Source organism: Vibrio atlanticus (assembly GCF_024347315.1).
Classification (GTDB): domain Bacteria; phylum Pseudomonadota; class Gammaproteobacteria; order Enterobacterales; family Vibrionaceae; genus Vibrio; species Vibrio atlanticus.
This window is the reverse complement of record NZ_AP025460.1, coordinates 230,686-692,058: the sequence shown is the minus strand read 5'-3', so window position 1 is coordinate 692,058 and position 461,373 is coordinate 230,686. Positions and strand designations below refer to the sequence as shown.

Below are 461,373 nucleotides of genomic sequence, written 5' to 3'. Positions count from 1 at the left end.
TGATATATCACGAAAAGTTGAAGACTCGATCGAAGAAACATCAAACATCGTTAATCAATTGCAAGAGTACTCGGTAGAGATCGGTAGTGTGATTGAAGTGATCAATTCAATTTCTGAGCAAACTAACTTACTTGCGTTAAATGCAGCCATTGAAGCCGCTCGAGCGGGAGAGCAAGGCCGAGGCTTTGCGGTAGTTGCAGATGAAGTTCGTTCTCTTGCCGCTAAAACACAACAATCAACGGTCGATATTCAAGAAATAATATCTCGCCTTCAGGCTCAAGCGAAAGATGCGAACCAATTTATGCAATCCAACCTTTCGTTAGCAGAAGAATCTAGACAGTATAGCGAACAGCTTCGTGCTGCATTCGCTTCTATCACTGACTCTGTACAACTAATATCTGATATGAACACACAAGTAGCCACAGCGTCTGAAGAACAATCAGGCGTAACACAAGATATTTCACAAAATGTTTCTCTGACCTTTGATATTGTTCATCAAAATGTTTCAGGAATTGAGCAGAGCAAACAGGCAAGTGAAGAACTCTCTTCATTAGCTGTTAAGCAAAAAGACTTGCTGAGTTTTTTCAAAATCTAACGTTATAGTAAAATAGATAAATAAGCTTCTAACGCCACTATTTGTGGCGTTTTTCTTTTCAAATGAACAAACAAAAAGAGCAGCAAAATAGCTGCTCTTTTTCTTTTGAATTTTATTTTCTAGTTTTTTAAAGTAATTCTGAGACCACATCAGCTAACTGATGAAAGGTTTCAAGACGTGACGAACTTGGTCGCCATACAAGGCCTATGTCTCGGTATGCCTGTTGGCCTGGCGGGTCGATCACCACTAAATTCTGATTTTGCAACAAACCATGGTCGATAGCCATCTGAGGAATAAAGGTAGTACCTAAGCCATTTGCCACCATTTGTACCAACGTATGTAGGCTTGTGGCGGTGAACGGGTTTATCTTCTCTTTGTCGGTTAGCTTACAAGCTGATACCGCGTGCTCGGTTAAGCAGTGCTCGTTCTCCAACAAGAATACTGATTCGTCTGGCAGGTCATCATATTTAATCGGAACACGAATACCATCGGCTTGATTGCGGCTGATTACCATTCTGAAAGGGTCTTGCCCAACAACTTTGCTCTCCATGTTGTCGATATCGACAGGCAAAGCCAGAATCAGTACATCCAACTCACCATGACGCAACGCAGCCAATAGGTTAGTGGTCGTGTCTTCCCGTAACAACAAGTTCAACTGTGGAAAACGTTGGTTCGCTTCTTGTACCAAATCGCACAATAGGAATGGAGCAATAGTAGGAATACACCCTACTCGCAACTGCCCTTGCATCGCGTCTCCATTACATAGATTTCCGAGCTCAACCAAGTCTTGCCCTTTCGCCAATAACTCTCGACCGTGCTTAACCACCAGCTCACCCGCTTGAGTGAAAACCAATGGGCTCTTTTTATCTTTCTTCTCATAAAGCGGGCAACCAATGAGTTCTTCCAGATTTTGAATGCCTTTACTTAGTGTCGATTGACTCACGAAGCAGCGATCCGCAGCGTCGCTAAAGTGGCGAGTTTCGTGAAGAGTAACAAGATAGTGAAGTTGCTTAAGACTTGGCCATTTATTCATGAAATTACTTTGTAATATGAGTTGGATAACTTAAGTGAAGGTCATTTGACCTAAGGAACGGACAAAGAATAAGCTTATCGCTTTTTTCGATTAACTTAATCTATTTAATTCGCTTTTTTCTATAGTACCGATTGTACTATAGTTTGTCCCGTAGAAACGGAGCCCAAACAAAGATGTGTTGGGCCAACTAATTTTTTAGGAGATTCCAAATGGTACTAGTAGGTCGTCAAGCCCCTGACTTTACTGCAGCAGCTGTTCTAGGTAACGGTGAGATCGTTGATAACTTCAACTTCGCAGAATTCACTAAAGGTAAGAAAGCGGTAGTTTTCTTCTACCCACTAGACTTCACTTTCGTTTGTCCTTCAGAGCTAATCGCTTTCGACAACCGTCTAGAAGATTTCCAAGCTAAAGGCGTTGAAGTAATCGGTGTTTCTATCGATTCTCAATTCTCTCACAACGCATGGCGTAACACTGCTATCGCTGACGGCGGTATCGGTCAAGTTAAATACCCTCTAATTGCTGACGTTAAGCACGAAATCTGCAAAGCATACGATGTTGAGCACCCAGAAGCAGGCGTTGCTTTCCGTGGTTCTTTCCTAATCGACGCAGACGGCCTTGTACGTCACCAAGTAGTTAACGATCTTCCACTAGGTCGTAACATCGACGAAATGCTACGCATGGTAGACGCACTAAACTTCCACGAGAAGAACGGTGAAGTATGTCCTGCACAATGGGAAGAAGGTAAATCAGGTATGGACGCATCTCCACAAGGTGTTGCTGCATTCCTATCTGAGCACGCTGACGACCTAAGCAAGTAATTACCTCTTAAGCCCGAACTCAACGCGGGTTAATGGTTGGAAGACTCTCTATAAAGAGAAATAAAGCATAAGCTAATAGCGCAAAGCGCACCGCCAATCAGTTAAGAAGTAAAGTCCTATTAAAAGCCCGAAGTTAACGCTTCGGGCTTTTTTCATCTCTCTCCGACGACAATTCTCTACCTAAAACGCCTCTGAAACATTTAATAGAGGCAGTTACAAGAACAAACTTTACCCCTATTTTCCTCTGCTACCACCTATTCATATCCGTATCTAGGTTGTTATGATTTCGTCCGTATCTTTTTGAACGGATAAATGCGATGAACACCGAAATTGAAGTCTGTATCGATAACTTAGAATCTCTATATAACGCACTATCTGGTGGCGCGAATCGAATTGAGCTTTGCTCTTCATTAGCACTTGGCGGGTTAACTCCAAGCTTCGGAATGATGAAGCAAGCGGCAAAAATTTCGTCCGTACCAGTTTATGCCATGATACGACCGAGACAAGGTGACTTCATATTCGATTATGACGATATACTCTGTATGCTGGAAGATATTGAAGCTTGTGCGAGAGCAGGGTTGAATGGCGTCGTTCTGGGTGTACTCACACCTGACGGTGAAATTGATATGCCTGCAATGCAAACTCTCGCGAACAAAGCTCATCAACATAAGCTAGGCATCACCTTCCACCGTGCAATCGACCAACTTCAGGATTATAAAGTGGCCCTAGAGCAGATTATTGAGCTTGGATGCGAAAGAGTCCTGACGTCAGGGCTTGCTGTTAATGCTGAGCAAGGCATCAATGTGCTCGTAGATATGGTCAATCAAGCCGATGGCAGAATCGATATTATGGCAGGGGCAGGCGTCACAGCTAATAATGGTTATGAGATTCTAAAGCATGCTAAGGTTCAGGCTCTTCATCTATCAGCAAAATCGACAAGACCAAGTCTCATGACTCAAACATCTCAAGCTTTAATGGGGCACGATGATTTGAATGATTACTTAATTCCAGTAGCTAGTAGTCATAAGATTAAAGAACTGAGAACAGCCCTCGATAAATAGGTAGGCTCCTATAGCTGACTGGACACTGATGTCACACCTCTAATAAGGACCGAGATTTCAGGTATATTGGTGGTTCAAAGTCCACGGTGGGTTACCACCCACCGTTTCCTCTAAATAAGTTCAGCTAAAAGTGATGGATTGAATATTACTCTTCAGGGCGCCAGCTCAGTGCGCTAGCAATAGTACCGATGACTAATGTGTCTTTTTCAGCGTCATTAAGTTCAGGTAACGTCTGTAGCGTTATCATTCCATTTGTTTGAGCTGCAGCAACTTCTTTAGAAGCTTCTTTAAAGCTATACCCTAATGGCTTTTCCACCGACATTAAAAGGTCTTTACTTGAATGGACAGTTTCTACGTCATATTTATTCGCGCCAACTCGGATATAGCCAGCTTCTTTCTTTTCTAAGCTGACACTGATCATCCCAGATTGAGGCTCTAAAACGAACTCTCCTATGTTCTCATTACTTTGAGACACCGAACAGCGGTAAGGCTTATTGCCACCGAAATCAACACCCATGTAGTTAACTGAAGTCCCACCACCAGAACAGACTAAGTTCCACACTTGACCATTATCGACTCTAGTGATTTCAGCAGCCAGCTCACCCTCTTTAAATGAAACTGTTTCAAACCATGTTGAACCTGATGAGTTTCGGCTGTATTTACCTTGGTACATACCTGCAATATCAAACGTCCCTTCTTGCCCTAATCCCCAAAAATCACCATCTGTTTTAACAATGAGTTCTGGCTGCTGATTAACCGCATCTGATTTGTCCATGATGGCAACACTGCCGCACGCAGTTAACGTTAAAAGAGGAGTCACAACCAAAAGAAACTTCTTCATACTGATATCTACCTAGTAAATGAGTGTAAGTGATAAATTCAACGATAGGATAAGTCAAAGGTTTACTGGAATACAGTTCCAAAAATAAGACATACCAGAATTGCCACTATTGTGAGCTTTCCATCTTAATAAATACAATAAAGAACATAAGGTTAGGCAAGCATATTGCCTAAGAATTCATTTTGTAAGATTACGTAAGAGCATTGCGAAAGCTGCTTGAGGGAAGAGAGGGGAATGCAATGCTTTAGCTACGTGTTGATATGAATATCTTTGATCACAATAAGACCTTCGTGCCTTACGACACAACAATCAACCTTAACCTTGGTGCAATTATTCGATTCTAAAGTTAATACCTACTTCAGTGCGTCATCTAGGCTTTGATCACCAAGGTGGCGTACATCTTTACCCTTCACAAAGTAAATAATGTATTCACAGATATTTTGGCAACGATCTCCCACTCGCTCAATCGCACGAGCTGACCACATCACTTGCAGGATATTGGGGATGTTCTTAGGATCCTCCATCATGTACGTCATCAACTGACGAATCACAGCTTCATATTCCGCATCCAGCTTATCATCAAGTTTATGTACTTCTGCCGCCGCGTCTACATCCATACGAGCAAACGCATCTAATACTTGATGCAGCATAGTAATAGCCTGACGACACAATGGCTCTAACGAGACGTGAAACTTTTGCTCTTTCGTTGAAGGGATCTCAATCGCACCCTGTGCGATTTTAGAAGCCACATCGCCAATACGTTCTAGATCAGTAATGGTTTTGATGATCGCCATAATCAAACGCAGATCTTTGGCAGTCGGCTGACGCTTCGCGATAATACGAGTACATGCTTCATCGATTGAAACTTCCATCGCATTCACTTTATGGTCGTCACGAATTACTTTTTTGGCCAATTCAACATCGTCTTTATGGAGCGCCTGCATTGCAAACGAGAGTTGCTGCTCCACTAACCCGCCCATGGTCAATACATGAGTACGGATCGATTCTAACTCGACATTAAATTGCCCTGAAATGTGGCGACCGAAATGCATACTTGCTCCTTGAAAGAAATGAAGAAAGCCATTTTTGTAGAGTGACTTAGCTCTAGATGACACCTTTGTAGAGGTTAGCCATATCTACCAGTAATGTAGTCTTCCGTCTGGTTTTTCAATGGAGACGTAAAAATTGAGTCAGTATCTGAGTACTCGATCAATTTTCCCATATGAATAAAGGCAATATGGTCACTCACGCGCGCGGCTTGTTGCATGTTGTGGGTAACAATCACCACTGTGTATTGGGTTTTTAGATCGTTGATCAGCTCTTCAATCGTCAGAGTAGAAATCGGATCGAGTGCCGATGTTGGCTCATCCAATAACAGCACTTCAGGTTCGATGGCAACCGCACGAGCGATAACCAAACGCTGCTGTTGACCACCCGATAAACCAAAAGCGTTCTCATGCAATCGGTCTTTCACTTCATCCCATAGCGCGGCTGCACGCAAAGAGCGCTCAACTGCATCATCAAGATCTCGGCTGTTGCTCACGCCTTGCAGCCTCAATCCATAAACCACATTCTCATAGATAGATTTAGGAAAAGGGTTTGGACGCTGGAATACCATACCAACACGGCGTCGTAAGGTCGCGACATCTACCTTGGGATGATAGACATTCTTACCATGAAGCTTCACTTTCCCGGAAACCTTACAGCCTTCAACAAGATCGTTCATGCGATTAATGCAGCGCAGCAGAGTCGACTTACCACAGCCAGAAGGGCCGATAAACGCCGTCACCTGCCCCTTCGGGATCTGCATCGAGATATCATCAAGTGCTTGGCTCTCTTTATAATAAAGATTTAGCCCTTCAATCGAGATAGCAATTTGCTCATCCTTCAGGTTGTGAACATCAAGTGGTGCTTGGTAACCCAAGGTTTCATTAATCGAGAACATCTAATCTTGTCCTAAGGTTCGGTATTTTTCACGCAAGTTATTACGGATATTGATGGCTGTTAAATTCAACCCAACAATCACCGTAACCAATAAAAATGAAGTCGCATACACTAAAGGTCGTGCCGCTTCGATATTAGAGGTTTGAAAACCAACATCATAGATATGAAAGCCTAAATGCATGAACTTTCTGTCTAAGTGGAGATAAGGGAACTGACCATCGACTGGCAAGCTGGATGCTAATTTCACAACACCCACCAGCATGAGTGGTGCAACTTCCCCCGCAGCTCTCGCGATTGCCAAAATCAAACCAGTGATAATCGCTGGGCTTGCCATCGGTAAAACAATGCGCCAAAGCGTCTCAAATTGAGTCGCACCAAGCGCTAATGAACCGTGCCTCACTGCACTAGGAATGCGCGTTAAGCCCTCTTCAGTAGTTACGATAACGACTGGAAGCGTTAAGACCGCTAAGGTTAGTGCTGACCAAAGTAGACCCGGTGTGCCAAATGTCGGAGCGGGTAACCGTTCTGCGTAAAACAAAGAATCGATTGAGCCACCGATGGTATACACAAAGAATCCTAAGCCGAATACACCATACACAATCGACGGTACACCCGCTAAGTTAATTACGGCAATACGAATCAAACGTGTTAATGCGTTGTTTTTTGCGTATTCATGAAGATATATCGCAGCGACTACGCCAAGAGGCATCACGACGATCGACATAAGAATAACTAACAGTACCGTGCCGAAAATGGCAGGAAATACACCGCCTTCAGAGTTTGAGTCTCGCGGATTCTCTGATAAGAACTTCCAAACTTGTTTGCCCCAGTGCCCAACCTTTTCTAGGTAAGACATATTATTCGGGTACCAATAATCCAGAATGTGGCTGAGTGAGATCTCGACCAACTCGCCCGTCATATCCTCAACCAGCAAGCTTTCGACATTAAGCTGCGTTCTAAGGTGCTCAAGCTTAACTTCGGCTTCATCCAACTGGCGGTTTAATTCCAGTTTAGTTTGAGTATAGGTTGTAAGGTATTCATCGCTCACTGACTCATTGAGTTCAAGCTTGCGCTTTTCTAAGCGCAGGTTTTCCAATTGCCAGCTGATATTGCGAATTTCTTGGTTCACGACACGTGACGTTTCTTTACGTAACGTATCAGCGAACGCCAAGCCTTGTTCGAGCTTTTGGTCTATGTTCGAGTCAAAAGTGCCAGAAGCGGTTTTAAAACCCACAGGTTTACCAAAGAAATAACCACCTCGACTTCGTTCAATCACAACCCAATTAAGCGGCGTTGTTGGTTCACGTAAATTGACATCCAAAATGGAAACAAAGTCCGCTGGATAAATTTCCCTGTTGGCAACTTTGATACTTAAGCGCTGTATTAGCCCAGTCGACAGGTTTTGAGTCGACAAGAGGTCGTGTACTTGTGGGACTTGCTCTATCGGGATGTATTTTCGTTCATATAACTGACCAATCAATACATCTTGCTTTGATACCGTTTCATCGAGGCCGACAACTAACGATGCGTCTTTAGAATCCACTTGCCATTGATACAAAGGAGCAGGCCAAAAATAGGTTAAGCCCTTCCAGCCGATCAGCAGCATTAGGCCAAGAACCGACAGCATACTGATGCTCACCGCCCCGCCCGTAAGCCAGATCCACGGAGAGCCTGATTTAATCCAAGACAATAATGACTTCAGTTTATTCATCATGAACGACCTTGCTCTGACGTGCTGAACCCAAGAAAGAGCCAAGTTCGTGAGATACGCTAATCAAACAGCGAACAGCCATTGATAGAGATTGAGGTAGAGTTTTAAAACTACAGCGCACGATATTTATCTCTCAGTCTTTGTCTAACCCACTCTGCGACAGAGTTCACCGCGAACGTAAAAATAAACAGTAAGAGTGCTGCTAAGAACAACAATCGGAAGTGAGAACCACCCACCTCGGACTCTGGTAACTCGACAGCAATTGTTGCCGATAATGTCCTCATCCCTTCCAAAACATTCCAGTCAAGAATAGGGGTGTTACCTGTCGCCATCAAGACAATCATAGTCTCGCCAACCGCTCGTCCTAGCCCCATCATGATTGCAGAAAAGATACCTGGGCTAGCCGTCAATAACACCACATAAATAAGGGTCTGCCACGCTGTTGCGCCCAGCGCCAGTGAGCCATCGGATAAATGTTTTGGCACAGAGAAAATAGCGTCTTCTGCAATCGTGAAAATTGTAGGGATGACAGCAAAGCCCATAGCGAAGCCAACCACCAGCGCATTACGTTGGTCAAAGTCGATGCCATAGTTAGCCAAGAAGGTACGAATATCACCACCAAACAACAAGGCTTCCATACCATTTTCACCAGCAAAGACTGCCATCACTGTAATCACCAATACCGGGATCAATATCAGAGCATGCCAACCATTAGTAAAACGGCTCGTCACCATTTTTGGCAAACAGAACCAAACAAGCCCAGTCAGTAGCGTGCTCAGTGGTAATAGCACCATTAACGAAAAGACGGCCGTTAAATGCGTTTCAACAATGGGAGCAAACCAAAGCCCAGCCAAGAACCCGATGATAACGGTCGGAAGAGCTTCCATCAGTTCTATCGACGGTTTCACGACTCTTCGCATTCTTGGAGACATAAAGTATGCGGTGTAAATGGCTCCGAGCACAGCAACCGGCACGGCAAACATCATCGCAAACAGAGCAGCCTTGATGGTACCGAACGTAATAGGGACTAAACTGAATTTTTCTTCAAAGTCATCGTTCGCCGACGTTGATTGCCAAACGTATTGCGGCTCTGGGTAGCTTTCGTACCAGACTTTTTGCCAAAGCGATGAGAATGATATTTGCGGATATTCATTATCGACTTTAGCCACACTGATGGTGCCATCAATCAGCGTAGCCAAATGCAGTTCGTTAGCAGACATAGTCGCTAATTGTGGTGATTTATCAAATGCGCGCTCGAACAGCGACAACTTTTCACTGGTCGTATAGTGGCTTTGTAATGTGCCATTCTTATAGAAACTATAAAAACCCTTCCTATAAGTATCGGGCAGGATAAATTGCACTTGTTCAGCAAGTTGGAAGTCTCGAATATGGGTCAGGCTACGCTTTTCATCTTTGAGTACATCGAACCACTGAGAAACCTGTCCGTCCTCATGCGTAACCAACAGTGAATAAGCTCCAGACAGTAAATCGATACTTTTCACCGAGTGCTTCGCATCATTCAAACTAAGATCAATCACTTCACGAACATTGAAGCCGCTATCGGATAGCTTCAATACCACTAAATCAGATTGCGCTCGAAGATATAAGGTTTGGCCATCAGGTGTGACTAACAACTGTTGCTGTAAACCCAACTTATCCGACAGCCATTGACTCTTCTGAAAAACATACTGACCAGTAAGGTCACTCTGGTACCACTTAACCAAAACTCGTTGATCGCTTAGCTGAGCGGCAACCGTGATACCACGTCCATTCTTAGAGAACGCGAATTTTTCGATTGTTGCTCCGTTTGATGATTCATCATTTAAAAATGGTTCAGGGAGATCGATTTGCTCAATTTTAGGTTCGGCTTCACTGCCCTTTTGCAGCACGGGCGCACTATACTCAGGGTAGAAAAAGGTAAGGTTGCTTGCGCTATCGGCAAAGGCAAACCAGTTTTCAGATGGGGTATTTCGAGAAAAAGCGATGGGGTTAGCTAAAACATTACGCTCAAAGTAAGAATGTGTATTTTGAGACTCTAAATCCCAAAACTGAACCAAACCGGATTTTTCAATAGTAAACGCATGCTGACCGTATTCATCTACGGATAAGGCGATAGGCTTTTCTACGGCAACGGTCTTCACGGCTTGGTCAGTCTCTAAACCAGTATCAGAAAATACCGGTAAAATGACCATCGCCAAGTAAACAAAGATCAGCACCAGAGCGGCTAGAACACTGACTGCACCACATGTCACCGAAAAACGGACGAGACGATCTTTCAACCATCTTTTTTTGTCGCGCTCTTTCAATGAAAATTGGGCTGAAGCCATCTGTTTATCTACCTTTTTTTAGCTACTGACATAATATGTACGTTAGATGACAATTATATTACAAGTTACGTTAAACAACTGAAACTAATAACAAGTTTGTTGACCATATTTCTTAAAGTAAGATCATAGATTTTGTGAATCTTGTCATTCTAAATTAAAGTAACCAGCTCTATAGCCAGCACTCAAGGATTATCATCTCGATGGAAAAAGACTATGTCACAAAAGAACTTAGCTGGTTATCCTTCAACGAAAGAGTGCTCCAAGAAGCAGCCGACAAATCAGTACCCTTAATCGAAAGAGTTCGTTTTTTAGGTATTTACTCGAAAAACCTCGATGAGTTTTACAAAGTCCGATTTGCTGATGTGAAACGAAAGATCTTACTTCAAGATCCTCAATTACCTGCCAACTCGCAGAAAACCCTGCTAACTCAAATGCAGAGCAAAGCAAGTAAGCTCGATGCTCGATTCCATGAATTGTATAGTGAATTACTATTGGAACTGGCGCGCAATCGTATTTTTCTGGTCAACGAACAGCAAATCAGCGAAGAGCAAAGTGAGTGGATCAAAAAGTATTTTAAGAAAAAAGTGCTTCCACATTTAACTCCGTTTCTCTTGAACGAAGATAGCCAGTTGCTCAATATTATCAAAGACGAGCAAAGTTACTTAGCCATCGACATTGAGCGAGAGACATCTTCTCAATATGTCTTACTCGAAATACCATCAGAAGCCCTGCCTCGGTTTGTTAAGTTACCAGACACTTCTGTTTCACAGCGTACAACTTTGATCTTGTTAGATAATATAGTTCGATTTTGTTTAGATGACTTGCTTAAAGGATTCTTTGAGTATGACTCATTACGTTGTTTTGCGATAAAAATGACGCGTGATGCCGATTATGACCTTCAAGAGAGCAATGAAAATACTCTACTAGAATCTATGTCGTTGGGTTTAGAACAGCGCTTAACGGCACTACCGATCCGCCTTATCTATGAGTCAGAAATGCCTGCTGAAATGCTCAGTTTCTTACAAGTCAGGCTTAAGCTGTCTGACTATGACAGTGTCATTGCGGGTGGTCGCTACCATAACTTCAAACACTTCTCTGAGTTCCCAAGCCTTAATCGACGTGATTTAGTTAATCGTCCACTACCCGCGATTAAGTGCGCGCATTTCAGCCACTACCCAAACTATTTCGAAGCGATCAAAGCTCGTGACATCTTGTTGCATTACCCTTATCACACCTTTAATCACATTACTGAACTCGTGAGGCAGGCTTCCTTTGACCCGAAGGTAACTTCCATAAAAATAAACGTTTACCGTGTTGCAGAAGGTTCAAAACTCCTTAGCTCGATCATCGATGCGGCGCACAATGGTAAGAAAGTAACTGTCGTCGTTGAGCTTCAAGCTCGCTTTGATGAGCAAGCCAATATTCAATGGACCAAGAAACTTCAAGAAGCCGGTATAAAAGTCATCCATGGCATCCCAAGTTTGAAAATCCACTCCAAGCTGCTGCTCATTAAACGGAAAGAAGGCAAGCATACGGCGCATTACGCTCATATTGGCACCGGTAACTTTCATGAAGTAACAGCGCGCGTGTATACCGACTTTTCTCTGCTCACTGCGAATGAAGATTTGATCCAAGAGGTGAGACAAGTCTTTAAGTATATTGAAAACCCTTATCAAAAATCGCAGTTCAAACAACTGATTGTGTCACCAAAGAATACAAGAAAACGCCTGTCTCAGTTGATAGATAATGAAATACAAAACGCGATAGAGAACAAACCTGCAAGCATCACTCTAAAACTCAACAATTTGGTCGACCGAGAGATCATTGAGAAGCTCTATCAGGCCAGCCAAGCCAATGTAAAGGTGAGAATGGTCATTCGTGGTATGTGCTCTCTCGTACCGGGAGTCTCCAACATCAGTGAGCAGATTGAGATTGTTAGTGTGGTCGATCGTTTTCTCGAACACCCAAGAGTGATGATCTTTGGTAACGCTGGTAATCCAAAAGTCTATATCTCCTCTGCCGACTGGATGACACGAAACTTCGATCACCGCATCGAAGTCGCCACTCCAATTTTAGATCCAAAGATCAAGCAAACCATTATCGATATCACCGAGTTTCATTTCGATGACAGCAACAAAGCTCGAGTGCTAGAGCAATCGATGAGCAATCCTTACATACAAGCTCCAACAAACCCACTCGATTACCCGACGTCACAACTCTCCACTTACCACTATATTAAACGTATGGAGAAACTTGCTCGCAAGAAGTACAAACAAGAGAAGAAATCATGCCGCTAATTGATAACAAACATTCTCGATGTATTGCCGCTATCGACTTGGGTTCGAACAGTTTTCATATGGTGGTTGCCCGAGTATTCGAACAACACCTGCAATTAGTCAGCAGACACAAACAGAAAGTGAGATTAGGTGATGGGTTGGATGAGTTTAACTTCTTATCCGAAAGTGCTATCGAGCGAGGCTTGGAGTGCCTCAAAGTGTTCGCAGAACGACTGGCTGATTTTGAACTTGATGATGTAAGAGTTGTTGCGACTCATACCCTAAGAAAAGCCAAAAACGCTCAAGACTTCTTAGAGCAAGCCAAACCACTGTTTCCTTTTCCAATAGAGATCATTTCCGGTCAAGAAGAAGCTCGAATAATCTATAACGGTGTAGAACACACTCAAACCGCTTCTGAATCTAAATTGGTTATTGATATCGGTGGAGGGAGTACGGAACTCGTCTCTGGGCAAGGCTTTACGCCCCTAATTATGCGCAGTTTACCTATGGGATGCGTCAGCTTCACTCAACGTTTCTTTGCTGACGGAGAGCTAACCTCACAACACTTCTCAGATGCTTATACCGCAGCTACTCGTCTATTGATGCCATTGATTGAAGAATACACAAAGGCCCCTTGGGAAATCGCCTTTGGCTCATCAGGGACGGCTAAATCAATAAAAGAGGTACTCATTGGCTTAGGCTTTACCGATGGTCTCATTACGCCGCAACGTCTGTCCTATTTGAAAAATCACTTATGTGAGTTTTCATCATCCAAAACCTTAGACCTTTCAGGTTTAAGTGATGAGAGAAAGCCAGTGTTTGCTGCTGGCGTCACCATTCTTTTAGCAGCCATGGATACGCTAGACATAAAGGAGTTACATTTTTCTGATGGCGCTCTGAGAGAAGGCGTTCTTTATGACATGGAGGATAGATTTAAAGATATTGATGTTCGAACCAGAACCGCCGAAACGCTCGTATCTCGATACCATGTTGACGTAGCTCATGGCCAGAAAGTCAAAGAACTCGCCCTTGCATTACTGAAACAAGTGCAGCCTCAAGTAACTACTACGGTCACTAATGAGCTGTATGATCTGGTTGGTTGGGCTGCACTACTTCATGAGGTAGGACAAAGCATCGCATTCCAAGGCTATCACCGCCATTCGGCTTATCTGCTTAAGCACACGACAATGCCCGGTTTCAATACTGAGCAACAACGTCTTATCTCGACATTGGTTCGCCACCAAAGAAAAGCGATTAAGCGACAAGACTTGCCGGAACTGTCTCTATTTTATCCACAACAAATAACGCTACTAATTCGCATATTAAGACTCGCTATCTTACTCAACCGTCAGCGAAATCAAGCACTAGCCCCAGACGTGACTCTAACGATTGAACAACAGGATAACTGGGAATTGAAAGGATCTAACAGCGATTGGTTGGCCCAAAACCAACTGCTTGAATATGAACTCAAAGAAGAACAACAACGTTGGCAAAATGCTGGATGGTCGTTAAAGGTAGAATAACGAACAGTCAAAACAAAAACAGCCTGCGACTTAGCAAGCTGTTTCTACATATTTTTTATCTGGATCATAGCCCGACTTTTGCCAGTTCTTGCTCTGCGAACTCAGGCGGTATCGCTAAATAGCCATCTTTCTCTACCAGTTCTTGTCCTTGCTTCGAGAATACAAAAGTGAGGAACTCTCTCTCTACAGGAGAAAGCGGTTTATCTGGGTGTTTATTCACATACACATAGAGAAAACGCGATAGAGGGTAATCTCCGCTTAAGATATTCGCTCGGGTCGGTTCTACATAATCAGAGCCATGCTCAGCAATAGGAATTAACTTAACACCAGCTACTCGATAACCAATACCTGAGTACCCTATCCCGCTGATTGATGAAGCGACCGACTGTACAACCGACGCTGAGCCTGGCTGTTCATTGACTCGGTTCTTGAAGTCGCCACTACATAATGCGTTTTGTTTGAAGTAGCCGTAGGTTCCCGAAACGGAATTACGACCGAACAGTTGGAATCTATGTTTTGCCCACGGCTGGCTGATACCTAAATCTTGCCAATTGTTTAGCGGCTTAGTCGCGCCACAGCGCAATGTCTCTGAAAATATGCTGTCAATTTCGCGAAAATTAAGCCCCTCGATAGGATTATCACGATGCACAAAAAGACCAATCGCATCGATAGCAACTCGAAGCGCTGTCGGCTTATAGCCATGCTCCCTTTCGAACGCTTCCACTTCTCGTAGGCGCATTGGACGACTCATAGGCCCAAGGTGAGCAGTACCTTCGGTTAATGCAGGAGGTGCAGTGGATGATCCAGAAGCCTGAACTTGAGCATTCACGTTCGGGTAGTAAGACTTAAACTCTTCAACCCATAACGTAGTCATTCCCGCTAAAGTATCCGAACCGACAGACAACAAGCTGCCAGAAATACCCGGAACCTTAGAATAATCAGGAAGAGAATCGACACCTTGCTCGGCATGAACAGGGGTAACCAAAGCTAATGCTAACAATGAACTGATGGGGAAACGCATCCTGCGTATTAAAGAACTCATGACACTGTCAATCGGCTAGGCAGCGTGAAATGGAATCGGCTACCAACACCCACTTCACTTTGAATTTCTAAATGTGAATCATGGTGACTAAGCGCATGTTTCACAATCGCGAGTCCAAGACCACTACCGCCAGTATCGCGTGAGCGTGCTTTATCAACACGATAGAAACGCTCTGTAAGTCGATGCAAGTGTTGTGGTTCGATACCGTCTCCAGTGTCTGACACATCCAAACACGCACCTTGACTGGTTTGATACCAACGAACCTTTACGGTCGCACCCGGCGGCGTGTATTTCACTGCATTGTAAACCAGATTCGATATCGCACTTCTTAACTGATCTTCATCCGCTAATACGCGTAAGCTCTTATCAATATCAAATTCCAGCTTGTGTTCTCGCTCTCCACTGAGACTAGCGGCTTCTTTTTCAAGAACTTCCAACATCGCCGGAACGTTAACCACTTCATCCAATTCATGCATTGGCGCCGCTTCTATCTTAGAAAGAGTTAAAAGCTGATTGACCAGACTGTTCATGCGATTCAATTGCTCAGTCATCACACCATGAGCCTTAGGCCACATAGGCCCAACGACCATGTCTGGATCTTCCGTCATTTCAAGATAGCCCTGAAGTACGGTCATTGGAGTGCGTAGCTCGTGAGAAACGTTAGCGAAAAAGTTACGACGCATGCCTTCTAGCTGTTTTAGCTGAGTAACATCACGTACTACCATGAGGTGTTCGCCCTCGGTATACGGTACGATACGAAGCTCAAGCATGCGCTCCACATTAAGTGGCGAAGGCATCTCTAACGGCTCTGAGAAATCTTGTTTATTAAGATACTTGATGAAGTCCGGCGTTCGGATCAAGTTAGAGATCGGTTGACCTGAATCGTCTGGCCAGCGAAAACCCAGTAAATACTGAGCAAGCTTGTTACACCAAACAATATTGCCTTCACCGCGAAACACCACAACGGCATCGGGAAGGGATTCAGCACCATTTCTGAAACGGCGGATAAGGTTGGTCAATTCTTTGCGTTTACGACGCTGTCTCTGCTGCATACGATAGATACCATTAAACAGAGACTCCCAGTTTCCAGAACCTGAAGGGGGTGTTAACCGCTTTTCATCCCACAACCAAGCAGACAAACGCATTTGATAGTGTAGATGCCATGCTAACTGTAATACTGTTGCAGCCAGCAATAACCAAGGTAAATAACCGAATATCCATCCGACTATAATCCAAGGTGCGTAAAAAAAAGCCAGCTCCCAAGCCAGCTTTTTCCAGGTTAACTTCTCAACCATTCAGGACTCCATAAACTGGGCAGTGAAGCCACGTTAAGCCTTTGTAGAAAAACGGTAGCCTGCGCCGCGAACCGTTTGAATTAATTTGTCATGACCAGCAGATTCAAGTGCTTTGCGTAAACGTCGAATATGAACATCAACCGTACGATCTTCAACGTAAACGTTGGTACCCCAAACGTTATTGAGCAGTTGCTCTCGACTGTATACTCGCTCTTGGTGAGTCATAAAGAAATGCAGCATTTTGAATTCGGTTGGGCCCATATCAACTGGACCTTCACTTGCGGTAACGCGGTGAGATACAGGGTCTAATTTAAGCCCTTGAACATCTATCACATCTTCCAATGCCGTTGGTGTTACACGGCGAATAACCGCTTTCAGACGAGCGACCAACTCTTTTGGCGAAAATGGTTTGGTAATGTAGTCGTCAGCACCAACTTCTAAACCGCGAACCTTATCCTCTTCTTCACCACGAGCCGTCAGCATCACCACTGGGATGTTGCGAGTTAACTCTTCACGCTTCATGTGCTTGATAAAGTTTATCCCACTACCACCAGGTAGCATCCAATCTAGTAATACTAGATCTGGGAAAGGTTCACATAGCTTGTTTACCGCTGTATCGTAATCTTCAGCCTCTACTGCTTGGTAGCCTTTTTGTTCAAGTACAAAACACAGCATCTCACGAATAGGTGCTTCATCTTCAACGACCAGAATCCTTCTCGACATAATTGAATAGCCTTAGTATTTAATCAACGCATTGCATTATCTGGTTTAATTATGACACTTTTGTGACCTTTGAAAACAAATTTTCATATAACTGTCTCAAACATTTCACTTTTAATTTTTATTGCAGGTATAAGACAAATGGATCGAAATCTCCTATGATGAGCGTCTTCAGATAAAGGTATGAGAAATATTTATGTGGTTTAAGAATTGCCTCGTCTATCGCTTTAATCGTGATATAGACTTCAACGCAGATCAGCTAGAGAAACAACTTGAAGAGTTCCGTTTTACCCCTTGTGGTAGCCAAGACAAACAGAAGTTTGGTTGGGTAAATGCGATGGGTAGACACGGCGATATGATGACGCACGTATCAGAAAACCGCATTCTAATCTGTGCAAAGAAAGAAGAGAAAATGCTTCCAGCTTCTGTGATCAAAGATTCATTGAATGCAAAAGTAGAAACGCTTGAAGCGGAGTCTGGTACTCCTCTAAAAAAGAAAGAGAAAGACAGCCTAAAAGAAGACATCATCATCGATCTTCTTCCTCGTGCTTTCAGCCGCAGTAACTTCACTTACGCACTGATCATGCCGAAAGAAGGCTTTATTGTTGTTGATGCTAGCAGCTACAAAAAAGCAGAAGACGTACTAGCATTACTACGTAAAACAATGGGTAGCTTGCCAGTAGTGCCAGCTATTCCAGAGCAAGCGATTGAAACAACGTTAACGGAATGGGTTAAGTCAGGTGATACGCCTCAAGGCATCACTATGCTTGATGAAGCAGAGCTTAAATCAATCCAAGAAGACGGCGGTATTGTTCGAGTTAAGAAACAAGAACTAGAAGCTGATGAGATTAAGAACCACATTGAAGCCAACAAAGTTGTGACTAAGCTTCTGATCAACTGGCAAGATCGCATTGAGTTCATTCTTGCTGAAGATGGCAGCATCAAGCGTCTAAAATTCAGTGATGAACTAAAAGATGAGAACGACGATATTCCTCGTGAAGATCAAGCTGCACGTTTTGATGCAGACTTCTCTCTACTTTGTGGTGAGTTCAGTGTTTTCCTACCAAACCTATTTGAATCATTAGGCGGGTTAACTCAACCTAACGCTTAATTGTTCCGATTTGAAGCTCAGGTATCGACGATATCTGAGCTTGTTTTCTTCTCCACCCCGCCTATCAACACCTAACAACACTCTTCGCAATACCATTGTTATCTTTAGGGCTATCAACCAAACTCATTTTAGCGTAAAATTTGCGCCCCTTTGATATCACTTGGTGGTATCAACCTGACTTGAGATCAGATTAGAGAACGAAGCAATGACGACACAAAAACCATTTGTACCTGAACTATTATCACCGGCAGGAAGCCTTAAAAACATGCGTTACGCATTCGCCTACGGCGCAGATGCAGTTTACGCTGGCCAGCCACGTTACAGCCTTCGTGTTCGTAACAACGAGTTCAATCACGAAAACCTACAAATCGGTATCGATGAAGCTCATGCTCAAGGCAAAAAGTTATATGTTGTATGTAACATTCAGCCACACAACTCTAAATTAAAAACATTTATTCGCGACCTTAAGCCAGTTGTTGAGATGGGCCCAGACGCACTTATCATGTCAGACCCAGGTCTTATCATGATGGTACGTGAAGCATTCCCTGAAATGCCAATACACCTTTCAGTTCAAGCAAATGCAGTAAACTGGGCGACCGTTAAGTTCTGGTCAACTCAAGGCGTTGAGCGTGTGATCCTATCTCGTGAGCTATCTCTTGAAGAGATCGAAGAGATTCGCGAACACTGCCCAGAAACAGAGCTAGAAATCTTTGTTCACGGTGCTCTATGCATGGCTTACTCTGGTCGTTGCCTACTTTCTGGCTACATGAACAAACGCGATCCAAACCAAGGTACTTGTACTAACGCTTGTCGTTGGGAATACAAGACAGAAGCTGCGAAAGAAGACGAAAACGGTCAGATCGTTGAAGCTAACCCTACCGGCGTTGCTATTCAAGAAGTAGAAACTCAAGGTATTGAAGTTCAAGACGAGCGCCCTGACAACACATTAGGCCTTGGTAAACCAACTGATGAAGTCGTTTTACTTTCTGAATCACACAAACCTGAAGAGAAAATGGCAGCGTTTGAAGATGAGCATGGTACTTACATCATGAACTCAAAAGATCTTCGCGCAATCCAACACGTTGAGCGTTTAACTAAGATGGGCGTTCACTCTCTGAAAATCGAAGGTCGTACTAAGTCTTTCTACTACTGTGCACGTACAGCACAGGTTTACCGTAAAGCTATCGACGATGCTGTTGCAGGTAAGCCATTTGATGAGAGTCTAATGGGTACGCTAGAGAGCCTAGCTCACCGAGGCTACACTGAAGGCTTCCTACGTCGTCACACTCACGATTCATACCAAAACTACGAATACGGTTATTCTATCTCTGATACTCAACAGTTTGTTGGTGAATTCACAGGTAAACGCCGTGGCGACCTAGCTGAAGTAGAAGTGAAAAACAAATTCCTAGTTGGTGACAGCCTAGAAATGATGACACCGAAAGGTAACATTGTTTTCAAACTAGAAGTGATGGAAAACCGTAAATCTGAAGCAGTAGACGATGCGAAAGGTAACGGACACTTTGTGTTTATTCCTGTACCTGCTGATCTTGATCTAGAATTTGGTTTGTTAATGCGTAACTTGAGCGCAGGCCAAGATACACGTAACGCTTCAGGTAAATAACGGTTACTTTGGAAAGATAAATGGCTCTACTAATAACTGACAAGTGCATAAACTGCGATATGTGTGACCCAGAATGCCCAAATGGTGCAATCACTATGGGTGACAGTATCTTCGAAATCGATCCTAATTTATGTACTGAGTGTAAAGGTCACTATGAGAAGCCAACATGTCAGTCAGTATGTCCGATTACAAAATGTATCATTACTGACCCGAACCATATTGAAACTGACGACGAATTATTAGAAAAGTTTGTCATTATTCAAGGCTTGACCTAAAAGATAAAAGGTTCAACTTAATCATCAAGTTGAACCTTTTTTTAACCCGATTTCTCAATGGGATATATGTTGCAGAACATCTCTTTCTCAAATTGATATTCGAGTCGTTCACGCCAGTTTATTGATTGAGCTATCGGAACAAGATAGAAGTTTTCTCTACTGGTATCAGTCACAAATGCCATTCCATACTGCATTAATTCATAGTGAACATCATTTACGAAGCTAGGGTCTAAACGTTGTCTGCCTGTTAGCTGATTGATATCAGCTCTTGAAATAGAAATACCCGAGCTTTCAGCGTTGAACCTATGTCTTAACCATTCGGAAAATTCCTTTGCACAAATCATAGTCATAGTCTTATCCTTGAATTATCTATCGACGGGCATCAGACTCTGATTTCGCATACTGCGTATAAGCCGCATCTTTCACCCCAAAAAACACTCAATCCCTGACCAAACCTTGTCAAATTCGTCATCGTCGCCTTTGCTGATATCGTTATTGGTTTTATTTATATCAAACGATGTTCTTAATCTCGTGTTTATAAACTCTAGACAAAAGTGTGATATTTCTCCAGTTTTAGAGTCGAGAAAACCAGTGGAGTTACCACAGTAATTAACCTCGATAGATGCGATTACTTATTGGATATCAAGGCCAAACACTGACTCGGCATCACTTTAACTTTCTTTTTTTTCTTACTTTTAGCTACTTTTTTAGATGGAGGAACTGGAATGGTCTGCGGAGCCCAACTGGCAAGTTCATCTCCACAGCCATCACCTTTAGGAGGGCTTGCTTGAGCTATACAGTTTGAGCTGTCATCAGGACACTTTAAACGAACGTGGAAGTGGGAATGATGCCCCCACCAAGGCCTGATTTTTCCTAACCAAGCTCTCTCATTGGCATCAGAGATTTCTTGGTCACAAAGAGTTTGTTTAATAACAGGATGGACGAAGATACGTACCACTTTTTGATCTTTGGCTGCATAGCGAATCACTTGAAAATGGTCATCGGTCCAATTTGATTTACGCAGTTTGTAATTAGTAAGGTCGACAACGCTTATTGGCTTAGGAACAGCGAGTTCATTTTCGGAAAGTCTCTCATCAGTGAGCCTTAACCATATATCAATATCCAAGCCAGTCTGGTGGCTTGAATGACCAGATGAGAAACGTCCCCCTCTAGGTAGCGAAATATCGCCAACTAATAAGTTAGTGTTGAGTTGTTCGCTTGTAATGACACCTAACCTTTCAATAAACTGAATAGCCTCGGCATGGCCATAATAGCGCTCTCTCTGAGGTCGGATCACCTGATAACCTTGCCCATTAATTGGCAAAGCTTGCGCCCCGTCAAGACAACCATTAGCGTAACTACCTATGGATGAGGTTGAATTTCTTGTTGGGCTTTTCTCTTTTTCCCACGAGGTTGCTGATACAACAAACGAACAAAAGATAAGAGCCAATGTACAAAATAACCTCATAACAATTCCAAATAAACGATCACTGTTTTTATACTAGTCGTCATTAGGGAATTGGTGTATGTCGAGAGTGATATTTTTGGGATAGCTTGAGAGTTATCTACTGACTTTAGATATTTAAGTGAAAAAGCTTCACTATTCCTAGCGAATCTTCTCAATCTGTAGCGATATTATCGTAGTCGAAGACAAAAACTCACAGCCCTGAAACGACGAAAGCCTAGTCGTCAGACTAGGCTTTCTAATATGTGCCGGAATAGCGTGAAGTGTAGGGTCTCGATGCCTTTACAGCACTCATACAATCTACAAGCAAAACTCTTTTCTTCAAATATAAAAAAGCCCTGCTATTTCTAGCAGGGCTTCTCTAATAAGTGGCGGAGTGGACGGGACTCGAACCCGCGACCCCCGGCGTGACAGGCCGGTATTCTAACCAACTGAACTACCACTCCGCAGTGGAATACTTGTCGTCGCTGACAAGTGTTCAAATTTAAAGCCTGGCGATGTCCTACTCTCACATGGGGAAGCCCCACACTACCATCGGCGCTATTGTGTTTCACTTCTGAGTTCGGCATGGAATCAGGTGGGTCCACAATGCTATGGTCGCCAAGCAAATTTTGCTTTTACTTTCAGTTTTTAAAAACTGAAGGCAAAATAATCTGGAAAACTGCTTCTCTATTTAATAGAGCTATAAAAGTATCTCTTCAAACTCATTCAAGCGTTTGTACTTTGTTTCTGCTTTTAAAAAACGGAGACAAATAGTTTTGAGTCCACAAAACCCCTTGGGTGTTGTATGGTTAAGCCTCACGGGCAATTAGTACAGGTTAGCTCAATGCCTCGCAGCACTTACACACCCTGCCTATCAACGTCGTAGTCTACGACAACCCTTTAGGACGCTTATAGCGTCAGGGAAAACTCATCTCAAGGCTCGCTTCCCGCTTAGATGCTTTCAGCGGTTATCGATTCCGAACTTAGCTACCGGGCAATGCCATTGGCATGACAACCCGAACACCAGAGGTTCGTCCACTCCGGTCCTCTCGTACTAGGAGCAGCCCCTTTCAATTTTCCAACGCCCACGGCAGATAGGGACCGAACTGTCTCACGACGTTCTAAACCCAGCTCGCGTACCACTTTAAATGGCGAACAGCCATACCCTTGGGACCGACTTCAGCCCCAGGATGTGATGAGCCGACATCGAGGTGCCAAACACCGCCGTCGATATGAACTCTTGGGCGGTATCAGCCTGTTATCCCCGGAGTACCTTTTATCCGTTGAGCGATGGCCCTTCCATTCAGAACCACCGGATCACTATGACCTGCTTTCGCACCTGCTCGAATTGTCATTCTCGCAGTCAAGCGGGCTTATGCCATTGCACTAACCACACGATGTCCAACCGTGTTTAGCCCACCTTCGTGCTCCTCCGTTACTCTTTGGGAGGAGACCGCCCCAGTCAAACTACCCACCAGGCACTGTCCGTAATCCCGATTCAGGGACCAACGTTAGAACATCAAAACTACAAGGGTGGTATTTCAAGGACGACTCCACCACATCTAGCGACGCGGTTTCAAAGTCTCCCACCTATCCTACACATGTAGGTTCAATGTTCAGTGCCAAGCTGTAGTAAAGGTTCACGGGGTCTTTCCGTCTAGCCGCGGGTACACTGCATCTTCACAGCGATTTCAATTTCACTGAGTCTCGGGTGGAGACAGCGTGGCCATCATTACGCCATTCGTGCAGGTCGGAACTTACCCGACAAGGAATTTCGCTACCTTAGGACCGTTATAGTTACGGCCGCCGTTTACCGGGGCTTCGATCAAGAGCTTCGACCGAAGTCTAACCCCATCAATTAACCTTCCGGCACCGGGCAGGCGTCACACCGTATACGTCATCTTACGATTTTGCACAGTGCTGTGTTTTTAATAAACAGTTGCAGCCACCTGGTATCTGCGACTCTCGTCTGCTCCATCCGCAAGGGACTTCACTGATAAGAGCGTACCTTCTCCCGAAGTTACGGTACCATTTTGCCTAGTTCCTTCACCCGAGTTCTCTCAAGCGCCTTGGTATTCTCTACCCGACCACCTGTGTCGGTTTGGGGTACGATTCCTTACAATCTGAAGCTTAGAGGCTTTTCCTGGAAGCATGGCATCAATGACTTCACTACCGTAGTAGCTCGACATCGTATCTCAGCGTTAAGAAAGTCCGGATTTACCTAAACTTTCCGCCTACGTACTTGAACCTGGACAACCGTCGCCAGGCCCACCTAGCCTTCTCCGTCCCCCCATCGCAATTGTAAGAAGTACGGGAATATTAACCCGTTTCCCATCGACTACGCCTTTCGGCCTCGCCTTAGGAGTCGACTTACCCTGCCCCGATTAACGTTGGACAGGAACCCTTGGTCTTCCGGCGAGGGAGTTTTTCACTCCCTTTATCGTTACTCATGTCAGCATTCGCACTTCTGATACCTCCAGCAGCCCTTACAGACCACCTTCAACGGCTTACAGAACGCTCCCCTACCCCACATACCCTAAGGTACGTAGCCGCAGCTTCGGTGTATAGCTTAGCCCCGTTACATCTTCCGCGCAGGCCGACTCGACCAGTGAGCTATTACGCTTTCTTTAAATGATGGCTGCTTCTAAGCCAACATCCTGGCTGTCTGAGCCTTCCCACATCGTTTCCCACTTAGCTATACTTTGGGACCTTAGCTGGCGGTCTGGGTTGTTTCCCTCTCCACGACGGACGTTAGCACCCGCCGTGTGTCTCCCGGATAGTACTTACTGGTATTCGGAGTTTGCAAAGGGTTGGTAAGTCGGGATGACCCCCTAGCCTTAACAGTGCTCTACCCCCAGTAGTATTCGTCCGAGGCGCTACCTAAATAGCTTTCGGGGAGAACCAGCTATCTCCAGGTTTGATTGGCCTTTCACCCCTAGCCACAAGTCATCCGCTAATTTTTCAACATTAGTCGGTTCGGTCCTCCAGTTGATGTTACTCAACCTTCAACCTGCCCATGGCTAGATCACCTGGTTTCGGGTCTAATCCTAGCAACTGTACGCCCAGTTAAGACTCGGTTTCCCTACGGCTCCCCTAAACGGTTAACCTTGCTACTAAAATTAAGTCGCTGACCCATTATACAAAAGGTACGCAGTCACACCACGAAGGTGCTCCTACTGCTTGTACGTACACGGTTTCAGGTTCTATTTCACTCCCCTCACAGGGGTTCTTTTCGCCTTTCCCTCACGGTACTGGTTCACTATCGGTCAGTCAGTAGTATTTAGCCTTGGAGGATGGTCCCCCCATATTCAGACAGGATATCACGTGTCCCGCCCTACTCGTTTTCACTGATTATGATGTGTCGGTTACGGGGCTATCACCCTTTATTGCGAGACTTTCCAGACTCTTCACCTGCATCATTAAAAGCTTAAGGGCTAATCCAATTTCGCTCGCCGCTACTTTCGGAATCTCGGTTGATTTCTCTTCCTCGGGGTACTTAGATGTTTCAGTTCCCCCGGTTTGCCTCCTGTTGCTATGTATTCACAACAGGATACTTGCTTATGCAAGTGGGTTTCCCCATTCAGGAATCCCAGACTCAAAAGGTTATTACTACCTAATCTGGGCTTATCGCAAGTTATTACGCCTTTCATCGCCTCTGACTGCCAAGGCATCCACCGTGTACGCTTAGTCACTTAACCATACAACCCGAAAGGGTCTCTATTTGCTTTCACTTTTGAAAAGTGAAAACAAACTAGTATGGCAACTAACCAAGGTTTTTGGTTGTCATCAAGAAGGGTTAATTCTCAATGACTGTTTGCCGGACTCAATTGTGAATCAATGTAAACATTGATTCGAATACAAGACACTTGAATGTGTTTGTTGTGTTTATCTAATGAAAGATAAACATTGAGAACTTTTAAATTTGATTGAATTACTCGTAAGTAATCAATCAGTCAGCTTTCCAAATTGTTAAAGAGCTTGCTTTCGTTAGCAATAAAGCTTTCGAAACCATTTTTAAATATTTTCAGATAAAAACACTTAAAGATGGTGGAGCTATGCGGGATCGAACCGCAGACCTCCTGCGTGCAAGGCAGGCGCTCTCCCAGCTGAGCTATAGCCCCATCTTTGTTTCTAATCGATATTGGTGGGTCTGAGTGGACTCGAACCACCGACCTCCCGCTTATCAGGCGAGCGCTCTAACCAGCTGAGCTACAGACCCAATATCGTCTCTTTTACTTTCTAAACCTAATCAATCTGTGTGGACACTCATCGTAAATATCTTCGTATAAGGAGGTGATCCAGCCCCAGGTTCCCCTAGGGCTACCTTGTTACGACTTCACCCCAGTCATGAACCACAAAGTGGTGAGCGTCCTCCCCGAAAGGTTAAACTACCCACTTCTTTTGCAGCCCACTCCCATGGTGTGACGGGCGGTGTGTACAAGGCCCGGGAACGTATTCACCGTGACATTCTGATTCACGATTACTAGCGATTCCGACTTCATGGAGTCGAGTTGCAGACTCCAATCCGGACTACGACGCACTTTTTGGGATTCGCTCACTATCGCTAGCTTGCTGCCCTCTGTATGCGCCATTGTAGCACGTGTGTAGCCCTACTCGTAAGGGCCATGATGACTTGACGTCGTCCCCACCTTCCTCCGGTTTATCACCGGCAGTCTCCCTGGAGTTCCCGACATTACTCGCTGGCAAACAAGGATAAGGGTTGCGCTCGTTGCGGGACTTAACCCAACATTTCACAACACGAGCTGACGACAGCCATGCAGCACCTGTCTCAGAGCTCCCGAAGGCACACCTGCGTCTCCGCTGGCTTCTCTGGATGTCAAGAGTAGGTAAGGTTCTTCGCGTTGCATCGAATTAAACCACATGCTCCACCGCTTGTGCGGGCCCCCGTCAATTCATTTGAGTTTTAATCTTGCGACCGTACTCCCCAGGCGGTCTACTTAACGCGTTAGCTCCGAAAGCCACGGCTCAAGGCCACAACCTCCAAGTAGACATCGTTTACGGCGTGGACTACCAGGGTATCTAATCCTGTTTGCTCCCCACGCTTTCGCATCTGAGTGTCAGTGTCTGTCCAGGGGGCCGCCTTCGCCACTGGTATTCCTTCAGATCTCTACGCATTTCACCGCTACACCTGAAATTCTACCCCCCTCTACAGCACTCTAGTTCACCAGTTTCAAATGCAGTTCCGAGGTTGAGCCCCGGGCTTTCACATCTGACTTAATGAACCACCTGCATGCGCTTTACGCCCAGTAATTCCGATTAACGCTCGCACCCTCCGTATTACCGCGGCTGCTGGCACGGAGTTAGCCGGTGCTTCTTCTGTTGCTAACGTCAAGATGTGCAGCTATTAACTACACACCCTTCCTCACAACTGAAAGTACTTTACAACCCGAAGGCCTTCTTCATACACGCGGCATGGCTGCATCAGGCTTTCGCCCATTGTGCAATATTCCCCACTGCTGCCTCCCGTAGGAGTCTGGACCGTGTCTCAGTTCCAGTGTGGCTGATCATCCTCTCAGACCAGCTAGGGATCGTCGCCTTGGTGAGCCATTACCTCACCAACTAGCTAATCCCACCTAGGCATATCTTGACGCGAGAGGCCCGAAGGTCCCCCTCTTTGGCCCGTAGGCATTATGCGGTATTAGCCATCGTTTCCAATGGTTATCCCCCACATCAAGGCAATTTCCTAGGCATTACTCACCCGTCCGCCGCTCGACGCCCAACAAATCCTCCGAAGATTCAGTATTGTCGTTTCCGCTCGACTTGCATGTGTTAGGCCTGCCGCCAGCGTTCAATCTGAGCCATGATCAAACTCTTCAATTTAAGATTTTGTCGGCTCAATGAATACTGACTTCAAAACTACAAAAAGTAATTCTAAAGCTATTATCTTTCCAACAGAAAGATAATGAATTGACTGTGCCAAGCCCTAAGACTTGATTGGTCACTCAGTTCATTGAAACCAAAGTTGATTCCGAAGAATCTGTTTTACTTCTCTTAATAAAAAGGGAAGATAAAACGTTTTGATATTCATCAACGAGTGCCCACACAGATTGATAGGTTTAAATTGTTAAAGAGCTTTACTTATTGAGCGTTCCTTTTAGGAAGGAGTCTCTCTAAGTGGACGGCCATTCTAGCGAATTGGATTCCAGTGTCAAACACTTTTCCCAGCTAATTTTTCAAAGCATCTTAAATGCTTAATGTCGTCTCGTTACTTACTTCAAACCGCTTGGTTATCCCTAGCAACGGAGGCGCATTATAGAGAGAATCCCCCTTTACACAAGACCAAAAACAGAAAAAAATCGCCACAGGCGATCGTTCGGACACTATTCACTCAAAACGTTCAAAATAGGTACGATTGCGTCTTAATTTCGACTAATCGTACCTATCGTTCTTACCTTGATTATTGGTGAGCAATAATTCGGTCGTTATTCACTAATAGCTGCACTTTCTTATCCGGATTGATTTTCCCCGCAAGTATCGCTTTCGCTAATGGGTTCTCAACACTCTGCTGAATTGCTCTTTTAAGAGGCCTCGCACCATATACAGGATCAAAACCGACTTGAGAAATCAGCCTCAGTGCTTTATCCGATACTTCAAGCTCATAACCATTGTCTTCCATTCGCATTTTCAAATGATCAAGCTGAATAGCGGCAATTGACTCAATGTGCTCTTGGCCTAATGGATGGAACACCACGCTTTCATCAACTCGATTCAAAAACTCAGGTCGGAAATGTTTACCCACAACTTCCATAACCTCATTTTTAATGCCTTGGTAATCCAATGTATTAAAGTTCTCTTGAATACGAGTTGAACCTAGGTTCGATGTCATGATTACCACGGTATTTCTAAAATCGACCGTGCGACCTTGTCCGTCAGTTAATCGTCCATCATCTAAAACCTGCAATAGAATATTGAAAACATCTGGGTGAGCTTTCTCTACCTCATCAAGCAGAATGACAGAATAAGGTTTTCGACGAACAGCTTCGGTTAAGTACCCACCTTCTTCATAACCCACATAACCAGGGGGCGCACCAACTAAACGAGCGACAGAATGTTTTTCCATAAACTCAGACATATCGATACGCACCATCGCATCTTCACTATCAAACATAAAGTTCGCTAATGTTTTACACAGTTCGGTTTTACCGACACCTGTTGGCCCTAAGAACAAGAACGAACCAATCGGCTTATTCGGATCAGACAAACCAGCACGGCTACGACGAATCGCATTGGATACCACTTCGACCGCTTCCGCTTGACCGATAACCCGCTTATGAAGAACACCTTCCATTTTCAGAAGCTTCTCCTTTTCTGCTTCTAGCATTTTAGAAACAGGAATACCGGTTTGCTTTGAAAGAACATCGGCGATCTCAGCGTCGGTCACCTTATTACGTAATAAGGTCATTTCTTGCATTTCAGCTTGAGTCGCGAGATCTAACTGCTTCTCCAATTCTGGGATTCGACCATATTGCAATTCAGACATACGGTTAAGGTCACCAGCACGTCGTGCAAAATCCATATCCATTCGAGCTTGTTCTAGCTCTGATTTAATATGTTGCGTACCAGACAGCGCCGCTTTTTCAGCGTTCCAAACTTCTTCAAGCTCAGCGAAATCGCGTTCTTTCTCAGAAAGTTCGCTTTGTAACGTACGAAGCCTCTTTTCACTGGCCTCATCATTTTCATTGGTCAGAGCTTGCTGTTCGATCTTCAACTGAATGATTTTGCGTTCTAACTTATCCAATGACTCGGGCTTTGAATCTATCTGCATTCGAATACTCGAAGCCGCTTCATCAATGAGATCAATCGCCTTATCTGGTAACTGACGATCTGAAACGTATCGGTGAGATAACGTTGCCGCCGCTACGATAGCAGGATCGGTAATTTCTACATGGTGGTGAAGCTCATAACGTTCTTTCAAACCACGAAGAATCGCTACCGTGTCTTCAACAGTGGGTTCATCCACGATCACTTTTTGGAATCGACGCTCTAAAGCCGGGTCTTTCTCTATATATTGTCGGTATTCATCGAGCGTTGTTGCGCCGACACAATGCAGTTCACCACGAGCTAATGCTGGTTTCAGCATGTTACCCGCATCCATAGAGCCTTCGCCTTTACCTGCGCCGACCATAGTATGAATTTCATCGATAAAGAGAATGACATTGCCTTCTTCTTTCGATAATTCATTAAGCACTGATTTTAGACGCTCTTCGAATTCACCACGATATTTAGCACCTGCTACTAATGAGCCCATATCCAATGAAAGCACTCGTCGGCCTCTTAAGCCTTCAGGAACTTCATTATTGATAATACGCTGAGCCAAACCTTCGACAATCGCGGTTTTACCCACACCGGGTTGACCGATAATGACAGGGTTGTTCTTAGTACGACGTTGAAGGACTTGAATCGTGCGACGAATTTCATCATCACGACCAATCACAGGATCTAGCTTGCCTTGCTCAGCTCGCTCGGTCAGATCAATGGTGAACTTCTCTAAAGCTTGGCGTCTATCTTCCGCATTCGGGTCATCAACCTTTTGACCACCGCGAACTTGCTCGATAGCTTGAGATAGTTTTTGCTCAGTAAGGCCTAACTCTTTAAGTAAGTTACCTAGAGGTCCTTTGTCTTCTATTGCAGCGAGTAGGAATACTTCTGAAGATATGTAACTGTCTTGACGCTTTTGCGCGACCTTGTCACATAGGTTGAATAGCGTTCCCATTGCATTAGAGAGCTGAACATCACCACCGATACCGCTTACTTTTGGGACTCGGTCTAATATTTCGCTCAATTTAGAACGCAATTGAACAACGTCAATATTCAGCATAGTGAGCAATGGACGAATCGCACTGCCACCTTGATTAAGCAAAGACACCATTAGGTGTACAGGTTCTATATATTGGTGATCACGACCTAATGCGAGCGACTGAGCATCAGATATCGCAATTTGGAATTTACTAGTGAATCGATCGAGACGCATGCCAACCTTCCTACTCTTAGATATGTTTATCTTATGGTTAGAAGATGGATACGGTAACGCAGATTTTCAAGGGATAAGGATGAAGAATAGAGCTGATATGAAAATATAAATGAACTGGATGAGTAGTTGTGCTAGTTAGAGGTTACTCTAACCAAATAAATGTCGCCTGACGCCCAGTAATACCATCACGACGATAAGAATAGAAAGCATCCGAATCTGCATATGTACATAGATTCGAATCTGTCACCGAAGTCACGCCAACGTTCATTAGTCGTTGAGTCGCAAGTTGAGACATGTTTGCTAACCACTTGCCAGGTTCAGATTTAGCTTTAAATGCTAATTTCGCTTGAGGGTCAAAACGAACAAAAGCGTCCAACACATCGTTGCCCACCTCAAACGCATCTTTACCAATAGCAGGACCAAGCCAAGCAATTATCTGGTTATCTGAATCTAGGTTTGAAAACTTTGCGACGGCATTTTCAAGAATGCCACCAGCAAGACCACGCCAACCCGCATGAACGGCAGCAACTTGAGTGCCTTTGGTATCGGTAAGGATGACCGGTAAGCAATCGGCTGTCATCGCAGAACACACAACACCCTTTGCAGTGGTAAATGCACCATCCGCATCAAGCACATTCGCCACAGGTTCTAAAACCGTAACGACATCCGTTGAGTGAGTTTGATTTAGCCATACCGGAGCCGTGGGCATCTTAGATTGTTGCTTTAGCCATGTTCGATTACTTTCAACAAGTAAAGCATCATCCCCAACATGCATACCAAGGTTTAATCCTTGATAAGCACCTGTAGAACAACCATCAAAACGAGTCGAAGCAAATGCTTTCACGTTTTTTGGTGCATTCCAGTCAGGGATGATCATTGACACGATTAAATGTCGTCTTCTATGTTTTCGCGAGCATCAACACGCAACGCTTCAGCCATCACAACCATGTCATTTGGCACAGGTGCGTGGAACTCTACTTCTTCACCAGTAATCGGGTGAACAAACTTCAGCATAACCGCGTGTAACGCTTGGCGATCAAAAGAACGAATCATTGTCGTTAGCTCTTCAGATGCACCTTTTGGAATACGAGCACGACCACCGTACGCAATATCACCTAACAGCGGGTGCTGAAGGTATGACATGTGAACACGGATTTGGTGAGTACGACCCGTTTCTAGGCGCAGACGAATACGAGTATGTTCGCGGAAGTGCTCAGCAACACGGTAGTGAGTTACCGCAGGCTTACCCAATTCATTAACGTCCATTAACGTACGCTTAGTTGCATGACGGCTAATGCCTTTCTCAACCACACCACCAGCGGTCATTTTACCAATAGCAATTGCTTCATATTCACGAGTAATACGACGTTTAGCAAGAGCTCGTACAAGGCGAGTTTGAGCTGGAACCGTTTTAGCCACAACCATAAGACCAGTTGTGTCTTTATCCAGACGGTGCACAATACCCGCACGAGGTACTTCAGCAATCTGAGGGTAATGGAAAAGCAATGCGTTTAGTATGGTTCCATCCGGCGTACCTGCACCTGGGTGTACAACCAGATCGCGAGGTTTATTGATAACCAATAAATCATCATCTTCATAGACAATGTCTAACGGAATATCTTGTGCTTCCCAGCGCTCTTCATCCGCAAGCTCTGCTTGTAAGATGATCGCTTCACCGCCCAAAACTATGGTGCGCGGTTTAGTGATAACTTCGCCATCCACTTGGATTTTGCCGTCAAGAAGCCACTCTTTAATACGAGAGCGAGAAAAATCGGTAAATAGTTCAGCGACAGCTTGGTCTAAACGTTGACCTAACTGGCTGCTTTTTACTGTGTCTGTTAATGTTATCTGCTGAGCCATATCGAACTTTTTTAAAAACCGTGAGACTAATACCCATTAGTATGGATAAAATAGAATAATTGCATCATTGTATCTGTTACTGGTTAGAAAGTAACGGAAGCTTACGAAATATTTAATTCAAGGAATCGACGCCTGACATGAAACACCTTACTTTAACGGGTCTATTAGCCGTATCACTCTTAGTTGGTTGTTCAAGTAGTGAAGAAATAGTACCGGATGTACCGCCATCGGTTCTTTACTCTGACGCCCAAGAATCACTGCAGAGTGGTAGCTGGCTTTCTGTAATCGAAAAGCTAGAAGCCTTAGACTCACGTTACCCATTCGGCGCCTATTCTGAACAAGTACAACTGGATCTGATTTACGCTTACTACAAAAATGATGACTTGGCGCTTGGCCTTGCGACTATTTCGCGATTCCTACGTTTAAACCCAACTCATGAGAAACAAGATTGGGTTCTTTACATGCGCGGTTTAACGCATATGGCACAAGACCGAAACTTCATGCATGATATTTTTAATATCGATCGTAGCGACCGAGATCCAGAGCCAGTGAAACTTGCATTTGCTGATTTCAAACGACTGTTAGAACGTTTCCCTGCAAGCCCATACGCTGAAGATGCACAAAAACGCATGTTCGCACTGAAAAACCGCCTCGCGGAGTATGACTTAGCAACCGCTGATTTCTACCTGCGTCGTGAAGCTTGGATTGCAGCTATAAACAGAACACAAGAGTTGCAGAAGACTTACCCTGACACCATTGCTGCACGTAAGTCTTTAGACATTCAATTAGAAGCTTATGAACAACTAGGCTTAGAAGACGCAGTGTTACGAACAGAAAAGTTAATCGAGCTCAATCCACTGCCTTAGTCAGCGAATCACGCTCGTCGTTAACTAAAACAATCACTTCAAAATCGCGCTAATTTGTTAGCGCGATTTTTTTGAACTTCGTCTGGTAAACTTGATGAATGGGAACATAAGCAGTATCTTCAATAGATAACTTTTAACAAAACATCAACATGGAGTGTGGATGTGAGCAGGATGTTATTATTTATCTGGATCGGGTTATTTAGCCAACTTTCCAACGCATTAGAACTGTCCCCATTGAGCAATCAACCTTACATGGGAGACTTAGATGTACTCAAAACAAAAGGAACAGTGAGAGTATTGGTTTCGGCTGATCTGGGCTTTTACTACATAGAAGATGGCAAGCCAAAAGGTATTGTGGCAGAAATGCTCTACCACTTTGAGAAAAGTCTTCGTAAGAAGCACCCCTACCTCAACGTTCAAATCATCCCCGTGCAACGAGATGATCTACTCCCCTCGTTAGAATCTGGTTACGGTGATGTCGCTGTCGCCAACCTAACGATCACCGACAAGCGATTAAGTGTCATCGATTTTTCCGATCCAATGATCAAAGATGGGAAAGAACTGATTATCACCGGAAAAAATTCTCCCCCTATCACCGAAATCAAACAATTGAGTGGTCAAGAGGTCTGGATCCGAGCTAGCTCGAGTTACTTCGAGAGTGTTCAAAGAGTCAACAAAGAGCTTAACGCACTAGGTTTACCACCACTGCATGTCCACTTTATCGAAGAATCATTGCAAGACTACGAACTGATAGAACTGGTTAATCAGGGTTATATACAAGGTACAGTTCTAGATAGCCACAAAGCTAAGCTCTGGCTCGATGTTATGGAAAACATTCAGGTACACACTGAGTTGCCGCTGCGTGAAAATGGTCAAATTGCTTGGGCACTGAGAAAAGACAGCCCTCAGCTAAAGAAAGAGATCAACAAATACGTAAAGACCGCACGAACAGGAACTCTACTTGGGAACGTTATCTATAATAAATACATCGACAACACTCGTTGGTTAGGACGAGCACTCAACCCAAATAAAGTAGACCGAGTGGCAAAACTGGCAGATGTCTTTGAAAAATATTCGAATGAATACGAATTCGACCCTTTGATGATGTCAGCTCAAGGTTTCCAAGAGTCTGGACTTGATCAAAGCAGGGTTTCTCACCGCGGCGCCATCGGTGTAATGCAGGTGTTGCCAAGTACCGCCAAAGACAAAAACGTCAATATAAAAAACATACATAAGGTGGATAACAACATCCATGCTGGTGTGAAATATATGCGCTTTATCAAAGACCGATATTTTGACGATCCAGCGATATCGCCTGACAATCAAATCTACTTCACTTTAGCTTCTTACAATGCAGGCCCCGCTAAGATAAGAAAGATGCGGTACATTGCTAAAAAGAAGGGTTATAACCCAAATATCTGGTTTAAAAACGTGGAAATCATCACTCGTAAGTACGTGAGTAAAGAACCCGTAACCTATGTCGCCAACATCAATCGTTACTTCGTCATTTACAAACAATTGCAAGCAATCAATGCCATCCGAGAGGACGGTACAGCGAGATTACTGAACACTAACGATTAACTTCCCCCTCAACATCAGAGCTTGAGGAACAAAGGTGTTAGATAAGGTTAAAAACATAAAAGCCGCACAAGAAAACTTATGCGGCTTTTGTTTATCTAATTCTGAAGAAGCTTACGTAGAGAGCTACATAATGATACCTATATCACAAAACACTATTGAGTAAATTTCAATCAAGCACTTTCTATAGGCTGTAGTCCGCCCCTAAAAACTGGTTTAATTTTTAGCGAAGCCTTGTCTCCAACTTATCGTTTTTCATAGGGATAACAAGTATTTTTCGACAAAAAGATATCAAGACTTGCGTGAGATCACATTTGATTTTAATGCTTATCCCACCCAACCAAAACAAGATCTAGATCACATTCTTTATTCCTAAAAGTCGTAATCTGAAGTTAACCCATGAGGGATACAACAGAGGAAAACTTCTATGAAAATGAACATCACTGGTAAAAATATCGACATTACCTCTGCAATCCGTGATCACATAGAAAGCAAATTTAAGAAGCTGGATAAATGGCAAGTAGACATCATTGGCTGCCAAGCGAGCTTTAGCGAAGAACCAAATAAAAAGAAAAAATTTGAAGCCGTTCTAACGGTACCAAAAGGCCAACTTGTTGCTTCATCAATTCATGACGACCTCTACGTAGCTATCAACGAAGTAGAACAAAAACTAGAGCGTCAACTCAACAAGCTGCGCCATAAACCAGAAGCACGCCGCGCTGAAAAGCCTGAAATCGAAGAGCTAGAAGCTGAAGTAGAATAAGGAAATATGACAGATTAAAAAATAGCGCCTCAGGGCGCTATTTTTTTGCTTGACGCTCGTAGCTCGCTTGCTTATTGTGTTTAAACATTCATAAAACAATCACTTTTTATGCACTCTCACTCTTTGTTTATTTTTGACTTCTTTTTTCTTCCGTAAATCGGAGGCTAAGTCGTTTTAGAAAAACAAGTCAAAAACGAACAAGAAGCCTCCCACACTAGGGGGGCTTTTTTATAAGGACACATTTATGACTGACCGAACAATTTCACTAGATGATATCCGCCTTCGTCTCAATGATTTAGACGACGAACTCCTAAAATTACTTTCAGAGCGTCGTAAGCTGAGTATCGAAGTCGCTAAAAGCAAGGTAGAAACATCAAAACCCGTTCGTGATGCAGTACGAGAGCAACAACTACTAGTCAAATTGATCAACAACGGAAAAGACAAGTACGAATTGGATGCTCAGTACATTACTAAGCTGTTTCACACCATCATCGAAGATTCCGTTTTACTGCAGCAGTCATACTTACAAAACCTAGCGAATCCGCAAAGCCGTAAACCACTAGCTCGCGTTGCATTCTTAGGTTCTAAGGGATCGTATTCTCACCTTGCGAGCCGTGAATACTTCAGCCGCAAGAATATGGAATTGATTGAGCTGAACTGTAATCACTTCAAAGAAGTCGCATCGACTGTAGAATCGGGCCATGCCGACTACGGTGTACTACCGATTGAAAATACCAGCTCAGGGTCAATTAACGAAGTCTACGATCTGCTACAACACACAACGCTTTACATCGTTGGTGAACTTTCTCAACCGATTGAACACTGCCTTGTCGCGAAAAATGATATTCGTTTAGAAGACATTAAAACGCTCTATTCGCATCCACAACCTCATCAACAATGCAGTGAGTTTTTAAGCCGCCTTAAAGATGTCAGCCTTGAATCTTGTGCAAGCACAGCTGATGCTATGAAAAAGGTGAAAGATCTAGACGGTGATGATGTGGCAGCGATTGGTAATGCATCGAGCGGCAAGCTTTATGGACTTCAACCAATCCAAGGTAACATTGCAAATCAAACTGAGAACCACACTCGTTTCATCGTGGTCGCTCGTAAGCCTGTTGAAGTATCGACTCAGATCCCAGCGAAGACGACGCTCATCATGTCGACTTCTCAAGAAGCCGGTTCTTTGGTTGAAACACTGCTGATTCTGCAACGCTTAGGTATTAACATGACCAAGCTGGAATCTCGTCCTATCATGGGTAACCCTTGGGAAGAGATGTTCTATGTGGATTTAGAAGCACACTTAGATTCAGATAATATGCAGCAAGCGATAACGGAACTAACAGCCATAACTCGCCACCTAAAAGTGTTAGGTTGTTACCCAAGTGAGAACATTAAGGCTACTCAGGTTAAGTTGTCTTAACTTTTTATTATCTGTTCCCCCATTTTACTGCTATAAGCTTTTCACTAATACAAGCATTTGGCCTACTACAGGCCAAATGCTAAAAGAAAGTAACTAATGGAATAAAGCTCGAACTAAGGAATACGCAAAGTCTGTATACTTAAAAATGAATTGGTTGTGTTACTGGTTCTCACTCCTATCCACTTCAATCACCCCCACCGTACTTACTTAAATACTCATTAATGATAATTTAATCAGTAAATACAAAAACTTAAAACCCAAACAAAACTCTTCAAACGCAATATAATCGATGGCAAGAACTCTCGAAATAACATAAACTTGCGCGCTAAAATTTATAAACCATGTTGTGAATAACCATGAAGCTAAGTACTAAAATATTACTTGTGATTGCCCCCGTAATACTGATCAGTACAGCGGCTTCTAGCTATATCATCTATTCCACGCAAAAAAGCAGCTTTATCAAACGTGAAGACAATGCACTGCAATTAAGCATGGAAAAATTAGCAGGCTATTTTCAACAGTCTCGTTCTTTCCTCAACAATTACTCCTACACCCTCACCAATAGTGACCTGGTTAAGCGTTATTTTATGGTTGATGAAAATGTCGACCACCAACGTGAACTGACTGATAACCTAAACGAAACGATTAAGTTACTGCAAGATAGTAACGACAGTTTTACAAGGGTCGCGTTGCTTGATAGCGATCGATCTCTTAAATATTACGCTGACAATACCAATGATCCTTTCGCAAAAATGGATCCCAAGATATTAGAGTTCATTGAGCATCAATATCAAAAAACGTTAGCAACTTCGAGTACGGACTACATACAGAATTCCCAAGGTGAAGGGGTATTAGTTCATTATGATGTTATTGATAAAAAAACAGTTTCGACACCAATAAACGCTCCACCCAACAATGTGTTTTTTGTGGTTGTATCTGTCTCTCTTGATAAGTTTAATTCACTACGAAAACAGATAGAGTTCGACTATCAAACTAGTTTGTTTTTTACCCCTACGTTAGTGACACAGGGGCGTGAGTTAACACAATCTATAAAGCTAGCACCTAGCCTCTACGCCACCCTCGATCCTGCACCATTCTTATTAGACAACAAACTCAAATCTATCTGGAATGAACTGAGCCTATCCTTTGCCCTATCTGCATTTGTCAGTGTTACCTTACTGCTGATCCTGCTATCTCGCTGGGTGATAAACCCGATCACCCGTTTAGATAGGCAGCTTCAAGAGGTTGAGCAAAAACAGAGAAAAAATATTGAGCGCCTAGGAACAAATGATGAGTTGGGACGCTTATCCCAACGCTTTTATGATATGTACCAAGAGTTGGATGACACGTACCAACAGACTAAGTTGTTGGCAGAAAATGATCAGTTGACCCAAATAGCCAATAGGCACCAGTTTCAAACCTTCGTGCAGCAGTCGTTGTCAAAACCTAGCTCGAACACCGAAACCTGGGTTCTCTACTTTGATTTAGATAACTTCAAATTTGTGAACGACAAATACGGACACCAAATCGGCGACTCGATTCTCGTCAGTTTTGCTCAGCGTATCTCCAATATTTGTAACCACTACAAAACAGAATTAAATGCCCACTGTCTGCCAGCCCGACTTTCTGGGGACGAGTTCGTTGTATACATTAATGCTCCCAATCACCAAGAAAATGTCGCACATCGATTTTCGAATGATTTACTCACCCCACTACAAGAGGGGTTTGTCACCGAGTCAGGTAATTTCCCGATTACGGTCAGTATTGGTATTGCGACCCACCCTAATGATGGCGATACAATCGAGAAGCTTCTTTCGAATGCTGATACCGCGATGTATCAAGCCAAACGTGCAGGTAAAAACCAATTCGCAGATTACTCGTTAGACTTAGATAAAACCATTCAGCGTCAAGCCAGTATTGAGAGCGCCCTCAGAGAAAATAACTTTGATGAAGAGTTTAAGCTCGTTTACATGCCTTATATGGACTCAACGGGAAGCTATATTATTGGTGTAGAGGTGCTATTACGTTGGCACTCGAAACACCTTGGTTTAGTACCACCCAATGAATTCATTCCTATTGCCGAACAAACCGGATTATTTGAAATAATTGATCGCTGGGTGATCCAGAATGCATTTGCTTCATTCCATCAACTTCAAGCTCAATTCGATCACTCTATTCAGCTATCGATTAACTTATCTTCAGCCGGGATTAAAACCACTCACCTTGCTGATTTCATCAAAGAGCATGCGAAAATCAATCAGATCCCGCCCAATTTGATCGATTTTGAAATCACAGAAACCTTTTACTCAAACTCTCAAGGTTTTCCATTACTTAACCAGTTATCATACATGGGCTATAGATTAGCAATCGACGACTTTGGTTCTGGTTACACCTCGATCACTCAACTGGTTCAATATCCAACTCAGAAGATTAAATTGGATAAAACCTTTTTGGACACCTTGATTGAGACAGATAACCAGAACATAGTGAAACCCATTATCGGACTATGCCATGCTCAAGGGAAAAAGGTCACAGCCGAAGGAATTGAAACTCAATGCATGCATCAGTGGTTACAAGATGCGCAGTGCGATATGCTGCAAGGCTATTATTTTGGTAAGCCTATGCCATTAGAAGAGCTGACGGAATGGTACCGACAGCATCAACTCAATTTTATCGATAATAAAAAGAATCAACCACATGAAATCTGTAATCATCGCATCGCTGAATCCAGCTAAAATTAGCGCCGTTAAAAGTGCATTCTTATCGGCTTTTCCTGATACTGAATTTGATTTCAAAGGCATCAGTGTCCCTAGTGGCGTCGCCGATCAACCCATGAGTAATGAAGAAACCTATCAAGGAGCGGTAAACCGCGTGCACAATGCAACTCAAGCTCAACCTGATGCGGATTTTCATGTTGGATTAGAGTCTGGAATCGAAGGAAAGGTTACATTTGCTTGGATGGTCGTTGAAGCAAACGGTCAGCGCGGAGAATCTCGATCTGCAAGCTTGATGCTGCCACCTGTTGTGCTTGATAAGCTCCAGCATGCGAATGAGCTAGGGGATGTTATGGATGATGTGTTTGGCACCGATAATATCAAACAAAAAGGCGGGGCGATTGGCCTACTAACACATAACCAACTAACACGCAGCTCTGTCTATCATCAGGCTTTAATTTTAGCGCTGATCCCATTTGTGAATCCAGAGCACTTTCCTATCTAGATCTTCGCTAAACTTCGAAAGTCTCAGAGAACAATCACCAGAAATAAAAAACGCTAACATTCAGTTAGCGTTTTTATCGAATTCATAGCCACACTACTCAGTGGTTGCTTAACTCTGTTATTGTTTGAGCAAAAGGTCGGCGATCACGGCTTTCTCTTGTTCAGATTTGGCCTTTAGCTCATTCGAGCCTCTGGTTATCGTCGCGACACCTACTCCCAGCATTTGGCTAACCTGTCGTTGCGACATCTCACCTTTCATCAGCTCACAAAAGATATTAATTCGAGCAACCAAAGCATCTCGCTCGTCTGGTGTCATCATCATGGTCAACAATAGTTCATGTTGATCTTTTTCGACAGCCGTCTTTACCAAGTCCATCAGTTGTTGCCAATTCTCATATTCAGGTTGTGATGCCATATCTCTACACTTACTTTTAAATTCTGACTTTAAAGAGTCGCTTAACGATTGAAAGCGTCGAACACTTTATACCGAAACACTTGATGTGATCCAATGTAAAAAGGCCGTAAGTGGAAATGGTTCGCACTCACTGCCTTTAATATTACTCAGCTTGGAGAGAAATACAGAAAGCTTAGTATTTTGTTTTTGCCTCGTGAGGTGCTAAAAACGCCCCTTTCTCACCTAGGATATCTCGATAGTAAGTCTCAAACATCAAGATATTCTGAACGTAACCACGAGTCTCTTTGAATGGGATCATCTCGATAAAAGCAAATGCATCGAGCTTTTCATCGCTGCGTGAGCGCCACTGTTTCACACGACTAGGCCCAGCATTATACGCGGCAAATGCGAAGATGCGGTTATCATCATATTGAGCGAGTAGGCCATCTAAATAATGACTGCCTATCTCAATATTCTTACCTACATCATAAAGATCATCGCTGCCCTGGTACTTAATCTTATGTTTGTTAGCCGTGTATTGCGCCGTCTTTGGCATAATTTGCATGATGCCACGCGCGCCAACTGGAGAGCGAGCCTCTGAATCCATCGCACTCTCTTGTCTTGCTAAAGACATCAAAGTAATTGGATCGAGATCGTGCTTCTCGGCATAGAAATTAAACCACCACTTATGAGCGACAGGGAAACGCAACGCAATGTTATCCCACATCTTCGCAGAAATACTCGCCGTTACCGTAAAGTGATTCCATCGCTGCGTCGCAGCATGAGCAGCAAGCATCGCTTTTTGCTCTTTATCTGCATGACTTAATAACCAGCGCCACTCACTCTTTGCAGCCGCTATTTTATCTCGCTCAATCAGCTCACCGATACGAACCAAGGAAGTGTCGAATGGTTTCACCATTTCTGCACTGTATTTAAGGGTCGAAGTTGGATAGCTAACTGGCTTATTTAATTGCTTAGCGGCAGCCACACTGTAGAAATTACGCTGACCCAAAATGTCTGACAGTCGCTTATTACCTTCAGCAGTATCGCCTAGTGCAATCTCAGCTCTACCCTGCCAATACTGCCAGCGAAGCGAAGCTTGATGTTTACCATCTAAGCGCGCAATCCACTCTTTCAAACCCGTCCAATCGGCATGTTGAATAGCTAAGCGAGCTCGTCTTTCCAGCAAAACTTGCTTTGATGAAGTCGCGAGCATTTTGTCTCGCCACGCCATCAACTCTTCAGAGTCGGTATTGATCAAGCGGAACGCTAGGTAATCCGCGAGCTCTTGGGATTTTTCTTTCGAAAATTTTTGAGCTTTCACAACATCATCAAAAACCTCTTGAGCGCTGCTTGCGGATTTCCTTACTAGCTTCTCGAAACCAAATTCAGTTTGAGCTTGGTAGAATTCATTCGCTGGGTGCTTCTTAGCAAACGCGAGTACATTTTCAGGCTTGTTGTACAACGCCTTCATCTGCTTCGCTTGAGTAATTGACTCATCATGATCTAATTGCTTAACCAAGTAGCTCATTAACTTACCGTTTCGACTCTCGAACGCTAAAAGCATTCTGTCCAGAATCAGCTGATCCGTTCTTAAGCCCGCTTCATCCCAACTTTCGAAAAGTGAATCACAGTTATCATCAACACCACTGCCACTTAACCAAAGTTGTTTCGCACCTTTAAAGGCGAGATCTTGATTACCTTGTTCATAATTAGCGCGGTAATAGATACATTGATATTTTTCGCCAACAGGCTCTTGGGTTTGAAACTCAAGGATCGTCTTCCACTGTTTTTGAGCCGCCAATAAATCTAAATAAGGCGCTCGTATACGATTGGAAAACGGCAGTACTTTGTTCTCTTCAATAAAAGCATCCACCTCGCTTGGCGTTCGATCACCTAAGCCCAATAAAAAGGCGCGATAGTCAGTGTAAGGTGTTAACGGGTATGTTTGAATTTTATTACGAAGTGCTGAATAAGCTTTTAGATCACGGTTGTCTAAAACCTCTTGCGCTCTGTCATAAACATCACGCTGCATTTCAAGCTCGGAAGCATTGCTGGCCATAGCCATTGGAGCCTGTGAAAATGAAAACAAAATTGCCGATGCAGCGACAGCAATTTTCGTATTACCAATGCGGAAAAACATTCGCTCTTTCCTTAGTGCGTGTATGAATACGTGAAGTCTATTTACGCCCGACATCACATCAAATGTAAAGAGTTTGAGTGTAAATATTGTTAATATTTAACACATCGCCTCGAAAGCTTATTAAATATAGTTTTAATGACCAATGTGACAATAATAGGTGAGGATTAGTTCAAGAATGGCTTTTCTGTCCTAGGAGTAACATCTTTGAGGATATTGGTATAAAATAGCAAACAATTTTGAACAATAATTAGGATCGATCGGCAATGGCTGAATACGTATATACCATGTCTCGGGTGAGCAAAACTGTTCCACCTAAGCGTCAAATTCTTAAAGACATTTCTCTTAGCTTTTTTCCTGGCGCTAAAATCGGTGTTTTGGGTCTAAATGGTTCAGGTAAATCTACCCTACTACGTATCATGGCTGGTATTGATACTGATATTGATGGTGAAGCACGTGCACAACAAGGTCTAAAAGTAGGTTACCTACCTCAAGAACCTGTACTAGACGAATCAAAAACCGTTCGTGAAATCGTAGAAGAAGCGGTTTCAGATGTTGCTGACGCACTTAAGCGCATCGACGCAGTATATGCTGCTTACGCAGAACCTGATGCAGATTTCGATGCATTGGCGAAAGAGCAAGGTGAGCTTGAAGCACTGATCCAAGCAAAAGATGGTCATAACCTAGAAACAGCTCTAGAGCGAGCTGCAGATGCACTTCGTCTTCCTGAGTGGGATGCGAAAATCGAATTCCTATCAGGTGGTGAACGTCGTCGTGTTGCTATCTGTCGTCTACTTCTTGAGAAGCCAGACATGCTGCTTCTTGATGAACCAACCAACCACTTGGATGCAGAATCAGTTGCTTGGCTTGAGCATTTCCTTGTTGATTACAGCGGTACTGTTGTGGCGATTACCCACGACCGTTACTTCCTAGACAACGCTGCAGGTTGGATTCTAGAACTTGACCGTGGTGAAGGTATCCCATGGGAAGGTAACTACACATCTTGGCTAGAACAGAAAGATGAGCGTTTGAAGCAAGAAAAAGCTGGCGAAAGCGCACGTCAAAAAACGATTGAGAAAGAACTTGAATGGGTTCGTCAAAACCCTAAAGGTCGTCAAGCTAAGTCTAAAGCTCGTATGGCTCGTTTTGAAGAAATGACGACTGGCCAATACCAGAAGCGTAACGAAACCAACGAATTGTTCATCCCACCAGGTGAGCGTTTAGGTGACAAGGTACTTGAAGTTAAGAACCTAACGAAGTCATTTGGTGATCGCGTTCTTATCGATGACCTATCATTCAGCATGCCTAAAGGCGCTATCGTTGGTATCGTTGGTGCCAATGGTGCGGGTAAATCAACACTATTCAAGATGTTAAGTGGTGCAGAACAGCCAGATTCAGGCACAGTTGAACTTGGCGAAACGGTTAAGCTTGCTTCTGTTGATCAGTTCCGTGACAGCATGGACGACACAAAAACAGTATTCCAAGAGATCTCTGAAGGCGCTGATATCATTAAGATCAACAACTTCGAAATCCCTGCTCGTGCATACTGCTCTCGTTTCAACTTCAAAGGCAACGACCAACAGAAGATCATCGGTCAGCTTTCAGGTGGTGAACGCAACCGTGTTCACCTAGCGAAACTGCTAAAAGCGGGCGGTAACGTACTGCTACTCGATGAACCAACCAATGACCTTGATGTTGAGACACTCCGAGCTCTTGAAGAAGCACTACTTGAGTTCCCTGGCTGTGCAATGGTTATCTCGCATGACCGTTGGTTCCTTGACCGTATTGCGACCCATATCTTAGACTACCGTGATGAAGGTCAAGTTAACTTCTACGAAGGTAACTATACTGAATATACAGAGTGGCTGAAAAAGACTCTAGGTGCACAAGCGGCAGAACCTCACCGCATCAAATACAAACGTATTGCTAAGTAAATAAGCTTGTATTTTGAACAAAGGCCGCGATAATAGCGGCCTTTGATATATCTGGTTATATGTTACGTATTGATATAGAGAGATTAGTTATGATTGAAAGACGTCAATTTTCACGAGTTGTTTATCAAACCCCGACTGATATATCACAAGGGAACGTAAATGTATCAGGCTCAGTACAAGACTTATCTCTTCATGGCCTACTCATTCAATGCGATAAATTACAGCAACTCAGAACTGACATTCCTGTTCAAGTCAGCTTTAAGCTCGAAAGCAGTGATATCAATATTCAGTTAGAAGCAACGATAGTCTCGACCATCAATACCTCAATGCGTTTACGTATAGAGCATTTAGATATTGATAGTATCAGCCACCTTAAGCGCCTTGTGGAACTTAACGTTGGCGACGATGAACTGCTTTATAGAGAGATTGAACACCTTACCGATTTAGGTAGTGAGTGACGTCTCCATTCCCCTTTTTCTATTAGAAGCATTTAGTTAATACAGAACCATGTCTAAAAAAGTTTCCATTACAATCCCCTTAACCCAAGGGGATCAGACGTTTTATTTCGGTCGAAAAGCCGTACTACTATGTACTACCGCAATTTTTTCAGTGCCTCTATTGATTGGCGGAGCTGCATACATGCACTTTGAGGGTAAACAAGAACTCGCCCTCCAAGCCGATGATGCACAACAATTGATTGAAACACTGATTGTTGAAAAAGAACAAACCGACTTTCTTTACGCTGAGCAGGTAGAAACCAATCACTCACTGTCTCAAGCATTAACCGAGAAAGAAGGCACTATTCAGTTACTTGGTAAGCGTGTATTTGATGTGGAATCAGTGCTTGGCCTGACCGATGAAGAGCCGCTGACTGATGACGTCTCTTTAGAAGACCGAATTGATGCAGCTGCAGTAGATTCGGCAGTCAGAGCCACAATGTTTCGTTTAATTCCAAATGACAGCCCTATGGCTTATCAACGCATATCATCCTCTTATGGTCGTCGCTCTAACCCTATAACAGGTAAACGCCACGTTCATACTGGTATCGACCTAACGTGTAAGCGTGGTGAAGATATAGTAGCGCCAGCAGATGGCGTAATTGAAACCGTGCGCCCAAGTAAGAAGGGCTTCGGTAACTTTATAACGATGCGTCACTCATTCGGTTTCATGAGCTCTTATGCGCACCTACAGAAGTTCAAAGTACGTAGCGGTCAATTTGTGAGTAAAGGCGATGTGATTGCGAGCTGTGGTAACTCAGGCAACTCAACCGGCCCACACTTGCATTATGAGGTACGCTTCCTTGGTCGCTCACTGAACCCTCAATACTTGATGGATTGGACACCTGAGAACTTCAACTACGTGTTCGAGAAAGAGAAAAAGGTTAAGTGGGGTCCATTGGTTCAGCTGATTGATAATGTGGTTCGCTTGCAGATCAACCTAACGAACGTGCCTTACATTAGCTCGACCATAGACACCGTATCGAGTGAAGATAGCAAAAAACCTATCACGACTAACTAGTTATTAACCATTAGTTATTAGGACTAGTTGGTTTGGCCTATGATGATCTCATTGCTTTTAGCCTACTGTAGGCTAACTACTTTCATAGCGTTCAGCACAAACAAAAAGAGCGACCAGATGGTCGCTCTTTTTTATGATTTCAAATCGTATTAACCACGATGAATCGAATCATGTGCTTGTTTTAGAAGACTTTGGCTCTCTTGCAAGAACTGCTGCGAGTAGTCGCCAAACCAATCACTAACTTGATTAAAGCTATCAACGAATTTAGCTTTATCTTTCCCATCCAAGATTTCCAATGCTTCACCGAAACGACTATGGAAACGTCGAATCATCTCAATGTTCTCGTCTGAAGAAAGAATGATATCACCGTACAAGTTCGGGTCTTGAGCAAACAGACGACCAACCATCGCAATCTCAAGTCGGTAGATTGGCGAGCTTAACTTCAGAAGCTGATCAATGTTCGGGTTCTCTTTACTTAGGTGTAAGCCGTAAGCAAAAGAAGTGAAGTGACGAAGAGCTTGAATCAGAGTCATGCCGTGATCGTGTTCCGCAGCATCCATCTGGCAAAGGCTCGCGCCCCAAATACCAAATTGATTCAGCAACCATTGATAGCTTTCAGAACTACGCCCATCACTGTAAACAATCACTTGTTTCGCAAGGCTTGGAACATCAGGACCAAACATTGGGTGTAATCCAACCACAGGGCCTTGGTGCATGTCTAACATAGCTTGTAGAGGCTTTGATTTTATCGACGTCAAATCACAAAGAATACAATCGCTTGGTAGGTTACCCAACTTCGCAATCACACCTTCTGTCAGGTGAATTGGAACCGTTACAACCACAAGACCGGCATTATCTAAGATCTCATCGGCTTTGTCCCAATCTTGACTGCCAAGGATTTTCACTTCGTAGCCAGAAAGCTTGAACATACGGCCAAACAGACCACCTAGTTGACCATTACCACCAACGATAACCACTGAACGCAAATCTGGGTTAAGGCACTTAAAACCAGAATCTTTTTCACTGGCATAAGACTCACGCATCGTACGACGCAAAATATCTTCGATTAACTGTGGCGGAACCCCTATTTTCTCGGCTTCTTGACGACGAGATGCCAACATCGCGGCTTCACGTTCCGGTACATAAATAGGTAAACCATGTTCACTTTTCACTTCGCCGACTTTCTTTACTAGAGCCAGTCGTTGAGCCAGTAAATCCAACATTTGTTTATCGACAGCATCGATTTGGTCGCGTAATTCGTTCAGTTCAACGGCCATTTTATTCCTTACTCATCTATAAGCCCGTACTAATCTAAAAGCCCGCATTGACGCAGGTTCGTTAGCGACAGATCTTAAAATGCCCCATTAGATGAGGCACTTAAATTTAAACTCTGACTAACCTTTCAAGCGGTTCTCTAAGAACGGGACTAATTCCGTATGTGCATGTTTCAATAGTGCCTCAGTTGAATCCCAATTGATACACGCGTCGGTAATAGATACACCGTATTTCATCTCATTGAGAGGTATATCTGAAGATTGGTTTCCTTCGTTAATATGGCTCTCAATCATCAGGCCGATAATCGACTTATTACCTTCACGAATCTGATGGATGACATCTTCAGCCACCAGCGGTTGACGACGGAAATCTTTACGAGAGTTCGCATGACTACAGTCGACCATTAGTGCCGCCTCTAAGCCAGACTTGCCCAGCTCTTGCTCACATTCGTGTACCGATACTGAATCGTAGTTCGTCTGCTTACCGCCACGTAAAATTACGTGACCATTTGGGTTACCTTGCGTCGTGAGTAGTGCGACTTGACCTTCACGACTGATACCCATGAAACGGTGGCTAGAAGAAGCCGCCTGCATTGCATTGATTGCAGTACCTAGATTGCCATCCGTACCATTTTTAAAGCCGATTGGCATTGAAAGACCACTCGCCATTTCACGGTGAGTTTGTGATTCAGTCGTACGAGCGCCGATTGCTGCCCAGCTGAATGTATCTGCTAGGTATTGCGGACTGATTGGATCTAGCGCTTCCGTCGCTAGTGGGATTTCCATCTCAGCAAGTTCAACAAGTAACTCACGACCAACATGTAAACCATGCTCAATATCGAAAGTGCCGTCTAGATGTGGGTCATTGATCAAGCCTTTCCAACCAACAGTGGTACGAGGCTTCTCAAAGTAAACACGCATTACAATATACAGTTGATCGCTAAGCTGCTCAGATAAAGCTTTTAAGCGTTTCGCGTACTCTTTCGCCGCTTCAATATCATGGATAGAACATGGGCCACATACTACAAGCATGCGATGATCTTTCTTATGAATAATGTTTGCTATAGTTTGACGAGACTCTTGAATGAAACGACGAGCATTATCACTCAAAGGCAGTTTTGCTTTTAACTCCTCAGGAGTAATCAGTACCTGTTCGTCGATGATATTGACATTGCTTAATTCACTTTTCTGCATAACTCAACCTGTATATTTATTTTTACACCCAATATTTCCATTTGGGCTAACAATCTTTAAAAACACAATAACAGCTACAAAAACGATTGCAAGTGTAAACAATAAAAAACATTTGATGTAAATTAAAATTTACACTCTCATTTTAATTCGCTCTAATACACAAACCAGCTTAAACTGCACCTCACACATACAAAAAAGGCGATATTTCTCATATCGCCTTCTTCAAACTTATAGAGTGTTTATTTATCACCCAGCGTTTAACATTCGCTTAATTTGCTCTGAGGCCTCTTTCCATCGACTATCCGAGTGAAGCGTCGATAAATCAAAGCTGTGCTTTTTAAGCAATGAGTTGGCTAAAGGCACCTCTTGAATCGCTAAATGATCAAGAGCCTCAATTTGTGCATCTCGCTTATTACACATCAGCACCATGTCACAGCCAGCATTCAAAGCTGCTTTCGCTCTGTCTGCTGGTCCGCCCATAATGGCCGCGCCTTCCATCGTTAAGTCGTCAGAAAAAACTAAGCCTTTGAATCCAAGCTGCTGCTTCAATACTTTCTGCAGCCAATACAGTGAACCGCTCGCTGGCTGATCATCATAGTGCGAAAAAACCACGTGCGCAGGCATCATCGCATCTAATATTCCAGCTTCAATTTGCGCCTTGAAAATTGCCATGTCGGTTTCAAAGATATCATCTCTAGGATCGTAAGGCGTTTCTAAGTGAGAGTCAGCAATCACACCACCGTGTCCAGGAAAGTGCTTGCCTGTTGTCGCCATACCAACCGACTTCATGCCTTTGATGAAAGCGCTGCTGTGACGAACAATGGTATCAATATCTTCACCAAACGCTCGGCTACCAATCGCTTTACAGTCGTGGCCTTTGTCTAATACTGGCGCAAAGCTCAGATCGATATCATGGGCAATCAATTCCGCCGCCATCAACCAGCCGGCTTGTTCTGCTAACTGCTCACCATCGTTCTTAGTCGCAAATTCTTGAGCTGCAGGGATAATTGAAAAACCATCGCGAAAGCGCTGAACTCGGCCGCCTTCTTGGTCAACGCCAATCAAAATAGGACGTTTCGCTACCTTGCGGATCTCTTTATTTAACGCCGAAAGCTGTTTGCTATCGTGGTAGTTTCGAGCGAATAAGATGAGACCACCAACGGTTGGGTGCTCTAAAATTTCTCTGTCTTCATCTGTCAGTTCGTAGCCCGCGACATCTACCCACAACGGTCCCATATTTATCCCTTATTAAACCTAATTTCATAAACTTCCCGAGATTATTCTCTTTAAATTTGCTTTACAATGTTTTTAAACCAATCTGTGGAAGACTTTAAGAATGCAGTGCAAGAGCTTAGGAATGGATCGTAAAGAACTGTATATCGGTGTGATGTCGGGGACGAGTATGGACGGTGTTGATACGGCCTTGGTTTCGATTGAAGATTCGCGCATCACATTGCTCGCTCATGATGAGTTCCCAATGCCTGATGATCTCAAAGCGCGTCTGCTTGAAGTTTGTATTGGTCAGAAAACGGATTTGATTGCCATTGGCGAACTAGACCACCAGCTTGGTCATCTATTTGCTGATGCGGTTTTGCAACTTCTCGACAAGTCAGGTATGCCTGCATCTTCTGTGACTGCGATTGGTAACCATGGCCAAACAGTATTCCACCAGCCAACCGGTAATTCGCCATTTACCATGCAGTTAGGTGACGCCAATATCATTGCCGCTAAAACACAGATTCAAACGGTTGCTGACTTCAGACGCAAAGACATGGCGCTTGGCGGACAAGGTGCGCCATTAGTACCAGCGTTTCACCATACGATTTTTCACCCGCAAGACAGCTCAGTTGTGGTGTTGAATATTGGTGGTATCTCGAACATTTCAGTACTGCGCCCTAATCATCCTACGCTTGGCTATGATACAGGTCCGGGCAATATGTTGATGGACGCTTGGGTAGATAAACACACGGGTGAGAAGTTTGACCGTGATGCGCAGTTCGCACTTAAAGGCCAACTAAACCAAGCCTTACTCGAACAGCTATTGAACGAATCTTATCTATCTCAAATGCCACCAAAAAGTACTGGTAGAGAACTGTTCAACCTACCTTGGCTAGAGCAACAATTAACAGAATTTAAAGACCTTGCAGCAGAAGATGTTCAGCGCACACTTTGTGAATACACCGCATTGACGATAGCCAATGAAGTTGAGGCTTATCGCTTGGGTAACCAACCTGCGCTGTACGTATGTGGCGGCGGGACGAGAAATCCATTGTTGATGAAGAGACTGTCTGAACTACTTCCTAGCTGGGAGGTTGAGTCGACCACCAGTAAAGGCGTTGATGCCGATTATATGGAAGCCATGGCCTTTGCGTGGCTTGCTCAACGTCATGTTCATCAACTGCCAAGCAATTTACCAGAAGTGACTGGCGCAAGCAGAGCGGCCTCTCTAGGCGTTCTATATCGTGCAGATTAACTTGATAGCCGTGATAACTTAGTAACAATACTGACTTCACGGTGCTGACTAAACCATTTTAGAACCATCATTTTAGAATCACCATTTAAGGACCATTATGAGTAACGACGCTCTCATATCAGCGCTCTCGCACCTCGTTTCGGAGGGGAGAAACCCTGATACTATGGATATTGATCTGCTCACCTCTCTCGAAGTGGTTGAAAAGATTAACCAACAAGACAAACAAGTGCCTCTGGCGATTGAAGCGGAACTGCCGCAGATCGCGAAAGCGGTTGATAAAATTGCTCATGCCTTTCAAAACGGTGGTCGACTGATTTATATGGGCGCAGGCACCAGTGGTAGATTGGGTGTGTTAGACGCATCAGAATGCCCACCGACTTTCGGTGTTTCAGACAAAATGGTTATCGGCCTAATTGCAGGTGGACCAGAGGCGATTTTAAAAGCCAAAGAAGGCTCAGAAGACTCGCTGACTCTCGGTATTGAAGATCTGAAAGCGATTCAATTTTCAGAAAATGATGTCGTGGTGGGTATAGCTGCCAGTGGTCGCACACCTTACGTAATTGGTGCACTCAATTATGCCAACCAGCTTGGCGCGGTGACGGTTGCGCTGTCTTGTAACCCTGATTCTCCAATTGCTGAAATCGCTCAAATCGCAATTAGCCCGGTGGTTGGCCCAGAAGCATTGACTGGTTCAACACGACTCAAATCAGGTACAGCACAAAAGCTGGTGCTAAATATGCTAACGACTGCCAGCATGATTCGTATCGGTAAGAGCTACCAAAATCTGATGGTCGACGTAAAAGCGACCAATGAAAAGTTGGTTGCCCGCGCTGCTCGTATCGTTATCCAAGCAACTGAGTGCGACAAAGCACTGGCAGTATCGACACTTAAAACGACTAATTACGATGTGAAGTTATCGATTCTGATAATTCTAACAGGCCTAGATTTAGAATTGGCCAAGGCGCAGCTTGAGCAACAAAATGGCTTCTTGAGAAAGGCCGTCGAGAATAATCAGTAATCAGCTTCTGTTACTCTCGCTACAAACAAAAAGACCAGTACACATGCGGTACTGGTCTTTTTAGTTCTAATTTGTTATCGCTAGCTTGGGCTTAATAGTCGTTTGAGAACTCATCCCAGCCACGTTGCCATTCCATACGGAAACGTTGAGCGTCTTCCGTACCAGAACACACGCCTTCATACACCTGACCAGATAAACCAATCTGATAAGCATGGTTTGGATTACAATATTCCGTCACACCTAAATGGTAACCTTCTGTATAGCTAGCTTGATCGACTCCGCCAAGCTCGGCCATATCTGAATAAGAACGCTGAGTGTGGCCTTTGATACCATCACGATAGCCAATCTCTTGCCAATTGCCTTCGGCTGCTAAATCTTGAACATTGGCGCTGCATCCTGCAAGGCTAAATGCCACGGCGAATAGTGCGATTATTTTTTTCATTTCAATCCTTTATATTGTTACTTCATCACTTCCTGACGAAGCGCTACCTTTGTGGCGATTCTCCGCTGAACACTGACTGATGTCCACTTATGTCTGTTATCTGCCGTTGATATTTATTGATTACCGCTTAAAGCTGATAAGTCACCACTAACTAGAAGCATGACACTTCTCAACACCAGTAACCAACCGCTCCGCAAAGGTCACAAACCACTAAACCGGTTATAACACCACTTAATTAGCTATTCGACCACTCACTCCAGTAGGGGAAGTTTCTTCTCATACACTCCTTTAATATACACCCTGACTTAATTAATACATTCAGGGATAACAAATTATGATGTGGTTTCTTACCTGTGTTGCAGCACTCATTGGTGGCTACTTTATTTACGGTGCCTTTATCGAAAAGATTTTCGGTGTCAATGAAAAGCGTCAAACACCCGCTCACACCAAGCAAGACGGCGTGGACTACGTTCCAATGTCAACACCAAAGGTTTACCTAGTTCAGCTGCTTAACATTGCAGGTGTAGGTCCAATCTTCGGCCCTATCATGGGTGCCCTTTACGGCCCAGCAGCAATGCTTTGGATCGTGCTAGGTTGTATCTTCGCAGGTGCCGTACACGACTACTTCTCAGGTATGTTATCTATCCGCAATGGTGGCGCTTCGGTTCCAACCATCACTGGACGTTACCTAGGCAATGGCGCAAAACACTTTATGAACATCTTTGCCATTGTTCTACTGCTTCTTGTTGGTGTGGTATTCGTATCAGCTCCTGCTGGCATGATCACTAACCTAGTCAACGACCAAACTGATTTCGTAATGTCTACGAGCACCATGGTTGTCATCATCTTTGCTTACTACATCATCGCAACGATTGTCCCTGTCGATAAAATCATTGGTCGCTTCTACCCACTGTTCGGTGCACTACTTATCTTTATGTCTGTAGGCCTAATCACTGCGATTGGTCTTTCTGACGAGCACCAAATCATGGGTGGCTTCGAGATGAAAGACATGTTCACCAACATGAACCCGAATGACCTACCACTTTGGCCTGCTCTATTCATCACTATCGCATGTGGTGCTATTTCTGGCTTCCACGCAACTCAGTCTCCTTTGATGGCGCGTTGTATGGAAAACGAGAAGAACGGTCGCTTCGTATTCTACGGTGCAATGATTGGTGAAGGCATCATCGCTCTAATCTGGTGTGCACTTGCTCTATCATTTTTCGGTTCTGTTGAGTCTTTGTCTGACGCGATTGCAAACGGCGGCCCAGGTAACGTGGTATACAGCGCTTCATTTGGCCTACTGGGTGTATTTGGCGGTATCCTTGCTTTCCTTGGCGTGGTTATCCTACCTATCACTTCAGGTGACACTGCGTTCCGTTCAAGCCGTCTTATCCTTGCTGAATACTTCAACATGGAACAGAAAACACTGCGTAACCGCCTACTGATGGCTCTACCACTGTTCGTTATCGGTGGTATCCTGACTCAAGTAGATTTCGGTATCATCTGGCGTTACTTCGGTTTTGCTAACCAATCAACAGCAGTAATGATGCTATGGACAGCTTCGGCTTACCTACTTCGTCACAATAAACTGCACTGGGTAACAACGGTTCCAGCTGTGTTCATGACATCTGTGTGTATCACATTCATCCTGAACAACAGTCAGCTAGGCTTCGGTCTGCCAATGCAACTTTCAACCATCATCGGCGTGGTGAGTGCATTCGGAATTGCAGCTTACGTTATCAAAATTTCAAAAGGCAAAGGCGATATCGACCTTGCTGATGACGAATCAGAAAAGGAAGCAAAGCCCGTAACAAAAACAGCTTAGTTTTCCCCGAAACATTCTCACTCTTCATAGAAAGAGGAGAATAAGAAAGCCAAAAACACTTCGCTTGTTCCCGTAATCACCCAGTGATTCGTGGAAATTAAGACTAAAGCCCGTCCTCTGTGATGGGCTTTACTGTATCTCAGCATTGAAAAACAATCGTCGCTCGATATAACCAACGAAAACACAAGCAAAGCTACCTTTCAGCCTCAATGAGCTTTACACTTAGCAAGCATCTCAATTGGTGAAAATATGGAACTCATTCTCTCTCTGCTGCAACAAACCTGTGTCTACTTAGTGATTGCTTACATGCTCAGTAAGACCCCACTGATTCTCCCTTTGTTAAGTATATCTTCGCGCTTGAGTCATAAAGTCAGCTGTTACGTTCTGTTTTCCCTGTTCTGTATTATGGGCACCTATTTTGGGCTGCAGATTAATGACGCCATAGCCAACACTCGCGCGATGGGTGCGGTAATGGGAGGTCTGTTTGGCGGTCCTGTCGTTGGTTTTTCCGTCGGCTTTACTGGCGGTATTCACCGTTACTCATTAGGCGGCTTCACAGACTTAGCTTGTGCGATTTCAACCACCGCAGAGGGCTTGATTGGTGGCCTATTGCATGTTTACTTAGTCAGAAAGAACAAAGCCAGCCAACTGTTTAATCCGTTGGTGGTTTTCTCGGTAACCCTGTTTGCAGAGATCATTCAGATGCTAATTCTGTTAGCGGTCGCGAAACCATTCGAGCAGTCCTATGCTCTGGTTTCTGATATTGCCGCGCCAATGATCATTGCTAACTCGGTCGGTGCGGCGCTGTTCATGAGCATCATCCAAGATCGGAAAACCATCTTCGAGAAGTATTCGGCAACTTTCTCACGCCGCGCATTAACCATCGCCGAGCGTTCAGTGGGTATTTTGCATGGAGGATTCAATTCGGATAATGCGCAAAAAATCGTGCGGATCATTTACGAAGAGACCAACGTTGGTGCGGTGGCGATCACCGACCGAGAAAAAATCCTCGCATTCATCGGCATTGGTGATGAACATCATATTCCGAATACCCCTATTTCATCGCAGAGCACGCTCACTTCGATGGAACAGAACGACATCATCTACCTTGACGGCAAAGAGAATCCATACCAATGCTCCCTTTCGCAAGATTGTAAGTTAGGCTCAGCGCTAATTATCCCGTTAAGAGCAGGAAACGAAGTCATCGGAACCATCAAACTGTATGAGCCAAAGCTAAAGCTGTTCTCGACCATCAACATGTCGATGGGCGAAGGCATCGCTCAGCTATTGTCGAGCCAGATATTGTTTAGTAATTATCAGCAACAGCAAACGCTGCTCACCCAAGCGGAAATCAAACTGCTGCATGCACAGGTGAATCCTCACTTCCTGTTTAATGCACTCAACACCATCAGTGCAGTTACACGCCGTGACCCTGATAAAGCACGAGAACTAATTCAGCATCTCTCTCACTTCTTTAGAAGTAATCTGAAGCAGAACATCAATACAGTGAAACTCAAAGACGAACTGGCGCACGTCAATGCGTACCTAACTATTGAAAAAGCACGTTTTACTGACCGATTAGAAGTTGAATGGGATATCGACCCACAACTGTATGAGTCGCAACTGCCAAGCTTTACCCTACAACCGCTAGTAGAAAATGCCATCAAACATGGGATTTCTAACATGCTGGAAGGCGGAAAAGTGAAGATCTATAGCGAGGCTTTCGTGGGTGGATTCAAGTTAATCGTTGAAGACAATGCTGGTAATTATCAGAAGCCATCCCAAGATCACGTTGGATTAGGCATGGAGATTGTTGATAAACGACTCACTAATTTCTTTGGACAAGATTCAGCACTAAAAATAGAATCTCAACCACAGCAATTTACTCGAATGAGCTTTATCATACCTATACTGAAATAAAGGCATTTTCGGAGACGAATCACTCCGAGTTGAAACATTTAGAAGCAGACATTTAAAAGAAAAGCGTGAAACAAGCAGGGATAGAACCAAAATGAAGATTGTAGGATGTTAAAGGCATTAGTTGTCGATGATGAGCTTTTTGCTCGCGAAGAGCTGATTGAACTACTCACTGAAACCGGACAAGTAGAAATCATTGGCCAAGCGAGTAACGCGATCGAAGGACTGAAACAGATCAATCTGCTCAAGCCTGATGTGGTGTATTTGGATATCCAAATGCCGCAGGTTACCGGAATTGAACTGTTAAGCATGCTTGATCCAGACACCATGCCCTACGTGGTATTCGTCACCGCCTACGACCAATATGCGATTCAAGCATTTGAAGACAATGCCTTTGACTACCTACTCAAGCCAGTTGAACCTTGTCGATTAAATAAGAGTGTTTGTCGTCTGAATAAAGTCATCAAACAAAACCAAAAAGCGCCAGAACAAGATATATCTGCGATCGCTCCCTGCCACTTAGAGCAGATCCCGTGTATCGGCCACAACCGTATTGTGATCATGGCGAGCCAAACGGTCGAGTGCGCCTATTCAGATATCAGTGGTGTACATGTTCGTAGCTCCTCACAAACGGCGACCTCACAGTTGACGTTAAAGATCCTAGAAGAAAAGACCGATTTGATCCGCTGTCATCGACAGTATTTGATCAACATAAAATCGATCCAAGAGATCAAACTGTTAGAGAATGGATTAGCCGAGATCATCACACTGACCGGCTTTGAAGTTCCTGTAAGTCGTCGTTACTTAAAGGCTTTAAAAGAGCAACTCGGTCTCCAGTAACCCCATAAATTTCGACTTTTTTCCAAAGCACGATCAAAAAAGCCAACGTATCAACGTTGGCTTTCTGCTGTTTACAAATCAATACTGTTTGCAAATCGATACTGTTTGCGAATCGATAGAGTTACGAATCGATCTTGTCACCAATCCATAGAGACTAGTCGACTTGCTTAATCTGCAGCTCTTTTGGCACTTCGAAGAACATGTTCTCTTCACGACCTTGAATCTCTTCAACATCAGTCGCACCTAGCTCACGAATACGATCTAAGATTTGGTTTACTAGCTCTTCAGGCGCTGAAGCACCCGCTGTTACACCGATTTTCTTTTTACCTTCAACCCACTCGGTTTGAATGTCTTCAGGGCAGTCTGTTAGATAACCTGGCGTGCCTAGCTTCTCAGCCAGCTCTTTTAGACGAGTTGAGTTAGATGAGTTCTTAGAACCAACCACAATCACGACATCAACATCACCGGCCATCTCACGAATAGCGTCCTGACGGTTTTGAGTCGCGTAGCAGATGTCGTCTTTACGTGGGCCTTGGATCTCAGGGAACACTCGACGCAGCTCTTCAATCACATCTGCGGTTTCATCAACTGACAACGTGGTTTGGCTGACGTAATGTAAATTACTCGGGTCGTTCACGACTAAGTTCTGTACATCTTCTGGTCTTTCAACCAAGTACATACCGCCAGTTTGGCTAGCGTACTGACCCATAGTGCCTTCCACTTCAGGGTGACCCGCGTGACCAATCAGAACCACTTCCATATGTTTGCGGCTCGCTCGAGCAACCTCCATATGAACTTTAGTCACCAAAGGACACGTTGCATCAAATACAGTCAGTTCGCGCTCTTTTGCTTCTTTACGAACGGCTTGAGATACACCGTGAGCAGAGAAAATTACGATGTTGTCGTCTGGCACTTCACTTAGCTCTTCGACAAAAATAGCACCACGCTGCTTGAGCCCCTCAACAACAAAGCGGTTGTGTACCACTTCATGGCGAACATAGATCGGTGGCTGATACATTTCGAGTGCACGCTCTACGATGCTGATCGCACGATCGACACCGGCACAAAAGCCACGAGGGTTAGCTAACATTATTTTCATTTCATTGCTCATCATTTACCGCGGTACTAAGGTTGTTTCTATAGAGTTCGCTGTCAGCGAGGTTCGCATTCTACAGTGAAGCGCCGAGACAGTGAAGCTTCGGGTGACATCACAGCTGTAAGGCTATCTTGTTCTAGCGTGAAGACAGCTATTCTATCGTTATTCCACCGCTAAGATGTTGACGTCAAACGTAACGTCTTGGCCTGCTAATGGGTGATTAAAATCAACCGTCACTGAATCACCCGCGATCTCAGTGATAATACCTGGAATTTCCATACCGTCAGGACCAGAGAAAGCCATAATAGTGCCAACCTCGACTTCAGAATCGCCAACAAACTTAGCACGATCCATATGATGAATATGATCTGGGTTTGGCATACCAAACGCGTCTTCCGCCTTCAATTCGATAGACTTTTCAGTCCCCGTTTCAAGGCCAATCAGACACTGTTCAAAGTTCTCACTTAGGCTGCCATCACCCATCACGAACTTTGCAGGCTTACCCATATTTTCGGTGCTATCGGCAACTGAACCATCCTTCATTTTAATCGTAAAATGTAGAGTTACTGCTGAATCATTTTTAATTGCTGCCACGTTACTTTCCTTAGATTTCTTTATTATTTGAGAATGCATTTTGCTTTGCTCTCATATTAGTTGCAGCATAAAAAAAAGCGCCGTCGGAATCAACCGACAGCGCTTAGGGCTATTCTATTCTGTGAGTCATAGGCTGACTTTAGGACAATCTATTACAAAGCGATTTGCTTGATACTCATTAATGTCTGAGTAGTCTATTGGCTTTCATCTTTCTTACGGAAACCATCTAAGATGATCATCGCGGCGCCGATACAGATTCCCATATCCGCTAGGTTAAATGCAGGCCAGTGGTAAGTACCCCAATAGAAGTCTAAGTAATCGACGACAAAGCCATGTACAACACGGTCGAACACGTTACCAACAGCGCCACCAATGATGATCGCATAAGCAATGTTGTTCCACTTATCTGTTGCTGGTAGCTTGCTCATCCAGTACGTCAGCATCCCCGTTACCGCAAATGCGATACCAGTAAATAACCAGCGCTGCCAACCACTTTGATCACTCAAGAAGCTAAATGCTGCACCGTAGTTATGCACGTACAAAAAGTTAAAGAATGGCAACACCTCAATGCGGTTTGCCCAGCCATAACCCATGTTGTCCATAACAAAGAGTTTGATACCGATATCAGCAAGGAAGACCAGTAGGGCCAACCATAACCAACGCACACCAGATTGTTTTAACGAAACTTCACTCATTTCTATTCCTAGTATTTACGAAGTTGGTATTCACTGTTACTCAATTTAAGTGACCTTGATTACCAAACTTGGCTAAACACATTTCCTATAATTAAAAATAACCCCAGTTGGTACTGGGGCTATGATTTTTACAAAAAGTTCAGTATTTCTCTGAGTCGTTATGCGTACTTACGCACTTCGCCTTCACCGTCGATGTTCGACACACAACGACCACAAACTTTCTCGTGGCCTTCAATTGTGCCTACATCTGGAGTGTGGTGCCAGCAACGGTCACACTTCTCAGCTTCAGTTGCTGCAACTTCAACGTACAGACCTTCAACGTCTGTCGCTTGAGCTGTATCAGACTTATCGCTAAGTGGTTTAACAACCGCAGCAGAAGTAATAAGTACGAAACGTAGCTCATCTTCTAGCTTGTTGATTTTAGCCGCTAGTGCATCGTCAGCGTATAGAGTAACTTCAGCCTGCAGAGCGCCACCGATTGTTTTCTCTTTACGAGCATCTTCAAGAAGCTTGTTCACTGCGCCACGAACTGACTGGATTTCAGTCCAGAATTCGTTGCTTAGATCTTCGTCGTCAGCAAGACCAAATAGGCCTTCGAACCACTCGCCTGTGAATACAAACGTGTCGCGCTCGCCAGGCATCTCGTTCCAGATTTCATCTGCAGTGAACGACATGATAGGCGCCATCCAACGAACTAGAGCTTCTACGATGTAGTAAAGCGCCGTTTGACAGCTACGTTGAGCATGGCTGCCCTGTTTCGCTGTGTACTGACGGTCTTTAATTACGTCTAGGTAGAAAGAACCCATTTCGATAGAACAGAACTGCATTAGACGTTGAGTTACACCGTGAGTGTTGTACTCACCGTATGCTTTAACGATCTCTTCTTGTGCAGCTTGAGCACGGCCAACAGCCCAGCGATCAAGTGCTACCATTTCTTCAGCAGGCACTAGGTCAGTTTCAGGGTTGAAACCGTTCAAGTTCGCTAGGAAGAAACGAGCCGTGTTACGAATACGACGGTAAGCATCAGCAGAACGCTTAAGAATCTCGTCAGAAACCGCAACTTCGTTAGTGTAATCCGTAGAAGCAACCCATAGACGTAGAATATCTGCGCCTAGCTTGTTGGTTACATCTTTAGGAGCAACAACGTTACCGATAGATTTAGACATCTTACGGCCGTTACCATCAACCACGAAACCGTGCGTTAGCACTTGCTTGTATGGTGCTTCGTCTTTCATCGCGATAGATGAAATCAAAGAAGACTGGAACCAGCCACGGTGTTGGTCAGAACCTTCAAGGTAAAGATCAGCACTGTGCGTTCTTTCTTCATTCGGGAAGTTGTACTCTTCACGAGAGTCAACAACAGAGAAGTGCGTTACACCTGAGTCGAACCATACGTCTAGCGTATCAAGTACTTTCTCGTACTTGTCAGCGTCTTCAGCACCCATCAGTTCAGCAGCATCTACATCCCACCAAGCTTGAATGCCTTTTTCTTCCACAAGCTTCGCTACTTTTTCAATAAGCGCTGGGCTATCTGGGTGAAGTTCTGATGTTTCTTTATGAACAAACAGAGCAATTGGCACACCCCAAGTACGTTGACGAGAGATACACCACTCAGGGCGACCTTCGATCATACCTTCGATACGGCTTTGACCCCATTCTGGCATCCATTCAACACTCTTCGTTGACTCTAGTGCTTTTGCACGTAGGCCAGCTTGATCCATAGAGATGAACCATTGTGGTGTTGCACGGAAGATGATTGGAGTTTTGTGTCTCCAACAGTGTGGGTAGCTGTGCTCGTAAGCGTGGTGATGCAGTAGTGCACCCTTCTCTTTTAGAACTTCTAAAACAGAGTCGTTCGCTTTGAATACGTGCTGACCAGCAAATAGCTCAGTATCTGGCAGGTAAACGCCGTTAGAACCTACTGGGTTAGCAATTTCTAGGTTGTACTTCTTACCAACCACGAAATCCTCTTGACCGTGACCAGGAGCGGTATGAACCACACCAGTACCAGAGTCCGTTGTAACGTGGTCGCCAAGAACAGCAGGAACCGTAAAGTTGTAGAACGGGTGGTTGAATTGAGAAAGCTCAAGATCAGCACCAGTAGCAAAACCAAGGTTATGGAAGTGCTCGATACCCGCACGATCCATTACGTCTTTTGCTAGTTCAGAAGCAACAACGATACGTTGAGCAGGCTGTTCGCCATTCGCTTCAACTTGGATAAGTACGTATTCAAGATCATCACGTAGACATACTGCGCGGTTAGCCGGCAGAGTCCATGGTGTTGTCGTCCAAATAACGATAGAGATTTCGCCCTGACCCGCGTGACCTTCCGCTAGAGTAAATTTCTCTAGTAGAGCCGCTTCGTCAGCTGCTGTAAATTTCACATCGATAGATGGAGACACTTTATCTTTATATTCAACTTCAGCTTCAGCCAAAGCAGAGCCACAGTCAGTACACCAGTGAACTGGTTTGAAACCTTTAAGAAGGTGACCTTTGTCTGCGATTTTGCCTAGAGAACGAATGATGTTCGCTTCAGTTCCAAAATCCATAGTGCGGTAAGGTTTATCCCACTCGCCCATGATACCAAGACGTTTGAAGCTCTCTTTCTGACCTTCAACTTGGCCCGCAGCGTACTTACGACACTCTTCGCGGAATTCTGCCGCTGAAATCTTCTGACCAGGCTTACCTTTCTTCTTCTCAACCATCAACTCGATTGGAAGACCGTGACAGTCCCAACCAGGGATGTACGGTGCATCAAAACCAGAAAGGGTCTTAGATTTGATAATAATGTCTTTAAGAATCTTGTTCAGCGCGTGGCCAATGTGAATGTCGCCGTTCGCGTATGGAGGGCCATCATGCAGTACGAAAGATTTTTTACCTTTCTTTGCCTTACGGATCTCACCGTAAAGGTCTTCTTTGTACCAACGCTTAAGCATTTCTGGTTCACGATTTGCCAGATTGCCACGCATTGGGAACCCTGTTTCTGGTAAGTTCAGGGTATCTTTATAATCACTCATCGATTCTTAATTCCGTTATATTGGGCGAAGTTAGACATTATGTTAATCGGTGGAATTATCCGACTAATTCTTTAGCTGAAGCAGCCACACCCTTGCGGCTTCAGCATCCAATTCTATTTGATTCTTTAATGCGTCGAACGACTCAAACTTTATCTCGTCGCGCAGTTTGTGCAAAAGTCGCACTTCTAACTGTTTACCATATAAATTGGCTTTAAAGTCAAAAAAATGTACTTCTAATTGCTGCCTTACACCATTAACTGTTGGTCGTTGTCCAATATTAGCAACACCACCGACAGGAACACCGTCGATATCTAATGCTTCAACAACATACACTCCCGACACAGGAGAAACACAACGTTTTAATGGAATATTAGCGGTAGGGAAACCGATAGTTCTCCCTAGTTTACGACCATGAGAAACACGACCACTGATACTGTAGTCACGCCCAAGCATGGTAGCACTAGAAGCCAAGTCATTGGCCGCTAACGCATTTCGTATCTCAGTGCTGCTTACTCGTAATTGGTTTAAGCAATAGCTTTGGGTGCTCACCACCTCAAAACCATATTTTTCGCCCGCTTCTTTAAGCATAGCGAAATTACCTGTTCGGCCTTTGCCAAAGCAAAAGTCGTCACCAACCACCAAGAATTTCACACCAAGCTTATCAACCAAAAGATCCTTAATGAACGCTTCCGCAGACAAGCTTGCAAAATACTGATTGAAATTCACACACAATAAACGACTAATCTCTAGCTTGCTCAATTGCACGTACTTATCTCGTAAGCGAGTTAAACGCGCTGGCGCTCGACCTTTAGCAAACAACTCCATAGGTTGCGGTTCAAACGTCATGACAACAGAAGGGAGTCCCAGTGCTGTAGCTTGTTTAGAAACCTGACTCAGAACCTCTTGATGCCCTAAATGAACACCATCGAAGTTACCTATGGTTAATACACAGCCATGATGCTGTGCTTTAATATTGTGTATACCTCGGATCAGTTCCATTGTGATCAGCTAAAACCTGTTATTTGCATCATTTATTGTGTGAAACCGACGGATTATATACTAATCAGTATTAATCTGTCGCTGCTTTTAAATGTTTTACTCGGATACCTAAAACCAGTACCGACACAATATAAGCAAAGCCACCAAGTGCGATCAACCCTGTTAGCGTCAACGCTCTTTGGTTGAAGCTCCAATCAAGCCACAGCTGCATATTGTCTAGTTGCCATAAAATCACGCCAACCATCACAGTTCCAGATACTAATAATTTAAGGCTAAACAACAATGTAGTCTTGGTTAAACGATAAACACCCGCTATATGCAGACCACGATAAAGTAGAGTCATATTCACGAACGCAGATAACGCCGTTGCGATTGCCAAACCAACATAACCATAGAAATAAGCGAAGATCGCGTTGAACACCATGTTAGTGACCATCGCAATGATGCCGTACTTCACAGGGGTTTTAGTATCTTGACGTGAGTAATAGCCCGGAGCCAACACTTTAATCAACATGAAGTTAAGCAAGCCTGAAGCGTATGCCACCAAAGACATGGAAGCCTGCTGTACATCATGTGGTGAAAACTCGCCACGCATGAAGAGCACCATCAGCATAGGCTTGGCTAAAACAATAAGACCTAACATAGCAGGAATACCTAGCAATAAAACCATGCGCACGCCCCAGTCCACTGTATGAGCAAACCCTTCCCCTTGAGCGTCTACGTGTTTACGCGACAAAGCAGGAAGAATAACCGTCGCAATAGCAATACCAAACAAACCGAGTGGGAATTCCAATAATCGATCCGAATAATATAGCCAACTGATAGAGCCGGTTGCTAGAAAGCTGGCAATGAAGGTATCGAACAACAAGTTGATTTGGCTCACTGACACACCAAACAAGGCAGGGATCATTAGCGTGCGGATCTTAACTACACCGGGATCTCTCCACCCCCACTTCGGTTTAACCAACACACCCGCTTTAATCAAGAAAGGCATTTGGAAAAGGAACTGGACTAAACCACCAAGAAACACACCGATGGCCAAGCCAATTTCGGGTTGTTCTAAATTAGGAGAGATAAACCATGCTGAACCTATGATCATTACGTTCAGGAACACAGGGGTAAATGACGAAACCGCAAATTTGCCCATGGTATTGAGGATTGCACCAGATAAAGCAACAAAGGTGATAAACCATAAATAAGGAAAGGTAATCTTGAGCATAAAGCTCGCCAGCTCAAATTTTGGTGCTGCTGGGCCATCATTTAACCAATCGATAAACCAACCTGCGCCAAACATCGCAGTGATGACACCCGAGCCCAACACCCCGATAACGGTGACGATAGAAACTAGTACCCCGAGCGTGCCCGATACTTTGGCAATTAAATCTCGAGTCTTATCTTTATCACCTGCAGCGTGATATTCTGTTAATACAGGAACAAACGCTTGAGAAAAGGCACCTTCTGCGAAAAGTCGACGTAAGAAATTAGGGATTTTATTAGCGAAGAAAAATACGTCGGCACTCGCTCCTGCTCCCATCAAATTTGCTACTACTACATCACGTACTAGCCCCAATACGCGGGAAACAAAAGTCATTGCACTGACAATCAGGCCTGACTTTAATAGTCGTTTACTCACACAAACCTCTGACACTGGTTGATTACTTTCAAGCGAGGATAAATACTATCCTGTCCTAAGAAGCATATTTATTAGCATTGGTCTAAAAATGCTGTTAGAATCCCCGCCATCTTAACCGCGATGACCTTTCCATACCAAAGTTTGTTTGGCTACGATTGGTTTTTGCACAAATCATTTGACAATTAGGCGCCTATGAGGGATAGTCCTCGCCCTTAAATTGTCACCGAACTAAGTTTTTGGGAGTTAGACCTTGGCAAACAGTAAATCTGCTAAGAAGCGCGCTATCCAAGCTGAGAAACGTCGCCAGCACAATGCTAGCCGTCGTTCTATGATGCGCACTTACATGAAAAAAACTATTGCAGCTATTGAAGCTGGCAATAAAGAAGCTGCAACTGCTGCTCTTGTAGAAGTTACACCTCTTCTAGACCGCATGGCGACTAAAGGCCTTATTCATAAGAATAAAGCTGCACGTCATAAGTCTCGTTTCGCTGCTGCAATCAAAGCTCTTTAATAGAAATTTGATTACAACGCAAAACGAAAAAAACCGGCCTCGGCCGGTTTTTTTATATCTAAATTTTGAGTAACACAGAGATTTTTCTTGCTGAGCGTTACTTGGTTTACTTAAAGATATGCGGTTTGCTGATAGGCACTAACGTTCGACATGAAATACTGACACTTCCTTGTGTCGACCCTACCCCTGGTAAGAAATCACTTCCCCCACCAGCAATAAACTACTTGCAGTACATACCATGCAGTAGGTTAATCATCGCTTTTACTTCTTCACTGCTCAATGTGTAATACACTGTTTGAGCTTCTTTGCGAGTTTCGACCAAACCATCTCTTCTCAACCAAGCAAGATGTTGAGATAAAGCAGATTGACTCAATTCCAACTTGCCACACAACTCCCCAACCGACAGCTCAGTACCATGCAATAGGCACAGAATCTGTAAGCGACGCTCATTGGCCATGGCTTTGAGTAGAATCACAGCTTGTGCTGAATTCTTCTCCATCTCTTTTAAGTTCATAGTTTGGCTCCATACAACCTTTACGCCAAGTCCGGGTTATCTGTATTTCCGGCAGATTATGAAGTCATGATAATCGATATCAATTCATTAACAAACAAGCTCACTCGAACAATTTGCTAAAATCTGCGTCACATACATTTTTTACTGCTGGATGTTGGATCATCCTCTCAGCAAATATGACGTAGTACTCCTCTTTTAACTCCTCGATTCCCCCCAACAATTGCAATGACGTATCTTCCTCAACCTCTGACATATATAGCGTAGGCGCTAAGAAAATAGCGTCGTGGTGGTAACGAGCGAAAGCCTTCATCAATGCCGCGTCATCAAACTCACCCAAAATATCAGGCTTAAGTCCTTGTCTATCAAACCATTGCAGTACTTTACGCCCCATCGAAGTTCGACTTCCTGGGATTAACAGTTTCTTTTGTTCTAATACAGCAGGAAAGTTAACACCTTCCACATTACCTGAACTGAAAAAGCTCATACCACTCTCACCCAACTTTTTACTAAACAGGCCTGGGCTTTGGCTAGAATCCACCGGGCAGTCTGACAAAATCATATCGAGCTTATGCTGAGAAAGTTGTTCAAGTAGCATTTCATGAGTCGATTCAAAGCAGCGTAAATGAATGCTGTTATCGGGTGGGATTGTCGACATCAATATCTTGCTGACTAATCTTTTGGACAGTGCATCCGCGACGCCAACATCAAACAGAATATTGGAGTGCTGGCTATAATTCACGATATCCAGCATCTCGTAACTCAGGCCAAACATACGATCGGCATATTTAAAGACCAACTGCCCAAGCTCTGTCGGCTCAACACTGCGACCATTACGCTTAGTTAGCTTGCCGTCCATACGCTCTTCTAAGGCTTTTATCTGACCAGTTACCGTTTGTGGTGTTAGGAATAGGGCTTCTGCAGCTTTAGTAACAGAGCCTTGCTTGCAAACCATCCAGAAGTAATAAAGGTGGTTATAGTTGAGATGCGACATAAATGTGCCGTAAAAAAAGAGAAGATAACCTGTTATATCAAATATGCCCTCCCCACTCAACAAACTCGGAAAAACCACACCTAACTATCAATTACTACTTATTTTTACGAAGTGTCTAATTTCATAATGTAATATTTCAACGATTATTTTCAATTTTTCTCTAACTTTTAAGATCTATATCACCTATCAAAAACACGAACAAAAAACTTTAAAAACAACAAGTTAAACCACCACCATTTCAAGACCAAATATTTAAAGAGCAAATCATCACAAAAAAGTCTCACCTAAACCAAAATGTAATATTACTGAAATATTTGTTCTCTAACATCACGCTCAGATTAAACAAACAGACCAAACACAGACTAAAACGGTCCAATGGAGAAAACATTATGAACCAAGCTACTACTGCAGCAGCGCCTATCTCGAGCACAACTCGTTGGCTACGCTGGGCTAACTTGGCATTCATGCTTTACCTACTATTACTTTCAGTTTCAATGGTTGGTACAGGCTTCAAATGGGCAACAGGCGAGCAAGCAAAAGTTCTTTTCGAATTTGCTTCACATCCAGTTGCAGGCTTAATGATTGGTTTAGTGGCAACAGCCCTTATTCAATCATCAAGTACAGTTACTTCAATTATCGTTGGCCTTGTGGCAGGTGGTTTACCTGTTGAGCTAGCAATCCCTATGATCATGGGTGCAAACATTGGTACTACAGTAACCAATACGCTAGTTAGCCTTGGTCATGTTCGTTGTAAAGATGAGTTCAAACGTGCATTCGCAAGTGCGACGATTCACGATTTCTTTAACCTATTAGCCGTTGCTATCTTCCTACCACTAGAGATGGCGTTTGGTATTCTAGAGAAAATTTCTCACTGGTTAGTATCACCGATGCTAGCAACAGGTGATATGAGCATGGGTGGTCTTAACTTCATCAAGCCAATCACTAAGCCTGTTGTAAGTGCGATTAAAGAGCCACTATCAACGTTTGGCGACACTGTTGGTGGGGTTATGCTTATCGTTCTAGGTATCGCGACTATCTTCGTAGCTATCACGGTAATGGGTAAGCTAATGAAGAGCCTAATGGTTGGCCGTGCTCGTGAGATTCTAAAGAACGCAATCGGTCGTGGTCCTATCCACGGTATCGCTTCTGGCTCTATCGTGACTATCCTTGTTCAGTCTTCTTCAACGACAACAAGCTTGATGGTTCCACTAGTTGGTTCAGGTGTTCTTAAAGTACGTGACGTTTACCCATTCACTTTAGGTGCAAACATCGGTACGTGTATTACCGCGCTATTAGCAGCGACAGCAGTATCTGGTGAGTTCGCAGTATTCGCACTACAGATTGCTCTAGTACACTTGGTGTTCAACATCATGGCAACGGTATTCATCTTTGGTATTCCGTTCCTACGTGAACTGCCAGTGAAAGCAGCTGATATCATTTCAGACATGGCAGTGAAAAACAAAGCTGTAGTAGCTGGTTATCTTGTTGCGGTATTCCTTGTACTGCCTGGTAGCGTGTTAGCACTGACAGCTTAATAGCAAAACAAACATCGCTTATAGCAAAGCCCGCAACCTCCTAGGTTGCAGGCTTTTTCTTTTCTGAAAGGCAGATGTGGGAAACAAAAAGAAGATTGGAGTAGCGAGTGACAAGTTGAAAGCAAATACAGGATCCGAGTGAACGAGTAACGAAAAGCCCGTTTTACTCGCACCTATATATCCCCGTCATATTCCCTACAGCGAGGCACGAGCGTGATAGGGAATATCACAAACACACCACGAAAGAGATTCCCTACTCCCTCCTTCGTCAGTCTAGGGAGTGACGACATCTCATGCTCTTCGCATCTCGATTACTCGTCACTACAACTTGGATACAAAAAAGACTGCACAGTGGCAGCCTTTCGATCAAACAAAGCGGATTAGATTAAACCGAGAATGGGTACTTAATCGCTTCGTGGCATTCGTAGCCTTCAACCCAGAAGTCATCCATCGTCACCCATGTTTCCAAATCTTCTAGGGACTTAATTTCAGGATTGATATGGAATGTAGGGCCAGCTAGAGGCTCACGCTTCAACTGGATATCACGCATAGGTGCGAGTTGATCTTCGTAGATATGTGCGTTAACAAGCTTGTGATAAGCCACGCCCGCTTTCTTGCCTGTGATTTGCGCCATGATAGCGAGGAACACATACACTTGAACCATGTTGAAGTTCAGGCCTAGTGGTACATCGCAAGAGCGCTGAGTGCTGTTTAGGTACAGAGTATCACCAAGTAGAGAGAAGTGATGGCTGTACATACACGGACGCAAACAACCCATGTGGAACTCACCAGGGTTATAGAAGTTTAAGATTTCGCCGCGGTCATCAATACCGTTTGTTAGATCATCAACAATCTTCTTCAGTTGGTCGATATGACCGCCGTCAGGTTTTGCCCATGCACGTCCTTGAACACCGTAAACTCGGCCCATGTCGTCTTCACCCTTGCGGTAAGGGTTGTTCAGCCATGCTTCGTTCAGATTCGAGTTCGCATCCCAAGTTTTAGTCCCTAGCTTACGAAAATCTTCAGCATTATCGTAACCACGGATATAGCCAAGCAATTCAGCAACTGCCGCTTTCCAAAAGCTTTTACGCGTTGTTACCAGTGGGAATTGGTTATTACCGACATCATATTCAAGGTCAGCATTGATCACAGTTAGGCAGCGCTTACCCGTGCGTTCATTTTCAATCCAAGTACCGTCATCAACGATACGCTGACAGAGATCTAAATACTGTTTCACACCAATTCCTTACTTCGTTTGTTGTGGTAATTCATCTTTGTAGTGGCCACGCTTGTATGCCCACACCATCATCAACACACCGATGATAACCATTGGCAGTGACAAAATTTGTCCCATAGAGATAAATCCACCGAACAAACCTAGGTGAGCATCAGGTTCACGTACGTATTCTACTAAGAAGCGGAATGTACCATATCCTGCCAGGAATAACCCTGACACAGAACCAAGAGGTCGTGGCTTTTTGATAAACCAGTTCAAGATGAAGAACAACACAATGCCTTCAAGCGCCATCTCGTAAAGTTGAGATGGATGACGAGGAAGTGGACCACCATTCGGGAATACGATTGCCCATGGCACATCAGTCACACGGCCCCAAAGCTCGCTGTTCATGAAGTTACCTAAACGACCCATACCTAAACCAAATGGCACCAATGGCGCGATCATGTCTGCAACACCAAAGAAGGTTCGACCGTTCTTTTTCGCATACCAGAACATAGCCGTAATTACACCAAGTAAGCCACCGTGGAAAGACATACCGCCAGTCCATACCTTAAAGAGGTAAAGTGGATCTGCTAGGAAAAGGTCAAAGTTGTAGAAAAGCACGTAGCCAATACGACCACCCAGTACCACACCTAAAAAGCCAGCAAACAGTAAGTCTGATACTTGCTCTCGAGTCCAACCACTATCTGGTTGATCCGCTCGGCGATTTGCTAACCAAAGAGCAAACATAAAACCAACAAGGTACATTAGGCCGTACCAACGAACTGAGATTGGTCCTAGTTCAATAAGAACAGGATCGATATTTGGGAATTCGATAAAACCCTGAGACATACTTGGCTCTCTATCTAAATTGATTAACGGTTAGCTCAATAGCTAACAGAAAGACACTACAGCAGCATTGTGGCTGCTATAAACATTAAAAATACCGCAAAGAATTTCTTTAGCACAGAGGTTGGTAATTGAGTGGCCAGTTTCGCCCCCACTCGAGTGGTCAACACTGAGGTACAAGATATCGCAATCAAAGCCGGCAGATAAACATAACCTAAGCTATACGCAGGAAGATCATCGACAGAAGATCCATGCCAAATGAAGCCTAGCATTCCTGAAATCGCAATAACACAACCGCATACCGAAGATGAGCCGACGGCTTTACGCATTTCCACACCGTGATGGTTAAGGAAAGGTACCGACAAAGATCCACCGCCAATGCCCGCTAAACTTGATACCAAACCAATACCGCCACCACACAGCACGGTTTTAGCTGAACCCGGCATCGACTTTTGGCTCTTAGAGCGAATAGACAACAGCATTTGCAACGCCAATACCAAGACAATCACACCAAAGACTTTTGGTAAGTATTGAGCTGGAATCACATCGGCCACGAAAGAACCTAGGAAGCCACCTATCACGACACCTGGTATCAACCATTTAACGACAAACATCTCTACATTACCCAATTTTAAATGGTTAATCGCAGACGATCCCGACGTAACGATGATGGTTGATAACGAGGTAGCCAATGCCATTTGCATCGCAAACTCTTGAGGGATACCCGCTTTAGGAAGCAAAAAGAGTAAGGCAGGAACCACCAGCAAACCACCACCAATGCCCAGCAAGCCAGCTAAAACACCAACAATAGCACCAAGGCCTGCTAGCAAGCCTATCAGTTCATATGACACGTTAAATCCTATTTTTTACCCGCTCGAATGAAGCCTGTAAATTCACGCTCTTCGAAATAGTTGAGCATCATACTATAGATGTCACTTCCATACGGTTTTGATAGCGCCTCATTTGCCAAATCTTGCAGTTCACTAAGCTTAGATTGACGAATCAAATACTTAGTCCTTGCGACATTTGAGGTGTTCATACTTAACGTCTCATACCCTAACCCAATCAAGAGCAATGCACCCATTGGATCACCCGCGAGCTCTCCACATATACACACAGGCAATTGATATTGCTTACAAGTATCATGGATGTGTTTCAATGCCATGATCACAGCAGGGTGCATGGATTCATAGACATCAGAGACGCGGGAATTGTTCCGGTCAACCGCCAATAAATATTGAGTTAAGTCATTGGTGCCCACCGAAACGAAATCAACTTTATCCGCAATAAGCGGAAGAAGGTAAAGCATTGATGGCACTTCAATCATGATGCCGATACGCGGCATACGAACTCGACTGTCGAGTTCATGCACTTCATCGTAGGCTTGCTCGATAAGTTGAACAGTATCATCCAGTTCTTGAGTGCTAGAGATCATCGGCAACAAGATACTCAAGTTCTGGCTATCACAACTCGCACGTAACATCGCACGTAACTGAATAATAAAGATGTCGGGGTGATCAAGGGTAAAACGAATACCACGCCAACCAAGGAATGGATTATCTTCTTCTATTGGGAAGTAAGGTAACGCCTTATCTCCACCAATATCCAAGGTTCGCATCACCACTTGCTTCTCAGGGTAACTCGCAAGCACAGAACGATACTGTTTGAATTGTTCGTCCTCTGACGGAAACCTTTGCTGCAACAAGAAAGAAATTTCGGTTCGATACAGACCAACCCCATCAACCCCTTGGTTGATAGCGATGTTAGTGTCTGCACTCAAACCCGCATTAAGCAGAATCTCGACTTGCTTGTCGTCTTTCGTTTTTGCCGGTAAGTACAGTTCTCGATTGACCATAGAGGAGAGCTCACTCTCTTCTAGAATCAGCCCCCGATACTCTTTGAGCAGGTTTTTAGTCGGCTCAATAAAGATCTCGCCGCTATACCCGTCAACAATCGCTTGCTTACCATTAGCTTGCGAAAGATTAAGGTTAACTCCCATAACAGAAGGAATACCCAAAGCTCGAGATAAAATCGCTGCGTGCGAGTTCGCCGCCCCTTCCAAGGAAATAACCGCTAATAGTTTTTCTTTCAGAATAGACGCTAATACAGAGGCCGTTAACTCACGAACCACCAAAATAATCGGTTTATCTAACGTACGAAGTTCATGTTCAGAATTGTGGAGGAAATAGAGCAGTCTTTGACCAAGCTCTCGGACATCTTGCGCTCTCTCCCGAAGGTACACATCTGACATACGAGCAAAACGGTTAGAGTAACTCTCAACAACCTGTCTCAATGCCCAATCGGCTTTATCGCCTTTCTGAATTTGGCTCTTGAGATCCTTACGTAACATGGGATCGTTGAGTAAGTGAGTAAACAGATCAAAGATCGCCAACGCGTCTTTATTGATTTCACTGTCTAAACGCTTTCGCATTCGCTTGAAATCATTGAGAGCATTTTCGACAGCGACTGCCAACAGCTCATGCTCCCTTTCAACATTGAGCGTCGAAGCAGGGTAAACATCGGTGAGTTCAGGCTGAGTGTTGTCCCACCATAAGTCACCAATCGCCACACCCGATGAAGCTGCAATACCTTTGGTCGCAGGTAGCTTCTGTTGCTCTAACAGCCAATGGCCTTGAGTTTGGGCATGCGCCACAATAACCGCAAGCTGTGCTGAGAGTGTAACAAGGAAGGATTCTTCCATCTCACTGAATAAACGGGGGGACTTCTGTTGAATGACTAATACGCCAAGCACTTGCTTGCGATAGATAATCGGAGTGCCGAGAAAAGAGTGATAAACCTTTTCTCCAAGCTCTGGAAAAAACTTATAAGCAGGGTGAGCAGACGCTTGTGCAAGGTTGATCGGTTCAGCACTTCTTTTAACAAGGCCAACCAAACCTTCGTCAAAACCAATGTGAATGCTATTGCCTTTGAAGATCAGGCCTTGAGTTGCCATCAACTCAAGACGCTGCATATCATTATTTGCCAAATACACGGTGCAACATTCCGTCTGCATCGCGCTGCATGTCTCTTTAACCAAAATATCAAGAGCCGTCGACACATCTTCAACTCTTGATACGTGTTCAACTATTTCCCTTAGTTGGCTGAGCATGCTTAACCTCTACGCAATTTGCGCTTTCCTTTTGTTTTTCGCTCTTTAAACGGCATTGCTAAAGATGCGAATTCTTTCATCGCTCGACGGTAAACATCTCGCTTGAAAGATACAACTTGTCGAACTGGGTACCAGTAACTCACCCAACGCCAACCATCAAACTCAGGTGTGCTTCCACGCTGCATATTGATATGCGATTCATCGCAATCTAAGCGTAAAAGAAACCACTTCTGTTTTTGTCCAATACAGACAGGTTTAGAATCCCACCGAACCAGTCGTTTGGGTAGCTTATAGCGTAACCAATGACGACTTGTCGCGACGATCTTTACATCCTTTTTAGTAAGGCCAACCTCTTCATACAACTCGCGGTACATTGCCTGTTCCGGAGTTTCACCTTCATCTATTCCCCCTTGAGGGAATTGCCATGAATGTTGCCCGTATCGTTTAGCCCAGAAGACCTGACCATGGTTGTTACAGATTACAATACCAACATTTAATCGGTAACCATCGCCATCTATCACTGGCCAACCTCTATCTAAATTTTTAATTACACTGATTTTTCCACATATCCCCAATCGGAGCAAACTTAGTGACGTGACAAGCGCTATATTTATGAATAATAACTACGAATATGGATAAGTTTTGCTCAAATCTTAGTTACCCACACAAGAGTGAGACATAGACCACATTTATTCACCTTTTCTGTGAATAACTATGTGAAGAATTACCCGCAATCGTTTTTTTTAATCCATAGATTTATCAGGACCAAAAACAAAAAACCACCAAACGACAACAAAAACAATTAAAAATCAAACAATTAAAGTAAAGCCATCAATTTTAAAAACATGGAAAAAGAAAAAGATCTTTTAAAAACCATCCATGGTTAAAGATCAACCACTCCGATGTTTATCCACACTAGTAAGTGAAAGATTCATTTCAAACCCTATTTAGCAAGCATTTTATCCCCTGCAAACCCCTGTTTATTTATCCACTAAATTAATATTTCAATTAATTACCTTTATGTCCTGTGGATAACCATGGGTTTGATCCCTTTTCTAGCAAGGCGATCATTTCTTAACCATTCGTCATATGGTGATAACTTCTGGTAAAATCATTTTTTTGATCATGCCTTTTATTATGAAACCAGAACCACAAACACAACAAGAGCTGTTAGACAGAGCATATGCTATTGCAGGAATGACCTTCAAAAAGCTCGCCGATGAAGCCAATATGGTTGTACCAAACGACCTAAAGCGAGATAAAGGCTGGGTTGGACAACTATTGGAATGGCACTTGGGTGCGCCAGCTGGCAGTAAACCAGAACAAGATTTTGCCAAGCTCGGGATCGAGCTAAAAAGTATCCCGATTGGTTATTCAGGGAAGCCACTCGAAACCACCTTTGTTTGTGTCGCGCCATTGATGGGCGTGCAAGGCATAACGTGGGAAACCAGTCACGTTCGAAACAAGCTGTCTAAAGTGTTGTGGATCCCGGTAGAGGGAGAAAGAGAGATCCCACTGGCAGAAAGGCATGTAGGATCCCCTTTATTGTGGACACCAACCCAAGCGGAAGACGAGATCTTAAAAAGGGATTGGGAAGAGCTCATGGAGCTGATCGTGTTAGGTAATGTTGAACAGATAACAGCAAGACACGGCGAAGCACTGCATTTGCGACCAAAAGCCGCCAACAGTCGAGTGTTAACAGAAGCTTACGGTGCAAGTGGAAAACCAATAAAGACCAAACCTCGTGGTTTCTATCTACGAACTCAATTCACCCACAGATTGCTGACAACCCATTACGCATAGAAAGCCATTACGCATAGAGGTTTTATCTAGCATAGATAGGCTAAAAGATCAGTACGTTATAAACCGTCTCAATTTAGAAGTAATTTCTCACTACAACGCTCGTTAAAAATACTCTCTAATGAGGTTTGAGCGCCAGTTCAATATCGCAGTAGCTTTGGTTGGGTTCATTACCAAACTCATCATACGCGTTGTGCAAGCGAAGGTAGGCCTTTTCAAAGCCGAGCCGGAGTAATTCCTCTTTCACTTGATCCAAGGATCCAAAGTGAAGCGGCTCGCCGTCTTGCTTTACCGGTTCTAGCTTGTGTTTGTACTCCACCGCCAGTAAATATTCTGAGATATCAGAGCAACCAATAACGTACACTTTCGGTGTCTGATAAGAGTCTTTGTGCTCTCCATGTAACCACATGTCTAATTGATGCTTCTGCATAGTCAGCCTCCCTTGCTCTATAAAGCTTAGCCGAACTATTTACCTTTACTAGATAACGACTTAAAAAAGCAAAAAAAGAGAAGCAAGAGCTTCTCTTTTTTGGCCAGTTCTAGTTCAAAAATTTGCATTTTCGACGCCATAACTATCGCTGATGTTTATCTTGTGGGGTGAAAGGCGCTATCACCCCACAAGATTACGTCGGTATTCGCGCGCTTAAGACTCGACGAAGATGACGAACTCGGCGCTCAATCGTGACGACTTCAGGCTCAGAAAAACCAATTGGTCGACCATCGGCTTCAAGGCCAATATCTCTCAATAAATGGGTGTTGTTCCATGGTAGATCATATGAACTACGACGAACTTTTCGTTGCCATTCACGCTCTTCACGACGAAGGTCTGCACGGATAAGAACTGTTGCTAGTTTTAAATATACTGAGTGACGCATAATAACTCTCCAGTTGTGGAATAAACTGAGGAAAAATAGCGTTCTAGATAGTATGAGGGCTTCTCACTTAGCTGCTATTTTTCCGCAGCCAAATAAGGGTACGGATCTATTAGTTAGGTTTATCTTGGGTGTTTCGATCGGCCATGGCTGATGTGTGTGACATATCAGTCACCATGTCAGTACACGGATCAAACGACGCGCAAATATGCTGTATAAAATCGAAATGTTTCATTTGCGCCTCCAAGCTAACTAAAAAATCCAAAAAGAAATGGGGTAGTAAAAGCAGACAAGTCTTTGTTAAATCGTTGCTTTCACGGTTAAAGTCTAACCAAGTGAGTATATTATTCAACCGATAATTGGTTAACATTTTTAAAACAATGCATTCGCCTAAAATATCAGTTGCATATTCATTTACATATAACATATTCACTATGATTATATAAAATCACAGCATATCTATCTTAGGGCTCTCTCTATAGAACAGCGGACTATCCTTCAGAAACAAAAAAGCCACGTATGATACGTGGCCCTTGAATTTTCACTCACCGGATAGAGTCAATGAATAGAACGTTCTAAACAACGCCCTCAGATATAAGACCATGTTTATTGAGTAAGCGGTACATAGTTGCGCGTGAAACTCCAAGCTCCTTAGCGGCCAAAGACACTTGACCACCATAAGATTCCAACACAATGAGTAAAGCATCTCGCTCTGAACGTTCACGTATACTTTTCAGACTGCGGCGTTCATCATTCTGTTTTGGTAAATCCAGTTGATGATCCTCAATGATGACAGCATCAGACATCAACACAACACGCTTAATCTGATTCATCAATTCACGAACGTTGCCAGGCCAATGGTAGCGACTCATCGAGCGGATAGCATCGTCTGAGAAGCTCTTCGCTTGCGCATTAAACTCTTTTGAGTACTCACGCAGAAAATGATTCGCTAGCACTGAAATATCACTCACACGTTCTTTTAAGCTAGGAACATGAATACGCAGAACATTGATGTAATGATAAAGCTCTTCATTGAAGTCGCCCTCGATCAATGCCTTTTCAATATCAGAAGAGTTAGCAGCCAAAATGCGAACATCAACCGACTTAGCTCCCTTCGTGGTTTCAATTTTCCCTTCTTGTAAAAAGCGTAAAAGGTTCAATTGTTGATTACGAGGCATCGCTAGGACATCGTTGAGTAAGAGGGTTCCGCCATCGGCTTCTTCCAACATACAAGGCGCTGCCGTTGCTGGGGCTGAAATACCAAACATCTCAGTCTCTATCCTCATTTCAGATAGAGCACGGCAATTCACAGTTAAAAATGGTTTCTGAGCTCGCGATGAATTTTGATGAATGGAACGTGCAATTGTCTCTTTTCCTGTCCCACTCTCACCGTAAATCAAAATACTGACATCTGTGGGGCCAATTCGCTTGACTTGGTCTCTCAAGCGTTTCACCGCCACAGAATCACCGAGTAGGCCCATATTGTTGTTAATACCGTAGTTTGGCCATACTTTCTGCTCAAGTTTGAGCATACCCAGTTGATGACCAATGGTACTCAATAGCTGAGCATCAGGGATTGGTGCCGTGAAAAAGTCGATACAGAAGTTAACGATAAATTGGCAGATTGTATCTGAGCTCAATTGCGATTCACGGATAAAAGCAAGCCATCGAACTTGCTTGTTGTTGCTCACGAGGTTAGCGATACCATTAAGGCTAAACTCATCATGACTAAGATCCACAATGCCAATGCAGGGGCCAATATCAGTAATTAAGGCATCGGCTTTTCGTAAATCTGCACACTGGGTACATTGCCAACCCACTTGTTCTAACACTGATAACCAGGGTTCGTACGCACCACCAACGACGATAAGAGAACCTGGTAAGGAATCCATCTTAAATTGAGTTCCCATCCTTCTTCCTTATTCTGTTTTTATTTTTTTCAATCAGGCTAACACGAGTTAAACGAATCATACGGGTACAAAGTTGCCGCAAGATCGTATTCAGATCCGATACGTATAGTAATGAGACTATCTTAGATTTTTTGTCTCAATGGTAAGACTATGTCATAAATAATCATTTTTCGAATCAAGAGTGCGGTACGAGCTAGGTTTTGACGCTAAAAACCGAAAAAGCCACCCGAAGGTGGCTTTTAAATTACACGGGCAGTAACACCCCATAAGCGAAAATTACGCTTGTGGGCGCATTGCCGGGAACAAGATCACGTCACGGATTGTGTGGGTGTTAGTAAATAGCATCGCTAGACGATCGATACCAATACCTTGACCCGCTGTTGGCGGTAGGCCGTGCTCTAGTGCAGTAATGTAGTCAGCATCGTAGTACATAGCTTCGTCATCACCCGCGTCTTTTGCGTTAACTTGTGCTTTGAAACGCTCGTCTTGGTCTTGTGCATCGTTAAGCTCAGAGAAACCGTTCGCTACTTCACGGCCACCGATGAAGAACTCAAAGCGGTCTGTGAAGAATGGGTTGCTGTCGCTACGACGAGCCAGTGGAGAGATGTCCGCTGGGTAACCCGTGATGAACGTTGGTTGAATTAACTGAGGCTCAGCCGTTTCACCAAAGATCTCTTCAAGAAGCTGACCACATGTCCAGAACTTCTCAACGTACAGACCCACTTCTTCTGCAATTTTAACCATCAATTCTCTGTTCTGAAGATCATCTTCAGTCAGAGCTTGAATGTTTGCATTTTCAGGTGTGTAGTGTTTGATTGCATCGAACATGCTCATGCGAGCGTAAGTGCCACCGAACTCAACTGTTTCGTCACCGTAAGGCATAGAAGTAGAACCAAGAACGTCCATCGCCGCTGTGCTTAGCATCTCTTCCGTTAGATCCATTAGATCTTTGTAGTCAGAGTACGCTTGGTAGAATTCCATCATTGTGAATTCTGGGTTGTGACGTGGAGAAAGACCTTCGTTACGGAAGTTACGGTTGATCTCGAATACACGGTCAAAACCACCAACTACTAGACGCTTAAGGTAAAGCTCAGGTGCAACACGTAGGTACATGTCGATGTCTAGTGCGTTGTGATGAGTGATGAATGGACGTGCTGTTGCACCGCCTGGGATCACGTGCATCATTGGCGTTTCAACTTCTAGGTAGCCTTTTGAGCTCATGAAGTTACGGATTGAAGACACAAGCTTAGAACGCACGATGAATGTGTTACGAGAGTCTTCGTTCACGATTAGGTCAACGTAACGCTGACGGTAACGCATTTCTTGGTCAGTTAGACCGTGGAACTTCTCTGGCAGAGGACGAAGTGCTTTGGTTAGCAATTCAAACTCTTCCATGTTCACGTAAAGGTCGCCTTTACCAGACTTGTGAAGCGCACCTTTAACACCGATGATGTCGCCGATATCTAGGCCTTGGTACTTCTCTTTCAGTACTTTTTGAACGTCTTTCGCTGCGTACGCTTGGATACGACCAGAAGTTTCTTGAATCGCTAGAAATGGACCACGCTTCGCCATAATACGACCTGCGATCGCAACGATGTGGTTAAGCTCTTCTAGCTCTTCCTTAGTCTTCTCACCGAATTCCGCTTGAAGATCGCCAGCTAGGTGCTCACGACGGAAATCATTTGGGTGACCGTTAGCTTTGCAGTTTTGGCGGATATGATCCAGCTTGCTACGGCGCTCAGCGATTAGTTTGTTCTCTTCAGGTGAAGAAGCTTCTTGTGCATTTTCGTTTTGAACAGCATCAGTCATTTGAGATGTACCCTGCTTTTATAATTTGGACAGCTATATTTTTGAAAATATAGGCATTTTTACCAATATTATTGGTAAAGCTTAATAGTTGATAAAGCTTACAGACCTGATTTCAGGCTAGCTTCAATAAACTTGTCTAAGTCACCGTCAAGAACCGCTTGAGTATTACGGTTTTCGATGCCGGTGCGTAAATCTTTGATACGTGAATCATCCAGCACGTAAGAGCGGATCTGACTGCCCCAACCGATGTCTGATTTCGTTTCTTCGCTCGCTTGTTTTTCAGCATTTTGCTTTTGAATCTCAAGTTCAAAAAGCTTAGCACGTAGCTGCTTCATCGCTTGATCTTTGTTCTTATGCTGCGAACGGTCATTCTGACACTGAACCACGGTGTTAGTTGGAACGTGAGTAATACGTACCGCCGATTCCGTGGTGTTTACGTGCTGACCACCAGCGCCAGAGGCACGGTATACGTCAATACGTAGGTCAGAAGGATTAATGTCGATCGTAATGTTGTCATCAATCTCAGGATAGATAAACGCAGAAGCAAATGAAGTATGACGACGACCACTTGAATCAAATGGTGACTTACGAACTAGACGGTGAACACCAGTCTCTGTGCGTAACCAACCGTAAGCGTACTCACCAGAGATACGTACTGTTGCGCCTTTAAGGCCAGCAACATCGCCATCAGACACTTCGATAACTTCAGTCTTGAAGCCTTTCGAATCTGCCCAACGCAAGTACATACGCAACATCATTGAAGTCCAGTCTTGAGCTTCTGTACCGCCCGAACCTGACTGTAAATCGATGTAGCAATCTGATGCGTCGTGATCACCAGAGAACATACGACGGAATTCCAATTTCTCTAACTTAGCTTCAAGCTCAGCTAGTTCTGGCTCAATTTCATCGAACGTTTCTTGATCTTCTTCTTCAACCGCAAGCTCTAATAGGCCATCAACATCCTCAACACCTTGGTCAAGTTGGTCGATCGTTTCTACTACCGCTTCCAATGCTGAACGCTCTTTTCCTAGCGCTTGAGCACGCTCAGGTTCGTTCCATACATCCGGTTGTTCTAATTCTGCGTTTACTTCTTCTAGACGCTCTTTCTTTGCGTCATAGTCAAAGATACCCCCTCAGGATATTTGTGCGCTCAGACACATCCTGCAGACGGTTTTTTATAGGATTGATTTCAAACATTTTAGCTCATCATTTATGAGTAGAATTTAACCGGAGAATTGTACTCAAAAGTGTGACGGAGATACAGAATTTTTTAGAGTGGTACACCAAGATTCAATAACTTAATCGGATATAAAATTGACGGGCAGAAAAAACACGTAAAATTTGTAAGGCAATAAAGGAAAACAAGCCCTGTTTTTGAACAGAGCTTGTTGGATTAGGTACTAAATGATGAACCTCATTCAGTGAACGATAACGCTATTTGGCTTCAACTATTTCGCTTCGATATGATCAATCATCAACTGCAACGATTGATTGCCACGAAACTCGTTAATATCAAGCTTAAACGCAAGATGTACCGTTTTCACTGAGGCATCAGGCCAGCGACGTAGGTCAACATTAAAGGCAATACCATCAATCATCACATTGGTCGGGTGGCCTTTATACAATGGCTCAAGCATTAACTTTAGGTGCTTTTCACCCACTAATTTTTGATGCAGAACTTTAAACTCACCATCAAAGATGGGCTCAGGGAAAGCTTGTCCCCACGGACCACCTGAACGCAATGTTTCAGCGGTATGCATTGAGAACTCTTCAGGTAGCAGCTCACCATCAGACAAGATAATGCCCTTAAGTGCCGTCTCACCGAGTTCTTTACGCACAACGTCATCAAACATCTTGCTGAATCGCTCGAAGTCTTTTTCCATAATGGTTAACCCGGCTGCCATTGCGTGACCACCAAACTTCAAGATCAGGCCAGGGTTTTGAGTGTCGATTCTGTCTAGCGCATCGCGCATGTGCAAACCTGGAATCGAACGACATGAACCCTTAATGCTACCTTCACCACCATCAGCAAATGCGATCACTGGGCGGTGATATTTGTCTTTGATACGCGAAGCTAGAATACCAATTACGCCTTGATGCCAATCACGTTGAAACAGAGCCAAACCAGAAGGCAAATCGTCTTTACCAAATTCAAGGCGCTCACAAAAAGCCATCGCTTCTTGTTTCATGCCCTCTTCGATCTCTTTACGTGTTTGGTTCAAGCCATCTAACTCGCTGGCCATTCGACGCGCGGCATGGATGTTATTACTCATTAGCAGCTCAACACCAAAGGACATGTCATCCAATCGGCCAGCCGCATTGATACGTGGACCAAGCGCAAAACCAAAATCGGAGGCAACTAAACGCTTAGCATCTCGCTTAGCAATTTCAATCAAGGCTTGAATACCCGGACGAGCTTTACCCGCACGAATGCGTTGTAGCCCTTGGTGTACCAAGATTCGGTTGTTTTCATCAAGTGGTACCACATCCGCAACAGTACCCAGTGCCACTAGATCAATCAGTTCCATCAACTTGGGTTCTGTCATTCCGTGTTGAGCAAACCAGCCCAACTTACGCATATGAACACACAATGCCATCATCAGGTAAAAGGCGACACCCACACCGGCTAGCGCTTTTGAAGGAAATGCGCAGCTTTCTAGGTTGGGATTGACCATTGCATCTGCAATCGGTAATTCAGAACCAGGCAAGTGATGATCAGTAACCAGTACATCAAGGCCTTTCTCTTTAGCAAAGCGAACACCGTCAATTGAAGATACACCGTTGTCGACTGTCATGATCACTTCAGCACCAAGTTCGATCGCCTGTTCGACAACCTCAGGGCTCAAGCCATAACCATCTTCAAAACGATTGGGGACCAGATAATCAACATTAGAGCTGCCCAACATTCGCAGAGCAAGCACAGACAACGCGGAGCTTGTCGCGCCATCGGCATCAAAGTCACCAACAATGATGATGCGCTTTTGCTGCTGAATGGCTTTGAACAACAATTCAACCGCAGCATCAATACCGCCCAGTTTTTGATAAGAGTGCAAACCTTTCGCAGCTGTCTCTAGCTGGTCAGCACTGTCGATTCCGCGACTCACATAAATGCGCTTTAACAAGTCAGGTAAGTGAGCAGGTAAGACTGAAGTGTCGACCTCAGGACGGCGTTGGATCTCTATCATATAAAAATGGGCCTGATATCAATCAGGCCACTCCTTAAATCAAAAACAGGGGGGAATAATAGGTAATAAAAAAATGAAGATTACTGCTCTAAACGCTGAATAAGTTGCGCCGGAGGTAAGTAACCACTCACCAACTCACCACTTGCTAGCACGATAGCCGGAGTGCCATTGATGCCAAGCTCACGACCGAGTTGGTATTGTTTGGCAATGGTCTGCTTTTGCTCTGCTAGGTCTTTACCAGACGCTGGCATTTGACGATTGACTTTAGCATCATGCATAGCTGTTTTTGGATCGTCAGACGCCCAGATTGCCGCCATTTGATCGGCAACTTGTCCTGTCGCACCTTGGCGTGGGTAAGCCATGTAACGAACGGTGATACCCAGATCGTTGTAGCCTTGCATTTGGCTGTGCAGACGAACACAGTAGCCACACGTAATGTCAGTAAATACCGTCACAACGTACTTTTCGTTATCTGCTTTGTATTCGATAACCGTATCCGACATCGCTGCGACTTTTTCAGCATTCAGTGGAGCTTGACGCTCAGCCAAAACATCACTGAACTTACCGTTTTCATCCAAAGAGTAAAGTGTACCGGCTAGAAAGTGATCGCCCTCTGGAGAAGAAAAGATAATGCCGCTGTTGGTTTGAACTTCTAAAAGACCATCGATATCCGAAGGAACAATCTTATCGACCTTAATACCGATTTTTTCAAAACGCTTAGTTAACGCAGCTGTATCAATAGCTTGAGCTGGAGCAGCTTCTACGGCTGTTGATGTTGTTTCTACTTTCGCTTCTGATGCATTACATGCAGTAATCATGAGAGGAAGCGCTAGTAGAGGAAGACGGCGTAATACGCTCATTAGGTTCACCTTAAAAATAAATGGATTTAAGCACGTGGGTGATGCTGAGCGTGAATTTGCTTCAGCCTTTCAGTCGCCACGTGAGTATAAATTTGGGTGGTCGATAAGTCACTATGTCCAAGCAACATCTGTACGACCCTGAGATCGGCACCATAGTTCAGTAAATGAGTGGCAAAAGCATGTCTCAATACGTGTGGTGACAATAGATCCGTGTCGATACCAGCGATAACCGAATAATGCTTGATACGATACCAGAACGTTTGACGAGTCATTTGCTTCGCGCGTTTACTCGGAAAAACCACATCCGAGCTGTTATCACCGAGTAATTGTGGGCGACCTTGTTCAATAAAAGTCTCTATCCAATCGACGGCGTTTTCGCCCATTGGCACCAAGCGTTCTTTACCGCCCTTACCGATCACACGCACCACACCTTGCCTTAGGCTGATGTTTTCCATGGTCAGGCTAACGAGCTCAGTCACACGAAGTCCAGTTGCATAGAGTAACTCAAGCATCGCCTTATCGCGAAGCTCGATTGGATCGTTTGGATCTGGCGCTTCAAGCAGCGAATCCACTTGCTCTTCACTCAAATCTTTTGGCAAGCGCTTCGGCAGTTTTGGACTGATCAACAGCGCACTAGGATCGTCGGCTCTTACTTTCTCGCGGTGTAGATATTGAAACAAGCGACGAATGGCCGACAACATACGAGCACGGGAAGTCTGCTTAAAGTCAGCATCGGCTAACCAACCTTGATAATCCTGTAGTCCTGAAAGACTAATAAAATCGAGGCGGTAATTGTTCTTTTCCATCCACGTTAGAAGCTTAGACAGGTCGGTACGGTACGAGACAAGCGTATTCTCCGATAATCCTCGCTCCATCCACATAGCATCTAAAAACTGTTCTACTAGACCGTGGTCTGCGCTCTGCCCTTGAGGCGACTGCATAGTGTTACTCACAATATTGGAAACTGTTTTGAGAGTATGCCAGAGCAAATATGAATGCCATAAAAATTACGACTTGAGCGGATAATCGCTGCAATCGAAGTCGATTTATGGTTAGAATTCGCCATCTGAAATTAAAATTGAACGTTTGCTATGAAAATTGGATTATTTTACGGCTCAACCACCTGCTACACAGAAATGGCAGCAGAGAAAATTCGCGGCATTATTGGTGAAGACCTAGTTGATATCCATAACGTGAAAGAAACCCCTCTTTCATTGATGGCGGACTACGATCTTTTACTGCTCGGTATCTCAACTTGGGACTTCGGTGAAATCCAAGAAGATTGGAATGAACTGTGGGAAGACATTGCAACCACGCCAATGAAAGGCAAGGTTGTAGCGCTGTTTGGTTTAGGTGACCAAGAAGGCTACGGCGAGTGGTTCTTAGATGCGATGGGTCTATTGCATGATGAGCTGAAAATCGCTGGCGCAGAGTTTGTCGGTTTCTGGCCAAACGATGACAGCTACGAGTTCGAAGCGTCTAAAGCTCTCACTGAAGACCAATCTCAATTCGTTGGTTTGGCGCTTGATGAAGATTCACAATACGAACTTAGCGACGACCGTATCGCTAGCTGGGTTGAACAAGTACTGGTTGAGTACAGCGAAAAGCTATAACCAAACAGAAGTACACTCAGCTAAGTTACTAAGTAGCGAAGTAGCGAAGTAGCAGAATATTAAAAGATCACAGAATACAAAAAGGCCTCATTACTGCGAAATAATGAGGCCTTTTCTATTTCATGTCGAAGGACAATGTCATCTCAACGGAAGATTAAACAGTCTCTTCAGCCATCTCTTGCTCTGTTGATTTACCAACGAAGAACATACAGATGATTGCGGCAGTCGTTGGAAGCAACCAACCCATACCGATTTCGAACAATGGCAGCATGTTCATTGCAGAAACATCCATACCTGCAACTTTAGCACCATCGATAAGAGCAAACAGTAGAGACACTAATACCACTACGCGGTAAGCCGCTTTTGGATTAGGAAAACGGCTGCGCAAGAATGTCAGTGCGACCAATGCGATTGCTACTGGATAAAGTGCAAACAGAACTGGAACAGACAGAGAGATTAACTGAGAAAGGCCAACGTTCGCTACGGTTGCACAAGCTACACCGTTGATGATTACCCAGGTCTTGTAAGACAGAGGCGTTAGCGAGCTGAAGTAATCAGAACATGCTGATACAAGGCCAATCGCCGTCGTTAGACAAGCCAATAGTACGATCACAGAAAGCACGAGTTGACCTGAAGGGCCAAACAAAGATTGGACGTATAAGCTTAAGATAGCGCCGCCATTATCTGCACCCGCTGCAACTGTTGCGCTTGTTGCGCCCAGGAAGAACAGAGAGATGTAAACAAATGCTAGACCCGCTGCCGCAATACAACCCGCACTGATTAGGTACTTAGTTGTTGCTGCGCGGTCAGTCACGCCTTTACTGCGAATTGCGTCAACAATCAGCATGCCAAACATCAAAGCAGCAAAAGTATCCATGGTGTTGTAGCCTTCAAGGAAACCTTTGGTCAGTGGCTGAGTGATGTACTCACCGTGAGCCGCAAGGACATCACCTTGTGGGTTAATGAACACAGCAACTGCCAGTACAACCAAACCAACGAATAGTGCAGGCGTAAGTACCTTGCCAATAACGTCAATAAGCTTACCTTGTGACCATGAGAAGAACATCGCTACCACAAAAAACGCAATCGAAAAGAGAGTTAGATGAACTTGAGTCGCATCAATGAAGAACGGCTTCACCGCCATCTCATAAGCAACAAGACCGGTACGTGGTGCAGCAAATGCAGGACCGATGATGATGAAGATCAGTACAGCCATGATAGTTGCTGCTTGCTTAGGAAGATCTTTCGTTAGATGACCCCATGAACCACCCGCCACTGCGACCGCGACGATAGTGATTAACGGCAGACCAACGGCAGTCAGCAGAAAACCAGACATCGCTGGAAGAAAGTGATCACCAGCTAATTGGCCAGCTAGAGGTGGGAAGATGATGTTACCCGCACCTAAGAAAAACGCAAAAAGCATAAAGCCCAATGCCATTATATCTGTTAGTTTTAGACTCTGTTTCACAGATAATCCTTAATTATATTTATGAGTTTATGTTGTGCTTACATGAATGTTACAGCGAGAAGCTGCCAATCAATCTTTAAAATAGTCGCGCATAATGACGAAACACTCGGCTAGCTGCAAGTCACCATAAAAAAACGCCATATAAATTTGCATATATAAACAAAAAGCAGTGAATTAAACTAAATATACGCAGATTAACATAATTATCAACCAACCATTGTTAGCAACAATAGATAAGCAATTAGAATATTAATTTACACAAATAGTTAACATTAGAGCTAATCACTTAAAATATCTCGATAATCAGAATATTCATGAAAGACAAAACGATAAATACTAAAAGCTTCAATTTTAAGAGGTTCTCTATTTACGGAGGACAGAGCGGCATGCCTGTTAGCACAGATGGAGTACTACTCGGCTCATGGATTAACCTTGCCCCTGAATCATTAGTACTCGATATAGGCACTGGAACAGGGTTATTAGCCTTAATGGCAGCACAACGTTTTGAGGATGCTTCAATCTCTGCGATCGATATTGATCAGCACGCCATTGATGCTGCCACAGTCAATATTGAGCGGTCGCCTTGGCAAGATCGCATCTCCCTTCATCACGACAGCGTGTTAACCGCGGATTTCTCGCAACGATTTGATGCCATAATTTGTAACCCGCCCTACTTCAACTCTGGAGTGCAGGCACAGCAAAGCCAAAGAGCCACCGCGAGACACACCGACAGCTTGGATCACCTTCAACTTGCCCAACGTTGTTTCGAGATAACGACTGATGCCGCCACTGCCAGTTTTATACTGCCGACGTCCGAAGGAGAAGGCTTCATCAAGCTTGCCCAACAATGTGGTTGGTACCTAGCAAAGCGCCTTGATGTGAAAACAACCGACAAAAAACCGCCAAGCAGAATCCTGTTTGAACTATCTAAAGATCCTGTTAGCGAGCAAGATTTGCAGCGTGAATCGCTTACGATCCATCACGATGGCGGTTATAGCGAGGCATTTATTGCCCTTACTAAAGATTTTTATCTCAAGATGTAGCAAATACCATGTGATCCTAATCACTAATGCTTCTATAATGTCCGACTACTCTTTTTTATCGTCTGCTTTTTGAGGCAGAAACATTTATTGCTTGTGGAGAAACAACAGTGATCAGAACCTTTGCAGAACTCGATCTAAACCAAGAGCTGCTTAAAGCAATTGACGAAATGGGCTACGAACGCCCTACACAGATACAAGCTGAAGCAATCCCACAAGCGTTAGATGGAAGAGACGTTTTGGCTTCTGCGCCAACAGGTACTGGTAAAACAGCATCATTTGTATTGCCAGCACTGCAATACCTACTGGATTTCCCACGTAAGAAATCTGGCCCTGCACGTATGCTTATCCTGACGCCAACGCGTGAGCTAGCAATGCAGATCACCGAACAAGCACGTGAGCTTGCTAAATACACCAGCCTAAATATCTTCACGATCACGGGCGGTGTGATGTACCAGGAGCACGCTGACATCTTAAGTACAACTCAAGATATCGTAGTCGCAACACCTGGTCGTTTAATGGAATACATTGAAGGCGAGCGTTTTGACTGCCGTGCGATTGAATGGTTAGTTCTCGATGAAGCTGACCGTATGCTAGACATGGGCTTTGGTCCTGTTGTTGACCGTCTGTCTGCAGAGTGTCGCTGGCGTAAACAAACTTTACTGTTCTCAGCAACGCTAGAAGGTAAAGGTATTGAAGGTTTCACTGAAGACCTTCTGAAAAATCCAGCAGAGATCGATGCAAAATCGTCATTGCGTGAACGTAAGAAGATCACTCAATGGTATCACCGTGCCGATTCAGCTAAGCACAAGCTTGATATCCTAAAACATATCATCACAGAGCAAGCTGAACGCAGCATCATCTTCTTGAAGACTCGTGACCGCCTAGGTGACCTACGAGCTCAATTAGAAAGTGCACAGATCCCGTGTGTATGGATCCAAGGTGAAATGCCTCAAGATCGTCGTAACAACGCGATTTCTCGTTTCCGCGATGGTTCTATCAACGTACTGCTGGCAACTGACGTCGCAGCTCGTGGTATCGACCTTCCAGATGTAAGCCACGTTATTAACTACGACATGCCGCGTACAGCAGATGTTTACCTACACCGCATCGGTCGTACGGCTCGTGCAGGTAAGAAAGGTAACGCGGTTTCTATCATTGAAGCGCACGATCAACTAATGATTGAACGTGTGGCTCGTTACACTGAAGATGCGATCAAAGAACGCTTCATCGAAGGCATGCGTCCAACGCATAAGAAAGCCGCGGTAACGAAGAAAAAGAAACCGAAGAAAGAAGATAAGAAAGCGGTGGCTAAGCAAAAAATTGCTAAGAAAAAGAAAATCGCTAAGAAAAAGAAAGCCGTTAAGAACAAGTAATCTAACCGCCTTTCAATGATTCAATAAAAAGCCCCATGCAGTTATCTGCATGGGGCTTTTCTTTGTCTGGCTTATTATTGTCTGGCCTGTTATCAGGCTAAATAACTCGTCTCTAAGTTTAATTACAGGCTAAAGCCGAAGTAACTCGTTAACCAAGAGTGACTAATTAACCAAGAGCTATTAGTTTTGCTCTTCACGCTTGAAGACTAACTCTTTCGCGTTCGACTCTTCTTCAACGAAGTAGTAACCCGCGGTATCAAACTTGGTTAGCGCTTCCACTGAATCGATTTTGTTCTCAATGATGTAGCGAGCCATCATGCCACGCGCTTTCTTCGCGTAAAAACTGATCACCTTGTACTGACCATTCTTGCAATCTTTAAAAACTGGCGTGATGATTTGACCATCAAGGCTCTTCGGCTTCACCGCTTTAAAGTATTCGTTCGATGCTAGGTTGATCAACACATTATCGCCTTGAGCATTCAACGCTTCATTCAGCTTATCTGTGATGATATTGCCCCAGAACTGGTACAAGTTAGTGCCACGCTCATTAGCTAAGCGTGTGCCCATCTCTAGACGGTAAGGCTGCATCAAATCCAATGGCTTCAATAACCCATATAGGCCAGAAAGCATGCGCAGGTGATTCTGTGCGTAGTCAAAATCATCGTCCGACAGTGTTTCAGCATCTAGGCCAGTGTACACATCGCCCTTAAAGGCTAGGATTGCTTGACGTGCATTGTCTTGGGTAAAGGTCTCGCTCCATTGCTCAAAGCGCGCTACGTTCAGCCCAGCAATCTTATCGCTTACCTTCATCAATGCTGATACATCAGCAGGTGTCAGCTTACGACACACTTCAATAAGCTCTGCAGAGTGCTCAACAAACTCTGGCTGGCTGAAGCGCTCAGTCGCTAATGGTGATTCGTAATCTAATGTCTTGGCTGGAGAAACGACAACTAACATAACTTTACCCTAATCGGTTATCTAACTGGATGCAGCTAGAGTATAGAAAAAACATCAACTTGTCTTTATGACTCTTCCTATTACTTTGATAGACAGATCTAGCTGTAAGTCGCTTACAAAGAAGAATCGCTAATAAAGAAAAGATCGCAGACAAAGCAAAAATTACTCACCAAGAAAAATCGCAGACAGATAGAAATCGCAGGCAAAGAAAAAGGCTAAGGTCGAAACCTTAGCCTTTCAATGATTTTAGGATGAGTGATGAATCACTCCAACAAGATTACTTCTTCTTGTTGTTAACCCAAATACCATCTTCCAATTGAGCTTTAAGCTCTGGGAAATCATCCGCATCGAACGTGGGTACTTTACCCGCATCTAATTGACGATTGTAGTCTTTCGCTAGCTTAATCACGATACCCGATAGCAAGATAATCGCTACCAAGTTCACAATCGCCATTAGGCCCATCGATACGTCAGCCAATGCCCATACCGTTGGCAGTGTCGCGAGAGAACCGAACATAACCATACCCAGTACAACGATACGGAACAGCACTAGGCCCTTCTTGTTGTTGTGCTCTAGGAAGATAAGGTTCGTTTCAGCGTACGAGTAGTTTGCAATGATTGAAGTGAAAGCGAAGAAGAAAATCGCTACCGCTACAAAGATGCCGCCCCATTCGCCAACTTGTGCTGTTAGTGCACGTTGCGTTAGTTCGATACCCGTTACTTCACCGTGCGGTACATACTCACCAGACATCAGGATGATTGCTACTGTTGCAGAACAGATAACAATCGTGTCCATGAACACGCCTAGCATTTGCACGTAACCTTGTGATGCTGGGTGCGGTGGGTAAGGCGTAGCAGAAGCTGCTGCGTTTGGCGCAGAACCCATACCCGCTTCGTTCGAGAACAAACCACGTTTGATACCGTTAATCATCGCTTGTGCGATTGCGTAACCTAGGCCACCCGCTGCTGCTTCTTGCAGACCGAAGGCACTCTTAAAGATAAGAGCCAGAACTTCAGGCACTTTCTCAATGTTCATTAGCATTACGTAGATAGCGATAGCTAAGTAAGCCAGTGCCATGATTGGAACAATGATTTCTGCAGTGCGAGCAATCTTACGGATACCACCGAAGATAACGAATGCAGAGATAATAACGATACCAACACCAACGTAGCTACGCTCGAAGTCGAATGCCGTGTTCATTGCACTTGCAATCGCGTTCGCTTGAACCGCGTTGAATACAAGACCGAATGCGATGATTAGGAAGATAGAGAATAGAACCCCCATCCAACGCATACCTAGGCCTTTCTCCATGTAGTATGCAGGGCCGCCGCGGTAGTTACCGTCGTTATCACGCGTTTTGTATAGCTGTGCCAGTGTGCTTTCTGCAAACGATGTTGCCATACCTAGCATGGCAATTAGCCACATCCAGAAGATAGCGCCAGGGCCACCAGCGGTTAGTGCTACAGCAACACCAGCCATGTTACCCGTACCGACACGTGCTGCTAGACTAGTACAAAGTGCTTGGAAAGAGGAGATACCTGCACTGTCTGCTTTACGGCTGTTTCTAAGAACAGAAAACATGTGGCCGAAATGGCGGAATTGAATGAAACCTAGTCGTACAGTGAAGTAGATACCCACACCAACGAGTAAGTAAACTAAGATAGATCCCCAAAGGAGATCGTTCATCAAATTGATTAAGTCTGTCACGTGAACCTCGTAATTGAGTTTAAGCACCGATCTTGCTTCCTAGCCTTCCTCTAGATCACCTATGCCAGTGTCAATAGTTGTGTCGGCATTAGATTTATATTTATTTGTTGCGATCTAGATTGTAAATGTCGCTTCATGCATCCATTTTACGTATCGGTGTATTTTTTGACGGGCGGATAATGCAGCGAGACGGCCTAAAAATCAATATGAAAATAAACACATATTAAAATGACATTTCACTAATAAGAAACTTTTTGTTAACACAACTTTCAACAATGGCGCCTAATAAAAGTCACATTGTCGGGACATAATATCAACAAAAACTAAGGTACTATAAAAACAAAAACACCATCCCGTAAAAATGACGTCAGCCTAGGTTTTACAAGGTATAGTGAAGATCTGTGTTTTTTTCTAGGGTAATGAGATCCCTATACTACACGGCACAATGCGCACTTAAATGCACTGTAGTCAAAATGCTATTCCATTTGCACAATGAATTAACATTCAATCCCCCCTAATTTAATCGTTTACTTAAGTTTGTTTGCTTGTTTTTTGTACACAAAAATCCCCGAAATGTGTGAGCATGCATAATAAAACAGAATAAAAACTTCATATATTTGAAACAAATGAGAAACAAATCAAGGTTATTGTGAACTTAAATATGATATTTAATGGTTCGTAAGAACGAATCCCACGGAAGGAGATATGCTTATGGATAGCTTTCAATTCGATGAATTATCAGAACTAGAAATGCCTCGTACCACTCAAAAAACACGCTCTAAACCACTCAAACGTAAATGGCGTGAAATTGAGGCAATCAATGATCGCAGACAGCTTGAGAAAGAGCTTAGAGAGATGAACCTAGGTCTCGATTTTAGCCTTGACGATATAAAGCTTTAATCAGCACGATAAGAAATCAGATAGCAAAAAGCACCTGTAATAGGTGCCTTTTTTATTTTATGAGGTATTTAATCCGCTCAAAGCATCATTTGGGAACTAGCCCTCTAATATAGAGAGCATCTAAAATAGTCACGCTTCAACATGACAACTGGCTAAACGCACTCTTGTTCATTCTGTCGAATGCGAGCCGCGAGTTGGCGGTACTCATCAGCAATTGTCTCTCCAAACACAGGGTCGTCTTCAGGTTGAAGCCATTGAGACTCCACCTCTTGCCAATCTTTAACCGTGAACGACTCAACAATCATTGGTAACACATGCTTCTCTTCATATTCCATGTGTTTTCGTTGAGCTTTAACAAAAGCTTCAAGCTGATCAATAAATACTTGTTGAGGAACGACCGCATCTTGAAGGATCATATCGACCACACCTAAAAAGTCCGCCGTTTTCTCGGAAAGCAATTGATGTTCCAGCTCCAAGTCTTCAATCATTTGATCGCTGCCGTATTGCTTGAGGTAGTAACGATAAATAACGTCTTCTTTCGGGTGATGCACCTTGTCTGAATGGTTCATCAGATAATGAACCACCTCTGCGATCAGGCTATAGTTTATTTCTCGCTCTTGTTTTAGAAGCTCTAACTTATTGTTGAGTATCGCGAGCAAACGAGCCATATAGCCATGCTCTCGTCTTATCCTTTCAATCATCATAGTATTGCACTCCATTACACCTACTATTTATAAGTGTATATGAAGATAGCAATTTGTGGTTTGACCCTGCTCAGAAAACCATCAATCTACAGTGCCAGTGGTAATGTCCAATCGATAGGCTGTTGATTAATAGAAGAGAGTAGCTCGTTGGTCATCGAAAAATGCTGACAACCGAAGAAACCACGGCGTGCTGATAATGGTGATGGATGAGGTGCAACCAACACATGGTGCTTGTCTGCATCAATCGCTTGGCCTTTCTTCTGGGCGTGTGCGCCCCACAACAAGAAGATGATCGGTTCAGAGCGCTGATTGAGCTCTGCAATAATGGCATCGGTAAAGGTTTCCCAACCACACTTAGCATGTGAGTGTGCTTTTGCCTCTTCTACTGTCAGTACCGTATTCAACATTAACACCCCTTGAGATGCCCAAGTGTCGAGGTAGCCATGACTCGGGATCTCAAAGCCCTCTATATCTTGCGCAAGCTCTTTGTACATATTACGTAGAGAAGGAGGGATTTTTACACCTGGCAGTACAGAAAAAGCTAAGCCATGAGCTTGGTTAGCGCCGTGATAAGGATCTTGCCCTAGGATAACCACGCGTACGGACTCGAAAGGCGTCATATCGAAGGCACTGAACACCAGCTCTTGAGGAGGGTAGACGGTTTTCCCACTATTGCGTTGCTGTTCAACAAACGCGAGGACACTCTGAAAGTACTCTTTGTCACGTTCATCATTAATAATGGATTCCCAAGTCTTTGGTGCGCTCATCGTTTTACTTCCCAATCATCAAGGTTTCTAGCGGCTTTCGCCAGACAAAAAAATAGCTGTATCGGCTAACTGTCCTAAATAAGGCTTTAGGGCGTGTTGACCTTTCGTGGTTAAATTTTGTTCGAGATAAAAGCGTTTTAATCGCGGCGAGGGAGAAGTAGCCTAGTCATTCTAAGCAAATCTCCCTCAACAAAGAGTAAAACGCTTTTAGCCGAACCCTCCGGGCAGCGTTTGCTGGTCATTTCTACTGCGTTAGCGGCTTCTCATGTAGGCTAGCTACACGTCAAAGCCTCTGCCTTGTATAAATACCCAGCAACTCGCTGCAAAAATCAGCTCGAAAGATCAACACGCCCTATTTATACCTCATACAGCTATCAATAAACATGATGTGTAGGGTTCACTTGTTGATGAATCATAATAATCAGTTCAAGTTGTGTTTATCTCGATTAACCACTTTTCTGCTGTGTACGGTGGTGACCGTGGTTATGCACATGACGGTTTGGGGTCGGTAAACGGCGAGCAGCAGATACAGTTGAAGTTTGGGCTTGTGAATACATAAAGGCACCTCCTCTAAGACATCGTGAACTACATATTCACTTTAATACTATGAAAGAAAGGTGCCAATTTTTAGGAGTAGAAGGAAATTAATTATCCCCTCTATTATTACGCTTCTTCGCTCGCTAGCGTTGCTGAGCGATGGAACATCCTAAGTTGTTGAATTTCCTCTTTCCAGATAGTCGAATCAATGGTTTCTAAAATAAGAGGGATACCATTAAAGCGCGAATCAGAGGCTATATACTCAAAACAATCCCAGCCTATTTCGCCTTTTCCTAAAGAATGGTGTCGATCTACACGGCTTGCAAACTCAGCTTTTGAATCATTGATGTGCATTGCTCTTAGATAGTGCATGCCGACAATGCGGTCGAACTCAGCAAAAGTATGATCACATGCTTCTTTTGTTCGTAGGTCATAACCGGCTGTAAAAGTATGGCAAGTGTCTAAACACACACCGACGCGTGATTTATCTTCTACTTGGTCGATGATCTCTGCTAGTTGCTCAAACTTCCAGCCAAGGTTCGTGCCCTGCCCTGAGGTATTCTCAATCACCGCAATCACATCAGGCACCGCTTGGTGAGCCAAGTTAATCGACTCAGCGATCTTAGCCAAACATTCGCTTTCTGAGATTTTCTTTAAATGACTCCCAGGATGAAAATTCAAAAGCGTTAGTCCAAGTTGATTACAACGCTCCATTTCATCAATAAAAGCCGCACGTGATTTCTCTAGCTTCTCTTCTTCTGGTGCTCCTAAGTTAATAAGGTAGGAATCATGAGGAAGGATGTGTTCAGCGCTAAAACCTAACATTTTACAGTTGGCTTTAAAGGCGCTGATGGTTTTGGCTTCTAGCGGCTTTGCTGCCCACTGTCTTTGGTTTTTGGTGAACAGTGCAAAAGCATTGGCGCCAATCTCTCTTGCGCGCATTGGCGCCTGATCAACACCGCCCGCAGCAGACACATGCGCACCAATAAACTTAATATTAGTTTCAGGTTTTGAAGATGAATTATTGTTTGTCATTAAATCACTTTACACTTTCAGGATGCTTAATAATTAAAGGGTCGTATCACTTACAGGTCAATAAAAACACAACAAATGTAGTAAATTTACAACAAATGCCACTGTTAAATATTTTTTATACTTTAAAATATTTTTTATACTTTGTTTTCAAAGCTTTTATTGATTTAACTCAAAGTAATCACCTTTAAAAAAATGAGGTTTTTGGTTGTTTTTTGACTTAAATCAATATTAAACTACCACAAACTAGGTATATATTACTCAGCTCAATGAAATTCGAAAGTTAACACCATAATCAAACCACATAAAGTGGACTAGGAGATAGTTATGATCCAAGGTATTCAAATTACTAAAGCAGCAAACGACGACCTACTAAACTCAATCTGGCTACTAGACAACGAGAAGAACGAAGCTCGTTGTGTTGTTGCTACTTCAGGTTTCGAAGCTGACCAAGTTATCTCAGCAACAGACCTAGGCGAGTACGAAAGCCGTGAAGTTGCTATCGAAGCAGCACCACGCATCGAAGGTGGTCAACACCTAAACGTTAACGTTCTTAAGCGTGAAACGCTAGAAGATGCCGTTGCTCACCCAGAGAACTACCCACAGCTAACTATCCGTGTATCGGGTTACGCTGTACGTTTCAACTCTCTAACTACTGAACAGCAACGTGACGTTATCGCACGTACGTTCACTGAGTCTCTATAATTTTTAGAGCTTGAATTAGAATACAAAAACGGCGCTCATTGAGCGCCGTTTTTATTTGTTCAACAATACCGATGTAGGTTACGGCTGAAGTCGACGAAGCACTGCTTTTAGCGCTTCAAAATCGTTATCTAGATCTTCAGACAGCAACTCCATTACCGCGTGTTTTGCTAACGGACCAGGAAGTTCAATGTCAGTACCTAAGATGTCATCAACCACTTCTTTGAATTTCGCAGGGTGTGCCGTACATAAGAACAGGCCTGTCTCGTTCTCTTGCAGTTGCTCTTCCAATAGACGGTAAGCAATCGCACCATGAGGTTCACACAGGTAGCCTTGAGCTTTTAGATCACGTACTGATTCAGCACTCTGCTCATCAGATACTTTACCTTTACCCAAAGTATCCAGTCCCCAACCTTTCAGTTGGCAAAGCTCTTCGATACGTGGCCAGTTGTTTGGTTGGCTCACATCCATCGCGTTCGATGTTGTCGCAACCGTTGGTTTTGGATCCCATTGACCTGTTTCTAGGTAACGAGGAACCGTGTCATTTTCGTTGGTTGCTGCAATGAAGCGTTTAACTGGTAAGCCTAGCGCTTTCGCTAATAGACCCGCAGTTAGGTTACCAAAGTTACCACTTGGTACAGAGATAACCAGATTTTCACGTTGCTCTTTGGTTAGCTGAGAAGCCGCCTCAAAGTAGTAACAGATCTGAGCCATCAAACGGCTGATGTTGATTGAGTTTGCTGAGTTCAAGCCAATCTCTTTGCGCAGTTCAGCGTCGTCAAACGCGTCTTTTACTAGTGCCTGACACGCATCAAAATCGCCATCAATCGCTACAGTGTGAATGTTCTTACCTAGCGTACAGAATAGCTTTTCTTGCAGTGGGCTGATCTTGCCTTTCGGGTATAGGATAACAACGTTGATGTTTTCCATACCGTAGAATGCGTGTGCAACCGCCGCGCCAGTATCACCCGATGTAGCCGTTAAGATAGTGATTTGACCACCATCCGAAACCGCAGCCAAAGATTGGGCCATAAAACGGCCACCGAAATCTTTAAATGCTAACGTTGGACCGTGAAACAGTTCAAGTGCGTAAACGCCGTCTTTCACTTGGTTGATCGGAGCTGGGAATTGGAATGCCGCATCCACTAGTTGATCAATCTGTTCTTTTGGTAACTCATCACCAATTAGAGTAGAAAGAATCTTTGAACTACGAGGGACAAAGTCCTCTGCAAGTAGTGCATCGATGTCATCGAACTTAGGCAGCTCTGATGGGAAAAATAGACCTTGGTTACGGCCTAGACCTTGACGAACGGCTTGGCCAAAAGAGACTTGCTCATCGTTTTCTTTGATGTTGTACAGCTTCATAACTCACTTCCTGTAACGATCGAACCTTGCTTATCTAAGCGACAAACGTGGACGAATCCTTCTTCGTTTTGTACATAATTTTGTTCTAACCAGCGTGCAACACGCTCGGCGACATCTTGTTCTTTGCAAATGCTAAATAGCGTAGGGCCACTACCAGAAATTCCAGTAGCTAATGCTCCTGCTGACGTTGCATATTTGCGTGCATCAGCAAACCCTGGAAGCAGTTTCTCACGATATGGTTCAGCAATCACGTCTTTGATCATCTTAGCGGCTAGCTCTGGCTGACCAGAGTGACAAGCATGAATAAAGCCTGCTAAATGACGACCATGGGCAATCACATCTTGACGGCGATACTGAGAAGGCAAAATCTCTCGCGCTTCGGCCGTTGAGACCTTGATGCCCGGGTAAGCCATAACCCAATACCAATCGTCAAAACATGGAACCTCTTGGCTAATGATTCCTAATTCTTCAAGCATAAGCTGCACACCACCAAGGTAACATGGCGCTACGTTATCGTAATGTATGCCACCTGAAATCTTACCTTCCATTTCACCCATCAGAGCAAGCAGTTCAGTTTCATTCAACGGTTGACCATGAAAACGGTTCAAGGCATCAAGCGCCGCGACAATTGAACATGCACTTGATCCTAAACCAGAGCCGATAGGCATGTTCTTCTCTAGCGTCATCTCAAGAGACTTAACTGAGATCCCTTTCTTGTCTAACTCGCGAGAGAACACAACCCAGCAGTCGTAGACAATATTTTCTTTGGTTTCAGTTGGCAGCTTAGAAACAAAGCTGCCTGCTGTTTTTAGCGAGAATGGTTCATCACTGGCTTTAACCATTACTCGGTCACCAAGCAATGTGCCATCCACTGGAGACACAGCGGCCCCCAGCACATCAAACCCTACACTGACATTGCCGATTGATGCAGGAGCATAAACAACAACATCCATATCACTTGAACTCATTCCTAAACTCCTAATTTCCAACCAAGAGTACGCATCACATCAGAGAATACGCCTGCTGCTGTAACTTCAGTACCTGCACCGTAGCCACGCAGAACGAGTGGGATTGGCTGGTAGTAACGACTGTAGAATGCCAGAGCGTTCTCGCCATCTTTAATCTTAAACATTGGGTCATCGCCATCAACAGCTGCGATACGAACCTTACATTTACCTTCAGCGATCTCACCCACATAACGAAGTACTTTGCCTTCTTCTGCTGCGATAGCTGACTGCTCTTTGAAGTATGCATCCGCTTCTGGCAAGCGAGCCATGAACTCGTCAACCGTACCTGAATCATCAAAACCAGGTGGCAATGCTTGGTCAACTTCAACATCTTCAAGCTCAAGTGCCATACCCGCTTCACGAGCAAGAATAAGCAGCTTACGCGCAACGTCCATACCAGACAGATCATCACGAGGATCCGGCTCAGTGAAGCCGTTATCTTTAGCAATGTTGGTTGCTTGGCTGAGTGTCATACCCTCATCCAGCTTACCGAAGATGTAAGACAGTGAACCAGAAAGAATGCCGTTGAACTTCTCAAGCTCATCACCTGCAGAGATTAGGTTCTGTAGGTTTTCGATTACTGGTAGACCTGCGCCTACTGTTGTCTCGTACATCAATTTACGACGAGAGTTACGTGCAACCTCACGAAGCTGATGGTAGTAAGCCATACTTGCTGTGTTGGCTTTTTTGTTTGGTGTTACAACGTGGAAACCAGCCGCTAGGAAATCAGCGTATTGCCCTGCAATACCTTCGCTAGATGTACAATCAACCAACACTGGGTTGATGATGTGGTTACGTTGAACAAGTGCCGCTAAACGCGCTAGGCTGAATTCTTCAGTCGCACTCGACATACGGTCACGCCACTGCTCTAGCGGTAGACCATCGCTGTCTAGCAGCAAGCCTTTGCTGTTTGCTAAACCACATACGCGAATCACGATGCCTTTTTCAGCCAGTTTGCCTTGTTGACGTTGGATCTGGTCAACAAGCTCACCACCAACACCACCAACACCAACAACGAATACGTCAAGGAAGTGCTTAGAGTTGAATAGGTTTTCGTGACACGCTTTGATTGCTTCTGAGATTTTATCTTCAGGGATAACGGCAGAGATAGCACGCTCTGAAGAGCCTTGAGCAATAGCAACGATGTTAACGTTCACTTCAGCTAAAGAAGAGAAGAACTGAGAAGCAACGCCACGTGATGTACGCATACCGTCACCCACTAGCGTAACAATCGCGACATCGTCCATGAACTCAACAGGCTCTAATAGGCCATCTTTAAGTTCAAGTTCAAACGCGTCTGATAGCACTTGCTTCGCTTTCACTTTGTCAGCTGATTCAATACAGAAGCTGATGCTGTACTCAGAAGAAGATTGAGTAATAAGGACAATAGAAACGCCGGCAGAAGACATCGCGCCGAATACACGACTCGCCATGCCTACCATACCCTTCATACCTGGGCCTGATACGTTAACCATCGTTAGGTCACTTAGCGTAGTGATGCCTTTGATTGCTAGGTTATCTTCGCCAGTGTCTTGGCCGATCAAAGTACCTGCACCCTGTGGGTTGAAGCTGTTTTTGATTAGGCAAGGAATATGGAATTGTGCGATCGGAGCGATAGTTTTCGGATGTAAAACCGAAGCGCCGAAGTAAGAAAGCTCCATCGCTTCTTGATAGCTTAGCGATTTAAGAAGACGGGCATCATCCACTAAGCGTGGGTCACAGTTGTAAACACCATCGACGTCAGTCCAAATCTCACAGCAATCAGCACGTAGACATGCCGCTAGAACTGCAGCTGAGTAGTCAGAGCCGTTACGGCCAAGCGTTACTAGCTCGCCTTTTTCATTACCAGCAGTAAAGCCCGGCATGATATTTACGTGACCTCTAGGAAGCGGTGATTGGCGGAAGTTCTGAGTTGAAATATCCACATCAACCATAGCTTCAAGATGATCACCTTGAGCATAGAGGTATTCCACAGGGTCAATCAGACTTGCTGGTTGGCCTTTCGCTTCCAGCACCGCTTTCATTAGCTGGATTGAAACTCGCTCACCTTTACTAATGATGCGAGCATTTACGTGATTCGGGCACATGCCCAGTAGGTTAATACCATTCACGAACTGCTTAAGTTGAGCAAGAGAGGTATCGACTTGCTCTTGAAACGCAGAGCCATCTACTGACGGCAATACCGCTTGAATCTCTGCAAACAGTGCAGAAAATGATGATTCGATCTCTGAAATCTGTGTGTCAGCTTCACCGTTTTTCAGTGCAGCTTCAATAACAGCGACCAACTTATTGGTTGTTTTTCCTGGAGCCGATAGTACAACGGCTAGCTCTTCTTGCTGGGCATTATTAGCGATGATATCAGCCGCTCGTAAAAAACGATCTGCATCAGCTAATGATGAACCTCCAAACTTTAAAACGCGCATCCCTTTCTCCATAAGTCATAAAAATGGTACAAAAAAAGGCCTGTATCTTGTTGGATACAGGCCTTTTTTTTAAAATCTGTTACTTAGCAGCCTGCCCCAACAATGTGAATGTCGGTAATAATAATGGTGGTGGTCATTACTAGGTGGCTTACATGCTGCATATCAAATTCTCTGCTTGTGCTTTACTCTACGTGTATCAATTTTTACTACTATGCGTCAATGAAAAGTTGCGTTTTTTTTACATTCACACCGTTTTTCAGAGCAAACCTTCATTTAAGAGATAAAACACCCTGCATCAACCTGCCATTCAGAGACTGGATTAACTCATCAAACAAACAGAAGTAATCAGTTGCATATATAGTCATAACAAAATGCTCTATCGATAGTACAGCGAACATACAATTCCTGTGCTTTAATTGAACAATAACGTTCGAAAAACAATAATAATGACATCAGGAGTGGGAAATGAAGAGATTACTTATTCTTTTAGTCTTTGCTATGCCTGTTGTTTGTTCAGCGAACAGTTTACCGCTACTGAGCAGTTTGCCTTTGCTCCCCAGTCAAATCGATAGCTCTGCCCATAAGTTTTTTATCTCCACGCAAAGTACATCGAGTGAAAGCTTTGATACTTGGACAGTAGACAGTGGTTATTCTTATAGCTTGTTTTCTGATGTGGATCTTTATGTCGGTACACGAATCAACACTGCTGCACTGAAAAATGAGAGTGGATTCTTGAGTGGTGTTAGTTATCAGTTTTCCGAAAGAGTCTCTTTCAACAGCTCTCTACACACCTATAACAATGAAACAGAAGACAGTGAGAAATCGGTAGCCGCAGAGCTTTCCAGCCGCGTGCAGCTAACCGAAAATCTAGATATGCATGCCACCCTTGATTATGAAGAGTGGCAACAAGGTGTTGAGGTAGGATTAGGGTTTCGCTTCTAATCTATCCCACTTCTTTATTGATGAGCCCGTTAAGATTCAATCAACAATTCCGTTGAAATTAACACACCATTCCAATCGGCATAAATGTAATCACCGGGCTGAATCAGTTGATTGTGTATAGAGAGCGTCACATTCACTTGCCCAACACCGTGCTTCTCGGTTTTAAATGGAGAGGCTCCGAGAGCTTGAATACCAAGATCCATCTGCGCCATCATCGCAACATCACGCACCGCACCATTCACAATTACGCCTTCCCAACCATTTTCGATGGCTAGAATAGCCAATTGGTCGCCAAGTAACGCTTTTTGACACGAGCCATTACCGTCTACAACGAGTACTTTGCCGCAGCCATCGGTCTCTAAAACCTCACGAACCTTGGAATTATCGTGATAACAACGAACTGTTACAATTTTTCCCCAGAACGCACCACGCTGGCCGAAGTTCTGCAATGGCATATTCAGTAGCGTGACTTTGCTTTCAAACTCATCACATAAGTCAGGTGTTATATCGTGCATATATCCTCCGTGAGTAAGGCAAACCTATTAAGTCAGGCGAGCCTCTATGCTTTTATATATTATTAAAATTAATCCTTTGTTTTCATTGTTCTATGCCCAATTTAATACGAAATAAAAGTTGATTGAGCATATTTATCTACTAGACTCTAAGGATAGCTTTCAGCTTCCTTGGTTCATAGTCCGGTCTTTAGCAAGCAAGATGTGAGAAACATCTCGAATAATCATTCTTATTTTGGTGCTAAATAGTCACCATAACATTGGTTAAGTTGTAGCCATACTATTAAAGTTTGTTGCGATACGGCAATTGATGTAAATCAACAAAGTGAATGGAATTAACATTCTCGCGTTGTTAGCATGCTGTTAACATTATAGAATCCTCTTAAATCACTAAAAGAATGATTGAAAGGCGTACTGGATCTACGTTATTGGGCAATACTTCAAGGAAGGCAGATAGCTGGAAGTAAGTGTTTTTTTGAAAACTTTAAGTTATCATCAAAAATACATTACCTGTATGTTATGTTTTGCCTAGAATTTATTCTATTAGCACAGTTTCGTCACAAATTTAGGTACCGCCAAATGCAAACCCCGCAGATTCTTATCGTTGAAGATGAGCAAGTAACTCGTAACACTCTAAAGAGTATTTTTGAAGCAGAGGGATATGCTGTTTTTGAGGCTAGCGACGGTGAAGAGATGCACCAAGTGCTATCTGACAACCAAGTTAACCTTGTAATTATGGACATCAACCTTCCAGGTAAGAATGGCCTACTACTTGCTCGTGAACTGCGTGAGCAAGCAAATGTAGCGCTTATGTTCTTAACAGGTCGTGATAATGAAGTTGATAAGATCCTTGGCCTAGAGATCGGCGCAGATGACTACATCACAAAGCCTTTCAACCCTCGTGAGCTGACTATCCGTGCACGCAACCTTCTGAACCGTTCAATGAGCACAAGCTCTGTTCAAGAAGAAAAGCGTAGCGTTGAGAAGTACGAGTTCAATGGTTGGGTACTAGATATCAACAGTCGTTCTCTGGTTAGCCCAGATGGCGAAGGCTACAAGCTACCTCGTTCAGAGTTCCGTGCTCTGCTTCACTTCTGTGAGAACCCAGGTAAGATCCAAACACGAGCAGACCTTCTTAAGAAGATGACTGGGCGTGAGCTTAAGCCACACGATCGTACTGTAGACGTAACAATCCGTCGTATTCGTAAGCACTTTGAATCTGTTTCTGGTACACCAGAAATCATCGCGACGATTCACGGTGAAGGCTACCGCTTTTGTGGTGACCTAGAAGACTAATTCGATTCGCGCTTCTGGCCGTTTAGTTCTTGCCGTCGATTAGCACTTCTAAACCGATAGCACTTCTAACCAGTTAGTACTTATAAACAGGTAGTACTTATAAACAGTTAGTACTTCTAGCAATCGAAGCGTGATCAATCGTTATTAAAAAGGGAGAATGCCAACGCATTCTCCCTTTTTTATTGTTCATTGTTCGCTAAGGTTTTAGTAAACCGTATCTACCTTAACGTCTTTCTCGACTAACCACTTCACGGTTTCGCCATCTTTGAGTTCAATCGCAACATCAACAGGCTTATCACTGTCGATCTCTAACTGCCATACAAAAGCAACTTCCCACTGGGTTTCACTGTGTGTTCTTAAATCTAGATCGTCAGCTGTTACCAACAAGGTATCTGCACCCTGTTTAACCGTCACACTCTCAACCGCAAGTGTTGCTGGTAATTGTGAGTCAGATTCTAGGTAGATAGCACCATGTAGAGTCTTATCTTGAGCCTCCCCAATCGTAGGCATTTTGTTGTGCCACAGGTTGCTTTTCATTGTGACTGTCGCTGCAGATACTTCGACTTGATTATCTTGCTGCCATTCTACTTGTGGCGCAGAACAACCCGCTAATGCTACTACACATGCGGCAAATGCTAATTTTTTCATCATTCTTCTACCTTTGATTTAACCAACTCTTTAAGACTTCAATATCATTTTGGTATTCGTTATTTATTTCATCAACCCAATCTGAAATGTTCTCCCACCACGCAGGCATATCTGGAGATTGAGCTTTCTGAGCAACTTGCTGTATGCGTTTCAGGCCAATGGAACCTGCTGCACCTTTAATCTTGTGTGCCTCAGAAACGATACTGTCTTGATCTTTCGCAACCATATTGGAATTCAATATTTCCATATATTCCGGCATCATATCTTCAAACATCACGATACTATCCAAAACAGGTTTCGACCCGACAATGTCAACATAAGACTCTAGCATATCAATATCAAGCAAAGTGGTATCAATCGTTGAAAGAGCCGGCTTACTCGTTGTTACTTTCTCAACACCTGCTACTTTTTCAACATCCTTTACTGTATCAATGCCCTCGGCTTTCTCAATAACCTCTGGGGCATCCTCAATCAACTCGCTGATGACATCCTGGATTGCACGAACCGACAGTGGTTTACTGATCGCTTCATCCATACCTTTCTGGAAATACTCTTGCTTATTGTTTAATACATTCGCGGTTAATGCCACCAAAGGCGGCAATTGGCTATATTTCTCGCGGTAGTATTGGGCAATGTCGAAACCAGTCATATCTGGTAACTGGATATCCAGTAATACCAAGTCATAATCTTTCGGGTTGAAAACGATTTGTGCCTCTTTACCCGTCATTACGACTGTCACTTCATGCCCTAGGCTTTCAAGTAAAGAACGAGCTACTGTGATATTGAGCTCAATGTCTTCGACCATGAAAATCTTAAGGTTGGACTGCTTTCTGGGCGTTTTGATCAAAGCCTGAGTATCGTGATTAACTGGAACTCGAATCGAAACCGTAAAGGTACTACCAAAACCCTCTTCACTGGTGACTTCAATGTGACCATCCATCATATTGATCAGCTGTTGAGATACAGCAAGACCAATTCCGGTACCGACAGCGTGTAAATTGTCAGTTCCCGATTTCACCTGATAGTACATCGCGAAGATCTTCTCGATTTCACTTTCAGGGATACCAATCCCGGTATCTTCTACTTCCATCGTGATGTTAGCAAAATCGCCATCAATTTCAGCGCTGACCGTCATCACGACACCACCATCTTTGGTGAACTTCATCGCGTTGCTTACAAGATTCCACAATACCTGTCTAAGACGAGTACCATCCACCTCAACTGCAGATGGGAGATCGGACAATCTTTCTAGATCAAACCTCAACCCTTTCTGCTCTGCCATTAACGCAGAAATGCTTTCGATCTCAACAACGAAATCTTCAAAATTGATAGGGGTTGGGAATAGCTCAAGCTTACGGCGGTCGAACTTATCCATGTCGATAATATCGTTAAAGATATTACCCAATGTTACCGCGCTCACCTTGATGGTTTGCATCTGCTTACGCTGCTCGGTCGTCAGCTGGCTATCCAATAACATGCGGCTCAAGCCGATGATGCCATTGAGCGGTGTTCTTAGCTCGTGGCTAATGGTTGAGATAAAGGTGGTCTTATCGCGACTGGCTTTCTCTAGTGATTCTTGGTGCTCTTTACGCTCGGTAATATCACGACCAAAACCAACCAAGCCAAGGTGGCGACCATCTTTACTGTAGAAAGGGACTTTACGCAGTTCGAAGTAACTCTTACGTCCGTCAGGGTATTCTAGCCATTGATCATAGGTCAGCGCTTGGTTGTCAGAAAATACTTTCTTATCTGTTTCAACAACTTGTTGAGCGACCTCTTTGCTGTAGACATCCCAAGGCGTCAAACCAACTAGCTCTTTTTCTGTTTTGCCCGTGAGTTCTTCAACCGCTCGGTTGCAACCTGAAAACACCCCATCTTCATTGCGATAATAAATGAGGTCAGGCGAGGCATCGATAAACGAACGCAACAGCGCCGTACGTTCTGCTAATTCAAGCTGAGTTCGCTCACGCTGAAACACTTCGTTCTCAAGATCATGCATTGCTTCTGCACGCGCTTCTTCTGCTTTTTCACGATCTTCAATTTCTTGGTTGAGCTTTTCGATATTGAGTTGCAGTTTATTGTTGAGTTCTTGATCTCGCTCTCGCATGTCACCCAGCTTAGAGACCAATTTAGCCAACCTTTGGCGAGACTCTTCCAGTTGATCGACCACGACTGAGAGAAAATAGACCGCCCAAGGTGTGATCACTAAACCGAAGAAAACCGAACGGACAATGTCGATATCATCAACATTACCTTTGAGTGCGAGGGTGATACCGACTTGTACAACAACAGCAAGGGCAACAAGCGCTAGGGCGAGTAAGATAGAAAAGCGGACAATCCCCAATTTTACGAGCAGATCCACGTAATACTGGGCAAGATTTTTCATGGGTTTCATTTAGCGCTCCACGCGATAAGACTAGCAACATTCTACCTTGTTTGAAGATAGTAGGTAAGCTAGCTACATCACACGCAGCAAGAGATTAGCGGTAATATCGAAGGTTAATCAACCAATATTAATACTAACCAAGCAATATCAATACTAGCCAAGCCACATAAATATTAACCAAGTAATATAAATGCTAAATAAGACAAAGACGGAGTCACTAAGTTACCCATTCTATAAAGTTAGTGAATAGAGTATGGATGCACTATCGAACGATTTCGACCATCAGATTTCGCTTGATACAACGCACTGTCAGCCAAGGCAACAGCAGACTCCATTTCGTCATCAGGTGTTGGTATATAAGAGACAATACCAATACTCACCGTGATGGAGTCTGACACTGTCGACTTCTGATGAGCGAGTCCTAGTTTTTGCACTTCATCATGAATTCGACGAGCTACCATAAGCGCACCTTCTGTGGTTGTGTTTGGGAGAATAAAGCCAAACTCTTCACCACCGTATCGAGCCACGCAATCCGAAGAGCGATTCAACACCTGCTTAAAGGCTTGTGAAACCTGAATCAAAGCATCGTCTCCTTGTTGGTGTCCATAGAAATCGTTATAGCCTTTAAAGAAGTCGATATCACACAGCATGATCGTCAACGGCAACTTCTCACGCACATGATGATGCCACAATGTAGACAGCTGCTCATCAAAACGACGTCGGTTAGAGACTTGAGTAAGACTGTCCATAAAGCTCAAACGTTCAAGTTCAAGGTTCGCTTCTTCAAGTTTCTGCTCCGCTAAATAACGCTCGGTGATATCACGCGCCATGATCAACACACCATTGGTACTCGAAGCCGGATCCCTAAACGGTGACTTCACAACATCATACCAAGTGAACTCACCATCACTGGAAACCACCTTATCGATATAACGCAGCGATTTACCTTGATGAAGCACTTGCTGATCCGTATCAGAAAGACGTAAGTACATGCTATTAGGCACCACATCTTGCAAGCGCTTACCCACTAAATCCGACACTTCAGAGATACCCAGCGCCGCCACAAACGGCTTATTACACGCTTGATACACCATGTTCTCATTGAAGATACCAATGGAGTCAGGGCTCGCTTCTAAGATGTTTTGTAAGATGGTGTCACGCTGAGCAAGAGCCACTTCGGTATCTTTACGCCTTTCCATCTCACCACGCAGTTTCTGCTGCATGTCATGCCAGTCGGTCACATCATGACTGATAGAGAGCGTGCCGATGGTTTCTCCATCTTGCGAGAGCAATACACTTTGATAGGTTTCGAGCAAACACCCTTTGCCGTCCTGATCGGTTGTCCACGAACGTTCACTAACACGGCCTTTTAATGCGCCACCAGAAACACTCAAGGTGCCCTCTTCTGGGCGACCGTGCCAAAACTTTTTAAACGAACGATTGCTCGCGACCAACTCACCCTTTTGATCTTTCACGTAGATCAGCTCAGACAAAGAATCCAACGCGGTACGAGCAACATTCAGTTCTCGAACTTCTTGGGACAGTTCTTCGTTAGTGTTCTTATAAGGTGAGGCATGAATCATCCAAGCCTGCTTATTTCTAAAATGGATCTTACGACCGACCAAGTTGATCTTGAACGACTCAAATTCAGAAAGCGCCCACAGGGAGACCTGCTCGAAGGCTCGAGAGTTAATGTGATTGGTTAAGTAGTGACGAAAGCTGTTCTCACTTTCCACAGTAGGAAAGCGAAAATTAACACCGATTTGGCGGATACCAAGCAACTGCATGGCTTGGCGATTGGCATAGAGTATTTCGCCACTTCGAACATCAACAAAGTAGAGTGGCGACGGGGTAGCAAGTAGAAGCGTTTCGATATGCGACTGATAACGAGAGTAGAGATGCCAGCAGATGAGAGCAATCAGCAATACAACAACGATATAAATACCGTAGCCATACGCCCTATCCCATAACCAAGTCATTACCAGTTCCATCTGTTCTCAATCTATACTTATAAATTCTGTGAGGGAAATGTTACCACTATTTGTTGGTTTTATCTGCTGTTACCTACAGTCACCCATTCCTATCAATTGGTCGCGTTTAAAACAGGTTGCGTGTACTCGAATGCAAAGCCTGTTTTAATGCCTTGTGCGCCGGTTTTATCAAGCGAACGACCAATCTCAGTCATCGCCAACCAGCGGTTCTCACACCATAAAGGGGAGAGTAGTGTCGGGCGTCTCGCCGCAGAAGATACACGATGATAAACCACGTCCGCTGGTGTGCGTTGAATGATCTCACTCGCGATATCAATGTACTCCTCAAGGCTTGGTGCTTCTAGCTTTCCTGCCTTCCAGGCTTTAGCCATGGTACTGCCTTCAACAATATGAAGCCCGTGAAGCTTGATACCATCAGTGCCAGCCGCTAATACCTTATCTAGAGTTTCAAGGTTATCCGCTTTGGTTTCTTTGGGCAGGCCGACAATAAGGTGAGTACATACCTTGATTCCTAAAGCACGTGCGCGCTGGGTGATCGTTTCATACACAGTGAAATCGTGTCCGCGGTTAATTCGCTTGAGGGTTTTATCATTGGCTGTTTGCAGGCCGAGCTCTAGCCAAATTTCGTAACCTTGCTTAACGTACTCCGCGAGCAGGTCCAGTACTGCATCAGGCACGCAGTCTGGTCTCGTGCCAACACAAAGGCCAACAATCTCTGCTCCGGGTGCTTTTAGAGCCTCTTCATACATATTCTTGAGTACCTGCACCTCAGCGTAAGTACTGGTGTACGCCTGAAAATAAGCAAGATACTTCTTGGCACGAGCGATTTCACCCGCACGATCTGTTAATTGATCAGCAATACTTTGAACTTGAGTTTGTTCATCGGCAAAAGAAGCTACATTGCAGAAGGTACAACCGCCACGGCCAATTGTCCCGTCTCGGTTTGGGCAACTAAACCCACCGTGGAGTGTCAGCTTGTGAACCTTCTCGCCATAACGACGTTGGAGATCTTGGCCGATAGTATTAACTAACTCGTGTAATTGCATATTTTCAAAGCACTCAAGTAAATAAGAATGAATATCAGTCTTTTTTGAAAAAAAATTACATCCCTGCAAAATTCGACCAATTAGTTTACGCAAGGATTTTTGCGAGCAACCTATCAAATATCAATAAACATGCAAAAAAATAAGCTCTATTTGCCTAATGTTGCACATTTGTTAGGCATTAAATTCAAAACAAAACGAAAAAAATGGTCTACATCGGTTAACTTTCATTGCAATTCGCCTAGACAAAATTGTAGGATACTTACACATATTGGCTATTTCTGAGTGTTTACTTACATCGAAAACTTGCCAATAAGTCGGTGATGTCCATACCCCACCTATATAAACCACTAGTTTGTGGTCAAAAACAAACGGATATCACTAAGGATTGTTTTTCTCGCAATACTTTTCCTGCGAGATACGGAAAGGATTCAAACCGCCAGCATAGGCAGGTTTAGACCCATAAATATAAAAGGACAAGGCTAACTTTATACAAAGAAGTTGCGCCTAGATTTAACTGGAAGGATGTATCTATGGTAGATCAAGAGCAGAACTCACAGGGTCTGTATACTCCTGAATTGGAGCATGACGCTTGTGGTATCGGTTTTGTTGCTCATCTTAAGAATCGCAAATCTCATGATGTAGTAACTCAAGCACTCGATATGCTTGCACGTATGGAACACCGTGGCGGCCAAGGCTGTGATCCGTGTTCTGGTGATGGTGCAGGTATCCTGCTACAGAAGCCACACGAATTCTTACTAGAAGAAGCCGTAAAGCTTGGAATTAAACTGCCATCTTTTGAAAAATATGGTGTTGGTGTTGTACTTTTCCCTAAGGATGAATACAAACGTGCACAGTGTCGTGACATTCTAGAACGCAATGCACAGCGCCTTGAGTTAGAAGTGATCGGTTACCGTGAACTTCCAACTGACAATTCAATGATTGGTGCTGACCCACTAAGCACTGAACCTCAATTTGAACACGTCTTTATTTCTGGCGGCCCTGGTATCACACCAGAAGAGCTTGAGCGTAAACTGTATGTTCTACGTAACTACACTGTTCGTGTATGCCTAGAAAGCGTGTCAAACATCGGTGACGACTTCTACATCAACTCTATGTCTTACAAGACATTGGTGTACAAAGGTCAGCTAACAACAGAACAAGTTCCTCAGTACTTCCTAGACCTGCAAAACCCAACTATGGTGACAGCTCTAGCACTTGTACACTCTCGCTTCTCTACCAATACATTCCCTCGTTGGCGTCTGGCTCAGCCTTTCCGTTACATCGCGCATAATGGCGAAATCAATACGGTTCGCGGCAATCTAAACTGGATGAAAGCACGTGAAGCAATCCTAGAGTCGGATCTGTTTACACAAGCTGAAATCGACATGCTGCTTCCTATCTGTCAGGAAGGTAGCTCGGATTCATCAAACTTCGATATGGCGCTTGAGCTACTTGTTCTTTCAGGTCGTACTCTGCCACACGCATTAATGATGATGATCCCTGAAGCATGGCAAGAAAACAAAAACATGGATCCAACTCGTCGTGCGTTCTACCAGTACCACGCGAACGTAATGGAACCATGGGATGGCCCAGCGTCAGTATGTTTCACCGATGGTGTTCAAGTTGGTGCAACTCTTGACCGTAACGGTCTGCGCCCTTCTCGCTACACAGTAACGAAAGACGACTTCCTAGTAATGGCGTCTGAATCTGGCGTAGTTGAAATCGCACCAGAAAACGTTGAATACCGTGGTCGTCTACAGCCTGGTCGTATCTTCGTTGCTGACCTTGAGCAAGGCCGCATCATTTCTGACGAAGAAGTGAAAGACGGTATTGCTAAAGCACAACCCTACGAAAAATGGGTTGAAGAGAACCTTCTGAGCTTGAAAAAGCTACCAGATGCGAACAACGAATTTAACCAACCTTCTCCAGAAAAGTTGCTTCATAAACAACAATCGTTTGGTGTGAGCTCTGAAGAAGTAAACGAAATCATTCTACCTCTTGCGAAAACAGGCTACGAGCCACTTTCTGCAATGGGCGCTGACTGGCCGCTAGCGATTCTTTCCCATCAATCGCAGCACCTTTCAAACTACTTCAAGCAATTATTTGCACAAGTAACTAACCCGCCAATCGATCCAATTCGTGAGCGTATGGTTATGTCTCTGAACACTTACCTAGGTAAGGATCAGAACCTACTTGCTGAAACGCCTGAACACTGTCAAAAAGTAGAACTTGAGTCTCCAGTTCTGTCTAACTCTGAGTTAGAGAAGCTACGTGCAATCGATAACGAGCACCTTCAAGCGAAGACGCTGGATATCGTATTCCAAGCAAACGGAGACAACGGTAAGTTAGAGCGCGCACTTAAGCGTATCTGCCAATACGCAGAAGACGCCGTGATTGATGGCTACTCTATCATCCTACTGACAGACCGTGCGGTTAACTCTACCCACGCTGCTATTCCAGCAATGCTGGCAGTTGGCGCGGTTCACCACCATCTTATCCGTAAAGGTCTAAGAGCTAAGTGTGACATTGTTGTTGAAACGGGCGATGCTCGTGAGACACACCACTTTGCAACGCTTATCGGCTACGGTGCGAACGCAGTTAACCCATACCTAGTTATTGAAACGATTGTTGAACTGCAACGAACTAAGAAGCTAGATCCAAACGTTCATCCACGTGAGTTATTCGATAACTACCGTAAGGGTGTTAACGGCGGTCTACTGAAGATCTTCTCTAAGATGGGGATCTCTACGCTACAGTCTTATCACGGTGCACAAATCTTTGAAGCACTTGGTGTAAGCAAGTCAGTGGTGGAAAAATACTTCACTGGTACTGTTTCTCGTATCCAAGGTCTAACGATCGATGATATCGCACGAGAAGTGTTAGTTCGTCACCGTGTTGGTTACCCAGCTCGTGAAATCCCAGCTCAGATCCTTGATGTTGGCGGTGTTTACCAGTGGAAACAACGTGGTGAGAAGCACCTATTCAACCCTGAAACCATTTCTCTACTTCAAGAGTCGACGCGTAACAAAGATTACGGTCAATTTAAGAAGTACGCAAAAGCAGTCGATGACCAAGGCGACAACGCAGCAACGCTACGTAGTCAACTGGACTTCATCAAGAATCCTGCTGGCTCTATTCCTCTTGCAGAAGTAGAACCCATCGAGAACATCCTTAAGCGTTTCGCAACCGGCGCAATGAGCTTTGGTTCAATCTCACATGAGGCTCACTCAACACTAGCTGTTGCAATGAACCGCATTGGCGCGAAATCAAACTCAGGTGAAGGTGGTGAAGATCCAGCTCGTTTCGAACGTAAAGAAAACGGTGACTGGGAACGTTCAGCAATCAAACAGGTGGCTTCTGGCCGCTTTGGTGTAACGTCTTACTACCTATCTAACGCTGATGAGCTGCAAATCAAGATGGCTCAAGGTGCGAAACCTGGCGAAGGTGGTCAACTACCTGGTGATAAGGTAGATGATTGGATCGGTGCAACACGTCACTCGACTCCGGGCGTAGGTCTTATCTCGCCACCGCCACACCACGATATCTACTCAATCGAAGATTTGGCTCAGCTGATCTACGATCTGAAAAACGCGAACCGTAACGGCCGTGTCAACGTGAAGCTAGTATCAGAAGCAGGCGTAGGTACTATTGCATCAGGTGTAGCAAAAGCGAAAGCTGACGTGGTACTTATCGCAGGGTTTGATGGTGGTACGGGTGCATCTCCGATGTCTTCTATCCGTCACACTGGTCTGCCTTGGGAACTGGGTCTAGCGGAAACTCACCAAACTCTACTGAAAAACGGCCTACGTAACCGTATCGTTGTTCAGTCTGATGGTCAGATGAAAACACCACGTGACCTTGCAGTCGCAACGTTACTTGGCGCTGAAGAATGGGGCGTAGCAACAGCTGCTCTAGTTGTTGAAGGCTGTATCATGATGCGTAAGTGTCACAAGAATACATGTCCTGTTGGTATCGCAACACAAAACAAAACTCTTCGTGAGCGTTTCGACGGCCGCGTAGAAGACGTAGTAACGTTCTTCCAATACATGGCTGAAGGTCTACGTGAAGTAATGGCTGAACTTGGCTTCCGCTCTATTGATGAGATGGTTGGTCAATCGCACAAACTTAAAGTTCGTGATGACATCGGTCACTGGAAGTACAAGAACCTAGATCTAACACCAGTACTGCACATTGAGCAGGCTCGTGCAGAAGATGGTATCTACAACCAGACAACACAGAATCATAATCTTGAAGACGTTCTAGACCGTAAGTTGATTCAGGCTGCAATCCCAGCGCTTGAGAAAGGTGAAGCGGTTACCGCTCAGTTCCCTATCATCAACACGGACCGTTCAGCAGGCACGATGCTGTCGAACGAAATCTCGAAAGTTTACAAAGACCAAGGTTTACCACAGCCAATGAACGTTAAGTTCCACGGTAGTGCTGGCCAATCTTTCGGTGCGTTCCTTGCGAAAGGCGTTAAGTTCGAAGTAGAAGGCGACGCGAACGATTACTGGGGTAAAGGTCTGTCTGGCGGTACTTTGGTACTATACCCAGATGCTAAATCTACTATCGTTGCGGAAGATAATATCGTGGTGGGTAACGTATGTTTCTACGGTGCAACCTCAGGTGAATCTTTCATTCGCGGTATGGCTGGCGAACGTTTCTGTGTTCGTAACTCTGGCGCGAAGGTTGTTGTTGAAGGTGTTGGTGACCACGGTTGTGAATACATGACAGGTGGCGCGGCAATTATCCTTGGCTCAACGGGCCGTAACTTTGCTGCAGGTATGAGTGGCGGTGTCGCTTATGTTTGGGATAAAGCAGGTGACTTCGAAACCAAGCTCAACGCAGAACTTGTAGACCTAGATCCAATTGAACAAGAAGATAAAGATCTTCTACTAGATATGCTAACGAAGCATGTTGAATTCACAGGAAGTGAAGTTGCTCAGTCTTTCCTAGACAACTTTGAAGTAAGTGTCGCATCACTAGTTAAAGTAATGCCACGCGACTACAAAGCAGTTCTTGAGAAGCGTAAAGCTGAAGCACAACAGGCACAAACGGAAGAAGTGGAGGCAGTATAATGGGTAAGCCTACTGGATTTTTAGAACACGGTCGTGAGCTTCCAAAAAAGCTCGACCCGTCAGTTCGAATTGAAGACAACAAAGAGTTCGTACTTAACGAAGAGTTTGGTGAAAAGATCAGTACTCAAGCATCTCGTTGTATGGACTGTGGCGTACCTTTCTGTCACAACGGCTGTCCGATTGGTAACATCATCCCAGAATTCAATGACGCTGTTTATCGTGACAGCTGGGAAGAGGCTTGGAACATTCTAAGCTCTACCAACAACTTCCCTGAGTTTACAGGTCGTGTTTGTCCTGCTCCTTGTGAAAGTGCCTGTGTTCTTGGCATCAACCAAGACCCAATCACTATCTGTAATATCGAGAAAACAATTGTAGAAACTGCGTACCGTGAAGGGTACGCAAAACCTAAAATACCTCGTTCACGTACGGGTAAAACCGTTGCCGTTATAGGTTCAGGTCCCGCTGGTCTAGCTGCTGCTGAGCAACTAAACAGTGCCGGTCACTCTGTGACGGTATTTGAACGTGACGAGAAAGTGGGTGGCCTACTGCGTTTCGGTATCCCAGATTTCAAACTGGGTATGGACGTGATTGATCGTAAGATCAACCTAATGGCTGAAGCTGGCGTTGAGTTTAAAGTGAACCAACATATCGGTGTTGATGTTAATGCTCAACAGCTACGCCAAGAGTTTGATGTGGTATTGCTAACGGGTGGTTCTACGGTTCCACGTGACTTGCCAATCCCAGGTCGTGAGCTGAAAGGCGTTCACTTTGCCATGGAATTCCTTGGTCAAAACAACCGCCGTGCCAACGACTTAGACCTAAAAACAGAAGAGCTTCACGCTAAAGATAAGCACATTGTGGTTATCGGTGGTGGTGATACGGGTTCTGACTGTGTGGGTACATCAAACCGTCATAAAGCAGCAAGCATTACTCAGGTTGAGATCATGCCGATCCCACCTGAGAAGCGCCCTGCTAATATGCCTTGGCCTCAGTACCCAATGATCATGAAGACCACCACTTCTCACGAAGAAGGTTGTGAACGTCATTGGAACATCCTGACTAAAGAGTTCATCTCTGACGATAACGGTAATGTAACCGGACTTCGTATCGCTGACATCGTTTGGCAAGACGCGAAACCAGGCGAACGTCCAGGTTTTGATGAAGTAGCGAACTCTGAACGTGTTATCCCTTGTGACATGGCATTTCTAGCGATGGGCTTCTTACACCCAGAGCCAACAGGCGTGCTTGCTCAACTAGACATTAAACTGGACGAGCGCGGTAACGTTGCTTCTGAAGGTTTTGCAACGAACCAGAAAGGCGTTTTCGCTGCTGGTGATATGCGTACTGGCCAATCTCTGGTTGTACGTTGTATTAATGAAGGTCGTGAATGTGCAATTGCCATTGATGACTTCTTAATGGGTAACTCAAACTTAGAAGCGAAAGCAGATTCACTCATGCTTTCCGCATAATATTTCTCGGGCTAGCGTCGATGACGTTAGCCTAGGGAAAAAGCAACACCCTTCCTAACTTTTATATTTGGCTAGCACTCGATGCTAGCCTTTTTTCTATCTGGCCTTCCACTCTTTCTCAATCACTCCAGCAGTGCATGTTAAATCCCGTTAACATCTGGCTTTTATATCTCATTGATCTTCATCGACTATTTTAGATTATTACGTGGCTAATCGCGTTTACACATGATAATTAACCATGAACTTGACCTTAAACACAATTAGCTATACGTTGTAAAGCTGATGAAAATAAAACCAATCGGTTTTGTTAACACAACCAATAACGTTTTAGCTAGCTAAAAACAAACTATAAGTTCATAAAAAATAACAAGTACATGAATAGTTAGTCATTTACTGTCTGGATGACAGCGAAGCAAAAGGGAGAATTGCAATGGCTCTATATGATCCTAGTCTTGAAAAAGACAACTGTGGATTTGGTTTAATAGCGCAAATGGAAGGCCAACCGAGTCATAAGTTGGTACGAACTGCTATTTCAGCCCTCGATCGCATGACACACCGTGGTGGTATCGCTGCGGATGGTAAAACCGGAGATGGCTGTGGCTTATTGCTACAGAAGCCCGACTCTTATCTCAGAATTATTGCTGAAGAGAATAACTTCAAGCTCGGCAAGCAATACGCTGTCGGCATGATTTTTTTCAGCCAAGACCCAATCAAAGCGCAATCGGCGCAAGACATCGTCAATAAAGAGCTCGCTCAAGAGACTTTAACCGTAGCGGGCTGGCGTATCGTGCCAACCAACACCGACGTATTAGGCCCAATCGCCAAAGATTCTGTTCCCAATATTCAGCAAGTGTTTATCTCGGCCCCTGCGGGTTGGCGTGAACGCGATATCGAACGACGCCTATACATCGCTCGTCGTCGAATTGAAAAGCAGATTACCGAAGACAAAGATTTCTATATTTGTAGCCTGTCGACTCAAGTCATGGTCTACAAAGGCTTGTGTATGCCCGCCGATCTTCCGCGATTTTACCTCGATCTTGCTGACTTACGTATGGAATCAGCAATATGTCTGTTCCACCAGCGTTTCTCAACTAACACACAACCGCGTTGGCCATTGGCTCAACCATTCCGTTATTTGGCGCACAATGGTGAGATCAATACCATTGAAGGTAACCGTCAATGGGCCAAGGCTCGTGCCTATAAATTCTCTTCACCGCTGCTGCCCGATTTACAAACGGCCGCACCTTTTGTGAATGAGACAGGATCAGACTCCTCAAGCTTAGACAACATGCTCGATCTATTCCTTGCCGGTGGTATGGATGTGTTCCGAGCGATGCGTATGCTTGTGCCGCCCGCTTGGCAAAACCACCCAGACATGGATCCTGAGCTTCGTGCCTTTTACGATTTCAACTCAAAACACATGGAACCGTGGGATGGCCCTGCGGGTATCGTACTGTCTGACGGCCGTTATGCTGCATGTAACCTCGACAGAAACGGATTACGCCCTGCTCGCTATGTGATCACAAAAGACAACCTAATCACCTTGGCATCCGAAGTCGGTATCTGGAATTATGCGCCAGACGAAGTGGCAGAGAAAGGACGTGTTGGCCCGGGTGAATTACTCGTTATTGATACGCGTCGCGGTAAGCTATGGCAGTCGAACGAGATCGACAATGATCTTAAAGGCCGTCACCCATATAAAGAGTGGATGGATAAGAACGTTCACAAGTTAACACCGTTTTCAGCACTAGCAGATGACCAAGTCGGTAAGCGTAATTTTGATGATGACACCCTAAAGACCTATCAAAAACAGTTTGCAATGAGCAACGAAGAGTCAGACCAAGTACTGCGTGTACTCGGTGACATGGGACAAGAAGCGGTCGGTTCTATGGGCGACGATACGCCAATGGCAGTGCTGTCTTCTAAAGAGCGTCTCATCACTGATTATTTCCGTCAGAAGTTTGCTCAAGTCACCAACCCACCAATTGACCCTTTGCGTGAAAAACACGTTATGTCTCTGGCAACCAGTATCGGCCAAGAGATGAATGTGTTCTGTGAAACCGATGGGCATGCTTACCGTGTGACGTTTGATTCACCCGTTCTGCTTTATTCTGATATGCAGCAACTTCTGCAATTAAATCAAAAGCATTATGGCCATACGATTCTTAGCATGCACTATGACCCAGCAGAAAAAGATCTCGAACAAGCCATCAACGACTTGTGTGATCGTGCGGTTCAAGATGTACGTGACGGCGCCGTTTTGGTTGTGCTTTCAGACAAAGGTTTAGAGAAAGGTAAGCTACCCGTTCCAGCAGCAATGGCTGTCGGTGCAGTACAAACTCGACTCGCAGACACCAACCTACGTTGTGATGCTAACATCGTGGTTGAAACAGCAACCGCACGTGACCCACACCAATTTGCAGTATTGCTTGGTTTCGGCGCCACCGCGGTTTACCCGTATCTCGCTTATGAAGCTCTGGGCAAAATGTTGGACGATGGTTCATTAGATAAAGACTATCGCACTGCATTGCAAAATTACCAAAACGGTATCAACAAAGGTCTGTATAAGATCATGTCGAAGATGGGTATCTCGACAATTGCTTCGTATCGCTGCTCGCAGTTATTTGAGGCGGTCGGTTTACATACCGATGTGGTTGATTTGTGTTTCCGTGGCGTAACGACTCGTATCCAAGGTGCTAGCTTTAGCGACTTCCAACAAGATATCTATAACCTATCTCGTAAAGCATGGACTAAACGTAAACCACTGGAACATGGTGGCTTACTCAAATACGTACATGGCGGCGAATACCACGCCTACAACCCAGACGTAGTCAGTACCTTGCAAACCGCCGTAAAGACAGGCGAAACATCAGATTATAAATCTTTTGCGAAGCAAGTTAATGCTCGTCCTGCTGCTATGCTGCGCGACTTAATGAGCCTCAAAAAAGCCGAACAACCTCTACCTCTAGAACAAGTCGAGCCAAGTAGCGATCTCTTTAAGCGCTTCGACTCGGCAGCCATGTCGATTGGTGCCTTAAGCCCAGAAGCTCATGAAGCGCTGGCCATGGCGATGAACCGCTTAGGTGGCTACTCTAACTCTGGTGAAGGCGGTGAAGATCCACGACGCTTTGGGACTGATCGCAACTCACGAATTAAACAGATAGCTTCTGGTCGTTTTGGTGTGACGCCACATTACTTAACCAATGCGGATGTTCTACAAATCAAAGTCGCACAAGGTGCGAAACCAGGAGAAGGCGGTCAACTACCGGGTCATAAAGTCACGGCAGAAATAGCTAAACTGAGATACTCAGTTCAGGGCGTGACTCTGATCTCTCCTCCTCCACATCACGATATTTATTCTATCGAAGATCTGGCGCAGCTGATTTTCGACCTTAAGCAAGTTAACCCTAAAGCCTTGGTTTCAGTAAAATTAGTATCTGAACCGGGTGTAGGCACCATTGCCACGGGTGTAGCGAAAGCTTATGCCGACTTGATTACGATCTCCGGTTACGACGGTGGTACCGCGGCAAGCCCACTGACTTCAGTGAAATATGCAGGTTGTCCTTGGGAGCTTGGCTTAGCCGAAACTCAACAAGCACTCGTCGCCAACGGACTTCGTCATAAGATCCGCCTGCAAGTCGATGGTGGTTTAAAAACCGGCCTCGACGTCATTAAAGGCGCGATTCTAGGCGCTGAAAGCTTTGGTTTTGGTACCGCACCAATGGTCGCAATGGGTTGTAAGTTCTTGCGAATCTGTCACCTAAATAACTGTGCGACAGGTGTGGCTACGCAAGATGAAACCCTACGCCGCGAATACTTCAAAGGCCTACCAGACATGGTGGTGAACTACTTTACCGGCCTAGCCGATGAAGTTCGCCAGTACCTTGCAGAACTTGGCGTAGAAAAACTTACTGATCTGATTGGTCGTACTGATTTGCTTGAAGCCGTTCAAGGCCTCACGGCGAAACAGAGCAAGCTCGATCTCTCTTCGATATTGGAAGCTCCGGTATCTCCAGAAGGTCACCCACTGTTTTGGACAGAGCCAAACGCACCGTTTGATAAGGCTCAACTCAACCAACAGATCCTTGATGACGCAATCGATGCGATTGAGAAACGTCAATCCACCAGCCTTTACTACAACGTAATCAACACCGATCGCTCGATTGGCGCTCGTATCTCTGGCGAAATTGCCAAACGTTACGGGAACCAAGGTATGGCGGGGTCACCAATTAAGTTATATCTCGATGGCACAGCAGGTCAATCCTTTGCGGTTTGGAACGCTGGCGGCGTAGAGCTGTATCTGACAGGCGATGCCAATGACTATGTCGGCAAAGGCATGGCGGGCGGTAAGGTGGTTATCAAACCTCACCAAGGCACTGCATTTGTTTGTAACGAAGCGACCATCATAGGTAACACTTGTTTGTATGGTGCGACCGGAGGCAAGCTATTTGCAGCAGGTACTGCAGGCGAACGATTTGGCGTGCGTAACTCAGGCACCGTTGCCGTGATTGAAGGTGCAGGTGACAATGCCTGTGAATACATGACCGGTGGTATTGTTGCCATTCTTGGCGCAACCGGAGTGAACTTCGGCGCCGGTATGACAGGTGGGTTTGCTTATGTCATGGACAAGAATGAAGACTTCCAAGGCCGTGTAAACAACGAGTCGGTCGAAGCACTTTCTCTGTCTGACCTATTTATCCACCAAGAACATCTACGCGGCCTGATTGCTGAGCACTTAGAAGAGACTGGCTCAGTACACGCTGAAGCTATTCTGGCGAACTTTGATGAATGGATTCCAAAGTTCTACCTAGTGAAGCCGAAGACGGCGGATCTCAACACCTTGCTCGGTCACCAAAGCCGCAGCTCTGCTGAACTTCGTGTTCAAGCGCAATAATTGGAAGGAGCCAATAATGAGCCAGAATGTATACCAATTTATTGATGTGAATCGCGTAGATCCAGCGAAGAAGCCAATCAAGATACGTAAGATTGAGTTTGTAGAGATCTACGAACCTTTCACTAAGCAACAAGCCAAAGCGCAAGCTGACCGCTGTTTAGACTGTGGTAACCCTTACTGTGAATGGAAATGTCCAGTTCATAACTACATCCCTCAGTGGCTCAAGCTTGCCAATGAAGGGCGCATTATCGAAGCGGCTGAACTGTCCCATCAAACCAACAGCTTGCCTGAGGTTTGCGGACGAGTTTGCCCTCAGGATCGTCTATGTGAAGGCTCTTGTACGCTCAACGACGATTTCGGCGCAGTAACCATCGGCAATATTGAAAAATACATCAATGACAAAGCGTTTGAGATGGGCTGGAAGCCAGACATGTCTCACGTTGAATGGACCGACAAAAAGGTCGCTATCATCGGCGCAGGCCCAGCAGGTCTTGCTGCAGCTGATATCCTAGTCCGTAATGGCGTAAAAGCTGTTGTGTTTGACCGCTATCCGGAGATCGGCGGTCTACTGACGTTTGGTATCCCATCGTTCAAACTTGAGAAAGGCATCATGGAAAATCGTCGCCGTATCTTTAGTGGAATGGGCGTTGAATTTAAAATGAATACCGAAGTCGGTAAAGACGTTCAGCTGCAACAATTAGTCGATGACTATGATGCCGTTTTCTTAGGTGTCGGCACCTACAAAAACATGCGTGCTGGGTTAGACAACGAAGAAGCACCGGGCGTTTATGATGCCCTACCCTTCCTTGTTTCCAATACCTACAAGGTCATGGAGCTGGATAACCCAACGCCATTCATCGACATGAAAGGCAAGAAAGTAGTCGTGCTTGGTGGTGGTGATACTGCAATGGACTGTGTCCGAACGTCAATTCGTCAACACGCTGCTAATGTTGTTTGTGCTTATCGCCGAGATGAAGCGAACATGCCGGGCTCTCGCCGAGAGGTGAAAAATGCAAAAGAGGAAGGCGTGAAGTTCATGTTCAACCTTCAACCATTAGCACTGGAAACCGATTCATCCGGTCATGTGACTGGCGTTAAAGTGGTGAAAACAGCCTTGGGTGAACCAGATGAGGCAGGCCGCCGTCGTCCTGAACCGGTTGAAGGCAGTGAGCATGTTCTTGAAGCTGATGCCGTGATCATGGCATTTGGTTTCCAACCTCATGCAATGGAATGGCTAGAACCATTTGGTGTAGAGCTCGACCAATGGGGGCGCATCAAGGCTCCCGGCAAACAAGAGTTTCAATACCAAACCACCAACAGCAAGATATTCGCTGGTGGCGATGCTGTTCGAGGATCTGACTTAGTGGTAACCGCTATCGATGAAGGCCGTAAAGCCGCAGAAGGGATCTTGGATTACCTAGAAGTGTGATTGGGTTTCCTTTATTACTCAGTTCGTTACTATAAAAAAGGATCCAATTATGGATCCTTTTTTGAATTAGATTCGTTTATCACAAGCATCACGTAAATACGTAAATACGTAAATACGTAAAACAATGACAAACAAGCCAATACCGATAACTACAACTAGAATTAAAAACAACGCCATAGGACACACTATGAAAAAAGCCGCTCTCCTTTCTCTATCTCTTTTGACTTTAACCGCTTGCAGCCAAGGAATCACGGACATGAAAGACAGAACTTCATCACCTTGTGGAGACAAACCAAACTGCGTATCAACTCAAGATGACCGTGAGCAGCATGCATTGGCCGCGTTTGAGTTATCAGATTCAGCAAACTTAGATGCGATTGAGCAGGTTGCATTAACCTTACCGGGTTCGAAAACCGCGAGTAAAACCGAAGATTACCTACGTGTTGAATGTACTTCTCGCATCATACGCTTTGTCGATGATTTAGAGCTTAAGATCACTGATGGCAAACTGATCGTGCGTTCAGAGTCTCGCACTGGCCATTCTGATTTTGGCGTAAACCGAAAACGAGCGGATCAACTTCGTGCTAGCTTGAAAAACGAAGGCTTAATCAAATAGATAAAAGAATACACAGATAAATCGTCTGTATTCGGATGAGAAGTGCTTCTGGGTTGTCGCTCGACACTTCTCTTCCATGCTACAATTTCGCTCTACTGTTTAAATATTATTTATTAAGAGACTACACATGAAAATCGGCATCATTGGCGCAATGGAGCAAGAAGTTGCGATCCTAAAAGCAGCAATTTCAGACATTACTGAAGTTAATAAAGGCGGTTGTACCTTTTTCTCTGGTCAGCTAAATGGTGTTGACGTTGTTTTGCTTCAATCAGGCATTGGTAAAGTAGCAGCTGCTGTTGGTACTTCAATCCTGCTAAGCGAATACCAACCAGATGTCGTTCTAAACACTGGCTCTGCTGGCGGTTTTGATTCAACACTGAACCTTGGCGATGTGGTTATCTCTACTGAAGTTCGTCACCACGATGCTGACGTTACAGCTTTCGGTTACGAAATCGGCCAAATGGCTGGTCAACCTGCAGCATTCAAGGCAGATGACAAGCTGATGGCTGTTGCAGAACAAGCTCTAGCACAAATGGAAGATAAGCACGCCGTTCGTGGCCTTATCTGTACTGGCGACGCGTTTGTTTGCACAGCAGAACGCCAAGCGTTCATCCGCAAGCACTTCCCATCAGTGGTTGCTGTAGAGATGGAAGCATCGGCTATCGCTCAAGCTTGTCACCAATTCCAAGTACCATTCGTGGTTGTTCGTGCAATCTCTGACGTTGCAGACAAAGAATCACCAATGAGCTTCGAAGAGTTCCTGCCACTTGCAGCGCAAAGCTCTTCTGAGATGGTTATCAAGATGGTTGCCCTACTAAAGTAAGCGACTAGACATGCAAACACTGTTTGATCAGGTATTTGCAAATGGCGTGCTCCTTGTAATGTGGGGAGCACTGCTTTTTCATTTAATTTTACCTATCCCCCATGCCGCACACCCCACGACCTTATGGCATAAGTTTGCTGAACTTTTAGCAACTAAGGTTAATAACAATCAGAATTATTCCCAAAGCTTAATCTCAGGCACTTTAGCTTGGGGGTTAATGGTCTTGCCTGCTCTGGTTATTCTATTGGCACTGCAGCCACTGGTTTGGCAATCACAACTGTTTGAATTAGCGCTGTTGTTACTCGCCATTGATTGGCGTAACAATGAAAAGTTGGCAAATCAACTGATCAAAGCTCTTGGCCGAGAAGATAAAGCCACGGCTCGCCAGTTATTAGCGCCTATTGTTAATCGTCAAACTGAATCACTGTCATCACTTGGGCTTGGCAAAGCCGCTGCTGAAACTATCATCATGGGTTACGCTCGTAATGTGGTTTGTGTTTTATTCTGGTACGCCATTGGTGGTGGAATCGCCGCTTTAATGTATCGCCTGATTGTCGAATTAGCGCGAGCGTGGTCACCAAGCCGTAAGCAGTTCTCTCCATTTGGATCCACGGCAATCAAGATCGTCGCTATCCTAGAATTTATACCAATGCGATTGTTTGCCTTAATGATTGTATGTGGTGATAAAGCGTCTCACACATTCAAGATGATGCTCGCTCAGAGTCGCTCTTGGCCATTGCCCGGCCCTGCATGGTTGATTACTGCTGTCGGCAACAAGCTTGAGCTGTCACTGGGCGGCCCTGCGATTTACGACAACACCAAAGCTATTCGAGCAAAATTAGGCGGCAGAATCGCCCCTTCAGCCCTGCACTTGTCTCAACTTCAAAAACTGCTGTTTGGTCGCATCGCTATCTGGATATTTTTACAAAGCCTAATCTTACTATTTGTTCACCAAGGGATTTAGAGTGAAACCATCAGCACTTGTTACAAGCCTTACTATTTTGTCTTCCAGCTTATGGCTGCCTTTATCATTTGCAGAAGAAGCACCACTGACTCAAGAACAAGTACAGCCGGCTCAACGCGTGGTTAGCCTTGCTCCTCATGCCACTGAACTCGCATACAGCGCTGGTTTAGGTGATAAGCTTGTTGCGGTGAGTGAGCGAAGTGATTATCCAATACAAGCTGACAAGCTAGAGAAAGTGGCGAATTACCAAGGCATCAAGGTTGAGAAGATCATCGCCCTGCAACCTGATCTCATTCTCGCATGGCCAGCGGGAAACCCGCCCAGAGAACTCGCGAAACTGGAGCAATTTGGTTTTAATATTTATTACTCAAAAACCAAGAGCCTAGATAACATCGCGACCAATATTGAGCAACTTAGCCAATTCGCAAGCGATCCAAGTATTGGCGAAAATAACGCTCAACAATACAGAGAGCAGCTCAACGCGTTGAGACTAAAATACAAAGATGCCGAGCCAGTAAACTACTTCTACCAACTCAGTGAGAAGCCGATCATCACTGTTGCTCAAGGACACTGGCCAAGTGAGGTGTTTGAGTTTTGTGGTGGCCACAATATTTTCGAAGACAGTGCTTCCCCTTACCCGCAAGTTGGCATTGAACAAGTTGTGTTAAGGAAGCCGCAAGTGATCTTCACTTCTCAGCACGCAATTGAGAATGGAACCATGTGGCAAACTTGGGAAGATGAGATCCCGGCGGTCGCTCAAAATCAGATTTGGTCACTCAACTCTGACTGGATTAATCGCCCTACGACGAGAACTTTGAAAGCGCTCCAACAAGTATGCGATTTCTTCGATAGAGCTAGGCAAAATCACTAACTATTTGCTGCGTTTTTTCGTACAATTCGCCACCGACCTGTCCCTACAATTTCAACCATAAGAGCACCAGTATCATGGACTCCATGCTGCTTTATATTATCGATTTATTTGGCACTGCCATTTTTGCTGTCTCAGGCGTATTTGTCGCTGGCCGTCTTAAGATGGATCCCTTTGGCGTAGCCGTTTTAGGCAGCGTAACCGCGATTGGCGGCGGTACTATTCGTGACATGGCACTAGGAGCAACTCCCGTGTTTTGGATCACCGATACCACCTACCTTTGGGTTATCATCACCACCTGTTTGCTGACCATGATTATAGTAAGACGTCCAAAGCGTCTGGCTTGGTGGATATTGCCGGTATGTGATGCGATCGGCTTAGCGGTGTTTGTTGGTATTGGTGTAGAAAAAGCACTGATTTATCAAGACTCGGCATTAGTGGCCATTATCATGGGTGTTATCACAGGCTGTGGTGGCGGTATTATCCGTGACGTGCTTGCACGCGAAGTGCCAATGATTCTAAGAAGTGAAGTCTATGCGACCGCTTGTATCATTGGTGGTACTTTCCATACCATGGCGCTCAACATGGGACACGACTCAGAAACCGCCTTTTTGGCCGGTGTGTTTACGACACTATTGATTAGGCTTGGCGCTATTCGCTGGCACTTGTCATTGCCAACCTTCGCTATCAAATAGATAGAACGATGACTAAAAGGCTCCGCAAAGGAGTCTTTTTTAATCCAGCTCACTCTGCTATCCATTCAAATGCTCTCGTGACACTTAGCGTTCCCAATTAAAAATACCTAACTGAGTTCAAACCTTTAGTTTCAAATCTAGAGAATGAATAGCGTTTAAGGTAACTTAATCCAATCATTCCCAACTTTCATGAATATAACCCAATGCTACTCGAAGGAATCGAAACTCTACTGGTATTGAGTAAAGCAAAAACCATGAGCCGCACAGGCAGCTTGCTTTATATCAGCCAATCAGCGGTCAGCAAACGGATTGCGAATTTAGAAAAGAAGCTAGGTAAAAAGCTCATCGAGCCGAGTGGCCGACAGATAAAACTGACGCCGGATGCGATTGCATTAATCGAGAGCATAGGCCCTACATTCAATGAACTTAGAGGGCTTATTTATGAACAGCAAGAGTTGGAAGATACCACTCTCATTACTTTAGATAGCTCTAAGTCTCTGATAGCGGGTTATTTAGGTGAGATGATGGGCCAATTTATCCAGCAAGATAAATACATCACCATCACCACTAACCATACACCAAGAATTATCGAGCGAGTGCAGTCTGGTAAGGCGACCTTGGGGTTGTGTGCTGGCTTACTGCCACCGCATCATGGGTTGATGACCTTTCACCTATTTGATGAGCCGTTTTACATAGTGAGTAAGTCGCCGTTAACGGAGCTTCCTCCATTGGTGATTACCAACGATATGACCAACCCTGCCAACTCTTATCAGCTCTCAGTGTTAGAAAAGTTTGGTATTAAACCCTTGATGGAGATGGATGCCTACACCGCAGCAGCGCAACTTGCTTTGGGTGGGACTGGACCGGCCTTAATCCCGCTCTCAATAGTAAAAACACTCAATATTGAACCTAAATATCTGTATAGCTTCCAAGAACTAGAAGGCCTTATTCGACCGATTCATATCTGTGTAAGGCCGAACAGCTATCAGTCTCCGCGAGTTAAAACACTGATAGAATCCATTGTTGATGCTGTTCCCAAAGCAGTTTAGACGCCATTAGCATCGACATCACGATCACAAGAGGGCGAATCCATTTTTGCCCTTTTGTCACCACCACTTTAGCGCCAAGCTGAGCGCCCATAAAACCGCCGACCGCCATTACTAAACCCAACTCCCAAATTGGCAAACCAGCCAAAATAAAGAAAATTAAGGCCGCGATATTCGAGGTAAAGTTAAGTACCTTAGTGCGCGCCGTTGCATCGACTAACGAGAAGTGACCAATCGCAACAAAGCAGACGGTGAAGATAGAACCTGTTCCTGGGCCAAAAAAGCCATCATAGAAACCCACACCGCCACCAACACACAGAGCAAACATCGCCTCAGAGATCTTCTGTTTTCCTTCAGACGCTCTAGTTTGGGGGGCTAACAGGAAATAGAGAGAGATAGCGATGAGCAGCAACGGGATAACACTGGTCAGTAAGCTCGCATCAATGTGTTGGACTAGCTCGGCACCAATTGCAGAACCAATAAAGGTACAAAAGATAGCGAGGCGCATCTCTTTAATACTGACGATACCATTGCGCACGAAATACCAACTCGCAGAGAAGCTGCCGAAGGAGCTTTGGAGTTTATTGGTTGCCAGTGCCTGCGTGGGTGGCACTCCGGCCGCTAGCAATGCAGGTAGAGTCAACAATCCACCGCCGCCAGCCATTGCATCGATAAAGCCTGCCGCCGTTGCAACAACAAACAAGATAGCCAATATTTCTAGAGTAATTTCCATATACCCAACGCCTTAAATTCTCGTATAGCGACAACTTACCACCGCGAGCAAACAATCAACAACGAAACACAAGATTGTAACCTATTCCAAATTTTCTTCATTTAGCCATCACCAGATTTTCACCATCTAACCGACACCAGATGACAGACATAAAAAAGCCCACTCCGAAGAGTGGGCTTTGAGCATTTATATCCGCTTAACAGCGATACACGTGAGCCTATTAAGCTAGAGAAGCTTTAACTTGTGCGTGTAACTCTTGAACTGAAGTTACTGACGTTTTCGCGTCTGCAGTGTGCGCCATACAAGTCGCGAATGCTGCGTTTAGCGTAGTCGTGTAGTTCACTTTCTCAGCCAATGCGCCACGACGAAGAACTTTAGAATCTTCAATCGCTTGACGGCCAGCCGCAGTGTTCACGATGTACGTGTACTCGTTGTTCTTGATACGGTCAAGAATGTGAGGACGACCTTCGTGTACCTTGTTTACTAGACGTGGGTTAATGCCCGCTTCGCCAAGGATAACAGCTGTACCGTGAGTTGCGTCTAGCTGGTAACCAAGCTTAGATAGCTTAGATGCTAGGTCAACAACACGCTCTTTGTCGCCTTCGCGAACAGAAAGCAATGCACGACCGCCTTCAGGGTAGATGTGACCACAACCCAATTCAGCTTTAGAGTATGCTTCAGCAAACGTTGCGCCAACACCCATAACTTCACCAGTAGAGCGCATTTCTGGGCCTAACAGTGGATCAACACCAGGGAATTTGTTGAACGGAAGAACAACCTCTTTCACTGAGTAGTAAGGTGGGATGATTTCTTTCGTAAAGCCTTGAGACTCTAACGATTGACCAGCCATCACACGAGCTGCAATCTTAGCGACTGCTGCGCCTGTTGCTTTCGATACGAACGGCACTGTACGTGCTGCACGAGGGTTAACCTCGATTAGGTACACTTGGTTGTTCTTAACAGCAAACTGCGTATTCATTAGACCACGAACACCCAACTCGAACGCTAGCTTTTCAACTTGCTCACGCATTACGTCTTGGATTTCTTGGCTTAACGTGTAAGCCGGAAGAGAACATGCTGAGTCACCTGAGTGAACACCCGCTTGCTCGATATGCTCCATGATACCCGCAATAACAACGCGCTCACCGTCACAAATCGCATCAACGTCCACTTCAACAGCATCGTCTAGGAAGCTATCAAGTAGTACTGGAGATTCGTTTGAAACGCTAACTGCTTCGTTGAAGTAGCGGCGTAAGTCTTGCTCGTCGTATACGATTTCCATCGCTCGACCACCAAGAACATAAGAAGGACGAACAACCAATGGGAAACCGATTTCGCGAGATTTCTCTACCGCTTGCTCCATTGTTGTTACTGTCGCGTTTTCTGGTTGTAGAAGACCAAGACGGTCAACAGCAACTTGGAAACGCTCACGGTCTTCTGCACGGTCGATTGCGTCTGGGCTAGTACCAATGATTGGTACGCCAGCAGCTTCAAGCTCACGAGCCAGTTTCAGTGGTGTTTGACCACCGTACTGAACGATAACGCCTTTTGGCTTCTCAACACGAACGATTGCTAGTACGTCTTCCAGAGTTACTGGTTCAAAGTACAGACGGTCAGACGTATCGTAGTCTGTCGAAACTGTCTCAGGGTTACAGTTAACCATGATTGTTTCGTAGCCATCTTCACGTAGTGCTAGAGATGCATGTACACAACAGTAATCGAATTCAATACCTTGGCCGATACGGTTTGGACCGCCGCCTAAGATCATGATTTTCTCTTTGTCTGTTGGGTTCGATTCACATTCATCATCGTAAGATGAGTACATGTAAGCCGTATCAGAAGAGAACTCAGCCGCACACGTATCTACACGCTTGTAGACTGGGTGAATATCGTATTGGTCACGTAGACGACGAATTTCACTTTCAGCCACACCTAGAATCTTAGACAGGCGAGCATCAGCAAAACCTTTACGCTTAAGCTTCATTAGCTCGTCTTTATTCAGACCAGCAAAGCCTTTCGCTTTAAGTTCTTGCTCTAGTTTTACGATGTCTTCGATTTGAACTAGGAACCAACGGTCAATTTGCGTTAGGTTGAATACACCATCAACTGACATACCAGCACGGAAAGCATCTGCGATGTACCAAATACGGTCAGAACCAGCTTCTTTAAGCTCATGGCGAATCGTCGTTAGAGCGTCAGGTGCATCTAGGTCGACCATTTCGTCAAAACCAGTTGCGCCAACTTCTAGACCGCGAAGTGCTTTCTGTAGAGATTCTTGTTGGTTACGGCCGATAGCCATAACTTCACCAACCGACTTCATTTGAGTCGTTAGACGGTCGTTAGCACCTGCAAACTTCTCGAAGTTAAAACGAGGAATCTTAGTTACTACGTAATCGATTGTTGGTTCGAATGATGCTGGCGTTGCGCCACCAGTGATGTCATTCATTAGCTCGTCTAGCGTAAAGCCAACAGCCAGTTTCGCTGCAATCTTAGCGATTGGGAAACCTGTTGCTTTAGAAGCAAGTGCAGAAGAACGAGATACACGTGGGTTCATCTCGATGATAACCATACGGCCATCTTTCGGGTTAATGCCAAACTGTACGTTTGAGCCACCCGTTTCAACACCAATCTCACGCAGTACCGCTAGAGAAGCGTTACGCATTAGTTGGTATTCTTTGTCTGTCAGCGTTTGTGCTGGAGCTACGGTGATCGAGTCACCCGTGTGAATACCCATTGGGTCAAAGTTTTCAATCGCACATACGATGATGCAGTTGTCGTTCTTGTCGCGAACCACTTCCATCTCGTACTCTTTCCAACCGATAAGTGACTCATCGATTAGAAGTTCGTTGGTTGGAGACAAGTCCAAACCACGACGACAAATTTCTTCAAATTCTTCTTTGTTATAAGCGATACCACCGCCTGTACCACCCATCGTAAACGATGGACGAATGATACAAGGGAAACCAACCATTTCTTGAACTTTGTAAGCTTCTTCCATCGTTTTCGCTGTATCAGCCGTTGGACACTCAAGACCAATAGCTTTCATTGCTTTATCAAAACGAGAGCGGTCTTCAGCTTTATCGATAGCGTCAGCAGTTGCGCCAATCATCTCTACGCCGAACTCTTCAAGTACGCCGTATTTTTCTAAATCTAACGCACAGTTAAGTGCAGTTTGGCCGCCCATTGTCGGTAGAACTGCATCAGGCTTCTCTTTAGCGATGATGTTACGAACCACTTCCCATTGGATAGGTTCGATGTAAGTCGCATCAGCCATGTCTGGGTCAGTCATGATTGTCGCTGGGTTCGAGTTTACAAGAATAACTCGGTAACCTTCTTCGCGAAGTGCTTTACAAGCTTGAGCACCAGAGTAATCAAACTCACATGCTTGACCGATAACAATCGGACCAGCACCTAGAATTAGAACACTTTTAATGTCAGTACGTTTTGGCATTATCTACTACTCCGGATTACGCTTTGTCTTGTTTGTTTGCAACAGACTGGTTAATTAATTCAATGAAGTGGTCGAATAGCGGCGCCGCATCTTCTGGACCTGGACTTGCTTCTGGGTGACCTTGGAAGCTAAATGCTGGTTTGTCTGTACGGTGGATACCTTGTAGAGAACCATCAAATAGAGACTTATGAGTCGCTCGTAATGTCTCTGGAAGCGTATCTTCGTCAGCAGCAAAGCCGTGGTTTTGTGAAGTAATCATCACAACATCACGATCTAAATCTTTAACCGGGTGGTTTGCACCGTGGTGACCAAACTTCATTTTCACTGTCTTAGCGCCTGACGCAAGAGCAAGAATCTGGTGACCTAGACAGATACCAAAGATTGGTAAACCTTTTTCTAGGAACACTTTTGTTGCTTCAATTGCGTAAGTACATGGTTCTGGGTCACCAGGGCCATTTGAAAGGAAAACACCGTCTGGGTTCAGAGCAAGTACTTCTTCAGCAGAAGTTTCAGCAGGAACAACCGTTAGGCGGCAGCCGCGGTCAACAAGCATTCGTAAGATGTTTCGTTTTGCACCGAAGTCATAAGCAACAACGTGGTATGGCAATTCAGAGTCTGCTTTCGCTTCAGGAAGTCCACCCGTAAGCGTCCACGAACCTTGTTTCCATTGATACGCTTCTTTTGTTGTAACTTCTTTCGCAAGGTCCATACCTTTCAGGCCAGGGAATTCTTTTGCTTTAGCTAGAGCCAAAGCTTCGTCTAAATTTCCATCATTTACTGAAGAGCCAGCTACGATACAACCGTTCTGTGCGCCTTTTTCACGAAGAATACGCGTCAGCTTACGAGTATCGATATCAGCGATACCAACAACGTTTTGCGACTTAAGGTAATCAGAAAGGGATTGTTCATTACGGAAGTTAGAAGCGATTAGAGGGAGATCGCGAATCACAAGGCCTTGAGCGTGGATTGAAGAAGATTCTTCATCTTCGGAATTGGTTCCGGTATTGCCAATGTGAGGGTAAGTAAGGGTAACGATTTGCTGAGAATAGGAAGGATCAGTGAGGATTTCTTGGTACCCCGTCATCGAGGTATTAAAAACGACTTCACCAACTGCAGAACCTACAGCGCCAATGGCTTCACCGTGAAATACTGTCCCATCTTCTAGGACGAGTAGTGCTGACTTCTTCAAGACAACCTCCAGAAATAAAAATGCATTAAAATTGATTTAATTTGCAAATCTACCTTCCTGCAACACCAAAAACTGCGTGTTTATGGAAATTAGACAAATTGGCGGTATTTTAGTGATCTGCGTGATACGTGTCAACATTTAACGCAAAAGAAATTAAACATTTGTAAGAACTAATTCAATTTCCCCCATCAAAGCTTCAAAAGTTCAACTTTCATACTCTATTAATAGGAATATTACGATTTTCTAATTTTCGCCCGTCATTTTCACCCACCATTAGGTAGCAAAAATATCACCAACAAAACGCAATCGATAAATACAATGAGTAAACCTGTAGATTTAAAGCTTTAAATCAAAAACAACAACCAAGCAGTGATAAACAACAACTAAATGCAGTTCTAATCAGGAAAATAGGAGAATAAGAAGAAAGTGACCAAGAGGAGTTTAAGTAGAAAAAAGGGGCAAATAAAGAAAGCGCCGGCAATTGCCAGCGCATAAATATCTATTTACAGATCGTTTAAACCAAGGACATCTGTCATGGTATAAAAGCCTGCTGGCTTATCATTTAGCCAAACAGCTGCCTTTATCGCACCATTAGCAAAGGTCATTCTATCCGTTGCTTTATGGGTAATTTCAACGCGCTCACCAATATCAGCAAACATTGCGGTATGCTCGCCAATGATGTCACCGGCACGGATTGTCGCAAAACCAATCTCATCTTTGGTTCGCTCGCCCGTAATGCCTTCGCGTGACCATACAGCGACATCGTTTAGCTCATTGCCCATCGCACCAGCGATCGCTTCGCCCATACCAATCGCAGTACCAGAAGGTGCATCGACTTTATGACGGTGGTGAGCCTCTACGATTTCAACATCACAGTAATCGCCCATCACTTTAGCGGCCTTCTCTAACAGCTTAAAAACCAAGTTCACACCAACGCTATAGTTTGGTGCCATTACGATAGCCATCTCTTTTGAAGCCGCATCAATAACCTGCTTCTCTTCTTCAGAGAAACCAGTAGTACCAATGATCAGTTTCTTACCGTGACGTTTACAAAGTTCAATATTCGCTAATGTGCTTACAGGTGCGGTAAAGTCGACAATCACGTCAAACTCTTCAACCGCTTTCGAAAGGTCATCAACTAAAGCCACATCAAAACGACCTTCACCGCATAACTCGCCAACGTCAACACCGACCAAAGATGATTCTGGACGCTCTGAACCAGCACCAACGCTTGCTTCTGAATTATGGTGAGCGGCTTTCACCAAGTTACGACCCATACGGCCAGCTGCTCCTGCAATTGCAATTCTTACCACTGCGAATATCTCCATTGTTTTGGTTACCGTTGCCACTTATCTCTTGCAGCAACGTTCAATCGATTAATCTCTTTAAACTAACAACAATCTCAAACTCAGGCTAGCAATTACGAAAACTCTTTTATTACTCGCTCTAAAATTGGCACGTTTGCTTCGGGGAAGGCGTATTGGCTCAATGATTCAAGATAGACCCATTCACCTTGTTGCCCTTCTTTACCATAAGGCTGTTGCTCGAAATCGGTCACAAGGATGAAATCGAACTTAAGCGACTTATCACTGTAATCAAACTCAAGGTGTTCAAACAGAGACTGTTCTGTCACCTTAATACCAATCTCTTCATCGAGCTCACGAGTCATTGCTTGTTCGATGGTTTCGCCCGCTTCAACCTTGCCACCTGGAAATTCCCAAAAACCGCCTTTGTGTTTATCGTCTGGGCGCTTAGTGATAAATACCTGTGACTTATCTTGATTGAAGATGATGCCCGCTACAATGTGGATTCTTTTCATATGATGGTGTTCCTTCTATGTCCCTAGCGTCATTCCCTACAATGAGGAACGAATTAGATAGGGAATCTGCTCTTTTGTTAGTTCGAAAGATCCCCGATTCGCTCGTCCCTCACTCTCGAGGATGACGCTATCGAAACCTTATTATTTTCACATACAAAAAGAGCCGCCTAAGCGACTCTTTTTAATAGCAGTAAGTTTTTGTGAAGCTAAGTTGTAACGCGTTAAGTGCAAGGAGGAGGCACGGAGCTTACGTTAGTAAGTGAGTACCTCCGACACTGCAATTATCCGTTACAGCGAAGATTCACCAAACTTAGTCAATTTTACCGTGACACTGTTTGTACTTCTTACCACTTCCACATGGACATGGTTCGTTACGACCCACTTTACGCTCATCGCGTACTACCGTTTGTGGAGATGCCGCATCCGCTTCATCGTCAGCTAGCTGGTTTTCAGCCGTTGCATGTTGTGCTTGTGCACGACGCGCCGCTTGTTCAGCTTGAGCTTGACGTTGAGCTTCCATCTTTTCAACTTCTTCTTGTTGCTGAACACGAACTTTAGAGAGGATGGTCACAACGTCTGTTTTCAGTACATCTAGTAGGCCTTCAAACAGTTCAAACGACTCGCGCTTATACTCTTGTTTCGGGTTCTTCTGAGCATAACCACGTAAGTGGATACCTTGACGAAGGTGATCCATCGCAGCCAAGTGCTCTTTCCAAAGGCCGTCTAGCGTTTGTAGCATCACAGACTTCTCGAAGTTACGCAGTACTTGAGCACCAACCACTTCTTCTTTCTGTTTGTAAGAATCAACCGCCATACCAAGAATGCGCTCACGCAATGCTTCTTCATAAAGCTTGTCGTCTTCGTCTAACCAACCTTGAATGTCAAAGTCTAGATCGAAGTCATTCTTCAGACGATCTTGCAGACCCGCAATATCCCACATATCTTCAAGAGACTGAGGAGCGATGTATTCATCAATAACTGACGCCAGTACATCTTCACGGTTGTGTTCGATCATTTCACTGATGTCATCTGAACTCATCAGTTCATCACGTAGCTCATAAACAACCTTACGTTGGTCATTGGCTACATCATCGTACTCAAGAAGCTGCTTACGGATGTCGAAGTTGCGACCTTCCACTTTACGTTGTGCTTTTTCAATTGAGCGAGACAGCATCTTAGATTCAATCGCTTCGCCTTCGTCCATACCACTTTGGATAAGACCAGCCATACGATCAGACGTAAATATACGTAGTAGAGAATCTTCCATTGATAGGTAGAAACGAGAAGAACCCGCATCACCTTGACGACCAGAACGACCACGTAGCTGGTTATCGATACGGCGAGATTCATGACGCTCAGTACCAATGATGTGCAGACCACCTGACTCAAGTACTTTATCGTGAATGATTCTCCAATCAGCTTTGATCTTCTCGATCTGCTCTTTGGTTGGGTTCTCTATCTTCTCAAGTTGTGCCTGCCAGCTACCACCTAGCACGATATCGGTACCACGACCGGCCATGTTAGTTGCGATAGTTACCGCACCAGGCATACCAGCTTGTGCAACGATCTCAGCTTCCATTTCATGAAACTTAGCATTTAGAACGTTGTGCTTAATTTTTGATTTTTTCAATGCGTTAGACAGCAGCTCAGATTTCTCGATAGAAACTGTACCAACCAGTGATGGCTGACCAGCCGCTACACGGTCTTTGATGTCTTCAATGATCGCATTGAACTTGTCTTCTTCAGTACGATAAACCACATCTGGCATATCGTTACGAACCATAGGCTTGTTGGTTGGGATAACCACCGTTTCTAGGCCGTAGATAGACTGGAATTCGAACGCTTCTGTATCAGCAGTACCTGTCATACCTGACAGTTTTTCATACAGACGGAAGAAATTCTGGAATGTGATCGATGCTAATGTTTGGTTTTCATTTTGAATCTTCACACCTTCTTTAGCTTCAACAGCTTGGTGTAAACCTTCAGACCAACGACGACCTGGCATAGTACGACCAGTATGTTCATCAACGATAACCACTTCGCCTTCTTCAGTAACGATGTAGTCGACGTTTTTCTCAAACAATACGTGTGCACGAAGCGCAGCATTCACATGGTGCAATAGGCTGATATTGGTTGGAGAGTAAAGTGTGTCACCCTCTTCCATCAAGCCGTTTTTGACCATTAGCTCTTCTACAAATTCTTGACCGTTTTCAGTCAGGTGAACCTGTTTTGATTTTTCGTCCATGGTGTAGTGACCTTCACCACGGTACTCTTCTGAATCTTCTTTATCTTGACGCTCTAGAGAAGGAATTAGAGTGTTAATGCGCGTATAAAGGTCAGAACTATCTTCAGCGGGGCCAGAGATAATTAACGGAGTACGAGCTTCATCAATTAAGATTGAATCAACCTCATCGACTACAGCAAAGAAGCGCTCACGTTGAACTCGGTCTTCAGCACGGAAAGCCATGTTGTCACGAAGGTAATCAAAACCAAACTCGTTGTTTGTTCCGTATAGGATGTCAGCTTGGTACGCTTCTTTTTTCTCTGGCGGAGCCATGTTTGCCACATTCACGCCAACAGTCATGCCAAGGAATTCAAATAATGGGCGGTTTGTTTCCGCATCACGCTTCGCTAGGTAATCGTTCACCGTTATTACGTGAACACCTTTGCTTGGTAGCGCGTTAAGATAAGCTGGTAGGGTTGCTGTCAGTGTCTTACCTTCACCAGTACGCATCTCTGCAATTTGACCAGCATTAAGAACCATGCCACCAATCAATTGCACGTCAAAGTGACGCATGCCGTAAACACGCTTCGACGCTTCACGTACCGTAGCGAATGCTTCAGGTAGAAGTTGTTCTAACGATTCACCTTTATCTAAGCGCTCACGAAACTCAACCGTTTTTGCTTTTAGTTCATCGTCTGAAAGAGCTTCAAACGTTGGTTCGAAGTTATTAATTTCTTTTACAATTTTTCTAAGGCGGCGCAGTGTTCTGTCATTGCGACTGCCAATTACCTTTGTCAGCAGCTTAGTAATCATGTGCTTGGAATCTCTTCGTTCTCAGATCGTCCGCGATCTATTTTAAATGCCGTCAGTCTCTACTAGCTATAAACTAGTCTTTAGTTACTAACCAAGGATACTGAGATAAATCTAGTATCTTTGATATTGTACTTGAGAGTAGAGTTTTCAAGGCCTCAGTTAAAATTAATGCCCTCTAGTGTAAGTAATTTTCACACCAACGACCATTTATAACCCCATTTGTTTGATGTGCTTGGTACTTTTCTTTCTAATTGTTGATGGATTAGCCAGACTGTAGCCAAATACTAGGCAACTTTTAAATACTGACGACACTGTATCTGGAAAATCGATACAAAAAAACCAGGTCAATGACCTGGTTTTCAAAATCTTATATTGTCGTAAACAACAATTACGCTAGAACCATTCCTGGTTCAGCAAACGCAACAGGAGAGCCAACCTCTTCTTCGAATGTTGCCCATTCCCAAGCTTCTGCATCAGCAAGTACTGCGCGTAGTAGTTGATTATTTAGGCCGTGACCTGATTTGTATGCTCGGAACTCACCGATAATAGCGTGTCCACACATGTAAAGGTCACCAATCGCATCTAGCACTTTATGCGTTACGAACTCGTTTTCGAAACGTAGACCTTCTTCATTAAGAATTCGGTATTCGTCTAGTACGATTGCGCAATCAAAGCTACCACCCAAACACAAGTTTTGTGATTGTAGGTATTCAATATCACGCATGAAGCCGAAGGTACGAGCACGAGAAATTTCTTTCACAAAGCCTTGTGAAGAAAAATCAAACAACAGGTGCTGTTCATCAGATTCAATTGCTGGATGGTTGAATTCGATTTCGAAGTCCATACGGAAGCCGTTAAATGGCACAAACTCTGCCCACTTATCGCCATCTTCAAAACGGATTGGCTTTTTGATTCGAATAAAACGTTTCGCTGCATTCAGTGTTTCTACACCCGCTTGCTGTAGCAAGTATACGAATGGGCTTGCGCTACCATCCATAATTGGGATCTCTGGTGCATCGACTTCAACAATAATGTTGTCGATACCCATACCCGCTAGAGCTGCGTTAAGGTGTTCCACTGTAGAGATACGTACGCCTTCGTCATTAACAAGAGCAGTACATAACATAGTGTCACGAACTGACGCTGGATCAGCTGGGAAATCTACAGGTGGATTTACATCTGTACGACGATAAACAATACCTGTATTTGCAGCTGCCGGGCGAAGAGTAAGTGTGACTTTACGACCAGAGTGGAGACCCACACCAGTTGTTTTCACAATTTCTTTCAGAGTACGTTGTCTGATCATCTGCTTGCCTCGTTATCAGTGCTACAAATCACGGTCAGTATTTACCGACCGCGAATTTTACCATTAATTCGACGATAGTCAAACTTTGGGTATTTGTTAATCAGCCTGACGTCGTAAGAATGCCGGAATATCTAAGTATCCACTCTCTTTCTCAGCTTTAGGTGCTGCACTTTGGCTAGCGCCTGTACCTGAAGAAACAGGTGACGTTGTTGGCTGCGGCTTAACTTGAGGTTTTACCTCAGTTTTTTCTTGCAATGGTTGTGCCACTTTATCTTCCACTTTTGGTGCAGTTTGAGCCGCTACCTGTGGTTGAGGAGTTGGTGCAACCTTAGCTTTACCACCAGCAACTAGTGTAATGTCTGGTTTTTTCTCTGTGCCGATACCTGTTGCTACAACAGTTACACGGATTTCATCCGTCATATCAGGGTCTAGAGAAGTACCAATCACAACTGTTGCGTTATCAGATGCGAATGCCTTAACTGTATTACCTACTGTTTCGAATTCATCTAAGCGCATATCTAGGCCTGCTGTGATGTTCACAAGAACGCCACGAGCACCAGCTAGGTCGATGTCTTCTAGTAGTGGGCTAGAAATTGCCGTTTCAGCAGCTTCTTCAGCACGGTCTTCGCCTTTTGCGATACCGCTACCCATCATTGCATGACCCATCTCTGACATTACGGTGCGAACATCCGCGAAATCGACGTTAATCATACCTGGGCGAGTAATTAGCTCAGCGATACCTTGTACAGCATTTTTAAGTACATCATTTGCACTTGCGAAAGCTTCTAGCAGAGTGACGCCGCGGCCAAGTACCTTAAGTAGCTTTTCATTTGGAATCGTAATTAAAGAATCCACATGCTTAGACAGCTCTTCGATACCTTGCTCAGCAAACGCTAAACGCTTTTTGCCTTCGAAGCTAAATGGCTTAGTTACAACAGCAACCGTTAGCACACCCAGCTCTTTCGCAACTTCAGCAATAACTGGAGCAGCACCTGTACCCGTACCACCGCCCATACCAGCTGCGATAAAGACCATATCGGCGCCAGTTAGAACTTCTTTAATTCTTTCTCGATCTTCGAGAGCTGCATCACGGCCTACTTGTGGGTTTGCACCAGCGCCCAAACCTTTAGTGATATCACCACCAATTTGGATCACGCTGCTAACGCTTGTTTTACGAAGTGCTTGTGCATCAGTGTTAACACTGATGAATTCTACACCTTCGATTGATTCACGCACCATGTGCTCAACAGCGTTACCGCCACCGCCACCAACTCCAACGACTTTAATTACTGCATCGTCAGACATTTCCATCATCGGTTCAAACATGTGTTATCTCCGTTTTTTCCTGCAACTCAGGTTAAAACTCTTTTTGTATCCAATTACGCAATTTACCAAATAAACCAGACATAGAAGGTGCTGAACGCTTAGGTTCGCTGTAATCACCTTCATCGCTGATCTGACAATCTCTTGCGTAATGAAGTAAACCAACCGCCGTAGAATGATACGGCTCTTTAACATAGTCGGTTAAACCACTAACTTCTAACGGCTTACCAACTCGAACTTGATTGCGGAAAACACGTTCCGCACACTCTACCAATCCGTCAATTTGTGCCGCTCCACCAGTGAGAACGACGCCAGCTGCAAGGTGGTGTTTAATACCTTCATCTCGTAGCTGTAATTGAACCGTATCAATAGTTTGGTTAACGAGCCCCATAAGTTCAGTGTAACGTGGTTCAATCACTTCCGACAAAGTTTGTCTTTGCAAACTTCTCGATGGACGGCCACCTACACTAGGGACGTTAACAGAATCATCCTTGCTTACGAGTTCACTCAGAGCGCAACCATGGTTTACTTTTATCTCTTCAGCATCACTCACTGGCGTGCCAAAAGCGAAGGCAATATCACTGGTTACTGCATTTCCTGCGTAGGAAAAGACTTCTGTGTGTCGCAGTGCGCCGCCAGTCCAAATGGAGATATCCATAGTACCAGCACCAATATCAACAACACAGACTCCAAGCTCTCTCTCGTCGTCAGTAATTACCGCATTACTTGAGGCAAGTCCTGAAAACACGATTTGCTCTACAGTGAGACCACATCGTTCAACAGCTTTAATAATGTTTCTCGCCATGTCGCTATGGCAAGAAATTAGGTGAACACTGACTTCCATTCGAACACCAGATAAACCAAGTGGGTTCTTAATCCCTTCTTGATAATCAATGGTAAATTCTTGTGGGATCACGTGCAGAATTCTCTGCTCATCACCTATTTTAATTGATTTCGCGGTATGGATCGCTCGATCCATATCGTCTTGAGACACTTCTTCATCAGAGATAGTGCCCATGCCTTTTTCAATTCGGCTTGCGATATGTTTACCCGATAGCGAGATAAATACATTGCTGATTTGGCATTCCGCCATCAACTCTGCTTGATCAATAGCTCGCTGAACCGACTTAACTACCGACTCTAGGTCGTTTACACCACCTTTATCCATACCTCTGGATGGGCTTTGCCCAGAACCAATGATATTGATTTGACCATCAGGCAATATTTCACCAACTAGAGCTGATATGGTCGCAGTGCCTATATCAAGACCAACGATTATGTTGTCATCTGCGGTCTTAGTCATCTGTACTCTCTTCTAACTCTTGCTCTGGAAACCAGCCTACAGCGGCTCCCGTATCGTACCTGAGGTCGATGTAGCTCACTTGATTCGCCTTACTACCTAATTCGTTGTAAAGCGAAATAAAGCGCTCAACACGCTCATCTAAAAAATCTTTACCTAATTCTAAACGAATACCGTTGTCTAGAATGATTTGCCAGGCGCGACGCTCATTGAGAACGAGCGAGGTAACGGTTAACCCTAGGCTGTTAATTAAAGGCGTTATCTGTCGCCACTTTTCAATCACTTGTTGGCTAGTGCCATCTGGACCGTAAAGTTTAACTCTATCACCCTTCAAAAGGCCAATATCACCATTAAACACCTGACCATCTTCATTCAACAGCATATTGCCATTCCAGATAGCTGCTGCATGATACTCAGTCAAAAATACTTTTATTGTGTCTGGCCACTGCTTACGAATCGAGACAACAGAAACCCAAGGCAACGCTTCTAAACTGTGTTGCAACACGCCAATATCTTGAGACATGAATGTTCCAATATGCTCTAGCTCACTAAAGGCATGTTGAACATCACCAGCGGTTACATAAGTTAAGTCGCCTTGCAGTACTATTTTGGAGAGAGGCAATCTCTGATCGTCCCACATCCAAGTTAGTGTGGTATAGAAAAGAAACCCAATGAATAGTAATACCATGACAAAAAAAGACCCGCCTAAGGCGTGTTTCTTGAGCGACGGTAAACTGAATAGGTGGCGGTTTTCGCTAAAAGTACTTTCTACCAAAGCCCGCATTCCCTGTCGTTGGTTCGCAATTCTATTCCCTATCTTCGTAATAGAGGTAAAAGCACTTACTTTAACCTATGAATTATACTGAGCAAAATCAAACTATCAAACGTTGATAATAAGATTTTTGGTCAATTTTAGGTCAATCGCAAGAAGTGAGCGATTGACCACAGTCTGTAGACAGTATTCTGCTACGCGTTCTGCATATTATTAATGTCTAACTGTAACGATTCGAGTTGCTTAGCAACACGACCAACATCACCTGCACCCTGCGTTAAAACAAGGTCACCGCCTTGAATGACGTTGGCTAAAGCCGATGGCAGTGCGTTGATATCGGCAACAAAGATTGGATCTATCTTACCACGCCCGCGAATAGTTCGACTTAATGAACGCCCGTCAGCCCCTGCAATAGGTTTCTCACCTGCAGAATAAACATCTAACAGAATTAGGACATCAACTTGTTCAAGAACATTCGCAAAATCATCATATAGATCACGAGTACGGCTGTAGCGGTGCGGTTGGAAGATCATAACAAGACGTTTATCAGTCCAGCCACTTCGTGCAGCTTGAATGGTCACGTCAACTTCGGTTGGGTGATGACCGTAATCATCAACCAGCATTGCAACGCCTTTACCTGTTTCGTACTCCCCTAGATGATCGAAACGACGACCAGTACCTTCGGTTCCCGCCATCGCTTTTAGAATCGCTTCATCGCTAATGTCATCTTCTGTTGCAACAGCAATCGCTGCTGAGGCATTCAATGCATTGTGACGACCCGGAATGTTTAACGTGATATCAAGGTTAGCTTTACCTTCACGTACCACCGTAAACTTGCCTTGCTGGCCTTCTTGCACGTAATTCTGAATACGAATATCCGCATCTTCTGAGAAACCGTAAGTAATCACTTGGCGGCTAACCTGAGGAATAAGCTCACGCACTACAGGATCATCAACACACATAACAGCCTGACCGTAGAATGGCAGGTTGTGTAAGAAATCAATAAACGTCTGCTTCAGCGTTTCAAAATCGCCGCCGTAAGTGTCCATATGATCAGCTTCAATGTTAGTGACGATACTAACCATTGGTTGCAGATGTAAGAATGACGCATCACTTTCATCAGCTTCAGCGATAAGAATACGGCTCGAACCTAAACGTGCGTTAGTACCTGCACTTTTCACCAAACCACCGTTTACGAAGGTTGGATCTAGGCCTGCTTCCGAGTAAATCTGTGTCACTAGCGCAGTCGTGGTTGTTTTACCGTGTGTACCTGCCACAGCAATGCCGTGACGAAAACGCATCAGCTCAGCCAGCATTTCAGCACGACGAACGATCGGTGTGCGCGCTTCACGAGCAGCAATAATTTCTGGGTTTTCTTCGTTGATAGCGGTTGAAACCACCACAACACTTGCATCGGCAACGTTACTTGCTTGGTGACCAACGTAAACAGTAGCCCCCTTGCTAACTAAGCGTTCTGTCACTGGGTTTTGAGCAATATCAGAACCTGTGATCTGGTAGCCTTCATTAAGCAAGACTTCAGCAATCCCGCTCATTCCGGCACCACCAATACCAATGAAGTGGATAGATTTAACACGGCGCATCTCTGGCACCATTGCACGGATTTGCGCTAAGTCTTGGGTATGTTCAATCGTCATCAATTCAATCTCATTATTTTGCTAAAGCTTTAATCGCTTCAGCGACAGTCACATCAGCATCAAGCTTGGCGGCTTGACGAGCTTTTGTTGCCATCATTTTTAATTCATTTCTATCAAGCTGCGCGATAGTGTTCGCGAGCTTATCAGCCGTCAGTTGAGGCTGTTCAATCATTAACGCTGCGCCACATTCGACTAAATGATCGGCATTCAACGCTTGTTGTCTGTCTTTGTGCATAAACGGAACGAAAATAGAACCTACACCAGCAGCAGACACTTCAGATACGGTTAATGCACCAGAGCGACACACTAATAGATCTGCCCACTCATAAGCTTGCGCCACATCATCAATAAATTCAGTCACTTGAACATTATCTACAGAATGTGATTTGTATTGTTCAATAACTTGCTGTTGATTGTTCTTACCCGCTTGATGCACCACTGTGAAGCCTTCACCAAGCTGCGCCATCGTTACTGGCAAGGTATCGTTCAGGATTTTTGCGCCCTGGCTACCGCCCATAACCAAGATGCGGATGTCACCATCACGCTCAGCCATGCGTTGCTCGGGGTCAGCTAAGGCAACAACATCTTCGCGTACCGGGTTACCCACCACTTCTGCGGTAGGAAACGCACCAGTAAAAGCTTGGAAAACCTTTTTAGCAATCTTAGACAGCCATTGGTTGGTTAAACCTGCCACTGCATTTTGTTCATGTAGAACCACTGGAATACCAGATAACCAAGCCGCGATACCACCCGGGCCACTGACGTAACCACCCATGCCAAGCACCACATCAGGTTGCCATGCTTTAATATGTCGTCTGGCTTGAAGTATGGCATTAATAATCTGGAACGGCGCTTTAATTAGCTTGCTAATGCCTTGACCACGCAGGCCTTTCACCTTAATGAAGTCGATCTCAATACCATGCTTTGGCACCAGATCCGCTTCCATTCGGTCCGCAGTTCCTAACCAGCGAATTTCCCAACCTTGTTGCTGAAGCTTTTTCGCCACCGCTAACCCAGGGAAAACGTGACCGCCAGTACCACCAGCCATCACTAAAAGTTTTTTGTTTTGTTTCATAACGTTAGATTCTTATTCTACTAATTCGTTTTGATTGTCGGCTTGTTCTTTTTGTTGCACTCGGCATTCATGATCGATACGCAGCAGCATAGAAACCGCTACTGACATCACGATAAGGCTTGAGCCACCGTAACTGATCAGCGGTAAGGTTAACCCCTTGGTCGGAACAATACCTGAAGCGGCACCGACATTAACAAGCGTCTGAAAGGCAAACCAAATACCAATGCCAAACGCCAGATAACCGCTGAACACTTGGTCGTTTTCGAAAGCTTTTTTGCCAATAAAAATAGCTTTAAAAACCAAACTAAAGATCAGCATCAACACTAAGGTTACGCCAACAAAACCCAACTCTTCAGCCAGTACAGCAAAAACAAAATCGGTGTGTGCTTCAGGTAGGTACTCGAGTTTTTGAATTGAATTACCAAGCCCTTGCCCCATCCAATCACCACGACCGAACGCCATCAATGATTGAGTTAGCTGATAACCACTACCAAACGGATCACTCCAAGGTTCCCAGAATGACGTAACACGTCGAACACGATAAGGCTCAATAACAATCAATCCCACAACGGCAGCAATACCTGCCACCATTAAGGCTATAAATTGTGACAGCTTAGCACCTGCGATAAATAACATGCCAAACAAGGTAACCAACATTACGACAACGGTACCCAAATCGGGCTGGCCAAGTAGCAACACCGCAAAGGCACCGAACACCATGATCGGTTTACCAAAACCACCGAAGAAGGTTTTTCTCACTTCATCCTGTTTACGAACCAAATAGCCCGCCATAAAGATAAACAGAGATAACTTAGCGACTTCAGCAGGTTGTAAGTTAAACAGCCCGAGAGGAATCCAACGTGAGGCACCGTTAACCGACTTACCGACGGCTAACACCACCACTAGCAAAAAGAAGGATAAGCCCAATAGGTACATACTGTATTGAAACCAGCGCTGCATCGGGATTTGTAATATTACGCTGGATACACCTAACGCTAACACCAGGAAAATGGCGTGGCGGAACATGAAGTGAAACGGCTGATCGGTTAAACGAGCACTGATTGGGAACGAAGCCGACGTTACCATTACCAAGCCCGTCAGCATCAGTCCAAGAGCAATCCATACCAACTGACGATCGTAGAGCGCCTCTGGTGTGGCACGGTTAAGCCATTGCCAAATAGATTGATTAATCTCTTTCACTCTTTGCACTGAATGTTAGTCCTTCAACACGTTAGGCATACTCATGAGCAAGTTCAGTGAACGCATCACCTCTCGCCATGAAGTTATTAAATTGATCGAAGCTTGCACATGCAGGAGACAACATCACCATGTCACCCGACACCAATTGTGCAGAGATACTCTCGATGATGTCACGCATGGTATCAAACGTCTTAGCCGATGGATGTAATGGCATAAATTGCGCAGCATCTTCACCGAAGCAACACAGTTGTACGCGGTCTAGTTGCGCCAACACGGGTTTAAGCTCCCTAAAGTCAGCACCTTTGCCCACACCTCCGACTAAGAGATATAAAGTACCTTGGTATTCTAATCCCGACAGAGCCGCCAATGTACTGGCTACGTTGGTCGCTTTTGAGTCATTGACCCACTTGATCGCGCGTTTATCAGCCACCACTTGGCAACGATGAGTTAAGCCATTGTAAGCTTTCAGAGCTTCAAGGCTCTTTCTGTAATCAATACCTACTTGCTTCAATAGTGCTAAAGAGACTAACGCATTCGCCACATTATGACGTCCAACCAATGTTAAATCTTGGGTAGGAATTATCAGTTCATTGTTATCCACTAGCCATTCGATGCCACTACTCGTTGCAACACCAAACTCTTGGTCATCGAGACCAAATGTCACCAACGGCATCGTATGCTCTGGATAAGTCTCTTTGTCTTCGCGGTTTACAATCGCACACTGAGCATGATTAAAAATTCTTAACTTGGCATCACGATAATCGTCCATACCTTGGTAGCGATCCATATGATCTTCTGACAGGTTCAAAAAGGCCGCTGCTGCAAGGTTTAGACTGGACGTTGTCTCTAGCTGAAAACTTGAAAGCTCAAGGACATATAAATCGGCATCAAGCTCAAGAAGATCCAAGGCAGGAATACCGATGTTGCCACCAATGCCAACGTTAAGACCAGCAGCTTTAGCAAGCACACCCGTTAGATCGGTCACCGTACTCTTGCCATTGGAGCCTGTTATGGCCACGGCGGGTTTGTCTACCGCCCAACCAAACAGTTCAATATCGCCAACAACCGGAGTTCCCGCTTGAATAACATCTTGTATTTCAGGGGTCGCTAAGGCGATACCTGGGTTAGCAACCACTAAATCAGCTTCCGCTAACCATTGGCTATTCCAACTTCCAGAATGCAGTTCTACCGATTCAGGTAAAGATTCCTTTCCTGGTGGTAGTTCTCGTGTATCAATCACTCTCACATGAGTCTGAGGTTGATATTTTACGAGATGTTTAACGACAGAGAGCCCGGTAATACCGAGCCCCACAACCACTACATTTTGAATATTTTGCCAACGTTCCATTTAAACAAGATGCTCTTAATAGTTTTAAAGAGCCTCTAATTAAGAGGCTCACATAGGATTAACGAACTTTCAGCGTTGCTAGGCCAACCAGTACTAATACCATTGAGATGATCCAAAAACGCACGATGACACGTGGTTCCGGCCAACCTTTCAGTTCATAGTGGTGGTGAATTGGTGCCATGCGGAAAATACGCTGACCGCGCAATTTGTAAGAGCCAACTTGCAGTATCACTGACAAGGTCTCCATTACAAACACACCGCCCATGATAACCAATACCAACTCTTGGCGAACTAACACAGCGATCACACCCAGAGCACCACCAAGCGCTAGCGAGCCAACATCGCCCATGAATACTTGTGCTGGGTAGGTGTTAAACCATAGAAAACCAAGTCCAGCACCTACGATAGCAGTACATACCACAACCAGCTCGGAGGTGTATGGGATGTATGGAATGTGTAAGTATGACGCAAAGTTAACGTTACCGGTCGCCCAAGCAATTACAGCAAAACCAGCCGCAACCATAACCGTTGGCATAATGGCCAAGCCGTCTAGGCCGTCTGTTAGGTTTACCGCGTTACTGGTTCCCACAATAACAAAGTAAGTTAGTACGATGTACAGTAAACCAAGTTGTGGCATCACATCTTTAAAGAAAGGAACAACCAATTGAGTTGCTGCAGTATCGTGCCCGTGAGCATACAGAGCAAACGCCACGACTAACGCAATTGCTGATTGCCAGAAGTACTTCCAGCGAGCGATCAAACCATCGGTGTTCTTACGAACGACTTTACGGTAGTCATCAACAAAGCCAACCGCGCCATAACCAGCAAGTACAACTAATACAGCCCAAACATAAGGATTCGAGAGATCAGCCCACATCAATACCGTAATAATGATCGCAGCAAGGATCATCACACCACCCATGGTTGGCGTGCCACGTTTGCTGAAATGAGATTCAGGGCCGTCATTACGAACAACTTGGCCAATTTGTAGCATTTGCAGACGCTCAATTAAACGAGGTCCCATCCACAGTGACAGACATAACGCCGTCAAAATACTCGCGATTGCACGAAACGATAAGTATTCGAACAAACGGAAAAAAGAAAAGTGTGGCTGTAGTAGCTCTGCAAGCCAAATTATCATGAAAAGTTCTCCTTTAAAGCAGCGGCTATTTTACTCATTCCTGCACTATTCGCGCCTTTTACCAATAAGGTATGTGACACGCTTTCTGGCAAGCTTAGGTGCTGCTCTATGTGCGCGATCATCGCTTGATGCGTTGTAAAGTGGGTACCATTACAGACCTCACTAATCACCTTGGTATCATCACCGTAAGTAAGTACATGCTCAAAAGCGAATGGGGCAGCATATTCACCGACTTGACGGTGAAGTGCAAGGCTTTCATCGCCTAATTCAGCCATATTACCTAAAATTAACCAACGTTGACCTTTGAAGCTCGAGAGTAGCTTCGCTGCCGCCTTCATTGCTGGTACGCTGGCGTTGTAACTGTCATCTATGAGTTTGATATTCTGACTTAATTGTTGAACCTCAACTCGCCCTTTGACAGAGATCAGATTCGCTAAACCATTTTTCACCTCATCAAGCGAGGCTCCAAATTGGATGCTCAACGCTGCAGCTGCTAATGCATTCGCTACGTTATGTTGACCGATGATACCAAGCTCAACAAATATGGAACCTTGAGGTGTCTGCATATCAAAGCACGCTTCACCTTGCTCATTGATGCGAATATTCTTGGCAAAATAATCCGCCTTGCTGTCGCTTTCTGAAAATGTCAGCACGCTTTTATCTGCAAGCACGTCATTCCAAAAGTCACCACCGTTGCTCTCTAGATTAACAATAGCAGTATCACCAGCAGCAAGCCCCTGAAAGATTTCACCTTTCGCTTGTTTCACACCATTGATAGACCCAAAGCCTTCTAGGTGCGCTGCAGCTACGTTATTAACTAACGCCACCTGTGGTTTCACAAGCTGCGTGGTATAGGCGATTTCACCAATATGATTCGCGCCCAATTCGATCACCGCATAGTCGTCGCTAGGTTCACTGCGTAACAAGGTTAGCGGTACACCAATGTCATTATTGAAGTTACCCGCGGTAAACAGCACCTTGCCACGTTGTTGTAGAATACTTGCCACCATCTCTTTAACCGTCGTCTTACCGCAACTGCCTGTAATCGCCATGGTTGGGACGTTACATTGCTCGTGAATCCAAGCACTTAGCAGACCTAAAGCAAGTTTAGTGTCTTCAACAACCACCTGAGTAATATTTAGGTCAAGTTTTCGTTCGACTAACAACGCGCTCGCATTAGCCTCTACCGCTTGATGACAAAAGTCATGCGCATCAAAGCGCTCGCCAACAAGAGCAACAAACAGTGCGCCCTCTTCAACGGTTCGAGTGTCAGTAGAAACCGCATTAATAACACTATTGCTCGACTTGCCAGCCTCAATCAGCTGACCGCTCATCGCTGAACAAATCTGCTCGAGTGATACATCAATCATTATGAAATACCTAAAAGTTGTAGCGCAGACTCTCGATCTGAGTAATGGATCGTTTCGTCTTTCAATACTTGGTAATCCTCATGGCCTTTACCAGCCAAAAGAATAATGTCATTACTGCCAGCCTGTTCTAGGGCAAACTTAACCGCTTGATAGCGATCGTGCTCGACGAATGCAGATTCTGGTTCGCTTAAGCCAGCCAGCATGTCTTTAACAATCAAAGCAGGATCTTCGCTGCGAGGGTTGTCATCTGAAATAATAATTTTGTCGGCGAACTGCTCTGCCGTTACCGCCATCATTGGGCGCTTACCGGTGTCACGATCACCACCACAGCCGAAGATTGCCCACAGTTGCCCAGAGCAGTGTACACGCAATGCTGCCAATGCTTTTTCTAGCGCATCGGGCGTGTGCGCGTAATCGACAACGACTTTTGCTTTGTTCGGCACTTGGAATAGCTCCATTCGGCCAATCACAGGTTGCAGCTGAGGCGCAGTGTCGACCAAGATTTGCTTATCGATACCTAATGACAGCAAGGTCGCGAAAGCAACCAGTACGTTTGATGCGTTGAACTGACCAATCAATGGAACCGAAAGATCACCTTGCCCCCAGCTACCATCGAAAGAGAGCTTAATCCCAGTTTCTGCATAGGCGACATCAGATGCCCACACCGACTGTTGGTAATCAGACAACGGAAGCAATGAAACAGCTATTGCATTGGACAAATCTGCCATCCACGCTTTGCCGACTTCATCATCCACATTGATCACTGCATGTTTGCATTTGTGTTGAGTAAACAGGCTTTTCTTAGCCAATGCGTACTCTTCCATCGTGCCGTGGTAATCAAGGTGATCACGACTCAGGTTAGTGAACACACCAACCTCAAAATCCAACGCTTTTACTCGGCCTTGCACCAAACCATGAGAAGATATTTCCATAGCTGTGTAAGCCGAGTTTTCTTCCGCTAACTCACTCAGTGTGCGTTGTATTTCAATCGCACTACCTGTGGTATTCGCCGCGGTTTTTAGATTATCTAAGAAGCCATTACCTGTGGTGCCCATTACCGCAGAACGTTGACCAAAAAGGTCAAGCCACTGAACTATCAATTGGGTGATGGTGGTTTTGCCATTGGTGCCAGTAACACCAATCAACTTAGTCGCTTGAGACGAGTAAACACGACCGGCCAACTCAGATAACACCAAGTTAAGGTCTTTAATATAAACAACCGGAACAGCATCCAACCACTCAATCAAGCCATGAACTTTGTCATCACTCGCTTGTGCAATGACAGCTTTCGCACCTTGAGCGACGGCTTTGTCGATGAAACGACGGCCATCAACAGCATGCCCAACTACAGCAACAAAAATATCGCCGTCTTTTATGGCACGGCTATCCAACTCCAACTGTTCAACGGCAATCGCATCCAGCTCAGGTGAACTAAAGTCACCCCAAGGAGAAAGTAAAGATGACAGCGTGAGGCTATTACTCATATTGAATCCTGATTGGCTCTATTCTTGAAACTTATTTTCATCAGCAGGGACATTCAGTATTTGCAGTGCACCCTTCATGATTTCAGAAAAAACGGGGGCAGCGACTGAACCGCCATAGTAAAGGTCACCTTGAGGCTCATTGACTACGACAACCAGAGCTACTCTTGGATCGCTGACTGGAGCAAAACCCGACGTTATAGCAATATACTCATCACTATAGCCACCCGCAGCGGCTTTACGAGATGTACCCGTTTTTGCCGCAACTCGATAACCCGGAACAGCGGCTCTGGTTGCAGTTCCGCCCTTTTGAGTCACGCCTTCTAACATTTGCAATACCATCTCTGCATTTTCACGCTTGATGATCTGCTTTGAGAAGTCTTGGTCGTTGCTTTTAATGATATGAATCGGTTCATACATGCCTTTGTTGGCTAACGTTGCGTAAGCATGAGCCAACTGAAGCGGGGTCACAGATAAGCCATAACCAAACGATAGCGTCGCGATTTCGAACTTGGACCAACGGCGACGGTTAGGAAAAATACCACTCGTTTCACCCACGAGATTTAGCCCAGACATTTCGCCTAAACCAACCGAACTGTACATACCAAGTAACGCTTCAAGCGGCATATCAAGCGCTAATTTCGCAACGCCGATGTTACTTGATTTTTTAAGGATCAAGGCTAAATCAGCCTTGCCCACTTTAGAGGTATCACGTACTCGGCTACCTCCAATTTGCATGATGCCATTACCTGTATCAATAATAGATTTCGCATCAGCTGTACCATTTTCTAATGCGGCGAGCACCACAAAAGGTTTCACTGTTGAGCCAGGCTCCATAGCATCGGTCAGCACGCGGTTTCGCATTTTAAAGCTTTGTAAATCAGAGCGGTTGTTCGGGTTGTAAGACGGTGCATTGACCATGGCTAACACAGCGCCCGTTTTCACATCGAGTAATACTGCAGAGCCTGAGGTCGCTTTATGATCGGCCACCGCTTGCTTAATCGCTCGATAGGCTATCGCCTGCAGTCGTTGATCGATGGTGAGTTCTAGTGGTTTGCCTTCTTCGCGTTCTTCTAACGCAATGTTTTCGACAACGCGTCCGTAGCGGTCTTTACGAATCGTTCGCTTGCCTGCTTCGCCCGTAAGCCATTTATCGTAACTGCGTTCAACCCCTTCCAGGCCGTGCCCATCAATTCCGGTCACACCGATAAGGTGTGCACTGACTTCACCAGCAGGGTAGTAACGTCGAGATTCCGCTTTTAGGCCCACACCCACCAGCTTAAGTTCACGGATATACTTAGCCATCGCAGGGCTAACTTGTCTTTGTAGATAAATAAATCGACGGGATTTATTGCTAGAGATCTTATCGATCATCGATTGTCGCTGTAGGCCAAGTACATCGGCTAACGCATACCAACGATCAATCTGGGCCATACCATTTTTATCGAAAATCGTTTTTGGGTCGGCCCATACGGCTTCAACGGGAACACTCACAGCAAGCGGCTCGCCGTTGCGGTCAGAGATAATACCACGAGCAGAAGGAATAGCCTTAACACGCACTGAGCGAAGATCGCCCTGACGAATTAAGTTATCGGGTTCAATGATTTGGATGTAAGCCACACGGCCAACGAGTGCAGCAAAGGCTAGAAACACGAAAGCAATAACAACGTTGAAACGCCATTTAATAAGAATTGGATCCGAATCCTTTTCGCTCTTCACTCGCTCTTTCGTTGATTCATTAACGGGTTTTGCGGGTGCTTTTTCCTTTTTACCGGTCATTTCAGTGTGATCACAACTTCTTTGTCGGAGTCTGGACGTTTCATGTCGAGCTCTCTTTTTGCCGATGCTTGAACGCGGCTGTGTTCTGCTAGCGCCGTCTCTTCAAGCATTAAATTTCGCCACTCATCATCAAGCTGTTCCCGCTCCACCAATGCCATGTCTTTTTGCGTAATCGCCTGACGTGATACATGTGTCGTAAGAACGACCCCCATCGCACTCGCAAAGATGCAGATAAGAAGCCCCAATGGGACTTTACCCACGGAGATCAAATCAAAAAAGATTATCTTGGCTAAGTTGGGTTTGGAGGTCTTCATTGACTATAGCTTTTCTGCGATTCGTAGTACTGAACTACGCGAACGAGTATTCTCATCCACTTCATCTTTAGAAGGCTTAATTGCTTTACCAATTGGTTTCAGATCGGCACTGCCTAGCGCTTTGATCTGCTCTTCAGTTAGTGGCAGGCCATGTGGTACTTGCGGTCCTTGGCTCTCTTTACGGATAAAGCGCTTCACCATACGGTCTTCAAGCGAGTGGAAACTGATAACAGAGATACGACCTTGAGGAGCTAGAATGCTTGCCGCGCCTTTCAGTGCTGTATCGATCTCTTCTAGTTCACTGTTAATGTAGATACGGAATGCTTGGAAAGCACGTGTTGCTGGGTGTTTTTTCTCTTTGAAGCTTTTTGGAGCGACATCAGAGATAAGCTTAGCCAGTTGACCAGTGCGCGTTAGCGGTTCGTTCTCTTCATTCTCTTGATAAGCAATGATGCCTTTCGCGATACGACGAGCGTGTTTGTCTTCACCGAACTCACGAATAACCCATGTGATGTCATCAAGATCAGCTTCAACCAACCACTGAGAAACAGGAATGCCGGTTGTTGGGTCCATACGCATATCAAGCGGGCCATCTTTCATAAAGCTAAAGCCACGTTCAGCATCATCCAGCTGTGGTGAAGAGACACCTAAATCCAGCAATACGCCATCCACTTGACCGACTAAGTCATAACGCTCTGCATATTCAGCCATACCTGAGAACGGGCCGTGAATAATCGTAAAACGAGGGTCATCAATCTTTTGTGCTTCGGCAATCGCTTGTGGATCGCGGTCGATACTAAAGAGTCTTCCATTCTCGCCCAGTTTAGACAGGATTGTACGGCTGTGACCACCACGGCCAAAAGTACCATCGATATAGGTACCGTCAGGTTTGATCGCAAGTCCGTCAATAGATTCGTTAAGCAATACTGAAATATGTTTGAATGCTTCTGTCATAGTCTTCTCAGTGAATGGATTGAGCCATTAGTTCGGCAATAATATGTTCTATTAACGTTTTAGTTTACTGATTTCACGCCGTATCTCCACCATATTGTGTATAGGCTTTGGGAATTTTTGACCCAAGCTCATATCAAGATGATGGATTCTAAGGAAATCTAAATAATTAACGTCAATATAAAGCAAAAAACCCATCACTACCGTTAAGTAATGATGGGTTCTTTATATAGGTGGAGTTGACACATACGCCGGGTTCTGTTCCGCTTGCGCGGCGGTAACCATTCGTCTAGGCCTGCAATCGCTCACAGGCTCAAGCAATCTACCCGCCCCCATACGCGAGCAGCGCAATGCGAGGGCCTATTTGATCTTGCTCCGGGTGGAGTTTACCTTGCTACGAACTGTTGCCAGTCGCACGGTGCGCTCTTACCGCACCCTTTCAGCCTTACCTGTGCCTCTTCCGAAGAAATGAGGCCATCGGCGGTCTTCTCTCTGCTGCACTTGTCGTGGGCTCGCGCCCCCCAGACGTTATCTGGCACCCTGCTCTATGGAGCCCGGACGTTCCTCCCCTCTACCAGTCTCCCGAAGGACTTCAACGTCAGTTTCCCGAAGGACCTCAACGTCAGTCTCCCGAAGGACATCAGCAAAGCAGCGATTACCCGTTCAACTCCGAGGGCGGATTGTATAGAGATTAGTGTGCAGTGTCTAGCGAGATCACAAATATGCTGCAAACCATTAAGCAAGTGCACGAATTTCACACAATCCAAGCACAAAAAAAGGAGCGACGGTATTACCATCACTCCTCACAAGCTTTTCAATACAGGTTAGCTACTCTATAAATAGGTATCTAGTCTATAAAGAGCTATCTAGTTGTCTAGATGCTCTAAGCCCCATTTGTATAAAGCGTTCTTTTTCAGATTGTAGATTTCTGCCGTCATCGCCGCTGCTTTTTTAAGTGGCAGTTCTTTGGTTAGAATACCCAGCGTGCGAGTCGCTTCGTCTGGCAACTCTGTGCTCGCTTCTTCACGGTGACCGTGAATTAGCAATACCATCTCACCGCGTTTACGGTTTGCGTCTTCTTCAATCCACTCAATAAGTTCACCAAGTGGCAGACCTTGGATGGTTTCGAAGGTTTTGGTTAGCTCACGCGCCAACACAACCTCACGGTCAGGGCCTAAGATCTCTAGCATGTCTTGTAGAGAATCAGTAATACGGTGCGGAGATTCGTAGAAGATACACGTGCGTTCTGCTTTTGCGATCTCTAAGAACTTGTCTTTACGACCTTTGCTCTTTGGCGGTAAGAAACCTTCAAAGCTGAAACGATCAGACGGCAAACCAGACGCACTTAGTGCGGTAATCACAGCACAAGCACCAGGAAGTGGCACAACTCTCACACCCGCTTGACGACATTGTGAGACAAGATGGTAACCTGGATCACTGATTAAAGGAGTACCCGCATCAGAGACTAATGCGATAGACTGACCTTCTAATAACCTTTCGACTAGAACTTGTGCTTTAGTTTGTTCATTATGATCATGTAAAGCGAACGTTCTGGTTGATATATTGAAGTGAGCAAGCAGCTTACCCGTGTGGCGTGTGTCTTCGGCTGCAATAACATCGACACTTGATAAAATTTCAATTGCTCTTTGAGTGATATCTCCCAAATTTCCGATTGGGGTTGGCACAATATAGAGAGTTGGGCTCTCTGTGAGCAAGGTTTTGTTATCTGTCATTTGTTTACCATCACTTCAACGATTAATATAGATACAAATTTATACGGAATTTAAAGAACTCATGGCAACGATGAACCATAAGAGACTCAGTGTACCACGCTTACTCACTCCAATTGCATTAGCAATTACATTGGCGGCTTGTTCTTCAGGTCCTCAAGCACCAACGCGTGTTGATATTACACGAGATCCAGCGCAATCAACTGAAAGTTACATGATGCAGGCGGATAGTAGCAAAGGAAGTCTACAAAACGACTGGTTAATCATGGCGCTTAAGGCTTCTGTGCAAGCTGGAAAAACCGATCAAGCGACTCTGCTGATCAAACGCTTAGCCAAACAAGAGCTGAGTGAAGTTCAACAAGCAGAATGGCAACTAGCTCGCGCTCAACTGCTGGTGAATAACTCGCAACCACAGCAAGCGTACAGCCAACTGAACTTTCAACCTTGGTGGAAGCTTCCGAACGAGCAATGGAAAGATTATCACGAGCTACGCGCCAACATTTCTGAAATACAGAATGAGTATTTCGAAGCGAGCCGTGAATTAGTCCTTTATTCTGAATATCTGGACGCTAGCGACGAAAGCCAACAGCAAACGGCCGACCGTATTTGGCAGAACCTGAATAGCTACTCTCAATACGAGATTCTAGAACTGAAAACATCGCCGACAGAAGATGTGCTTTCAGGTTGGTTGCAACTGGCTATCTACATGAAGACGCTGAATTCGAACCTTCCAAACCTACAGGAAACCCTAGCTGATTGGTTAGCTGAAAACCCCCGTCACCCAGCAGCGCTTTATACACCTCAAGCGATCACCGACATCTTGGCACTAGAGATCAGCAAACCAACCAGCACTGCGCTGCTGCTGCCGCTAACAGGTAAGTACGGTAAGCAAGCACAACTTGTGCGTGATGGTTTCATCTTTGCGATGATGAATGACAAAGAGCGTGAAGAAGATGCAACGTTGACCGTAATGGATACCAACGTACAAAATGCCGCTGAAATTAAAGCGAAACTGGAAGAGAATAACGTTGATTTCATCGTTGGCCCTCTGATTAAGAGCAATATCACCAAGCTTCAACAAGCGCAGAAAAACCACGAAAACTCGATTCCAGCATTAGCTCTTAATATTCCAACTCAGCTAGAACCAGATACTAATATTTGTTATCTCGCTTTATCGCCAGAACAAGAAGTCGCTCAGGCTGCGAGACACCTTTTTGCACAAGGCTATAAGTACCCACTTATTCTTGCACCCAAAGGACGCTTAGGTGACCGCGTTAAGCAAGCATTTAACGAAGAGTGGCAGAAATACAGCAACAACGACGTTGCAATCAGCTTCTTCTCTGACAAACGCCAACTGCAGCGTAATGTGAATCAGATTTTTGGTTTACAAGAGAGCCAACAACGTATCGCTCAAATGGATGGGCTACTTAACTTAGACCTAGAAACAGAGCCACGCAGTCGTCGTGATATCGATTCTGTCTACATTGTCGCTAAGAACTCAGAGCTAACACTCATCAAGCCCTTCATTGAAGTTGCAATTAACCCTGATGCTAGCCAACCTGCACTGTTTTCAAACTCACGCAGCAACAGCGGTGACAAGCAATATGAAGACCTAACGGGTGTCTTCTACAGCGATATCCCGCTATTGGTCGAGAACAAAAACGAGCTTAACAAAGCGCTTAATGACCTATGGCCTTCACACTCGAACAGCCAAAAGCGTCTACAAGCTCTAGGAATGGATGCATACTATCTAATGGATGCACTACCACAGATGAAAGCCGTACAAGATTACAGCATTACAGGTGAAACCGGCGTATTAACCATCGACAACAACTGTGTTGTTCAACGTGAAATCAGCTGGGCAGAGCATGGGGCTTTTTAGCCGTAAGTTCCTATCCAAGCCAACAATCACCCACAAACAAGTGGGTGATAAATACGAGACCGTGGCAAAGAATTATTTAGTTCGCCACGGTTTATCGTTAATTGAAGAAAACTTCATAGCAAAGTGTGGCGAAATTGATCTTATAATGCGCCATAACAATACGGTTGTGTTTACTGAGGTAAAATACCGCAAGCAAACACGCTACGGACATGCCGCTGAAATGGTGACAGCCAACAAGTCACAAAAGCTACTCAAAACAGCCAATGTTTGGCTTATGCAGCAAGGCTTGTCGGTACACTCTACAGATTACAGGTTTGATATCATTGCCATCGAAGGGCCGAATGACACTATCGACTGGATTCAAAACGCGATTACCCAAGGATAAACATGCTAGACAGCATCAAAGAAAGTTTTACAGAAAGTATTCAAATCCAAATTGCGGCGGCAGAAGCTCTGCCAGACGCAATCACGCATGCCGCTCAAGCAATGGTTGCAACCCTGCTTAACGGAAACAAGATTCTTTGTTGTGGTAACGGTGGTTCGGCATCGAATGCTCAGCAATTTGTCTCTTGCCTACTTAATCGCTTTGAAACCGAGCGCCCTAGTCTTCCAGCAATGGCTCTCACTGCTGATAACACCACATTAACGGCGGTGGCAAACGACTACCACTACGAAGAGATCTTCTCTAAGCAAGTGCGCGCGTTTGGTCAAACTGGCGATATTTTACTGGCTATATCTACTAGTGGTAACAGTAAAAATATCATCAAAGCAATGGAAGCTGCGGTAACACGTGATATGACAATCATCGCCTTTACTGGTAAAGATGGTGGTGAAATGGCTGGCCTGCTTGGTGAGCACGATGTAGAAATTCGTATTCCCTCACACCGTACAGCACGTATCCACGAAGTACACATGGTGACACTACACTGCTTATGTGACCTAATCGATCAAGTACTCTTCCCAGCTCACGAAGAGTGATATACGGAGCATCACGATGAAATCATTAACTTCTATGAAGCTGCTTAAGCTGATTAGTGTTTCGCTACTTACACTGTCGTTATCTGGTTGTGCTGGTCTTTTCATTGCTGGTGCAGCAACTACTGCAAATCTAGTCACAGATACACGAACCACCAAAGAGATTTGGAGCGACAACAATATCGAATTTGAAGTTGCAGCTATGACCAATAAACCGCCATTTCGCGGCAACGTCAGTGTCACAGCAAGCTCTTACCGTGGTTCAGTAGTACTGATGGGGCAAGCAACGACAGATGCTGAAAGTCGTGCTTTTGAAAGCCAAGCTAAAGCAGTAACGGGAGTTGAAAGTATACACAACCAGATCCGAGTGAAAGAGCCACTGTCTGTTAGTGCTATCAGCAAAGACAGTTGGATTACCACTAAAGTGAAGTCTGCCCTACTTGCCAAGTCTGAGCTTAACGGTATCAAAGTCAAAGTCATTACTGAAGATTCAGAAGTATTTCTGCTTGGATTAGTTTCTCGAGAACACGCTGATATCGCGACAGAAGTTGCGCGTAATATCTCTGGTGTGAAGCAGGTGATTCGAGCGTTTGAATATGGTGACGATGACAATTCGGTAAACTAACGCCCTCTGAATTTACTTAGCTAACTTAGTTGCTTAGCTGCTTGTTAGTTGGTTGGTTGGTTGGTTGGTTGGTTGGTTGGTTGGTTGGTTGGTAAAGCCTAACGAAATGAATCAGATTAATAAAAGTCAGTTAGTACAAAAAGAAAAAGCAGCGATAAATCGCTGCTTTTTTTTGTATTTGGAGTTATCTAAAAAATAACGCTATTTGATAACACGAAGACTTGGGCGACCTTTCGCTGGACGAGATGGCTCAGGTTCTGAGTCAGACTCTTCAGCATCTACGTCTGCTGTTGCAACACTCAAAGATGGGCCTTTTTCTGGTTCTTCAAAAGGACTTTCTTCAATCCCTTCTTCAAACGCGTCCATGTATGCCTCTTCAGGTTCAAACATGGTACCAGCACCATTCTCACGAGCATAAATAGCCTGTACTGCGTATAGCGGAACGATCACAGAGTGTGGACGACCACTAAAGCGAGCACTAAACGTCACAGCTTCGTTACCCAGTTCAAGTTGTCCAACCGCACGAGGCGCGATGTTCAGAATGATCTGACCATCTTGAACAAACTCGTCTGGAACTCTCACGCCCGGCAATGTTGCTTCAACAACCAAGTGTGGAGTCAGTTCGTTATCAACCAGCCATTCATAAAATGCACGAAGCATGTATGGTCGGCGTGGAGTCATATTTGAAATATCCATAAACGCTTAGCGAACGAGTCGCATCTCACGCTCAGCTTCCGTTAGAGAAGCTAGGAATGAATCACGTTCGAATACGCGGTTCATGTAAATCTTAAGTTCTTTAGAACCAGGACCAATCAGTTCGATACCAAGCTCAGGTAAACGCCACAGTAGCGGAGCTAGGTAACAATCAATTAGGCTAAACTCTTCGCTCATGAAGTATTCATACTCAGCGAAGATAGGAGCAAGAGTTAGTAGGTCGTTGCGTAATTTCACGCGAGCTGCTTCAGATTCTTCAGCATTGCCTTTAACGATCTTCTCTGCAACTGAATACCAGTTACGCTCAATTCGGTACATCATTAGACGACTGTTACCACGAGCAACCGGGTATACAGGCATCAATGGTGGATGAGGGAAACGCTCATCTAGGTATTCCATGATGATCTTAGAGTCATATAGAGCAAGCTCACGATCAACAAGAGTAGGTACTGATTTGTACGGGTTCAGTTCAACAAGCTCTGCTGGTAGATTTTTTTCATCAACCAACTCAACTTCAACACTTACGCCTTTTTCAGCAAGAACAATGCGCACCTGATGGCTATACATATCAGAAGCACTTGAGAAAAGAGTCATTACAGAACGTTTATTGGCAGCTACAGCCATGGAGCCCTCCAGTACACTTTAAATAAAAACAATGGAGGCCTAAAGCCTCCATTGAACATTAACATAATTTGGGAATTAGCACGGCATTATAGCACAATTAGTGCACATCACGCCAATACTCTTTCTTCAGCAAAATCACGATGATAGTGAAGATTACTAAGAAGGCCATTACCCACCAACCCATAGCATGACGCTCAAGTTGAACAGGATCGCCCGAGTAAACCAAAAAGTTAACAAGGTCACGAACTGCTTCGTCATATTCACCAGCACTTAATTCGCCAGAACCATCCGTTTCAGTACCAACAACAACCTTAACTTCCTCACCATCGACCATGTGAGTATCGTAGATTGGCGTTGGGATACCTTGTAGCTCTTCAAGAACATGCGGCATACCAACACTTGGGAAAACCAGGTTGTTCACACCAAATGGACGAGACGGATCTTCATAGAAAGTACGAAGGTACGTGTATAGCCAATCTGCGCCACGAACACGAGCAACCAATGTTAGATCTGGTGGTGGAGCACCAAACCAACTAGCAGCTTGCTCAGAAGGCATAGCGTTAACCATCAAGCTACCAATTTTCACTTCAGGATCGAAGATCAGGTTTTCCTTCATTAGGTCTAAAGGAATCTCCAAATCATTCGCAACACGTTCATAACGTTGGTACTGCGTTGAGTGACAAGCGAAACAGTAGTTCATGAACATCTTAGCGCCATTTTGCAATGAAGCTTTGTCTGTTAAATCATTGTTTGCTTTGTCTAATGGTACGCCTGCACCCGCTGCCATCGCTAGTGACGGCAACATAGCAAATAAAATTACAATCCACTTTTTCATTTGAATGTCACCCTTTCTGGTAATGGTTTCGTCGCTTCATTTTTACTGTAGAACCACAGCAGAACGAAGAACATGAAGTAACCTAAGCTAAAGATTTGAGCTAATAGCGTGTATGTTGGCGTTGCTGGAAGCGCACCAAGTACACCAAGCGCAATAAAGCTTATTGTGAATTGGATGATGTTAATCAAATGCAGTTTGCTACGGTAACGGTAAGAACGCACTTTACAACGGTCGAACCATGGCAGTAGGAATAGCACAACAATTGAAGCGCCCATTGCAACGACACCTAACAGCTTATCTGGAACAGCACGAAGTACAGCGTAGAACGGCGTGAAGTACCAAACTGGAGCAATATGCTCAGGTGTTTTCAGCGGGTTTGCAGCTTCAAAGTTAGGCGGCTCAAGGAAGTACCCACCCATTTCTGGGTTAAAGAACAGCACGTAACAGAACAAGAATAGGAAACCAGCAACACCAACCATATCTTTTACCGTCCCGTATGGGTGGAAAGGAATAGAGTCAATGATGTCGTATTTCTTAGTGTAATCCTTGTGGAATGGGAACTGAGTTTTGTAGTCGTCGCCCATTGTGCCTTTAGGAAGCTTGGTTTCGATACCGTCTGGGTTGTTCGAACCCACTTCGTGCAGCGCTAGTACGTGAAGTACGATAAGCAACAGAAGTACAATTGGCAGAGCAATAACGTGCAGTGCGAAGAAACGGTTCAGCGTTGCACCAGAGATGATGTAGTCACCACGGATCCAAAGCGTTAGGTCATCACCTATAACAGGGATCGCACCAAACAGAGAAATGATTACCTGAGCACCCCAGTAAGACATTTGTCCCCATGGTAGTAGGTAGCCCATGAAAGCCTCAGCCATAAGCACTAAGAAGATCAACATACCGAAGATCCAAAGTAACTCACGAGGCTTTTGGTAAGAACCGTAGATTAGACCACGGAACATATGCAGGTAGATCACAACGAAGAATGCCGATGCACCTGTTGAGTGCATGTAACGCAGTAGCCAACCGTATTCCACATCACGCATGATGTATTCAACAGAAGCAAATGCGCCCTCACCAGACGGTACATAGTTCATTGTCAGCCAAATACCCGTAAGGATTTGGTTAACCAGTACTAACATTGCTAAAGAACCAAAAAGGTACCAAAAGTTAAAGTTCTTAGGCATTGGGTATTCAGATAAATGCTTCTTGTAAGCATTCATCGCGGGTAGACGTTTCTCTACCCAATCAAGCAATCCTTGCATTACGCGTCTCCCTCGTCCACACCGATCATGATCTTAGTGTCACTCAAATACATATGCTTTGGTACAACAAGATTCAATGGAGCTGGTACGCCTTGGAATACTCGACCTGCCATATCAAACTTTGAACCATGGCAAGGACAGAAGAAACCAGACTTAACACCCTGAACTTGTTCTGCAAAAGAATCTGGCAGGTAAGTTGGAGAACAACCTAAGTGCGTACAGAAACCAACAGCAACGAAGAATTCCGGCTTAATTGAACGAAACTCGTTCTGCGCGTATTCTGGTTGTTGTTCAGCTTCAGATTGAGGGTCACGAAGTTGACCACCGATCGCTTTTAGATTCTCTAGCACCGATTCAGCACGGCGTACAACCCATACAGGCTTACCTTGCCACTCGACACGAACCATTTGTCCCGGCTCTAACTTACTGACTTCCACTTCCACCGGTGCGCCTGCAGCTTTCGCCTTGGCACTCGGGTTCCATGATTTAATAAAAGGCACGGCTACAGCAGCTGCTCCTAAACCACCAACAACGGCTGTTGTTGCGGTTAAGAAACGCCTGCGACCGTTATTTAAAGGCGCGTTGCTCATCCAAACATTCTCCCATTTGCTCCTTATGGATTGAAATAATTCCGAATAAAGAGCATGGCTAACAAAATATGTATTTAGTTCTATTTATTGACGGCAAATGATAAATAAAACCCTACTTTTTGACAAGATAAAGCTACCTTTTTGTAACAATCATGAGGCAAAGCGCACATTGGGTTACAAAAGCTTTCAAAATATAAGAATTTGGAAATAAAACGAGGGAGGGAAAGCGTTTAGAGGGGGCATAAAAACAAAAAGCCCGGCATATAGCCGAGCTTTGAACCACAATTCCAGTCGAAAAACTGGGAGCGTGTACTTTTTCGTAAAGAAAAATTAACGCTTAGAGAATTGAGGTTTACGACGTGCTTTACGTAGACCAACTTTCTTACGTTCAACGCAACGAGCGTCACGCGTAACATAGCCAGCTGCACGTAGAGCAGGACGTAGAGTTTCATCGTATTCCATAAGAGCACGAGTGATACCGTGGCGGATTGCGCCAGCTTGACCTGAAATACCACCACCAGAAACAGTGATGTAAAGGTCAAGTTTCTCAGTTAGTTCAACTAGCTCAAGAGGTTGTTTAACAACCATACGAGAAGTTGGACGACCGAAGTAAACATCAAGGCTGCGCTTGTTGATTACGATCTCACCAGAGCCTGGTTTGATGAAAACACGAGCTGCTGAGCTTTTGCGACGACCAGTGCCGTAGTATTGATTCTCTGCCATTGTCTTAATCCCCTTAGATGTCTAGTACTTGTGGCTGTTGAGCAACATGGTTGTGCTCAGTACCAGCGTACACTTTAAGCTTACGGTACATCGCGCGGCCTAGTGGACCACGTGGAAGCATACCTTTAACTGCTAGTTCAAGAACCATTTCTGGTTTCTTAGCAATTAGCTTTTCAAAAGTGATAGTTTTAAGACCACCTGGGAACTCAGAGTGACGGTAGTAAACCTTACCCTTAGCTTTGTTACCAGTTACAGCAACTTTCTCAGCGTTAACAACGATGATGTAATCACCAGTGTCTACGTGAGGAGTGTATTCTGCTTTGTGCTTGCCGCGTAGGCGAGAAGCGATTTCACTTGCTAGACGGCCAAGAGTTTTGCCTTCAGCGTCTACAACATACCAGTCGCGTTTTACAGTTTCTGGTTTAGCAACGAAAGTTTTCATGCTAATAATTACCTATTTAAAAAATTTACACTTAAGGAATACTCGCGTATTCCCACTGTCTAAGAGTTACCATTCATCACCCCTTCGAGTGTTGGAAAACTCTTGGCATAACGTGATTTTACTCATCGCTAGAGGCCCGCAGTAACGGTAGGTCGCAGGATTATAGAGAAGAGCGAAGAAAAAATCACCTCTTTTTGAACAAAATCACGATTTTTTTAATTCTCTTTCTTATTCGAGATAATCAAAGTTAACTTAAGTGTTCTTTTGCCAAATACTCATGGCTCTGCATTTCAATTAAACGCGACTGACAACGTTTAAACTCAAACTCTAGTTGACCATGGGTGTATAGTTTTTCTAGCTCCACTTCCGCTGAAATAATCAGTTTCACATTGCGCTCATAGAACTCATCAACTAACGCAATAAAGCGTCTAGCAGCGTCATCGGAAGTCGCGCCCATTTGCAACACATCAGCCAATAGAACCGTGTGATAAACCCGAGACAACTCAATATAATCGTTCTGGCTACGAGCCGACTGACAAAGCTGAGCAAAAGTACCATGCAGCACGCCATCACTCGCTTCGACTACATCTAATTGACGGTGATTAACCTCTATCTGCTTAAGCTTCTCTTTATCTTCACCAACAAGCTGCGCGTAATATGTTTCGAGGTTAATGTTCGCTTGGCTATCCAGTGGGTAATGGTAGATCTCAGCCTGCTCTAAGGTTCTCAGACGATAATCAATTCCGCTATCAACATTAAGGATATGACAGTTGTCTTGAATGAGCTTAATGGCCGGTAAGAAACGCGCTCGCTGTAACCCGTTGCGATACAGGTCCGCGGGTGGAATATTAGACGTCGCAACCAAGATAACGTTTCGAGCGAATAACTCTTGGAACAAAGTTCCTAAGATCATGGCATCGGTTATGTCTGAAACAAAGAATTCATCAAAACAAATAATATCCGCTTCTTCTTTCAACTTATCTGCGACTAGAGGCAACGGGTCGCTAACATTACCTAGTGCCCTTAGCTCATCATGGACTCGATACATAAAGCGGTGAAAGTGAACGCGCATTTTTTTTGTGGTCGGTAAGGCATCGTAGAACGTATCCATTAAATACGTTTTACCGCGCCCTACGCCGCCCCAAAAATAGAGGCCTTTTGGTGGCTGTGGCAGTTCTGGCTTTTTGCCCATTAACTTCTGGAATCGAGTCAGTTGAGGAATAGGGGCATTCATGTAATCTTGGAATTGATGAAAGAGTTCATCTAAAGATTTAACGGCTTGCTCTTGTGCTGGATCTCTTTGAAATCCATGTTCTTTTATATCTTGTTCGTATTTTTTAATGGGATTCATGACGACATTTCCACAATGAAAGCGATATCAGACAGCAAATAAAAATGAGCCCAAACAGTATGAGACATGTCGCTATGCGGTGAATAATGCAGCATCAAACTGCTAACTAGCGCACACGCATTTCTCTTTATACTGCGGCTTTCTCATAGTACCATGGAGCCGTATCACGTGTAACTAAGCAGTAACAAACATGTTAAAAAACAATAATAAGGAGCTGTTATGCCTTGGATGTATGCCGTTGCCGGTTTACTAGTCGGAGTTATTTTAGGGGTCGCTATTTCTCGTCTCATGACACCTGAATACAAAAAACAAAAGAACGTACAGAAAGAATTAGATAGCGCAAAGTTTGCCCTGGAACAGCAGCGACAAGAGCTAGCTGACCACTTTGCGAAATCAGCAGAAATGTTGGACACCTTAGGTAAGGACTATACAAAGCTTTACCAACACATGGAAAAAACAAGCTCAGAGCTACTCCCTAACCTGCCAGAGCAAGACAACCCATTTGTGAAAACAGCCGCTGCTCATTCGGATAAGCCACAAGATAAGTCTTCAGTTAAAGAGTCGACGCTTGAAGAACAACCGAAAGATTACGCTAATGGCGCAACGGGTTTATTTACCGAGCAGAAGAAAGAAATCATGGATGCTCCCGATGTCGTTACAGCAAAAGCATCGTAAACATTTAACACTTCTGTGAACTTTACAAAGGTTTTTGAGTCATAACTTTCACTCAGGTCATTTGAAACTTCTCATACTTATTAAACGTATAAGAGGGTTAAGACCTTAACTAGAGAGGAGTTTATGATGAAAAAACCTTTGCTTGCTTTATCAGTACTGACTTTAAGCTTAAGTTCAATCATCACCCCCATTCAAGCTACAGCCGCACTTCCATTAAGTGTGGGTAATGAACAATTACCAAGCCTTGCTCCTATGCTTGAACAAGTAACCCCCGCTGTGGTTAGTATTGCCGTAGAAGGCAAACAGGTACAACGTCAGCAAATCCCTGAACAATTTCAATTCTTTTTTGGTCCAGAACAAACACGAGAGCGTCCATTCCGCGGGCTAGGCTCTGGTGTCATCATTGATGCCAAGAAAGGCCATATTGTCACCAATTACCATGTCATCAATGGTGCCGACGATATCAAAGTAAAACTGCATGATGGTCGAGAGTACGATGCAGAACTCATCGGCGGCGACCAGATGTCTGATATCGCGCTATTAAAACTCGAAACAGCCAAAAACCTTACCCAGATAAAAGTCGCAGATTCCGACAAATTGAGAGTCGGCGATTTCAGTGTGGCTATCGGCAACCCATTTGGGCTTGGTCAAACCGTAACATCCGGTATCGTTTCAGCGTTAGGACGTAGCGGTCTCAATCTAGAGAACTTCGAAAACTTCATTCAAACCGATGCCGCGATTAACAGTGGTAACTCTGGAGGTGCGTTAGTGAATCTTAACGGTGAACTGATTGGTATCAACACGGCCATCCTAGGACCTAACGGAGGCAATGTCGGTATCGGCTTTGCCATTCCATCCAATATGATGACAAACCTGACTGAACAGATTCTCGATTTCGGTGAAGTAAAACGCGGCATGCTTGGTGTCCAAGGTGGAGAGGTCACCTCGGAGTTGGCTGAAGCGCTTGGTTATGAGTCCAGCAAAGGTGCTTTTGTTAGCCAAATTGTACCCGACAGTGCTGCAGACAAAGCCGGATTGAAAGCTGGCGATGTCATTGTCTCCATTAACGGTAAGCGTATTGATACTTTTAGTGAGTTAAGAGCCAAAGTAGCCACCCTAGGTGCAGGTAAACAGATCGAGTTAGGCGTGGTTCGTGACGGTAAGAATAAGACCTTTGACGTCACGCTTGGTGAATCCACAAATAGTAAGACACAAGCTGAAAAGCTCCATGAAGGACTTGCCGGTGCAGAGCTCACCAACACAACCGACAGCGATTCAGCGACAGGCGTCAAGGTATCAAGTGTCGCTCAAGGTTCGCCAGCAGAAGCTTATCAGCTTCTTAAAGATGACATCATCATCGGGGTAAACCGCCAACCAGTTAAGAACCTTGCTGAATTTAGAAAGATTCTTGAAAAACAACCTGGCGTATTGGCACTTAATATACAGCGAGACGATAGGACTATCTATCTAGTTATTCGATAGCCATACGTCAGCGTAATTACAGGGAGGCTCAGTAAGTTTGCTTTAAACTTACTCAGTCTCCCTTTTCTTTAGATCAATCAAAATGCTATGCTTCACTGATAATCAAGTCAGTCATCCATTGACGGATGCTTCATACCTTACTTGTTGAAGAGGGAAACATGCTGTCCTTTCTATTTCGTTCTATTTCCCTTGGACTCGTTTCAGCGGCGCTTATTCTTCTCGCATTCCCGAGTTTAAGGCCGGCGATTGTTGCAGACGTCACGAACCCTCAAGTCGATAATATTGGCTCTCTTCAGATCTCATTTAACCAAGCGGTGCGACGAGCTGCACCCGCTGTGGTCAATATTTATAGTCGTAAATACGCAGAAAGCGATCGCAACAAGCTACTAACTCAAGGATTAGGTTCAGGGGTGATTGTTAGTGAAAAAGGCTACATCATTACCAACTTCCATGTTGTTGCTCAAGCTGACCAAATAGTCGTGGCACTTCAAGACGGACGAGTAGCGGCCGCACAACTTGTCGGCTCAGACAAACGCACCGATATTGCGATACTCCGAGTCAGCGGTGACAACTTACCTGTTATTCCACTGAACCCGAATTACAAAGCGAATGTCGGCGACGTGGTGCTGGCTATCGGTAACCCATACAACCTAGGGCAAACGACAACCTTTGGCATTATCTCTGCAACAGGTCGTTCTTCGATCAGTGCAGATGGTCACCAAGCCTTTATTCAGACCGATGCTGCAATCAATGAAGGTAACTCTGGTGGTGCACTGGTTAACTCACAAGGTGAGCTCGTCGGAATCAACACGGCTTCTTTCCAACAAGCTACCGACATGGAAACCTACGGGATCTCATTTGCAATCCCCTACTCACTTGCTAATAAAATCATGGAGAAGATCATCGCCGATGGTCGTGTCATTCGTGGTTATATTGGTATCGACGGACAAGACATCAATTCGGTGACATCACGCTTGCTCGGTACTAAGAACATCGGTGGTATTGTTGTCTTAGGCATTGACCCTAATGGTCCTGCAGCCGATGCCGGCTTTGAAGCACAAGATATCATTATCAGCATCAACAACACCCAAATTAGCGGACGACAGAGCGTAATGGACATTGTTACTGACCTTCGCCCGGGTACTATCATTGATGTCGGTGTATTGCGCAAAGGTGAAAACAAGACACTCAAGGTCACCATTACCGAAGACACACGTCTGTAGTCTTTATTTAGTTTGATTGCTAATAGCGAGTAACTCAAACCGCCAATTACAGAGACAAAAAGTATAGATACAAAAAACCCAGCTCTTAAGCTGGGTTTTCTTTTATCAATCAAAGCTAATGATAAACTCAATCAAAACTAGGCGTCACTAGGTTCATCGATATCGATGCGAGTCACACGCTGCAAACCTCTTGGGAGCAGGCCACCACGACGACCACGCTCACCACGGAAGTTTTCAAGATCCGCAGGTTTCAAGCCAAGTTTACGTTTGCCCGCGTAAATAGTCAGCGTTGCATTCTCTGGAATAGCCATCAGATGCGATACAAACTCTTCACGCTCTTTTGCTTTCGCAGAAGGGATGTTGATGATCTTGTTGCCTTTACCTTTGCTCAGCTGAGGTAGGTCTTTAATAGGGAACAACAACATACGACCTTGGTTAGTAATCGCCAGAATCTGGTTACTGTCCAAGTCTGCAATAGGGCTTGGCAACATAACTTCAGAAGCTTGTGGCAAGTTAACTAACGCTTTACCGCTCTTGTTCTTAGACAGCAGATCGCTCCCCTTACAAACAAAGCCATAACCAGCATCAGAACCGACTAACCATAATTGTTCATTCTCTCCCATCACCACTTGGCGAATAGAAGTACCCGGGCTGACGTTCAAGCGGCCTGTAATTGGCTCGCCTTGGCTACGTGCCGACGGTAATGAATGAGATTCAAGGGAGTAGCTTCGGCCATCACTGCCAAGGAACACCGCTTGTTGGTTACTCTTACCCTTAGCACTCGCTAAGAACTTATCACCAGATTTGTAGTTCAAGCCTTCAGCATCAACTTCATGCCCTTTAGCATGACGAATCCAACCTTTCTCAGACAACACAACCGTGATTGGTTCGCTTGGTACTAAGTCGCGTTCTGTTAGCGCTTTCGCTTCAGCACGCTCAATCAGAGGTGAACGACGATCATCGCCGTATTTATCTGCATCGGCTTGGATTTCTTTCTTGATCAACGTATTCAAGCGACGCTCTGAACCGAGTAGCTTTTCAAGCTTTTCGCGTTCAGCTTCAAGCTCTTCTTGTTCCGCTCGGATTTTAAACTCTTCTAACTTAGCTAAGTTACGAAGTTTAATATCAAGAATCGCATTGGCTTGAATTTCAGAAATGTTGAAACGGCTCATCAATACAGGACATGGTTCGTCTTCTGTACGAATGATTTCAATCACTTCATCGATATTAAGATAAGCAGCAAGCAAACCTTCTAAGATGTGCAAACGTGCTAGTACTTTATCTAAACGGTACTGCAAACGACGGCGAACGGTCGTGCGACGAAACTCAATCCACTCTTTCAGAATTTGAACTAGGCCTTTAACTTGAGGACGATTGTCTAAACCAATCATGTTCAAGTTAACGCGGAAGTTTTTCTCTAGATCTGTCGAAGCGAATAGGTGACTCATCAATTGGTCACAGTCGATACGGTTTGAACGAGGAACGACAACGATGCGAGTTGGGTTCTCGTGATCCGATTCATCACGCAAGTCGTCAACCATTGGCAGCTTCTTAGCGCGCATCTGGTTAGCAATTTGCTCAAGTAACTTCGCACCTGACACTTGATGAGGTAAAGCCGTGATAACAATATCTGAGCCTTCCTTGTGCCAAACCGCGCGCATCTTGATGCTGCCACGTCCAGTACGGTAGATCTTTTCGATGTCCGACTTCGGCGAAATAATCTCAGCCTCTGTCGGGTAATCAGGGCCTTGAATGAAACCCATCACATCTGGAAGTTCAGCTTTCGGCGTATCAATCAAGTGAATCGCTGCGTTCGCCACTTCACGGACATTGTGAGGCGGGATGTCAGTCGCCATACCTACCGCGATACCAGTGATACCGTTCAGAAGAATATGAGGCAGGCGAGCTGGCAACATTTGAGGCTCTTTCATGGTGCCATCAAAGTTTGGTTGCCAATCAACGGTGCCCTGACCTAATTCACCAAGCAGAACTTCAGCAAACTTCGACAGTTTTGCCTCGGTATAACGCATCGCCGCGAATGATTTCGGGTCATCCGGAGCACCCCAGTTACCTTGACCATCTACCAATGGGTAGCGGTAGGAGAACGGCTGCGCCATCAATACCATCGCTTCGTAACAAGCAGAGTCACCGTGTGGGTGATACTTACCTAATACGTCACCAACGGTACGTGCTGATTTTTTGTATTTCGATGCAGCCGATAAGCCCAGCTCAGACATCGCGTAGATAATACGACGCTGTACTGGCTTCAAGCCATCACCGATATACGGTAATGCACGATCCATGATCACGTACATTGAGTAATTTAAGTAGGCATCTTCGGTGAACTTGCGCATTGGCAGCTGTTCAACGCCATCATATGTAATTTCGTTAGACATCCATTATACCTCGGCCATATCACCGTTAGTCTGTAGCCATGTACGGCGATCATCTGCACGTTTTTTACCAAGCAGCATGTCCATCATCTCGTTGGTCGCTTCGTTGTCATCAATCGTTAATTGAACAAGACGACGAGTGTTCGGATCCATGGTGGTTTCACGTAACTGAAGTGGGTTCATTTCACCCAGACCTTTGAATCGTTGCACGTTGATCTTAGCTTTCTTCTGCGATAGTCGCTCAAGCACACCATCTTTCTCTGCGTCATCAAGTGCGTAGAACACTTCTTTACCGCAATCGATACGATACAGAGGAGGCATTGCCACATAGATATGACCCGCTTCAACCAATGCATGGAAATGGCGAGTAAATAGTGCACATAGCAGTGTCGCGATATGAAGACCATCCGAGTCCGCATCGGCAAGGATACAGATCTTACCGTAACGCAGGCCTGACAAGTCATCGTTATCAGGATCGATACCCAGAGCAACCGAAATATCATGTACTTCCTGTGAAGCCAATACTTGGTCCGCTGACACTTCCCATGTATTTAGGATCTTACCGCGAAGTGGCATAACCGCTTGGAACTCACGATCTCGTGCTTGTTTAGCTGAACCACCCGCCGAGTCCCCTTCCACGAAGAAGATTTCGGTACGACTTAAATCTTGAACCGAACAGTCGGTTAGCTTACCCGGCAATGCTGGGCCTGAAGCAATCTTCTTACGCACAACCTTTTTGCTTGCGCGCATGCGGCGGTGAGCATTCGCTATACAAGCTTCAGCTAACTGTTCTGCCAGTTGTGGTTTTTCGTTCAACCACAAGCTAAAGGCATCTTTTACCACCCCAGACACAAACGCTGCGGTTTGACGAGAAGAAAGACGTTCTTTTGTTTGACCAGCAAATTGCGGATCTTGCATCTTCACCGATAATACGTACGAACAACGATCGAAAATATCGTCACCCGTTAACTTAACGCCACGCGGTAGAAGGTTACGAAATTCACAGAACTCACGCATTGCATCAAGCAGACCTTGTCGAAGGCCGTTTACGTGTGTACCACCTTGCTTAGTTGGTACTAAGTTCACGTAACTCTCGGTGATCATATCACCGCCTTCTGGCTGCCAAATAATCGCCCAGTTCACCATTTCTGTTTCAGCAACGAATTCGCCAACATAAGGTTCCTCAGGCAGTAAGGTGTAACCTTTCACACCTTCTGCAAGGTAGTCTTTTAGACCATCTTCATAGAACCATTTATGTTCTTCACCGCCAACCTTGTCGACAAAGGTAATTTCTAAACCTGGGCAAAGAACTGCTTTTGCACGTAGGTTGTTAATCAGACGAAGTGTCGAAAATTTAGAGCTATCGAAGTATTTTGGATCTGGCCAAAAATGTACCGTCGTACCGGTATTACGATGACCACAAGTACCTGTAACAGTAAGATCCGTTACGGCATGACCACCTTCAAGGGCAATTTCATGTACCTGACCGTCACGGCGAACCGTCACTTCAACACGTTTTGACAACGCGTTTACCACCGAGATACCTACCCCGTGCAAACCACCTGAAAACTTGTAGTTATTGTTCGAGAACTTACCGCCAGAGTGGAGCTTAGTTAAAATCAGCTCAACACCTGAGATCCCTTTTTCAGGGTGGATATCAACAGGCATACCACGGCCATCATCCGTCACTTCTAACGATTGGTCAGCATGCAACACGACTTTAATCTTCTTAGCGTGTCCCGCTAGTGCTTCATCAACCGAGTTATCAATGACTTCTTGGGCAAGGTGGTTTGGTCTTTCTGTCTCGGTATACATTCCCGGGCGATGTCGCACGGGGTCGAGACCTTCAAGTACCTCGAGGTCTTTTGCATTATATTGTTCAGTCATAATACGGAGTTTACTCAAAAAGTTTGCGTCAGTTCGCTGGCTCTAGTTTGACTAAAGCGAAATCATTACTATGAACCGTCATAGTAGAGCGAACGAGCGAAGTATTGGGGAATATAGTCTGGAAGCTGAGTAATGATGTCAAGCTAGTTCAAAAACTAAGGCATCAAACTATGATATTTCACCACTGATAGATGAAATAACAGTCAAACAAGAGAAAATTACTTGATTGCTAAAACAGATTAAAGATTTAGAAAGGTGATGATTTGTTGGGGGTAGCGTTCAAAATTAACAAAGCTATGATCCCCCCCCTCTTCTACTGTCTGTACTGCACCTTGGTACTTCTCTACCGCTTGTCGGTAATCCAGAACTTCGTCTTCCGTTTGCTGAAGTAACCAGAAGTCACTCGGCTGAGCGATAGCCGGAACCTCTAACGCCTTCAGTTCATTGATATGTTTTGTTTCCAGAACATATCGCTCTTCTGTATATGGATTTACTTGTTCACCTAAATAGTCAGCAAGAAGCTCATACGGCTTAACGGCTGGGTTCACAACCACAGCTTTAAAGCCATAGTGAGTATTCAGCCATGTTGAAAGATAGCCACCCAAAGAACTACCTACCAACGCTATCTGATATTGCTCTTTATATTGCTCCACCAATTGCTGCAAATAAATAGCCGCTTGCTGAGGAAAACTCGGCAGTTGAGGTGTCATCACCTTGATATCAGGACGATGCTCCGCGCAATAGTCAGCCATCACCGTTGCTTTGTGAGAACGTGATGAACTGTTAAAGCCGTGAATATAGAGAAGCAGTGGCGGCTTAGCGGCTTGCTGTTCAGAATCAAACATCAATAACCTGCCGCTTCAAAATCAGGTAAGAATTGTCCATGAGGTAAACGGCGAACTTGCGTGCTTACAGATCCATCTTGATGCAATTCAATCTCTCTCCAACCAGGCGACAAATTATCAACCGCAAAGTCATCTGAGTTAGGTTTGAATTGCACACAAGTCGACGGTGTTGCCATGACTTGTACACCATGATGATCTCGATTCATGTCTTGATGAACGTGACCACACAGTACCGCTTTCACATTGGTGTGCTGTTGAACCACTTCCCAAAATTGATCAGCATCTTTCAGATTATGTTGATCCAGCCATGCACTGCCAACCAACAGTGGATGGTGGTGCAGCAGAACCAAGGTATTACGTTCGGGAAATTCGGTTAGCTTTTGTTCTAGTAGATCAAGCTGTTGATCACTGAGACGTCCGTGAGGCACGCCAACCACTTGCGAGTCCAGCATCACCATCTGCCAATTATTACCTAGCAAGACATGCTCAACGCACTGTATTTGTGGTGATGGTAAAACACTGCCCATATTCGGTTTGAAGTCATGATTCCCTGGCAACCAGTAACACGGTTTATCCAAAGGTTGAATTCCTGACTCAAATTTTTGGTACGACTCAGCACTGTGATCTTGAGAAATATCACCGGTTGCTAAAATCGCTTGATAGTCAAAGCCCTGACTAACAATGGCATCGACTACAGCACGAAAGCTATCTTGAGTGTTGATGCTTAATAAGCTGCCATTGCTCGGCGCAAATAAATGCGTGTCCGTTAGCTGTACAAGCTTAATACTGCTCTCATCAAATTTTGAAGTGTGTGATAATTCCAAAATAACAAATCCAGATACGTTACTGTTTAGACTTTAAAAGTGTTTTTAAATAGGCTCAATTAAAAAGAAACTGGGGTTCGGCTGATACCCGTTTTTAAACAAAACGTTAACCATTCCCCAAGAAATTTGTTCAATTGAAATTTCTCATCCTTTTGCAGAAGTTTTGTGTTGGGATAGTCATATTTTGCTTTGACTCGCGAAAAATCCCCGCTAGCGCACACTTCTGCAACTCGAGCGTCGTGATATAGCCTGACAGACATTTTTGGCAAAGGAAACACTGGCATCGCGTCACTCTGACATATATCTATTAATGTGGTGTATTTTGTGACCTCATTCACTGTCAATTGATACACCATATTAACGGCTTGGTAACAGCGAACGTCACCAACCTCATGCTCAACCGGTAACAGAGCATTAAGTTTGGCATAGTTAGTCTCGTAAACTCGCATCAATTCAGCTAGATCGACATGATACGGTTTTTTGACTGCTATATTTGGCATGACGTTAATCTATCCACTCTGACTGTAATTCTTGGTAGTTCAATTGTAGCCACTGCAGCGCAATGATCGTGGCGCCATTTTCAAACACACCGTCTTTTACTAACTGATAAGCCTCTTCGCGACTCATCACTTGCACGCGAATATCTTCACCTTCGTAATCCAATCCGTGAACCCCTTTTGCTGTCGTGGCGTCAACACAACCAACAAAGACGTCGAGCTTTTCTGAGCAACCGCCGGATGAAGGATAATACGAAGTAATAGGCAATACAGATCCGACTTCGACCCCCGCTTCTTCCATCGCCTCACGACGAGCAACATCTTGTGGTGATTCATCGGTATCAATAATCCCCGCAACAATTTCGTATTGCCACGGGTTCTCATGCTCTAGAGCACCGACACGGATCTGTTCGACGATCACGACTTCGTCACGTACAGGATCATAAGGTAGCAAAGCGGCAGCATGTCCACGCTCAAACATCTCACGCTCGATTGGTTGGCTCCAGCCGCCCTCAAACAGTCTATGTTTAAATGTGTACTTAACCATTTTGAAAAAACCACGAAACAGCGTCTCTTTTGAGACTATTTCCACATCTTGCGGAGTAAACTCATGTCGTTGATTGTCATACTGTTGCATTTGATACCTCACTAAGTGATCTTATAGTTTACTCATTGTCCGAGTTAACTACCAAGGATAAGGTTCAACTTTTAGTATAAAACTTATAATTAAAGTTAAGTTTTAAAAAATAAATATTGCACAAGTGGACAGTTAACTGTAAAAAAGTGCAAAGTTTCGAGTAAATTACCACCAAACTGGGTTAAACTCTTTTAAAGAAAATTCCATTAAAGGCAGGAATAGGAAAATGAAAAAACTGCTTCCACTATTTATCAGTGCAGCAATTGGCAGCCTGAGTTCGTCAGCTTTCGCTGATACGCTAGCTGAGGTTTACGACCAAGCAAAACAGAACGATCCTCAACTTCTTCGTTCAGCAGCGAAGCGCGATGCCGCTTTTGAAGCAGTAACGTCAAACCGTAGTGATTTGCTACCACAAATTGACTTGAGAGCTAACTACGACATCAACCGTGGTGAGCGAAATGATGTAAATAATGACAGCAATCAATGGGGAGCTGGAATTTACTTTTCTCAGGAGCTGTACAAGCGCTCTTCTTGGATCACGCTAGATACAGCAGAGAAAAAAGCTCGCCAAGCTGATTCTTCATACGCAGCAGAGCAACAAGCTCTGATCCTTCGTGTTGCTACCGCTTACTTCGAAGTACTTCGTGCTCAAGATAGCCTAGAGTTTGTTCGTGCAGAAAAAGCCGCAGTTGCTCGTCAACTGGAACAAACTAAGCAGCGCTTTGAAGTTGGCCTTTCTGCCATCACCGATGTGCATGATGCGCAAGCTCAGTACGATGGTGTTTTGGCTGATGAAGTTTTAGCAGAGAACACTCTGATTAATAACTACGAAGGTCTACGTGAAATCACAGGTCAAGAGCACTCTAACCTAAACATCTTAGATACAGACCGCTTCTCAGCAAGCAAGTCTTCTGAATCTGCTGTTGCACTGGTTGAGCAAGCTCAAGAGAAAAACCTGAAGCTATTGGCATCACGTATTGATCAAGACATCGCTAAAGATAACATCACGCTAGCAAGCTCAGGTCATCTACCTAGCCTAACGTTGGACGGTAGCTACTCTCTTGCCGATCAATCAAGCAGCCCTAGTGATTACGACCAAGATAACCTAAACGTCGGCTTAAATTTAGTTGTGCCTCTATACACAGGTGGTAGTACAACTTCTTTGACTAAACAGGCTGAATACAACTACGTTGCAGCAAGTGAAGATCTTGAAGCGACTTACCGTAGCGTTGTGAAAGACGTTCGTGCCTTCAACAACAACATCAGTGCTTCAATTGGTGCGCTACGCGCTTACGAACAGTCTGTTGTTTCTGCTCAGTCGGCTCTAGAAGCTACAGAAGCAGGTTTTGATGTAGGTACTCGTACTATCGTTGACGTACTAGATTCAACTCGTCGTCTATACGATGCCAACAAGAACCTTTCAGATGCTCGTTACAACTACATCCTAAGTGTACTTCAGCTTCGTCAAGCTGTTGGTACGCTAAGCGAACAAGACATTGTTGATGTAAACGCAGGTCTAAAAGTCGCAAGTAAGTAATGCTTAAATCCTAGTTAAATACTCTAACCAGAGTATTTAATAAAGTGACTAGGGCGTGTTGATCTTTGCTGTACATTTTGTGTTCAACAATACATCGGTAGCCACATTAACATGAATGCCAGCGATAACATGCTGGCATAATTCCTTTCTAGCTTGTCATATCTACTTGAAATAGCTCGATAATGCTTAATTCTCCCAAAGGCATTTTCGACCAAGTGACGATACTTGTATAGACACCAATCCATACTGTCTTTGTCTATATCTTGTCCGTAATTGCGTTTAGCAATTACCGTTTCTCCGCCACGTTCCTTAACAAAAGTACGGAAAGGTTCGCTGTCATATCCTTTATCACAAACGATAGTATTAACTTCATCGAGTTGTTCAACTAAGCTTTCGGCATGCACTATATCGTGGCGTTGTCCTTCTGATAAATCAAAGCAAATCGGCAGACCACCACTATCTACGGCTAAGTGAATTTTGGTTGAGTTGCCCCCGCGACTTTTTCCTATTTGCTCTGAGCTTTCAGTAGCTGCACCTGTACTATGCTGATGCGCTCGAACTATAGAGCCATCAAGAAAGACCCATTCAAAATCAGCCATGCTAGATAAGCTTTTGAAAAGTTTATCTAAAATCCCTTTCTTTGACCAAAGATTAAATCGTCTGTAAACGGTACTCCACTCTCCGAACTCAGAGGGTAGATCTCGCCAAGGAATACCTGTTCTCATTCGATAAAGTATTCCTTCAAATGTCATTCGATGTTCAGTTTTATCGTAAATACGACCTGTACTTTTCATAACTTGGAGTAGCAGTTCCCAGCGAATATCAGTTAGCATTGTTCTTGGCATGGTATTGGTTATGGTTTTACTTTTGGCGAAGCAAATTATAACTCTTTACCATGCTGTTCAAAAAACACTCACGAAAGATCAACACGCCCTAGATTACCGTTACAAAAATGCCGCTCAATGAGCCAACACCTATCATTTAAGGTGTTTAGATCGCACAGTGTAGCGAGTCTTACTAAAACGAACGGTCCTATCTTTGGGCCGTTTTTGTTTTTCGGGCAAAATATAACGTTTCACTCGCTCTCTCATAGCTCGCAGCTTTTTGGGAACCGAACCTGGGGAGGCGATAGCACACCACATTAGCTCATCTTGAATATCTCGAAGTGCCATCGTAAAGCTTATCCTAAGTGGTGAGACTTCAGCCTCTTTTGCTATTCGGCTAATCTCCAGGCGGATTAAGTTATACGCGATAAGGATACCCCATATCTCTTGCTCTACACCCTCTACAGATTGACTGCGGAGCAGAATTTCATCGTCAAGCATGTCATGCTTAATCTCGCCATAACTATTCTCGATTTCCCACCTTTCGAAGTACACATCTAATAATGATTTTAAACTGTATTTTCTATCTGTTAGAGAAGTCAGCAGCCCTTGTATATGATTGGGTTGTTGTTCACCATCATCGGGGTATAGAGCCAGCCTAGCTTTCCACGTTTCCGGGAGGCTCGGGTCTTGCTTTCTAGCTTGTGGAGAGACTTTCATCTCTACAATCAGATCTCGCCCATCATCATCGAGTTGCTCGATGGTTTCATATTTCACATTCGACTTTATTGGCGTCATCCAGTGACTTGTCCCATGCTCTTGTTGCCAGTTAAGCATAAGTTCTGCGCTCAAGTAGCAACGGTCAAAAATGGTCAATGAATTCGGGACTGCTGATGAAATTAAATCTTTTGCATAGCTGATTTCACCTTTAGAACTTTCCCCAAAAGCCACATCATGAATAAGTCGACTCCGTAGTGATGTGAGTGCGCACATTCGAACGATTGGATATTCAGTGTGCCTGTCTTTTCGGTAGTAAACATATTGATAATGCTCAGCTAAGCTTGGATTGTCGTGAGTTCTAAACTGTGTGCCATCGATTGAAAATAGGCTCAAACCATTCCATTTATCACCCGCATCTTCCGACTGTGTCCAGTGCTTTGCTGTGATTGAGAATAATGACTTTAAAGGCTTAGCGGTGAGGCGTTTTCTTGCCTGAGGAATTGCACTAGGTGCAATTGTTTCACCCAATGAATTAGACAATTTGAGGTCGAGTTTATCGAGTACATCAGTAATCGGTCTATCTCGATATAGACCAATACCAACGACTAACCATACAACAAGTTCGGCAGGTAACTTTCTACGGCGCATGCTCGCTTTGTTCGTTTCAGATAAAGCTTGGTTTATCCAATCTAGCGGAAGGTCTTTTTGGAACAAAGAAAGAGATTCTGGATTAGCAAAATCGTCAACATCGATTAACCAGTGTGACAGCATAAAAAAATACCCTTAAACAAAAGTGCTTAAGGGTATTGTTAACCATCTGTAGGATCGTTCAACTGATCAGGAAAATGCTTAAATGATCAGTGTTAGCTCAATGAGCGGCATTTTTATTATCTATTGAAAGCTAATTCTCAGCCCAACCCAAAGGTTAAGCCTTGAGACAAGAAAGTTAGAAGACTAAGAGTTAGCCTCGACCACCTTTAATCGCTTTAATGATTTCAGTCGTAGAGCAACCATCTTCAAAGTTAAGTACTTTAACTTCACCGCCAGCCGCAATCACTTCCGCACCACCAGCAATCTCTTCAGGTTTGTAATCACCACCTTTCACAAGAATGCTTGGAAGAACTTCAGAGATCAAACGTTGCGGTGTATCTTCAGAAAACGGAACAACCCAATCAACCGCACCTAAACCAGCTAGTACCGCCATACGACGATCAGTTGGGTTCACAGGACGACCTGGACCTTTTAAGCGTTTCACTGATTCATCCGTATTCACAGCAACGATCAAACGATCACCTAACTCAGCAGCATGGTTCATGTAAGAGACATGTCCCGCATGCAGGATATCAAAGCAGCCATTAGTCATAACGACTTTCTCGCCTTTCGCACGAGCACGTTTCACCGCTTCAACTAGGGCAGCTTCAGAGATCACACCGTAGTCAGTATCTTGGCTACCATGAATCGCTTCCGCTAACTCAATCGTAGACAACGTCGATGTACCTAGCTTGCCGACTACCACGCCAGCTGCAGCATTTGCTAATGCACACGCCTCATCAAGTGGCTTACCTGCAGCAACTGAAGCTGCTAATACTGAAATAACCGTATCACCAGCACCAGTAACGTCATACACTTCTTTCGCTTGGGTCGGTAAGTGGAATGGTTCTACGCCTTTGCGGAGCAATGTCATGCCATGCTCACTGCGAGTCACTAGCAAGGCTTCAAAATCAAACTCTTCGATTAACGCTAGCCCTTTTTCGATCATTTCATCTTCAGACTTAACCTTACCGGCAACCAGCTCAAACTCCGCCATGTTTGGCGTAAGTAATGTCGCCCCACGGTAGCGTTCAAAATCTGCACCTTTAGGATCAATAAACACCGGAACGTTCGCTGCGCGCGCTTTTTGAATAAAGCTCTGCACATGCTCCAAAGCACCTTTCGCATAGTCAGATAAGATTACCGAGCGTACATTAGGAAGAGCTTGCTCCATGCGAGATAAAACAAGTTCAGGATCCGTGTTCTCAAATTTGTCTTCAAAATCAAGACGGATTAACTGCTGTCCACGGCTCATGACACGCAACTTTGTGATGGTCGGGTAATCTTCTAACTCAACAAAATCACACTTAACCTTTAATGCACCCAAGGTATTTTTCAACACCTCAGCAGGCTCATCTTTTCCAGTTAAACCAACGATATGAGCATGACCACCAAGCGAGGCAATATTCATTGCTACGTTGGCAGCACCACCAGGACGCTCTTCGTTATTTTCTACTTTAACAACGGGCACAGGTGCTTCTGGTGAAATACGGCCAGTAGGGCCATACCAGTAACGGTCAAGCATTACATCACCGACAACAAGAACGCCTGATTGGCTGTAGTCAGGTAGAATTGGTTTCATTGTGGATCTCCAAAAATCGAATCTGGCTAGAGTCTAGCACACTGATTACAGTGGCTAAACCATAGAAAAATGAGTGAAAGCCTAACTCGATAGATACTCTAGTAGCTAAGAAGTCGATAAGCGATCACTAAATGATAATGACGTAACCGTTAAGAAATAGTTCCGTTACGCTTCCATCCATTGCTTCCATGCCTGAACAACATGTTCCCTTTCCATTTTAAATTTATCAATCGCCACGTCCGCATCAAGGTTGAGTAGATTGCGGTGATGGATTTCATCTCTTAATGTTGTATAGGCATTAGTTAATGCCATGCCTTGCTGTTCGTCCATAATCCCTTGTGACAACAGACTTTCAAAGATTCGTACATTGTCACACCAACGAGTCAACTTAGGTTTTTCATTACTGTATCGAAGTACTAAATATTGCGCCAAAAACTCAATATCGGTTATACCACCCGCATCTTGTTTCAGCATGAATCGATCGGCTTTTTTTCCACCGAGGTGCCCGCGCATTTTTTCACGCATATCGACAACGGATTTTTTAAGTACAGCTTCATCTCGAGTCAAACACAAAATCTCATGGCGAGTCTTGTTAAATGCCGAAGCCAATAAGTCATCACCATAAATCATACGAGCGCGAGTCAAAGCTTGGTGCTCCCAAGTCCACGCGTCATTATGCTGATACTCATCAAAGGCATCGGTTGGACTCACTAATAGACCAGAGACACCTGAAGGGCGCAAGCGAGTGTCGACCTCGTACAAAATACCAGAAGCAGTTCTGGTCGAGAAAATATGAATAATGCGCTGCGCCAATCTCAGATAAAATTGGCGTCCGTCGATCTCTTTCTTACCATCAGTATAGATGTGTACCGGGCAATCGTGCATGAATACGATATCGAGATCGGAGTTATAACCAAGCTCCCAACCGCCGACTTTGCCGTAACCAACCACGGCGAAGCCACGACCTTCACGATCTTTAACGTGGGTAGGCTCCCCAAACTTGGCTGTCACTTGTAACCAAGCTTGATTGATGCCGGCCTCAACAATCGCTTCGGCTAAATAGGTTAGATGGTCGCTTACCTTCATAACAGGCAAAACGCCCGCAATATCAGCGGCTGCAATTCTCAAGATACAAGTCTGCTTAAACTGACGCAGACCCTCCATCTGTTGTTCCATGTCATCTTCAGGAATACGGGCTAGATAATCACGTAACTCGATCTTGTAAGATTCTAAAGGCACGGGATTATAGAGTTGTTGCGGATCAATAAGTTCATCTAACAGGATTGGGTAACGACCCAACTGCTCCGAGACCATCGGGCTCGCTGTACATAAGCGAACGAGTTGAGTGAGGGCAGCGGGGTGCTCATCCAATAGCTCAAGATACGTGGTGCGCGTAACGATTTTTTGTAACAGGTGCAGCACTCGAGACAAACCAAATTCAGCATCCTTGGCGGTATAGAGCGCTTGAAACACTTTGGGCATTAATCGATTGAGTACTTCACGTCCACGAGGGCCAAGGGTTTTCTTAGCCAAATCAGCTTTGAATTGGATAATGGTTTTCGCCGCTTGCTGTGGGTTAGCAATCGCGATGTCATGCTCTAGAACCTGCTCAATCACATCTTGCTTATGAGCCATATCCCACAACTCACTAAAGTGACTCGCGATTGGGTTAGCATCATCTTCATCAACCCCAATTAGGTCTTCGAATACGGTGTGAACATTCGCCATATGAGCACGGGTCGCATCAATCAAACCATCCCAATCTGCAAACTGCATGGCGACAGCAAGTTGCAACTGTTCGAAATCGCCATCAGGTAAGGTTTGAGTTTGCTTGTCTGCCATCGCTTGTAACAGGTTCTCAAGACGGCGTAAAAACAGGTATGCCTCACGTAAGTGACCGACTTCTTCTGCTTCTAATAAATGAAGAGATTCAATCGCACTTAACGTCTCCAACAAACCTCGACCACGAAGGCTCGGTTCACGTCCACCACGAATCAGTTGAAAGACTTGAGCAATAAATTCGACTTCTCGAATACCACCAGAGCCAAGCTTAATGTTGTTTGATAAGCCACGACGTCGCACTTCGCTACTGATCATCGACTTCATTCGACGCAAAGATTGAATGGCACTGAAATCAATATAACGACGAAAAACAAACGGACGCAACATCTGGCGGAGCTCTTGGTATTCAGGGTACATTTCGCTGCCCATCACTCGCGCCTTAACCATTGCGTAGCGTTCCCAGTCACGGCCTTGTTCTTGGTAATAGTCTTCAAGAGCAGCATAGCTCATGACCAAAGGGCCGCTCTCCCCGAATGGACGCAAGCGCATGTCGACTCGATAACAGAATCCGTCAAAGGTTTGCTGATCAAGCGCCTTGATAATACGTTGCCCCAAACGCGTGAAGAACTGCGCGTTGGCGATACTTCTTCTTGCTCCTTGGGTTTCGCCATTCTCAGGGTAGGTAAAAATCAGATCGATATCGGAAGAGAAATTCAACTCACCGCCACCTAACTTGCCCATACCTATGATCAACATAGGCTGCGCTTCACCTTGCTCGTTACAAGGTGTGCCCCACTCTTTACAACAAATATCGTACTGCCATTGATAGGTCTCGAAGATCATCGCCTCAGCTAGCATCGACAAATGATTTAAGCTCTGTTCTAGATCCCATGAGCCCATAAAGTCACGCCAAGCAATGTAGGTCATCTCACGATTACGGAATTGACGCAGTACACGTTGGCCGCTCATTTCATCAACACAACCTGAAAGTAACTCGGCCAAACGCTTACGATACCCTTCCGCACGCTCTTGGCATCTCAGCATCTCTGGCAAGGTGCTGGATAAAATCGAGTCACGCTGTAAACAATCACCCACAAAACAGCTCAAGCCTAATACACGCTTGAGATCGGCAATCAGCGACTCAGGCCAAATGTTAATGGCGTCACTTTGATGCTCTAATAATTGCTCAAAAGCAGACTGGGAATGAGTGACGAGTAGAGAAGGCAATGGCATGTTTCTTCCTTGTGTAAGCTGCGCACCGAACAATTGGCTTGTCGGTTCAGTTCTTCAATAACGAGTTCTAAAAGCTAATGATTAGTTATACCAAAGTTCTGCCAATAAAAAACGCCCACATTAGCAATGTGGGCGTTTTATCAGTGAACTTATCAAGTCAAGCCTTTAGATCTTACAAACTAGAGCTCAAGACCGAGAACTGGGGATTAAACCTTAAACTGCTTAATCTTACCGTCTAGCTCTTGTGCGTTGCTTTCCATGATCTCAGAAGTCTCGAGAAGCTCACCCACCACCACTACGGAAGCTTCAACAAGCTCACGAACATTGGTCAGGTTGACACTCATCTCTTCCGCGACACTAGTTTGTTGGCCCGCAGCAGTCGCGATCTGGAAGTTCATATCATTAATCTGGTTTACCTGACTTACGATGCCATCAAGCTCAGAACCAGCGTTAGTCACTAGGTCTACGCCTTCAGCGGCTTCAACAACACTCTTTTCCATCAGCTCTACTGCCGAGTTAGCACTGCTTTGTAGATGGCTAATCATATCTTGAATTTCTACTGTCGCTTGCTGAGTACGTTGCGCAAGGTTACGAACCTCATCGGCAACAACCGCAAAACCACGTCCCGCTTCACCTGCACGCGCGGCTTCAATCGCTGCGTTCAAAGCCAATAGGTTGGTTTGCTCTGAAATACCTTGGATAGTACCAACCACACTGCCAATCGAGTCTACGCGCTCTTCTACTTGGTTTACCGCTGCTGCAGAGGCTGCGATGTCCGAAGAAAGCTCACTCATCTTAGAAACAGAACCTTGAACGAACTTCTGACCTGTTAGTGCTTGACCTGATGCTTGCTCAGTAAGAGAAGAAGCACTTTGCGCGTGCTCAGCCACAGTTTGCACAGTAGACGTCATCTCGCTCATTGCTGTCGCTAGTTGGTCGATTTCGTTAAATTCTTCCTGAGCTGAATCTTTGGTTTCTGACATGCTGATGGTCATCACTTCCGTCAGGGCAAACAACTCATCAGAAGAGGCCACCTGAGTTTTGATCATGTCATTCAACTGGACTCGAGTTTTTTCGAGTTCTCGTGCCACATCACCGTATTCATCTTTACAATCCATATGAATTGGCACTGATAGGTTCTTATCGGCCATCGTTTTAATGGCGTCATTGAGGTATTGAGTTTGGCGAAGCATAACGCGCGCTGCCGCCAATAGAAGAACCACAAACACAATGATCATCAAGGCTGTTTGCCAAGCCACTTGAACTAGGTAAGTCTCGTAATGCTGCTGTGCAACTTGTGCACTGTTAGTGACTGCAAGTAATGAATCGTAAAACGCACTTGCGTCCCATAGCTGCTTCGAAATAATCAAGATAGTGCTGAAAACCATCAGCATGATCATTTTTGGAACGAGACGGATGTCTGAGATAATCCTTTCCCACGGCTTGAATGACAGTTTAGTCATTGTCAGTTCTCCATTAACTCTTATATATTGATGGCTTCTATATCCGCGAGATGGCTATGTCAGTCAAAGTTCGCGATTTATTTTGAGCCTCGTATGAATGTTAAATAGTATCAAAGACACCACTAAGCCGATGAGCTTATTATCACTGATTCTCTCTTTCTTAGCGTTATTTGTGATCTCAGGCTTATTGTTTGCACCGATTGATAAAGAATCGAAACAAGTTCTTATCGGCCTGGACTTTATAATCTGTAGCGTTTTTCTTTTTCAGCTCACTATTGATCTATTCAGATCACAAAATAAGAAAGAATATCTAAAAGTACACTGGATCGATTTCTTGGCAAGCATCCCTATGGTCGAGCCACTTCGATTCGCTCGCATTTTTCAGATCTTGCGCGTGATTCTCGTTCTTCGGTCAGGAAAACGTGTTTTCAGAGAGCTGTTTCGCAATCGAAAAGAAACGACACTCGCCTCAATTATTTTGCTATTGGTTATTCTCCTGACCATAGGTGCTGGAACAATACTGCTGCTAGAGCACAAGGATCCCAATGCCAACATTACCACTGGCCAAGATGCTTTATGGTGGGCTTTCGTAACGATTAGTACCGTGGGGTACGGCGATCATTATCCAGTGACGAGCTCAGGCAAGTTAGTCGCTTCTCTGGTGATCATTTGTGGTGTAGGTGTTTTTGGTATGATTTCAGGGTTGATTACTTCTTTGATCACCTCTCCAACTCGCCATGAGAATCAACGAGCAGAAAACAAAGAGAAGCACCTTGAGAAGATCATTGAACAACAACAGAAAATCCTCGAACGACTAGAAAAGCTAGAACAGCAAACAAAAAAATAGGGCCGAAGCCCTATTTTCAATTTCATGTTGTTATGAAACTCAGTCTTGCCAATACGGCTCAACTTCTACACTTATTTGGCGTGTCTGTTCCATCGCATGCAGAATAGACACCTCTTGACGAGCTAACCAACGCTCTAGCTGAACCTTCTCATCGCCTTCTAATTTTTCAGTCAAAGGCTCTAATGTTTTAAGTGCTAGTAAATCGTCGATACCTTGAACCATATCAGCCCATGGCAAGCGGAAACTGTTTCGTTCATCGTCATCATACAAACTCGCGAAACCAACACCAGAATATAGGTTTCTCATCAAACGATATTGCTGCTCAATATACGCTTGGCTAGTCATCACTCGCTCTGGCGGGAAAGCTTCCATCAAGTCGGCCCATGTGCGATCGAGCTGCTTAACCGAAAACCATTCGATACCACGTGCCATTTGTTCTCGTGCTTTTTCGTCTAAGAAAGGTTGCCAGCCACGAGACAAGATCCAGCGACTCAGATCTAGCAACAAACCAGTGTAACGAGCAGAGCTCAACAGGGTAAGCAGTTCTTCGCGATCGGGAAGTTGCTCTTGCATCTCTTTAAGTTCAGCGACCAAAAACTTACGAGCATCCAATTTACGTAGCACGTGGCCTTTATCTTCGAGCAAATCTTCGAAGTGGTCATAGCTTTTCAGCCAGTTGAGTTCTTGCTCAAGCCACTTGAGCTCTTGACGTAAAATAGCACTCGCGCGTCTTGGAACAATGCCACCATAGATCGTGAAGGTTTGACGAATGAAACTCAGCGAGTGACTGATCTCATGTAACGCTTCAATTGATTGGCGCTCGGTGAAGATCTGCTCATGATAATGCCAATGAGCGAGAGCATGCTCTAAAGATTGAATGAAACACGATTCAACAGTATCACTTTTAGCAGTATCAACTAAGGTCAAAGGAGTGACTTCATCTCCTTGATAACCTTGAGCAAGGCGGTAACCCTTAGCGGCTTTGCTTAGATTACCTAAACGCATGCCACCTTGTTCACAGAATTGACGAGACAGTGTAAACAGAGCATCTGTTTGACCGGACTTAAGTTCCAATTCGACTTCACAAATCGGTTCTTGCAGTTCGCCTGATTCAACAAAACCTTGATCGAATGCGACCTCGACTTGACTGCCATCAGGCATACCAATCAACCACTGCTCACGTGTGAAGTTGGTAGAAAATAGAGGAGTCAACTCAGCTTGCAGCGTTTCGATGTCTTTGCCCGCTGGCCAGATGTCCTCTGGATGTAGGGCTAGCTTAGGTTCATTGCTGTCATGTTCTGCATTGTATTCAGGCCTTTGATGCAGGCCTGCAACCACACGACCAGCCGTCTTTACGGTTTGTACAAATACGTCATCAAAGCGTCGAATGCGCAAGCCAGTATCGTGCTTACGTAACCAGTTATCGGGGGTGTCAAAGTAGATGTTACCTAGCTCACGACAACTGTGCTGAAGTACTTTAGTTTCAGCAATTTTATTGCGTAAAGTCTCTGAAAAATCAGGAGAAACAAAAAACTTCAGTTCTATCTCGGTTTCCATAGTTATACCTTTCTGTGAAGATAGGGACAGGATATTGCCAATTTGAAAACTCAGCAAGTCAGAAATATCGCCCTTATGATGATCTAAAACAGTTTTAATGAGACATTGATTAGGTTAACATGCGCGACTTTGTAGCCATCGCTTAACATTTCACCATGAATATGGTGTATGTTGTTTTAAGGTTATTATTTATTAGGTTGGATGACCATGCCAGTAAATACAATTATGGGGTTATTTGCAAAGTCCCCAATTAAACCTTTGCAGCGTCACGTAGTATGCGTGAACGAATGTTGTTCTCACCTAGTTAATTTCTTTGAAGTTTCTTCAAAAGGTGACTGGGAGAAAGCATCAGAAATTCGAGCTCAGATTTCTCACCTTGAGAAAGAAGCTGACGTACTAAAACGTGAAATTCGCCTTAAACTTCCTCGCGGTTTGTTTATGCCAGTTGATCGCACCGATATGTTGGAGCTATTAACTCAACAAGACAAACTAGCAAACCTAGCGAAAGACATTGCTGGCCGTGTATATGGTCGTCAACTTGTCATTCCTGCTCCTATGCAAGAAAACTTCATCGCTTACGTTAAACGTTGTCTAGATGCAGCGAACCAAGCACAAAACGTAATCAATGAATTAGACGAATTACTTGAAACGGGCTTTAAAGGCCGTGAAGTAACACTCGTTGCTGAAATGATTCATCAATTAGATGTAATTGAAGATGACACGGACGCGATGCAGATCGAACTACGCCAACAACTAATGGCGATTGAAGATGGTCTGAATCCAGTTGATATCATGTTCTTATACAAAATTCTTGAATGGGTTGGTGGTATTGCAGATCAAGCACAGCGTGTAGGCGCTCGTCTTGAAGTAATGCTTTCTCGATCTTAAATCATACGTTAACTATATAACGAAGAGCATTTTTTGAACAAACCACTTATGCGCTGAGTATTTCTCTCGCTGAGCGGTTTTTTGCGTCTAAATTTGTTCCGCTTGTTATCAAACAACTAGGTATTACGATGGATATCCTTGCTAACTACGGCACTGTCCTGATTATTGTTGCAGCAGCTTTCGGTTTCTTGATGGCTATTGGTATTGGTGCAAATGACGTTGCGAACGCAATGGGCACTTCAGTAGGCTCTAAAGCTCTAACCGTTAAACAAGCGATCATTATCGCAATGATCTTTGAATTCGCAGGTGCTTACCTTGCGGGCGGCGAAGTAACAGACACGATCCGTAAAGGTGTTATCGAAACATCTCTGTTTGCAGATCAACCTGACGTACTTGTGTATGGTATGATGTCTGCACTACTCGCTGCTGGTACATGGCTACTTCTAGCTTCATACATGGGCTGGCCAGTATCAACGACTCACTCAATCATCGGTGCAATCATCGGTTTTGCTTGTGTGTCTGTGGGTACTGAAGCTGTAGATTGGAACAGTGTTCAAGGCATTGTGGGAAGTTGGATTGTCACACCATTGATTTCCGGTATCTTCGCCTATCTCATATTTGTCAGTGCCCAGCGACTGATATTCGATACAGAAAACCCGCTATTCAATGCGAAGCGTTTTGTACCGGTATACATGTTCATTACTACAATGGTCATTGCACTTGTAACGATCAAGAAAGGTCTTAAGCACGTAGGCCTTCATCTAACCGGTACTGAAGCATGGTTATGGGCTGCAGGTGTTTCTGCTGTCGTCATGATTGGCGGTTACTTATACATTCAGAAGAAGTTTGCTAACCGCGAAGAAGACCACGGTTTTACTGGCGTAGAAGGTATCTTCAGCGTACTAATGGTTATCACTGCTTGTGCAATGGCATTCGCACACGGTTCAAACGATGTTGCCAACGCGATTGGTCCACTATCAGCGGTTGTTTCAACGGTTGAGCACATGGGCGAAATCTCAGGCAAGAGCACTATCGCATGGTGGATTCTTCCACTAGGTGGTATTGGTATCGTTGTTGGTCTTGCAACAATGGGTCATAAGGTAATGGCAACCGTTGGTACTGGTATTACAGAACTAACTCCTAGCCGTGGCTTTGCAGCTCAACTAGCGACCGCGTGCACGGTTGTACTTGCTTCTGGTACTGGCCTTCCGATTTCAACCACGCAAACATTGGTTGGTGCGGTATTAGGTGTAGGCTTTGCTCGTGGTATCGCAGCTCTAAACTTAGGCGTTGTGCGTAACATCGTAGCTTCTTGGATTGTGACGTTACCTGCAGGTGCTCTACTTGCTGTTGTATTCTTCTACGCAATTCAGGCTATGTTTACTATGTAATAGCCCTGACGCTAGTCAATATTAGCGTCAGAAAACGGTGAGCTTCAGTAAAGATATGTAAATACCATGTCATTATTGACTCAAACGCACAGAAAGGGAGGCTTTGCCTCCCTTCTTTGTTGCACCATATAAAAAAACTAAATATTATTTGCTCATTGAGGCTGACTCATACGCCTACTCAATTTGAATCGTTAAAGGATTTACTGTGAAAAAACTGATTAGCTTAGTTTTGTTCGCAATGCTTGCGGCTCCAGCTGCCTTTGCTCAAGACCGTTATATTGCTGACAAACTATTTACTTATATGCACTCTGGCCCAAACAATACTTTCCGTATCATAGGTAGTATTGATGCCGGCGAGAAAATCACCTACCTGCAAACTAACAAGAGCACGGGTTACACTCAGGTTCAAGATAGCCGAGGACGTAAAGGTTGGGTTGAGAGTAAGTTCGTAAGCACAAAAGAAAGTATGGCGCTGCGCATGCCTAAGCTAGAGAAAGAACTCTCTGAAGTAAAAGGCAAGCTGGCAAATGCTCGCCAAAGTGCTGATAGCGAAAAAGCAGGTCTCGCAAGCTCTCTAGACTCTCGTAACAAGCAGATTGCTGAACTAGAGCAGAACTACAGTGAGATTAGCCAACAGCTAACGAGCTCTCAAACTGAGAACCGTCAACTACGCGCTAAGCTAGATACTCAAAAAGATGACTTACTATTGAAGTACTTCATGTACGGTGGTGGTGTTGCTGGTATTGGTCTACTTCTTGGCCTTGTTCTGCCACACATCATGCCTCGTCGTAGAAAGTCACCAAACGGCTGGGCGTAAGCCTCGCATTTGCTACAGTAGGTTCAGTATCGAATATCAAAAAGGAGCACCGAGGTGCTCCTTTTTATTTGTCTGGATTTATCATTCAAGTCACAGCGCTAATACCTATCACTGCGCTAACATCAATCACAGTAAGTAATATCGATAGTACTAACCTTTCCACTCATACAAAGCTGGGATTTCTATTCTCTGCTGATTGAATTCAATGATTACCGATTGTGGTTTAATCTCAAGCAACTGAATACCCCGCTCGATCCATTCCCCTTGAGCAACTTCATGTCCATTCACTTTTACCCAACGCTTAGTTTCGCTACTCGAGTACATGTGAGTTTGTAAGTCTAACTTAGGTAATACACCAGACAATCTATTGCCATGTGTTTCTAAACCGATGACCTGAGAATCCATATTCCCCACAGGTCTAGAATCCATCGGTTCAGGTGAAACCGACTGCTCTCCCATCATTGATTCAAGCTTCAACGCTAAATCGGGTGGCAACTCGGTGAGGTCTAACCCTTTCAGTAAATCACGGTCCGATTGCAGCGTGGCATTATCATTATTCGTTCCAGGTTGAACTGACGGTTCAATAGATAATGGCTCTAAATTCGTTGCTGCTTGATTACTAGTATCTACATTTGCCAATATCGCTTTTGAGTCACTAGCGATATTACCGATGTCGGTGCCCATCTTTGCATGTATCTCTTGACGCGGTAGTGCTTTCAAAAGCTGGCTTACCGGTGCCGAGCGAACAGAGAATAATGCTTCATCGTCTGCATCCACTGACACTGCATCCACACTGGCAATGCCAGAACCGGCAATTTGAGGCTCAAAGTCTGATTGAAGCTTTGATTCAGGCAGAGCTCCGGAGGCAACGGGGCTAACCGAGCCTTGCTGCTGTTGATTATACGACTGATAAACCAGAACGCCGCCCACCAATAAAGAAGGCACCAAGACAAGGATCAGTCCCATTGTTAACGATGAACCTCGTTTGTTGCTAATCCCTCTAACAGAGCTAGGCACGTGATGGTTTTGGTAACCTTTAAAGCTAGATTTATGATTAGAAGACTGTTTAAGCTCGTGCATAATACGTGACATTAGCTTTCGCCTCCTTCTAATGACATCAACTTAGGCGAGTCTAGTTGAGCTAATCTCTGCAACCTTGCTAAGGTGCGCTTACCTGCGATGCCATCAACAGACATACCCTGCCAAGTTTGAAACGCTTCGATTTTCATTTTCAATTCATAGTCAAATACATCACTGCCCGATACGTCTTCACCCAAGACTTCTGAAAGCAATAGATCAAGTAAAGCAACCGCCTCACCTTGATAGCCCTCTTTCAGGGTCTCTCTTAGCGGCTGTTTCCAAATCGCGACATAATCACCTTGCCAAATTTGCTTTAAGGTGCGCTTAGGCATCACCAATAGCTTTTCGTTGACTAGGAGCTCAACAGACTCCTCAGACGCGCCATAAAGTACAGCAAACACAGGTTCTTGACCTAATTCCAGATTAAGAACCACGGGAACTCCAAGTTCAATCAAATATTCTAAATTGGCTTGATGTTGCTCACATACAAATACACTTTGTTGTTCACTCAAACATAGCCAATCACGAAGCGAAGATTCATACCCCCAAAGCGTGTATAGGTCCCTAATTGCAAGCGTTTGATTATTCCCTTGCTTTAAGTGATTCTGAACATCTTGTGGTAGTGCAAACTTCGAAGTCTTGAGACCTTGAACCGGTATAGATTTATCATCCAATATCGGTGTTTCAGCCACAAATGATCGTTGAGTATTCGCCGCTACTTCCGTTTTCACCTCACTGGAAGTATCTGCAGGCATCCATGAACTAATATAGGTTGGGGCGAAGTTAAAGGTCGCGATTGCAAGGCCGACACTTAATGCGGCAATCCCCGCGTATTGGATTAATTTTGGAACTACATGAGTAGCACGAGTTTTCTCGACGTGATACACATCGGCCTGAAAGGACATGACCTGCTGACAAGCTCGGTTAACCGTTTCATTACTCGGTGATTTATCACCATCATGGAAAGCCAATTGCAGCGCTTTATCACACACCAAGTTAATGAGCCTCGGAATACCATGGGTATATTGGGCGATAAGCTTGATTGAACGATTCGAAAACAACATCTGCTCACCACCCGCCGTTTCCAAACGAAACGCGATGTACTTACCCGTTTCTTCGATATTAAGAGGTAATAAGTGATAGCGACCTGTAATCCGCTGCGCGAGTTGACGTAGCTGTGTGGTTTGTAAGTGTTGCTGTAATTCAGGTTGTCCAACCAACAGCACCTTTAATAGCTTACGACTATCGGTTTCTAAATTGGTCAGAAGGCGTAGCTGCTCCAACACATCAGCTGCAAGGTGTTGGGCTTCATCTATCACCAATAAGGTTTGAATGCCTTCAGCATGGCTATCAAGCAGGAAGTGATGAATTGCCTGACTCAGCTGTTTCAACGACGCTTGTTCAGGGTATTCGACCTCAAACTCATCGCAGATAGCTTCAAGTAAATCTGAATTGGAAAACGTAGGGTTGAGTATAAGGCCAGCTTGAGTCTGATTATCGAGTGATGACAACATCGCTTTGGCGACCGTTGTTTTTCCTGTACCGACCTCACCAGTAAGCATCGCAAAGCCCCCACCTTCGCCTAAACCGGCTTGTAGGTTCTGCATCGCTTCTTGGTGACGCTGACTCAAAAACAAATAGCGAGAATTTGGTACAATCGAAAATGGCATCTCAACGAAGCCAAAATATTCCTTATACATGTGCTGCCCTATAATTACGATTAATGGAAAGTACCATTGCTCGCAGTAAAGTCCAGCAGTGATAAAACATTTCGAGGTGATAAGTTGCAAATATACGATAGCCTACCAAAAGACAATGGGCTACAACGCTACCTAGTCGGTGGAGCGGTGCGCGATAAGCTGCTCAACATTGATAGCTATGATAGAGATTGGGTCGTGGTAGGGAGTACCCCTCAAGAGATGGAAAGCCTTGGCTTTACTGCTGTCGGGAAAGATTTCCCCGTATTCTTACACCCAAAAACCAAAGAAGAGCACGCACTGGCTCGCACTGAGAAAAAATCCGGTTCGGGTTATACCGGTTTCGAGTGTTACTTTGCACCGGATGTGAGTTTGGAAGAAGATCTCATGCGTCGAGATTTAACGATCAACGCCATCGCTCAAGATGACAAAGGCCAACTTTACGATCCTTACCATGGCCAAAAAGATCTCTCTGATCGTATTTTAAGGCACGTCTCGGATGCCTTTGTTGAAGATCCTCTTCGTGTGCTGCGTGTGGCTCGCTTCGCCGCCAAACTCCATCATCTCAACTTTACGGTTGCATCTGAAACCATGGTGATGATGAGTGAGATAGTGCAATCCGGTGAACTGGCACACCTCACTGCAGAGCGAGTTTGGCAAGAGTGGCATAAATCTCTTAGCACTCCCCACCCTGAAGTGTTCCTTTCTTTATTGAAAGAGTGTGGTGCATTGGCTGTTGTGTTGCCTGAAATTGACGCTCTGTTTGGTGTGCCTCAACCTGAAAAGTGGCACCCTGAAATCGACACGGGCATTCACACTCTGATGGTTGCTCAGCAAGCTGCGCTACTAAGTTCATCGTTACCAGTACGTTTTGCCGCTCAAGTACATGACTTAGGTAAAGGCGTCACACCAGAAAGCGAGTGGCCAAGCCACAAAATGCATTGTCATACTGGCTTGAAGATCATTAAGAAGCTATGTGAAAGAGTCAGAGTGCCCAATGAATTCAGAGATCTCGCACTGTTAGTTTGCGAGCAACATTCTAATATACACCGCGCAGGCGAGCTCAAGCCAACCACCGTTCTCAAGGTTCTGAACAAGTTTGATGTTTGGCGTAAACCAGACAGGCTCAACGATATACTGCTTTGCTGCCAAGCTGATCACGCTGGCCGAAAAGGATTAGAAGATCAGCCTTACCCTCAGAAAGCGCGTTTTGAAATGGCTTACCAAGCAGCGCTTCAAGTCGAAGTTAAAGCCATTATTGCCGATGGTTTTCAAGGCAAAGATATTCGAGAAGAACAAGAGAAACGCAGAGCTATCGCAATTGAGAGCGCCCTATTAGAGCTCGCTGATAGTTAATCGCCATAGCGCTGATTACCATGCATTAAAAAACCCGCGACTAGGCGGGTTTTTCCGTTTCAATCTGTAGGACCATACATGTGTCTTCGTAAGTCGAGCGCTACTGCATCATCAAGAAAGCGAATAGACCAAAACCTAAAATCAAGCGGTAGATAACAAACGGCGTCATACCCATACGAGAGATAAGCTTCAAGAAGAAGTGAATACAGATATAAGCACTAATGAAAGAAACCACGATTCCCGTTAGCAAAGTACCAACATGGATTGGATCACCACTGGTCACTAACTTCAGGCCCAAATAACCACCAGCCAGAGTGATGATTGGGATAGACATCAAGAAAGAGAATCGAGCCGCCGCTTCACGTGTGAAACCAAGGTAAAGTGCTGCGGTAATCGTTGCGCCAGAGCGAGACGTACCTGGGATGATCGCCATTGCTTGAGCAAGACCAATAAACAGCGCCTTTTTCCAACCCGCTTGGTATTCGTCATCACGCAGGCTTGAGTTCTTATCCACCCACCATAGCAACAGACCAAAGATAATGGTGGTCGTCGCTATCACCCATGCACTGCGCAAGTAAAGCTCAACAATATCTTTCATCAACAAACCAAAGATACACGCAGGAATCGTCGCGAGAATGATCATCCACGCTAACTTCGCTTCTTTACTGCGATCGCCTTTAAACACTGAACCAAAGAATGCGCTCAACAGAGAGACCACTTCTTTACGGAAATAGATAACCACGGCTGCCAAAGTACCAACGTGGACAGCCACATCAAAAGCCAAGCCTTGATCTTCCCAACCTAAAACAGCAGAAGGAAGGATTAAGTGTGCAGAACTGGAAATAGGTAAAAACTCAGTAAAGCCTTGCACCAACGCCAACATAAACGCTTCAAAATAACTCATTACTTACCTTAAAAATTATAGTGTTATATCTACGACAGAGAGCGTGTCTAATTGCTGCATCTTCTGCCATATTTCACTGACGTTTCTTCCATCTTGCGGGATCACTCTCGCAGGACAAAGATCATAAAGTGGTTGTGTTACAAAAGGATATTTATAGATATCACTTCGTGGTAATTCTGGATCGCTCTCTGATACCACCTCTCCAAACAGCACAATATCAAGATCGAGCTTTCGATCTTGAAGCTTATGGGCATCTTGAGGGCGACCCCATTTAAACTCAATTTCACGGAGCTGCTGTGAAAATTCAGTCAATGAGAGTGATGTGTCGATCTCAACCACAAAGTTATAAAACGAATGGCTTTTAAACCCCACAGGCTCACAGTGATAGATCTTAGAGCATTTAAGGTTAGTTCCTAATGATTGAAGCTCTGTCCATGCCACCCTTGCATGCTTGTCGCGGTCTATGTTCGTGCCAACACCAACATAGGCTATTGTCATGCTTGACCTCTTTCGATGATCACACCCACGGCTTTTGCTTGTGGTACTGCGCCAGGCTTCGCTAGACGAATTTTAATCCAAGGCACTGAGAACTGAGTCATAATCAATTCAGCGACTTCTTCTGCCACACGCTCAACCAATAGGAATCGGCCATTCGCAATGTGGTCAAGTACGGCAGTGCTGACTGTCGAGTAATCCAAAGCATCGACAACATCATCACTCTTACCTGCTGGGCGATTGTCATGAGCCATTTCAATATCAAGCACAAGTTTTTGTTTAATCTCTTGTTCCCAATCGTAAACACCGATCGTTGTAATTACTTCTAGCTGTTCAATGAAAACTTTATCCAGTGCCATGACTTGTCCTTTTAGAGGTCGGATACCCATACCTGGGAAAAAAACGTATTATTTGCGTAATTCCAGATATGATATCAATTACTCTTAGATTGAGCATTATTTTCCCATCGTTAGGCTTATAACTGTTTAAGGAAAAACATGACCCCATTGGCACTCATCATGATTATTGCTGCCTATTTACTAGGTTCAATCTCTAGTGCGGTCTTGATATGCCGAGTCTTAAGACTTCCTGACCCAAGAACTGTGGGGTCCAATAACCCCGGAGCCACCAATGTGCTTCGCGTGGGTGGCAAAGGCGCCGCTGCGGCCGTCCTGCTTTGTGACATGCTTAAAGGCACCATTCCTGTTTGGCTTGGCTACTACCTCAAGATCGATCCCATCATTTTAGGTGTTGTGGCGATCGCAGCCTGCCTTGGTCATATGTATCCAATATTCTTCCACTTTAAAGGTGGTAAAGGCGTCGCAACCGCACTCGGAGCAATTGCCCCAATTGGATTCGATTTAACAGGCATGATCATGGCGACTTGGTTGGTTGTAGCATTTTTGTTTCGTTACTCTTCGTTAGCGGCACTGGTTACTGTGTTGCTCGCACCTTTCTACGCTTGGTTAGTCAAACCTCAATACACACTGCCTGTGGCCATGTTGTGTTGTTTGATCGTCCTACGTCACCATCAGAATATTCGTCGCCTACTCGATGGCAGCGAACCAAAACTCGGGCAAAAAAAATCGGCTTAAACTGTCATGTTTAAGCCGAACCATTTTTTAAACTAAGATACGTTTAAACCAACGTAAATCTCTGTCGAGCAATACTATTCAATATCTAAAGCTTACAGCAGATGTTTATCTAAAAACGTCTTCAGCATTGTGTTCACAAACTCTGGTTGCTCTAGCGAACTAATATGACCAGCATCAGGAATCACCACTAACTCACTGCCCGTAATACAATCGTTCATTAGGTATGACTCAAGTGCCGGACGTGGTTTGTCTTCTTGCCCTACAGCGATCAAAACCGGCAGTGCAAAGCTCTCTACTGCTTCAATCATATCGCGACGTCCAAAGACCATTCGACCGATTCGAGCCACTTCTTCAGCGTTCTCACCCTTAAGAGCCGATAATTTCTGAGTAAAGCCTTCCACTAAAGTTGGCGTGTTTGTTTGAGCATCATTTGCAAAGAACAATGGAACAACCGCTTCAACAATCGGTTGAGGAACCATCTTGGTTTGAGTAATGGTGTCTAACATGCTGAAGTATTTAGCATGAGCAACTTCTGGCTCGAGCCCTACGAAAGTATCCATTAGAACCAGAGACTTGATACGTGCAGGTGCAAGTTCCGCTAACTCGGTTCCCCACATACCGCCAACCGATAAACCTACTACGGAAAATTCTTCGATTTCTAAATGATCAAGTAGATCCAAAATGTGTTGAGCGTAATCTTTTAAGTTGCGCATCGAGCTCGGCGCGGCTTGTGATTCACCATGAGACCAAAGCTCTGGAACAATACAGCGATACTGAGTTTTTAATGCATCGATCTGCGGCTTCCACATTGCACTGTCCCAAAGGTAGCTGTGGCCTAATACAACAACAGGGCCTTGACCTTCATCTAGGTACGCCATCGATTGATTGTCTACTGTGAACTTGTTCATTTTCTTCCCTAATCTCTATCAGCAATTATTTATCGACATACAGTCGGTAAGCTAGGATATAAAAACGGCCGCACTCAGCGACCGTTTATCGAAATACTATGGTTTATTTGGCGATTGGTTATGATTAAACAATCGGCTCTAGCTGGTCAATTGGCCAACGCGGTGTGGCATGGACAGATAAATCAGCCGTTTCACCATTCTTCAGGCGCTGCATGCCCGCATAAGCGATCATCGCACCGTTATCTGTACAGAACTCAGTGCGTGGGTAGTACACCTCTCCACCGATTTTCTTGGCTAATGCTTCAAGCTCAACTCGTAGTTGTTTGTTGGCACTCACACCGCCAGCAATCACGATACGTTTCATACCCGTCTCTACCAACGCACGCTTACACTTGATTACCAAGGTCGCACAAACCGCTTCTTGGAACGCATAAGCGATGTCAGCACGAGTTTGGTCATCATTGTCATTAGCACGAATGGTATTTGCCGCGAACGTTTTCAAGCCCGAAAAGCTCATATCTAGACCCGGACGATCGGTCATTGGACGTGGGAACTTAAAACGACCTGGCGTGCCTTTTTCTGCGAGTCGAGATAGCAGTGGACCACCTGGGTAATCTAAGCCCATTAGCTTCGCGGTTTTATCAAACGCTTCACCCGCCGCATCATCAATCGATTCACCAAGAATTCGGTATTCACCAATGCCTTTCACTTCTACCATCATGGTATGACCGCCAGAAACCAGCAGAGCAACAAATGGGAATGGTGGAGGATTATCTTCTAGCATTGGCGCAAGAAGGTGACCTTCCATATGGTGCACTGGCACAGCAGGCACGCCCCACGCATAGGCAATACTGCGACCAATCGTTGCGCCCACAAGCAATGCACCAACCAAACCAGGGCCAGCCGTGTAAGCCACGCCATCAATATCTTTCGACGTTAGGTTCGCTTCTGCCAATGCCGCTTTAATCAGTGGAATGGTTTTTTTTACGTGGTCACGCGACGCTAGCTCAGGTACCACACCACCGTAATCGGCGTGCAGCTTTACTTGGCTGTATAACTGATGAGAAAGCAGCCCTTGCTCATCATCATAAATTGCGATTCCTGTTTCATCACAAGAGGTTTCAATACCAATAATGCGCATAATTTTCTCGGCACGCTTTCGTCTAAAATGGGAAATTAGCGCAATATTACCCTGCCTAAGCTCTTCAAACAAATATTGTACAGACTATAATCGACAAAGTGCTTTACAAAGCCACTGTGATCGGATTAAAATTCCGCACCATTTTTGATCAAGCTGGTTAATGACCAAACGCGAATAGAGAGTTAGCTCGATGGGTAACTTCTCTGATTTGGTACTGAATAACCAGCGATAATGAATAACCCCTGAGGTGAAAGGCATATGCCAATAGTTAAAGTACGTGAAAACGAACCGTTCGACGTTGCACTACGTCGTTTCAAGCGCTCTTGTGAAAAAGCAGGTATCCTTTCTGAAGTGCGTCGTCGTGAGCATTACGAAAAGCCAACTACAGTTCGCAAACGCGCTAAAGCAGCAGCTCAAAAGCGTCACGCTAAAAAGCTAGCTCGCGAAAACGCACGTCGCGTTCGTCTGTACTAATAACTTAATCCATAAGGACTGAGTTATGGCTCTTATTGAACAACTCAAAGAAGAGCAAAAATTAGCGATGAAAGCCAAGGACAAACCGCGCCTTGGCACTATCCGCTTAGCTCTTTCAGCAATTAAGCAACGTGAAGTTGACGAACGGATCACTCTGAACGACGACGACATTATTGCTATATTAGTTAAAATGGTTAAGCAACGTCGCGATTCTGTTGCTCAATATGAATCGGCAAATCGTCAAGATCTTGCTGACGTGGAAAAAGCAGAAATTACGGTACTTGAAGGCTTTATGCCTCAACCGCTAACTGAAGAAGAAGTTATTGCACTACTTGATAGCGCAATTGCAGAAGCTCAACCTGCGGGCATGCAAGACATGGGTAAAGTAATAGCTATCTTGAAACCACAAATTCAAGGGCGTGCAGATATGGGTAAAGTTAGTGGTTTAGTTCGTTCTAAACTCGCTTAATCCCAAATCAAATTGCAACAAGCCGTGCAATCCTTCGGAACGCACGGCTTGTTTGTATCTGTAACCTATTCAAACTATTATTATCCACACTCTCAGTTAGTGCATTTTTCTAAGGTTTTATGGCAGGACACATCCCGCGTAGTTTCATCGATGATCTCCTAGCGCGTCTCGACATTGTCGATATTGTGGACGCACGCGTGAAACTTAAGAAAAAAGGCAAAAACTATGGTGCTTGTTGCCCATTTCACAACGAAAAGACCCCTTCTTTTAGCGTAAGCCAAGAAAAACAGTTTTATCACTGCTTTGGTTGTGGCGTACATGGCAATGCCATCGACTTCATTATGGAGTTCGAACGTCTCGATTTTGTTGAAGCGATTGAAGAGCTAGCCTCATTTTTAGGCCTTGATGTTCCTAGAGAACAGCGCAGCGGTGAAATATCCACGGCGCCAAGAGCTAACAGCGAACAAAAACGTAACCTCTACGATTTGATGGGCGGCATCAGTAATTTTTACCGCTCTCAGCTAAAAATTTCTGCTAACAAACCTGCGATTGATTACCTAAAGAATCGTGGACTGTCTGGTGAAATCGTACAGAAGTTTGGCATTGGCTACGTCGCTGATGAATGGGACTTGGTTCGTAAGAACTTTGGCCAACAAAAAGAAGCCCAAGACATGCTCGTGACTGGCGGCATGTTAATCGAGAATGATAAAGGCAACCGATACGATCGATTCCGTGGACGTGTCATGTTCCCGATTCGCGATCGTCGTGGTCGAGTGATCGGGTTTGGTGGTCGTGTCTTAGAAGACGGCACACCGAAATACCTAAACTCACCAGAAACACCTATCTTCCATAAAGGCAAAGAGCTTTACGGCCTTTATGAAGTGCTGCAAGCCTACCGTGAACCGCCGCAAATACTTGTGGTTGAAGGTTACATGGATGTCGTGGCATTAGCGCAATATGGTGTTGATTACTCAGTGGCATCACTGGGCACCTCGACAACCGGTGACCACGTTCAAATGTTGTTCCGCCAAACCAGTACCGTGGTTTGTTGTTACGATGGTGACCGAGCAGGTAAAGAAGCGGCGTGGCGCGCTCTCGAAAATGCGCTTGAATACCTGAAAACAGGTAACACGCTCAAGTTTCTATTTTTACCCGACGGCGAAGACCCAGATAGCTATATAAGAGAGAATGGCCAAGAGGCCTTCGAACAACTGGTACAGAATGCGACACCGCTTTCTACTTACTTGTTCGATAATCTTATTGAGATACACAAGTTGAACTTGGGAACAACGGAAGGGAAGTCGGCACTGCGAGCACACGCAAGCGCCTTGATTAACAAAATCCCTGACAGTTATTTCCAAGAACTGCTCGAAAAATTATTGGATGAGCGTACTGGTTTTGATAACCAACTGAGACGAGCTCGTGTTCATACTAAGAACCCGACACCTCAACCGCATAAAGAACTAAAACGCACTCCAATGCGAGAAGTTATCGCTTTGCTTATCCAAAATCCGAGCTATGCTGATATGGTACCGGATTTATCAAGTGTCAAAGGCTTACAGTTGCCTGGACTAAGTTTATTCGTCGAAGTACTTGATAAATGCCATGCGCATCCCCATATCAACACAGGCCAATTATTAGAGCATTGGCGACACAATAAACATGAGGCGCTTCTGTCTCGTCTCGCGAGCTGGGAAATCCCCCTCGACGAAGACAATCAAGAAGACATATTTTTAGACTCATTGGACAATATCCTTGCCCAGTGCGTTGAAAAACAAATTGAAAACCTGCAGGCCAAAGCAAGAAGTGTCGGTTTATCAGCCGAAGAAAAAAGGGAGCTACTAGCTTTAATGCTAGATCTAAAAGCGTAACCCTGTTTGATTAGTCAGCATTTAATAAATTTGTTAACATAATTGGTTTGCATTTGAGAATGCAACGTCCTTCACCAGACCTGAAGTTGGATATCATCTATGGATCAAAATCCGCAGTCACAGCTTAAATTACTTGTTATTAAAGGCAAGGAACAAGGCTATCTGACCTACGCCGAAGTAAACGACCACCTACCTGCAGAAATCGTGGATTCTGAACAGGTAGAAGACATCATTCAAATGATCAACGACATGGGTATCAAGGTAGTAGAAACTGCACCTGACGCTGATGATCTAGCACTTAATGATGACGATGCCAATATAGATGAAGATGCAGCTGAAGCTGCTGCTGCTGCGCTTTCAAGCGTAGAAAGCGAGATTGGCCGTACAACTGACCCAGTTCGTATGTACATGCGTGAAATGGGTACAGTTGAACTACTGACTCGTGAAGGCGAAATCGACATTGCGAAGCGTATTGAAGATGGTATCAATACTGTTCAATTATCTGTAGCTGAGTACCCAGGCACTATTCCATACATCTTGGAACAGTTTGACCGCGTACTCGCTGAAGAGATTCGTTTAACAGATCTAATCAATGGCTTTGTTGACCCAGACGACGATGGCACAGCTGCGCCAACGGCGACTCACATCGGTTCAGAACTTGCTAAAACTGATCTAGAAGACGAAGACAAAGAAGAAGCAGAAGACGACGAGGAAGAAGAAGAGGAAGATACAGGTATTGATCCTGAGCTTGCTCTTGAGAAGTTCACAGCACTTCGCACTAGCTACCAAAACCGTCAACTAGCAATCAATGAATACGGCCACGAAAGCCCGAAAGCAACGCTTGCAACAACAATGATGCAAGACGTGTTCAAAGAATTCCGTCTAACGCCAAAACAGTTCGATTACCTAGTAAACGAACTGCGTACTTCAATGGATCGCGTACGTACTCAAGAACGCCTAATCATGCGTCAAACGGTTGAGTACGGCAAAATGCCGAAGAAATCTTTCATTGCTCTATTTACTGGCAATGAATCTAGCGAAGCATGGCTGGACGAAGTTCTTGCTTCAGACAAGCCATACGCAGAAAAGATCAAACGTAACGAACACGACATCCGTCGTTCTATCCAAAAGCTGGATATCATCGAACGTGAAACGTCTCTTACTGTTCAAAGCATTAAAGATATCAGCCGTCGTATGTCTATCGGTGAAGCGAAAGCTCGTCGTGCTAAGAAAGAGATGGTTGAAGCGAACTTACGTCTAGTAATCTCGATTGCTAAGAAGTACACAAACCGTGGTCTACAATTCCTGGATCTAATCCAAGAAGGTAACATCGGTCTGATGAAAGCGGTAGATAAGTTTGAATACCGTCGTGGTTACAAGTTCTCTACGTACGCTACGTGGTGGATCCGTCAAGCAATCACTCGTTCGATTGCCGACCAAGCTCGTACTATCCGTATTCCGGTTCACATGATCGAAACGATCAACAAACTAAACCGTATCTCTCGTCAAATGCTACAAGAGATGGGTCGTGAACCGCTTCCGGAAGAGTTGGCTGAGCGCATGCAAATGCCTGAAGACAAGATCCGTAAAGTACTGAAAATCGCTAAAGAGCCTATCTCAATGGAGACACCAATCGGTGACGACGAAGATTCGCATCTAGGTGATTTCATCGAGGATACAACGCTAGAACTGCCTTTAGACTCTGCAACGGCAACAAGCCTGCGCGGCGCAACTAAAGACGTTCTTGCTGGCCTAACTCCTCGTGAAGCGAAAGTACTGCGTATGCGTTTCGGTATCGACATGAATACTGACCACACTCTTGAAGAGGTTGGTAAGCAGTTCGACGTAACTCGTGAACGTATCCGTCAGATCGAAGCAAAAGCACTGCGTAAACTTCGTCACCCAAGCCGCTCAGAAACTCTGCGTAGCTTCTTGGACGAGTAATTACACGCTTTAGTGTGGTTAGCTTTTAAGCATAAAATAAAAAAGGTGAGCGTTGGCTCACCTTTTTTGTGCCTGTATGATTTAAGTGGCTAAGATGTAAGCGGAATTGCCCCTCATAGTGTCTAGACACCAATGAATGCTTCCCCTATAATCTATGCCCTACGGCCCCTTAGCTCAGTGGTTAGAGCGCACGACTCATAATCGTTCGGTCCCCAGTTCAAATCTGGGAGGGGCCACCAAATTCCGATAAGGCTCATGAAGAAATTCATGGGCCTTTATCTTTTCTAGTCCTTTCCATATCCGGTCTTCAAATACTTCCTGTAAGCACGATTCCATTAGCGCCAGTGAAACACTCCACCTAATCACCACAGAACCCGTAAATCTATCTCAGGCTGATATCAACCATCAGTAAGCTCTCTCATCTGTACAGCACGACTCTGCGCTAGATACATACCACTCAACACCAGAATAGAACCCCAGAAAAACTTCCCAACTAAACCAACAAAAATATAACCAACATTCAGTTCCATTAGGTTCAGTAATTTATATAGATATAAATGAGATACCTAAATGGAGTTCTAGCTGATATCAGTCAGGAGACTCAGCACCGAAGATTAGAACCAGATGACTGTTGAACAATGATGACCAATTACCCTCCGTGGTAATTGGTCTGATATCTCTTAAGTGATTGAGGTTAGTAGTCAGTAGCAGTGAGCCTCAGAGCTAGAAACGAATGCTAATCACTGGACTGGTATTCATACTGGAATCGGTAATCTCAACGCTAGGAGTGGTTCTAGGGTGAATCTCGTATGAGTTAGGGGGAGAACTTGGGTTAGCGAATGGGTTGAGGGAATCAGATGGAAATCTAGCGTGAGAATGCCATCGACGGGGTTGATGGGGATGTCAGGGATGCCGGAGTTGGAAGGGTTAACAGGGTTACTAGGGTTGGTTCTGAAATAACTAATGAATCCGTTCGGCAACTTCCTCAACCCTATCAACCCTAGAATTGACTCAAAAGACAGGACTAGGACCGGAGCACCAGTACAATCATGAGCATTACCTAGTATGATATTCGCCAGAGTGTCGGGGTTGCATGGGTTGATGGGGTTAGAGAGGGACAATCTGGCTGGAATGTCCCAACGATCTAGGATTTTAGGTTGGGGCGATAGGGAGTTTTGAGGGAAATTAAATTTTTCAATCAGGTACTTGGCCAAATATTTCTTGTCCTGACCTAGATGTACGTGGCAAACCATGTAGAAACTTACTATCTACAGGTCGCTTTGAACTATCGGGAATGGAAAAATTTCAGTTTGTGGTTATTTAATGAAGCTCTTCAGAGTGTGTGATATTGTAGTTTAATAATCAACAGGTTACTGATAGATCAATCAATTTGAAGGGTAAAGGTTGTATGAAAAGTATCGTATTTTTTAACAATAAAGGAGGAGTAGGTAAAACAACTCTTCTTTGTAATGTAGCATCTGTATTAGCAATCGAACATGGAAAGAAAGTACTAGTTGTTGATGCTGATCCACAGTGTAACACCACGACATATTGCTTAAATGAGCAAAAAGTAGAAGACCTATTATCAAAAGTTAAAAGAGATACGATTGAATCTTTTATTGAACCATTAAAAAAAGGTAAGGGTTTTTTAAAGGATCCAATATCACCTGTAACATCACCTAGATTTTGCTTTGACATAATTCCTGGTGACCCTAAATTAGCTTTAAGCGAAGATCTCTTGGCCTCTGATTGGAAATCTGCAATCTCTGGAGACGCTAGAGGGCTACAAACCAGTTTTGTTATGAAAGACCTTTTATTGAAGTATGAAGATACATATGATTTTATTTTCTTTGATGTAGGCCCGTCTTTAGGTGCTCTCAATCGCTCAATTCTAATTTCAGCTGATTACTATCTAGTTCCAATGAGTGTTGATGTATTTAGTCTTTCCGCCATCGAAAACATTTCAATATCTCTTAAGAAATGGAAAAACTCTATTAAGAAAAGCTTAGACTTTCATAGAGATGAAGAAGACGAAGATTTTATGATTGATGGCCACAAAATAAATTGGACGCTTGATTTTCTTGGGTTTGCCGTCCAACAATATACAGCAAAGACTGTTTCAGGTAAAAAGCGCCCAGTTAATGCGTACGAAAAAATAAACAAGAAAATACCGTCACTAATAAAGAAACATTTAGTTTCCGAGAAGGTTGTTGACATAGATAAATATCGTTTAGGTGAGATTCAGAATCTTCACAGTTTAGTCCCTTTGTCTCAATCCGCTAATTGCCCTATCTTCAAGTTGAAATCTAGCGACGGTGTGGTTGGAGCCCATTTTACGATGGTTAAAGAGTCGAAAGATATATTTAATAATATAGCTATAAACATTATTAAAAACATGGAGAGTAGTCATGATAACTTGGCCTGATGATATCATTGGAGAACTGGCCAGAAGAAAGTGTGTTATTTATATTGGTTCTGGAGTATCAAGAAATAGCGTTAACGACGCAGGTCAAAGGCCTAAAACTTGGTTCACACTACTAACAGAGATGCTTGAAAAAGTTGATAGTCCTAAAGCTCATATCAAGAAACTCTTGAAAGAAAATGATTACCTTACCGCTTGTGAAATTATAAAAAACAAACTGGGCAGAGAGAAGTTTATAAAACTCCTTAGGGAGGAATATTTAAAACCATCATATAACCCAGCCCCAATGCATAGTAATATTTTTAAGTTAGATTCTAGGTTAGTTATCTCGCCAAACTTTGACAAAATATATGACTCATACGCTACGGCGCAGACGAACGGTTCTGTAATAATAAAAAATCATTATGATAATGATATTCAATCTGCAATAAGAGAAGATGGTCGAGTTATAATTAAAGCTCATGGGACTATTGATACACCTGAAAAACTAATATTCACAAGAAAAGAGTATGCAGAGGCTCGTTCAAAATATGAAAGTTTCTATGATATTCTCCAAGCATTATCTCTGACACACACATTTATATTTATTGGATGTGGTGTTAATGACCCTGATATCAGGCTTCTACTTGAAGATACCTTTTTCAAGCATGGTAGTTACAAACCTCACTATATGTTAACTCCCAGAGGCGATTTACATAAAGACCAAATCGGTGTCATTGAAGCTACTATGAACTTGAAAATGCTGAGTTACTCTAAAGCAAATAATCATGAAGATTTGGGTAAATCGATAGAAGATCTTAGGGTTAAAGTCGATACGCAAAGAGATGAACTAAGAAAAACTGGTAACTGGTAACTGGTAATTTCCCAATATTGCTTATTATACAATAAGCAATATTGAGTCAAAGTTCTTAGCAAAACAACCATCAGCCCACTGGCTATATTACATTAATGGCTCACATCCCCCACCAACTCTGACACATTAGCACTTACCTCCCTCAATCTAGAACTAGCCAAATGAGCATACCTAGTCGAAGTTTGAGGGCTCTGGTGCCCAAGTAGATGCTGAACATCATAGAGCGTAGCGTTACCACTATTGATTAAAATTGAAGCGAATGAGTGCCTGAGGTCGTGTATACGGAAATCATCATAGATCCCCGCTGCTTTCTTGATTCGGGCGAATGCCTTCTTCGGGTGTGCGATAGGTCTACCGGGTGCATCTCCGGCAAAGATATAGGGGTTCTTACGTATCTGAAATCGTCGTTGGTCATGTATTACCTCCTTAGCTAAATTATTGAGTAAAACCGTCCTTGATAACCCTGATTTTGTATGCGGTAGGAATAGGCTCCAATTGCCGTCGTCGTCGACGGTAAGGCAATCCCACTTAGAATTAGTAATTTCACCAATTCTCATCCCAGTAAGCAGGGCGAATTTTAAAGCATTGCCTTGGGTACGATTGGGTTCCTCATTACATGCCTTAATGAAAGATGAAACCTCTTTGCGATTCAGAAATCTGTTTCTTAAGTTGTTCTCCTTAAGCTTCCTTATGTACTGTCCCGGATTCTTGTCCACGAATCCCCACTCCATTGCTAATCTGAACATTCTAAGGGCTAGGGAACGCAATCTATTTACCGTGGATGGCTTCCTTGTTTCTAGGACTCCATCGAGTAGCTTTTGAATGTCTTGTTGGTTGATATCGGTGATACTTTTCTTACCCCATTTCGGGTAGAAATGAAGCTTTAAGTTACCGACATCATTCTTAGCGGTGAGTTTGTTCATTCGGGCATAGGGCAGGTAATGCAGCTCCGCAAATTCTTGAAAACTTAGTACATTGGATTTTTCATCCCTCATTGCCTTGGGGTCATTACCCAGTGCTATCTCTCGCTTGTGGTCATTAGCTATCTGTCTAGCAGTGTTGATATCTAACGCAGGATATTCGCCTAATTGAACAGATTTTTTTTTACCAAAATAGGTGTACCTGAATAGGAACCTACGTCTCCCTTTTCTGTTGATAATTATTTTCAGGCCGCTACAGAGCTCATCCGTATACTCAGTTTCTTTACTTCGACTTGTCGACGGCGTCGGCGGTAGTGAATCAAGTTGGCGTTTATTGAATTTGAATTTACGAGATTGCATTAGATACCTCCTTACTCATCATTGATTGAGAAATGCTGGTGAAATTCGGTGCGGAGTGTCTTAGGCATCAGTAGGTAGATACCCTTACCACTGTCCTCGACAATACTTAGGGATATAGAAGCTCCGTAATCTAGATCATCTTCGAATTCGGTATAGGTTAGGGCTCGTTTCAGTAGTTCGATATCGTCGACGACGACAGCGTTTAGGTCATTTATTGAGGTGAGGAACCAGAGTTCACATTGCAGTTCATCCCATGCCTGTTGGGTTTCCGTTTCATCATGAAATGGTTCTGTGAGTATGGCTTTGACTTGTTCTTGTAGGGTGGTAGTGATTGGTAGGGTTGAGAGAGTTTCTAAAGTTGTAATTTTGATCATATTAAACTCCATGATTATCAGTATCATGAAGTTAATATGTATTTGTTTTTATTGAATGTACGGTTAGATGATATATCTAGCTTTGCACGAGGAATTATGAACTTATGATAGAAAGGCATTCTAGAGATCGGTTGGAGCTGAAAATATTAAAATTAGAAGGTAACGCATTTGAAGACTTCTTTAGTGAGGTCATGCAGTTAGCCAATAGAAATTTTCGGCCAGTCAAAGCTCATGGTCGTCATGGGGATAAGGGAAATGATGGCTGGCAGAAAGGCACCGGGACATACTACCAAGTTTATGCCCCAGAAGACCTAAAGAAGTCAACACAGAGAGCGATTGATAAGCTAAAAGGTGACTTTGATAAGCTTGTTGAATATTGGGAATCCATATCTCCAATAAAAGCTTACTATTTTGTGGTTAATGATAAATACAAAGGGTTACCACCTGAAATAGAAAAAGCAATTGGTGAGTTGCAGGATGATTACCCTAATGTAAGGATTGACCTCTTTACAGCGTCAGATCTCGAGGATGTGGTGTGGTCTCTAAAAAGTCACGAGCTAGAGTCTGTTTTAGGTGTTTCAGCTTCTGACGATGATCGCTATAGGGTTAGAAACTATTTAGATAGCTTGAGTCCTGCTTTGCAAGAGTTGTTTGAGGAAGGCTCAGAAGCAGGTTACTTCTTCCCGGCTAACGCTTACCACTTAATAAAAGACTACTTTGACGATTCTAATGATTGGGCATATAGCCGATCACTATCCAGTATCCATCGCGTTCAAGATGCTCAAATAGATATGAGAAATAGCTTAATAAAACTAGCTAATATTGTTACTGAAGATGACTACTATGAATTATTACCCAACCAAATAACTTACAAGCTGATGATTCCACATGGCACTAGAGGCAGAGATCAAGCCATTGATGATAGGCGAGAGTTGGTTGGTGGGTTAATTGATGAATTGGCTAGGTCTTATGAATATTTGAGAAACTATGCTATTTAAGCTCCCCAGACCAACCTAAAATCCTAGATCGTTGGGACATTCCAGCCAGATTGTCCCTCTCTAACCCCATCAACCCATGCAACCCCGACACTCTGGCGAATATCATACTAGGTAATGCTCATGATTGTACTGGTGCTCCGGTCCTAGTCCTGTCTTTTGAGTCAATTCTAGGGTTGATAGGGTTGAGGAAGTTGCCGAACGGATTCATTAGTTATTTCAGAACCAACCCTAGTAACCCTGTTAACCCTTCCAACTCCGGCATCCCTGACATCCCCATCAACCCCGTCGATGGCATTCTCACGCTAGATTTCCATCTGATTCCCTCAACCCATTCGCTAACCCAAGTTCTCCCCCTAACTCATACGAGATTCACCCTAGAACCACTCCTAGCGTTGAGATTACCGATTCCAGTATGAATACCAGTCCAGTGATTAGCATTCGTTTCTAGCTCTGAGGCTCACTGCTACTGACTACTAACCTCAATCACTTAAGAGATATCAGACCAATTACCACTGAGGGTAATTGGTCATCATTGTTCAACAGTCATTTGGTTCTAATCTTCGGTGCTGAGTCTCCTGACTGATCTCAGCTAGAACTCCATTTAGGTCTCTCATTTATATCTATATAAATTAACTTCATCTAATGGAACGGAATGTTGGTTATATTTTTGTTGGTTTAGTCGGGAAGTTTTTCTGGAGTTCTGTTCTGGTGTTGAGTGGTATGTATCTAGCGCAGAGTCGTGCTGTACAGATGAGAGAGCTTACTGATGGTTGATATCAGCCTGAGATAGATTTACGGGTTCTGTGGTGATTAGGTGGAGTGTTTCACTGGCGCTAATGGAATCGTGCTTACAGGAAGTAATCGAAGACCGGATATGGAAAGGACTAGAAAAGATAAAGGCCCATGAATTTCTTCATGAGCCTTATCGGAATTTGGTGGCCCCTCCCAGATTTGAACTGGGGACCGAACGATTATGAGCCAAGCTTCAGTCCTGTATTCAACATAGTAAACCTGCCCCGAATCACTCTGAAATCCACCAGCAAAATCACATCACCTGATTATCCGCAAGATTTCTCTGACGTCGATGACGGGGTTGATGGGGATGATGGGGTTGGTAGAGTACGACAGGGTTGATGAGGATATGGGGGTAATTATCAACATCAGCACAATCAAACCTTGTTCACTTCCCCTTTCACGAAACCATGTTAAAGTTATATCTAATCATAGTCTTATATTGTAAATGAGGTGCGTGCATGGGTTGGCCTGGTGAAAAAGCATTAATAAAATTGGGTGATTTAGTATCCGATAGTGTTGGGGGTATTTTTGCCCCTAAACAAATCAAGAGAGTAGGTAAAGCTGAGGTCGACGCCAAACGTGATGAACTACTCATGCTCGCACAGACAGAGCAACAGATCGCTGATATCAAAGCAGGTAAATTGCAATATACAGAAGATCGTAGACTGATTACAGTAAACTCCGAAACAGTTATAGAACAGTTAGTTGAAGTTCAGAATGGTAGTAAAGTTGAGCCATACCTGAATTTGGAAAATTTGGATAGACAAAGCAAAACTCGTAAACAGATTCAGGCGATGCAGGAAGAAGTGAATCTCACCAAGACAGTCTTGCTTGCAGAACAAGAACTTGAATCAGGTAAGTATGATGCGAATGATGACCCTGTAGATCCTGACTGGTTCACTAGCTGGGCAGGAAACGCTGAAAAAGTAAGTAATGACTACTTACAAACATTGTGGGCTAAGGTTCTTGCGGGGGAGGTCACCACTCCGGGAACTTTCTCTCTACGCACACTAGACTTACTCAAAAGCCTGTCAAAGAGTGAGGCAGAGCTGATCAGTAAACTAGGTGAGTTCATAATTGATGGTCGAATTCTAAAAGGTGTTGTCGACCCTAGAGGGCTTGGAAATGAATCCGATACCATTGACAAAATGATGGCCGATAAGGGGTTACACTTCACCAACCTACTTTTCCTTCAAGAAATTGGAATCATATCTGGCGTAGACTCGATGGGGCTAACTACTACGTTTACCTCATTAGACCCATCAAGATTCTTGAGGGCTTTCACAAGCAAAAAAAGTGGTTTAGTCGCTATACATTCAGATCCCAAGAAAAAAATTGAATTTCATGTCCTACTCTCTAGCCAACTTGGGCGAGAGGTATTCAAATTGGCCGACTTTGAAACTGATGAAGAATACTTAAAAACCATTGCACAAGATATCGCTAATGCGGGATTCGATGTACAAATCGGGGACTGGCAGCAAGTTGATGAAACTTCAGGCAACTTGCTAAACCCTAAAGCAGTACCAGCCAATAACTCAAAACAGCCAACCTAACTAGCTATTCCACATCCCTTCCAACCCTAGTCGTCGGGGTTGAAGGGGTTAGGGTTAGAACGGATGCGAAAATCCCCGTTTATCTAGTGAGCTGAAATTTTTATTGCTATTTCTTGGCCTTATGCAGCCTCCTGCTGCTCCGCGATTAGACCTAGAAATATGGAGTTTTTCGGGGCTACTCGTTCAATCTTGATGCCAGCCATACCCATTGAACTAATCAAGCCATCGATTCTAAGGCCGAATTGTATCGGGTTTTCAGGGAATTCACCTTTTTGTTCATGGTAAGGCGTTACCTTAACTAACTCATTGTATAACTCTGTAGGCGCATACTTTCGGCCCTGCACACCAGCTTTCTGAGCAAGTTGAATCAGGGGCTTAGCGAGCTTGTTCAAGTACAATGACTCCAATGCACTATCCTGCTGATTCTTTAGGTACAAGCTTTGAAGATAATCTTGCGGCGTCTTAGTCACGCTCTCAAAAGCAGCTAAAAACGTTGAGAACTCATTCAAGCGACCTGCTTTTTTCAGTGATACCGTTGGAAGCACTTCAAGAATCTGAGCCAGTAGATCTAGTAATCCTGTGTAAATCTCAGGTAAATCTGCCTCTAAATTTTGGAGCATATTCTTACCATTGACGCGCTGCTCGCCCGTTAACTGCTTCATGGAAATATAGATAGAACGTGACGCTAAGTCCGGCTCTTCAATAAAGTCATGAATTCCATTAAGTATCAGGCTGCCGTGAAGCTCAAACTTAACGCTATCACCATCGCTGTACAGCTTACGCTTTTCCTCCACACCATATGTAGACGCAATACACAGATAGTCAGACCAACTTTTCGATAACGATCTTAAGTTATCGTAAATAGAAGCAAATTCATTTTGCAGAGAGATAGCTAAATCTTCCTGCTTTTTAGGGAAGCTCTTTATTTTGGCCGCTCTTGGGTCGAGCAATGGTCTGATGATTCGCTTACAGAAAGTAGACTTGCCTGTACCTTGACCACCATAGATGACTAAGATCGGGTATGCAGTATCAGGCTCTCGAACCAGAGTCATCGTATGAAGTAACCAAGCGATGAACAGAAATTGGTGCTTTTTCTCCATATTCAGGTAAGGCAAAATCTTTTTCCAATCGCCTTTCCCCGTCAATGACGGTAAAGCCTCAGCATCACTAGAACTGATAAACAGTTGCTCAGAACCTTCTGCTATGACAGAAACCTTTCCATCTTTGAGTTGGTACTGAGTGCCTTCATCGTCACCTACATCAAAAACACGTCCGTCACCACAGTCGGTCAGTGCAACTCTTAAATGGGTCACCGAAGCTTGTTTAGCGATACCAGCAATGCCGTTTAGCTTCTCTGCTATCTCATCTATCTGTGATTTGTCGAGTGCAATGCCTTCACTCAGCATCATCTCTTCTCGTAAGATTTGAGCGAATCGCGGACTTCTAGACAGATAGTTTAGACGGTTCTTTCCTTTTTCCTTTCTGGACAAAATTGCGACGCCGTATCCGTTACGACCAATATCGAATTCATTAATCACATGCTGAAGTGTTTTTCCAACTACGCTGTCACCAAAGTTTGCTTTCTCAAGCTTTGTTCTTTCAATAAAAGAGCCCGTTTTCATTGCCATAGTAATCACCTTAATTTTTGTTTAGTTTTTCGTGATGAAGTCGATGCTTGTTTTAAGTTGGAATCCACCCAGTACAGCCTCAGAGGCTACGAGCATCGACTTTTCTAGTGCGCTTATGTCTTGTTCAAAGCGGCTAGATTCGCTTTCGATGTAAATACAATCATGTACAACGCCGACTATCTTTAAGCCTTGCTTATCTGCTAATAGGCAAGCTTCATTGATGATCTCCATTCCCACCATTTGAATAGGCCAATTTCTTACTTGAGTAGGTTTGGCTTGTCGGGAAACATGAACCTGCCAACTACGGGACTGGATTATCTTCGCCCGGTAAGCTTCAACCGTTTGTTCCTCTAACCATTTAAATGCCGCCGGATAGAGCTCCATAACAGCCTTTTGAAGAGTTGTCGCTGCAGCTTCGGAAACACCTAAGATTGATGCTACAGATCGCGGATATGCGCCATAGATTGACATCAGTATTAGACGTTTGATCTGTCCCCTCTCTAGCAGAAGTCCACTAGAGGTACACATGCAATCGACGAGACCTAGATACAGGTCATCTTCACCTGCGTAATCGCTACATAATTGCTGATCTCCTGAAAGAGCGGCTAAGACCCCCACCTCACATCCCGAATAATCCATAGAAGCAACGGAACCTCCACTCGGGGCCGCCAGTAACTTGTCTCTGAAAACCTTATAGCCATTGATGGGTGTCGTCCCCAGTAACCCAGATCGACCCGTAACGCTGTGATACGGTCTGATCGGGGTTCTTAGCTTGCCGTCAGCATCACTTCGTAAACGAGTCAACCAATCCAATGCCTTGTATTCTTTTAGGGAAAATATAGAACCCTGTGATCGCTCTTTATATTCCAGAATCAAGTTCGCCAATGACTCATGGTTTAGCAGTAGTCCTTGACGACTAATCTTGTGGTATAGCGCTGTTATGTCTTGGCGAATATCCATATTAGGGTTGTCGCAGTAGCTTTCATGAAGACGTCTTAATCCCAATCCAACCCAAGGATCCGGATCAAGATAACTCAAATATCTCAGCTGTTTCTGCTCATAACTCAGGAGCTCTAGCGGCAGACCATTACAGCGGAATCTAGCCTCCACTTGATGTTGGTAGATGCTTAACTCTGTATTCATAAGCCCCCCTCTTCTCACTATGATTGATAGGGCATGGCTGCTGACTTATAACAGCCATACGGGAATCTGATTGGGTCACTTAACCCAAGAGTGCATCGAGAGGGTCGATAGAATCTAAATCAACGTCTAAGTCGATATCGATTTCATCATCGCCAACCTCATCATCTAGGGTTGACAGAGTTGTCGGGGTTGGCGGGGTTTCCTCAGGAGCTTTAGAGGCCAGTGTGAATGTTTTACCTAAACGCACTAGTACTTCTTCATTGCCATGCTGAATAGTCGCGTTTTTATATTGTTCGTTTAACGCTTCTTCTAGCGATGGAAATTCTCCCGTAAATGTTGGAAGATCAGCCATTTCCAATCGGTAACACTTGTTCTCTTGATCATTAACCAATTGGCCGTATCCCTTCTGCAATTCCGGGATCGAGTCCTGAGTAGTCTCGTAATATCCGCAGGTATAGCCGTTTGGACTTGGGGCATTTAGAATGGTAATAAACTGCTCGCCATACTGATTCACAGCAGGAACAAATGTTTTCATTTTTAGATCATTAAATAGCTCTTTCTGAACATCCTCACCCATAACTAAGTGGTGGCTTTCAGTGGCATACATCTGACCCAGCAGTTTTGTTTTTTCTGTTATAACTGGTAGGTCTAGTCTTTCTAAGCCTAGTTGGACAGTTTCATTTTTTTGAATACGACGCACAGTAACAGCAGCGTCATTAGCAGCAGTAGCTTGTTGGATTGATGGGCTTAGTTTGGCTTTGTTTAGATCTAGCATGGTATGGTCCTCTTAGTGAAAAGGGGGCATCGTTGCCATAACTACAACCGCGTAGTCATTTCCCTTTAGAGGATGCCTATCTTAAACACTTATTTTTCAGGGTCACCAGCTTGAAAGGGTCACGAGGCCTCTTTGTGTTTCATCAGTAAACTACTGCCGATTCAGTGAGCTTTTAGGAAAGAGAAATAATTGAGGGGGGCGGAGGGGCTTAAGGGCTAGAGAAAAAAAGTCACACTCCAAGCCCTTACATATCAAGTTATTCACAGTATATGAGTTCTTACCATCGTTAGACGTATCAACTCCTTATCTAAAAGATAAGCTTCATTATCTCGCTTATCTTCTAACATTTGGTGGTAGTAATTCTCGGTTCTGAACTTCTTAACCAGCCTCTTCATTACGCTATCCGACAGTTTAAGATCCATAAAGTGTTCTTCTAATATTCGGATTAACTGCTTCTGGCTAGAGATTGCACCGGGGTTTTCTTGGTTGTACAGGTAAACCCAATTTTTGAGATAAAGATCTCTGGTGACTGTTTTTAATTCAGTGATGTTTTTACCTTTCGAGTTCCTAAGCCATAGAAAGTCATCAGGAGTCTGAACGTTGTCACTGCCGGCAGCTAATGCGAGAAAATAGTGAGCCACCATTAGACGTCCAACCATATCCACACGGTTATCTTTTGCCACTCCAATGTAAAAATCAGAAATGATAGGGTCACTTTCTTTAAATTTTTTGCCTAGCTTTAAAATATGCATAGATAACACAGCATAAAGATGCTTTTGGCGAATCTCATTCTTGCCGATTTTATTCGCTTCTTTTATCTGCCGAACACCGAGCATCTCATTAAGGTCATGCTCTCCAACGAGACAATTAATAAGAGAGTACCAAGACTCTTTAACGTCTTTCGTTTCTTTTTTATTGGGCAAAACTGCGAGAATATGGTCACTGCTATCTAGGTTCAGAAAATCAACCTCAGACTCACTAATCAATGTCATGTAGTACTTCGTTGCTTCCTCTACATTAAGAAGTAAATCACTATCAATGTGTCCTCTGGCTGACCCTAAGAACCCCATCATTTTTGCTAAATTTTCATCACTCCAATGACTCACAAGTGACTTAGCTGTTTTCACAATATATACAATGTATTCCTTGTACCCTTCGGAATTAAAAAAGCACAATATATTAAATTGAGATCTTTCCTTACTATCAGGAAGCTCCTGCCCCTGAGTCTTTAAATCGAACCTATTAGTTGTAAGACCATTTTGGTAACGAACTATATCAGGGTCGGATGAGCGAATACCCAAATTGAACTTTATTGGCACTATTTATCCCTAAGGTTGCAAAAAAAAAGAACGTTAACCCATACAACTCCGACAACCCTAGTTGGTGGGGATGGCAGGGTTGTCGAGTTCAGTAGAACAACTCATAACGTTACGAGATACTTTCGCAGCTATCATATCTCCAGCGGTTAACCCTGTCAGCCCATCCTATTTGGTGTATTTAGCATTAAGCAGAAAAAAAGCAGAGGTTATCCCCTGCTCACCTAGCTTATCCGTCAATCCTCAATAACTTCGTCGGCGACGACACCAATTACGTACCCGACGATACCCCCGATTAATATGGAGTATGGGTATGGACCATACCTAGCACCAATAGCAGCACCGACTTGAGCGCCACGGATACCAGTGTTCTTCTTTGATTGGGATGATGATTGTGAGAATGTTTTACTTTGCATACTTCCCTACCTCTTTATGTAGATACGAAAAAGGGCCATGCTCAATGAAGAACATGACCCTTTAGATTTTTTTGTTAATGCCGCTTTAGTGAGAGTGACCACACACCTGACAACTACCATCATCATATGCACGTTCACCACATGCAGGACAGGTTGTAACGAGTGTTGTTATTGATTTAATCGCCATGTAAAGGCTCCTTCTTTTTGGTTGATTGAGTGTTGCGGAGCTCATTGATACCTCAGCCTAGAGAGTTCCAATTTCGAAACTGAGGCATCGTGAGCCAAGCTCCGCAACAAAATTTATTGTGCTTTACCTTTCTGGCTATCTGGGCCGCATTTCGCCGTATCAGTGACATGACCATTCATGGTTCCACAGACATCTGCTTTCCATTGCACGATGACACCGTAAGACGCTGTATTCTGAATACCTGCCTTGCCATTCCATTGAGGCTCTAGCAGCTCTTTCATTTTCGAGATATCGCCCGGATTACCACCGAACGTACCACCTGCGAATACCGAAGATGTGAATAGCCAAGTTAGACCTAGCAGGATAATTGATTTTTTCATTGTTGTTTTTCCTTGAAGATTGCATGCCCTCTTTCTAAGAAGACATCTGTTGATTAGTTTGAAGGTGTGGACTGACAGGTGGTGTCAGTTGGCAAAATTAATTTGAGGAATAACGGCAGGGCTTAGGTTTCGTGGGCTATGAAACCTATAGCAAAATCGGTCACTTACTCATGACTATCGGGAAATAATGATGACTGACACTACCTGTCAGCGAATCAGTACATCATTGGTGATATGAATAAGAGTGAGAAGTTAGCCTACCGATTGAGTCAGATACTTTCCCGATTACATTCAGGAGAGAAACTGAGCCTTATCGACTTACAGCAGGAATTTGGAGTACATGAACGAACTGTACTTCGAGATTTCAGTCGACTGGCATTTCTACCTATCGAAAGAGAGGATGGATATTACTTCTTAAAGCAATTAGATCATCGTAATCCTAAAGCTCTTTTAACTCTGAACTCACTATCGAGTATGGGAGTAGATAAGTTGTTTCCAGATAGAGCAGTCATGACTCAGGCACTAAGCCATAAGACACAAGCTATTCTTTTCCGTCATTTACCTATCGAAGATTCCAGTCGCTTTCAGACAACATTACGTGTCATTGCGAACGCTATTCATCAGCGAAACACTCTAACCTTAACGTGTCAGCGTCGTCGTTATCATCGGGTTGAGCCTTACCAACTCATTAACGAACATGGAATTTGGCATTTGGTTTCAGTGCTTAGGAACCAGTCATATTCGTTTCGAGTGGCAGAGATTACAGAGTTAGTTCAACACGATGATATTTACACTCCCTCTCCTAGCTTCAACGAGAAACTAATCAGGGAAGAATTACACTGGAATACTCAGGGTATTCTAGAGGTCATCGCACAGGTAGGTTCTAGACGAATTGATGATTATCAGAAGTCAGAACAACCTATGGCAATTCAAGTGCTGAAAGAGTTGGGTTATGGCTCGACACTTATAAGCATTGAGACATCAGATATTCACGCATTGATGCCAGTCCTCAAGTCTTGGCTGCCTGATATCGATGTAATTTCTCCGTCATGGGTAAAACAAGCCTTGGTTCGAGATGTTGAAGCTTATCTAGCGACTTGCTCATGATTAGGTTTATCGACGGCGTCGTCATTACGTCGACGACGACAAGGTTTTTACACACTATTTAGCCCTTGATTTTGACAGTGCGAGAAGCTCCTTTTTCCTATCTTGGTATTTCTCTGAAACGACATGTAGGTAAATAGACGACTCAGCTTTCACGGCTAAACCTAGGCCACGAACGATAGCGGCACAGAAGCCCTGATTGTTAGCGGAACCAGAAGAATAGAGGGATTTGTAGACCTGACTTTTCCATGGTTTATCACCCTGAGATTCGATAACCTCGAATAACTTAGAGCATGGAATCCATTGTTTTGAATGTAACCCAGCCCCTCCTGTCTGACCTGCAATCCGGAAGTAGAGCTGTTTATCCTCACTTTTTTGAGCAATCTCGTAGAGAACTTTCCCTTGAGATTTTGAACCTAGTTTGTCTGCTTCCCCTGATTTGAGGATGTTCGAGAATGGATTGTGTTTTGACGTGTCTTTAGATGCATCAGCTTCTGTATTCGCTGTACTGCCTTTAGATTGGTTCATAGAAACTTTCCTTTATTTATTGAACAAGAAAGAAGAACCTCACCGTTACGAATCGGTAAAGTTATTCTAATTCAATAATATAAATTCGTTTTGCTGCTTGTTACGCCTAGACTTCTTCCTGTCTTTTCCTGTCCGGTTCCTGTCTTTCCACCCAACTTTACCCCCATATCCTCATCAACCCTGTCGTACTCTACCAACCCCATCATCCCCATCAACCCCGTCATCGACGTCAGAGAAATCTTGCGGATAATCAGGTGATGTGATTTTGCTGGTGGATTTCAGAGTGATTCGGGGCAGGTTTACTATGTTGAATACAGGACTGAAGCTTGGCTCATAATCGTTCGGTCCCCAGTTCAAATCTGGGAGGGGCCACCAAATTAGAAAAGCCAGAACAGTTCACACTGCTCTGGCTTTTTGCTTTTCTGAAGCTGTACAACTCACAGCTATGTTTCCTGCATATAACGAATCATCCCACACAATTCCAATTCCCTCTCTGTGACTAAATATACTTTTCTTTTATAAAAAAATCGGCAATATGATAGTACATAGATAATTCAATCGTTCAGGGAAGAAACATGAAAGACGAAACACTCTCGATTCACTTCGGCTACGACACTGATCCAACAACCAAATCGGTTGCGACTCCTATTTACCAAACCGTTGCTTACGAATTCAATGACGCACAACACGGTGCCGACCTCTTTAACCTTGCGGTGCCAGGTAATATCTACACTCGTATAATGAACCCAACCAATGATGTGTTGGAAAAACGCATGGCAGCCTTAGAAGGTGGTATTGCAGGCTTAGTGGTGAGTGCAGGCAGCGCGGCGATCAACTACGCCATTCAAACGTTGGCACAAATCGGTGATAACATCGTTTCAACGCCTCAGCTTTACGGCGGTACTTACACTCTATTTGCTCACATGCTGCCAAACCAAGGGATAGAAGTTCGCTTTGCCAAAGACGACAAACCAGAAAGCTTAGCGGCACTGATCGATGACAAAACCAAAGCGGTTTACTGCGAAAGTATCGGTAACCCCGCTGGTAATATCATCGACTTAGAACGTGTGGCTGAGCTTGCTCACGCACAAGGTGTACCTGTGATTGTCGATAACACGGTGGCGACACCTGTGTTGTGTAAACCTATCGATTTTGGTGCTGATATTGTGGTGCACTCACTCACCAAATACGTTGGTGGTCACGGAACAACGTTGGGTGGTGTTATTGTCGATTCAGGCAAATTCCCATGGGCAGAGCACAAAGATCGCTTCCCGGTCTTTAATCAACCAGAACCTTCTTACCACGGTGTGGTTTATACCGAAGCCTTTGGCGAAGCCGCCTTTATTGGCCGCGCTCGAACCGTTCCATTGCGTAATACAGGCGCAGCACTGTCGCCAATGAATGCCTTCATGCTAATGCAAGGTCTAGAAACTTTGTCGCTACGCATGGAGCGACACACGGAGAACGCACTAAAAGTAGCAGAGTACCTTCAGCAACATGAGAAAGTGAGTTGGGTGAGCTACGCGGGGTTACCAACGTCTGAGTTCTATCCGCTGGCAGAGAAATACATGCAAGGTAAGCCGTCTGCCATTTTATCTTTTGGCTTGAAAGATGGTTATGAAGCAGGTGTTCGTTTCTATGATGCGCTACAAATATTCAAGCGCTTGGTGAACATTGGCGATGCAAAATCTCTCGCTTGTCACCCTGCTTCTACAACACACCGTCAATTAAGCGAAGCGGAACAAAAGCAAGCAGGTGTGTCACCAGAGATGATTCGTCTCTCAGTAGGTATTGAACACATTGACGATATCTTGGCTGACCTAGAGCAAGCACTTAATGCTTAACGCTTAACGCCGTTAAAGCTAGATCTAACGCTGATCGTTAGCTAACAGGCACAAAAAAGCCCATCACAGGATGGGCTTCTTATTATCTAATGTTCTTAGATAGGCTAACGATTACTCAACCGTAACCGCTTTCGCAAGGTTACGAGGTTGGTCAACATCGGTACCCTTGATTAGCGCCACGTGGTAAGACAACAGCTGCATCGGTACTGTGTAGTAGATAGGTGCTGTTACTTCACTTACGTGAGGCATCTTGATGATCTTCATGTTCTCATCGCTTTCAAAGCCTGCATCTTCATCTGCGAATACGTAAAGTAGACCGCCACGAGCACGTACTTCTTCAACGTTTGATTTCAGCTTCTCTAGCAAGTCGTTGCTTGGTGCAATAACGACTACTGGCATATCTGCATCGATAAGAGCCAAAGGACCGTGCTTAAGCTCGCCAGCCGCGTATGCTTCTGCGTGGATGTAAGAGATCTCTTTCAGTTTAAGAGACGCTTCCATCGCGATTGGGTAGAACTCACCACGCCCCAAGAACAGTGTGTGATGCTTATCAGCAAAATCAGGTGCTAGTGCTTCGATCTCTTTATCAAACGCCAATGCTTTCTCGATATCAGCAGGCAGTTGATGCAGTGATTGAACGATTTCCGCTTCTTTCTCTTCATTGATACGACCTTGTAGACGACCAATTGACGTTACCATCATCAGCATAGCCGCTAGCTGTGTTGTGAAGGCTTTAGTTGAAGCAACACCGATTTCAGTTCCTGCGCGAGTCATGAAGGCAAAATCAGATTCACGAACCAGTGAAGAACCGGCAACGTTACAGATTGTCATTGCCGACATGTAGCCTTTCTCTTTTGCAAGACGAAGTGCAGCAAGCGTATCTGCCGTTTCACCAGACTGAGACAGAGTCACCAATAGGCTGTTCGGGCGAACAACGAAATCACGGTAACGGAATTCAGAGGCAATCTCTACGTCACAGCTTACGCCTGCTAGAGACTCAAACCAGTAACGAGCTGCCATGCCTGAGTTGTAAGACGTACCACATGCGATGATCTGCACGTGTTCTACCTTGCTCAGGATCTCTTCCGCTTTAACACCGATTGCATTAGTGATTACAGAAGTGTCAGAGATACGACCTTCCATTGTGTTGATCAGCGCTGTTGGCTGCTCAAAGATCTCTTTCTGCATGAAGTGACGGTATTGACCTTTGTCACCTGCATCGTGTTCAGCGTTTGATTCAACGATGTCACGCTCAACACGCTCGCCCGCTACATCAAATACCGTTACATCACGACGAGTCACCTCAGCAACATCACCCTCTTCTAGGTACATGAAACGACGAGTTACGCTTAATAGCGCTAGTTGGTCAGAAGCAAGGAAGTTCTCGCCCACACCAAAACCGATAACGATCGGGCTACCTGAACGAGCAACAACGATACGGCTAGGATCTTTACGATCAACCGCCACCGTGCCGTATGCACCATCTAATTGTTTCGCGGTCTTTTGAAGCGCTTCAACCAATGAATCAGAAGTACGAAGTTCCCATTCAACTAAGTGAGCGATAACTTCAGTATCCGTTTGTGAAGTAAACACATAACCACGCTCTTGAAGAAGAGCGCGCAGTGCTTCGTGGTTTTCGATAATACCATTGTGTACAACAGCAATATCACCAGACATGTGTGGGTGTGCGTTTGCTTCAGAAGGCTCACCGTGTGTCGCCCAACGTGTATGAGCGATACCAGTACCGCCAATAACATGTTGTTGATCGACTGCGTCTGCCAGCTCTTGTACTTTACCAAGGCGGCGTACACGAGTTAGGTTAGATTCGCTATCAACTACAGCGACACCCGCTGAATCGTAGCCTCGGTATTCTAGGCGGCGAAGGCCTTCTACTAAAATTTCGGCTACATCACGCTGTGCTACTGCACCAACAATTCCACACATAGTTTCACTCCATCAATTTCGTTTTATTCCTATTGGCAGCAAGCAAAGGCCAGATCTTTATCAAGATCAATTATAGGAAGGTAAATGCATAATACTTAAATTTGTTTTTACGCTGGATCGGTCAGGATCACTCGAACATCATGTGATTCGATACTTGCTTTGGATTCTTCGCCTAAGTCTGTATCGGTAATTAAGATGTCAATGTGTTCCCATGCCAGCTCTAAGTTCGGGATCTTTCGTCCCACCTTTTCCGACTCAACCATCACGATCACTTCTCGTGACACTTCAGCCATTACTTTACTTAGACCAACCAATTCATTGAACGTGGTTGTGCCTCTATCAAGGTCGATACCATCAGCCCCGATAAATAGTTGATCAAAATCGTAAGCTCGAAGTACTGATTCTGCGACTTTGCCTTGAAAAGAATCCGAATGGGTATCCCAAGTGCCGCCGGTCATTAGCAGTGTTGGTTCGCTTTCCAACTCATTAAGTGCATTAGCAACGTGCAACGAGTTGGTCATCACAACCAAACCACGCTTGCTATTGAGCTGCTGAATTAGCGCTCCTGTCGTGCTACCACTATCGATCACAATGCGGTTATGGTCGCGAATTAAATCTGCCGCGGCTTTCGCCAATGAAATCTTTCGAGTCGAAACTTGTGGACCCAGCTCTTCGTTGACAACCTCTTTCGGTAATGAAATCGCACCACCATAACGGCGCAAAAGCTGACCGTTTTTCTCTAAAGACGCCAAGTCCTTTCTAATCGTGACCTCTGAGGTTTCGAACTTAGCGGATAATTCATCAACACTAACCTCCCCTTTTTCATTCACTAGGTTAGAAATTGCATGTCTTCTGAGCTGGGTGTTTCGTTTCGACATTTAAAAAAGGCCATTAAGTTTCGATGTGAAACATATTATAGTTACAACGAAACTATTTAGTCCATTTATTTTGATCCAAAAAATTAATAAATAGCGATAAAACCTTGTCCTAAGACAATTGTTAAGCAGTGATATTGAACTCATTAGGTGGTAGAATCCGCACCCGAAAAGAAAAAAAATTACAAAACTGACTGTTATTTTTTTGCAACTTACCGCCTATATAGTGGGGTAAGTCACAGAAAACCGATATTGAATCAAAATCTTTTGGTCATAAAATGACTAAAATTGATGAAAGACTTACAACTCTGAAGGACATATTGGAAGTCCCGCGCTTTTACACAACAGGCACAAAATGTTGATGTAGCGGACCAATCTTCAGAACTTAAATAAATTTCAAATTGTAACAATACTTACCGGAGAGTACCTTCCATGAAAAAGACCAAAATCGTATGTACGATTGGCCCTAAAACTGAATCTGTAGAGAAGCTAACTGAACTAGTAGATGCTGGCATGAACGTTATGCGTCTTAACTTCTCTCACGGTGATTTCGCAGAGCACGGCACTCGTATCGCGAACTTCCGTAAAGTAATGGAAAATAATGGTGAGCAACTTGCGATCCTTCTAGATACTAAAGGTCCAGAAATCCGTACTATCAAACTTGAAGATGGTAACGACGTAGATCTAGTAGCTGGTCAAGAGTTCACTTTCACAACTGACGCAACAGTTGTTGGTAACAAAGACGTAGTAGCAGTAACTTACCTAGGTTTCGCTAAGGACCTAACAGCAGGTAACACTATCCTTGTTGATGATGGCCTAATCGAAATGGAAGTTATCGCAACAACAGAAACTGAAGTTAAGTGTAAAGTTCTTAACAACGGTGCTCTAGGCGAAAACAAAGGTGTTAACCTTCCTGGCGTTTCTGTTCAACTTCCAGCTCTTTCTGAGAAAGACAAAGCTGACCTTAAGTTTGGTTGCGAGCAAGGCGTTGATTTCGTAGCTGCTTCTTTCATTCGTAAAGAAGAAGACGTTAAAGAAATCCGTGAGCTTCTAAACGCTAACGGTGGCGAGAACATCCACATCATTTCTAAGATTGAAAACCAAGAAGGTGTAGATAACTTCGATTCAATCCTTGAAGCTTCTGACGGCATCATGGTTGCTCGTGGTGACCTAGGTGTTGAAATCCCAGCTGAAGAAGTAATCTTCGCTCAGAAGATGATGATCGAGAAGTGTAACCGCGCACGTAAGATGGTTATCACTGCAACTCAAATGCTTGACTCTATGATCAGCAACCCACGTCCAACTCGTGCAGAAGCGGGTGACGTTGCGAACGCAATCATGGATGGTACTGATGCAGTAATGCTTTCTGGTGAAACGGCTAAAGGTAAGTACCCAGTTGAAGCTGTTACTATCATGGCTCAAATCGCGAACCGTACTGATTCAGCTCTTAAAGCTGAGCTAGGTTCTCGTCTAGACAGCCCACGTCTACGCATCACTGAAGCAGTATGTAAAGGCGCTGTAGACACAGCAGAGAAGCTAGCTGCTCCTCTAATCGTTGTTGCAACTGAAGGCGGTAAGTCTGCACGTTCAGTACGTAAGTACTTCCCAACTGCAAACATCCTTGCTCTAACAACTAACGAAAAGACAGCTGCACAGCTAGTTCTTACTAAAGGTGTTAAGCCAGTTCTTGTTGACTCTATCGAGAACACAGACGCGTTCTACATCAACGGTAAAGAAATCGCTCTACAATCTGGCCTAGGTAACAAAGGCGACATCGTAGTTATGGTTTCTGGTGCTCTAGTCGCTTCTGGTACTACAAACACAGCATCTGTTCACGTTCTATAAGAATGAACCGATTCGCATAAAATATAAAAGAGGGCTTCGGCCCTCTTTTTTTATGAAACAAAATCTTGCCTAACTTTTCAGTACGCTGTATTATCAATCACATTAGAACTACGTACTGTTAAACTCCAATAAACTCTTCCTAAGAAACGGATTAGCAGACTAGAAATCAAATATACATGAGGTTTGTAATGTCTAGTCCTACGCTTACTGACAAAGTATCAAAGATGATTCGCCAAGATATTCTCAATGGTGAATTAACCCCAGGTAAAAAACTCGTTGTAGCTGATCTCAAAGCACGATACAACGTCGGCGCATCTCCAATTCGCGAAGCCTTAGTGCAACTATCTTGGAGTAAATACGTAAAGCTAGAGCCACAAAAAGGCTGCTGGGTATCTCCTGTATCAAAGAAAGAACTGAATGACCTATACGAAAGCCTTCGTGTTGTATCATCGGTTCTGCTTAAAAAGGCAATTTTAGCAGGTGATGAAAGCTGGGAACTGGAAGTATTAACCTCCTACCACAAGCTATCACGCATACAATATGTCTCAGAAGAGTTTGATTGTGTTGAATGGGAAGAACGCCACCAGCAATTCCATGTCGCACTGCTTGAAGGGGCTGATTCAGAGAACATGTTTAAGTTCTTTGATGACCTAATTAACCAAGTGAAACGTTACCGCTTCCTAGCTATGTCTGCAGAAAGCGCATCTGATGATCTGTTCAATATTGATGAGCACGAAATGATCATGAAGCTGGTACTTGCTAAAAATGTCGATCAAGCGACAGAACTATTGGATCAACACCTGTTAAGTTCAATGAAGCGAATTGAAGAAGTTATCGAAGCCGCATAATGTCAAGATAGATTCTAACCACATAAAAACGGAGCCTAATAGCTCCGTTTTTTATTTCCAGTATTACGACTGAACTACCACCCAAAAAACTCTTTGTGATGAGTATTGAGTAGCACAACCATAGGTAAAAAATACAATGCACTCAGTTGAAAGCCAAGAACGGCTAATGTACCTATGGTTAACCTCACTAAAAAATCGACAAACATACCACGCCTCTTTCAATCAGACTGTATGATCCCTAAACCCTTGCTTCAGCGAACCTAATTCAACTAATGCCCTTCAAGACTTTGATAGGGTTAGCTAACCAGTTGAATTAAGTTAACGGTGCCATCCTTTTACATCTAGCAAACACTCTATTAATTTCATCTTTTATCATGAGATGACATGAAGCAAGACTGTTTGATTATTGTTCAGTTTAGCTCAAATCACCGCGAGTATTAGACTTTAGTCTAATCATATAAACTTTGTGATTTAAGTCTCTCAAAAATGAGATTCCCAATAAATATGGATGCATGGTACTGGAGGGGATCAAGCACAGTAAATAACAGGGCACTCTATAAAAAGCGCAATAGCGCCCCAATGGAGAGCTACAAAGAAATGAATGGCAATAAGAAAGTATGGACAAACGATGCTTACTTCCAGAAAGTAAAACGGCCCAAATTAAGGGCCGTTCGTATCAGTAAAATCGCTATTTTTTTCAAACGGTTAAATGATCAGTTTTAGCTTAAAAGCAGCTTTAAATCTTTCTTCGTTAGGCTTTCAACGCTCGTTCACCACGTGCGATGCCAACAACCCCACTTCGAGCCACTTCAAGTACTTCCGTTACTTCAGACAATGCCTGAATGAAAGCATCCAGCTTCTCGCTAGTGCCGGCCATTTGAACCGTATATTGCGAAGCCGTCACATCAACAATCTGACCACGGAATATATCCGCTGTGCGTTTCACTTCAGCGCGAGCAAAGCCGCTAGCGCGTACTTTTACCATCAGAAGTTCACGCTCGATATGCTCAAGCTCAGACACTTCTTGTACCTTAAGTACGTCGATTAACTTGTGTAGCTGTTTTTGGATCTGCTCAAGCTGCATTTCGCTCGAGTTAGTGGTGACATTCAGACGAGAAAGCGTTGGATCATCCGTAGGGGATACATTCAAAGACTCGATGTTGTAGCCACGCTGAGAAAACAAGCCAACCACACGAGATAGTGCACCTGGTTGGTTTTCCATTAATAGTGAAAGGATGTGTCTCATATTATGTTCTCTCCGTTTTGCTTAGCCACATGTTATCCATACCCTCGCCTTTGATCTGCATTGGGTATACGTGCTCGGTGTCATCCACACTAATATCGACAAATACCAAACGGTCTTTCATCGCCAGTGCTTTTTCCAAACCTGATTCCAATTCATCCGGAGATGAAATACGCATGCCAACGTGGCCATAAGCCTCAGCGATAGCAGCAAAATCAGGAACAGAGTCCATATATGAATTAGAGTAACGACCTTGATAAACAATGTCTTGCCACTGTTTTACCATGCCTAAGAAACGGTTGTTAAGATTAATAATCTTAACGGGGATATTGTATTGCAGCGCAGTCGACAGCTCTTGGATATTCATTTGAATACTGCCGTCACCAGTAACAATCACAACTTCTTCATCAGGTTTCGCAAACTTAACGCCCATACCAGCTGGTAAGCCAAAGCCCATCGTACCTAGACCACCAGAGTTAATCCAACGGCGTGGCTTGTCAAACGGGTAGTACAAAGCAGCAAACATTTGGTGCTGACCAACATCCGAAGCAACATAGGCATCGCCATTGGTTACTTTATGCAGTGTTTCAATAACTTGTTGTGGCTTAATTCGACCCGACGTTTTGTCATACGTTAAGCAGTCACGTTCTTGCCACTGTTTAATTTCATTCCACCAGCTTTCCATCGCTTCTGCATCGTTAGTTCCACCTTGCTCAATAAGCAGGTTAACCATGCTTTCTAGTACTTTTTCCGCTGAACCTACAATCGGAAGATCCACTTTAACGTTCTTAGAGATAGAAGATGGATCGATATCAATGTGCATGATCTTCGCATCAGGACAGTATTTATCTAGGTTATTGGTCGTTCGATCATCGAAACGTACGCCAATACCAAAGATCAAGTCCGCATTGTGCATCGCCATATTGGCTTCATACAAACCATGCATGCCCAACATACCCAAAGAGTTCTTATGAGTACCAGGGAAAGCGCCAAGCCCCATTAGGGTACTTACCACGGGTAAATTCAGTGCCTCTGCTAATTTTAACAACGGCTTATCTGCCTCAGAAATAACCGCACCACCACCGACATAAAGTACCGGCTTCTTCGCTTCAAGAAGGGCTTTCAGCGCCTTTTTGATCTGACCTTTATGACCCGTAACCGTTGGGTTATATGAACGCATTTTGATCGTTTCTGGGTATTCATAAGGAAGCTTAATTTGTGGGTTTAAAATGTCTTTTGGCAGATCAATAACCACAGGACCTGGACGTCCTGTCGTTGAAATATAGAATGCTTTTTTAACGACTTCAGGGATATCTTCCGCTTTCTTAACGAGGAAGCTGTGTTTAACGATCGGGCGTGATACACCAACGATGTCACACTCTTGGAAGGCGTCGTTACCAATAAGGTTATTTGGTACGTTACCAGAAATAACAATCATTGGGATTGAGTCCATGTAGGCTGTTGCAATACCAGTAACGGTATTGGTCGCACCTGGACCAGAACACACAAGTACTACACCCGGCTTACCGGTAGAACGAGTATAGCCATCTGCCATGTGGGTAGCGGCTTGTTCGTGTCGTACTAATACGTGTTTAATTTCAGCAGTTTTAGCATGCAGCGCATCGTAGATATCAAGTACAGAACCACCTGGATAACCAAAGATTTGTTCTACACCCTCTTCAATTAGAGACTGCACCACCATCTCAGCGCCGGATAACATTTCAGCGCCGGATGACATGGCTGTTTCAGGTTTTGTTGTCATATTGCTCTCCTCACCAGCTTCCAATCACATTTGGTGAACATGTTGGGCTGGTTTTTCATAGTCTAGGGCTTATTCGTAGCCTAATTCGAAATACTTCCACTTTTTCGGCTATGGCTGTCTGTTGTGATAACAACAAACAGTAATACGAAACAACTTTAACGCTTTATTATCATCTGGTCTAACGCCTGTTATTCGGCAACTGTGCCAAAAAACCAACTATTAGCTCAAAGCATCAAATAAAACCCAATACAGGCTTTCACACTAGGTTTAAACACTGCCTACTTGATAAAAAAAAGCACTTAATATTTCAACAGTTCGCTATTTATCGATAAACAGCGAGCTTGTTGGTGTGCGCTTTCGCACATTGTGCTGTGTCATTAGATACAAAAAATCCCCCTAAAAATGCAATCACATTCGTAGGGGGATTTTTAAACAACTGAAAATTTATCTAAACAGAAAACTACTTATCTTTAGGCTTTTCGTTGTACATTTCTTCGATTTCGTCTTGATACTTATCGTTAATAACCTTACGACGCAGTTTCTGGGTCGGTGTTAGCTCACCATCATCCATAGAAAACGCTTTTGGCAACAACTTGAACTTCTTCACTTGCTCAAACTTCGCTAGCTCTTGTTGTAAGTCATTCACACGCTTCTCTAGCATTTCTACTATTTGGTGATTTTTAACAAGTTCCACACGGTCATGATATTTGATATTAAGCTCTTTGGCATACTCTTCTAGCGAGTCATAACAAGGAACAATCAGTGCAGAAACGAATTTGCGCGTATCAGCGATAACAGCAATCTGCTCGATAAAGTGATCTTTACCAATTGCGCCTTCAACCACTTGCGGTGCAATGTACTTACCGCCAGAAGTCTTCATTAATTCTTTGATGCGATCAGTAATGAATAGATTACCATTTTCATCAAAATGACCCGCATCACCCGTTTTTAGGAAACCATGCTCGTCAAATGTTTTAGCTGTCTCTTCTGGCATCTTGTAGTAGCCACGCATCACCATTGGACCACGAACAAGAATCTCGTCCTTAGCGCCAATTTTCACTTCAGCGCCCGGCATCGACATACCGATCGAATCAGGGTTAAAACAACGGTCATCCCAGCACGATACTGTTGCCGTGGTTTCTGTCATGCCGTAGCCAAGTTTTACATTGATACCAATCGCGTGGAAGAAGCGACCAATGGTTTCATCAAGCTTCGCGCCACCACATGGCATGAAGTTGATGTTACCACCTAACAGAGCTCGCAGTTTAGAGAGCACAAGCTTGTCAGCAAGCGCATGGCTCTTCTTCAGCATGAATGATGGTGTACGACCTTCTTGATGACAAACAGAAAGCTTCGCGCCCATGTTCACCGCCCAAGTAAAGAGTACTTTACGAATAAACGGTGCTTTAGATACTTTTTCGTGAATCGCTGAGAAAATCTTCTCGTAGAAGCGAGGAACAGCAGACATAACCGTTGGTTTAACATCACTCAGTGCGTCACGAACTTGCATGGTGTCTTGCAAATAGCAGTTAGTTGCGCCTTTATAAAGGACATAGAAAGTCCAAGCGCGTTCAAATACATGTGATAGAGGTAAGAAACACAATGAGACGTCGTCTTTGCTTAAGCTAAGACGCTCATCATGGCCTTTTAATTGATAGCCAACATTAGTGTAATCAAGCATTACACCTTTAGGCTGGCCTGTTGTACCAGAGGTATAGATAAGCGTCAGTAAGTCATCCATGCTGGCATCCGCAAGACGAACATCAAGCTCAGCTCGCTGATCTTCAACACCACGAGCCATGAACTCTTTCCAAGAGACAGCAAAGCGATGTCCTTGCAGATCGATATCATCAGACATCGCCACAACAACTTCTAGCTGTTCACACTCTTCAAAAAGGCTAACCGCCGCATCGAATTGAGCTTGCTCACCAACGAATAAGATCTTCACATCCGCATTTTGGATAATGTAAGAAGACTGTGCCGCTGTGTTGGTTGGGTAGATTGGTACCGTTACAAGGCGCGCTTGTAAGGATGCGAAGTCAGCCACAGTCCACTGAGGCATATTGTTCGAGAAGATACCGATCTTATCCTGAACTCTCAATCCTTGAGCCAATAGCGCTAATGAAAGCGTATCGATTTGTTGTCCAAATTGTTCCCAGCTAATACCTTGCCATACATTGTCTACTTTGTGCTTCAAAGCTGTACGGTTGCCGCCTTGGGCAATTTGGTCACGAAGTCTTTTTACGATATGAAAATCTAAATTGGCCATCTCTTTACCTTTGGCTTACACCTGTAAGCTTTTTTGAGCGCACAAGTGTACCTCTGATCATGGAAAAGGCAACTGATGAAGCTCAAAGTTATAAGTAATAGTACGTCTCACGCTAAGTTTTCTATCAACAAAAATAGCAGGTACAAAAAAACCCCAAGCCAGACTCCTAGCTTAGGGCTTATAAATCATAGGAATTAGTGTCTAGTTAAGCGCCACTACTTCGCCACAGATCATCATTAACTGATCTCGTAACCAGATGTGTCCTTTGTCCTTTTCACTTGATTCGTGCCAGCTAAGGAAGCCAGAAATCGCCGCATTATCGAATGGGAAATCTAGAATCTGAAGCTGCTCTTTGTTTGCTGCATGTTCTACCATCCAACGAGGAGCGATTGTTACTAATTCAGATTGACCAACAACGTAAAGAACGTTGCTCAAGCTCGTACCTTCGTAGAAAGGCGTGCAATCGAGGTCACGGTAAGCTTGCTCAGAGAAGCTACGTTGACCATGAATGCGAGACAGTTTAGCGTGCTTTTCGTTAAGCAATTCTGCCGCTGAAACTTCACCGTTGATGCGTGGGTGAGAAGCAGAAGCTACCACAACCAATTCATCTTGGAAGATTTCAGTGCTTGAGAAACCTTGTTCATCAAAACGCGAGTAATCAATAACGAAGTCAATTTCTTGGTAACGCATGCGCTCAGAAAGTTGACGGTCAAATTCTGCATCCATGTGCAGATTAACGCTAGGTGCTTGGTCGTTGATTGTCGACATAATCTTAGGTGCAAAACGCATGTCGCAAGGGCTACAAATTGCAAGTTTGAACAAACGAGAAGACGACTCTGGTGAGAATACAGAACTTGGCAATTCGTTGCGTACTAACTGCAGCGCTTGGCGGATTGGGCCAAACAACTGACGAGCACGTTGAGTCGGTTGAATACCACGACCTTGACGCATGAATAGCTCGTCGTTGAACATTACTTTCAAACGAGCAACAGCATTACTTACCGCAGGCTGAGACATGCCCAGATTATGAGCTGCACGTGTAATATTTTGCTCTTGCATAACTGCATCAAATACAGTCAAAAGATTTAAGTCGACTCCACGAAGTGTGCTTTCCATTCTGTAGCTTGCAATTGCACTCATTGCGTCTTTTTTCTCTAACATTCAAGTTGCCTCTTGTCGGTTCGACAGGGTTAAATTGGTAATGGTGTGGGAATAGATAACCACTAATTCTTATATTTATCAGACCGATGTTTTTCGGATTGCCATTACTATTAACCAATAAATCTCGAGCTACCAACAAGATTGATAAAGAATAATTTAATTTTACCTTAATGATTAAACAACACCTAAAAATCAGTTGCTTATGGAGTTATAAAAAAACATAAAATGCGTCACTGATGAGTTTCATTTCGACTTATTTAGCTGTTCTATCGTTTTGGTTACATTTGTTACAAATTATTGAACTCGTGAATCGTTCAGCTAGGCAATTCAGAAATAACACTTATGGGTTACGTGAGTGATGCATAACTAGGAAAATCCACCTTATCCCAAAGTTGCTTTCTCAAGTCATCTTGGTTAGACCAATTGCCCGCTAACACCCACTCAACAAGTGCACTTGCCACGTCGGGATAAGTGACCACTTCTGCCTGCTTTTCACCGAGCCAACCACGCAAGGTAGCCGCGTCTAAAAAGCTCATGGTTTGAGCCAACCCGAGCGCTTCAAGCGTCGCCACATTACTTTGTTGTTCGAACTGTCCCTCAAGAGGCTTAAGAAGCAACTTCTTACCTAAAGTTAAGGCTTCAGATGGCAATTCAAAACCGCCGTTGGCCACCACACCAGAGCACTGATTGAGATCGAATTGGAAGCCGGCATGACTGAGTGGTTTGAACTCTATATTTTCGACTCGGCTATGCTCAATCACATTCGGGTGATAACAGACAAAGTGATGAGAAACAAACTTCATCAACAACTCAGAGATAGCATCAAGATCCTCAAATGGTAGATAAACCAAGGTGAAGTCTTGTGTTGCTTTAGCTCGCTCATCACACGCAGGCGTGTGAACGATAGGTGGCAATATTGGCTGTTCAAAGTGATACCAGTGCAAACCAATAGAGTGCTCAGTTGGGGCGAAATGTTGAATCACGGAATGTTCAATCCAGTTGCCCCCTTCTTTAGGTACATCATAGCGGAACGCATTCTGGTGGCTTATGCCAATGCATGGCACACCTTGCCTCTTAGCCGCCCATGCCGTCACAGGTTCAAAATCATTAAGCACTAAGTCATAAGGCGCAAGATCGAGCTGGTTAACCTCGCGGAGAAATCGCCAGATGTTGTTCTTGATGAATGTCTTGCCGTATTTAACCTTCCCCTGCTCGCTGTAAAAAGTTAAGCCGCTGCGGGTCTGATAATTGCCAAATGCTTCCATCGAAAAGAATTTACTCTCGTCACGCCCAGAGAACAGAAAGTCGACATCGATATTTTTCTGACGAAAAGTGACGGCCATTGCTCTCGCACGAGCGATGTGACCATTCCCTGTACCTTGTACGCCATATAAAATTTTCATTCAGGTTCCTTGAAGATTAACAATTCGAGCGCTGCTGTCTTTGCCTGTGTCTTTTTAATATGAACAACAGAACAAACAGCCATACGACTAAGCGCTATAAAATGAAGTAAATGGCTAGGCTTGTGCACGCTATACCTAGCGCTGCGCCAATCAGTACGTCCGTTAAAAAGTGCACACCGAGTAGGATTCGAGAGCCAGCAATCGCTGTTGCCCAAATCAAGCTAAAGAGATAGAGACTTGGATAAAAATGTCCGATTAGAGTCGCCATAACAAATGCAGCAGCGGAATGCCCAGAAGGCAGGCTGTATTTATCTGACGGCACAATGTGAGAGTGAAGTAATGAAGAGAATTCAGCGGGTCTGCGGCGCTTGAGAGTGTTTTTGGCTAACCAATAAATCGGCAGCTCTATCGCAAAAGCGGCGAGACCAACCATTAAAAATTCACGACCTGTGTAGCCATCAGCTAACAGCGCAATCAGAGCGATCAACACATATAAGTGACCATCCCCGGTATGAGACACCGCTTTACTCAATGTTGCATGTTGCCCGCTATAACGGTTCTTCAAACAGAAAACAGAAAATGCCACATCCCAGCGGACAATCGGTTCGATAGTACGCATACGATCTCCTTAACAATCCTTATTCAGTTAAGGCTCAAGGTATGCCCCTGAAATGACAGTTAGGTGACGTTTTGAATGAACTAAAATGAATTTTGAAGCAAATAAACCGCTTTCACTAAGTAAGCTGATGAGAGCCAAGAAGCTGCCGATAAAAATAAAGCGACCCAAGGCCGCTTTATTCTTCTATGTTTTTGCTTCTTTATATAAGTAAACACTACTTCTATCGTGCTAATGGTTATAGCGTTCGCTAATGATAATAGTGCTAAAGATAATAGCGCTAAAGATTATAGCGCTAATGGCTCATGCTTCTTCACCAACCCGAAGTCAGCCAATATCGCGTAAGCGGCAGGGATCATGAACAGCACCAATAAGGTCGAGGCAAAAATACCAAATACGATCGAGATAACCAGCGGTTGAATAACCTGTGCCTGTAAGCTGGTTTCCGTCAACAGCGGTAGCAAACCAGCTGCGGTCGTCATTGATGTCAAAAATACCGCCCGGAAACGCTCGCGACTGGCCTTCACCACCGAGTCATGCACGCTATCTCCCTCATCAACATGGTGACGAATGTATTGCACTAGCAAGATGGAATCATTAACCACGATCCCGGCAAGCGACACAAAGCCCATCATGCTCGGCATACTTAACGCGTGCCCTAACAGCCAGTGACCAACAACGACACCAATGAAGGCCAGTGGAATCGCTAACATTACGACGACCGGTTCCAAGTAGCTTCGGAACTGATAACTCAAAATCGCAAACACACCGAATAAGCCTAACAAGAAACCTTTACCCATCGAAGCTCCGGTCTTAGCCGCATCTTTGGCTTCCCCTTCGAAATCAAAGCGTAAGCCCGGATACTTTTGAATGAGCTTGGCTGCTTCATCTTTTTGGAACTGAGCCAAAATCGCTGATGAGCTCGCTTTCTTGTTATCAATATCACCAAAGATACTGATGGTTCTCAGCCCATCGATACGTTGGATTCGTACGTAGTTACGTTGGAAATCTAGCGTTGCCAATGTCGCTAGCGGGATCTGGCTGCCATCTGCGGTGATGATTGGGAAGTTAGCCAGTTGTTGTAAATCGCCAGCCTGTTCTTTATCAAGACGCACCTCAATCGAAATGTTCTCGACCCCAATTTGGATTTCATCCGCAGTCTGACCAAAGAAGGCCGCACGCAATTGGGAAGCAATCATCTGCCCATTCACATTGTAGGTTTCCGCACCAGGGCGCAACTTCACTAAGATCTCTTCTTTACCCATGCGCATGTCATCAAGCACACCATGTACACCATCAAACTGATTGAGGTACTCCTGAATATCTAAAGAAGCCGATTTCAATGCAGCAAGATCATCATGTTTGGCGCGGATCTCGATAGCACGACCGCCCGGCCCCATCGTCGGCTGTTTAAAAACCAGCGAGATAGGATCAGCCAAATCACCAATATCCTCTCGCCACGCATTGATGAAATCATCGATAACCGTGTTGCGACTCTCTGCACCGCGCAAATCTAGGCGCACCGTGGCCAAATGTGGCCCTGATTCATTGGCATCTGCGTTTGCATTGAATTGGCTGGTGATATGCTCAACCAATTTATTACCGTCCTCAACCTCTTCACTCCACTGCTCATTCAAGCGTTCAGCCGACACGACTATTTTGTCGACGACTCTCTCAGTTTGAGACAGCGATGCGCCCGGCGGAAGAATGATACGCGCCTCGGCAATATCACCATCAAGCTCAGGGAAAGGTTGGAACTTAACAACGCCACCAGCAATCAAGGCTACCGAAAGCAACAGCAGGGTCAGCACTCCGCCCATAAAGGCGTAGCGGAATGTCACCACTTTCTCAACCATGTTCATCAAGGTGGTATTACGAAAGTTCTCAAACTTCTCTAACAACACAACTTTGAAGCGCAGCGCTGGCTTGTCATTCTTTTCTTTGTGTAATGAATGAGACAAGTGATTAGGCAGAATCAGGAAGGCTTCAATCAAGCTCAACGAGAGCACTAATATCAATACTTGAGGAATAGCCTTAAGCACCGCGCCCATTTCCCCATCAAGAAACAGCAAGCTACCGAAAATACACACTGTAGTTAAGAAAGAAGATAAGACTCCGGGAAGCACTTTCTTAACGCCATTGTACACCGCATCATCAACGTTTTGCCCCCGATCTAAATGGGACGCTATCGATTCGGCAATCACGATGGCGTCATCCATCATGATACCAATCGCCATCAACAGTCCGACCAGCGACATAATGTTAATCGACAAACCTAAGTTCGCCATTAAGAACAAGCCACCAAGGAAGGTAACCGGTAAGCCAGCTGCAACCCAGAATGAATAGCGTAAGCTGAAGAATAGCCACATGGTGGCAAATACCAGCACAATACCTTGCCAGCCGTTACGTACCATCATGGTGAGGCGATCCCACAGCACAGAGGAGAGATCGTTGGTCATTTGTAGCGTCACGCCATCAGGGGCAATCGCGCTCTGATCTTCAACGAAACGCGTCACGTTCTCTTTGATTCGTAACGCATCATCTTCTTTGTTTTTACTGATTTTCAACAGGGCCGATGGCTTTCCATCAAACAACACCTTCTGTTCATCAAGCTCAAAGCGGTCGGTTATTTTTGCAATGTCCCTCAGACGGATCACTGATCCATTAGGCGCAGAGCCAACCACGATACTTTCAAGCTCAACAGGTGTAATTCGTCTTTCATCAAAACGAATCAAAAAATTCTTGTCTGGTGTTTCAACGTTACCGCTTGGCAGTTTTACATTCTGACGGCCAATCTGGTCTGCGATATCACCGACACTCAAACCCAGCTGGCGAATCGCTTGAGTATCCAGTTCAACGCGGTATTGATGATCAGAGAAGCCGCTAACATCGACCAGTGAAACATCATAATCAAGCTTCATGATACGCTTGAGGTCTTCAGCGTAGGCCTTAAGCTCCGGCCACGATGTTTCTGCTGTGATGGCGATATCAACAACCGGTTCATTCCAATCCAGTTCTTGAACAACAGGCGATTCAATCTCAGTTGGGAAATCATTGATCGAGTTGATTTGAGTTTGAACGTCCACCAGCATTCGGCCAATGTCCGCTTTCTCATTAAGCTTCAGAATAAGACGAGCACTGCCTTCGATCGCCTCACACTGAGTTTCCTCAATGTTGGCTAGACCATCGACGGCATCTTCCATTCGCACACACAAGCTCTCTTCCACTTCTTGTGGTGATGCGCCGGGATAAACGATCGCCGCCATAATGTAAGGTGGGTCATAGGCAGGAAAGGTTTCGCGCTTGATGGTTGATAGTGAGCTTATACCCAAAATCAACAACCCAAGCATCAACAAGTTTGCTGCTGTTGGGTGCCGAGAGAAAAACTTGATCATGACGCACTCTCCTGAGTATCTGATTCAAGCTCAGCCTCTTCAGAGTTCGACTCTTTCAGTAACATGCCTTCGATTGCTGGCAGGACATCATTGAGAACTAGTTTATCTCCCGTTTGTAGCTCACCACTCACAACCACTTGATTGTCTCTGCGATAAAGCACTTCAACATTCACCACTTGCAAACGCTGATTGTCGTCCATCAGGTAAACCTTATCACCATGCAGTGCTCGCTCAGGCACAACCCAACTCAGATTCGCGATACCTTCAATCTCCGCTTTAACAAACATACCATTGACCAACGGAGGAGCGCTGTCTGGTTGCAGTTGTGAGTAGTCTTGAGCGATTTCAAGAATGATCCCTGCTGTCGCTTGGTTCTCATCAACGGTTTCACTGATTCTCGCCACCTTTGCAGGCCAATTGAGGTTAAGGCTGCCACTGTTTAGCTGAATACTTGCTTTGATTGGCGCTTCATAAGGGTTTGGTATGCCTGCGGCATCACGAGGGAATTGAGTAAAGCTTGAGGCTAAAGTTTGCATATCGTGAATAGAGAGTTGCGCCTCAACTTCCATAACCTTAATCCCGTGAGCAACAAACATCTCTTGCTGAAGATTAACCACTTGGTTCTGTTCAATATCGACCTGAGCTATTCGCATCGCTCTAGGCAAAGTAATGGTCGTTTTATCTAAAGAGCGTTGCGCCTCTTTTACTTTAGAGACATTCACCTTAATCACGGCTTCCGCAACACGCTTTTCATCTGGCATCAATGCAATTTGGTTATCAATATCCAATACAAGCTTCTGTTGAGACAGTGCACTTTGTTGTTGCAGATCGACATCCGATTGAGAAGTCAGCCCTTTCTTACGCAGATCTTGTTTACGTTGTAGCTCTTTGTTGCTGATCACTAAGCGGTTCTTTTCGATCTTAAGAGTCTGATTCAGGTTGTCTTCTTCTTGATTCAATTTAGCTAATGAGGTCTGGCTTGATTTAAGATCCGCTTCAGCTTGTACCAACTTCAACTCGTAATCCAAGGGATCGATCTTAAGTACCTCAGTACCCGCTGGAATGATCTGCCCTTTTTCTAGGTCTGGATGTCGATAAACAATCTGCCCTGTCACCTCGGCAATGGCTTTCCATTCAACTTTAGGGACTACTTTGCCAAAGCCCACTGCCAACGGCGCGATCATTTGTTGTTCTAAACTGACGGTTTCGACTAGACGAGCCCGATCTCCCGCGGGCTTAGTCGGCAGATCCGGCTTTAAGCTAATAGCAGTCACAAGGCCGATGACACCAACCGCAAGTGCTGGAAAGAAGAGTAGTTTTTTATTTATTTTCATTATCTTTTGTCCTGCACTGCAGAAGGGCTCGGTGCGTTGATAAAGCCTTCGGTCATCAATTGAATGTTGTGTTCGATTAAACGGTTAAGAAATTCTTCATTAATCTCAATACCATGGATTGCTAATAGAGGGGGCGGAGCAATGAATGGAAACACCATCAAGCTTATATACGAAACTCGACACAATTTTGGATCCATGTTCTGTTTTAAGATGCCTTGTTCAACCAGCTTTTCAAAAATGACATCTTGGGCTGGCTTGGCGACATCGAGAAAAACCTTTTCGAGCAACTCTCTTTGCACTTCAGAGGGAGGCATATTCATCACTTGAGCAATCAAGCGAGGAAACTTGGGCACCTTGACCATCTCTTTATAGTAAGTCCGCATTAAATCAAGAAAGTTCTCATGGCTGCTTTCTTCAACCAATCTCTGCATTTGCAATTGCATCGGTCGTAGCGTTTCACGCAGCATCGCCTCAAATAATCCAGCCTTACTGCCAAAGTAATAACGGATCATCGCAATGTTCACACCCGCACGATCAGCAATCAGGCGTGTCGAGACCTTGTCGTATGACTGAACGACAAACAGATCACGAGCATGCTCAATCAATAGTTGTCGAACATCTAAGTTCTGTTGAGGTCGCCCCGCTTTTCGTGCTGTCATGGCTCAACCTATCTCTATAATTAATCATTCGATTAATTATAGAGATAAACAGGCATAACAGTAGAAGATTAATTACTCACTATTTAATCAATTGATTAATTACTTTAGTCACGCTTGTGATTTTTTTGGTGAATCGTTCCATTAAAAATATTTACTACAAAGTTTTAACCTACACATCAGCCAAACGATAAACTAACCCGCCAATACAAAACCACCATTTAGTTGATATCGCTAACACTTAAACAAAAAACAGCACAAACAAAACCAAAACACTGCCAATGCACGCTGATATTGGATTTTCTTGTTTGACGCTCAGAATAAATTACGGTAAATATGGTGTTAACAGTTTATTTACGGATATTTGTGTAATGATTTTTTCTTCTTCTCTACTGCTGAAACTTCTCCTTATCGTGAACCAATCGCGCGGGTAAGTTGTGGGTCAAGAACTACACAAATATTAAAACCCGCACTGAGCGGGTTTTTTTGTAACTGGCACTTTTAAAAGAATATCATTCTTAATAATAATTTGGATAGCAATCGATTCATTATCGATATAAGGAAGCACCCATGAACGATCAAGTAATAATTTTTGATACTACCTTACGTGACGGCGAGCAAGCATTGGCTGCAAGCCTTACGGTAAAAGAGAAGTTACAGATCGCTTATGCTCTTGAGAGACTGGGTGTAGATGTTATCGAAGCTGGCTTCCCTATTTCTTCTCCGGGTGATTTTGAGTCAGTACAAACCATCGCTAAACACATCAAAGACAGCCGTATTTGTGCGCTTTCTCGTGCCGTAGCGAAAGATATCGATGCCGCTGCCGAAGCGCTTAAAGTTGCTGACCAGTTCCGTATTCATACCTTCATCTCAACATCAACGGTTCACGTACAAGACAAATTACGCCGCAGCTACGATGACGTAGTAGAGATGGCAGTGAAAGCAGTCAAGCACGCTCGTAACTATACCGATGATGTTGAATTCTCTTGTGAAGATGCCGGCCGTACCCCTATCGACAACCTATGTCGCATGGTTGAAGCCGCGATTAACGCAGGCGCGAAAACCATCAACATTCCAGACACAGTGGGCTACACAGTACCAAATGAGTTTGGTGGCATTATCAAGACGCTATTCGATCGCGTACCCAACATCGACCAAGCGATCATCTCTGTTCACTGTCACGATGACTTAGGTATGTCGGTTGCAAACTCAATTGCTGCTGTGCAAGCGGGCGCTCGTCAAATTGAAGGCACAATCAATGGTATTGGCGAACGTGCTGGTAACTGTTCTCTAGAAGAAATCGCAATGATCATCAAAACTCGTCAAGAGCTTTTGGGTGTTCATACTGGCTTGGATCACAAGGAGATCCACCGTACCAGTAAGTTGGTAAGTCAGCTTTGCCACATGCCAATTCAAGACAACAAAGCAATCGTCGGTGCTAACGCATTCAGCCACTCTTCAGGTATTCACCAAGATGGCATGCTAAAGAACAAGAACACTTACGAGATCATGACGCCTGAGTCTATTGGCTTGAAAAACAAAGCCTTGAACCTAACAAGCCGTAGTGGCCGAGCCGCTGTTAAGAGCCACATGGACGCTATGGGTTATAAAGATAATGAGTACAACTTAGATTCATTGTACGAAGACTTCTTGAAGCTTGCTGACCGTAAAGGCCAAGTGTTCGATTACGACCTAGAAGCATTGATGCACTTCGCGAATCTACGTGATGAAGATGACTTCTATAAACTTAACTACCTAAGCGTACAATCTGGTAGTGTTATGTCTACCACCAGCATCAAACTGCAATGTGGTGATGAAGAGAAATGCGAAGCCGCTGTCGGCAATGGCCCTGTTGATGCTTTATACCAATGTATCTACCGCTTAACAGGCTACGAAATAGCGTTGGATAAGTTCGACCTAACTGCAAAAGGTGAAGGCGAAGATGGCTTAGGTCAAGCGGACATCATTGCTAACTATAAAGGCCGTAAGTACCACGGTACTGGCGTTTCAACCGATATCGTTGAAGCTTCTGGTCAAGCGTTGCTACACGTTATCAATAGCATTCAACGCGCAGACACTATTGCTGAAATGAAGCAGCAAAAATTCGCGACAGTTTAAGACCCCAATAACAGAGCCCTAGAGCCGATGTTGTTGGCTTTAGGGACAAAATTTAAAACGAGCCAAAAAGCTCAGTAACAAGAATTAAAGGATTAACATGACAGATAAATCATACAAGATTGCCGTACTACCTGGTGATGGCATTGGCCCAGAAGTAATGCAGCAAGCACATAAAGTGCTAGACGCGATTGAAAAGAAGCACGCGATTAGCTTTTCTCGCGAAGAGTATGATGTTGGTGGTATCGCAATTGATAATCACGGCTGTCCACTTCCAGAAGCGACAGTAACGGGCTGTGAAGAATCTGACGCAGTACTATTTGGCTCGGTTGGCGGACCTAAGTGGGAACATCTCCCACCAAACGATCAACCAGAGCGTGGTGCCCTACTTCCTCTACGTAAACACTTCCAACTGTTCTGTAACCTACGTCCTGCACAAATCCACAAAGGTCTAGAGTCTTTCTCTCCTTTGCGTGCTGACATCTCAGGTAACGGCTTCGATATCGTTGTAGTTCGTGAACTAACAGGCGGCATCTACTTCGGCCAACCTAAAGGTCGTGAAGGCGAAGGCGCAACTGAGAAAGCTTTTGATACAGAGGTTTATCACCGTTACGAGATCGAACGTATTGCAAAGATTGCGTTTGAATCTGCACGTCTACGTAACAAAAACGTTTACTCAATCGACAAAGCAAACGTTCTGCAGAGCTCTATCTTATGGCGTGAAGTGGTTGAAGAAATCGCAAAAGATTACCCAGATGTCACGCTAAACCACATGTACATCGACAACGCGACCATGCAGCTAATCAAAGACCCATCTCAGTTTGACGTAATGCTATGTTCAAACATCTTTGGTGACATCATCTCTGATGAGTGCGCAATGATCACAGGCTCCATGGGTATGCTTCCTTCTGCAAGCTTAAACGAAAGCAACTTCGGCCTATACGAACCCGCAGGTGGCAGCGCACCAGATATCGCAGGTAAGAACATTGCGAACCCAGTCGCGCAAATTCTTTCTGCAGCGCTAATGCTTCGTTACAGCCTAGGCGAAGAAGCGGCAGCACAAGACATCGAATCAGCGGTATCTAAAGCACTTTCTGCAGGTGAGCTAACGGCAGACCTTGCAGGTAAGAACCAAGCACTGACTACCTCTGAAATGGGTGACAAGATCGCTGAGTACATCTTAGCTTCATAAGCTAAATGCTCCGATTAGAAGCAAGTACATAAGAATAATATCAAGCCAAGTCATCGTAAACCGCATGACTTGGCTCGAAACAAACACTGGGACTGATGATCCCAAGGAAGAAAAGCTATGTCGACAAACCAGCAAGCAAAAACCTTATACGAAAAAGTTTATGACGCTCACGTTGCAGTTGCAGCAAAGGGCGAAACACCAATTCTTTATATCGATCGCCACTTAGTCCACGAAGTAACATCACCACAAGCCTTTGATGGCCTGCGTGAAAAAGGTCGTAAAGTTCGCCAAGTAGGCAAAACTTTTGCAACCATGGATCACAACGTATCGACACAAGCGAAAGACATCAACGCCTCTGGTGAGATGGCTCGTATCCAAATGGAAACGCTATCGAAAAACTGTGAAGAGTTTGGTGTCACGCTCTACGACCTAAACCACAAATACCAAGGTATTGTGCACGTAATGGGCCCTGAGCTAGGTATTACTCTGCCGGGCATGACCATTGTATGTGGTGACTCACACACAGCAACACACGGTGCATTTGGCTCATTAGCATTCGGTATCGGTACTTCAGAAGTTGAACATGTTCTAGCAACTCAAACGCTAAAACAAGCTCGCGCTAAAACCATGAAGATCGAAGTAAAAGGCAAAGTCGCTGAAGGCATTACAGCAAAAGATATCGTGCTCGCAATCATCGGTAAGACAACAGCCGCTGGCGGTACAGGCTATGTAGTTGAATTCTGTGGTGAAGCAATTACTGACCTTACAATGGAAGGTCGTATGACGGTATGTAACATGGCAATCGAGCTTGGTGCTAAAGCCGGTCTAATTGCTCCAGATGCAACGACATACGAATACATCAAAGGTCGTAAGTTCTCTCCACAAGGTGAAGACTTAGAAGCGGCAATCGAATACTGGGACACATTGAAAACTGATGTTGACGCTGAATTCGATGCAGTTGTGACACTAGAAGCAGCAGACATCAAGCCACAAGTGACTTGGGGCACTAACCCAGGTCAGGTTATCTCGGTAGACACGCCAATCCCTGCACCAGAAAGCTTTGCAGATCCTGTTGAAAAAGCTTCAGCAGAAAAGGCTCTGGCGTACATGGGCCTTGAAGCGGGTAAATCACTATCGGATTACAACGTCGATAAAGTGTTCGTGGGTTCTTGTACTAACTCGCGTATCGAAGACATGCGTGCAGCTGCAGCAGTAGCGAAAGGACGCCAAGTAGCGAAACATGTTCAAGCATTGATCGTTCCGGGCTCTGAGCAAGTGAAAGCACAAGCTGAAGCTGAAGGCTTAGATAAGATCTTTATCGAAGCAGGCTTTGAATGGCGCCTACCGGGTTGCTCTATGTGTCTTGCAATGAACAATGACCGTTTAGGTCCTCAAGAGCGCTGTGCTTCTACATCAAACCGTAACTTTGAAGGTCGCCAAGGCCGTGATGGTCGTACGCACCTAGTTAGCCCAGCAATGGCAGCCGCAGCGGCAATCGCTGGTCACTTTGTCGATATTCGTGAACTTTAATTAGAGGATTTAACATGTCAGGTTTTCAACAACACACCGGATTAGTCGTTCCTCTAGATACGGCCAACATCGATACTGATGCGATCATTCCAAAGCAGTTTCTACAGAAAGTGAACCGTATCGGTTTTGGTAAGCACTTGTTCCACGACTGGCGCTTCCTAGATGACGCTGGCCAACAGCCAAACCCTGAGTTTGTAATGAACGCTCCTCGCTACAAAGGTGCTTCAATTCTTCTCGCTCGTGAAAACTTTGGTTGTGGTTCATCTCGTGAACATGCACCGTGGGCGCTTGCCGACTACGGTATTAAAGTGATGATCGCGCCAAGCTTTGCAGATATTTTCTACGGTAACTCGATCAACAACCAGATGGTCCCTGTTCGTCTGACAGAACAGGAAGTCGATGAACTATTCCAGTTCGTTGAGGCAAACGAAGGCGCTGAGATCGACGTTGATTTAGAAGCAATGAAAGTCAGAGCGAATGGAAAAGAATACTCGTTTGAGATTGATGAGTTCCGTCGTCACTGTTTGCTGAATGGCCTAGATAACATCGGCCTAACGCTTCAACACGCAGATAAGATTTCAGAGTTTGAAGCTAAGATTCCTAGCTTCCTGAAGTAAAGAAGTCTTGAAGTAGAGTCACACAGTTTTGTGTTCATATAAAAGGTTGGCCTAGCGCCAACCTTTTTTATTTGGTTCAATCTTTTATTTAACTCAACGTCTTTATTAAACTCAACCCTTTATTTAGATAAGTTCCGCTATTTAACTTAAGAGCAATGAAAGAAAATGGTAAGCCATAAGGTCTTAGTAGTCAGTCATCAGGAGAATGCCATGAAACAACTACTTTTTATTGTCAGCCTACTTTTCTCAACCTTAGCTTGGTCTGCGCCTAAATCCGATCTTTGGCGATACTGGAACCAAAGCGACGAAACCAACCTAGAACAGGTATCTCATCAAGATTGGCAGCAACTCCTCGATAGCTACTTGGTTAAACAGGGGCAAAATACGTTAGTTCGCTATAAAGCGGTGAACACTGCCGATAAGACAAAACTTAAGCAATACATCAAGCAACTCGAACAAGTTAATCCGCTCGACTATTCAAAAGCGGAACAGTATGCCTACTGGGTTAATCTATATAACGCCGTGACTGTCGATCTAATTCTCGATGCTTACCCAATAAAATCCATCACCAAGCTCGGCGGACTGTTTAGTTTTGGGCCATGGGGAGATGATGTGGTCATCGTTAACGGAAAATCACTGACACTCAACGATATTGAACACCGAATCCTAAGACCGATTTGGCAAGATCCGCGCACGCATTATGCAGTGAACTGTGCGAGTTTAGGTTGCCCTAACTTACAGCCTCAGGCCTTTACTGCTGACAATACAGAAATGCTACTAGAACAAGCGGCGACCGAGTTTATAAACAGTGATAAAGGTGTGCTAGTCAACAGCAATGATCTTGAATTGTCATCCATCTACGAATGGTTTGCTGTGGATTTTGGTACAGAAAAACAACTCATTCAACACCTAGACCAATATCGAAAAAATCCGGTAACGAACACTAACAAAATCAGCTATGACTACGATTGGTCACTTAACAAAGCGAACTAGTTTTAACATTAAAGCTCTTGAATGAAGCTAAACAAAAAGAGGCGAGTTGTTTTTATTAACCGCTAGGGCATGTTGACCTTTCGCGGTTAAATTTTGTTCGAGATAAAAGCGTTTTAATCGCGGCGAGGGGGAAGTAGCCTAGTCATTCTAAGCCAATCCCCCTCAACAAAGAGTAAAACGCTTTTAGCCGAACCCTTTGGGCAGCGTTTGCTGGCCATTTCTACTACGTTATCGGCTTCTCATGTAGGCTAGCTACACATCAAAGCCTCTGCCTTGTATAAAGACCCAGCAACTCGCTGCAAAAATCAGCTCGAAAGGTCAACACACCCTTGCCTCTTTTTTATCTATTGAACCGTATTTCTACAATTAAAAACTTGAACCCGGTTGCTGCAAGAACTCAACCTCTTCAGGAGTCGAAATTCGCCCTAGCACCTCATTACGATGAGGGTAGCGACCAAAACGCTCAATGATGACCTTGTGCTTAAACTCAAAATCAAGATTATGTTCTAACCCCGTTTGAGAAAAGAGCTCCACGGCTTGTTCATGAACCAACAAAGATTCACTGTGCATATAAGGCATATACAGGAAGCTTTTTTGTTGCTCGTTAAGCTGGTGATCAAAACCACCCGCTACCGCCTCTTGCGCTAGAACTAACGCCATCGGGTCAGCCGAAAAAGCTGTCGGACTGTTTCTACCAATATTTCGAGAAAACTGATCAAGCACGATAATTTCAGCTAAGCGCCCTTCTGCATTTTGTCGCCATTCAAATAGCTCACCTTGAGCCGCTGCCTTGTGCACCTCAGCAAATCGAGACTCTATCAAAACATCAATTTCTTCGCCGCCAGTAAACCAGTCTTTTGGCGTCAATTCATCGAACCAAAACTCTAGAACATCCCGATACGTTACCGTCATATAATTCCCTTTAATAAAAACCGAGTAATTTTGTTATTACTCAGTTTAATGTTCGATTACTTAAAACCTTTTACTTTCTTTATTAGGTCATAAGCATTTTGAATTTCTTGTGACTTCTCTTTCGCGACATTCATCATTTCTGGTGGCAAACCCTTCGCCATCAATTTATCTGGGTGATGTTCATTCATCAGTTTACGGTAGGCTTTCTTCACCTCTTTACCGTCAGCACTTTCACTCACACCGAGAACTTTAAACGCATCGGCCAATTGGTTTTGTTGCGAAGCCTGTTGCCAACCCGATGATTGCCCGTGACCTTGATGACCACCAAAGCTTCCACCCTGCTGTTGAAAACGGAATGCAGCTTCTTGCATCTGTAAACGGCGTTCTAGTTGTTCTGCAGAAAAGCCAAGACCTTGCGCTATCTTATGCAGAACTTGGCGCTCACTCGGGTGCAAGCTGCCATCAGCAAATGCTGCGGATACCTGTAGCTCTAAAAAGAACTGCAGAAGATCAAAACGGCCACCCGATGAGATCCTCACACGCTCAAGCACATCGCTTAACGGGAAGTCACTCTCTTTGCCATCACGAAACGCATCTTGCGCCGCTTTACGTTGCTCGCCATGCAGGTTCATACGCTCCATCATTGTAGAAGCGAGCTGAATCTCTTCCGGAGTTACCTGCCCCTTGGCTTTAGCAACATGTCCCATAACCGCAAAAGCCGCTTTAAAGAACTCGTTTTGCCTTTCAGCTTGGCTTGGACCTCGTCCAAAACCAGAGCTATTGAAGCCCGATTGGTTCAATCGGCGAGCTTTATCGAACTGGTGCCCTAAGAATAGGCCAAAAACTAAACCGAGCGGCCCCCCAAATAAAAAACCAAAAAAAGCGCCCAAAATTTTGCCAAATATTTGCATTATGTGTTCTCTATCTATGAATTTTGTCTGAGTAATGCTGTCTGATGATGCTGAATGCTAATATTTCCTTTATCATAAGGAAAATGCTTTATTAATTGGATTGATACTAGATCAACCCTTCATCTAGTGACACAGGATAGTTCAACTTCATGCAATCTTTTTCCCGCACCTTGTTAGCCGCGTCTATAAGTACGGCATTATACGTATCGACAACTCAAGCTGAAACAACCACCGATAATAGTGTGCAGGAAATGCCCGCTATCGGTCAATGCTTGATCAAACCCTCGAAAGATCCTATCGACCAATGCAGAGTTCAACCCGTATCAGAAAACGATACACAACTTCCCGCTCATGTTGAGTCCGATCGCTTAGAGGCTATCAATGGTGACAAGGCAATCTACTCAGGTGATGTAAGAGTTACCCAAGGAAACAAAACCATCCTTGCCGACAATGTAACGCTTCACCAACAAGAAAATATCGTTGTAGCTGAAGGCAACGTAAACTTTAGCGATGGTCAAATTAAATCAGTATCAGAAAGAGCAACCAATAATCTGACTACCGATGAAATGACGCTCGAAAATACCAATTATGAATTCCTCTGTGAGCAAGGCAGAGGAGAGGCGGTTTATATCGCGAATACAGGTAAAGCCGTCTATGAAATCGAAGATGGCTCAATCACCTCTTGCCCTATCGGTGACAACGCTTGGCGCTTAAGAGCATCAAGTATCGATGTCGACCAAAATGAAGAAGAGGCTACGTTCTACAATCCAAGGTTTGAAATTCAGAGCGTTCCTGTTTTTTATCTGCCTTACTTAACCGTTCCGATTGGTGATACGCGTAAAACAGGCTTCTTATATCCAACGGTATCATATGGCTCAAGTGATGGTTTTGAATTTGAGATCCCTGTTTATTGGAACTTAGCACCAAACTACGACTTAGAAACCACCTTTAAGTACATGCAAGAACGTGGAATTCAACTTAACAGTGAGTTCAGATACTTAAGCGACTTTGGTTTTGGGGTTATCAAATCTGAATACTTACCTGATGACAAAAAATACCAAGAGAAAGGTGATCGTTGGGGGGCTCAGCTAGCGCATTCAGGGATATTTCAAGAATCTTGGTTGTTTGAAATTGATTACTCAAAAGTTAGCGATATCGAGTACTTCACGGATGTCAACGGAAGCGGTATTGGTAGTCGTGAAGACGGTCAGTTACTTCAGGAAGGGCAGGCTACATACCGTTCTCAAAATTGGGATGCGTCTGTACTTGTGCGAGACTTTCAGGTTCTTACAAATACGACAAACAACCTTCCATACCGCCTGCTCCCACAGCTGGAATATAACTATTATGCCCCGGAGGTAATGGAGTATTTAGATTTCGACTTGGTCAGCCATGTGTCTCTGTTTGATACCGATGCAAAAGGCAAACCATCAGCAACTCGTATTCACGTTGAGCCGGGTATTACTATCCCTGTAGGCAACACTTGGGGGACTTGGACCACAGAAGCCCGACTTCTTGGTACTTACTACCAACAAGATCTTGATGGTGTTGATACCACAAGTGACAAATATAAAGATTTAGAAAAGTCAGTAAGTCGAGTTATCCCAGAATTTAGGAGTCATGCTGGTATCGTTTTAGAAAGAGGTACCAAGGTTATTGGTAACTACACTCAAACTCTAGAACCCCAAGTTCAATACCTGTATGTACCAAAAGAAGATCAAAACAACATTGGTCTTTACGATACGACACTTCTGCAGACTGATTATTATGGTCTCTTTAGAAGCCGTAAATACAGTGGTGTAGACCGTATCGCTGCAGCTAACCAAGTAAGCTACGGTGCATCATCTCGTTTCTTTGATGATGAGTATAAAGAGCGACTCAATGTGTCTTTTGGACAAATCTTTTATATCGACAAAGATACGAAACAACATCTAACACTTGATACTAAAGATAAGAACTCGAATTACTCATCTTGGGCTGTAGAAGTCGACTTTAATTACGACGACTACCTGTTTTATCATGGTGGGGTTCAGTACGACATCGATACCACAGCAATGCAACTAGCCAACAGCACCATTGAGTACCGTTTTTCTGGTGGTTATATCCAAACCAACTACCGCTACGTAACCAAAGAGTATATCGAAGACACTGTTGATTTTAATGTTGGATCGATTACTAAAGATGGTATATCTCAAGCAGGATTACTCGGAGCCTACCAGATTTCACGTAAGTGGAGTGCCAGCGCTCAGTACTTCTATGATTTAACAACCGAAGAGAACCTTGAGTGGTTAGCTGAACTCAATTACAAATCCGATTGTTGGTATATCGGCTTCACCTATAGTAACCAATTGCGTAGATGGGAAGGTGATTACATCAACACATCGAATGCGACACCAGTATACGAGAAAAACTTTGGCTTTAACTTCGGTATTGTTGGCTTTGGTACCAACATAGGCTCAGACTCAAGCGAAGTAAGTGAAACAAGCTCAGGTAACGCACTCAGCTACGGTCGTCCATTCTTCTTAAACAACTAATTTTCTTTACTGATAAAACATCGGTGAATATAAAGGATTACACATGACATTGTGGAAACGCACATTAATTGCTATCGCAGCGGCTTGTACTGTCTCAATAAGCTATGCAGCACCGGTTGAACTCGATAGTGTAAAAGTGATCGTCAACGAGGGCGTGATCTTACAAAGTGACATTGATACTTCAATGAAAACACTGCGCGCAAACGCGAAGAAAAGCGGACAAACATTACCATCACAAGATGTATTGAATGAGCAAGTTCTAGAAAAACTGATCATCGATACAATTCAGACCCAAGAAGCGGAACGTATTGGGGTTCGAATTGATGATGCTCGACTGGATCAAGCGATTGAAGGCATTGCCAAAGATAACAACCAAACAGTACAACAACTTACCGCATCGGTTGCGGAAGAAGGCCTTAGCTACAACGCATTTCGTGAGCAAGTAAGAAAAGAGATTGCAGCAAGTGAAGCTCGTAATGCCTTGGTTCGCCGTCGTATTAATATCCTTCCTGCAGAAGTAGACAACCTAGCGGACATCTTAGCGCAAGAAACCAATGCGACGGTTCAATACAAAATTGGCCACATCCAACTTCGATTCAATGATGACCAAACCAAAGAAGAATTAGAAGCACAAGCGACAGATTTAGTGGAAGAACTAAACAACGGCAAAGACTTCAGCACCATGGCTTATACTTACTCTAAAGGCCCTAAAGCACTACAAGGTGGTGATTGGGGTTGGATGCGTAAAGAAGAGATGCCTACGATTTTTGCAGACCAAATCAAAATGCAGAACAAAGGCAGCATCATCGGTCCTTTCCGAAGTGGTGTTGGCTTCCATATTCTAAAAATTGAAGACGTAAAAGGTTTGGAAACCGTTGCAGTTACCGAGGTTAATGCACGTCATATTTTGATTAAACCAACGGTTATCTTGAGTGATGACGGTGCGAAAGAGCAGCTTGAAGAAATCACGCGTCGCGTAAACGCAGGTGAAGCGAGCTTTGGTGATCTTGCACAGCAATACAGCCAAGACCCAGGTTCAGCAGTACAAGATGGTGAGTTAGGTTACCAAACTCCGGATTTATACGTTCCTGAGTTCAAGCACCAAGTAGAAACATTACCTGAAGGTAAAATCAGTGCGCCATTCAAAACCGTTCACGGTTGGCACATTGTTGAAGTACTAGACCGTCGCGAAGTAGACCGTACCGATTCAGCATTGAAAAACAAAGCTTATCAAATTCTATTTAACCGTAAGTTCAACGAAGAAGTCGGTGCTTGGCTGCAAGAAGTAAGAGCTAGCGCCTTTGTTGAAGTGGTTGAGGACGACCAAGATGACAACTAAACGCCTTGTCATTACGGCAGGTGAACCAGCGGGAATTGGGCCAGATCTAACTCTGGCTCTATCTCAAGAAAGCTGGCCACATCAGCTCGTCGTTTGTGCGGACAAAACCCTACTAGCAGAGCGAGCTGAAATGTTAGGGATCGAGGTTGAGCTGTTAGACTACGACTCAACCGCGCCTAAGCAACCTCAACGCTCTGGAACACTGGTTGTGAAACATGTTCCACTCGCTGAAGTCGCCGTTGCGGGTCAACTTAATGAAGCGAACGGCCACTACGTATTAAATACATTAGAAACCGCAGCAATTGGCTGTATGAATGATGAATTTGATGCTATTGTCACCGGCCCTGTTCACAAGGGTGTAATTAACCGAGCTGGCGTTGCTTTTAGTGGCCATACCGAGTTCTTTGCAGAGAAGTCCAATACTCCACTTGTCGTGATGATGTTGGCAACAGAAGGGCTGCGTGTTGCTCTCGTAACAACGCACATCCCACTAGCTTATGTATCTCAAGCAGTGACCGAAGACAGATTAGAGCAAATCATTGCTATTTTGCATAAAGATTTGGTCGAAAAGTTTGCTATAGAGAAACCAACTATTTACGTGTGTGGATTGAACCCACATGCGGGTGAAGATGGTTGTTTGGGCCGTGAAGAGATAGAAACTATCACCCCTACGCTAGAAAAAATTCGCCAAAAAGATGGTATTAATTTAGTTGGCCCATTGCCAGCAGACACCATCTTTAATGAAAAATATTTGCAAGATGCAGATGCTGTTTTAGGTATGTATCACGACCAAGTACTCCCGGTATTGAAATACAAAGGGTTTGGTCGCTCAGTGAACATCACGCTTGGCTTACCGTTTATTCGCACATCAGTCGATCACGGTACCGCCTTAGACTTGGCAGGGAAAGGCCAAGCCGATACAGGGAGCTTTAGAACAGCGCTCACGCACGCCATTGAATTAGTAGAGAAAAAGCAATGAGAAATGATGTCCACTTAGGGCACAAAGCGCGTAAACGTTTTGGTCAAAACTTCCTTAACGATCCATACATTATTGATGGAATCGTATCGAGTATTAACCCACTACCAGGCCAGAACTTAGTAGAAATCGGCCCTGGTCTTGGTGCGATTACTGAGCCTGTTGGCAAGCTTGTCGACAAGTTCACAGTAATTGAACTGGATAGAGATCTTGCTGAACGTCTGCGTAATCACCCTGATCTTGCTGAAAAGTTAACGATCTATGAAGGCGATGCAATGAAGTTCGATTTCGAACAACTTGTTAAGCCAAACAACAAGCTGCGTATCTTCGGTAACTTGCCATACAACATCTCTACACCATTGATGTTCCACCTTTTTGAGTTCCATAAAGACGTGCAAGACATGCACTTTATGCTTCAAAAAGAAGTGGTTAACCGATTGGCAGCGGGTCCTGGCACTAAAGCTTACGGTCGTCTAACGGTTATGGCTCAATATTACTGTAAAGTCACTCCTGTGCTAGAAGTGCCACCAACAGCATTTGTTCCGCCACCGAAAGTAGACTCTGCAGTCGTTCGCCTTCAGCCTTATGAAGTACTGCCTTACCCGGCAAAAGATCTTAAGTGGTTAGATCGCGTATGTCGCGAAGGCTTTAACCAGCGTCGTAAAACAGTACGTAACTGCTACAAGAGCCTAATCGACAAGGAAGTGCTTGAAGAGCTAGGTGTAAACCCTGGCATGCGCCCTGAGAACCTGACGCTCGAACAGTTTGTCGATATGGCGAACTGGTTGCACGACAGTCACAACGCTGACAAATAATCGAAAAAGGCTCCTACACTTCGGTGAGGAGCCTATTTTTTATGTAATACTTAAAGCATACCAACAACAAAAGGTGCGAATATGGATATATCTACGCCTTGTATCAAATGCCAAGTTCATTCTAAATATATTGAAGAACAATCTGAGCCATCTAAGAATCGCTACGTTTTCGCTTACATCATTACCATCAAAAATCTAAGTAAAACAACGGTACAACTTATGTCTCGCCGCTGGCTGATTACCGACTCTAACGGTAAACAACTCACCATAGAAGGTGATGGCGTGGTTGGGCAGCAGCCTGTGATTGAAGCCAATGACGAATACACATATACCAGTGGTACGGTCATCGAAACCCCTGTGGGTGTTATGCAAGGTCACTATGTGATGACCGATCATAAAGGCATTGATTTCATAACAGAAGTCGACCCATTTAGACTGGCTATCCCCAATATCCTTAACTAGTACGCATCTCTACCACTTACAGGAAAATACTGTGTCGAATTATATTGTCGGAGACATTCAAGGATGCTTCGACGAGCTTCAGTTACTGCTTGAAACCATCAACTTTGATAAACAACAAGATACTTTATGGGTCGCCGGAGACTTAGTTGCTCGTGGCCCTAAATCCTTAGAGACGTTACGTTTTGTTCGTAACCTTGGCAGTTCAGCGAAGGTGGTATTAGGTAACCATGATTTACATCTACTTGCTGTATCCTTAGGCCTCTTTTCAGCTAAACCAAAAGACAAGACTCAACCAATTCTTGATGCGGAAGACCGTGAACAGTTGCTCGAATGGTTAAGACAACAGCCTTTAATTCAGGAGCATCCAGAGTTCGTGATGTCTCATGCTGGTATCTCACCTCAATGGGATCTAGAGCGAGCACGGATTGAAAATCTGGAAATAGCTGATTTATTAAAATCCGATCAGTGGCAATGGCTTATCGAGAATATGTACAGCAACACGCCTGACTTATGGCGTCAAAACTTAGAAGGGATTGAGCGCTATCGCTATGCGATCAACAGCCTTACTAGAATGCGATTCTGTTTTACTGATGGTCGTCTCGATATGGCCTGTAAACTTCCACCAAACGAAATTACAACTGAGCCGCTAGTGCCGTGGTTTGACCTTCCTCAACGCATAAAGCTCGATAAAACCGTTGTTTTTGGACACTGGGCTGCGCTAGAGGGTTACTCAGGAAAAGATGTGATTGGACTTGATACTGGGTGTGTGTGGGGGGGAGACTTGACGATACTTCGCTGGGAAGACAAACAGTTTTTCACTCAAAAAGCGCTATAGAAATACGAGATACGAAATACGAGATACGAGATACGAGATACGAGATACGAGATACGAGATACGAGATACGAGATACGAGATACGAGAAGCTTGCGCTAACTAGGCACAGTAACGCAAGCATTTTCAGAGCCTAACTCTTAATAACCACCGTTAACGCTCGAGAACCACAAACTCCATATTGTGCTTGTTTTTCTCATCAGCTTGATAAGTATCATTAAAGCTCTGCTTCCAACCTTCTCCCCAGTCTGGGAATTGAGTATCACCATCCACATCAAAATCGATATAAGTCAGGTATAACTTGTTCGCTTTTGGTAAGCAGCTTTCATAGATTGAACCGCCACCGATGATCATCACTTCATCAACATCACTAACTAGCTCTAGTGCTTTTTCAATCGAAGTTACCGTCGTTACGCCTTCGATTTCTAAACCCTCGTCGCGGCTGATTACAACGTTCAGCCTCCCCGGCAAAGGGCGACCAATTGAATCGTAAGTCTTACGTCCCATCACGACAGGCTTGCCCATAGTTGAGCGTTTAAACCATGCGAAATCTGCAGGTAAATGCCAAGGCATCTGATTGTCTTTACCAATTACACGGTTGTTCGCCATTGCCGCTATCATGCTGATGATCATAAATCGAAAGTCCTGTCCTTACTTGAAAATGAAGTTGAAGCTAGACGATAGGTCTACGACGGTAGAATAACAGCCCAGGCACTGCTAAGCCAACCGCAAGCCCTGCGATAATGAACATCGATTTCAAAAAGTTCTCCATCAACAATGCCAATAGTTCTGGGTTGTATCCTGCTCGGTTAATCTCAACCATGGCAATCATCGCCTTAAAGGCAAACACACCAGGAACCATCGGAATCAAGGCTGCAACCGTAAATACTTTCGGGTGTGCTAACAATTTATGCGACCAATGCACCCCTATCATGCCTACCAATGTAGCAGCAAAGAACGTCGCCCATTCAATGGGAATGCCGAAATGCATCATTAAGTAACGGCTACCGTGGCCAATGGATCCTCCGAGAGCACAATAGATCAACGCTCGTTGCGGGACGTTAAACACCAATGCAAAACCAACCGCAGGAATCGCAGCAAAAAACATGTCGTTGAGTAACCCAACAAAAAGTTCAAAAATAGTCATTAGTTCACCCACCCCCATACGTCAGATAGGCTCATCGCTGCGACAATACCTAAGCTTGTAGCCAACGTTAATAAACTGGCCATGGTGAAGCGTGCGAGACCCATATTTATATGGCCTTTAAGCATATCTGCTACGGAGTTAATCAAAGGAAAACCGGGCACTAGCATCAATACTGACGAAGCCATCACGATAGTGGGTTGACCACCAATATTGTAGAGCACTGCCTGAGCTGAAATGGTGGTGGTGACAAAAGCGGTAATAGCGAAATTTAATAACGGATTGAAATGGCGATGCCCGATCTCTTGTCTCACGATCATACCGCAAGCCGAAGCTATAAACGTCATCATAAAGACATGCCAATCTCCGCCAGCAAGACGGCTAAAAGAAGCACACGATAGCCCTATCATTACGACAACTAACCAACGGTTGTAGCGTTCAGGACTGATCCCTTGGATCTTCTTATAAGCTAAATCATAATCAAGAATCCCTTTCTCCATCATGATACACACACGTTGAATCTCGGTTATCACCTGCATATTAATGCCACGATCAGCGCAACTTCGAGTCGTCGTTATGCAATGATCATCCATTACTGTTGTCACAACCAATGCATTGGCTGACAGTGCAACTTCAACCTCATTCACCCCACAAGCAATACCGATACGGCGCATTATGTCACCGACCAATGTGCTCTCGGCGCCATGAGCTAATAACATTTGTCCTGATTGAGCGACTAACCTTGAGATCGCTCTTTGTTTTGATGCCATGATTTCCTTCCCATAGGCGTTAATTATCTAAAGATAAATTTTGCATAAAAAACAGCAAGACGTCATGATTTAGATACAAAAAAACCGCAATTTTCATTGCGGTTTAATAAAACTATCAGCGTATCTTAGAAAAAGCGACCAAAGTGCTTATAAGAAACTACGAGGATTATTAATCACGAACATAGATAACATGACCGTCATCTTCTTCGTCATCCCAATCATCCCAGTCGTCGTCATCTTCAGTAACGACATTCTTACCGGCCATCGCATCTTTATGGTAGTCATCCCACATAAAGTTAACTTTTTCTTCTTCTTCAATTGCTTCAACTTCACGAGGTAGGTTCTCCATGAACTCACCCAGTTTAAAGCAAAGATCTTTGGTACCGATCTTGTTTACAGCAGAGATCTTGAAGTACTCGCCTTCCCAACCCAAAGCTTCGACGATTTCTTGAATCTTTTCGTCAGCTTCTTCTTCAGGCATTAGGTCAACTTTATTGAACACTAACCAACGAGGTTTCTGTGCAACTTTCTCACTGTATTGCTCAAGCTCATCGATGATCGTCAGTGCATTCTGAATAGGATCAGAACCATCGATCGGCAAAATATCGATCATATGCAGAAGAACGCGACAACGCTCAAGGTGCTTCAAGAAACGAATACCAAGACCAGCGCCATCAGCTGCGCCTTCGATCAAGCCAGGGATATCGGCAACGACGAAACTCTTCTCAGGGACAACACTTACCACACCTAAGCTAGGAATTAGCGTCGTAAACGGGTAATCAGCCACTTTTGGCTTTGCAGCAGATACTGAGCGAATAAACGTAGATTTACCAGCGTTTGGCAAGCCAAGCATACCAACATCCGCGAGCAGAAGAAGCTCTAAACGTAGTTCGCGAACTTCACCTTTAGTACCCATTGTCTTTTGACGAGGAGCACGGTTAACAGACGACTTAAAACGCGTGTTACCAAGACCGTGCCAACCACCTTTACCAACCATGACTTTCTTGCCATGCTCAGCAACTTCAGCAACGATTTCATTAGTGTGGATATCAACAGCGCGAGTACCTACTGGTACTTTCATTGTCATATCTTTACCACGTTTACCAGTACAGTTACCACCGCGGCCATTTTCGCCACGCTCAGCATTGTAAAAACGTTGGAAACGGTAATCGATCAGTGTGTTTAAGTTTTCATCCGCTTGAATGTAAACATCACCACCATCACCGCCATCACCGCCGTCAGGACCACCTTTAGCGACGAATTTTTCGCGCCAAAAGCTTACTGTACCATTACCGCCATCACCGGCTTCTATTTTTACTGATGCTTCATCAACGAATTTCATTTTTTAACTCCGCACTTACGTTGCGTTACCACTCATCAAGGAGTGATATAAATTCTAGCAGATCCGTGTTTAGATCGATCACCTAAGATCTAGATCGATCTGCAACCAAGGAACAAATAAGGAGAGGTTCTTTGCTTTCTGTATCTTAAAAAACAAACGGCTTCTTAATAAAACCAAACTGTTTCTCAAAAATAAAACGGCTTCTCAAAACCAAAACAAGAGCGTCTACTTTTTTATTCTCGCTATAAATAAAAAACCCTGCCGAATCGGCAGGGCTTTTGAATTCAGCTTGAAAGCTAGTATAAATAATCTAATAAAAGATTAAATTACTCAGCTTCGATGCTTACAAACTTACGGTTTTTAGGACCTTTTACTGCAAATTTCACTTTACCTTCAGTAAGAGCAAAAAGAGTATGGTCTTTACCGATGCCAACGTTTGTGCCAGCGTGGAACTTAGTACCACGTTGACGAACGATGATGTTACCTGCAAGAACAGATTCACCACCAAAACGCTTAACACCAAGACGTTTGCTTTCTGAATCGCGGCCGTTATTAGTAGAACCGCCAGCTTTTTTATGTGCCATTGTTAAACTCTCCTAATACTTAAGCGTTAATGCCAGTGATTTTCACTTCTGTGAACCACTGACGGTGACCAGCTTGCTTACGCGAGTGCTTACGACGACGGAACTTAACGATTTTTACTTTATCGCCACGACCGTGTTGTACTACTTCTGCAGTAACTTTGCCACCTTCAACAAGAGGTGCACCAACAGCGATTTCTTCGCCGTTAGCAACAAGAAGAACTTTATCAAATTCTACAGTTGCACCAGTTTCAACGTCTAATTTCTCTAAACGAAGTGTTTGACCTTCGCTTACTCGGTGTTGTTTGCCACCAGATTGGAAAACAGCGTACATATTTTACTCCGCTTTTTCCGCACAGCCTATGGTTGTTAATTCTACAACTCGGGTGTGCGCTAAACTAATCAATAGGGCGCAGATTCTACGGGAATCATGCCGCTATGACAAGCCATATTTTTAAAATATTGGCGAAAACATGTTCGCCAAAGAAAAGTGCGGCAATGATGCCTTTAAGTGATGTATTAATCAACGTTTTTTAGTGTATTATTCAACAATTAAATACAACGTATAAGCCTTACAGGGTCTAACTTCAGCCGGATGAACAATGGATTTTAAAGCTATCCAAACGCTTACTGCCAATGATATGGCAAAAGTGAATGAAACAATTCAAGCCCAACTTAATTCTGACGTAAGTTTAATCAACCAGCTTGGTTTTTATATCGTTAGCGGTGGTGGCAAACGCCTACGTCCTTTGCTTGCTCTTTTATCTGCTCGTGCACTTGGTTATCAAGGTGAAGCTCATATTACCTCTGCAGCTTTTATCGAGTTTATTCACACAGCTACCCTTCTCCATGATGATGTCGTCGACGAGTCGGACATGAGACGCGGTAAAGCGACAGCCAACGCAGCTTTTGGTAATGCCGCTAGCGTTTTGGTGGGTGACTTTATCTACACTCGCTCGTTCCAGATGATGACAACGCTAGGATCCTTAAAGATCCTCGAGTTAATGAGTGAAGCAGTTAACGTGATTGCCGAGGGTGAAGTTCAACAATTAATGAACTGTAATAACCCGGACACCACAGAAGAAAGTTACATGCAGGTCATCTACTCGAAGACCGCTCGCTTGTTTGAAGCTGCAACGCAAATCGGTGCAATTCTTAGCGAATCATCACCTGAAATCGAAACGGCTATGCAAAACTACGGTAAATACCTAGGCACTGCATTCCAATTGATTGATGATGTGATGGATTACACTGCTGATGGTAAAGAGATGGGTAAGAACGTTGGTGATGACCTAGCAGAAGGCAAACCGACGTTACCGTTGCTTTACGCAATGCGCAATGGTTCCCCAGACCAAGCAAGCATGATTCGTGAAGCGATTGAAAAAGCTAATGGTATGGAACGTCTCGACGACATTATGTCTGTCATGAAAGAGACTGGCTCGTTAGAGTACACGACCAATAAAGCCTACGAAGAAGCTGATAAAGCCATTGCTGAGCTTTCTATTCTTCCTAATTCAGAATATAAGCAAGCTTTAACTACGCTAGCTCACCTTGCAGTAAAACGTAGCAAGTAAATAGAGACTAAGCAGTAAGTAGACAGCTATACAAAAAAAAGAGCCTGTTGGCTCTTTTTTTGATCCTGCTAGATAATACACTGGGTCTCAATAACGACTCGATTCTAACGATAGAGGTAGTTGCGCTTCGATCTCTTCAAGTTCTTCCAACGGAACTGCATATTGCTTATGACTATTGTAAGACTCAAACAACGCGAACTGCTCTTGCTCATCGATAACCAATATCTTGCCCAAGCGACCTAGATAGTTAACATTCATCCCTTTTTGTACTCTAATCATCGTTCAATACCCTAATTCTTCGTGGTTAGAAAAAGATTACGAGTGGGTTGAATACAAGGATCAAAAAAGCCGATCGCAATGATCGGCTTTCGTTAACTGTCGTTTTAGCAGAGTTCAGTTATCTATCGCTTATTTAGCGAATTCAACACCAATCTCAATATCGCCATTTAGCGTTTCTAGCATGCTGTCTAGTGCATTGCGTTCGAAGTCGCTCAGTTCACCGTAGCTAAGAATCGCTTCAGCGCCTTCTTTGCCAAGTTTAACTGGTTGTGCGAAGAATGGTGCGTGCTCGCCTTCACCTTCAACGTAGGCACACTCAATCACGTTCTCTTCGCCTTGAAGTGCTTTCACTAGAGCAAGACCGAAGCGACAAGCCGCTTGACCCATAGATAGAGTCGCACTACCGCCACCCGCTTTAGCTTCTACTACTTCAGTACCCGCGTTTTGGATGCGAGTTGTTAGCGCTGCGATTTCTTCGTCAGTAAACTCAACACCTTCAACTTGAGAAAGCAGAGGAAGGATCGTTACACCTGAGTGACCACCGATAACAGGAACACGAATGTCGCCTGGATCTTTATCTTTCAGCTCAGCAACGAACGTTTCAGAACGAATGACATCAAGAGTCGTAATACCAAATAGACGACGCTTGTCGTAAACGCCCGCTTTCTTAAGTACTTCAGCAGCGATTGGCACTGTTGTATTTACTGGGTTGGTAATGATACCAACACAAGCAGTAGGACAAGTAACGGCAATTTTTTCAGCTAGAGACTTAACAATGCCAGCGTTCACATTGAAAAGATCCGCACGATCCATACCAGGTTTACGAGCAACACCCGCAGAAATAAGCACAACATCCGCACCTTCAAGTGCTGGAGTTGGATCTTCACCCGCGTAACCTTTGATCGAAACAGGCGTTGGGATATGGCTAAGATCGGCAGCAACCCCCGGGGTTACCGGAGCGATGTCGTAAAGTGCAAGATCTGAACCAGCAGGCAGGCGGTTCTTTAGTAGTAGGGCTAGGGCTTGACCGATGCCACCAGCGGCACCAATAACAGCTACTTTCATTGTTATTCTCCTTGAGAGCTTTCTCTTATAGATTCTTTGTAGGGTAATTCTTGAGCTAAATTATGGTTAAAAAGTTAAATTATCGCTAAAAAACTATATTAATCACAAAGTGATTACAATCAATTAACGCTAGCTTTGCGACTTCGCGCAAGTCAATAAAACCGTGCTACACAGCAAGTTCGCATTATGGCGATAATCATTTGAAATGACAAAACAACTCGTCTTAAATAACACATTATCCTATTAAATTTTTACAGTGATATGACTAACAAATTACCGTGATATTTTGGCGAGAACTGAATATGTATGCGAGAATATGCAAACATCTTTGTTAATGAATAAGAATGACATATGCGCAATACAGAAAAACAAGACAACTTAGTTCGAGCTTTTAAATCACTACTAAAAGAAGAACGTTTTGGTTCGCAAGGCGAGATTGTCGATGCCCTGAAGCATGAAGGCTTTGAAAGTATCAACCAATCTAAAGTTTCGCGTATGTTAACTAAGTTTGGCGCCGTGCGAACACGCAATGCAAAAATGGAGATGGTTTACTGTCTTCCTGCTGAACTTGGTGTTCCGACGGTTTCGAGCTCTTTAAGAGAGTTAGTGTTAGATATTGACCACAACAATGCATTGGTTGTGATACACACTGGCCCTGGTGCCGCGCAGCTTATTGCTCGCTTATTAGATTCATTAGGTAAGTCAGAAGGCATACTGGGGGTAGTTGCTGGAGATGATACTATCTTCATTACTCCAACCTTATCAGTTACCACTAAGCAACTGTTCGATTCTGTATGCGAACTGTTTGAATACGCAGGATAATTGCTCACAGTTTCATAACTATCAGCCATTACTATTGGATCACAAACACCTATTTAGTTCGTGATCCAAATCACATCCTAAGATATCTATCCCGCCTCTCCCAAAAATCACTAACTCATTGATTTTAAAAAACTCAATAGCAAATCAAACACGAGATCCAACCGTCATTTGTTAGGTTTTTTCGCTATATCTTTTAACATTTGAGTAATTTTCTGCCAATTTTTGATATTATTCAGCCACTTTTTCATCACATGGATTGAAAAAGGTGCCGTTTCCAAATAGGAAACTCCAGAAACGACTACACTTGTTTCAGGGTTAATAATGAATAAAGGAAGGGAAATTCATGGCATTTACCAAACTGATTAAAGTTGGAGCTATTGCAGCTGCTGTAATGGGCGCTGGTGCAGTTAACGCTCAAGAGTTCATCACAATTGGTACTGGTTCAGTAACGGGTGTTTACTACCCAACTGGTGGTGCAATTTGTAAGCTAGTGAACAAAGGTCGCAAAGACCACAACATTCGTTGTTCTGTAGAGTCTACTGGTGGTTCAATCTACAACGTTAATACCATCCGTGCTGGTGAACTAGATTTCGGTGTTGTTCAATCGGACTGGCAATACCACGGCTATAACGGTACAAGTAAGTTCAAAGATCAGGGCGAATACAAGAAACTTCGCGCTATGTTCTCTCTACATACAGAACCGTTCAACATCATCGCTCGCACCGATGCAGGTATTAACAATGTTTCAGACCTAGCTGGTAAGCGTGTCAACATTGGTAACCCTGGTTCTGGCGACCGTGCAACGATGGGTGTTGTAATGGACTCTATGGGCTGGACTAACGATAGCTTCAAGCTTGCTTCTGAACTGAAAGGTTCTGAGCGTTCACAAGCACTTTGTGATAACAAGATTGATGCATTCATCTACATGGTTGGTCACCCGAACGGATCAATTAAAGAAGCGACAACGTCTTGTGATGCAAAACTGGTTTCTGCAACAGGTCCACAGATCGACAAGATCGTAGCTGAAAACCCATACTACGCATACAGCACAGTACCTGCTGGTATGTACCGCGGTACAGATGCTGACGTAAATAGCTTCGGTGTTGCTGCAACTATGGTAACAACTTCAGACGTTTCGGATGAAGTAGCATACAACGTTGCTAAAGCAGTATTTGAAAACTTCGCAACATTCAAACGTCTGCACCCAGCATTTGCTAACCTGAAAAAAGAAGACATGGTTAAAGCGGGTATCTCTATCCCTCTTCATCCAGGTGCCGCAAAATACTACAAAGAAGTAGGTCTTCTAAAGTAACTCTACTTTAAGCCTACTAAACCAATAAGGAGGCTAGTCCTCCTTATTGGCTTTTCACGTTTTATAAAAATAATTTAAGTGAAAAGAACAACCCTTTAAGTTTCTCCAATTTGGAGGACTTACCTTCGTATCAAGCCTAAGACAAAGACGAACAAAGAACGCATTTCTCTATCCATTCACTACACTAGATAGGAAAGAAATCACGTTTAGTTGTTCGTAACAAAAGGCAGACCATCAATAATAAGGATAAAGTACATGACGCAGACAACATCACCGTCTCCAGATGTGCAAGAAATGGTGGCACAATCAGATACTGGTGCGCGTAGCCCTCGTGGTATCCAAGGCCGTATTTTATGGTTTGTGCCTCTATGTTGGTCATTGTTCCAACTTTGGTATGCATCTCCGCTGCCATTCATTTTTAACTTCGCAATTTTAAACGACACTGAAGCTCGAGCAATTCACCTTACGTTTGCTATTTTCCTAGCCTTTACCGCTTATCCAGCCATGAAGAATTCGCCTAGGGATCGCATCCCAGCCGTCGACTGGATATTAGCGCTTGTAGGTAGCTTTTCAGCTTCTTATATCTATATTTTCTATACTCAACTCGCTGAACGTTCAGGCGCTCCAACAACGTTTGATATTGTTGCGGCCGTATTCGGTATGGTTCTACTGCTTGAAGCAACACGACGCGCTTTAGGTCCACCTCTTATGGTGGTGGCAGCAGTCTTCCTACTTTACACCTTTGGTGGCCCTCACATGCCAGACGTTATTGCCCACAAAGGTGCGAGCCTGAACAAGGCAATGTCGCATCTGTGGTTAACAACAGAAGGTGTGTTCGGTGTTGCTCTTGGCGTATCAACGTCATTTGTATTCTTGTTTGTACTGTTTGGTGCAATGCTTGAGCGCGCGGGTGCAGGTGCTTACTTCATCAAAGTGGCATTCTCTCTGCTTGGCCACATGAAGGGCGGCCCAGCGAAAGCAGCCGTTGTAGCATCTGGTTTATCTGGTCTGGTATCAGGTTCTTCGATTGCTAACGTAGTTACCACTGGTACCTTTACTATCCCGCTAATGAAGCGTGTTGGTTTCCCGGGAACAAAAGCGGGTGCAGTAGAAGTCGCAGCTTCAACCAATGGTCAATTAACACCACCGATCATGGGTGCAGCAGCATTCTTGATGGTTGAGTACGTGGGCATCTCTTACGTAGAAGTAATCAAAGCAGCACTACTGCCCGCTCTGATCTCTTACATCGCCCTGATTTACATTGTTCACTTAGAGGCATGTAAAGCAGGTATGACGGGCTTACCTCGTCGTCACACACCAACTATCGTGCAAAGCCTACTCTCTTTCACTGGTACTATCTTAGGCCTATGTGTCATCAGTGCAGCGGTTTACTACGGTGTCGGCTGGACAAAAGATGTCTTTGGCGCTGCAGCCACACCAATTGTGACTGTTGCTCTATTAGTCTCTTATGTCGCTCTGGTTCGTGTTTCTGCTAAATACGCAGCTGAAGGTGGCATGGAAATCGACGAGAACCTAACAGAAGTACCTGATCCAGGCCCAACGATTAAGTCTGGCCTTCACTTCCTACTGCCTATCGTAGTTCTAGTTTGGTGTTTAACGGTTGAACGTTTCTCTCCAGGTCTGTCGGCATTCTGGGCGACTGTGTTCATGATCTTCATTCTGATCACTCAGCGTCCTTTGATGACTCTGATGAACAAATCAGACGATCTTGCAGAGCAAACTAAAGCAGGTTTCGTTGACCTAGCAGAGAGCTTAGTTTCAGGCGCACGTAACATGATCGGTATCGGTGTAGCGACAGCTGCAGCAGGTACGGTTGTAGGCGTGGTAACGCTGACAGGTATCGGCCTTGTAATGACCGATTTTGTTGAGTTCATCTCAGGCGGTAGCATCATTCTAATGTTGTTATTCACTGCGGTAATCAGCTTGATCTTAGGTATGGGCTTGCCAACAACGGCGAACTACATCGTTGTATCAACATTGATGGCACCAGTAATTGTTACCTTAGGCGCAGCGCACGGCTTGATCATTCCACTGATTGCGGTTCACTTATTCGTGTTCTACTTCGGTATTCTTGCGGACGATACACCTCCGGTAGGTTTGGCTGCATTTGCGGCCGCTGCGATTGCTAAATCAGACCCGATTCGTACCGGTATTCAAGGTTTTACCTACGATATCCGGACCGCGATATTGCCGTTCATGTTCATCTTCAACACCCAACTACTGTTGATGGGCATTGATTCTTGGTGGCACTTAGCACTGACGATTTTCTCTTCGGTTACTGCGGTACTTATCTTTGCAGCAGCGACACAAGGTTGGTGGTTCACTAAGAACAAGTGGTGGGAAACTATACTGCTTATCGTTCTGACCTTCTCTTTCTTCCGCCCTGGCTTCTGGTGGGACATGATTTATCCAGAGAAAGTTCTTTCACCTGGAGTTGAGATCGCTCAAATCACAGAAAATCTACCTGTGGGACAATCACTTGAATTGAGAGTCGGTGGCGAAAACTTAGAAGGTAACTATTCTGAGAAAACAGTTCGCCTTCCGTTTGAAGATTCTGCGACAACAAGTGAAGACCGCATTGCTTCAATGGGCCTAATGCTGACCCAAGCTGACGACAAGATGATTGTTGATATGGTTGAGTTTGGTAGCCCTGCTGAAGCCGCTGGCATTGACTTTGATTGGGAAATTAAATCCGTTATCCAAGATGCAGAACGACCAATGAAAGAGTGGGTATTCTTACCTGCCCTATTAATTTTGATTGGTTTAGCGATGAACCAAAGAAGGCGTGCTCGTAAGGATGAGATTAGCGCGTAATGGATAGAGCCAAATAGCGCTCTACTCTATTTGGCTTTTTTACTACATGGAAAAGATAATTACAGCGCTTGGTATGTACTCGGCGCTGCTCAAAAAGAGACGAATACATGTATAGACAAATCCTTGTTCCCGTTGATCTGAACGACAAAGGCTTTTCTGATAAAGCGGTCGAGCTAGCGGTATGGCACGCGAAACACAGTAATGCTGAGATCCACATTCTGAACGTATTACCGGGCATCCACATGTCGATGGTAGCGTCTTACTTCCCGAAAGATGCAGCAAACCAAATGAAGCTTGATGTTAAAAATCAGCTGAAAGAATTTGCTGATAAGCATATTGACGATGATGTGATCTATAAGGTTCACGTTGCCGAAGGCAAGGCCTACACAACGATTCTTGATTGCGCAGAGAAACTAGGGGCAGATCTTATCGTGATGCCTAGTCATAAGCGTTCAAAAATCGACAAGGTTGTACTTGGTTCTGTTGCAAGCAAAGTGGTTCAGAACTCACCAATCAATGTATTGGTAGTTAAGCCGCAAGGCTAAATCACTTAATCGACACAACGATCTAAATCTAAAAAGGTTGGCCTAAAAGCCAACCTTTTTTTATTTTGTGCTTGCACCATTCAATTCTTCAATCAACTCACTAAGTTCTGCGGATTACCTGCAACAAACCCATCAATATTATCGATTAAGATATCAGACAGTTTTTGAATTGAACTGTCGCTGCCCCACGCCACATGTGGTGTTAGCAGTAAATTAGGTAAGTGGCTGTTAGCCAATAGTGGATTCGAATTATCTGCAGGTTCTTGTGTAAACACATCCATGCCTGCACCTGCAATCTCATTACTTTTCAAAGCTTCAACTAAGGCCTGCTCATCGACAAGTCCACCACGGCCAGCATTAATTAATACCGCACTTGATTTCATCATGGTTAGCTCTCGCTCTGAAATCAGATTGCGAGTCGCTTCAGTTAATGGACAATGTAAGCTGATCGCATCCGCTTGCTGTAACACCGTATCAAAAGGTAGATACCCTTCTCGACAAGAATCAGCCCCTTTACGCTCAGTAAAGATGACATTCATACCAATCGCTTTTGCTAATATCGCGGTCGCTTGCCCTAAGCTACCACTCCCGATTAAGCCCAATGTACTGCCTGCAACATCTTGAATCGGATGAGTAAAGAAACAGAATTGTTTGTCCTTTTGCCACTCGCCAGCCTCGATATCTTGATGATAACCAAAGAGGTTTCGCTTAAGCGTAAACAGCATCGCGATAACATGTTCAGGTACCGATTGAGTCGCATAGCCCTGTACGTTAGCCACTGCGATATTGTTACCCTTGCAGTACTCTACATCGACATTGTTCATACCCGTTGCTGAAACAGCTATTAGCTTAAGTTGTTGTGCTTGAGCTAAATTCGATTCGTTGAGCACAACCTTATTGGTAATAACCACATCAGCGTCTTCAACTCGTTCAGACACTTGCTCCGGCGAAGTGAAATCATACTCAACCCATTGATGTTCAAAGCTAAGAGGTTTTAAATGTATTTGAGATGGGATGGTCGCTCGGTCGAGAAAGACCACTTTCAACTTCGGCATTGTACGTCCTTGAATTTATGTCAATTGAGTCATTCTAAGCTTTTAGCTTACTGTAGTCTGGAAGCTCTGGCGCAATTTCAAAGTGCTGTTCAATTTGTGGCGACGCTTGAGAGTAAAATTCACAAGGAACAAAGGCTTTGAACAGTTGGTTGTTCGCCGGATGATAAAAACTCAGTTCACATGCGTGTAAAGCTAACCTATCGCTATAATTAAACGCATCTGGTGTTGCATAAAACTCGTCGCCCACAATTGGATTCCCTAGTTCCATGCAGTGAACACGCAACTGATGAGAGCGACCAGTGATCGGCAGCAATTTCAATAATGTCGTTTGAGGCTCTTGTTGCTCAACCACATAGCGAGTCTGAGATGGTTTACCATCGTCGAAACACACTTTCTGCTTCGGCCTGTTTGGCCAATCGCAAATAAGAGGGAGGTCAATCAAACCTTCTGCTTCTTCTACTGAACCCCATACTCGCGCGTAATAGAGTTTGTGTGTCAGTCGATATTGAAACTGCTTCTTCAAATGACGCTCAGCTTGTTTGTGTTTAGCAAGCAGCATCAAGCCCGATGTCGACATGTCCAATCGGTGCACGACTTGAATCTCTGGAAACTCAACAACTAACCGACTCCACATACTGTCGTAATGTTCTGGCAACCTACCCGGAACAGAAAGCAAACCCGCAGGCTTGTTCACCACAAGAATATCGTCATCTTGATAAACAATATCAATCCACGGTTCACGCGGTGGTGTGTACTGTTCTAACGCCATTGAAGCCTCTTAATTGCTAGTGAATAAATAATTTACGGTTGATTCGTTTATAAATAAATACAATTTTCAACATTTCCGTACATAAAAGTTGACGACTTTACAAAACATGGTATTGATAGGGTAACGGATAATAAGAAGTCAGCATCAAAGGAAAAACGATGGACAGTACGGTTAAAACCACCAACACAAAAACACCAACCTCAGCTCCCCTATCAAGTTTAATTAAGTCTCTTGGCCCAGGCATTATGATGGCCGCAGCGGCTGTAGGTGGTTCTCACTTAGTCGCCTCAACCAAGGCGGGTGCGATTTATGGTTGGCAGCTTGCTGCGCTTATTATCCTCGTTAACGTATTTAAATACCCATTCTTCAGAGCCGGCATCCAATACACGCTAGGAACGGGTCAAAGCTTGGTGGAAGGTTACTCTAACCTAGGCCGACCATACCTTGTGATCTTTTCGATCTTGAGTGCCATATCTGCGGTCGTGAATACCGCTGCCCTGCTATTATTCAGTGCAAGCATACTCAGTTACTTTGTTCCTTTCGATTTAGCCACTAGCACCTTGTGCATGATCGTTTTAGCGACCTGTTTGATCATTCTGTTTGCTGGCCATTATCGTGCTCTCGATACACTATCTAAAGCGATCATGGCGATCTTAACCATCACAACCTTAGCTGCAGTCGCCATTGCTATCGGCTCTCCAGTCGAACCTGATGCTGCTTTTGTTCCACCGTCGCCTTGGTCATTGGCTGCTATTGGTTTTATCGTGGTGACCATGGGTTGGATGCCTGCGCCTATCGAGATTTCAAGCATCACCTCTATGTGGCTAAAAAGCCAAAAAGAGAAACAAGAAGTGACCGCTCAATCAGCACTGTTCGATTTCAATGTCGGTTACATTGGTACAGCACTGCTTGCTTTAGTATTCGTTGCGTTAGGCGCGCTAGTGCTTCACGGTTCCGGTGTTGAGCTGTCTCGCTCTGGTGTTGGCTTTACTCATCAGTTGGTCGGCATCTACGCTTCGACAATTGGTGAATGGTCTCGTCCATTAATCGCTCTTATCGCTTTCTTCTGTATCTTTGGTAGTACGATTACCGTTATCGATGGCTACTCACGCGTGCTTGCTGAATCACAGCGTCTATTATTCAAAAAAGATTCAAGCCCTAGAATGCTGCAAGGCTGGATCATCATTGTCTCTCTCGCGGCATTAGCGATTGTGATGTTCTTTAGCGCAGCACTGATGCCAATGCTTGATTTTGCGATGGTGCTTGCCTTTGCGACTACGCCATTCTTCGCATTGCTTAACTTCATCTTAGTAAGCAAAACTAAGCTTCCTGAAGGGTTGGCGATTGGCACTAAGCTAAAATGGTTGTCTGTGGTAGGCCTTGTTTACCTATTTGGCTTCTTAGCTCTGTTCGTTTGGTGGAAATGGTTGATGTAATCTGCTCTCCAAATTCTTAGCCAAACTGTTAACCAAGCTCTTACTAAGTTATAGATACAAATAAGGCCTTCATGATGAAGGCCTTATTTCGTTAAAGCATTTAGCTAATTCAAAACTAGTTGTGAGAAACCACAATCAAGCGTAACGAATCCAGCTGAACTTGAGCTTTGCTGATGTAACCCGTCAGTTCATTGATTTGAGCTTCGATAACCTCTAACTCTTCATCACGAATGTTAGGATTAACCGCTTTAAGCGCTTGTAGACGTTCTAACTCACCGTTCAAGTTAGTTTGCATATCTTTCTGAGCTTGTTGACGAACTTCTTCAACCTTCGGCAGTACATGCGTCTCACCTGCTTCGATTAGCTTGTGAATCTCACCTTGTACCGAGTTCACTAGCTTGCTCGCTAAATGACGGTTTACCGGGCTTAGTTGACGGTTAAAGCTATCGAATTCAACCTGAGCAGATAAATCGTTACCACGACCATCCATCATCAAGCGAATCGGCGTCTTAGGTAGGAACTGGCTGATACCGCTGCGCTTTGGCGCTTGTGCATCAACAAGGTAAACCAACTCAAGTAGAATCGTACCGACTGGCAGCGCTTTGTTCTTCAGTAGAGATACCGCAGACGCACCCACACCTTCACTCAATAGCAGATCAATACCGCCCTGAATCATTGGATGTTCCCAGCTAATAAAATTCATGTCTTCACGAGAAAGCGCGGTTTCACGGTCAAACGTAATCGTTGCACCTTCATAAGGTAAGCCTGGGTAGCTTGGCACCATCATGTGTTCAGAAGGTGTCACGACTAACGCATTTTCACCCTTGTCATCTTGATTCAGGCCAATGGTGTCGAATAGGCTTAATGCAAATGAAACTAGGTTAGTGTCACCATCCGTTGAAGCAATTTTCTCTGCAATCTCATGGGCTTTATCGCCACCATTTGAATGCATCTCTAGTAGGCGATCTCGGCCTTTTTCTAGATCCGATTTCAGGCTTTGATTGAGCTTCGCTGACTCTTCAATCACTTCATCAAGCTGCTCGGTGTTGCCAGAAGCCAGCATTTCAATCAGTACATCAGAATACTTATCGTAAACCGTGCGACCAGTAGGACAAGTCTCTGCGAATGCATTCAGACCTTCATCGAACCAACGCGCTAGAATCGCTTGCGATGTGCCTTTTAGGTAAGGAACATGAATGTCGATATCACGCAGCTGTCCGATACGGTCCAAACGACCAATACGTTGCTCAAGCAAGTCTGGGTTGAACGGTAGATCAAACATCACTAATTGGTTAGCAAACTGGAAGTTACGACCTTCAGAACCGATTTCGCTACAGATAAGAACCTGAGCGCCGCCCTCTTCTTGAGCAAAGTAAGCCGCAGCTTTATCACGCTCTAGAATCGACATACCTTCGTGGAATACCGTTGCACGCACACCTTCACGCTCACGTAGGGCTTGCTCCAGTTGCAGAGCCGTACTCGCACGCGACGCGATCACTAGGATCTTTTCGCTGCGCTTGTCTTGGATTTTTTCAATCAACCAGTTCACACGCGAATCGAACTGCCACCAGCTTGAATCTTCACCTTCAAACTCTTGGAAGATCTCTTCTGGATATAACATCTTCATCGCTCGAGCTTCTGGTGCCATCTTGCCACCGATCATGCCCGATACACGCATCGAGGTTGTGTACTGCGTTGGAATATCCATCGGCAGTAGATTTACATTACGCTTAGGGAAGCCTTTGATTGCAGCACGTGTGTTTCTGAAAAGAATACGGCCAGTACCATGGCGATCCATAAGGTTATCAATCAGTTCTTGGCGAGCTAAGGCTTGCTCTTCTTCGCTGCTATCGCCTTCAATCACGCGGAATAGAGGCTCAACATCTTGCTCAGACAGAAGCTCAGTGATCTGGTTCTTCGCGCTATTTTCAAGCTTCACGCCAGAGAACAATGCCGTTACGGCATCAGCAACAGGAGCGTATTGGTCTTCTTCTTCAACGAAAGCTTCGTAATCGTAAAAGCGGTCAGGATCAAGCAGACGCAGACGCGCAAAGTGACTCTCACGACCAAGCTGTTCAGGGGTCGCTGTCAGTAGCAATACACCAGACGTGTTTTCAGCTAATCCTTCAACCACTTGGTATTCGCGGCTCGGTTTGTCTTGGCTCCACTCAAGGTGGTGCGCTTCATCGACAACCAACAGATCCCACTCACCTTCAAGTGCTTGCTCGTAGCGCTTGCGGCTCTTGCGTAGGAAATCCAAAGAACACAGAACGTATTGCTGAGTATCAAATGGGTTATCTGATTCTGCGAAAGATTCAATGCAACGCTCTTCATCAAAGATAGAGAAGTGCAGATTGAAACGACGCATCATCTCTACTAACCACTGATGCTGTAGAGTTTCAGGTACCACAATCAGAATGCGTTCAGCGCGGCCAGACAACACCTGCTGGTGAATGATCATGCCCGCTTCGATGGTTTTACCTAGGCCAACTTCATCGGCAAGTAAAACACGCGGAGCATGACGACGACCGACTTCATGAGCAATGTACAATTGGTGAGGAATCAGGCCAGCACGCATACCACATAAGCCGCGCATTGGGCTCTTATGCTGTTGATATTGGTTGCTTAGTGCACGGTAACGCAGCACAAAGTTATCCATACGGTCGATTTGACCTGCGTACAGCTTATCTTGTGGCTTGTTAAAGCGGATCTGGTTACTTAAAAAGATTTCACGCAGAGTCACCTCTGTCTCTTGAGTATCTTCACGAGTACCCAAATAAGTCAGTAGCCCTTTATCTTCGATAACTTCTTCAACAGATAAAGACCAACCTTCTTGGCATTCGATGACATCGCCTACATTGAACGCCACTCGGGTTACGGGAGCATCTGTGCGTGCATAGACGCGGTTTTCTTCTGACGCAGCAAACATTACTGTCACTGTGCGAGCATCCATTGCTACAACGGTACCTAAACCTAAATCGCTCTCCGTATCGCTTATCCAGCGTTGCCCCAAAGCAAATGTCATGAATCGACTACCTCAATCTTATAGTTGGAATTTGGTCTTTCTAACTGCAATTTCAAACAAGAACGTTATTGCTCTTGAACTAAAAATATAGCCAAAAATGCCTAGTTTGCAGCCACTTTTTAAGTGCGCTCTTAATAATAAATATCTTGAGAAAATGGTGCAGAAAAAGGTCGCTAATCTTACTCGATGCTGTGATTTAGGTCACGCCTAAAGGAGACGATTTCATACTTTTTTTCTGTTTTCATAAGTGCAATCAAACTGTCAAAAAATCATGGTTATTCTATGGAGAGCAGAATGCAGCTCTCAAATGAAGTTTAGGTGAGTTGTTGACTATCACTAGAATCAGATACTAACCTTTATATGAGCTTAATCTACGTTCAATGAATGCAAGGCAAGCCGCACGTCGGCAAGGAGATGCTATGGGCGAGACCAACCGGAAGCTATTTGTTTTAGACACCAATATCCTACTTCACGAACCCTTCGCTATATTTTCTTTCCAAGAGCACGATGTCGTTATCCCAATGACAGTGCTAGAAGAACTCGACAGAATCAAAGACAGCAAAAGAGATGTTGCTCGAGATGCGAGAATTGCGATTCGAACTCTCGAAGACTTATTCAGGGAAGCCACACCAGACCAAATATCTGAAGGCATCCCTTTTTCTAAAGACATAAACGCATCTGGCAGTATTTCAATACTCGCTGACTACGAACTTCAAGAAAGCATCAAAGCCTTCGCCGATGACAAAGCTGGCGATAACCGAATCCTCAACGCAGTCCTCTATCTTCAAAATAAACGCGCGCCACGCGAAGTGGTTCTTATCACCAAAGACATCAACATGCGTTTACGTGCCAAAGGCGCCGGTGTCCGTTTTGTTGAAGACTATCAAACCGACCAATTGATTGATGATATCCAATACCTCACCAAAGGCTTCCAACAACTGGAAGGCTCATTTTGGGATGGTATCGATAATGTCGAGAGCAGAAGTTTAGACGGAAAGACGCTGCACACCTTAGCAAGATCGCCGTTCGAGCCAACCTTTCTCAACCAGTATGTGATTGACGAAGAAAGTGACTTTGCCGCTCGAGTCGAAGAGATTGAAACTGAAAGTATTACACTAAGAGACCTCAGTCGCGAAAGGCTAATGAATCGCAGAGCATGGGACATCACACCCAAAAACGTCTACCAAGGCATGGCGATCGATGCCCTGCTCGACCCTGATATTGATCTTGTGATTCTCACAGGCGCAGCGGGTAGCGGTAAGACACTGTTAGCCATGGCTGCTGCACTTGAACAAACCATTGAGCGTAAGCAGTTCGATAAGATCATCGTAACCCGAAACACCCCTGATATTGGTGAGTCGATAGGTTTCCTTCCTGGTACAGAGGAAGAGAAGATGTTGCCTTGGTTAGCCGCAGTGACCGATACACTGGAAGCGCTGCACAAGAACGATCACTGCACAGAGGGCTCGATGAAGTACATCTGTGATAAAGCCAACATCCAGTTCAAATCGATTAACTTTATGCGTGGCCGTTCAATTCAGAATGCGTTTGTGCTTTTGGATGAGTGTCAGAACCTGACCGCTTCACAAATCAAAACCATCATCACCCGTTGTGGTGAAGGTACCAAGATCGTCTGCTCAGGAAACCTAGCGCAGATAGATTCTTCCTACCTAACTCCTGTGACCTCGGGGCTCACCTATATGGTCGAGCGTTTTAAAAATTTCGAAGGTAGTGCCAATATCCACCTCAATGGTGTGGTACGTAGTCGACTGGCTGAATTTGCTGAAGAGAATATGTAAGAACTAACTAACTCGCTCTAACTCAAAGCAAAAGCGAAAACAAAAAGCGCCTCACATTGGAGGCGCTTTTCAATTTATCTTTATAGTAATTTTTCAGAGGCTAGTCTGCTTTACTCAGTACCACCGACAGTTAGCGAGTCTAGTTTCAATGTTGGTTGACCAACACCCACTGGTACACTTTGACCAGCCTTACCACACACACCAACACCACGGTCGATACTTAGATCATTACCGACCATAGACACCTGCTGCATTGCTTCGATACCCGAACCGATTAGCGTCGCGCCCTTCACTGGGTGAGTGATCTTACCGTTTTCAATCATGTACGCTTCAGAAGCTGAAAATACAAACTTACCTGAAGTAATATCAACCTGGCCGCCACCGAAGTTCGGTGCGTAGATACCTTTCTCAACCGTCGCGATGATCTCTTCTGGCGTGTGCTCACCCGGTAGCATGTAAGTGTTCGTCATGCGCGGCATAGGAAGATGCGCGTAAGACTCACGACGACCGTTACCTGTCGGTGCTACACCCATTAGACGAGCGTTCAGCTTATCTTGCATGTAACCTTTTAGGATGCCGTTTTCGATTAGCGTGTTGTACTGACCATTAACACCTTCATCATCGACGTTCAGTGAACCACGCAGATCAGTCAATGTACCGTCATCCACAATCGTACATAGGCTTGAGGTGACTTGCTCGCCAACTTTACCAGAGAATACAGATGACTCTTTACGGTTAAAATCACCTTCTAAACCGTGACCTACCGCTTCGTGCAATAGAACGCCCGGCCAGCCAGAACCAAGGACCACAGGCATTGCACCAGCAGGCGCAGCCACCGCTTCAAGGTTAACAAGAGCTTGGCGAATCGCTTCGTCAGCAAACTGATAAGCAACCTGAGTACCTTTGTCATCGCTCAAGAAGAAGTCGTAACCAAAACGGCCACCACCACCAGCACTCCCGCGCTCACGACGATCGCCTTTCTGCGCTAGCACGCTAATTGATAGACGAACCAACGGACGAATATCGCCAGCGTAAGTACCATCCGTCGCCGCAACCAGCATCTGCTCATGCACACCACTTAGGCTTACCGATACTTCAGTCACCATCGGCTCTTTAGTGCGAATGTAAGCGTCCAATGATTTCAGTAGTTCTGTTTTTTGCTGTTTTTCCCAGCTTGCTAGCGGGTTAACTGCATCATAGTAAGCTTGGTTAGAATTGCGCTTGAACGCGTGAACCTTACCGTTTTGGCCTTGCTTCGCGATACCACGAGCCGCAATTGCGCTCTGCTTAAGACCATCCAATTGGATTTGGTCAGAGTAAGCAAAACCGGTTTTTTCACCAGATACTGCGCGAACACCAACACCACAATCGATATTGAAAGAGCCGTCTTTAATAATGCTGTCTTCTAGCACCAAAGATTCATGCCAGCTTGACTGAAAGTAGATATCAGCATAATCAATTTGGCGGGTAGCAATACTCGCCAATGTATCTGCGATATTTTGCTCCGTCAGCCCTGTCGGGTTCAGTAGCGCTTCTTCAATTTGATTAATGCTCATAGATGGCTCTTGTTTGTAATTAAAATTGATTGGTAAATCGAGAGTGTTGCGTGATCGGCATATTTTGCCTAATGGACTCGCAACTGGATGTGTCTATCTCAACCACCATACTTTTAGGATCTTGGTCTAACTGTGCGACCACTCGTCCCCAGGGATCAACCACCATAGAGTGTCCCCATGTTTCTCTTTGACAAGGATGTTTTCCGCCTTGCCCTACCGCGACGATCCACGACTGTGTTTCGATTGCACGACATCTTAACAGTGCTTCCCAGTGTGCTTGACCCGTTACCGCAGTAAAAGCCGCAGGTACAACAATAATTTGCGCACCTTGCTTCCGTAACTCGGAATACAAGTGTGGAAAGCGCACATCATAACAAATACTCAAACCTAAGCGACCAAAAGGCGTTTCCGCTGTCACAACTTGGTTGCCTGGAGCAAAAATATCCGACTCTCGATAGCACTTATGGGCATCAGCGACATCTACATCAAACATGTGTAGCTTATCGTAGTGAGCAACTAGGCAACCAAAATCATCAATCACCAAGGTTGTGGTAGTCACGCCTTTAACTGTGCTTATCGGCATACTGCCAATAACAATCCAAATTCGATGAAGCTTTGCTAATTCAGAGATTTTCTTTTGCAATGGGCCATTATTTAGAGGCTCAGCATATTGGTGATAGTCGGCTTTACTGCCAAAGACTAACGCGTTTTCAGGGCATACTACCCACTTAGCCCCTAACTCTTTGCACTTTGCTACTTCTTGAGCAAGGTAGTCAAAGTTCAATTCAGGGCTAGGGCCCGATGTCATTTGAATCAATCCAACACAATCCATGTGTATCGCTCCTCCATTCATTATGATTCAGAAATCGACATTTGACGCGTAATTAAGCACCAAACGCAGTAACCGTCTCGCTGATTAACGACTATTGAGCCAATTTCCTGAGTTTCTCTGGCAACTCAAATTCACCAGAACTACGTGAAAGCTCACTCACTGTTGGTGAATCTAATGGTCCTTTGACCGAGTAATTAACTTGAGTAAAGACTTCAACAACCGGCGAAATAACCGTGGTCACCGCCAACACATATAGCGCCGTTTGTGGGGTTACCGCAAACGCAGTCAATACTGGAATCCCCGAGGTAATATCTGGGGTAAAGTTCACTTCAGCATCGACTAGGCGCGTGTTGAGGTTAGCGATCCCTTTAATTTTCATCTCACCGGCGACCGCATCCATATTGAGATCGTTAGTCAGGAAGATACCATTTTGAATCTCGCCAGTACCTGTGATGCTATTAAAGGCCATGCCTTTATCAAACACGTCTGAGAAATCGAGCTGCATCTTACGGATGATCGAATCTAGGCTGAACAACCCTAACAATCGAGCTGCACCGCTCACATCAGATATGATGCCTTTACCAAATTGGGTTTCAACATTGCCATCTAAGGTGTCCATCTTGATCCCCCAAGGGGAGCCGTCCCAAGTCAGTTGACCTTCTAACTCAAAGGGCGCTTTTTGAATCCCGGAAGTAATACCGAAACGTTCCATTAACTCACTGTTGTTTTCACCCTCAACATCAACGGTCAGAGATGAATGACTCTTGCCACCATTCAATTCCCACCAGCCACTGATATCTGCTTTGTTTCCGCCGCTTCGAACCTGAATCTTATTCCACTCAATGCGGTTTTCGCTCCTCGTCATTTCAACATCGACCTTGCCAACTTTGTAACCTTGCAGCCAGAAGTCATTCAGGGTCAGCGTCAAATTCGGCATCGCATCATGGAGTTTTCTATCAAACTCAGAGATCAATGGTGCTTCTTGTGCTTTACGTTGTAGCAGTTGTTCTTGATTTGCTTTGTCACTCCACTCAGGAACAAACAGGTGCAAGCGATCCAATGAAACCGTCAAATCATAAGGAGGCAGATAATTGATATCTCCTTCTAGTTCTTGACTAGCAACCTCCACTTGCCACGCTTTCTTGTTTTTTCGAGCGCTAAAATCGACATCATTCCAAGAAATACCACCGAGGATCAGTTCCTGACTCTCGAAGGTGACACGACTTGGCGTTGGAATGGTTGGCGTATTCATCTGACTAAGAACAGCATCCGATGACTGCACTGGCTCCATCACTACCGACAGCCAGTCATCTGCATTGAACTTATCAGTACGAATTAACGCATGATGACCAACAACAGGGCTAATTTTATAGCCACCACGACCAAGAACTAAATTGGTCGCTGTTAACTCAGGAATATCACCAGTAATATCTATCTCAGCTTGGTATTTAGTGCTCGGCAATTGCAGACGCGCTGTAATCGACTCTTGATTGCCCGAGGCTTGTAGTCTTGCAGAGCCGCTTTCTAATGATTTTTTGGCTAATGGGTATGGGTAATCACTCGCCAAGTATTTAAGGTCTGACTGCAAATCGAGTTGGTAAGTAAAACCAATGTCATTAAGTTGAATATCGATCTGGCTTTGCCATTGTGCATGACCTGACAAACGGCTTAACCACTGCTCTCCGACATAAGGTTTTAGGGGATTGACGTCCCAATCACCTAACACATCAAGGTCCACGGCATAGCCTGGACCATCATTAAGGCCTTTAAAGTCAATAGAGATACTTTGACTAAGTAAATCTGCCGCGAGGCCACTGGCTGTCACGACGTCATTATCAAATTCAATACGACCAGTAGCATTCTCTAGCACCATTGGCGGGGCTTCAATCTCAACATGGTTACCACTTAGATCGGCATACCCCCACGCTCTAGGTTCTTTTTCAGAATCAAACGGAATATTAAGCTGAAACTCAGAAGAGACATCACCACTCACTTTAAGTGCGGTTAACGCAGCACCCACAGAATCTACGAGTGGCGAAGCAGTCATGTAATCACGAACAGCATTACCAGACGCCGTTGCTTTCGCTTCAATTTCAATATGACCGCCTTCTCCTAAATAAGGAATACGACCAGTAATTCGATCTGCTGTCACATCCATCAGTTGAGCTGAGCGAGAGTCTAAATACATCGCATCATTTTCAAATAACAGATCAAGTTGAAGGTCGGTTATCAATGGCCACGCAGTATCGAAGCTAAATTTAGCGTCTTCTAGTCCAACCCAAACTTGAAAAACACCGTCATGATTAGTATATGGGTATTGCCCTAATTCACCATGCCACAACAGTTTTACAGTCTCTGCCTTACCCGCTTGAATCGCTGTAGAAAGGTAGTCAGTAAGATCCTGACCAAGCGCTAACGTAGGTAAATAGCGCCATGTCTCACCGATATTATAAGCATCGGCTTCGCCGTAGAATGATAGAAATGGACTTGCATCCTTTGGGAAGTCCAAGCGAAATGCGCCTAGTACTTGTAAATCTGGCGTGGCTGCAGTGATTTTGTCCGACCACAGTTTCCAGCCGTTTTCATCTTGCTGCCAAACAATATCAACCTGACCTTGTTTGATATTCAGAGGCGCTTGGAAAACATCACCATAAGGAAACACATCATCAATAACATATAAGCTGGCTTTCGCTTCCGAAGCCGAGCCAAACACATGCCCTGATACTTGGCTAAAGCCAGGGACTAACTCCCATTGTTCGATCGCCAAATCAGAAAAGTTCGCAGAGTAACGCAAGCTTTCAATTCCAGAGCCCATCGCAACGCGAATGTCTGAAACGATACCGCCCGGAGCCAATGCATTGATCATTTGGGTAGATTGCGAAGAATCTGGCATCAACTTGATCAACGGAGTAATGGTTTCAACATCAAGTTCAGAAACATTAAGTTCCCAAGGACCGCTATTCCACTTGAAAGCGACATCAAGTTCAGGCCAAGGTCTGTCATCCGTTCTTAGATTTAGTGAGTGACCATTAACCTGCCATCCACCATCAATGGGAGATAATTTAAAAACACCCGACTCAAGCATCAAGTCATGTTGACCATCTTCATTCCAAGTCAGTTCTGAAGGTAATACCTCAACATAAGCGCTAACTGGCTTGCTATTTCGTAGCGTTAGCCAGCTATTCAAGCTCACCGTGACCGTATCAATGCCGGATTCTGCCTGCATATAACGAGTTAACCAAGGCATTACTGAGATACTATCCGCGCTGACATAAAACTCGCCCGTCATATCAGTTAAAGAACCACCATCAACAAAGTTAGCACTTACTGACAAAGAGTTGAGGTTAGCGTCTTTAATACTTACTACCCCCTCCGCAAGGTGATGTTTACCTGAGTTTTGCCATTTTAAAGTTTCGATATCAAGCTGACGTTCTTCACCAGAGATAGTTCGATATAGAAGAGAGGAATCTTTAGCGGTCACATCCACCAAAGTTTTTAAAAGTAAATTGTCCAGCTCCTGCATCACTCGCTTGGAAGAGCCGGGGTCTTTAGGTTCATCTTTACCGTTTTGCCCGGCAAATAGATCAATTGAGCGGATGTCGAGGTACATTTGATTCATGACCAAATCGGCCACGACAGGACGCATCTGCACGACCGATTGAATCAAGTCAAACTCAACTTCAACACGCTCAACAGAGAAAACCACATCTTCTGCGTTGGGAAGGCTAGCCTTAACACCTTGCAGAGCAATAGAGGGGTGAGTGTTACGCCAAAAACCACCCACATCTTGAATAGAAAACTCAAAACCGGAATGTTGGTTTACCCAAAGCTCAATTTCAGATTGATACTTATTTAAATTGGGTAAGGCTACACGCAGTGTAGTGACAGCAATGGCTAGTGTTACTAAGAGAGTAACCACTAACCATAGACATGTACGAAGAATCAGAGTAACGCTTGAACTCACAAAATATCCATTACATCATAACAACATCAAACTGCTCTTGTATGTACAGAGGCTCAGCCTGGATTTTAACTTGCTTACCAATAAACACTTCAAGCTCAGCAAGCGCATGAGATTCCTCGCCTTCTAACGCCTCGGCAACGGCAGCCGCCGCATAAACAACAAACTTATCGGCGTCATACGCGCGATTCACTCGTGTGATCTCTCGAAGAATTTCATAACAAACGGTTTCAACTGTCTTCACGCTACCGCGACCTTCACAAGCAGGGCAGCTAGAACACAGAATATGCTCAATACTTTCACGAGTACGTTTACGAGTCATCTCAACTAAACCAAGCTGTGTGAAGCCATTAATGTTGGTTTTCACACGGTCTTTGTCTAATGCAGCTTCTAAAGAAGTTAGTACTCGCTTACGGTGTTCTTCAGACAGCATATCAATAAAATCGATAATGATGATGCCGCCTAAATTACGAAGGCGAAGTTGACGAGCAATAGCTTGTGTCGCTTCGACGTTAGTATTGAAAATCGTCTCTTCTAGATTACGACGACCAACAAAGGCACCAGTATTGATATCAACAGTGGTCATCGCTTCTGTTTGGTCGATAATCAGATACCCACCAGACTTCAATTCGACTTTGCGATCCAATGAACGTTGAATTTCGTTCTCGGTATCGTACATATCAAAGATAGGCTTATCACCTTCATACAACTCAAGCTTGTCTGTTAGCTCAGGTACGTATTCAGAAGTAAACTCTTTTAGGTTTTCATATTCTAGACGAGAATCGACCTGAATCTTGCTCAGCTCAGTACCGACAAAATCACGTAAGATACGTTGGCTTAAGCACAACTCACCATACAAGCGAGTACGAGCTTTGTGCTTACCACGACGTTCTAACACCTTTAGCCATAATCGCTTCAAGAATGCGGCATCTTGCGCCAACTCATTTGAATCTGCGCCTTCTGCTGCCGTACGGATGATGAAGCCACCGTGCTCGTCGCAGTAACGAGACACAACTTTCTTAAGGCGGTTGCGTTCTGACTCACTATCAATTCTCTGAGAAACACCAACGTGGCTTGCGCCCGGCATGAACACCAGATAACGAGATGGTAAAGTAATGTCAGTGGTTAGACGAGCACCTTTGGTACCAAGAGGATCTTTGACCACTTGAACGACAATATCTTGCCCTTGGCGAACAAGCTCTGAAATATCACGAACCTGAAATTGCTTCTTTTCATTCTCAGCAACACATTCAGTGTGGGGGACAATATCAGAGGCGTGCAAAAAAGCTGCTTTATCAAGGCCAATATCCACAAATGCCGCCTGCATTCCAGGCAAAACACGGCTTACACGTCCTTTGTAGATATTTCCTACGATCCCGCGTCGAGCATCTCGTTCGACATGGATCTCTTGAAGAGCTCCCCCTTCAATCATGGCCACACGAGTCTCACTCGGGGTCACGTTCAGCAACAATTCAGCACTCATGGTGCACCTCAGATTAGTAATTATAAGAATTCTTGCAGTAGCTGGTCCGTTTCAAATAAAGGTAAGCCGACAACGGCGTAATAACTACCTTCGATTCGGGTAACAAAGCGTCCGCCCAAACCTTGGATCCCATAGCTACCAGCTTTATCGCATGGCTCCCCTGTTTGCCAGTATTGTTCTATTTCTTTTTCACTGAGGGGTTTAAACCATACGTCGGTAATAATGATTTCTGTCTTTTGTTTTTCTTCCGATACAACAGAAACTGCCGTCATCACTTGGTGACGATCATTCGCTAACTGAGTAAGCATACGCTTAGAGTCAGCAAGGTCTATTGGCTTCTCGAGCACTTGCCCTTGGCTTACGACGACTGTGTCAGAGCCCAGAACCACTGTTTCATAATCAAGAGAAATAGCACCAGAACCAAGATCTACATTATCAGAACTAGGAACGACATGCTGTTTTTCAGAAGGGTTATCTTTCAATAAAGACAACGCAGCTAAGGCTTTATCTAAAGATAGTCGCTTAACGTACTCTTCGGCGGTTTCTTGAGCGTGTTTACACTCTTCGACATCAGTTACAAGGACAGAAAACTCATAACCGAGTTGAGATAGCAATTCTTTACGGCGTGGAGAGCCGGATGCCAAAACTAAATGTTTCTTTTCCATCGTCACTCTACCTTACATGCCAATGGCGACGTACACGTCTCATTAATAAAAACATCCAAGGCCAAAGTATACAGTTTATCAATGCGCTCCATAGCGATAACGGATTGAAAACGACATCTTGGATCAAATATTCACCAAAGAATATCAGCACCTCAAACAACACTGTTAAAGCTGCAATGATTATCGCTTGCTGCCATAGCGCCATATTTCGAATCACGAGGAAGTTCATTGCAATAATGTACATTACTATTGCCATCATCATGCCTCTAATACCGAGAGTCGAACCGATCAAAAGGTCCCACAATAAGCCCAGCACTAGAGCACTACCAACGTTAACTCTGTAAGGTAACGCTAAAACCCAATAGCAGGTAACCAGTAATAACCAAGATGGCCTGAATAGGTCTAAACTACCCGGCCAAGGGATCGTTTGTAGAATAAGTGCTATCAAAAATGAGCAGCCAATTACTACTTTGCTTCTTAAAACGCTATTGGCCATTTTCACCTTCTAACAATGCTTGTTCAATACTGGATTGTTCTGCTTGCATCTGTTTATTTTCATCAGGCCACACAAGCAACAAGTATCTGAGCTTATCAAACTCAACTACAGGTTCTGCTTTGATAACGGCGAACTCACGCTTCGGGTCATAATCAACAGCAGTCACATAAGCGACTGGGTAACCCTCTGGATATACACCACCAAGTCCAGATGTCACCAGCAGATCTTCTTCTTGTATGTCAGTACTGGTTGGAATGTGCTCTAACTGGATCTCATCAATCATGCCATTACCAGAAGCAATAACACGTATATCGTTACGAATAACCTGAACAGGAATTGCGTTATTTGCATCTGTCAGTAGTAAAACACGACTATTATGAGCAGCAACGAAAGTGACTTGGCCAACAATGCCTTTTTCGTTAATCACAGGCTGACCTTCATACACCCCATCAATCTGACCTTTATCGATCACCACTTGATGTCGATATGGTGAAGTATCCACCGCCATAACCTCTGTGACGACCTTCTTCTCATCACGGATAAACGGAGAGCCTAACAGCTTACGAAGGCGCTTGTTTTCTTCTTGATATTGCTCAAGCAGAATCAACTCGCTCTTCAATCGCAAGACTTCTCGTTTAATATTATGGTTGGATTCAATTAGCCCTTTGCGAGTACTAAAACGGTCGTATACGCCATCAAACATGGTGCGAGGCAAATTAGCGGCATACTGAATTGGCGCAACCATGCTGTTTAATAGATAGCGGACATTTGAGAATGCATCTAAACGACTATCAGCCAGCATAAGGCTGGCTGATAATGTTACAGCAAAAAACAGGCGCAATTGTAGAGAGGGACCTCTACCAAAAATTGGCTTCATTCTATATTTGGTCCTAGAGCGACATTTGATCCTATAGACAAGGTCTTAGGCTCTTTACATAAAACTAGATAAGAAAAGAGCCTAACACTAGATACTATTCTTCGCTGAAAAGATCACCGCCGTGCATGTCGATCATCTCTAGAGCTTTACCACCACCTAGAGCAACACACGTTAATGGCTCTTCCGCCACAACAACAGGGATACCCGTTTCTTCAGTTAGCAGACGATCAAGGTCTTTAAGCAGTGCACCACCACCTGTCAGTACCATACCGTTTTCTGAGATATCAGAAGCAAGCTCTGGTGGACACTGTTCAAGTGCAACCATAACTGCAGATACGATGCCAGATAAAGGCTCTTGAAGCGCTTCAAGGATTTCATTTGAGTTCAGGCTAAAGCTACGAGGAACACCTTCAGCAAGGTTACGACCACGTACTTCAATCTCATCGACTTCATCGCCTGGGTAAGCAGAACCGATTTCGTGTTTGATCTTTTCGGCTGTTGCTTCACCGATCAAGCTGCCGTAGTTACGACGAACGTAGTTGATGATAGCTTCATCAAAACGGTCACCACCGATACGTACAGAAGACGAGTAAACCACACCGTTTAGTGAGATAACGGCAACTTCAGTCGTACCACCACCGATATCAACAACCATTGAACCTGTTGGCTCAGATACACGTAGGCCTGCACCAATCGCAGCAGCCATAGGCTCATCGATTAGGTAAACCTCACGAGCACCAGCACCCAGTGCTGATTCACGGATTGCACGGCGCTCAACTTGCGTTGAACCACAAGGAACACAAACCAATACGCGAGGGCTTGGTTTAAGAACACTGTTATCATGCACTTGCTTAATGAAGTGCTGAAGCATTTTTTCCGTTACGTAAAAGTCAGCAATTACGCCGTCTTTCATTGGACGGATTGCTGAGATATTACCAGGCGTACGGCCAAGCATTTGCTTAGCAGCGTGACCAACCGCAGCGACACTCTTTGCAGAACCCGCACGATCTTGGCGGATAGCTACAACTGAAGGCTCATCAAGAACAATGCCTTGGCCTTTTACATATATAAGGGTATTGGCAGTACCTAAATCAATCGATAGGTCGTTTGAAAACATGCCACGAAGCTTTTTAAACATATTCTTCGCTCATCCTGCAAGAATTAGAAGACAAAAATTGCACTAAATGTACCAATGCCTTGCTGTCACGGCAAGGCATTGAAGTATAAACATGGACTGAAACCCACAATTTCTTACAGATTCCTAACTTAACAGCCAAAAAATCATATTATTACTGACCTATTAAGCCACTTTCACCTCGGTAGATCACACGATCGTTCCCGCGATGGATGCCAAAGGTGACTACTGTTGATGGGTTTTCTTCATCAATACCGTTTTGGTTCCAATCGAACATTAGCCAAGGCATATTGTTATTTATGGAGTCAAGCTGTTGCCAAATTTGAACTTGTTCTCTAGTTGCAGCATTAGTAGCTTGCTGCGCTGTAAAGTTGTTCGACACACCATTATTCACATCAGCAGTTCCCGTTAATGTCGCCGTAGTCGCTCCCCCAACAGGCCATATAACCGTAGGGTTTCCATCCATTTCAGCATCGACATCAGTGAAACTATCAAATACATTGTTAATAAAAGCACCGTTTGTCCAATACTGAACTTGAAGAGGAACGGTAATCGAACTACCTTCAACCCCACCTACATCACTCAAATTTACACGACCAAAAGCCACATTGGGTTGGCTATCAGGCAGTCGTTGTGTTGTCATGCCTGAAGGATCGGTTGGTTGTGTTTTGAATTGCACAGGATCTGAAAGTGTTGCTGTAAAAATATTCAAAGAGACATCTCGAATTGGCCCACCATCAAAATTAAAAGGACCATCCGGCGAAAAGTCAGCCTGCTTCTGCCATGATATATCGTTGTTATTGATCGCCCCTCGACTACCTCGATAAGTTAAATTCAAGCGATTACCGTTGAGTAAACGCCCTTCATCTAACTCAAAAAAAGCTTGCTGAATAGTGTTAAAACTTCCGTAATTCTGAGTTTCACTCCCCAACGCACTGTAAGCCGCAACGTCAATGGAGACATTATCAAACTCTTGATTCATGTAAGCAAAAGCTTGCCCTGCAGGGTTTCCCCACACATTATTCAACGTATTAAAGTAATCAGGATAAAAGCGGCCAATGACTTGGTGATCTTTTTGTATATCACGACCAAGATAAACAGCACTACTAATAAACTCGATAGCGCCAACCTCACTCCAAGTATGAGCTAGAGTATTTAGTACCTGGTTAGTGCTAAATGAAGGAATGACACTAGGTGTCACAACCCCTGGTTTGGGGTTTAATGATGGAGCAGGATAAACCACACTAAAATCTAAATCTAAGGGACCACTATCAAGTGAATAATTACTTGTCACTGGGTAGGTACACTCATCAGTGATGCCTAATGCTGAATCTGGATGGATGATTGGTTTATAGTCCACAATGAAGTCAGTTCCTGCTGGTATAAAGCCACCTCCTGTTGCCCCACTAGCAGGGTTAAACGAAGAGCCCGAACGAACATTACATATTGCTATTTTCCAAGGACGAGCCTTCAAGGTAATTTGACCTTTCAACGTACCGCCATCGCTAGGGCAGTTCGCGATTGCCGGAGCTTGGGTTGAACATCTAAAGTTCTTATCTTCAAGTGTGACAACTAACTCGCCTGAGTTATCAAATTGAATCGCAACATCCTCAACCATCCCTTTAGAGAAGTTAAAATCGTCACTGCCAAGGCTACCGCCTCCGCCACTTCCGGGTTTTTGAAGTACGTACCTAAGGTCGCTCACATCTAACTTTTCCGAATAATTCATCACAATAGGCGTTGATAATGCATTGCTACTACAAGCCAAGACTCGAACATCAATATCTTCTGCTTTTCCGGCAATAACCTCTAGCGGCTGATTATCCCATGTAGAATTAGAACTCGGCTTAATATCAAACCGATAAGGTACAAAGCTGATGTCTTTTTGATCTTGGATTGTCGTTCCAGTAACTAACGCAGTCGCAAGCACATCACCGTATTTATTGCCGCTTCGACCATCAATATTAAAAACAAACCTTTTGTTTTGGTTATCAAAAGACCCACCACTAAAAGTCACCTCAGGCGCACTGATGGATACAGTCTCCCCGTTGACATCGCTCATTGGTTGACTGTTTTCATCATAAGGCACGACATAGACTTCAGCCTTATCGTCACAGGTTAAGTGGTAGTTGTTTGGTTTGATCTCTATATATTTTATCGTTGGGCTAGGGGGCGTGTAACACCCGGCTACCGATTGAGCCTTTATGTAGCTAATATCTCTTGCTCTAAACGTAACTCTAGGAGCAGTAATTGCTCCGGTCATTTGAAAGCGATCAACACCATTAATATCGAAACCTGCACTAACAGCCTCTGACGATACATACACATTCGCATTCAAGCGAATATCAGAGCCGCCTTGAGGCCAAAAAGATGAAAAACGACCATGACCAACAAGAAAAAGGTCATTGTGATCGTAATTAGAATCAGGGTCACCCTGATCATTTTTGCCCGCATTTATATATATACGACTTTTATTAGAAAAATTTATATGGTTGTAGTGAATAACAACGGGGCCATCACCTTTCACTTTAATGTAAGAATCGTTGTGATTGAAATTGATGGTGTCAATCCAATACTCTCCAGCGGGAAAAACAACTGTGCTTGTATTTGCGCTAAAAGACAATGAAGCAAACTCGTACCCATCACGCTCAACATCAATCTCAGTGACCCTATTATTACCATCAGCTATAAATGCCCCACCGGAAGCACTAAAAGCTGAGGTATCAGGCACACCTAACGGGAATAAATTTTTAGCAGAACTCACAGTACAACTTCCGCCACTATTCTGCCCGTCTTTATAAACACAAGCTCCAAGGCCAGACACTCTAGAAGAAGTAAAACCTAATGCTTCTGATTTGGAAATTTGATCGAGATAGATATTATTTCCAGTACCACTTCCTGAAGATATATCCAGTTGTCCATCCCATGGAGTCCATTCTCCGGGATTTGCACCTTGAAAATAACGGTTTGATTGCAACATTTCAGGAAAGTAATCACATTTTTGAATAGGGGGTTTTGGCCTTACTTCTTCAAATGCAAAGAACCCAACTCTTTCATATTTCTGATGCGAGCGATTTGAAGCGTCTTCTTCTAACATAAATGTAAAATAATTCGGATTCGATAGTTCACATAACCTCAACCACCCTCCATCTGGTCCACTTCGAGTTTGTTTTTGAACAATCACACCAAAGTCTTGGAAAGACTGGCCATGGAAGACCTGATTATCAATACAAGACAGTGCTAATGAAGCGCTTTGATTGTATGAACTACTGGGTTTCTTAAAAACAAAACGAATACCATCTGAAGTTTGCCCGGAAAACTCAGGTGCCGCCATGTACCCTACAGTTCTGCGTCTATAGCTTGCAGGCGTAGGTACATTTTGCCGGCCAAATTCTAAGGCCAGCCTAAAATTCGAAGTTCCAACATTTTCATGTGCAGTCGTTACCCAAAAATCCTTGCCGTTATCGGGCTGAACTTGAGAAAAGACAATAGGAGCCGTAGAGAAACGTTGAGAGTAAGTTTCCCGTTTCCAACCCTTCCCATTTGTATTTCCTACCGTTTGGAAGTGATTCAGCTCAACTTTACTTACACGTATTATTTTCCCTGGCTGAGATTCATCTAATATTACGTCCCCAACCTCTGCAGCAAAATAATAGATAGGGTCCATTAAATTAGGATCTGAGCTTAAAGGGAAGCGTTGTTTAACTTCAAGCCTATCTTTAGTCACAGATGTGACGAACATTGCCGATGAATTATCATTTAGATTATAAGAAGGCATTAATATAACGACAGGCGTCGTTTTAAAATCTTCATCAAAATCGAAGCTACAGGTATATCTATTACAAGAGTTAGCGTCTACCTTTCCAAATTCAAATAGCGGCTTATAACGTGGCCCTAGTGGATGGCAATCTTTTTCCGATATACAGTATTGGGAACTACTAGTGAAACTATCACCAATCAGTGTAATGGTAACAAATGGGTCGAATTCATAAGCGCCAGTGGCATAAGATAAATCAAAGTTATTAATAACTTTTTTCTGGATACCATCTACTGAGTAGGTTAATTTCCCACTTATCCATATAGCGTTATAATTAGAAGTACGCTCAAACTTAACCTGAAATTGTCGAAGGACGTCATCATCTTCATAATCTTCGTCAAAGATTTGCTGATAGTAACCATAAAAATCATCATCATCTGTCCATAACGGGAAATATTGGCTATTCGCTAATCGAATTCGATTCGACCCGTCAGATTCAAGAGAAAAGGTGATACAAAAACCATTACGAGCATCTATAGAAGAGCCATTGGTTAGACAAGTGGAAGCATACGAAAACGATGATATGCCTAGAGAAAACAACAAAAACAATGATAAAAATAGTACTCTCATTATCTCACCCAAACATCTTGACTACGCTGCATTAAATTCACACCCGTTCCGCACGTTGCGACTGCTCTTACTGTATACAATTGAGAATTATCGACAAGTTGACCACCTGTTGGTGAGCACGTTATTTGAACATCTGCACATGTAATTGTCGTTGCGAAGTTCATTGCTGTTCCATTCAAGTTTGTACACTCTGCAGCCACATCAAATGAAACCGTTGTGTTGGCTCTAGGTGGATATATCTGCATTAAGGCTCGCTCTATTGCCGAATGAGCTAAAAGATGGGCTTGAGTACCAATCACATCTTTTGTATGTGCGTCATTATTGGACCACTCTATGCGGCTTAAGGTTGTAGCAAGAAACCCCATCACCACCAAGACAAAGATGACGACAATATACAGGCTTCCGACTTGTCTTTTTTTAAGGAACATTGATCACCTGTATGTCTTGCTGGAAATTGGTCAGTTCATCCCCGACTTGGTTTCTAAATTCAAACTCAAGATGGACGACACCATTACGCTGAACATTTGCGGGTTGATAGTCTAAATCCCCAGTCACTCCCGTATCCGAAATTGGGATTAGCGCGCCATTACCTTCACTTCTCCATACTCGGCCATTCACAATGCAATAGGTGACGCGGCCATTAGGATTGTAAATATAGTGTCGATTTGAAACCGAATTACCCACAAGGTTTACAGACTCATTAGCAAGCAAGAAAGTATTATTGGTTGCAGTTACAGTAGCTAAGGGGAAAATATTATTGGTCGGCGCCGCCTCTGTAGGGTTTATCACCAAAGATAATGGGGTTAGCGCAGCTGTCGTCAGTGTATTATCAGCCGTAACAAATTGAATATCATCGCCCGACACCGCATAAATCCCAGAGGTAACGATAGGGAAAAATGAAACACAGCGAGCTCCCGGGACGACAGCATTCTGATTGAACATATTCGGTACAACATGACGCACTTCACGAGTGATTTTTTCCAAGACAAACTTGGCTTGAGTTTGTAAACGCTGCCTATCTACGGTGTCCGCATAGCCACGCGCACCCAATTCAACAAACCCAGCAATGCCTACAACTAAAATGCTACCAACAATCATGGTGATAATCATTTCAATAAGAGTGAAACCTTGCCTTCTCATTAGTAATTCCCTCGATAGGCATCCAGCACGATAGGGGGCTGATTTAAGGCTAAAATAGTTAGGTTGATTCGTTTTAGTTGATCTACAACTTGGTACGTCACACTAATTTCTAAGCGGTAGTTGCTGTAGGTTGTTGCCCTGTTTGCCTCCATACCTATAAGGTCATTTAGATTTTTACAATTATTCGTGCCACCTGGTTCCCAGCAACCGATGTAGTCATCAACATCATTATAATCTTCAACATTTTCTCCATCGTCTCCAAGCCTTTGATTCAATGGATCGTTTACATCACCAGAGCAGAATTCCTGACGAGAACCTACTGTCCCTTCACCGCACCTAAGCTCCCCGCCATCAAAGTCGCTATTCTCATCGAACCCTCGAGCAAGAATCATAGACATCACACTCTGCCCTAACGCGGCTGAACGGGTTTGATAATGAGGATCACCAGATCGGCTAATCTGAGGCGCTAAAAAGTTTATGATAGTCATCATCGCGAGCCCCATAACCACAATCACAATCACACTTTCAATTAATGTGAAACCACGTTCTTTTGCAGGCGATTTATGGATGGTGTTCATGAGCACACCCCATTTTCAACATAACCTTGCGAGTTAATTTCCACACGGCAGGTGTTCACATTTGAAGTGATAGTAATCACCACACCGACTGCAACGTCAACGACAACGCCTGCAGGAGTTTCACCCGTTGTAGGGTTGCCTAATAAATCAAAGTTAACTAGAGATAGGGGACTGGCAGGTGCGGTATTCGATGCCGCCGTTAAGGTGACCCCGTCGAGCATAACCCAATCACTACGCGCTTGGTTTTGCGCGGTACAGCTCACTTCGGAACCGATACAATTGCCAACGATAGCGAGAATAAAATTGCTCTCTCCAACGACGGCCCCAAGGTCCACATTGGACTGCATACGATTCACTTGAACTTGGCGGACAACAGAAGTTACTTGCTCTTGAGCTGCAAAGGCAGAAAAGCTATCCCTTCCAGAAAGACGGCTAGCAGCGTAGGCAGAGACAATCGCGATCAACAAGATCACAATGATTAACTCGACTAAAGTAAAACCTTGTTGCTGAAATCCGATGTTTCTGTATGTTCTATTGAATTGATTCACCGAAATCCAATCCGCTAAATATTTGATAGTTTGAAGATTAAGTGTAACTCAGGGAAAGGAAGTTGTCTTTGTCGCTTACCTGAATTTCAGATAGAAAAAAGACCAGCAATGCTGGCCTTGATATCCTCTAATAATACTATTAACAGCCATCCGCACCAGTAGTGACAACATCAACAAATGCTGGTGTTGTGGCATTGGCAGCTTCAACATAAATGACAAAACAGCCATTGTTATTCGCAGGTGTAGTTGCATCGTATACAAAACCATTGTTCGCTTGTACTGGGTCAGTCCCCGCAAATGAATAAGCGACAGCGTCTGGAACAACGCCAGTTTCCGTCACATTCACTACAACCCAATCGGTACCAGGTAAACCAACTACAGCAGTTTCAATACCAGCCGGAACACCTGCGATATCAGCAGAAGTTGGATAACCAAAGTTAATAGCCACACCATCTGTTGTTTGTGGCGTTGTTGCCAGAGCTGTTTTAGCTTGACCTTCACGACCATCTACTGCTGCACGGCCATAAACGATACCCGTCGCACCTGCCATTGCGCCACGCAGGCCTTGCATAGATGATGTACGGGCATCACCTTGTAAGTTAAGAAAACGAGGTGCTGCAGTAACTGCAAGAATACCTAGAATAACAATTACCACCACTAGTTCTATTAGGGTGAAACCGCTTTGTTTTTTCATAGTCTTTTCTCTCTATGTATATTTAAACGCAGGTTTACTGCAGTGTTACGGTCACACGACCAGTTCTAATCTCGTAAACGAATTGATGCTGAGTACCGCCTTCCAATTGAATGTAAGTACAGTAGTCATTACTATTATCCGCTTGCGCTGAATATTTGTAATTGGAACCATTAGCCACATTGGTTAATGTTCCAACTTTAGGAGGGTTCTGAAGAAGGTTTTCCATTAAATCGACACACGAAGCATCAGTCACATCATTAGACGGAGCTGAAGCTGAATTTGTGTTTATAGACCATGGGTAGCCGTCTCTAAAATTAGTACGTCCATTGCTACTTGTTGATCTGGTTAGCCAAAAATCAACACCATCGTAATTTACAGTATTGTATGTTTCAACACCAATTCTTTCTGATGGACGAGCTTCTGCTTCCCATTGAGCTCTTGCTGAAAGCACTCCTGTCGCAAAACCACCCGCGACACCTTCAATACTGGCTTTCTTAGCTTCGTCTGTCACATCTAAGAAACGGGGTAAAGCAGCAACGGCTAATAAGCCCACGACGACAATCACTATGACCAACTCGACTAGGGAGAAACCCTTTTGATTTTTAAGCACTTTCTACCTACTCATCTAATTGCTAATGCGCATTATACATTTGAATATGTATAAAACCATAAAAACAGCGTCAATACGTTCACAAGGCCAATATATTGACTTTAACACTAAATCTTTCTTTTTTTAGTAATATATCTATCTGATACCTATCACTATAATGATATCGGCAATGAAAACGAATGTTATCACTTTTGTCTTCAATACTTGGAGAGCTGAGACCTAAAATACTCCCCTTAGGATATAATTGCTCCAACCAATAACCGCAATTTCGAGTCGAGTCTTTAATTGGCATAACCCACCCCGTTCTGCTGTAAGTCTTTGGCGGTTTCGAATCATTCTTTTGCGCCACACCAGATAACAAATACTGCTGTTTGAACAAATTAGCTTGCTCAAGGATTCGCTTACTTGCAACTATCAATGCCGTGTTCGTTGCTTCTTCTTCTACTGTTTTCCATACAGAAAGCAATCCCATAACGAGAAAAAGAATAACCGCAACCCAAATAACAAAACGTGAGCGCTGTAGGTTATTCAGCATCCTCTAACCTTTGATTGCATCCAGCATTCCCCACATCGGCAAGAAAATACCCAGAGCTAAAATCAGCACCATTCCCGCAACGATGGTCAACAGAATAGGTTCAATTCTAGCGGTTAACGTTTTTAGATCGTAATCAACCTCTCGGTCGTAAAAATCCGCAACTTCGAGCAGCAATTCATCAATACGCCCCGTTTCTTCACCCACAGAAATCATTTGTATCACGAGTGGTGTGAAAATTTCGCTGTTAATCGCGGTTGAAGAGACTGTGCTGCCCGCTTCTATTGCCGATTTCATGCCTTGAACACGAAGTTCTAAAAAACGATTATCCAGAGCTTCAGCCGATAGCGATAACGATTGGTTAAGTGGTACGCCTGCTTTTAGCATCAAAGCAAAAGTACGTGAGAAGCGCGACAATAGAGCTCGATTGACCACTCCACCAATCACTGGCATTTTTAAGCGCAGTCGATCCCACTTTTCCCACCCTTTATCTGTCTTAACCCATGCTTTAAAAGCAAAAATAAGACCAAAGATTAACCCAAGCATTAACCCCCAGTAATTAACAAAAAACTCAGACATCCCCATTAAAATACGGGTTGGAAGCGGTAAGTCGACCCCAAAACGCGCGAACATGCTCGAAAACTGAGGAATCACGAATATATTCAAGACAAACATAGCTATTGTAATAAAAGTAATAACGAATGTTGGGTAACGCATTGCCGTTTTAATTCGCTTTCGAGTTTCAACCTCTTGTTCGTAGTATCCTGCTAGTTGTAACAATGCCTGATCTAAACGACCGGTATTTTCACCAACACTGATCATCGATACAAACAATGGACTGAAGGCCTTAGGGTGCATTTGCATCGACGCCGCTAATCCACGACCATTTGTAAGCTCAGCGACCACTTCTTCAAGTGCTACTTTCAGTTGCTTATTTTCACAATGCTGAGTTAACCCTTTCATCGATCTTAATAGCGGAACGCCCGCCTTAGTTAAGCTATACAACTGTCGGCAAAACAGAACCAACACCTCTAAAGGCACATTCGGGGAGAATAGACTGGATACATCCATATCCAGGATTGAACCGCCACTTTTTCCAAGTTTAATCGAAGTTGGAATGATCCCTTTGCTCATCAAACTGTCAGCAGCAAGATCTTCGTTATTCGCATCCAACTGACCTGTCACTTGACTGCCATCAGAACTGCGACCTACATAACGATAAGTTGGCATATCACTCTACCCCTACAGATAAATTGGATCAGTGGCACCAGAAGCATCGCCTTCGCCAAGGTTCATTACCTCATCAAAGCTCACAACACCCAGCATGGCCAATTCCATCGCAGAAGCTAACAGCGGTTTGTAGTTTTCAGACTGCCTTGCTGTTTGAGCAAAACCAACGGCATCATTGGCTCTAAGCGCATCCATCATAGGCTGATCGAGCTCCAACATTTCAAACACACCAACACGACCGCTGTAGCCTGTCAAATTACAATTTTGACAACCACGCCCTTTCATAAATGGCGTACCTAGCTGGTTTGGGAAACGAACACTCAACCATTGCTTACGCGCTTCATCCAGCTCATCATCAACCTTGCAATCAGTACATACCTTACGGACTAACCGCTGCGCGACCACGGCTCGAACAGCACTTGCTACCAGATAACCCGGAGCCCCCATGTCCATCATACGCAGTGCACTGTCTACTGCATCGTTGGTATGCAGAGTACTTAACACTAAGTGACCAGTAAGTGCCGCTCTCAAACCAATTTCAACGGTTTCGTGATCTCGCATCTCACCAATAAGAATGATATCCGGGTCCTGACGTAGGAAGGTTCTCAAAATTGTTGAGAAATTGAGGTTAATCTTAGGGTTTACCTGAACCTGATTCACACGAGGAAGACGGTATTCTACAGGGTCTTCAGCGGTAATGATCTTTTTACCCGGTTCGTTTAATTCACTTAACGCACCGTATAGAGTCGTTGTTTTACCTGAGCCCGTAGGCCCGGTTACGAGAATCATGCCATGTGGGCGGCGTAATTGATGACGAAGACGAACGAGCAAATCACTCGGAATGCCTGACAACTCCAATTTACGTAGGCCAGCCGATTGATTAAGCAAACGCATAACCACTGACTCACCGTGCTGTACTGGCATAGTCGACATACGAATATCGACCGATTGACCTTTAACGCGAATATTAAAGCGACCATCTTGAGGCAGTCGTTTCTCTGAAATGTCGAGGTTAGCCATCAGCTTCAAACGCAAAACCAGTGCAGAAGCAATATTCACTTCATTCAACAACGTTTCATGCAGGACACCATCAATACGCTGACGTAAACGTAATACGTTTGAATCTGGTTCAATATGAATATCAGACGCACCAACTTGAATAGCATCTTCAAACAGCGAGTTTACTAGCTTAACGACCGTAACTTCGTCGCTGTCTTCTTCAGCGATATCAAAGTCAAAGGCTTCATTAACTTTATGCTCAGCATGAAGCTGCTCAGCAAATGAGGCAATCTCTTTGGTTCTTCGGTAATAACGGTCGAAACCATCAACTAATTGTCTCTCTTGTGCGACGACAAATTCGAGTGCGTAGTCGCCTAGTTGACTCAGCAAAGATTCTTGGGCAAACAGATCAGCAGGATCACTCATTGCAACACGTAATGTGTCACCTTGACGCCCAATGACCAAAGCTCGAAGGCGGCGAGCATGAACCTCAGGTAAAAGCTGCACAGCTTCGACGTCAACATTAGCTCGGCTAATATCAATAAGAGGAATAGCAAGCTGTTGCGACAAGAAACTGAGCATTTGCTGCTCTGATAAAAAGCCAAGCTCGATCAGTGCATCACCAAGCTTACGGCCTGTCCTTTTTTGAGCGGCCAGAGCTTGTTCAACTTGCTCTTCAGTAATGATGCCCTCTTCTACGAGCAAATCACCGAGCCTTTTTCTTAATCTAATTTGCATCGCTACTCTCCTCTAAAGCATTGATTATCTTTAAGCGATCACGAACAAAGCCTTGCGACTGAGATGAGATCCCAACTCTAACCAATGCTCCTTGGTATGATTGCTTTGCAGCCGTGAAATCAAGTTGACGTTCTTGCTGAATCGCTAAACCTAACCACCAGCGAGCATTATCTGAATCGACCTCAGTCAATTTTTGGTAGCTCTCTAGCGCAATATCTTCTTGCTGAGACTTTTGACTTAATGCAGCACGCATTGCTAAGTAGTCTTGAGTTGGACTAGGCGGTAAGTGTATTAATGGGCTCAAAGCAGCTTCCGCTTGATTGGCTTTCACAAGTAGCTTTGATAAACCTAGGCGCAGTTTTTCACTGTTGATATTGAGTTTGATACCCGACTGAAATAACTCATACGCTTTGCGAGTATCACCTTTACCAAAATAGAGAATTGCTAGTTTCTGACGGACATCTTCATTTCTTGGATCATAACGGAGCGCTTCGTTATAACCTTTCAACGCTCCAGAAAGGTCGTTGGCATCAAGAGCCTTCTGAGCTCGGCCTTGAGCATTAATAGAAAGTTGTTCAGGCGTTAGTTCCACCTGCTCAATCAACATTCCATTGCTTTCTGAATCGCCAGACGTTTCAGGTTGATTAGATACTGGTGTGGGATCTTTTTTAGCCACGCTAGCAACAAGCATTGGCTTTGCTGCTTTTGCTTTAGGTATACTTTGAGCTTTAGGTGCGCTTTGAGATTTAGGTGTGGCTTGAGATTCAGGGTTTACTTTAGGCTTTGTAACTGACTGAGTTGATGCAATGACTGGATCCGATTTAGATTGAGTACTTTTTAGTATTGCCGTGTTGTGAGCCGAAAGGTTCGCTGAATCTAGCGTCACTAACTTCTTAGTCGGCGAGGATACAGGTTGAGTAATGGCCGTTTCAGGACTACCCTCTGAATTGCCTTCTGAAGTATCAATAACGGAAACTTGTATATCTCGAGTTGATATTGAGTTATCGACAGCTGGGCCTTGTGATATAGCCCAGCCCCCCATGGCCAAGCTAAGGGTAAAACCTGCGACCACCCAAACCAATGGAGAGCGTGTTTTTACTTTAGGTACCACCGCAGCTTCAATCGATGCTGTTGACTCTTTTTTTGCCAATTCAGACAAGGCGTTGTTAATGACGCTCATAATTAGTTCCAACCCCACAGCATTGGCGTTTTAAATTTAGGTTTACACACATCGTATGTTTCATGCATTGCAGCAAAGAGATGTTGGTTTTCTATATTTTTCTTATCTTCACTAAAAGCAAGCAACAAAGCTTTATGACACAACTGGTTAATCAACCTTGGGATCCCCAAAGAAGAGCGCCAGATCGCTTTTTTATGGCTCAGGCTAAAGGGAGCATATTTGCCACCAGATTTAGCGATCCGGTTATCAATGTAAGCTACCGTTTCATCGAGATTCAGTGGCCTCAGTGTCGAACTAAATGTGATTCTTTGACGAAATTGCCTTAGATGATAAGCCTCTAATCGAACATCCAATTCCGGCTGCCCTAATAGAACAATTTGCAGCAGCTTTTTATCTTCAGTTTCTAAGTTACCAAACAACCTTAAGGTCTCTAGAGCTTCATCTGACAAAGCCTGAGCCTCATCAAGAATCGCAACCACTCGTAAGCCTGAGTTGTGCAATTCAATAAGTTTATGTTGAATGTTATCCACTAAGGTGGCTTCATTATCGGTAATCAAACCAAGCTCTTTAGCCACGGCTTGTCGTAAGTCAGCCCCAGATAGCACTGGGTTAGGCAGGTAGATTAAAGCAGTACAATCATTGAGATGATTGACCAACATTCGGCACACCATGGTTTTGCCTGTGCCGACCTCCCCTGTAACCTTAACTACCCCCTCGCCCATTTCTAACGCCGAAATGACCGTTTGAATTGCCTCAAAATGAGGTGCTAAGCCATAAAAAAAATCGGTATTCGGCGTTAACGTAAATGGTAACTGTTCAAAATCAAAATGAGCTTGATACATAAGACGACCTAGCTTAGTAATTCACTACCAATCTGCATTGATAAAGTGAGTGGTTACTATTCATCCGGGAACCATTCTTGTAAAAGATCTCGAGAACGCTCCATTTCTGATTGCCAAGTATTGACACCTACAACCGTTGGCTTTAATAGAATAACGAGTTCAGTTTTTTGAGTAAGTTGACTGGTATTACGGAACAAATGACCGAGTGCCGGGATATCACCAAGAAATGGAACTTTTGAAGTCATGTCACTGGTGTTTGATTTCATCAATCCGCCAATAACAACCACATCACCATCTTGCGCTCGAATCACGGAGTCAGATTCACGAATAGAGCTTTTAGCCAACGGCAGCGTCACAACACCAGTTGTTGAGCCAAGATTAAGCTCTTTCACTTCCTCTTCCACCTCAATCACTGCGGGGTGAACATGCAGGAACACATTTCCTTTATCATCGATCTGCGGCGTCACATCCAAAGAAATACCGGAGAAGAACGGGGTTAGCTCAACTTCAGGGGCAACATTCGCGTTATCACCACTACCGACCGAACTTGATAAATTCGTCACGAAATATTTATCTATACCCACTTTTATAACCGCTTTCTGGTTATTAGCTGCTGTCACTCTTGGGCTAGATAACACATTCAAGTCACCCTGTGTATCCATAAAACTCAATACAGCTTCAAAGCTACCACCAGAAACAACGAGGTTAGATTGACCACCTAAAGCGGTACCGATTGGGTCCATGCCTGGTAGTTTGCCTGGGATGATCGTACCAGCTGCATTTTTAACGATAGAACCCATACCTAGCGTGTAGTTAGTACCGTTCGACGAAAACATCTTGGTCCAGTTAATGCCTTGTTGATAGCCGTCACTAAGTGTCACTTCCATGATTTTGGCTTCCAAGATAACTTGGCGCTGCAGACGTTTCTGAGAAATACCAAGGAACTCACGAACCTCTCGGATTTCATCGGGGTAAGCACGTACCGTAATCACACTCGCTTGTGGCGTAACCACAACGCTTTGCCCATCACCAGAACCAATTAAGTGAGCGACTGCCGCTTCAAGCTGCGGCCAAAAATCACTTTCAGATATCGTTTCAATCTCCGTACCACCGTTAGATGTGGAGCTAGACGAATTGGAGTTCGAGTTTGATGAGTTTGAATTCGAGTTAGACGAATTAGAATTCGAGTTAGATGAGTTCGAGTTAGAGTCTGAAGTGGAAATTGTTCCAGTAGTAATCGTCGTTAAAGAACGACCAGAACGCTTTACTTGCAAGTAATCCACTGGAATCGTGACTGTGCGCAAACCGGCCGGATAAATTTGAATCACTTTGCCACGTTTTTCAATATCGTAACCATACATATCCTGAGCAACAGCCAGAACTTCATCTAAGGTCACGTCTGTTAGATTTAGAGTAAGTTTTCCAGCAACGCTTGGATGAATCGCGGCACTGTACTCTGTACCTTTCACTAGGCTTGCAAAAAAGGTTCTCGCTTCAACGCCTTTTGCTTGAATACGAAAGCGCTTGACGGTTTCCACATTCGGAGACATAGAGTCCGAACTTAGCTGAGGCATAAGGTCATCTTGTACCGACGAAGGTAAGTTATGAAGTGCTTTGCTATTCGCTTCATTAATAGATTCGCTTAAAGACTCTTTTATCTCAACAGGGTCTCTATGCCCCATCGAACAGCCGACTAAAGATGACACTAGAATTGCTACTACAAGTTTACGCATGTCTTCACTCTAACCTTAATTATTCTTAACATCTAAAGAGAACATCTCTAATTTCCACTGCTTAGAGCTTCTCTGCAGAGTGACGTACTCTGGATCAATGTTCTTAACTCGGTACCCTCTGATCGTTTCTCCTTGTTCGAGAATCTGACCATTCATAATCGCATAACAAGGTGTATCGCCCTTGCAAACAATGCTCTCTAGAGACGGTAAACGATATTGAACTGGCGCCTTTTTAGCTGATGCTGATTTCTGCAGGGGCGAAAGCCAACCTAATGGCGCAGTTGGGTCTTGTTCTGCCCATACCACTGAACTACCAAACAGCAAAGATAACACTAGAGTTCTAACCACCGATAAACTCCTGTCTGGTACCTAGGGTGTAAACCTCGAACACAAGTCGAGCTTTGGGATATTCTTCTACTGAATACTCAAACGTGCGCCAATAATAGCTCACAGGAAGTGACTCAAGTGCTTGAAGATAAATTAAAATATCGAAGTAGCTACCCGTCAACTCCATTCTAACAGGATGGAGAAAGTAATTTGAATTGTCACTGTTCTCTTGATTGTCCGAAATAGCTTCTGGTTGTAACGATTCTAAAGACTCAAGCTTCAGTCCATTACCTGCATTAAGAACGCTCTCTAATAACTGCGCCATTTGAGAAGGCGTAACCAACCTATCAACGATTTCAGCGAGCTCAAATGATAGCTCTTGGCTCTCAACCAATAGTTTTTTTAACTCAAGATCAATTTCTTTATCTGGGTCTTTGTTCAACTTGGCTTGTAGAACAAGTAATTCACCTTGTTGTTTCTGATTTGACTGCGTAAGGCTCATCGACTTCACATTCTTTTCTTGTAAATCAAGATATGCAGGTTCAATCAATAAGGTAAATACAAGCATGGATAAGCCCACTAGACCACACACGAAAAGTAGCCATTTCTCTCTCAGGCTTAATGCAAGGAACTTATCGCTAAGCTGGTTCCACAGTTGCATTATTCACTCTCCCTATGAGTACTTAACTCAAACGTCACCACATCTTGCTCATTACGACCTATCTTTATCTTTTCAAAGGTGCGCCCGACTAAATTAAGTTCATTTTTAAACTGACCAATCCAGTTTGGAACAACATTAGCGTCACGAGCCAAACCGCGAAGCTCTAGGGTCTCGTGAGTCATGTAGATATGCGAAAGCGAAATATCATTTCGCCCTAATTTAGCGAAGGAATTCATAACACCAGAATACCCGACTTGCTGGGATTCATCGTATTGACCGACCGCCTTCAAAGCCTCTTTATTCGCTTGTATCTCGCTAGTGAGACGAGCAACCGCAGCTACTTTCACTGGAGACGGTTTATGTTGAACCAACTTACTATTTAATTGGTTAACTTCTTGGTTAAGCTGATTCAAGTCATATTGTAAAGCTGCTAGCTCTTCATCCAAACTCGATGCTTGATACTGCATTACACAATAACTGCCAAGCAACAAGGTACACACAAGCCCCCAAACCATAACCACATTCACTAGAGTGAAATACTCTTTTTTAGGCTTAAGGTGCTCAGGGTAGAGATTAACGTTAAAAACATTCTTTTCAGCCGCGAGCGTAACTAACCATTTCTCTGAATTTTCGCGCTCACCTTCAACAAGTAAAGAAACGGTCGAACTCAATGTGCTATTTAACACGCTCTGCAATTCAGCTTCATCTTCCTCATCACAGCATATTTTTAACTGATGAAGTTGGGTGCCTTTAATTTGAGAAGAAAGGTAATCAATCGACCTTTGGAGTTCTAAAGCTAGACCATCCAACTGCAATGCACTTGATGCGGTACCAGTTAATGGGGGGACAACACTGCGGATTGTTCTTTGGAAGCAAACCGTGTTTTCAACAAATGCACCAAGCTTAAAATGTGAGTTGGGGCTGCGTTGTAAAAGAATGAAATTAGAGAGTTCACCAGCACTATAGCCCCAAACTTCATCTTCGGGAGCAATACCTTTAAGATCAACTTGTGCTGAATTAGTAATGCTTACAAGCTTGTCCAATAGCTTTTTAGGCAAAACATACACTTGTAGCTTATTCGAGGTCGGTAGCGCTACCGCACTCGCTGTAATATCAGTCACCCTTTCAGAGATCAGATCTTTCAATAGAAAAGGCAATGCAACCGACCATTCACTCTGTGGAATGTCCGGTTTATCAATTTGATAGGTTTGGTAGTAGTTCGCACATACAATTAGCTGAAGGCTATCACTAGTAAGCGATTCACTGCTCAACAATTTTTTCAGCGCACTTTCCCAGTCACCGTTAACCACAGGGAAACTGGTGACTTGAGGTTTTGACTCAGTCGATGAAATATAAACGGTATCATTGCCCAAAAGGACAACTTGAGAACTACCGCTATTATTCGTTGGCTTTATTTTGTCTAAAATCGCTTTAAAATTCATGCTTAACTATTACTCTTACGCCATCGATTTCTTCGACCGACTTTTACAACGGATTCAGCTTTCACTGTCTTATCCCCTTGAGTAGGCAAGGGAATTATTTGTTGTTCTTCGTCGAAACATCTCCCTTGATAACCGTTAATGCCTAACTCTATCAAGGTATTCTTTTCTTGCTTTGTCTCAACTCCGACCGCGATCACTTCAGTTGGAGAATCACCGCATGCTCCAATCAGACTTCGAACAAACAGTTGGTTTTCATGCCTTTGATCGATTTTCTTTACCAAACTTCGATGAAGCTTAATATAGTCAACCTTCAAATCCTTTATATAATGAGTGCTAACAATGGTTCGCCCAGCTTGGCCAACCACCACTTTACACCCTAACCCTCGTAACATCTTCGCCACTGGTCGCATATAATCAAGGTGAGTAATTAGATGGCCTTCTGAAAATTCAAAAGCAAGCTGAGAACGATGCTGAGCAGAGAGCTGTAACAACTCACTTCGGAACCATTTAAAATGTGATTTATTTGCAAACGGAGTGACACTCAAGTTCACCGAATAATTGACAGGCTGTGTTGATACTTTCAGCGACTTAAATAAAACCGTCAAAACCGATTGATCCATTTGAGCTTGATAACCGACTTGTTCTACCGCAGACATAAAGCGAGAAGATTTCAATAGACCTTTATCTGGATCTTGAATTCTAATAAATATTTCTTTATGCAATTCATTAGCTTGACCTGAATCCGGCATAAGATAACACCGCTGAGCAAAGATTACTAAATTTTCAGGTAGCAGGGCTTTATCAAGTAATGTTCTCCAGCGAACACTGCCTCTGTCTATCTCAGTTTTATTTTCTTTTGGATAACGGCTCCAGTTATTAATGCGCTCTAACTGAGCGCTCTTTAACGCCGTTTCCGTTTCATCCATAATTTGGCTATGGCGTTCACCTTCGGTATACATTGTCACACCAATATGGCACCAATTATCTGATTCCAAAGGATCCGGTGGAGTCAATTTATCTAATTGCCTTAAACATTGAGCAGCCAACGTCGCAATATCCTTTGTTCCTTGATGCGGAATAAACACGGCAAAGTCTGCTTCGTAATAGCGAGAAAAAATGACATCGGGATAACGCTGAACAATATTCGACAATACTTCACCAACTTCAATAATAAATCCGTCGGTGATCTGCTTGTCATTGGCATCTCGAACTTGTTCCCACTCGTCGATACGTATCAGTAAAACGCCTCCACGAGCGCCACTTTCATGCAGTACAGATTCAAGTTTGTTATCAAATAGTACTCGGTTGGCTGTACCAGTGAGCTTATCTAGAAAAGTATGGGTGCGGATAAAAGTATCAAAGCGACTTCGCTCTTGGCGTGCATCTTTCAACTCTTCAATCAGTACATCAAGCGCTTCACTTGCCGTATATGGCCATTCTCGCTCGTCCCCTTTTGAATGAGCCTCTACCTGCCCAGCAAGGATCATTCTCCCTCGCTCTTCCAAAATCTCTGAGCCCATTAACTGTTCTTTTAACCAACGAACACCACGGGCCAAACAAAAAAGGATCAATGCCACCGCCAAAGTAATCGACCACATAGCTTCAATCGAGTAGTTGTAACCAATATAAGGGGGGAGTGCTTTAAATTCGATTTGATAGCCTTCATTTCGATCTAAAATGAAGCTTCTTTCATAGAGGCGGTTTGGATCAATTTGTGGGGAGGTATCTTTAAATCGGTAAACGATACCGGTTTTGTTTGAAAGCTTCATCTCAACGATATTGCTTGCCTGCAACATCTTCGGCATCCAACGTTGCATTGAATACGCAGCATCTGGATCTTCCATCTCTTTATCTACGACGTCAACAATGCCAACCAAATAATGATCTAAATATTCCTGTCCTATACGCTTAAAGGAGAGTGTGCCACCAATAAAAAGGATGAACATCGCACTGATCACTATCACGGTGACAAATGCGACCAATCGAGTGCTCAATTTTAGTGTCGGGGTATATCTCATGAATAACGAAATCCTTTTCAACTCACATTATACCGTATTGCTACTTATACTATAAATTGACGTTGTAAATAAAGCGTTAAGAATTGTAGGTAACAAAAAGCCGCGATGAACGCGGCTTCTTCCAATTTAATACTGCTTTTATAATATATTAAAAACAGTGCTTAAAATGGGATGTCATCATCAAAATCCATCGGCGGCTCATTATATTGAGGTTGAGCCTGCTGAGGAGCTTGTTGAGGTGCTTTCGGCTGCTGTTGAGCTGGCGCACTGTATTGTTGCTGCTGTTGTTGTGGCTGCTGTGGTTGCCCCCAACTACCTTGCTGTTGGTTGTTACCCATACCACCTTGGGCAGGAGCACCGCCTTGAGCACGACCGCCAAGCATTTGCATTACACCGTTGAAGCCTTGAACAACGACTTCTGTTGTGTAGCGATCTTGACCGCTTTGATCTTGCCATTTACGCGTTTGAAGTTGACCTTCAATGTAAACTTGGGAACCTTTACGTAGGTACTCACCAGCAACTTCCGCCAGCTTGCCAAACAGAGCAACACGGTGCCATTCTGTTTTTTCGCGCTGTTCGCCAGTTGCTTTGTCACGCCATGACTCTGACGTTGCAATGGTAATGTTCGCTACTGCACCGCCATTTGGCATGTAACGAATTTCAGGGTCATTACCTAGGTTACCCACTAATATAACTTTGTTAACTCCACGGCTAGCCATGATTTGCTCCGTCTAAATTCATAGTCTCAGAAAATTTTAGCGCACAAGAATAGCATGCTTTTCTGCTGTGATAAATCGCTTCCTATTCTCACTCCACCACAAAGAATAAAAACGTAACAAATCATGATATTCAGAGCGATGTTGCTTTTTTCTCCACTTACAAACCACTCATTTACTTTGATAATTGATATTCAACGCAAGTCACTATCAAGGCGCTAGAGAAGCGAAAGCCTGCATGACAACGTGGAATCTAATCCCACTCAAACAGGACGTTTCAATGAGAAAATCAAGATACGCTCGCACTTTACACTTTCTGTGCATCGACCCAAACGATACCTATCTACATGTAAAGGAGATAGAAAAGCACTTATCTATTATTCTCTACAAAATGACACCCGACGAATTAATGTTAGTTGATAGAAAGCAGAGTAACCGGATCTTGCTCGTCGATTATAGAGAGGTACCACAACTACTGGTTATTTGTCCTAACCTGACTGTTATGTGGAAAAATCACGAAATCATTTTATTCAATGTCCCCCAGCAACTTCCAACCTCAGAGCTTCTTACCTATGGGGTACTAAAAGGACTCTTTTACAACACTGAACAAAAGGACAAGATTGCTCGTGGTCTTCAAGAAGTGATCGATGGTGACAACTGGCTACCTAGGAAGGTGACTAATCAACTTCTGTTTTATTATCGTAACATGGTCAATACCAATACGACCCCAACCAATGTTGATTTAACTATTCGTGAAATCCAAGTCATTCGCTGCCTTCAATCAGGATCATCAAATACTCAAATAGCCGATGACCTTTTCATTAGCGAATTCACGGTCAAATCCCACCTCTATCAAATATTCCGTAAGTTAGCGGTGAAAAATAGAGTCCAAGCTATTGCATGGGCAAACCAAAACTTGCTTGCATAACCACTCCGCCTCTAATCTGACAATAATTTTGAGGGAAGCTCGAGTAATCATTGGTATTGTTGCTGAAATTTCGACATAACATATGCTAGAGTTGCCCTCAGAAATATCAACAAATCAGTTGAATCAATAATTATTATAGATAAAGGGTCTTATCATGATCAAAAAGTGCCTTTTCCCGGCAGCTGGCTACGGTACACGCTTCCTACCAGCAACTAAATCAATGCCGAAAGAAATGATGCCAGTTGTAAACAAACCTCTGATTGAATACGGTGTTGAAGAAGCTATCGAAGCTGGTATGGATGGAATGTGCATCGTTACTGGCCGTGGTAAACATTCACTGATGGATCACTTTGATAAGAACTACGAGCTAGAGCACCAAATTAGCGGTACCAATAAAGAAGACTTGCTGATCAATATTCGTGAGACGATTGAAGCAGCAAACTTTACCTACATTCGTCAACGCGAAATGAAAGGTCTAGGCCATGCTATCTTGACGGGCCGTGAACTTGTGGGTGATGAGCCTTTCGCCGTTGTGCTTGCTGATGACCTTTGTGTGAACGAGCAGCAAGGCGTTCTGACTCAAATGGTTGCGCTATACAAGCAGTTCCGTTGCTCAATCGTTGCAGTACAAGAAGTGCCTGAAAACGAAACTCATAAATACGGTGTTATCTCGGGCGAGATGATCAAAGACGATCTTTTCCGTGTCGATGACATGGTAGAAAAGCCAGAACCAGGTACTGCACCAAGCAACCTAGCGATCATTGGCCGCTACATTCTGACTCCAGATATCTTTGAACTGATCGAGCAGACTGAACCAGGCAAAGGCGGCGAAATCCAAATCACTGATGCATTGCTAAAACAAGCAAAAGCAGGCTGTGTGTTGGCTTACAAATTTAAAGGCCAACGTTTTGATTGCGGTAGTGTTGAAGGTTATATCGAAGCAACAAACTACTGCTTTGAAAATCTATACAAAAAAGACCAAAAGCAAATCGAACTAGGTAAACACTCGACAAAGAAAGAAGCGTGACAACGGGTTAATAATCAACGTTTAAATTGGTAGAAAGGGTGGCTCTTTGAGTCACCCTTTTTTGTTTACTGTTTTTTTATCCAGTAAAACTTTGCACAAATCTCACTCTATGTAATACTTTAGCCACTTAAAATTACATGGTCTGTTGAGATGGATAAAATAGAAATTAGAGGCGCTCGTACGCATAACCTCAAAGACATTAACCTAACCATACCTCGTGATAAGCTAACGGTTATCACTGGATTATCAGGTTCAGGAAAGTCGTCACTTGCGTTTGATACCCTCTACGCAGAAGGTCAACGTCGTTATGTTGAGTCTTTGTCGGCCTATGCTCGTCAATTTCTATCTCTCATGGAAAAGCCTGATGTCGACCACATCGAAGGTTTATCTCCAGCCATCTCCATCGAACAGAAATCAACTTCTCACAATCCTCGTTCAACTGTTGGCACCATCACTGAAGTCTATGATTACCTAAGACTACTTTATGCTCGTGTCGGTGAACCGCGCTGCCCTGATCACAATACCCCTCTCGCGGCGCAAACCATCAGCCAAATGGTCGATAAAATCTTAGAATTGCCTGCTGGTTCAAAGATGATGCTATTGGCTCCGATAGTCAAAGAACGTAAAGGTGAGCATGTTAAAACGCTTGAGAACTTAGCCGCGCAAGGCTTTATCCGTGCTCGTATTGATGGCGAGACCTGTGACCTGTCCGATCCACCAACGTTGGAGCTGCACAAGAAGCACACCATTGAAGTTGTGGTTGACAGATTCAAGGTTCGCCCAGATCTCCAACAACGTTTAGCCGAATCCTTCGAGACCACATTAGAGCTATCTGGTGGTATCGCAGTTGTCGGTTGGATGGATGATAAAGAACAAGAAGAGATCGTGTTCTCGGCTAATTTTGCTTGTCCAAAGTGTGGCTACAGCATGCAAGAACTTGAGCCTCGCCTATTCTCATTCAATAACCCGGCAGGTGCTTGTGGTACTTGTGATGGACTTGGTGTTCAACAATATTTTGATCCAAGTCGAGTTATTTTATATGAGAACCTAAGCATTGCAGAAGGTGCAATAAAAGGTTGGGATCAGAAAAATTATTACTATTTCCAAATGCTAACATCGCTGTCAGACCATTATGATTTTGACCTTTATGCTCCGTTCAATTCTTTACCAAAGAAAACTCAAGAGATCATCCTCAAGGGGTCAGGTAGAACTGAAGTTGAATTCAAATACATCAATGATCGTGGTGATATCCGAGTCAAACGTCATCCGTTTGAAGGTATTTTAAATACGCTGGAACGCCGTTACCGCGACACTGAATCTAGCGCGGTGCGTGAAGATCTTGCCAAGTACATCTCAACGAAGTCATGCTCTAGCTGTGATGGTACACGTTTAAGATTAGAAGCTCGAAATGTCTTTATTGGCGATACCACATTGCCAGAAATCGTACAGCTCAGCATTGCTGATGCACTAGAGTTTTTCCAAAACTTGTCGCTCAGCGGCCAGCGTGGGCAAATTGCTGATAAAGTGATGAAAGAGATCAATGATCGTCTGCATTTCTTGGTGAACGTTGGTTTGAATTACCTGAACCTATCACGCAGTGCAGAAACACTGTCTGGTGGTGAAGCGCAAAGGATTCGTCTCGCAAGTCAAATTGGTGCCGGTTTAGTTGGCGTTATGTATGTGCTGGATGAGCCATCAATTGGCCTCCACCAGCGTGATAATGAACGTCTACTACAAACTCTGGTTCACCTAAGAGATTTAGGAAATACCGTACTTGTTGTTGAGCATGACGAAGATGCGATTCGTTGCGCTGACCATGTTATCGATATAGGCCCAGGCGCAGGTGTTCATGGTGGTCACGTGGTCGCTGAAGGCACCATGCAAGACATCATCGAAAATCCGAATTCTTTAACTGGGCAATACCTCAGCGGCGCCAAAGAAATTGCGATCCCCAAACAAAGAACGCCTATCGATAAGAAAAAGGTCGTCGAGATCGTTGGCGCGACTGGGAACAACCTAAAGAATGTCACTGCGACAATCCCTGTAGGCTTGTTCAGCTGTATTACCGGTGTATCGGGATCCGGTAAATCAACACTCATCAATGACACCTTCTTTAAAGTCGCCCACACTCAATTGAACGGTGCAACAACTGCAGTTCCGGCGCAGCACAAAAAGATTAAAGGCTTAGAGCATTTCGACAAAGTAATCGATATTGATCAAAGCCCTATCGGTCGAACACCAAGATCGAATCCTGCAACCTACACTGGTATTTTCACTCCAATTCGAGAGTTATTTGCAGGTACACAAGAATCACGATCTCGTGGCTACAAGCCAGGTCGATTCAGTTTTAACGTTCGTGGTGGTCGTTGTGAAGCGTGTCAGGGAGACGGCGTCATCAAAGTAGAGATGCATTTCTTGCCAGATGTGTATGTACCGTGCGATGTGTGTAAAGGTAAGCGTTATAACCGTGAAACGCTAGAGGTCCGCTACAAGGGGAAAACCATTGACGAAGTTCTAGAGATGACTGTCGAAGATGCTCGAGAATACTTCAACCCTGTTCCTGTTATTGCTCGTAAGCTGCAAACATTGATGGATGTTGGCCTTTCCTACATTCGCCTCGGACAAGCAGCAACAACCTTGTCTGGCGGTGAAGCACAACGTGTTAAGTTGGCAAGAGAGTTATCTAAGCGAGACACGGGGAAAACCTTATACATTCTCGATGAGCCAACAACAGGCCTACATTTCCACGATATCCAGCAACTGTTAACGGTACTGCATAGATTACGGGATCACGGTAATACGGTTGTCGTGATTGAGCATAACCTAGACGTCGTCAAAACAGCGGACTGGATCCTAGATCTTGGCCCTGAAGGTGGTCAAGGAGGCGGTGAAATTGTTGCAGAAGGTACACCTGAAGATGTGGCGTTAGTCGAAGGTTCGCACACTGCTCGCTTCCTTAAGCCTATGTTAAATTTGAAGTAGGTGTAAAATAGCTCCCTGCGAGCAGACAGAAAAATGTTAAAGTAACAGGGCTTTTTTCAGAAGGAACAAGCTCTGTTTTTATAAGGTTAGGGATTTATGGCAACAATACATACTAGCGGTACCCAGCTAGAAAATCAGAGAACTCAGCTTCCGCTTAACAAGGCATTCCTTGCCTCTTTAGCTGTTATATTCTTATTAGCCATGCACTTTTTCATGCCCAATCCTGGAGGCTCAGGCCTCGCTTTATCCTTTAATCCAACCACTTGGTTAGCTCTTAGCTTTACGTTGGCGATTGGCTTCTACCAGCTTGCCACTAACCGAGCACTCAAATATTCAAAGTTAACCGTTGGCTTGCTAATAAGCTGCGTGATACTGACGTTGCCCATTATTTACAGCAACGCCTCTCCTCAAGCCGCATCAGGCCGACTACTGGGATTGTGGGCGGGCTTCGCTTTATTCGTGGTGCTTCAGCAATTTAAATTCAGTAACAAACACAAACAACGCATGTTGTGGTTCATTGTTCTTGCTGTCGTCCTACAAACACTTTTTGGCTATGTGCAATATTTCTTACTGGAACCTGGCAACCTATTTGGTTATAACACTGCGGCCAATAGACCTTATGGGATATTTCAACAACCGAATGTTATGGCCAGCTTTTTAGCTACCGGTTTTGTGCTTTCAGCTTATCTTTTAGCGAGACAGCCTGCTAAATATAATCGCAAAATTAGCGAGTCATTCTTACTATACCTGACACCAACCTTAACCGTACCTTTGCTGATCATCATTGCATCACGTACAGGATGGTTGGCTGCCGTAATCGGGTTTGTCTGCATTCTGCCTTACCTTTACAAGTTCTCGACCAAGAAGCGCTTCTACGGATGGTGTGTATCAGTGGTAGTCGGTATCGTCGTCGCTTTTTCGGTGATCAGCCTCAGTACAACTGATAGCCTCGCAAGCAAAAGGGCTAACTTAGAAAGCCCACGAGCTTATACCTTTCCGCAAGCGCTCGATATGATGATCGAAAAGCCATTTACAGGGTATGGCTACGGGAAATTCGAATCCGAGTACACGCTATACACAGCTCGCCAGCATCAACTCAACCCAAATTATCATCCCGGCCTTCCTTCAATGGATCACCCACACAATGAGTTCCTGTTTTGGGGGGTTGAGGGCGGAATAGTACCAATCATCGGGATCTTGATTGCTGCGGTGTTGGTGATGTCACGCATAGCTAACTCAGCGAAAGGAACACGTCTAGCACTACTTGCGCTGTTCATACCAATACTCTTACATTCTCAGCTTGAGTATCCTTTTTACCACTCGGCGATTCACTGGATAACCTTTATCATTTTGATTTACTGGGTCGATCAACGGACTTCTCGCCACTATCAGCAGCCGTTTAGTATCGTCAGTAAAACCCTATTCAGAGTGTCGAGCTTAGTCGTTCCTATCTTGGTGAGTTTTTACATGCTGAGTGCCTTACACACCAATTATGTACTCACTAAATTTGAAATGTCTAAGCCGAAAAACCCGGACATTCTTAAGCAGGTAACGAACCCCGTAGTATGGAAAGATCGCTATGATTGGGACGTGTACAGTACCTATCTAAATATCGGCCTCTACAAAGCCGATCCTAGCCTGATCCAGCCTTATATAGATTGGTCGTTAGAGATCATAAAGAGTAAGCCAAGGCCTGCTTTCTACAGCAACCTGATTCTCGCGTATCAAGGATTAGGCGATCACAGCAAGGCAGAACAAATTCGCAGTGAAGCGAGCTTCTTGTTCCCAAATCGAGACTTTTCCAAGATTCAGTATAAAAGAGTATCACAAGAAGAAGATAACCTGTCGTCTGCTGAGTGATGTTTAGATCTCGGAACTAAAGCACCATTTCTGACCTTTCGGTTAGGCACAAAAAAGCGCACGATCTCTCGTGCGCTTTTCTTTTGAACTTCAGCTTATAGCTACTATTTTAGAGCGTCTTGCAACGCTTTTAAGCATAAGGCTACATTCTCTTTTCGAGCGCCATAACCCATTAAACCAATACGCCAAGCCTTCCCAGCTAAAGAGCCAAGGCCTGCACCGATTTCAAGATTATATTCTTCTAACAGCTGCGTTCTTATTTTGGCTTCATCAATCCCTTCAGGGAAGTAAAGCGCATTCAATTGAGGTAGGCGACTCTCTTCATCAACCACAAACTTTAATCCTAGTGCTTCTACGCCTTCTTTAAGCTCTTGGTGCATCGCATGGTGACGTGACCACGCATTATCCAGGCCTTCATTTTTCAATAAAACCAACGACTCATGCAGAGCATATAGGCTGTTCACAGGCGCAGTGTGGTGATAGCTACGCTTACCTTCTCCACTCCAATAACCTAATACCAAGCTCTGATCCAAGAACCAGCTTTGTACGGGAGCTTGACGTGCTTTCATTTTATCGACAGCACGTTGAGAGAACGTCACGGGAGATAAACCAGGTACACAAGACAGACACTTCTGACTGCCTGAATAAACCGCATCGAGTTGCCATTCATCAACCAACAATGGCACACCACCTAATGATGTCACCGCATCCACAATCGACAATGCATCAAACTGGCGAGCGACTGCGGAAATAGCTTGAGCATCCGATAACGCGCCAGTAGACGTCTCGGCATGCACAAATGCGACAGCAACAGCATCGGGGTTTTCAGCCAATGCCTTTTCTACCTTTTCAACTGAAACGGGCTTACCCCACTCGTCATCAACAAGGATGGCTTCACCACCACAGCGAACAACATTCTCGCGCATACGCTCACCAAAAACACCGTTACGACAAACAATGACCTTTTCACCAGGCTCAATCAAATTAACAAAACAGGTTTCCATGCCCGCACTGCCTGGAGCAGAGACAGCAATCGTAAATTCATTCTCTGTTTGGAATGCATACTTAAGAAGTTGTTTAAGCTCATCCATCATCGCAATAAATAGCGGGTCGAGGTGACCAATGGTTGGACGGCTTAATGCCTGTAAAACTTGAGGAGAAATGTCTGAAGGCCCCGGCCCCATTAACGTTCGGTGTGGCGGATAAAAGCTATCGATAGCAGCAGTGAGTGTTAAATTAGACATGTACATCCCTTACGTTAATGTTGTGATCAGTCCACCCTAAAGCAAATTGATTACCTCAGCAATTAGCCATAAGTATTGAGGTCAAACCAGTGTCACATAATTGTTAAAATTATTTTTCAATTATCTCACGTTACGGATTGACATTATTTGCGCAAACACGTTCAATGAAATGGCTATCTAGCAGAAGAGGAGCACTGCCCAGGCAGGTGTTTTGTGGAACCGCATTTCCAATACAAAACATTCATGGGGAGCAGTGCCGAGATAATAAAAGGATGCAGGACCTTTATTATCGGTTGAGCGGGCTGAATCCCGTTAACTGTCGCCATTTCTATATGGTGAAGAGCTTCTGAGGTTACTATTCTAATAATTCCTCTCTTTTTTGCTCTAAAACTCTCTTCGAAAAACATCGGACGTTGGATTACCCAACAGTAATTTTATTTTAGGAAATCGTGGGAGATATATCGTGAGTGCATCTAATGTAGCTGGTTCTTTTAATGTCGCTAAGTTTGGTGGAACAAGTGTTGCCAACTTTGAAGCAATGAGCCGTTGTGCTGCCATTATTGAAAACAACTCAAATACGAAACTGGTCGTGAGTAGCGCATGCTCTGGCGTGACTAACCTGCTTGTTGAACTCGCGAATGGTGTTCAAGATAAAACTCGTCGCCAAGAACTAGTCACACAGTTAACCGACATTCATAATACGATTCTTGCTCAGCTAGCAGACCCAATTAGCATTGAAAAAGATGTGCACTGTATTCTGGATGATATTGCGAGCGCTGCAGAAGCCGCATCATTCCAAGCCAGTACCAAACTCACTGATCACCTAGTGGCATGTGGCGAACTGATGTCGACACATATCCTCGCTCAAATCATTCGCGAACGTGATACACCAGCGACTCGTTTTGATATCAGAGAAGTGATGCGCACCAATGATGATTTCGGTAAAGCAGAACCACAACTGGAAGATATTGCAGCCCTTGCACAGCAGAAACTGATTCCACTTTGCGAAGAACAAGTTGTCGTTACCCAAGGTTTTATCGGTGCCGACAGCGAAGGTAACACCACAACGTTAGGTCGTGGCGGCAGTGATTATTCAGCTGCACTGATTGCGGAGTCGGTACAAGCGATTGGCTTAGAAATTTGGACTGATGTTCCAGGCATCTACACCACAGATCCACGCATCGCATCGAAAGCATCTCCTATCCCAGAGATCAGCTTCAGTGAGGCATCTGAGATGGCAAACTTTGGCGCGAAAATATTACACCCTTCAACTCTGGTTCCTGCACTACGCCATCAAATCCCTGTTTTTGTCGGCTCATCAAAAGCACCAGAGCTTGGTGGAACATGGATTCGTCAACAAGTTGAAAGCTCTCCTCTGTTCAGAGCGCTTGCCCTACGCTGCAACCAAACCATGGTTACGCTACGCAGCGCTAACATGTTCCATGCCTATGGTTTTTTGGCAAAGGTATTCGAGATCCTGGCTAAACATAAGATCTCAGTCGATCTTATCACCACCTCAGAGATCAGTGTCTCACTTACTCTCGATCAAACCGATACCTCAGGTGGTGCTCCTGAGTTACCTGAAGCCGCTCGCCTTGAGCTTGAAGAGTTGTGTTCCGTAGATATTGAGCACGACCTATGCCTTGTTGCTCTTATTGGTAACAACATGAGCGAAAGCAAAGGCTATGCAAAGCAGGTATTCGGCACTCTAGAAGATTTCAACCTACGTATGATTTGTTACGGAGCAAGCCCACACAACCTATGCTTCTTGCTAGATGAATCTGTGTCTAAGCTGGCGATTCAAAAACTTCATCAAGAGTTATTTGAGTAGATAGTCCGTTTATCATCGACAGATAAATAACTAAATTACAGATACAAAAAGGGTTGCTATTAAGCAACCCTTTCTCTTTTTTACGTTACGAATCAAAGCTCGTTATAGATTCAAACTAGTTAATGTTTGGGCCTAACCACTTCTCAGCTTCCAACATATCCCAACCTTTACGGTCGGCATAGCTATCCACTTGATCCTGTTGAATCTGTGCAATCGCAAAGTATCGGGCATCAGGATGTGAAAAATACATACCAGACACTGAAGCACCAGGCCACATCGCGTAGCTCGTGGTTAGTGACATGTCGATCGCTTTTTCAACGTCCATCAACTCCCACAACGTTCCTTTTTCTGTATGTTCTGGGCAAGCAGGGTAACCTGGAGCTGGACGAATACCTTGGTACTTCTCACGAATCAAATCGTCATTAGACAGATCCTCATCCGGCGAGTAGCCCCAAATGTCCTTTCTCACTTCTTTATGCAGGTATTCAGCGAACGCTTCAGCCAATCGGTCAGCAACCGCCTGAATCATAATCGCGTTGTAGTCATCACCGTTGGCTTTGTATTCATCAGCAAGCTCACGCTCGCCGATACCACCAGTCACCGCAAAGCCACCAATCCAGTCCGCTTTACCGCTATCTTTCGGCGCAATGTAATCAGACAAACAGTAGTTAAAACCTTTTGGCTTCTCGGTTTGCTGACGAAGGTTGTGTAAAACCTTTAACACTTCAGTACGAGATTCATCGGTATACACTTCGATATCATCGCCAACGCTGTTAGCAGGGAACATCGCACACATCCCACGAGCTTCAAGTAATTTCTCTTTCTGTACTCGATCCAATAAATCGTTGGCATCTTTGAATAAGCGTTTCGCTTCCTCGCCCACTTCTTCATGATCAAGAATTGCAGGGTATTTACCGACCAATGACCATGTCATAAAGAATGGAGTCCAGTCGATGTACTGACGCAAAGTTGCCACATCAAAATCATTAAAGATGTGAACTCCCGGTTTAGCGGGTGCCGGTGGCGTGTAAGCATCCCAATCGATAGCTACTTTATTAGCACGTGCTCTTTCAAGAGTGACCGGTTTAGTACGAGGCTTCTTACGATTATGCTGATCGCGAACGCGATCGTAATCAATATTCAACTTCTCAACAAATGCAGGTTTCAGTTCGTTAGATAGTAGAGAGGTACACACACCCACCGCACGTGAAGCATTGTTTACGTAGACCACAGGCTCAGAGTAGTTCTGTTCAATCTTAACGGCTGTATGCGCTTTAGATGTGGTTGCTCCACCGATCAGAAGAGGCAGTTTAAAGCCTTGCCTTTCCATTTCTTTCGCAACATGCACCATCTCATCCAGGGAAGGAGTGATCAAACCCGAAAGGCCAATGATATCGACGTTTTCTTCCTTAGCGACCTTAAGGATTTTTTCACATGAAACCATCACGCCTAAATCGATAATTTCGTAGTTATTACACTGCAAGACAACGCCCACAATATTTTTTCCAATATCGTGAACATCGCCTTTTACGGTCGCAAGTAAGATTTTTCCGTTAGTTGCACCTACGTCTTTGGTTGCATTGATAAATGGCTCTAGATGGGCTACCGCTTGCTTCATAACACGTGCAGATTTCACCACTTGAGGAAGGAACATCTTACCTTCACCAAAGAGGTCACCAACCACATTCATACCATCCATTAATGGGCCTTCTATCACCTCGATAGGGCGAGAGGCATTAACACGAGCTTCTTCGGTATCTTCAACAATAAAGTCGGTAATACCTTTCACTAAGGAATGCTCTAAGCGTTTTTCTACTGGCCAGGTACGCCACTCTAAAGCAGATTTATCTTCAACTTTTCCAACTGCACGCTCTAGATATTCAGTTGCGATATCTAGCAAGCGCTCAGTGGAATCATCTCGGCGGTTTAGAACCACATCTTCAACGGCTTCACGTAAATCCTCAGGGACATTATCGTAAATCTCTAATTGCCCAGCATTTACGATGCCCATATCCATACCGTTTTTAAAGCAGTGGTATAGGAATACTGCGTGGATAGCCTCACGAACGTAGTTATTACCTCGGAATGAGAACGAAACATTCGATACACCACCAGAAATCATCGCATGAGGTAAGTCTCGTTTGATGTCCCCTACAGCTTCAATGAAATCGACCGCATAGTTGTTATGCTCATCAATACCTGTCGCCACAGCAAAAATGTTCGGGTCAAAAATAATATCTTCAGGTGGGAAGCCCACTTCATCAACCAGAATATTGTAGGCATTAGTGCAAATCTCAACCTTACGCTCTCGAGTGTCAGCTTGGCCAACTTCATCGAACGCCATCACGATAACGGCAGCACCATATCGGCGAACCAGTTTCGCTTGTTCGACAAACTTCTCTTTCCCTTCCTTCAATGAGATCGAGTTAACGATGCCTTTACCCTGAATACATTTCAGACCCGCTTCAATAACTTCCCATTTTGAAGAGTCGACCATGACTGGCACTTTCGAGATCTCAGGCTCAGACGCACATAGATTAAGGAATTTAACCATACACGCCTCAGCGTCTAGCATCCCTTCATCCATGTTGATATCGATAATTTGAGCGCCATTCTCAACTTGCTCTCGAGCCACACTCAAAGCTTCATCATATAGCTCTTCTTTGATAAGGCGCTTAAAGCGAGCAGAGCCCGTAACGTTAGTTCGCTCACCCACGTTAACAAACAGAGATTCCTTGGATATCGTCAATGGCTCTAAACCAGAGAGACGACAAGAGACGGGTAAATCTGGTAATTGGCGCGGTGTTACACCTTCAACAGCTTCTGCCATTTGGCGTATATGTTCTGGCGTCGTACCACAACAACCACCAATTAAGTTCAAGAAACCACTTTCAGCCCATTCCTTGACGTGTTCAGCCATATCTTCGGGAGAAAGGTCATACTCACCAAATGCGTTAGGTAAACCCGCATTAGGGTGTGCAGAAACATGACATTCGGAGATACGAGACATCTCACCGACATATTCACGCAATTCATCTGGGCCTAATGCACAGTTCAATCCAAATGAGATAGGTTTTACATGACGAAGGGCATTATAGAATGCTTCTGTTGTTTGTCCGGAAAGCGTCCGACCAGATGCATCTGTGATAGTACCGGAGATCATAACCGGTAAAATGATACCTACTTCTTCAAAGACAGATTCAACCGCAAAAGCACACGCTTTCGCGTTTAACGTATCGAAGATAGTTTCAATAAGAATTAAGTCTGAACCGCCCTTGATAAGCGCACGAGTCGATTCAGAGTAAGCCTCAACAAGTTCATCAAAGCTAACATTACGATAACCCGGATCATTAACATCTGGAGAGAGAGAACAAGTTCGGTTAGTTGGACCTAACACACCCGCCACGAAACGGGGTTTATCAGGAGTCTTCACTGTCCATTCATCTGCCGCTTCACGAGCCAACTTAGCAGCAGCATAGTTAATTTCTTCGCTGAGACTTTCCATATCATAGTCGGCCATAGCGATGGTTGTAGCGTTAAAGGTATTGGTCTCGAGGATATCAGCACCGGCTCCCAAATACTCCATATGGATATCTTTGATAAGCTTAGGCTGCGTAAGTACCAAAAGGTCATTGTTACCTTTTAAGTCACTATGCCAATCAGCAAATCGCTCACCGCGATAGTCTTGCTCTTCCAATTTATAATCCTGAATCATGGTACCCATGCCACCATCAATCAGTAAAATTCGTTGCTTCAACAGAGCGTCAATCTTTTGCCTTACATCACTTCCCACGATACAACCTCATTCCTTTAATTATCCCTCCATCCTACCACACATTCAAAAGGAGTCTAGACGTCTAAAACATGAAGTAAATGACCAAGTCATGACAAAAAATGTTTGCTATTTGAGCATGAGAGAACGAGAATTAATATTCATATTTTGTTACATATTGGAATCCCAATGTCGGTCTATTACACCTTATGCTTCTTGTCCGCTGCAGCCATGCTTATTGCTTTCGTTAATACCAAAATTGGTAAAATGCAGACAACCATCGCCATCACAGCTGGCTCAATGATGCTATCTCTATTGATTATCATTGCGGGACAAAACAATTGGTTCCAATTGGCTGACATCGCCTCAGAAACCGTTGCCAGTATCAACTTTGAAGACTTCCTCCTAAAAGGAATACTGGGATTCTTACTTTTTGCAGGTGGTTTGGGAATTAAGTTACCTAATCTAAAAGATCAGAAATGGGAAATAACGGTACTCGCTCTTGGTGCTACACTATTTTCGACATTCTTTATTGGCTTTGTACTTTATGGGGTCTGTCAATTTATCGGTATTCAATTTGACCTAATTTATTGCTTACTGTTTGGTTCTCTAATATCTCCAACCGATCCAATAGCTGTATTAGCAATAGTGAAGAAGCTCGATGCTCCCAGACGAATCTCTACTCAAATCGAGGGAGAATCTCTATTCAACGATGGTTTTGGCCTAGTTATCTTCGTAACCCTATTTACCATTGCGTTCGGCACAGAAGCACCGACTGTAGGTAGCGTGACCATGTTATTCGTCCAAGAGGCTATTGGCGGTATCGTCTACGGATTTGTTCTAGGTTTGATATTCCACTATCTAATCAGCAACACAGATGACCACTCGATGGAGTTGCTATTAACCATCGGTATTCCTACAGCTGGTTATGCTTTTGCAGAGGTTCTTCATGTATCTGGACCATTAGCAATGGTGGTATCTGGTATCATGATAGGCAACTGGACACGCTTCATCGGATTTTCTAAGGAAAGTGAGGATCACCTAGACCATTTCTGGGAATTAATAGATGAGTTCTTAAATGGCGTACTATTCTTATTGATTGGTATGTCTATGCTGCTATTCAAGTTCCACCAAGAAGATTGGATTTTGATGGCGTTCGCAGTCCCTCTAGTATTGAGTGCACGCTATCTAAGTGTTTTCTTGTCTTATATGGGATTTAAACGCTTTAGAACTTACAACCCGTGGTCGACTAAGATTCTAACTTGGGGTGGTTTACGCGGAGGCTTAGCTCTAGCCATGGCACTTTCAATCCCTTCAGGTATCTGGGTGATTGAAGACAAGGCAATCGATGTTAAAGAGATAATCCTCGTTATGACCTATGCTGTTGTTGTGTTCTCAATATTAGTTCAAGGTTCGACAATCACTCCAATGATAGAGAAAGCGAAACAAGCTGAGAAAGAATTGGATTAACACCGAAAAATATAAACGAAGGTCGCTTAGTATAAGCGGCCTTTTTTGTACCTGTGTCCATCAACAAGCACGCCTCTCTAGCCTACAAGTTGCTCCCTTATCTCTGACCACTACTTTAGTCATGATTGCTATCTGAAATCACGACTCTTTGTCGTACCTAACGCTTCCAAACAGGCCAACAAGCAACCACCAGTTTGAGTGCATTCGAGCGAAGATAAACACAAAGCATTTACGGAATTAAATTAAGTAAAGATACATGGCCTTCTTTTCAAGTGAAGTATTTAAAGCATAATAAAGTGTAGAAAGAGAACCACGATCGAAGAGGAATTGTAATTAGAGTTAAAGCTTCGCACACCAATGTTCTAGAACCGAAACTTCTCTATAGAACACCTGATGCATTAGCAAGAAGGGTCTAGTCTTTCTACCGGGGCAGATCCTTAAATATGCCAGAGGAGGACTGAGTCGGCACTCCGGAGATTCAACCAGACTGGTAAGTTAGGAGGGCGCCTAGTTCTCCCAACATTGCTTCGAAGAAGCAACAGACGTAAAAAAGCCCTAGCATTTCTGCTGAAGCTTTGTATGTGGCAGGAGTAGAGGTTTAGACTCCCAATACGCGCTATTTTGGCAAGCCTGAGAATCCGCTGCTTTGCTAATGGCGTATAATTAGCTTCAGAAAGCAAAAAGGCCCTAGCATTTCTGCTAGAGCCTTAAATATGGCAGGGGTGGAGAGATTCGAACTCCCAACACGCGGATTTGGAATCCGCTGCTCTGCCAATTGGAGCTACACCCCTATTTCAGTTTTAAAGAGCTGAACCTCTGAATAAGTGGCGGAGTGGACGGGACTCGAACCCGCGACCCCCGGCGTGACAGGCCGGTATTCTAACCAACTGAACTACCACTCCGCAGTGGTCAACTCACTAAGTGAGCGTCCATATCTCCAGGTCGGTCAACCTAAAGATTTAATTTAAAGCCTGGCGATGTCCTACTCTCACATGGGGAAGCCCCACACTACCATCGGCGCTATTGTGTTTCACTTCTGAGTTCGGCATGGAATCAGGTGGGTCCACAATGCTATGGTCGCCAAGCAAATTTTAAAATTCGGAAAGCTGCTTCTCTATTTAATAGAGCTTTAAAAGTTTCTCTTCAAACGCATTCAAGGTCTGGTCTTTCTATTGAGTCCACAAAACCCCTTGGGTGTTGTATGGTTAAGCCTCACGGGCAATTAGTACAGGTTAGCTCAATGCCTCGCAGCACTTACACACCCTGCCTATCAACGTCGTAGTCTACGACAACCCTTTAGGACACTTATAGTGCCAGGGAAAACTCATCTCAAGGCTCGCTTCCCGCTTAGATGCTTTCAGCGGTTATCGATTCCGAACTTAGCTACCGGGCAATGCCATTGGCATGACAACCCGAACACCAGAGGTTCGTCCACTCCGGTCCTCTCGTACTAGGAGCAGCCCCTTTCAATTTTCCAACGCCCACGGCAGATAGGGACCGAACTGTCTCACGACGTTCTAAACCCAGCTCGCGTACCACTTTAAATGGCGAACAGCCATACCCTTGGGACCGACTTCAGCCCCAGGATGTGATGAGCCGACATCGAGGTGCCAAACACCGCCGTCGATATGAACTCTTGGGCGGTATCAGCCTGTTATCCCCGGAGTACCTTTTATCCGTTGAGCGATGGCCCTTCCATTCAGAACCACCGGATCACTATGACCTGCTTTCGCACCTGCTCGAATTGTCATTCTCGCAGTCAAGCGGGCTTATGCCATTGCACTAACCACACGATGTCCAACCGTGTTTAGCCCACCTTCGTGCTCCTCCGTTACTCTTTGGGAGGAGACCGCCCCAGTCAAACTACCCACCAGGCACTGTCCGTAATCCCGATTCAGGGACCAACGTTAGAACATCAAAACTACAAGGGTGGTATTTCAAGGACGACTCCACCACATCTAGCGACGCGGTTTCAAAGTCTCCCACCTATCCTACACATGTAGGTTCAATGTTCAGTGCCAAGCTGTAGTAAAGGTTCACGGGGTCTTTCCGTCTAGCCGCGGGTACACTGCATCTTCACAGCGATTTCAATTTCACTGAGTCTCGGGTGGAGACAGCGTGGCCATCATTACGCCATTCGTGCAGGTCGGAACTTACCCGACAAGGAATTTCGCTACCTTAGGACCGTTATAGTTACGGCCGCCGTTTACCGGGGCTTCGATCAAGAGCTTCGACCGAAGTCTAACCCCATCAATTAACCTTCCGGCACCGGGCAGGCGTCACACCGTATACGTCATCTTACGATTTTGCACAGTGCTGTGTTTTTAATAAACAGTTGCAGCCACCTGGTATCTGCGACTCTCGTCTGCTCCATCCGCAAGGGACTTCACTGATAAGAGCGTACCTTCTCCCGAAGTTACGGTACCATTTTGCCTAGTTCCTTCACCCGAGTTCTCTCAAGCGCCTTGGTATTCTCTACCCGACCACCTGTGTCGGTTTGGGGTACGATTCCTTACAATCTGAAGCTTAGAGGCTTTTCCTGGAAGCATGGCATCAATGACTTCACTACCGTAGTAGCTCGACATCGTATCTCAGCGTTAAGAAAGTCCGGATTTACCTAAACTTTCCGCCTACGTACTTGAACCTGGACAACCGTCGCCAGGCCCACCTAGCCTTCTCCGTCCCCCCATCGCAATTGTAAGAAGTACGGGAATATTAACCCGTTTCCCATCGACTACGCCTTTCGGCCTCGCCTTAGGAGTCGACTTACCCTGCCCCGATTAACGTTGGACAGGAACCCTTGGTCTTCCGGCGAGGGAGTTTTTCACTCCCTTTATCGTTACTCATGTCAGCATTCGCACTTCTGATACCTCCAGCAGCCCTTACAGACCACCTTCAACGGCTTACAGAACGCTCCCCTACCCCACATACCCTAAGGTACGTAGCCGCAGCTTCGGTGTATAGCTTAGCCCCGTTACATCTTCCGCGCAGGCCGACTCGACCAGTGAGCTATTACGCTTTCTTTAAATGATGGCTGCTTCTAAGCCAACATCCTGGCTGTCTGAGCCTTCCCACATCGTTTCCCACTTAGCTATACTTTGGGACCTTAGCTGGCGGTCTGGGTTGTTTCCCTCTCCACGACGGACGTTAGCACCCGCCGTGTGTCTCCCGGATAGTACTTACTGGTATTCGGAGTTTGCAAAGGGTTGGTAAGTCGGGATGACCCCCTAGCCTTAACAGTGCTCTACCCCCAGTAGTATTCGTCCGAGGCGCTACCTAAATAGCTTTCGGGGAGAACCAGCTATCTCCAGGTTTGATTGGCCTTTCACCCCTAGCCACAAGTCATCCGCTAATTTTTCAACATTAGTCGGTTCGGTCCTCCAGTTGATGTTACTCAACCTTCAACCTGCCCATGGCTAGATCACCTGGTTTCGGGTCTAATCCTAGCAACTGTACGCCCAGTTAAGACTCGGTTTCCCTACGGCTCCCCTAAACGGTTAACCTTGCTACTAAAATTAAGTCGCTGACCCATTATACAAAAGGTACGCAGTCACACCACGAAGGTGCTCCTACTGCTTGTACGTACACGGTTTCAGGTTCTATTTCACTCCCCTCACAGGGGTTCTTTTCGCCTTTCCCTCACGGTACTGGTTCACTATCGGTCAGTCAGTAGTATTTAGCCTTGGAGGATGGTCCCCCCATATTCAGACAGGATATCACGTGTCCCGCCCTACTCGTTTTCACTGATTATGATGTGTCGGTTACGGGGCTATCACCCTTTATTGCGAGACTTTCCAGACTCTTCACCTGCATCATTAAAAGCTTAAGGGCTAATCCAATTTCGCTCGCCGCTACTTTCGGAATCTCGGTTGATTTCTCTTCCTCGGGGTACTTAGATGTTTCAGTTCCCCCGGTTTGCCTCCTGTTGCTATGTATTCACAACAAGATACTTACTTATGTAAGTGGGTTTCCCCATTCAGGAATCCCAGACTCAAAAGGTTATTACTACCTAATCTGGGCTTATCGCAAGTTATTACGCCTTTCATCGCCTCTGACTGCCAAGGCATCCACCGTGTACGCTTAGTCACTTAACCATACAACCCGAAAGGGTCTTAGTGTATGGCAACTAACCAAGGTTTTTGGTTGTCATCAAGAAGGGTTAATTCCTGATAACTGTTTGCCGGACTCAATTGTGAATCAATGTAAACATTGATTCGAATACAAGACACTTGAATGTGTTTGTTGTGTTTATCTAATGAAAGATAAACATTGAGAACTTTTAAATTTGATTGAATTACTCGTAAGTAATCAATCAGTCAGCTTTCCAAATTGTTAAAGAGCTTGCTTTCGTTAGCAATAAAGCTTTCGAAACCATTTTTAAATATTTTCAGATAAAAACACTTAAAGATGGTGGAGCTATGCGGGATCGAACCGCAGACCTCCTGCGTGCAAGGCAGGCGCTCTCCCAGCTGAGCTATAGCCCCATCTTTGTTTCTAGTCGATATTGGTGGGTCTGAGTGGACTCGAACCACCGACCTCCCGCTTATCAGGCGAGCGCTCTAACCAGCTGAGCTACAGACCCAATATCGTCTCTTTTACTTTTCTAAACCTAATCAATCTGTGTGGACACTCATCGTAAGTATCTTCGTATAAGGAGGTGATCCAGCCCCAGGTTCCCCTAGGGCTACCTTGTTACGACTTCACCCCAGTCATGAACCACAAAGTGGTGAGCGTCCTCCCCGAAAGGTTAAACTACCCACTTCTTTTGCAGCCCACTCCCATGGTGTGACGGGCGGTGTGTACAAGGCCCGGGAACGTATTCACCGTGACATTCTGATTCACGATTACTAGCGATTCCGACTTCATGGAGTCGAGTTGCAGACTCCAATCCGGACTACGACGCACTTTTTGGGATTCGCTCACTATCGCTAGCTTGCTGCCCTCTGTATGCGCCATTGTAGCACGTGTGTAGCCCTACTCGTAAGGGCCATGATGACTTGACGTCGTCCCCACCTTCCTCCGGTTTATCACCGGCAGTCTCCCTGGAGTTCCCGACATTACTCGCTGGCAAACAAGGATAAGGGTTGCGCTCGTTGCGGGACTTAACCCAACATTTCACAACACGAGCTGACGACAGCCATGCAGCACCTGTCTCAGAGCTCCCGAAGGCACACCTGCGTCTCCGCTGGCTTCTCTGGATGTCAAGAGTAGGTAAGGTTCTTCGCGTTGCATCGAATTAAACCACATGCTCCACCGCTTGTGCGGGCCCCCGTCAATTCATTTGAGTTTTAATCTTGCGACCGTACTCCCCAGGCGGTCTACTTAACGCGTTAGCTCCGAAAGCCACGGCTCAAGGCCACAACCTCCAAGTAGACATCGTTTACGGCGTGGACTACCAGGGTATCTAATCCTGTTTGCTCCCCACGCTTTCGCATCTGAGTGTCAGTGTCTGTCCAGGGGGCCGCCTTCGCCACTGGTATTCCTTCAGATCTCTACGCATTTCACCGCTACACCTGAAATTCTACCCCCCTCTACAGCACTCTAGTTCACCAGTTTCAAATGCAGTTCCGAGGTTGAGCCCCGGGCTTTCACATCTGACTTAATGAACCACCTGCATGCGCTTTACGCCCAGTAATTCCGATTAACGCTCGCACCCTCCGTATTACCGCGGCTGCTGGCACGGAGTTAGCCGGTGCTTCTTCTGTTGCTAACGTCAAGATGTGCAGCTATTAACTACACACCCTTCCTCACAACTGAAAGTACTTTACAACCCGAAGGCCTTCTTCATACACGCGGCATGGCTGCATCAGGCTTTCGCCCATTGTGCAATATTCCCCACTGCTGCCTCCCGTAGGAGTCTGGACCGTGTCTCAGTTCCAGTGTGGCTGATCATCCTCTCAGACCAGCTAGGGATCGTCGCCTTGGTGAGCCATTACCTCACCAACTAGCTAATCCCACCTAGGCATATCTTGACGCGAGAGGCCCGAAGGTCCCCCTCTTTGGCCCGTAGGCATTATGCGGTATTAGCCATCGTTTCCAATGGTTATCCCCCACATCAAGGCAATTTCCTAGGCATTACTCACCCGTCCGCCGCTCGACGCCCATTAACGCACCCGAAGGATTGTTAGTGTCGTTTCCGCTCGACTTGCATGTGTTAGGCCTGCCGCCAGCGTTCAATCTGAGCCATGATCAAACTCTTCAATTTAAGATTTTGTGACTCAACGAATACTGACTTCAAAACTAATATTCATTCGAAAATGAACATGTAATTCTAAAGCTATTACCATTCCAACAGAATGGTAATGAATTGACTGTGCCGAATAACTACAAGTAGTTAAACGTATTGGTCACTCAGTTCATTGAAATCAAGTTTGTTACCGAAGTAACTGCTATTACGCTCTTTCGAAAAAGAACCAATAACGTTTTGATATTCATCAACGAGTGCCCACACAGATTGATAGGTTTAAATTGTTAAAGAGCGTGTTCTCTAAAAAGAGAACGCTTTCAGTGCCTTAGCACTTAAGCAGGACGCGTATAATACGCTTTCCACTTTGAAAGTCAACATAAAACTCTAAGAAAACTTAGAACTCTATGGTGACTTGTCTATTAAATAGACAAAGTCGAGCTTTTGTCTTCACTTTTAAAAAAGTGAAAATAAATTTAAAGCCTGGCGATGTCCTACTCTCACATGGGGAAGCCCCACACTACCATCGGCGCTATTGTGTTTCACTTCTGAGTTCGGCATGGAATCAGGTGGGTCCACAATGCTATGGTCGCCAAGCAAATTTTAAAATAATCTGGAAAACTGATTTAAAAGTCTCATCAAACTCATTCAAGCGTTTGGTATTTCTTTGAGTCCACAAAACCCCTTGGGTGTTGTATGGTTAAGCCTCACGGGCAATTAGTACAGGTTAGCTCAATGCCTCGCAGCACTTACACACCCTGCCTATCAACGTCGTAGTCTACGACAACCCTTTAGGACGCTTATAGCGTCAGGGAAAACTCATCTCAAGGCTCGCTTCCCGCTTAGATGCTTTCAGCGGTTATCGATTCCGAACTTAGCTACCGGGCAATGCCATTGGCATGACAACCCGAACACCAGAGGTTCGTCCACTCCGGTCCTCTCGTACTAGGAGCAGCCCCTTTCAATTTTCCAACGCCCACGGCAGATAGGGACCGAACTGTCTCACGACGTTCTAAACCCAGCTCGCGTACCACTTTAAATGGCGAACAGCCATACCCTTGGGACCGACTTCAGCCCCAGGATGTGATGAGCCGACATCGAGGTGCCAAACACCGCCGTCGATATGAACTCTTGGGCGGTATCAGCCTGTTATCCCCGGAGTACCTTTTATCCGTTGAGCGATGGCCCTTCCATTCAGAACCACCGGATCACTATGACCTGCTTTCGCACCTGCTCGAATTGTCATTCTCGCAGTCAAGCGGGCTTATGCCATTGCACTAACCACACGATGTCCAACCGTGTTTAGCCCACCTTCGTGCTCCTCCGTTACTCTTTGGGAGGAGACCGCCCCAGTCAAACTACCCACCAGGCACTGTCCGTAATCCCGATTCAGGGACCAACGTTAGAACATCAAAACTACAAGGGTGGTATTTCAAGGACGACTCCACCACATCTAGCGACGCGGTTTCAAAGTCTCCCACCTATCCTACACATGTAGGTTCAATGTTCAGTGCCAAGCTGTAGTAAAGGTTCACGGGGTCTTTCCGTCTAGCCGCGGGTACACTGCATCTTCACAGCGATTTCAATTTCACTGAGTCTCGGGTGGAGACAGCGTGGCCATCATTACGCCATTCGTGCAGGTCGGAACTTACCCGACAAGGAATTTCGCTACCTTAGGACCGTTATAGTTACGGCCGCCGTTTACCGGGGCTTCGATCAAGAGCTTCGACCGAAGTCTAACCCCATCAATTAACCTTCCGGCACCGGGCAGGCGTCACACCGTATACGTCATCTTACGATTTTGCACAGTGCTGTGTTTTTAATAAACAGTTGCAGCCACCTGGTATCTGCGACTCTCGTCTGCTCCATCCGCAAGGGACTTCACTGATAAGAGCGTACCTTCTCCCGAAGTTACGGTACCATTTTGCCTAGTTCCTTCACCCGAGTTCTCTCAAGCGCCTTGGTATTCTCTACCCGACCACCTGTGTCGGTTTGGGGTACGATTCCTTACAATCTGAAGCTTAGAGGCTTTTCCTGGAAGCATGGCATCAATGACTTCACTACCGTAGTAGCTCGACATCGTATCTCAGCGTTAAGAAAGTCCGGATTTACCTAAACTTTCCGCCTACGTACTTGAACCTGGACAACCGTCGCCAGGCCCACCTAGCCTTCTCCGTCCCCCCATCGCAATTGTAAGAAGTACGGGAATATTAACCCGTTTCCCATCGACTACGCCTTTCGGCCTCGCCTTAGGAGTCGACTTACCCTGCCCCGATTAACGTTGGACAGGAACCCTTGGTCTTCCGGCGAGGGAGTTTTTCACTCCCTTTATCGTTACTCATGTCAGCATTCGCACTTCTGATACCTCCAGCAGCCCTTACAGACCACCTTCAACGGCTTACAGAACGCTCCCCTACCCCACATACCCTAAGGTACGTAGCCGCAGCTTCGGTGTATAGCTTAGCCCCGTTACATCTTCCGCGCAGGCCGACTCGACCAGTGAGCTATTACGCTTTCTTTAAATGATGGCTGCTTCTAAGCCAACATCCTGGCTGTCTGAGCCTTCCCACATCGTTTCCCACTTAGCTATACTTTGGGACCTTAGCTGGCGGTCTGGGTTGTTTCCCTCTCCACGACGGACGTTAGCACCCGCCGTGTGTCTCCCGGATAGTACTTACTGGTATTCGGAGTTTGCAAAGGGTTGGTAAGTCGGGATGACCCCCTAGCCTTAACAGTGCTCTACCCCCAGTAGTATTCGTCCGAGGCGCTACCTAAATAGCTTTCGGGGAGAACCAGCTATCTCCAGGTTTGATTGGCCTTTCACCCCTAGCCACAAGTCATCCGCTAATTTTTCAACATTAGTCGGTTCGGTCCTCCAGTTGATGTTACTCAACCTTCAACCTGCCCATGGCTAGATCACCTGGTTTCGGGTCTAATCCTAGCAACTGTACGCCCAGTTAAGACTCGGTTTCCCTACGGCTCCCCTAAACGGTTAACCTTGCTACTAAAATTAAGTCGCTGACCCATTATACAAAAGGTACGCAGTCACACCACGAAGGTGCTCCTACTGCTTGTACGTACACGGTTTCAGGTTCTATTTCACTCCCCTCACAGGGGTTCTTTTCGCCTTTCCCTCACGGTACTGGTTCACTATCGGTCAGTCAGTAGTATTTAGCCTTGGAGGATGGTCCCCCCATATTCAGACAGGATATCACGTGTCCCGCCCTACTCGTTTTCACTGATTATGATGTGTCGGTTACGGGGCTATCACCCTTTATTGCGAGACTTTCCAGACTCTTCACCTGCATCATTAAAAGCTTAAGGGCTAATCCAATTTCGCTCGCCGCTACTTTCGGAATCTCGGTTGATTTCTCTTCCTCGGGGTACTTAGATGTTTCAGTTCCCCCGGTTTGCCTCCTGTTGCTATGTATTCACAACAAGATACTTACTTATGTAAGTGGGTTTCCCCATTCAGGAATCCCAGACTCAAAAGGTTATTACTACCTAATCTGGGCTTATCGCAAGTTATTACGCCTTTCATCGCCTCTGACTGCCAAGGCATCCACCGTGTACGCTTAGTCACTTAACCATACAACCCGAAAGGGTCTTAGTGTATGGCAACTAACCAAGGTTTTTGGTTGTCATCAAGAAGGGTTAATTCCTGATAACTGTTTGCCGGACTCAATTGTGAATCAATGTAAACATTGATTCGAATACAAGACACTTGAATGTGTTTGTTGTGTTTATCTAATGAAAGATAAACATTGAGAACTTTTAAATTTGATTGAATTACTCGTAAGTAATCAATCAGTCAGCTTTCCAAATTGTTAAAGAGCTTGCTTTCGTTAGCAATAAAGCTTTCGAAACCATTTTTAAATATTTTCAGATAAAAACACTTAAAGATGGTGGAGCTATGCGGGATCGAACCGCAGACCTCCTGCGTGCAAGGCAGGCGCTCTCCCAGCTGAGCTATAGCCCCATCTTTGTTTCTAGTCGATATTGGTGGGTCTGAGTGGACTCGAACCACCGACCTCCCGCTTATCAGGCGAGCGCTCTAACCAGCTGAGCTACAGACCCAATATCGTCTCTTTTACTTTTCTAAACCTAATCAATCTGTGTGGACACTCATCGTAAGTATCTTCGTATAAGGAGGTGATCCAGCCCCAGGTTCCCCTAGGGCTACCTTGTTACGACTTCACCCCAGTCATGAACCACAAAGTGGTGAGCGTCCTCCCCGAAAGGTTAAACTACCCACTTCTTTTGCAGCCCACTCCCATGGTGTGACGGGCGGTGTGTACAAGGCCCGGGAACGTATTCACCGTGACATTCTGATTCACGATTACTAGCGATTCCGACTTCATGGAGTCGAGTTGCAGACTCCAATCCGGACTACGACGCACTTTTTGGGATTCGCTCACTATCGCTAGCTTGCTGCCCTCTGTATGCGCCATTGTAGCACGTGTGTAGCCCTACTCGTAAGGGCCATGATGACTTGACGTCGTCCCCACCTTCCTCCGGTTTATCACCGGCAGTCTCCCTGGAGTTCCCGACATTACTCGCTGGCAAACAAGGATAAGGGTTGCGCTCGTTGCGGGACTTAACCCAACATTTCACAACACGAGCTGACGACAGCCATGCAGCACCTGTCTCAGAGCTCCCGAAGGCACACCTGCGTCTCCGCTGGCTTCTCTGGATGTCAAGAGTAGGTAAGGTTCTTCGCGTTGCATCGAATTAAACCACATGCTCCACCGCTTGTGCGGGCCCCCGTCAATTCATTTGAGTTTTAATCTTGCGACCGTACTCCCCAGGCGGTCTACTTAACGCGTTAGCTCCGAAAGCCACGGCTCAAGGCCACAACCTCCAAGTAGACATCGTTTACGGCGTGGACTACCAGGGTATCTAATCCTGTTTGCTCCCCACGCTTTCGCATCTGAGTGTCAGTGTCTGTCCAGGGGGCCGCCTTCGCCACTGGTATTCCTTCAGATCTCTACGCATTTCACCGCTACACCTGAAATTCTACCCCCCTCTACAGCACTCTAGTTCACCAGTTTCAAATGCAGTTCCGAGGTTGAGCCCCGGGCTTTCACATCTGACTTAATGAACCACCTGCATGCGCTTTACGCCCAGTAATTCCGATTAACGCTCGCACCCTCCGTATTACCGCGGCTGCTGGCACGGAGTTAGCCGGTGCTTCTTCTGTTGCTAACGTCAAGATGTGCAGCTATTAACTACACACCCTTCCTCACAACTGAAAGTACTTTACAACCCGAAGGCCTTCTTCATACACGCGGCATGGCTGCATCAGGCTTTCGCCCATTGTGCAATATTCCCCACTGCTGCCTCCCGTAGGAGTCTGGACCGTGTCTCAGTTCCAGTGTGGCTGATCATCCTCTCAGACCAGCTAGGGATCGTCGCCTTGGTGAGCCATTACCTCACCAACTAGCTAATCCCACCTAGGCATATCTTGACGCGAGAGGCCCGAAGGTCCCCCTCTTTGGCCCGTAGGCATTATGCGGTATTAGCCATCGTTTCCAATGGTTATCCCCCACATCAAGGCAATTTCCTAGGCATTACTCACCCGTCCGCCGCTCGACGCCCATTAACGCACCCGAAGGATTGTTAGTGTCGTTTCCGCTCGACTTGCATGTGTTAGGCCTGCCGCCAGCGTTCAATCTGAGCCATGATCAAACTCTTCAATTTAAGATTTTGTGACTCAACGAATACTGACTTCAAAACTACTATGTAATTTTAAAGCTATTACCATTCCAACAGAATGGTAATGAATTGACTGTGCCGAATAACTACAAGTAGTTAAACGTATTGGTCACTCAGTTCATTGAAATCAAGTTTGTTACCGAAGTAACTGCTATTACGCTCTTTCGAAAAAGAACCAATAACGTTTTGATATTCATCAACGAGTGCCCACACAGATTGATAGGTTTAAATTGTTAAAGAGCTTTGCTTTCAGTGCCTTAGCACGTAAGCAGGACGCGTATAATACGCTTTCCACTTTGAAAGTCAACATAAAACTCTAAGAAACTTAGAACTCTATGGTGACTTGTCTATTAAATAGACAAAGTCGAACTTTTGTCTTCACTTTTAAAAAAGTGAAAATAAATTTAAAGCCTGGCGATGTCCTACTCTCACATGGGGAAGCCCCACACTACCATCGGCGCTATTGTGTTTCACTTCTGAGTTCGGCATGGAATCAGGTGGGTCCACAATGCTATGGTCGCCAAGCAAATTTTAAAATTCGGAAAGCTGCTTCTCTATTTAATAGAGCTTTAAAAGTTTCTCTTCAAACGCATTCAAGGTCTGGTCTTTCTATTGAGTCCACAAAACCCCTTGGGTGTTGTATGGTTAAGCCTCACGGGCAATTAGTACAGGTTAGCTCAATGCCTCGCAGCACTTACACACCCTGCCTATCAACGTCGTAGTCTACGACAACCCTTTAGGACACTTATAGTGCCAGGGAAAACTCATCTCAAGGCTCGCTTCCCGCTTAGATGCTTTCAGCGGTTATCGATTCCGAACTTAGCTACCGGGCAATGCCATTGGCATGACAACCCGAACACCAGAGGTTCGTCCACTCCGGTCCTCTCGTACTAGGAGCAGCCCCTTTCAATTTTCCAACGCCCACGGCAGATAGGGACCGAACTGTCTCACGACGTTCTAAACCCAGCTCGCGTACCACTTTAAATGGCGAACAGCCATACCCTTGGGACCGACTTCAGCCCCAGGATGTGATGAGCCGACATCGAGGTGCCAAACACCGCCGTCGATATGAACTCTTGGGCGGTATCAGCCTGTTATCCCCGGAGTACCTTTTATCCGTTGAGCGATGGCCCTTCCATTCAGAACCACCGGATCACTATGACCTGCTTTCGCACCTGCTCGAATTGTCATTCTCGCAGTCAAGCGGGCTTATGCCATTGCACTAACCACACGATGTCCAACCGTGTTTAGCCCACCTTCGTGCTCCTCCGTTACTCTTTGGGAGGAGACCGCCCCAGTCAAACTACCCACCAGGCACTGTCCGTAATCCCGATTCAGGGACCAACGTTAGAACATCAAAACTACAAGGGTGGTATTTCAAGGACGACTCCACCACATCTAGCGACGCGGTTTCAAAGTCTCCCACCTATCCTACACATGTAGGTTCAATGTTCAGTGCCAAGCTGTAGTAAAGGTTCACGGGGTCTTTCCGTCTAGCCGCGGGTACACTGCATCTTCACAGCGATTTCAATTTCACTGAGTCTCGGGTGGAGACAGCGTGGCCATCATTACGCCATTCGTGCAGGTCGGAACTTACCCGACAAGGAATTTCGCTACCTTAGGACCGTTATAGTTACGGCCGCCGTTTACCGGGGCTTCGATCAAGAGCTTCGACCGAAGTCTAACCCCATCAATTAACCTTCCGGCACCGGGCAGGCGTCACACCGTATACGTCATCTTACGATTTTGCACAGTGCTGTGTTTTTAATAAACAGTTGCAGCCACCTGGTATCTGCGACTCTCGTCTGCTCCATCCGCAAGGGACTTCACTGATAAGAGCGTACCTTCTCCCGAAGTTACGGTACCATTTTGCCTAGTTCCTTCACCCGAGTTCTCTCAAGCGCCTTGGTATTCTCTACCCGACCACCTGTGTCGGTTTGGGGTACGATTCCTTACAATCTGAAGCTTAGAGGCTTTTCCTGGAAGCATGGCATCAATGACTTCACTACCGTAGTAGCTCGACATCGTATCTCAGCGTTAAGAAAGTCCGGATTTACCTAAACTTTCCGCCTACGTACTTGAACCTGGACAACCGTCGCCAGGCCCACCTAGCCTTCTCCGTCCCCCCATCGCAATTGTAAGAAGTACGGGAATATTAACCCGTTTCCCATCGACTACGCCTTTCGGCCTCGCCTTAGGAGTCGACTTACCCTGCCCCGATTAACGTTGGACAGGAACCCTTGGTCTTCCGGCGAGGGAGTTTTTCACTCCCTTTATCGTTACTCATGTCAGCATTCGCACTTCTGATACCTCCAGCAGCCCTTACAGACCACCTTCAACGGCTTACAGAACGCTCCCCTACCCCACATACCCTAAGGTACGTAGCCGCAGCTTCGGTGTATAGCTTAGCCCCGTTACATCTTCCGCGCAGGCCGACTCGACCAGTGAGCTATTACGCTTTCTTTAAATGATGGCTGCTTCTAAGCCAACATCCTGGCTGTCTGAGCCTTCCCACATCGTTTCCCACTTAGCTATACTTTGGGACCTTAGCTGGCGGTCTGGGTTGTTTCCCTCTCCACGACGGACGTTAGCACCCGCCGTGTGTCTCCCGGATAGTACTTACTGGTATTCGGAGTTTGCAAAGGGTTGGTAAGTCGGGATGACCCCCTAGCCTTAACAGTGCTCTACCCCCAGTAGTATTCGTCCGAGGCGCTACCTAAATAGCTTTCGGGGAGAACCAGCTATCTCCAGGTTTGATTGGCCTTTCACCCCTAGCCACAAGTCATCCGCTAATTTTTCAACATTAGTCGGTTCGGTCCTCCAGTTGATGTTACTCAACCTTCAACCTGCCCATGGCTAGATCACCTGGTTTCGGGTCTAATCCTAGCAACTGTACGCCCAGTTAAGACTCGGTTTCCCTACGGCTCCCCTAAACGGTTAACCTTGCTACTAAAATTAAGTCGCTGACCCATTATACAAAAGGTACGCAGTCACACCACGAAGGTGCTCCTACTGCTTGTACGTACACGGTTTCAGGTTCTATTTCACTCCCCTCACAGGGGTTCTTTTCGCCTTTCCCTCACGGTACTGGTTCACTATCGGTCAGTCAGTAGTATTTAGCCTTGGAGGATGGTCCCCCCATATTCAGACAGGATATCACGTGTCCCGCCCTACTCGTTTTCACTGATTATGATGTGTCGGTTACGGGGCTATCACCCTTTATTGCGAGACTTTCCAGACTCTTCACCTGCATCATTAAAAGCTTAAGGGCTAATCCAATTTCGCTCGCCGCTACTTTCGGAATCTCGGTTGATTTCTCTTCCTCAGGGTACTTAGATGTTTCAGTTCCCCCGGTTTGCCTCCTGTTGCTATGTATTCACAACAGGATACTTGCTTATGCAAGTGGGTTTCCCCATTCAGGAATCCCAGACTCAAAAGGTTATTACTACCTAATCTGGGCTTATCGCAAGTTATTACGCCTTTCATCGCCTCTGACTGCCAAGGCATCCACCGTGTACGCTTAGTCACTTAACCATACAACCCGAAAGGGTTTCTATTTGCTTTCACTTTAAAAAAGTGAAGACAAATAAGCGTATGGCAACTAACCAAGGTTTTTGGTTGTCATCAAGAAGGGTTAATTCTTGATAACTGTTTGCCGGACTCAATTGTGAATCAAATAAATTTGATTCGAATACAAGACACTTGAATGTGTTTGTTGTGTTTATCTAATGAAAGATAAACATTGAGAACTTTTAAATTTGATTGAATTACTCGTAAGTAAATCAATCAGTCAGCTTTCCAAATTGTTAAAGAGCATAAAGCAAAAAGCTTTAATCAATAACTTACGTTATTAATTAAAGCTCTGGCTTTAACTAAATCTAAACCATCAATCTGTGTGGACACTCATCGTAAGTATCTTCGTATAAGGAGGTGATCCAGCCCCAGGTTCCCCTAGGGCTACCTTGTTACGACTTCACCCCAGTCATGAACCACAAAGTGGTGAGCGTCCTCCCCGAAAGGTTAAACTACCCACTTCTTTTGCAGCCCACTCCCATGGTGTGACGGGCGGTGTGTACAAGGCCCGGGAACGTATTCACCGTGACATTCTGATTCACGATTACTAGCGATTCCGACTTCATGGAGTCGAGTTGCAGACTCCAATCCGGACTACGACGCACTTTTTGGGATTCGCTCACTATCGCTAGCTTGCTGCCCTCTGTATGCGCCATTGTAGCACGTGTGTAGCCCTACTCGTAAGGGCCATGATGACTTGACGTCGTCCCCACCTTCCTCCGGTTTATCACCGGCAGTCTCCCTGGAGTTCCCGACATTACTCGCTGGCAAACAAGGATAAGGGTTGCGCTCGTTGCGGGACTTAACCCAACATTTCACAACACGAGCTGACGACAGCCATGCAGCACCTGTCTCAGAGCTCCCGAAGGCACACCTGCGTCTCCGCTGGCTTCTCTGGATGTCAAGAGTAGGTAAGGTTCTTCGCGTTGCATCGAATTAAACCACATGCTCCACCGCTTGTGCGGGCCCCCGTCAATTCATTTGAGTTTTAATCTTGCGACCGTACTCCCCAGGCGGTCTACTTAACGCGTTAGCTCCGAAAGCCACGGCTCAAGGCCACAACCTCCAAGTAGACATCGTTTACGGCGTGGACTACCAGGGTATCTAATCCTGTTTGCTCCCCACGCTTTCGCATCTGAGTGTCAGTGTCTGTCCAGGGGGCCGCCTTCGCCACTGGTATTCCTTCAGATCTCTACGCATTTCACCGCTACACCTGAAATTCTACCCCCCTCTACAGCACTCTAGTTCACCAGTTTCAAATGCAGTTCCGAGGTTGAGCCCCGGGCTTTCACATCTGACTTAATGAACCACCTGCATGCGCTTTACGCCCAGTAATTCCGATTAACGCTCGCACCCTCCGTATTACCGCGGCTGCTGGCACGGAGTTAGCCGGTGCTTCTTCTGTTGCTAACGTCAAGATGTGCAGCTATTAACTACACACCCTTCCTCACAACTGAAAGTACTTTACAACCCGAAGGCCTTCTTCATACACGCGGCATGGCTGCATCAGGCTTTCGCCCATTGTGCAATATTCCCCACTGCTGCCTCCCGTAGGAGTCTGGACCGTGTCTCAGTTCCAGTGTGGCTGATCATCCTCTCAGACCAGCTAGGGATCGTCGCCTTGGTGAGCCATTACCTCACCAACTAGCTAATCCCACCTAGGCATATCTTGACGCGAGAGGCCCGAAGGTCCCCCTCTTTGGCCCGTAGGCATTATGCGGTATTAGCCATCGTTTCCAATGGTTATCCCCCACATCAAGGCAATTTCCTAGGCATTACTCACCCGTCCGCCGCTCGACGCCCATTAACGCACCCGAAGGATTGTTAGTGTCGTTTCCGCTCGACTTGCATGTGTTAGGCCTGCCGCCAGCGTTCAATCTGAGCCATGATCAAACTCTTCAATTTAAGATTTTGTGACTCAACGAATACTGACTTCAAAACTAATATTTACCGCTCTTTCGAAAAAGAACAGAAACATGTAATTCTAAAGCTATTACCATTCCAACAGAATGATAATGAATTGACTGTGCCGCTTGTTGTTTTCACTTTTTAATAAAAAGCAAAACCAAAAAGCATTCGAACTATTTCTAGCTCAGGTCACTCAGTTCATTGAAATCAATTTTGATTCCGAAGAATCTGTTTTATCCAAAGGATAAAACGTTTTGATATTCATCAACGAGTGCCCACACAGATTGATAAGTTTAAATTGTTAAAGAGCTTCTCTTCGTTGTGACTTACATCACTTCGGAAGAGGCGGCCATTCTAGCGTTTTAATTCTCAGTGTCAAACACTTTTGAAAATTAATTTCTACTTTCTAAAAGTAGAAGCGAATTATCGCTTAAAGCTAGTTGCCTTACTAACATTCTTCGCTGAAGCCTTGTGGCGTCTACCGTGTCAGTGAGGCGGCATTATAGAGATGTTCCTCACATTGGCAAGTGTTTATTAAAGAAAAATGTAAAAATAACGGTTAGATGACGAATAAACACTCAAAGCCTTATTTGTGCAAGTTTAACTACAAAGTACCTACAGAATAACCACAGACTTATCCACAATTGCTCTAATTTTCATCCTAGAAAACAAAAAAGCTGCCTTATGGCAGCTTTTTAAATGGCAATGAGTCTAAATCCCAGAGCCATATTGCTCTCCATCGTCTTCATGGAGACCACATTCTCGTTTTAGACCATTGAACCGGGTTTCTTCTTCAGTCATACCCGGTTCCCATTTCTTAGTCGTATGAGTATCTCCAACAGAAAGGTACCCCTGCTCACGAAGTGGGTGGTAACTAAGGCCATGCTCTTCCAAGTAATAGTGAACATCTTTATTTGTCCAATCTATTACTGGCAAGAACTTAAACACACCATTTTGGATAGACAAGATCGGTAGGTTTGCGCGCGATTGAGATTGCTCTCTTCTTAAACCAGAAAACCAAGTGCCAGCCTCAAGTTCATCCAGCGCTCTTCTCATCGGTTCAACTTTATTAAGTTTGTTGTACTTCTCTATCCCTTCTATACCTTGATCCCAAAGTTTGCCATATTGCGCTTCTTGCCAATTAGCGCTCTGTTGTGCGCGAAAGACTTGAAGGTTTAGAGTCAACTTCTGACTTAACTCATCTATAAAGCGATACGTTTCTGGGAATAGGTACCCGGTGTCTGTCAGAATAACTGGAATATCGGGTTTGGCTTGAGTCACTAAGTGCAACATCAATGCTGCTTGGATTCCGAAACTAGAAGACACCACATGTGTCCCTTCTAAATTGTCTAGCGCCCATTTCACTCTTTCTAATGCAGTTAGCTGTTCTAACTCAGCATTAATTTGTCCAAGACGAAGTATCTGCTCCGTCTTAGTCAATGCGAGTAGCTCTGCTAACTTCAATTTTGAAGCGACAGAATTATGCATGCAGATCCCTCTTTGAAATGATCACCTCTTCGATGATGCCAGCTCGGATTGTAAAATCACCGAACCCTTCATTATCCGTTCGTTCCGTAGCCCAACGCCCCACCAGCGAATCAATCTCTTCTAAAATCTGAGCTGACGTGATGTTCTCTTTATACATCTTAGGAATACGAGTTCCGGCTTTGTTGCCACCTAAGTGCATGTTGTAACGTCCTGGAGCCTTGCCGACCAAACCCAGTTCAGCCAACATTGCACGACCACAGCCGTTTGGACAGCCTGTAATACGAAGGATGATGTTATCTTCTTCTGGTAATCCGTGTTTCTTCAGAATGTCTTCAACATCCGTTACAAACTCAGGAAGAAAACGTTCGGCTTCTGCCATTGCTAACGGACATGTTGGGAATGCCACACACGCCATTGAGTTCTTGCGCTGCTCTGAAACGGCATCATCCATCAGACCGTATTGACGTGCCAGCTTTTCAATTTGTGCCTTTTGGCTCTTAGGTACACCTGCAACAATGAGATTTTGGTTCGCTGTCATGCGGAAGTCACCTTTGTGGATCTTCGCTATTTCAGCAACACCTGTTTTCAGCGCTTTACCCGGAAAATCAAGTAAACGGCCATTTTCGATGAATAACGCTAAGTGGTGCTTACCATCAATGCCTTCCGCCCAACCGATACGGTCGCCACGGCCAGTAAACTCATAAGGACGGCTTTCAGAAAACTCAACGCCTGCACGTTTTTCTACTTCTGCTTTGAATACATCAATACCAACACGGTCTAGTGTGTATTTGGTTTTTGCATTCTTACGGTTCGAACGGTTACCCCAGTCACGTTGTGTCGTCACAACAGCTGCCGCTACATCTAACGTTTTCTCTAATGGCACAAAACCAAAGTCGTCAGCTTTACGTGCATAAGTAGAAGTATCGCCGTGCGTCATTGCAAGACCACCGCCCACTAATACGTTAAAGCCCACCAGCTTTCCGTCTTTAGCAATCGCGATAAAGTTAAGATCGTTAGCATGAACATCTACGTCATTTTGCGGAGGAATTACAACCGTAGTCTTGAACTTACGCGGTAAGTAGTTACTACCTAAGATAGGTTCTTCATCCGTTGTTGCGAGCTTTTCACCATCTAACCAGATCTCAGCATAAGCACGAGTTTTAGGTAATAGGTGCTCACTGATCTTTTTCGCCCACTCGTAAGCTTCTTGGTGAAGCTCAGACTCAACCGGGTTTGTGGTACACAAAACATTTCGGTTTACATCACCTGCGGTCGCAATGGAATCAATACCAATACTGTTTAGTGTTTGGTGCATTAACTTAATGTTCGGCTTCAACACACCGTGGAACTGGAAAGTTTGACGAGTTGTAAGACGGATAGAACCATAAGAGGTGCTTTCATCTGCGAATTTATCAATCGCTAACCACTGCTTAGGAGTGATGATGCCGCCTGGCATACGCGCACGAAGCATTACGTTATGTAAAGGTTCTAGCTTTTGCTTGGTACGTTCATTACGAATATCACGGTCATCTTGTTGGTACATACCGTGGAAACGGATCAACTGAAAGTTATCAGCAGTAAAACCACCAGTGATACGGTCTTGAAGATCTTGTTCAATCGTACCGCGAAGGTTTTTACTTTCACGCTTCAGACGTTCATTGTCAGCCAAAGGTCCCAGTACTTGACCTAGCACTTCTTGCTCTATTACTTGCTTGCTCATTAGTACACATCCCTTTGGTAACGTTTCGCTTTACGTAAATCATTAATATATTGTTCAGCTTGCTCTCGGCTCTGATTGCCATGTTTTTCCGCTATCGTAACTAACGCTTCATGAACATCTTTTGCCATTCGAGTTGCATCGCCACATACATAGAGGTACGCGCCCTCTTGCAGCCACTGCCAAACCTGCTCTGCCTGCTCAATTAATCGGTCTTGAACATAAACCTTTTCTTTTTGATCACGACTAAACGCAACATCAAGCTTGGTTAATGCACCAGATTTAAGATACCTCTGCCATTCAACTTGATATAAGAAATCTTGAGTAAAGGTACGGTCACCAAAGAACAACCAGCTTTTACCTTCAGCGTCATTGTTTTCACGCTCTTGAACAAAACTACGGAAAGGTGCGATACCTGTACCCGGGCCAACCATGATGATTGGTGTGTTGTCGTCTTGCGGCAGTTTGAAGTTATTGTTGTTCTCTACAAACACCTTCACTTCACCACCTTCTTCAAGGCGTTGAGCTAAGAAACTTGAAGCGCCACCCAGACGAGATTCATCGCCCTTTTGGTATTCAACCAGACCAACCGTCAAGTGAACTTCTTCATCTACTTCTGCTTGGCTTGACGCAATAGAGTAGAGACGTGGAGTTAACTTACGTAGTAGGCCAATCAATTCATCAGCCGATAGCTTGGTCTTCTTCTCAGCTAAAACATCGACAACTTGAGTATTACCCGCGTATTCACGAAGCTTGTCTTTATCTTCCACCAGCTTGATTAACTTCTTGCTGCCCGATAGCTCAGCAAACTTAGTCACTAATTGAGGGTTTGAAGATGTAATCTCGAATTTACTGACGAGTGCGCTGTGGATAGATAAGTTGTCACCATCGACATCAACACTTTCGATACCAGATAACCCAACCTTAGAAAGGATCTGATTAGCGAGTTCTGAACTGTTTTCAAACCATACGCCTAGCGCATCACCCGGTTGGTAAGTAATACCCGACTCATCAAGATCAATCTCGATGTGACGAACATCTTTACCCGAATCACGACCGGTGATCTTTTGGCTCGTCAATAGTGTCGCGGAGTATGGGTTTTGTTTGGTGTATTGCGAATGACCGGCAGCCGCTTGACCTACTGGTAATTGAACCACATCGGCTTCAGTACCTGTCGATAGCGTCTCTTTTACTTGCTCTAATGCTTTAGCGCGCCATTCCGTTGCTGACTCTTCATAATCAACATCACAATCAAGACGGTCGACAAACGATTTAGCACCAAGCTTAGCGAGGAAGTTATCGAAGTCTTTAGCCGTTTGGCAGAAGAACTCATAGCTTGAGTCACCTAAACCGATCACACCGTATTGTAGATTCGATAATTTTGGCGCTTTCTTCGATTGAAGGAATTCATGCAACTCAATAGCGTTATCAGGGGCTTCGCCCTCACCATTGGTTGAAGCTACAAAAATGACGTGTGTCTCTTTGGCTAGGTTCTTACCTTTATAATCACTTGCATCGAAAAGCTCGACAGCAATCCCTAAGGCTTTCGCTTCTGCCTCAAGCGATTCAGCGACACCTTTCGCATTACCGGTTTGGGATGCGAAGATAATGCTGAGCTTACCCGCAGGTTTTGCGGCTACTGCAGCGGCTGCTTGAGCGATTGGCGCGGCGGCACCCACAGGCTGAGTTTGGCTCACACCCCAAAGGTAACCACTGACCCATGCCAGTTGTTGAGAAGATAATTCAGAAACAGTTTGCTGAAGATGACCCAATTGTTGGTCATTAAGTGGTGCTGCTAGCCCAGGTAACTCATTAGCCCCAGACTGTGCATTATTATTTTGTGAAGACTCTTTCTTATTTAAAGACATGGTCACGACATCCCTAATCATTGCGTGACGATAGATTAACCACTCCTTTTAATAACAAGAAAGAATAGAAAAGTATGTTTTATAACTTTTTGGAAGTAAAAACTGATTGAAACGTCAATTGAGTTACTGGTTTTCAATACGAACTTGTTGAAAGCCAACCGCCATTGCCGACTTAGATGCTAGGTCTAAATCCGCGTAATGACACTCTTCACCATGAACATCAGTAAGCAAAACAAAGCCGCCTCCCATATGGCGAAACTCCACAACCCAAGACCCCTCTTGAATTGAGGGCTCTATGATCGCTTCAACCAACAGATTTTCTCGATATAAATTTCGTAATTCATTGAGTGTCATATTCCATCCCTTGCTTTGACCTCACAACATAGACCTTATAAGAATAGACGCTAATTAGGTCTCTGTATTGAGGATGGTCGAAAGTGATGAATGTGCTAACTAATTCCAGAAAAGTATATACCCAAGTAACTTCAAGATGCTTGGGTATGACCAATAGATATAAAAAAACGCCACTTAATAAAGTGACGTTCTTAAATTTCGTTCTAGGTTCGTTTTAATTGCCTAAAAGCGTACTTCTACGCCAGCAAACCAACCATCAACCATAACAAACGATTTAGGTGGCCCTGGCTTTGGGTCATCCAAAGGATCAGGTTCTTTGTCCGTCTCAAGAGGTTTATTCAGCTCTGAAGAGAAGAATTTGTCCGAATCAAGGTCGATCACACGATAGCCACCACGAAGTGCTATTTCAGTATCTGCCACTGGAATACGGTACTGAACACCCGCCATCAAATCGGTACTCTTAATACCGTTGCTATCACCAAATTCCATCGTACCAATGATATCAAGGTGAGTATTAGGGACATTGATTTCTGCGTTACCGTAGAAGCTCCAAGTAAACTCATCAAAACTTGTCGTTTTCGAACTGTACGGATCTTTGTAATGTGAGTTTGCATACTGAGTAAATGTCACACCCGCATCGAAGTTCATCAACTTGTGATCCAACATTGTGTAGTAGAACGTGTAGTCATACTTATCAAACGCTAACAATGTTGTATCAACAGTAGAGTAGCGGAAACTCGCATTTGGCAGCTTAGGGGCATTATGCTCAAATGCGAAATACAACGAAGGTGAGTTTGAGTCACTCGACCTAGCTTCATTCAGCTTTGTACTTCCCCACCACATATCAGCACCGATCTTAGTCGTGTAAGAAAACTCTTCTTCAGCGGACACAGCCGAGCTTAAAGAAAGCATTCCCACTAAAGCAATTAATGGCATTTTATTCATTTGAGATAGCTCCAATTCCATATCGTTGTGCTAATTGTATGCACATTCATAGATTATTGGGGAAAATTCTACCACACATCTTAAATTCTAAAACGATAAACCGCTGACGAGTAAAGATTTGACGACACGATAACCTTAATAACGTCTTTGGTTAGAGCTGTGTACATAGTTTTTGAAAAACCACACACCCACTGCAATCACGATCAGCCAAGGCAGCAGTTTAAACACAACGCCCATCATACCTAAGACCAGCATGACCGCTAACGCGATTCCGGTTGCCGCTAGTACCGTCATAAACGTAATACCAGTAACGAGTAAAGTTGCGACGAAAATAAGAACAAAGATTAATTCAAACATAATGGTCTCCCTAATGAGTTCATGACCTATCTTTCCTACTTTCTAACATTGCAGCTTCCATACCAAGTTAACTACAACCATAAACTCCTTATTTATCAGGCAAATAAAAAGCCACACATCTTCATGCGTGGCTTTTCGGAAACTCACAATGGTAAATTTAGCCTCTAATGGCGAATTTAGCCTTGTTCTTTAAGCCTTAAGCTTTTGGCTTTTGCTTTAACCTTGAGGGTGTCTATACATTTAGCTCTTTAGGGATCTTAGCCAACGCCGTCTGAATCACCTCAATGCCCGCGCCTTTCTTATGTGCATTCTCACTGATGTAACGACGCCATTGTCTTGCACCCGGCATGCTTTGGAACAAACCCAGCATATGACGAGAGATATGACCAAGGCTCGCTCCATTCGAAAGCTGACGCTCAATGTACGGGTACATCTCTTCAACCACTTGTGAACGCTTCTTGATTGGCGTGTCTAAACCGAAGATCTGCTGATCAACTTCAGCCAAGATAAACGGGCTATGGTATGCCTCACGACCGATCATCACACCATCAAGGTGCTGCAAGTGCTCTTTAGTCTGTTCTAATGTTGTGATACCACCATTTACCGCAATCACAAGATCTGAGAAGTCTTTCTTGATTTGGTACGCGCGATCGTAATCTAGCGGTGGGATCTCACGGTTCTCTTTCGGGCTAAGGCCACTCAACCACGCCTTACGAGCATGGATAGTAAATTGCTCACAACCGCCCTTTTCAGAAACAGTAGAAACAAACTTAGTCAGAAACTCGTAAGAGTCTTGGTCGTCGATACCAATACGCGTTTTCACCGTAATTGGAATATCCGTGACTTCTTTCATCGCAGAAACACAATCTGCCACCAGCTCAGGCTCAGCCATTAGGCAAGCACCAAAGCGACCATTCTGAACTCGATCTGAAGGGCAACCTACATTGAGGTTCACTTCATCATAGCCACGCTCACCAGCAAGCTTGGCACAAGCCGCCAGATCAACCGGGTTTGAACCACCAAGCTGAAGAGCTAATGGGTGTTCTTGCTCGTTATACTCTAGAAAGTCGCCCTTACCATGTAAGATCGCACCAGTTGTGACCATTTCCGTGTACAGAAGCGTCTGCTGAGAGAGCAAACGGTGAAAGTAACGACAGTGGCGGTCAGTCCAATCCAACATCGGAGCAACGCTAAAACGACTAGCCTTAAACTCATTGGGTTTCGTTGATTTATCTAGGTTCATAAAGGATTTACTCAAACTTTGTTTTACTGCACTTCGCGTTAAATTGCTTAGTTTTGCCGTTCGTGGTACACCTATAGTACACCTTTAATTCACCTAGTCGGTACGCCTTTACGGGGATAACTATGGCTTCTTTTAGCATTCAAACTCGGACGCTCACCAGTGGCGAGAAGCGATATAAAGCGACAATTACTGTCAAAAAGAATGGGCGAATTGTACACCGATTTGCCAAAACACATAAGAAAAAAGCGATAGCTACCGCTTGGTCCAAAAACCAAGTTAATGAGATAGAGGCCAAAGGCTTTAAATCTCAACGTGCTACGACTATTTCGGAGCTGCTTGACTTATTTATCGCTGAGCGTGATTTGTGGGACAACACAGGGCGCACTAAGCAATACGTCATAAAAATGCTTCGTGATTGCAATATCGCAAATGTGCAAACCAACAGCTTAACGACTGCCGATCTCATTAAACACTGTAAAGATAGAAAAGGGGCAGGCGCTAAGCCAGTAACCATTTATCATGATATTGCTTATTTACGTTCAGTGATGAAAAAGGCGAACCCTGTTTTTAACATCGAGGCGAACTACGCTGTCTTTGAAGAAGCGGTGCCAGTGCTAATTGATATGAAGTTAGTTGGCAAATCGGACAGGCGCACCAGAAGGCCAACCGAAGGCGAACTTGAGAAGTTAAAGCAAGGTTTGCTTGAGCGTGAGAGCTACCGCAGTAATGGACCAACCCGTATTCCATTTACCGACATTCTAGACTTTAGCGTATTAACCTGTATGCGAATTGGTGAAGTTTGCGCTATTCGATGGGCAGACTTAAACGAAGAGAATAAAACCGTCATCGTTCGCAATCGTAAAGACCCACGCAAAAAAGAAGGTAACCACATGATCGTTCCTTTGCTTGGGGAGTCTATGGATATTGTTTTACGCCAAGAGCGACGAGGCGAACTGATATTCCCGTATAACCCTAGAAGTGTTTCGGCTGGGTTTCAGCGAGTACGTAATAGCTTAGGAATAGAAGATTTGCGCTACCACGATTTAAGACGTGAAGGAGCAAGCAGGCTTTTTGAATTGGGTTACTCGATAGAAGAAGTCGCTCAAGTAACTGGTCACCGAAACCTAAACATACTTTGGCAAGTGTACACTCAGCTGTTCCCGCATAAGCTGCATGAAAAAGCGAGATAATAAAAAAGGAGCCAATCGGCTCCTTTTATAATCTGCATATTCTAGTTAGCTAACGAACTGATATGCTAAACAAAGCTGTTTATATTGTAAATTTAGATCTGCAAGGCGGCTATCTTCACTCATATCTTCCATATCATCAGTTAAAGATTGACGGATAGTCAACGCATGTACTGATAAGTCAAAGTTGGAATAGTGATTACCATCAGCTCCATTTAATTGAGGTAAAAACCAATGTTTAATAAAGGTTTTAATTCCTTTTAGGCTGTCATGCTCAGTAATCCGGCTTAATGCAGCAAAGGGAACACTCACTACTCTGACGTGTTTGAAATAAGGTGAGAGGTAAGAGGCATATAATTTATCTAGTTCTTGAACAGATACAATGTATGTTTGCATCTTGACGTAATCCTCACCCATTGGCTTTAGCGGAAGTTCGCATTCATCACTAGAACAAGAAACTATAAGGTCATGCAGCTTTGATCTTGCTTCCTTTATCTCTTGATTTATTAATGAACGAGCACTGTTCTTAGCGTTTTGGGTAGCAGTAAAATACCAACCAACAATGGCAATAGTAAAAGCGATCCACCAAGTCATTCTACTTACCCTCAAGAACTTTAGTTTGACGGGCAATATAGTTGTTTATTTCACCAACCACTGATGGGTCATCGTTAGAAACAAGATTGCCTCTAATAAAATTAACCATCTGTAATGTAATGAAACCGTGCTTAACGATCGGGTCACCATTTGGATGTTCAGTAGCAGGATGATCCGACATTGCGCGAACTACTCCACCAAAAATCTCTTCTAAGAACGACGAACCATAACCAAGAACCCCATCCAAATTCACAATAACTTCAGGGTCTTGTTTTAGTTTCTTTATCAAGTGTTCTTCACGAAACTCTTCCCCACTATTTGCACCGAGCTTTATATATCTTGGTCCGGGGTACTTCGTGAAGTCAGTAACATTCAATTTCAACATGTAATTACTCATTTTAATCTTTTAGTGGGATAGACATGGAAATTAAGGTTCCGTTTAGGCCAATATCAAAATCTTTAGGCGTTAAGACTAGATCATCAGGGTTTGATGCATCGAGCATTAATGAGCCGGTTCCCGACATAACCAAAAGTTTACCACCTAGCCCTTTGATGGCATTTTTAAGGTCTACCCCTCCCCAACCGCGATAATCATGATTTTCATGTCGACTCTTTCTCGCTCGAACATTTCGAATATTAATCATACCTTCCAAACATTCACTGTCTTTGGACGAAAAAAAACGTTTGTTATTAAAAATTCGTTCCCATCGCTTAATGAGATTCCAAGAATTCTTTGCCTTTCCATTTTCTAAAGTGTAGCGGATACCTACACCTAAATCACCAACAACAACGACAAGGCGCTCCTCTATTATCGCGAATAGACAGCGTGTTTTGTCAAAACTTAGTCCTTTATCAGACATAAACTGCTCATCGTATGCATGCTCAGGGCAATTATTAACAGCCTCTATTAGTATTTTATATATCTGTCGAACCTGTTCACCAGATACCGTTGGTACTTTTTCGCAAACATTTTTCAGAATTTCACCAACTAAAGCCGAATCACTATTAGTGAATGACTCGGTTACCCATACACTCACCTTAGGAGGCGGCAGTGTATGGCAAAGAGGTGCTTTAGTGCTGCCTAATTGTTTGTATAGGCCCAAATGGTTAAATACATGGTTCGGCTGGATTGTATCAACATTTGTCCCAATATGACCCTTGATTTTATTTGGGTAATTTATTTTGAACTGCACGGCTGGATAGAGTGCCTGAAACATCTCAATATAAGAAAACAAGAATGCGCAACCAGTAGGGTCAACCTTTTCAACATTCTCTAACTTTAAACGAACCTCTCCACGAAAACTCTCATTTTCAGGTTTAGACAAGAAAGTGCATATTTCATCAAAAAAACTCAATACTTTAGCTCTGTCCCCCTCATACAAATGACCTACTGTTAGAATTTTTGCGTTTAACTTAAACTTTGCAGGCTTTGGCTTTACATAGCTAGGAGTAGAAGTTGCCGATGTCTTGACGCGAATCGTTGTACAAGACTGTTTTCGTGTTTTTAGCTTTCGAGAATTAGACTTAAATTTTGTGTATTTAAAATATACTTTTCTCGACCAGCGCTGTTTTTTGACCTTGTGGGCTTTTGATTTCATAAATCCTACCTTAAGCCCTGACGATCTATCAATATGAGGTTAAAACTAACCACTATGGACTCTATGACCAATAATTTTTTCATAATCACTACTTTCATTTATTTTTATTGTACTAATTGAATTTTCTTTAGCGTCATAGTGCCTTCTCTTGACTCTGGTTTTTGCCAGCAATAGCGTTACAAATTCAACTTGGTCAAGAACTAAGGTGCTAAAGCGACTCTATACATCTACAACCTTTACCATCTTATGCATGCCGCGGCGAACTGTAAGAGAAGGCCACTGTTTACAAGGGCCATCGTGAGGAATATAAAAAGGTTTCTTAGAGGAAACAGCAACTATCTTCTTGTTATAAACAATCCCTCCAACGACCGCTTTGCTTTTTGGTACTGGGATCCATAAATCAGCCATTACTATTTATTCTCCTTCAAGATTAAAACAGTGGTCAAATAACAACTTCACCAGTATCAGTGTCGGTCAAAGTTATAATATTTGACTTTTTAAATGTTCTTGAGCGTCTACGAAGCAAGCAAGTGGCTTGCAGGTACTCTTCTCCGTTCTTATGTTCAATCCCACGTAAAATGATGCTCCGTTCGCTTATCTTCCCTTTCGAATCTCGATAGGTCATATCATACTCTTTGTGTATTTCAATCTCACCGAGACTACTTTCTCCCTCATTTCCCAAGGCCTGTTGGTAAACAATTACCGCACATTGATGGAGCAAAGCGACAATGAGAGCTAACAATGAAAGCACAGAAAGTACTCCGTAAGCTTCGTTTGTTGGCATTTCAGAAGAAAAGCTCCCTATCAACATTATTCCCCAGAAGAGAGCCCACAAAGTTACGATAACCTTAACCCACCAAGATGCTTTGCTTTTTAGTACCCAAAAAGCCGTAGGGACAGGGAAAGCCGCCACTGCCAATTTCAGACCTAATTTCATTTCTATCAATACTCCAACCAACAAAAAAAGGCATCCTTTCGGATGCCTTTGCTTTTCTAAATTACCGCCTTCATGACGGTGGTGACCACTTTACCTATCACTGCGAACTCTTCGAGTTTTTCTCCGTTCACAATAAAGGGTGAATATTCTTCTTTGTTGTCTGAAATGACTTCGTAGCCTTCGGCCATGATGTCGTACTTCAAACGCTTTATATAAACATGCTTACCAATACGTACTACATACACACCATGATTTACTGGGTGCTCAAGTTCTCTAATATCGACAAGCACTTCATCACCGTTACTCAATGTGTCTTCCATCGAGTCACCGTGACAAATAACAATTCGTGCGGTGCTTTCTGTTAAGCCATGCTGTTTTAAGCGTGAACATGGCAACAGTTCCGTTCTTAATTGGTATTCCGCATCGTTCTGAGCGCCAAAGCCGCAAGACGCATAAACGTTATAAACAGGCACAGCGCACAAGTCATCTGCCTGATAAAACGATTTTACGGCCTTTACGTTTGAGATCTCGGTCACGTTATCGGGTATTACTTCAGAGCCGAACTTTACTCGTAATTCTGCTAAATCTTGTTCATCAAAGCTTGAAATGTGGTACTCAAGCGCACGAGACATACCCTTTGTTTTACGGGACTTCCAACCATCTCTTCTCGCTTTCTGAGAGATACCTGCTGATGAATTGGGCATACCAGGCAAGTCCATCAAATCTGAACTTAAAAACCATTCCTTCATAAATAGATCACCAAATGAGCTTGACCCAAACGGCAAGCTAAAGCAGAATAAAGCTAAACAACGCAACCAATCAAGCAAAGTAAAGCTAATCAAATGAATCAGGCGCTTTAGTTTGCTTAGTTTTACTTTATCACGCTTTGAGGCGTGTCTCTATATGAGGTGATGTATGAATACTGAATTTGGGCTCCTTGCCGCTTTTGGCGATTCAATTATCCCTGTGTCTGAAATTTGTGAACCGTTTTTTCACTGCAAAAAGAAAACGGCTTATCAGCACATTAAAGCTTATACATTCCCTATTCCTGCTTTTCGGATTTCAGAAAGTAATAAGAATGACTACTTCGTCACTGCTGAAGATTTAGCTTCATACATAGAGGCAAAACTTACTGAATCGCAAAGTGAATTAGCTCCTTGGGTTGCTTATTTTTGCGTTGTTTTACCTAACCTTGCTTACTTTTGCGGTGGGTATTGCGAAGCCGAAGAAGCTTAACTAATGTCATCACACGCGGGAATCTACCGCTTTATTTCTTACGATTTAACCGAGGTAAAACGATGAACCAGTCCAGTCTAAAAAAACGTGTTCTTCAAATTAATGCTCAGTACGGCGCTGAAGTTCCTGTTAGTGCTATTTGTCAGCGCTACTTTAATTGTTCAGTCAAAACAGCAAATGAACGTATTAAAGCAAAGGTGTTCCCTTTGCCAGCTTATCGCACTACCGACAGCAATAGTGGCGACTACTACATCGATGCGGATGACTTAGCTGCTCTTATTGAGCGTAAGCACTCTGAAGCTAAAGTCGAATGGGAAGCCGCTAACGGTAAAGCCCACTAAGCACCTTTTGTTTGGCTATGAGTTGAGTATCAAGTATGGGAGTGAATCAAGCAATGTGTACATTTTTGGCTAACACACAAGAAGAGTACAACGAGGCCTGCGCCATATTCCGAGCAAGGCACAAAGTCAGTGTTATTGCTCAAGCTGCTGGCCTATGCCCTAAGCTGCTACGCAATAAGCTAAACAAAGAACAGCCACATGTTCTTTCTGTACCAGAAATGATGGCTATTTCTAAAGCTGCGAATGATTACGTGATTTTAGAAGTGGTACTTCGTCGACTGGGGCTAGCGACAGCCAACATACCAGAAGGGAAGGAAGAGTCATTTATCAAGCGAGCTTTAGACAATTCAATTGTGGCAGGTGAAATATCTCAACTTGCATTAGACAACGCGAGTAAAAGAGCCCTGCCTCTATCCGAACGCAGTTCAATTATTAAAACAGCCCAAGCAGGTATTAGTAACTTGGTGCTGCTCATTAATGACCTAGAAAACCGCACTACTGGCGCAACCCCGTTCTTGAGTATGGGTGTCGATTTTATTGCCAACGGTGCACCAATCCCCGGCTTAAGTTAGAGGAATTTTGTATGTCAGTTGCAACAGTAGAACATTCAAGCGTAGCGATACCACCATTAGAAAACCCATGCCCAGATTTGCCGTGTTGGTCTTTGAACCGCGAGCAAAAGGAACGCGGCCTAACGTTTTTGGAGCGAACAAGGAAAGAGCTTGGCGAACGCCAATTGCAGCCACTTCGTTCACGTAGAGCAAAGCTACAAGCTCAATACACCAAGAGTGATTGCAACGCAGAACGAAAGCGCCTTTCACGTGAGATTAACCGAATTGATGCCAACGCGCAGGATGTACTTTCGCGCTGGTCATAACCGAGTTACACCCAAGCCAACCTAGCCACTAGGCATTTTGCCTACACCCCTTATCCCTCTTTGATTTAAAGAGGGAGGGTTTTTTATATCCAAAATCTGAGGAATTGATGATGAAAACACACGTAATGCTCGATCTAGAAACAATGGGAAATGGTAGCAATGCTGCGATTGTTTCTATTGGCGCCGTCGTTTTTAACCCTAGCAATGGTCAGCTAGGTGCTGAGTTTGAAGAGGTGATTAACCTTAATAGCGCGGCCTATTACAGTGATATTGATGCACCGACCGTAACTTGGTGGTTATCACAAGGTGATGAAGCTCGTGCAATCTTCCTAAAAGAAACGCCAAAGTCTTCACTTAAAGATGCCTTGCTTGAGTTTAACCAATGGTTAGCTGATTTAGGTGAATCAAAAGATATCTGTTTATGGGGCAATGGCGCAGGCTTTGACAATGTGATCCTAATGAACTCTTTCAAAGCGACTCGCATTCGTCCTAATTTCATTCATTGGAATGACCTTGATGTGCGAACCATTGTGAGAATGGGCCGTGACATTTTAGGTATCAACCCCAAGGAAACGTTAGTTCGTGAAGGTGTTCATCATTCAGCCTTAGATGATGCGAAGTTTCAGGCTAAGTATGTTTCTGAAATTTGGGGCAAGTTTTATATGGTGACGTGCTATGACGCTGATACACAAGCTGTCTTAGAAGCGGAGGTGACAGAATGAGTTACCAAAATGCCCACAACCATATGTTCAACCAATCATGTGAACAAATCGTTGAGCGCTTTAAAAGTGCTAACCAAGAGCAGCAAGAAAACATTCTGATTCAACTCGATGCTATCGCAAAGAAGCAAGAACCTATCGCAACCCACCGAGCACAAGAAGATGTTTTGGCCGATATCAAAGAAGCAATGACTGGTGATCGTGCTCGTGTGTTCTTTGGTCATTCATTCCCAAGCTGGTATCGCAACGGTTCAATTGAGCAGGTTTCACAACTTCACCATTGGGCGAACTTAGATATGAGTAACCGCTACCTGTTCCTTGAAATGCTTGGCCTCCGTGACTTAGGCCACTTTGATGATGAAGCGTTATATCAATTTGAGCAGTTTTGTTTAGAAGCGGTGGAGAAGTAAGCATGAGCATCATTACCGTATTCCGAAAAGATTTAGAGCACGGCCTTCGTGGTGAAGGCTTTACCTCTCGCAAAATTGAACAGTTCGTTCGTGTATTCAATAGCGTTGATTCAAGCCAAGGCGTAATGCTTCAACTTGATTCTACTCGTGCCATGTTGGTGAACGTGAACGGCACTGAGCAAGGGCTATGCCTTGAAGACTTCATCACTGCTTGGTGGGTTTTCTGGGTTGTGGTTTACAACACTATCGAAAATGAAAAGCTTCAATCCGAGGCATTAGGCGCAGTTCGTTCGCTGTTCTTTATCTCCGCTTGCAATAAATCTCCATCTCAAACAACCCAAATGCAAATGTGGTGGCGCGACACCGCCGACCAACACGGTTATCCAACTTTGGAGGCTGGCTGATGCTGAGTTATGTAGCAGTTGCACTCAATAACGGTGGCGGTGTTGTTCGCCATGATGAAACCAACGAAGTGAAGAACGTGCTGCTTGGTGAGTTTGAATCACTAGAGCCTGCGATTGATACGGCTTGCGAGCTGTTCAAATGCCATCACGTTTTGAAAGGCGTGATTATCAAAGGTAATCACACTGGCGGTCACATGATTATGGATACGCAGGAGCTAGCAACCCTATGAGTGAAGCTCTGAAAATTGCGGCTGAAGCCCCTGATTATATTGAAACCCTATTAGTAGAAATGCTCGAAGGTGATCACCCAGATAATGAAGTGCTGTTGGGTACTTTGCTCTCTGGTGATGAATCTATTCAAGTTCAATTAAAAATCACACGCAACCCTGCTGATTTTATGGATGACTGTTAGTGACTTACTATCAACCTGTTAAACCATTAAATCGCTTTTGGTTATGCCCTTTACCTGCCATAGATGAAGGGCTTGCTTGCGTACCTAGCGGATATCAACCGCCTCACGTAGAGCCAGAAAATCAAACACTAATAGAGCGTATGCTTTATTCGGTAAATAAAACCCCAGAGGATGCCGAGTGGCTGTCTGAGTATTTTGCCGACCTCCCAAGTTACTTAACTAAGTATTTTGCTAAGCGCTATATCGAGACTCATAAAGAACAAGGCGCTCAAGCGGCTAATTCATACATTCGCGAAAAGATGCGCCCAGCAAGTGAGCGCGTGAAGCTTGTTATGGATAGCTATAAACACCTACCGGATTCAAAAAAAGTTGCTTCCCTTAGAAAAAGACTCGACGAATTAGACGACGAAGAACAGTTCAATTCTAACGTAAGCATCTTTACATCTAATAAATATCAATTGGGCTTTGATTTTGATTTATCAGAAAAGCAAAAGACTAAGCAAAAAAAGCAGGTCAAAGTTCGAATCCTTGCTGAATTAGAACTCGATGAGCTGCGTGATATGGCTTTCACTATTTCTAATATCGTGAATAAGCGTGCGCAGTTAATTGGAGTTCAACATGGTAAAGAAACCGAAGAGCAATTAGACGAAGCTCTTCCCTCGATTTATGAAGATGTTGCAACGTTAGTTCGTGAGCTTGGCATTACCCCACCGCGTAAATACAAAGAGCAAACTGCAGAAAGCGCAATCACTGACATATCAAGGATGGTTTGCGAAAAGTGGTGGTTTGGCCGCCTTAAATCTATTCGTAAGATCATGCGTGAACACCTAGCCATTGCCATGGGGCAAGTGTCGGCTAAGGCTTCACCTTATGCGTCATGGGATTGCATTCGAGAACATCAAGAGACACAAAAGAAAAACTGGGAAGCACTTCAACAGCGTTTATTGAAAGATGAAGAAACGGGTGAAGAAGCTGAACTGTCTGACACGGTTTTAAAAAGCGTATCTAACCCTGCTATTCGCCGTCATGAGCTAATGACTCGATGCCGTGGCTGTGAAGATGTCGGCAATATGCTTGAGCTTCAAGGCTTATTTTTAACCCTTACCACTCCCTCCGTTTTTCATAATCACTACAAGAAAGGCAGCTTTATTCCGCATTGGAACGGGGCTAGCCCTCGTGGTGCTCAAGAGTATTTGAATAATGTTTGGCAACGAATTCGCGCCAAGCTAGGCCGTGATGAAATTCGTTGGTTCGGTATTCGTGTAGCCGAGCCACATCATGATGGTACGCCACACTGGCATTTGTTGATTTGGGTTCAACCTGAACATGTAGAGAAAGTGCGTGACGTGTTTATTAGCTATGCGATTAAGGAAGATAAGGAAGAGCTTTACCCTTTCTTTGATCGCAATGAAAAACGTGCAGCCAAGAAGCAATCTATTCAAGGTCCTTTTAATTATCGCCCTCGTTGTGACTTTGGGCTGATAGACCCAGAGAAAGGTACGGCAACAGGCTATATCGCTAAATACATATCTAAAAATATTGATGGTTTTGCAATGGATGGGGAAGTTTCAGACGAAACGGGTAAGTCTGTTCAAGCTATGGCTAAAAACGTTAACGCTTGGAAGAGCCGTTGGGGTATTCGTCAATTCCAATTCTTTGGTGGTGCCCCCGTTACCACTTATCGTGAATTGCGCCGCTTCGCTAATCAGAACAAAAAAGCGTTTATGGAATACGTCTTTGAGCAAGAGCGTAGCAACTTAATCACTATTTACTTAGAGGCTTACCGTGATTTAGTTGGCCCATTCAAACCTGCTGATGTAATGGAAAACGCAGAATTGCTTAAAGCTATTGCTGACAATTATCAGCCATGTATGGAAACAGATAACACTGCTGTGACCGACACAATGAAAGCTGCTGATAACGGCCATTGGAAAGGATACATCATGGGACAAGGTGGCCCATTCGTTAAGCGTGAAGATTTACTTATTACTAACTCTTATGAAGTGTTGCCGTTTGCCTCTCCGCACGGTGAAGACGTTCGTAAAATTGAAGGTTTTGTCGCTTCTGGTGATCTAGTTAAAACACGTTTAAGAACCTGGACTATCACAAAAAAAACTAAGAAGAACACCGAAACAGTTTACGAGTTTGATAAGCCAAGCGAAAACCCGATTACATGGAGGTTAAAAGGTAAAAAAGTCACTTCCAAGGAAACGATAGAAGCTGAAGCGGGGGCTCTTGCTCCTGCTCTTGATCTTGCTCTTTCTGGAATCTCTGATTCCTCTCGGAGTTCTGTCAATAACTGTACGCCATCGCAGAAAGTACAGGTCAGCGATCAGCTTAAGCGATTATTAGAACCTTACTCAGTAGGTGGTGGTTTACCGCCAAATATTGATGATTCAGCCCTAATCGCGCTGCAACAAGGCAGTTCAATTCGAATAGATGATGAAACGAGCATAAGAATCCGCCCTGCGGAGCACCTACCCTGCGGCACGGTTCGCCCTGCTCAGCTCGTTGAAGAGTACCAACCCAAGCCAGATTTAAGCTGGTTAGATGATTTCGAGGCTAAACAGCCTGAACCTCTAACCGGAGAAGATGAAAACCACGAATACCAACAGCCAAATCTATCTGACATCACTGTAAGTAAGCGCCCGAGTAAATCGTGGGCCGATTACCTAGAAATCATTGAGTCTGATGAGTGGCCTATTTTTGAGGAATGATGAAATGAGCGAAAGAAAACTAACGTTAAATATTCAAGTTGAAATTAGCAATAAAGATGGTTGGCTTGGCCTTGAAGATTATCAAGACGCTTACGGAACGAGTGATCTGACTTCGACAGTTCAAGCCATCATTGATGATGAATTCCAAGGTAACGCTATTCAATATATAGATGAGGTATTCGCTAGTGGTGGCCGCTCGCTTTTAGTCAGTGCCAGTGAGCTTAGTATTATTGACTTAGCGATTGAAGAGATAAAAGTAGGTGTCGCAAATTCAAGTACCGAGTCGTATGGACTGAAAGTGACCAACTACTCATTGGGGGAACGTGTGATGATTTTAGCAAAGCTCGGTCAGGAAGGTTACACCGCGTTAGGTAGTGAGCATTACATAACTTGTAATAAGAATGGTGGTTATCCCGATGAAGACGAATTCGATAACAAAACAGATGTTGCTATTGAATATCTAAGACAAATCCCATTACACCTAAAAAATGGTGATCATCACGGTAAGCATATAAAGCATTTTGTTGATATGGCGATTAAGGCTTTGGATGCCTAAACGTATCGAGTGTAGTTATTTATGACTATGTGGTACCAGAAAGCGAGAGCCTTAATTTGCTCGAGCATAGTCATTTATAACTACGTTGGCCACACGATGAGAATTTAAGGTGAAGTGGGATTTATGGGGTATTTAGGTTCAAAAGGTGGAAGTGGTGTTTATCAAACCATTATTAATTTGATGCCACCGCATGACACTTACATTGAAGCGTTCTTAGGGACCGGAGTTGTCTTAAAGAGAAAAGCGCCAGCAGCTAACCAGATTGGTATTGATATTAACTCAACATGTATCGATGGATTTAATTCCGCTTCAGCAATAGACGAATCTGACTTTACTGCAGCTGATATTTTTCAAGCCGATGCATTCGACTTTCTAAGCTCGTTTGATTTTTCCCAAAGTGGAAGAACCGTTGTTTACTGCGATCCCCCATATGTTCACTCTACCCGAACTAGTTCAGCTCGATATGAAAATGAATTGACCGATGATGATCATAGACGATTACTTGAAATGCTCAATTCACTACCTTGCTTTGTGATGGTTTCTGGTTATAGAAATGAAATATACGATGACCTATTAGCAGATTGGTGGAGTGTGGATTTTCAAGCAATGACGCGTGGCGGCGTAAGAACCGAAACAGTGTGGTGTAACTTCACGCCAGGTGATGTTCATTACCACTCTTTTGCAGGTAAAGACTCCACTGACCGCCAACGTATTCAAAGAAAAGCTAAGCGGTGGGCGAAGAACTTTGAGGCTTTACCTAGTGGAGAAAAACAAGCCGTGTTTAGTGCAATGCTTATGACGATGGAAAATAACTAAAATGACAAGCAAACAACAACTTCAGGTCGTCGTAGCTAAAATAATCCAAGAATTAAAACACCAAAATGACAACGCAATCATCATACTTGATCGTAGTCTGATGCATGAAGAACAGTGGCTTAATAATCAACTTAACAAGAACATTGATGGTAAAATATTGAGAGAGGGTTGGGTGTGTAAAAACGAACGGCTAATTGGAGTTCGTCATGAATTGGATAATACATTTGCAGGGTTTAATGGTCACAGTTTTACCATTTCAAATGGTGTAGTAAGCCAAGAATTAGAACAACTGGCGGAAGGTATATCCATTTTAGAAAAACATAACGTTTGCCACTACTCGCTTGAATGTATGGCAAAAATGAATGCGCCGGAAGTTTCTGCGCTGCAACACCATGACATGAAAGGATTAATACAATGCTCGTAACCTGCCCGAAATGTGAAACTAAAACGCGTATCGCAACCTCTCGCGCTATCAGTTCTGAAACGAGAGAACTTTATTGCCAGTGTTTAAACCTGAATTGCGGAAGTGTGTTTGTTGCTCATACGTCGTTCTCGCACTTCATTGAACCAACAGGTCAGAAGCCAAGTTCAGAGCTACAACCGGAACTCTGCAAAGGTGACATCAACCAAATCGATATATTCGGGCAGATGGAACAACCAAGCGCTTAAACCAGAAGCCTAGACTACGGATATTTTTGAATAAATGAACCTTATTCCTAAAAAGCGCCTTGATGCTTTGCTAGAAATATTACCTAAACGTGAGATGCCAGAGAGAACACGAGAAGCCGTAAGTCTCGTGTTTAACTCTGGTTACTCTTACGAACTCGCCTCTATTAAAACAGGCGTATCAAGTAAACGCATTTCATTGGCCGCTCGTAAATTAACGGCCATGGATGCGTTATTACTTCAAGCCTATCGACTGTAAAAACCTGACGATCACCTTTTTCTAAAAAACGCACAAAAACGATCTCAGACGATCTCTAAATCCCCTATCTAAAACAGCCCTCGATGTAGATACATCAGGGGCTGTGTTCCAATACAACTACCGAAATGAAATGCGGTTCTAAGATCGCATAATTGCAGTGCGGAATTTTGGTGTGGAGGGGAGGGTGAGTCCGAACAGGGCCTGAGCGCCCTACTCCATCACTCATTTTATTCTCGCTGCCTAATTCTGATTTTCTTCTGTAGTTGGTGGCTTTTTGATGTGGGAACGACAGTACGAGCACGCTAGATGGAATGGGCTGAAGCTCAATATCCTCTCGATCGCCTTTGATGGTGGTAAGCGCTTGCAAGTCAGCGAAATCCCTTACGCAGAGCTACCACACATCAAAGTTATGGGAACGAAAGCCCGTACCTACACGATTGAAGCTGTGTTCGTTGGCTCTAGTTCTCTGGCCGATGCAAATGCCCTCATTGAAAACCTAGAAACAACACCAACAGGCGAGCTAGAACATCCTTGGTTGGGTGAGCTGCCGCTTGTCTTTGAAGACGTATCGCAAAGCATCAGTACCAAGAAAGGATTGGTCACGCTGAGCCTGAAGTTTGCTCGCGCTGGCTCTTCCCCTTCAATCACTGCACCGACTTCCGTTCGCACAAAAACGCAGGCCAACATGGTCGAGAGCTTATCGAAGCGTTCTTTCGCAAAACAAGTTAAAGGCTTGGATGTATCGAACATTCACCAGGTTCAAAATGATGCCATCAGCGCACTGAACGTGTTGGTCGACATCACCAACCGCTTAAAGCTTGAAGATGAAAGCCTTCAAGACATTAACCACGCCATTAATAAAGCATTCTCTGCAGTGAGTAGCCTCAGCACCAATCCAACTGAGTTTGCTGATCTGTTTTCTACGTCAGTGGATGCGGTAGCCGATGGTGTTCAAGCTGAGCCTAGCTCAGGTAATGAAGCCGTAGACAACTCGCGCAGTGCTCAAGCTTTACTACTAGGTGAAGTGAAACCGGACACACCAACTCAGCACCATAATGTGCAGATGGTGACGGCCGCAGTGAAGATGAACAAAGACATCACACACCTAGAGAAAGGCGACCGCTTTGATATTACGAAGTCGGCTAAGCAGCCTGAAACCATCAAGAATGACCTGTCTACTTTGATTGTCGGTATCGATGAGCGCATCAAAGAAACCACCAAAGTGTCGACGCTTGAAAGCATTGAGTTATTCGATGCAGTCACTACATTGAAAAGCAATCTGAAGGTTCAGCAAGATAAGGTGGTCAGCGGAACCGCGCCCCATAGAACGGTGCAGTCACCACGCTTTCAATCTGCGCTGGCGATTGCGCACGATGAGTTCACTCAAGAAAAGGTCATCACCAAAATGAATGCACTGCAGCACCCGCTCTTCATTCGTGGTGACATTGCCGTGAGGGATGTGTCATGAACACGCTAACGATGCACATTGATGGCAAGCCGCGCACCTTCTATCAAGCGAATCTCAACTACTCCATAGAACAGCTGGCCCACACGTTCAGTTGCTCAATTGAGCCTATGAGTATTGAAAGCCCGTTGTCGGTTGAGTTCTTCCTTAACGACAAGTCGATTCTGACTGGTCAGATTGATGGTGTGGATTCAAACACCGATTCAAATGCTCACGCTGTTTCCATTTCAGGCCGTTCAAAGAGTGCCAACATGATTGATTCACGCATCACGATGGACGCGCTTTATAACTTGAACGTGGAAGAGCTACTTCGCCATGTCGCCAAGCCATTTGGTTTGAAAGTGAAAAGCCTGGTGAAGAGTATGCCGGTCATCCCTGAGTTTCAGATAAATGCCGAATCACCGGTTGAGAACGTGGCACAACTGATTCGAGAGCAAGGTTTTATGTTGGTTGAGCGCAGTGGTGTGTTGACCATTGAAAACACCGCGCATGCAACTATCAGCAATATCGGCCTAGAAACGGGCAACAACATCGACAACCTGAACATCAAGCGCACCTTCAATCAGCAATTTCACACCATTGATGTGCAAGGCCAGTGGGATGACGCAAGCGCACAGGTCATCAATCCAAACGTCGAGAGCTCACGCACTATGGTGATCACCTGTGACCAGTTACAAAACCGTGAAGCTTGCCTATCTCGTGCTAAATACGAGCGCAACCTTGCCATAGCTCAAAGCCTGACAGCATCAAGCACGATTGCCGACACCTTCCCTGAGTTGGCCATTGACGGATTAAACCGAGTGATTCGAGTGGCAGACCAAGAGCAAAGCTTCAGTGAGATGTTGGTGATCAAGTCGCTTGGTCTATCGGTGTCTGAAAGCTCTACGGAAACGTCGGTTGAGTTATTCAGACCGTTTAAGGAGCAAAGCTATGTCTAGTGCTCTGCAGCAACAACAGCGATTAATGGCCAGAATCAAAAATGTGATTGGCACCGGCACTGTCACAGGTGCAACCACAGGCCGATTACAAATCAAAACCGCGACAGGCCGAACTAACGACAAGATAAAACGCGTACACAACTACGGGTTTATGAGTCGCCCACTACCAGGTGCGAAAACTTACAACCTTTTCATTGGTGGAACCACATCTCGCGGCATCACCGTGAACGTAGAAGACGAACGCCACCAAATAGAGTTACAACCTGGTGAAGTCGCGATACTCGATGACAAAGGCAATCTTGTTCATTTCACAGACCAAGGCATCAAGATAAACGCCTGTGCAAAGTTAGAAGTGATATCGGCACAAGAAACCACCGTGAACGCAACGGCTGTGAACGTTACTGCACCTAAGTCCAAGTTTTCTGGTGATGTTGAGATAGGCGGCAACCTAACGGTTATGAAAGATACCCAAGTTACGGGCGCTGTTGGTGGCTCTTCAGGTACGTTCGGCGGCGTTAGCGTTGAGAAACATACTCACGACTACAAAGACGATGGTGCAAACAGAACAACCAAGGGGCCAAACAAAGGATGAGCCATTTCAATTTAACCGCCCTGACTGCGCCGATCAGCTCTAAAGAGGGATTAACCCACGCTGTTCTGCAGAGTGTTTACAACTATGCCGAATCGACTCAAAACGATCGCGCCCGTATGGCAAGCAATGAGCGCGGTGGCACTTGGAGCAATGAGTTGATAAACGTGGTCGGCTCTCGTGACTGGACACTCAAGCGAGCAAAGCTCACCGACGAAACATTAAGCCTCTCGAAGCGGTTTTGTGAAGAGTCACTCGCTTGGCTCATTACCGACGGCCACGCCAAAGCAGTTGAAGTTTCAGTATGGCGAGAGAAGCCAACCCAAATGGGTCGCAATGTGATGATCACCCTAACCGATGGCTCTCAGTTCGATGTTCCACTTTCAAAGGTTAACCAATGAGTACACAACGAAGCCTAGATGATTTGATAGCTCGCGCAGAAGCCAATCTGGTGTCTGCGACAGGGCAAAACAACCCAGCAACCAAAGGGATAGCCGCTGCCATTGCGGGTGTCAGCTATGGGCAATATGGTTATCAAGATTTGCTGTTCAGGCAGCTGCATCCAGAGACTTGCTCTGAAGAGTGGTTATACCTACACGCCAATCGCCATAAAGCCCCTCGACTACTGCCCACGTTCGCAACGGGCCGAGTCCAGTTCACTGAGCTTGGCGGAACGGTGGTGATCAAAAAAGGAACCCGCTTAACGCATGCCAATAGCGAGTATGAAACCACCAAAGAACAATACAGCAATGCTCCGGTCGAAGTCATCGCGCTTAAATCGGGTTTCGATAGCAACTTACCTGCTGGCGCAATACTGACGCTAAGCAAAGGGCTCAGCGGAATTGACCCAAACCGTGTGGTTTCACAGGGTGTGACAGGTGGCGCGAACATTGAAGAGCTCAAGCACTGGCGCTCAAGAGTGATCGTAGCGTTTGAGAAGAACGAGCTCATCGGTAAATCAGAAGATTACCAAGCCTGGGCCGTGTCTGCTCACTCCGATGTGGACTTTGCTTGGGCGCTCGATAACACCCCACAGCGAGGTATGGTGGAAGTGTATATCGGTGCGCGAGAAAACAACCCGACCTTAAGTGCTGCAGTAGTCAAATTAGTTCAAGACACCTTTGAGCGTAACCGACTGGCAGGTTGTCATCCAATCGCTCATCTACCAAAGCAAGTGCCACTCAACATCGAGATACAAGGCATTCAAGACCAAGCTATACGTAATGATGTGATCACCGCACTAGAGAATCTTGTGAAAGGGAAAATGGGCAAAATCGACCCGATAACTCAAAAGCCTGAATCCATCACCAACACTGAAATTGTGTTAACTACATCAACCGTGACCAACAACTTCATTGTTCGTACACCTGTTGGAGAGGTCGCCATTAATAAAAACCAGATACATGTACTAGGAGGCGTAACGTGGACACCGCCGACTTAATTATTAACTTCAGTGCCGGTGATTTTGAAAACGCCTACCGTGGGCTATTACCCAAAGGCGAATACTGGCAAGACACCGAGAACGTCGAGCTGGCCAACACCATCAAAGGCATGGCCAAAGACTTCAAACAAACCCATGACGATATTGAACTGTCGCTATTAACTGAGTTTGAAGAGCAGCAATTTGGTTGGAAGATTTCAGACTATCAACGGCTCTTGATGACGATGGGCTCCAAAGGTGTGGTATTTGATGAAGTCGCTAATCCAAACCTCATCAAGATAAACCTGTTCAGCTACAACAATGACGCGGCCTTTAAAGCGTTAGAAGAAAAACGACTGCCGCACACCGAGTTTCATTGGATTTATCCGTTTGATGCAAATACACAATTTGAATTGGCTACGGCCTTAACCATGAAGCCAGAGTTTAGCTCTCAGCTTGAATTAGAAGCTGAAGCCCCCTTTCTGTGCTGTACCGCCATCACATGGCAACTTGAAATAGGAGACACCGTATGAGCACGCTGCAAGGTACCCCAACTCAGCACGGGATCAGCATTCTCAAAAGTAACCTGAAACAGACCGCGAAAAAGTTTCAACTCATTGGGGCATTAACACACAACGCGCCAAGCGCCAGCTTGTCTGTTTTCCATACGGACACAATCGAAACCAGTTATTACGATGACAATGGCGTACTCACATTTGTGTTCAACCTACCGATTGAAACGCACTTCAATGAGTACCTCTATCAAATCAAGATTGTAGATACCTCAGACCAATCCATCGTGGATTGCCAAACCCCAGTGATTGCCCTGGCAAAAGGCATCGGCGGTATGGTCACTCTAAAAGCTGCGGTTTCGGGTCAAGCCGGACAGGTCATTTTTAAGCACAATCAGTACGTGACAGAAACGGAGTTGTTGGGGCTTCATTTCTCTAAGTTGAAAAAGGAGCTGTTAGCACTGCGATGCGGTGAGATTGAACACTTTGACGACCCAAACCCGCGCGCTGGATGGGTGGATTTGGATGGAGGTATTCTATCAAGAGCAACCGACTCATTGCTCTGGGCTCATGCTCAACGGACGGGCTTGTTGATAAGCCAAGCTACGAAAGATTCAGATAAGAAAAAATACGCAGCGTATTGGGGAACCGGTGATGGTTCAACCACATTCACCAGACCTAACCCCCACTTAGTCGGGGCTTACACACGTGCGACTCCAGCAGGTGTGGCGCATGGTGAGTATCAAGGCGATGCCATTAGAGACATACAAGGGACCATACCTTTTGGGCTATTGAGGAAAAATGAGAATCCGCAGGGTAGTTTCTATGGGACGAACCGATCTTCACAAGAATACGGCATCACATCAGCGGGGTATTACAATGAAGGGCGAGTTCACTTTGATGTCTCTCGCGTTGTCCCAACAGCAAGCGAAAACCGCCCTCACTCAATCAACTACGCTGCCAAAATTCACAGAGGATGGATGTAATGAAAACAGCCTATTTCTACGATTGCGATACATTTGAATACATCGGTCAGCGCCCAGTCCATAAAATTGATGGTTATGACGATTATCTATTGCCGCAGCTAGCCACGTTCATTGAAGTTCCGGAGTTCGATTCAGAAACCGAACAAGCCAAGTTTGATGAGAAAAGCCAAACGTGGGCGGTAGAACCTAAGTTTATTGAGGTTACGGTTTATCATAAGCAGACTCATAAAACCAAAGACTTTGATGATGCGTCTTTAATCACAGACGATTACACAAAAGACGAGCCAGTAACTCAATGGGATGAGTGGATTAACAACGCTTGGGTCACCAACCAAAGCAACAAGTACGTTGCCGAATACAACATCACTGACGAGATAAGACGACAGCTTTATTCTCGTATGTGTGATCCACTAATTGCAGAAGCTCAAATCAAGCGTTTAAGTGGCAACAAAGCAGAGGCCGACATTAGCGAGGCTCAAGCCTTAGCTGCGCGAGCAAAGATCCAAACAGAGCACCCTTGGCCGACACCGCCTACCAACTAATCCCAACCCTATTTAAACCCAGCCACTGCGCTGGGTTTTCTCTTTCTTGCCTTCTGAACTTCTATATCTCGACACTAGAAATGCCATAAGTCCCCTTTAAAACTCAACTAGATACACTGTTTATGGGGGAACTAATTAACTAGCCATAAGAGAGAAATCAATGAATGAATCAGAGGCAAAGGCACTAGTCGTATCGCTACTAGATGTCACTGGCCTAAAGAAAATCTTAGCTTCCATTAGTGCAACCCTAATCAGTTTTGGCGTGAATGACGTACTCCAAGTGTTGTCTGTTGCGGTCGGTATTGGCGCTGGCATCATGGCGATTCGTCACTACGCGATTGCAACCAAACTCAGCCAAGCGCAGTTAGACAAATTGAACTCACAAAAAGAGGGTTCAGCATGAGCCTAAAAACCAAAGCAATACAGGCGGTGGTGTGTTCTGTGGCTTCCGTTCTTGCCATTGTCTTTACTATTGATTCAAAGCTAATAATCAGTGAGAACGGCCTTAGCCATGTAGCGAATGAAGAAGGCTGTAGGCTGAAGCCCTACCAATGCAGTGCTGATGTTTGGACTGCAGGGTTAGGTCATACGCAGGGCGTAACGGAAAACACCAAACTCACATTGCAGAAAGCCGCTGAGCTATTCGTTAAAGATATTGCTGCCGCTGAGCGTGTCGTCAATAAACACATAACCCAAACGCCAAGCCAAGGTGAATACGACATGATGGTGAGTTTTGTCTTTAACCTTGGTGCAGGTAACTTCACACGCTCCACCTTATTGAAGAAGTTTAACCAAGGTGATCATCAAGGCGCTTGTAACGAATACCCAAGGTGGGTGTTTGTGAATGGTAAAGACTGCCGACTCAATCAAAGTAACTGTGCCGGTATTCCTAAACGACGAGCAACAGAACAACACGTCTGTTTGAATGGGTGGTGATTATGTTGACCCAATATCTAACTCTATTTAAAGCCATTGCCTTTGCTTCCGTTCTTAGCGGTGTCGCTTATTGTTCTTATGACTACGGCGTAACAACTACCGAAGCCAAAGCACTCAAAGCGCAAAACGTACTCTGGGGAAAAATAGAGCAGAAACAAGATGAGGCTTTTCAACTAGCCGTAAAACTCGCTAACCAAAAGCCTGATATTCGTATTGAATTTCGAGAGATTGAAAAAGAGGTGATCAAGTATGCCCAAAAGAACAATGATAAGCAGTGCGTTGTTAATGATCCTGACTGGATGCACATCCGCGCCCAATCAGTGCGAGCGCATAATCGAGCAATCGGTATTCAGCACACCACCACCGTCCCTGATGGTGCCACCAAAACCGCTACAGGTTACGAGCGAGACGCCGAAGTCTTAGCGGAAGATGTAGCGAACCTGCAAACCTGTGCTGAAAATGCTCAAAAGCTCTTATCGCTACAAACTTGGATAAGAGCACAACTGCAACACTCACTGCAGTAAAGACGAATCTGTCTATACTCGATACTAAGCCGCATCCAAACGTTTATATTCTTTAGGGGTAATAACCTGTTGCCCCACAACATCATTCAACTCTTGCATCATATCAATCAACGGTAGCAGCTCATTCTTGTGGAACAGCCAATCCACCTTATTCAAATCCAGTGACGTAATGCTCTCGCGTCGAATGCTCATCAACTCGATTGGCACACGGTGAACCGAAAGCACCTCGTTCATGGTCTGATTCTTCACATCACGGTAAGAATCTTTCGCTTCAACTTGCCCAATAGGCTTTAGTTCAGGGGGTTTGGTGTCTTTACCTCTGGCATTCACAAACAAGTTTTTAAACGCCATGCCTTCTTGAGCTTGCAGCTGCTTCTTGATCTCATCCTCTTGTTTATCACTCATCGAAGGCTCGTTCATATACAGCAAATAACCTGCATGGTTACCGTTACGGTAATACTGACGACGAAACAAGGTAGCATCATCGTTCAGCCAAATAGACGTCAAAGAGCTAATGTGGCTCGGCAAACCATACAGTTCTTGAGCAACGTCATAGTCACCCAAATAGAACACTTGGTTATGTTTGTAGTCGATACGGCCATCATCATCGTAAGCTCTTGGCTTATACGACCAACCCAAGTCTTCACGTCTACGCATGTAAAGTGTCGGTAAATGCTTGAGCTTAACGACTTCGCCTAAACCTCTATAATCTCGAATCACCTGCAGGTGAGCACCACCAAAAGTGAGGTAGTCTTGAATAAAACGTTTTGCATCTTGGCGTGAAAGCAATCCACTCAACGCAATGGCATGCATTAACGTATTGCGCTTAAACTCAATCGCACTCGAATGCATCGGGTTGGTGCGCAGCGCTTTGGCTAGCGTATCTAAGGCGATCGGTGGTTCGTATAAACCATCAACCAACGCCACTTCTAAATAACTGAGAATGTCGCTGTTCATCACGCTCACGGGTTTAGAAAATTCAATCTCTATCACTTGGTCTCTCCAAAAATTAGGCTAGAAGAACTCGACAGTGGTGTCGGTGTCGTTATTAATATCAATCGGCTCCCAACGCAGAACGTGCATAGACGCCCAGGCTAAATCCGCATGAGAGCCAATTTTGCTGCGGTTGGAAGTAAAGGTAATTTGGTTACTTACTTTGGTGGTTTGCTGGCGAATCATTAAGAACGAGTGAACGAGGTCATCCCACTCCGCTTCAAACTGTAAGCGGCCACTGTTAATGATTTCTCGTGATTTGTACGCCATCAATCGTTTCACTTCGGGTGAGTAATCCAACTCAACCAAAGCGGGATAAAACTTGCGAACAAGCTCTGCAACCGCAGAGCCTACGCCACTGGTATCCATCGCCATGTACACCACATTGTATTTATCGGTAATGCTGCGAATCGTGTCAGCCTGTTGCTCATAGCTAGAACCTTTAAGGCGCACTCGCTCAATCAGTCGGAACACACCACCTTTGCGCTTAGGCTTTAACGCCACCACAAGGCCTGCATCATCCGAGCTTTCACCCGTTCCGCCACCTCTTGGGTCATAACCGACCAAAACCTCTGCATTGCCCACTGGCCTTACTTTGTCGTGGTCGACATCTTTCCACAATGACGTATCGGCCTTACAGGCCAGTAATGCTTTCAATGAGAAGAACGAAGCGCTGTCATCCAAAAACTTACAACGCAGCAGGTTGTCGAAAATCTCTTTAACCGGATACTTACGCTTAAGCTTATCCATGTTGAAGAAGGTCGCGCCCTTCTTAATCGCATCATCAACCGTGATCATTTGACGGAAGATAAAATCAACACCTAAAGCACCGGCTTTAAGTGCCTTGTGGCTGATATCAATACCGTGCTCTTTCTTGCCTTGCCATTTCGGGTAGGCTTCATGTGCCATGGTGGAAGGTGTTGAAATGTAAGTGGTGCGAAACTGCGCCTGAATCGACATACCGCCTGCATAATCATCCAATTCAGCAAAGCGAGGGATCCAAAACACTTCATCCCAATACATGTGGCCGTTAAAGCCTTGAGAGGTCGCAACATTGGTCGACATAAAACCAAGCTTTGCGCCGTTGCTTAACTCGATGTCGTCCTTACCTTTAAGGTCAACTTCGCCAATCTCTAGCGCAAATTTACGAATGTAGTTTTTGAAGATATACGACTGCTTTTTCGACGCAGAGATAAACACCTGGTTGTCGCCAGTCAGCACCGCATCTTCAAACGCTTCAAAGGCAAAATAGAACGTAAGACCAATCTGACGCGACTTAAGATAAAAGCGAGTTTCATTGATCTCATCGTTTTGTTTATGGCCGTGAATTTCCTTTTGGTATTCGAAAAAGGTTTTCTCGCGATACTCATCCAACATCTCTTTGGTGATGTGGGAAACATCGTTCTTCACCTTATTCGACTTACGCCCACGCTTTTGCTCACCATCACTTCGGCCAGCTGGTCGGTTGCGTCTTTGCTCAGCTTCATCACGCTTGAATTGCTGTTCGAGTAACATCTTGAGCTCACGCTCTTGGCTCTCAAGCTTTTCGTCAACCCACATCAAGTAAGCAATGCGCTGTCTCATCATTAATTCGACGGGCGCGTCATCCCTCAGCGTCTTCCAATCAAACTGAGTTATCCATTTTTGAACCGTGCGTGTGGCTACGCTAACCGCTTCTGCAATTTCAGCAGGCTTACGTTGGCGTAAAAACAGTCCCAAAGCTTTCGTTTGGTCGGCGGTATATAGCGGTTCGCTAACAACATTATTTTCCATGTTTGCATAGTGCTACAGCGCTTGTGATTACTCAGCTTGAACGATTTCTATATCAAGCGTTTAGAACTAGGACAAATACAAAAAGGCGGAGGCATTGGGTAAATTGGAATCATCGAATTTAGGAGAGTTTAGGCATGTTCCAATCAGAGCTAATTTGTATTTTACAGGCAGGAGCAACCATTGATGGTCGAGTCATTGATCAAAAAATCATTGATGAGATTGCAGAAACTTACAACCCAGAAGTCTATACAGCTCGAATCAATGCAGACCATTACCCGTGGAGCAACAAGTATGGCTCAGTCCTATCTGTAGAAAAGAAAGATGACAAGCTATTCGCAGTACTGAAACCAAACTCAATGCTTTTACGTATGGCTGAGCAAGGCCAGCTTTTACATACCTCATGTGAGTTCTATGAAAAGTTTGCAGACACAGGGAAAGCCTACCTGACTGGATTGGCCCTGACTGATGAGCCTGCATCGTTAGGTACGACACAGATTCAATTGTCGGCTAGCAGCAAAGATAAAGCGTGTGTCCCAACGAGCTTTCAAATCACCTTGGAACAACTCTCTAAAAGCACCGAGGAAGAAGCCTCGATGTTCAATACATTTAAACGCTGGCTTAAGGGCGAAAGTGAACTTGAGCAGCTCTCACAACAACAGGAAGAAGACGACATGAGTAAAGAACTTGAAGAGCTACTCAAGCAAAGCATTGAGCAAGGCAAAGAGAATCAGCAGCAACTAAGCCAGTTAAGTGAGCAAGTTGAAAAGCTCAACACCAATGGTCAGCCGCAAGAACCTGAAGTCGAAGAAGGTGCTGAAGTGACTGAGCTGAAAGGTCAAGTCGAGACTCTTTCGTCACAGGTAGAAAGCCTAACAGGTCAAATCGAAAAGCTCAGCAAGCTAACCGATGAAGAACAGCGCCAGTTAGCGGGCGAAGGTGATGACGACAATACTTATTTATAAGTGTTGATACGTCCTCAATCCATAACGTTTTAGATTAGGTAATAGACATGCAACAGCATACAAAAACAAAACTCAGCGCTTACGTGAAAGCGGTAGCCGCTCAAAACGATGTTGATGATGCAACAGAGAAATTCAACGTTACCCCTAATGGTACTCAGCGCATTATCGCGGCTATCCGTGAAAGCAACTGGTTCCTCAAAAAAATCAACATCATTTCGGTGAAAAACCAAAAAGGTGAATCCATTGGCCTTGGTGTGACAGGCATGATTGCCAGCCGTACCGATACTTCAGGTGCAGGCAAGCGTAAACCTAAAGATCACTCAAGCATGGGGGCAATGCCTTACATGTGTGAGCAAGTGAACTTTGATACTGCACTACGTTACGCAAAAGTAGATGCATGGGCGCATCATAAAAACTTCAACACCTTGCTAAGTAAAGCGACTCGCGAACAGATTGATGCGAACAAAATTACTATCGGTTGGTATGGCGAAAGCGTTGCTGATAACACCGATGCAAGCGCGAACCCGAACGGTGAAGACGTAAACAAAGGTTGGTTCCAAGCCATGCGTGACCACAACGCAACGCGACTTATCAAACAAGGTAAGAACGTAGGTGAAGTGCGTATTGGCCAAGGTGGTGATTTCATCAACCTAGACCTAGCCGTACTTGAAACGAAAAACCTACTGCATGACGCGTGTGAAAACGATTCAAACCTTGTGGCCATCATCGGTTCTGATCTGCTTGCTTACGACAAAGCCAAATTCTACGAAGCACACGGCAACACGCCAAGCGAGAAAGGCAAAATCCAAGAGCTGCAAGTCATCGGTACTTATGGCGGTTTGCCTGCTGTAAAAGTACCAGGCTTCCCTTCTACGGGCATCATGGTCACCAGTTACGACAACCTGTCCATCTACATTCAAGAAGGTTCTATTCGCCGCTCTACAGGCAAGAAGAACGATGAAAAAGACCAGATTGAAAACTTTGAGTCGATGAACATGGCTTACGTGATTGAAGAGCTAGGCAAAGTCGCCGCGATCGAATTCAAAAACGTGAAGCTTTGGATTAACAATGCCTGGCATTAAGCCAAGCACTAAAAACTAACACCCCCTCAATGCAGGCTCTATTGCTATTTCAGGTGCGCTTTGGTGCTAACTGTTATTCGCGATTGTCGGCCTGCATTCCCTAACCCAACAAGGATAAATCATGGAATTTGTCGGCAACAAAAACAAAACGTATCAATCTCAGTTGCCAGCAACGGGCAAATACCCAGTACTGAACATTTCAGAGTTTCAGTCTCTGTACCATTTCCAAAGTAATGAGACAGAGGCAGGCATTCTGCATCACGCGAAGGTGTCACGCATCAAAGTGCATTCTGAGCTTAAAGACACCTTAGTGCCTTTTGCTAGTTTGACGGCGTTATCCCAAAAGCGCTTTGGTGATGACGACTCAGCCGAAACCCTTTACAAACAGGCCGTGTTAGCACTGACCGCCGCGCAACTGATTAGCGTGCAAATGAGTGGTGACGCCACCGCCGAAGCCGCTGACAGACAAGAAGCGCTCACCAGTAAGAAAGAAGAGTGCGAAGTGCAGTATCGCCAAGCGGTAGACATATTAATTCACGCAGAAGAAACCTACTGCTTCGAGAGAGTGTAATGAAAGCACTGCAAAGCTTAACGGACTTATTCAAAAGCCATGTGACAGACGCGGCCAAAATGGATGTGTGGGCAGAGGATGGCGCTTTATTTTGTGGACAAGGTGTTTTTGTCGATGGGTTTGAAATTGAATACACCGCCATCGTTTTCTTGCAAAGCGCCAAGTTAGAGCCGCAAGTTTTGTTTATGCATTTAGTCAGCTGGCTTAATAAGTTCGACCCAGAGCGAGCAGAAAAAGGCTTACCCATGCCGACGTTCGCGCTAGAGCCTCTCGATAAAGGTGCGTTTGATCTCAAGCTGAAAATTGATATTCGTGAAGAGTTCGACCTTCAAGAAAGCGCGCAAGGAAATTGGAAGCAAGGCGATACCCGTTATGAATGTGTTAGTGGTTTTGAAGCGCGAGCCGATGAAGACCAACTCGGTGAATTGGTCCACTTTGTCGGCCACTTAGATGATTTGCCATGAGTGAATTAACACTCGCGACGCCTGAGAAATTGACTCAAGTTGTGGAAAGTTTAGTGCTTACGGCCAGTGATAAGTTTGAGCTAAATAAACGAATGGCCAACCGAGCACGGCAGTTCTTTCGTCAGCAAATTCGCGCTCAGCGAGATATAGACAATAACCCGTACCAAGGCCGAACGCGGCGAAAGACAACCCAACTATGGGATGGCACTCAAGCGCAGAACACCGTTAACAATAAAAACATGTTGCTCGGTTTTGGTAAGGCATTAAGAACTCACGTAACAGAAGATAGCTTTGAGATTGGTCTAAAAGGCGTCGCGGGGCGCGTCGGCCAAGAGCACAACCAAGGCTCTCAAGTGTCATTCACGACTCGCGTAAATGGCCACTACAACAGCAAAACAGGTCAATGGACAGGCGGCGTGAGAACCAAACGCAATTATCAAATGCCCAAACGAACCTTCATTGGTTGGACACCTGCTCTAGAGCGAGAGCTACTCGCCATGGCAGCGGAACACTTTGCACTAGAGGATGCAGCGTAATGGATAAACAAGTAGAGAAACCCAAAGTACCCACCTTCAAGATTAAGCCCGCCACTAAAGGCTTAATCGTGAAAGACCCAATTACCCGAGAGCCACTGAAAGCAGCAGGTGAAGAAAAGCCTCGCAACGCTTACTGGCTACGTCGACTCGCTGAAGAAAGTGTCGTGGATATCGACAAAACAGCCAAGCCCACAGCCAAGAAGGAAACTAAATAATGAGTATTAGTTTTGCTGAAGTACCAAGCACCGCTCGCGTTCCCGGTGTCTATATTGAAATTGATAATAGCCTGGCAAACAGCGCAGAAGACTTGCAAGTTGTTTTGGCGATCGGTAATGCGGTCAGTGGTGCAAAGGTCGCTCACAATAAAGTCACGCTTTGTATGGATGAGACAAAAGCGGCAGACTCGTTTGGTGCGAGTAGCGACATCGTGGAAATGATCACCTACTTCCGTAAGCAAGATAAAACCATGCCAATTTACGCGATCAGCGTGGGTAGCGGTGATATCGCAAGTGCATTGGCGGCGCTAGGTGACACGCAATACCACCACATCATGTGCTCATTGAATGACGACACTACCATTCGCGAATTGGGTACCTTTCTTGAAAACCGTTATACAGCATTAGAGCAAGTGCCAGGTATTGCGTATCTACCGAAGAAAGGCACCCACGCCGAGCTAGTGACCTTTTCAGCAAAGAGCAACTGCCCGTTAATCAACTTCCTGCCAATCAACAACTTTGGTGACTCTAAAGACCAAGCGTTATCAGATGCAAAAGCCATTGGTGCGTGGGTAGGTCAAATCGCCCCGTCATTGGCCATCGACCCTTGCAGGCCGCTACAAACACTCAAGTTAAACGGTGTTTACTCACTGGCAACGCAAGAGTGGGATTGGGCTGAACGCAACCTCTTTTTGTATGAAGGCTTGAGTACCTACACGGTGAACTCAGCGAATGAAGTGTTAATTGAACGTGCCGTGACGGCTTACACCGAAAACGCAGCTGGCGTAACAGACAACAGTTACCTCGATGTCATGACACCTGCAACCGCCATGTACTTCCGTCAGAAACAGCGCTCGTTGATCTTAAGTACCTACCCTCGTCATAAAGTTGCGAAAGACGGTACCAAATTCGCCAAAGGTCAGCCGATTGTCACGCCGACCATGATCAAGGGCAAGCTGTTGACCTTGTATCGAGATCTGGAATACCAAGGCATCGTGCAAGATTTCGATGGCTACAAAAAGTCGCTCATTGTCGAGCTTGATAAAACCAACAAGCAGCGCGTCAACTACCAAGATTCACCGCAGTTCGTGAACGGTTTGATTATCGTTGCAGGCAAAATTCAATTTAGGAAGTAAGTCATGGGAACAAAAATTACTAGCCGTGCCGTCCTTAACGCAGGCTCATTGGGTCGCCTTCCCCTTAAAGAAGGCGCTGAATTTGGTATGGGCAACATGAAGCGCGAAACCGTCATGGGTGACGATGGCCCTTTGGGTTTCTCTGAACAATTCTCAGATGCGCCTTTCATCAAGTGCACCATCATTCACGCTCAAGACACCGATGAGAAAGCCATTGCTGATTTTGTAGGTGAAGACATCACCTTAGAAACGAACACAAGCCGCGCATACACCTTGAAAGGCGCATGGACAGTCGACCCACTTACCGTAGCGGTAAAAGATGGTCAGCTTGAAGTGGTCTTCAACGGTGACGAACTCATCCCGCAGTAAGGAGCAACACCATGATATCCATACTGATGAAACGAGAGGCTCTGAAGGATAAACCATTAACGGTTGAAACCTTTGAAGCGACCGACAGTGTCGACCTTCTCAACGATGTTGGCGCAATAAGCGAGTCAGCCTTGAGCCAATCCGTTCGCACTGCTTTTGCTGATAAGCCTTGGGAAGAAACACAGAACGTGTTTAAGCAAGACCAAAGCCGCTTGCGTACCTTGTCTGGCTCGAAAGAGAAAGACCCGTACAAACAAGAACTCATTAACAAGTACCGCCCACTGGTTGAAAAGCTGCTTGAAACCCACAAAGGCGACTACGGCAACCTCGATGTGATGTGGTGCTTTTATATGTGGCACTTCGACCTTGGCAAGTTTGAAGAGATCCACGATGACTTTCGAGCGGCCATTGATGGCGGGTTAGAAACGCCGGCTAATTTCAAAGTGAACGGTCAAACGGGCTTCTGTGATTATGTGTTTAAGTACACGCACAAAGCGCACACTGAAAAGAAAGAGTACAAGCGCGAATACCTGCTCAAAGTCGTAAATGATTTACTGGCGGGTGAGCTTGCTACCAACGCCCCACTCAAAGTGAAGATGTTCCGCCTAGTCGGTAATTGGTACTTCGACGCTGGCGAGAAAGAAAAGGCGCACAACCTGTTTGAGATAGTGATGAAGCTAGATCCAAACAAAGGCGGCGTGAAGAAGAAACTAGAAGCATTACAAAAGGAGCTTGGTTATGACAGCCCAAACTAAAAAAGTACAACTGGCCGTAGCGATTGAACGTGATGGCGCAGAGATAAAAGAGATTGAGCTGCGTAAGCCCAACTCCGGTAATTTACGCGGCCTTAGTTTGGTTGATGTCTGTGAAATGAAATTTGAAGCCGGTGAAGTCTTACTGGCACGCATTTCAAATCTAAATGAACGTGACGTCTTAAATATGCCTGTTGAGAACTGGGCGCCACTACTGACGACCATCGCCTCTTTTTTCGTCAATACGGAACTGTAATTGAGCACGTAGAAGACTATTACGCAGACATAGCCTCTGTATTTCATTGGCCACCAAGCGAAATAGACAAACTCAGCTACAACGACCTCTTGTTGTTCCGAGAGAAAGCCCGGCAAAGAACCGAAACTGAAGAGAGCGAATAAGCTCTCTTTTTTTATATCCGCAAAAGGCAAACGCTATGAAGATGAATTTATCGATTGTTATGGGGATGGTAGATAAAGTATCAGCCAAAGCCAAAAGCATGTCGAAAGAGACAAACCGCTACACGAAGGCCATCCAAAAATCACAAAAAGCTCAAGCTGATGATTCAGCAGCTATGGGAATGATTAACAGCTACAACAACATTAAAAAAATTAAGCAACAAAACAAACTCACCTTACAAGCTGAACAAGAGCAACTGGAAAAGCTGACTAAAAAATCCAAAGCGCTTCAAGCCCCAAGTGCCAAGTTAACCGCTCAAATTGCCAAGCAACAAGCGAAAGTCAGCAAATTAACCACAGAGCAAACTGGATACCAACAGAACCTATCAGAGCTGCGTAAGAACCTGACTAAAACAGGCGTAAAGGTCTATAAGCTCGATAGTGAATATGAGCGGTTGAGCCAAAGCTATAAGAAACATGGCAAAGAAATCACCGCTGTAGAAAAAAAGTATGCTAAGTGGCAGAAAAGGCTCAGCGGTGTTCAAAAGCTCGGTGGGGCAATCAAAATGCCTCAAATTGGCAAGGCCGCGCTTGGTAAAGGAGCGGCATTACTCGGTGGCTTCAGCCTTGCTGGGTTAGTCAGTGAAGTGAACAGCGCTGCAGGTGAAATGGATGCCCTAGCAAAAAAATCAGCCACACTGAAAATGTCTATCAGTGAGCTGCAAGCCATGCGCAAACAAGCTTCACATACAGGTGTAGAAGAAGACACGATGTCATCGGCTATGACTCGATTCACTAAGCGGCTAGGTGTTTTACAAACTACAGGTAGCGGAGCGCTTGGCTCATACCTTAAGAAAAGTGGTAATTCTGCCTTCAAAGATCTAGAAGGAGCTGCAAATACTCAAGAAGCGTATGAGACATTACTGCAGTCATTCTCCAAACTAAAAACCGCTCAAGAACAAATGGCCTTTGCGGATGCTGCGTTTGGGCAAGATGGCCGTCAAATGCTTCTCTTGCTAAGAGAAGGTACTGAAGGGTTGGCGAAATCACGCAAAGAGTTAGCCGAACTAGGAGGCGGAGCTAGCGCCGAAGATGCAGAAAAAGCCGAAGCCTATAATGATGCAATGCAGCGCATTCAAGAAATCTATAAATCTATTAAGTTTGCAGCGCTTGCTCCAATCATGGAAAAAGTCACCAATGCATTCGATGAATTCACTGAGAAATTCAAGGACGCTAAATTTCGAGATGAAACTATCGAGCAAATCACTCAAGCAGTGAAAGGCTTATACAATGGCTTGGAGTTCCTTGGGCGAATGTTGGTCTTCACTGCTAAATACTTTAAAGAAATGATCGCGGTTCTTGCCATTGTCAAAGCTGCGATGATTGCCGTGAATGCAATTATTTTAGGTAATCCTATTGGGTTATTGATAGCAGGCTTCATGGCCGCTGGGGCCGCAATTCTTTATTTAGTCGACCACTTCTATGGCTTAGATAATGTGATGAAAGCAATCGGCAACGGCATTCGCTATTTATGGGGAGAGTTTAAAAAACTCATAAATAAACTGCCAGATTCACTTATTCCCGATGGTTGGAAAATCGATACCGAAGAGGCAGGCCAGTCGGTTGATAGCCTCGCCAACAAAATGAATAAGATTAAAGATAAAAAAGCAAAACTGGGGGTGACCACAGAGCAAACCGATCGTAAGAGAACCGAGGTCACGACACATTCGTACCTGACAGGTGATTTTTCTCAGCCGGAGGTAGCCAATTCAGATCACCTGCTTAATCAATCCTTTGATAGCCTTGCCAACAAAATGGACAAGATTAAAGATAAAAATGCAAAGTTGGGGATCACACCTGAACCAAACGACAGGAAGAGAACAGAGCATACGACACCTTCATACCAAGCGGGTGAGTTACCTATTCAGTCATACCAACCGCTCAAACCTCAGTCCATTAACAACAAGTCAGAAGTGTCACTCACCATAAAATCTCAAGCGCCAGTCGCTATAGATAAAGCTAAAAGTGATAAGGGTATAGATTTGAACTTAGACGTGGGGAATATGGCGACAAGCTTTTAACTCCTAAAAAGAAAGCCCTTGCTAAAAAGTAAGGGCTTGCTGGTTTAAGGTGTGTTTTTGCTAAGTAATGCTGCCAACTGCGATAGAGTTGGGGGCTTAGGTGTAGGTACTTGATATGTCCCCATTGCCGCTTCAAGAGCAGAAAAGTCACAAGAAATATTTGAAAAGTGTTTGTGTTTATCAACAACAACCAATTTGTGAAGTTTCTCAGCTCGTTCAATAATCTTGTCACCATTCTTCTTAATGAACTTAATCTGACGTTGAAGCATGCTGCGATATGGCTCATCTTGTTTTTCAACATCTAACTCAGTGATAACCGCATCCGTAACAGGAATCATGTTATTCAGTTGGAGCATTCCTAATTTATTGCTAAGGACTCCATCCTCATTAATTTTATACACAGAAGGCGAGCTGCTAGAGATGCGATCTTGTTTCTCTTTGTATGATGTTAATGGCGCAAGGTACTTACAGCCATTAACATGTAAAACAATACCCACATACGCACGCTTTTCAGAGTAGTTATTTGGTACCGTTTTATCCGTTTTTTTAAGATGATTAATATAATCATCTGTAACAGTGTAGAAGTTCATCGTGGTTATCCCTAGGCCAAATAGTAAAAAACCCTGCTTAAAAATCACTAAATTAATAGTAAGCTTTAAGCAGGGTCTTTTATGTTTTTCTAGTTCGCACTTAATGGTAGCGACTCACCTATTTTTCTAGTCCGCACTTAATGGTAGCGACTCACCTATTTTTCTAGTCCGCACTTAATGGTAGCGACTCACCTGAGTACCAACATCACAAACAAGTTGATTAGCTGATGTAAGAATTATGCGACAGGTTGTTCTAATTTACAACCCTAGAAGCGCTATAACTTACTTTAAGTTGCTATAAATTGCTTTTTATCGTTGACGCTCCACCCAAAACACCAGTAATCTGTAACTGCACTGGCAAAATCCAGTGTCGAGTTTCGCAGCTCGAAAATACTCAAGGCGCATAGACGCCAGCTTCCTGCTGGTTTTTTTATGTGCGGCTTCGGCACACCTACACATGGTAAATTTGCTAACAATATGAGCAAATTGAACCTCTCCAATGGTGGGCTGGACGAGGCAGCTTCGGCTGGCCGTTTCCTTGAGTACGGTACTGCGAACCTCGTTCAGTTCATCACCATTGATGTCGCAGTTCTTGGTGATGATATAAATTATTACTTAAGGGCTTTTCACATGACGACTCTAACTATCCTTGCAAACGAAATTCGTACCCTTGATGGTATGTACTCGCTTAATGACCTGCATAAAGCCAGTGGAGCTAACTCCACCCATCGACCAAATCAATTTATGCGACTTACTCAAACCAAAGAGCTAATTGATGAGATAACCAGATGCGCAGATCTGCGCATCTCTGAAAACCAAAGCAGTAATTCCTGCTTTGTTTCAAAACAAGGTGGAACAAACAAAGGTACTTGGGTATGCAAAGAACTAGTGTACGCCTACGCCATGTGGATTAGCCCAACCTTCATGCTTAAAGTCATTCGAGCCTTTGACCAACTCGTAAGTACGCCCCAATTGCAAACCACATCAATCGACCAAAACGCCACACTGATTCAAAATGCCAACCGAGCAGCCGAACGCGCCTACCAACTCGAACAAGAAAGACAAAGAGAACTTCAAGAGCTAAACGATATGGTGGCACAACTAGAACGTAGCACCCGAATTGCAAGAAATAAGATAGAAATAGCCATGCAGTCCAACAATAAACAAAACGACAACCTAGCCCACATAGACACAATGCACAGTATGCTTAGGTTGCAATAGCTCGAGTGTAGTCACATATAACTATGAAGTACCAGATACAACAAAACCGCCAAACAAGGCGGTTTTTCGTGTTCTGAGTTAAGGCGTACTCAACAATAAAAAGGTGTACCGAAAGTTAGAAGATCGCCTATGGTACGCCTAAAACAACCCAACCCCTTTATTTACCTGAAAAGTAGATCCAATCCAACATGGGTGCAACGGATAAGCGGTTAGCCGCGTATTTACTGGTATTGTCAGGTTTCATAAAGCGTTACTCAAAATCTATACACTGCATTTATATACAGAAACTCGCTAGTTCTGCCGCAAGCTCACCCACTCACTACGCCTATAGTACGTATTGGTGGAGTGGAACGAAGGCATCTAGCATTAAAAAGAACACTTCAAAGCGGTGAATCACGCTTCACAGTGGACATTGTAGTCAAAAATAATTGAGCGATTATACACAGGGAATCGAAAACATTCAGGAACAAAGACGAACTTATTTTCCCGTACACCTCGCGCCGTGTCAGCACAGGCTTTCATCGAGTACGAAACGAATTAGGTATTGCGGACTTGAGGTACCACGACTTACGAAGAGAGGGTGCAAGTCGATTATTTGAAAAGGGCTACTCCATTGAAGAAGTAGCCCAAGTGACTGGCCATCGTAACTTGAATGTTTTATGGCAGGTTTATACGCAACTTTTCCCTCAGCATTTACATAACAAACGACATAACCACCAAAGCTAAATTTCAAAAAAAGTATATAAACTGCAGAGTTATTTTATATATCAGCCAGTTAGCAAGCGTGCTTATAGTTGACGTTGTAATCGCGCTTTAGAGCAAATACGCTTCCTGATGCTCAGTTATTAGGTGTATATTACGGGCATTAGATAACTATAGAAGAGTTTCACCGTGTCCCTACTACAAAACATAGTTAAAAAAAGAAACTATAGAACCAAGCGGTCAAAGTTAAAAAGAAAAATCAGAAACTCATACCTTGAGTCATGGCGAGTAAAAGAATCTCTAGCGAACAAACTAAGACTTTATAAATTCCCTAAACACAGAATCACTCGTTCTCCGAATACAAAACTTAGTAAGCGTATACCTCTGATAGCGCCCCAATATATTGATTACTATAGCCGTCGAACCTATGAATTAACTAATAAGTTCATAAATGACATTACTGATGCTGCATTCAATGAACAAAGAAAAGTCTTTATTGACTTTTCTCAGACGGAAAAAATATCTGCTGCTGCTATGTTATCTCTTCTAGCTGAGGTCGATGTTCTAATAAAACAGAGCTCACATGGCAGGCATGCAATCTCATTCAACCATCCAAAAGATGAAAAAATCGAATCAATTCTAAAACAAGTCGGCTTTTATGACGTTGTTGGGAAAGAGATACGACAAACAAAAGAATTTGATGATGTAACTTTTTGGCAATACTGTTCAGGTAGTTGTTCTGAACCAATAATTGCAAAACCTATGTTTGATGAGTTATCTAAAACCCTAAAAGGGACACAAGGTAAAAAGCTATACCGTGGTTTCGTAGAAGCAATGTCAAACTCGGTTGAACATGCATACTTAGATGACTCTCAGCATTGCGAAGAAGACAAAACAGCAAAATGGTGGGCTTTCGCTGGCATTCGAGATAAGTCACTAGCAGTTGTTATATGTGATAAAGGTGTTGGGATACCAAATACGCTACCAAAAACACAAGGCGTCTCGCGCCTCAATAATCTACTTGAATCTTTGGGATACAAGCATCACAAAATAACTGATGCTAAATATATTAAAGCCGCAACTAGCCTAACAAAAACTCGAACAGGTGCACGACACAGAGGGAAAGGTTTAACTGATATCAAAGCAGTTATTGACTCTCTAGGTAAAGGTTCATTGTTAATATATTCAAACAAAGGTGAATATCGATACAAGGCGCAAAAGGCCTTAGATGGTGTTATCATGGACTATAAAACCTCCGTTTCGGGAACTATCATCGAATGGACGATTCCCCTTGACTAAGGCAATACAATTAATGAATAAAATAAAAATAGCAGATCGCTATCCTTGCCCTGGCCCTAGGTACATAAGACTAGGTCCAGCATCAGGGCAGGAATTTAGAGAATCTTGGCTAAGAAAAGAACTACAAAAGACAGAACCTCTGACTGTAGACCTTGACGGAACTGTCGGCTATGGCTCTTCATTTTTAGAAGAAGCTTTTGGTGGGTTGATTCGTGAAGACAATCTACCTGAACAGTTAGTATTGAGTATTCAATTCATTTCAACAGAAGAACCTGAGCTGATTGAAGAGATAAAAGAGTACATACAGGAAGCCATCGAAGAAAAAAATGGTTAAACCTACGTTAGTTGTTTTAAGTGATAACACGACAATTACTTTGGATGGTACTGTGCTTTGTAAAATATCTTCGGTTTTATGCTATGAAGATCAATACTTTACTTGGGTATTAGTTTTCTTAGGTTGGGTGATAGCAGGTTTAATAGCATATTGGCAATTCGGACAGTCAGAAAAAGCCAGTAAAAAAGACCGACATAATGAGTGGGTTAAAGACTTTAAAGAAAAAGCAAATGAACTTGAGACTCAAGCCCTTCGCTTCTGGATTAACCCCTCTGACGACGCAGAAAATTTACTGTATTTCACGAATGCTCAGCGTGAGTTGAAAGAGCTAACGACAATCGCACAAGACATTCAAACACTTAGTAATATTGAATACCCTAGAACTCACTTCATAAAGTTACGGAGAGAACTCACGAACGATAGAGCTCTAGTCGATAAGCCACTACCTCCTAGCCACAATAAGATTCAAGAGATCACGACAGTATTTGCCGAATTAAGAAATATTTACACAAGAATAAAGTAGGGGGAATATTTATTCCCTCGACTTACCTTGGTCATGGCCGATAATTACCATGGCCATTTTCTAATTTGGTTAAACGCTCATCCATCTTTTCCATCATCAAGCGCAGCCACTTAACATCGGTTTTTAGTGTAATGCCGACACCAACCCCACTAGATAAAGCACTAACAACCGCAACGATTATTGTTTGATACTCTGCCATTACTTTAACTCATTACGTAGGGTTTCCCATAGGCCAATAATGCCATCAAATTGAACACCGTCTGCCGATACGCTAGTGGCGATAAGTTCTTGATGATCAGAGGTCAAAACCGCTCCTGCACCAGATAACACTAAACCCTTTTTAGCCGATGACAGGCCAATGTCGATTGAGAACTTTCGCCCAATAAGCACATTGTTGCATTTAATGTTTTCAAACTCATTCACCAGATCTCTAATTCAGCTTGATTAATCAGTTATGCCTTGAGTCACACTGTCGTTTTGAGTTACCTTGTCTTATTCAAAGTCGTAGGTCACAATACGCTCTGTACCTGACTTTAATAAAATCAATGTCTCCTCAAACAAGGTTACCTAGCAATAGGGGCTGAATGGGGATGTTTGATTGAACGGTGAAAAATTTGGACCACACATTAATAGAGCAAGTTGAAGGGATATGCGTATCGCGAGGTGTTAGGCTAACACCCCAAAGAAAGCGAGTGTTTGAGCTTATCCTATCTAATAAAAAAGCCTCCAGTGCTTATGAATTATTAGAGCAATTGAAAGTCAGTGAACCGCAAGCCAAGCCTCCTACAGTTTATCGCGCTTTGGATTTTTTGTTAGAGCAAGGGTTCATTCACCGAGTTGAGTCAACGAATAGCTTTATATGCTGCTGCTCTTGCAATGCCAACACGCATTTTTCCCAATTACTGATCTGCGATAAATGTGGCACTGTGATAGAATTACAAGACGATGCGCTTGTCGCCCTACTCGCGAGTAACGCCGAGCAGCATGGATTCAAGTTGACCAACCATGTCATTGAATCACATGGCATTTGCCAAACTTGCTCCTCCGAAATGAAAGAATAAGATTATAGAAGAACATTATGCGCGCTGAATTTGTAAACCCGTTTTTAGCTTCTTTGATGAACGTACTAAAAACGATGGCATCTCTAGAATTAAAGCCTCAGAAACCAAGAGTGAAGAAAGATGAAATCGCTCGTGGTGATGTGTCCGGCCTAATTGGTATGGTTGGTACACAGTCTCGAGGCTCAATGTCGATCACCTTTGATGAAGGGCTTGCTCTAGAAATCATGGAAAACATGCTAGGTGAACGACCAAACGGTTTGAACGAAGAAGTGACCGACATGGTGGGTGAAATCACTAACATGGTAACCGGTGGCGCAAAGCGTATTCTTGCAGAAAGCGGCTTTGACTTCGATATGGCAACGCCAATCGTGGTTTCAGGTAAAGGCCATACTATTCGTCACAAGTGTGAAGGCGCAATCATCATCATGCCTTTCTCATCTCAGTGGGGTAATGCTTTCATCGAGATCTGTTTCGAATAGAGACAATCGACTAAATAAAAAGCGAAAGGCTGACGTACATACGTCAGCCTTTTTTTATTGCCGTAAAATCAACGGACATAAAAAACGCCAACCGAAAGGTTGGCGTTTACAGTTATACCAATCACAGTAAGTAAGTGATCAGAAATAGCGCAGGAAAAAGGCTTGAGAACAAGGCGTAATTTTTTGATAAGTAGTTATTCTACAATCAAAAATTATAACGCAGTTATCGAGCGTTTTAACCAGCTAGGGTGACCAGTTAGTTACTACGATTGGTATCATTACTTGGTGTTACTTAAACAGTCTTAAGCTTTCAGCGCTTTAAATGCGTTGATTAGACCGTTAGTAGAGCTGTCGTGAGACGTTACTTGTGCATCGTCTGCAAGCTCTGGAAGAATTTGGTTTGCTAGTTGCTTACCAAGTTCTACGCCCCATTGGTCGAAGCTGAAGATGTTCCAGATAACGCCTTGAACGAAGATCTTGTGCTCGTACATCGCGATTAGGTTACCTAAAGAGCGAGGGTTGATTTGCTTAACAAGAATAGAGTTCGTTGGGCGGTTACCTTCAAATACTTTGAAAGGTACTAGCTCAGCAACTTCTTCAGCTGTTTTGCCAGCCGCTAGGAATTCAGCTTCTACTGTCTCTTTTGTCTTACCGAAAGCTAGCGCTTCAGTTTGAGCAAAGAAGTTAGACATTAGCTTTTGGTGGTGATCAGATGCTGGGTTGTGGCTGATAGCCGGAGCAATGAAGTCTGATGGGATCAGCTTAGTGCCTTGGTGAATCAGTTGGTAGAACGCGTGCTGACCGTTTGTACCAGGTTCACCCCAGATGATCGGGCCTGTTTGGTATTCTACTGGGTTACCTTCACGGTCAACGAATTTACCGTTAGATTCCATGTTACCTTGCTGGAAGTAAGCAGCAAAACGGTGCATGTATTGATCGTAAGGTAGGATTGCTTCTGACTCTGCGCCGTGGAAGTTGTTGTACCAAATACCAATTAACGCAAGGATCACTGGAATGTTGCTTTCAAATTCCGTTGAAGCAAAGTGGTTATCCATCTCGTGTGCGCCATCGAGTAGCTCAGCGAAGTTATCGAAGCCGATAGATAGTGAGATAGAAAGACCGATCGCTGACCATAGTGAGTAACGACCGCCTACCCAATCCCAGAATTCGAACATGTTGTCAGTATCAATACCAAACTCAGCAACTGAAGCCGCGTTTGTTGATAGTGCTGCGAAGTGCTTAGCAACGTGTGCTGAGTCGCCCGCTTCAGCCAAGAACCAATCACGCGCAGAGTGTGCGTTCGTCATTGTTTCTTGAGTGGTAAATGTCTTAGATGCCACTAGGAACAGTGTTGTTTCTGGGTTAAGAGGCTTAAGTGTCTCAACGATGTGAGTACCGTCTACGTTAGAAACAAAGTGCATGTTTAGGCGAGTTTTGTATGGCGTAAGTGCTTCAGTTACCATGTATGGACCAAGGTCTGAACCGCCGATACCGATGTTGACTACATCAGTGATCTCTTTACCTGTGTAACCTTTCCACTCACCAGAAACGATACGGTGTGTGAACAGTTCCATTTTTGCTAGTACTGCATTCACTGCTGGCATTACGTCTTTGCCATCAACCATTACTGGCTTGTCGCTACGGTTACGTAACGCAGTGTGAAGAACTGAACGACCTTCAGTCTTATTGATTGCATCACCGCCGAACATTGCTTCGATTGCAGACTTAACTTCAGTCTCGTTCGCAAGAGCAAATAGGTGCTGCATCGTTTCAGCGTCGATAAGGTTCTTAGAGTAATCCACTAAGATGTCTGAACCGAAACGAGTAGAAAAGCTCTCGAAACGCTTTGCATCTTGAGCAAATAGCTCTTTCATATCCATATCTTGAGCAGACTCAAAATGTGCAGTTAGAGCTTTCCACGCTTGTGTTTGCGTTGGGTTGATATTTTTCAACATGGTATCTATCCCGATGTTACTGTAGGTTTTATTCTAGACGTCACCAAAGTGATGAATAGAACCCCCGATTAGGCGAAAGTTTATATTTTTCTATGATGACCAAATCGCATCACCACTGAAAGATTCTTTGTAATTTTTTTTCACGACGTATTATGCCGCATATGAAGAGCGGTACCTTGAGATAAATCAGAATTAGATTTCCTGATAGCAGAATCGGTACTGACTCTAGCGCTCACATCATTAAATGTGAGCGAAACCTGATAAATTCAAGTTCAAAAGATAGCGTTAAACCACTTTTTTTCCAAATACATTATAGAGGATGGCGTATGTGGATTCAGAAGACGATACACCTACACGCACAAAAACGTGGATTTCATCTCATCACTGATGAAATTGAACAACAGATATCCGATATCCATTCACTGTCTGTTGGTTTATTACATCTATTCATTCAGCATACCTCTGCTAGCCTTACGCTAAATGAGAACGCAGACCCGACCGTCCGCACTGATATGGAATCACACTTTAATAAGTTTGTGCCCGAACGAGCCCCCTACTACAAGCACACCTACGAAGGTGATGATGATATGCCCGCTCACATTAAAGCATCGACACTTGGCACCAGTGTGACAATTCCGATTACCAATGGTCGTCTAGCATTAGGGACATGGCAGGGCATTTACTTAGGTGAACACCGAGATTGTGGTGGAAGCCGTACCGTTATTGCGACCATTCAAGGTGAGTCACGTTAAGTCATCAACAATGAAATACCGCTTAAACAACATAATGGTAGAAAACAAAAAAGGGTGACACTGTTATGTGTCACCCTTTAAAAATATAAGAGAGTCGGGTTGTAAAATCAGATTAGAAAGGCTGGTTTATCATAACCCTAAAGGTCCCTTCATCACCGCCTCGCGCTAATTCAGCACGTACGACAATGCCTTCAACCTGGAAACGAACTGCGCCGCCTAGGCTCCATTTCATGTCTGTGTGCAGTGTTTTGATATCGTACTCATCAGCAACACGCCCGACTTCAGCAAACGCCACCCACTGCCACCAAGGCAAATCGTAGTAGTTAATCAGTGGGATATCGCCCAGTGGTTGCCAATCAGGAAGCACTCGATATTCCGCAGAGTAGTGAATAGCAGAACGACCGTGGTAACGGCCTCCGGTATAACCTCTTAAGCGATATAAGCCACCGAGTCGAGCTTGCTCTGTTTCCGGTGGACGAGCACAATCTTGCCCTGAACAGTTGCCCCACGTAGGTGTATCAGCGGTATAGACATCAAATGCCACGACTTGTTGGTCGAACAAGTTCCCCAAAGGGCCCAATGCAAAATACTGACTGTTTTGGAATGTCCACTTCAGCCATAAGTCATCGTTAGACCAACTTTCAGCGCCGGTAGTAAACTCAAGATTGGTATGAGACCCCTTGGTTGGGTTGCGTGTGCTATCACGATTATCCCAATCCAACGCCAGACTAAAGCCTGTCGCCTCTTCCGTGTTGTTTAAACCTTCTAGCTCACGTGCCGTATAAAAAGGCGTGAAGATAATCGAACTGACACCCGACTCGACTGGCGAAGCAAAACTCACATCTTTGATTGGCTGAAAAGCCCCTAACAAGCCATGTTCTGCAACATTGCCCCAAGGTAGCAAATACTTGAATTCAAACTGATAGTTCTGTTCTAAGCCATCGGCAATGGTTTTATCATCAATAGATGAATCGTTATCGCCTTGAGAGCCTATGTAATAAGGATTGTCGTTAAAGCGAGCTTGGTACATCTGAGTACTGAACAATACGTTCTCAGACAGTGCGAAGTTAAAGGCTGATAAGAAACCGACGTAACTGTCTTTATCTGAATAAAGCGCCATGCCAAACAGAGCGGCTTGAGGTTGCCAAACACCCTTTGCGACACCAGCAACCCCAAAGGTATTACCCATGGTTTCAGTACTAAAATAGAAAGGAACAAAGGCTGAATCTTTTTCTTCACTCACAGCGGGAGAAGACAAGCTGACACCGAGTAATGCCATTGCAGACATTAACCAGTGTCGAGTCGTTCGTATGAACATCATTTACTTATAGGATCCATAGTTACTTCACATTGAGTTACTTCACATTTAGTTACTTCGCATTAGCTACTTCACGTACTCCATCGCAACACGCGAAGTCAGCTTAGTGACCAGCTCGTAAGCGATAGTGCCAATATGTTCTGCGACTTCTTCTGAAGGTAAATCTTTACCCCATAATGTTGCTTCATCACCGACTTTATCTGCCGCATCAGGGCCAAGGTCAACCGTTAGCATGTCCATTGATACACGTCCGGCGATCGGTACTTTTCGGCCGTTAACGAACACTGGAGTGCCGTTAGGAGCAGTGCGAGGATAACCATCACCATAACCTATCGCGATCACACCAACCTTGGTATCTCGCTCACTGGTCCAGTTACCGCCATAGCCCACACTTTCACCCGCTTTAACATCACGAACGGCTATCAAGTGCGAGGTCAAAGTCATCACAGGAAAAAAACCGAGCTGTTGCGCTGATTTATCAGCAAAAGGAGAAACACCGTAAGAGATAATTCCCGGGCGAACCCAATCAAGATGGCTGTCTGGCCAAGCCAATAGACCCGCAGAAGCAGCAAGTGAACGCTCACCTTCACAACCGTCGGTGAGCGATAAGAAAAGCTCGGTCTGTTCAACGGTGGTTGCTCTATCAAGTTCATCAGCACAACCGAAGTGGCTCATGTAGCGCAGAGGTTTAGCGACATTCGCACATTGATGTAAGCGCTCAACAAAGTTTTGGTATTGCTCAGGACGAGCACCTAGGCGATGCATACCACTGTCGACTTTTAGCCAAACCACAACAGGTGTTTCCAACTCTGCATTCTCTAGCGCGCTTAATTGCTCTTCGCAATGCACTACCGTTTGGATGTTATTGGTCACCAGGATGGGTAAATCGCCCGAAGAGTAAAACCCTTCTAGCAACAAAATAGGTTTAACAATGCCACCAGCACGAAGCTGTAATGCTTCTTCAATACGCGCCACACCAAAAGCATCAGAGCTTTTTGAATGCTTGGCAATATGCAGTAAGCCATGTCCGTAGCCATTGGCTTTCACAACAGACATTACCTTGCAATGAGGAGCCTTCGACTTTATCTGGTTCAGGTTATGTTCAAGCGCGTTTAAGTCAATACTCGCCGTCGCTGCTTTCATGTAAGTCATTAGTGATTACTCATCATCAAATGCAGGACCTGCATAGTTATCAAATCGGGAGTGTTGACCTTGGAATGTAAGACGAACCGAACCGATCGGACCGTTACGTTGCTTACCAAGGATGATCTCAGCGATGCCTTTCAATGAACTATCGGGGTTATAAACCTCATCACGATAGATAAACATGATTAAGTCGGCATCTTGCTCGATCGAACCTGATTCACGCAAATCCGAGTTAACTGGGCGCTTATCAGCACGTTGCTCTAGGGAACGGTTAAGCTGAGAAAGTGCCACAACTGGTACGTTGAGCTCTTTTGCTAGTGCTTTCAATGAGCGAGAAATCTCGGCGATCTCTAGAGTACGGTTATCAGATAACGAAGGTACACGCATTAATTGAAGGTAATCTATCATGATCATAGAGATACCATCATGCTCACGAGCAATACGTCGAGCACGAGAACGCACCTCTGTTGGCGTTAGACCCGAGCTGTCATCGATATACATATTCTTCTTATCCATAAGAATACCCATACTCGACGAGATACGAGCCCAATCTTCATCGTCTAACTGACCGGTACGAATCTTGGTTTGGTCTACGCGAGAAAGTGACGCAAGCATACGCATCATCAGCTGTTCAGCTGGCATCTCTAGCGAGAAGATTAATACTGGCTTATCTTGCTTCATCGCCGCGTTTTCACATAGGTTCATCGCAAACGTGGTTTTACCCATCGATGGACGCGCAGCAACAATGATTAAGTCAGAACCCTGAAGGCCTGCTGTTTTCTTATTGAGGTCGTTGAAACCCGTATCGACACCTGTCACACCATCTTGTGGCGATTTATATAAGATTTCGATACGTTCTAGCGTCTTCTCTAGAATGCTATCAACGTTTTGTGGACCTTCATTTTCACTTGCTCGGCCTTCGGCAATCGCGAAAACTTTACTCTCAGCAAGATCAACAAGTTCTTCCGATGTACGACCTTGAGGGTCATAACCAGAATCCGCAATTTCATTTGCCACACCAATCAGGCTACGCACCAATGCACGTTGTGCCACGATATCTGCATAGGCATTGATGTTTGCCGCACTTGGCGTATTTTTCGCTAGGTCAGCAAGGTAAGCAAAGCCACCCACTTCTTCAAGTTGCTCACGCAGCTCTAAATGTTCAGAGAGTGTAATAAGATCCAGAGGAGAGCTTTCTTCAAGGATATCCTTTACCGCTTCAAAGATCAGACGGTGAGGACGGCTATAAAAGTCTTTGGCCACAACCTTTTCGGCCACCGTATCCCAGCGTTCGTTATCCAATAACAAACCGCCAATAACAGATTGCTCAGCTTCTAATGAATGTGGCGGGACCTTGATGGCGTCCACCTGATCGTTGGCTGATTTCTGACTTTTGGTATCCACTATGACTACACTCAATAACTAATAATGATCGTTCATTATACCCAAGAACATCCGTTTGTAATCCGATCCTATGAGTTTGTTTTATTCTTCAGCAAGAATTTACCTATTGCTGACGGAATTAAGCAAAGGTAGCATTACGATCCTTCCATTCATTCACTGTATAACTGAGGTATGCGTGTCCAAATTATTGGCTCTGAGCACTGGTCTTCTAAGCATCGGTCTCCTGAGCACTCCGTCGGCCTTAGCGGATGATGCTAAAGCCTCTGTTGATGCAATCCTCGACTCGATAGTGGTACCAGAACCTGCTGCTGAGCCGATCGTCGTTGCACCGACACTTGAAAAAGATATGGATATCGCACCGAGTGATTCAGAACTGCCGAACCCACTGAATACTGAAGTCGAATTTGGATATCAGTCGCATACTGGTAATTCTGATTCTCGATCGCTTAATGCACGCCTGAACGGTGAGTACACGGCTGGCCGTCATAGAACCAGTGGCGAATGGAAATACTACAATCTCTACAAAGATGGCGAAGAAGATAAAAGGCAATCGACATATTCTGCTCAGAGTGACTACAAGTTAAGTCCGAAAACCTACCTCTATGGCAGCTTTAAAGGGGTCGATTCACGATACAGTGCTTATTTTAAGGACTACACCGTTTCTAGCGGTCTAGGTTATCAGTTTTCGAATACAGAAGAGTTTGTGTTGGAGGTCGAAGTGGGCCCGGGTTTTCGTTACCAAGAACCGAACCTTGATGAAATAGACGATGATGACATCATCTTCCCAGAGATCGTTGAAGAGGCGATTTTCCGTGGCAATGTAAATACATCATGGCAGGTATTGAAAAATTTGAAGCTCAAAGCCGATGTGACGTTGGTGTCTGGCCATAGCAACCTAAAATTTGATACTGAATTAGAAGCCATCAACGATATTACCGACAATATCGCACTAAAAATTGCTCACTCTCGACAGTACCACGACAAGGTACCGGAAGGGTTGAACAAAGAAGATTCCGTACTGTCTGTAAATCTACTTTTTCAATTCTAAATTTGAGAGCGGGTATAACGGTGTATCGATAAAGAACACCCTCGTTTTTACTATGTAAGGCCCCTCCTCTCTAGTGCTTTCTATCCCTGCAATCGTCACTGTTCCAAAAAGCTTAAAACTCATATTGCAGACATAAAAAAACACCAGCCGAAGCTGGTGTTTAAAACTTTCAAAAGAAAGAATTCGTCTTGGTACTGAAATTACTCAGCTGCAACGATAGCGATTTTCGCAGTAGCAAAAACTTCAGAGTGAAGTTGGATGCTTACTTCGAATTCGCCGATGTTACGTAGAGCGCCTTCAGGTAGGCGTACTTCGCTCTTAGCTACTGCAACACCTGCCGCTGTAATAGCGTCAGCGATGTCACGAGTACCGATAGAACCGAATAGTTTACCTTCGTCACCAGCTTTAGAAGCGATTGTAACGCCTTCTAGAGTGTTAACGCTCTCAGCGCGAGCTTCTGAAGCAGCTAGTTGCTCAGCAACTTTAGCTTCTAGTTCTGCACGACGAGTTTCGAACATAGCAACGTTGTCTTTAGTTGCCATAACTGCTTTACCCTGTGGGATAAGGAAGTTACGAGCGTAACCAGATTTAACGTTTACTTGGTCGCCAAGGCCACCTAGGTTACCGATCTTATCAAGTAGAATAACTTGCATTATCTTAGTCCTCTTAAACTATTATTAACTATTACCGATTACTGATGCTTGTCAGTGTACGGTAGTAGTGCTAGGTAACGAGAACGCTTGATAGCGCGAGCTAGCTGACGTTGGTATTTAGCACTTGTACCAGTGATACGGCTAGGTACAATTTTACCAGCTTCAGTGATGTAGTTTTTTAGAGTTGCTACGTCTTTGTAGTCAATCTCTTGTACGCCTTCTGCAGTAAAACGGCAGAATTTACGACGACGGAAGAAACGAGCCATGGGCTATCTCCTGATCTAAATTTAATAATGCGGTACTCACACGAACTTATAAATAAGTCTAAGCAAATGCTTGTAGTGAGAATACCTAAACGAGTTGAATAAAATTTAATGACCTAAAAGGCCAAAAAAGAATTACTCAGCAGCAGCTTCTGGCTTAGCTTCTTCTTCACGACGTGGTGCACGTTCTTCACGGTCATCACGACGAGGAGCACGCTCTGCACGCTCTTCTTTTTGCTTAAGCATGATAGATTGCTCAGTCACAGCGCCTTTAGTGCGCATGATCATGTTACGTAGAACTGCATCGTTAAAACGGAAAGCAGTTTCTAGCTCGTCCATCACTTCTTGGCCAGCTTCAACGTTCATAAGAACGTAGTGAGCTTTGTGAAGTTTGTTGATTGGGTAAGCCATTTGACGGCGGCCCCAGTCTTCTAGACGGTGGATAGTACCACCAGCTTCAGTGATTGAACCAGTGTAACGCTCGATCATGCCAGCAACTTGCTCGCTTTGATCAGGGTGAACCATGAATACGATTTCATAATGACGCATTTGGTTGCTCCTTACGGATTATTAGCTTCCACGAAAGGCTCGGTCGTCCAAGGGAAGCAAGGAACTAAAGAAAAATGACCGAGTTTTAAGGACGGCAAATATTATAGAAAGAACCCGGTATTGGCAAGCGGTATTTGGCTAATAATGAAACAGTTTTTCTGTCGCCATCTAGCCATCCGACAAACCGATGGCTTTTGCTATAACAGCCTAAAAAGAAACGCCCACCAGCAAGTGGTGAGCGTTAATAAATTCATAGACTTAAAGTCGTTTAACTCTTTATATAGCAAGTATCTCTAAACAACATAGAGACACACAACTAAACCAAGCGTGACTGAGTCAAATGTTGCTGAACCTAGGTTTACTGAGCTAAACGCTGGCGTACCGCTTCGAACAAACAGATGCCCGATGCTACTGAAACGTTCAGGCTCGACACGCTACCTGCCATTGGGATCTTAATCAGATCATCACAGGTTTCACGCGTTAGACGACGCATACCGTCACCTTCAGCCCCCATAACCACAGCAAGAGGGCCTGTTAACTTCGCTTGGTAGATATCATGCGTTGCTTCACCTGCGGTACCCACGAACCATACACCCTGCTCTTGCAGTGCACGCATTGTACGAGCTAGGTTGGTTACGCGTACTAGAGGAACGGTTTCAGCTGCGCCACAAGCAACCTTACTTACGGTTGCCGTTAGCGGCGAAGAGCGATCTTTAGGTACGATAACAGCCGCCACACCCGCAGCATCCGCGTTACGTAGACAAGCACCTAGGTTATGAGGGTCTGTTACGCCATCTAGAACCAACAACAGAGGCTGTTCGTGCTGCGCTAGGATATCGTCTAGGTGAGTTTCATTAAGCTGCTTAGCAGGCTTCACCTTAGCAATAAGACCTTGGTGATTTGCACCCTGTGCTTTTTCATCAAGCGGCTTACGGCCCATTTGTTGAATCGACACACCAAATTGCTGCAGTTGATTCAGTAATGGAAGAAGACGATCGTCTTGACGCCCTTTCAGTACATACGCTTCGATAAAACGAGCTGGATCTTTTTCTAGTACGGCTTTCACCGCGTGAATACCGTAAATAAATTCGTTACTCATTGTCTCTGGTTACTCTTATTGCTCAGAGGTGAATGTCATCAAACCCGATGCACCCATCTCTGTATTGTTTATTTCGAGAGCATGCATCTTCCGCCTGATACTCTCGCATTTAAATTCGTTAGACGTTTAAGCGCTACTCGTCACTGTAATGACGATAGCTTAAGACTTATCAGCCTTTGGCTTACGGCTTGCTGCGCGCTTTTTCTTCGCTCGAGCTTTAGCAGCACCAGTTTTATTCGCTGGCTTTTTCTTCTTAGCAGAACTTTCACTGCTTCCATCAGGTCGCTTAGTCGGTTCAACTAAAGGCGTTGCAGGTACGCCCGGCTTATTGCTCTTCACCGCTGAACGCTTCTTGCTTTTCGCCTTTTTCATCGCTTCAGCAGCACGCTTCTTGGCTGTTTTACCTTTACCACGCGGCTGACGATCGGTGTCTTCTAAATCAAAGTCGATTTGACGAGTTTCTAAGTTAACCGCCGAAACCTTCACTTTAACCGAATCACCCAAGCGGTAGATATTACCTGAGCTTTCACCCACTAGACGCTGACCAACAGCATCAAATTGGTAGTAGTCATTCGCTAGCGCAGAAATATGTACCAGACCATCGATATGCAGTTCCGTTAGACGCACAAAGAAACCGAAACCAGTCACGTTGGCAATCACGCCATCCATCACTTCACCGACATGGTCTTGCATGTATTCACATTTCAGCCAGTCGTTCACTTCACGCGTAGCATCATCAGCACGACGCTCAGTCATTGAACACTGTTCGCCGTAGAAGTCCATATCATCGAAAGTGTAGTGGTAACCACCGGTTGGCGTCCAACGCTCGCTATTACGACCTTCTTCTTTCGCAATAAGGTACTTAATCGCACGGTGCAATAGCAAATCTGGGTAACGACGAATTGGCGAGGTAAAGTGAGCATAGCGCTTAAGAGCTAGACCAAAGTGACCCGCGTTGTCCGCGTTGTATACCGCTTGTTTCATTGAGCGTAACAGCATAGTTTGGATTAACTCACGGTCTTCACGTTCGTTAATCTGCTGCATCAGTTGTGCATAGTCTACCGGAGATGGCGACAGGCCACCCTCCAGCGTTAAACCTAGTTCACTTAAGAAGCTCTTGAAGCCCATTAAGCGCTCTTCACCCGGAGTATCGTGAACACGGTATAGAGCAGGCTCTTTCGCTTTTTCTACGTAAGATGCCGATGCGATATTCGCAAGAATCATACATTCTTCGATGATCTTGTGTGCATCGTTACGGATTACTGGCTCAATACGGTCGATCTTACGATCCGCATTGAAGATAAACTTAGTTTCTACCGTTTCAAATTCAATCGCACCACGTTCGTCACGCGTTTTCTTAAGCACCTTGTACATCTTATGAAGCTCTTCAAGATGTGGTACTTCTGGTTCGTAACGTTCACGTAACTCTTCATTGCCATCTAAGATCGCGCCTACTTTGTTATAAGTAAGACGAGCATGAGAATTCATTACCGCTTCGTAGTGCTTGTAACCCGACAGTTTACCTTTGTCTGAGATAGTCATCTCACACACCATACATAAACGGTCTACCTGAGGGTTCAATGAACACAAACCATTTGAAAGCACTTCTGGCAGCATTGGTACAACTTGTGACGGGAAGTATACCGAGTTACCACGGTTAATCGCTTCTTTGTCTAGCGCGGTATCTGGGCGAACGTAGTAACTTACGTCAGCAATCGCTACCCATAGACGCCAGCCGCCGCCTTTCTTCGCTTCACAGTAAACCGCATCATCGAAGTCACGCGCATCTTCACCATCGATAGTAACCAATGGCAATTTACGCAGATCAACACGTCCTTCTTTTGCTTCTTCAGGAACATGCTCACCGAGGTTTACGATTTGCTTATCTACCGCTTCAGGCCACTCTTGTGGGATCTGGTGAGTACGGATCGCAATCTGCGTTTCCATACCCGGAGCCATATTCTCACCAAGAACTTCGGTCACTTTACCCATCATGTTACGAGAACGACCACCACGGTCCGTAATTTCAATCACAACCACATTACCCATTCGAGCACCGCCTTTATGCTCAGTTGGGATCTGGATGTCGTGACTGATACGCGAATCATCAGCAACCACATAAGAATGGCCGTACTCTAGGAAGAAGCGACCAACAAGTGGCGTTTTACGCTCTTCAAGCACACGAACCAAACGGCCTTCACGACGGCCACGCTTACTGTTGTCAGTAGGCTGAACCAATACGTAATCACCGTGCATGATGGTTTTCATCTGATGATGCGGCAGCACGATATCATTGTCTTTACCCACACTGCCGTCTGGACGTACCCAACCATGACCGTCTTTATGACCAATCACAAAGCCTTTAATCAATTCCATCTTCTCAGGCAATGCGTAACACTGACGACGGGTAAAGATAAGCTGTCCATCACGTTCCATTGCACGTAAACGACGACGCAGCCCTTCATATTGTTCCTCTCCAGCCAAACCCAAAGCTTCGAATAGATCGTTGCGGTTCATAGGAATATTCGCGTCTGTTAGAAACGAAATAATGAACTCACGGCTTGGTACTGGGTTTTCGTAATTTTTCGACTCTCGGTCGGCAAAAGGATCAACAGTGGTTGTCGCTGTCGTGTTTTCTGACATTGGTGTGTTTTTTGACATAGGCGGGCCTGCTTAAGCAAGGAAGGTATATTACCCCTAGTATATCTGATGCTAGAGGTAAGCTACAGATATGCTTTGGAAAAGCCTAAAATAACCTAAGATTGATACATATCTTCACTTTGTGAAACATCACTTCATAGACGCGGGCAATCATCAAAATTTCAAGCAAACGATAAAACAAACGTTTGCGCCATGAATGAAATACACTATTATCACACACTTTACCAACACCTGTTCTGAGTATTGATATGAAACTAAAACGCACCCTATTGGCTTCAGCGATGGCAAGCCTAGCTCTATTTCCATTTGCGAGTTCTGCAATGGAAAAAGCTGACCTGATGATAACCGATGCCATGGTTCTAACCATGAACCAAGAAAAAACGGTTTACGAGAGCGGCACTGTTGTCGTTAAAGACAACAAAATCATTGCGGTTGGCGATGCTTCGCTAGAGAAGCAGTACCAAGCTAAACAAGTGCTAGACGTTGATGGCGATATCGTAATGCCAGGTCTCATCAATACTCATACTCACGTATCCATGACGGTTTTCCGTTCGTTGGCCGATGATGTGCCTGATCGCTTGCACCGCTACATCTTCCCACTTGAAGCTAAGTTAGTCTCTCGCGATATGGTTCGTATAGGCGCTAACCTTGGTAACGTTGAAATGGTAAAAGGTGGCGTAACGACTTACGCTGATATGTACTACTTTGAAGACGAAGTCGCTAAAACTGTTGATAAAATTGGTATGCGCGCAGTATTAGGCGAAACAGTAATCAAATTCCCAGTGGCTGATGCAGCAAACGCGGAAGAAGGTATTAAATACGCATTGAACTTCATTGAAGAATATAAAGATCACCCGCGTATTACGCCTGCATTTGCTCCTCACGCCCCTTACACAAACACAACCGAAGTCCTTCAAAAGTAGCAAAGCTTTCTCTAAAACTTGATGTTCCAGTAATGATTCACTTAGCTGAATCTCATCGTGAAGAAGAAAAAATTGCAAAACGAGCTGAAGGTTTATCTCCGGTTCAATACATGGACAGCATTGGTGCACTAAACAAAAACTTAGTTGGCGCACACATGATCCTAGTAGACGATCATGATATCGAGCTAGTGAAAAAATCAGATATGGGCGTGGCTCACAACATGAGTGCCAACATCAAGTCAGCAAAAGGCGTGTCACCTGCGCTTAAGATGTATGACGAAAATGTACGTATCGGTTTAGGTACTGATGGCCCAATGTCTGGTAACACATTGAGCACCATTGATGAGTTCAACCAAGTCGCTAAGGTTCACAAATTGGTGAATAAAGATCGTGCTGCAATGCCGCCGATCAAAGTGATCGACATGGCAACAATGGGCGCAGCAAAAGCACTACACATGGAAGATAAGATCGGCTCTCTTGAAGCAGGCAAGCTAGCCGACATCATAGTGATCGACACCAAGGCTCCAAACATGGTTCCTGTGTACAACCCATACTCTGCATTAGTTTACTCAGCTAACTCGGGGAACGTTCGTCACACCATCGTTGATGGCAAGATCATCATGCAAGATCGCGACATGCTAACGGTCGATGAAGATCAAATTCGCCAAGAAGCACTCGATTTCACCAAAGTCGTTCGTAAGACGGTAATTGAATCTGGTGAAGTTGTTCAGTAACGTCATCGAATGAAATAAACAGCTTTCCGTTCAGATCAAAAAAGGCCTCATAGGTATTTACCTATGAGGCCTTTTTATATCGATATCTTTCTCGATCAAGATAGATGGTTAACGAGTGCAGTCGTTAACCATCAACCTTAATTAATAATTGTAATTACCAGAACACGTCTCGACGTTTTGCTCGAGCGATAATGTTGTCTGGCATTCTCCGCTCCAAACCGCTTCGAAGCACAGTTATACGCTTATGTTGCCTTTGATCCGCTGTCACCGAGTTGTATAACCAGCGATAAGCATCTTCATAATCTAACGGGCTACCGTAATCACGTAGCAAGAGTTCCGCTAAGTGGATACTTGCACTTAAGTTACCCATCGAGGCGGCTTCACGTAAATACGGGATCGCACGCTCTTTGTCTTGTTGCACCAAAGTGCCAAGAGAATAATAACGTCCTAACTGCTCGAGTGCCGCTGGTAAACCTTGATGTGCCGCGTTTTCCATATAGTAAAGGCCAAGCTCTACATCTTGCGGAACACACACACCCCAAGCCAACATATCACCGTATAAAAACTCATAAGAAGGCAAGCTAATACGCGTTGCACGAGCAACGATATCTTCAACTAACTGGCACTTATCAGCTTTCACTCGCTCTAGGTGTTGATTATTCTCAATTAAATTAATCAGTTCAGCTTCTGTATATATTGGAACGGGCTCTCCCACATCAGCCAAATCTGCATGACTCAAGGGTGAGCTCAGCGCCACTATCAATGAAGCTGCTACAATTCGTAGCTTCATACCTGCACTCTATTATCTGTCGTTAAAGCTATCTATTGAGGGCAGCAGACGATTTCTGCACGCACCAAAATAGGGTGAACTTCACTTTCCATGATATCTGTATCGGCAATAACCTTGGCGGCTTTAGACAAAACTTGCCGCTAATGGGCAATATTTTGCCATATGGCGTTCAAAAGATCATCACGAACGGCTTCGTTTTCAAATTGCAGGTATTAAAAAGCCGACTTAATAAAGTCGGCTTTCAGAAAACTATTTCATTAGCAAAGTACTTTAATTACCTCAGTACGCTTCGTGCTGTGGTAATCACTCAGCTGGGCATTATGCGCCGTATGGGTGAACCTTGATGATAGTTTCGTTACGATCTGGGCCAGTTGATACGATATCAATTGGAACGCCAGTTAGGTCTTCGATACGCTTGATGTAATCTAGAGCAGCTTGTGGAAGCGCGTCGATAGATTTAGCACCAAATGTGTTTTCAGACCAACCAGGCATTGTTTCGTAGATTGGCGTCGCTTCTTCGAATGACTCAGCAGCCATTGGAGAAACTTCTAGGATAGAACCATCTTTCATCTTGTAACCAGTACAGATTTTTAGTTCTTCTAGGCCATCTAGAACGTCTAGTTTAGTTAGACACATACCAGATAGAGAGTTGATTTGGATTGCACGACGCATAGCAACAGCATCGAACCAACCTGTACGACGTAGACGACCAGTAGTTGCGCCAAACTCGTGACCAACATCGCCTAGGTGCTTACCGACTGGGTCTTGCTTCTCAAGGCCATCGTATAGCTCAGTTGGGAATGGACCTGAACCAACACGAGTACAGTAAGCCTTAGTAATACCAAGGATGTAACCGATGTGACGAGGACCGAAACCAGAACCTGCAGCAACACCACCAGCAGTCGTGTTAGAAGACGTTACGTATGGGTAAGTACCGTGGTCGATATCTAGTAGCGTACCTTGAGCACCTTCGAACATAATCTTGTCGCCGCGCTTACGTGCTGCGTCTAGTTCGTCAGTTACGTCGATAACCATCGCAGTTAACATGTCTGCGTAGCTCATCGCTTGCTCAAGTACTTCTTCGTAGCTTACTGTTTCAGCTTTGTAGAAGTGCTCTAGTTGGAAGTTGTGGAATTCCATAACTTCTTTTAGCTTCTCAGCAAATGCTTCTTTATCGAAAAGGTCGCCAACGCGTAGACCGCGACGAGCAACTTTATCTTCGTAAGCAGGACCGATACCACGACCTGTTGTACCGATAGCTTTAGCGCCACGAGCGATTTCACGCGCGTTGTCGATAGCAATATGGTACGGAAGAATTAGAGGACAAGCTTCAGAGATGAAAAGACGCTCACGCACTGGGATACCGCGTTCTTCAAGAGGCTTCATCTCTTTAAGAAGTGCGTCAGGCGATAATACAACACCGTTACCAATAACACATTTAACGTTATTGCGTAGGATGCCTGATGGAATTAAGTGAAGAACGGTTTTTTCACCGTCAATTACAAGTGTGTGACCTGCATTGTGACCGCCTTGGTAGCGAACCACGTATTTTGCATCTTCAGTTAAAAGGTCAACGATTTTACCTTTACCTTCATCACCCCATTGGGTGCCTAGAACGACTACGTTATTTCCCATCTTTCCAATTTCTGTTGCTAATTAAAAATGGATTCTAGCACTGAATCACACTTCTTGCAGTCACTTTTTGTTCATAAACGTTAACGCTGTACAAAAATAAACCAGCGATAACTGAGGGCGAATGTGTAAAGATGCTGATATCATTGCATTTTATAGACAAAAGGCAGAACCATGTCTCAATCAATTTGGCTCGCTATTGGGCTCGTTCTTATCGTTGAAGGGCTCGGCCCCTTGATTGCACCCAATGGCTGGAGAAACATGGTCGCGCAACTGAGCGAGCAACCAGACACGCAACTGCGCCGTATTGGCGGCTGTCTTGTGGTGGCCGGTGCCGTTATCGCTTTCATGACCTACCGTTAGGTTTTCTCAAAGTACGGAGCTGTCACTACGACTTCCCTCGAAGATTCAATGGTCACCTGCAGTCTTCAACGAATAGAAAACAAAAAGGCTCCCATTATGGGCTGTCTCTTGATCACAAGTCTGGTTAATCAAGAGACTTAGCGAGTTCATACCCTTCAAGGATGGTTTGTAACCTAAGCCATCCTTGCCATAACGCCTTTATAGAAGCGCGACCTGTTCGCTTGGTATTCTTCCAGCCACCTAACCGAGCAATACCGTTGTAAGCCCATGATATATTAGGCGCTTCTTTCGGTAGTTTTTTGCTCTCCAACTTGAGCCACATTAACTTCCACGCTTTGCCTTTTAATACCTGCTCACAACTGCTCTTAGATAACTCGTCTGATTCATTCATAAACCTCAACTGGAGTAACCGAGTCGCGATAAAAGCCAAAACGACGCTGAGCCTTTCTAAGTTATCCTTACTTTGCATTCTCAGTTGCTCAACTTCAGTCCCTTCACTTTTCCAGACTTTATGAAAATCTTCTATTAGCCAGCGCCGCTCATAATAACTGACGATTTTGAGTGCCTCTTCCTTGCTCGTTATCGGCTCTGAAGTCAGTAAGTGCCATGCGAGCTTATTACCACTCTCTCCTTGTTCTATACATCCCACGTAGTAAAGCGGAATGTTATCGAACTCTTTCTTGTTAGCAGGAGACTTGAGTGTCACGGGGGCATATTTGATATCTAAATGAGCCTTGCGAGCTTTACGACCGCCTTTTTGCGGTATTTCGAGCACTTTCTCTCCGGCTGATAACAGGGTAGAGGCATAGCTATAAAGACGATTATCATGCTCTTCAATACAGCGGCTTTGCATTGAGCGAACGAGGAACCTTTGTTGTTGCTCTCGCTTGTAAGTGAGGTATTCAAATAGGTCGGCTTCTCTATCGCACACAGAAATGACATCCGAAATTTTATCGCCAAGTCGCTCAGCGACATGGCGAGAGGCTTGTTCCCACTTATAACTTTCTTTCTCTTTGTATGGTCGAGTCGCATGCTGGTGCCTTTGACCTCGCTTTTCTATATCACGAGTCCAGCGCTGTTGTTCAATTAAACCAATAACAGATTGAGTGTCGGGAGCAAAAAGTAAGGTTGAGTGTACGAACATGGCGCGATGTCGATTACCTTGATTGGAGTGCCCGAGTTCATCTCGAATGCTGCGATGGGAGTAACTGAGAGAAGTGGTGTCTTCTAAGGCAAGAAGTGTCTGTTGCTCTAATGCTTCTTGTGCAGTGACATAAAAACCCGCTTCTGCGATATCTTCTGCTTTGATTTGCTCATTACGGATGAAGCGATAAGCCCCTTCCATTTCAGCAGGGGAGATAATGAGTTTCGAGACGGGTACGCCAGGTTGCTCGGCCAGTGAGGCTGCGAGAGCAACGAGTCTTTGAGTGCGTCTAGGGTCATTAAGGTGGGCTTGACCGAACTGTTTTTGTGCCCAAAGGGTTGGCTCTATATAGGTCATGATAATCATCCTTGTCATTGCTTAGATGATCAGATCATGAAACCTAAAAATAGTTCAAAAAAAATCCCCAAGCGTGGCTTAGGGATTTGTGTATAAGAGACAGCCCATTATGGGAGCCTTTTGATTTTTAGGTACTTCGCTAATTTAATGAATTAACGAATCAGCTTATTTTGCTGGAGCACCGCTTGCTTGATTCATGTATTGGAAGAAGTCAGTCTTCGGATCCAGTACTAGAATGTCGCTCTTATCGCTAAATGATGTCTCATAAGCTTGCAGTGAACGCATGAAGCCATAGAACTCAGGGTCTTTGCTAAATGCATCAGAGTAGATCTTCGCTGCTTCTGCATCAGCATCACCACGAGTCACTCGAGCAGTACGGTCAGCTTCAGCAAGAACAGTCGCGACTTCTAGCTCAGCTTGAGCACGGATAACTTCTGCTTTCTCACGACCTTGTGAACGGTGTCTACGAGCAACCGACTCACGTTCTGCACGCATACGGCGGTAGATAGATTCACTGATTTCGTCAGGAAGGTTAATCTTCTTCATTCGGAAATCAACAACTTCAACACCTAAATCAGCCATCGCACTTTCTGCCGTTCCAGACAAAACGTTTTCCATGATCTTATCGCGTTCGCCATCAACTTCTAGTGCTTCTGCAGCCGCTACCGTTGTGACAACTTCGCTATCAGCAGAGTCTGGCAGGATGTCCTTATTACGAGGACCTGACACGATCTGCTTAATTTCACGAGAACCAATTTCAGAACGAAGAACATCTGTCACTTTACGCTCAAGAAGTGCTTCTGCCGTCATGATATTGCCGCCGCCGGTACTCAGATAAAAGCGTCCAAAATCAGCAATACGCCATTTTGCGTAGGTATCAATTAGAACGTCTTTTTTCTCTGATGTTACGAAACGGTCAGAACGACCATCCATCGTTTGAATACGAGCATCAAGTACTTTTACGCGATCAAACATAGGCAGTTTAAAGTGCAAGCCTGGTTCATAGATTCGTGATACGCCGTTGTCATCGAGAACTCGACCAAAACGAATTACCATGCCACGTTCGCCTTCTTGAATCACAAATAGTGACATCAATAGAAGGGCAATCGTCACAACTAATACAGGGATCATTAATTTACGCATTATTAGTATCTCCCTTGACGTGAACTGTCTGAACGAGTTTGAGTGCTAGACTTTGGATCTGCTTGAGTTTCTAACTCAATTTGATCGTAAGTTGATGATGTTTTTGCAGGGCGAGTGCCCGACTGAGAACCACCTTGTGCGCCTAGCTTATCAATTGGTAGGTATAGCAAGTTACCGCTTGATTCAGAATCAATCAGGACTTTCGATGTGCTTGAGTACACTTTTTCCATTGTATCAAGGTACATACGGTTACGTGTTACTTCAGGAGCTGCTTGGTATTCAGGTAGCAGTTTCTCGAACTGAGCTACTTGACCTAGAGCACCATTAACTGTGCGCTCTGAGTAACCCACCGCTTCTTTCTTCAAACGCTCAGCACGACCTGTTGCTTTTGGAAGAATATCATTTCGGTAAGCTTCAGCTTCACGCTCGAAACGCTCTTCATCCTCACGAGCCGCGATAGCATCATCAAATGCATCTTTCACTTGCTCAGGTGGACGTGCTGACTGGAAGTTCACGTCAACAATCAGAATACCCATGTCGTAGCTATCAATAATACGGTTCAACGTTTCTTGAGTGCTTTGACGAATCTGCTGACGACCACTTGTCAAGATACTATCCATTAGTGAGTCACCAATTACCGCACGAAGCGCAGAATCGGTTGCTTGGCGTAAACTGTCGTCTGCATTCGTTACACGATACAAGTACTTGTATGGGTCAGAAACACGGTATTGAACACCCATTTCAACGGTCACAACGTTTTCATCTTTCGTTAGCATCGTGCCAGCAGCACGTAGAGAACGAATCGCTTGAACGTTTACTAGTTGCTCATCTTTGATTTCATCGATGAAGCGTGGGTGCCAGTTAAGACCAGGCTCTTCGATACGGTCGAACTGACCCAATCGAAGTACTACTGCTCTTTCTGCTTCGCCAACGGTATAGAAACCAGCGAAGAACCAGATAGCAATCGCAATGACAGCAATGACACCAAAGCCAATCGCACCGCCACCACCAATAGATGGCCCGTTACCGTTGCCACCTTTTTTACCAAACTTGCCACCTAACTTTTGACTTAGTTTACTAAACACTTCGTCTAAGTCTGGCGGTCCTTGATCTCGGCCGCCGCGATTATTGTTCTTACCCCAAGGGTCGTTATCGCGGCCGTTATTATCGCCGTTGTTGTTATTTCCAGGCTCATTCCACGCCATTAGAAAGCTCCATCATTTGATATGACGTTATACTGTAGCAGTCTCTTTGGTAACGATAAAGCCACCTAAGAGCGCCCCTTCTCTTTTTTCAAGTTTAGACCAATCTATTTGTTGCATTCGGATATCTATCAACAAGTTACCATTTTCATCATACTCTTCTTGTTGAATACATTTCATCTCAAAGAATAAGCTACGAATACGGCCCTGATGTTGATGTGGAATACACAATCGGAATTGAACCATTTGACTTGCTAAACGCTCAGTTAAAGCTTCAAACAGCAGTTCAATGCCTTCTCCTTCCATTGCAGAAACCCAAACAGCGCGAGGTGCGCCCTCTTCGTCTCTTTCAATTCGAGGTTTTTGGTCTTCCATGCAGTCAATTTTGTTCATGACTACAAGGGTTGGCACTTCATGAGCATCGATTTCTTCTAATACTTCATGAACAGCCTGAATGTTCTCACGAAAGCGGTCATCACTGGCATCAACAACATGTAACAAAATGTCAGCTTCCTGCGTCTCTTGTAACGTAGCCTTGAACGCAGCGACCAAGTCGTGTGGTAGATGACGGATAAAACCTACGGTATCTGCGAGAATTGCAGGCCCGACATCTGCCAAATCAATCTTACGTAGTGTTGGGTCTAAGGTTGCAAACAGTTGGTCTGCCGCATAAACACCAGCACTTGTGATGCGATTGAAAAGTGTTGATTTCCCCGCGTTGGTATAACCAACCAAAGAAATTGTTGGGATTTCAGCTCGATTACGAGCACGTCGTCCTTGTTCACGCTGCTTAGCGACTTTCGCTAAACGACGTAATATTGCCTTTATACGGTCACGCAACAAACGTCGATCGGTTTCCAGTTGAGTTTCACCTGGACCACGAAGACCAATACCACCTTTCTGCCTTTCAAGGTGAGTCCAACCACGAATCAATCGAGTAGAGATATGACGAAGCTGAGCGAGCTCAACTTGTAGCTTACCTTCATGAGTTCGCGCACGTTGTGCAAAGATATCTAAGATCAAACCCGTGCGATCTATCACACGACATTTACACAATTGCTCGAGGTTTCGCTCTTGGGCAGGAGAGAGGGAGTGGTTAAAAATCACAATTTCAGCACCGGTTAGCTGAACAGCTTGTGCGATTTCTAGGGCTTTACCTTCTCCAACGTAGTATTTAGGGAGTGGGGATTGTCGGCTACCAGTAATCACTTGTAGCGTTTCTACCCCCGCTGAGGAGACCAGCATTTCACATTCGCTCAGGTCTTCCCATTCTCCCTCTTGCGTGAAGTTGATATGAACAAGTACGGCTCGCTCGCCGGATTCATAACGGTCAAACAAGCAACCAACTCCTTATTACAGCGCAAGCTGTATCAATTGAACGATTAATCTTCAGTCTTCTCAGGACGATCAGATGGCGCGCGTTGTTGCTCGCCGCTGTGGTGACTAACTGCACGAGCAGGAACCACAGTAGAAATCGCATGCTTGTAAACCATTTGGTTTACTGTGTTCTTCAATAAGATCACGAATTGATCGAAAGACTCGATCTGACCTTGCAGCTTGATGCCGTTAACAAGATAGATAGAGACTGGAATGCGCTCACGACGGAGTGCATTTAGGAATGGGTCTTGTAGCGATTGCCCCTTAGCCATTTTATTTTCCTTATTTATATTTTGTTGTAATTATTTAGCTAGTGGTGCACAAAAAGGTGCGGCCTTTGCATCTGAGCTAAACGAATAAAAAAACTCCGTTGTTATTGAAAGGCTGTGATTTTTAAAAGCCTCAACAACTGATCCTTTCCAGAGTATATTCACGCAAAAGCGATCACATTATACACAGCAATACTAATCAGATGCTATTGCATCTGAAAGAGTTTCTAACGCCTGTTCAATGTTTTCGCTATCCAACCAAGTTAAATCATCCCAACTGCGTAACCAGGTGATTTGTCGCTTGGCCAATTGACGGGTTGCGCAGACACCACGGAAAACCGCTTCGTCTAAATCGCAATTCCCATCTAAATAATCCCACATCTGCCTATAACCAACGCATCGGATCGATGGCAGTTCAGGGTGAAGATCTTCTCTGGCGTACAACGCTTTCATTTCATCTTCAAATCCCGCTTCTATCATCTTCTCGAAACGCAGCTCAATGCGGCGATGGAGTTCTTTCCTTTCCTTGGGAGCTATTGCAAATTGTTTTACACGAAATGGCAGGCTATCGCCTTTCGTTTGAGTTAGCTCTGTTAATGTTTTACCCGAAATTCGATAAACTTCCAATGCCCTTGAAAGCCTTTGTGGATCATTTGGGTGTATTCTTTCAGCGGATACGGGATCTATCTCTCTTAATTGATCGTGCAATGCCTGCCAACCCTGCTCAATAGACTCCGCTTCAATCTGCTTACGAATCTCTTGATCCGCAGCGGGTAGTGGCGATAAACCTTCCAACAATGCCTTGTAGTAAAGCATTGTGCCACCAACAAGTAGCGGGATTTTACCTTCCGCTACAATCTTATTCATTTCACTGATCGCATCACGACGAAAGTCAGCCGCAGAATACGCTTCGCTTGGGTCGAGAATATCAATCAAGCGATGAGGCGCGAGCGCGAGCTCTCCTGCATCCGGCTTAGCAGTACCAATATCCATGTCTTTGTAGATTAGCGCCGAATCGACACTGATGATCTCTACCGGGTATTTCTGACGTAAGCGGATAGCTAAATCTGTTTTTCCTGATGCCGTGGGGCCCATTAAAAACAACGCTAAAGGTAATTTTTCAGTCATGATATTTTGTATTTATTTCTCTGTTAGAGCACTTAATTAAAAGGCTTCATGTCGCGATACACTTGTCTACTAAGAAAAGCCTCATCGCAACAGTTAAATCGTAAACAGCCGAAGCCGTAAATAAGCTTAATTTATCTAAAACTCAGCTGTGAAAATTCACCTACAAACTAAGCCATAAAAGCAGCGATGGTTGCAGAAAAGTCGATAGGATTAACAAATTCGGGATCATCTAATGGAAGTAGACCATGCCAAAGTTGCTCAAGTTCCCCAACTAGTTGAACCGCTTCAGATAAAGTGTAGTCGTTTTTTACTTGTGCTGTCTGAATCCCGATCCAGTTAACCAGTAATGGTAACGTATCGCTAGAAAAGCTATGACCTTGAGTTTCCGAGGCCTGAGCGTTTATTGAAGCCGCGTACGATAACAGATCTGGGATCAAAATTTGTAAGTTTTGCTGCCTCAAAGGAGAAGGCACTCCCATCACCATTATCGCTTCGTTATTCCTAGCTTTAAGCTCGATACCAAGCACAGACAGCATTGGACTTAGCGCCTTAGCGACACCGACTAAATCAGCGCCTAATTTGATGGATAAAGGCACTAATAATGGTTGGCTCTTTAACGCGCCATCACGCGTATCAAGCTGGCCAACAATACGCAATAACTCAGCCTTAGCCAAAGAAACCAACACACTGCCGTTCTTATTACCCATCACCAAATACTGACGTTCCACAATCGAGACCGCTTTGCCCAAGTCCGTCACAGGTACTCTTGACTTTGAATGGGCTGGATTCTGTTGAGCTGGTTTAGTTTCTATTGGGTTCACTTGAGCCACATGCTCGTGAGGTGAGGATGGTTCTACAACTTGGTCATCAAAACCTGGCGTTTTCAGAAGCTCTTTATAGGCCTTCACTTCTCGCTTAGATGGAGCAGGCTCACCATGATGTTGGTGCGGCTCTTTTTCTTTTTTAGGTTCAGGTCGAGACTCTATCCACTCTTGGCGAGGCGAGCCGGTAAAACTGGTTTCATGAGCCGACGGACCTATGTTAGGCGATGAACCTCGATTAGCTGGCGAGCTATAACGCTGCCCACCATCATTAACGCTGTGCTGAGGTTGATCATAAACCTGTTCAGATTCGGCTTTTCTTGGGTAGGCTGGCGTTTGCTCAATAGCATGTCGCACCCTTTCCGAAACTTGGCTTTGATCCGCGCTACTAGGTAGCGTGTTTTCAGGTTCAGCGAAACTTGCAACACCATCAACTTCAGGCACCGAATCATCTTGCTGATAACTTGGCGCTTCTGATTGATGGAAAGCAGATTGATTCACAGGCGCCGCATCGATTTGCTTACTCTGTGCTAAGCCATCACTCAAGGCTTGGTAGATGAAGTCGTGTACAAGGCGGGCTTGATGAAAACGCACTTCATGTTTTGCAGGATGAACATTCACGTCCACCTGATGCGGGTCTAGCTCAATGAACAACACATACGTCGCGAATTGGTCGGGGCGCAAGCTAGTTTCGTAGCTTTGACGAATCGCATGATTGATCAGCTTGTCACGCATCATACGACCATTCACATAACAGTATTGCAGATCGCTTTGTTGTCTTGCTCCTTCAGGCGTGGTGATCCAGCCATGAAGTTTTAAGCCTTGATGCTCAAGTTCGATCTTAAGCATATGGCGAACAAAAGGATTACCACATACAGCTGCGATGCGCTTTTCGGCTTGAACTTGTGTTTTTGCAGCGCGGTACTGACGAATCATTTTACCGTTATGACGAAGGTTAATCGTCACATCAAAACGGCTCAATGCAATGCGTTTAAGCAGCTCATCGATATGCGTGAATTCAGTTTTCTCGGTGCGTAAGAATTTACGTCGTGCCGGAGTATTGAAGAACAGATCCAATACCTCAACCGAGGTGCCAATGGGATGCGCTGCTGGCTGCAGTTTCACCTGCATATCACGACCTTCACTGTGTGCAGCCCAAGCTTGATCCTGAGTCGTAGGACGTGAAGTCATAGTTAGGCGGGCAACAGAGCTAATACTCGCCAGTGCTTCACCTCGGAAACCTAGGCTGACGATCGCTTCAAGGTCATCAAGAGTATGAATTTTAGAGGTAGCATGACGGCTTAATGCCAAGGCAAGCTCATCTTTAACAATGCCCTTGCCGTTGTCACGAACGCGGATCATCTTAGCGCCACCTTTTTCGATATCAATATCGATACGTGTCGCGCCGGAATCCAAACTGTTCTCAACCAACTCTTTCACAACAGAAGCGGGTCTTTCGACTACTTCACCCGCTGCAATTTGGTTAGCTAACCGAGCTGGCAGTATTTTAATCGTCATATGTATAGCTACCTTACTGCCATTGATGGGAACACTTGTGCGTTATTAACACTTCTACCGTTTGAACAACCGCACACTTAATTACTTAGTTACTTCCAAGGTTATTTGTGCGGAATAATCAGTACTTGGCCAATGGCCAATTCATCAGAACGCAGTTTGTTTGCTTTGCGAATACTGTTGACGCTCACACCGTATTTTGAAGCAATCTTGCCAAGATAATCGCCTCTAGCGACCTTATGTTTACGTAGAGGAACATCTTTAACTTCAACCGTAATACGTAACTTTTGGCCCACTCTTAGTGTCTCTGATTTCAAGCGGTTCTCGCGTTTAATGTCCGCAACTAACACTTTATAGCGACTGGCTATCTTGCCTAAGTATTCTCCAGACTTAACCGTGTGAGTGATGGTCTTGGTTTTGACTGCGCTACTAGAAGAGGAGCCTGAAGCACTGCTTGGAATCTTAAGCACCTGACCGATGGCTAGACTACTCGATTTCAGATTGTTGAATTTCATCAATGTCTGTGTCGACGTGCCATATTTACTCGCAATCACAGACAGAGACTCACCACGAGACACTTTATGTTGGCTCACGCTACTCGCTGATGACGTTGCGTTCGATATGATAATCCCTTCTGGCGGGTTAGCCTTCAAATACTTAACGACCGCTTTAGTTACTGCGCGCGCAAGCTTATCTTGATGTGAACGTTGGAAGAGCAGCTTCTCTTCCGTCGGATTCGAGATAAAGCCTGTCTCTACCAGTACCGATGGAATCTGTGGTGAACGTAACACTGCCAAGCTGGTGTTAATCGGCTTACTGTTATGCAGTTTCGCGACCTTACCCATTTCAGACAGAATGGTCGTTGCCAGTTTATAACCCTCTTTTTGAGAATGGCTAAACTGCAAATCAAGCAGGGTTTGGTTTACGTTCTTATCATCAATATTACCCGTGAACGCAGCACCGCTCCCCCCAAGCAATTCTGACTGTTTCTCTTTGTTCTCAATCCAGCGTGAGATTTCGGTGTTCGCGCGTCGAGTATTCAACACAAACACCGAACCACCTCTTGGTTGAGGCGTCGTAAAGGCATCGGCGTGAATAGAGATCAGCAGGTGAGCTTCGTTCTCACGAGCAATCGCGACACGTCTGTTTAGGTTTACAAAATAGTCAGCGTTACGCGTTAAACGCGTTTTGATTCCCGGAACTGCATTTAATTGTGCAGCCAACTTGCGGGAGATACTCAAAGTCGCATTCTTCTCATATTTACGAGATGGACCGATTGAGCCAGGATCTTCACCACCGTGACCTGGGTCAATCACAATCAGAACATCACGCTGACGCTTAACTTGATTGAGGTTCTTACTCACTGTTGGCTTAGTCGGCGTTGATGTTGCTTTGCCTTTACTTGCCGCACCATGAGGCAAATCGATCACCAAGCGATGTCCGTACTGACCACCAGGAGTCGGACTGAGTTTAAACAACTCTGCTTTAGACGACTTCTTTAACTCAAAAACCAAGCGATACGTGTTTTTGTCTGGCGGTGAGCTTTTACGAATCTTAGATAGAACGGGGCTGTCTTTCACCACGACCGGTAACTTAGTTGCAAGGTTGGTCTTTTTTAAATCAACAACCAAGCGACTCGGGCTACTCAGGGTGAAATAGCTGAAATCCGCTTCTGATTTTAAATCGATAACCACACGAGTTTCTTCTGGAGAAGGCCAAACCCTTAAACTCTTTAGTGAGTTTGCAGAAACAAGTGAAGAAAACAGTATAGAAAAAACAGCAGCCAACATAGCTACTGCTGAAATAAGGCGTCTAGAAATCAACATAACTCCAACTGACTAAGTAAGCGCTGTCCGTATTCACTGTTAGCGGTTAAAGAAACAATGCGGTGATCGTCTTGGTAACGAATATCAATATCCAAATCTGCTTCTGGTAGCATTCCATAACCTTTCTCTGGCCATTCAACCAAACAGATAGCATCAGGCGTGAAGTAGTCACGAATCCCCATAAACTCTAATTCTTCAGGATCGGCTAGGCGATAAAGATCAAAATGGTACACCTGCCAATCGGCAAGTTGATAAGGTTCAACTAGAGTATACGTTGGGCTCTTTACATTTCCTTGATGGCCAAGTGCTTTTACAAAACCACGACTGAAAGTCGTTTTACCTGCGCCAAGATCACCATGCAGATAAATAGTTGTCTGCTGTGAGCAAAGATTAGAAAGCTCCGTTCCTAATTGAATCGTTGCTTGTTCATCTTTCAAAGTAAATTGTTTCGTGCTCATGAATACGTTCTCTAAAAATCGATCGTTGACTATATAAAAATCAAAAGAACAAGAATAGTAAACCGTGATGCTTTTGAGAGACAAGCACTCAAGTGTAAGTTCTATGAAAAATACTGATCAAAACACGTCTGTTCTGGTCAATACCACTAAGATCCGTTAAGATCCGCCCCCATTTTTGCCGAACCTAATTTTAATTAGCCTTATCTCTAATTGTAAAACAGAGAAAATAAGAATTAAGAATGAAGCCATGAATCTAGACCATCTTGCTGAAAAAATTAAAATCTGGGGAAAAGAACTCGGCTTTCAAAAAGTTGGCATCTGCGATGTTGATTTAAGTGAACATGAAGCCCCTCTTCAAGCATGGCTAGATGCTGGCAACCACGGCGAAATGGATTGGATGGCTCGACATGGGATGATGCGTGCTCGTCCCAATGAACTTCACCCAGGCACCATTCGAGTGATCAGCGCCCGAATGAACTATCTACCACCAGAAGCTCAGTTTGCCTCTAACCTAAGCGATACCACTCAAGGTTATATCAGCCGTTATTCTTTAGGCCGCGATTATCACAAATTGTTCCGCAACCAGTTGAAAAAGCTGGGACAAAGAATCGAGAAGGAAGTCGAAGGTTTAGACTCACGTCCTTTCGTAGATTCAGCGCCCATCTTGGAACGACCGCTCGCTCAAAAAGCAGGGTTGGGCTGGACAGGTAAACACTCATTAATTCTTGATAAAGACGCTGGCTCTTGGTTCTTCCTAGGAGAATTGTTAGTTAACATACCTCTTCCAACAGATGAACCCAGTGTCGATGAGTGCGGCAAATGCACCGCATGTATCACCTCTTGTCCAACTGGCGCCATTATTGCTGATGGCGTAGTGGATGCTCGAAAATGTATCTCGTACTTAACCATTGAATATGATGGTGTGATCCCGGAAGAGTATAGAGACGCAATTGGTAATCGTATTTACGGTTGCGATGACTGTCAGTTAGTTTGCCCGTGGAACCGCCATGCCGAACTCACTGAGCAAACAGACTTCCACCGCAGAGAAGACTTCCGAGAGGCAGACCTTGTTTCACTTTCAAGTTGGGATGAAGCGACCTTCCTAAAGAAGATGGAAGGCTCAGCGATAAGACGTATTGGACACACCCAATGGTTACGCAATATTTTTGTTGCTATGGGCAATGCGCCATTTCAACAACGCATTGTTGAAACACTGGAATCTCATCGAGGCAACAACGAAATGCTGGATGTGCATATTGAGTGGGCTTTAAATAAACAACTACAACAGTTACCCAATGCTAGCAGCATGCAAGAAGATAGCTCTACGCAGAAAAATAGCTGTGTGCAAAAAAATAGCAGCAAAATCCTCACCAAAAAGCACAGGCTAATACGCATCGTTGAGAAAGGGCTACCAAGAGACGCCTAGCCCCTTAGCCATCAACGATTGGCAGGTCAACCCACACCAACAACCCACCATACAACACAACTCGTTGCACATAATTTTCGAACAATGTTTGACCTTGTTCTCAATTCTAACAATGTGGAAAAAATTCAGAACTCTCGTAAACTTCCGACACCCACGTAAAGTTAAACACAGTACCGATAAATGATTAAGATCAAAAAACAACAAGTTAACGATCTTTTATCAAATTCAAGGTAAGCATTCAACCTGATAAAAAACAATGAGTTACGATCGGAACAATTCAGCTAATATACTGAAAACAAGAAAGATCTTTTAGAGAAATGTAAAGAATTAGGTCTGAAATAACTTTATCAACCAAGTTATCCACACTTGATACTTTGTGGATAAGTCTGTTTATAGATATGAAAAACCTCAAGTATCTGCTTCAGAGACCTGATGTTTACTAGCATTCTTGTTGCTAACAAAAATTTAAGACAAAAAAATATCCACCATAATGGAGGATTATTTGCTTTTTGGGGGGATTATGCTTCGCAGCATTAAAGAAAGAGCGTGACCGGTAAGGTCGTCTTTAAACACTGTGGCTTAAAGAGTTTTGTTTACCATGAAAAGTAAACTGGAGCGATACATCGGGTTCGAACCGATGACCTCAACCTTGGCAAGGTTGCGCTCTACCAACTGAGCTAGTATCGCATAAGCTAACCGTTCGTCTTTTCTGCTACAAAGCATCAAATCAACGTTCAACTGTAATGTGGTTGCGGGAGCCGGATTTGAACCGACGACCTTCGGGTTATGAGCCCGACGAGCTACCAAACTGCTCCATCCCGCGTCCGGATGCATTGTTTAAGTCAATGAGTCTTTGTCTCTAAGAGACCCTCTAGGAATTTATTTCCTAAAAGTATAAAGCTGGAGCGATACATCGGGTTCGAACCGATGACCTCAACCTTGGCAAGGTTGCGCTCTACCAACTGAGCTAGTATCGCATAAGCTAACCGTTCATATTTTCTGCTACAAAGCATCAAATCAACGTTCAACTGTAATGTGGTTGCGGGAGCCGGATTTGAACCGACGACCTTCGGGTTATGAGCCCGACGAGCTACCAAACTGCTCCATCCCGCGTCCGGATGCATTGTTTAAGACAATGAAGCTTTAAATTGGAGCGATACATCGGGTTCGAACCGATGACCTCAACCTTGGCAAGGTTGCGCTCTACCAACTGAGCTAGTATCGCATAAGCTAACCGTTCATCTTTTCTGCTAAGAAGCATCAAACCAACGTTTAACTGTAATGTGGTTGCGGGAGCCGGATTTGAACCGACGACCTTCGGGTTATGAGCCCGACGAGCTACCAAACTGCTCCATCCCGCGTCCGGATGTTTCTCTTTTCGCATCATTACCGTTTAAGACAATGAGACTAAACCATTTTCATTCTGAGCAAGGCTCTAAGAATAGAATTTGGAGCGATACATCGGGTTCGAACCGATGACCTCAACCTTGGCAAGGTTGCGCTCTACCAACTGAGCTAGTATCGCATAAGCTAACCGTTTATCTTTTCTGCTAAAAAGCATCAAACCAACGTTTAACTGTAATGTGGTTGCGGGAGCCGGATTTGAACCGACGACCTTCGGGTTATGAGCCCGACGAGCTACCAAACTGCTCCATCCCGCGTCCGGATGCATTGTTTAAGACAATGAGGCTTTAAATTGGAGCGATACATCGGGTTCGAACCGATGACCTCAACCTTGGCAAGGTTGCGCTCTACCAACTGAGCTAGTATCGCATAAGCTAACCGTTCATCTTGTCTGCTAAGAAGCATCAAACCAACGTTTAACTGTAATGTGGTTGCGGGAGCCGGATTTGAACCGACGACCTTCGGGTTATGAGCCCGACGAGCTACCAAACTGCTCCATCCCGCGTCCGGATGCATTGTTTAAGACAATGAGACTAAAGCATTTTCATTCTGAGCAAGGCTCTAAGAATAGAATTTGGAGCGATACATCGGGTTCGAACCGATGACCTCAACCTTGGCAAGGTTGCGCTCTACCAACTGAGCTAGTATCGCATAAGCTAACCGTTTATCTTTTCTGCTAAAAAGCATCAAATCAACGTTCAACTGTAATGTGGTTGCGGGAGCCGGATTTGAACCGACGACCTTCGGGTTATGAGCCCGACGAGCTACCAAACTGCTCCATCCCGCGTCCGGATGTTTCTCTTTTCGCATCATTACCGTTTAAGACAATGAGACTAAACCATTTTCATTCTGAGCACTTTCTCAAAGAGACAGCTTCTAAGAATATTACTTCTTGTTCGAATAAAAGTGGAGCGATACATCGGGTTCGAACCGATGACCTCAACCTTGGCAAGGTTGCGCTCTACCAACTGAGCTAGTATCGCATAAGCTAACCGTTCATCTTTTCTGCTGCAAAGCATCAAATCAACGTTCAACTGTAATGTGGTTGCGGGAGCCGGATTTGAACCGACGACCTTCGGGTTATGAGCCCGACGAGCTACCAAACTGCTCCATCCCGCGTCCGAATGCATTGTTTAAGTCAATGAGTCTTTCTCTCTAAAGAGACCCTCTAGGAATTCGCTTCCTAAAAGTATAAATCTGGAGCGATACATCGGGTTCGAACCGATGACCTCAACCTTGGCAAGGTTGCGCTCTACCAACTGAGCTAGTATCGCAAACTGAAAACGTCTTTCGCCGTTCAGGGCTGCGAATTATAAGAGCATTTTTTTGTGATGCAAGTCCTTAATGCAAAAATCAGCAAGTTTTTACTCAACTGCTGTAAAAGCACACATATTTGCAAAAAAAATAGCTCTTATGTCCCTGAAAAGTTAGATAAACGTGAACATTTGATCTGATTAGATGTTAATAATTGTTTTTCGATAGTACTGCAGCTCAGCAATAGACTCTCGAATATCGTCTAATGCAAGGTGGCTTCCCGACTTAGAAAAACCATCTAACACTTCAGGCTTCCAACGGCGAGTCAGCTCTTTCAGGGTGCTAACATCAACATAGCGGTAGTGGAAGTACTCTTCCAGCTCTGGCATGTGCTTGTATAAGAATCGGCGATCTTGACCAATGCTGTTGCCACAAATTGGTGACTTACCTTTTGGTACCCATTTTTCCAGAAACTCAATCGTTTGTTGAATGGCATCTTGTTCTGAAACTGTACTGTCTTGAATTCGTTTCACTAGGCCACTACCGGTGTGAGTCGTTGTGCACCACTCGTCCATCTTGTCCAATTCACTCTGAGGTTGGTGAATAGCCAAAACAGGTCCTTCAGCCAGGATATTAAGCTCACTATCAGTAACGATAGTAGCAATTTCAATGATTTTATGAGTTTCAGGATCAAGTCCTGTCATCTCGAGATCAACCCAAATAAGGTTCTGATCGCTAAAGGACATAAGGCGTCGCCTATTTGTTTATGTATAAAAGAGGTACTATACCCAAATAACTATACTCAAACTAGCTTTAGAGCCATTGAAATCATATGGCAGTAGCAACATCCTGTTTGAGTTCCCAATCATCAAGTTAGATGTGTTAAGTGAAAAATTGTGGCTAAAAAAAAGAAGTTAACCAAAGGTCAGGTACGTCGCGTACGTAGCAACCAGAACAAGCGACTCAAGAAAGAAGATTCTATCCAATGGGACGAGAACATGCTTGGCGGAACAAAAAGCGGACTCGTGATTACGCGCTTTGGTCAACATGCCGATATCGAAGATCTTGAAACCAACGAAGTTCACCGTTGTAACTTACGCCGTAGTATTGAGACTTTAGTTTCTGGTGACCGAGTAACTTGGCGCGCAGGGCTTGAGTCAATGGCTGGCATCTCAGGTGTTGTCGAAGCCGTTGAGCCAAGAACATCAATGCTAACTCGCCCTGACTACTATGACGGCCTCAAACCGGTTGCCGCAAACGTAGACCAAATGGTTATCGTTTCAGCTGTACTACCAGAGCTATCACTTAATATCATCGACCGCTACTTGATCGCCTCTGAAACGGTGAATATCGCCCCTTTAGTTGTACTCAATAAAGTCGACTTGCTGACAGAACAACAAATTAGCGAATACCGCGAAACACTGAAGATATACGAGAAAATCGGCTATAAAGTCATGTTCGTGAGTAAAGAGTCGGGTTACGGCATCAAAGAGTTGGAAGCTGAACTGAAAGATCGTATCAACATTTTCGTTGGTCAATCTGGCGTAGGTAAATCCAGCGTAGTGAATGCACTGATGCCAACATTGGACATTGAAGAAGGTGCAGTTTCTGAAAACTCAGGACTGGGTCAACACACCACCACAGCAGCGCGTTTGTATCACTTCCCTTCTGGTGGTGATCTTATCGATTCCCCTGGGGTACGTGAATTCGGCCTATGGCATTTAGAACCCGATGAAGTCACAGATGCTTTCATTGAATTCAAGCCATACCTAGGTGGCTGTAAGTTCCGCGATTGTAAACACAATGACGACCCAGGATGTCTTCTGCGTGAAGCCGTTGAAGACGGAAAAATTAGCCGCTTACGCTTTGCTAGCTACCACCGCATTATTGAAACAATGGCTGACAACAAAGATAACCGTCAGTACTCACGAAGCAAGAAAGCCGATCTCTAATCGCGTTTTTGTGAACAAATGTGTGCATTTACTGACAATTGGCGCGAACTTAAGTAACATCTCGCGCCCTAAACCGTCATCGACAGATTTAATTGAAAAACAATTAGCATTGGAAAATTAATACAATGGATAAGATTAAAGTTGGATTGCAGTACTGGATCCCACAACATGGCCTGACTCGTTTAGTTGGTAAACTGGCGTCTGCTAAAGCGGGTGGTTTAACGACAGCGATCATTAACTGGTTCATCAAGCAATACAAAGTGAACATGGATGAAGCTCTGCATAGCGATCCAAAACACTTTAAGACATTCAATGAATTCTTCGTACGTGAATTGAAAGAAGGCATGCGCCCTATCGCAGAAGGTGACTCTGTTATTGTTCACCCTGCTGATGCACGTGTAAGTCAGTTTGGCCCAATTACTGATGGTCAACTGATTCAAGCTAAAAACCATAACTACTCAGCACGTGAGTTGCTTGGTGGTGATGCAGACCTAGCCGATGAGTTTAAAGACGGTGAATTCGCAACGCTTTACTTGTCGCCAAGTGATTATCACCGTGTGCACATGCCATGCGACGGCACACTGCGTCAGATGATCTACGTTCCCGGTGATCTTTTCTCAGTAAACCCGCTAACGGCAGAGAACGTTCCAAACCTATTCGCACGTAACGAACGTGTGGTTTGTATCTTTGATACTGAGTTTGGCCCAATGGCACAAGTGCTGGTTGGTGCAACTATCGTAGGTAGCATCGAGCAAGTATGGGCTGGCACCATCACGCCACCTCGCGGTAACTCGGTTTACAAGTGGGATTACCCAGCACAAGGTGATAAATCTATTATCTTGAAGAAAGGCGAAGAGATGGGTCGCTTCAAGCTTGGTTCAACGGTTATCAACCTGTTTGCTAAAGATGCAATCAAGTTTGACGACACTATGCAGAATGGTGAGAAAACCGTTCTAGGCACTCCTTTCGCGCACATTGCGGGTAAAGACGTTGAGACTGAAGCTGTTGATTCAGCAGAGAACACTGACCAAGCTTAACGATCTGAGTTAACTCATTTAGTTTAAAGGCGCGTTACTTTTTCTATATCAGAGAAGAACGCGCCTTTTTCTGAACTCTACCAATTCGTTTCCTACTCAAGCTCTAACAACCCAAGCTTTCAAACCTCAATCCTCCCCCCTGCCCAGCCACCTGCTGCTTCTCACTCTTGCCTCTAATTGCCCAGATGAAATATTGACCAAAAGCAAAACAACTGTCGAAACCTTAAACAACTTTTCGATTTTACAACCCGTCTCCAAGTACCAAAAATCCAGATAACTTACTCTATTTGAAGATATTTTATTCATGGGGTCTTTGTACATGCCTAAACTCAATATTGGCGTTCTGGTCAAGCTGTTGATTTGTTTTGCGATTCCCTTAGGCGTGTTATTCATGCCAATAGATTCCATACCTATCGATGACCTCACGCTGATTCAACACCGCTTGTTGGCGATATTCTTACTAGCAGCTCTACTGTGGGTGCTTGAACCCGTTCCAGTATTCGCCACGTCAATTCTGATCATTGCGCTTGAACTGGTGATGATTTCCGACAAGGGTTTACATCTATTTAGAAACCCACCAGCAGGACACGATCTCGGTGAATTAATCAAATATACCGACATCTTCGGTGCATTTTCGTCACCAATCATCATCCTTTTCATGGGTGGCTTTGCTCTTGCGATATCCGCATCCAAATACGAACTCGACAACAATTTAGCTCGCGTGCTGCTCAAACCATTTGGCACAGAACCGCGCTTTATTATGCTGGGTTTAATGCTTATCACCGCCGTGTTCTCAATGTTCATGTCAAATACCGCAACAACGGTAATGATGCTCGCATTGCTAGGTCCTATCGTAGCCTCTGCACCAAAAGGCGACATGGGGATTAAAGCGCTCGTGTTGTGTATTCCAATCGCCGCCAATACCGGTGGTATCGCGACACCCATAGGTACACCACCCAATGCGATCGCACTGCAATACCTAACTGGCGAGAACAGTATCGACTTTCTTAGCTGGATGATGATGGGCTTACCCTTTGTGATCATCCAACTCACCATCGCTTGGTTTCTCCTACAAAAACTCTTCCCTTCTAAAGAAAGAAATATGGTTCTCAAGCTTGATGGACAATTTAGAAAGAGCTGGCGAGCGATTGTGGTTTACGTCACCTTCGCTGCGACAATCTTACTGTGGATGACCACCAAACTGCATGGCATGAACACTTATGTGGTCTCTATCATTCCACTGGCTGTTTTTACTCTCACTGGCATCATGGGTAAAGAAGAACTCAAGCTGATTAACTGGGATGTGTTGTGGCTGGTTGCGGGTGGTATTGCGATTGGGATTGGCTTGGATAAAACAGGCTTAGCCGCTGCACTCGCACACGCGATTGATTATGAATCGCTCTCGCCGACTGCTGTGGTACTAACGCTGTCTATCGTGTGTTGGCTAATGGCTAATTTCATGTCGAACACAGCTACCGCAAACTTGCTGATGCCGATAGCAGCTGCGATTGGCGCTTCTATGGAAAGCCTAGTAGCAATTGGAGGCTTACAAGGCTTGCTGGTTGTGGTCGCCTTCTCAGCATCACTGGGGATGATTTTGCCAGTGTCTACACCGCCCAACTCTCTGGCCTACTCGACCGGGCTAATTGAAAGCAAAGACATGGCGAAGATGGGTATCATCTTAGGGATTGTCGGCTTACTGATGGTCTACCTCGCGCTGTTTATTATCACTTAGCACGTCAATGCCTCCCTTCCGTCCAGCTAGTAATCGTGATCTCGCTAGCTGGCGGGTTACCAGATTTTAACCAATACGATAAATCCTGATAACAATTAACACCTTAGCAGCAACCAATTGTGATTCCACTTCACTGTTTATTAAAAATAATCATATATATATTTAAATTATGATTTTCAACACGTTTCGAACTTTAAATATAACGACACTAGACACCTAGCAGAGACACATCCGTTCGCAATCCAACGCGTCGCTGTCATTAGCCTTTTATCCAAGAAGGAGGGATAAACCTTGAGACATACTATTAAGTTCAAAATTCAGATCGCTATCGCGGTTATTATTGCCGTCGTAAGTGGCGCTCAAGCTTGGATATCTGTTAATCAGCTTACTCAAGAAACTGAAGTCGCGATCAACCAACAGGTGAAAAACGTGAGTGTTGGTACGACGAACTACATTGCCGATTGGTTATCAATCCGCAGTGATATGATGCTTGCCAATGAATCGACCATTTCAAGCAATAGCAACTCTGATCGCGAGTTATTGATCACCAAGCAAGCCGGGCAATTCTTGTCTGTTTATGCAGGATTCAGTGATGGCAGTATAGCTTATGGCGACAAGGCTGAGGATTGGCCAGCAGACTACGACCCACGATCCCGCCCTTGGTATAAAGATGCAAACGCGACATCCGAACTCATCATTACCGAACCTTATCAAGATTTTGACGGCAGCATTGTCATCAGTTTCGCTAAAGCATTTAATGGTGAAAGACAGGGTGTTATCGCGGCAGACTTAACCGTAACCAGCATTATTGATACCGTACTCAATGTAAAACTCGATAATGACGGTTTTGCTTTTTTAGTCGACGGTAATAACAACATCGTCGCCTACAGTGATGAAGAGTTGAGTCAAAAACCACTGACCAGTTTGAATCCAGAACTCACGACCAACAAGGTGTCACAACTGCTCCAAGACCAAATGATCACCACTCTCACTTGGCCTGGTCAAGGCGATAAGCTGGTCTATATTGCCAATGTCCCGAACACCGATTGGTCGCTAGGTATCGTTATCGATAAAGAAATGGCGTTTTCTGCAGTATCCGATGCCATTCAATTCATCACGCTGACCTCTTTGGTGTTGTACATCATCATTTCAATTGCGAGTACCGTGGTCATCAACCGCCTACTTTCTCCATTACAAACCTTGTCTGAAGCCTTAACTCAGCTCGCTCAAGGCAGAGGCGATCTCACTCAGCGCATTGATATCACACGTATGGATGAGATTGGCAAACTTGCCGAGCTCGTGAACCAGTTCTTAAGCCAGATGCAAAGCATGTTGAAGGGCGTAATAGAGCACAGCCACGATTTAAACAACCATGCAGAGAAAGCCAATCAACTGGCGACCCAATCTTCGATTAGCGTTGAGAATCAACAAAACGATATCAACCAAATTGCGACCGCGATTCATGAGATGTCCGCCACCGCAGCCGAAGTGGCTAGCCATGCCGAATTAACGGCATCCGCTTCTCAGGCATCCGCCACCGCTTGTAACGAAGGCCAAGAGGTAATCCAACAAAACCGCGATGCGATTACAGGCCTTGCGACTCAGGTTGAAGATGCAGCCAATGTTATTCGTGAATTAGAGAGTAATGCTCAAAGCATCAACCAGATCCTATCCACCATTCAAGGCATTGCCGAACAGACCAACCTGTTGGCATTGAATGCTGCGATTGAAGCCGCTCGAGCGGGTGAACAAGGTCGTGGGTTTGCCGTTGTCGCCGATGAAGTCCGAGTGCTCAGCCAAAGAACGCATGGCTCGACGGAAGAGATCCGCGTGATGATTGAAACACTGCAGAAAAATACCGAACATGCCGTTGAAAGCATGACCACCAGCACTCAGTTAGCAGAGAACAGTGTTGGCTTCGCAGAACAAGCTCATGGCAGCCTGACTAAGATCACTCAGGCAATCACTGAAATCAACGATATGGCGCTGCAAATAGCGAGTGCTGCGGAAGAGCAACGCGCGGTCAGCGAAGACATCAGCCGTAATACGCAAGGAATCAAGGATGCCTCTGATGACCTTGCACAGCAAGCTGAAAGCAGTCGCAATAGCTCAAATGAAATGAGTAGCGCTGCCGAGTCGATGCGCCAAGACGTGGAGCGATTTAAGGTATAGCGCGACTCAAGCAAAGTAAGTGAACCACACCACCGAGCGACAGCTGACATAAACCAATCACTGAAACAAAGTAGTTCTTTCATAAGAATCACTTTGTTCTCAGTTCGGTTTGATGCATATTGATGAGCTAATTTATCCCAGACACAAGGATGTTATTCAGATGGGATTTGAATGGTTAGCTCTAGCTGCCGCTTTTCTTTGGGCCATTGCGAGCCTAATGTCAGTAAAGCCTGCTCAACACTTAGGTTCTTTCGCCTATAGCCGTTGGAGAATGGGTTGTACCGCGATCATCTTATCGAGCATGGCATGGTTTACCGGAGGTTGGTCAACTGTCGAAGCCAATCTAATCACGCCGATGATGCTGTCTGGCCTGATTGGTATATTCATTGGTGATACCGCCCTATTTGCCTGTTTGAACCGAATGGGACCGCGCCAAGCGGGTTTGCTGTTCTCTTGTCACGCCGTGTTCTCGGCGATTCTCGGTTACTTCTTGTTTAGCGAAAGCATGACCTCTATTGAGCTGATTGGCTCGGCTTTGGTGTTTAGTGGTGTATTAACTGCGATATTTTTTGGTCGTCGAGGACAAGCCAACAACCAGCTTGAAACCATCAAGGGCACCGTGTGGGTTGGTGTCGCTCTGGGGATCACTGCCGCGATCTGCCAAGCATTGGGCGGCATCATTGCCAAACCTGTGATGCAAACCAGTATCGACCCAATTGCAGCTTCTGCCATTCGAATGATCACCGCTTTTGTTGCTCACTCCGCATTTCGTTTAACAGGCGCCAAACTTTCACGCGCACTTAACCCGATGAATAAGCAGATATTCGCGATTACCGCGGTTAATGGTTTTCTAGCGATGGCAGTAGGAATGACGTTGATTTTGTATGCGTTGCAGGAAGGCAATGTCGGCATGGTTGCGCTGTTATCTTCAACCACACCCATCATGTTGTTACCGATACTCTGGCTATACACCAAGCAAAGACCGAACGTCTACGCTTGGATAGGTGCCATTGTTGCCGTAGTGGGTACTGGTATTTTGGTCAGTTAGCCAAACGGTAAGTAGGACTAACTGAATAGAGAGCTAAGAGCGCGGGAACGGGAAAGCCGTCACGTCATCGATGTGGTCATAACCTAACGCCAGCATGATCAGACGGTCGATACCCAAAGCAACACCCGCACAATCTGGTAAGCCCGCTTTTAATGCCTCAATCAAGTGATGATCAATCGGTTGAGGTGATAAGCCCATCTCAATACGTTTGGTATTATCATCTTCAAAGCGCTTAAGTTGTTCTTGCGGTTTATCTAACTCGTGGAAGCCGTTTGCTAACTCAATTCCTTTGAAATACACCTCAAAGCGATCGGCGACTCGTGAATCGTTTGGATTGATCTTAGCTAACGCTGCTTGCGATGCTGGGAAGTCATACACAAACGCAGGCACCTGCTGGCCTATTTTCGCCTCGACCCCAATACTGAAAAGAAGCTGCAATAACGTATCGCGATCTTGCTCGGGGTCAGCTATGTCGCTGAGCCCTAGTTTCGCAGCTGCTTGCTTTAGCATATCCATCGAATCTTCCAGCGGACAAACACCTAACACATCAATAAAGGCTTGTTGGTAAGTCATTCGCTCTGCTGTGCCTGATTTAAGTACCTGCTGTAACAGCAGATCCATCTCATCCATCAGATCATGATGATCAAAACCAACGCGATACCACTCCAACATAGTGAACTCAGGGTTGTGATAACGGCCATTTTCTTCATTGCGAAAAGATTTACAAATTTGGTAAATACAACCGCTTCCGGCAGCCAACAAGCGTTTCATATGAAACTCTGGGCTAGTCATAAAGAATAGTGGCTGGCCGTGCGCATAACCTGGCCCTACGAATTCAGTTTTGAAGGTATGTAAATGCACATCCGTCACCGTGGCGTGGCTCATCGCAGGCGTATCAACTTCCATCACGTTTCGCTCAACAAAGAACTGACGAATTTGATTAAGGATATCAGCACGTTGCTTTAACTGCTTAATGGTTGCGGCCGGTTGCCATGTAGAGTGCATTATTGAGTTCCATATTACTGAATTCTAAACGACGAAAATTACCACCTTTCATCGCTTTTGTAAGCTTCTATCTTTCTATTCTTGAAAGCGAAATGTTGTTTTAATGAAGCCAGAAAATTACGTTCTACAATACAATTATCAATACAGATTTTACATCCACATTGATAACAAAAATCATACTCAACAAGCCGTTAACACAAGCCCTGTGGGCTAATCGTTATCAACAATTCATTGCCGTGATTGCAGTCACATAACCTATAAATTCTATGCCTCCATATGCACTACCGACCTAAAAACCCAAATGCATCAACTTTTCGAATACCTTCCTCTCTTACACTGAACCTACCACTTAAGGCTTAGGGGTAATAAACGGTTGATGCCGTTTACGTACTATTAATTAGTAAGTACTGCCAATAAGCTTTTTATAATAACAAGCGGAATACTCCGCATCACACTGGAGAATAACTGTGAAGACAATTACCACAGATATCGCAGTCATCGGCGCAGGCGGCGCTGGTCTTCGTACAGCAATTGCAGCAGCTGAAGCTAATCCTGAATTGGAAGTTGCACTGATTTCTAAAGTTTACCCAATGCGTTCGCACACGGTGGCAGCAGAAGGCGGTTCAGCAGCGGTAATTAAAGACGAAGATAGCCTAGATAACCACTTCAACGATACTGTTGGCGGTGGCGACTGGCTATGTGAACAGGATGTTGTTGAATACTTTGTTGAAAACTCGACTCGCGAAATGATCCAAATGGAACAATGGGGCTGCCCATGGAGTCGTAAAGAAAACGGTGAAGTAAACGTACGCCGATTCGGCGGTATGAAGGTAGAGAGAACGTGGTTCGCAGCGGATAAAACCGGCTTCCACATGCTTCATACTCTGTTCCAGACTTCGATGAAGTACGACACAATCAAACGATTTGATGAGTACTTTGTGGTGGATTTGCTCGTTGAAGATGGCGAAGTACAAGGCCTAATCGCGATTCACATGTCTGAAGGTGAGCTTGTTACCATCAAAGCAAAATCTGTTGTTCTAGCAACCGGTGGCGCAGGTCGTGTTTACCACTGTAATACCAACGGCGGCATCGTAACTGGCGACGGTATGGCAATGGCTTATCGCCACGGTGTTCCACTACGTGATATGGAGTTCGTTCAATACCACCCAACAGGCCTACCGGGCACTGGCATCTTGATGACCGAAGGTTGTCGTGGTGAAGGCGGTATCATCGTCAACAAGAACGGCTACCGTTACCTGCAAGATTACGGCATGGGCCCTGAAACTCCAGTGGGCGAGCCGAAAAACAAATACATGGAACTGGGTCCTCGTGACAAAGTTTCTCAAGCATTCTGGCACGAGCAGCAGAAAGGCAACACCATCAAGCACCCGCTTGGTGATGTCGTACACCTTGACCTTCGCCACCTTGGTGAAGAGTACCTGCAAGAGCGTCTTCCGTTTATCTGTGAGCTTGCAAAAGCGTACGTAAACGTAGACCCAGCAAAAGAGCCAATCCCAATTCGCCCAACCGTTCACTACACCATGGGTGGTATTGAAACCAACGGTACCTGTGAAACTCGCATTAAAGGGCTATTCGCTGTTGGTGAGTGTGCTTCAGTTGGCCTACATGGCGCAAACCGCCTAGGGTCTAACTCTCTTGCTGAATTCGTAGTATTCGGCCGCGTAGCCGGTGAACAAGCCGTGAAACGTGCCGCTGAATTCAAAGGCTGGAACGAAGAGTCTATTGCTAAGCAAGTGAAAGCGGTTGAAGATCGCATCGCTGGCATCTTGGCTCAAGAAGGCGATGAGAACTGGGCTGATATCCGTACTGAAATGGGTCACACCATGGAAGCGGGTTGTGGTATCTACCGTCAAGAAGACTTGATGCAAGAAACCATCGACAAAATCACTGAACTGAAAGCTCGCTACAAGAAGATCAGCATTAAAGACAAAGGCAAAGTGTTCAACACTGACCTACTTTACGCTATCGAAGTGGGTTACGGCCTTGAAGTTGCCGAAGCGATGGTTCACTCAGCGATCCTTCGTAAAGAGTCTCGCGGAGCACACCAACGTCTAGACGACAACTGCACAGAACGTGATGACGTGAACTTCCTTAAACATTCTCTATCTTTCTACAACGAAGATGCAGCACCAACTATCGACTACAGCGGCGTTAAGATTACTAAATCTCAACCTAAAGCTCGTCTATACGGTGAAGCAGCCGAGAAAGCCGCTGCTGCTGAAAAAGCGGCAGAAGAGAATGCGAAGAAGAGCGAAGAGGAGCAAGCATAATGTCAGCGAATCGAATCCAAAAAATTGAAATTCTGCGTTATGACCCTGAGCACGATGCAGAACCTCACTTTCAAACCTTTGAAGTTCCATTTGATGAAACCATGTCGGTACTTGATGCGATTGGTTACATCAAAGATAACCTAGATAAAGACCTGTCTTACCGTTGGTCTTGTCGTATGGCGATTTGTGGTTCTTGCGGCATCATGGTTGATGGCGTGCCAAAACTGGCATGTAAGAGCTTCTTACGTGACTACCCGAACGGCTTCAAGATCGAGCCTTTAGCTAACTTCCCAATCGAGAAAGATTTGATTGTCGACATGACGCCGTTTATCGAGCGCCTTGAAGCAATCAAGCCTTACATCATTGGTAACGATCGCAAGCCAGAAGACGGCACTAACATCCAAACTCCAGAGCAAATGGCGAAGTACAAACAGTTTGCTGGCTGCATCAACTGTGGTTTGTGTTACGCAGCGTGTCCTCAATTTGGTCTAAACCCTGAGTTCATTGGCCCTGCGGCACTTGCTCTTGCTCACCGTTACAACCTAGATAGCCGTGACAATGGTAAAGCTGAGCGCATGAAGCTTATCAATGGCGACAACGGTGCTTGGGGCTGTACGTTTGTAGGTTACTGTTCTGACGTTTGTCCGAAGAAAGTAGATCCAGCAGCAGCTGTAAACCAAGGCAAAGTTGAGTCTTCAATGGACTTCGTTATCTCGATGTTCAAGCCTGATGGATCGCAAGTAAAAACAGCAGAGGAGGCATAATATGAGCAATCGTAAGCCTTATGTTCGTGAGATGAAGAGAACGTGGTGGAGCAACCATCCGTTTTACCGCTTCTACATGCTACGTGAAGCGACTGTACTGCCTTTGATTCTATTCACTCTGTTCCTAACCTTCGGTTTGGGTTCGCTAGTGAAAGGTCCTGAAGCGTGGGAAGGTTGGTTGAGCTTTATGGCTAACCCTATCGTTGTTGGTATCAACATCGTGGCACTGCTTGGCAGCTTACTGCACGCTCAGACCTTCTTCAGCATGATGCCTCAAGTAATGCCAATCCGTCTTAAAGGCAAATTGGTAGATAAAAGAATCATCGTACTGACCCAGTGGGCAGCGGTGGCATTTATTTCTTTAATCGTTCTGATGGTGGTGTAAGGAGCTTCGTTATGACCACAAATTACAAAGTGAAACCTGTTAACCACAATCCGAAACGCTCTGATGAACCAATCTGGTGGGGCCTATTCGGCGCTGGCGGTACTTGGTTCGCGATGATTACACCAATCACGATTCTAGTGCTGGGTATCTTGGTGCCAATGGGCATAATCGATGCGGATGCAATGAGCTACGAGCGTGTCTCTGAGTTTGCCACCAGCATTATCGGTGCGCTATTCATCATCGGTACGCTAGCACTGCCAATGTGGCACGCAATGCACCGTCTTCACCACGGCATGCACGACCTTAAGTTCCACGTCGGTGTTGCTGGTAAAGTGGGTTGCTACTTCGTTGCAGGCCTAATCAGCGCGCTATCTGTTATCTTCATTTTTATGATTTAACAGTTAAGAGCAGATTCGAGATTCGGGTAACTGAGATTCGAAGAGTTTAAGAACGAAAATACTAGAAGCAGAACAGGATTATCTTGTTCTGCTTTTTTGTTACTTGTCGAATCTCGTTTACTCGAATCTGCTCTTCTCCGATCGCCAGATACAAAAAAGGCCGCTCATAAGCGACCTTTTCTATTTCACTGAGCCACCTTAAACAAGATGGACACAATCAAATTACTTCACACGACCAACGTATTCGCCAGTACGAGTATCAACTTTAACAACTTCACCGATAGCGATGAATAGAGGAACACGAACTACCGCGCCTGTTGCTAGAGTTGCAGGTTTACCACCCGTACCCTGTGTATCGCCTTTAAGGCCAGGATCAGTTTCAGTTACTTCGATCTCAACAAAGTTTGGCGGAGTAACAGTGATAGGGTTATCATTCCACAACGTTAGAGTACAAACGTCATTTTCAACTAACCATTTTGCTGAATCAGCGACTGCTTTTACGTCTGCTGCGATTTGCTCAAATGTTTCGTTGTTCATGAAGTGGTAGAATTCGCCGTCGTTGTATAGGTAGCCTAGTTCAACGTCAACAACATCTGCAAGCTCGAAGCTTTCGCCTGACTTAAATGTTTTCTCTAACACTTTGCCTGACAGCAGTTTACGAAGTTTTACACGGTTAAACGCTTGGCCTTTACCTGGCTTAACGTATTCATTGTCGATAATTGCGCAAGGCTCGTTATCTAACATGAATTTTAAACCGCCTTTGAATTCATTGGTGCTTACTGACGCCATGATTTTCTCTTCCACATCTTTGAGTTAATTTCAATGCCGCATATCATAACCCGAAAAGTCGAATCTGTTGAGCAAAACTGGCTCAAACAACTATCGAATGCGATCTCTGACCCGACAAAACTGCTTGAAGCATTGGAAATAGACCCAACACCGTGGCAAAAAGGATTCGCAGCACGTGAGCTGTTTTCACTTCGAGTTCCTCTTAGCTTTGTTGAACGAATGGAAAAAGGCAACCCACACGACCCTCTATTGCGTCAGGTGTTACCGCTCAACGAAGAGTTCGAAGTACACCAAGGTTATTCGGCCGACCCGTTGGAAGAGCAAGACAACGCAATCCCCGGGTTACTGCACAAATACAAAAGTCGCGCATTGATGATTGTGAAAGGTGGTTGTGCTATCAACTGCCGCTACTGCTTCCGCCGGCATTTCCCATACCAAGATAACAAAGGATCCAAGTCTGTTTGGCAAACCAGCCTCGATTATGTGGCTCAACATCCCGAGATTAACGAGGTTATCTTATCCGGTGGTGACCCTTTGATGGCCAAAGACAGCGAACTAGAGTGGCTGATCAATGCTATCGAACAAATTCCACATGTGAAAACCGTTCGAATCCACAGCCGATTACCGGTTGTGATCCCAGCTCGAGTGACGGATGAGCTGTGCCAATTGTTAGCTCAAACTCGCCTCAATGTGGTGATGGTCAGCCATATTAATCATGCTAATGAAATCAATTTAGAGCTCAAACAAGCCTTCTACAAGCTGAAGCAAACTGGCGCGACTCTGCTTAACCAAGGCGTGATGCTTAAAGGCGTAAATAACAGCACTAACTCATTGAAAAAATTAAGTGAAAAGCTATTCGACGCCGGTATTTTACCTTACTACATGCATGTACTTGATAAAGTTCAGGGCGCTGCTCATTTCTATATCTCAGATGAAGAGGCAAAAATGCACTTCAGGGGTTTGATCGCTGAGGTTTCGGGCTACCTAGTACCTAAGTTAACTCGCGAAATTGGCGGCCGCAGTAGCAAAACACAGCTCGACCTGCATATTGAATAACCCTATCTCGAAACAATCGTCGCTTCTTATCGTCTTGTGTATCAAGAAGCGACAGAAATAACACACACCTCTCGACTGGCTACTCCACATCAATCGTTAAGACAAAAAGTTTTTGTTCGATCGTCCGGTCTATTATTAGCATACTCGGCTCTATTCTAAATTTTTAGGAGGGGTGATATGTCACAATTTATAGAACAAACTCTCAACCTTGCCCCCTTTAGCTGGGCTGGCCTTGCAGTATGCATGCTGTGTGGTTCGTTAATCGGCATCGAAAGGCAAACACGCGGCAAACCGGTAGGGATCAGGACATCGATTCTGATCATCAGCGGCACCTATTTCTTCCTAACCATGGCGATCAGCCTTTCCCCTAACACGCTCGATCAAGCTCGTGTGCTTGGTCAAATCATTACTGGGGTGGGTTTCCTTGGTGCAGGGGTAATGATGACATTGGATGGCAAGATTCATGGTGTCACTTCTGCCGCGATTATTTGGGTGCTAGCCGCTCTAGGAATGATGATTGCACTAGGGCATCTTTCCCAGTCGGTTATTATCACGTTAATGGCGTTAGTTATCCTGCTTGGTGTCGACAAGGTAGAAAACAGCTTCCAAAGCCTACGTCGCGGTGTTCACCAAAAGTGGATGAGAAAAGTCCGCGTCAAAAAATAACATCTATCAGGAAGACATTTTTCCTTAGGTGAAAGAGCCTAGTCAAACGACTAGGCTCTATAATGCACTCACGAATTAATGTACGTGAATATTCACTTGATTCTTGCCCGCCGCCTTCGCTTTATAAAGCTGCTCATCAGATGAACGAATACTTTGGTTTTCCCACAAATGTCCAATACTGTCGAACTTACTCAGAGAGTAAAGCGTTGCCCCCCCAGATGCTGAGATATTAATCTTGTCGCCTGTCAGACATCGATAGCTTTGTAGGCTAATGTCGTTTTGAATTCGTTCAAAGATCGATGACAGTAATTCGGATGATTCACCCGTAATCGCGACAACAAACTCTTCACCACCAAATCGAGCCACAATATCTTGCTGCCTAACACTGTTCAGCATTAACTGGGCAACATGACAAATCACCTCATCCCCCACCTTATGACCATACTGGTCATTCACCTCTTTGAAATCATCGATATCAAATACGCCAACACCAATAATCGGTTCTTCACCTTGTGCTAATAAGCGCTCTTCAAAGCCTCTTCGATTTAACAACCCAGTAAGAGGATCCTGCATGGCTAAATCATTCAAACGCTGATGCTCTTGCCTGATATAAAATCGCCATAACCATAACGCTGAAACAAAGTACAAAGCCAATAAAATCAGTAACTGGACCCGCTCCAGTTCCAGTATATGTAAGAAGTGCTCGCTCTTTCCTTCTTCAATAGTCAGGTACAACTCTGTATTAACTCCATCGACATACAAAGGCCGTGAATAGGTAAAGTCCAACACCCCATATTTGTTCACACCTCTTGCACTCGTCACCTTGTATCCATGAACGGGATTCGAGACCAGATTAGAGACGTAGCCATCAACACCGAGTACCCCTTTAAACTCGCCATCCACATAGATACCTTTGGTTAAGGTTACAACCTTCTTCCCCGTTAGGTAGTCATCGTACTGCCCGGTATACACCACCTGGTCTTGGCCCTGAGCTAAGCCAAAGCGAATCGTATTCACCCAATAAGGACGGCTATTAACGATCGAATCAAAGGTGTCACCTTTAATGTAACGAGCAAAATCAGAAGGCGAAGAGATGATAAACTTATCTTTGGAGATAAAGTAAATCGCAGAGATGGTATCAATAGTATTCGCAAAGTAAGCCATGGTGGGTGCGATAAACATGCGCTTACCAGCTTCTGAATGAAGCTCCGACTTTAGATCGCACATCTCACTAGGGCCAGAGAACATAAAATCAAATCGAGTGGCTTGTTGCTCTTCACTAATGAAATAACACGTCTTACCTTCGACCTTTTTCTCATGTGAGAATACGTATGTATCACTATGCAATGGATAGAGTGCTGTAATGTTGTACTCAAGCGCATTAATGATCTGTGTGAGCTCCGCTAAAGAGCGTGTCACGCCTTGGTTTTCAATTCCATACTGCTTTTCTGACTCTTCCGCTGAATCAACAAGTAACAAGCTAAAAACCACTAAAAAGCTGACGGTCAGACTTAAGAAAGCCTTTTTAAAATCGACGGTATGGGGATTAATCAAAGCATATAAGTCATCATTGAAAATTTAGCGCACATTGTACTCACAAGTGAGAACATCGCAACAAAAGTATAAAACAACATGCTTACAGTAACGTTTAAGGAGTGAGATAGCAGATGTAAAATAACGCCTAAACATAGAAGTAAAGGCGTTGATAGGTTCAATCATGGATAGCTTTAAGCCTTGGTAAGAACGTCGCTCACCAGTATTGAAACCAGCGCGGCTACCGTCTTACTTAGCGAAATTCACAATTGGGAAGCACGGGAAAAAACCATTGTCAGCACAGTTGATCAGACCAATCTGTACACCTTCAATTTTATTGGTTTTGTTGAAGATACCAACCTGAACCGTCGACACCTCTGAAAGGTTCGCAGCGCCTACATCCACCATAGTGTTCCCTTCAGAATAGTTTACGAAACTCACGTTCGCGCCTTTTACATCATTAGTAATGTTAACAGCACCTAGGTTAACACCTGTTGTTTTACCTGTGTTCCAGTTAAAGAAACCTAGTGAAGCACCTGTCATTTCTTGGTTTACTTTTGATGCACCAAAAATACCAAGGTTCACACCTGTCGTGGTTTGCGTCTCAGACATACCAACAACTGCAAGGTCGACACCTTTAAGGTCATTGACTTGCCCGTGAAGCAGAGCCAGACGTACACCACCAACCGCATCTGAATCAGGAGCGTTAAAACCATTGATCGTTGAAAACATAACAGGCGAAGAAGCAAATGCTGCCGGTGACATTACCGCTGCAGATACAGCAAGTACTGAAAGTAATTTTTTCATTGGGGAGTCTCCACTGACTTATTGTTGACTTGATCAATCCATATTCAATCAAGCATTTATTGTCCTTTATTCAACAGCTATCCATGTTAAATCAATGTCATAACTGTACCATTAAATATAAGACTCAAAATCGTAAAGAGCAATATTGAGCGGAGGATATCATGAGAGGCAAGAGTAACCATCGGCAGTCAGGTTTCTATATGTCGACGATAAAGATTCCCTATCACGCTCGTTCCTCGCTGTAGGGAATAACGAAACACAAAGCAACTCAAACAATAACAACCGTCATTCCAGAACTGAGGAACGAAGTATCTGGAATCTCAGAGCACAAACCCCTCCGTCACTTTAGCCAAAGCAGATTCCCTATCACGCTCGTGCCTCGCTGTCGGGAGTGACGATTTCAAAGCATAAAAAACGGAGACCGAGGTCTCCGTTCTAAAGTTTATGTATGGCTTTCTCTGTTACGAGAAAGGGGGATGGTTACATCATGCCGCCCAGGATTAGCTAAGCCTTTGTTTAAAGAGAAAATTAAAACAAGACACAACAACTGTACCCCTCATTATACCCTAGAGTCTCTATAGACAGGTGCTAAACAACTAAAGTAATTTAATTCTAAGCTTAGTTATGCACATAAGATCAACACTCTCTCTTAATCACAACTTTAAACTCATTTTTATCTCTATTATCAATAAATTCAATATTGGGCCAATTTTTTATCGCCCTTTGAACACCGCTGCCAATACCACGATATGGAAGCACATATCTCGCAAATGAAGCAATGATTGGATTTCGACTGTTAGAATTACCATTAACAATATTATCAATAGTGAGGTTATTTGGTAGATGCCCAGGACTAATGATTTCTATACGATCTAAAAACACAAATAATTTCACTGGAGCTTTGGTGAAGTAGTCCCTATGGATCAATGCATTAGCAATTAACTCTTCAAACACAATTTTAGGTATTTCAGGCTCCCCTACAGAATTAAAACCTTGCCCAGCTTGCACATGACGGATATTGGTAAGTATAAAACTCATACATTCTTGATAAGTAACACCTAATTTGCCATGAATATCTCTACTATCATTGTACTCTTCGTCTGTGATATCCGTACCAGGGAAAGCTACTGCTTTTACAATGAATGCTGGTAATTTGAATTGAGGCTGCCGTGCCAACAACAACGTACCACATAGATTTAAATTATCTTCTTGCATCAAGTTCATCGACTCTAGCAGCTCGCTATGACTTCTTGATTGAGAAGACAAATCTTCACCAACAACATTTTGGAAAAAGTCTGAAAAATAGTCCATATCGATATCATCAATAGATGTGTTTTGAACTTTAAGTTCATCTGCATGGACGAGTGTTGCAGCTTGAAACATTCGTTGCATCTCTTCAATGGCTGTCACCGCTCGTTTATCGGAACCATTTTTCACCCAAATACGCCCATCGTTATCCGCACATGGACGAATACCCTTATCTATGGAAACAACGATTACCATACCATCAGGGTGCTCAACATTTTCTGTTATAAGGTTTATCGCAGGTTTAACATTATTTGTTGCCGCATCAGCTATTAGACGATTACTACTTTCCAAATCATCTACAGTTAGTCCATTTACGCTCTGATCATCAGCAACACCAACAATTAACTTACCGCCTTCTGTGTTACTAAATGCAATCAATTCTTTAGCTATATCTTTGGCTCGAGATACTCGTTCTTTGAATTGATGCTTACTGTCTTCGCCTCGAGCAATCAACCCTATAAGTTCTATGACTTCCATACTTCATACACCTGCTTACGTTTATCAAAGGCTTCTTGACCACCTTCCATTATTGACACAATCTGTTGCTGAACTTGTTTATTATCAATACTACCTGAAAATAGTTCTGTCTTTTGATCGTCATAACGACAGCAAACAACTTGCTCTGCATCCCCAAGTACCGGAATATTTGCATTATGAGTAGCAAAAATAAATTGCGTAGATGGCTTAAGTTTTGTGAGCATCTTAATTACATCGTCATATATTGTTTGGTTATCTAAATCATCTTCTGGTTGATCAATTATCACTACATCGTTATCTTGCTGACTTAGTACAAAAAGCATTAATGCAGAAGCTCTTTGACCAAGTGAATGCTGCTTTAAAGCTTTACCATGATATTCAATCACATATTGATTAGGGACTTGCCAAGTTAAGAGCTCTTCAATATTCTTTTGAAAGTATTCATTAAACACTTCGTAATTTGAGACCATCTTTCTTACATCATCCCATGCATTTCTCATTGAACAAAAATCACCGAACTTTTCGATAAGCCCCTGAAGAGTCGTACCACGTATACCACTCCCCCTATAAGCATCCTGCATCATATTTAACGTAGACGTTGAATTCGATTTATAGCTCGCCAATATTTTAAGTGGTGAGTCTTGTTGGTTAACACGAGCAATGCACTTTTCTATCTGATTGAACTCTTCGGTTCTTAATTGCTCAAGTTTACACAACTCATCTGTTAGATCACCTTTAAGCTGTTGATGCTTACTATCACTTAACTCCAATGCTTTTAACACCTTCCCCGCTTGATCAATCTGCGTTTTTATTTTTCTAAAATCTTCAATTTTTAGAGATTGGATTCCCTTTTCCCTAAGTTCGGCAGATAACTTACGCTCTATTTCTGCAAAAGCTTCTTTATTAGAATTTTTAGCCAACTTAAAGCTTTGAAGTTTACTCTCTAAAGGCTCGATGAGCGTTGCTGACCCTGAAGCTATTTTATCCATTAATTTAAGTTGTTCTAAAATAGGCTGATACAGCTTACGGTACTCTTCAAAAAACGGGTTATTCTCTTTTGATTCATAACTGCTTAAAAGTAGTAGTATACTTTTTTGCTCTTCAATGAAATCTTGAAGTTCCATATAGAATTTTTTTGCATTACTTGTCGCATCCACAAGTTTACGTTCATCTCGATCAAACTCTATTTGCTTCTGAAGCTTTTCTTCAATACCGTTATCTTGGTAAATTTTTAAACTGAACTCTGCGTCCTGTTTTTTCTGAAACCATTCTTGCTTTGCTTGCTTATCTGTCGAGAGCTTCTTGATTTGTTTGATCACATCAATGACAGCTTGTTTCTTTGCCAAAATTTGCTGACGAATTGGTTCCAGTGAGTCACCTACCAATTTCTCAATCAAGTCTTTTTCAAACCCTTCGCCACTGCTCGATAAATCTTTTTGGCCAAAATAAATAGGGTTGTACAACACTGTTTCACGTATTGACACCCCAGGCTGCACAACACCGTTTACCATAACGTCTGGTGCTTTATTGTTAATTCTTTTAATTTGATAAGCTTGACCATGCCGATCTCTAGCATTGATACAAATAGCTCCACCGTTATTTAATAAATGATGAACTAAATCATTTTTATAATCCTTATCCATCGACTTAACGCCTAACGGGATGTTTAGTGCATACCTAATAGCTTCTAGAACCGATGACTTACCGCTACCACGGATGCCAATTAACGTATTTAATTCAGAAGAAAAGGATACCGTTTGGCCACCAAGCGAGCCTTCCCCTTCAAAGTGAATACTATCAATATGTGAATGAGCAACTTCGACTACCTGACTATTTACTCTGTACCTATGATTGATTAAAGCAAACTTAACCGCATCAAACGAAAAGTCCCCAACTTTCAAGTAGCTTATTTTTCCCTTACCAATTTGCTCAATACTCTTAGGGTCACTGCCTTCAACTTCTGCCACAAAATAGCCATTCATAACAGAAATTAGCTTATCTTTCTTATCACGAGTGGCGACTTTTTGAAAACCAAGAACACGCTTTCTAAATGCCTCACTAGCAAAAAGATCACCTATTGGTCCGGGCTTTAACGCCCCCCACAAACCATTATCTGCTTCTACATGGGCGAAAACTAAAAAATAGTCTCTTTCAAACTTGTCGAGTTCCCGAACTGTTTCTTTTAAGTCATGATTAGACCTAGCATTCTCTTGCTCAAAATTAGCTTGCCCTGCAAAGGTGACGTTTAGAAAGCTCTGAATATAGTTTTCATTTTCTTTATTGATGACCCATTCATCGGAAAAAATCACTAAAGTATGAACTCCGGCTTGCCCATCCTTGACCGATAACTCGACCCCAGGAAGTAAACCTACCCCCTTCTTGCGCGCTTTTTTACGCATTTGCTTAAATTCATCGAGTTCAAATTTATTGTGGTTACTAATTACACCAAGGCCTATACCCGCTTTTTCGAGCCCAGCAACATAACTATTGATATAATCATTCTCACTCCCCGAATACTTAAATTCTTTATCCGCACGGGTGTGCAAGTGAAAGTCAGCTCGAATCCACTCACTGCCATGACTAAATCGCGAATGTACATTGCTCATTAATAATGCTCCTCAATATAACTATACGTCTTGGCGAACAACTCTTTGCCTTTACTTAAAGCAAACTGCGCCAATTTCAGTAGCAACGCCTTCTGAATATCTCTTGACCCACTGTTCGTGGTTTGCCAGCTTTATAAAGCGTTTGGCTTTTACAATCTTCTCTACCTGCTCAACTACATCACCAATTAGCTTTGCCGTGCTCTCAAGTCACGTTTGCCAAGAACAGTTTAATTACTATTTACTCTTTTCTATCCAAGCTTCTAAATATTTTCGTTTAAAACGCCATGGGCCACCAATCTTGAAGCCCGGAAGCCTTCCTTCACTGGCGAGGCGATATGCAGTTTTATAGACACCTTCAGATAAGTAGCCACACCTTTAATTATTAGTGTTTGATCAACCATCGGGTTGTACTCTCACTAAAATCTTTTCAATACTGAGCAGAGAGAATACGGGAGAATTGAAGAATCAACAATGCTCAAAACCAAACTTTCAGCACTCCGGTTTCATATATGATTTTTTTTTATTTTAGTCGAAATTACTCACCATTCAGCATCATGCCCCTCAGCCCCTGCCATCCACTCGAATCCAAATTTTTTCAAATATATTTCATCACTATGCATAACCTCATGAGTCGAAAAGGAGCCGATTATGCATAGGGATATCTTACCCACAACTTCATTCAACAGGACTGCTTTGCCTATATCTCAGGCTCTTCTGGATACATTAAACAACGTTCTAAACAAACACACAGGACTCGTAGATGATCATCACATCATCCATTTCAGCAATAAGCACTACTCCGCTGAACATGGAGGCTATCACCCTGTTGAGATTGCACTAGCGAAAGACGTTAACAACATCTATTCAATCCTTTGCATCACAGATTTTAGCTTCAATGGATACCCTTACCCGACACTTGAGCGAGATATTGAGTTCGATTTCACTCATTCCACGGTCTTCACTCGATACTCCGGTTTAAAGAGTATCAGCGCACCCAACACCCACAAGCTATACACACTTTGGGAATCCAAGTTTATTGCTAACTTAGCCAAGGGAGCCTACAACCCAATCGAACTGCGTGGCCCCTAATACATGAACGCTATTGATAACCACCACTTTACCGATCCCCCTGTTTCTAGCTATCACCATGATTTTACTATATTACTCTTTCACAGGAGCCCCCTTTATGTCCTATGACATTGTCTATGAACAACTGGCACTGCGTATACCAAAAGAAGACGTTGTTCAGCAAGCCTGTACCTTCTTCAGAGAACGCCTCAACCACACAGACACCCAAAGCACCAACGAACTCAAACAAGCTCTGTATGAACGTTACAGACTTAGACTGCGTGAAGATGACCTATTTATGCTCCACATGCTCATTGGCTCTAGCAATCTCTTTGACACCGAGACAAACAAACGAGCACGTAGCTGGCAGTTCTGTGGTGTAAACACATTCAACCAGCTACTCGTGAAATACGGTTGTGACTGGTCAGCAGCCGCTGAATCAGGAGATGTCAAACTCAATGGTCGTAACACCAAAGCAGAAGGTTGGATACGTGCATTACGTAACACTCTGAATCTCCCTAAAGACTATGGAGTGATGCCGTATTGTCACACCCTAGAGGTATGGCTTAAAACGCCATTAGATACCTCAAAACAAACCCAACTAGATGAGTTAAAAACGCAGCTAAGTGATTTAGATGCAACTTGGAAAGAACGGCAACGATTTGAAGACGATGGCTTTGATGTCGCAATAAACCCCAAGTCTGCTTTTGAGATGTTGCTCTTTCAGCAGCTCATCAATGGCTACCAAGGCAAGTGCTGGATAAATGGCTCAGAGCCGCCCTATCACGCTGTAAAGAAGCATTCTATCTAATACGTTAAACACAACCCACCAGCTTAACGACCCACAAACACGTTCACCCACCACTCTAGAGGCCACCTTGTTATCAAGGTGGTCTTTTTTATTTTATTCGAAGAAAGGAACCCACTATGCAAACAACACAACCAAACAGCTCATCCATAGATCAACATGATTCTTTACCTACGTTAGAGGCAAAAAAAATCAAACCACTCACGGTACTTGTCCACTGGTCTGAATCTCGCGAGTTCAGTGAAGAGACACTCTATGACTTTAATGAGTTCGAAAATAAAGCGCTGGAAGTTGCCAAACGCAACCCATTAGGCGGGTACGATAAAACAAAAGTAACCGTGACCTTTGACAATGAATATCAGCACGAATGCCGCTTAGATTTAGGATGTGGTGGTAATGACCAAGGCTTTGCTGAGCATTGCTTAAGCATAGTTCGTTATTACCGTCAGCATAAAGGGGATGTCGATAAGCCTTGGCTTTATGACAAACACCACCAGCAGTTAATCGAACTCATAAATACTTATGAGTTGGACCACTCATTCGTAGACCTAGGGCGTATGCAGGTTAAACAGGTCGAGGAGCAAGCCAAAGCCGAAGAAGCTGCAAAAGAAGAAGCCAAACAACAGAAGCGGGAAAGAGCGTGGCGTAAACACCAGCAAGCGGAGGAGGCGTTTCAAGAAACCTTAGAAGTACCACCATGGGCAAAGGGCGTGATTGTTGCCACACTCACGGACTATGACGCTGAAATCAGTGAACCGTATGCAGGAGAGTTTCACACCAAAACGCTAAAGACCATCATTCTCGCTTGGTCGAAACACTCTCGAAACCTATTCCCTGAGCTGCGCAAAGCTTGTCTGAATCACTCTGAAACGGCTTTCCTTAACGATCCAGAGAAAAGCGTTGAACACCGTGAACGCTTTGCCATGGGAGAAGGCTATTACCTAACCGATACCAAATACATTCGTCATGGATGGCAAGTCAAAAAGCGAAACTTTTACAGAGAGGACAATAAAGCACGTTACGTACCCTTAGGTGATATCGCGATAGGCGAATAAAAGAAGAGAGAGGCGAGCGGATCGCCTCTCTCTCTGGGTGGTCTTATTTTTTTCTGTTATCAACGACAGAATCGCTGGTGATCACAATCAACCTACAAGGTTTGAAACTAATTTCTGTCGAGTAGACGACACTTGTTACCAAGTGCCGCCCCTCTAAGAACCGTACGTGCAACTTTCACTGCATACGGCTCAAGCCTCCACTAAGGCATCATTGATACCCAGCAACTTATAACGCAGTCGGGACAGGCTCTTTCCAAGAGTTACGGGCTAGCCTTTTAGATTTTCTCTTCACCAAATATTCTTGGTATTGAGGGTCAAAAGGGGTCGCTGCATTCTTGATTTTTACGTGTCGCTCGATGGGCACTTTCGCTATTTGGAACAGATTGAAGTGACAATCCATATTCATGATCTTCTGCCAACCGTGAAATTGCCACTGGCCTTTTCGGTTGATGAAGTACTTATGGGTGACCCAATCTTTTGATTTAGTTGGGTGACGCCTAACAGCCCAGAGCCATAATGCTTGGAATAGTTGGTGTCCAACGTATCCGAAAACTCGTTTGGCAACACAGTGGCGATAGTAATTCGCCCATCCCCGTATTTTGGGGTTTATCATTTTGATAAGGTTATTTACGGGGATCGTTGCGTGAGTTTTGATGAGTCTACGCAAGTTACTTAAGAATGACAGTACATTGGTTTTACTCGGTTTTATGAGTAGCTTTCCTTTGTATTTTCTGTGGTTAAACCCTAGAAAATCGAAACCATCATCAATATGAGTTGTGCGTGTTTTTTCATCGGAAAGTGTTAGACCTCTTTCTAGTAGAAATTCAGTAATCAATGGCTTTATGTCGTTCTCTAATACATCCTTTGATGTACAAGTGACAACAAAATCATCAGCGTATCCAATAAAGTTGGCTCTTGCTTTCTTCTTGAGAGCCAAAGACTTTATTTGTTGTTCAAGCCCTGCGAGAGTTATTAGCATTAACGTTGGAGAAATTATGCCACCTTGTGGCGTGCCTTCTTCCGTACGATAAAATAACTGTACTTCACCCTCACTTTGCGACACAGCTGGGGCGCAAAATCCCAAGATCCGATGTGTCAATTTTTCAATTGGTGTTAAATATAAATTTGTTTTATATTGTGTAACGTAATAATAAGGATAATGGAGATATAAATGAAAAAAATCATTGCAGTTGCACTTCTAGGAGTGACATTTTCTGTTTTAGCTAAAGAAGTGCCGGTTAATTCACCTGAATTAGACTTGTTGCTTAGCAATAATACGCTTCATGGTGTTCATTACGGAAAAAAAACAGTCCAATATTTTTCCGATTCAGGCACAACGTGGTGGATGAGTAGTGGTGATGTAAAACCTAGCGAAGGCACATGGCGAATTAAAAATAGTCAATATTGTTCAAACTTCGGTAATGGGGAAAGTTGCTACGATGTTGTCCATGATAACTCACAAGATATCTATTACTTTTTAAAAGGTGATTTCCGAGCTCCGTTTATCCCTCGTGATGGATACACGTTTAGCACGGTAGACTAGTAGTTTTATTTATTTAACATAACGGCACTTAGTGCGCACTGGCAAAAATCTAGAGGCTGAATTATCAGCCTCTTTTTCGTGTTCTGGCTTGATGTATGGAATCCACTCCCTCTCTGCCAATCTACACTTAGCAGAGTGCAGTTATAACGAGGGTTCCAATATGTTGACTAAAAATGTTATCGCGATCGACCTAGCAAAAAATGTTCTGCAAGCCTGCCATATCAGTATTTACGGTGAGATGCTGTCCAATAAACCTTTAAGTCGACAGAAAATGAAAGAGTTTCTTGCCAAGGCTAAGCCTTCCATTGTCGCCATGGAAGGTTGTTGCGGCTGCCACTACTGGGGGCAATTAGCTGAAAAGTTTGGACACGAAGTGCGGATTATCAACCCGAAGAAAGTGAAAGGCTACCTAGAAGGACATAAAACTGATCATAATGATGCCCTTGCTATCGCTAATGCCGCTATCCAAATTGGTATCAAGTACAGCCGTCCAAAGTCATTAGAACAACAATCTATGCATTCATTAGAAACCAGCCGTAGGTTCTTATCTCGTAGTGTGGTTTCCTTAGGGCTTCACATTAGAGGGACGATTTTGGGCTACGGGATAGCAAACCCTAGAGGTGAAAAAGGTTTAAAAGCGTCGGTTCAAACAGTACTTGATGGAGAGACCTCAATACCAGCAAATGTTGTATCCGTTCTGTCCATGTTGTGGGAGCAATATAAAGAACTGAAAGCAAAACTCATCGCGTTCGAAAAAGAGAAAAATGCGTTAACCCGTCAGATAGAACCATGCCAACGATTAATGGAAATTGAAGGTGTTGGTGAAACAACAGCTGCGATGCTTTATACCACTCTGGGTGATGGAAAGCAGTTCAAGAATGGAAGGCAAGCTTCAGCGTTTGTTGGTCTTACGCCCAAACAACACAGTTCAGGTGGTAAGGTCTTTATGGTTGGGATCGATAAATGCGGTGGTGTGAAAGAGCTACGCTCCCTTCTCTATCTTGGTGCAATGTCTTACGTTGGACGACTACCAGAAAAACCGAAGACTCAAAAGGATGCTTGGTTGAGGAGTATCATAGATCGTATCGGATTCAAGAAGGCCTGCATTGCACTGGCGAACAAAGTGGTACGGACTGCATGGGCAATGTTACGGTATGAATCTGAATATAAACCTGTTTTACTCACCGATTAATCATTAATAAACTCTTAAATTTCACAAAATGATGATGCATAAAAGGTAAGACCAACCTACTGAAAACCTGGCCATTCTGTCATGCTAAGCAAGCTGCTAACTCGATAAGGACAGTAGGTGCGCAAAACATCAAAGGCTAGAAGGTAGCTCCTTCAATAAGAAGCCGAATATACGACCGCATCTTAACTTTTATTACCAAAATCACTTTGTAAATACGTGGATTCCATATACGTAATGGGGCAAAAATCACTTAGAGTAACAACTCAATTAATTGTGATCACCAGCGACTCTCTCCTGCCCTCTCTCATTCTAACGCCATCAGATTCCCTCTCTAACCTACCTCTAAAGCTAACAAACCATACGCCCTCTTCAATAACACATCTTTCCTTATGATCTTCCATCGCTTCGCACCCTAACCCCAAAAATTTTCAGGCATATGTCATCAATGTGAATACCCATCATTGAATCCGACAGGAGCCCGTAATGACTACCCCTAATTCTGATTACCAAAAACAACAGCGCTATCAAGAAAATGAAATCCTAGAGCATGCCGCTGAGATACTCGCAACGCGCTATGTACGTGGTGATGCCTTAATTAGTCCTAACGCCACTAAAGAGTATGTACGCTGCAAACTCGGCAGCTATGAACGTGAAGTGTTTGCTTTACTGCTACTGGATAACCAAAACCGATTGATTGAGTTTAAAGAGCTCTTTCATGGCACCGTCGATGCCGCCAGTGTCTACCCAAGAGAAGTAGTAAAAGCGGTGTTAGAAGTGAATGCAGCAGCAGTGATTATGGCACACAACCACCCTTCCGGTGACTCTACCCCCTCACAAGCGGATAGACGTATCACCGAAAGACTCAAAGACGCTTTAGCGCTGGTGGATGTGCGCGTATTGGACCATATCGTAACGGGCGAAACCTGCACCTCATTTGCTGAACGAGGCTGGTTATGATTGAACAATACTATGGTGACATCACCATCAATGATGCACTGCTCTCGTCATTAGAGAGCCTTCTAGCAGGTCACACACTACCTGAGCATGCTGAGCGACTGGTACTGAACTGCCGTCAAATGAGTTACTACCGCCATCGCCAAGGATTGCACCCGATTGAGATACAACTCAAACGAGAGTCAATCTCAGAGCCTTGGTTCATCGTGTTCTTTGCGAGCTTTTCTTACCCTAATGACAACAGTACTTCAGTAGAGCCAGAGCTGTACTTTCATATTGCTAATCGTTGGTTCTATCAACCCGATACAGGAACAACGGATTTATCTCATCCAGAAGTGCAAGAGGTACTCTCTGCTTGGGTGAATGCATTAACTCGCCACCTAACCCGAAACGTCTTTGATAGCGTGCAACTCTCGTTGGTCAGCTCGTTTAAATAACCCCCTGCCTACTTTCTGATTTATCCCTAAACAAGGAGGACTGTCGATGTCCCAATTAGCCTTTACATCATTACCCCTACCTGTTTCTAAGAAGCTGTATGCGTTGCTTAATGCGCGTTACTCGGCTCATTTACTTAACAATGAAACGCTCTCCACCAGCCGTCATGTGGTCTTTAACTTTCGTGATAAAAGTTATAGTGCTGATGCTGGTGGCTTTCACCCTGTCGAGATGTCTATTTGCCAGTCTTCAACAGGAGAGTGGTGTGTTGAGTACATCACAGACTTTTCTTATATGGGGAACTACTACCCTGAGCTTGAACGGAATTTGGATTTTGACTTTCGCGCTCGTCAATGTTTTGCCAGCTATCATGGCTGGTTTTCAATGAAAGATAACCGTGAGGCTATCGAGCTGTATCAATTGTGGGAAAGTGATTTTCTCGCATACATTGAGATGGAGGCATTCGACGATATTACCCTTACTCCGCAATAACTCATGACTTCCCTTCTCCTACAAACCATCAAACTTATCTCTGCCCTCATCACGTTACTTTCTCTTTCCCCTTTCTTTGGTGCCATTGGAACCCTAACGACCTTAGGCTTTCTGGTGGTACTGCTGATTGGGTTACTAGTAGCAATCTCAGAGCTGAGAGATAAAAACAACCATCGATAATGTTAATCGACTCACGCTTTCGCTAAGCCGATTGATGGCGCTTTAACCGTTGGACATTATGTGTCGAACCCACCTCTATTCTCCCGACATTAAATGTCCGACTCCGGTGTGGAGCGCTATGTATTGAGAGAGTAGTCATGAGCAATAAAACCAGCATTGAAGGCTTATCTGCTTTGCTGCACACGCTGATGCTTATTCCTCAACATCGATGGATCACTGTTAGGGAGTTGCAGCAGCAGTTAGCCCTAATCGATATCCACCGCACCACGCGCAGTATCAAACGCTACCTCGATGACATCATTGTGGAGGTGTTTAACGTGGAGTGTAATTCGATGAGCATGCCCCATATTTACCGAAAAACATCCGAGCAATTGCTGAAGCTAAACAAGCAAGAAATGCTCTATTGGCAACTGACTAATAAGTACTTACAGCCGCTTATTCCTGATGCACTGAATTATGGACAGGGTCGGCCCTCGGAGAGAGACAAACCCTTACGGGATAAGGCTTCAGCTATTTCAAAAGAACGACTTTGGCTAAGTAAAGTACACCTCAACCTGCCTAATACGAGAGGCTGGAGTAACAAGCAGCAACAAGTCTTAGGGTCAGTCCATGAAGCATTACTTAACAACCGAATGCTAAAGGTCTCTAGCCAAGCTTTGCAGCAAGAGCAAACGCTCATTGAACCACTGGGACTCTCGGTTCAGTGTGACGCGCTCTTGCTGCTCTTTCGGCTATCCAACCAACATCCAATACACACCGTTGCCTTACCACTCATCAATGAGGCCAGTGTATCGACATTTTCATTTACCTATCCCTCTGACTTCAATGTTGAGCAGTTCATGCTGGCTCACGAAGGAACAGGCTACCCAGAATTTCACTCACCAATGAGGAGAGTAAACCCATGACAAAAATAAAACATCGACTAAACCAATCGGTTCGATACGCAGTCACGATGGCCCTGTTTATAGGAGCAACAGGATGCACTGAACAGGAAGAATCTCCTGAAGCCGTTGCGGATATAGAAGTATCTATCTCCACCAACTCTCATTGGGGAAGCTTAGTCTTTGACCTACAAGCCATCACCAACAACACCGTCATCACCGACGTTGTGATTAACCGAGGTAATTGTCGTATTCCTGCTGGTACGGCCTCAGAGCTATCTAGAAACGTTTCATTGAAGTTCGGGGAAACCTACACGGGATACAGCAACAACTGCACTGTCGATAACGTGAAAGAAATTGAAGTCACTTCAACGGCTGGCACCTTTGTTTACACCTTCTAAACCGAAAGCAAAACAACTCATCTATCTATCAACACCAATAAGGATCGAATATGAAAAAATCATACGTACTCATCGCGATTGCATTGAGCTCTCTAAGCGTTTCATCAATGGCAAACGCTGCGCTCGGTGGAACACCAAACATCTCTAAGGAGCACCTGGAAAAACACTGGAATGGAAAACAAGGTCCTCAATCCACTCTTGTCGCTGGAGCTCTTCTGCATTGGACAGCCGATGCGTGTGGAAAGCTTAACGGTCAGGTCTCCGATAAGAATAAATGCTCACCAGAAGTTGAGCAAACTTCTAACTAATCCTACAACTTTCTTTTTAAAATTATAGTGAGAATCACACCATGAAAAACATTACAACAAACACACTTGTTCTACTGGCTTCCCTAGCATCACCTTTTGTTTTGGCTCAAGGTGGTGGATCGCTTGGAGGTAATCCATCGGTAGAAACGGGAGCGGTTAACGTCAGTGTAGGCAAATGCACTCAATACAAGCTGGATGTGAAAGCAGCCCTAAACGCAGGTAAACAGGCATCGTCGGTTGCGATACATAAAGGCTGTGAAGCCATCAAAGAAAAATAGTGCCACCAGCAAAGGCTCAAAATGATAATGGGGAGCGTGATTGATCCCCATTCTTTTTTTGCTTCTGGACATAGCTTCTTATCTAAATACCTCTCAACAAGACTATTCCCATTAGCTGGCAATTTCACTTGGCTTTGTTGCGTAATTCAGTGGAACTAAATCCAGAACCTACGATCTGATCAGCTACATTCACTCCCTCTCGTAGCCCTATGCCTAAACCTCGTTATAAAACAACCAACTGGAAGCAATACAATCAATCACTCATTAACCGTGGCTCTCTGACCTTTTGGATTGATGAAGAGGCGATAAGCGGCTGGGCGCAAAGCAAACAGAATAAGCGCGGGAGGCCGCGTCGGTTCAGTGATTTAGCTATCACGACAGCACTCATGGTGAAACGAGTTTTTTCTATGCCATTGAGAGCGCTGCAAGGATTTATCGACTCGATATTTAGGTTAGCCCATGTACCGTTAAGTTGTCCGCATTACACCTGCATCAGTCGTAGAGCCAAGCAAGTTGAGGTTTCATTTAAGACTAAAACGAGAGGAGCGATACAGCACCTAGCTATTGATGCTACTGGCCTTAAGGTTTATGGCGAAGGTGAATGGAAAGTCAAAAAACATGGGACGGATGGCAAGCGTAGAGTCTGGCGAAAGCTTCATATTGCCGTCGATACCAACACTCATGAGATCATTGCCGCTGAGCTAAGTTTATCGACGGTTACAGATGGAGAAGTACTCCCGAACTTACTGAAACAAACACGCCGAAGTATCCTTGAGGTGTCTGGTGATGGCGCTTACGACACGAGAGCGTGTCACGCTGCTATTAAGATTAAGGGAGCTATTGCGCTTATTCCCCCAAGAGAAGGGGCAGCCTTCTGGGAGCGTGGTCACTCTCGAAATCTCGCCGTGGGTTGCCAGAAATTATACGGCTCAAATAAGTATTGGAAAGAGCGGTATGGATACCACAAACGTTCACTCTCAGAAACAGCGATGTATCGAGTTAAACAGTTGCTAGGAGGGAAACTGAGCTTAAGAAATTACAATGCCCAGGTGGGTGAAACTTACGCGATGATAAAAGCGTTGAACAAGCTTACTGGGTTAGGTATGCCTGAAACTTGTCGTATTGATTAAGAAATACGCGAAACGGGGTAGTTCTATCTTTAAATTTAATTACGCAACAAAGCCCTTCCCATATCATAACGCTCGACTCAACTGACGCCTAAAGAAAGGTCCTTCACCTACCGAGCGCACTATTTTTCTCAAGATCAACACACGCAATCTGTAACAGAGAAAAGTATCACCAACTTGCCCTACATAATCACCAAGCACACGACCAATGACTACTGCTGCAACACAAACTCGTGGGCCAATCGCAGCAAGAAGAGCAGCATCAAAAAACGTCTCATCATGGGATACAATTGCGGAACCGTTCCAAGTTCGAACCATATCCCTACTCACAAGAAGACTATCCCATTCTTTGGCTAATTTAACCTGTTGAAAGATATCAAGAGGTACTGGAATGACGGTAGTAAGTTCTTCGGCTGAACAGGCACCAACGATTGGCATGGTGTCTTTGCTCAACTTACCTGTCGTTACATCGGCTAAAAATAAACGTTGTTCCGGTAGCACAGAGCACAGCGCTCGCAACATTAATTGCTCATCCACTGACTGGCCAACCCAAACAACATAATCGCCATCGCATTCGAGGTTCTGATAGCTCTGCAATATGGGCAGTCCTATATGGCCAGCTAACCATGGCCATAAGTCTGGATCATTAATAAGATCACATACCCCCCTAAACCAATTACTACGTAGAGCATCTCCCTGCTGCGTACCATAATTATTTAACGGACCGTAAGTCAACGGGTCACTCAGCTCTACTACCCGCTTCTTTTCATCTGGCGCAAGAAGATAATTCAAAATGCCAGCAGCTGCGCCTCCTGTAACAAAGTGAGTCACCTTACGAAGGGTCATGACTAAACTCACTTATCATATCAGCACATCGTCTCTCTATTCTCATCATCGATCCTTGTCTGCTACCAACTGCTAATCACTTATCGAGCTCCATAACCTTAGAATTCATAAGTTGGTTTACTCTATTGTTTCTATTCCCCGGTTAGACGAACAAATATACGTAGGAACGCAACATTTACCACGTTTTATCAAGGTCTTTTGCATAAAGCAGAATGGCTCGCTGGTAACTTTTGATTTTCTTACTCTCAGTGGTTGATAACAATAACTTAATTAGTAACGCCGTTGCTTCTTTGTGTCGTTCTAAGTTGTACAAACACATGGCATAGAACGGCTGTACTTCCAGTGAATCAGGGTATTCAGCAATGGTTCGCTCAAAATACTCTAACGCTTCAGTGTATTTACCCAAACTGCGATAAGTACTCGCCAACCCAAACAGAGCATCAAAACGTTCAGTTATGGAAAGATCCCCTTCCAATGCAAGATGATAATGTATAAGCGCTTGCTTCTCTTTGCCTTCATTATCATAAGACCAAGCCATGCATAAATTTGCTTTGGCTGCATATTGACTGTCATCCAATAGCGTACGCAGCAAAAGCCGAGACGCATGATAATTTCCGGCCTCTCTAAGATTGATGGCTTCGTGGATAATGGTTTCCATGTGCATCTCCTCTATAATTGACTAATAGAATGAAATTTATTTACACTCTGTGCTAACTCTCAAATCGTCCAACGATAAATTATCAATGATAAAATCTTAAACTAGATGAATAAATAGTAATAAAGGAATCCAATGTTTATAAGATTTATTGCCAGTATGGAGGAGGAAAAGCGACTCCAGCATACTCATGGTATCATTACCCAAGCACAAATGATGCTTGTCGACGGATTGATCCTTTACGAGTACCATCAGGTGCATATTAAAGAAATCTTCACTCAACTTAATGAATCACTACCATGTCCACCGTTCCACTCAAAGTCATGGCCAGACAATGCTATCTCTTGGTTTTTAGACTCAAGCGTCAAACATATATCACTCATGTATGAGCTAAAATATATATTAGAAGAATATGATACAAAGGTGGCGACATTACATTATTCAGACGTCGGCACCATTTTATACAGAGATGACTTTCAAGTGGTGGCTAAGTCTAGCCTCTTATGAAAAACAAAATAATATATTGATAATAAAATGAACCTTCTAAAAATATATACCCTCGCCAGTTAAAATGAGAACTGCAACCCAAGCTCATAGCTCACTTCCGCCTCATCACGCTCTGCATATTCTAAATTTGCAACTAAGCCAAACACTGAGCCGAATTGAAAGACGTTATTCCACTTAAACTCATCTCTTGCTAGATCTAAGAAATCATGCTGATAGGAAACTCCCATCAACCAATGATTAGCTATTTGTTTTCTAACCATCGCTTGACAGTATGTTCCACGCTCGGAATATGGTGAACTGTAATCACTATCAGCACGATAGTTTACTGCTCCACAGGATAAAGAGCTGGCCATTGCCCCTCCCAAACGCCCAATGAGTCCTCCGCCAGCTTGCCAACTATCTACCTCCGAACTAAATCGAGTGAGAAAGTCTGCTTTTCCTTCAACGAATACGTAGTCAAAAACTTGAGCACTGACATCTAAGTATAACCCTCCCATCGTCTTATTCTCTGTATTGTCATACTTATCGTTAAGGTAAGGTTTTAACGCTCCCGACTTAAAACTAGCTCCTTTATAACCAAATCCTATGTGAGAAAAATTATCAACAATCTCACTTGATGCAAAGCTTGAACACGAAACTAACAACATCAGAGGAACAACTTTAGTTATCATAATACGATATCCTGTGGCACTTTTTTGAAATGAAAGTTTATTCTGTACATTGCATATTGACAGCAACATACGGAAATAAACTGTAACCAATCAATATGTAACATCCGATAAATGTAAACGAAAACTATGCGTTGCGTTCACATTTCCATCGTTGTCTTATAGCATGTTTAAATTCCAGTGCTAATCCTATCTAGGCTGTCATACCAATTCAAAACATGGCTAGTCAGCATTTCCTCTGTGAAAGCGTTACTCGTAGACAGCAGCCACTTCAACGTCCCATAGACGATATAGTCTGAATACATGGGCGCATCGCCCGATAAGTATCGTGTCTTAGCTAAATAAGATTCCAGTACTCTCATTTTTTTGAGTAAATCGGCCTTTGCTAACTCTTGGTTGTTGCTTTGTACATTTTCTAAGCTGTCCTGAAAGTGTTTCTCTCTAGAGGAACGAAAGTAGTCTTTATCGCGGTCTTTAAGCTTGCAGTAAATGTCGAAGATGGCAATTTTGGCGATGTCCGAATGTAATGATGCTGCCCACTCATGGAAAAAAAGTGCCATTAAACGCCCTTTTTCACCGCCAAATAATGAAGGTGATTCAGGGTAGTGGGCCTCAAGATAATCAGCGATGTTAAACGAATCAGAGAGCACCGTTTCACCATCTTTGATGGCGGGTAGTGTAGAAAACTGCGCCTTAAACTGAGCCTGAATGTCGATAAAAGAAAGCTCAGTGGTATCAAACGCTATATTTTTGTGTATCAAGCACATTTTCGTTCGCCAACAATAAGGACTGAATTTTAAGCCATCGTCCCCACACAGTTCGTAAAAAGTGATCATAGGTGTCTTACTCCGAGAGTTGCTAAATAGGTGTAATGGTTGTGCTGGGCACAGTATGTTCAATCTTGGTCGCAGTTCTCAGTCGAGATTAAGTGGGTTCTTTAATTGCTAGAATACCTGCGGCTCCCAGCAGTAAAGCACCACTTCCTCTGGTCACAGCGGTAAGAGATAGTCGGCTCGCATCAACAATCCGTCTGGCCGAAAACGCATAAAACATCACTAAACTGAAATCAAGCAACGCCATGGTTGGGCACATCACTAATAGTTGAGGGAATACGGGTAAGTCGGGGTTGATGAATTGCGGGAAAAAAGCCGAGAAGAATAGGATGGCTTTGGGATTGCCAGCCGCGACTAAAAAGCCAGAGTAAAACAACTTTTTGTTTGAGGCCTGTAAATCTGAGTTGTTGAGGTTTAAGTGCTCAACTTGTGCTGGTTTAGCGAGGAGCATTTTTAGCCCCATGTAAACCAAGGTGATCACACCAAAGACTTTGATGACATTAAATGCCACTACCGAACTGGCAAGGATGACACCTAAACCCAAGGCGACTAACACCATTTGAATAAAGTTAGCTGAGATGTCCCCAAGGGCGGTATATAGCACGCGTTTGTGCCCATATCTGAGAGCATGTGCAATACCTAAAAATATGCTAGGCCCTGGTGTCGCGGTAAGAATGAGCGATGCCGCTACAAAACCGAGCCAAAGGTGAAAGTCCATTTTTTATCCTTAATTATCCGTTAAACACTGCAAATCGTATCGCTACAGAGACACTACCATACCAGCGATTACTCCAACCACATATTGACCAGCGACATGACACCCATATTGTTGGTTTCGGTACCATACAAATTGTCTGCGCGAGTGACGATGAAATGATTGCGCCACAGAGGACAATAATAATAGTTCTGGATAAGCCAATCCTCCGCTCGATACAGCTTGTGCAGAAACTCCTCACTGTCGCTGCTTTCCTGCATGAGCATATCAATAAAGGTTAATAGGCTTTGTTTTCCACGTTCAGGCAAACATAGGCTAAACACATTGCCGCAAAGGAGCCATTCGTAATACTGGAGCGTCAGGTCGTCGCCAAATACGTAACAGTCGTAGGAGACATCAACAGCCACATCTTGAGACTGTCCTTGAAGACATACCTGCCAAATAACCCCTTTTTGAGACAACGCATCAAGCAAAGGTTGCAACTCCCTCATATGACTGTCTATCACTTCAATGACCACCGGACGAGCTGGCAGTTTCATGTCGTGATTGAACAAGTGAAATCCCTTATCTTGATGGCAATCCATCACGCTGTTCGCTGTTCTTTTCTGGCTATCAAGTGTAAAGCGTCGACTATGATGAACAAGCCAAGCTCTTTCTTGAGCGGACAAGGCGTTTGCATGATGATGAAACTGAAAAACAGTACACCCACTGCGATCGACTTTTTTTGGCTGAGCGGGTTGAGATTCGCAATAGAGCAGTTCTGCCACGTGCATAGGCGTTTGAGGTTGGGCATCGCTACACCAAAACTCTACTCGTTCAATATGGCCACCAAAGCCAAAATAGTGGTTGTTGCGAACTAAACTCCAATATTGTTTTTCCAGACTTTCGACCCGATATGCTCCACACCCGATAGGTTTTGAAGCCTGATAATCAAAAATTCCACTGTGTGAGTCGGCTAACAGGTGCAGGAAAACGGGGTCAGATTGACGCATAGAGAAAATGACCCACTGCTTATCTATGTCAATACCCTCTACATGACGAAATAGGATTTGATATGGATGCGGAGTCCTAAGGCGC

Annotated in this window: 384 protein-coding genes, 25 tRNA genes, 12 rRNA genes, 1 other RNA gene, 4 pseudogenes, 1 riboswitch and 2 other annotated features (2 of these 429 cut by a window edge); of the genes and pseudogenes, 171 read left to right on the top strand and 255 right to left on the bottom strand. The window is 44.4% G+C overall.

Features of this window, described 5'->3' with window-relative positions; genetic code table 11:
• Positions 1-595 carry the final stretch of a HAMP domain-containing methyl-accepting chemotaxis protein gene (locus tag OCV30_RS03195; RefSeq protein ID WP_065678445.1) on the top strand. 1,346 nt of this gene lie to the left of the window's left edge, so only the last 595 of its 1,941 coding nucleotides appear in the window; its start codon lies off the left edge, out of view; its stop codon occupies positions 593-595.
• A gap of 127 nt (positions 596-722) precedes the next feature.
• Here the strand turns inward: OCV30_RS03195 and OCV30_RS03190 are convergent, their stop codons facing one another.
• Complete coding sequence (locus OCV30_RS03190) at positions 723-1,628, bottom strand: hydrogen peroxide-inducible genes activator (RefSeq protein WP_009848276.1); 906 nt, start codon at positions 1,626-1,628, stop codon at positions 723-725.
• 209 nt (positions 1,629-1,837) lie between these two features.
• Between OCV30_RS03190 and OCV30_RS03185 the strand changes: the two genes are divergently transcribed.
• Entirely contained in the window at positions 1,838-2,446 is a 609-nt protein-coding gene (locus OCV30_RS03185) for a peroxiredoxin C (RefSeq protein WP_009848275.1), read from the top strand.
• Positions 2,447-2,763: 317 nt separating this feature from the next.
• Entirely contained in the window at positions 2,764-3,507 is a 744-nt protein-coding gene (locus tag OCV30_RS03180) for a copper homeostasis protein CutC (RefSeq protein WP_065678444.1), read from the top strand.
• A gap of 145 nt (positions 3,508-3,652) precedes the next feature.
• On the opposite strand, the gene OCV30_RS03175 is transcribed toward OCV30_RS03180, so the two are convergent.
• From OCV30_RS03175 to OCV30_RS03155, 5 genes are all read right to left on the bottom strand, one after another.
• Positions 3,653-4,348 (bottom strand): VV20781 family protein, encoded by a 696-nt coding sequence (locus OCV30_RS03175; protein ID WP_065678443.1) that lies wholly within the window; start codon positions 4,346-4,348, stop codon positions 3,653-3,655.
• 353 nt (positions 4,349-4,701) lie between these two features.
• Positions 4,702-5,400, bottom strand: coding sequence for a phosphate signaling complex protein PhoU (gene phoU, locus OCV30_RS03170; RefSeq protein WP_009848270.1), 699 nt, complete (start codon positions 5,398-5,400; stop codon positions 4,702-4,704).
• Between the two features lie 74 nt (positions 5,401-5,474).
• Positions 5,475-6,293 carry a phosphate ABC transporter ATP-binding protein PstB gene (gene pstB, locus OCV30_RS03165; protein ID WP_065678442.1) on the bottom strand — a complete coding sequence of 273 codons (819 nt, stop codon included), beginning with the start codon at positions 6,291-6,293 and terminating at the stop codon, positions 5,475-5,477.
• A complete protein-coding gene (gene pstA, locus OCV30_RS03160) occupies positions 6,294-8,003 on the bottom strand; it encodes a phosphate ABC transporter permease PstA (protein WP_065678441.1) in 1,710 nt (569 codons plus the stop codon).
• Positions 8,004-8,113: 110 nt separating this feature from the next.
• Positions 8,114-10,330: an ABC transporter permease subunit gene (locus OCV30_RS03155; protein ID WP_065678440.1), complete on the bottom strand. Its 2,217-nt coding sequence runs from the start codon at positions 10,328-10,330 to the stop codon at positions 8,114-8,116.
• A gap of 200 nt (positions 10,331-10,530) precedes the next feature.
• Between OCV30_RS03155 and ppk1 the strand changes: the two genes are divergently transcribed.
• Positions 10,531-12,627 carry a polyphosphate kinase 1 gene (ppk1, locus tag OCV30_RS03150; protein ID WP_065678439.1) on the top strand — a complete coding sequence of 699 codons (2,097 nt, stop codon included), beginning with the start codon at positions 10,531-10,533 and terminating at the stop codon, positions 12,625-12,627.
• A complete protein-coding gene (ppx, locus tag OCV30_RS03145) occupies positions 12,618-14,129 on the top strand; it encodes an exopolyphosphatase (RefSeq protein WP_065678438.1) in 1,512 nt (503 codons plus the stop codon). The genes ppk1 and ppx overlap by 10 nt, the downstream gene beginning before the upstream one ends.
• 64 nt (positions 14,130-14,193) lie before the next feature.
• On the opposite strand, the gene OCV30_RS03140 is transcribed toward ppx, so the two are convergent.
• From OCV30_RS03140 to phoB, 3 genes are read right to left on the bottom strand one after another with little or no spacing between them, the layout of a single operon-like run.
• Complete coding sequence (locus OCV30_RS03140; protein WP_017110488.1) at positions 14,194-15,171, bottom strand: PstS family phosphate ABC transporter substrate-binding protein; 978 nt, start codon at positions 15,169-15,171, stop codon at positions 14,194-14,196.
• The gene (phoR, locus tag OCV30_RS03135; protein ID WP_017106503.1) at positions 15,168-16,466 is read right to left on the bottom strand and encodes a phosphate regulon sensor histidine kinase PhoR; all 1,299 of its coding nucleotides are present in this window, start codon (positions 16,464-16,466) and stop codon (positions 15,168-15,170) included. The genes OCV30_RS03140 and phoR overlap by 4 nt, the downstream gene beginning before the upstream one ends.
• A gap of 33 nt (positions 16,467-16,499) precedes the next feature.
• On the bottom strand, positions 16,500-17,189 hold the full coding sequence (phoB, locus tag OCV30_RS03130; RefSeq protein ID WP_004735064.1) for a phosphate regulon transcriptional regulator PhoB: 690 nt from the start codon (positions 17,187-17,189) through the stop codon (positions 16,500-16,502).
• A 193-nt stretch (positions 17,190-17,382) separates the two neighbouring features.
• Here phoB and rdgC point away from each other — a divergent pair, with 193 nt between their 5' ends.
• From rdgC to OCV30_RS03115, 3 genes are all read left to right on the top strand, one after another.
• Positions 17,383-18,297: a recombination-associated protein RdgC gene (gene rdgC, locus OCV30_RS03125; protein ID WP_004735063.1), complete on the top strand. Its 915-nt coding sequence runs from the start codon at positions 17,383-17,385 to the stop codon at positions 18,295-18,297.
• Positions 18,298-18,502: 205 nt separating this feature from the next.
• Entirely contained in the window at positions 18,503-19,921 is a 1,419-nt protein-coding gene (gene trhP, locus OCV30_RS03120) for a prephenate-dependent tRNA uridine(34) hydroxylase TrhP (protein WP_065678437.1), read from the top strand.
• 20 nt (positions 19,922-19,941) lie between these two features.
• On the top strand, positions 19,942-20,196 hold the full coding sequence (locus OCV30_RS03115) for a YfhL family 4Fe-4S dicluster ferredoxin (RefSeq protein WP_065678436.1): 255 nt from the start codon (positions 19,942-19,944) through the stop codon (positions 20,194-20,196).
• A 41-nt stretch (positions 20,197-20,237) separates the two neighbouring features.
• Here OCV30_RS03115 and OCV30_RS03110 read toward each other — a convergent pair whose 3' ends face one another.
• The 11 genes from OCV30_RS03110 to rluD form a co-directional block, all read right to left on the bottom strand.
• Positions 20,238-20,546 (bottom strand): hypothetical protein, encoded by a 309-nt coding sequence (locus tag OCV30_RS03110; RefSeq protein ID WP_009848260.1) that lies wholly within the window; start codon positions 20,544-20,546, stop codon positions 20,238-20,240.
• Positions 20,547-20,824: 278 nt separating this feature from the next.
• On the bottom strand, positions 20,825-21,664 hold the full coding sequence (gene mepA, locus OCV30_RS03105) for a penicillin-insensitive murein endopeptidase (RefSeq protein ID WP_065678435.1): 840 nt from the start codon (positions 21,662-21,664) through the stop codon (positions 20,825-20,827).
• Positions 21,665-22,030: 366 nt separating this feature from the next.
• A tRNA-Asp gene (locus OCV30_RS03100) sits at positions 22,031-22,107 on the bottom strand.
• A gap of 43 nt (positions 22,108-22,150) precedes the next feature.
• Positions 22,151-22,266 (bottom strand): 5S ribosomal RNA (gene rrf, locus OCV30_RS03095).
• 182 nt (positions 22,267-22,448) lie between these two features.
• Positions 22,449-25,341, bottom strand: a 23S ribosomal RNA gene (locus OCV30_RS03090).
• Positions 25,342-25,688: 347 nt separating this feature from the next.
• Positions 25,689-25,764, bottom strand: a tRNA-Ala gene (locus OCV30_RS03085).
• A 21-nt stretch (positions 25,765-25,785) separates the two neighbouring features.
• Positions 25,786-25,862: transfer RNA gene (locus OCV30_RS03080), tRNA-Ile, on the bottom strand.
• 67 nt (positions 25,863-25,929) lie between these two features.
• Positions 25,930-27,484 (bottom strand): 16S ribosomal RNA (locus tag OCV30_RS03075).
• The 16S, 23S and 5S rRNA genes sit together here with 3 tRNA genes alongside, the layout of an rRNA operon.
• Before the next feature lie 577 nt (positions 27,485-28,061).
• Positions 28,062-30,635 carry an ATP-dependent chaperone ClpB gene (gene clpB, locus OCV30_RS03070; RefSeq protein ID WP_065680288.1) on the bottom strand — a complete coding sequence of 858 codons (2,574 nt, stop codon included), beginning with the start codon at positions 30,633-30,635 and terminating at the stop codon, positions 28,062-28,064.
• Positions 30,636-30,777: 142 nt separating this feature from the next.
• A complete protein-coding gene (gene pgeF, locus OCV30_RS03065) occupies positions 30,778-31,512 on the bottom strand; it encodes a peptidoglycan editing factor PgeF (protein WP_065680289.1) in 735 nt (244 codons plus the stop codon).
• Positions 31,513-31,520: 8 nt separating this feature from the next.
• Positions 31,521-32,495 (bottom strand): 23S rRNA pseudouridine(1911/1915/1917) synthase RluD, encoded by a 975-nt coding sequence (rluD, locus tag OCV30_RS03060; RefSeq protein WP_009848467.1) that lies wholly within the window; start codon positions 32,493-32,495, stop codon positions 31,521-31,523.
• A gap of 137 nt (positions 32,496-32,632) precedes the next feature.
• Between rluD and OCV30_RS03055 the strand changes: the two genes are divergently transcribed.
• From OCV30_RS03055 to yjjX, 6 genes are all read left to right on the top strand, one after another.
• Positions 32,633-33,361: an outer membrane protein assembly factor BamD gene (locus OCV30_RS03055; protein ID WP_065680290.1), complete on the top strand. Its 729-nt coding sequence runs from the start codon at positions 32,633-32,635 to the stop codon at positions 33,359-33,361.
• 156 nt (positions 33,362-33,517) lie between these two features.
• The gene (locus tag OCV30_RS03050) at positions 33,518-34,942 is read left to right on the top strand and encodes an MltF family protein (protein WP_338115250.1); all 1,425 of its coding nucleotides are present in this window, start codon (positions 33,518-33,520) and stop codon (positions 34,940-34,942) included.
• Between the two features lie 424 nt (positions 34,943-35,366).
• On the top strand, positions 35,367-35,702 hold the full coding sequence (gene hpf, locus OCV30_RS03045; RefSeq protein ID WP_004735034.1) for a ribosome hibernation-promoting factor, HPF/YfiA family: 336 nt from the start codon (positions 35,367-35,369) through the stop codon (positions 35,700-35,702).
• Between the two features lie 110 nt (positions 35,703-35,812).
• Positions 35,813-35,934 (top strand) — a sequence feature (Phe leader region).
• A 12-nt stretch (positions 35,935-35,946) separates the two neighbouring features.
• On the top strand, positions 35,947-37,122 hold the full coding sequence (gene pheA / locus OCV30_RS03040; RefSeq protein ID WP_009848464.1) for a prephenate dehydratase: 1,176 nt from the start codon (positions 35,947-35,949) through the stop codon (positions 37,120-37,122).
• 356 nt (positions 37,123-37,478) lie between these two features.
• A complete protein-coding gene (locus OCV30_RS03035; RefSeq protein ID WP_065680291.1) occupies positions 37,479-39,857 on the top strand; it encodes a putative bifunctional diguanylate cyclase/phosphodiesterase in 2,379 nt (792 codons plus the stop codon).
• Positions 39,820-40,341 carry an inosine/xanthosine triphosphatase gene (gene yjjX, locus OCV30_RS03030; protein WP_065680292.1) on the top strand — a complete coding sequence of 174 codons (522 nt, stop codon included), beginning with the start codon at positions 39,820-39,822 and terminating at the stop codon, positions 40,339-40,341. Before OCV30_RS03035 ends, yjjX begins: the two co-directional genes overlap by 38 nt.
• A gap of 117 nt (positions 40,342-40,458) precedes the next feature.
• On the opposite strand, the gene trpR is transcribed toward yjjX, so the two are convergent.
• Both trpR and OCV30_RS03020 read right to left on the bottom strand, forming a co-directional pair.
• Positions 40,459-40,755, bottom strand: a complete 297-nt coding sequence (gene trpR / locus OCV30_RS03025; RefSeq protein WP_009848461.1) for a trp operon repressor — start codon at positions 40,753-40,755, stop codon at positions 40,459-40,461.
• A 172-nt stretch (positions 40,756-40,927) separates the two neighbouring features.
• Positions 40,928-42,877 (bottom strand): transglycosylase SLT domain-containing protein, encoded by a 1,950-nt coding sequence (locus OCV30_RS03020; RefSeq protein WP_065680293.1) that lies wholly within the window; start codon positions 42,875-42,877, stop codon positions 40,928-40,930.
• 263 nt (positions 42,878-43,140) lie between these two features.
• On the opposite strand from OCV30_RS03020, the gene ettA reads away from it, so the two are divergent.
• The 3 genes from ettA (at position 43,141) to OCV30_RS03005 (ending at position 46,326) form a co-directional block, all read left to right on the top strand.
• Positions 43,141-44,808: an energy-dependent translational throttle protein EttA gene (ettA, locus tag OCV30_RS03015; protein WP_009848459.1), complete on the top strand. Its 1,668-nt coding sequence runs from the start codon at positions 43,141-43,143 to the stop codon at positions 44,806-44,808.
• 89 nt (positions 44,809-44,897) lie between these two features.
• Complete coding sequence (locus tag OCV30_RS03010) at positions 44,898-45,266, top strand: PilZ domain-containing protein (RefSeq protein ID WP_065680294.1); 369 nt, start codon at positions 44,898-44,900, stop codon at positions 45,264-45,266.
• A gap of 49 nt (positions 45,267-45,315) precedes the next feature.
• A complete protein-coding gene (locus OCV30_RS03005; RefSeq protein ID WP_017103007.1) occupies positions 45,316-46,326 on the top strand; it encodes a M23 family metallopeptidase in 1,011 nt (336 codons plus the stop codon).
• 149 nt (positions 46,327-46,475) lie between these two features.
• Here OCV30_RS03005 and tyrA read toward each other — a convergent pair whose 3' ends face one another.
• The 3 genes from tyrA to nagZ form a co-directional block, all read right to left on the bottom strand.
• A complete protein-coding gene (tyrA, locus tag OCV30_RS03000; protein ID WP_065680295.1) occupies positions 46,476-47,603 on the bottom strand; it encodes a bifunctional chorismate mutase/prephenate dehydrogenase in 1,128 nt (375 codons plus the stop codon).
• Between the two features lie 117 nt (positions 47,604-47,720).
• Positions 47,721-48,794, bottom strand: coding sequence for a 3-deoxy-7-phosphoheptulonate synthase (locus OCV30_RS02995; RefSeq protein WP_017059354.1), 1,074 nt, complete (start codon positions 48,792-48,794; stop codon positions 47,721-47,723).
• 246 nt (positions 48,795-49,040) lie between these two features.
• On the bottom strand, positions 49,041-50,030 hold the full coding sequence (gene nagZ, locus OCV30_RS02990) for a beta-N-acetylhexosaminidase (protein WP_065680296.1): 990 nt from the start codon (positions 50,028-50,030) through the stop codon (positions 49,041-49,043).
• A gap of 121 nt (positions 50,031-50,151) precedes the next feature.
• Here nagZ and OCV30_RS02985 point away from each other — a divergent pair, with 121 nt between their 5' ends.
• A complete protein-coding gene (locus OCV30_RS02985) occupies positions 50,152-51,267 on the top strand; it encodes an anhydro-N-acetylmuramic acid kinase (RefSeq protein WP_065680297.1) in 1,116 nt (371 codons plus the stop codon).
• Positions 51,268-51,364: 97 nt separating this feature from the next.
• A complete protein-coding gene (gene murQ, locus OCV30_RS02980) occupies positions 51,365-52,285 on the top strand; it encodes an N-acetylmuramic acid 6-phosphate etherase (RefSeq protein ID WP_065680298.1) in 921 nt (306 codons plus the stop codon).
• A 91-nt stretch (positions 52,286-52,376) separates the two neighbouring features.
• Here murQ and OCV30_RS02975 read toward each other — a convergent pair whose 3' ends face one another.
• Positions 52,377-52,727, bottom strand: a complete 351-nt coding sequence (locus tag OCV30_RS02975) for a DUF2799 domain-containing protein (protein WP_009848451.1) — start codon at positions 52,725-52,727, stop codon at positions 52,377-52,379.
• A gap of 334 nt (positions 52,728-53,061) precedes the next feature.
• On the opposite strand from OCV30_RS02975, the gene OCV30_RS02970 reads away from it, so the two are divergent.
• From OCV30_RS02970 to btsR, 3 genes are all read left to right on the top strand, one after another.
• Entirely contained in the window at positions 53,062-54,555 is a 1,494-nt protein-coding gene (locus tag OCV30_RS02970; protein WP_065680299.1) for a carbon starvation CstA family protein, read from the top strand.
• 249 nt (positions 54,556-54,804) lie between these two features.
• Entirely contained in the window at positions 54,805-56,475 is a 1,671-nt protein-coding gene (locus OCV30_RS02965; RefSeq protein ID WP_065680300.1) for a sensor histidine kinase, read from the top strand.
• 105 nt (positions 56,476-56,580) lie between these two features.
• Positions 56,581-57,312: a two-component system response regulator BtsR gene (btsR, locus tag OCV30_RS02960; RefSeq protein ID WP_065680301.1), complete on the top strand. Its 732-nt coding sequence runs from the start codon at positions 56,581-56,583 to the stop codon at positions 57,310-57,312.
• Positions 57,313-57,466: 154 nt separating this feature from the next.
• On the opposite strand, the gene ispH is transcribed toward btsR, so the two are convergent.
• The 6 genes from ispH to murJ all read right to left on the bottom strand — a co-directional run bounded on the left by ispH (position 57,467) and on the right by murJ (position 65,346).
• Complete coding sequence (ispH, locus tag OCV30_RS02955) at positions 57,467-58,423, bottom strand: 4-hydroxy-3-methylbut-2-enyl diphosphate reductase (protein ID WP_065680346.1); 957 nt, start codon at positions 58,421-58,423, stop codon at positions 57,467-57,469.
• 147 nt (positions 58,424-58,570) lie between these two features.
• Entirely contained in the window at positions 58,571-59,002 is a 432-nt protein-coding gene (gene fkpB / locus OCV30_RS02950; RefSeq protein ID WP_135382465.1) for an FKBP-type peptidyl-prolyl cis-trans isomerase, read from the bottom strand.
• A 194-nt stretch (positions 59,003-59,196) separates the two neighbouring features.
• Positions 59,197-59,697 (bottom strand): signal peptidase II, encoded by a 501-nt coding sequence (gene lspA / locus OCV30_RS02945; RefSeq protein ID WP_009848445.1) that lies wholly within the window; start codon positions 59,695-59,697, stop codon positions 59,197-59,199.
• A gap of 158 nt (positions 59,698-59,855) precedes the next feature.
• Positions 59,856-62,714 carry an isoleucine--tRNA ligase gene (gene ileS, locus OCV30_RS02940; protein ID WP_065680303.1) on the bottom strand — a complete coding sequence of 953 codons (2,859 nt, stop codon included), beginning with the start codon at positions 62,712-62,714 and terminating at the stop codon, positions 59,856-59,858.
• Between the two features lie 63 nt (positions 62,715-62,777).
• Positions 62,778-63,713, bottom strand: a complete 936-nt coding sequence (gene ribF / locus OCV30_RS02935; protein WP_012603275.1) for a bifunctional riboflavin kinase/FAD synthetase — start codon at positions 63,711-63,713, stop codon at positions 62,778-62,780.
• Positions 63,714-63,783: 70 nt separating this feature from the next.
• Positions 63,784-65,346, bottom strand: coding sequence for a murein biosynthesis integral membrane protein MurJ (murJ, locus tag OCV30_RS02930; RefSeq protein WP_065680304.1), 1,563 nt, complete (start codon positions 65,344-65,346; stop codon positions 63,784-63,786).
• A 250-nt stretch (positions 65,347-65,596) separates the two neighbouring features.
• Between murJ and rpsT the strand changes: the two genes are divergently transcribed.
• A complete protein-coding gene (gene rpsT / locus OCV30_RS02925) occupies positions 65,597-65,857 on the top strand; it encodes a 30S ribosomal protein S20 (RefSeq protein ID WP_012603273.1) in 261 nt (86 codons plus the stop codon).
• 220 nt (positions 65,858-66,077) lie between these two features.
• Here the strand turns inward: rpsT and OCV30_RS02920 are convergent, their stop codons facing one another.
• On the bottom strand, positions 66,078-66,371 hold the full coding sequence (locus OCV30_RS02920; RefSeq protein WP_009848443.1) for an ArsR/SmtB family transcription factor: 294 nt from the start codon (positions 66,369-66,371) through the stop codon (positions 66,078-66,080).
• Between the two features lie 100 nt (positions 66,372-66,471).
• The gene (gene nhaR, locus OCV30_RS02915) at positions 66,472-67,362 is read right to left on the bottom strand and encodes a transcriptional activator NhaR (protein WP_009848442.1); all 891 of its coding nucleotides are present in this window, start codon (positions 67,360-67,362) and stop codon (positions 66,472-66,474) included.
• 389 nt (positions 67,363-67,751) lie between these two features.
• On the opposite strand from nhaR, the gene OCV30_RS02910 reads away from it, so the two are divergent.
• Positions 67,752-68,897, top strand: coding sequence for a Na/Pi symporter (locus tag OCV30_RS02910; protein WP_017102996.1), 1,146 nt, complete (start codon positions 67,752-67,754; stop codon positions 68,895-68,897).
• 385 nt (positions 68,898-69,282) lie between these two features.
• Here the strand turns inward: OCV30_RS02910 and OCV30_RS02905 are convergent, their stop codons facing one another.
• From OCV30_RS02905 to rppH, 5 genes are read right to left on the bottom strand one after another with little or no spacing between them, the layout of a single operon-like run.
• Positions 69,283-70,134: a thymidylate synthase gene (locus tag OCV30_RS02905; protein ID WP_017056122.1), complete on the bottom strand. Its 852-nt coding sequence runs from the start codon at positions 70,132-70,134 to the stop codon at positions 69,283-69,285.
• A 9-nt stretch (positions 70,135-70,143) separates the two neighbouring features.
• Positions 70,144-70,965 (bottom strand): prolipoprotein diacylglyceryl transferase, encoded by an 822-nt coding sequence (lgt, locus tag OCV30_RS02900; protein WP_010434825.1) that lies wholly within the window; start codon positions 70,963-70,965, stop codon positions 70,144-70,146.
• A 56-nt stretch (positions 70,966-71,021) separates the two neighbouring features.
• Complete coding sequence (locus OCV30_RS02895) at positions 71,022-71,813, bottom strand: sulfite exporter TauE/SafE family protein (RefSeq protein WP_065680305.1); 792 nt, start codon at positions 71,811-71,813, stop codon at positions 71,022-71,024.
• A gap of 8 nt (positions 71,814-71,821) precedes the next feature.
• Positions 71,822-74,071 (bottom strand): phosphoenolpyruvate--protein phosphotransferase, encoded by a 2,250-nt coding sequence (ptsP, locus tag OCV30_RS02890; RefSeq protein WP_065680306.1) that lies wholly within the window; start codon positions 74,069-74,071, stop codon positions 71,822-71,824.
• A gap of 2 nt (positions 74,072-74,073) precedes the next feature.
• Positions 74,074-74,592, bottom strand: coding sequence for an RNA pyrophosphohydrolase (gene rppH, locus OCV30_RS02885; protein WP_009848435.1), 519 nt, complete (start codon positions 74,590-74,592; stop codon positions 74,074-74,076).
• 616 nt (positions 74,593-75,208) lie between these two features.
• Here rppH and mutH point away from each other — a divergent pair.
• On the top strand, positions 75,209-75,874 hold the full coding sequence (gene mutH / locus OCV30_RS02880; protein ID WP_141678312.1) for a DNA mismatch repair endonuclease MutH: 666 nt from the start codon (positions 75,209-75,211) through the stop codon (positions 75,872-75,874).
• Positions 75,875-75,989: 115 nt separating this feature from the next.
• Here the strand turns inward: mutH and OCV30_RS02875 are convergent, their stop codons facing one another.
• The 8 genes from OCV30_RS02875 to xerD all read right to left on the bottom strand — a co-directional run bounded on the left by OCV30_RS02875 (position 75,990) and on the right by xerD (position 85,448).
• Complete coding sequence (locus tag OCV30_RS02875; RefSeq protein WP_009848433.1) at positions 75,990-76,301, bottom strand: DUF6482 family protein; 312 nt, start codon at positions 76,299-76,301, stop codon at positions 75,990-75,992.
• Between the two features lie 193 nt (positions 76,302-76,494).
• Complete coding sequence (locus tag OCV30_RS02870) at positions 76,495-76,746, bottom strand: hypothetical protein (protein ID WP_004735015.1); 252 nt, start codon at positions 76,744-76,746, stop codon at positions 76,495-76,497.
• A gap of 572 nt (positions 76,747-77,318) precedes the next feature.
• A complete protein-coding gene (gene vpsR / locus OCV30_RS02865) occupies positions 77,319-78,653 on the bottom strand; it encodes a cyclic-di-GMP-binding transcriptional regulator VpsR (RefSeq protein WP_009848431.1) in 1,335 nt (444 codons plus the stop codon).
• Positions 78,654-78,929: 276 nt separating this feature from the next.
• Positions 78,930-80,462, bottom strand: coding sequence for a lysine--tRNA ligase (lysS, locus tag OCV30_RS02860; RefSeq protein ID WP_009848430.1), 1,533 nt, complete (start codon positions 80,460-80,462; stop codon positions 78,930-78,932).
• A 98-nt stretch (positions 80,463-80,560) separates the two neighbouring features.
• A protein-coding gene (prfB, locus tag OCV30_RS02855) for a peptide chain release factor 2 (protein WP_100208942.1) occupies positions 80,561-81,659 on the bottom strand; the annotation gives its coding sequence in 2 pieces (ribosomal slippage) (positions 80,561-81,583 and positions 81,585-81,659; 1,098 coding nt in all).
• A 251-nt stretch (positions 81,660-81,910) separates the two neighbouring features.
• Positions 81,911-83,647 (bottom strand): single-stranded-DNA-specific exonuclease RecJ, encoded by a 1,737-nt coding sequence (gene recJ, locus OCV30_RS02850; RefSeq protein WP_012603262.1) that lies wholly within the window; start codon positions 83,645-83,647, stop codon positions 81,911-81,913.
• A gap of 80 nt (positions 83,648-83,727) precedes the next feature.
• Complete coding sequence (locus OCV30_RS02845) at positions 83,728-84,507, bottom strand: thioredoxin fold domain-containing protein (protein WP_065680309.1); 780 nt, start codon at positions 84,505-84,507, stop codon at positions 83,728-83,730.
• 26 nt (positions 84,508-84,533) lie between these two features.
• Positions 84,534-85,448 carry a site-specific tyrosine recombinase XerD gene (gene xerD, locus OCV30_RS02840; RefSeq protein ID WP_009848426.1) on the bottom strand — a complete coding sequence of 305 codons (915 nt, stop codon included), beginning with the start codon at positions 85,446-85,448 and terminating at the stop codon, positions 84,534-84,536.
• A 150-nt stretch (positions 85,449-85,598) separates the two neighbouring features.
• Between xerD and fldB the strand changes: the two genes are divergently transcribed.
• Positions 85,599-86,120: a flavodoxin FldB gene (gene fldB / locus OCV30_RS02835; RefSeq protein WP_009848425.1), complete on the top strand. Its 522-nt coding sequence runs from the start codon at positions 85,599-85,601 to the stop codon at positions 86,118-86,120.
• Positions 86,121-86,274: 154 nt separating this feature from the next.
• Here the strand turns inward: fldB and brnQ are convergent, their stop codons facing one another.
• Positions 86,275-87,588, bottom strand: a complete 1,314-nt coding sequence (gene brnQ, locus OCV30_RS02830) for a branched-chain amino acid transport system II carrier protein (protein ID WP_065680310.1) — start codon at positions 87,586-87,588, stop codon at positions 86,275-86,277.
• Between the two features lie 314 nt (positions 87,589-87,902).
• On the opposite strand from brnQ, the gene OCV30_RS02825 reads away from it, so the two are divergent.
• Positions 87,903-88,631 (top strand): tRNA1(Val) (adenine(37)-N6)-methyltransferase, encoded by a 729-nt coding sequence (locus OCV30_RS02825; RefSeq protein ID WP_065680311.1) that lies wholly within the window; start codon positions 87,903-87,905, stop codon positions 88,629-88,631.
• Between the two features lie 107 nt (positions 88,632-88,738).
• Positions 88,739-90,004 (top strand): ATP-dependent RNA helicase SrmB, encoded by a 1,266-nt coding sequence (srmB, locus tag OCV30_RS02820; RefSeq protein ID WP_009848422.1) that lies wholly within the window; start codon positions 88,739-88,741, stop codon positions 90,002-90,004.
• A 180-nt stretch (positions 90,005-90,184) separates the two neighbouring features.
• On the opposite strand, the gene yaaA is transcribed toward srmB, so the two are convergent.
• Together yaaA and OCV30_RS02810 are read right to left on the bottom strand one after the other, a co-directional pair.
• On the bottom strand, positions 90,185-90,961 hold the full coding sequence (yaaA, locus tag OCV30_RS02815) for a peroxide stress protein YaaA (RefSeq protein ID WP_017080261.1): 777 nt from the start codon (positions 90,959-90,961) through the stop codon (positions 90,185-90,187).
• A 277-nt stretch (positions 90,962-91,238) separates the two neighbouring features.
• On the bottom strand, positions 91,239-92,669 hold the full coding sequence (locus OCV30_RS02810; RefSeq protein WP_009848420.1) for an alanine/glycine:cation symporter family protein: 1,431 nt from the start codon (positions 92,667-92,669) through the stop codon (positions 91,239-91,241).
• A 711-nt stretch (positions 92,670-93,380) separates the two neighbouring features.
• Between OCV30_RS02810 and OCV30_RS02805 the strand changes: the two genes are divergently transcribed.
• Positions 93,381-93,569: a DUF3545 family protein gene (locus OCV30_RS02805; RefSeq protein WP_009848419.1), complete on the top strand. Its 189-nt coding sequence runs from the start codon at positions 93,381-93,383 to the stop codon at positions 93,567-93,569.
• A gap of 152 nt (positions 93,570-93,721) precedes the next feature.
• Here the strand turns inward: OCV30_RS02805 and OCV30_RS02800 are convergent, their stop codons facing one another.
• From OCV30_RS02800 to nfo, 3 genes are all read right to left on the bottom strand, one after another.
• Positions 93,722-94,273 (bottom strand): hemerythrin domain-containing protein, encoded by a 552-nt coding sequence (locus tag OCV30_RS02800; RefSeq protein WP_065680312.1) that lies wholly within the window; start codon positions 94,271-94,273, stop codon positions 93,722-93,724.
• 86 nt (positions 94,274-94,359) lie between these two features.
• Positions 94,360-95,040 (bottom strand): uracil-DNA glycosylase, encoded by a 681-nt coding sequence (ung, locus tag OCV30_RS02795; RefSeq protein WP_009848417.1) that lies wholly within the window; start codon positions 95,038-95,040, stop codon positions 94,360-94,362.
• Positions 95,041-95,703: 663 nt separating this feature from the next.
• Complete coding sequence (gene nfo / locus OCV30_RS02790; protein WP_065680313.1) at positions 95,704-96,612, bottom strand: deoxyribonuclease IV; 909 nt, start codon at positions 96,610-96,612, stop codon at positions 95,704-95,706.
• A 324-nt stretch (positions 96,613-96,936) separates the two neighbouring features.
• Here nfo and grcA point away from each other — a divergent pair, with 324 nt between their 5' ends.
• Positions 96,937-97,314 (top strand): autonomous glycyl radical cofactor GrcA, encoded by a 378-nt coding sequence (gene grcA / locus OCV30_RS02785; protein ID WP_065680314.1) that lies wholly within the window; start codon positions 96,937-96,939, stop codon positions 97,312-97,314.
• A gap of 78 nt (positions 97,315-97,392) precedes the next feature.
• Here the strand turns inward: grcA and thrC are convergent, their stop codons facing one another.
• From thrC to thrA, 3 genes are read right to left on the bottom strand one after another with little or no spacing between them, the layout of a single operon-like run.
• Complete coding sequence (gene thrC, locus OCV30_RS02780; protein ID WP_065680315.1) at positions 97,393-98,676, bottom strand: threonine synthase; 1,284 nt, start codon at positions 98,674-98,676, stop codon at positions 97,393-97,395.
• On the bottom strand, positions 98,673-99,629 hold the full coding sequence (thrB, locus tag OCV30_RS02775; protein ID WP_065680347.1) for a homoserine kinase: 957 nt from the start codon (positions 99,627-99,629) through the stop codon (positions 98,673-98,675). The genes thrC and thrB overlap by 4 nt, the downstream gene beginning before the upstream one ends.
• A gap of 17 nt (positions 99,630-99,646) precedes the next feature.
• A complete protein-coding gene (gene thrA, locus OCV30_RS02770) occupies positions 99,647-102,106 on the bottom strand; it encodes a bifunctional aspartate kinase/homoserine dehydrogenase I (RefSeq protein WP_065680316.1) in 2,460 nt (819 codons plus the stop codon).
• Positions 102,107-102,135: 29 nt separating this feature from the next.
• Positions 102,136-102,254: a sequence feature (Thr leader region), on the bottom strand.
• A gap of 317 nt (positions 102,255-102,571) precedes the next feature.
• Here thrA and OCV30_RS02765 point away from each other — a divergent pair.
• Positions 102,572-103,048, top strand: a complete 477-nt coding sequence (locus tag OCV30_RS02765) for a ribonuclease regulator (protein WP_065680317.1) — start codon at positions 102,572-102,574, stop codon at positions 103,046-103,048.
• A 29-nt stretch (positions 103,049-103,077) separates the two neighbouring features.
• On the opposite strand, the gene OCV30_RS02760 is transcribed toward OCV30_RS02765, so the two are convergent.
• The gene (locus OCV30_RS02760) at positions 103,078-103,563 is read right to left on the bottom strand and encodes a putative 4-hydroxy-4-methyl-2-oxoglutarate aldolase (protein WP_017098326.1); all 486 of its coding nucleotides are present in this window, start codon (positions 103,561-103,563) and stop codon (positions 103,078-103,080) included.
• 46 nt (positions 103,564-103,609) lie between these two features.
• Between OCV30_RS02760 and OCV30_RS22880 the strand changes: the two are divergent.
• Together OCV30_RS22880 and arcA are read left to right on the top strand one after the other, a co-directional pair.
• Positions 103,610-103,768: pseudogene (locus tag OCV30_RS22880) on the top strand (ribonuclease activity regulator protein RraA).
• A 371-nt stretch (positions 103,769-104,139) separates the two neighbouring features.
• Positions 104,140-104,856: a two-component system response regulator ArcA gene (arcA, locus tag OCV30_RS02755; RefSeq protein ID WP_004741534.1), complete on the top strand. Its 717-nt coding sequence runs from the start codon at positions 104,140-104,142 to the stop codon at positions 104,854-104,856.
• A 204-nt stretch (positions 104,857-105,060) separates the two neighbouring features.
• On the opposite strand, the gene OCV30_RS02750 is transcribed toward arcA, so the two are convergent.
• From OCV30_RS02750 to mnmL, 4 genes are all read right to left on the bottom strand, one after another.
• Complete coding sequence (locus OCV30_RS02750; RefSeq protein ID WP_012603236.1) at positions 105,061-105,504, bottom strand: hypothetical protein; 444 nt, start codon at positions 105,502-105,504, stop codon at positions 105,061-105,063.
• Between the two features lie 7 nt (positions 105,505-105,511).
• Positions 105,512-107,899 carry an aerobic respiration two-component sensor histidine kinase ArcB gene (gene arcB / locus OCV30_RS02745; RefSeq protein WP_065680318.1) on the bottom strand — a complete coding sequence of 796 codons (2,388 nt, stop codon included), beginning with the start codon at positions 107,897-107,899 and terminating at the stop codon, positions 105,512-105,514.
• Between the two features lie 230 nt (positions 107,900-108,129).
• The gene (locus OCV30_RS02740) at positions 108,130-109,881 is read right to left on the bottom strand and encodes a sensor domain-containing diguanylate cyclase (protein ID WP_065680319.1); all 1,752 of its coding nucleotides are present in this window, start codon (positions 109,879-109,881) and stop codon (positions 108,130-108,132) included.
• Positions 109,882-109,973: 92 nt separating this feature from the next.
• Positions 109,974-110,927, bottom strand: coding sequence for a tRNA modification radical SAM protein MnmL/YtqA (mnmL, locus tag OCV30_RS02735; RefSeq protein WP_009848406.1), 954 nt, complete (start codon positions 110,925-110,927; stop codon positions 109,974-109,976).
• A gap of 530 nt (positions 110,928-111,457) precedes the next feature.
• Between mnmL and gltB (OCV30_RS02730) the strand changes: the two genes are divergently transcribed.
• The 10 genes from gltB (OCV30_RS02730) (at position 111,458) to OCV30_RS02685 (ending at position 128,812) form a co-directional block, all read left to right on the top strand.
• The gene (gene gltB, locus OCV30_RS02730) at positions 111,458-116,005 is read left to right on the top strand and encodes a glutamate synthase large subunit (protein ID WP_017098323.1); all 4,548 of its coding nucleotides are present in this window, start codon (positions 111,458-111,460) and stop codon (positions 116,003-116,005) included.
• A complete protein-coding gene (locus OCV30_RS02725; protein WP_065680320.1) occupies positions 116,005-117,474 on the top strand; it encodes a glutamate synthase subunit beta in 1,470 nt (489 codons plus the stop codon). Before gltB (OCV30_RS02730) ends, OCV30_RS02725 begins: the two co-directional genes overlap by 1 nt.
• A gap of 430 nt (positions 117,475-117,904) precedes the next feature.
• Positions 117,905-122,368, top strand: a complete 4,464-nt coding sequence (gene gltB, locus OCV30_RS02720; RefSeq protein WP_065680321.1) for a glutamate synthase large subunit — start codon at positions 117,905-117,907, stop codon at positions 122,366-122,368.
• 16 nt (positions 122,369-122,384) lie between these two features.
• Complete coding sequence (locus OCV30_RS02715) at positions 122,385-123,797, top strand: FAD-dependent oxidoreductase (protein ID WP_009848402.1); 1,413 nt, start codon at positions 122,385-122,387, stop codon at positions 123,795-123,797.
• Between the two features lie 187 nt (positions 123,798-123,984).
• Positions 123,985-124,413 carry a DUF1499 domain-containing protein gene (locus tag OCV30_RS02710; RefSeq protein ID WP_065680322.1) on the top strand — a complete coding sequence of 143 codons (429 nt, stop codon included), beginning with the start codon at positions 123,985-123,987 and terminating at the stop codon, positions 124,411-124,413.
• A 127-nt stretch (positions 124,414-124,540) separates the two neighbouring features.
• Complete coding sequence (gene mtnN, locus OCV30_RS02705; RefSeq protein WP_017100512.1) at positions 124,541-125,236, top strand: 5'-methylthioadenosine/S-adenosylhomocysteine nucleosidase; 696 nt, start codon at positions 124,541-124,543, stop codon at positions 125,234-125,236.
• 10 nt (positions 125,237-125,246) lie between these two features.
• Positions 125,247-126,200, top strand: coding sequence for a cobalamin biosynthesis family protein (locus tag OCV30_RS02700; RefSeq protein ID WP_065680323.1), 954 nt, complete (start codon positions 125,247-125,249; stop codon positions 126,198-126,200).
• Position 126,201: 1 nt separating this feature from the next.
• Positions 126,202-127,071, top strand: coding sequence for a vitamin B12 ABC transporter substrate-binding protein BtuF (gene btuF, locus OCV30_RS02695; protein ID WP_065680324.1), 870 nt, complete (start codon positions 126,202-126,204; stop codon positions 127,069-127,071).
• 74 nt (positions 127,072-127,145) lie between these two features.
• Positions 127,146-127,763 (top strand): TRIC cation channel family protein, encoded by a 618-nt coding sequence (locus OCV30_RS02690; protein WP_009848396.1) that lies wholly within the window; start codon positions 127,146-127,148, stop codon positions 127,761-127,763.
• Between the two features lie 203 nt (positions 127,764-127,966).
• Positions 127,967-128,812, top strand: a complete 846-nt coding sequence (locus OCV30_RS02685; RefSeq protein ID WP_065680325.1) for a LysR family transcriptional regulator — start codon at positions 127,967-127,969, stop codon at positions 128,810-128,812.
• Here the strand turns inward: OCV30_RS02685 and OCV30_RS02680 are convergent.
• The 22 genes from OCV30_RS02680 to rsmI all read right to left on the bottom strand — a co-directional run bounded on the left by OCV30_RS02680 (position 128,763) and on the right by rsmI (position 157,786).
• On the bottom strand, positions 128,763-129,542 hold the full coding sequence (locus tag OCV30_RS02680; protein ID WP_010434762.1) for a TSUP family transporter: 780 nt from the start codon (positions 129,540-129,542) through the stop codon (positions 128,763-128,765). The genes OCV30_RS02685 and OCV30_RS02680 overlap by 50 nt on opposite strands.
• Positions 129,543-129,762: 220 nt before the next feature.
• Positions 129,763-132,993, bottom strand: a complete 3,231-nt coding sequence (gene carB, locus OCV30_RS02675; protein WP_009848393.1) for a carbamoyl-phosphate synthase large subunit — start codon at positions 132,991-132,993, stop codon at positions 129,763-129,765.
• A 16-nt stretch (positions 132,994-133,009) separates the two neighbouring features.
• A complete protein-coding gene (carA, locus tag OCV30_RS02670) occupies positions 133,010-134,182 on the bottom strand; it encodes a glutamine-hydrolyzing carbamoyl-phosphate synthase small subunit (RefSeq protein ID WP_017077691.1) in 1,173 nt (390 codons plus the stop codon).
• Positions 134,183-134,685: 503 nt separating this feature from the next.
• Positions 134,686-135,510, bottom strand: coding sequence for a 4-hydroxy-tetrahydrodipicolinate reductase (gene dapB, locus OCV30_RS02665; RefSeq protein WP_017106812.1), 825 nt, complete (start codon positions 135,508-135,510; stop codon positions 134,686-134,688).
• A 92-nt stretch (positions 135,511-135,602) separates the two neighbouring features.
• Positions 135,603-136,001 carry an 8-oxo-dGTP diphosphatase MutT gene (gene mutT / locus OCV30_RS02660; RefSeq protein ID WP_065680326.1) on the bottom strand — a complete coding sequence of 133 codons (399 nt, stop codon included), beginning with the start codon at positions 135,999-136,001 and terminating at the stop codon, positions 135,603-135,605.
• 310 nt (positions 136,002-136,311) lie between these two features.
• On the bottom strand, positions 136,312-139,038 hold the full coding sequence (secA, locus tag OCV30_RS02655; protein ID WP_065680327.1) for a preprotein translocase subunit SecA: 2,727 nt from the start codon (positions 139,036-139,038) through the stop codon (positions 136,312-136,314).
• Between the two features lie 388 nt (positions 139,039-139,426).
• The gene (lpxC, locus tag OCV30_RS02650; protein WP_009848388.1) at positions 139,427-140,344 is read right to left on the bottom strand and encodes a UDP-3-O-acyl-N-acetylglucosamine deacetylase; all 918 of its coding nucleotides are present in this window, start codon (positions 140,342-140,344) and stop codon (positions 139,427-139,429) included.
• 96 nt (positions 140,345-140,440) lie between these two features.
• The gene (ftsZ, locus tag OCV30_RS02645; protein WP_012603216.1) at positions 140,441-141,670 is read right to left on the bottom strand and encodes a cell division protein FtsZ; all 1,230 of its coding nucleotides are present in this window, start codon (positions 141,668-141,670) and stop codon (positions 140,441-140,443) included.
• A 31-nt stretch (positions 141,671-141,701) separates the two neighbouring features.
• On the bottom strand, positions 141,702-142,970 hold the full coding sequence (gene ftsA, locus OCV30_RS02640; protein ID WP_004729844.1) for a cell division protein FtsA: 1,269 nt from the start codon (positions 142,968-142,970) through the stop codon (positions 141,702-141,704).
• Complete coding sequence (locus tag OCV30_RS02635; RefSeq protein WP_370736713.1) at positions 142,963-143,655, bottom strand: cell division protein FtsQ/DivIB; 693 nt, start codon at positions 143,653-143,655, stop codon at positions 142,963-142,965. Before OCV30_RS02635 ends, ftsA begins: the two co-directional genes overlap by 8 nt.
• A gap of 278 nt (positions 143,656-143,933) precedes the next feature.
• Positions 143,934-145,394 carry a UDP-N-acetylmuramate--L-alanine ligase gene (gene murC / locus OCV30_RS02630; RefSeq protein ID WP_065680329.1) on the bottom strand — a complete coding sequence of 487 codons (1,461 nt, stop codon included), beginning with the start codon at positions 145,392-145,394 and terminating at the stop codon, positions 143,934-143,936.
• Between the two features lie 13 nt (positions 145,395-145,407).
• Positions 145,408-146,469, bottom strand: a complete 1,062-nt coding sequence (gene murG, locus OCV30_RS02625; protein ID WP_065680330.1) for an undecaprenyldiphospho-muramoylpentapeptide beta-N-acetylglucosaminyltransferase — start codon at positions 146,467-146,469, stop codon at positions 145,408-145,410.
• Positions 146,470-146,481: 12 nt separating this feature from the next.
• Positions 146,482-147,678 carry a cell division protein FtsW gene (ftsW, locus tag OCV30_RS02620; RefSeq protein ID WP_065680331.1) on the bottom strand — a complete coding sequence of 399 codons (1,197 nt, stop codon included), beginning with the start codon at positions 147,676-147,678 and terminating at the stop codon, positions 146,482-146,484.
• 22 nt (positions 147,679-147,700) lie between these two features.
• Positions 147,701-149,017 carry a UDP-N-acetylmuramoyl-L-alanine--D-glutamate ligase gene (gene murD, locus OCV30_RS02615; RefSeq protein WP_065680332.1) on the bottom strand — a complete coding sequence of 439 codons (1,317 nt, stop codon included), beginning with the start codon at positions 149,015-149,017 and terminating at the stop codon, positions 147,701-147,703.
• 58 nt (positions 149,018-149,075) lie between these two features.
• Positions 149,076-150,158 (bottom strand): phospho-N-acetylmuramoyl-pentapeptide-transferase, encoded by a 1,083-nt coding sequence (gene mraY / locus OCV30_RS02610; protein ID WP_009848954.1) that lies wholly within the window; start codon positions 150,156-150,158, stop codon positions 149,076-149,078.
• Complete coding sequence (locus tag OCV30_RS02605; protein WP_065680333.1) at positions 150,155-151,528, bottom strand: UDP-N-acetylmuramoyl-tripeptide--D-alanyl-D-alanine ligase; 1,374 nt, start codon at positions 151,526-151,528, stop codon at positions 150,155-150,157. The genes mraY and OCV30_RS02605 overlap by 4 nt, the downstream gene beginning before the upstream one ends.
• Positions 151,528-153,012, bottom strand: coding sequence for a UDP-N-acetylmuramoyl-L-alanyl-D-glutamate--2,6-diaminopimelate ligase (gene murE, locus OCV30_RS02600; RefSeq protein ID WP_065680334.1), 1,485 nt, complete (start codon positions 153,010-153,012; stop codon positions 151,528-151,530). The genes OCV30_RS02605 and murE overlap by 1 nt, the downstream gene beginning before the upstream one ends.
• Positions 153,013-153,030: 18 nt before the next feature.
• Entirely contained in the window at positions 153,031-154,788 is a 1,758-nt protein-coding gene (locus tag OCV30_RS02595; protein WP_065680335.1) for a penicillin-binding transpeptidase domain-containing protein, read from the bottom strand.
• Positions 154,785-155,102: a cell division protein FtsL gene (gene ftsL, locus OCV30_RS02590; RefSeq protein WP_009848950.1), complete on the bottom strand. Its 318-nt coding sequence runs from the start codon at positions 155,100-155,102 to the stop codon at positions 154,785-154,787. The genes OCV30_RS02595 and ftsL overlap by 4 nt, the downstream gene beginning before the upstream one ends.
• A 3-nt stretch (positions 155,103-155,105) precedes the next feature.
• Positions 155,106-156,056: a 16S rRNA (cytosine(1402)-N(4))-methyltransferase RsmH gene (gene rsmH / locus OCV30_RS02585; RefSeq protein WP_009848949.1), complete on the bottom strand. Its 951-nt coding sequence runs from the start codon at positions 156,054-156,056 to the stop codon at positions 155,106-155,108.
• 228 nt (positions 156,057-156,284) lie between these two features.
• Positions 156,285-156,724, bottom strand: an RNA gene (rnpB, locus tag OCV30_RS02580) — RNase P RNA component class A.
• 195 nt (positions 156,725-156,919) lie between these two features.
• Positions 156,920-157,786, bottom strand: coding sequence for a 16S rRNA (cytidine(1402)-2'-O)-methyltransferase (gene rsmI / locus OCV30_RS02575; protein ID WP_009848948.1), 867 nt, complete (start codon positions 157,784-157,786; stop codon positions 156,920-156,922).
• A 61-nt stretch (positions 157,787-157,847) separates the two neighbouring features.
• Between rsmI and OCV30_RS02570 the strand changes: the two genes are divergently transcribed.
• The 4 genes from OCV30_RS02570 to OCV30_RS02555 are packed head-to-tail and all read left to right on the top strand — an operon-like array spanning position 157,848 to position 161,265.
• A complete protein-coding gene (locus OCV30_RS02570; protein WP_065680336.1) occupies positions 157,848-159,665 on the top strand; it encodes a penicillin-binding protein activator in 1,818 nt (605 codons plus the stop codon).
• Positions 159,652-160,050, top strand: a complete 399-nt coding sequence (locus tag OCV30_RS02565) for a YraN family protein (RefSeq protein WP_065680337.1) — start codon at positions 159,652-159,654, stop codon at positions 160,048-160,050. The genes OCV30_RS02570 and OCV30_RS02565 overlap by 14 nt, the downstream gene beginning before the upstream one ends.
• Positions 160,051-160,052: 2 nt before the next feature.
• The gene (locus tag OCV30_RS02560; RefSeq protein WP_004729817.1) at positions 160,053-160,643 is read left to right on the top strand and encodes a phosphoheptose isomerase; all 591 of its coding nucleotides are present in this window, start codon (positions 160,053-160,055) and stop codon (positions 160,641-160,643) included.
• Positions 160,644-160,659: 16 nt separating this feature from the next.
• Positions 160,660-161,265 (top strand): BON domain-containing protein, encoded by a 606-nt coding sequence (locus OCV30_RS02555; RefSeq protein WP_065680338.1) that lies wholly within the window; start codon positions 160,660-160,662, stop codon positions 161,263-161,265.
• Between the two features lie 201 nt (positions 161,266-161,466).
• Here OCV30_RS02555 and sspB read toward each other — a convergent pair whose 3' ends face one another.
• The 8 genes from sspB to zapE form a co-directional block, all read right to left on the bottom strand.
• The gene (gene sspB / locus OCV30_RS02550) at positions 161,467-161,946 is read right to left on the bottom strand and encodes a ClpXP protease specificity-enhancing factor (protein ID WP_209439711.1); all 480 of its coding nucleotides are present in this window, start codon (positions 161,944-161,946) and stop codon (positions 161,467-161,469) included.
• A 21-nt stretch (positions 161,947-161,967) separates the two neighbouring features.
• On the bottom strand, positions 161,968-162,603 hold the full coding sequence (gene sspA / locus OCV30_RS02545) for a stringent starvation protein SspA (RefSeq protein ID WP_009848943.1): 636 nt from the start codon (positions 162,601-162,603) through the stop codon (positions 161,968-161,970).
• 97 nt (positions 162,604-162,700) lie between these two features.
• A complete protein-coding gene (locus tag OCV30_RS02540; RefSeq protein WP_009848942.1) occupies positions 162,701-163,438 on the bottom strand; it encodes a cytochrome c1 in 738 nt (245 codons plus the stop codon).
• A complete protein-coding gene (locus OCV30_RS02535) occupies positions 163,435-164,700 on the bottom strand; it encodes a cytochrome b (RefSeq protein WP_009848941.1) in 1,266 nt (421 codons plus the stop codon). The genes OCV30_RS02540 and OCV30_RS02535 overlap by 4 nt, the downstream gene beginning before the upstream one ends.
• Complete coding sequence (gene petA / locus OCV30_RS02530; RefSeq protein WP_010434692.1) at positions 164,700-165,290, bottom strand: ubiquinol-cytochrome c reductase iron-sulfur subunit; 591 nt, start codon at positions 165,288-165,290, stop codon at positions 164,700-164,702. Before petA ends, OCV30_RS02535 begins: the two co-directional genes overlap by 1 nt.
• 330 nt (positions 165,291-165,620) lie before the next feature.
• Positions 165,621-166,013 (bottom strand): 30S ribosomal protein S9, encoded by a 393-nt coding sequence (rpsI, locus tag OCV30_RS02525; RefSeq protein WP_004740758.1) that lies wholly within the window; start codon positions 166,011-166,013, stop codon positions 165,621-165,623.
• A gap of 13 nt (positions 166,014-166,026) precedes the next feature.
• Positions 166,027-166,455 carry a 50S ribosomal protein L13 gene (gene rplM / locus OCV30_RS02520; RefSeq protein ID WP_010434689.1) on the bottom strand — a complete coding sequence of 143 codons (429 nt, stop codon included), beginning with the start codon at positions 166,453-166,455 and terminating at the stop codon, positions 166,027-166,029.
• A gap of 247 nt (positions 166,456-166,702) precedes the next feature.
• Entirely contained in the window at positions 166,703-167,806 is a 1,104-nt protein-coding gene (gene zapE / locus OCV30_RS02515; RefSeq protein ID WP_065680340.1) for a cell division protein ZapE, read from the bottom strand.
• A gap of 219 nt (positions 167,807-168,025) precedes the next feature.
• Here zapE and zapG point away from each other — a divergent pair, with 219 nt between their 5' ends.
• The 3 genes from zapG (at position 168,026) to degS (ending at position 171,186) form a co-directional block, all read left to right on the top strand.
• On the top strand, positions 168,026-168,481 hold the full coding sequence (gene zapG, locus OCV30_RS02510) for a Z-ring associated protein ZapG (RefSeq protein WP_009848969.1): 456 nt from the start codon (positions 168,026-168,028) through the stop codon (positions 168,479-168,481).
• Between the two features lie 126 nt (positions 168,482-168,607).
• The gene (locus OCV30_RS02505; RefSeq protein WP_029225534.1) at positions 168,608-169,963 is read left to right on the top strand and encodes a DegQ family serine endoprotease; all 1,356 of its coding nucleotides are present in this window, start codon (positions 168,608-168,610) and stop codon (positions 169,961-169,963) included.
• A gap of 158 nt (positions 169,964-170,121) precedes the next feature.
• Positions 170,122-171,186 (top strand): outer membrane-stress sensor serine endopeptidase DegS, encoded by a 1,065-nt coding sequence (gene degS, locus OCV30_RS02500; RefSeq protein ID WP_029225535.1) that lies wholly within the window; start codon positions 170,122-170,124, stop codon positions 171,184-171,186.
• A gap of 137 nt (positions 171,187-171,323) precedes the next feature.
• Here the strand turns inward: degS and parC are convergent, their stop codons facing one another.
• The 6 genes from parC to nudF form a co-directional block, all read right to left on the bottom strand.
• The gene (gene parC / locus OCV30_RS02495) at positions 171,324-173,582 is read right to left on the bottom strand and encodes a DNA topoisomerase IV subunit A (RefSeq protein ID WP_012603199.1); all 2,259 of its coding nucleotides are present in this window, start codon (positions 173,580-173,582) and stop codon (positions 171,324-171,326) included.
• A gap of 3 nt (positions 173,583-173,585) precedes the next feature.
• On the bottom strand, positions 173,586-175,466 hold the full coding sequence (parE, locus tag OCV30_RS02490) for a DNA topoisomerase IV subunit B (protein WP_065680341.1): 1,881 nt from the start codon (positions 175,464-175,466) through the stop codon (positions 173,586-173,588).
• Between the two features lie 239 nt (positions 175,467-175,705).
• Entirely contained in the window at positions 175,706-176,311 is a 606-nt protein-coding gene (gene yqiA / locus OCV30_RS02485) for an esterase YqiA (protein ID WP_017098295.1), read from the bottom strand.
• Positions 176,311-177,135: a 3',5'-cyclic-AMP phosphodiesterase gene (cpdA, locus tag OCV30_RS02480; protein ID WP_065680342.1), complete on the bottom strand. Its 825-nt coding sequence runs from the start codon at positions 177,133-177,135 to the stop codon at positions 176,311-176,313. The genes yqiA and cpdA overlap by 1 nt, the downstream gene beginning before the upstream one ends.
• Positions 177,136-177,194: 59 nt before the next feature.
• Positions 177,195-177,635 carry a DUF1249 family protein gene (locus OCV30_RS02475; RefSeq protein ID WP_009848962.1) on the bottom strand — a complete coding sequence of 147 codons (441 nt, stop codon included), beginning with the start codon at positions 177,633-177,635 and terminating at the stop codon, positions 177,195-177,197.
• A 4-nt stretch (positions 177,636-177,639) separates the two neighbouring features.
• Complete coding sequence (nudF, locus tag OCV30_RS02470) at positions 177,640-178,269, bottom strand: ADP-ribose diphosphatase (protein ID WP_065680343.1); 630 nt, start codon at positions 178,267-178,269, stop codon at positions 177,640-177,642.
• 226 nt (positions 178,270-178,495) lie between these two features.
• On the opposite strand from nudF, the gene tolC reads away from it, so the two are divergent.
• Complete coding sequence (gene tolC, locus OCV30_RS02465; RefSeq protein WP_065680344.1) at positions 178,496-179,806, top strand: outer membrane channel protein TolC; 1,311 nt, start codon at positions 178,496-178,498, stop codon at positions 179,804-179,806.
• 83 nt (positions 179,807-179,889) lie between these two features.
• On the opposite strand, the gene OCV30_RS02460 is transcribed toward tolC, so the two are convergent.
• The 5 genes from OCV30_RS02460 to OCV30_RS02440 form a co-directional block, all read right to left on the bottom strand.
• Complete coding sequence (locus OCV30_RS02460) at positions 179,890-180,651, bottom strand: IS5 family transposase (protein ID WP_102552608.1); 762 nt, start codon at positions 180,649-180,651, stop codon at positions 179,890-179,892.
• A gap of 132 nt (positions 180,652-180,783) precedes the next feature.
• Positions 180,784-182,121, bottom strand: a complete 1,338-nt coding sequence (locus tag OCV30_RS02455) for an IS4 family transposase (protein WP_065680110.1) — start codon at positions 182,119-182,121, stop codon at positions 180,784-180,786.
• Between the two features lie 190 nt (positions 182,122-182,311).
• On the bottom strand, positions 182,312-183,742 hold the full coding sequence (hldE, locus tag OCV30_RS02450; RefSeq protein WP_065680187.1) for a bifunctional D-glycero-beta-D-manno-heptose-7-phosphate kinase/D-glycero-beta-D-manno-heptose 1-phosphate adenylyltransferase HldE: 1,431 nt from the start codon (positions 183,740-183,742) through the stop codon (positions 182,312-182,314).
• 165 nt (positions 183,743-183,907) lie between these two features.
• Positions 183,908-186,757 (bottom strand): bifunctional [glutamate--ammonia ligase]-adenylyl-L-tyrosine phosphorylase/[glutamate--ammonia-ligase] adenylyltransferase, encoded by a 2,850-nt coding sequence (gene glnE / locus OCV30_RS02445; RefSeq protein WP_065680186.1) that lies wholly within the window; start codon positions 186,755-186,757, stop codon positions 183,908-183,910.
• Positions 186,758-186,963: 206 nt separating this feature from the next.
• Positions 186,964-188,220: a methyl-accepting chemotaxis protein gene (locus OCV30_RS02440; RefSeq protein ID WP_065680185.1), complete on the bottom strand. Its 1,257-nt coding sequence runs from the start codon at positions 188,218-188,220 to the stop codon at positions 186,964-186,966.
• A gap of 97 nt (positions 188,221-188,317) precedes the next feature.
• Between OCV30_RS02440 and OCV30_RS02435 the strand changes: the two genes are divergently transcribed.
• The gene (locus OCV30_RS02435) at positions 188,318-189,067 is read left to right on the top strand and encodes a potassium channel family protein (RefSeq protein ID WP_065680184.1); all 750 of its coding nucleotides are present in this window, start codon (positions 188,318-188,320) and stop codon (positions 189,065-189,067) included.
• Positions 189,068-189,106: 39 nt separating this feature from the next.
• Here the strand turns inward: OCV30_RS02435 and OCV30_RS02430 are convergent, their stop codons facing one another.
• Positions 189,107-190,624 (bottom strand): CYTH and CHAD domain-containing protein, encoded by a 1,518-nt coding sequence (locus OCV30_RS02430; protein ID WP_065680183.1) that lies wholly within the window; start codon positions 190,622-190,624, stop codon positions 189,107-189,109.
• Positions 190,625-190,831: 207 nt separating this feature from the next.
• On the opposite strand from OCV30_RS02430, the gene OCV30_RS02425 reads away from it, so the two are divergent.
• The 3 genes from OCV30_RS02425 (at position 190,832) to OCV30_RS02415 (ending at position 193,720) form a co-directional block, all read left to right on the top strand.
• Positions 190,832-191,512, top strand: coding sequence for a TIGR00153 family protein (locus OCV30_RS02425; RefSeq protein WP_029223984.1), 681 nt, complete (start codon positions 190,832-190,834; stop codon positions 191,510-191,512).
• A gap of 128 nt (positions 191,513-191,640) precedes the next feature.
• Entirely contained in the window at positions 191,641-192,903 is a 1,263-nt protein-coding gene (locus OCV30_RS02420; protein ID WP_012603189.1) for an inorganic phosphate transporter, read from the top strand.
• 205 nt (positions 192,904-193,108) lie between these two features.
• Complete coding sequence (locus OCV30_RS02415) at positions 193,109-193,720, top strand: TIGR04211 family SH3 domain-containing protein (RefSeq protein WP_017098289.1); 612 nt, start codon at positions 193,109-193,111, stop codon at positions 193,718-193,720.
• Between the two features lie 150 nt (positions 193,721-193,870).
• Here the strand turns inward: OCV30_RS02415 and OCV30_RS02410 are convergent, their stop codons facing one another.
• Both OCV30_RS02410 and OCV30_RS02405 read right to left on the bottom strand, forming a co-directional pair.
• Positions 193,871-194,812: a general secretion pathway protein GspB gene (locus tag OCV30_RS02410; protein ID WP_065680182.1), complete on the bottom strand. Its 942-nt coding sequence runs from the start codon at positions 194,810-194,812 to the stop codon at positions 193,871-193,873.
• Complete coding sequence (locus tag OCV30_RS02405) at positions 194,812-196,500, bottom strand: ExeA family protein (RefSeq protein ID WP_065680181.1); 1,689 nt, start codon at positions 196,498-196,500, stop codon at positions 194,812-194,814. Before OCV30_RS02405 ends, OCV30_RS02410 begins: the two co-directional genes overlap by 1 nt.
• A gap of 36 nt (positions 196,501-196,536) precedes the next feature.
• On the opposite strand from OCV30_RS02405, the gene OCV30_RS02400 reads away from it, so the two are divergent.
• Positions 196,537-197,853 carry a multifunctional CCA addition/repair protein gene (locus tag OCV30_RS02400; protein WP_065680180.1) on the top strand — a complete coding sequence of 439 codons (1,317 nt, stop codon included), beginning with the start codon at positions 196,537-196,539 and terminating at the stop codon, positions 197,851-197,853.
• 100 nt (positions 197,854-197,953) lie between these two features.
• Here OCV30_RS02400 and OCV30_RS02395 read toward each other — a convergent pair whose 3' ends face one another.
• The 3 genes from OCV30_RS02395 to folB are packed head-to-tail and all read right to left on the bottom strand — an operon-like array spanning position 197,954 to position 199,611.
• Positions 197,954-198,757, bottom strand: coding sequence for an undecaprenyl-diphosphate phosphatase (locus OCV30_RS02395; protein WP_004735967.1), 804 nt, complete (start codon positions 198,755-198,757; stop codon positions 197,954-197,956).
• 15 nt (positions 198,758-198,772) lie between these two features.
• Positions 198,773-199,255, bottom strand: coding sequence for a 2-amino-4-hydroxy-6-hydroxymethyldihydropteridine diphosphokinase (gene folK / locus OCV30_RS02390; RefSeq protein WP_065680179.1), 483 nt, complete (start codon positions 199,253-199,255; stop codon positions 198,773-198,775).
• Entirely contained in the window at positions 199,252-199,611 is a 360-nt protein-coding gene (folB, locus tag OCV30_RS02385; RefSeq protein ID WP_004735969.1) for a dihydroneopterin aldolase, read from the bottom strand. Before folB ends, folK begins: the two co-directional genes overlap by 4 nt.
• A 138-nt stretch (positions 199,612-199,749) precedes the next feature.
• Between folB and plsY the strand changes: the two genes are divergently transcribed.
• Positions 199,750-200,346: a glycerol-3-phosphate 1-O-acyltransferase PlsY gene (gene plsY, locus OCV30_RS02380; protein WP_009847793.1), complete on the top strand. Its 597-nt coding sequence runs from the start codon at positions 199,750-199,752 to the stop codon at positions 200,344-200,346.
• Between the two features lie 92 nt (positions 200,347-200,438).
• On the opposite strand, the gene OCV30_RS02375 is transcribed toward plsY, so the two are convergent.
• Positions 200,439-201,254 (bottom strand): alpha/beta fold hydrolase, encoded by an 816-nt coding sequence (locus OCV30_RS02375; protein WP_065680178.1) that lies wholly within the window; start codon positions 201,252-201,254, stop codon positions 200,439-200,441.
• Positions 201,255-201,378: 124 nt separating this feature from the next.
• Entirely contained in the window at positions 201,379-202,395 is a 1,017-nt protein-coding gene (gene tsaD, locus OCV30_RS02370) for a tRNA (adenosine(37)-N6)-threonylcarbamoyltransferase complex transferase subunit TsaD (protein WP_009847795.1), read from the bottom strand.
• A gap of 258 nt (positions 202,396-202,653) precedes the next feature.
• On the opposite strand from tsaD, the gene rpsU reads away from it, so the two are divergent.
• From rpsU to OCV30_RS02335, 7 genes are all read left to right on the top strand, one after another.
• Positions 202,654-202,869 (top strand): 30S ribosomal protein S21, encoded by a 216-nt coding sequence (gene rpsU / locus OCV30_RS02365; RefSeq protein ID WP_004396009.1) that lies wholly within the window; start codon positions 202,654-202,656, stop codon positions 202,867-202,869.
• A 25-nt stretch (positions 202,870-202,894) separates the two neighbouring features.
• Positions 202,895-203,338, top strand: coding sequence for a GatB/YqeY domain-containing protein (locus tag OCV30_RS02360; RefSeq protein WP_065680177.1), 444 nt, complete (start codon positions 202,895-202,897; stop codon positions 203,336-203,338).
• Positions 203,339-203,457: 119 nt separating this feature from the next.
• Entirely contained in the window at positions 203,458-205,209 is a 1,752-nt protein-coding gene (gene dnaG, locus OCV30_RS02355) for a DNA primase (protein ID WP_017102947.1), read from the top strand.
• A 99-nt stretch (positions 205,210-205,308) separates the two neighbouring features.
• A complete protein-coding gene (rpoD, locus tag OCV30_RS02350) occupies positions 205,309-207,153 on the top strand; it encodes an RNA polymerase sigma factor RpoD (RefSeq protein ID WP_009847799.1) in 1,845 nt (614 codons plus the stop codon).
• Between the two features lie 163 nt (positions 207,154-207,316).
• Positions 207,317-207,392 (top strand) — tRNA-Ile (locus OCV30_RS02345).
• Between the two features lie 1,169 nt (positions 207,393-208,561).
• Complete coding sequence (locus tag OCV30_RS02340) at positions 208,562-209,578, top strand: ParA family protein (RefSeq protein WP_065680175.1); 1,017 nt, start codon at positions 208,562-208,564, stop codon at positions 209,576-209,578.
• The gene (locus tag OCV30_RS02335) at positions 209,562-210,428 is read left to right on the top strand and encodes an SIR2 family protein (RefSeq protein ID WP_065680174.1); all 867 of its coding nucleotides are present in this window, start codon (positions 209,562-209,564) and stop codon (positions 210,426-210,428) included. The genes OCV30_RS02340 and OCV30_RS02335 overlap by 17 nt, the downstream gene beginning before the upstream one ends.
• Before the next feature lie 92 nt (positions 210,429-210,520).
• Here the strand turns inward: OCV30_RS02335 and OCV30_RS02330 are convergent, their stop codons facing one another.
• Positions 210,521-211,708: a tyrosine-type recombinase/integrase gene (locus tag OCV30_RS02330; protein ID WP_065680173.1), complete on the bottom strand. Its 1,188-nt coding sequence runs from the start codon at positions 211,706-211,708 to the stop codon at positions 210,521-210,523.
• Between the two features lie 11 nt (positions 211,709-211,719).
• Positions 211,720-212,082, bottom strand: coding sequence for a hypothetical protein (locus tag OCV30_RS02325; RefSeq protein WP_083994636.1), 363 nt, complete (start codon positions 212,080-212,082; stop codon positions 211,720-211,722).
• 104 nt (positions 212,083-212,186) lie between these two features.
• Between OCV30_RS02325 and OCV30_RS02320 the strand changes: the two genes are divergently transcribed.
• On the top strand, positions 212,187-213,080 hold the full coding sequence (locus OCV30_RS02320; RefSeq protein WP_065680171.1) for a hypothetical protein: 894 nt from the start codon (positions 212,187-212,189) through the stop codon (positions 213,078-213,080).
• Positions 213,081-214,333: 1,253 nt separating this feature from the next.
• The gene (locus OCV30_RS02315; protein ID WP_065680169.1) at positions 214,334-215,428 is read left to right on the top strand and encodes a DUF2806 domain-containing protein; all 1,095 of its coding nucleotides are present in this window, start codon (positions 214,334-214,336) and stop codon (positions 215,426-215,428) included.
• A gap of 119 nt (positions 215,429-215,547) precedes the next feature.
• Here OCV30_RS02315 and OCV30_RS02310 read toward each other — a convergent pair whose 3' ends face one another.
• From OCV30_RS02310 to OCV30_RS02285, 6 genes are all read right to left on the bottom strand, one after another.
• Positions 215,548-217,056, bottom strand: coding sequence for a hypothetical protein (locus OCV30_RS02310; protein ID WP_065680168.1), 1,509 nt, complete (start codon positions 217,054-217,056; stop codon positions 215,548-215,550).
• Between the two features lie 21 nt (positions 217,057-217,077).
• Positions 217,078-218,061 (bottom strand): DNA polymerase, encoded by a 984-nt coding sequence (locus tag OCV30_RS02305; protein ID WP_244499063.1) that lies wholly within the window; start codon positions 218,059-218,061, stop codon positions 217,078-217,080.
• A gap of 217 nt (positions 218,062-218,278) precedes the next feature.
• Positions 218,279-218,974 carry a hypothetical protein gene (locus OCV30_RS02300; protein WP_065680166.1) on the bottom strand — a complete coding sequence of 232 codons (696 nt, stop codon included), beginning with the start codon at positions 218,972-218,974 and terminating at the stop codon, positions 218,279-218,281.
• 260 nt (positions 218,975-219,234) lie between these two features.
• Positions 219,235-220,293 (bottom strand): hypothetical protein, encoded by a 1,059-nt coding sequence (locus tag OCV30_RS02295; protein ID WP_065680165.1) that lies wholly within the window; start codon positions 220,291-220,293, stop codon positions 219,235-219,237.
• A gap of 233 nt (positions 220,294-220,526) precedes the next feature.
• A complete protein-coding gene (locus OCV30_RS02290; protein ID WP_010434579.1) occupies positions 220,527-220,706 on the bottom strand; it encodes a hypothetical protein in 180 nt (59 codons plus the stop codon).
• 300 nt (positions 220,707-221,006) lie between these two features.
• Complete coding sequence (locus OCV30_RS02285; RefSeq protein WP_065680164.1) at positions 221,007-221,273, bottom strand: hypothetical protein; 267 nt, start codon at positions 221,271-221,273, stop codon at positions 221,007-221,009.
• A 234-nt stretch (positions 221,274-221,507) separates the two neighbouring features.
• Here OCV30_RS02285 and OCV30_RS02280 point away from each other — a divergent pair, with 234 nt between their 5' ends.
• The gene (locus OCV30_RS02280; RefSeq protein WP_065680163.1) at positions 221,508-222,380 is read left to right on the top strand and encodes a helix-turn-helix transcriptional regulator; all 873 of its coding nucleotides are present in this window, start codon (positions 221,508-221,510) and stop codon (positions 222,378-222,380) included.
• A 54-nt stretch (positions 222,381-222,434) separates the two neighbouring features.
• On the opposite strand, the gene OCV30_RS02275 is transcribed toward OCV30_RS02280, so the two are convergent.
• A complete protein-coding gene (locus tag OCV30_RS02275) occupies positions 222,435-222,905 on the bottom strand; it encodes a hypothetical protein (protein WP_065680162.1) in 471 nt (156 codons plus the stop codon).
• Positions 222,906-223,480: 575 nt separating this feature from the next.
• Here OCV30_RS02275 and OCV30_RS02270 point away from each other — a divergent pair.
• Complete coding sequence (locus OCV30_RS02270) at positions 223,481-224,749, top strand: O-acetylhomoserine aminocarboxypropyltransferase/cysteine synthase family protein (protein WP_065680161.1); 1,269 nt, start codon at positions 223,481-223,483, stop codon at positions 224,747-224,749.
• 111 nt (positions 224,750-224,860) lie between these two features.
• Here the strand turns inward: OCV30_RS02270 and glmS are convergent, their stop codons facing one another.
• Together glmS and OCV30_RS02260 are read right to left on the bottom strand one after the other, a co-directional pair.
• Positions 224,861-226,693: a glutamine--fructose-6-phosphate transaminase (isomerizing) gene (gene glmS, locus OCV30_RS02265; protein ID WP_065680160.1), complete on the bottom strand. Its 1,833-nt coding sequence runs from the start codon at positions 226,691-226,693 to the stop codon at positions 224,861-224,863.
• A gap of 107 nt (positions 226,694-226,800) precedes the next feature.
• Positions 226,801-227,571, bottom strand: a complete 771-nt coding sequence (locus tag OCV30_RS02260; protein ID WP_004736011.1) for a DeoR/GlpR family DNA-binding transcription regulator — start codon at positions 227,569-227,571, stop codon at positions 226,801-226,803.
• 429 nt (positions 227,572-228,000) lie between these two features.
• Between OCV30_RS02260 and pykF the strand changes: the two genes are divergently transcribed.
• Both pykF and OCV30_RS02250 read left to right on the top strand, forming a co-directional pair.
• A complete protein-coding gene (pykF, locus tag OCV30_RS02255; protein ID WP_012603178.1) occupies positions 228,001-229,413 on the top strand; it encodes a pyruvate kinase PykF in 1,413 nt (470 codons plus the stop codon).
• Between the two features lie 224 nt (positions 229,414-229,637).
• A complete protein-coding gene (locus tag OCV30_RS02250) occupies positions 229,638-230,261 on the top strand; it encodes a GntR family transcriptional regulator (RefSeq protein ID WP_065680189.1) in 624 nt (207 codons plus the stop codon).
• Between the two features lie 751 nt (positions 230,262-231,012).
• On the opposite strand, the gene ilvN is transcribed toward OCV30_RS02250, so the two are convergent.
• From ilvN to OCV30_RS02205, 9 genes are all read right to left on the bottom strand, one after another.
• Positions 231,013-231,507, bottom strand: coding sequence for an acetolactate synthase small subunit (ilvN, locus tag OCV30_RS02245; protein ID WP_004735875.1), 495 nt, complete (start codon positions 231,505-231,507; stop codon positions 231,013-231,015).
• Between the two features lies 1 nt (position 231,508).
• Positions 231,509-233,266: an acetolactate synthase 3 large subunit gene (locus OCV30_RS02240; protein ID WP_065680159.1), complete on the bottom strand. Its 1,758-nt coding sequence runs from the start codon at positions 233,264-233,266 to the stop codon at positions 231,509-231,511.
• Positions 233,267-233,726: 460 nt separating this feature from the next.
• The gene (locus OCV30_RS02235) at positions 233,727-235,535 is read right to left on the bottom strand and encodes an AMP-dependent synthetase/ligase (RefSeq protein ID WP_065680158.1); all 1,809 of its coding nucleotides are present in this window, start codon (positions 235,533-235,535) and stop codon (positions 233,727-233,729) included.
• A gap of 201 nt (positions 235,536-235,736) precedes the next feature.
• Entirely contained in the window at positions 235,737-236,696 is a 960-nt protein-coding gene (gene leuO, locus OCV30_RS02230) for a transcriptional regulator LeuO (RefSeq protein WP_009847810.1), read from the bottom strand.
• 347 nt (positions 236,697-237,043) lie between these two features.
• Entirely contained in the window at positions 237,044-238,099 is a 1,056-nt protein-coding gene (locus OCV30_RS02225) for an MJ1255/VC2487 family glycosyltransferase (RefSeq protein ID WP_065680157.1), read from the bottom strand.
• A 94-nt stretch (positions 238,100-238,193) separates the two neighbouring features.
• Complete coding sequence (locus tag OCV30_RS02220) at positions 238,194-238,718, bottom strand: phosphatase PAP2 family protein (protein ID WP_012603172.1); 525 nt, start codon at positions 238,716-238,718, stop codon at positions 238,194-238,196.
• A gap of 284 nt (positions 238,719-239,002) precedes the next feature.
• Positions 239,003-242,110 (bottom strand): efflux RND transporter permease subunit, encoded by a 3,108-nt coding sequence (locus OCV30_RS02215; RefSeq protein WP_065680156.1) that lies wholly within the window; start codon positions 242,108-242,110, stop codon positions 239,003-239,005.
• Positions 242,107-243,444 carry an efflux RND transporter periplasmic adaptor subunit gene (locus OCV30_RS02210; protein WP_065680155.1) on the bottom strand — a complete coding sequence of 446 codons (1,338 nt, stop codon included), beginning with the start codon at positions 243,442-243,444 and terminating at the stop codon, positions 242,107-242,109. The genes OCV30_RS02215 and OCV30_RS02210 overlap by 4 nt, the downstream gene beginning before the upstream one ends.
• A complete protein-coding gene (locus tag OCV30_RS02205) occupies positions 243,444-244,103 on the bottom strand; it encodes a TetR/AcrR family transcriptional regulator (RefSeq protein WP_009847815.1) in 660 nt (219 codons plus the stop codon). Before OCV30_RS02205 ends, OCV30_RS02210 begins: the two co-directional genes overlap by 1 nt.
• Before the next feature lie 567 nt (positions 244,104-244,670).
• On the opposite strand from OCV30_RS02205, the gene leuA reads away from it, so the two are divergent.
• The 5 genes from leuA to OCV30_RS02180 all read left to right on the top strand — a co-directional run bounded on the left by leuA (position 244,671) and on the right by OCV30_RS02180 (position 250,547).
• Positions 244,671-246,218: a 2-isopropylmalate synthase gene (gene leuA / locus OCV30_RS02200; RefSeq protein ID WP_009847816.1), complete on the top strand. Its 1,548-nt coding sequence runs from the start codon at positions 244,671-244,673 to the stop codon at positions 246,216-246,218.
• A 97-nt stretch (positions 246,219-246,315) separates the two neighbouring features.
• Positions 246,316-247,407, top strand: a complete 1,092-nt coding sequence (gene leuB / locus OCV30_RS02195; protein WP_017102937.1) for a 3-isopropylmalate dehydrogenase — start codon at positions 246,316-246,318, stop codon at positions 247,405-247,407.
• 117 nt (positions 247,408-247,524) lie between these two features.
• Positions 247,525-248,937: a 3-isopropylmalate dehydratase large subunit gene (gene leuC, locus OCV30_RS02190; RefSeq protein ID WP_065680154.1), complete on the top strand. Its 1,413-nt coding sequence runs from the start codon at positions 247,525-247,527 to the stop codon at positions 248,935-248,937.
• Between the two features lie 14 nt (positions 248,938-248,951).
• Positions 248,952-249,554, top strand: a complete 603-nt coding sequence (gene leuD / locus OCV30_RS02185) for a 3-isopropylmalate dehydratase small subunit (protein ID WP_065680153.1) — start codon at positions 248,952-248,954, stop codon at positions 249,552-249,554.
• 210 nt (positions 249,555-249,764) lie between these two features.
• On the top strand, positions 249,765-250,547 hold the full coding sequence (locus OCV30_RS02180; protein WP_065680152.1) for a DUF547 domain-containing protein: 783 nt from the start codon (positions 249,765-249,767) through the stop codon (positions 250,545-250,547).
• A gap of 366 nt (positions 250,548-250,913) precedes the next feature.
• Here OCV30_RS02180 and OCV30_RS02175 read toward each other — a convergent pair whose 3' ends face one another.
• Complete coding sequence (locus OCV30_RS02175) at positions 250,914-251,459, bottom strand: DUF924 family protein (RefSeq protein ID WP_065680151.1); 546 nt, start codon at positions 251,457-251,459, stop codon at positions 250,914-250,916.
• Between the two features lie 56 nt (positions 251,460-251,515).
• Positions 251,516-252,370 carry a co-chaperone DjlA gene (gene djlA / locus OCV30_RS02170; RefSeq protein ID WP_065680150.1) on the bottom strand — a complete coding sequence of 285 codons (855 nt, stop codon included), beginning with the start codon at positions 252,368-252,370 and terminating at the stop codon, positions 251,516-251,518.
• Between the two features lie 149 nt (positions 252,371-252,519).
• On the opposite strand from djlA, the gene lptD reads away from it, so the two are divergent.
• From lptD to apaH, 6 genes are all read left to right on the top strand, one after another.
• Positions 252,520-254,904 (top strand): LPS assembly protein LptD, encoded by a 2,385-nt coding sequence (gene lptD, locus OCV30_RS02165; protein WP_065680149.1) that lies wholly within the window; start codon positions 252,520-252,522, stop codon positions 254,902-254,904.
• Between the two features lie 43 nt (positions 254,905-254,947).
• A complete protein-coding gene (surA, locus tag OCV30_RS02160) occupies positions 254,948-256,243 on the top strand; it encodes a peptidylprolyl isomerase SurA (RefSeq protein WP_065680148.1) in 1,296 nt (431 codons plus the stop codon).
• Positions 256,233-257,222 (top strand): 4-hydroxythreonine-4-phosphate dehydrogenase PdxA, encoded by a 990-nt coding sequence (gene pdxA / locus OCV30_RS02155; RefSeq protein WP_032500205.1) that lies wholly within the window; start codon positions 256,233-256,235, stop codon positions 257,220-257,222. Before surA ends, pdxA begins: the two co-directional genes overlap by 11 nt.
• A complete protein-coding gene (gene rsmA, locus OCV30_RS02150) occupies positions 257,219-258,034 on the top strand; it encodes a 16S rRNA (adenine(1518)-N(6)/adenine(1519)-N(6))-dimethyltransferase RsmA (RefSeq protein ID WP_009847826.1) in 816 nt (271 codons plus the stop codon). The genes pdxA and rsmA overlap by 4 nt, the downstream gene beginning before the upstream one ends.
• Before the next feature lie 81 nt (positions 258,035-258,115).
• The gene (apaG, locus tag OCV30_RS02145) at positions 258,116-258,496 is read left to right on the top strand and encodes a Co2+/Mg2+ efflux protein ApaG (RefSeq protein ID WP_009847827.1); all 381 of its coding nucleotides are present in this window, start codon (positions 258,116-258,118) and stop codon (positions 258,494-258,496) included.
• 31 nt (positions 258,497-258,527) lie between these two features.
• The gene (apaH, locus tag OCV30_RS02140; RefSeq protein WP_065680147.1) at positions 258,528-259,331 is read left to right on the top strand and encodes a bis(5'-nucleosyl)-tetraphosphatase (symmetrical) ApaH; all 804 of its coding nucleotides are present in this window, start codon (positions 258,528-258,530) and stop codon (positions 259,329-259,331) included.
• 150 nt (positions 259,332-259,481) lie between these two features.
• Here the strand turns inward: apaH and folA are convergent, their stop codons facing one another.
• From folA to rplU, 6 genes are all read right to left on the bottom strand, one after another.
• Positions 259,482-259,961: a type 3 dihydrofolate reductase gene (folA, locus tag OCV30_RS02135; protein ID WP_065680146.1), complete on the bottom strand. Its 480-nt coding sequence runs from the start codon at positions 259,959-259,961 to the stop codon at positions 259,482-259,484.
• A gap of 40 nt (positions 259,962-260,001) precedes the next feature.
• A complete protein-coding gene (locus OCV30_RS02130; RefSeq protein ID WP_009847830.1) occupies positions 260,002-260,475 on the bottom strand; it encodes a threonine/serine exporter family protein in 474 nt (157 codons plus the stop codon).
• On the bottom strand, positions 260,475-261,242 hold the full coding sequence (locus tag OCV30_RS02125; protein WP_004735903.1) for a threonine/serine exporter family protein: 768 nt from the start codon (positions 261,240-261,242) through the stop codon (positions 260,475-260,477). The genes OCV30_RS02130 and OCV30_RS02125 overlap by 1 nt, the downstream gene beginning before the upstream one ends.
• Positions 261,243-261,411: 169 nt before the next feature.
• Positions 261,412-262,584, bottom strand: a complete 1,173-nt coding sequence (gene cgtA / locus OCV30_RS02120) for an Obg family GTPase CgtA (RefSeq protein WP_009847831.1) — start codon at positions 262,582-262,584, stop codon at positions 261,412-261,414.
• A gap of 326 nt (positions 262,585-262,910) precedes the next feature.
• Positions 262,911-263,168 carry a 50S ribosomal protein L27 gene (rpmA, locus tag OCV30_RS02115; RefSeq protein ID WP_004735905.1) on the bottom strand — a complete coding sequence of 86 codons (258 nt, stop codon included), beginning with the start codon at positions 263,166-263,168 and terminating at the stop codon, positions 262,911-262,913.
• A 19-nt stretch (positions 263,169-263,187) separates the two neighbouring features.
• A complete protein-coding gene (gene rplU / locus OCV30_RS02110) occupies positions 263,188-263,499 on the bottom strand; it encodes a 50S ribosomal protein L21 (RefSeq protein ID WP_004740823.1) in 312 nt (103 codons plus the stop codon).
• Positions 263,500-263,767: 268 nt separating this feature from the next.
• Here rplU and ispB point away from each other — a divergent pair, with 268 nt between their 5' ends.
• Positions 263,768-264,739, top strand: coding sequence for an octaprenyl diphosphate synthase (gene ispB, locus OCV30_RS02105; RefSeq protein ID WP_065680145.1), 972 nt, complete (start codon positions 263,768-263,770; stop codon positions 264,737-264,739).
• An 87-nt stretch (positions 264,740-264,826) separates the two neighbouring features.
• Here ispB and OCV30_RS02100 read toward each other — a convergent pair whose 3' ends face one another.
• Positions 264,827-265,018, bottom strand: a complete 192-nt coding sequence (locus OCV30_RS02100) for a hypothetical protein (protein WP_065680144.1) — start codon at positions 265,016-265,018, stop codon at positions 264,827-264,829.
• A gap of 129 nt (positions 265,019-265,147) precedes the next feature.
• Positions 265,148-266,083, bottom strand: a complete 936-nt coding sequence (gene mdh / locus OCV30_RS02095) for a malate dehydrogenase (RefSeq protein ID WP_009847834.1) — start codon at positions 266,081-266,083, stop codon at positions 265,148-265,150.
• Between the two features lie 351 nt (positions 266,084-266,434).
• On the opposite strand from mdh, the gene argR reads away from it, so the two are divergent.
• The 4 genes from argR (at position 266,435) to OCV30_RS02075 (ending at position 271,597) form a co-directional block, all read left to right on the top strand.
• Complete coding sequence (argR, locus tag OCV30_RS02090) at positions 266,435-266,905, top strand: transcriptional regulator ArgR (protein ID WP_004735909.1); 471 nt, start codon at positions 266,435-266,437, stop codon at positions 266,903-266,905.
• A 343-nt stretch (positions 266,906-267,248) separates the two neighbouring features.
• Positions 267,249-268,217 (top strand): TAXI family TRAP transporter solute-binding subunit, encoded by a 969-nt coding sequence (locus tag OCV30_RS02085; RefSeq protein ID WP_009847835.1) that lies wholly within the window; start codon positions 267,249-267,251, stop codon positions 268,215-268,217.
• A gap of 255 nt (positions 268,218-268,472) precedes the next feature.
• Positions 268,473-271,052 (top strand): TRAP transporter permease, encoded by a 2,580-nt coding sequence (locus OCV30_RS02080; protein WP_065680143.1) that lies wholly within the window; start codon positions 268,473-268,475, stop codon positions 271,050-271,052.
• A gap of 107 nt (positions 271,053-271,159) precedes the next feature.
• Complete coding sequence (locus OCV30_RS02075) at positions 271,160-271,597, top strand: universal stress protein (RefSeq protein WP_009847837.1); 438 nt, start codon at positions 271,160-271,162, stop codon at positions 271,595-271,597.
• A gap of 92 nt (positions 271,598-271,689) precedes the next feature.
• Here the strand turns inward: OCV30_RS02075 and OCV30_RS02070 are convergent, their stop codons facing one another.
• Positions 271,690-272,652, bottom strand: a complete 963-nt coding sequence (locus OCV30_RS02070) for a D-2-hydroxyacid dehydrogenase (protein WP_065680142.1) — start codon at positions 272,650-272,652, stop codon at positions 271,690-271,692.
• Between the two features lie 34 nt (positions 272,653-272,686).
• Positions 272,687-273,421, bottom strand: a complete 735-nt coding sequence (gene rluA, locus OCV30_RS02065) for a bifunctional tRNA pseudouridine(32) synthase/23S rRNA pseudouridine(746) synthase RluA (protein WP_065680141.1) — start codon at positions 273,419-273,421, stop codon at positions 272,687-272,689.
• Between the two features lie 158 nt (positions 273,422-273,579).
• On the opposite strand from rluA, the gene OCV30_RS02060 reads away from it, so the two are divergent.
• Positions 273,580-274,857, top strand: coding sequence for an NRAMP family divalent metal transporter (locus tag OCV30_RS02060; protein ID WP_065680140.1), 1,278 nt, complete (start codon positions 273,580-273,582; stop codon positions 274,855-274,857).
• Positions 274,858-274,972: 115 nt separating this feature from the next.
• Here OCV30_RS02060 and rapA read toward each other — a convergent pair whose 3' ends face one another.
• Entirely contained in the window at positions 274,973-277,882 is a 2,910-nt protein-coding gene (gene rapA / locus OCV30_RS02055; RefSeq protein ID WP_065680139.1) for an RNA polymerase-associated protein RapA, read from the bottom strand.
• A 419-nt stretch (positions 277,883-278,301) separates the two neighbouring features.
• On the opposite strand from rapA, the gene OCV30_RS02050 reads away from it, so the two are divergent.
• Complete coding sequence (locus OCV30_RS02050; protein WP_065680138.1) at positions 278,302-279,681, top strand: PhoH family protein; 1,380 nt, start codon at positions 278,302-278,304, stop codon at positions 279,679-279,681.
• A gap of 110 nt (positions 279,682-279,791) precedes the next feature.
• Here the strand turns inward: OCV30_RS02050 and tldD are convergent, their stop codons facing one another.
• From tldD to OCV30_RS01920, 26 genes are all read right to left on the bottom strand, one after another.
• Complete coding sequence (tldD, locus tag OCV30_RS02045) at positions 279,792-281,237, bottom strand: metalloprotease TldD (RefSeq protein WP_065680137.1); 1,446 nt, start codon at positions 281,235-281,237, stop codon at positions 279,792-279,794.
• Positions 281,238-281,256: 19 nt separating this feature from the next.
• Positions 281,257-282,069, bottom strand: a complete 813-nt coding sequence (locus tag OCV30_RS02040; protein WP_065680136.1) for a carbon-nitrogen hydrolase family protein — start codon at positions 282,067-282,069, stop codon at positions 281,257-281,259.
• Between the two features lie 91 nt (positions 282,070-282,160).
• Complete coding sequence (locus OCV30_RS02035) at positions 282,161-286,033, bottom strand: YhdP family protein (RefSeq protein ID WP_065680135.1); 3,873 nt, start codon at positions 286,031-286,033, stop codon at positions 282,161-282,163.
• Between the two features lie 10 nt (positions 286,034-286,043).
• Complete coding sequence (rng, locus tag OCV30_RS02030) at positions 286,044-287,513, bottom strand: ribonuclease G (RefSeq protein WP_009847846.1); 1,470 nt, start codon at positions 287,511-287,513, stop codon at positions 286,044-286,046.
• Positions 287,514-287,533: 20 nt separating this feature from the next.
• Positions 287,534-288,178: a Maf family protein gene (locus tag OCV30_RS02025; protein ID WP_065680134.1), complete on the bottom strand. Its 645-nt coding sequence runs from the start codon at positions 288,176-288,178 to the stop codon at positions 287,534-287,536.
• A 7-nt stretch (positions 288,179-288,185) separates the two neighbouring features.
• The gene (gene mreD, locus OCV30_RS02020; protein ID WP_009847848.1) at positions 288,186-288,674 is read right to left on the bottom strand and encodes a rod shape-determining protein MreD; all 489 of its coding nucleotides are present in this window, start codon (positions 288,672-288,674) and stop codon (positions 288,186-288,188) included.
• Complete coding sequence (gene mreC, locus OCV30_RS02015; RefSeq protein ID WP_012603147.1) at positions 288,664-289,551, bottom strand: rod shape-determining protein MreC; 888 nt, start codon at positions 289,549-289,551, stop codon at positions 288,664-288,666. Before mreC ends, mreD begins: the two co-directional genes overlap by 11 nt.
• A gap of 94 nt (positions 289,552-289,645) precedes the next feature.
• On the bottom strand, positions 289,646-290,689 hold the full coding sequence (locus OCV30_RS02010; protein WP_009847850.1) for a rod shape-determining protein: 1,044 nt from the start codon (positions 290,687-290,689) through the stop codon (positions 289,646-289,648).
• A 151-nt stretch (positions 290,690-290,840) separates the two neighbouring features.
• Complete coding sequence (locus OCV30_RS02005) at positions 290,841-295,073, bottom strand: DUF6701 domain-containing protein (protein WP_065680133.1); 4,233 nt, start codon at positions 295,071-295,073, stop codon at positions 290,841-290,843.
• Entirely contained in the window at positions 295,073-295,501 is a 429-nt protein-coding gene (locus tag OCV30_RS02000) for an MSHA biogenesis protein MshP (protein WP_065680132.1), read from the bottom strand. Before OCV30_RS02000 ends, OCV30_RS02005 begins: the two co-directional genes overlap by 1 nt.
• On the bottom strand, positions 295,491-296,213 hold the full coding sequence (locus OCV30_RS01995; RefSeq protein ID WP_065680131.1) for a PilW family protein: 723 nt from the start codon (positions 296,211-296,213) through the stop codon (positions 295,491-295,493). Before OCV30_RS01995 ends, OCV30_RS02000 begins: the two co-directional genes overlap by 11 nt.
• Positions 296,213-296,797 (bottom strand): type IV pilus modification PilV family protein, encoded by a 585-nt coding sequence (locus tag OCV30_RS01990; protein ID WP_209439707.1) that lies wholly within the window; start codon positions 296,795-296,797, stop codon positions 296,213-296,215. Before OCV30_RS01990 ends, OCV30_RS01995 begins: the two co-directional genes overlap by 1 nt.
• A complete protein-coding gene (locus tag OCV30_RS01985; RefSeq protein WP_065680129.1) occupies positions 296,788-297,339 on the bottom strand; it encodes a prepilin-type N-terminal cleavage/methylation domain-containing protein in 552 nt (183 codons plus the stop codon). The genes OCV30_RS01990 and OCV30_RS01985 overlap by 10 nt, the downstream gene beginning before the upstream one ends.
• Positions 297,340-297,478: 139 nt before the next feature.
• Complete coding sequence (locus tag OCV30_RS01980; protein ID WP_065680128.1) at positions 297,479-298,033, bottom strand: type II secretion system protein; 555 nt, start codon at positions 298,031-298,033, stop codon at positions 297,479-297,481.
• 34 nt (positions 298,034-298,067) lie between these two features.
• The gene (locus tag OCV30_RS01975; protein WP_065680127.1) at positions 298,068-298,643 is read right to left on the bottom strand and encodes a prepilin-type N-terminal cleavage/methylation domain-containing protein; all 576 of its coding nucleotides are present in this window, start codon (positions 298,641-298,643) and stop codon (positions 298,068-298,070) included.
• 79 nt (positions 298,644-298,722) lie between these two features.
• On the bottom strand, positions 298,723-299,178 hold the full coding sequence (locus tag OCV30_RS01970; RefSeq protein WP_065680126.1) for an MSHA biogenesis protein MshF: 456 nt from the start codon (positions 299,176-299,178) through the stop codon (positions 298,723-298,725).
• Between the two features lie 3 nt (positions 299,179-299,181).
• A complete protein-coding gene (locus tag OCV30_RS01965; RefSeq protein WP_065680125.1) occupies positions 299,182-300,405 on the bottom strand; it encodes a type II secretion system F family protein in 1,224 nt (407 codons plus the stop codon).
• Positions 300,406-300,417: 12 nt separating this feature from the next.
• The gene (locus tag OCV30_RS01960) at positions 300,418-302,142 is read right to left on the bottom strand and encodes an MSHA fimbrial ATPase MshE (protein ID WP_065680124.1); all 1,725 of its coding nucleotides are present in this window, start codon (positions 302,140-302,142) and stop codon (positions 300,418-300,420) included.
• A complete protein-coding gene (locus OCV30_RS01955; protein ID WP_065680123.1) occupies positions 302,132-303,322 on the bottom strand; it encodes a tetratricopeptide repeat protein in 1,191 nt (396 codons plus the stop codon). Before OCV30_RS01955 ends, OCV30_RS01960 begins: the two co-directional genes overlap by 11 nt.
• A gap of 2 nt (positions 303,323-303,324) precedes the next feature.
• Positions 303,325-304,164 carry an ExeA family protein gene (locus tag OCV30_RS01950; RefSeq protein ID WP_065680122.1) on the bottom strand — a complete coding sequence of 280 codons (840 nt, stop codon included), beginning with the start codon at positions 304,162-304,164 and terminating at the stop codon, positions 303,325-303,327.
• 56 nt (positions 304,165-304,220) lie between these two features.
• Positions 304,221-305,897 carry a pilus (MSHA type) biogenesis protein MshL gene (gene mshL, locus OCV30_RS01945; RefSeq protein WP_065680121.1) on the bottom strand — a complete coding sequence of 559 codons (1,677 nt, stop codon included), beginning with the start codon at positions 305,895-305,897 and terminating at the stop codon, positions 304,221-304,223.
• A 15-nt stretch (positions 305,898-305,912) separates the two neighbouring features.
• Entirely contained in the window at positions 305,913-306,245 is a 333-nt protein-coding gene (locus OCV30_RS01940) for a hypothetical protein (protein WP_012603133.1), read from the bottom strand.
• Positions 306,238-306,885 (bottom strand): type 4a pilus biogenesis protein PilO, encoded by a 648-nt coding sequence (pilO, locus tag OCV30_RS01935; protein WP_065680120.1) that lies wholly within the window; start codon positions 306,883-306,885, stop codon positions 306,238-306,240. Before pilO ends, OCV30_RS01940 begins: the two co-directional genes overlap by 8 nt.
• The gene (locus OCV30_RS01930; RefSeq protein WP_065680119.1) at positions 306,885-308,327 is read right to left on the bottom strand and encodes an MSHA biogenesis protein MshI; all 1,443 of its coding nucleotides are present in this window, start codon (positions 308,325-308,327) and stop codon (positions 306,885-306,887) included. Before OCV30_RS01930 ends, pilO begins: the two co-directional genes overlap by 1 nt.
• Positions 308,328-308,329: 2 nt before the next feature.
• The gene (gene csrD, locus OCV30_RS01925; protein WP_065680118.1) at positions 308,330-310,345 is read right to left on the bottom strand and encodes an RNase E specificity factor CsrD; all 2,016 of its coding nucleotides are present in this window, start codon (positions 310,343-310,345) and stop codon (positions 308,330-308,332) included.
• A gap of 161 nt (positions 310,346-310,506) precedes the next feature.
• Entirely contained in the window at positions 310,507-311,064 is a 558-nt protein-coding gene (locus OCV30_RS01920; RefSeq protein ID WP_009847868.1) for a single-stranded DNA-binding protein, read from the bottom strand.
• A 277-nt stretch (positions 311,065-311,341) separates the two neighbouring features.
• Here OCV30_RS01920 and OCV30_RS01915 point away from each other — a divergent pair, with 277 nt between their 5' ends.
• From OCV30_RS01915 to OCV30_RS01900, 4 genes are all read left to right on the top strand, one after another.
• Positions 311,342-311,989 (top strand): LuxR C-terminal-related transcriptional regulator, encoded by a 648-nt coding sequence (locus OCV30_RS01915; protein ID WP_029222919.1) that lies wholly within the window; start codon positions 311,342-311,344, stop codon positions 311,987-311,989.
• Positions 311,990-312,143: 154 nt separating this feature from the next.
• Positions 312,144-313,016, top strand: coding sequence for a UTP--glucose-1-phosphate uridylyltransferase GalU (gene galU, locus OCV30_RS01910; protein WP_065680117.1), 873 nt, complete (start codon positions 312,144-312,146; stop codon positions 313,014-313,016).
• 150 nt (positions 313,017-313,166) lie between these two features.
• Positions 313,167-315,998 carry an excinuclease ABC subunit UvrA gene (uvrA, locus tag OCV30_RS01905; protein WP_065680116.1) on the top strand — a complete coding sequence of 944 codons (2,832 nt, stop codon included), beginning with the start codon at positions 313,167-313,169 and terminating at the stop codon, positions 315,996-315,998.
• A gap of 96 nt (positions 315,999-316,094) precedes the next feature.
• Positions 316,095-317,858: a PglL family O-oligosaccharyltransferase gene (locus tag OCV30_RS01900; protein ID WP_065680115.1), complete on the top strand. Its 1,764-nt coding sequence runs from the start codon at positions 316,095-316,097 to the stop codon at positions 317,856-317,858.
• Between the two features lie 104 nt (positions 317,859-317,962).
• Here OCV30_RS01900 and OCV30_RS01895 read toward each other — a convergent pair whose 3' ends face one another.
• The gene (locus OCV30_RS01895) at positions 317,963-319,102 is read right to left on the bottom strand and encodes a pyridoxal-phosphate-dependent aminotransferase family protein (protein ID WP_065680114.1); all 1,140 of its coding nucleotides are present in this window, start codon (positions 319,100-319,102) and stop codon (positions 317,963-317,965) included.
• 176 nt (positions 319,103-319,278) lie between these two features.
• A riboswitch (Lysine riboswitch) is annotated at positions 319,279-319,456 on the top strand.
• 109 nt (positions 319,457-319,565) lie between these two features.
• Here OCV30_RS01895 and lysC point away from each other — a divergent pair.
• Positions 319,566-320,933 (top strand): lysine-sensitive aspartokinase 3, encoded by a 1,368-nt coding sequence (lysC, locus tag OCV30_RS01890; RefSeq protein WP_065680113.1) that lies wholly within the window; start codon positions 319,566-319,568, stop codon positions 320,931-320,933.
• A gap of 115 nt (positions 320,934-321,048) precedes the next feature.
• Here the strand turns inward: lysC and metH are convergent, their stop codons facing one another.
• On the bottom strand, positions 321,049-324,726 hold the full coding sequence (gene metH, locus OCV30_RS01885; protein ID WP_065680112.1) for a methionine synthase: 3,678 nt from the start codon (positions 324,724-324,726) through the stop codon (positions 321,049-321,051).
• Positions 324,727-324,894: 168 nt separating this feature from the next.
• On the opposite strand from metH, the gene OCV30_RS01880 reads away from it, so the two are divergent.
• Entirely contained in the window at positions 324,895-326,175 is a 1,281-nt protein-coding gene (locus OCV30_RS01880; RefSeq protein ID WP_065680111.1) for a cation:proton antiporter, read from the top strand.
• Between the two features lie 714 nt (positions 326,176-326,889).
• On the opposite strand, the gene OCV30_RS01875 is transcribed toward OCV30_RS01880, so the two are convergent.
• The 22 genes from OCV30_RS01875 to dusA all read right to left on the bottom strand — a co-directional run bounded on the left by OCV30_RS01875 (position 326,890) and on the right by dusA (position 351,527).
• Positions 326,890-326,966, bottom strand: a tRNA-Trp gene (locus OCV30_RS01875).
• 34 nt (positions 326,967-327,000) lie between these two features.
• Positions 327,001-327,077, bottom strand: a tRNA-Asp gene (locus tag OCV30_RS01870).
• A 67-nt stretch (positions 327,078-327,144) separates the two neighbouring features.
• Positions 327,145-327,260: ribosomal RNA gene (rrf, locus tag OCV30_RS01865) — 5S ribosomal RNA — on the bottom strand.
• Positions 327,261-327,376: 116 nt separating this feature from the next.
• A 23S ribosomal RNA gene (locus OCV30_RS01860) occupies positions 327,377-330,269 on the bottom strand.
• A gap of 314 nt (positions 330,270-330,583) precedes the next feature.
• Positions 330,584-330,659: transfer RNA gene (locus OCV30_RS01855), tRNA-Ala, on the bottom strand.
• Positions 330,660-330,680: 21 nt separating this feature from the next.
• Positions 330,681-330,757: transfer RNA gene (locus tag OCV30_RS01850), tRNA-Ile, on the bottom strand.
• A 68-nt stretch (positions 330,758-330,825) separates the two neighbouring features.
• Positions 330,826-332,380: ribosomal RNA gene (locus OCV30_RS01845) — 16S ribosomal RNA — on the bottom strand.
• Between the two features lie 460 nt (positions 332,381-332,840).
• A 5S ribosomal RNA gene (gene rrf, locus OCV30_RS01840) occupies positions 332,841-332,956 on the bottom strand.
• A gap of 99 nt (positions 332,957-333,055) precedes the next feature.
• A 23S ribosomal RNA gene (locus OCV30_RS01835) occupies positions 333,056-335,948 on the bottom strand.
• 314 nt (positions 335,949-336,262) lie between these two features.
• A tRNA-Ala gene (locus tag OCV30_RS01830) sits at positions 336,263-336,338 on the bottom strand.
• Positions 336,339-336,359: 21 nt separating this feature from the next.
• A tRNA-Ile gene (locus tag OCV30_RS01825) sits at positions 336,360-336,436 on the bottom strand.
• A 68-nt stretch (positions 336,437-336,504) separates the two neighbouring features.
• Positions 336,505-338,059 (bottom strand): 16S ribosomal RNA (locus OCV30_RS01820).
• Positions 338,060-338,483: 424 nt separating this feature from the next.
• Positions 338,484-338,599: ribosomal RNA gene (gene rrf / locus OCV30_RS01815) — 5S ribosomal RNA — on the bottom strand.
• A 116-nt stretch (positions 338,600-338,715) separates the two neighbouring features.
• Positions 338,716-341,608, bottom strand: a 23S ribosomal RNA gene (locus OCV30_RS01810).
• Between the two features lie 389 nt (positions 341,609-341,997).
• Positions 341,998-343,552 (bottom strand): 16S ribosomal RNA (locus OCV30_RS01805).
• A 714-nt stretch (positions 343,553-344,266) separates the two neighbouring features.
• Positions 344,267-345,043, bottom strand: coding sequence for a phosphoadenylyl-sulfate reductase (locus tag OCV30_RS01800; protein WP_065679555.1), 777 nt, complete (start codon positions 345,041-345,043; stop codon positions 344,267-344,269).
• Positions 345,036-346,763: an assimilatory sulfite reductase (NADPH) hemoprotein subunit gene (gene cysI / locus OCV30_RS01795; RefSeq protein ID WP_065679554.1), complete on the bottom strand. Its 1,728-nt coding sequence runs from the start codon at positions 346,761-346,763 to the stop codon at positions 345,036-345,038. Before cysI ends, OCV30_RS01800 begins: the two co-directional genes overlap by 8 nt.
• On the bottom strand, positions 346,763-348,628 hold the full coding sequence (locus tag OCV30_RS01790; RefSeq protein WP_065679553.1) for an assimilatory sulfite reductase (NADPH) flavoprotein subunit: 1,866 nt from the start codon (positions 348,626-348,628) through the stop codon (positions 346,763-346,765). The genes cysI and OCV30_RS01790 overlap by 1 nt, the downstream gene beginning before the upstream one ends.
• Before the next feature lie 123 nt (positions 348,629-348,751).
• Positions 348,752-348,982: a hypothetical protein gene (locus OCV30_RS01785; protein ID WP_004735813.1), complete on the bottom strand. Its 231-nt coding sequence runs from the start codon at positions 348,980-348,982 to the stop codon at positions 348,752-348,754.
• Between the two features lie 222 nt (positions 348,983-349,204).
• The gene (locus OCV30_RS01780; RefSeq protein ID WP_081326142.1) at positions 349,205-349,927 is read right to left on the bottom strand and encodes a TIGR04219 family outer membrane beta-barrel protein; all 723 of its coding nucleotides are present in this window, start codon (positions 349,925-349,927) and stop codon (positions 349,205-349,207) included.
• A 135-nt stretch (positions 349,928-350,062) separates the two neighbouring features.
• Positions 350,063-350,284: an envelope stress response protein PspG gene (pspG, locus tag OCV30_RS01775; RefSeq protein ID WP_009847904.1), complete on the bottom strand. Its 222-nt coding sequence runs from the start codon at positions 350,282-350,284 to the stop codon at positions 350,063-350,065.
• 232 nt (positions 350,285-350,516) lie between these two features.
• Positions 350,517-351,527, bottom strand: coding sequence for a tRNA dihydrouridine(20/20a) synthase DusA (gene dusA / locus OCV30_RS01770; protein ID WP_065679552.1), 1,011 nt, complete (start codon positions 351,525-351,527; stop codon positions 350,517-350,519).
• 122 nt (positions 351,528-351,649) lie between these two features.
• On the opposite strand from dusA, the gene OCV30_RS01765 reads away from it, so the two are divergent.
• Positions 351,650-352,717: a tyrosine-type recombinase/integrase gene (locus tag OCV30_RS01765; protein ID WP_065679551.1), complete on the top strand. Its 1,068-nt coding sequence runs from the start codon at positions 351,650-351,652 to the stop codon at positions 352,715-352,717.
• 45 nt (positions 352,718-352,762) lie between these two features.
• Here OCV30_RS01765 and OCV30_RS01760 read toward each other — a convergent pair whose 3' ends face one another.
• The 6 genes from OCV30_RS01760 to OCV30_RS01735 all read right to left on the bottom strand — a co-directional run bounded on the left by OCV30_RS01760 (position 352,763) and on the right by OCV30_RS01735 (position 356,592).
• Positions 352,763-353,308 carry a hypothetical protein gene (locus tag OCV30_RS01760; protein WP_065679550.1) on the bottom strand — a complete coding sequence of 182 codons (546 nt, stop codon included), beginning with the start codon at positions 353,306-353,308 and terminating at the stop codon, positions 352,763-352,765.
• Position 353,309: 1 nt separating this feature from the next.
• The gene (locus OCV30_RS01755) at positions 353,310-353,693 is read right to left on the bottom strand and encodes an STAS-like domain-containing protein (RefSeq protein ID WP_065679559.1); all 384 of its coding nucleotides are present in this window, start codon (positions 353,691-353,693) and stop codon (positions 353,310-353,312) included.
• Between the two features lie 13 nt (positions 353,694-353,706).
• Positions 353,707-354,906 (bottom strand): hypothetical protein, encoded by a 1,200-nt coding sequence (locus OCV30_RS01750; RefSeq protein ID WP_065679549.1) that lies wholly within the window; start codon positions 354,904-354,906, stop codon positions 353,707-353,709.
• 219 nt (positions 354,907-355,125) lie between these two features.
• Positions 355,126-355,314: a hypothetical protein gene (locus OCV30_RS01745; RefSeq protein ID WP_065679548.1), complete on the bottom strand. Its 189-nt coding sequence runs from the start codon at positions 355,312-355,314 to the stop codon at positions 355,126-355,128.
• 34 nt (positions 355,315-355,348) lie between these two features.
• Positions 355,349-355,867, bottom strand: coding sequence for a hypothetical protein (locus OCV30_RS01740; protein ID WP_065679547.1), 519 nt, complete (start codon positions 355,865-355,867; stop codon positions 355,349-355,351).
• A gap of 32 nt (positions 355,868-355,899) precedes the next feature.
• The gene (locus OCV30_RS01735; RefSeq protein WP_065679546.1) at positions 355,900-356,592 is read right to left on the bottom strand and encodes a helix-turn-helix domain-containing protein; all 693 of its coding nucleotides are present in this window, start codon (positions 356,590-356,592) and stop codon (positions 355,900-355,902) included.
• Positions 356,593-356,758: 166 nt separating this feature from the next.
• On the opposite strand from OCV30_RS01735, the gene OCV30_RS01730 reads away from it, so the two are divergent.
• The 26 genes from OCV30_RS01730 (at position 356,759) to OCV30_RS01605 (ending at position 373,168) form a co-directional block, all read left to right on the top strand.
• Positions 356,759-357,079, top strand: coding sequence for a pyocin activator PrtN family protein (locus OCV30_RS01730; RefSeq protein WP_065679545.1), 321 nt, complete (start codon positions 356,759-356,761; stop codon positions 357,077-357,079).
• Between the two features lie 62 nt (positions 357,080-357,141).
• Entirely contained in the window at positions 357,142-357,420 is a 279-nt protein-coding gene (locus OCV30_RS01725) for a pyocin activator PrtN family protein (protein ID WP_065679544.1), read from the top strand.
• A gap of 35 nt (positions 357,421-357,455) precedes the next feature.
• Complete coding sequence (locus OCV30_RS01720) at positions 357,456-357,992, top strand: phage regulatory CII family protein (protein ID WP_065679543.1); 537 nt, start codon at positions 357,456-357,458, stop codon at positions 357,990-357,992.
• 11 nt (positions 357,993-358,003) lie between these two features.
• Positions 358,004-358,297, top strand: a complete 294-nt coding sequence (locus OCV30_RS01715) for a hypothetical protein (RefSeq protein WP_065679542.1) — start codon at positions 358,004-358,006, stop codon at positions 358,295-358,297.
• Positions 358,298-358,404: 107 nt separating this feature from the next.
• A complete protein-coding gene (locus tag OCV30_RS01710; protein WP_261879034.1) occupies positions 358,405-359,019 on the top strand; it encodes a 3'-5' exonuclease in 615 nt (204 codons plus the stop codon).
• Positions 359,016-359,426 carry a hypothetical protein gene (locus OCV30_RS01705; RefSeq protein ID WP_065679540.1) on the top strand — a complete coding sequence of 137 codons (411 nt, stop codon included), beginning with the start codon at positions 359,016-359,018 and terminating at the stop codon, positions 359,424-359,426. The genes OCV30_RS01710 and OCV30_RS01705 overlap by 4 nt, the downstream gene beginning before the upstream one ends.
• Before the next feature lie 2 nt (positions 359,427-359,428).
• The gene (locus tag OCV30_RS01700) at positions 359,429-359,830 is read left to right on the top strand and encodes a hypothetical protein (protein ID WP_065679539.1); all 402 of its coding nucleotides are present in this window, start codon (positions 359,429-359,431) and stop codon (positions 359,828-359,830) included.
• The gene (locus OCV30_RS01695; RefSeq protein ID WP_065679538.1) at positions 359,830-360,060 is read left to right on the top strand and encodes a hypothetical protein; all 231 of its coding nucleotides are present in this window, start codon (positions 359,830-359,832) and stop codon (positions 360,058-360,060) included. Before OCV30_RS01700 ends, OCV30_RS01695 begins: the two co-directional genes overlap by 1 nt.
• Positions 360,057-360,242, top strand: a complete 186-nt coding sequence (locus tag OCV30_RS01690; protein WP_065679537.1) for a hypothetical protein — start codon at positions 360,057-360,059, stop codon at positions 360,240-360,242. The genes OCV30_RS01695 and OCV30_RS01690 overlap by 4 nt, the downstream gene beginning before the upstream one ends.
• Entirely contained in the window at positions 360,242-362,959 is a 2,718-nt protein-coding gene (locus OCV30_RS01685) for a replication endonuclease (protein ID WP_083994614.1), read from the top strand. Before OCV30_RS01690 ends, OCV30_RS01685 begins: the two co-directional genes overlap by 1 nt.
• 4 nt (positions 362,960-362,963) lie before the next feature.
• On the top strand, positions 362,964-363,515 hold the full coding sequence (locus OCV30_RS01680; RefSeq protein ID WP_065679536.1) for a hypothetical protein: 552 nt from the start codon (positions 362,964-362,966) through the stop codon (positions 363,513-363,515).
• Between the two features lie 123 nt (positions 363,516-363,638).
• Complete coding sequence (locus OCV30_RS01675) at positions 363,639-364,331, top strand: DNA adenine methylase (protein ID WP_065679535.1); 693 nt, start codon at positions 363,639-363,641, stop codon at positions 364,329-364,331.
• A gap of 1 nt (position 364,332) precedes the next feature.
• Entirely contained in the window at positions 364,333-364,755 is a 423-nt protein-coding gene (locus tag OCV30_RS01670; protein ID WP_065679534.1) for a hypothetical protein, read from the top strand.
• Entirely contained in the window at positions 364,746-365,000 is a 255-nt protein-coding gene (locus tag OCV30_RS01665; RefSeq protein ID WP_065679533.1) for an Ogr/Delta-like zinc finger protein, read from the top strand. The genes OCV30_RS01670 and OCV30_RS01665 overlap by 10 nt, the downstream gene beginning before the upstream one ends.
• Positions 365,001-365,034: 34 nt before the next feature.
• The gene (locus tag OCV30_RS01660) at positions 365,035-365,256 is read left to right on the top strand and encodes a hypothetical protein (protein ID WP_065679532.1); all 222 of its coding nucleotides are present in this window, start codon (positions 365,035-365,037) and stop codon (positions 365,254-365,256) included.
• Positions 365,257-365,533: 277 nt separating this feature from the next.
• Positions 365,534-366,724 carry a DNA circularization N-terminal domain-containing protein gene (locus OCV30_RS01655; RefSeq protein WP_065679531.1) on the top strand — a complete coding sequence of 397 codons (1,191 nt, stop codon included), beginning with the start codon at positions 365,534-365,536 and terminating at the stop codon, positions 366,722-366,724.
• Positions 366,721-367,659: a phage tail protein gene (locus OCV30_RS01650; protein ID WP_065679530.1), complete on the top strand. Its 939-nt coding sequence runs from the start codon at positions 366,721-366,723 to the stop codon at positions 367,657-367,659. Before OCV30_RS01655 ends, OCV30_RS01650 begins: the two co-directional genes overlap by 4 nt.
• Positions 367,652-368,251 carry a phage baseplate assembly protein V gene (locus OCV30_RS01645; protein WP_065679529.1) on the top strand — a complete coding sequence of 200 codons (600 nt, stop codon included), beginning with the start codon at positions 367,652-367,654 and terminating at the stop codon, positions 368,249-368,251. The genes OCV30_RS01650 and OCV30_RS01645 overlap by 8 nt, the downstream gene beginning before the upstream one ends.
• Positions 368,248-368,649: a phage GP46 family protein gene (locus OCV30_RS01640; RefSeq protein ID WP_065679528.1), complete on the top strand. Its 402-nt coding sequence runs from the start codon at positions 368,248-368,250 to the stop codon at positions 368,647-368,649. The genes OCV30_RS01645 and OCV30_RS01640 overlap by 4 nt, the downstream gene beginning before the upstream one ends.
• Positions 368,646-369,689, top strand: coding sequence for a baseplate J/gp47 family protein (locus OCV30_RS01635; protein ID WP_065679527.1), 1,044 nt, complete (start codon positions 368,646-368,648; stop codon positions 369,687-369,689). Before OCV30_RS01640 ends, OCV30_RS01635 begins: the two co-directional genes overlap by 4 nt.
• Positions 369,671-370,201, top strand: coding sequence for a hypothetical protein (locus OCV30_RS01630; protein WP_065679526.1), 531 nt, complete (start codon positions 369,671-369,673; stop codon positions 370,199-370,201). The genes OCV30_RS01635 and OCV30_RS01630 overlap by 19 nt, the downstream gene beginning before the upstream one ends.
• Positions 370,198-371,166, top strand: coding sequence for a hypothetical protein (locus tag OCV30_RS01625; protein WP_065679525.1), 969 nt, complete (start codon positions 370,198-370,200; stop codon positions 371,164-371,166). The genes OCV30_RS01630 and OCV30_RS01625 overlap by 4 nt, the downstream gene beginning before the upstream one ends.
• On the top strand, positions 371,166-371,708 hold the full coding sequence (locus OCV30_RS01620; RefSeq protein WP_065679524.1) for a hypothetical protein: 543 nt from the start codon (positions 371,166-371,168) through the stop codon (positions 371,706-371,708). The genes OCV30_RS01625 and OCV30_RS01620 overlap by 1 nt, the downstream gene beginning before the upstream one ends.
• A 160-nt stretch (positions 371,709-371,868) precedes the next feature.
• Positions 371,869-372,111: a hypothetical protein gene (locus OCV30_RS01615; protein ID WP_065679523.1), complete on the top strand. Its 243-nt coding sequence runs from the start codon at positions 371,869-371,871 to the stop codon at positions 372,109-372,111.
• Entirely contained in the window at positions 372,108-372,644 is a 537-nt protein-coding gene (locus OCV30_RS01610; protein WP_065679522.1) for a lysozyme, read from the top strand. Before OCV30_RS01615 ends, OCV30_RS01610 begins: the two co-directional genes overlap by 4 nt.
• A 2-nt stretch (positions 372,645-372,646) precedes the next feature.
• The gene (locus OCV30_RS01605) at positions 372,647-373,168 is read left to right on the top strand and encodes a hypothetical protein (protein WP_065679521.1); all 522 of its coding nucleotides are present in this window, start codon (positions 372,647-372,649) and stop codon (positions 373,166-373,168) included.
• A 24-nt stretch (positions 373,169-373,192) separates the two neighbouring features.
• Here the strand turns inward: OCV30_RS01605 and OCV30_RS01600 are convergent, their stop codons facing one another.
• Together OCV30_RS01600 and OCV30_RS01595 are read right to left on the bottom strand one after the other, a co-directional pair.
• Complete coding sequence (locus OCV30_RS01600) at positions 373,193-374,161, bottom strand: phage portal protein (RefSeq protein ID WP_065679520.1); 969 nt, start codon at positions 374,159-374,161, stop codon at positions 373,193-373,195.
• A gap of 21 nt (positions 374,162-374,182) precedes the next feature.
• Positions 374,183-375,934, bottom strand: a complete 1,752-nt coding sequence (locus OCV30_RS01595) for a terminase large subunit domain-containing protein (protein WP_065679519.1) — start codon at positions 375,932-375,934, stop codon at positions 374,183-374,185.
• A gap of 134 nt (positions 375,935-376,068) precedes the next feature.
• Here OCV30_RS01595 and OCV30_RS01590 point away from each other — a divergent pair, with 134 nt between their 5' ends.
• From OCV30_RS01590 to OCV30_RS01540, 12 genes are all read left to right on the top strand, one after another.
• Positions 376,069-376,896, top strand: coding sequence for a GPO family capsid scaffolding protein (locus OCV30_RS01590; protein WP_065679518.1), 828 nt, complete (start codon positions 376,069-376,071; stop codon positions 376,894-376,896).
• A gap of 47 nt (positions 376,897-376,943) precedes the next feature.
• Positions 376,944-377,978: a phage major capsid protein, P2 family gene (locus tag OCV30_RS01585; protein WP_065679517.1), complete on the top strand. Its 1,035-nt coding sequence runs from the start codon at positions 376,944-376,946 to the stop codon at positions 377,976-377,978.
• 121 nt (positions 377,979-378,099) lie between these two features.
• The gene (locus OCV30_RS01580; protein ID WP_065679516.1) at positions 378,100-378,549 is read left to right on the top strand and encodes a head completion/stabilization protein; all 450 of its coding nucleotides are present in this window, start codon (positions 378,100-378,102) and stop codon (positions 378,547-378,549) included.
• Entirely contained in the window at positions 378,549-379,013 is a 465-nt protein-coding gene (locus OCV30_RS01575; RefSeq protein WP_065679515.1) for a phage tail protein, read from the top strand. Before OCV30_RS01580 ends, OCV30_RS01575 begins: the two co-directional genes overlap by 1 nt.
• The gene (locus tag OCV30_RS01570) at positions 379,010-379,549 is read left to right on the top strand and encodes a phage virion morphogenesis family protein (RefSeq protein WP_065679514.1); all 540 of its coding nucleotides are present in this window, start codon (positions 379,010-379,012) and stop codon (positions 379,547-379,549) included. Before OCV30_RS01575 ends, OCV30_RS01570 begins: the two co-directional genes overlap by 4 nt.
• Positions 379,549-379,764 carry a DUF2635 domain-containing protein gene (locus OCV30_RS01565; protein WP_065679513.1) on the top strand — a complete coding sequence of 72 codons (216 nt, stop codon included), beginning with the start codon at positions 379,549-379,551 and terminating at the stop codon, positions 379,762-379,764. The genes OCV30_RS01570 and OCV30_RS01565 overlap by 1 nt, the downstream gene beginning before the upstream one ends.
• Positions 379,764-380,900 (top strand): phage tail sheath subtilisin-like domain-containing protein, encoded by a 1,137-nt coding sequence (locus OCV30_RS01560; protein ID WP_065679512.1) that lies wholly within the window; start codon positions 379,764-379,766, stop codon positions 380,898-380,900. The genes OCV30_RS01565 and OCV30_RS01560 overlap by 1 nt, the downstream gene beginning before the upstream one ends.
• Positions 380,901-380,903: 3 nt before the next feature.
• Entirely contained in the window at positions 380,904-381,269 is a 366-nt protein-coding gene (locus tag OCV30_RS01555; protein ID WP_065679511.1) for a phage tail tube protein, read from the top strand.
• An 11-nt stretch (positions 381,270-381,280) separates the two neighbouring features.
• Entirely contained in the window at positions 381,281-382,024 is a 744-nt protein-coding gene (gpM, locus tag OCV30_RS01550; protein ID WP_083994613.1) for a phage terminase small subunit, read from the top strand.
• Entirely contained in the window at positions 382,008-382,277 is a 270-nt protein-coding gene (locus OCV30_RS01545; RefSeq protein ID WP_065679510.1) for a phage tail assembly protein, read from the top strand. The genes gpM and OCV30_RS01545 overlap by 17 nt, the downstream gene beginning before the upstream one ends.
• Complete coding sequence (locus OCV30_RS22930; protein WP_306345587.1) at positions 382,223-382,420, top strand: GpE family phage tail protein; 198 nt, start codon at positions 382,223-382,225, stop codon at positions 382,418-382,420. Before OCV30_RS01545 ends, OCV30_RS22930 begins: the two co-directional genes overlap by 55 nt.
• Positions 382,421-382,455: 35 nt before the next feature.
• On the top strand, positions 382,456-384,498 hold the full coding sequence (locus OCV30_RS01540) for a phage tail tape measure protein (RefSeq protein ID WP_209439701.1): 2,043 nt from the start codon (positions 382,456-382,458) through the stop codon (positions 384,496-384,498).
• Positions 384,499-384,542: 44 nt separating this feature from the next.
• On the opposite strand, the gene OCV30_RS01535 is transcribed toward OCV30_RS01540, so the two are convergent.
• Positions 384,543-385,088, bottom strand: a complete 546-nt coding sequence (locus OCV30_RS01535) for a type III toxin-antitoxin system ToxN/AbiQ family toxin (RefSeq protein ID WP_065679509.1) — start codon at positions 385,086-385,088, stop codon at positions 384,543-384,545.
• Between the two features lie 477 nt (positions 385,089-385,565).
• On the opposite strand from OCV30_RS01535, the gene OCV30_RS01530 reads away from it, so the two are divergent.
• From OCV30_RS01530 to OCV30_RS01510, 5 genes are all read left to right on the top strand, one after another.
• Positions 385,566-386,309 (top strand): KilA-N domain-containing protein, encoded by a 744-nt coding sequence (locus OCV30_RS01530; RefSeq protein WP_244499043.1) that lies wholly within the window; start codon positions 385,566-385,568, stop codon positions 386,307-386,309.
• 435 nt (positions 386,310-386,744) lie between these two features.
• Positions 386,745-387,035: a tyrosine-type recombinase/integrase gene (locus tag OCV30_RS01525; RefSeq protein WP_306345586.1), complete on the top strand. Its 291-nt coding sequence runs from the start codon at positions 386,745-386,747 to the stop codon at positions 387,033-387,035.
• Between the two features lie 165 nt (positions 387,036-387,200).
• Entirely contained in the window at positions 387,201-388,310 is a 1,110-nt protein-coding gene (locus OCV30_RS01520; RefSeq protein WP_065679507.1) for a hypothetical protein, read from the top strand.
• A 13-nt stretch (positions 388,311-388,323) separates the two neighbouring features.
• A complete protein-coding gene (locus tag OCV30_RS01515; protein ID WP_065679506.1) occupies positions 388,324-388,644 on the top strand; it encodes an STAS-like domain-containing protein in 321 nt (106 codons plus the stop codon).
• Positions 388,637-389,167 carry a hypothetical protein gene (locus OCV30_RS01510; protein ID WP_065679505.1) on the top strand — a complete coding sequence of 177 codons (531 nt, stop codon included), beginning with the start codon at positions 388,637-388,639 and terminating at the stop codon, positions 389,165-389,167. The genes OCV30_RS01515 and OCV30_RS01510 overlap by 8 nt, the downstream gene beginning before the upstream one ends.
• 31 nt (positions 389,168-389,198) lie before the next feature.
• Here the strand turns inward: OCV30_RS01510 and OCV30_RS01505 are convergent, their stop codons facing one another.
• Both OCV30_RS01505 and OCV30_RS01500 read right to left on the bottom strand, forming a co-directional pair.
• A complete protein-coding gene (locus tag OCV30_RS01505) occupies positions 389,199-389,366 on the bottom strand; it encodes a hypothetical protein (RefSeq protein ID WP_167351957.1) in 168 nt (55 codons plus the stop codon).
• A complete protein-coding gene (locus tag OCV30_RS01500; RefSeq protein WP_065679504.1) occupies positions 389,366-389,590 on the bottom strand; it encodes a hypothetical protein in 225 nt (74 codons plus the stop codon). Before OCV30_RS01500 ends, OCV30_RS01505 begins: the two co-directional genes overlap by 1 nt.
• A 182-nt stretch (positions 389,591-389,772) precedes the next feature.
• Here OCV30_RS01500 and zur point away from each other — a divergent pair, with 182 nt between their 5' ends.
• Together zur and OCV30_RS01490 are read left to right on the top strand one after the other, a co-directional pair.
• Entirely contained in the window at positions 389,773-390,228 is a 456-nt protein-coding gene (zur, locus tag OCV30_RS01495; RefSeq protein ID WP_012603115.1) for a zinc uptake transcriptional repressor Zur, read from the top strand.
• Positions 390,229-390,245: 17 nt separating this feature from the next.
• Complete coding sequence (locus OCV30_RS01490; protein WP_009847897.1) at positions 390,246-390,707, top strand: chemotaxis protein CheX; 462 nt, start codon at positions 390,246-390,248, stop codon at positions 390,705-390,707.
• 302 nt (positions 390,708-391,009) lie between these two features.
• Here the strand turns inward: OCV30_RS01490 and pgi are convergent, their stop codons facing one another.
• Positions 391,010-392,662 (bottom strand): glucose-6-phosphate isomerase, encoded by a 1,653-nt coding sequence (pgi, locus tag OCV30_RS01485; protein ID WP_065679503.1) that lies wholly within the window; start codon positions 392,660-392,662, stop codon positions 391,010-391,012.
• Positions 392,663-392,988: 326 nt separating this feature from the next.
• Here pgi and OCV30_RS01480 point away from each other — a divergent pair, with 326 nt between their 5' ends.
• Entirely contained in the window at positions 392,989-393,414 is a 426-nt protein-coding gene (locus OCV30_RS01480) for a secondary thiamine-phosphate synthase enzyme YjbQ (RefSeq protein ID WP_012603114.1), read from the top strand.
• Between the two features lie 112 nt (positions 393,415-393,526).
• On the opposite strand, the gene OCV30_RS01475 is transcribed toward OCV30_RS01480, so the two are convergent.
• The 3 genes from OCV30_RS01475 to OCV30_RS01465 all read right to left on the bottom strand — a co-directional run bounded on the left by OCV30_RS01475 (position 393,527) and on the right by OCV30_RS01465 (position 397,282).
• Positions 393,527-394,732 (bottom strand): BamA/TamA family outer membrane protein, encoded by a 1,206-nt coding sequence (locus OCV30_RS01475; protein WP_065679557.1) that lies wholly within the window; start codon positions 394,730-394,732, stop codon positions 393,527-393,529.
• Positions 394,733-394,798: 66 nt separating this feature from the next.
• A complete protein-coding gene (gene alr, locus OCV30_RS01470) occupies positions 394,799-395,884 on the bottom strand; it encodes an alanine racemase (protein ID WP_141678293.1) in 1,086 nt (361 codons plus the stop codon).
• Between the two features lie 6 nt (positions 395,885-395,890).
• Entirely contained in the window at positions 395,891-397,282 is a 1,392-nt protein-coding gene (locus OCV30_RS01465) for a replicative DNA helicase (RefSeq protein ID WP_009847892.1), read from the bottom strand.
• Between the two features lie 70 nt (positions 397,283-397,352).
• On the opposite strand from OCV30_RS01465, the gene OCV30_RS01460 reads away from it, so the two are divergent.
• Entirely contained in the window at positions 397,353-398,330 is a 978-nt protein-coding gene (locus OCV30_RS01460; RefSeq protein WP_083994612.1) for a DUF481 domain-containing protein, read from the top strand.
• A 200-nt stretch (positions 398,331-398,530) separates the two neighbouring features.
• On the opposite strand, the gene rplI is transcribed toward OCV30_RS01460, so the two are convergent.
• The 5 genes from rplI to rnr form a co-directional block, all read right to left on the bottom strand.
• Positions 398,531-398,983: a 50S ribosomal protein L9 gene (rplI, locus tag OCV30_RS01455; RefSeq protein WP_009847890.1), complete on the bottom strand. Its 453-nt coding sequence runs from the start codon at positions 398,981-398,983 to the stop codon at positions 398,531-398,533.
• Between the two features lie 38 nt (positions 398,984-399,021).
• On the bottom strand, positions 399,022-399,249 hold the full coding sequence (rpsR, locus tag OCV30_RS01450) for a 30S ribosomal protein S18 (RefSeq protein ID WP_000090472.1): 228 nt from the start codon (positions 399,247-399,249) through the stop codon (positions 399,022-399,024).
• A gap of 132 nt (positions 399,250-399,381) precedes the next feature.
• Positions 399,382-399,795, bottom strand: coding sequence for a 30S ribosomal protein S6 (gene rpsF, locus OCV30_RS01445; protein ID WP_004735855.1), 414 nt, complete (start codon positions 399,793-399,795; stop codon positions 399,382-399,384).
• Positions 399,796-400,153: 358 nt separating this feature from the next.
• Positions 400,154-400,894, bottom strand: coding sequence for a 23S rRNA (guanosine(2251)-2'-O)-methyltransferase RlmB (gene rlmB / locus OCV30_RS01440; RefSeq protein ID WP_009847889.1), 741 nt, complete (start codon positions 400,892-400,894; stop codon positions 400,154-400,156).
• A 159-nt stretch (positions 400,895-401,053) separates the two neighbouring features.
• Complete coding sequence (rnr, locus tag OCV30_RS01435; protein ID WP_065679501.1) at positions 401,054-403,555, bottom strand: ribonuclease R; 2,502 nt, start codon at positions 403,553-403,555, stop codon at positions 401,054-401,056.
• A gap of 248 nt (positions 403,556-403,803) precedes the next feature.
• Here rnr and OCV30_RS01430 point away from each other — a divergent pair.
• Positions 403,804-405,212, top strand: a pseudogene (locus OCV30_RS01430) (amidohydrolase).
• A 154-nt stretch (positions 405,213-405,366) separates the two neighbouring features.
• Here OCV30_RS01430 and motX read toward each other — a convergent pair.
• The gene (gene motX / locus OCV30_RS01425; protein WP_009847886.1) at positions 405,367-406,002 is read right to left on the bottom strand and encodes a flagellar protein MotX; all 636 of its coding nucleotides are present in this window, start codon (positions 406,000-406,002) and stop codon (positions 405,367-405,369) included.
• Positions 406,003-406,320: 318 nt separating this feature from the next.
• Positions 406,321-407,637 (bottom strand): adenylosuccinate synthase, encoded by a 1,317-nt coding sequence (locus OCV30_RS01420; protein WP_009847885.1) that lies wholly within the window; start codon positions 407,635-407,637, stop codon positions 406,321-406,323.
• A 171-nt stretch (positions 407,638-407,808) separates the two neighbouring features.
• Here OCV30_RS01420 and OCV30_RS01415 point away from each other — a divergent pair, with 171 nt between their 5' ends.
• The gene (locus tag OCV30_RS01415; RefSeq protein ID WP_010434105.1) at positions 407,809-407,997 is read left to right on the top strand and encodes a DUF2065 domain-containing protein; all 189 of its coding nucleotides are present in this window, start codon (positions 407,809-407,811) and stop codon (positions 407,995-407,997) included.
• Between the two features lie 124 nt (positions 407,998-408,121).
• Here OCV30_RS01415 and OCV30_RS01410 read toward each other — a convergent pair whose 3' ends face one another.
• The 9 genes from OCV30_RS01410 to tsaE form a co-directional block, all read right to left on the bottom strand.
• A complete protein-coding gene (locus tag OCV30_RS01410) occupies positions 408,122-409,498 on the bottom strand; it encodes an IS4 family transposase (protein WP_261879033.1) in 1,377 nt (458 codons plus the stop codon).
• 165 nt (positions 409,499-409,663) lie between these two features.
• Positions 409,664-410,641: a protease modulator HflC gene (gene hflC, locus OCV30_RS01405; protein ID WP_009847883.1), complete on the bottom strand. Its 978-nt coding sequence runs from the start codon at positions 410,639-410,641 to the stop codon at positions 409,664-409,666.
• Positions 410,642-410,643: 2 nt separating this feature from the next.
• On the bottom strand, positions 410,644-411,846 hold the full coding sequence (gene hflK / locus OCV30_RS01400) for an FtsH protease activity modulator HflK (protein WP_009847882.1): 1,203 nt from the start codon (positions 411,844-411,846) through the stop codon (positions 410,644-410,646).
• Positions 411,847-411,873: 27 nt separating this feature from the next.
• Positions 411,874-413,181 carry a ribosome rescue GTPase HflX gene (gene hflX, locus OCV30_RS01395; RefSeq protein WP_009847881.1) on the bottom strand — a complete coding sequence of 436 codons (1,308 nt, stop codon included), beginning with the start codon at positions 413,179-413,181 and terminating at the stop codon, positions 411,874-411,876.
• A gap of 44 nt (positions 413,182-413,225) precedes the next feature.
• Positions 413,226-413,492, bottom strand: a complete 267-nt coding sequence (gene hfq / locus OCV30_RS01390; RefSeq protein ID WP_004735866.1) for an RNA chaperone Hfq — start codon at positions 413,490-413,492, stop codon at positions 413,226-413,228.
• Positions 413,493-413,684: 192 nt separating this feature from the next.
• Positions 413,685-414,617 carry a tRNA (adenosine(37)-N6)-dimethylallyltransferase MiaA gene (gene miaA / locus OCV30_RS01385; RefSeq protein WP_009847880.1) on the bottom strand — a complete coding sequence of 311 codons (933 nt, stop codon included), beginning with the start codon at positions 414,615-414,617 and terminating at the stop codon, positions 413,685-413,687.
• Between the two features lie 167 nt (positions 414,618-414,784).
• Positions 414,785-416,956, bottom strand: a complete 2,172-nt coding sequence (gene mutL, locus OCV30_RS01380; RefSeq protein WP_065680348.1) for a DNA mismatch repair endonuclease MutL — start codon at positions 416,954-416,956, stop codon at positions 414,785-414,787.
• A 101-nt stretch (positions 416,957-417,057) separates the two neighbouring features.
• Positions 417,058-418,779, bottom strand: coding sequence for an N-acetylmuramoyl-L-alanine amidase (locus tag OCV30_RS01375; protein WP_065680349.1), 1,722 nt, complete (start codon positions 418,777-418,779; stop codon positions 417,058-417,060).
• Positions 418,773-419,237, bottom strand: coding sequence for a tRNA (adenosine(37)-N6)-threonylcarbamoyltransferase complex ATPase subunit type 1 TsaE (gene tsaE / locus OCV30_RS01370; RefSeq protein WP_004735870.1), 465 nt, complete (start codon positions 419,235-419,237; stop codon positions 418,773-418,775). Before tsaE ends, OCV30_RS01375 begins: the two co-directional genes overlap by 7 nt.
• A gap of 247 nt (positions 419,238-419,484) precedes the next feature.
• Here tsaE and queG point away from each other — a divergent pair, with 247 nt between their 5' ends.
• Positions 419,485-420,663 carry a tRNA epoxyqueuosine(34) reductase QueG gene (gene queG, locus OCV30_RS01365; RefSeq protein WP_029222983.1) on the top strand — a complete coding sequence of 393 codons (1,179 nt, stop codon included), beginning with the start codon at positions 419,485-419,487 and terminating at the stop codon, positions 420,661-420,663.
• A gap of 611 nt (positions 420,664-421,274) precedes the next feature.
• Here the strand turns inward: queG and OCV30_RS01360 are convergent.
• The 16 genes from OCV30_RS01360 to orn form a co-directional block, all read right to left on the bottom strand.
• Positions 421,275-421,350: transfer RNA gene (locus OCV30_RS01360), tRNA-Gly, on the bottom strand.
• 59 nt (positions 421,351-421,409) lie between these two features.
• A tRNA-Met gene (locus tag OCV30_RS01355) sits at positions 421,410-421,486 on the bottom strand.
• 78 nt (positions 421,487-421,564) lie between these two features.
• A tRNA-Gly gene (locus tag OCV30_RS01350) sits at positions 421,565-421,640 on the bottom strand.
• A gap of 59 nt (positions 421,641-421,699) precedes the next feature.
• Positions 421,700-421,776: transfer RNA gene (locus OCV30_RS01345), tRNA-Met, on the bottom strand.
• 36 nt (positions 421,777-421,812) lie between these two features.
• Positions 421,813-421,888 (bottom strand) — tRNA-Gly (locus tag OCV30_RS01340).
• A gap of 59 nt (positions 421,889-421,947) precedes the next feature.
• Positions 421,948-422,024, bottom strand: a tRNA-Met gene (locus OCV30_RS01335).
• 88 nt (positions 422,025-422,112) lie between these two features.
• Positions 422,113-422,188: transfer RNA gene (locus OCV30_RS01330), tRNA-Gly, on the bottom strand.
• A 59-nt stretch (positions 422,189-422,247) separates the two neighbouring features.
• Positions 422,248-422,324, bottom strand: a tRNA-Met gene (locus tag OCV30_RS01325).
• A gap of 36 nt (positions 422,325-422,360) precedes the next feature.
• Positions 422,361-422,436 (bottom strand) — tRNA-Gly (locus OCV30_RS01320).
• A gap of 59 nt (positions 422,437-422,495) precedes the next feature.
• A tRNA-Met gene (locus OCV30_RS01315) sits at positions 422,496-422,572 on the bottom strand.
• Between the two features lie 70 nt (positions 422,573-422,642).
• Positions 422,643-422,718: transfer RNA gene (locus tag OCV30_RS01310), tRNA-Gly, on the bottom strand.
• Positions 422,719-422,777: 59 nt separating this feature from the next.
• A tRNA-Met gene (locus tag OCV30_RS01305) sits at positions 422,778-422,854 on the bottom strand.
• A gap of 120 nt (positions 422,855-422,974) precedes the next feature.
• Positions 422,975-423,050, bottom strand: a tRNA-Gly gene (locus OCV30_RS01300).
• A 59-nt stretch (positions 423,051-423,109) separates the two neighbouring features.
• Positions 423,110-423,186: transfer RNA gene (locus tag OCV30_RS01295), tRNA-Met, on the bottom strand.
• Positions 423,187-423,265: 79 nt separating this feature from the next.
• A tRNA-Gly gene (locus OCV30_RS01290) sits at positions 423,266-423,341 on the bottom strand.
• Positions 423,342-423,521: 180 nt separating this feature from the next.
• Positions 423,522-424,067 carry an oligoribonuclease gene (gene orn, locus OCV30_RS01285; protein ID WP_012603103.1) on the bottom strand — a complete coding sequence of 182 codons (546 nt, stop codon included), beginning with the start codon at positions 424,065-424,067 and terminating at the stop codon, positions 423,522-423,524.
• Between the two features lie 150 nt (positions 424,068-424,217).
• Between orn and rsgA the strand changes: the two genes are divergently transcribed.
• From rsgA to OCV30_RS01260, 5 genes are all read left to right on the top strand, one after another.
• Positions 424,218-425,273 carry a small ribosomal subunit biogenesis GTPase RsgA gene (gene rsgA, locus OCV30_RS01280; RefSeq protein ID WP_012603102.1) on the top strand — a complete coding sequence of 352 codons (1,056 nt, stop codon included), beginning with the start codon at positions 424,218-424,220 and terminating at the stop codon, positions 425,271-425,273.
• Between the two features lie 125 nt (positions 425,274-425,398).
• Positions 425,399-426,310 (top strand): archaetidylserine decarboxylase, encoded by a 912-nt coding sequence (asd, locus tag OCV30_RS01275; protein WP_009847911.1) that lies wholly within the window; start codon positions 425,399-425,401, stop codon positions 426,308-426,310.
• Positions 426,311-426,629: 319 nt separating this feature from the next.
• On the top strand, positions 426,630-428,045 hold the full coding sequence (locus OCV30_RS01270) for an SLC13 family permease (protein WP_041472727.1): 1,416 nt from the start codon (positions 426,630-426,632) through the stop codon (positions 428,043-428,045).
• 291 nt (positions 428,046-428,336) lie between these two features.
• The gene (locus OCV30_RS01265; RefSeq protein WP_065680350.1) at positions 428,337-430,217 is read left to right on the top strand and encodes a methyl-accepting chemotaxis protein; all 1,881 of its coding nucleotides are present in this window, start codon (positions 428,337-428,339) and stop codon (positions 430,215-430,217) included.
• A gap of 160 nt (positions 430,218-430,377) precedes the next feature.
• Positions 430,378-431,265: a DMT family transporter gene (locus tag OCV30_RS01260; protein ID WP_065680351.1), complete on the top strand. Its 888-nt coding sequence runs from the start codon at positions 430,378-430,380 to the stop codon at positions 431,263-431,265.
• Positions 431,266-431,298: 33 nt separating this feature from the next.
• Here the strand turns inward: OCV30_RS01260 and epmA are convergent, their stop codons facing one another.
• On the bottom strand, positions 431,299-432,270 hold the full coding sequence (gene epmA / locus OCV30_RS01255; RefSeq protein WP_065680352.1) for an elongation factor P--(R)-beta-lysine ligase: 972 nt from the start codon (positions 432,268-432,270) through the stop codon (positions 431,299-431,301).
• Positions 432,271-432,737: 467 nt separating this feature from the next.
• Here epmA and frdA point away from each other — a divergent pair, with 467 nt between their 5' ends.
• The 4 genes from frdA to frdD are packed head-to-tail and all read left to right on the top strand — an operon-like array spanning position 432,738 to position 436,108.
• Entirely contained in the window at positions 432,738-434,561 is a 1,824-nt protein-coding gene (gene frdA / locus OCV30_RS01250; RefSeq protein WP_009847916.1) for a fumarate reductase (quinol) flavoprotein subunit, read from the top strand.
• The gene (locus OCV30_RS01245; RefSeq protein ID WP_009847917.1) at positions 434,561-435,325 is read left to right on the top strand and encodes a succinate dehydrogenase/fumarate reductase iron-sulfur subunit; all 765 of its coding nucleotides are present in this window, start codon (positions 434,561-434,563) and stop codon (positions 435,323-435,325) included. The genes frdA and OCV30_RS01245 overlap by 1 nt, the downstream gene beginning before the upstream one ends.
• Before the next feature lies 1 nt (position 435,326).
• The gene (frdC, locus tag OCV30_RS01240; protein WP_017097244.1) at positions 435,327-435,710 is read left to right on the top strand and encodes a fumarate reductase subunit FrdC; all 384 of its coding nucleotides are present in this window, start codon (positions 435,327-435,329) and stop codon (positions 435,708-435,710) included.
• A gap of 11 nt (positions 435,711-435,721) precedes the next feature.
• Positions 435,722-436,108 (top strand): fumarate reductase subunit FrdD, encoded by a 387-nt coding sequence (gene frdD / locus OCV30_RS01235; RefSeq protein WP_065680353.1) that lies wholly within the window; start codon positions 435,722-435,724, stop codon positions 436,106-436,108.
• 222 nt (positions 436,109-436,330) lie between these two features.
• Here frdD and efp read toward each other — a convergent pair whose 3' ends face one another.
• The gene (efp, locus tag OCV30_RS01230) at positions 436,331-436,897 is read right to left on the bottom strand and encodes an elongation factor P (protein WP_009847919.1); all 567 of its coding nucleotides are present in this window, start codon (positions 436,895-436,897) and stop codon (positions 436,331-436,333) included.
• A 33-nt stretch (positions 436,898-436,930) separates the two neighbouring features.
• On the opposite strand from efp, the gene epmB reads away from it, so the two are divergent.
• Positions 436,931-437,953 (top strand): EF-P beta-lysylation protein EpmB, encoded by a 1,023-nt coding sequence (gene epmB / locus OCV30_RS01225; protein WP_065680354.1) that lies wholly within the window; start codon positions 436,931-436,933, stop codon positions 437,951-437,953.
• 177 nt (positions 437,954-438,130) lie between these two features.
• Complete coding sequence (locus OCV30_RS01220; RefSeq protein ID WP_065680355.1) at positions 438,131-438,619, top strand: MgtC/SapB family protein; 489 nt, start codon at positions 438,131-438,133, stop codon at positions 438,617-438,619.
• Between the two features lie 75 nt (positions 438,620-438,694).
• Here the strand turns inward: OCV30_RS01220 and OCV30_RS01215 are convergent, their stop codons facing one another.
• The 6 genes and pseudogenes from OCV30_RS01215 to OCV30_RS01190 all read right to left on the bottom strand — a co-directional run bounded on the left by OCV30_RS01215 (position 438,695) and on the right by OCV30_RS01190 (position 445,751).
• The gene (locus OCV30_RS01215; RefSeq protein ID WP_083994646.1) at positions 438,695-440,128 is read right to left on the bottom strand and encodes a sensor domain-containing diguanylate cyclase; all 1,434 of its coding nucleotides are present in this window, start codon (positions 440,126-440,128) and stop codon (positions 438,695-438,697) included.
• A gap of 273 nt (positions 440,129-440,401) precedes the next feature.
• Positions 440,402-440,959, bottom strand: coding sequence for a VC2662 family protein (locus OCV30_RS01210; protein ID WP_065680357.1), 558 nt, complete (start codon positions 440,957-440,959; stop codon positions 440,402-440,404).
• A gap of 636 nt (positions 440,960-441,595) precedes the next feature.
• Entirely contained in the window at positions 441,596-442,744 is a 1,149-nt protein-coding gene (locus OCV30_RS01205) for an RNA-binding domain-containing protein (protein WP_065680358.1), read from the bottom strand.
• On the bottom strand, positions 442,732-445,350 hold the full coding sequence (locus OCV30_RS01200) for a TrlF family AAA-like ATPase (protein ID WP_065680359.1): 2,619 nt from the start codon (positions 445,348-445,350) through the stop codon (positions 442,732-442,734). The genes OCV30_RS01205 and OCV30_RS01200 overlap by 13 nt, the downstream gene beginning before the upstream one ends.
• Positions 445,350-445,554 (bottom strand): annotated as a pseudogene (locus OCV30_RS01195) (hypothetical protein); the annotation flags it as partial. The gene OCV30_RS01200 and the pseudogene OCV30_RS01195, both read right to left, overlap by 1 nt.
• A 30-nt stretch (positions 445,555-445,584) precedes the next feature.
• Positions 445,585-445,751 (bottom strand): annotated as a pseudogene (locus OCV30_RS01190) (helix-turn-helix domain-containing protein).
• 247 nt (positions 445,752-445,998) lie between these two features.
• On the opposite strand from OCV30_RS01190, the gene OCV30_RS01185 reads away from it, so the two are divergent.
• From OCV30_RS01185 to OCV30_RS01175, 3 genes are all read left to right on the top strand, one after another.
• Positions 445,999-446,439, top strand: a complete 441-nt coding sequence (locus tag OCV30_RS01185; RefSeq protein ID WP_065680360.1) for a DUF2787 family protein — start codon at positions 445,999-446,001, stop codon at positions 446,437-446,439.
• Positions 446,440-446,536: 97 nt separating this feature from the next.
• A complete protein-coding gene (locus OCV30_RS01180) occupies positions 446,537-447,229 on the top strand; it encodes a hypothetical protein (protein ID WP_065680361.1) in 693 nt (230 codons plus the stop codon).
• Positions 447,230-447,345: 116 nt separating this feature from the next.
• Entirely contained in the window at positions 447,346-448,281 is a 936-nt protein-coding gene (locus OCV30_RS01175; protein ID WP_065680362.1) for an LPD25 domain-containing protein, read from the top strand.
• A gap of 226 nt (positions 448,282-448,507) precedes the next feature.
• Here OCV30_RS01175 and OCV30_RS01170 read toward each other — a convergent pair whose 3' ends face one another.
• The gene (locus OCV30_RS01170) at positions 448,508-449,380 is read right to left on the bottom strand and encodes a group II intron maturase-specific domain-containing protein (RefSeq protein ID WP_280136726.1); all 873 of its coding nucleotides are present in this window, start codon (positions 449,378-449,380) and stop codon (positions 448,508-448,510) included.
• A gap of 72 nt (positions 449,381-449,452) precedes the next feature.
• Between OCV30_RS01170 and OCV30_RS01165 the strand changes: the two genes are divergently transcribed.
• From OCV30_RS01165 to OCV30_RS01115, 11 genes are all read left to right on the top strand, one after another.
• Positions 449,453-449,824, top strand: coding sequence for a hypothetical protein (locus OCV30_RS01165; RefSeq protein WP_065680363.1), 372 nt, complete (start codon positions 449,453-449,455; stop codon positions 449,822-449,824).
• Positions 449,825-449,984: 160 nt separating this feature from the next.
• Entirely contained in the window at positions 449,985-451,016 is a 1,032-nt protein-coding gene (locus tag OCV30_RS01160; RefSeq protein ID WP_065680108.1) for an IS110 family RNA-guided transposase, read from the top strand.
• 483 nt (positions 451,017-451,499) lie between these two features.
• Positions 451,500-451,973 carry a RadC family protein gene (gene radC, locus OCV30_RS01155; RefSeq protein WP_065680245.1) on the top strand — a complete coding sequence of 158 codons (474 nt, stop codon included), beginning with the start codon at positions 451,500-451,502 and terminating at the stop codon, positions 451,971-451,973.
• Entirely contained in the window at positions 451,970-452,407 is a 438-nt protein-coding gene (locus OCV30_RS01150) for a DUF2787 domain-containing protein (protein ID WP_083994642.1), read from the top strand. Before radC ends, OCV30_RS01150 begins: the two co-directional genes overlap by 4 nt.
• Positions 452,408-452,453: 46 nt before the next feature.
• Positions 452,454-452,897, top strand: coding sequence for a DUF2787 domain-containing protein (locus tag OCV30_RS01145; RefSeq protein WP_065680247.1), 444 nt, complete (start codon positions 452,454-452,456; stop codon positions 452,895-452,897).
• A gap of 3 nt (positions 452,898-452,900) precedes the next feature.
• A complete protein-coding gene (locus OCV30_RS01140; RefSeq protein WP_004735711.1) occupies positions 452,901-453,077 on the top strand; it encodes a hypothetical protein in 177 nt (58 codons plus the stop codon).
• Positions 453,078-453,214: 137 nt separating this feature from the next.
• Complete coding sequence (locus tag OCV30_RS01135; RefSeq protein ID WP_065680248.1) at positions 453,215-453,982, top strand: transcriptional regulator; 768 nt, start codon at positions 453,215-453,217, stop codon at positions 453,980-453,982.
• Positions 453,983-454,029: 47 nt separating this feature from the next.
• Entirely contained in the window at positions 454,030-454,359 is a 330-nt protein-coding gene (locus tag OCV30_RS01130) for a hypothetical protein (RefSeq protein WP_226088531.1), read from the top strand.
• 50 nt (positions 454,360-454,409) lie between these two features.
• Positions 454,410-454,667 (top strand): hypothetical protein, encoded by a 258-nt coding sequence (locus OCV30_RS01125; protein WP_065680250.1) that lies wholly within the window; start codon positions 454,410-454,412, stop codon positions 454,665-454,667.
• A 41-nt stretch (positions 454,668-454,708) separates the two neighbouring features.
• On the top strand, positions 454,709-454,945 hold the full coding sequence (locus tag OCV30_RS01120) for a hypothetical protein (RefSeq protein WP_065680251.1): 237 nt from the start codon (positions 454,709-454,711) through the stop codon (positions 454,943-454,945).
• 209 nt (positions 454,946-455,154) lie between these two features.
• Positions 455,155-456,075, top strand: coding sequence for an IS5 family transposase (locus tag OCV30_RS01115; RefSeq protein WP_065680243.1), 921 nt, complete (start codon positions 455,155-455,157; stop codon positions 456,073-456,075).
• A 63-nt stretch (positions 456,076-456,138) separates the two neighbouring features.
• Here OCV30_RS01115 and OCV30_RS01110 read toward each other — a convergent pair whose 3' ends face one another.
• Complete coding sequence (locus OCV30_RS01110; RefSeq protein ID WP_017098419.1) at positions 456,139-456,918, bottom strand: DUF3658 domain-containing protein; 780 nt, start codon at positions 456,916-456,918, stop codon at positions 456,139-456,141.
• Between the two features lie 175 nt (positions 456,919-457,093).
• On the bottom strand, positions 457,094-457,576 hold the full coding sequence (locus tag OCV30_RS01105) for a tetratricopeptide repeat protein (protein WP_065679792.1): 483 nt from the start codon (positions 457,574-457,576) through the stop codon (positions 457,094-457,096).
• 132 nt (positions 457,577-457,708) lie between these two features.
• Here OCV30_RS01105 and OCV30_RS01100 point away from each other — a divergent pair, with 132 nt between their 5' ends.
• Positions 457,709-458,080: a hypothetical protein gene (locus tag OCV30_RS01100; protein ID WP_017082573.1), complete on the top strand. Its 372-nt coding sequence runs from the start codon at positions 457,709-457,711 to the stop codon at positions 458,078-458,080.
• A 59-nt stretch (positions 458,081-458,139) separates the two neighbouring features.
• On the opposite strand, the gene OCV30_RS01095 is transcribed toward OCV30_RS01100, so the two are convergent.
• The 4 genes from OCV30_RS01095 to OCV30_RS01080 form a co-directional block, all read right to left on the bottom strand.
• Entirely contained in the window at positions 458,140-458,751 is a 612-nt protein-coding gene (locus OCV30_RS01095; protein WP_065679791.1) for a hypothetical protein, read from the bottom strand.
• A 167-nt stretch (positions 458,752-458,918) separates the two neighbouring features.
• Positions 458,919-459,584 (bottom strand): glutathione S-transferase N-terminal domain-containing protein, encoded by a 666-nt coding sequence (locus tag OCV30_RS01090; protein ID WP_065679790.1) that lies wholly within the window; start codon positions 459,582-459,584, stop codon positions 458,919-458,921.
• Between the two features lie 88 nt (positions 459,585-459,672).
• Positions 459,673-460,299, bottom strand: a complete 627-nt coding sequence (locus tag OCV30_RS01085) for a LysE family translocator (protein ID WP_065679789.1) — start codon at positions 460,297-460,299, stop codon at positions 459,673-459,675.
• Positions 460,300-460,367: 68 nt separating this feature from the next.
• A protein-coding gene (locus tag OCV30_RS01080; RefSeq protein ID WP_065679788.1) for an SgrR family transcriptional regulator crosses the window boundary here: on the bottom strand, positions 460,368-461,373 show its 3' portion. It continues 650 nt past the right edge of the window; 1,006 of the gene's 1,656 nt are visible here — the last part of the coding sequence; its start codon lies off the right edge, out of view — the gene reads right to left on this strand; the stop codon is at positions 460,368-460,370.

What these genes read in the sequence shown, in the direction of transcription:
- OCV30_RS02460 (WP_102552608.1), bottom strand. Translation starts at nt 180,651, where the DNA reads ATGCCAAGAACAATGCTAACTGATATTCGCTGGGAACTGCTACTCCAA.
- OCV30_RS02570 (WP_065680336.1), top strand. Translation starts at nt 157,848, where the DNA reads ATGGCAACGATGAACCATAAGAGACTCAGTGTACCACGCTTACTCACT.
- rluA (WP_065680141.1), bottom strand. Translation starts at nt 273,421, where the DNA reads ATGGCGTTAGAACAGTACACACCACCGCGTGAACCGTGGATTGATATT.
- miaA (WP_009847880.1), bottom strand. Translation starts at nt 414,617, where the DNA reads ATGACTGAAAAATTACCTTTAGCGTTGTTTTTAATGGGCCCCACGGCA.
- OCV30_RS01680 (WP_065679536.1), top strand. Translation starts at nt 362,964, where the DNA reads ATGAGCGAAAGAAAACTAACGTTAAATATTCAAGTTGAAATTAGCAAT.
- OCV30_RS01570 (WP_065679514.1), top strand. Translation starts at nt 379,010, where the DNA reads ATGAGTGAATTAACACTCGCGACGCCTGAGAAATTGACTCAAGTTGTG.
- frdC (WP_017097244.1), top strand. Translation starts at nt 435,327, where the DNA reads ATGAGCAATCGTAAGCCTTATGTTCGTGAGATGAAGAGAACGTGGTGG.
- OCV30_RS01115 (WP_065680243.1), top strand. Translation starts at nt 455,155, where the DNA reads ATGCCTAAACCTCGTTATAAAACAACCAACTGGAAGCAATACAATCAA.
- OCV30_RS01110 (WP_017098419.1), bottom strand. Translation starts at nt 456,918, where the DNA reads ATGACCCTTCGTAAGGTGACTCACTTTGTTACAGGAGGCGCAGCTGCT.
- OCV30_RS01755 (WP_065679559.1), bottom strand. Translation starts at nt 353,693, where the DNA reads ATGTTGAAATTGAATGTTACTGACTTCACGAAGTACCCCGGACCAAGA.
- OCV30_RS02430 (WP_065680183.1), bottom strand. Translation starts at nt 190,624, where the DNA reads ATGGAAACCGAGATAGAACTGAAGTTTTTTGTTTCTCCTGATTTTTCA.
- OCV30_RS01135 (WP_065680248.1), top strand. Translation starts at nt 453,215, where the DNA reads ATGAGCAATAAAACCAGCATTGAAGGCTTATCTGCTTTGCTGCACACG.
- lgt (WP_010434825.1), bottom strand. Translation starts at nt 70,965, where the DNA reads ATGTCTCAGGGTTTTATCGAATTCCCAAATATCGATCCTGTTCTTATT.
- OCV30_RS02685 (WP_065680325.1), top strand. Translation starts at nt 127,967, where the DNA reads ATGCTACTCGAAGGAATCGAAACTCTACTGGTATTGAGTAAAGCAAAA.
- rpsU (WP_004396009.1), top strand. Translation starts at nt 202,654, where the DNA reads ATGCCAATAGTTAAAGTACGTGAAAACGAACCGTTCGACGTTGCACTA.
- OCV30_RS01270 (WP_041472727.1), top strand. Translation starts at nt 426,630, where the DNA reads ATGCCTAAACTCAATATTGGCGTTCTGGTCAAGCTGTTGATTTGTTTT.
- sspA (WP_009848943.1), bottom strand. Translation starts at nt 162,603, where the DNA reads ATGGCTGTAGCTGCCAATAAACGTTCTGTAATGACTCTTTTCTCAAGT.
- OCV30_RS01205 (WP_065680358.1), bottom strand. Translation starts at nt 442,744, where the DNA reads ATGGAAGTCATAGAACTTATAGGGTTGATTGCTCGAGGCGAAGACAGT.
- OCV30_RS02870 (WP_004735015.1), bottom strand. Translation starts at nt 76,746, where the DNA reads ATGCGTCACTCAGTATATTTAAAACTAGCAACAGTTCTTATCCGTGCA.
- uvrA (WP_065680116.1), top strand. Translation starts at nt 313,167, where the DNA reads ATGGATAAAATAGAAATTAGAGGCGCTCGTACGCATAACCTCAAAGAC.
- OCV30_RS01610 (WP_065679522.1), top strand. Translation starts at nt 372,108, where the DNA reads ATGAGCCTAAAAACCAAAGCAATACAGGCGGTGGTGTGTTCTGTGGCT.
- OCV30_RS02175 (WP_065680151.1), bottom strand. Translation starts at nt 251,459, where the DNA reads ATGACGGTAACGTATCGGGATGTTCTAGAGTTTTGGTTCGATGAATTG.
- ispH (WP_065680346.1), bottom strand. Translation starts at nt 58,423, where the DNA reads ATGAGCAATGAAATGAAAATAATGTTAGCTAACCCTCGTGGCTTTTGT.
- arcA (WP_004741534.1), top strand. Translation starts at nt 104,140, where the DNA reads ATGCAAACCCCGCAGATTCTTATCGTTGAAGATGAGCAAGTAACTCGT.
- trhP (WP_065678437.1), top strand. Translation starts at nt 18,503, where the DNA reads ATGACGACACAAAAACCATTTGTACCTGAACTATTATCACCGGCAGGA.
- clpB (WP_065680288.1), bottom strand. Translation starts at nt 30,635, where the DNA reads ATGCGTCTCGATCGATTCACTAGTAAATTCCAAATTGCGATATCTGAT.
- djlA (WP_065680150.1), bottom strand. Translation starts at nt 252,370, where the DNA reads ATGCAAATATTTGGCAAAATTTTGGGCGCTTTTTTTGGTTTTTTATTT.
- OCV30_RS03055 (WP_065680290.1), top strand. Translation starts at nt 32,633, where the DNA reads ATGAAACACCTTACTTTAACGGGTCTATTAGCCGTATCACTCTTAGTT.
- rpsI (WP_004740758.1), bottom strand. Translation starts at nt 166,013, where the DNA reads ATGGCAGAGAATCAATACTACGGCACTGGTCGTCGCAAAAGCTCAGCA.
- OCV30_RS02280 (WP_065680163.1), top strand. Translation starts at nt 221,508, where the DNA reads ATGAATAAGAGTGAGAAGTTAGCCTACCGATTGAGTCAGATACTTTCC.
- OCV30_RS02040 (WP_065680136.1), bottom strand. Translation starts at nt 282,069, where the DNA reads ATGGATTGTGTTGGATTGATTCAAATGACATCGGGCCCTAGCCCTGAA.
- motX (WP_009847886.1), bottom strand. Translation starts at nt 406,002, where the DNA reads ATGAAGCTACGAATTGTAGCAGCTTCATTGATAGTGGCGCTGAGCTCA.
- nfo (WP_065680313.1), bottom strand. Translation starts at nt 96,612, where the DNA reads ATGACAAACAATAATTCATCTTCAAAACCTGAAACTAATATTAAGTTT.
- ettA (WP_009848459.1), top strand. Translation starts at nt 43,141, where the DNA reads ATGGCTGAATACGTATATACCATGTCTCGGGTGAGCAAAACTGTTCCA.
- OCV30_RS01965 (WP_065680125.1), bottom strand. Translation starts at nt 300,405, where the DNA reads ATGCCAACTTATCGTTATGTAGGTCGCAGTTCTGATGGCAGTCAAGTG.
- OCV30_RS01580 (WP_065679516.1), top strand. Translation starts at nt 378,100, where the DNA reads ATGGAATTTGTCGGCAACAAAAACAAAACGTATCAATCTCAGTTGCCA.
- OCV30_RS01100 (WP_017082573.1), top strand. Translation starts at nt 457,709, where the DNA reads ATGTTTATAAGATTTATTGCCAGTATGGAGGAGGAAAAGCGACTCCAG.
- OCV30_RS01555 (WP_065679511.1), top strand. Translation starts at nt 380,904, where the DNA reads ATGGGAACAAAAATTACTAGCCGTGCCGTCCTTAACGCAGGCTCATTG.
- hflC (WP_009847883.1), bottom strand. Translation starts at nt 410,641, where the DNA reads ATGCGTAAATTAATGATCCCTGTATTAGTTGTGACGATTGCCCTTCTA.
- tyrA (WP_065680295.1), bottom strand. Translation starts at nt 47,603, where the DNA reads ATGGCCGTTGAACTGAACGAATTACGCGACCAAATCGATGCTGTCGAT.
- OCV30_RS01120 (WP_065680251.1), top strand. Translation starts at nt 454,709, where the DNA reads ATGAAAAACATTACAACAAACACACTTGTTCTACTGGCTTCCCTAGCA.
- OCV30_RS02825 (WP_065680311.1), top strand. Translation starts at nt 87,903, where the DNA reads ATGAAAGACAAAACGATAAATACTAAAAGCTTCAATTTTAAGAGGTTC.
- tolC (WP_065680344.1), top strand. Translation starts at nt 178,496, where the DNA reads ATGAAAAAACTGCTTCCACTATTTATCAGTGCAGCAATTGGCAGCCTG.
- epmA (WP_065680352.1), bottom strand. Translation starts at nt 432,270, where the DNA reads ATGCACTCTACATGGCAACCGGCCGCAACCATTAAGCAGTTAAAGCAA.
- yqiA (WP_017098295.1), bottom strand. Translation starts at nt 176,311, where the DNA reads ATGTTTGATTCTGAACAGCAAGCCGCTAAGCCGCCACTGCTTCTCTAT.
- OCV30_RS02440 (WP_065680185.1), bottom strand. Translation starts at nt 188,220, where the DNA reads ATGACTAAACTGTCATTCAAGCCGTGGGAAAGGATTATCTCAGACATC.
- OCV30_RS02605 (WP_065680333.1), bottom strand. Translation starts at nt 151,528, where the DNA reads ATGATTGATGTATCACTCGAGCAGATTTGTTCAGCGATGAGCGGTCAG.
- rpsF (WP_004735855.1), bottom strand. Translation starts at nt 399,795, where the DNA reads ATGCGTCATTATGAAATCGTATTCATGGTTCACCCTGATCAAAGCGAG.
- OCV30_RS01575 (WP_065679515.1), top strand. Translation starts at nt 378,549, where the DNA reads ATGAAAGCACTGCAAAGCTTAACGGACTTATTCAAAAGCCATGTGACA.
- OCV30_RS01625 (WP_065679525.1), top strand. Translation starts at nt 370,198, where the DNA reads ATGAGCACGCTGCAAGGTACCCCAACTCAGCACGGGATCAGCATTCTC.
- OCV30_RS01505 (WP_167351957.1), bottom strand. Translation starts at nt 389,366, where the DNA reads ATGGCAGAGTATCAAACAATAATCGTTGCGGTTGTTAGTGCTTTATCT.
- OCV30_RS01085 (WP_065679789.1), bottom strand. Translation starts at nt 460,299, where the DNA reads ATGGACTTTCACCTTTGGCTCGGTTTTGTAGCGGCATCGCTCATTCTT.
- OCV30_RS01790 (WP_065679553.1), bottom strand. Translation starts at nt 348,628, where the DNA reads ATGTCTTTAAATAAGAAAGAGTCTTCACAAAATAATAATGCACAGTCT.
- OCV30_RS02765 (WP_065680317.1), top strand. Translation starts at nt 102,572, where the DNA reads ATGAAGAGATTACTTATTCTTTTAGTCTTTGCTATGCCTGTTGTTTGT.
- rplM (WP_010434689.1), bottom strand. Translation starts at nt 166,455, where the DNA reads ATGAAAACTTTCGTTGCTAAACCAGAAACTGTAAAACGCGACTGGTAT.
- rapA (WP_065680139.1), bottom strand. Translation starts at nt 277,882, where the DNA reads ATGACATTTGCTTTGGGGCAACGCTGGATAAGCGATACGGAGAGCGAT.
- hldE (WP_065680187.1), bottom strand. Translation starts at nt 183,742, where the DNA reads ATGAAACCAATTCTACCTGACTACAGCCAATCAGGCGTTCTTGTTGTC.
- OCV30_RS01220 (WP_065680355.1), top strand. Translation starts at nt 438,131, where the DNA reads ATGTCACAATTTATAGAACAAACTCTCAACCTTGCCCCCTTTAGCTGG.
- OCV30_RS02310 (WP_065680168.1), bottom strand. Translation starts at nt 217,056, where the DNA reads ATGGCAATGAAAACGGGCTCTTTTATTGAAAGAACAAAGCTTGAGAAA.
- OCV30_RS01930 (WP_065680119.1), bottom strand. Translation starts at nt 308,327, where the DNA reads ATGAATTTTAAAGCGATTTTAGACAAAATAAAGCCAACGAATAATAGC.
- OCV30_RS01185 (WP_065680360.1), top strand. Translation starts at nt 445,999, where the DNA reads ATGCATAGGGATATCTTACCCACAACTTCATTCAACAGGACTGCTTTG.
- OCV30_RS02760 (WP_017098326.1), bottom strand. Translation starts at nt 103,563, where the DNA reads ATGCACGATATAACACCTGACTTATGTGATGAGTTTGAAAGCAAAGTC.
- OCV30_RS02435 (WP_065680184.1), top strand. Translation starts at nt 188,318, where the DNA reads ATGTTAAATAGTATCAAAGACACCACTAAGCCGATGAGCTTATTATCA.
- rdgC (WP_004735063.1), top strand. Translation starts at nt 17,383, where the DNA reads ATGTGGTTTAAGAATTGCCTCGTCTATCGCTTTAATCGTGATATAGAC.
- OCV30_RS02845 (WP_065680309.1), bottom strand. Translation starts at nt 84,507, where the DNA reads ATGAGCGTATTACGCCGTCTTCCTCTACTAGCGCTTCCTCTCATGATT.
- mutT (WP_065680326.1), bottom strand. Translation starts at nt 136,001, where the DNA reads ATGAAAAGAATCCACATTGTAGCGGGCATCATCTTCAATCAAGATAAG.
- surA (WP_065680148.1), top strand. Translation starts at nt 254,948, where the DNA reads ATGACATTGTGGAAACGCACATTAATTGCTATCGCAGCGGCTTGTACT.
- OCV30_RS02505 (WP_029225534.1), top strand. Translation starts at nt 168,608, where the DNA reads ATGAAAAAACCTTTGCTTGCTTTATCAGTACTGACTTTAAGCTTAAGT.
- OCV30_RS01245 (WP_009847917.1), top strand. Translation starts at nt 434,561, where the DNA reads ATGTCAGCGAATCGAATCCAAAAAATTGAAATTCTGCGTTATGACCCT.
- OCV30_RS02700 (WP_065680323.1), top strand. Translation starts at nt 125,247, where the DNA reads ATGCAAACACTGTTTGATCAGGTATTTGCAAATGGCGTGCTCCTTGTA.
- OCV30_RS02080 (WP_065680143.1), top strand. Translation starts at nt 268,473, where the DNA reads ATGACGCAGACAACATCACCGTCTCCAGATGTGCAAGAAATGGTGGCA.
- OCV30_RS01545 (WP_065679510.1), top strand. Translation starts at nt 382,008, where the DNA reads ATGACAGCCCAAACTAAAAAAGTACAACTGGCCGTAGCGATTGAACGT.
- OCV30_RS02635 (WP_370736713.1), bottom strand. Translation starts at nt 143,655, where the DNA reads ATGGTATTACTATTCATTGGGTTTCTTTTCTATACCACACTAACTTGG.
- frdD (WP_065680353.1), top strand. Translation starts at nt 435,722, where the DNA reads ATGACCACAAATTACAAAGTGAAACCTGTTAACCACAATCCGAAACGC.
- leuO (WP_009847810.1), bottom strand. Translation starts at nt 236,696, where the DNA reads ATGTTAGAGAAAAAAGACGCAATGAGTGCAATTGCAAGCTACAGAATG.
- orn (WP_012603103.1), bottom strand. Translation starts at nt 424,067, where the DNA reads ATGTCCTTTAGCGATCAGAACCTTATTTGGGTTGATCTCGAGATGACA.
- OCV30_RS02210 (WP_065680155.1), bottom strand. Translation starts at nt 243,444, where the DNA reads ATGAAAATAAATAAAAAACTACTCTTCTTTCCAGCACTTGCGGTTGGT.
- mraY (WP_009848954.1), bottom strand. Translation starts at nt 150,158, where the DNA reads ATGATAATTTGGCTTGCAGAGCTACTACAGCCACACTTTTCTTTTTTC.
- pykF (WP_012603178.1), top strand. Translation starts at nt 228,001, where the DNA reads ATGAAAAAGACCAAAATCGTATGTACGATTGGCCCTAAAACTGAATCT.
- xerD (WP_009848426.1), bottom strand. Translation starts at nt 85,448, where the DNA reads ATGCAGTCGCCTCAAGGGCAGAGCGCAGACCACGGTCTAGTAGAACAG.
- petA (WP_010434692.1), bottom strand. Translation starts at nt 165,290, where the DNA reads ATGAGCAACGCGCCTTTAAATAACGGTCGCAGGCGTTTCTTAACCGCA.
- OCV30_RS01960 (WP_065680124.1), bottom strand. Translation starts at nt 302,142, where the DNA reads ATGCAAATTAGATTAAGAAAAAGGCTCGGTGATTTGCTCGTAGAAGAG.
- OCV30_RS01655 (WP_065679531.1), top strand. Translation starts at nt 365,534, where the DNA reads ATGTGGGAACGACAGTACGAGCACGCTAGATGGAATGGGCTGAAGCTC.
- rlmB (WP_009847889.1), bottom strand. Translation starts at nt 400,894, where the DNA reads ATGAGTAACGAATTTATTTACGGTATTCACGCGGTGAAAGCCGTACTA.
- OCV30_RS01125 (WP_065680250.1), top strand. Translation starts at nt 454,410, where the DNA reads ATGAAAAAATCATACGTACTCATCGCGATTGCATTGAGCTCTCTAAGC.
- lpxC (WP_009848388.1), bottom strand. Translation starts at nt 140,344, where the DNA reads ATGATCAGACAACGTACTCTGAAAGAAATTGTGAAAACAACTGGTGTG.
- OCV30_RS01585 (WP_065679517.1), top strand. Translation starts at nt 376,944, where the DNA reads ATGCAACAGCATACAAAAACAAAACTCAGCGCTTACGTGAAAGCGGTA.
- vpsR (WP_009848431.1), bottom strand. Translation starts at nt 78,653, where the DNA reads ATGGGAACTCAATTTAAGATGGATTCCTTACCAGGTTCTCTTATCGTC.
- OCV30_RS03010 (WP_065680294.1), top strand. Translation starts at nt 44,898, where the DNA reads ATGATTGAAAGACGTCAATTTTCACGAGTTGTTTATCAAACCCCGACT.
- OCV30_RS02425 (WP_029223984.1), top strand. Translation starts at nt 190,832, where the DNA reads ATGCCAGTAAATACAATTATGGGGTTATTTGCAAAGTCCCCAATTAAA.
- OCV30_RS02420 (WP_012603189.1), top strand. Translation starts at nt 191,641, where the DNA reads ATGGATATCCTTGCTAACTACGGCACTGTCCTGATTATTGTTGCAGCA.
- gltB (WP_017098323.1), top strand. Translation starts at nt 111,458, where the DNA reads ATGGTAGATCAAGAGCAGAACTCACAGGGTCTGTATACTCCTGAATTG.
- rpsR (WP_000090472.1), bottom strand. Translation starts at nt 399,249, where the DNA reads ATGGCTCGTTTCTTCCGTCGTCGTAAATTCTGCCGTTTTACTGCAGAA.
- leuD (WP_065680153.1), top strand. Translation starts at nt 248,952, where the DNA reads ATGTCAGGTTTTCAACAACACACCGGATTAGTCGTTCCTCTAGATACG.
- OCV30_RS02325 (WP_083994636.1), bottom strand. Translation starts at nt 212,082, where the DNA reads ATGATCAAAATTACAACTTTAGAAACTCTCTCAACCCTACCAATCACT.
- OCV30_RS02565 (WP_065680337.1), top strand. Translation starts at nt 159,652, where the DNA reads ATGGGGCTTTTTAGCCGTAAGTTCCTATCCAAGCCAACAATCACCCAC.
- rng (WP_009847846.1), bottom strand. Translation starts at nt 287,513, where the DNA reads ATGAGTGCTGAATTGTTGCTGAACGTGACCCCGAGTGAGACTCGTGTG.
- OCV30_RS02100 (WP_065680144.1), bottom strand. Translation starts at nt 265,018, where the DNA reads ATGATTAGAGTACAAAAAGGGATGAATGTTAACTATCTAGGTCGCTTG.
- mnmL (WP_009848406.1), bottom strand. Translation starts at nt 110,927, where the DNA reads ATGCAATTACACGAGTTAGTTAATACTATCGGCCAAGATCTCCAACGT.
- carB (WP_009848393.1), bottom strand. Translation starts at nt 132,993, where the DNA reads ATGCCAAAACGTACTGACATTAAAAGTGTTCTAATTCTAGGTGCTGGT.
- OCV30_RS03175 (WP_065678443.1), bottom strand. Translation starts at nt 4,348, where the DNA reads ATGAAGAAGTTTCTTTTGGTTGTGACTCCTCTTTTAACGTTAACTGCG.
- OCV30_RS01490 (WP_009847897.1), top strand. Translation starts at nt 390,246, where the DNA reads ATGCGCGCTGAATTTGTAAACCCGTTTTTAGCTTCTTTGATGAACGTA.
- mtnN (WP_017100512.1), top strand. Translation starts at nt 124,541, where the DNA reads ATGAAAATCGGCATCATTGGCGCAATGGAGCAAGAAGTTGCGATCCTA.
- ileS (WP_065680303.1), bottom strand. Translation starts at nt 62,714, where the DNA reads ATGAGTGATTATAAAGATACCCTGAACTTACCAGAAACAGGGTTCCCA.
- mutH (WP_141678312.1), top strand. Translation starts at nt 75,209, where the DNA reads ATGAAACCAGAACCACAAACACAACAAGAGCTGTTAGACAGAGCATAT.
- OCV30_RS01710 (WP_261879034.1), top strand. Translation starts at nt 358,405, where the DNA reads ATGATGAAAACACACGTAATGCTCGATCTAGAAACAATGGGAAATGGT.
- OCV30_RS02985 (WP_065680297.1), top strand. Translation starts at nt 50,152, where the DNA reads ATGGATCGTAAAGAACTGTATATCGGTGTGATGTCGGGGACGAGTATG.
- OCV30_RS02375 (WP_065680178.1), bottom strand. Translation starts at nt 201,254, where the DNA reads ATGAACAAGTTCACAGTAGACAATCAATCGATGGCGTACCTAGATGAA.
- OCV30_RS03115 (WP_065678436.1), top strand. Translation starts at nt 19,942, where the DNA reads ATGGCTCTACTAATAACTGACAAGTGCATAAACTGCGATATGTGTGAC.
- OCV30_RS02125 (WP_004735903.1), bottom strand. Translation starts at nt 261,242, where the DNA reads ATGGCATCAAAACAAAGAGCGATCTCAAGGTTAGTCGCTCAATCAGGA.
- OCV30_RS02070 (WP_065680142.1), bottom strand. Translation starts at nt 272,652, where the DNA reads ATGCCGAAGTTGAAAGTGGTCTTTCTCGACCGAGCGACCATCCCATCT.
- phoB (WP_004735064.1), bottom strand. Translation starts at nt 17,189, where the DNA reads ATGTCGAGAAGGATTCTGGTCGTTGAAGATGAAGCACCTATTCGTGAG.
- OCV30_RS02725 (WP_065680320.1), top strand. Translation starts at nt 116,005, where the DNA reads ATGGGTAAGCCTACTGGATTTTTAGAACACGGTCGTGAGCTTCCAAAA.
- OCV30_RS01695 (WP_065679538.1), top strand. Translation starts at nt 359,830, where the DNA reads ATGCTGAGTTATGTAGCAGTTGCACTCAATAACGGTGGCGGTGTTGTT.
- OCV30_RS01635 (WP_065679527.1), top strand. Translation starts at nt 368,646, where the DNA reads ATGAGTACACAACGAAGCCTAGATGATTTGATAGCTCGCGCAGAAGCC.
- ftsA (WP_004729844.1), bottom strand. Translation starts at nt 142,970, where the DNA reads ATGACTAAGACCGCAGATGACAACATAATCGTTGGTCTTGATATAGGC.
- asd (WP_009847911.1), top strand. Translation starts at nt 425,399, where the DNA reads ATGGATAAGATTAAAGTTGGATTGCAGTACTGGATCCCACAACATGGC.
- OCV30_RS01590 (WP_065679518.1), top strand. Translation starts at nt 376,069, where the DNA reads ATGTTCCAATCAGAGCTAATTTGTATTTTACAGGCAGGAGCAACCATT.
- murG (WP_065680330.1), bottom strand. Translation starts at nt 146,469, where the DNA reads ATGAAACAAAACAAAAAACTTTTAGTGATGGCTGGTGGTACTGGCGGT.
- OCV30_RS01950 (WP_065680122.1), bottom strand. Translation starts at nt 304,164, where the DNA reads ATGTATCAAGCTCATTTTGATTTTGAACAGTTACCATTTACGTTAACG.
- parE (WP_065680341.1), bottom strand. Translation starts at nt 175,466, where the DNA reads ATGACTGAACAATATAATGCAAAAGACCTCGAGGTACTTGAAGGTCTC.
- ribF (WP_012603275.1), bottom strand. Translation starts at nt 63,713, where the DNA reads ATGGAACTGATCCGAGGTATACACAATATTAAAGCACAGCATCATGGC.
- OCV30_RS02335 (WP_065680174.1), top strand. Translation starts at nt 209,562, where the DNA reads ATGATAACTTGGCCTGATGATATCATTGGAGAACTGGCCAGAAGAAAG.
- OCV30_RS02805 (WP_009848419.1), top strand. Translation starts at nt 93,381, where the DNA reads ATGGATAGCTTTCAATTCGATGAATTATCAGAACTAGAAATGCCTCGT.
- OCV30_RS03005 (WP_017103007.1), top strand. Translation starts at nt 45,316, where the DNA reads ATGTCTAAAAAAGTTTCCATTACAATCCCCTTAACCCAAGGGGATCAG.
- ppx (WP_065678438.1), top strand. Translation starts at nt 12,618, where the DNA reads ATGCCGCTAATTGATAACAAACATTCTCGATGTATTGCCGCTATCGAC.
- OCV30_RS02560 (WP_004729817.1), top strand. Translation starts at nt 160,053, where the DNA reads ATGCTAGACAGCATCAAAGAAAGTTTTACAGAAAGTATTCAAATCCAA.
- lysS (WP_009848430.1), bottom strand. Translation starts at nt 80,462, where the DNA reads ATGACTGATGCTGTTCAAAACGAAAATGCACAAGAAGCTTCTTCACCT.
- efp (WP_009847919.1), bottom strand. Translation starts at nt 436,897, where the DNA reads ATGGCGTCAGTAAGCACCAATGAATTCAAAGGCGGTTTAAAATTCATG.
- OCV30_RS02205 (WP_009847815.1), bottom strand. Translation starts at nt 244,103, where the DNA reads ATGACAGCACGAAAAGCGGGGCGACCTCAACAGAACTTAGATGTTCGA.
- OCV30_RS02360 (WP_065680177.1), top strand. Translation starts at nt 202,895, where the DNA reads ATGGCTCTTATTGAACAACTCAAAGAAGAGCAAAAATTAGCGATGAAA.
- mdh (WP_009847834.1), bottom strand. Translation starts at nt 266,083, where the DNA reads ATGAAAGTAGCTGTTATTGGTGCCGCTGGTGGCATCGGTCAAGCCCTA.
- secA (WP_065680327.1), bottom strand. Translation starts at nt 139,038, where the DNA reads ATGATTACTAAGCTGCTGACAAAGGTAATTGGCAGTCGCAATGACAGA.
- dapB (WP_017106812.1), bottom strand. Translation starts at nt 135,510, where the DNA reads ATGGAGATATTCGCAGTGGTAAGAATTGCAATTGCAGGAGCAGCTGGC.
- OCV30_RS01970 (WP_065680126.1), bottom strand. Translation starts at nt 299,178, where the DNA reads ATGCTGAATAACCTACAGCGCTCACGTTTTGTTATTTGGGTTGCGGTT.
- OCV30_RS02715 (WP_009848402.1), top strand. Translation starts at nt 122,385, where the DNA reads ATGAGCCAGAATGTATACCAATTTATTGATGTGAATCGCGTAGATCCA.
- thrA (WP_065680316.1), bottom strand. Translation starts at nt 102,106, where the DNA reads ATGCGCGTTTTAAAGTTTGGAGGTTCATCATTAGCTGATGCAGATCGT.
- OCV30_RS01475 (WP_065679557.1), bottom strand. Translation starts at nt 394,732, where the DNA reads ATGTTCATACGAACGACTCGACACTGGTTAATGTCTGCAATGGCATTA.
- phoR (WP_017106503.1), bottom strand. Translation starts at nt 16,466, where the DNA reads ATGGTTGAGAAGTTAACCTGGAAAAAGCTGGCTTGGGAGCTGGCTTTT.
- degS (WP_029225535.1), top strand. Translation starts at nt 170,122, where the DNA reads ATGCTGTCCTTTCTATTTCGTTCTATTTCCCTTGGACTCGTTTCAGCG.
- OCV30_RS02710 (WP_065680322.1), top strand. Translation starts at nt 123,985, where the DNA reads ATGAAAAAAGCCGCTCTCCTTTCTCTATCTCTTTTGACTTTAACCGCT.
- OCV30_RS01785 (WP_004735813.1), bottom strand. Translation starts at nt 348,982, where the DNA reads ATGACACTCAATGAATTACGAAATTTATATCGAGAAAATCTGTTGGTT.
- arcB (WP_065680318.1), bottom strand. Translation starts at nt 107,899, where the DNA reads ATGAAACCCATGAAAAATCTTGCCCAGTATTACGTGGATCTGCTCGTA.
- glnE (WP_065680186.1), bottom strand. Translation starts at nt 186,757, where the DNA reads ATGCCATTGCCTTCTCTACTCGTCACTCATTCCCAGTCTGCTTTTGAG.
- rsmH (WP_009848949.1), bottom strand. Translation starts at nt 156,056, where the DNA reads ATGACAGAAGCATTCAAACATATTTCAGTATTGCTTAACGAATCTATT.
- trpR (WP_009848461.1), bottom strand. Translation starts at nt 40,755, where the DNA reads ATGGCATCACAACCTGAATATGAGAATTGGCAACAACTGATGGACTTG.
- OCV30_RS02225 (WP_065680157.1), bottom strand. Translation starts at nt 238,099, where the DNA reads ATGAAAATTTTATATGGCGTACAAGGTACAGGGAATGGTCACATCGCT.
- OCV30_RS02330 (WP_065680173.1), bottom strand. Translation starts at nt 211,708, where the DNA reads ATGCAATCTCGTAAATTCAAATTCAATAAACGCCAACTTGATTCACTA.
- OCV30_RS01640 (WP_065679528.1), top strand. Translation starts at nt 368,248, where the DNA reads ATGAGCCATTTCAATTTAACCGCCCTGACTGCGCCGATCAGCTCTAAA.
- OCV30_RS02050 (WP_065680138.1), top strand. Translation starts at nt 278,302, where the DNA reads ATGGGCGAGACCAACCGGAAGCTATTTGTTTTAGACACCAATATCCTA.
- OCV30_RS02970 (WP_065680299.1), top strand. Translation starts at nt 53,062, where the DNA reads ATGATGTGGTTTCTTACCTGTGTTGCAGCACTCATTGGTGGCTACTTT.
- ptsP (WP_065680306.1), bottom strand. Translation starts at nt 74,071, where the DNA reads ATGCTCAGCCAACTAAGGGAAATAGTTGAACACGTATCAAGAGTTGAA.
- OCV30_RS02740 (WP_065680319.1), bottom strand. Translation starts at nt 109,881, where the DNA reads ATGGAACTGGTAATGACTTGGTTATGGGATAGGGCGTATGGCTACGGT.
- OCV30_RS01800 (WP_065679555.1), bottom strand. Translation starts at nt 345,043, where the DNA reads ATGCATAATTCTGTCGCTTCAAAATTGAAGTTAGCAGAGCTACTCGCA.
- OCV30_RS01165 (WP_065680363.1), top strand. Translation starts at nt 449,453, where the DNA reads ATGAAAAAAATCATTGCAGTTGCACTTCTAGGAGTGACATTTTCTGTT.
- dusA (WP_065679552.1), bottom strand. Translation starts at nt 351,527, where the DNA reads ATGAACCTAGATAAATCAACGAAACCCAATGAGTTTAAGGCTAGTCGT.
- OCV30_RS01515 (WP_065679506.1), top strand. Translation starts at nt 388,324, where the DNA reads ATGAATAAAATAAAAATAGCAGATCGCTATCCTTGCCCTGGCCCTAGG.
- OCV30_RS02000 (WP_065680132.1), bottom strand. Translation starts at nt 295,501, where the DNA reads ATGTTCCTTAAAAAAAGACAAGTCGGAAGCCTGTATATTGTCGTCATC.
- OCV30_RS01660 (WP_065679532.1), top strand. Translation starts at nt 365,035, where the DNA reads ATGAACCTTATTCCTAAAAAGCGCCTTGATGCTTTGCTAGAAATATTA.
- OCV30_RS03035 (WP_065680291.1), top strand. Translation starts at nt 37,479, where the DNA reads ATGAAGCTAAGTACTAAAATATTACTTGTGATTGCCCCCGTAATACTG.
- OCV30_RS01535 (WP_065679509.1), bottom strand. Translation starts at nt 385,088, where the DNA reads ATGAACTTCTACACTGTTACAGATGATTATATTAATCATCTTAAAAAA.
- parC (WP_012603199.1), bottom strand. Translation starts at nt 173,582, where the DNA reads ATGTCTAACGAAATTACATATGATGGCGTTGAACAGCTGCCAATGCGC.
- zapG (WP_009848969.1), top strand. Translation starts at nt 168,026, where the DNA reads ATGCCTTGGATGTATGCCGTTGCCGGTTTACTAGTCGGAGTTATTTTA.
- OCV30_RS03190 (WP_009848276.1), bottom strand. Translation starts at nt 1,628, where the DNA reads ATGAATAAATGGCCAAGTCTTAAGCAACTTCACTATCTTGTTACTCTT.
- OCV30_RS03180 (WP_065678444.1), top strand. Translation starts at nt 2,764, where the DNA reads ATGAACACCGAAATTGAAGTCTGTATCGATAACTTAGAATCTCTATAT.
- OCV30_RS02995 (WP_017059354.1), bottom strand. Translation starts at nt 48,794, where the DNA reads ATGCAGAAAAGTGAATTAAGCAATGTCAATATCATCGACGAACAGGTA.
- OCV30_RS01460 (WP_083994612.1), top strand. Translation starts at nt 397,353, where the DNA reads ATGAGTTTGTTTTATTCTTCAGCAAGAATTTACCTATTGCTGACGGAA.
- OCV30_RS02240 (WP_065680159.1), bottom strand. Translation starts at nt 233,266, where the DNA reads ATGACAACAAAACCTGAAACAGCCATGTCATCCGGCGCTGAAATGTTA.
- OCV30_RS02750 (WP_012603236.1), bottom strand. Translation starts at nt 105,504, where the DNA reads ATGAAAAAATTAGCATTTGCCGCATGTGTAGTAGCATTAGCGGGTTGT.
- OCV30_RS02215 (WP_065680156.1), bottom strand. Translation starts at nt 242,110, where the DNA reads ATGATCAAGTTTTTCTCTCGGCACCCAACAGCAGCAAACTTGTTGATG.
- pilO (WP_065680120.1), bottom strand. Translation starts at nt 306,885, where the DNA reads ATGCAACTGTGGAACCAGCTTAGCGATAAGTTCCTTGCATTAAGCCTG.
- OCV30_RS01670 (WP_065679534.1), top strand. Translation starts at nt 364,333, where the DNA reads ATGACAAGCAAACAACAACTTCAGGTCGTCGTAGCTAAAATAATCCAA.
- OCV30_RS02540 (WP_009848942.1), bottom strand. Translation starts at nt 163,438, where the DNA reads ATGAAAAAGTGGATTGTAATTTTATTTGCTATGTTGCCGTCACTAGCG.
- OCV30_RS01720 (WP_065679543.1), top strand. Translation starts at nt 357,456, where the DNA reads ATGGGAGTGAATCAAGCAATGTGTACATTTTTGGCTAACACACAAGAA.
- mutL (WP_065680348.1), bottom strand. Translation starts at nt 416,956, where the DNA reads ATGACGATTAAAATACTGCCAGCTCGGTTAGCTAACCAAATTGCAGCG.
- leuB (WP_017102937.1), top strand. Translation starts at nt 246,316, where the DNA reads ATGACAGATAAATCATACAAGATTGCCGTACTACCTGGTGATGGCATT.
- tsaE (WP_004735870.1), bottom strand. Translation starts at nt 419,237, where the DNA reads ATGAGCACGAAACAATTTACTTTGAAAGATGAACAAGCAACGATTCAA.
- OCV30_RS01540 (WP_209439701.1), top strand. Translation starts at nt 382,456, where the DNA reads ATGAAGATGAATTTATCGATTGTTATGGGGATGGTAGATAAAGTATCA.
- OCV30_RS02475 (WP_009848962.1), bottom strand. Translation starts at nt 177,635, where the DNA reads ATGCCAAATATAGCAGTCAAAAAACCGTATCATGTCGATCTAGCTGAA.
- OCV30_RS01650 (WP_065679530.1), top strand. Translation starts at nt 366,721, where the DNA reads ATGAACACGCTAACGATGCACATTGATGGCAAGCCGCGCACCTTCTAT.
- OCV30_RS01530 (WP_244499043.1), top strand. Translation starts at nt 385,566, where the DNA reads ATGAGCAAATTGAACCTCTCCAATGGTGGGCTGGACGAGGCAGCTTCG.
- radC (WP_065680245.1), top strand. Translation starts at nt 451,500, where the DNA reads ATGACTACCCCTAATTCTGATTACCAAAAACAACAGCGCTATCAAGAA.
- lspA (WP_009848445.1), bottom strand. Translation starts at nt 59,697, where the DNA reads ATGAGTGAAGTTTCGTTAAAACAATCTGGTGTGCGTTGGTTATGGTTG.
- OCV30_RS01700 (WP_065679539.1), top strand. Translation starts at nt 359,429, where the DNA reads ATGAGCATCATTACCGTATTCCGAAAAGATTTAGAGCACGGCCTTCGT.
- ftsZ (WP_012603216.1), bottom strand. Translation starts at nt 141,670, where the DNA reads ATGTTTGAACCGATGATGGAAATGTCTGACGATGCAGTAATTAAAGTC.
- OCV30_RS01415 (WP_010434105.1), top strand. Translation starts at nt 407,809, where the DNA reads ATGTCTCAATCAATTTGGCTCGCTATTGGGCTCGTTCTTATCGTTGAA.
- OCV30_RS03020 (WP_065680293.1), bottom strand. Translation starts at nt 42,877, where the DNA reads ATGTTTTTCCGCATTGGTAATACGAAAATTGCTGTCGCTGCATCGGCA.
- OCV30_RS02130 (WP_009847830.1), bottom strand. Translation starts at nt 260,475, where the DNA reads ATGACTATTTTTGAACTTTTTGTTGGGTTACTCAACGACATGTTTTTT.
- OCV30_RS01420 (WP_009847885.1), bottom strand. Translation starts at nt 407,637, where the DNA reads ATGGGAAATAACGTAGTCGTTCTAGGCACCCAATGGGGTGATGAAGGT.
- OCV30_RS03110 (WP_009848260.1), bottom strand. Translation starts at nt 20,546, where the DNA reads ATGACTATGATTTGTGCAAAGGAATTTTCCGAATGGTTAAGACATAGG.
- folK (WP_065680179.1), bottom strand. Translation starts at nt 199,255, where the DNA reads ATGACAATAGCCTATGTTGGTGTTGGCACGAACATAGACCGCGACAAG.
- OCV30_RS02005 (WP_065680133.1), bottom strand. Translation starts at nt 295,073, where the DNA reads ATGAGAGTACTATTTTTATCATTGTTTTTGTTGTTTTCTCTAGGCATA.
- OCV30_RS01735 (WP_065679546.1), bottom strand. Translation starts at nt 356,592, where the DNA reads ATGAAGGAATGGTTTTTAAGTTCAGATTTGATGGACTTGCCTGGTATG.
- argR (WP_004735909.1), top strand. Translation starts at nt 266,435, where the DNA reads ATGCGCAATACAGAAAAACAAGACAACTTAGTTCGAGCTTTTAAATCA.
- pstB (WP_065678442.1), bottom strand. Translation starts at nt 6,293, where the DNA reads ATGTTCTCGATTAATGAAACCTTGGGTTACCAAGCACCACTTGATGTT.
- OCV30_RS01690 (WP_065679537.1), top strand. Translation starts at nt 360,057, where the DNA reads ATGAGTGAAGCTCTGAAAATTGCGGCTGAAGCCCCTGATTATATTGAA.
- OCV30_RS01175 (WP_065680362.1), top strand. Translation starts at nt 447,346, where the DNA reads ATGCAAACAACACAACCAAACAGCTCATCCATAGATCAACATGATTCT.
- OCV30_RS02235 (WP_065680158.1), bottom strand. Translation starts at nt 235,535, where the DNA reads ATGGCCAATTTAGATTTTCATATCGTAAAAAGACTTCGTGACCAAATT.
- rluD (WP_009848467.1), bottom strand. Translation starts at nt 32,495, where the DNA reads ATGGCTCAGCAGATAACATTAACAGACACAGTAAAAAGCAGCCAGTTA.
- pheA (WP_009848464.1), top strand. Translation starts at nt 35,947, where the DNA reads ATGACTGACCGAACAATTTCACTAGATGATATCCGCCTTCGTCTCAAT.
- nhaR (WP_009848442.1), bottom strand. Translation starts at nt 67,362, where the DNA reads ATGTCGCATCTCAACTATAACCACCTTTATTACTTCTGGATGGTTTGC.
- OCV30_RS01560 (WP_065679512.1), top strand. Translation starts at nt 379,764, where the DNA reads ATGAGTATTAGTTTTGCTGAAGTACCAAGCACCGCTCGCGTTCCCGGT.
- dnaG (WP_017102947.1), top strand. Translation starts at nt 203,458, where the DNA reads ATGGCAGGACACATCCCGCGTAGTTTCATCGATGATCTCCTAGCGCGT.
- OCV30_RS01760 (WP_065679550.1), bottom strand. Translation starts at nt 353,308, where the DNA reads ATGACTTGGTGGATCGCTTTTACTATTGCCATTGTTGGTTGGTATTTT.
- OCV30_RS01145 (WP_065680247.1), top strand. Translation starts at nt 452,454, where the DNA reads ATGTCCCAATTAGCCTTTACATCATTACCCCTACCTGTTTCTAAGAAG.
- murC (WP_065680329.1), bottom strand. Translation starts at nt 145,394, where the DNA reads ATGACGATTGAACATACCCAAGACTTAGCGCAAATCCGTGCAATGGTG.
- OCV30_RS02025 (WP_065680134.1), bottom strand. Translation starts at nt 288,178, where the DNA reads ATGGAAAAGAAACATTTAGTTTTGGCATCCGGCTCTCCACGCCGTAAA.
- tldD (WP_065680137.1), bottom strand. Translation starts at nt 281,237, where the DNA reads ATGAGCATTAATCAAATTGAAGAAGCGCTACTGAACCCGACAGGGCTG.
- gpM (WP_083994613.1), top strand. Translation starts at nt 381,281, where the DNA reads ATGATATCCATACTGATGAAACGAGAGGCTCTGAAGGATAAACCATTA.
- glmS (WP_065680160.1), bottom strand. Translation starts at nt 226,693, where the DNA reads ATGTGTGGAATTGTTGGTGCAGTAGCACAGCGTGATGTAGCCGAAATT.
- OCV30_RS02555 (WP_065680338.1), top strand. Translation starts at nt 160,660, where the DNA reads ATGAAATCATTAACTTCTATGAAGCTGCTTAAGCTGATTAGTGTTTCG.
- galU (WP_065680117.1), top strand. Translation starts at nt 312,144, where the DNA reads ATGATCAAAAAGTGCCTTTTCCCGGCAGCTGGCTACGGTACACGCTTC.
- OCV30_RS02875 (WP_009848433.1), bottom strand. Translation starts at nt 76,301, where the DNA reads ATGCAGAAGCATCAATTAGACATGTGGTTACATGGAGAGCACAAAGAC.
- cysI (WP_065679554.1), bottom strand. Translation starts at nt 346,763, where the DNA reads ATGAGCAAGCAAGTAATAGAGCAAGAAGTGCTAGGTCAAGTACTGGGA.
- tsaD (WP_009847795.1), bottom strand. Translation starts at nt 202,395, where the DNA reads ATGCGCATTATTGGTATTGAAACCTCTTGTGATGAAACAGGAATCGCA.
- epmB (WP_065680354.1), top strand. Translation starts at nt 436,931, where the DNA reads ATGCCGCATATCATAACCCGAAAAGTCGAATCTGTTGAGCAAAACTGG.
- OCV30_RS01105 (WP_065679792.1), bottom strand. Translation starts at nt 457,576, where the DNA reads ATGGAAACCATTATCCACGAAGCCATCAATCTTAGAGAGGCCGGAAAT.
- hpf (WP_004735034.1), top strand. Translation starts at nt 35,367, where the DNA reads ATGAAAATGAACATCACTGGTAAAAATATCGACATTACCTCTGCAATC.
- ispB (WP_065680145.1), top strand. Translation starts at nt 263,768, where the DNA reads ATGGATTTTAAAGCTATCCAAACGCTTACTGCCAATGATATGGCAAAA.
- OCV30_RS02300 (WP_065680166.1), bottom strand. Translation starts at nt 218,974, where the DNA reads ATGCTAGATCTAAACAAAGCCAAACTAAGCCCATCAATCCAACAAGCT.
- rsmI (WP_009848948.1), bottom strand. Translation starts at nt 157,786, where the DNA reads ATGACAGATAACAAAACCTTGCTCACAGAGAGCCCAACTCTCTATATT.
- thrC (WP_065680315.1), bottom strand. Translation starts at nt 98,676, where the DNA reads ATGAAGCTGTACAACATCAAAGAAAACGATGAGCAAGTCTCTTTTGGC.
- OCV30_RS01780 (WP_081326142.1), bottom strand. Translation starts at nt 349,927, where the DNA reads ATGAATAAAATGCCATTAATTGCTTTAGTGGGAATGCTTTCTTTAAGC.
- OCV30_RS01645 (WP_065679529.1), top strand. Translation starts at nt 367,652, where the DNA reads ATGTCTAGTGCTCTGCAGCAACAACAGCGATTAATGGCCAGAATCAAA.
- OCV30_RS02975 (WP_009848451.1), bottom strand. Translation starts at nt 52,727, where the DNA reads ATGAAAAAAATAATCGCACTATTCGCCGTGGCATTTAGCCTTGCAGGA.
- rplU (WP_004740823.1), bottom strand. Translation starts at nt 263,499, where the DNA reads ATGTACGCTGTTTTCCAATCTGGTGGCAAACAACACCGAGTAAGCGAA.
- OCV30_RS02085 (WP_009847835.1), top strand. Translation starts at nt 267,249, where the DNA reads ATGGCATTTACCAAACTGATTAAAGTTGGAGCTATTGCAGCTGCTGTA.
- OCV30_RS01480 (WP_012603114.1), top strand. Translation starts at nt 392,989, where the DNA reads ATGTGGATTCAGAAGACGATACACCTACACGCACAAAAACGTGGATTT.
- rpmA (WP_004735905.1), bottom strand. Translation starts at nt 263,168, where the DNA reads ATGGCACATAAAAAAGCTGGCGGTTCTACTAATAACGGCCGCGATTCA.
- OCV30_RS02270 (WP_065680161.1), top strand. Translation starts at nt 223,481, where the DNA reads ATGAAAGACGAAACACTCTCGATTCACTTCGGCTACGACACTGATCCA.
- OCV30_RS01955 (WP_065680123.1), bottom strand. Translation starts at nt 303,322, where the DNA reads ATGAGCGTCATTAACAACGCCTTGTCTGAATTGGCAAAAAAAGAGTCA.
- hflK (WP_009847882.1), bottom strand. Translation starts at nt 411,846, where the DNA reads ATGGCGTGGAATGAGCCTGGAAATAACAACAACGGCGATAATAACGGC.
- hfq (WP_004735866.1), bottom strand. Translation starts at nt 413,492, where the DNA reads ATGGCTAAGGGGCAATCGCTACAAGACCCATTCCTAAATGCACTCCGT.
- OCV30_RS01605 (WP_065679521.1), top strand. Translation starts at nt 372,647, where the DNA reads ATGTTGACCCAATATCTAACTCTATTTAAAGCCATTGCCTTTGCTTCC.
- thrB (WP_065680347.1), bottom strand. Translation starts at nt 99,629, where the DNA reads ATGGATGTTGTTGTTTATGCTCCTGCATCAATCGGCAATGTCAGTGTA.
- OCV30_RS01200 (WP_065680359.1), bottom strand. Translation starts at nt 445,350, where the DNA reads ATGAGCAATGTACATTCGCGATTTAGTCATGGCAGTGAGTGGATTCGA.
- pgi (WP_065679503.1), bottom strand. Translation starts at nt 392,662, where the DNA reads ATGTTGAAAAATATCAACCCAACGCAAACACAAGCGTGGAAAGCTCTA.
- OCV30_RS02920 (WP_009848443.1), bottom strand. Translation starts at nt 66,371, where the DNA reads ATGAACTTAAAAGAGATGGAGAAGAATTCAGCACAAGCTGTGATTCTA.
- OCV30_RS01140 (WP_004735711.1), top strand. Translation starts at nt 452,901, where the DNA reads ATGACTTCCCTTCTCCTACAAACCATCAAACTTATCTCTGCCCTCATC.
- OCV30_RS01410 (WP_261879033.1), bottom strand. Translation starts at nt 409,498, where the DNA reads ATGACCTATATAGAGCCAACCCTTTGGGCACAAAAACAGTTCGGTCAA.
- nudF (WP_065680343.1), bottom strand. Translation starts at nt 178,269, where the DNA reads ATGCAACAGTATGACAATCAACGACATGAGTTTACTCCGCAAGATGTG.
- OCV30_RS02180 (WP_065680152.1), top strand. Translation starts at nt 249,765, where the DNA reads ATGAAACAACTACTTTTTATTGTCAGCCTACTTTTCTCAACCTTAGCT.
- murD (WP_065680332.1), bottom strand. Translation starts at nt 149,017, where the DNA reads ATGGAACGTTGGCAAAATATTCAAAATGTAGTGGTTGTGGGGCTCGGT.
- OCV30_RS02800 (WP_065680312.1), bottom strand. Translation starts at nt 94,273, where the DNA reads ATGATGATTGAAAGGATAAGACGAGAGCATGGCTATATGGCTCGTTTG.
- OCV30_RS02060 (WP_065680140.1), top strand. Translation starts at nt 273,580, where the DNA reads ATGGACAGTACGGTTAAAACCACCAACACAAAAACACCAACCTCAGCT.
- OCV30_RS01900 (WP_065680115.1), top strand. Translation starts at nt 316,095, where the DNA reads ATGGCAACAATACATACTAGCGGTACCCAGCTAGAAAATCAGAGAACT.
- pgeF (WP_065680289.1), bottom strand. Translation starts at nt 31,512, where the DNA reads ATGATCATCCCTGACTGGAATGCACCAAAAAACGTGAAAGCATTTGCT.
- murQ (WP_065680298.1), top strand. Translation starts at nt 51,365, where the DNA reads ATGAGTAACGACGCTCTCATATCAGCGCTCTCGCACCTCGTTTCGGAG.
- zapE (WP_065680340.1), bottom strand. Translation starts at nt 167,806, where the DNA reads ATGAATCCCATTAAAAAATACGAACAAGATATAAAAGAACATGGATTT.
- OCV30_RS02260 (WP_004736011.1), bottom strand. Translation starts at nt 227,571, where the DNA reads ATGTCGAAACGAAACACCCAGCTCAGAAGACATGCAATTTCTAACCTA.
- OCV30_RS01750 (WP_065679549.1), bottom strand. Translation starts at nt 354,906, where the DNA reads ATGAAATCAAAAGCCCACAAGGTCAAAAAACAGCGCTGGTCGAGAAAA.
- OCV30_RS02535 (WP_009848941.1), bottom strand. Translation starts at nt 164,700, where the DNA reads ATGCAAGGATTGCTTGATTGGGTAGAGAAACGTCTACCCGCGATGAAT.
- OCV30_RS02010 (WP_009847850.1), bottom strand. Translation starts at nt 290,689, where the DNA reads ATGTTTAAAAAGCTTCGTGGCATGTTTTCAAACGACCTATCGATTGAT.
- OCV30_RS01510 (WP_065679505.1), top strand. Translation starts at nt 388,637, where the DNA reads ATGGTTAAACCTACGTTAGTTGTTTTAAGTGATAACACGACAATTACT.
- pstA (WP_065678441.1), bottom strand. Translation starts at nt 8,003, where the DNA reads ATGAATAAACTGAAGTCATTATTGTCTTGGATTAAATCAGGCTCTCCG.
- pspG (WP_009847904.1), bottom strand. Translation starts at nt 350,284, where the DNA reads ATGTTTGAATTAATCTTTGTTCTTATTTTCGTCGCAACTTTACTCGTT.
- pdxA (WP_032500205.1), top strand. Translation starts at nt 256,233, where the DNA reads ATGACAACTAAACGCCTTGTCATTACGGCAGGTGAACCAGCGGGAATT.
- yaaA (WP_017080261.1), bottom strand. Translation starts at nt 90,961, where the DNA reads ATGTTAGTTGTCGTTTCTCCAGCCAAGACATTAGATTACGAATCACCA.
- OCV30_RS02965 (WP_065680300.1), top strand. Translation starts at nt 54,805, where the DNA reads ATGGAACTCATTCTCTCTCTGCTGCAACAAACCTGTGTCTACTTAGTG.
- OCV30_RS03185 (WP_009848275.1), top strand. Translation starts at nt 1,838, where the DNA reads ATGGTACTAGTAGGTCGTCAAGCCCCTGACTTTACTGCAGCAGCTGTT.
- leuA (WP_009847816.1), top strand. Translation starts at nt 244,671, where the DNA reads ATGAACGATCAAGTAATAATTTTTGATACTACCTTACGTGACGGCGAG.
- mreD (WP_009847848.1), bottom strand. Translation starts at nt 288,674, where the DNA reads ATGGCCAATAGCGTTTTAAGAAGCAAAGTAGTAATTGGCTGCTCATTT.
- OCV30_RS02690 (WP_009848396.1), top strand. Translation starts at nt 127,146, where the DNA reads ATGGACTCCATGCTGCTTTATATTATCGATTTATTTGGCACTGCCATT.
- leuC (WP_065680154.1), top strand. Translation starts at nt 247,525, where the DNA reads ATGTCGACAAACCAGCAAGCAAAAACCTTATACGAAAAAGTTTATGAC.
- OCV30_RS01565 (WP_065679513.1), top strand. Translation starts at nt 379,549, where the DNA reads ATGGATAAACAAGTAGAGAAACCCAAAGTACCCACCTTCAAGATTAAG.
- OCV30_RS01880 (WP_065680111.1), top strand. Translation starts at nt 324,895, where the DNA reads ATGTCGGTCTATTACACCTTATGCTTCTTGTCCGCTGCAGCCATGCTT.
- OCV30_RS01665 (WP_065679533.1), top strand. Translation starts at nt 364,746, where the DNA reads ATGCTCGTAACCTGCCCGAAATGTGAAACTAAAACGCGTATCGCAACC.
- OCV30_RS02315 (WP_065680169.1), top strand. Translation starts at nt 214,334, where the DNA reads ATGGGTTGGCCTGGTGAAAAAGCATTAATAAAATTGGGTGATTTAGTA.
- OCV30_RS01765 (WP_065679551.1), top strand. Translation starts at nt 351,650, where the DNA reads ATGGCTTCTTTTAGCATTCAAACTCGGACGCTCACCAGTGGCGAGAAG.
- OCV30_RS02410 (WP_065680182.1), bottom strand. Translation starts at nt 194,812, where the DNA reads ATGTCACGTATTATGCACGAGCTTAAACAGTCTTCTAATCATAAATCT.
- OCV30_RS01705 (WP_065679540.1), top strand. Translation starts at nt 359,016, where the DNA reads ATGAGTTACCAAAATGCCCACAACCATATGTTCAACCAATCATGTGAA.
- OCV30_RS01725 (WP_065679544.1), top strand. Translation starts at nt 357,142, where the DNA reads ATGAACCAGTCCAGTCTAAAAAAACGTGTTCTTCAAATTAATGCTCAG.
- sspB (WP_209439711.1), bottom strand. Translation starts at nt 161,946, where the DNA reads ATGACTCCACGCCGACCATACATGCTTCGTGCATTTTATGAATGGCTG.
- OCV30_RS01160 (WP_065680108.1), top strand. Translation starts at nt 449,985, where the DNA reads ATGTTGACTAAAAATGTTATCGCGATCGACCTAGCAAAAAATGTTCTG.
- OCV30_RS02595 (WP_065680335.1), bottom strand. Translation starts at nt 154,788, where the DNA reads ATGACCGGTAAAAAGGAAAAAGCACCCGCAAAACCCGTTAATGAATCA.
- OCV30_RS01675 (WP_065679535.1), top strand. Translation starts at nt 363,639, where the DNA reads ATGGGGTATTTAGGTTCAAAAGGTGGAAGTGGTGTTTATCAAACCATT.
- OCV30_RS02910 (WP_017102996.1), top strand. Translation starts at nt 67,752, where the DNA reads ATGAACCAAGCTACTACTGCAGCAGCGCCTATCTCGAGCACAACTCGT.
- OCV30_RS02075 (WP_009847837.1), top strand. Translation starts at nt 271,160, where the DNA reads ATGTATAGACAAATCCTTGTTCCCGTTGATCTGAACGACAAAGGCTTT.
- mreC (WP_012603147.1), bottom strand. Translation starts at nt 289,551, where the DNA reads ATGAAGCCAATTTTTGGTAGAGGTCCCTCTCTACAATTGCGCCTGTTT.
- OCV30_RS01620 (WP_065679524.1), top strand. Translation starts at nt 371,166, where the DNA reads ATGAAAACAGCCTATTTCTACGATTGCGATACATTTGAATACATCGGT.
- lptD (WP_065680149.1), top strand. Translation starts at nt 252,520, where the DNA reads ATGCAATCTTTTTCCCGCACCTTGTTAGCCGCGTCTATAAGTACGGCA.
- OCV30_RS02275 (WP_065680162.1), bottom strand. Translation starts at nt 222,905, where the DNA reads ATGAACCAATCTAAAGGCAGTACAGCGAATACAGAAGCTGATGCATCT.
- OCV30_RS03155 (WP_065678440.1), bottom strand. Translation starts at nt 10,330, where the DNA reads ATGGCTTCAGCCCAATTTTCATTGAAAGAGCGCGACAAAAAAAGATGG.
- OCV30_RS02340 (WP_065680175.1), top strand. Translation starts at nt 208,562, where the DNA reads ATGAAAAGTATCGTATTTTTTAACAATAAAGGAGGAGTAGGTAAAACA.
- OCV30_RS02220 (WP_012603172.1), bottom strand. Translation starts at nt 238,718, where the DNA reads ATGCGTACTATCGAACCGATTGTCCGCTGGGATGTGGCATTTTCTGTT.
- OCV30_RS01920 (WP_009847868.1), bottom strand. Translation starts at nt 311,064, where the DNA reads ATGGCTAGCCGTGGAGTTAACAAAGTTATATTAGTGGGTAACCTAGGT.
- OCV30_RS01150 (WP_083994642.1), top strand. Translation starts at nt 451,970, where the DNA reads ATGATTGAACAATACTATGGTGACATCACCATCAATGATGCACTGCTC.
- OCV30_RS01715 (WP_065679542.1), top strand. Translation starts at nt 358,004, where the DNA reads ATGTCAGTTGCAACAGTAGAACATTCAAGCGTAGCGATACCACCATTA.
- OCV30_RS01130 (WP_226088531.1), top strand. Translation starts at nt 454,030, where the DNA reads ATGGCCCTGTTTATAGGAGCAACAGGATGCACTGAACAGGAAGAATCT.
- OCV30_RS01095 (WP_065679791.1), bottom strand. Translation starts at nt 458,751, where the DNA reads ATGATAACTAAAGTTGTTCCTCTGATGTTGTTAGTTTCGTGTTCAAGC.
- OCV30_RS02395 (WP_004735967.1), bottom strand. Translation starts at nt 198,757, where the DNA reads ATGAGTTATTTTGAAGCGTTTATGTTGGCGTTGGTGCAAGGCTTTACT.
- OCV30_RS01595 (WP_065679519.1), bottom strand. Translation starts at nt 375,934, where the DNA reads ATGGAAAATAATGTTGTTAGCGAACCGCTATATACCGCCGACCAAACG.
- OCV30_RS01090 (WP_065679790.1), bottom strand. Translation starts at nt 459,584, where the DNA reads ATGATCACTTTTTACGAACTGTGTGGGGACGATGGCTTAAAATTCAGT.
- gltB (WP_065680321.1), top strand. Translation starts at nt 117,905, where the DNA reads ATGGCTCTATATGATCCTAGTCTTGAAAAAGACAACTGTGGATTTGGT.
- OCV30_RS01995 (WP_065680131.1), bottom strand. Translation starts at nt 296,213, where the DNA reads ATGAGAAGGCAAGGTTTCACTCTTATTGAAATGATTATCACCATGATT.
- OCV30_RS02405 (WP_065680181.1), bottom strand. Translation starts at nt 196,500, where the DNA reads ATGTATAAGGAATATTTTGGCTTCGTTGAGATGCCATTTTCGATTGTA.
- csrD (WP_065680118.1), bottom strand. Translation starts at nt 310,345, where the DNA reads ATGAGATATACCCCGACACTAAAATTGAGCACTCGATTGGTCGCATTT.
- rnr (WP_065679501.1), bottom strand. Translation starts at nt 403,555, where the DNA reads ATGTCAAAAAACACACCAATGTCAGAAAACACGACAGCGACAACCACT.
- murE (WP_065680334.1), bottom strand. Translation starts at nt 153,012, where the DNA reads ATGAGTAATAGCCTCACGCTGTCATCTTTACTTTCTCCTTGGGGTGAC.
- grcA (WP_065680314.1), top strand. Translation starts at nt 96,937, where the DNA reads ATGATCCAAGGTATTCAAATTACTAAAGCAGCAAACGACGACCTACTA.
- OCV30_RS01375 (WP_065680349.1), bottom strand. Translation starts at nt 418,779, where the DNA reads ATGTTGATTTCTAGACGCCTTATTTCAGCAGTAGCTATGTTGGCTGCT.
- OCV30_RS01980 (WP_065680128.1), bottom strand. Translation starts at nt 298,033, where the DNA reads ATGAAAAAACAAAGCGGTTTCACCCTAATAGAACTAGTGGTGGTAATT.
- plsY (WP_009847793.1), top strand. Translation starts at nt 199,750, where the DNA reads ATGACCCCATTGGCACTCATCATGATTATTGCTGCCTATTTACTAGGT.
- ilvN (WP_004735875.1), bottom strand. Translation starts at nt 231,507, where the DNA reads ATGAGACACATCCTTTCACTATTAATGGAAAACCAACCAGGTGCACTA.
- OCV30_RS02680 (WP_010434762.1), bottom strand. Translation starts at nt 129,542, where the DNA reads ATGGAAATTACTCTAGAAATATTGGCTATCTTGTTTGTTGTTGCAACG.
- OCV30_RS02250 (WP_065680189.1), top strand. Translation starts at nt 229,638, where the DNA reads ATGATTCGCCAAGATATTCTCAATGGTGAATTAACCCCAGGTAAAAAA.
- OCV30_RS01615 (WP_065679523.1), top strand. Translation starts at nt 371,869, where the DNA reads ATGAATGAATCAGAGGCAAAGGCACTAGTCGTATCGCTACTAGATGTC.
- OCV30_RS01210 (WP_065680357.1), bottom strand. Translation starts at nt 440,959, where the DNA reads ATGAAAAAATTACTTTCAGTACTTGCTGTATCTGCAGCGGTAATGTCA.
- OCV30_RS02285 (WP_065680164.1), bottom strand. Translation starts at nt 221,273, where the DNA reads ATGAAAAAATCAATTATCCTGCTAGGTCTAACTTGGCTATTCACATCT.
- alr (WP_141678293.1), bottom strand. Translation starts at nt 395,884, where the DNA reads ATGACTTACATGAAAGCAGCGACGGCGAGTATTGACTTAAACGCGCTT.
- mshL (WP_065680121.1), bottom strand. Translation starts at nt 305,897, where the DNA reads ATGCGTAAACTTGTAGTAGCAATTCTAGTGTCATCTTTAGTCGGCTGT.
- ung (WP_009848417.1), bottom strand. Translation starts at nt 95,040, where the DNA reads ATGAGCGCACCAAAGACTTGGGAATCCATTATTAATGATGAACGTGAC.
- OCV30_RS02455 (WP_065680110.1), bottom strand. Translation starts at nt 182,121, where the DNA reads ATGCTGTCACACTGGTTAATCGATGTTGACGATTTTGCTAATCCAGAA.
- recJ (WP_012603262.1), bottom strand. Translation starts at nt 83,647, where the DNA reads ATGATAGAGATCCAACGCCGTCCTGAGGTCGACACTTCAGTCTTACCT.
- OCV30_RS01260 (WP_065680351.1), top strand. Translation starts at nt 430,378, where the DNA reads ATGGGATTTGAATGGTTAGCTCTAGCTGCCGCTTTTCTTTGGGCCATT.
- queG (WP_029222983.1), top strand. Translation starts at nt 419,485, where the DNA reads ATGAATCTAGACCATCTTGCTGAAAAAATTAAAATCTGGGGAAAAGAA.
- phoU (WP_009848270.1), bottom strand. Translation starts at nt 5,400, where the DNA reads ATGCATTTCGGTCGCCACATTTCAGGGCAATTTAATGTCGAGTTAGAA.
- ppk1 (WP_065678439.1), top strand. Translation starts at nt 10,531, where the DNA reads ATGGAAAAAGACTATGTCACAAAAGAACTTAGCTGGTTATCCTTCAAC.
- nagZ (WP_065680296.1), bottom strand. Translation starts at nt 50,030, where the DNA reads ATGGGACCGTTGTGGGTAGATGTCGCGGGCTACGAACTGACAGATGAA.
- yjjX (WP_065680292.1), top strand. Translation starts at nt 39,820, where the DNA reads ATGAAATCTGTAATCATCGCATCGCTGAATCCAGCTAAAATTAGCGCC.
- btsR (WP_065680301.1), top strand. Translation starts at nt 56,581, where the DNA reads ATGTTAAAGGCATTAGTTGTCGATGATGAGCTTTTTGCTCGCGAAGAG.
- folA (WP_065680146.1), bottom strand. Translation starts at nt 259,961, where the DNA reads ATGATCATCAGCATGATAGCGGCAATGGCGAACAACCGTGTAATTGGT.
- cgtA (WP_009847831.1), bottom strand. Translation starts at nt 262,584, where the DNA reads ATGAAATTCGTTGATGAAGCATCAGTAAAAATAGAAGCCGGTGATGGC.
- ftsL (WP_009848950.1), bottom strand. Translation starts at nt 155,102, where the DNA reads ATGAAGACCTCCAAACCCAACTTAGCCAAGATAATCTTTTTTGATTTG.
- apaG (WP_009847827.1), top strand. Translation starts at nt 258,116, where the DNA reads ATGGATATATCTACGCCTTGTATCAAATGCCAAGTTCATTCTAAATAT.
- OCV30_RS02320 (WP_065680171.1), top strand. Translation starts at nt 212,187, where the DNA reads ATGATAGAAAGGCATTCTAGAGATCGGTTGGAGCTGAAAATATTAAAA.
- fldB (WP_009848425.1), top strand. Translation starts at nt 85,599, where the DNA reads ATGAAAATTGGATTATTTTACGGCTCAACCACCTGCTACACAGAAATG.
- OCV30_RS01180 (WP_065680361.1), top strand. Translation starts at nt 446,537, where the DNA reads ATGTCCTATGACATTGTCTATGAACAACTGGCACTGCGTATACCAAAA.
- OCV30_RS01895 (WP_065680114.1), bottom strand. Translation starts at nt 319,102, where the DNA reads ATGTCTAATTTAACACTCACTGCTGCTATCGATAGCTTTTATCCGCCA.
- rpoD (WP_009847799.1), top strand. Translation starts at nt 205,309, where the DNA reads ATGGATCAAAATCCGCAGTCACAGCTTAAATTACTTGTTATTAAAGGC.
- rplI (WP_009847890.1), bottom strand. Translation starts at nt 398,983, where the DNA reads ATGCAAGTTATTCTACTTGATAAGATCGGTAACCTAGGTGGCCTTGGC.
- rsmA (WP_009847826.1), top strand. Translation starts at nt 257,219, where the DNA reads ATGAGAAATGATGTCCACTTAGGGCACAAAGCGCGTAAACGTTTTGGT.
- mepA (WP_065678435.1), bottom strand. Translation starts at nt 21,664, where the DNA reads ATGAGGTTATTTTGTACATTGGCTCTTATCTTTTGTTCGTTTGTTGTA.
- OCV30_RS01745 (WP_065679548.1), bottom strand. Translation starts at nt 355,314, where the DNA reads ATGGCTGATTTATGGATCCCAGTACCAAAAAGCAAAGCGGTCGTTGGA.
- OCV30_RS02290 (WP_010434579.1), bottom strand. Translation starts at nt 220,706, where the DNA reads ATGCAAAGTAAAACATTCTCACAATCATCATCCCAATCAAAGAAGAAC.
- OCV30_RS03140 (WP_017110488.1), bottom strand. Translation starts at nt 15,171, where the DNA reads ATGAGTTCTTTAATACGCAGGATGCGTTTCCCCATCAGTTCATTGTTA.
- OCV30_RS01730 (WP_065679545.1), top strand. Translation starts at nt 356,759, where the DNA reads ATGAATACTGAATTTGGGCTCCTTGCCGCTTTTGGCGATTCAATTATC.
- OCV30_RS01915 (WP_029222919.1), top strand. Translation starts at nt 311,342, where the DNA reads ATGAGAAAATCAAGATACGCTCGCACTTTACACTTTCTGTGCATCGAC.
- folB (WP_004735969.1), bottom strand. Translation starts at nt 199,611, where the DNA reads ATGGCACTGGATAAAGTTTTCATTGAACAGCTAGAAGTAATTACAACG.